Annotated in this window: 426 protein-coding genes, 1 tRNA gene, 7 pseudogenes, 4 riboswitches and 2 other annotated features (2 of these 440 only partly in view); of the genes and pseudogenes, 120 read left to right on the top strand and 314 right to left on the bottom strand. The window is 49.6% G+C overall.

The window, feature by feature from the left end:
• Window positions 1–349, bottom strand: partial view of a helix-turn-helix transcriptional regulator gene (locus NST99_RS14790; protein ID WP_341092694.1) — the 5' portion only. It extends 386 nt beyond the left edge of the window; the window shows 349 of its 735 coding nt (coding positions 1–349); the start codon lies at window positions 347–349; its stop codon lies off the left edge, out of view.
• A 420-nt stretch (window positions 350–769) separates the two neighbouring features.
• On the opposite strand from NST99_RS14790, the gene NST99_RS14785 reads away from it, so the two are divergent.
• Window positions 770–1246: a GNAT family N-acetyltransferase gene (locus NST99_RS14785; protein WP_341092693.1), complete on the top strand. Its 477-nt coding sequence runs from the start codon at window positions 770–772 to the stop codon at window positions 1244–1246.
• A 12-nt stretch (window positions 1247–1258) separates the two neighbouring features.
• Here the strand turns inward: NST99_RS14785 and NST99_RS14780 are convergent, their stop codons facing one another.
• On the bottom strand, window positions 1259–3523 hold the full coding sequence (locus tag NST99_RS14780) for a M56 family metallopeptidase (protein WP_341092690.1): 2265 nt from the start codon (window positions 3521–3523) through the stop codon (window positions 1259–1261).
• Between the two features lie 5 nt (window positions 3524–3528).
• The gene (locus tag NST99_RS14775) at window positions 3529–3906 is read right to left on the bottom strand and encodes a BlaI/MecI/CopY family transcriptional regulator (RefSeq protein ID WP_341092689.1); all 378 of its coding nucleotides are present in this window, start codon (window positions 3904–3906) and stop codon (window positions 3529–3531) included.
• A 223-nt stretch (window positions 3907–4129) separates the two neighbouring features.
• On the opposite strand from NST99_RS14775, the gene NST99_RS14770 reads away from it, so the two are divergent.
• From NST99_RS14770 to NST99_RS14760, 3 genes are all read left to right on the top strand, one after another.
• Window positions 4130–4702, top strand: a complete 573-nt coding sequence (locus NST99_RS14770; protein WP_341092688.1) for a PadR family transcriptional regulator — start codon at window positions 4130–4132, stop codon at window positions 4700–4702.
• Window positions 4692–5672: a BtrH N-terminal domain-containing protein gene (locus NST99_RS14765; RefSeq protein WP_341092686.1), complete on the top strand. Its 981-nt coding sequence runs from the start codon at window positions 4692–4694 to the stop codon at window positions 5670–5672. The genes NST99_RS14770 and NST99_RS14765 overlap by 11 nt, the downstream gene beginning before the upstream one ends.
• A gap of 223 nt (window positions 5673–5895) precedes the next feature.
• Window positions 5896–7959 carry a methyl-accepting chemotaxis protein gene (locus NST99_RS14760; protein WP_341092684.1) on the top strand — a complete coding sequence of 688 codons (2064 nt, stop codon included), beginning with the start codon at window positions 5896–5898 and terminating at the stop codon, window positions 7957–7959.
• A 122-nt stretch (window positions 7960–8081) separates the two neighbouring features.
• Here NST99_RS14760 and NST99_RS14755 read toward each other — a convergent pair whose 3' ends face one another.
• The 3 genes from NST99_RS14755 to NST99_RS14745 form a co-directional block, all read right to left on the bottom strand.
• Window positions 8082–10232, bottom strand: coding sequence for an FtsX-like permease family protein (locus NST99_RS14755; protein WP_341092682.1), 2151 nt, complete (start codon window positions 10230–10232; stop codon window positions 8082–8084).
• Between the two features lie 129 nt (window positions 10233–10361).
• Entirely contained in the window at window positions 10362–11060 is a 699-nt protein-coding gene (locus NST99_RS14750) for an ABC transporter ATP-binding protein (RefSeq protein ID WP_341092680.1), read from the bottom strand.
• On the bottom strand, window positions 11038–11649 hold the full coding sequence (locus NST99_RS14745) for a TetR/AcrR family transcriptional regulator (RefSeq protein WP_341092679.1): 612 nt from the start codon (window positions 11647–11649) through the stop codon (window positions 11038–11040). Before NST99_RS14745 ends, NST99_RS14750 begins: the two co-directional genes overlap by 23 nt.
• A gap of 676 nt (window positions 11650–12325) precedes the next feature.
• On the opposite strand from NST99_RS14745, the gene NST99_RS14740 reads away from it, so the two are divergent.
• Window positions 12326–12838: a MepB family protein gene (locus NST99_RS14740; RefSeq protein ID WP_341092677.1), complete on the top strand. Its 513-nt coding sequence runs from the start codon at window positions 12326–12328 to the stop codon at window positions 12836–12838.
• Window positions 12839–12866: 28 nt separating this feature from the next.
• On the opposite strand, the gene NST99_RS14735 is transcribed toward NST99_RS14740, so the two are convergent.
• Window positions 12867–13133, bottom strand: a complete 267-nt coding sequence (locus NST99_RS14735) for a hypothetical protein (protein ID WP_341092676.1) — start codon at window positions 13131–13133, stop codon at window positions 12867–12869.
• Between the two features lie 229 nt (window positions 13134–13362).
• Window positions 13363–13989, bottom strand: a complete 627-nt coding sequence (locus NST99_RS14730) for a nitroreductase family protein (RefSeq protein ID WP_341092674.1) — start codon at window positions 13987–13989, stop codon at window positions 13363–13365.
• A 123-nt stretch (window positions 13990–14112) separates the two neighbouring features.
• Between NST99_RS14730 and NST99_RS14725 the strand changes: the two genes are divergently transcribed.
• Complete coding sequence (locus NST99_RS14725; protein WP_038591044.1) at window positions 14113–14475, top strand: winged helix-turn-helix transcriptional regulator; 363 nt, start codon at window positions 14113–14115, stop codon at window positions 14473–14475.
• Between the two features lie 95 nt (window positions 14476–14570).
• Here the strand turns inward: NST99_RS14725 and NST99_RS14720 are convergent, their stop codons facing one another.
• Both NST99_RS14720 and NST99_RS14715 read right to left on the bottom strand, forming a co-directional pair.
• The gene (locus tag NST99_RS14720) at window positions 14571–15125 is read right to left on the bottom strand and encodes a CueP family metal-binding protein (RefSeq protein WP_341092669.1); all 555 of its coding nucleotides are present in this window, start codon (window positions 15123–15125) and stop codon (window positions 14571–14573) included.
• A 160-nt stretch (window positions 15126–15285) separates the two neighbouring features.
• Window positions 15286–16242 (bottom strand): EamA family transporter, encoded by a 957-nt coding sequence (locus NST99_RS14715; RefSeq protein WP_341092668.1) that lies wholly within the window; start codon window positions 16240–16242, stop codon window positions 15286–15288.
• Between the two features lie 75 nt (window positions 16243–16317).
• Window positions 16318–16428: riboswitch (purine riboswitch) on the bottom strand.
• A 177-nt stretch (window positions 16429–16605) separates the two neighbouring features.
• Here NST99_RS14715 and NST99_RS14710 point away from each other — a divergent pair.
• Window positions 16606–16983, top strand: a complete 378-nt coding sequence (locus NST99_RS14710; protein ID WP_341092667.1) for a PilZ domain-containing protein — start codon at window positions 16606–16608, stop codon at window positions 16981–16983.
• Window positions 16984–17117: 134 nt separating this feature from the next.
• Here NST99_RS14710 and NST99_RS14705 read toward each other — a convergent pair whose 3' ends face one another.
• Both NST99_RS14705 and NST99_RS14700 read right to left on the bottom strand, forming a co-directional pair.
• Window positions 17118–17717 carry an AraC family transcriptional regulator gene (locus NST99_RS14705; protein ID WP_341092666.1) on the bottom strand — a complete coding sequence of 200 codons (600 nt, stop codon included), beginning with the start codon at window positions 17715–17717 and terminating at the stop codon, window positions 17118–17120.
• Between the two features lie 425 nt (window positions 17718–18142).
• Complete coding sequence (locus NST99_RS14700; protein ID WP_306080841.1) at window positions 18143–19096, bottom strand: NADP-dependent oxidoreductase; 954 nt, start codon at window positions 19094–19096, stop codon at window positions 18143–18145.
• Window positions 19097–19325: 229 nt separating this feature from the next.
• Between NST99_RS14700 and NST99_RS14695 the strand changes: the two genes are divergently transcribed.
• The 3 genes from NST99_RS14695 to gdhA all read left to right on the top strand — a co-directional run bounded on the left by NST99_RS14695 (window position 19326) and on the right by gdhA (window position 23273).
• Complete coding sequence (locus NST99_RS14695) at window positions 19326–20246, top strand: aminoglycoside phosphotransferase family protein (RefSeq protein WP_341092662.1); 921 nt, start codon at window positions 19326–19328, stop codon at window positions 20244–20246.
• A gap of 19 nt (window positions 20247–20265) precedes the next feature.
• Window positions 20266–21318, top strand: a complete 1053-nt coding sequence (locus tag NST99_RS14690) for a suppressor of fused domain protein (RefSeq protein WP_341092661.1) — start codon at window positions 20266–20268, stop codon at window positions 21316–21318.
• A gap of 581 nt (window positions 21319–21899) precedes the next feature.
• The gene (gene gdhA / locus NST99_RS14685; RefSeq protein ID WP_341092659.1) at window positions 21900–23273 is read left to right on the top strand and encodes an NADP-specific glutamate dehydrogenase; all 1374 of its coding nucleotides are present in this window, start codon (window positions 21900–21902) and stop codon (window positions 23271–23273) included.
• A gap of 143 nt (window positions 23274–23416) precedes the next feature.
• Here the strand turns inward: gdhA and NST99_RS14680 are convergent, their stop codons facing one another.
• Window positions 23417–24400: a diaminopimelate dehydrogenase gene (locus tag NST99_RS14680; RefSeq protein WP_341092657.1), complete on the bottom strand. Its 984-nt coding sequence runs from the start codon at window positions 24398–24400 to the stop codon at window positions 23417–23419.
• A gap of 195 nt (window positions 24401–24595) precedes the next feature.
• On the opposite strand from NST99_RS14680, the gene NST99_RS14675 reads away from it, so the two are divergent.
• Window positions 24596–25840 (top strand): MFS transporter, encoded by a 1245-nt coding sequence (locus NST99_RS14675; protein ID WP_341092656.1) that lies wholly within the window; start codon window positions 24596–24598, stop codon window positions 25838–25840.
• A gap of 77 nt (window positions 25841–25917) precedes the next feature.
• Here NST99_RS14675 and NST99_RS14670 read toward each other — a convergent pair whose 3' ends face one another.
• The 6 genes from NST99_RS14670 to NST99_RS14645 all read right to left on the bottom strand — a co-directional run bounded on the left by NST99_RS14670 (window position 25918) and on the right by NST99_RS14645 (window position 32163).
• Window positions 25918–26985: a GNAT family N-acetyltransferase gene (locus NST99_RS14670; RefSeq protein WP_341092655.1), complete on the bottom strand. Its 1068-nt coding sequence runs from the start codon at window positions 26983–26985 to the stop codon at window positions 25918–25920.
• A 125-nt stretch (window positions 26986–27110) separates the two neighbouring features.
• A complete protein-coding gene (locus NST99_RS14665; RefSeq protein ID WP_341092654.1) occupies window positions 27111–28124 on the bottom strand; it encodes an alpha/beta hydrolase family protein in 1014 nt (337 codons plus the stop codon).
• Window positions 28125–28130: 6 nt separating this feature from the next.
• Window positions 28131–28775, bottom strand: coding sequence for a GNAT family N-acetyltransferase (locus tag NST99_RS14660; protein ID WP_341092653.1), 645 nt, complete (start codon window positions 28773–28775; stop codon window positions 28131–28133).
• Window positions 28750–29553 (bottom strand): MerR family transcriptional regulator, encoded by an 804-nt coding sequence (locus NST99_RS14655; RefSeq protein ID WP_341092652.1) that lies wholly within the window; start codon window positions 29551–29553, stop codon window positions 28750–28752. Before NST99_RS14655 ends, NST99_RS14660 begins: the two co-directional genes overlap by 26 nt.
• A gap of 184 nt (window positions 29554–29737) precedes the next feature.
• Window positions 29738–31798: a M56 family metallopeptidase gene (locus tag NST99_RS14650; RefSeq protein ID WP_341092651.1), complete on the bottom strand. Its 2061-nt coding sequence runs from the start codon at window positions 31796–31798 to the stop codon at window positions 29738–29740.
• Window positions 31799–31800: 2 nt separating this feature from the next.
• Entirely contained in the window at window positions 31801–32163 is a 363-nt protein-coding gene (locus tag NST99_RS14645) for a BlaI/MecI/CopY family transcriptional regulator (RefSeq protein ID WP_341092649.1), read from the bottom strand.
• Window positions 32164–32303: 140 nt separating this feature from the next.
• Between NST99_RS14645 and NST99_RS14640 the strand changes: the two genes are divergently transcribed.
• Together NST99_RS14640 and NST99_RS14635 are read left to right on the top strand one after the other, a co-directional pair.
• Window positions 32304–32438, top strand: coding sequence for a hypothetical protein (locus NST99_RS14640; RefSeq protein ID WP_341092648.1), 135 nt, complete (start codon window positions 32304–32306; stop codon window positions 32436–32438).
• 89 nt (window positions 32439–32527) lie between these two features.
• Window positions 32528–33388, top strand: a complete 861-nt coding sequence (locus tag NST99_RS14635) for an alpha/beta fold hydrolase (RefSeq protein WP_341092646.1) — start codon at window positions 32528–32530, stop codon at window positions 33386–33388.
• A gap of 131 nt (window positions 33389–33519) precedes the next feature.
• Here the strand turns inward: NST99_RS14635 and NST99_RS14630 are convergent, their stop codons facing one another.
• Window positions 33520–34371, bottom strand: a complete 852-nt coding sequence (locus tag NST99_RS14630) for an alpha/beta fold hydrolase (RefSeq protein WP_341092644.1) — start codon at window positions 34369–34371, stop codon at window positions 33520–33522.
• A 187-nt stretch (window positions 34372–34558) separates the two neighbouring features.
• On the opposite strand from NST99_RS14630, the gene NST99_RS14625 reads away from it, so the two are divergent.
• From NST99_RS14625 to NST99_RS14615, 3 genes are all read left to right on the top strand, one after another.
• The gene (locus NST99_RS14625) at window positions 34559–34750 is read left to right on the top strand and encodes a hypothetical protein (protein ID WP_341092643.1); all 192 of its coding nucleotides are present in this window, start codon (window positions 34559–34561) and stop codon (window positions 34748–34750) included.
• An 81-nt stretch (window positions 34751–34831) separates the two neighbouring features.
• Window positions 34832–35377, top strand: coding sequence for a PadR family transcriptional regulator (locus NST99_RS14620; protein ID WP_341092642.1), 546 nt, complete (start codon window positions 34832–34834; stop codon window positions 35375–35377).
• Between the two features lie 16 nt (window positions 35378–35393).
• Entirely contained in the window at window positions 35394–36200 is an 807-nt protein-coding gene (locus NST99_RS14615) for an alpha/beta fold hydrolase (protein WP_341092641.1), read from the top strand.
• Between the two features lie 297 nt (window positions 36201–36497).
• On the opposite strand, the gene NST99_RS14610 is transcribed toward NST99_RS14615, so the two are convergent.
• From NST99_RS14610 to NST99_RS14595, 4 genes are all read right to left on the bottom strand, one after another.
• Window positions 36498–37496: a ketoacyl-ACP synthase III gene (locus NST99_RS14610; RefSeq protein ID WP_341092640.1), complete on the bottom strand. Its 999-nt coding sequence runs from the start codon at window positions 37494–37496 to the stop codon at window positions 36498–36500.
• Between the two features lie 44 nt (window positions 37497–37540).
• The gene (locus tag NST99_RS14605) at window positions 37541–37900 is read right to left on the bottom strand and encodes a hypothetical protein (RefSeq protein ID WP_038590982.1); all 360 of its coding nucleotides are present in this window, start codon (window positions 37898–37900) and stop codon (window positions 37541–37543) included.
• 135 nt (window positions 37901–38035) lie between these two features.
• Window positions 38036–39091 carry a hypothetical protein gene (locus NST99_RS14600; RefSeq protein ID WP_341092639.1) on the bottom strand — a complete coding sequence of 352 codons (1056 nt, stop codon included), beginning with the start codon at window positions 39089–39091 and terminating at the stop codon, window positions 38036–38038.
• A 50-nt stretch (window positions 39092–39141) separates the two neighbouring features.
• Window positions 39142–39233: riboswitch (cyclic di-GMP riboswitch) on the bottom strand.
• Between the two features lie 126 nt (window positions 39234–39359).
• Entirely contained in the window at window positions 39360–40130 is a 771-nt protein-coding gene (locus NST99_RS14595) for a nucleotidyltransferase domain-containing protein (RefSeq protein ID WP_341092638.1), read from the bottom strand.
• A gap of 120 nt (window positions 40131–40250) precedes the next feature.
• On the opposite strand from NST99_RS14595, the gene NST99_RS14590 reads away from it, so the two are divergent.
• Window positions 40251–40832 carry an RNA polymerase sigma factor gene (locus NST99_RS14590; protein WP_341092637.1) on the top strand — a complete coding sequence of 194 codons (582 nt, stop codon included), beginning with the start codon at window positions 40251–40253 and terminating at the stop codon, window positions 40830–40832.
• Window positions 40801–42393: a DUF4179 domain-containing protein gene (locus NST99_RS14585; protein ID WP_341092636.1), complete on the top strand. Its 1593-nt coding sequence runs from the start codon at window positions 40801–40803 to the stop codon at window positions 42391–42393. Before NST99_RS14590 ends, NST99_RS14585 begins: the two co-directional genes overlap by 32 nt.
• Here NST99_RS14585 and NST99_RS14580 read toward each other — a convergent pair.
• A pseudogene (locus NST99_RS14580) lies at window positions 42338–42678 on the bottom strand (GNAT family N-acetyltransferase); the annotation flags it as partial. The gene NST99_RS14585 and the pseudogene NST99_RS14580 overlap by 56 nt on opposite strands.
• A 171-nt stretch (window positions 42679–42849) precedes the next feature.
• Window positions 42850–43938 carry an IS200/IS605 family element RNA-guided endonuclease TnpB gene (gene tnpB / locus NST99_RS14575; protein ID WP_341092635.1) on the bottom strand — a complete coding sequence of 363 codons (1089 nt, stop codon included), beginning with the start codon at window positions 43936–43938 and terminating at the stop codon, window positions 42850–42852.
• Window positions 43939–44554: 616 nt separating this feature from the next.
• Here tnpB and trpS point away from each other — a divergent pair.
• Window positions 44555–45544, top strand: a complete 990-nt coding sequence (trpS, locus tag NST99_RS14570; RefSeq protein WP_341092634.1) for a tryptophan--tRNA ligase — start codon at window positions 44555–44557, stop codon at window positions 45542–45544.
• Window positions 45545–45644: 100 nt separating this feature from the next.
• Here the strand turns inward: trpS and NST99_RS14565 are convergent, their stop codons facing one another.
• The 10 genes from NST99_RS14565 to NST99_RS14520 form a co-directional block, all read right to left on the bottom strand.
• The gene (locus NST99_RS14565) at window positions 45645–49034 is read right to left on the bottom strand and encodes a GH36-type glycosyl hydrolase domain-containing protein (protein WP_341092633.1); all 3390 of its coding nucleotides are present in this window, start codon (window positions 49032–49034) and stop codon (window positions 45645–45647) included.
• A 70-nt stretch (window positions 49035–49104) separates the two neighbouring features.
• Entirely contained in the window at window positions 49105–51273 is a 2169-nt protein-coding gene (locus NST99_RS14560; protein ID WP_341092632.1) for a glycoside hydrolase family 3 N-terminal domain-containing protein, read from the bottom strand.
• 231 nt (window positions 51274–51504) lie between these two features.
• Entirely contained in the window at window positions 51505–52497 is a 993-nt protein-coding gene (locus NST99_RS14555; RefSeq protein WP_341092629.1) for a LacI family DNA-binding transcriptional regulator, read from the bottom strand.
• 42 nt (window positions 52498–52539) lie between these two features.
• Window positions 52540–53364: a carbohydrate ABC transporter permease gene (locus NST99_RS14550; RefSeq protein WP_038590959.1), complete on the bottom strand. Its 825-nt coding sequence runs from the start codon at window positions 53362–53364 to the stop codon at window positions 52540–52542.
• A gap of 42 nt (window positions 53365–53406) precedes the next feature.
• Window positions 53407–54306 carry a carbohydrate ABC transporter permease gene (locus NST99_RS14545; protein ID WP_076112720.1) on the bottom strand — a complete coding sequence of 300 codons (900 nt, stop codon included), beginning with the start codon at window positions 54304–54306 and terminating at the stop codon, window positions 53407–53409.
• Between the two features lie 119 nt (window positions 54307–54425).
• Window positions 54426–55670, bottom strand: coding sequence for a sugar ABC transporter substrate-binding protein (locus NST99_RS14540; RefSeq protein WP_341092627.1), 1245 nt, complete (start codon window positions 55668–55670; stop codon window positions 54426–54428).
• Between the two features lie 559 nt (window positions 55671–56229).
• Complete coding sequence (locus NST99_RS14535; RefSeq protein WP_341092625.1) at window positions 56230–58407, bottom strand: serine hydrolase domain-containing protein; 2178 nt, start codon at window positions 58405–58407, stop codon at window positions 56230–56232.
• A gap of 176 nt (window positions 58408–58583) precedes the next feature.
• Window positions 58584–59645, bottom strand: coding sequence for a LacI family DNA-binding transcriptional regulator (locus tag NST99_RS14530; protein WP_341092623.1), 1062 nt, complete (start codon window positions 59643–59645; stop codon window positions 58584–58586).
• Entirely contained in the window at window positions 59614–60753 is a 1140-nt protein-coding gene (locus tag NST99_RS14525) for an amidohydrolase family protein (protein ID WP_341092621.1), read from the bottom strand. The genes NST99_RS14530 and NST99_RS14525 overlap by 32 nt, the downstream gene beginning before the upstream one ends.
• 159 nt (window positions 60754–60912) lie before the next feature.
• Window positions 60913–61248 carry an antibiotic biosynthesis monooxygenase gene (locus tag NST99_RS14520; RefSeq protein WP_341092619.1) on the bottom strand — a complete coding sequence of 112 codons (336 nt, stop codon included), beginning with the start codon at window positions 61246–61248 and terminating at the stop codon, window positions 60913–60915.
• A gap of 373 nt (window positions 61249–61621) precedes the next feature.
• Here NST99_RS14520 and NST99_RS14515 point away from each other — a divergent pair, with 373 nt between their 5' ends.
• Window positions 61622–62164: a GNAT family N-acetyltransferase gene (locus NST99_RS14515; RefSeq protein ID WP_341092618.1), complete on the top strand. Its 543-nt coding sequence runs from the start codon at window positions 61622–61624 to the stop codon at window positions 62162–62164.
• A 377-nt stretch (window positions 62165–62541) separates the two neighbouring features.
• On the opposite strand, the gene NST99_RS14510 is transcribed toward NST99_RS14515, so the two are convergent.
• The 6 genes from NST99_RS14510 to NST99_RS14485 all read right to left on the bottom strand — a co-directional run bounded on the left by NST99_RS14510 (window position 62542) and on the right by NST99_RS14485 (window position 67354).
• Window positions 62542–63690, bottom strand: a complete 1149-nt coding sequence (locus NST99_RS14510) for a DUF4179 domain-containing protein (RefSeq protein WP_341092617.1) — start codon at window positions 63688–63690, stop codon at window positions 62542–62544.
• Window positions 63680–64216 (bottom strand): sigma-70 family RNA polymerase sigma factor, encoded by a 537-nt coding sequence (locus NST99_RS14505; RefSeq protein WP_038590939.1) that lies wholly within the window; start codon window positions 64214–64216, stop codon window positions 63680–63682. The genes NST99_RS14510 and NST99_RS14505 overlap by 11 nt, the downstream gene beginning before the upstream one ends.
• A gap of 168 nt (window positions 64217–64384) precedes the next feature.
• Window positions 64385–65617, bottom strand: coding sequence for an aminopeptidase (locus NST99_RS14500; RefSeq protein WP_341092613.1), 1233 nt, complete (start codon window positions 65615–65617; stop codon window positions 64385–64387).
• A 111-nt stretch (window positions 65618–65728) separates the two neighbouring features.
• A complete protein-coding gene (locus tag NST99_RS14495; RefSeq protein ID WP_341092612.1) occupies window positions 65729–66379 on the bottom strand; it encodes a hypothetical protein in 651 nt (216 codons plus the stop codon).
• Window positions 66372–66863 carry a sigma-70 family RNA polymerase sigma factor gene (locus tag NST99_RS14490; RefSeq protein ID WP_341092610.1) on the bottom strand — a complete coding sequence of 164 codons (492 nt, stop codon included), beginning with the start codon at window positions 66861–66863 and terminating at the stop codon, window positions 66372–66374. Before NST99_RS14490 ends, NST99_RS14495 begins: the two co-directional genes overlap by 8 nt.
• A gap of 143 nt (window positions 66864–67006) precedes the next feature.
• A complete protein-coding gene (locus NST99_RS14485; protein ID WP_341092609.1) occupies window positions 67007–67354 on the bottom strand; it encodes a hypothetical protein in 348 nt (115 codons plus the stop codon).
• 189 nt (window positions 67355–67543) lie between these two features.
• Between NST99_RS14485 and NST99_RS14480 the strand changes: the two genes are divergently transcribed.
• Complete coding sequence (locus NST99_RS14480) at window positions 67544–68680, top strand: VanZ family protein (protein ID WP_341092607.1); 1137 nt, start codon at window positions 67544–67546, stop codon at window positions 68678–68680.
• A gap of 85 nt (window positions 68681–68765) precedes the next feature.
• Here the strand turns inward: NST99_RS14480 and NST99_RS14475 are convergent, their stop codons facing one another.
• Entirely contained in the window at window positions 68766–69530 is a 765-nt protein-coding gene (locus NST99_RS14475; protein WP_340899846.1) for an exodeoxyribonuclease III, read from the bottom strand.
• Between the two features lie 138 nt (window positions 69531–69668).
• Here NST99_RS14475 and NST99_RS14470 point away from each other — a divergent pair, with 138 nt between their 5' ends.
• Complete coding sequence (locus tag NST99_RS14470) at window positions 69669–70838, top strand: MFS transporter (protein ID WP_341092606.1); 1170 nt, start codon at window positions 69669–69671, stop codon at window positions 70836–70838.
• 308 nt (window positions 70839–71146) lie between these two features.
• Here the strand turns inward: NST99_RS14470 and NST99_RS14465 are convergent, their stop codons facing one another.
• Window positions 71147–72250, bottom strand: a complete 1104-nt coding sequence (locus tag NST99_RS14465) for a citrate synthase/methylcitrate synthase (protein ID WP_341092604.1) — start codon at window positions 72248–72250, stop codon at window positions 71147–71149.
• Window positions 72251–72368: 118 nt separating this feature from the next.
• Window positions 72369–73220, bottom strand: coding sequence for a helix-turn-helix transcriptional regulator (locus NST99_RS14460; RefSeq protein ID WP_341092602.1), 852 nt, complete (start codon window positions 73218–73220; stop codon window positions 72369–72371).
• A gap of 136 nt (window positions 73221–73356) precedes the next feature.
• On the opposite strand from NST99_RS14460, the gene fabF reads away from it, so the two are divergent.
• Entirely contained in the window at window positions 73357–74598 is a 1242-nt protein-coding gene (gene fabF / locus NST99_RS14455) for a beta-ketoacyl-ACP synthase II (protein ID WP_341092600.1), read from the top strand.
• A 191-nt stretch (window positions 74599–74789) separates the two neighbouring features.
• On the opposite strand, the gene NST99_RS14450 is transcribed toward fabF, so the two are convergent.
• The 8 genes from NST99_RS14450 to NST99_RS14415 all read right to left on the bottom strand — a co-directional run bounded on the left by NST99_RS14450 (window position 74790) and on the right by NST99_RS14415 (window position 83217).
• Window positions 74790–76223 carry a glycoside hydrolase family 43 protein gene (locus NST99_RS14450; protein WP_341092597.1) on the bottom strand — a complete coding sequence of 478 codons (1434 nt, stop codon included), beginning with the start codon at window positions 76221–76223 and terminating at the stop codon, window positions 74790–74792.
• Window positions 76224–76410: 187 nt separating this feature from the next.
• Complete coding sequence (locus NST99_RS14445) at window positions 76411–77481, bottom strand: ABC transporter ATP-binding protein (protein WP_038590915.1); 1071 nt, start codon at window positions 77479–77481, stop codon at window positions 76411–76413.
• A 138-nt stretch (window positions 77482–77619) separates the two neighbouring features.
• Window positions 77620–78159 (bottom strand): HXXEE domain-containing protein, encoded by a 540-nt coding sequence (locus NST99_RS14440; protein WP_341092595.1) that lies wholly within the window; start codon window positions 78157–78159, stop codon window positions 77620–77622.
• Window positions 78160–78250: 91 nt separating this feature from the next.
• The gene (locus NST99_RS14435; protein ID WP_341092593.1) at window positions 78251–79231 is read right to left on the bottom strand and encodes a phosphotransferase family protein; all 981 of its coding nucleotides are present in this window, start codon (window positions 79229–79231) and stop codon (window positions 78251–78253) included.
• Between the two features lie 5 nt (window positions 79232–79236).
• The gene (locus NST99_RS14430) at window positions 79237–80205 is read right to left on the bottom strand and encodes a sugar phosphate isomerase/epimerase family protein (protein WP_341092591.1); all 969 of its coding nucleotides are present in this window, start codon (window positions 80203–80205) and stop codon (window positions 79237–79239) included.
• Window positions 80206–80244: 39 nt separating this feature from the next.
• A complete protein-coding gene (locus NST99_RS14425; RefSeq protein WP_341092589.1) occupies window positions 80245–81315 on the bottom strand; it encodes a Gfo/Idh/MocA family protein in 1071 nt (356 codons plus the stop codon).
• Window positions 81316–81359: 44 nt separating this feature from the next.
• Window positions 81360–82457 carry a Gfo/Idh/MocA family protein gene (locus tag NST99_RS14420; RefSeq protein WP_341092588.1) on the bottom strand — a complete coding sequence of 366 codons (1098 nt, stop codon included), beginning with the start codon at window positions 82455–82457 and terminating at the stop codon, window positions 81360–81362.
• A complete protein-coding gene (locus NST99_RS14415) occupies window positions 82450–83217 on the bottom strand; it encodes a sugar phosphate isomerase/epimerase family protein (RefSeq protein ID WP_341092586.1) in 768 nt (255 codons plus the stop codon). The genes NST99_RS14420 and NST99_RS14415 overlap by 8 nt, the downstream gene beginning before the upstream one ends.
• Window positions 83218–83526: 309 nt before the next feature.
• Between NST99_RS14415 and NST99_RS14410 the strand changes: the two genes are divergently transcribed.
• Window positions 83527–84345 carry an AraC family transcriptional regulator gene (locus tag NST99_RS14410; protein WP_341092584.1) on the top strand — a complete coding sequence of 273 codons (819 nt, stop codon included), beginning with the start codon at window positions 83527–83529 and terminating at the stop codon, window positions 84343–84345.
• On the opposite strand, the gene NST99_RS14405 is transcribed toward NST99_RS14410, so the two are convergent.
• Window positions 84346–84558: a hypothetical protein gene (locus tag NST99_RS14405; protein WP_341092582.1), complete on the bottom strand. Its 213-nt coding sequence runs from the start codon at window positions 84556–84558 to the stop codon at window positions 84346–84348.
• 217 nt (window positions 84559–84775) lie between these two features.
• Between NST99_RS14405 and NST99_RS14400 the strand changes: the two genes are divergently transcribed.
• Window positions 84776–85456 (top strand): TIGR00266 family protein, encoded by a 681-nt coding sequence (locus tag NST99_RS14400; RefSeq protein WP_341092581.1) that lies wholly within the window; start codon window positions 84776–84778, stop codon window positions 85454–85456.
• Between the two features lie 56 nt (window positions 85457–85512).
• Here the strand turns inward: NST99_RS14400 and NST99_RS14395 are convergent, their stop codons facing one another.
• Window positions 85513–86103, bottom strand: coding sequence for a TetR/AcrR family transcriptional regulator (locus tag NST99_RS14395; RefSeq protein WP_341092580.1), 591 nt, complete (start codon window positions 86101–86103; stop codon window positions 85513–85515).
• Window positions 86104–86201: 98 nt separating this feature from the next.
• Here NST99_RS14395 and NST99_RS14390 point away from each other — a divergent pair, with 98 nt between their 5' ends.
• Window positions 86202–86747 carry a hypothetical protein gene (locus NST99_RS14390; RefSeq protein WP_341092579.1) on the top strand — a complete coding sequence of 182 codons (546 nt, stop codon included), beginning with the start codon at window positions 86202–86204 and terminating at the stop codon, window positions 86745–86747.
• Window positions 86748–86845: 98 nt separating this feature from the next.
• On the opposite strand, the gene NST99_RS14385 is transcribed toward NST99_RS14390, so the two are convergent.
• A complete protein-coding gene (locus NST99_RS14385; protein WP_341092578.1) occupies window positions 86846–87316 on the bottom strand; it encodes a Fur family transcriptional regulator in 471 nt (156 codons plus the stop codon).
• 212 nt (window positions 87317–87528) lie between these two features.
• Between NST99_RS14385 and NST99_RS14380 the strand changes: the two genes are divergently transcribed.
• The 3 genes from NST99_RS14380 (at window position 87529) to NST99_RS14370 (ending at window position 89847) form a co-directional block, all read left to right on the top strand.
• A complete protein-coding gene (locus NST99_RS14380) occupies window positions 87529–88401 on the top strand; it encodes an AraC family transcriptional regulator (protein ID WP_341097653.1) in 873 nt (290 codons plus the stop codon).
• Window positions 88402–88480: 79 nt separating this feature from the next.
• Complete coding sequence (locus NST99_RS14375) at window positions 88481–89056, top strand: hypothetical protein (RefSeq protein WP_341092577.1); 576 nt, start codon at window positions 88481–88483, stop codon at window positions 89054–89056.
• 116 nt (window positions 89057–89172) lie between these two features.
• A complete protein-coding gene (locus NST99_RS14370) occupies window positions 89173–89847 on the top strand; it encodes an S-layer homology domain-containing protein (RefSeq protein ID WP_341092576.1) in 675 nt (224 codons plus the stop codon).
• A 125-nt stretch (window positions 89848–89972) separates the two neighbouring features.
• Here the strand turns inward: NST99_RS14370 and NST99_RS14365 are convergent, their stop codons facing one another.
• From NST99_RS14365 to NST99_RS14355, 3 genes are read right to left on the bottom strand one after another with little or no spacing between them, the layout of a single operon-like run.
• Window positions 89973–90725 (bottom strand): amino acid ABC transporter ATP-binding protein, encoded by a 753-nt coding sequence (locus NST99_RS14365; RefSeq protein ID WP_341092575.1) that lies wholly within the window; start codon window positions 90723–90725, stop codon window positions 89973–89975.
• A 12-nt stretch (window positions 90726–90737) separates the two neighbouring features.
• Window positions 90738–91406, bottom strand: a complete 669-nt coding sequence (locus NST99_RS14360; RefSeq protein ID WP_341092574.1) for an amino acid ABC transporter permease — start codon at window positions 91404–91406, stop codon at window positions 90738–90740.
• Window positions 91407–91460: 54 nt separating this feature from the next.
• Window positions 91461–92294: an amino acid ABC transporter substrate-binding protein gene (locus tag NST99_RS14355; protein ID WP_341092573.1), complete on the bottom strand. Its 834-nt coding sequence runs from the start codon at window positions 92292–92294 to the stop codon at window positions 91461–91463.
• Between the two features lie 148 nt (window positions 92295–92442).
• Window positions 92443–92546: riboswitch (TPP riboswitch) on the top strand.
• Between the two features lie 151 nt (window positions 92547–92697).
• On the opposite strand from NST99_RS14355, the gene NST99_RS14350 reads away from it, so the two are divergent.
• From NST99_RS14350 to thiE, 6 genes are all read left to right on the top strand, one after another.
• On the top strand, window positions 92698–93462 hold the full coding sequence (locus NST99_RS14350) for an ABC transporter ATP-binding protein (RefSeq protein WP_341092572.1): 765 nt from the start codon (window positions 92698–92700) through the stop codon (window positions 93460–93462).
• A complete protein-coding gene (locus tag NST99_RS14345) occupies window positions 93443–94219 on the top strand; it encodes an ABC transporter permease (protein WP_341092571.1) in 777 nt (258 codons plus the stop codon). Before NST99_RS14350 ends, NST99_RS14345 begins: the two co-directional genes overlap by 20 nt.
• Window positions 94216–95277, top strand: a complete 1062-nt coding sequence (locus tag NST99_RS14340; protein WP_341092570.1) for an ABC transporter substrate-binding protein — start codon at window positions 94216–94218, stop codon at window positions 95275–95277. Before NST99_RS14345 ends, NST99_RS14340 begins: the two co-directional genes overlap by 4 nt.
• Window positions 95278–95396: 119 nt before the next feature.
• Entirely contained in the window at window positions 95397–96194 is a 798-nt protein-coding gene (gene thiM / locus NST99_RS14335) for a hydroxyethylthiazole kinase (RefSeq protein WP_341092569.1), read from the top strand.
• A 25-nt stretch (window positions 96195–96219) separates the two neighbouring features.
• Entirely contained in the window at window positions 96220–97041 is an 822-nt protein-coding gene (thiD, locus tag NST99_RS14330; protein WP_341092568.1) for a bifunctional hydroxymethylpyrimidine kinase/phosphomethylpyrimidine kinase, read from the top strand.
• Window positions 97038–97697, top strand: a complete 660-nt coding sequence (gene thiE, locus NST99_RS14325; protein WP_341092567.1) for a thiamine phosphate synthase — start codon at window positions 97038–97040, stop codon at window positions 97695–97697. Before thiD (NST99_RS14330) ends, thiE begins: the two co-directional genes overlap by 4 nt.
• Before the next feature lie 71 nt (window positions 97698–97768).
• On the opposite strand, the gene NST99_RS14320 is transcribed toward thiE, so the two are convergent.
• Complete coding sequence (locus tag NST99_RS14320) at window positions 97769–98314, bottom strand: GNAT family N-acetyltransferase (RefSeq protein WP_341092564.1); 546 nt, start codon at window positions 98312–98314, stop codon at window positions 97769–97771.
• Between the two features lie 127 nt (window positions 98315–98441).
• On the opposite strand from NST99_RS14320, the gene NST99_RS14315 reads away from it, so the two are divergent.
• A complete protein-coding gene (locus tag NST99_RS14315) occupies window positions 98442–98897 on the top strand; it encodes a MarR family winged helix-turn-helix transcriptional regulator (protein ID WP_341092563.1) in 456 nt (151 codons plus the stop codon).
• Window positions 98898–98930: 33 nt separating this feature from the next.
• Entirely contained in the window at window positions 98931–100763 is a 1833-nt protein-coding gene (locus tag NST99_RS14310; protein ID WP_341092562.1) for an ABC transporter ATP-binding protein, read from the top strand.
• Between the two features lie 180 nt (window positions 100764–100943).
• Here NST99_RS14310 and NST99_RS14305 read toward each other — a convergent pair whose 3' ends face one another.
• The 18 genes from NST99_RS14305 to NST99_RS14220 form a co-directional block, all read right to left on the bottom strand.
• Window positions 100944–101639 carry a pseudouridine synthase gene (locus tag NST99_RS14305; protein WP_341092560.1) on the bottom strand — a complete coding sequence of 232 codons (696 nt, stop codon included), beginning with the start codon at window positions 101637–101639 and terminating at the stop codon, window positions 100944–100946.
• Between the two features lie 96 nt (window positions 101640–101735).
• Entirely contained in the window at window positions 101736–101915 is a 180-nt protein-coding gene (locus tag NST99_RS14300) for a DUF3934 domain-containing protein (protein ID WP_341097652.1), read from the bottom strand.
• A gap of 147 nt (window positions 101916–102062) precedes the next feature.
• Window positions 102063–103148 (bottom strand): aspartate-semialdehyde dehydrogenase, encoded by a 1086-nt coding sequence (gene asd, locus NST99_RS14295; RefSeq protein ID WP_341092559.1) that lies wholly within the window; start codon window positions 103146–103148, stop codon window positions 102063–102065.
• 351 nt (window positions 103149–103499) lie between these two features.
• Window positions 103500–104711, bottom strand: coding sequence for a VWA domain-containing protein (locus NST99_RS14290; RefSeq protein WP_341092558.1), 1212 nt, complete (start codon window positions 104709–104711; stop codon window positions 103500–103502).
• The gene (locus tag NST99_RS14285; protein ID WP_445745029.1) at window positions 104712–107054 is read right to left on the bottom strand and encodes a DUF5682 family protein; all 2343 of its coding nucleotides are present in this window, start codon (window positions 107052–107054) and stop codon (window positions 104712–104714) included.
• Window positions 107054–108157 (bottom strand): AAA family ATPase, encoded by a 1104-nt coding sequence (locus tag NST99_RS14280; protein WP_076111361.1) that lies wholly within the window; start codon window positions 108155–108157, stop codon window positions 107054–107056. The genes NST99_RS14285 and NST99_RS14280 overlap by 1 nt, the downstream gene beginning before the upstream one ends.
• A gap of 23 nt (window positions 108158–108180) precedes the next feature.
• On the bottom strand, window positions 108181–110019 hold the full coding sequence (locus tag NST99_RS14275; RefSeq protein ID WP_341092554.1) for a HEAT repeat domain-containing protein: 1839 nt from the start codon (window positions 110017–110019) through the stop codon (window positions 108181–108183).
• A gap of 51 nt (window positions 110020–110070) precedes the next feature.
• Complete coding sequence (locus NST99_RS14270) at window positions 110071–111510, bottom strand: SWIM zinc finger family protein (RefSeq protein WP_341092553.1); 1440 nt, start codon at window positions 111508–111510, stop codon at window positions 110071–110073.
• Window positions 111511–111761: 251 nt separating this feature from the next.
• Window positions 111762–112364, bottom strand: a complete 603-nt coding sequence (locus tag NST99_RS14265) for a response regulator transcription factor (protein WP_341092552.1) — start codon at window positions 112362–112364, stop codon at window positions 111762–111764.
• A complete protein-coding gene (locus NST99_RS14260; RefSeq protein WP_341097651.1) occupies window positions 112364–113500 on the bottom strand; it encodes a sensor histidine kinase in 1137 nt (378 codons plus the stop codon). The genes NST99_RS14265 and NST99_RS14260 overlap by 1 nt, the downstream gene beginning before the upstream one ends.
• Window positions 113501–113662: 162 nt before the next feature.
• Window positions 113663–114727 (bottom strand): fatty acid desaturase, encoded by a 1065-nt coding sequence (locus NST99_RS14255; RefSeq protein WP_341092550.1) that lies wholly within the window; start codon window positions 114725–114727, stop codon window positions 113663–113665.
• Between the two features lie 133 nt (window positions 114728–114860).
• Entirely contained in the window at window positions 114861–116048 is a 1188-nt protein-coding gene (locus tag NST99_RS14250; protein ID WP_341092549.1) for an MFS transporter, read from the bottom strand.
• Between the two features lie 182 nt (window positions 116049–116230).
• Window positions 116231–117826: a response regulator gene (locus NST99_RS14245; RefSeq protein WP_341092548.1), complete on the bottom strand. Its 1596-nt coding sequence runs from the start codon at window positions 117824–117826 to the stop codon at window positions 116231–116233.
• Window positions 117827–117842: 16 nt separating this feature from the next.
• Complete coding sequence (locus NST99_RS14240; RefSeq protein ID WP_341092546.1) at window positions 117843–119189, bottom strand: ABC transporter substrate-binding protein; 1347 nt, start codon at window positions 119187–119189, stop codon at window positions 117843–117845.
• Between the two features lie 38 nt (window positions 119190–119227).
• On the bottom strand, window positions 119228–120952 hold the full coding sequence (locus NST99_RS14235; protein ID WP_341092544.1) for a cache domain-containing sensor histidine kinase: 1725 nt from the start codon (window positions 120950–120952) through the stop codon (window positions 119228–119230).
• Window positions 120953–121037: 85 nt separating this feature from the next.
• Entirely contained in the window at window positions 121038–121901 is an 864-nt protein-coding gene (locus tag NST99_RS14230; RefSeq protein WP_341092543.1) for a carbohydrate ABC transporter permease, read from the bottom strand.
• On the bottom strand, window positions 121898–122851 hold the full coding sequence (locus NST99_RS14225) for a carbohydrate ABC transporter permease (RefSeq protein WP_341092541.1): 954 nt from the start codon (window positions 122849–122851) through the stop codon (window positions 121898–121900). The genes NST99_RS14230 and NST99_RS14225 overlap by 4 nt, the downstream gene beginning before the upstream one ends.
• Before the next feature lie 145 nt (window positions 122852–122996).
• Window positions 122997–124358, bottom strand: a complete 1362-nt coding sequence (locus NST99_RS14220) for an ABC transporter substrate-binding protein (protein WP_341092540.1) — start codon at window positions 124356–124358, stop codon at window positions 122997–122999.
• 241 nt (window positions 124359–124599) lie between these two features.
• Between NST99_RS14220 and NST99_RS14215 the strand changes: the two genes are divergently transcribed.
• Window positions 124600–124812: a hypothetical protein gene (locus tag NST99_RS14215; protein ID WP_076111351.1), complete on the top strand. Its 213-nt coding sequence runs from the start codon at window positions 124600–124602 to the stop codon at window positions 124810–124812.
• 312 nt (window positions 124813–125124) lie between these two features.
• Here NST99_RS14215 and NST99_RS14210 read toward each other — a convergent pair whose 3' ends face one another.
• Both NST99_RS14210 and NST99_RS14205 read right to left on the bottom strand, forming a co-directional pair.
• Complete coding sequence (locus NST99_RS14210; protein ID WP_341092538.1) at window positions 125125–125286, bottom strand: hypothetical protein; 162 nt, start codon at window positions 125284–125286, stop codon at window positions 125125–125127.
• A gap of 177 nt (window positions 125287–125463) precedes the next feature.
• Window positions 125464–126459: an aldo/keto reductase gene (locus NST99_RS14205; RefSeq protein ID WP_341092537.1), complete on the bottom strand. Its 996-nt coding sequence runs from the start codon at window positions 126457–126459 to the stop codon at window positions 125464–125466.
• A 176-nt stretch (window positions 126460–126635) separates the two neighbouring features.
• On the opposite strand from NST99_RS14205, the gene NST99_RS14200 reads away from it, so the two are divergent.
• The gene (locus NST99_RS14200; RefSeq protein WP_341092535.1) at window positions 126636–127307 is read left to right on the top strand and encodes a tetratricopeptide repeat protein; all 672 of its coding nucleotides are present in this window, start codon (window positions 126636–126638) and stop codon (window positions 127305–127307) included.
• A gap of 123 nt (window positions 127308–127430) precedes the next feature.
• Here the strand turns inward: NST99_RS14200 and NST99_RS14195 are convergent, their stop codons facing one another.
• From NST99_RS14195 to rpiA, 7 genes are all read right to left on the bottom strand, one after another.
• Window positions 127431–128576: a DUF4179 domain-containing protein gene (locus NST99_RS14195; RefSeq protein ID WP_341092533.1), complete on the bottom strand. Its 1146-nt coding sequence runs from the start codon at window positions 128574–128576 to the stop codon at window positions 127431–127433.
• Window positions 128573–129106, bottom strand: coding sequence for a sigma-70 family RNA polymerase sigma factor (locus tag NST99_RS14190; protein WP_341092530.1), 534 nt, complete (start codon window positions 129104–129106; stop codon window positions 128573–128575). The genes NST99_RS14195 and NST99_RS14190 overlap by 4 nt, the downstream gene beginning before the upstream one ends.
• Before the next feature lie 196 nt (window positions 129107–129302).
• Window positions 129303–132461, bottom strand: coding sequence for an MMPL family transporter (locus NST99_RS14185; protein WP_341092528.1), 3159 nt, complete (start codon window positions 132459–132461; stop codon window positions 129303–129305).
• Window positions 132458–132910: a MarR family winged helix-turn-helix transcriptional regulator gene (locus NST99_RS14180; RefSeq protein ID WP_341092526.1), complete on the bottom strand. Its 453-nt coding sequence runs from the start codon at window positions 132908–132910 to the stop codon at window positions 132458–132460. The genes NST99_RS14185 and NST99_RS14180 overlap by 4 nt, the downstream gene beginning before the upstream one ends.
• Before the next feature lie 233 nt (window positions 132911–133143).
• Window positions 133144–133584 (bottom strand): GNAT family N-acetyltransferase, encoded by a 441-nt coding sequence (locus tag NST99_RS14175; RefSeq protein ID WP_341092524.1) that lies wholly within the window; start codon window positions 133582–133584, stop codon window positions 133144–133146.
• Between the two features lie 93 nt (window positions 133585–133677).
• Window positions 133678–134181 carry a VanZ family protein gene (locus NST99_RS14170; RefSeq protein ID WP_341092523.1) on the bottom strand — a complete coding sequence of 168 codons (504 nt, stop codon included), beginning with the start codon at window positions 134179–134181 and terminating at the stop codon, window positions 133678–133680.
• On the bottom strand, window positions 134165–134845 hold the full coding sequence (gene rpiA / locus NST99_RS14165) for a ribose-5-phosphate isomerase RpiA (protein ID WP_341097650.1): 681 nt from the start codon (window positions 134843–134845) through the stop codon (window positions 134165–134167). Before rpiA ends, NST99_RS14170 begins: the two co-directional genes overlap by 17 nt.
• An 84-nt stretch (window positions 134846–134929) precedes the next feature.
• Between rpiA and NST99_RS14160 the strand changes: the two genes are divergently transcribed.
• Window positions 134930–135127 carry a hypothetical protein gene (locus NST99_RS14160; protein WP_341092522.1) on the top strand — a complete coding sequence of 66 codons (198 nt, stop codon included), beginning with the start codon at window positions 134930–134932 and terminating at the stop codon, window positions 135125–135127.
• 8 nt (window positions 135128–135135) lie between these two features.
• On the opposite strand, the gene NST99_RS14155 is transcribed toward NST99_RS14160, so the two are convergent.
• The 3 genes from NST99_RS14155 to NST99_RS14145 are packed head-to-tail and all read right to left on the bottom strand — an operon-like array spanning window position 135136 to window position 136666.
• Window positions 135136–135612, bottom strand: a complete 477-nt coding sequence (locus NST99_RS14155) for a GNAT family N-acetyltransferase (RefSeq protein WP_341092521.1) — start codon at window positions 135610–135612, stop codon at window positions 135136–135138.
• A 39-nt stretch (window positions 135613–135651) separates the two neighbouring features.
• The gene (locus tag NST99_RS14150; protein ID WP_341092519.1) at window positions 135652–136206 is read right to left on the bottom strand and encodes a macro domain-containing protein; all 555 of its coding nucleotides are present in this window, start codon (window positions 136204–136206) and stop codon (window positions 135652–135654) included.
• Window positions 136190–136666: a hypothetical protein gene (locus tag NST99_RS14145; protein ID WP_341092517.1), complete on the bottom strand. Its 477-nt coding sequence runs from the start codon at window positions 136664–136666 to the stop codon at window positions 136190–136192. The genes NST99_RS14150 and NST99_RS14145 overlap by 17 nt, the downstream gene beginning before the upstream one ends.
• Before the next feature lie 265 nt (window positions 136667–136931).
• Here NST99_RS14145 and fsa point away from each other — a divergent pair, with 265 nt between their 5' ends.
• From fsa to NST99_RS14130, 3 genes are all read left to right on the top strand, one after another.
• Complete coding sequence (gene fsa, locus NST99_RS14140) at window positions 136932–137579, top strand: fructose-6-phosphate aldolase (RefSeq protein WP_038590710.1); 648 nt, start codon at window positions 136932–136934, stop codon at window positions 137577–137579.
• Window positions 137580–137737: 158 nt separating this feature from the next.
• The gene (locus NST99_RS14135) at window positions 137738–138181 is read left to right on the top strand and encodes a MarR family winged helix-turn-helix transcriptional regulator (RefSeq protein WP_341092514.1); all 444 of its coding nucleotides are present in this window, start codon (window positions 137738–137740) and stop codon (window positions 138179–138181) included.
• Between the two features lie 5 nt (window positions 138182–138186).
• Entirely contained in the window at window positions 138187–139389 is a 1203-nt protein-coding gene (locus NST99_RS14130; protein WP_445744967.1) for an MFS transporter, read from the top strand.
• 261 nt (window positions 139390–139650) lie between these two features.
• Here NST99_RS14130 and helD read toward each other — a convergent pair whose 3' ends face one another.
• Window positions 139651–142002 (bottom strand): RNA polymerase recycling motor HelD, encoded by a 2352-nt coding sequence (gene helD / locus NST99_RS14125; RefSeq protein ID WP_341092512.1) that lies wholly within the window; start codon window positions 142000–142002, stop codon window positions 139651–139653.
• Window positions 142003–142248: 246 nt separating this feature from the next.
• Entirely contained in the window at window positions 142249–143280 is a 1032-nt protein-coding gene (locus NST99_RS14120) for an FUSC family protein (RefSeq protein ID WP_341092510.1), read from the bottom strand.
• A 203-nt stretch (window positions 143281–143483) separates the two neighbouring features.
• Between NST99_RS14120 and NST99_RS14115 the strand changes: the two genes are divergently transcribed.
• Window positions 143484–143954, top strand: a complete 471-nt coding sequence (locus NST99_RS14115) for a hypothetical protein (RefSeq protein ID WP_341092507.1) — start codon at window positions 143484–143486, stop codon at window positions 143952–143954.
• A 49-nt stretch (window positions 143955–144003) separates the two neighbouring features.
• On the opposite strand, the gene NST99_RS14110 is transcribed toward NST99_RS14115, so the two are convergent.
• Window positions 144004–144684, bottom strand: a complete 681-nt coding sequence (locus tag NST99_RS14110) for a phosphatase PAP2 family protein (protein ID WP_341092506.1) — start codon at window positions 144682–144684, stop codon at window positions 144004–144006.
• A 111-nt stretch (window positions 144685–144795) separates the two neighbouring features.
• Between NST99_RS14110 and hfq the strand changes: the two genes are divergently transcribed.
• Window positions 144796–145017, top strand: coding sequence for an RNA chaperone Hfq (hfq, locus tag NST99_RS14105; RefSeq protein ID WP_038590687.1), 222 nt, complete (start codon window positions 144796–144798; stop codon window positions 145015–145017).
• 138 nt (window positions 145018–145155) lie between these two features.
• Here the strand turns inward: hfq and NST99_RS14100 are convergent, their stop codons facing one another.
• Window positions 145156–146265: a lactonase family protein gene (locus NST99_RS14100; RefSeq protein WP_341092504.1), complete on the bottom strand. Its 1110-nt coding sequence runs from the start codon at window positions 146263–146265 to the stop codon at window positions 145156–145158.
• Between the two features lie 223 nt (window positions 146266–146488).
• On the opposite strand from NST99_RS14100, the gene NST99_RS14095 reads away from it, so the two are divergent.
• Window positions 146489–146824, top strand: coding sequence for a hypothetical protein (locus tag NST99_RS14095; RefSeq protein ID WP_038590681.1), 336 nt, complete (start codon window positions 146489–146491; stop codon window positions 146822–146824).
• A 272-nt stretch (window positions 146825–147096) separates the two neighbouring features.
• The gene (locus NST99_RS14090; RefSeq protein ID WP_341092501.1) at window positions 147097–148308 is read left to right on the top strand and encodes a peptidylprolyl isomerase; all 1212 of its coding nucleotides are present in this window, start codon (window positions 147097–147099) and stop codon (window positions 148306–148308) included.
• A 79-nt stretch (window positions 148309–148387) separates the two neighbouring features.
• Here the strand turns inward: NST99_RS14090 and NST99_RS14085 are convergent, their stop codons facing one another.
• Together NST99_RS14085 and NST99_RS14080 are read right to left on the bottom strand one after the other, a co-directional pair.
• The gene (locus NST99_RS14085) at window positions 148388–148582 is read right to left on the bottom strand and encodes a DUF2188 domain-containing protein (protein WP_341092499.1); all 195 of its coding nucleotides are present in this window, start codon (window positions 148580–148582) and stop codon (window positions 148388–148390) included.
• Window positions 148583–148657: 75 nt separating this feature from the next.
• Entirely contained in the window at window positions 148658–149257 is a 600-nt protein-coding gene (locus NST99_RS14080; RefSeq protein ID WP_341092497.1) for a nitroreductase family protein, read from the bottom strand.
• 381 nt (window positions 149258–149638) lie between these two features.
• On the opposite strand from NST99_RS14080, the gene NST99_RS14075 reads away from it, so the two are divergent.
• Window positions 149639–150949, top strand: a complete 1311-nt coding sequence (locus NST99_RS14075) for a metallophosphoesterase (protein WP_341092494.1) — start codon at window positions 149639–149641, stop codon at window positions 150947–150949.
• Between the two features lie 89 nt (window positions 150950–151038).
• Here NST99_RS14075 and NST99_RS14070 read toward each other — a convergent pair whose 3' ends face one another.
• The 17 genes from NST99_RS14070 to NST99_RS13990 all read right to left on the bottom strand — a co-directional run bounded on the left by NST99_RS14070 (window position 151039) and on the right by NST99_RS13990 (window position 170756).
• The gene (locus tag NST99_RS14070; protein ID WP_341092491.1) at window positions 151039–152553 is read right to left on the bottom strand and encodes a copper amine oxidase N-terminal domain-containing protein; all 1515 of its coding nucleotides are present in this window, start codon (window positions 152551–152553) and stop codon (window positions 151039–151041) included.
• A gap of 93 nt (window positions 152554–152646) precedes the next feature.
• Window positions 152647–153315 carry a TraX family protein gene (locus NST99_RS14065; RefSeq protein WP_341092488.1) on the bottom strand — a complete coding sequence of 223 codons (669 nt, stop codon included), beginning with the start codon at window positions 153313–153315 and terminating at the stop codon, window positions 152647–152649.
• A gap of 168 nt (window positions 153316–153483) precedes the next feature.
• Window positions 153484–154647, bottom strand: coding sequence for a multiple monosaccharide ABC transporter permease (gene mmsB, locus NST99_RS14060; RefSeq protein ID WP_341092486.1), 1164 nt, complete (start codon window positions 154645–154647; stop codon window positions 153484–153486).
• Entirely contained in the window at window positions 154634–156184 is a 1551-nt protein-coding gene (mmsA, locus tag NST99_RS14055) for a multiple monosaccharide ABC transporter ATP-binding protein (protein ID WP_341092483.1), read from the bottom strand. Before mmsA ends, mmsB begins: the two co-directional genes overlap by 14 nt.
• Before the next feature lie 39 nt (window positions 156185–156223).
• Window positions 156224–157312, bottom strand: coding sequence for a multiple monosaccharide ABC transporter substrate-binding protein (gene chvE / locus NST99_RS14050; RefSeq protein ID WP_341092481.1), 1089 nt, complete (start codon window positions 157310–157312; stop codon window positions 156224–156226).
• A 255-nt stretch (window positions 157313–157567) separates the two neighbouring features.
• Window positions 157568–158791, bottom strand: coding sequence for a response regulator (locus NST99_RS14045; RefSeq protein ID WP_341092480.1), 1224 nt, complete (start codon window positions 158789–158791; stop codon window positions 157568–157570).
• Window positions 158792–158817: 26 nt separating this feature from the next.
• Window positions 158818–160680 carry a cache domain-containing sensor histidine kinase gene (locus NST99_RS14040; protein WP_341092479.1) on the bottom strand — a complete coding sequence of 621 codons (1863 nt, stop codon included), beginning with the start codon at window positions 160678–160680 and terminating at the stop codon, window positions 158818–158820.
• Between the two features lie 29 nt (window positions 160681–160709).
• Window positions 160710–161723: a substrate-binding domain-containing protein gene (locus NST99_RS14035; RefSeq protein ID WP_341092478.1), complete on the bottom strand. Its 1014-nt coding sequence runs from the start codon at window positions 161721–161723 to the stop codon at window positions 160710–160712.
• An 80-nt stretch (window positions 161724–161803) separates the two neighbouring features.
• On the bottom strand, window positions 161804–163609 hold the full coding sequence (locus NST99_RS14030) for an LTA synthase family protein (protein WP_341092477.1): 1806 nt from the start codon (window positions 163607–163609) through the stop codon (window positions 161804–161806).
• A 127-nt stretch (window positions 163610–163736) separates the two neighbouring features.
• The gene (locus tag NST99_RS14025; RefSeq protein ID WP_341092475.1) at window positions 163737–164729 is read right to left on the bottom strand and encodes an aldose 1-epimerase; all 993 of its coding nucleotides are present in this window, start codon (window positions 164727–164729) and stop codon (window positions 163737–163739) included.
• A gap of 86 nt (window positions 164730–164815) precedes the next feature.
• On the bottom strand, window positions 164816–165538 hold the full coding sequence (locus NST99_RS14020; protein WP_341092473.1) for an MgtC/SapB family protein: 723 nt from the start codon (window positions 165536–165538) through the stop codon (window positions 164816–164818).
• A gap of 262 nt (window positions 165539–165800) precedes the next feature.
• Window positions 165801–166592, bottom strand: a complete 792-nt coding sequence (locus NST99_RS14015) for an SDR family oxidoreductase (RefSeq protein WP_341092472.1) — start codon at window positions 166590–166592, stop codon at window positions 165801–165803.
• Between the two features lie 240 nt (window positions 166593–166832).
• The gene (locus NST99_RS14010; RefSeq protein ID WP_341097836.1) at window positions 166833–167363 is read right to left on the bottom strand and encodes a hypothetical protein; all 531 of its coding nucleotides are present in this window, start codon (window positions 167361–167363) and stop codon (window positions 166833–166835) included.
• The gene (locus NST99_RS14005) at window positions 167364–167669 is read right to left on the bottom strand and encodes a hypothetical protein (RefSeq protein ID WP_341092469.1); all 306 of its coding nucleotides are present in this window, start codon (window positions 167667–167669) and stop codon (window positions 167364–167366) included. It lies immediately after the preceding gene.
• 242 nt (window positions 167670–167911) lie between these two features.
• Window positions 167912–168706: an ABC transporter ATP-binding protein gene (locus NST99_RS14000; protein ID WP_341092468.1), complete on the bottom strand. Its 795-nt coding sequence runs from the start codon at window positions 168704–168706 to the stop codon at window positions 167912–167914.
• Window positions 168693–169619, bottom strand: coding sequence for an ABC transporter permease (locus tag NST99_RS13995; protein WP_341092467.1), 927 nt, complete (start codon window positions 169617–169619; stop codon window positions 168693–168695). The genes NST99_RS14000 and NST99_RS13995 overlap by 14 nt, the downstream gene beginning before the upstream one ends.
• 66 nt (window positions 169620–169685) lie before the next feature.
• Window positions 169686–170756 (bottom strand): ABC transporter substrate-binding protein, encoded by a 1071-nt coding sequence (locus tag NST99_RS13990; RefSeq protein ID WP_341092465.1) that lies wholly within the window; start codon window positions 170754–170756, stop codon window positions 169686–169688.
• Between the two features lie 297 nt (window positions 170757–171053).
• Between NST99_RS13990 and NST99_RS13985 the strand changes: the two genes are divergently transcribed.
• Window positions 171054–171992: a C40 family peptidase gene (locus NST99_RS13985; RefSeq protein WP_341092463.1), complete on the top strand. Its 939-nt coding sequence runs from the start codon at window positions 171054–171056 to the stop codon at window positions 171990–171992.
• A gap of 103 nt (window positions 171993–172095) precedes the next feature.
• Here the strand turns inward: NST99_RS13985 and NST99_RS13980 are convergent, their stop codons facing one another.
• Both NST99_RS13980 and NST99_RS13975 read right to left on the bottom strand, forming a co-directional pair.
• Window positions 172096–174828, bottom strand: a complete 2733-nt coding sequence (locus tag NST99_RS13980; RefSeq protein WP_445744966.1) for a calcium-translocating P-type ATPase, SERCA-type — start codon at window positions 174826–174828, stop codon at window positions 172096–172098.
• Window positions 174829–174967: 139 nt separating this feature from the next.
• Complete coding sequence (locus NST99_RS13975; RefSeq protein ID WP_341092461.1) at window positions 174968–175387, bottom strand: DUF2500 domain-containing protein; 420 nt, start codon at window positions 175385–175387, stop codon at window positions 174968–174970.
• 180 nt (window positions 175388–175567) lie between these two features.
• Here NST99_RS13975 and NST99_RS13970 point away from each other — a divergent pair, with 180 nt between their 5' ends.
• The 4 genes from NST99_RS13970 to NST99_RS13955 all read left to right on the top strand — a co-directional run bounded on the left by NST99_RS13970 (window position 175568) and on the right by NST99_RS13955 (window position 178655).
• Window positions 175568–175933: a hypothetical protein gene (locus tag NST99_RS13970; RefSeq protein WP_341092459.1), complete on the top strand. Its 366-nt coding sequence runs from the start codon at window positions 175568–175570 to the stop codon at window positions 175931–175933.
• 75 nt (window positions 175934–176008) lie between these two features.
• Window positions 176009–176503, top strand: a complete 495-nt coding sequence (locus NST99_RS13965; RefSeq protein WP_341092458.1) for a cation:proton antiporter regulatory subunit — start codon at window positions 176009–176011, stop codon at window positions 176501–176503.
• Window positions 176504–176506: 3 nt separating this feature from the next.
• Window positions 176507–177754, top strand: a complete 1248-nt coding sequence (locus NST99_RS13960) for a cation:proton antiporter (RefSeq protein WP_341092457.1) — start codon at window positions 176507–176509, stop codon at window positions 177752–177754.
• Window positions 177755–177785: 31 nt separating this feature from the next.
• Window positions 177786–178655: a YitT family protein gene (locus tag NST99_RS13955; protein ID WP_341092455.1), complete on the top strand. Its 870-nt coding sequence runs from the start codon at window positions 177786–177788 to the stop codon at window positions 178653–178655.
• Window positions 178656–178783: 128 nt separating this feature from the next.
• Here NST99_RS13955 and NST99_RS13950 read toward each other — a convergent pair whose 3' ends face one another.
• The 4 genes from NST99_RS13950 to NST99_RS13935 all read right to left on the bottom strand — a co-directional run bounded on the left by NST99_RS13950 (window position 178784) and on the right by NST99_RS13935 (window position 183925).
• Entirely contained in the window at window positions 178784–179071 is a 288-nt protein-coding gene (locus NST99_RS13950; RefSeq protein WP_038590600.1) for a stage VI sporulation protein F, read from the bottom strand.
• A gap of 66 nt (window positions 179072–179137) precedes the next feature.
• Window positions 179138–181189: an ATP-dependent DNA helicase RecG gene (gene recG, locus NST99_RS13945; protein WP_341092454.1), complete on the bottom strand. Its 2052-nt coding sequence runs from the start codon at window positions 181187–181189 to the stop codon at window positions 179138–179140.
• A 13-nt stretch (window positions 181190–181202) separates the two neighbouring features.
• On the bottom strand, window positions 181203–182063 hold the full coding sequence (locus NST99_RS13940) for a DegV family protein (RefSeq protein WP_341092452.1): 861 nt from the start codon (window positions 182061–182063) through the stop codon (window positions 181203–181205).
• A gap of 83 nt (window positions 182064–182146) precedes the next feature.
• Complete coding sequence (locus tag NST99_RS13935; protein WP_341092451.1) at window positions 182147–183925, bottom strand: DAK2 domain-containing protein; 1779 nt, start codon at window positions 183923–183925, stop codon at window positions 182147–182149.
• A gap of 191 nt (window positions 183926–184116) precedes the next feature.
• Here NST99_RS13935 and rpmB point away from each other — a divergent pair, with 191 nt between their 5' ends.
• Window positions 184117–184305, top strand: coding sequence for a 50S ribosomal protein L28 (gene rpmB / locus NST99_RS13930; RefSeq protein WP_019911441.1), 189 nt, complete (start codon window positions 184117–184119; stop codon window positions 184303–184305).
• 100 nt (window positions 184306–184405) lie between these two features.
• On the opposite strand, the gene spoVM is transcribed toward rpmB, so the two are convergent.
• The 16 genes from spoVM to NST99_RS13850 form a co-directional block, all read right to left on the bottom strand.
• Window positions 184406–184486 carry a stage V sporulation protein SpoVM gene (gene spoVM / locus NST99_RS13925; RefSeq protein ID WP_020431362.1) on the bottom strand — a complete coding sequence of 27 codons (81 nt, stop codon included), beginning with the start codon at window positions 184484–184486 and terminating at the stop codon, window positions 184406–184408.
• A 185-nt stretch (window positions 184487–184671) separates the two neighbouring features.
• Window positions 184672–185340, bottom strand: coding sequence for a ribulose-phosphate 3-epimerase (gene rpe / locus NST99_RS13920; RefSeq protein ID WP_341092450.1), 669 nt, complete (start codon window positions 185338–185340; stop codon window positions 184672–184674).
• A 3-nt stretch (window positions 185341–185343) separates the two neighbouring features.
• Window positions 185344–186249, bottom strand: a complete 906-nt coding sequence (gene rsgA, locus NST99_RS13915; RefSeq protein ID WP_341092449.1) for a ribosome small subunit-dependent GTPase A — start codon at window positions 186247–186249, stop codon at window positions 185344–185346.
• A gap of 106 nt (window positions 186250–186355) precedes the next feature.
• On the bottom strand, window positions 186356–188596 hold the full coding sequence (gene pknB, locus NST99_RS13910) for a Stk1 family PASTA domain-containing Ser/Thr kinase (protein ID WP_341092446.1): 2241 nt from the start codon (window positions 188594–188596) through the stop codon (window positions 186356–186358).
• Window positions 188593–189369, bottom strand: a complete 777-nt coding sequence (locus NST99_RS13905) for a Stp1/IreP family PP2C-type Ser/Thr phosphatase (protein ID WP_341092445.1) — start codon at window positions 189367–189369, stop codon at window positions 188593–188595. The genes pknB and NST99_RS13905 overlap by 4 nt, the downstream gene beginning before the upstream one ends.
• A 6-nt stretch (window positions 189370–189375) precedes the next feature.
• Window positions 189376–190416 carry a 23S rRNA (adenine(2503)-C(2))-methyltransferase RlmN gene (gene rlmN, locus NST99_RS13900; protein ID WP_038590574.1) on the bottom strand — a complete coding sequence of 347 codons (1041 nt, stop codon included), beginning with the start codon at window positions 190414–190416 and terminating at the stop codon, window positions 189376–189378.
• Between the two features lie 179 nt (window positions 190417–190595).
• Window positions 190596–192080, bottom strand: coding sequence for a 16S rRNA (cytosine(967)-C(5))-methyltransferase RsmB (gene rsmB, locus NST99_RS13895; RefSeq protein ID WP_341092443.1), 1485 nt, complete (start codon window positions 192078–192080; stop codon window positions 190596–190598).
• The gene (gene fmt, locus NST99_RS13890; RefSeq protein ID WP_341092441.1) at window positions 192077–193015 is read right to left on the bottom strand and encodes a methionyl-tRNA formyltransferase; all 939 of its coding nucleotides are present in this window, start codon (window positions 193013–193015) and stop codon (window positions 192077–192079) included. Before fmt ends, rsmB begins: the two co-directional genes overlap by 4 nt.
• Before the next feature lie 5 nt (window positions 193016–193020).
• A complete protein-coding gene (gene def / locus NST99_RS13885; RefSeq protein ID WP_341092439.1) occupies window positions 193021–193506 on the bottom strand; it encodes a peptide deformylase in 486 nt (161 codons plus the stop codon).
• A 111-nt stretch (window positions 193507–193617) separates the two neighbouring features.
• Entirely contained in the window at window positions 193618–196149 is a 2532-nt protein-coding gene (gene priA / locus NST99_RS13880) for a primosomal protein N' (RefSeq protein ID WP_341092438.1), read from the bottom strand.
• Window positions 196149–197384, bottom strand: coding sequence for a bifunctional phosphopantothenoylcysteine decarboxylase/phosphopantothenate--cysteine ligase CoaBC (gene coaBC, locus NST99_RS13875; RefSeq protein WP_341092437.1), 1236 nt, complete (start codon window positions 197382–197384; stop codon window positions 196149–196151). The genes priA and coaBC overlap by 1 nt, the downstream gene beginning before the upstream one ends.
• 341 nt (window positions 197385–197725) lie before the next feature.
• On the bottom strand, window positions 197726–197926 hold the full coding sequence (gene rpoZ, locus NST99_RS13870) for a DNA-directed RNA polymerase subunit omega (RefSeq protein WP_038590559.1): 201 nt from the start codon (window positions 197924–197926) through the stop codon (window positions 197726–197728).
• A gap of 54 nt (window positions 197927–197980) precedes the next feature.
• A complete protein-coding gene (gene gmk, locus NST99_RS13865) occupies window positions 197981–198550 on the bottom strand; it encodes a guanylate kinase (RefSeq protein WP_341092436.1) in 570 nt (189 codons plus the stop codon).
• A gap of 18 nt (window positions 198551–198568) precedes the next feature.
• Window positions 198569–198829: an extracellular matrix/biofilm regulator RemA gene (gene remA, locus NST99_RS13860; protein WP_006209218.1), complete on the bottom strand. Its 261-nt coding sequence runs from the start codon at window positions 198827–198829 to the stop codon at window positions 198569–198571.
• Between the two features lie 51 nt (window positions 198830–198880).
• Window positions 198881–199777, bottom strand: coding sequence for a YicC/YloC family endoribonuclease (locus tag NST99_RS13855; protein ID WP_341097648.1), 897 nt, complete (start codon window positions 199775–199777; stop codon window positions 198881–198883).
• A gap of 38 nt (window positions 199778–199815) precedes the next feature.
• Window positions 199816–201690 carry a bifunctional homocysteine S-methyltransferase/methylenetetrahydrofolate reductase gene (locus NST99_RS13850; RefSeq protein ID WP_341092435.1) on the bottom strand — a complete coding sequence of 625 codons (1875 nt, stop codon included), beginning with the start codon at window positions 201688–201690 and terminating at the stop codon, window positions 199816–199818.
• Window positions 201691–201858: 168 nt separating this feature from the next.
• On the opposite strand from NST99_RS13850, the gene NST99_RS13845 reads away from it, so the two are divergent.
• Entirely contained in the window at window positions 201859–202056 is a 198-nt protein-coding gene (locus NST99_RS13845) for a hypothetical protein (protein ID WP_341092434.1), read from the top strand.
• Window positions 202057–202087: 31 nt separating this feature from the next.
• Here NST99_RS13845 and NST99_RS13840 read toward each other — a convergent pair whose 3' ends face one another.
• From NST99_RS13840 to NST99_RS13830, 3 genes are all read right to left on the bottom strand, one after another.
• Entirely contained in the window at window positions 202088–202855 is a 768-nt protein-coding gene (locus NST99_RS13840) for a Ger(x)C family spore germination protein (protein WP_341092433.1), read from the bottom strand.
• A gap of 231 nt (window positions 202856–203086) precedes the next feature.
• Entirely contained in the window at window positions 203087–203923 is an 837-nt protein-coding gene (gene dapF / locus NST99_RS13835) for a diaminopimelate epimerase (protein ID WP_341092431.1), read from the bottom strand.
• A gap of 83 nt (window positions 203924–204006) precedes the next feature.
• Window positions 204007–206823, bottom strand: coding sequence for a calcium-translocating P-type ATPase, SERCA-type (locus NST99_RS13830; RefSeq protein WP_341092430.1), 2817 nt, complete (start codon window positions 206821–206823; stop codon window positions 204007–204009).
• A gap of 192 nt (window positions 206824–207015) precedes the next feature.
• Between NST99_RS13830 and NST99_RS13825 the strand changes: the two genes are divergently transcribed.
• Entirely contained in the window at window positions 207016–208929 is a 1914-nt protein-coding gene (locus NST99_RS13825) for an Rqc2 family fibronectin-binding protein (protein ID WP_341092429.1), read from the top strand.
• 156 nt (window positions 208930–209085) lie between these two features.
• On the opposite strand, the gene NST99_RS13820 is transcribed toward NST99_RS13825, so the two are convergent.
• From NST99_RS13820 to NST99_RS13775, 10 genes are all read right to left on the bottom strand, one after another.
• Window positions 209086–209973: a PHP domain-containing protein gene (locus NST99_RS13820; protein ID WP_341092428.1), complete on the bottom strand. Its 888-nt coding sequence runs from the start codon at window positions 209971–209973 to the stop codon at window positions 209086–209088.
• A gap of 22 nt (window positions 209974–209995) precedes the next feature.
• On the bottom strand, window positions 209996–210565 hold the full coding sequence (locus NST99_RS13815) for a GNAT family N-acetyltransferase (protein ID WP_341092426.1): 570 nt from the start codon (window positions 210563–210565) through the stop codon (window positions 209996–209998).
• Between the two features lie 86 nt (window positions 210566–210651).
• The gene (locus tag NST99_RS13810; RefSeq protein WP_341092424.1) at window positions 210652–211551 is read right to left on the bottom strand and encodes a selenium metabolism-associated LysR family transcriptional regulator; all 900 of its coding nucleotides are present in this window, start codon (window positions 211549–211551) and stop codon (window positions 210652–210654) included.
• A 117-nt stretch (window positions 211552–211668) separates the two neighbouring features.
• A complete protein-coding gene (locus tag NST99_RS13805; RefSeq protein WP_341097647.1) occupies window positions 211669–212106 on the bottom strand; it encodes a hypothetical protein in 438 nt (145 codons plus the stop codon).
• 373 nt (window positions 212107–212479) lie between these two features.
• Window positions 212480–212743, bottom strand: coding sequence for a YlbG family protein (locus NST99_RS13800; protein WP_020432997.1), 264 nt, complete (start codon window positions 212741–212743; stop codon window positions 212480–212482).
• Between the two features lie 39 nt (window positions 212744–212782).
• Window positions 212783–213223 (bottom strand): YlbF family regulator, encoded by a 441-nt coding sequence (locus NST99_RS13795; RefSeq protein WP_038590509.1) that lies wholly within the window; start codon window positions 213221–213223, stop codon window positions 212783–212785.
• A gap of 46 nt (window positions 213224–213269) precedes the next feature.
• Window positions 213270–215258: a helicase-associated domain-containing protein gene (locus NST99_RS13790; RefSeq protein ID WP_341092423.1), complete on the bottom strand. Its 1989-nt coding sequence runs from the start codon at window positions 215256–215258 to the stop codon at window positions 213270–213272.
• Window positions 215255–216958: a DNA repair helicase XPB gene (locus NST99_RS13785; RefSeq protein ID WP_341092422.1), complete on the bottom strand. Its 1704-nt coding sequence runs from the start codon at window positions 216956–216958 to the stop codon at window positions 215255–215257. The genes NST99_RS13790 and NST99_RS13785 overlap by 4 nt, the downstream gene beginning before the upstream one ends.
• A 121-nt stretch (window positions 216959–217079) precedes the next feature.
• Window positions 217080–217511, bottom strand: a complete 432-nt coding sequence (locus tag NST99_RS13780) for a CBS domain-containing protein (protein ID WP_341092420.1) — start codon at window positions 217509–217511, stop codon at window positions 217080–217082.
• Window positions 217512–217588: 77 nt separating this feature from the next.
• Entirely contained in the window at window positions 217589–218758 is a 1170-nt protein-coding gene (locus NST99_RS13775; protein WP_341092418.1) for a M20 family metallopeptidase, read from the bottom strand.
• Window positions 218759–218997: 239 nt separating this feature from the next.
• Here NST99_RS13775 and NST99_RS13770 point away from each other — a divergent pair, with 239 nt between their 5' ends.
• Window positions 218998–219345, top strand: coding sequence for a YugN family protein (locus tag NST99_RS13770; RefSeq protein ID WP_341092417.1), 348 nt, complete (start codon window positions 218998–219000; stop codon window positions 219343–219345).
• The gene (gene ftsW, locus NST99_RS13765; RefSeq protein ID WP_341092416.1) at window positions 219342–220586 is read left to right on the top strand and encodes a putative lipid II flippase FtsW; all 1245 of its coding nucleotides are present in this window, start codon (window positions 219342–219344) and stop codon (window positions 220584–220586) included. Before NST99_RS13770 ends, ftsW begins: the two co-directional genes overlap by 4 nt.
• Before the next feature lie 130 nt (window positions 220587–220716).
• On the opposite strand, the gene NST99_RS13760 is transcribed toward ftsW, so the two are convergent.
• Window positions 220717–221082, bottom strand: a complete 366-nt coding sequence (locus NST99_RS13760) for an Asp23/Gls24 family envelope stress response protein (RefSeq protein WP_019911482.1) — start codon at window positions 221080–221082, stop codon at window positions 220717–220719.
• Between the two features lie 155 nt (window positions 221083–221237).
• Between NST99_RS13760 and cax the strand changes: the two genes are divergently transcribed.
• Window positions 221238–222308 (top strand): calcium/proton exchanger, encoded by a 1071-nt coding sequence (gene cax / locus NST99_RS13755; protein ID WP_341092414.1) that lies wholly within the window; start codon window positions 221238–221240, stop codon window positions 222306–222308.
• 105 nt (window positions 222309–222413) lie between these two features.
• On the opposite strand, the gene NST99_RS13750 is transcribed toward cax, so the two are convergent.
• The 5 genes from NST99_RS13750 to NST99_RS13730 form a co-directional block, all read right to left on the bottom strand.
• A complete protein-coding gene (locus NST99_RS13750) occupies window positions 222414–222716 on the bottom strand; it encodes a YlaN family protein (protein WP_038590492.1) in 303 nt (100 codons plus the stop codon).
• A 148-nt stretch (window positions 222717–222864) separates the two neighbouring features.
• Complete coding sequence (locus NST99_RS13745) at window positions 222865–223110, bottom strand: HPr family phosphocarrier protein (RefSeq protein ID WP_038590490.1); 246 nt, start codon at window positions 223108–223110, stop codon at window positions 222865–222867.
• A 104-nt stretch (window positions 223111–223214) separates the two neighbouring features.
• Complete coding sequence (locus NST99_RS13740; RefSeq protein ID WP_038590487.1) at window positions 223215–224330, bottom strand: aminopeptidase; 1116 nt, start codon at window positions 224328–224330, stop codon at window positions 223215–223217.
• 98 nt (window positions 224331–224428) lie between these two features.
• Window positions 224429–225316, bottom strand: coding sequence for a hypothetical protein (locus tag NST99_RS13735; protein WP_341092412.1), 888 nt, complete (start codon window positions 225314–225316; stop codon window positions 224429–224431).
• Between the two features lie 139 nt (window positions 225317–225455).
• Window positions 225456–227468 carry a sensor domain-containing diguanylate cyclase gene (locus NST99_RS13730; RefSeq protein WP_341092410.1) on the bottom strand — a complete coding sequence of 671 codons (2013 nt, stop codon included), beginning with the start codon at window positions 227466–227468 and terminating at the stop codon, window positions 225456–225458.
• 391 nt (window positions 227469–227859) lie between these two features.
• Between NST99_RS13730 and rpsD the strand changes: the two genes are divergently transcribed.
• Entirely contained in the window at window positions 227860–228459 is a 600-nt protein-coding gene (gene rpsD, locus NST99_RS13725) for a 30S ribosomal protein S4 (protein WP_038590482.1), read from the top strand.
• A 170-nt stretch (window positions 228460–228629) separates the two neighbouring features.
• Window positions 228630–229163, top strand: a complete 534-nt coding sequence (locus NST99_RS13720; RefSeq protein WP_341092408.1) for a GNAT family N-acetyltransferase — start codon at window positions 228630–228632, stop codon at window positions 229161–229163.
• A 22-nt stretch (window positions 229164–229185) separates the two neighbouring features.
• Here NST99_RS13720 and tyrS read toward each other — a convergent pair whose 3' ends face one another.
• A complete protein-coding gene (gene tyrS, locus NST99_RS13715; protein ID WP_341092407.1) occupies window positions 229186–230439 on the bottom strand; it encodes a tyrosine--tRNA ligase in 1254 nt (417 codons plus the stop codon).
• Window positions 230440–230507: 68 nt separating this feature from the next.
• Window positions 230508–230763 (bottom strand) — a binding site (T-box leader).
• Between the two features lie 137 nt (window positions 230764–230900).
• Here tyrS and NST99_RS13710 point away from each other — a divergent pair.
• Window positions 230901–233810, top strand: coding sequence for a transglycosylase domain-containing protein (locus tag NST99_RS13710; RefSeq protein ID WP_341092406.1), 2910 nt, complete (start codon window positions 230901–230903; stop codon window positions 233808–233810).
• 102 nt (window positions 233811–233912) lie between these two features.
• Here the strand turns inward: NST99_RS13710 and acsA are convergent, their stop codons facing one another.
• Entirely contained in the window at window positions 233913–235637 is a 1725-nt protein-coding gene (gene acsA, locus NST99_RS13705; protein ID WP_341092404.1) for an acetate--CoA ligase, read from the bottom strand.
• 161 nt (window positions 235638–235798) lie between these two features.
• Here acsA and NST99_RS13700 point away from each other — a divergent pair, with 161 nt between their 5' ends.
• Window positions 235799–236431, top strand: coding sequence for a GNAT family N-acetyltransferase (locus NST99_RS13700; protein WP_076112048.1), 633 nt, complete (start codon window positions 235799–235801; stop codon window positions 236429–236431).
• Between the two features lie 18 nt (window positions 236432–236449).
• On the opposite strand, the gene NST99_RS13695 is transcribed toward NST99_RS13700, so the two are convergent.
• The 3 genes from NST99_RS13695 to NST99_RS13685 all read right to left on the bottom strand — a co-directional run bounded on the left by NST99_RS13695 (window position 236450) and on the right by NST99_RS13685 (window position 238990).
• On the bottom strand, window positions 236450–237145 hold the full coding sequence (locus NST99_RS13695) for a 5'-methylthioadenosine/adenosylhomocysteine nucleosidase (protein ID WP_341092403.1): 696 nt from the start codon (window positions 237143–237145) through the stop codon (window positions 236450–236452).
• 93 nt (window positions 237146–237238) lie between these two features.
• Window positions 237239–238249 carry a catabolite control protein A gene (gene ccpA, locus NST99_RS13690; RefSeq protein ID WP_038590464.1) on the bottom strand — a complete coding sequence of 337 codons (1011 nt, stop codon included), beginning with the start codon at window positions 238247–238249 and terminating at the stop codon, window positions 237239–237241.
• Between the two features lie 336 nt (window positions 238250–238585).
• Complete coding sequence (locus NST99_RS13685; protein WP_341092399.1) at window positions 238586–238990, bottom strand: hypothetical protein; 405 nt, start codon at window positions 238988–238990, stop codon at window positions 238586–238588.
• A 261-nt stretch (window positions 238991–239251) separates the two neighbouring features.
• Here NST99_RS13685 and NST99_RS13680 point away from each other — a divergent pair, with 261 nt between their 5' ends.
• Window positions 239252–239776, top strand: a complete 525-nt coding sequence (locus tag NST99_RS13680) for a type 1 glutamine amidotransferase domain-containing protein (RefSeq protein ID WP_341092398.1) — start codon at window positions 239252–239254, stop codon at window positions 239774–239776.
• Window positions 239777–239864: 88 nt separating this feature from the next.
• Here the strand turns inward: NST99_RS13680 and NST99_RS13675 are convergent, their stop codons facing one another.
• The 7 genes from NST99_RS13675 to aroA form a co-directional block, all read right to left on the bottom strand.
• A complete protein-coding gene (locus NST99_RS13675) occupies window positions 239865–240284 on the bottom strand; it encodes a sigma factor (protein ID WP_341092397.1) in 420 nt (139 codons plus the stop codon).
• Window positions 240285–240476: 192 nt separating this feature from the next.
• Entirely contained in the window at window positions 240477–242243 is a 1767-nt protein-coding gene (gene ptsP, locus NST99_RS13670) for a phosphoenolpyruvate--protein phosphotransferase (RefSeq protein ID WP_341092395.1), read from the bottom strand.
• Complete coding sequence (locus tag NST99_RS13665) at window positions 242240–244126, bottom strand: glucose PTS transporter subunit IIA (RefSeq protein ID WP_341092392.1); 1887 nt, start codon at window positions 244124–244126, stop codon at window positions 242240–242242. Before NST99_RS13665 ends, ptsP begins: the two co-directional genes overlap by 4 nt.
• A 182-nt stretch (window positions 244127–244308) precedes the next feature.
• The gene (locus tag NST99_RS13660) at window positions 244309–244614 is read right to left on the bottom strand and encodes a hypothetical protein (RefSeq protein ID WP_341092391.1); all 306 of its coding nucleotides are present in this window, start codon (window positions 244612–244614) and stop codon (window positions 244309–244311) included.
• Window positions 244615–244927: 313 nt separating this feature from the next.
• Window positions 244928–245596, bottom strand: coding sequence for a hypothetical protein (locus NST99_RS13655; RefSeq protein WP_341092390.1), 669 nt, complete (start codon window positions 245594–245596; stop codon window positions 244928–244930).
• A 254-nt stretch (window positions 245597–245850) separates the two neighbouring features.
• Window positions 245851–246285: a CoA-binding protein gene (locus NST99_RS13650; protein ID WP_340898839.1), complete on the bottom strand. Its 435-nt coding sequence runs from the start codon at window positions 246283–246285 to the stop codon at window positions 245851–245853.
• A gap of 94 nt (window positions 246286–246379) precedes the next feature.
• On the bottom strand, window positions 246380–247672 hold the full coding sequence (aroA, locus tag NST99_RS13645) for a 3-phosphoshikimate 1-carboxyvinyltransferase (protein WP_341092387.1): 1293 nt from the start codon (window positions 247670–247672) through the stop codon (window positions 246380–246382).
• A 112-nt stretch (window positions 247673–247784) separates the two neighbouring features.
• On the opposite strand from aroA, the gene NST99_RS13640 reads away from it, so the two are divergent.
• Window positions 247785–248093, top strand: coding sequence for a rhodanese-like domain-containing protein (locus NST99_RS13640; RefSeq protein ID WP_038590436.1), 309 nt, complete (start codon window positions 247785–247787; stop codon window positions 248091–248093).
• 25 nt (window positions 248094–248118) lie between these two features.
• Here NST99_RS13640 and NST99_RS13635 read toward each other — a convergent pair whose 3' ends face one another.
• The 3 genes from NST99_RS13635 to NST99_RS13625 form a co-directional block, all read right to left on the bottom strand.
• The gene (locus NST99_RS13635) at window positions 248119–248661 is read right to left on the bottom strand and encodes a shikimate kinase (RefSeq protein ID WP_341092386.1); all 543 of its coding nucleotides are present in this window, start codon (window positions 248659–248661) and stop codon (window positions 248119–248121) included.
• 154 nt (window positions 248662–248815) lie between these two features.
• Entirely contained in the window at window positions 248816–250228 is a 1413-nt protein-coding gene (gene gndA, locus NST99_RS13630) for an NADP-dependent phosphogluconate dehydrogenase (protein WP_341092385.1), read from the bottom strand.
• Between the two features lie 265 nt (window positions 250229–250493).
• Entirely contained in the window at window positions 250494–251090 is a 597-nt protein-coding gene (locus NST99_RS13625; protein WP_076112069.1) for a hypothetical protein, read from the bottom strand.
• A 309-nt stretch (window positions 251091–251399) separates the two neighbouring features.
• Here NST99_RS13625 and NST99_RS13620 point away from each other — a divergent pair, with 309 nt between their 5' ends.
• Window positions 251400–252023, top strand: coding sequence for a DUF1054 domain-containing protein (locus NST99_RS13620; RefSeq protein WP_341092384.1), 624 nt, complete (start codon window positions 251400–251402; stop codon window positions 252021–252023).
• A gap of 107 nt (window positions 252024–252130) precedes the next feature.
• Here NST99_RS13620 and NST99_RS13615 read toward each other — a convergent pair whose 3' ends face one another.
• Window positions 252131–253420 carry an MFS transporter gene (locus NST99_RS13615; RefSeq protein WP_341092383.1) on the bottom strand — a complete coding sequence of 430 codons (1290 nt, stop codon included), beginning with the start codon at window positions 253418–253420 and terminating at the stop codon, window positions 252131–252133.
• Window positions 253421–253509: 89 nt separating this feature from the next.
• Between NST99_RS13615 and NST99_RS13610 the strand changes: the two genes are divergently transcribed.
• Entirely contained in the window at window positions 253510–254985 is a 1476-nt protein-coding gene (locus NST99_RS13610; RefSeq protein ID WP_341092381.1) for an aminotransferase class I/II-fold pyridoxal phosphate-dependent enzyme, read from the top strand.
• Window positions 254986–255107: 122 nt separating this feature from the next.
• Here the strand turns inward: NST99_RS13610 and NST99_RS13605 are convergent, their stop codons facing one another.
• Window positions 255108–255431: a DUF1292 domain-containing protein gene (locus NST99_RS13605; RefSeq protein ID WP_019911532.1), complete on the bottom strand. Its 324-nt coding sequence runs from the start codon at window positions 255429–255431 to the stop codon at window positions 255108–255110.
• Between the two features lie 91 nt (window positions 255432–255522).
• Window positions 255523–256074, bottom strand: coding sequence for a copper amine oxidase (locus NST99_RS13600; protein WP_341092380.1), 552 nt, complete (start codon window positions 256072–256074; stop codon window positions 255523–255525).
• Between the two features lie 167 nt (window positions 256075–256241).
• On the opposite strand from NST99_RS13600, the gene NST99_RS13595 reads away from it, so the two are divergent.
• Window positions 256242–256979 (top strand): MBL fold metallo-hydrolase, encoded by a 738-nt coding sequence (locus tag NST99_RS13595; protein ID WP_341092378.1) that lies wholly within the window; start codon window positions 256242–256244, stop codon window positions 256977–256979.
• A gap of 168 nt (window positions 256980–257147) precedes the next feature.
• On the opposite strand, the gene NST99_RS13590 is transcribed toward NST99_RS13595, so the two are convergent.
• From NST99_RS13590 to NST99_RS13580, 3 genes are all read right to left on the bottom strand, one after another.
• On the bottom strand, window positions 257148–257384 hold the full coding sequence (locus NST99_RS13590) for a DUF3892 domain-containing protein (RefSeq protein ID WP_341092377.1): 237 nt from the start codon (window positions 257382–257384) through the stop codon (window positions 257148–257150).
• Window positions 257385–257469: 85 nt separating this feature from the next.
• Entirely contained in the window at window positions 257470–257913 is a 444-nt protein-coding gene (locus NST99_RS13585; RefSeq protein ID WP_341092376.1) for a GNAT family N-acetyltransferase, read from the bottom strand.
• An 82-nt stretch (window positions 257914–257995) separates the two neighbouring features.
• A complete protein-coding gene (locus NST99_RS13580) occupies window positions 257996–258211 on the bottom strand; it encodes a hypothetical protein (protein WP_341092374.1) in 216 nt (71 codons plus the stop codon).
• Window positions 258212–258370: 159 nt separating this feature from the next.
• Window positions 258371–258636 (top strand) — a binding site (T-box leader).
• A 211-nt stretch (window positions 258637–258847) separates the two neighbouring features.
• On the opposite strand from NST99_RS13580, the gene metG reads away from it, so the two are divergent.
• Window positions 258848–260512, top strand: a complete 1665-nt coding sequence (gene metG / locus NST99_RS13575) for a methionine--tRNA ligase (RefSeq protein ID WP_341092372.1) — start codon at window positions 258848–258850, stop codon at window positions 260510–260512.
• Window positions 260513–260642: 130 nt separating this feature from the next.
• On the opposite strand, the pseudogene NST99_RS13570 reads toward metG, so the two are convergent.
• The 6 genes and pseudogenes from NST99_RS13570 to NST99_RS13545 form a co-directional block, all read right to left on the bottom strand.
• Window positions 260643–261556 (bottom strand): annotated as a pseudogene (locus NST99_RS13570) (RNA-guided endonuclease TnpB family protein); the annotation flags it as partial.
• A gap of 18 nt (window positions 261557–261574) precedes the next feature.
• Window positions 261575–261892 (bottom strand): annotated as a pseudogene (locus NST99_RS13565) (helix-turn-helix domain-containing protein); the annotation flags it as partial.
• A 401-nt stretch (window positions 261893–262293) separates the two neighbouring features.
• Window positions 262294–263031, bottom strand: a complete 738-nt coding sequence (locus NST99_RS13560) for a creatininase family protein (protein WP_341092370.1) — start codon at window positions 263029–263031, stop codon at window positions 262294–262296.
• A gap of 212 nt (window positions 263032–263243) precedes the next feature.
• A complete protein-coding gene (locus tag NST99_RS13555) occupies window positions 263244–263726 on the bottom strand; it encodes an NUDIX hydrolase (RefSeq protein WP_341092369.1) in 483 nt (160 codons plus the stop codon).
• A gap of 21 nt (window positions 263727–263747) precedes the next feature.
• Window positions 263748–264182 (bottom strand): NUDIX hydrolase, encoded by a 435-nt coding sequence (locus NST99_RS13550; RefSeq protein WP_341092368.1) that lies wholly within the window; start codon window positions 264180–264182, stop codon window positions 263748–263750.
• Between the two features lie 127 nt (window positions 264183–264309).
• Window positions 264310–264846 carry a cupin domain-containing protein gene (locus NST99_RS13545; protein WP_341092367.1) on the bottom strand — a complete coding sequence of 179 codons (537 nt, stop codon included), beginning with the start codon at window positions 264844–264846 and terminating at the stop codon, window positions 264310–264312.
• A gap of 136 nt (window positions 264847–264982) precedes the next feature.
• On the opposite strand from NST99_RS13545, the gene NST99_RS13540 reads away from it, so the two are divergent.
• Window positions 264983–265054 (top strand) — tRNA-Val (locus NST99_RS13540).
• A 334-nt stretch (window positions 265055–265388) separates the two neighbouring features.
• Here NST99_RS13540 and NST99_RS13535 read toward each other — a convergent pair.
• The 5 genes from NST99_RS13535 to NST99_RS13515 all read right to left on the bottom strand — a co-directional run bounded on the left by NST99_RS13535 (window position 265389) and on the right by NST99_RS13515 (window position 269405).
• Window positions 265389–265523, bottom strand: a complete 135-nt coding sequence (locus NST99_RS13535; RefSeq protein WP_341092366.1) for a cyclic lactone autoinducer peptide — start codon at window positions 265521–265523, stop codon at window positions 265389–265391.
• A gap of 2 nt (window positions 265524–265525) precedes the next feature.
• Window positions 265526–266050 (bottom strand): accessory gene regulator ArgB-like protein, encoded by a 525-nt coding sequence (locus tag NST99_RS13530; protein WP_341092365.1) that lies wholly within the window; start codon window positions 266048–266050, stop codon window positions 265526–265528.
• The gene (locus NST99_RS13525) at window positions 266043–266621 is read right to left on the bottom strand and encodes a hypothetical protein (protein ID WP_341092363.1); all 579 of its coding nucleotides are present in this window, start codon (window positions 266619–266621) and stop codon (window positions 266043–266045) included. The genes NST99_RS13530 and NST99_RS13525 overlap by 8 nt, the downstream gene beginning before the upstream one ends.
• 672 nt (window positions 266622–267293) lie before the next feature.
• Window positions 267294–267581: a hypothetical protein gene (locus tag NST99_RS13520; protein ID WP_341092361.1), complete on the bottom strand. Its 288-nt coding sequence runs from the start codon at window positions 267579–267581 to the stop codon at window positions 267294–267296.
• A 222-nt stretch (window positions 267582–267803) separates the two neighbouring features.
• Complete coding sequence (locus NST99_RS13515; protein ID WP_341092360.1) at window positions 267804–269405, bottom strand: helix-turn-helix domain-containing protein; 1602 nt, start codon at window positions 269403–269405, stop codon at window positions 267804–267806.
• 69 nt (window positions 269406–269474) lie between these two features.
• Between NST99_RS13515 and NST99_RS13510 the strand changes: the two genes are divergently transcribed.
• Together NST99_RS13510 and NST99_RS13505 are read left to right on the top strand one after the other, a co-directional pair.
• Window positions 269475–269681 carry a helix-turn-helix transcriptional regulator gene (locus NST99_RS13510; RefSeq protein WP_341092358.1) on the top strand — a complete coding sequence of 69 codons (207 nt, stop codon included), beginning with the start codon at window positions 269475–269477 and terminating at the stop codon, window positions 269679–269681.
• Complete coding sequence (locus tag NST99_RS13505; protein ID WP_341092357.1) at window positions 269678–270067, top strand: hypothetical protein; 390 nt, start codon at window positions 269678–269680, stop codon at window positions 270065–270067. The genes NST99_RS13510 and NST99_RS13505 overlap by 4 nt, the downstream gene beginning before the upstream one ends.
• Window positions 270068–270174: 107 nt before the next feature.
• Here NST99_RS13505 and NST99_RS13500 read toward each other — a convergent pair whose 3' ends face one another.
• Window positions 270175–271194: an ABC transporter substrate-binding protein gene (locus tag NST99_RS13500; RefSeq protein WP_341092355.1), complete on the bottom strand. Its 1020-nt coding sequence runs from the start codon at window positions 271192–271194 to the stop codon at window positions 270175–270177.
• Window positions 271195–271477: 283 nt separating this feature from the next.
• Here NST99_RS13500 and NST99_RS13495 point away from each other — a divergent pair, with 283 nt between their 5' ends.
• Both NST99_RS13495 and NST99_RS13490 read left to right on the top strand, forming a co-directional pair.
• Window positions 271478–272644 (top strand): LacI family DNA-binding transcriptional regulator, encoded by a 1167-nt coding sequence (locus NST99_RS13495; RefSeq protein WP_341092352.1) that lies wholly within the window; start codon window positions 271478–271480, stop codon window positions 272642–272644.
• A gap of 182 nt (window positions 272645–272826) precedes the next feature.
• On the top strand, window positions 272827–275262 hold the full coding sequence (locus NST99_RS13490; RefSeq protein ID WP_341092350.1) for a GH36-type glycosyl hydrolase domain-containing protein: 2436 nt from the start codon (window positions 272827–272829) through the stop codon (window positions 275260–275262).
• 197 nt (window positions 275263–275459) lie between these two features.
• Here the strand turns inward: NST99_RS13490 and NST99_RS13485 are convergent, their stop codons facing one another.
• Window positions 275460–277424, bottom strand: a complete 1965-nt coding sequence (locus NST99_RS13485) for a glycoside hydrolase family 127 protein (RefSeq protein ID WP_341092347.1) — start codon at window positions 277422–277424, stop codon at window positions 275460–275462.
• A gap of 170 nt (window positions 277425–277594) precedes the next feature.
• Between NST99_RS13485 and NST99_RS13480 the strand changes: the two genes are divergently transcribed.
• Entirely contained in the window at window positions 277595–278467 is an 873-nt protein-coding gene (locus tag NST99_RS13480; RefSeq protein WP_341092346.1) for a helix-turn-helix domain-containing protein, read from the top strand.
• Here NST99_RS13480 and NST99_RS13475 read toward each other — a convergent pair.
• Window positions 278459–278686, bottom strand: coding sequence for a hypothetical protein (locus NST99_RS13475; RefSeq protein ID WP_341092344.1), 228 nt, complete (start codon window positions 278684–278686; stop codon window positions 278459–278461). The two genes, NST99_RS13480 and NST99_RS13475, sit on opposite strands and share 9 nt — an antisense overlap.
• A 184-nt stretch (window positions 278687–278870) precedes the next feature.
• On the opposite strand from NST99_RS13475, the gene NST99_RS13470 reads away from it, so the two are divergent.
• From NST99_RS13470 to NST99_RS13450, 7 genes and pseudogenes are all read left to right on the top strand, one after another.
• A complete protein-coding gene (locus NST99_RS13470) occupies window positions 278871–279389 on the top strand; it encodes a DUF3231 family protein (protein ID WP_341097645.1) in 519 nt (172 codons plus the stop codon).
• A 113-nt stretch (window positions 279390–279502) separates the two neighbouring features.
• Window positions 279503–280084, top strand: a complete 582-nt coding sequence (locus NST99_RS13465) for a YitT family protein (RefSeq protein WP_341097644.1) — start codon at window positions 279503–279505, stop codon at window positions 280082–280084.
• A gap of 135 nt (window positions 280085–280219) precedes the next feature.
• Window positions 280220–280819: a class I SAM-dependent methyltransferase gene (locus tag NST99_RS13460; protein ID WP_341097643.1), complete on the top strand. Its 600-nt coding sequence runs from the start codon at window positions 280220–280222 to the stop codon at window positions 280817–280819.
• A 42-nt stretch (window positions 280820–280861) separates the two neighbouring features.
• A pseudogene (locus NST99_RS33720) lies at window positions 280862–281071 on the top strand (alpha/beta fold hydrolase); the annotation flags it as partial.
• Window positions 281072–281111: 40 nt separating this feature from the next.
• Window positions 281112–281351, top strand: a pseudogene (locus NST99_RS33715) (DinB/UmuC family translesion DNA polymerase); the annotation flags it as partial.
• A 114-nt stretch (window positions 281352–281465) separates the two neighbouring features.
• On the top strand, window positions 281466–282233 hold the full coding sequence (locus NST99_RS13455; RefSeq protein ID WP_341092341.1) for a threonine/serine exporter family protein: 768 nt from the start codon (window positions 281466–281468) through the stop codon (window positions 282231–282233).
• A 24-nt stretch (window positions 282234–282257) separates the two neighbouring features.
• Complete coding sequence (locus NST99_RS13450) at window positions 282258–282680, top strand: threonine/serine exporter family protein (RefSeq protein ID WP_339225855.1); 423 nt, start codon at window positions 282258–282260, stop codon at window positions 282678–282680.
• A gap of 155 nt (window positions 282681–282835) precedes the next feature.
• Here the strand turns inward: NST99_RS13450 and NST99_RS13445 are convergent, their stop codons facing one another.
• From NST99_RS13445 to NST99_RS13375, 15 genes are all read right to left on the bottom strand, one after another.
• Window positions 282836–283357 (bottom strand): GNAT family N-acetyltransferase, encoded by a 522-nt coding sequence (locus NST99_RS13445; RefSeq protein ID WP_341092338.1) that lies wholly within the window; start codon window positions 283355–283357, stop codon window positions 282836–282838.
• 2 nt (window positions 283358–283359) lie between these two features.
• Window positions 283360–285381, bottom strand: coding sequence for a Na+/H+ antiporter (locus NST99_RS13440; protein ID WP_341092336.1), 2022 nt, complete (start codon window positions 285379–285381; stop codon window positions 283360–283362).
• Window positions 285382–285656: 275 nt separating this feature from the next.
• Window positions 285657–286517, bottom strand: a complete 861-nt coding sequence (locus NST99_RS13435; RefSeq protein WP_341092335.1) for a beta-1,6-N-acetylglucosaminyltransferase — start codon at window positions 286515–286517, stop codon at window positions 285657–285659.
• Window positions 286518–286599: 82 nt separating this feature from the next.
• Window positions 286600–287475 (bottom strand): VOC family protein, encoded by an 876-nt coding sequence (locus NST99_RS13430; RefSeq protein WP_341092333.1) that lies wholly within the window; start codon window positions 287473–287475, stop codon window positions 286600–286602.
• 199 nt (window positions 287476–287674) lie between these two features.
• Window positions 287675–288412: a metallophosphoesterase family protein gene (locus NST99_RS13425; RefSeq protein WP_341092331.1), complete on the bottom strand. Its 738-nt coding sequence runs from the start codon at window positions 288410–288412 to the stop codon at window positions 287675–287677.
• A 39-nt stretch (window positions 288413–288451) separates the two neighbouring features.
• Window positions 288452–288838: a hypothetical protein gene (locus tag NST99_RS13420; protein WP_341092329.1), complete on the bottom strand. Its 387-nt coding sequence runs from the start codon at window positions 288836–288838 to the stop codon at window positions 288452–288454.
• Complete coding sequence (locus tag NST99_RS13415; protein ID WP_341092327.1) at window positions 288835–289401, bottom strand: GNAT family N-acetyltransferase; 567 nt, start codon at window positions 289399–289401, stop codon at window positions 288835–288837. The genes NST99_RS13420 and NST99_RS13415 overlap by 4 nt, the downstream gene beginning before the upstream one ends.
• 16 nt (window positions 289402–289417) lie before the next feature.
• Complete coding sequence (locus tag NST99_RS13410; protein WP_038590313.1) at window positions 289418–289597, bottom strand: hypothetical protein; 180 nt, start codon at window positions 289595–289597, stop codon at window positions 289418–289420.
• 418 nt (window positions 289598–290015) lie between these two features.
• The gene (locus NST99_RS13405; RefSeq protein ID WP_038590310.1) at window positions 290016–290438 is read right to left on the bottom strand and encodes an Rrf2 family transcriptional regulator; all 423 of its coding nucleotides are present in this window, start codon (window positions 290436–290438) and stop codon (window positions 290016–290018) included.
• A gap of 64 nt (window positions 290439–290502) precedes the next feature.
• On the bottom strand, window positions 290503–291318 hold the full coding sequence (locus NST99_RS13400) for a hypothetical protein (RefSeq protein ID WP_341092325.1): 816 nt from the start codon (window positions 291316–291318) through the stop codon (window positions 290503–290505).
• Between the two features lie 27 nt (window positions 291319–291345).
• Window positions 291346–291930: a DJ-1/PfpI family protein gene (locus tag NST99_RS13395; RefSeq protein WP_341092324.1), complete on the bottom strand. Its 585-nt coding sequence runs from the start codon at window positions 291928–291930 to the stop codon at window positions 291346–291348.
• A gap of 32 nt (window positions 291931–291962) precedes the next feature.
• Window positions 291963–292709, bottom strand: coding sequence for a type I methionyl aminopeptidase (map, locus tag NST99_RS13390; protein ID WP_341092322.1), 747 nt, complete (start codon window positions 292707–292709; stop codon window positions 291963–291965).
• Window positions 292710–293091: 382 nt separating this feature from the next.
• Window positions 293092–293721 carry an SGNH/GDSL hydrolase family protein gene (locus tag NST99_RS13385; RefSeq protein WP_341092319.1) on the bottom strand — a complete coding sequence of 210 codons (630 nt, stop codon included), beginning with the start codon at window positions 293719–293721 and terminating at the stop codon, window positions 293092–293094.
• Window positions 293722–293948: 227 nt separating this feature from the next.
• On the bottom strand, window positions 293949–295127 hold the full coding sequence (locus tag NST99_RS13380) for an NAD(P)/FAD-dependent oxidoreductase (protein ID WP_341092316.1): 1179 nt from the start codon (window positions 295125–295127) through the stop codon (window positions 293949–293951).
• A gap of 40 nt (window positions 295128–295167) precedes the next feature.
• On the bottom strand, window positions 295168–295605 hold the full coding sequence (locus NST99_RS13375; RefSeq protein ID WP_341092314.1) for a DUF1641 domain-containing protein: 438 nt from the start codon (window positions 295603–295605) through the stop codon (window positions 295168–295170).
• A gap of 326 nt (window positions 295606–295931) precedes the next feature.
• Between NST99_RS13375 and NST99_RS13370 the strand changes: the two genes are divergently transcribed.
• The gene (locus NST99_RS13370) at window positions 295932–296549 is read left to right on the top strand and encodes a nitroreductase family protein (RefSeq protein WP_341092313.1); all 618 of its coding nucleotides are present in this window, start codon (window positions 295932–295934) and stop codon (window positions 296547–296549) included.
• Between the two features lie 80 nt (window positions 296550–296629).
• Here the strand turns inward: NST99_RS13370 and NST99_RS13365 are convergent, their stop codons facing one another.
• From NST99_RS13365 to NST99_RS13345, 5 genes are all read right to left on the bottom strand, one after another.
• Window positions 296630–298819, bottom strand: a complete 2190-nt coding sequence (locus NST99_RS13365) for an alpha-galactosidase (RefSeq protein WP_341092311.1) — start codon at window positions 298817–298819, stop codon at window positions 296630–296632.
• 167 nt (window positions 298820–298986) lie between these two features.
• Window positions 298987–299610 (bottom strand): hypothetical protein, encoded by a 624-nt coding sequence (locus NST99_RS13360; protein WP_341092309.1) that lies wholly within the window; start codon window positions 299608–299610, stop codon window positions 298987–298989.
• A gap of 895 nt (window positions 299611–300505) precedes the next feature.
• The gene (locus tag NST99_RS13355; protein ID WP_341092308.1) at window positions 300506–301000 is read right to left on the bottom strand and encodes a hypothetical protein; all 495 of its coding nucleotides are present in this window, start codon (window positions 300998–301000) and stop codon (window positions 300506–300508) included.
• A 45-nt stretch (window positions 301001–301045) separates the two neighbouring features.
• Window positions 301046–301216 (bottom strand): hypothetical protein, encoded by a 171-nt coding sequence (locus tag NST99_RS13350; RefSeq protein WP_341092307.1) that lies wholly within the window; start codon window positions 301214–301216, stop codon window positions 301046–301048.
• Window positions 301217–301287: 71 nt separating this feature from the next.
• On the bottom strand, window positions 301288–302172 hold the full coding sequence (locus NST99_RS13345) for a LysR family transcriptional regulator (protein WP_341092306.1): 885 nt from the start codon (window positions 302170–302172) through the stop codon (window positions 301288–301290).
• A 127-nt stretch (window positions 302173–302299) separates the two neighbouring features.
• On the opposite strand from NST99_RS13345, the gene NST99_RS13340 reads away from it, so the two are divergent.
• Window positions 302300–303040: an SDR family NAD(P)-dependent oxidoreductase gene (locus tag NST99_RS13340; RefSeq protein WP_341092305.1), complete on the top strand. Its 741-nt coding sequence runs from the start codon at window positions 302300–302302 to the stop codon at window positions 303038–303040.
• A 149-nt stretch (window positions 303041–303189) separates the two neighbouring features.
• Here the strand turns inward: NST99_RS13340 and NST99_RS13335 are convergent, their stop codons facing one another.
• The 3 genes from NST99_RS13335 to NST99_RS13325 all read right to left on the bottom strand — a co-directional run bounded on the left by NST99_RS13335 (window position 303190) and on the right by NST99_RS13325 (window position 308010).
• The gene (locus tag NST99_RS13335) at window positions 303190–306546 is read right to left on the bottom strand and encodes a X2-like carbohydrate binding domain-containing protein (RefSeq protein ID WP_445745028.1); all 3357 of its coding nucleotides are present in this window, start codon (window positions 306544–306546) and stop codon (window positions 303190–303192) included.
• A gap of 214 nt (window positions 306547–306760) precedes the next feature.
• Complete coding sequence (locus NST99_RS13330) at window positions 306761–307684, bottom strand: metallophosphoesterase (protein ID WP_341092304.1); 924 nt, start codon at window positions 307682–307684, stop codon at window positions 306761–306763.
• Window positions 307684–308010, bottom strand: a complete 327-nt coding sequence (locus tag NST99_RS13325) for a hypothetical protein (RefSeq protein ID WP_341092302.1) — start codon at window positions 308008–308010, stop codon at window positions 307684–307686. The genes NST99_RS13330 and NST99_RS13325 overlap by 1 nt, the downstream gene beginning before the upstream one ends.
• Window positions 308011–308288: 278 nt before the next feature.
• Between NST99_RS13325 and NST99_RS13320 the strand changes: the two genes are divergently transcribed.
• From NST99_RS13320 to NST99_RS13310, 3 genes are all read left to right on the top strand, one after another.
• Window positions 308289–309002 carry a polyphosphate polymerase domain-containing protein gene (locus NST99_RS13320; protein ID WP_341092300.1) on the top strand — a complete coding sequence of 238 codons (714 nt, stop codon included), beginning with the start codon at window positions 308289–308291 and terminating at the stop codon, window positions 309000–309002.
• 95 nt (window positions 309003–309097) lie between these two features.
• On the top strand, window positions 309098–309757 hold the full coding sequence (locus NST99_RS13315; protein WP_341097640.1) for a DUF4956 domain-containing protein: 660 nt from the start codon (window positions 309098–309100) through the stop codon (window positions 309755–309757).
• A 21-nt stretch (window positions 309758–309778) separates the two neighbouring features.
• Window positions 309779–311632, top strand: a complete 1854-nt coding sequence (locus NST99_RS13310; RefSeq protein ID WP_341092297.1) for a CotH kinase family protein — start codon at window positions 309779–309781, stop codon at window positions 311630–311632.
• Window positions 311633–312355: 723 nt separating this feature from the next.
• Here the strand turns inward: NST99_RS13310 and NST99_RS13305 are convergent.
• The 3 genes from NST99_RS13305 to NST99_RS13295 are packed head-to-tail and all read right to left on the bottom strand — an operon-like array spanning window position 312356 to window position 314494.
• The gene (locus tag NST99_RS13305) at window positions 312356–313006 is read right to left on the bottom strand and encodes a YcnI family copper-binding membrane protein (RefSeq protein ID WP_341092296.1); all 651 of its coding nucleotides are present in this window, start codon (window positions 313004–313006) and stop codon (window positions 312356–312358) included.
• Between the two features lie 28 nt (window positions 313007–313034).
• Window positions 313035–313700, bottom strand: coding sequence for a response regulator transcription factor (locus tag NST99_RS13300; RefSeq protein ID WP_341092295.1), 666 nt, complete (start codon window positions 313698–313700; stop codon window positions 313035–313037).
• A complete protein-coding gene (locus tag NST99_RS13295) occupies window positions 313697–314494 on the bottom strand; it encodes a sensor histidine kinase (protein WP_341092294.1) in 798 nt (265 codons plus the stop codon). The genes NST99_RS13300 and NST99_RS13295 overlap by 4 nt, the downstream gene beginning before the upstream one ends.
• A 271-nt stretch (window positions 314495–314765) precedes the next feature.
• Here NST99_RS13295 and NST99_RS13290 point away from each other — a divergent pair, with 271 nt between their 5' ends.
• The 4 genes from NST99_RS13290 (at window position 314766) to NST99_RS13275 (ending at window position 318138) form a co-directional block, all read left to right on the top strand.
• Entirely contained in the window at window positions 314766–315461 is a 696-nt protein-coding gene (locus NST99_RS13290) for a response regulator transcription factor (RefSeq protein WP_341092292.1), read from the top strand.
• Window positions 315454–316548, top strand: coding sequence for a sensor histidine kinase (locus NST99_RS13285; RefSeq protein WP_341092291.1), 1095 nt, complete (start codon window positions 315454–315456; stop codon window positions 316546–316548). The genes NST99_RS13290 and NST99_RS13285 overlap by 8 nt, the downstream gene beginning before the upstream one ends.
• Before the next feature lie 187 nt (window positions 316549–316735).
• Complete coding sequence (locus NST99_RS13280) at window positions 316736–317602, top strand: M15 family metallopeptidase (RefSeq protein ID WP_341092290.1); 867 nt, start codon at window positions 316736–316738, stop codon at window positions 317600–317602.
• A gap of 38 nt (window positions 317603–317640) precedes the next feature.
• Complete coding sequence (locus NST99_RS13275; protein WP_341092288.1) at window positions 317641–318138, top strand: VanZ family protein; 498 nt, start codon at window positions 317641–317643, stop codon at window positions 318136–318138.
• A 39-nt stretch (window positions 318139–318177) separates the two neighbouring features.
• Here NST99_RS13275 and NST99_RS13270 read toward each other — a convergent pair whose 3' ends face one another.
• The 7 genes from NST99_RS13270 to NST99_RS13240 all read right to left on the bottom strand — a co-directional run bounded on the left by NST99_RS13270 (window position 318178) and on the right by NST99_RS13240 (window position 328615).
• The gene (locus tag NST99_RS13270; protein ID WP_341092287.1) at window positions 318178–319173 is read right to left on the bottom strand and encodes a hypothetical protein; all 996 of its coding nucleotides are present in this window, start codon (window positions 319171–319173) and stop codon (window positions 318178–318180) included.
• A 23-nt stretch (window positions 319174–319196) separates the two neighbouring features.
• Window positions 319197–320117 (bottom strand): cysteine synthase A, encoded by a 921-nt coding sequence (gene cysK, locus NST99_RS13265; RefSeq protein WP_341092286.1) that lies wholly within the window; start codon window positions 320115–320117, stop codon window positions 319197–319199.
• Window positions 320118–320401: 284 nt separating this feature from the next.
• The gene (locus NST99_RS13260; RefSeq protein ID WP_341092284.1) at window positions 320402–324253 is read right to left on the bottom strand and encodes a galactose-binding domain-containing protein; all 3852 of its coding nucleotides are present in this window, start codon (window positions 324251–324253) and stop codon (window positions 320402–320404) included.
• Window positions 324254–325367: 1114 nt separating this feature from the next.
• The gene (locus tag NST99_RS13255; RefSeq protein WP_341092283.1) at window positions 325368–325847 is read right to left on the bottom strand and encodes a DinB family protein; all 480 of its coding nucleotides are present in this window, start codon (window positions 325845–325847) and stop codon (window positions 325368–325370) included.
• Window positions 325848–326012: 165 nt separating this feature from the next.
• Window positions 326013–326750, bottom strand: a complete 738-nt coding sequence (locus NST99_RS13250; RefSeq protein ID WP_341092281.1) for a GNAT family N-acetyltransferase — start codon at window positions 326748–326750, stop codon at window positions 326013–326015.
• A 45-nt stretch (window positions 326751–326795) separates the two neighbouring features.
• Window positions 326796–327494: a Crp/Fnr family transcriptional regulator gene (locus NST99_RS13245; protein WP_341092279.1), complete on the bottom strand. Its 699-nt coding sequence runs from the start codon at window positions 327492–327494 to the stop codon at window positions 326796–326798.
• A gap of 89 nt (window positions 327495–327583) precedes the next feature.
• A complete protein-coding gene (locus tag NST99_RS13240) occupies window positions 327584–328615 on the bottom strand; it encodes a DUF4153 domain-containing protein (protein ID WP_341092278.1) in 1032 nt (343 codons plus the stop codon).
• An 80-nt stretch (window positions 328616–328695) separates the two neighbouring features.
• Between NST99_RS13240 and NST99_RS13235 the strand changes: the two genes are divergently transcribed.
• On the top strand, window positions 328696–330372 hold the full coding sequence (locus NST99_RS13235) for an ABC transporter substrate-binding protein (protein WP_341092276.1): 1677 nt from the start codon (window positions 328696–328698) through the stop codon (window positions 330370–330372).
• Window positions 330373–330452: 80 nt separating this feature from the next.
• On the opposite strand, the gene NST99_RS13230 is transcribed toward NST99_RS13235, so the two are convergent.
• Window positions 330453–330947: a DinB family protein gene (locus tag NST99_RS13230; RefSeq protein WP_341092275.1), complete on the bottom strand. Its 495-nt coding sequence runs from the start codon at window positions 330945–330947 to the stop codon at window positions 330453–330455.
• Between the two features lie 148 nt (window positions 330948–331095).
• On the opposite strand from NST99_RS13230, the gene NST99_RS13225 reads away from it, so the two are divergent.
• On the top strand, window positions 331096–331320 hold the full coding sequence (locus NST99_RS13225) for a DUF2651 family protein (RefSeq protein WP_341092274.1): 225 nt from the start codon (window positions 331096–331098) through the stop codon (window positions 331318–331320).
• A 68-nt stretch (window positions 331321–331388) separates the two neighbouring features.
• Here the strand turns inward: NST99_RS13225 and NST99_RS13220 are convergent, their stop codons facing one another.
• From NST99_RS13220 to NST99_RS13195, 6 genes and pseudogenes are all read right to left on the bottom strand, one after another.
• A complete protein-coding gene (locus NST99_RS13220) occupies window positions 331389–331832 on the bottom strand; it encodes a GNAT family N-acetyltransferase (RefSeq protein WP_341092272.1) in 444 nt (147 codons plus the stop codon).
• A gap of 20 nt (window positions 331833–331852) precedes the next feature.
• Window positions 331853–332401 (bottom strand): histidine phosphatase family protein, encoded by a 549-nt coding sequence (locus NST99_RS13215; RefSeq protein WP_341092270.1) that lies wholly within the window; start codon window positions 332399–332401, stop codon window positions 331853–331855.
• A 3-nt stretch (window positions 332402–332404) separates the two neighbouring features.
• Window positions 332405–332890 carry a hypothetical protein gene (locus NST99_RS13210; protein WP_341092269.1) on the bottom strand — a complete coding sequence of 162 codons (486 nt, stop codon included), beginning with the start codon at window positions 332888–332890 and terminating at the stop codon, window positions 332405–332407.
• A 31-nt stretch (window positions 332891–332921) separates the two neighbouring features.
• Complete coding sequence (locus NST99_RS13205) at window positions 332922–333467, bottom strand: AAA family ATPase (protein ID WP_341092268.1); 546 nt, start codon at window positions 333465–333467, stop codon at window positions 332922–332924.
• 164 nt (window positions 333468–333631) lie between these two features.
• The gene (locus NST99_RS13200; RefSeq protein ID WP_341092267.1) at window positions 333632–335041 is read right to left on the bottom strand and encodes an NAD-dependent malic enzyme; all 1410 of its coding nucleotides are present in this window, start codon (window positions 335039–335041) and stop codon (window positions 333632–333634) included.
• A 113-nt stretch (window positions 335042–335154) separates the two neighbouring features.
• Window positions 335155–335277, bottom strand: a pseudogene (locus tag NST99_RS13195) (hypothetical protein); the annotation flags it as partial.
• 83 nt (window positions 335278–335360) lie between these two features.
• Here NST99_RS13195 and NST99_RS13190 point away from each other — a divergent pair.
• Window positions 335361–336353, top strand: a complete 993-nt coding sequence (locus NST99_RS13190; protein WP_341092264.1) for an acrylyl-CoA reductase family protein — start codon at window positions 335361–335363, stop codon at window positions 336351–336353.
• A gap of 72 nt (window positions 336354–336425) precedes the next feature.
• Here NST99_RS13190 and NST99_RS13185 read toward each other — a convergent pair whose 3' ends face one another.
• The 11 genes from NST99_RS13185 to NST99_RS13135 all read right to left on the bottom strand — a co-directional run bounded on the left by NST99_RS13185 (window position 336426) and on the right by NST99_RS13135 (window position 348429).
• Window positions 336426–338765, bottom strand: a complete 2340-nt coding sequence (locus tag NST99_RS13185) for an ABC transporter permease (RefSeq protein WP_341092262.1) — start codon at window positions 338763–338765, stop codon at window positions 336426–336428.
• Between the two features lies 1 nt (window position 338766).
• A complete protein-coding gene (locus NST99_RS13180) occupies window positions 338767–339528 on the bottom strand; it encodes an ABC transporter ATP-binding protein (protein ID WP_341092260.1) in 762 nt (253 codons plus the stop codon).
• Between the two features lie 98 nt (window positions 339529–339626).
• Window positions 339627–340886: a HAMP domain-containing sensor histidine kinase gene (locus tag NST99_RS13175; protein ID WP_341092257.1), complete on the bottom strand. Its 1260-nt coding sequence runs from the start codon at window positions 340884–340886 to the stop codon at window positions 339627–339629.
• Window positions 340883–341566, bottom strand: a complete 684-nt coding sequence (locus tag NST99_RS13170) for a response regulator transcription factor (protein ID WP_341092256.1) — start codon at window positions 341564–341566, stop codon at window positions 340883–340885. Before NST99_RS13170 ends, NST99_RS13175 begins: the two co-directional genes overlap by 4 nt.
• 149 nt (window positions 341567–341715) lie before the next feature.
• On the bottom strand, window positions 341716–342459 hold the full coding sequence (locus NST99_RS13165; RefSeq protein ID WP_445744965.1) for a cupin domain-containing protein: 744 nt from the start codon (window positions 342457–342459) through the stop codon (window positions 341716–341718).
• A gap of 170 nt (window positions 342460–342629) precedes the next feature.
• Window positions 342630–344222 (bottom strand): sensor domain-containing diguanylate cyclase, encoded by a 1593-nt coding sequence (locus tag NST99_RS13160; RefSeq protein ID WP_341092254.1) that lies wholly within the window; start codon window positions 344220–344222, stop codon window positions 342630–342632.
• Window positions 344223–344408: 186 nt separating this feature from the next.
• Entirely contained in the window at window positions 344409–344963 is a 555-nt protein-coding gene (locus NST99_RS13155; RefSeq protein ID WP_341092252.1) for a YfiT family bacillithiol transferase, read from the bottom strand.
• A gap of 87 nt (window positions 344964–345050) precedes the next feature.
• Window positions 345051–345725 (bottom strand): HAD family hydrolase, encoded by a 675-nt coding sequence (locus tag NST99_RS13150; protein WP_341092250.1) that lies wholly within the window; start codon window positions 345723–345725, stop codon window positions 345051–345053.
• A 102-nt stretch (window positions 345726–345827) separates the two neighbouring features.
• Window positions 345828–346568 carry a GTP pyrophosphokinase gene (locus NST99_RS13145; protein ID WP_038590140.1) on the bottom strand — a complete coding sequence of 247 codons (741 nt, stop codon included), beginning with the start codon at window positions 346566–346568 and terminating at the stop codon, window positions 345828–345830.
• Between the two features lie 203 nt (window positions 346569–346771).
• Window positions 346772–347806, bottom strand: a complete 1035-nt coding sequence (locus tag NST99_RS13140) for an HD-GYP domain-containing protein (RefSeq protein WP_341092248.1) — start codon at window positions 347804–347806, stop codon at window positions 346772–346774.
• A 161-nt stretch (window positions 347807–347967) separates the two neighbouring features.
• Window positions 347968–348429 (bottom strand): hypothetical protein, encoded by a 462-nt coding sequence (locus NST99_RS13135; protein WP_341092247.1) that lies wholly within the window; start codon window positions 348427–348429, stop codon window positions 347968–347970.
• A 199-nt stretch (window positions 348430–348628) separates the two neighbouring features.
• Between NST99_RS13135 and NST99_RS13130 the strand changes: the two genes are divergently transcribed.
• On the top strand, window positions 348629–348934 hold the full coding sequence (locus NST99_RS13130) for a Dabb family protein (RefSeq protein ID WP_341092245.1): 306 nt from the start codon (window positions 348629–348631) through the stop codon (window positions 348932–348934).
• 3 nt (window positions 348935–348937) lie between these two features.
• On the opposite strand, the gene lepB is transcribed toward NST99_RS13130, so the two are convergent.
• From lepB to pgsA, 4 genes are read right to left on the bottom strand one after another with little or no spacing between them, the layout of a single operon-like run.
• A complete protein-coding gene (lepB, locus tag NST99_RS13125; RefSeq protein WP_341092243.1) occupies window positions 348938–349432 on the bottom strand; it encodes a signal peptidase I in 495 nt (164 codons plus the stop codon).
• A gap of 21 nt (window positions 349433–349453) precedes the next feature.
• On the bottom strand, window positions 349454–349855 hold the full coding sequence (locus NST99_RS13120; RefSeq protein WP_341092241.1) for a DUF4265 domain-containing protein: 402 nt from the start codon (window positions 349853–349855) through the stop codon (window positions 349454–349456).
• A 30-nt stretch (window positions 349856–349885) separates the two neighbouring features.
• Window positions 349886–350752: an SDR family oxidoreductase gene (locus NST99_RS13115; RefSeq protein WP_341092240.1), complete on the bottom strand. Its 867-nt coding sequence runs from the start codon at window positions 350750–350752 to the stop codon at window positions 349886–349888.
• Between the two features lie 16 nt (window positions 350753–350768).
• Window positions 350769–351359, bottom strand: a complete 591-nt coding sequence (gene pgsA / locus NST99_RS13110) for a CDP-diacylglycerol--glycerol-3-phosphate 3-phosphatidyltransferase (protein ID WP_341092239.1) — start codon at window positions 351357–351359, stop codon at window positions 350769–350771.
• Window positions 351360–351608: 249 nt separating this feature from the next.
• Here pgsA and NST99_RS13105 point away from each other — a divergent pair, with 249 nt between their 5' ends.
• On the top strand, window positions 351609–352421 hold the full coding sequence (locus NST99_RS13105) for a hypothetical protein (protein WP_341092237.1): 813 nt from the start codon (window positions 351609–351611) through the stop codon (window positions 352419–352421).
• A gap of 61 nt (window positions 352422–352482) precedes the next feature.
• Here NST99_RS13105 and NST99_RS13100 read toward each other — a convergent pair whose 3' ends face one another.
• The 15 genes from NST99_RS13100 to NST99_RS13035 all read right to left on the bottom strand — a co-directional run bounded on the left by NST99_RS13100 (window position 352483) and on the right by NST99_RS13035 (window position 364773).
• The gene (locus NST99_RS13100; protein WP_038590118.1) at window positions 352483–353274 is read right to left on the bottom strand and encodes a lipid II flippase Amj family protein; all 792 of its coding nucleotides are present in this window, start codon (window positions 353272–353274) and stop codon (window positions 352483–352485) included.
• A gap of 149 nt (window positions 353275–353423) precedes the next feature.
• On the bottom strand, window positions 353424–354935 hold the full coding sequence (locus tag NST99_RS13095) for a serine hydrolase domain-containing protein (protein ID WP_341092236.1): 1512 nt from the start codon (window positions 354933–354935) through the stop codon (window positions 353424–353426).
• The gene (locus NST99_RS13090; RefSeq protein ID WP_341092235.1) at window positions 354932–356287 is read right to left on the bottom strand and encodes an FtsX-like permease family protein; all 1356 of its coding nucleotides are present in this window, start codon (window positions 356285–356287) and stop codon (window positions 354932–354934) included. Before NST99_RS13090 ends, NST99_RS13095 begins: the two co-directional genes overlap by 4 nt.
• Window positions 356262–357038 carry an ABC transporter ATP-binding protein gene (locus NST99_RS13085; RefSeq protein ID WP_341092234.1) on the bottom strand — a complete coding sequence of 259 codons (777 nt, stop codon included), beginning with the start codon at window positions 357036–357038 and terminating at the stop codon, window positions 356262–356264. The genes NST99_RS13090 and NST99_RS13085 overlap by 26 nt, the downstream gene beginning before the upstream one ends.
• Window positions 357039–357176: 138 nt before the next feature.
• Window positions 357177–358271: a sensor histidine kinase gene (locus NST99_RS13080; RefSeq protein ID WP_341092232.1), complete on the bottom strand. Its 1095-nt coding sequence runs from the start codon at window positions 358269–358271 to the stop codon at window positions 357177–357179.
• A complete protein-coding gene (locus tag NST99_RS13075) occupies window positions 358268–358993 on the bottom strand; it encodes a response regulator transcription factor (RefSeq protein ID WP_341092231.1) in 726 nt (241 codons plus the stop codon). The genes NST99_RS13080 and NST99_RS13075 overlap by 4 nt, the downstream gene beginning before the upstream one ends.
• 242 nt (window positions 358994–359235) lie before the next feature.
• On the bottom strand, window positions 359236–359598 hold the full coding sequence (locus NST99_RS13070) for a ribosomal maturation YjgA family protein (RefSeq protein WP_341092229.1): 363 nt from the start codon (window positions 359596–359598) through the stop codon (window positions 359236–359238).
• A 60-nt stretch (window positions 359599–359658) separates the two neighbouring features.
• On the bottom strand, window positions 359659–360132 hold the full coding sequence (locus tag NST99_RS13065; RefSeq protein ID WP_341092227.1) for an NUDIX domain-containing protein: 474 nt from the start codon (window positions 360130–360132) through the stop codon (window positions 359659–359661).
• Between the two features lie 305 nt (window positions 360133–360437).
• A complete protein-coding gene (locus NST99_RS13060) occupies window positions 360438–361007 on the bottom strand; it encodes a putative ABC transporter permease (RefSeq protein ID WP_341092225.1) in 570 nt (189 codons plus the stop codon).
• A gap of 145 nt (window positions 361008–361152) precedes the next feature.
• Window positions 361153–361347, bottom strand: coding sequence for a hypothetical protein (locus tag NST99_RS13055; RefSeq protein WP_038590093.1), 195 nt, complete (start codon window positions 361345–361347; stop codon window positions 361153–361155).
• Window positions 361348–361402: 55 nt separating this feature from the next.
• A complete protein-coding gene (locus NST99_RS13050; protein ID WP_341092222.1) occupies window positions 361403–362176 on the bottom strand; it encodes an NAD-dependent epimerase/dehydratase family protein in 774 nt (257 codons plus the stop codon).
• A gap of 133 nt (window positions 362177–362309) precedes the next feature.
• Window positions 362310–362594, bottom strand: coding sequence for a hypothetical protein (locus tag NST99_RS13045; RefSeq protein WP_341092220.1), 285 nt, complete (start codon window positions 362592–362594; stop codon window positions 362310–362312).
• On the bottom strand, window positions 362521–362760 hold the full coding sequence (locus NST99_RS33710) for a cellulase N-terminal Ig-like domain-containing protein (protein ID WP_445744964.1): 240 nt from the start codon (window positions 362758–362760) through the stop codon (window positions 362521–362523). Before NST99_RS33710 ends, NST99_RS13045 begins: the two co-directional genes overlap by 74 nt.
• A 222-nt stretch (window positions 362761–362982) precedes the next feature.
• Window positions 362983–364086, bottom strand: a complete 1104-nt coding sequence (locus tag NST99_RS13040) for a Gfo/Idh/MocA family protein (protein ID WP_341092219.1) — start codon at window positions 364084–364086, stop codon at window positions 362983–362985.
• Between the two features lie 27 nt (window positions 364087–364113).
• Window positions 364114–364773: a ThuA domain-containing protein gene (locus NST99_RS13035; protein WP_341092217.1), complete on the bottom strand. Its 660-nt coding sequence runs from the start codon at window positions 364771–364773 to the stop codon at window positions 364114–364116.
• A gap of 213 nt (window positions 364774–364986) precedes the next feature.
• Between NST99_RS13035 and NST99_RS13030 the strand changes: the two genes are divergently transcribed.
• From NST99_RS13030 to NST99_RS13015, 4 genes are all read left to right on the top strand, one after another.
• The gene (locus tag NST99_RS13030; RefSeq protein ID WP_341092216.1) at window positions 364987–365763 is read left to right on the top strand and encodes a helix-turn-helix transcriptional regulator; all 777 of its coding nucleotides are present in this window, start codon (window positions 364987–364989) and stop codon (window positions 365761–365763) included.
• 147 nt (window positions 365764–365910) lie between these two features.
• Window positions 365911–366942 (top strand): ROK family protein, encoded by a 1032-nt coding sequence (locus NST99_RS13025; RefSeq protein WP_341092214.1) that lies wholly within the window; start codon window positions 365911–365913, stop codon window positions 366940–366942.
• Between the two features lie 89 nt (window positions 366943–367031).
• A complete protein-coding gene (locus NST99_RS13020) occupies window positions 367032–368231 on the top strand; it encodes an MFS transporter (RefSeq protein ID WP_341097638.1) in 1200 nt (399 codons plus the stop codon).
• A 323-nt stretch (window positions 368232–368554) separates the two neighbouring features.
• Window positions 368555–372079: a CBM35 domain-containing protein gene (locus NST99_RS13015; RefSeq protein ID WP_341092212.1), complete on the top strand. Its 3525-nt coding sequence runs from the start codon at window positions 368555–368557 to the stop codon at window positions 372077–372079.
• Window positions 372080–372169: 90 nt separating this feature from the next.
• On the opposite strand, the gene NST99_RS13010 is transcribed toward NST99_RS13015, so the two are convergent.
• Genes NST99_RS13010 through NST99_RS12985 form a run of 6 tightly spaced genes read right to left on the bottom strand, consistent with a single transcriptional unit; the run spans window position 372170 to window position 379386 of the window.
• On the bottom strand, window positions 372170–373294 hold the full coding sequence (locus NST99_RS13010; protein ID WP_341092210.1) for a DUF4432 family protein: 1125 nt from the start codon (window positions 373292–373294) through the stop codon (window positions 372170–372172).
• Window positions 373284–373991, bottom strand: a complete 708-nt coding sequence (pgmB, locus tag NST99_RS13005; RefSeq protein WP_341092209.1) for a beta-phosphoglucomutase — start codon at window positions 373989–373991, stop codon at window positions 373284–373286. The genes NST99_RS13010 and pgmB overlap by 11 nt, the downstream gene beginning before the upstream one ends.
• Window positions 373972–376233 carry a glycoside hydrolase family 65 protein gene (locus NST99_RS13000; protein ID WP_341092207.1) on the bottom strand — a complete coding sequence of 754 codons (2262 nt, stop codon included), beginning with the start codon at window positions 376231–376233 and terminating at the stop codon, window positions 373972–373974. The genes pgmB and NST99_RS13000 overlap by 20 nt, the downstream gene beginning before the upstream one ends.
• Before the next feature lie 52 nt (window positions 376234–376285).
• Window positions 376286–377110 (bottom strand): carbohydrate ABC transporter permease, encoded by an 825-nt coding sequence (locus tag NST99_RS12995; protein ID WP_341097637.1) that lies wholly within the window; start codon window positions 377108–377110, stop codon window positions 376286–376288.
• A gap of 20 nt (window positions 377111–377130) precedes the next feature.
• The gene (locus tag NST99_RS12990; RefSeq protein WP_341092206.1) at window positions 377131–378006 is read right to left on the bottom strand and encodes a carbohydrate ABC transporter permease; all 876 of its coding nucleotides are present in this window, start codon (window positions 378004–378006) and stop codon (window positions 377131–377133) included.
• Window positions 378007–378039: 33 nt separating this feature from the next.
• Window positions 378040–379386, bottom strand: a complete 1347-nt coding sequence (locus NST99_RS12985) for an ABC transporter substrate-binding protein (protein ID WP_341092204.1) — start codon at window positions 379384–379386, stop codon at window positions 378040–378042.
• A 319-nt stretch (window positions 379387–379705) separates the two neighbouring features.
• Here NST99_RS12985 and NST99_RS12980 point away from each other — a divergent pair, with 319 nt between their 5' ends.
• Both NST99_RS12980 and NST99_RS12975 read left to right on the top strand, forming a co-directional pair.
• Entirely contained in the window at window positions 379706–381529 is a 1824-nt protein-coding gene (locus NST99_RS12980; RefSeq protein WP_341092202.1) for a sensor histidine kinase, read from the top strand.
• A 1-nt stretch (window position 381530) separates the two neighbouring features.
• Window positions 381531–383159 (top strand): response regulator, encoded by a 1629-nt coding sequence (locus NST99_RS12975; protein WP_341092200.1) that lies wholly within the window; start codon window positions 381531–381533, stop codon window positions 383157–383159.
• 142 nt (window positions 383160–383301) lie between these two features.
• Here NST99_RS12975 and NST99_RS12970 read toward each other — a convergent pair whose 3' ends face one another.
• Together NST99_RS12970 and NST99_RS12965 are read right to left on the bottom strand one after the other, a co-directional pair.
• Window positions 383302–383475: a hypothetical protein gene (locus tag NST99_RS12970; RefSeq protein ID WP_173139976.1), complete on the bottom strand. Its 174-nt coding sequence runs from the start codon at window positions 383473–383475 to the stop codon at window positions 383302–383304.
• Between the two features lie 100 nt (window positions 383476–383575).
• Entirely contained in the window at window positions 383576–384478 is a 903-nt protein-coding gene (locus NST99_RS12965; RefSeq protein WP_341092199.1) for an ArsR/SmtB family transcription factor, read from the bottom strand.
• A gap of 154 nt (window positions 384479–384632) precedes the next feature.
• On the opposite strand from NST99_RS12965, the gene arfA reads away from it, so the two are divergent.
• On the top strand, window positions 384633–386141 hold the full coding sequence (arfA, locus tag NST99_RS12960; protein WP_341092195.1) for an arabinosylfuranosidase ArfA: 1509 nt from the start codon (window positions 384633–384635) through the stop codon (window positions 386139–386141).
• 10 nt (window positions 386142–386151) lie between these two features.
• On the opposite strand, the gene NST99_RS12955 is transcribed toward arfA, so the two are convergent.
• The 3 genes from NST99_RS12955 to NST99_RS12945 form a co-directional block, all read right to left on the bottom strand.
• Window positions 386152–386841 carry an LrgB family protein gene (locus tag NST99_RS12955; RefSeq protein WP_038590072.1) on the bottom strand — a complete coding sequence of 230 codons (690 nt, stop codon included), beginning with the start codon at window positions 386839–386841 and terminating at the stop codon, window positions 386152–386154.
• Window positions 386838–387248 (bottom strand): CidA/LrgA family protein, encoded by a 411-nt coding sequence (locus tag NST99_RS12950; protein WP_341092194.1) that lies wholly within the window; start codon window positions 387246–387248, stop codon window positions 386838–386840. Before NST99_RS12950 ends, NST99_RS12955 begins: the two co-directional genes overlap by 4 nt.
• 238 nt (window positions 387249–387486) lie before the next feature.
• The gene (locus NST99_RS12945; RefSeq protein ID WP_341092192.1) at window positions 387487–388167 is read right to left on the bottom strand and encodes an NAD(P)H-dependent oxidoreductase; all 681 of its coding nucleotides are present in this window, start codon (window positions 388165–388167) and stop codon (window positions 387487–387489) included.
• A gap of 148 nt (window positions 388168–388315) precedes the next feature.
• Between NST99_RS12945 and NST99_RS12940 the strand changes: the two genes are divergently transcribed.
• Window positions 388316–388690 (top strand): winged helix-turn-helix transcriptional regulator, encoded by a 375-nt coding sequence (locus tag NST99_RS12940; protein WP_038590065.1) that lies wholly within the window; start codon window positions 388316–388318, stop codon window positions 388688–388690.
• Window positions 388691–388743: 53 nt separating this feature from the next.
• On the opposite strand, the gene NST99_RS12935 is transcribed toward NST99_RS12940, so the two are convergent.
• Both NST99_RS12935 and NST99_RS12930 read right to left on the bottom strand, forming a co-directional pair.
• Window positions 388744–389121 (bottom strand): YkvA family protein, encoded by a 378-nt coding sequence (locus NST99_RS12935; protein ID WP_341092189.1) that lies wholly within the window; start codon window positions 389119–389121, stop codon window positions 388744–388746.
• Window positions 389122–389146: 25 nt separating this feature from the next.
• Window positions 389147–390118, bottom strand: a complete 972-nt coding sequence (locus tag NST99_RS12930; RefSeq protein ID WP_341092187.1) for an acetylxylan esterase — start codon at window positions 390116–390118, stop codon at window positions 389147–389149.
• 100 nt (window positions 390119–390218) lie between these two features.
• On the opposite strand from NST99_RS12930, the gene NST99_RS12925 reads away from it, so the two are divergent.
• Window positions 390219–391055: a sugar phosphate isomerase/epimerase family protein gene (locus NST99_RS12925; protein ID WP_341092185.1), complete on the top strand. Its 837-nt coding sequence runs from the start codon at window positions 390219–390221 to the stop codon at window positions 391053–391055.
• A 207-nt stretch (window positions 391056–391262) separates the two neighbouring features.
• The gene (locus NST99_RS12920; RefSeq protein ID WP_341092182.1) at window positions 391263–392363 is read left to right on the top strand and encodes a glycosyltransferase family 4 protein; all 1101 of its coding nucleotides are present in this window, start codon (window positions 391263–391265) and stop codon (window positions 392361–392363) included.
• A gap of 91 nt (window positions 392364–392454) precedes the next feature.
• On the opposite strand, the gene NST99_RS12915 is transcribed toward NST99_RS12920, so the two are convergent.
• The 4 genes from NST99_RS12915 to NST99_RS12900 all read right to left on the bottom strand — a co-directional run bounded on the left by NST99_RS12915 (window position 392455) and on the right by NST99_RS12900 (window position 395116).
• Complete coding sequence (locus NST99_RS12915; protein ID WP_341092181.1) at window positions 392455–393684, bottom strand: exo-alpha-sialidase; 1230 nt, start codon at window positions 393682–393684, stop codon at window positions 392455–392457.
• A gap of 20 nt (window positions 393685–393704) precedes the next feature.
• Window positions 393705–394076 carry a hypothetical protein gene (locus NST99_RS12910; protein WP_341092180.1) on the bottom strand — a complete coding sequence of 124 codons (372 nt, stop codon included), beginning with the start codon at window positions 394074–394076 and terminating at the stop codon, window positions 393705–393707.
• Window positions 394077–394305: 229 nt separating this feature from the next.
• Entirely contained in the window at window positions 394306–394707 is a 402-nt protein-coding gene (locus NST99_RS12905) for a hypothetical protein (protein ID WP_341092178.1), read from the bottom strand.
• A 4-nt stretch (window positions 394708–394711) separates the two neighbouring features.
• Window positions 394712–395116, bottom strand: a complete 405-nt coding sequence (locus tag NST99_RS12900; RefSeq protein ID WP_341092176.1) for a hypothetical protein — start codon at window positions 395114–395116, stop codon at window positions 394712–394714.
• 174 nt (window positions 395117–395290) lie between these two features.
• Here NST99_RS12900 and NST99_RS12895 point away from each other — a divergent pair, with 174 nt between their 5' ends.
• Entirely contained in the window at window positions 395291–396052 is a 762-nt protein-coding gene (locus NST99_RS12895) for an SGNH/GDSL hydrolase family protein (protein WP_341092174.1), read from the top strand.
• A 430-nt stretch (window positions 396053–396482) separates the two neighbouring features.
• On the opposite strand, the gene NST99_RS12890 is transcribed toward NST99_RS12895, so the two are convergent.
• Window positions 396483–397604, bottom strand: a complete 1122-nt coding sequence (locus tag NST99_RS12890; protein ID WP_341092173.1) for a tetratricopeptide repeat-containing glycosyltransferase family 2 protein — start codon at window positions 397602–397604, stop codon at window positions 396483–396485.
• Window positions 397605–397863: 259 nt separating this feature from the next.
• Here NST99_RS12890 and thiD (NST99_RS12885) point away from each other — a divergent pair, with 259 nt between their 5' ends.
• The gene (gene thiD, locus NST99_RS12885) at window positions 397864–398676 is read left to right on the top strand and encodes a bifunctional hydroxymethylpyrimidine kinase/phosphomethylpyrimidine kinase (protein ID WP_038590041.1); all 813 of its coding nucleotides are present in this window, start codon (window positions 397864–397866) and stop codon (window positions 398674–398676) included.
• 221 nt (window positions 398677–398897) lie between these two features.
• On the opposite strand, the gene NST99_RS12880 is transcribed toward thiD (NST99_RS12885), so the two are convergent.
• Window positions 398898–399809: a hypothetical protein gene (locus NST99_RS12880; RefSeq protein ID WP_341092171.1), complete on the bottom strand. Its 912-nt coding sequence runs from the start codon at window positions 399807–399809 to the stop codon at window positions 398898–398900.
• Window positions 399810–400034: 225 nt separating this feature from the next.
• Between NST99_RS12880 and NST99_RS12875 the strand changes: the two genes are divergently transcribed.
• Window positions 400035–400853 (top strand): serine/threonine protein kinase, encoded by an 819-nt coding sequence (locus NST99_RS12875; protein ID WP_341092169.1) that lies wholly within the window; start codon window positions 400035–400037, stop codon window positions 400851–400853.
• A gap of 4 nt (window positions 400854–400857) precedes the next feature.
• Here the strand turns inward: NST99_RS12875 and NST99_RS12870 are convergent, their stop codons facing one another.
• From NST99_RS12870 to NST99_RS12830, 9 genes are all read right to left on the bottom strand, one after another.
• Complete coding sequence (locus NST99_RS12870; RefSeq protein ID WP_341092167.1) at window positions 400858–401106, bottom strand: hypothetical protein; 249 nt, start codon at window positions 401104–401106, stop codon at window positions 400858–400860.
• A gap of 153 nt (window positions 401107–401259) precedes the next feature.
• Window positions 401260–401751 carry a GNAT family N-acetyltransferase gene (locus tag NST99_RS12865; RefSeq protein ID WP_341092166.1) on the bottom strand — a complete coding sequence of 164 codons (492 nt, stop codon included), beginning with the start codon at window positions 401749–401751 and terminating at the stop codon, window positions 401260–401262.
• A 138-nt stretch (window positions 401752–401889) separates the two neighbouring features.
• Entirely contained in the window at window positions 401890–403245 is a 1356-nt protein-coding gene (locus NST99_RS12860; RefSeq protein ID WP_341092165.1) for a glycoside hydrolase family 30 protein, read from the bottom strand.
• A 47-nt stretch (window positions 403246–403292) separates the two neighbouring features.
• Complete coding sequence (locus NST99_RS12855) at window positions 403293–404945, bottom strand: sugar ABC transporter substrate-binding protein (protein WP_341092163.1); 1653 nt, start codon at window positions 404943–404945, stop codon at window positions 403293–403295.
• An 83-nt stretch (window positions 404946–405028) separates the two neighbouring features.
• Window positions 405029–405916 carry a carbohydrate ABC transporter permease gene (locus tag NST99_RS12850; RefSeq protein WP_341092161.1) on the bottom strand — a complete coding sequence of 296 codons (888 nt, stop codon included), beginning with the start codon at window positions 405914–405916 and terminating at the stop codon, window positions 405029–405031.
• A gap of 14 nt (window positions 405917–405930) precedes the next feature.
• On the bottom strand, window positions 405931–406854 hold the full coding sequence (locus NST99_RS12845; RefSeq protein WP_341097636.1) for an ABC transporter permease: 924 nt from the start codon (window positions 406852–406854) through the stop codon (window positions 405931–405933).
• 171 nt (window positions 406855–407025) lie between these two features.
• On the bottom strand, window positions 407026–408036 hold the full coding sequence (locus NST99_RS12840; RefSeq protein ID WP_341092158.1) for a LacI family DNA-binding transcriptional regulator: 1011 nt from the start codon (window positions 408034–408036) through the stop codon (window positions 407026–407028).
• Window positions 408037–408188: 152 nt separating this feature from the next.
• Window positions 408189–408764: an acyl-CoA-like ligand-binding transcription factor gene (locus tag NST99_RS12835; protein WP_341092154.1), complete on the bottom strand. Its 576-nt coding sequence runs from the start codon at window positions 408762–408764 to the stop codon at window positions 408189–408191.
• Between the two features lie 86 nt (window positions 408765–408850).
• Complete coding sequence (locus NST99_RS12830; RefSeq protein WP_341092151.1) at window positions 408851–411223, bottom strand: PEP/pyruvate-binding domain-containing protein; 2373 nt, start codon at window positions 411221–411223, stop codon at window positions 408851–408853.
• A gap of 896 nt (window positions 411224–412119) precedes the next feature.
• Window positions 412120–412257, top strand: a riboswitch (cyclic di-AMP (ydaO/yuaA leader).
• A 131-nt stretch (window positions 412258–412388) separates the two neighbouring features.
• On the opposite strand from NST99_RS12830, the gene NST99_RS12825 reads away from it, so the two are divergent.
• A complete protein-coding gene (locus NST99_RS12825; RefSeq protein ID WP_445744963.1) occupies window positions 412389–413525 on the top strand; it encodes a KamA family radical SAM protein in 1137 nt (378 codons plus the stop codon).
• Between the two features lie 54 nt (window positions 413526–413579).
• Here NST99_RS12825 and NST99_RS12820 read toward each other — a convergent pair whose 3' ends face one another.
• Window positions 413580–414653: a helix-turn-helix transcriptional regulator gene (locus tag NST99_RS12820; protein WP_341092146.1), complete on the bottom strand. Its 1074-nt coding sequence runs from the start codon at window positions 414651–414653 to the stop codon at window positions 413580–413582.
• A 129-nt stretch (window positions 414654–414782) separates the two neighbouring features.
• Here NST99_RS12820 and NST99_RS12815 point away from each other — a divergent pair, with 129 nt between their 5' ends.
• Both NST99_RS12815 and NST99_RS12810 read left to right on the top strand, forming a co-directional pair.
• A complete protein-coding gene (locus NST99_RS12815; protein WP_341092144.1) occupies window positions 414783–415514 on the top strand; it encodes a class I SAM-dependent methyltransferase in 732 nt (243 codons plus the stop codon).
• Window positions 415511–416632 carry a saccharopine dehydrogenase family protein gene (locus NST99_RS12810; protein ID WP_341092143.1) on the top strand — a complete coding sequence of 374 codons (1122 nt, stop codon included), beginning with the start codon at window positions 415511–415513 and terminating at the stop codon, window positions 416630–416632. The genes NST99_RS12815 and NST99_RS12810 overlap by 4 nt, the downstream gene beginning before the upstream one ends.
• A 14-nt stretch (window positions 416633–416646) precedes the next feature.
• Here NST99_RS12810 and NST99_RS12805 read toward each other — a convergent pair whose 3' ends face one another.
• Together NST99_RS12805 and NST99_RS12800 are read right to left on the bottom strand one after the other, a co-directional pair.
• On the bottom strand, window positions 416647–417681 hold the full coding sequence (locus NST99_RS12805; RefSeq protein ID WP_341092140.1) for a HAMP domain-containing sensor histidine kinase: 1035 nt from the start codon (window positions 417679–417681) through the stop codon (window positions 416647–416649).
• A complete protein-coding gene (locus NST99_RS12800; RefSeq protein ID WP_341092137.1) occupies window positions 417678–418352 on the bottom strand; it encodes a response regulator transcription factor in 675 nt (224 codons plus the stop codon). The genes NST99_RS12805 and NST99_RS12800 overlap by 4 nt, the downstream gene beginning before the upstream one ends.
• A 143-nt stretch (window positions 418353–418495) precedes the next feature.
• Between NST99_RS12800 and NST99_RS12795 the strand changes: the two genes are divergently transcribed.
• The 3 genes and pseudogenes from NST99_RS12795 to NST99_RS12785 all read left to right on the top strand — a co-directional run bounded on the left by NST99_RS12795 (window position 418496) and on the right by NST99_RS12785 (window position 422235).
• On the top strand, window positions 418496–420856 hold the full coding sequence (locus tag NST99_RS12795; protein ID WP_341092135.1) for an ABC transporter ATP-binding protein/permease: 2361 nt from the start codon (window positions 418496–418498) through the stop codon (window positions 420854–420856).
• Between the two features lie 30 nt (window positions 420857–420886).
• Window positions 420887–421168, top strand: a pseudogene (locus NST99_RS12790) (GyrI-like domain-containing protein); the annotation flags it as partial.
• Window positions 421169–421293: 125 nt separating this feature from the next.
• Window positions 421294–422235, top strand: a complete 942-nt coding sequence (locus NST99_RS12785) for a VanZ family protein (RefSeq protein ID WP_341092133.1) — start codon at window positions 421294–421296, stop codon at window positions 422233–422235.
• Between the two features lie 95 nt (window positions 422236–422330).
• Here the strand turns inward: NST99_RS12785 and NST99_RS12780 are convergent, their stop codons facing one another.
• The 5 genes from NST99_RS12780 to NST99_RS12760 all read right to left on the bottom strand — a co-directional run bounded on the left by NST99_RS12780 (window position 422331) and on the right by NST99_RS12760 (window position 429539).
• Window positions 422331–424712 carry a transglutaminase domain-containing protein gene (locus tag NST99_RS12780; protein ID WP_341092132.1) on the bottom strand — a complete coding sequence of 794 codons (2382 nt, stop codon included), beginning with the start codon at window positions 424710–424712 and terminating at the stop codon, window positions 422331–422333.
• A gap of 487 nt (window positions 424713–425199) precedes the next feature.
• Window positions 425200–425628: an L-fucose mutarotase gene (gene fucU, locus NST99_RS12775; RefSeq protein WP_341092131.1), complete on the bottom strand. Its 429-nt coding sequence runs from the start codon at window positions 425626–425628 to the stop codon at window positions 425200–425202.
• Window positions 425629–425641: 13 nt separating this feature from the next.
• Window positions 425642–426292, bottom strand: coding sequence for a class II aldolase/adducin family protein (locus NST99_RS12770; protein WP_038589957.1), 651 nt, complete (start codon window positions 426290–426292; stop codon window positions 425642–425644).
• Window positions 426293–426315: 23 nt separating this feature from the next.
• A complete protein-coding gene (locus NST99_RS12765) occupies window positions 426316–427746 on the bottom strand; it encodes a rhamnulokinase (RefSeq protein ID WP_341092128.1) in 1431 nt (476 codons plus the stop codon).
• A 23-nt stretch (window positions 427747–427769) separates the two neighbouring features.
• Window positions 427770–429539 (bottom strand): L-fucose isomerase, encoded by a 1770-nt coding sequence (locus NST99_RS12760; RefSeq protein ID WP_341092127.1) that lies wholly within the window; start codon window positions 429537–429539, stop codon window positions 427770–427772.
• A gap of 226 nt (window positions 429540–429765) precedes the next feature.
• On the opposite strand from NST99_RS12760, the gene NST99_RS12755 reads away from it, so the two are divergent.
• Complete coding sequence (locus tag NST99_RS12755; RefSeq protein ID WP_341092126.1) at window positions 429766–430536, top strand: DeoR/GlpR family DNA-binding transcription regulator; 771 nt, start codon at window positions 429766–429768, stop codon at window positions 430534–430536.
• Window positions 430537–430981: 445 nt separating this feature from the next.
• Here NST99_RS12755 and treR read toward each other — a convergent pair whose 3' ends face one another.
• From treR to NST99_RS12730, 5 genes are all read right to left on the bottom strand, one after another.
• Window positions 430982–431713, bottom strand: a complete 732-nt coding sequence (treR, locus tag NST99_RS12750; RefSeq protein ID WP_076114387.1) for a trehalose operon repressor — start codon at window positions 431711–431713, stop codon at window positions 430982–430984.
• A gap of 32 nt (window positions 431714–431745) precedes the next feature.
• A complete protein-coding gene (gene treP / locus NST99_RS12745) occupies window positions 431746–433737 on the bottom strand; it encodes a PTS system trehalose-specific EIIBC component (RefSeq protein ID WP_341092124.1) in 1992 nt (663 codons plus the stop codon).
• A 39-nt stretch (window positions 433738–433776) separates the two neighbouring features.
• The gene (gene treC / locus NST99_RS12740) at window positions 433777–435477 is read right to left on the bottom strand and encodes an alpha,alpha-phosphotrehalase (protein ID WP_341092123.1); all 1701 of its coding nucleotides are present in this window, start codon (window positions 435475–435477) and stop codon (window positions 433777–433779) included.
• Between the two features lie 349 nt (window positions 435478–435826).
• The gene (locus NST99_RS12735; RefSeq protein ID WP_038589941.1) at window positions 435827–436648 is read right to left on the bottom strand and encodes a methyl-accepting chemotaxis protein; all 822 of its coding nucleotides are present in this window, start codon (window positions 436646–436648) and stop codon (window positions 435827–435829) included.
• Between the two features lie 92 nt (window positions 436649–436740).
• Window positions 436741–437076 (bottom strand): potassium channel family protein, encoded by a 336-nt coding sequence (locus NST99_RS12730; protein ID WP_341092121.1) that lies wholly within the window; start codon window positions 437074–437076, stop codon window positions 436741–436743.
• Between the two features lie 145 nt (window positions 437077–437221).
• Here NST99_RS12730 and NST99_RS12725 point away from each other — a divergent pair, with 145 nt between their 5' ends.
• Complete coding sequence (locus tag NST99_RS12725; protein ID WP_341092120.1) at window positions 437222–438031, top strand: copper amine oxidase N-terminal domain-containing protein; 810 nt, start codon at window positions 437222–437224, stop codon at window positions 438029–438031.
• A gap of 128 nt (window positions 438032–438159) precedes the next feature.
• Here the strand turns inward: NST99_RS12725 and NST99_RS12720 are convergent, their stop codons facing one another.
• Window positions 438160–439125, bottom strand: coding sequence for a 2,3-diaminopropionate biosynthesis protein SbnB (locus tag NST99_RS12720; RefSeq protein WP_341092117.1), 966 nt, complete (start codon window positions 439123–439125; stop codon window positions 438160–438162).
• 20 nt (window positions 439126–439145) lie between these two features.
• Window positions 439146–441350, bottom strand: coding sequence for a 2,3-diaminopropionate biosynthesis protein SbnA (gene sbnA / locus NST99_RS12715; RefSeq protein WP_341092115.1), 2205 nt, complete (start codon window positions 441348–441350; stop codon window positions 439146–439148).
• A gap of 165 nt (window positions 441351–441515) precedes the next feature.
• Between sbnA and NST99_RS12710 the strand changes: the two genes are divergently transcribed.
• The gene (locus tag NST99_RS12710; RefSeq protein ID WP_341092112.1) at window positions 441516–442316 is read left to right on the top strand and encodes a YheC/YheD family protein; all 801 of its coding nucleotides are present in this window, start codon (window positions 441516–441518) and stop codon (window positions 442314–442316) included.
• A 79-nt stretch (window positions 442317–442395) separates the two neighbouring features.
• Here the strand turns inward: NST99_RS12710 and mnhG are convergent, their stop codons facing one another.
• The 6 genes from mnhG to NST99_RS12680 are packed head-to-tail and all read right to left on the bottom strand — an operon-like array spanning window position 442396 to window position 448202.
• Window positions 442396–442764, bottom strand: coding sequence for a monovalent cation/H(+) antiporter subunit G (gene mnhG, locus NST99_RS12705; RefSeq protein ID WP_341092110.1), 369 nt, complete (start codon window positions 442762–442764; stop codon window positions 442396–442398).
• Window positions 442754–443047, bottom strand: a complete 294-nt coding sequence (locus tag NST99_RS12700; RefSeq protein ID WP_340899068.1) for a Na(+)/H(+) antiporter subunit F1 — start codon at window positions 443045–443047, stop codon at window positions 442754–442756. The genes mnhG and NST99_RS12700 overlap by 11 nt, the downstream gene beginning before the upstream one ends.
• The gene (locus NST99_RS12695) at window positions 443047–443523 is read right to left on the bottom strand and encodes a Na+/H+ antiporter subunit E (RefSeq protein WP_341092107.1); all 477 of its coding nucleotides are present in this window, start codon (window positions 443521–443523) and stop codon (window positions 443047–443049) included. The genes NST99_RS12700 and NST99_RS12695 overlap by 1 nt, the downstream gene beginning before the upstream one ends.
• 16 nt (window positions 443524–443539) lie before the next feature.
• A complete protein-coding gene (locus NST99_RS12690; RefSeq protein WP_341092106.1) occupies window positions 443540–445015 on the bottom strand; it encodes a Na+/H+ antiporter subunit D in 1476 nt (491 codons plus the stop codon).
• The gene (locus NST99_RS12685; RefSeq protein ID WP_081966165.1) at window positions 445012–445347 is read right to left on the bottom strand and encodes a Na(+)/H(+) antiporter subunit C; all 336 of its coding nucleotides are present in this window, start codon (window positions 445345–445347) and stop codon (window positions 445012–445014) included. The genes NST99_RS12690 and NST99_RS12685 overlap by 4 nt, the downstream gene beginning before the upstream one ends.
• The gene (locus NST99_RS12680; RefSeq protein ID WP_341092103.1) at window positions 445335–448202 is read right to left on the bottom strand and encodes a Na+/H+ antiporter subunit A; all 2868 of its coding nucleotides are present in this window, start codon (window positions 448200–448202) and stop codon (window positions 445335–445337) included. The genes NST99_RS12685 and NST99_RS12680 overlap by 13 nt, the downstream gene beginning before the upstream one ends.
• A 321-nt stretch (window positions 448203–448523) precedes the next feature.
• Between NST99_RS12680 and NST99_RS12675 the strand changes: the two genes are divergently transcribed.
• On the top strand, window positions 448524–449234 hold the full coding sequence (locus NST99_RS12675; RefSeq protein ID WP_341097635.1) for a response regulator transcription factor: 711 nt from the start codon (window positions 448524–448526) through the stop codon (window positions 449232–449234).
• Window positions 449215–450630: a HAMP domain-containing sensor histidine kinase gene (locus NST99_RS12670; RefSeq protein ID WP_341092102.1), complete on the top strand. Its 1416-nt coding sequence runs from the start codon at window positions 449215–449217 to the stop codon at window positions 450628–450630. The genes NST99_RS12675 and NST99_RS12670 overlap by 20 nt, the downstream gene beginning before the upstream one ends.
• A 75-nt stretch (window positions 450631–450705) precedes the next feature.
• On the opposite strand, the gene NST99_RS12665 is transcribed toward NST99_RS12670, so the two are convergent.
• The 6 genes from NST99_RS12665 to NST99_RS12640 all read right to left on the bottom strand — a co-directional run.
• Window positions 450706–451050: an Asp23/Gls24 family envelope stress response protein gene (locus tag NST99_RS12665; protein WP_341092101.1), complete on the bottom strand. Its 345-nt coding sequence runs from the start codon at window positions 451048–451050 to the stop codon at window positions 450706–450708.
• A gap of 27 nt (window positions 451051–451077) precedes the next feature.
• Window positions 451078–452157: an AI-2E family transporter gene (locus NST99_RS12660; RefSeq protein WP_341092099.1), complete on the bottom strand. Its 1080-nt coding sequence runs from the start codon at window positions 452155–452157 to the stop codon at window positions 451078–451080.
• A 408-nt stretch (window positions 452158–452565) separates the two neighbouring features.
• The gene (locus NST99_RS12655) at window positions 452566–454638 is read right to left on the bottom strand and encodes a serine hydrolase (protein WP_341092096.1); all 2073 of its coding nucleotides are present in this window, start codon (window positions 454636–454638) and stop codon (window positions 452566–452568) included.
• Between the two features lie 301 nt (window positions 454639–454939).
• Entirely contained in the window at window positions 454940–455749 is an 810-nt protein-coding gene (locus NST99_RS12650) for a Cof-type HAD-IIB family hydrolase (RefSeq protein WP_341092094.1), read from the bottom strand.
• Between the two features lie 27 nt (window positions 455750–455776).
• On the bottom strand, window positions 455777–456544 hold the full coding sequence (locus tag NST99_RS12645) for a DeoR/GlpR family DNA-binding transcription regulator (RefSeq protein ID WP_341097634.1): 768 nt from the start codon (window positions 456542–456544) through the stop codon (window positions 455777–455779).
• A 173-nt stretch (window positions 456545–456717) separates the two neighbouring features.
• Window positions 456718–461373 carry the 3' portion of a GH32 C-terminal domain-containing protein gene (locus tag NST99_RS12640; RefSeq protein WP_341092092.1) on the bottom strand. The gene runs 264 nt beyond the window's last position, so the window shows 4656 of its 4920 coding nt (coding positions 265–4920); its start codon lies beyond the right edge, outside the window; it ends in the stop codon at window positions 456718–456720.

The following is a 461373-nucleotide window of genomic DNA, read 5'->3' as shown; positions in this document are numbered from 1 at the left end:
TCTCATGATCTTCAGGCGGTAAATACACAGGACAGCCTTGGGCAATGGCCTCTGATATTGCATTTACACCACAATGATCCTCAGTAAAAAGCATTCCTAAGTGAATAGGCGACCTGCTCACTGTTCTCTCCAAGTTAGGGCTGTAATCCATCGCGAGCAGAACTCCCTCTTCATCCGTAAGAAGAAATAAAAAAGTGCCGGAAAGATGTTCTTTAATATTGAATATACAGTCCTGGAAAACTTCAATTAATAGTTGATTCGGTGCACTTTTCCGGATAAATTGCTGCGTATTCGATAGCAAGCAGCCTTCTTTCCCAAGTCTGCAAGATGTATCGATGATATTAATCATTACTATATTTCTCCTTCCGTTTATGCTCATCCAGATTGTGGATATTCCTTTTATACATATCGGAATAACTGCAGGAGAACTTAAATTTTATGAATAACTCTCTTTAAATTTTAATCTTCCGTTCCTCCTTTCCTTATCTCAAGTTTTTAAGTTCAATCTATATAGAAGTATTTTTCGCGGAGAATGCAAAAAAACCGCCAAGGTTCTGGCGGCGTAAAGCTATACGTTAACGAAATAATAAAAGCGGAACAATTATGTGGGGGGTAGCCAACACTACCAAATAAGACGATATCTAAAAAAGCCATGGATACATATTAGTCTATAAAAAAATACAATATAAGTCTATTACTTTTTTTGTATAAATTGTATGTTATATAAGCGGCCGCGGCGCAAAACGAAAAATGAAGGGAGACACATTACATGATTACGCTCAGAAAAATCACGCTGGAAAACCGGCGTGCCATCTTTAATCTGGAGGTTTCAGAAGACCAACGCCGTTATGTTGCGTCCAATCTGTCAAGTATGGCTTCATGTTATGTTCTGACCACCAATGGGGGTCATCCGTTTCCATTTGCTATTTATGCGGATGAACAGCCTGTCGGTTTTGTAATGCTGACTTATGGAATCACCGGATACGATCTCCCGTCAGTAGCAGACGGTAATTATTGCATCCTGCGGCTAATGATTGACAAGCAATTCCAGAATCGGGGCTATGGCCGGGCAGCTATGACAAAGATTTTGGAATTTATCCGCACCTTTCCAGCCGGGCCTGCAAATTACTGCTGGATCCCTTATGCAGGCGAAAATTCCTTCGCCCAAAAGCTTTATGAAAGTTTCGGCTTCCGTGACAACGGCGAAATCTGTAACAACGAGTTAGTAACCGTATTGCAAATCTGAAATGCGGCTTAACTATTTATACGGATCAGGAATTTCTTCCCACTGGCTGGTAAAGACATCGGCTTTAATCGTGAATTCCCTGCCCTCTTTCCTGACTTCACCGAACAAATAACCATCCCCGGTAAAGCCGGAAATCCAGTCCTTGCTGACCGGCTCGAAGCCTTCGGTATCCAGAATGGGCTGGAGCAGCTTATACAGCTCCTTCTGGTATTTGCTGCCGTCAGAGATCTCCCACAAATCTATCGCTTCCCTGTTTACAAGGCTTCTCAAGGGATTGCCGGAGATAGCGTCATAAACCGTTCCGGTAAACGGATTGATTTTATAGGTGTTACCTTGCCCTTCGCCGTTCGGCGGATCAGTGAAATCCACAGTGTATTGGTCGCCGTCTTTGCCAAAGGTCCAGCCGGTTGCAGGAAGCCTTTGTTCCATCATGGACTTGATCTCTTGTTCGCTGAGCGGCGGAGCAACGAACGAGCCATAGTACATCTGTACGCTGTCAAGGGTCAGGTCCTTGCCGTAAACAACAACAACATCGAGCGGAAACTCAGTCATAGACGCAGCGCCGGACAAGCGGGCCACGATACGGCCGCCTGTCAGCTCATACGAAACTATAGCACCAAATCCGACCTTCTCCCCCCATGCTGCCTCAGTGTAATCATAAACTTTGCTCATATGCTTTCCATCCAGTTCAGCAGAGACATAGGTATGGTTATCGCGGTGTGTAATGGAGGATTTCAGCCTCTGATTCAGCGCTTCGACCGGATCCTCCACCACAAGCTCTTCCAGGGTAACAGGCTGCAGAACATGAATGTCATTCATATAAAGTCCTGTGCCGGTGCCGGTCGTAATACGAATGAAGATTTCTTTAGTACCGTCCCCGTTCAGGTCAGCTTCATCAATGATCGGAGGCCGCGTCTCGTCTTTACCGGCATCCCACAAGAACGTGCGGCTCACTTCACCCCGTACATTAACTGTGACTTCATGCAAAAGCGTATTCTCCCCTGTGGGCTTAGCGGTCACAGTGATCCCGTTTTTTTCTCCCAACAGAGTCCCTTTGACACCGGATGCAGTGGTATCTTTATCCTGTGAAGCTGCCGGGGAAGCAGCAGGAGTACTCTTCTCCGGGACCGGCGCAGAATTCAGCTTGGCCCCGGTCAGGCTACAGCCGCTTAAGAGCATAATTACGGCCAGGCCCAACAGCGTGTTCTTTGCTGTGATTTTCTTATGCCTTGTGATCATGATTATCCTTCTTTCCATTTCCTTTTTATTGCTTGAAATGCCAGCTGCTCCGGCCAGACTGATCGGGCCAGGTAATGTTTCCAACAGTTTGAGAAGAGTCAGCGCGTAGCTTCTGTGGCATTCCGGTTCAAGATGTGTCAAGACCAGTGCATCACACGCGACCTCCTGATCCGCTTTCATTTGGCGTACGGCATACCACAGCAGCGGGTTGAACCAATGCAGGGCCAGCAGCAAGCTTGTCAGCAGATTCAGTGGAATGTCGCGGCGTTTCAAATGCGCCAGTTCATGGAGAAATACATGGCGGAGCCCGCTTGCCTCCAGAGTATGCAGCGTGGATGCCGGCAGCAGCAGCCTGGGCCAAATAACACCGAGCAGCGCCGGGACGGGAATCTGCCTCGTCTCGATCAGCTTCACCGGACGACGCACCTGCAGTTCGCAAAGACAGGTTTCGAACAACATTCGGATGTCCGGAGAAATGACCTCCGGTTCCCGCCGAACCCTCGCCGTGAAGCGCATTTGCGCCCGGACCAACAGGCCCAGTACCACTGCAGCTCCACCAAGCCATACCAGTCCCAGCAAATATAGCGGCGTCCAGCCTGCATCTGCAGCCAGAGCATTCCCTGTCCCCGGCTGAATAACACTAACCGGCGAGGTCGGATTATCCGGTATTAGACCCGGTATCGTCGTTAGCGGTGAAAGTCCGGCACCTGCTGTTCCAGCGTCAGGCGGGGAGCCTGATTCTCCACCGGTCCACCCGGCCTCAAGCTTAATGCCGACCATCGGCTGCATTGACGGAATGGAGGTAGTCTGCGCCAGTTCTTTCTCCAGCGGCAGCAGATTAAAAATGCTGAACGCGCTCTCCGGTGCCCAAGGAATGGCCAACCTCACAATCAGCGGTATCCATAGTAGATACGTCCAGGCCGGTTTTAAACGATCCTTGAACAGAAACCGGGCAGCCAGGATCAGCAGAGCCAGTACGCTCGCCATCGCGGACAGCGACACTACCTTGACGAACAGATTGTATGCAGCTTCCAGCAAGCAGCTCAGTCCTTTCGTTCATCCAAAATTCTCTTCAATTCATCAATATCTTCCCGGGACAACTTCTCATCCTGCAAAAAGTTGACCAACATCGGACGCAGAGTTCCGCCGTAGATCCGTTTCAGAAACGATTGGGTCTCCGATTGAACGCATTCCTCTTCCCGTACAAGCGGGTAATATGAATACACCCTTCCTGTCTGGTTGTACCCGACGGCCCGCTTCTCGGTCAGACGCTTAATCAGTGTCCGTACCGTCTTCGGGTTCCAGTCCCGGCTGCCTTCCAGCACTTCAATAATTTCACCTGCAGTGCGAGGGGCCTCTGCCCACAGCACCTTCATTACTTCCCACTCGGCATCCGAGATTCTTGGAGTTTCCGTAGACATATTCTTTCCGCCCTTCTACCCGTTTCCATGACTACAATTGTAATCCAATTCCAATAATATACAAGTATATCTCATTTATGTCAACCAGAAGCAGCTCTTATCTGCGAGGTTTCATGCATGTTCAGAGTTTTCCGGCGAAACTGGGCCGTTCCCCAAATTAACTCTATTGACGTTATAATCCACTAGTGTTATATTACACTCATGTAATATAAGGAGGAAGAAAATGTATAGTCTCTCCAACGTGGAATTCATCTTATTGCAAATTATTGCGGAATCCAAGCAAGCGTCAGGTTACCAGATTAATAAGCTGATCGAGCAGCGGGGTTACCGGGAATGGGCGAACATAGGCACTACTTCTATTTACAATGGTTTGCAGAAATTGAAAGACAAAGGCCTGATCCGATCCGAACAATCCGGCCACAAGTCTGGTAAAGGTCCTCTCCCGTCCACTTTTGTCATGCTGGAAGACGGTATGCACACTTTGAGAAATGAAATCATCCTTAGCCTAACTACCTCACGGGAACGGGATAACCGTTTCGATCTCGGGCTGGCGGCTCTCCCTTTTATCGGGATAAATGAAGCTGTAGAAGCATTGCAGACACGGCAGATTTTTCTGGAGGAGTCATTGAGGAACATCGCGCAAAAATATGAATCACAAGGCGGCTACCGGTTGCCGTTGCACGTCAGGGCTCTTTTTCTTCACCCGATGAGTCTCATCGAGAATGAAAAAATTTTTGTCGCCAATCTGATCAACGAACTAATAGGGGAATTGGAGGGTCAAAATCATGAGGATTGAAAACTTTGCTCCTTATCAGGGAGAACACTGCGAGACCACAGCTATGGGTAATCTGCTTCAACATGCAGGCGTTCAATTATCGGAGCCGATGTTATTCGGAATTGGACAAGGATTAGGATTTATATATTGGGATTCGAAGGGAATGGACTTTCCTTTTATTGGAGGCAGAGCGAAGCCAGATGAACTGTCTGCATGCCTGGCATCCCGGCTCCAGTTAAACATGAAGGTGAAGGAAACTTCCTCTGTCACAAAAGCATGGCAGAATGTGCAAAGCTGCATAGAGCAAGGTGTTCCCGTAGGCCTTAAATTAGATTCATATTATTTAGATTACTTTACGAATAAAATACACTTTGCCGCTCACTATGCCGTGATCTACGGTATGGATGACGAATACGCCTACATGTCAGACACAGGCCAACAAGGCGGGCTCGTAGCCACACGGTTATCCAGTTTGGCCATGGCAAGGAACGCAAAGGGAACCATGAGTTCCAGGAACCGTTCCTTTACGCTTGAACTGACAGGTGACCTTCCACCGCTTCTGCCTGCAATACGATCCTCTATTCTTAATAATGCGCACGACTATTTGAATCCGCCGATCCGCAATATGGGCAATAAAGGCATCGAAAAAATGAGCAATGAAATTTTGAAATGGCCTGCTCGCAGTAAGGACTTGGAGAAAGATTTATGTTTGACTGCAATGTTAATGGAAAAGGCCGGAACCGGCGGTGCCTTATTTCGCAACCTATACAGAGATTTCCTCAAAGAATGTGTAGACTTGCTCAGTAATTCAAAAATAGAAAAGGCTTATCTGCTGTTTACGGAAATCGCCCTCTTGTGGAACAATGTATCAGCGTCAATTGACAATGCTGGAAGAACCGGAAATCAGCAGGAGCTAAGACGGGGATCCGAGCTTTTAAGCGATATTGCCCAGAGAGAACGCTCTGCCATGGAGCTTTTGTTGACCATATAAATTCATGGTTGAACCACAGTCAGCCCATCTCCTTCCACCTGTCTGGAAACCCATCCAGAATAAGGACAGCATATATCGCACTTAACGTATTTAAGTTCCCAAATCCTTATTTTTTAAAATTAAATTTCGTTCATTTAGATAAAAGCTATATTAAAAGGGTTACAATCTTCCGACATATTCTTATGAGCTTTTAGCTCAGAAAAGATTCGGGGGAGATGGTAATATGTTGCAGCAAATAAAGAAATGGCGATTCGGCTCACCAAGCATAGCAAATACTTTGTCCATTGTACTTTTAGTTATTATTGTTGTCGTCTTCTCGATCTTGGGAACATATATGTTTTCCAGCACTCGAAGCATACTTGTGAAACAACAAGAATCCATGCTGCAGACCAAGACACAGGCACTCGTAAGTCAATTCGATGCTCTATTTAAGGAAAAGGGCTCACAAGTTAAACAAATGGCAACGAATGATATATTTAAACAATACATTGAAACCACTGAATCTCCGGAAATGGCTATAACTTCCCCGCATGCCAATGAAGTAGTGAAGACTCTGGCAGCCATTGTAAAAGCAGAACCCTCTTTTGCAGATGCTTGGATTGCAAGTATTGACGGCAAAGGTTTTTACCTTTTGAATGACGGCAAGGCATCCGATGCAGCCTTTAATATTAAGGAACGGCCATATTACAAACCGGTAGTCGCAGCAGACGGACTGTACTATTCCGATCCTTATATTGACATCACTTCAGGCGATACGCTGATGGGTATCTTTTATCCGATTAAGGATGACAACAATGCATTAATCGGTTTTGCAGCGGTTGATATAGCCTTTAAGGACATCCCTGCCATAATGGAAAGCTACAAGCTTGGCAGCACAGGTTATTCCATTCTCGTCTCCAAAACAGGTGATATCCTGTATCACCCTGACCAGACTAAGGTATCCAAGGAAAAGATTAATGAGTTCCCGGGAGATCTTGGAGGAATCGGAAAGAAAATGATAGCTGGCGAATCCGGGGTACAACTGATTGATGACAACGGAGAAAGCCGGTACATTGGCTATGCTATCAGTAAAGATACCGGATGGTCCGTAGGTTTGACCATTACGGAGCGTGAAGTGCTCTCAGAATTAAAAAAGTTCACCTGGGTTACGCTTGGCGGGTTTACTGCAGCTGCGATCCTGCTCGTTCTATTTTCTTATCTCACGCTCCGTTACCTGCTCAGATCAATCCCCATACTGCTCACTAAAATCAAGCGGGTGGAAAACGGGGATTTGACAGTTCAGTTTGATGCCCATTCCAACAACGAAATCGGACAAATTTCAAACGGAATCTTCAATATGGTCCAGAAAATTCAAGGTATGCTCCAGATGGTCGGCACCTCCGCTGAGGTATTGAACCAGTCTTCCAAGGATCTGCAATCCATTTCTTCCAGAACGGCTATAACCATGAACGATACAGCGACGGCCATTAATGAGATTGCCAATGCGACCAACTATCAGTCGATCGAAACAGATACTATATTGCAAAAAACCGGATCTCTGTCGGGCCAAATTGACGAAATCGCCAGTGATGCCATAGCCATAGAAACGATGGTGCAAGCTTCTGCTGACCAAAGCGAGCTGGGGTTGGGTGTATTGGATCAGTTATCCAAGTGGGCGGAAGAAAATCACAACTCCACCCAGTCGATATCGTCAGCTATTCATGATATTGATCTAAGCCGCCATGAAATTTCAAGCATTGTGGATACAGTACATCAAATTGCCACACAAACCAATCTGCTGGCGCTCAATGCTTCCATTGAAGCCGCCCGTGCGGGAGAACAGGGCCGCGGGTTTGCCGTTGTTGCCGGAGAGGTTCGCAAGCTGGCGGAGCAGACCGCACAGGCCACACAGGAGATTGGCAGAAAGGTACATGAAATCGAGGAAAAAACTGTTGCATCCGTTAAATACACAGCACAGGGTCTTGAAATTGCTGAAGAAAATGCAAAATCCGTGGAGGCTACGAAGCAGGTATTCTTTAGCATTAACAAGGATTTGGAGGCCTTGAAATTACGCATGATTCAGATCAGCAGCAACACTTCCAAGGTCCATAAACATAAAGATGAAATTCTCCAGGCACTGGAAATCATCTCTTCCACTACAGAAGAGAATTCCGCTTCAACGGAAGAGGTTAGTGCAAGCACGCAGGAACAACTGGACAGCATTGAACAGGTCGCTGAACTATCCCAGCAACTCAGTCATTTGTCCAAAAAACTTCAGGATGAGTTGAACCAGTTCCAGGTCGAATAGTGCTCAAGTTATCCCCTGTTAACTCAATAACAGAATCATGCTAAGCAGGCAGCGCGCACCGATATTCCATCGGCGCGCGCTGTTTGTGTTAATTTATCTTTTTGATCCGCAGCACCAAAATTTCAACAGGTATTCGTTTCAATACTGTTGTTGTCTCTATTTCCTCTGCGCAGCTTACCCTTGAATATCGGCATAACCAGCATATATTGCAGCATAATAAGCGCCAGCGGAAGAATCAGCATCCATATATTCAGGTTAAACGGTATATAATCACCAGTCTGAAGAGATAGAATCCGTAAAATCCGTTCTGTAATAAACACCGCAAACGGAAGAGTAATAACATAGAGCAATACCAGCAGCGGTCTGTACACGTCAATCAGCAAACGGCTGATTTCGGCTGATTTGTAACCAAGCAGCCGGAGTATTTTCATATCCCGGGTACTGTCCTGAAAATTAAGCAGGAGAATCAGGTATATCAGTAAAACGCCAATTACAACGCCAATCATTTGATTAATGACAGCACTTGAACGACTTGAAACAGCGCTGCTTTCCAGCGCAGCTCTTTTATCCGCAGCAGTTACCACTTTAACGTTGGCGGAAGAATTCATTTCATCACTTAACTCCCCCGAATGCAGTGAACGCTCCACCTTCATCCAACCAGCGAGGTTATCTTTGGAAGTATATATCGTATCCGTATCCCCGTTTTGACTGATCGACTGAACGACAACCTCCACATTTTGCCGATCCAGTATAAGGTTGAGAGTATCCCCCTTCTTGATGCCATATAACCAGCTGAATGAGCGGCTGACAATGACTCCTTTCAGGTTATCCATCCTGAGGCCGTTATTATTGGCATCGAGCAGCGTGAACAGCGTCCCCCCGCTATCGAGTCCCAGCATTTGCGCTGAGATGATACTGCCTTTCTTTTGCTTTAGTTGCACTTGTTGCTGGAGATAATACATCCGGGAGGATCTGGCATTCGCATCATCATTCTGAAATTCCGGATAGGTAATGTCATAGGTATAATCAATGCCAGCCATTTGGGCATTCAAGGCTGTACCGCTGGATTGATATAAGGAATAACTTAGCAAGAACAACAAGGTAGTCAGCAGAATCGCACAAGCACTAAGGATTAAGGCATTCCATTTTCGCAGTGCAACACGGAACGGCAACCGCCACTTCTCCGGCAATAGATTAACTACCCGGTTGGCAGCCCGCAAGACACCCTTGACCGGCCGCGGCTGCGCTGAAATGTTTAACAAAGCATGGGTTTCTTGCTTCAAAAACGGAACCGCTGCATAACACGTTATAAGAACTGCTCCCCCGACTGGAAATAAGATGCCTTTAACGGCTGACCCGAAATGAATCCCCCGTTCAAAAAACGGGAAGGAATAAGTGCTTTCCAGCATGCCCATGAGCACGTTGGATCCAAGATATCCTAACCCCATCCCCAAGAGGCAACCTATGCCTGCAATTCCGAAGGTAAACCTTATCAGGACAAAAGTTATTTGCCTCCCGGTAAAGCCAAGTGCTTTTAAACAGCCCAAATCTTGCTTGTGCAGCGACATGAATCGTTTAAAAAACATATAAAAGATGAAAAAAGATATTAAACCGAGCACAATCAAAAAAGACTGCGCCAGTCCATTATTTGATTCCAGCGCCTTTTGCAGTTCTGTATCGCTGTCTATCTCAGCGGCCGATGCTAAATAAGAAAAAGCTGGTTCTGCCAGCAGGCTTTCCTTTGATAGGTGATCAACGCCCTCTCGCAAGGCTCCGGCATAATATTGACTCTCCTGCCCCTCTAGTCTGTCATAGACTTCCGGTAAGACAAGAACGAACGTAGCATCGGAATAATTTTGCTGAACCTCACCAAAGGGTATAAACGATAAGTAATCCGGCAAATACATTGAACCAGTAATCGTAAAGCTTACTTCTCCGATTCTCCATGAATCGCCAACTTGCAGGTTATTCTGTTGCAGAAATTGCGGCAAGACCGCAATTTCATCTGCTTGCTCCGGCAGCCTGCCCTTCACGATATAAGGCATATTCAGCCGCTGAGGTTCACTAAGCAGAAAATAAGTCTTGTTCTCCCCCTTCACTTTCTTAATGCTGCGTTCCTCGGTAATCAGTTTATTCTCTAACCCCTTCAATACCCTGTTCTTGTCTGCTGTGCCGGTGAACTGGAATCTGACATCTTCCTGGTTTTGATTTCTCAAGTAGTACTCCATATTCGTTACATTCCGGTCAACTGAAAATTGCACGAAAAAATACATAAAAGAGGTTAACAAAATAATCAACAGCAGCACTGCTCCATAAGCACGGTTTTGCTTCAACAGGCTAACTATTTGCTTTTTTAAATAGTGCAATCCAATTCCGCCCCATTCCCCTTCAGTCTGCACGCGCTATACCCAGCTCATTTGTTCCACAGGAATAGGATTCTTCTGATGTATATCTTTAATCATCGATCCATCCTTAATCGTAATCACACGATCTGCGGTTCTCGCGATTTCGTAATTGTGGGTGATGAAAAGTACAGTTACACCATATTTAACACAAATCTGATGCAGCAAAGAAATAACCTTTCTGCTGTTTGTTTCATCCAGAGCCCCAGTAGCCTCATCGCAAAACAGCATACGCGGCTTCTTGATCAAAGCTCTGGCAATGGCTACCCGCTGTTGCTGGCCTCCCGACAATTCGCCTGGATATTGGTCCAAAACACCAGATATATCCAGCATCTCCGCCAATTCTTGCACAGAATACGCTCCACCCGATGCAGGCGCACCAATCCTGATGTTCTCTTCTGCCGTGAGATGGGAGAGCAGCAAATATTGCTGGAAAATCTGACCGATATCTTGTCTGCGAAAATCAGCAAGCTCATGTTCGCTGAATTGTGTAATGTCTTTGTCTCCGAAGAATACAGTTCCGCTGCTCGGCTTTTGTAATCCGGACATGATGTTGAGCAAGGTGGATTTTCCTGACCCGCTTGGCCCAATGATAACCGTGAAGCTTCCTTCCTCTATTTCCAGTGAAACCTCTTTGAGAATGAGTTCATTGTTCCTGTATTGCTTCGTTACCTCGTTAACTGTAAGGATTGTTTTCATAAGGGGGATGGCCTCCGAACAGATTATTTTGAAACCACTTGAACTGCTCCTCCAGAAATTCATCTGTAAGATCAACGGATAAACCCAGCACCCTCAGGCCCTCTAAAAATATCAGCAACTGATTGGCAACTATATCCGGGGAGGCTAACTCCGTCTCTTTCCGTTCATTGCCGTACTGGATCAGCCTGCTGAGAAAAGCCGCTGATTGTATGTACTGCTGCTGTAAGAACTCCCTGTCTGATTTGCTTTTGTGTGAGAGGAAAAACTCATAGGCTGCAGTCATCATGCTGTTATTAATCTGGCGTAGCTCCGCTCTTTGCCCGGACAAAAACAGCTCCATGATTTCACGATAGGGCTTGCCTGCCCCCATCATAGATTCAAAGATTTCCTCTGTATGTATGGCATTTGCACGCAACAGTTCGCGGAAGATATCATCTGTAGAGCTGTAATAACGGTACAAACCACCTCGGCTAATCTGGCACTCCTCTACAATATCGCTCATCGTCACAGCATGAAATCCTTTGCGAACGAATAACTCTAGTGCTTTACTCAGAATCAATTGTCTCTTTTCCACTGATTTTTTGGCCATCCTCATTCCTCCAATCGCTAAAAGAACTTCCACTCAAAAATGTGACACGACTGTCGCTTTTTGATTTTATGACACCACTGTCGCTTTTGTCAATATACGTTTGTCTGTCCACAACTGGATGAGCGCTACATTGTGTTGAACTTCACAGTTACTCAATCCGTCCATCCTCCTGGCCAAAAACTGTGCTAAAATCACATATAAGCCAATACAGAAATAAATCCAAGAGGTGCGTAAAATGGGACAAGGCTACAAACTGACCTGTGATCACTGTACATATACTGAAGATATATATATTGGAATTGGTTTCTATTATTTCAGCTTGGAGTCCATTGCCTCATTTGTAAAAGACCTTGCGCTCAAACAACAGATTGAACATTTTCAAAAAGATCCTGCCACGACCTTCGACGCTTATAAGGCTTTATATGTCTGCCCATCCTGTAATGCTGTCCGAAATGAATTATTTATGAAAATGTGCTCGGACACATCTCAGTTTGTAACGATCTATACTTGTAAAAGATGCATGGATACCCTGAGGCTTACACCCTTGGAACACTTGGTGCCTGTTCATTTGAGTTGCCCGGAGTGTGAACACGGACAGTTGGAGTCCACATTTTTTATGGACTGGGATTAGTATTTGTGGGGGATTCTTTAAAGCAGTAAAATGAGGAGTTGTAAAATGAATAGATTTTTTGAGGCACTATCCTATGTAAAAGAAATTTTGTATGAACCTAATCAATTAACGATAGCATCCGTCCGGGAAGAACCCCAAAATTCTGATTATGGGGCTGGTGTATTCCAGCTGAATTCTAAATCGGTCAGATTCAGAGTTGCCAAAATAACACCAACCAAAACAGGACAATTTGTCGCAATATGGGAAAAAGATTGTCATCATAAAAACCAAGCCTTTTCATATGAAAAGGCCACAGACTTATTGGTTATTAATACTTTTGATGCACCTAATAATCGCTTTGGACAATTCGTTTTCCCAAAAGATGTTCTTGTGAAACATAATATCCTTACAACAACTAAGGCAAATGGAAAAATGGCCATTAGAGTCTACCCTAGTTGGGATACCCCCACCAGCAAACAAGCTATAGCTACACAAAGCTGGCAATTACCCTATTTTGCTATTGTAAATAACAAAGATTGTTTACAGACACAGAAATTAATAGAATTATACTCCAGCTGATCCCATGTGCAGTTTGTAGGGCTGCAATCTAGCCTTCCAGAATTCTGGTCATATACAGGGCCGGATCGGCCATGAACTCCGCGAATTTAGCCAAAGGAGCATATTCCTGATGCTCTACATCGTAGTAGCCGATCTTTTGTGAGCCCGGATGCCACACGATAAGGATATCCGTGTAATCGTCTACTTCTGCCGACAGGCGCAGCAGCTTTTGCCGGCCGGACTTCATTTCAATTGTGTCCGTCAGGGTGAAGAAGTCGATGTAATCGACTCCATAGTTGTTCGCCGGAAGCTTCACACGCAGATTCTCTCCGCTTTAACCGGTGTATTCAACTTCGCGCCCTGCTCCACCAGCAGCTGGACGACGTCCAAACGGTCTTTGATAAGCGCCAATTCCAGAGGAGTAACCTTAGTGAATTTGCTTAGTTCTAGCTCAATGTTGATGTCCAGGCCGTCTGACAATGCGGTTTGCAGCGCGTTGAGATTTCCGATTATAGAGTATCTGCAAAATATCCATTCGGTCTGAGTTAAGTTAGTTTATTTCTATAAATCACTTTATTTACCTCATGTCTCACCGTCCGATGCCCTGCTTTAATCCCTTTACCGATAGCAATAAGCATTACATCCAGATATCTTTCGGAAATATCCAAAGTTTCCTTTAGCTGCCTGGAATCATAACCTGACATTGTAATTGTGTCCAGTCCGGCTTCATTCGCCAGCAACACCAATGACATAGCTGCAAGACTTACATCTCTGGTTAATTCCATCCGGAGGTCCTCGTCTGATTTACTGGCATAATATCCGATGGCCGCATTTGCCAGGTAGTCTCTTAAAGATTCATCGAAATAACCAGCTTGAAACCCTTCCTCGTGAATCTGAATAATGTTGTCGTCCTGGAACGCTTTATAATCACCAAGCATCACCAATACAGCGGAGGCGTCTACCACTTGCTGCTGATTGTATGCTATAGGTAATAATGATTTTTGAATTTGAGGATCATCAATAATCAGGTACCGGACAGCCTGTACATTATTTCCATTGGGTGATTTGCTTGCACTTTCAATGAATGAAGCCAGCAGTTCCGGGCTGATTTTATAATCCGGATCATAATGCCGGACTGAATTCCGATGTTCTAAAATATTTTTCACACTCATGTTATTCACTCCCACCTTTATTTATCTTGCTTTTCAAATTATAGTAGTAAAGATTACACAGGAAAATAACGCACAAAATTGTGGTTTACCCACTTTTAAGTGCCTATTGGGGAGGAACGGGACTTGGTCCAATATAATTCAGGGATAAATATATTTATGAATATTGTGGGCGGAAAGTGGAAGTGTTTAATTCTTTTCTTTTTGAGCCGGAATCCGGTCAGAACCAAGGAGTTTTATGAGTACATTCCGGGGATCACACAAAAAGTATTAACCGATCAATTGCGTCAGCTGGAAAAAGACGGACTTGTAAAAAGAGAGATCTTTCAGGAGGTTCCACCAAAAGTAGAATATAGTCTAACGGAGTTGGGCCAATCTTTTGTGCCCGTGTTAAATACAATGTGTGACTGGGGCCATGAATATGCAGTGTTGAAGGAGATAGAGCGAGACGGACAATTTTACTGCACGCACCAAAATAATCCTCAATAGCAGGACATAAGGAGGTTTATCGTGGGGGCATTCCAGTTGTGCCGGATTGCCCCCGATCATTAACTAGAGCTAAACAGCTTCCTTCTCAAGGGGGCTTACAAGCTCTCTTTGTCTTTTAATTGCATGGTTGCAATACAGGTGTCGTCGTTCTCAAAAGTAGAGATGGCGGATTCCGCGGTTTTCCCGTCATGCTCCACCGTTATATGGTATGTTTTGTCACGCGGCAGCCACAGATCAATAAATCCATTGTCTTGTGATTTCATTGTAGTTTTGTCCATTACGGAGTTCCCCTCTGAATCCTCAATCCCTACACTGAACTCTTCATCCGTCATTTCGCCCTGACAGCCAGTGAGGCTATGGATTGCGCAAGGGTGTGTTTTATCTATGTAAGGCGCGATGGACAGAAAAAACTCATCCTCAGGCAGATTGTAGGTGATTTCTTTTGAATTGTCACCAGTCACGATAAGCTGCCCGGAAGTGATAGAAGCCGATTGGGCCGTTGTGTTGCCTGTACTGAAATCATGTACCATTTGTTTAATATTAGGTGCTATGTCATGTTCAGGTTTTTGTTTTTCGGTGTTTCCCGCAAATAGGTATGTCCCCAGCGCGATAGCAACTACTCCAGCAGCCGCCAGCGTTTTTTTGTTCATCTTGAATTCATCTCCTTGTCCGTTTATTTTATTGTAACCGAGATCGTACAATTGTGCGCGTGGCACAGATGATATTCGCAAAAGAGTAACAATATCAAAGAAGGCCGGTTGTCCAACTCCTCCTGAGTGGATACCGGCCTTTGACAAAGGAACAATAAGATTATGACGTTATTACGCGTGTATTTTTCCAGCGCAGCTTATACAGTTCAGGAAGCACAACTCCGATCAGCACTATAATGACGCCAGTCCACTGCAGCCAGCTTACATGCTCATGCAGTACAAATGAGGACAGCAGAACTGCAACCGGCAGCTCGGCGGCACCAAGAATCCCTGCCATTCCGCCGCCAATATGGGGAACACCGATTGCAAACAGCACAGGCGGAATAAAGGCGCCGAACAAACCCAGCAGGAAACCATACAGCAGCAATTGTCCCCACAGCAAACCGTTGAAGATGAAGGTTGGCGGGAATAAAATGCATAATAATATAAATCCGCCGGTAATCATCCAGGCGCTCCGGTAGGCCGGGTGTGCGGCAGGAACGGCTTTGCCGCTGAATATAATGAACATCGAATAGCTTACCGCAGACAGCAGGCCTAAAGTGAGCCCCAAGATATTGAAATGGGCGGCACCTTGATCCAAAATCCCCGCGGCCAGCAATGTTCCTCCGAACAGCAGCAGCAAAGTCAGCAGTGTAATTTTATCGGGACGCTGGCGTTTGCTTACAGCTTGAATCAGCACACTGATCCATGTGAACTGGAACAACAGGATGATCGCCAGCGATGCCGGAATATAACGGAGCGACTGATAATACAGCAGACCAGTCAACACCGTCGGAGCTCCGGCGAGCATGAGCAGCAGTCTATGCTTCCAGGTCAGTGCTGTTGACACACGCTGCGTTGCTGCGGCTGGAATGCCGTGGCTCTTTTGTTTGCGGTTTTCTTTGACTTTTGTATAGATAGCCAGCAGCCAAGCGAGTATGCAGCCGGTCAATAACTGTGTACCGACCACTTCCCCGAGCTGATATCCTTTTCCGTAAGCCAGCACAACAATTGTTGATAGGATACCATAGCTCATGGCCCCCACTAAGACGGATATGAGGTATTTCAAATCTTTCATGTTTATTAATCCTCCTGAATCTTCTGAATCGGCCGCTGCACACAAAAAATCCTAACTCCGGGGACAAGGATCATAACATTAGATCCTTGTCATCGTAGTTAGGAAGAATAGGCTTCCTGTAGAAACCCTCGCCCTGTATGTAGCAAATGGCTGCGAGGTTATACGAGAACAGTATGTAGTTTTCTGTGTTTCGACTGTTCATATGTTACACGGCAAGTGAGCAGACGTCAACACTAATTTCTTTAAATTTGTGGTTTTGTCTTAGGAACCCCTATGGAACTGAAGTGTTACTCTTCATCACAGGACGTTTCCTGACGATGATAGATATATGCTGATATTGCCAGGAAAATTATGGAGGTACCGATGAAGATCAACCACAGAAAAGAACCTTTCCGATACACCTTTAAGGAGCCGGTCTCCTTCAACTTGTTTATTGTAAGCATAAATGGAATACCCGCTCCCGCCAAACCCGTACAGGCGCTCATGTATGACATCAGCCGTTCAGGTTGTGGTCTTAAGATGCCGCTTGCGCTTAGAGTAGACAGCAATCAAATCCGGGTCAGCTTAAACCTCGTCCTGCATGAAGAACCATTGCAGTTGGAGGGCACGCTGCGCTGGGGCCGTGAGGAAGCAGATAATCATTATTACGGCGTCCAGCTGGACATCCCCGAACATGAACGCGACCGGCTTCCGCGTGAACTCCGGCTGCTGGCCGGGCAAAGCAAAATCATTGTCAAATAGAAGAGTTGCGGTGTCAGCTTCTTGACAGCCTATGCCGCAACTGATTGACATCCCTGATGGGCGGCTGCCCGAAGAGGCGGGCATATTCCCGGCTGAATTGCGACGGGCTTTCGTATCCCACCTGAAATGCTGCCTCAGCGGCTTCTGTGGTCTCTGACAACAAAAGACTTGGTAGACGCTCCTTGTTCCCCTTGTATGACCCGATACAAAATCTCCCGGATCATCAATGGCGCCAGACCTTCAATATCCTCCGGGTTATCCATCAACCGGATCAGCCGAATGACGGCATCCAGCAGAGAGGAGCTGACGGAACCCACCGCCAGCCCCCGGCTGGAATGATTCCCGGCTTCCCCGCCAGAACGCGGCATCTGCAGCATATCGACAATTTGATCCGGTTGAAAATTTAACTGCAGGCCCAGATACGGCCGAATTGCCGTCGCCTCCAGGATTTGACCTTTGATAGGGAGATGTACGGATGCCAGCAAATACGACCTCGGGTCATAACGGTAGCTCTCCTTGCCCAGCATTACCATTTTGCTTCCCTGGGCAATCATACAACGAGCCGGCTCATAGATCGCGAACTGCGGCTCCTGCTCGCAGGAAGCGCGGAATAAAAGCAGCGAAGGTATTGCGCTCTGGTGCTTTCCATCGGTTCTTGTATGCCGTTCAATCAAGGAAGCCAGTTCCCTCTGCCCTTCTAAGGACAGTTCTTCTTCCGGTTGGGTCTGGCTCATCTTTGCCCCCTCCTCTCTCTTTACTGTAATCCAGCTTGGAGAATTAGGCAAATTTCGCCGGGAGTTACTGAATCCGAACTGGCCAACAGCATTTCGGAGGAGTATGCGAAAGAGCTGATGAAGGAATACCGGAAGCAGGCACTCCCGGCCGAGGCTGTTGCACGGACAATCCTTTTTGCCATCGAACAACCGGCCGATACCGCTATAAATGAACTTGTTGTCCGGCCCTCCTAGTATATCTGCGGCAGATTAGCAGCCTATTGCTGCTCTGCCTTTACACACAACGAAGCAAGAGCCCGCGACAGACTCGGGCTCTTGCTTCGTTATTTAGACTGCCTCCGGTTTGTTCGACGTACTTGCGGAGGTTCACAGCCCGCAGTTGCCATAGCTGAACGCACCGCTAGGCAATACCGCCGCCTCACCCCCTACTGCTCGGCACGGAGGACAATTTTACCAGCTGCATGATGCGTTTCACTTTTTTCATGAGCCTGCCTGATTCCTTCTTCGTTCAGCCAGAAGGTACTGTCAATTACCGCCCGCAGTTTGCCTTGATCGGCAAGCTCTGCAAGCTTCTCCAGCTGACTGCCGCTGGGCTCCATCATGAATTGAACGCCGGTGACTTGGTATTTCTCCTGCAGCTGCTCATCAGGTTTCTCAACAAGAGAGACCAGCCTGCCGCCGGGTTTTAAGATCTCAAAGCTTTTACGCTGGATATCCCCACCCATCGTGTCCAGCACGAGGTCATAGTCTGAGAGGACCTTCGAAAAATCTTCTTCTTTATAATCAATAAAACGATCGGCACCGAGCGATTCCAACAGTTCCTTGTTCCTGGAACTGGCTGTTGAGGCCACTTCTGCTCCGAAATGTTTGGCCAACTGGATGGCAAACGTGCCGACCCCGCCCGAACCGGCGTGAATTAGAACCTTATCGCCTTCTTTAATCTTCCCGTGGTCAACGAGCGCCTGCCACGCTGTCATCGCTGCCAGCGGCACGGCTGCAGCTTCTTCAAAGTTGAATGCTTTGGGCATCTTGCTCACCACATCCGCATCTACCGCGATATACTCGGCATAAGTGCCGAAATCACGCGGACGTGCAAAGACACGTTCATCCGCCTTAAACCGGCTCACATTCTCGCCTACCTCAACGACCACACCGGCGGCATCTCCGCCTAACACTAATGGAAAATCACCAGTGGCAGAGCCCATAGCACCTTGCCGAATTTTAAAATCCACCGGATTTACAGATGTTGCCCTCAGCCGAATCAATACCTGATTGGGTTCAATCACCGGCTTGGGAATTTCTTTGCCCACCAATACTTCAGGTCCGCCAAATTGTTCAATCACAACTGCCTTCATGCTTCGGATCACGCCTCTCTTCAAGAGAATATCTTCCTGAACCAAATCCAGGTTCCTTATTGATTACCCTCCGGACCTGATTCTGCCACAATTTGTTGTATATCGGTATAATGTAGCAAAGTGTAGTTTTGGAGAATTAGGCAATAATCCGCTAACAGTGAAATATTCCTTTGGAAAATAGATACAAAATGTGTATCCTAATGAGTATAGTCTTCTATGCCAACTAAAATCTGAAGGTTCGGAGGAGAATTTATTGTTATTTGAACATAATTTGAACGGGTGGGATTCCTGGAGCAGCGTTTTCCAATCGAAGGAAGCCTTTTTCCCTTTAGCCAAGGCGATCTTCGATAAAGAAGGATTACCTTTGGTAAAATCCTTAGAGACTCTTCCTCCAGGCACCAACGCAGTCTTCAAAGCCAATGAGCTAATCATTAAAATCTACGCCCCTATACAAACTAACTTGGATACGCAACAAGACTACGCTACTGAACTGGCAGTAATGGAATTTGCTATGAATCACAATATTTCCATCCCCAAGATCATCGGGCACGGTGAGTTTATGGACAAGTATTTGTTTCGTTATCTTATTATGGATTATGTACCTGCCGCATTTTCCATTCAGGAACTTTTATTAGCTTCTTCATCCGAGAAGAAAGAATTTGTAAATCATATCAAACAGATCTCTGTTAAACTCCATCAGCCGGCGCAAAACTTGCTGCCCCGTATTGACCTCAGAATTCAAGACAACCGAATGAACCGCATGGATGGGTTGAATCCGAATCTCATCAAAGAGCTGGCAAGATGCGCTGAGAACCTGGATTATGATGAAGTGGTTTTGGTACACGGTGATATCACGAGAGATAATCTGATCATTGGTACTGATCGCTCCGTTACGCTAATCGACTTTGCAGACTGCATCATGGCTCCAGCCTATTACGAGCTGCCTGCAATCATATTTGAATTGTTCTTATGCGATCAAGAGCTGGTGGCGGAATATATCGGGGAAGAAGACCGCGAATTGTTCCTGGATGCACTAATTAAAGGCCTTTCTATTCATCTTTTCTGTGGTTTCATCTTGAAGGATTATTTCGAAAGAAGTGACATCCCAAGAGATCGTGTAGCAAGCATAGACGAATTAAGGCTGTTGTTGCAAAAACAGTTGTTTCCACATTAACAAGGAGGTTTGCAGAAAAATGAGTGGAGTAGAAAACGCTTCGGGTTGGGACGCTATAGACGCGGCTTTACAGAACATCTATGGAGACCAAGAGCCCAAACACTACGGAACTATAATTCCGTATACGCTGGGAGGCCCTGATCCTCTGAATGGCATCAGTGTGTATGAAGTGAAAGAGCCTGTAGCCCATTGGCATTTTGTTACCTACGGCTTCTCAGAGCTTTACGATAAAGAGAGCAGCGATCCTGAATACAGCGGTTATGGATTTGAATTGACCTTCCGGCTGTCCAAATCAGACAACGAAGATGAGCCCCCGGCCTGGGCATTGAATCTCCTTCAGAATATGGGGAGATATGTGTTTGGCAGCGGCAATATCTTCCGGTCTGGTGATTACATGGACGCGAATGGACCTATTTGTCAGGGAGCAGATACGCTTCTGACTGCCCTCTCCTTCATTGCTGATCCCCAGCTACCGGAGATCGAGACTCCTAACGGGCGGGTGGAGTTTCTGCAAATGATCGGCATTACGCAAGAAGAGCTGCTGGCTATGCAGGTCTGGAATACGCTTGGCGTTCTTTCGGCAATCTCTGAGCATATACCGCTCTACACAACTAATCTGCTGAGAGATTCGCTGCTGAGCCTCCCTGCGGTTTCTGAAGCCGTTCGGATTGGAAGTGAGACAGAGGGTTCAAATACCGGAATTCTCTATGTTGATCAGTTGTCCTGGAATCCTTCACCTGCCGGGAGCATGTCCAAGACATTGACCATCGGCGCAAAGCAGGCAGAGGTTGTTGGTAAATTGCTGCGGGGAAGAATCTTAAAAAAGCGTAACTTAACCTTATCCGGCCCGGAGACCCGGATCGTCTTCGAGCCGGGTGAGGCCAGAGAAGTACAGGAACAGGAGGATTCAGTCACAATTAAGCTTGATCCTGCTTCGGCGGCAGCAATTGCCCTGCTGCTTACCCCGGTAGCCGGAACTTTCGCGGTTCCAGCTTGGCCGGAACTCATTGTGAGTATCGTACCTACCCATATCAAAGACAGTGAAGGAAATATCGTCGAAAGTATCGGATAAGCCCGTTAAAGATTTGAAGCGCTAATAGGCTTTAATGCTGTTTTGAGAAAGGCTTCAATTTCAGGAGTAAGCTTGTTGCCCGTGGCATCCAGCATGGGCAGCAGCTGTTCCAGGATGACCACACTTTGTAGTTTCCCGTTCCCTCCAGCAGAACGTCATCGTAGCCTTTTCTATAAATTATAAACCCCATTTTGAATTGCAAGTGATCCATTGATTCATCAAATAACCTCCTGGAAGTTCTTTTCCTCTCAAACATCCTTCAATAGAATTACACTTGACCCTTTGGCTCTACTTCATAGGTGGATTGCCGTGTATAATCACTACACTTTCACCCGCATTTCCCGCTGTAATCGTCTTCTCCCTGCCGGATCACACGTATATTTATACTGCGGCGGGCGCAGAATAAATGCTGTCCAATGCATAAATATAACACCTTTTGTTAGTTTCATAGAAATTATTGATAGGCCATCAAAAAAGAATTGATTGGCAAAAGGATGTCAGGTTTTAGTAAAATTCTTTTAAATTCTTAGTAAATGATGGGTTTATCCATATCCACTATACAGACAAGGAGTGTTCATCAAGTGTCTACCCTTACACCGGAAGCCTCAGCTTCGGCCGAAAGTTATGTACGGCGTATCTATGAAGAGGTCAAACACCGCGATCCTCAGGAACGCGAGTTCCATCAGGCTGTCAAAGAAATTCTGGATAGCCTAGTACCCGTGCTGGCCCGCCACCCCCATTACATGGAGCATGCCATTCTGGAACGGCTGGTTGAGCCGGAACGCAGCATTTCCTTCCGTGTTCCCTGGAGCGATGACTCCGGTCAGATCCGCGTCAACCGCGGCTACCGGATCCAGTTCAACAGTGCTATCGGACCATATAAAGGCGGCATTCGTTTCCATCCATCCGTCTATTCGGGAATTGTCAAATTTCTGGGCTTCGAGCAGATATTCAAAAATGCTCTGACCGGCCTGCCGATCGGGGGAGGCAAAGGCGGTGCCGATTTCGATCCCAAGGGGAAGTCAGACCGGGAAATCATGGCCTTCGCCCAGAGCTTCATGACTGAGCTATACCGCCATATCGGTCCAGACACGGATATCCCTGCAGGTGATATTGGTGTCGGCGCGCGGGAAATCGGCTATATGTTCGGTCAATATAAACGGATACGCGGGGGCCATGAAGCAGGTGTGCTTACCGGCAAAGGTTTGTTATACGGCGGAAGCCTGGCGAGAAAAGAAGCTACAGGCTACGGCCTCGTTTATTTCGTGCAGGAAATGCTGGCCGCGCAAGGACTGGACTTCCATGGGCAATCCGTCGTCGTTTCCGGTTCAGGCAACGTTTCGATTTATGCCATGGAAAAAGCACAGCAGCTTGGTGCACTCGTTGTCGCCTGCAGCGATTCCGCAGGGTACATCTATGATCCGAAAGGCATCAATGTCGATACGGTCAAGCGATTAAAAGAGCAAGAACGGCTGCGGATCAGCGAATATGTCAAAGAGCATCCCCATGCAGTATATACGGAAGGCAGCACAGCCATCTGGACTATCCCTTGCCAGATAGCCTTGCCTTGTGCCACGCAGAACGAGCTGGATGAAGAGGCAGCGCGGACGCTTGTAGCAGGTGGGGTGAAGGCTGTCGGCGAAGGCGCCAACATGCCGTCTACACTGCCGGCCATTGATTACTTTCTGGAGCATGGAATCCTGTTCGCACCGGCCAAGGCAGCCAATGCCGGCGGTGTAGCCGTATCAGGTCTGGAAATGAGCCAGAACGGAATGCGGCTGTCCTGGGCCTTTGAAGAGGTGGATGAACGGCTGCGGCAGATTATGAAGAACATTTACCGCAGCGCCGTCCGGGCAGCAGATGAATACGAAGTGCCCGGCAACTTGGTAGCCGGTGCCAACATCGCCGGCTTCCTGAAGGTAGCCGACACTATGCTGGCCCAAGGGGTCGTCTAAGACTGACAGGCTGCCCGGCTTCTGCTTAAGGAACATTCGTAAAATCATCACACAAAAAGACGTGCCGCAAACCGGCACGTCTTTTTGTTATGATATTTTCAGCTGTCGATAAGTGCATCGCGTCTGATCTGTCTGTGCTGCTGTTACAGCAATTCGCGGCGCAGGACTTCCGCAGCTTTCGGAGAAAGATAGCCCAGTGGAATATCGAATACCGTCTTCGCCCCAACAGCCCCTTCATTGCTCAGCCGGTAAGCGGCTCTGGCATAGGCTATAAGTACGCTGGCCGTAAATTCTGGATTGCTGTCGAGCTTCAGACCGAATTCAGCAATTTGTTTGCTGCCGTTGCCCGTGACTGCGCTGCGGATGACAAATCCGCCGTGCGGCATGCCGGAATGTTCTGCGGCAAGCTCTTCTTCTGTAATAAACGTCACCGTCGTATCATAGTCGGCAAAATAATCAGGCATGTCTGTAATGGTACGCCGTACGGCTTCCTGATCTGCCCCCTCTTGCGCTACGACGAAGCAGTCGCGGCGGTGCTTTTCGCGGGTGGACAGCTGCGGCGTCTCACCGGAGCGAATACGTTCAATTACTGCCTGCACCGGTACAGTATACTGGACTCCAGCCTTGACGCCCGGCACACGGCGGATCGCATCGGAATGCCCCTGGCTGACTCCGGTACCCCAGAAGGTATAATCCTGTCCTTCCGGCAGCACGGCCTGCATTAACAGGCGGTTCATGGAGAAGAGTCCAGGGTCCCAGCCAGTGGAAATCACACCGACTTTTCCGCCCTCTTGTGCAGCGGCGTTTACCTTTTCATAGAAATCCGGAATCTTGGCATGGGTATCAAAGCTATCCACCGTATTAAACAGCTTCACCAGCTGCGGCGTCTGATCCGGCAGATCCGTCGCCGATCCTCCGCATAAAATCATTACATCGATTCGGCCTATGTACTTTTCAGCATCGGAAAGGCGTTCTGTCAGGACACCTGTTTCCTCCGCCAACGGGCCGGGATCGCGGCGTGTAAAGATGGCGACCAGCTCCATATCCGGATTTTGTTGAATCGCCTGCTGTACCCCTCTTCCCAGATTGCCGTATCCTACAATACCTATTCTAATGTTGCTGCTCATGATGATCCTCCCCTGCCGGATAATTCCGGGTAATTTAATAACTTTAATTACAAGTATATATACATCACATGAAATGTAAACATTTTTCAAGAAATAGGCTCGGATAATACGTATACTTCCTTCTTTTATTTTTCCGCAAATTCATATACGATTAAAGCTTAAATCCATTAATTATAACAATCCGGAGGAACCATCATGGCACGACCGTTTTTCGCCCGTCTGCAGGGGAACAGCCGGGGCTGTCTCGCATTTGAGCCTTTTTTCCTGATCCCGTTCAGCATGTTCTCTACCTACGCAACCTTATATATGTACGAGCTTGGCGTTACGGAGATGAATATCGGCTGGATCACAACAATTGGACTTATCGTTCAAGTTTTGTCTTCTTTTATCAGCGGCTATTTAACCGACAGGCTGGGCCGCAAGCGGGCGATTTTATATTTTGACCTGATTAGCTGGAGCTTGGCTACGCTGTTGTGGGCATTTTCGCAGAACCTGTGGTTTTTTGTGGCTGCTGCCTTCATCAACGGTTTTCAGCGTGTGCCGCATGTTGCTTTCTACTGCCTGATTGTTGAAGATACCCGGCCAGCCGACCGTACCTACGTGTTCACACTGCTGCAGATCATCAGTGTCATCGGCGGCCTGTTCGCACCGCTCGGCGGTCTGCTCGTCGCCCAGTACGGAATGGTGCAAGGTGTAAGGATTATGTACGTTCTCGCTTTTGTCCTGATGACGTTCCAGTTTGTCGGCCGTCATCTGACCACCCGCGAAACCGCAGCCGGAATCCAAAAAAGACAGGAGACGCGCGAGCTTGGGCTAAAGCAGAGCCTGATCGAGTACAGCGGCGCTTTCCGCGAGTTATGGGCTGACAGCAATCTGTTGCTGATCTTCGCCGTGTACATTCTGTTCAACTTCCAGGCCACATTGAAGACGACATATCTGTCTCTTTATCTGGCAGACTATTTGCAGCTGGACAACGGCATTCTGTCGCTCTTTCCGGCTGTGTCCTCCATCATTATGCTGCTGACACTCTGGCTGATTATGCCTAAAATTCCGGAGCAGGGGGCGAACCGCTCCATGATGGCGGGGTTCGCATTGTCCGCTTTATCAAGCGTCATGCTTGTGCTTTACCCGTCATCCAGCCTGCTCTGGATCGGCCTTAGTACCATCCTGTCGGCAGTGGGGCTAATGATCAGTTCGCCTTATCTGGAGACCGCTGTCCAGAATGCCATCGACGATGATAAACGCGCCAAGGTCTTTTCCATGCTGTCCGTGCTGATTCTTCTCTTCACCTCGCCTGCGGGCATTATCGGCGGATGGGCTTACAAGCTGGACCCGCGGATTCCGCTGTGGCTGGTTACCGCCGCCTTTGTCCTCTCCTATGCTCTGCTGCATCTATACCGCAAACGAGTCAGCAAGCAGGCTATAGGCCCGGCGTCTTAATCAAGTAAAAGAACAACCCAAAGAAGCCGTGTTCAGCCCGGCTTCTTTGGGTTTACCTATGCAGATGTATGTTACATTTACTTTTTCTGCAGCATTCCCGCGGTAAACTCGGCCCACTGCGGACTGTTGAACGCCAAACATAATCCCTCTTTTTGAAACCAGGAAATATCGTCGGCCAACCGCTGCGGAGTAATTTCCACTCCACTTGCAGTGAGTTCCCGAATGAAGGTCATTGTCTTTTCAACTTCATTAGCTTTGATATAACAATACAGACAATCCATAGCCAGCTTAGGCTCTTCCTTGGACGCCCTCTCCAGATAAGTCCCCCAATCATACCAGCCCTCTTCACTTAAGTCTCTCTGGTTCTCAATTGGCGGGTAGGAGGAAAAGGAGGCGTATTCGTTCTCCTTCTTAAATCCAAGTCCCTCCGCGATGGCCCGGGAGCCGGCATTGGATGAGACGCACAACCATTCAACCCTGCTATACCCTTTGTCAAAACAAAGCTGGACGACACCGGCAACAACCTTCTTGGCCAATCCCAGCTTTCGAAACGGCGCATCTGTATGAATTCCCACTGCGATGACATCTCCTGCAGAGCAGTCGCTTAAGGACCAGCTGACAATTTGATTCTCCTTACGGATGTAGCAGCCGCAGCCACCTTCCTCAAACCGTTCTTCACTTCCCCAGGCTTGGGCCCACTCCAAGATCCGGTCTGCATTGCCGTAATTTTGTTGCTTCAGGTCTTTCAGGTTAACGGGCTCCATGACATAACCTTCAGGAAGCGACAACTCCGGGTGTATGAACTCCCTGCTGCTGAGGCTGTATTTATATCTTGTATACTCTCTAATGAATCTATTAGGGTGAATGGCTGGGATCTTGTCCCGCCATTCGGCCGAATCGGGGGTTACGTTATTCCAAAAATCCAGCTCTCCTGTAATTTCCTTATTAAAATCGGTGTCGCCTGCATTGCCGGCAAGCAAAATAGTCTCACTCGTCTCAATAAGGACGGCATCCGGATGTTCTGCTGAATTCACTTTTACCTCGCCAGGCATTTCTCCGTTCAGCACCGAAAATACGGATAACTCGTTCTGACTTTCCACAAGATGTCTTACCTTACCATATTCCTCTTTGTTCAAAACAATCATAGGTTAATCCTCCAGATCTGCTGTCAACTGCAATGATTACACAATATACATTTTCAGACCTCCATCCATATTTTACAAGGGATTGTTTGGTTATAACCAATAAATCCAGCCCACGGTGAAAGCTATCAGTCTGCTTTCTGCTGCGTGACAAACCCGGAGATCGAGTTTAAATACTCGGTATTGGTCAATTTCCCGGGTGCAAAAAGAGCAGTCATCACGGTCAGCAGCTGTGAATCCGCTAGTGGCTCATTCATCATGGAGTGGTCGGCTTCCGGGATTTTGACTACTGTCAGCAGTCCTGCTGAAATCTCTTTCCGGTAAACTTGCTCTGTTTCTTCCACATCCACGTTGATGTCCTTGCCTCCCAGAACAAGCAGTACCGGTGAATTAAAATAGGTTAATTCTGCCGTAGCATCAGACTTAACGTTTTTGCTGATAAAGGTCCATCTCTCTTCCGTGATGACATGTTCAGGATCGGCTATGCTCAAATACTCCTTGTAAGATGCCCCGGCCTTTAGCAGGTTCAGCACTTGCTGATTGTATTTTTCTTTCCGCATGATTTCCTGAGCACTTATGCCGGCCTGCTTCATTTCCTCCTTAGTATTGAATTGACCCTGAGTGATCCAGTTTACAGCCGGTGAGACAAGAATGCTGAAAGCAATATGGCGGTTCTCTCTCACTACCTTGGGTATGACCCATCCGGCTTGACTGGCCCCCCATAAACCGATGTTGTCAGCATCGATCATAGACAACGTTTGTGCCCATTCTATTGCATATTGAATCTCCTGCGCCCGGTCCTCCATACTCTGATCCAGCCAATTGCCCGGAGCACCCCCGATGCCAGGCTTGTTCAGAGACAAGGAAGCATATCCGTTAGTTGCCAACACCTCCCATAGAGGTCTGTACCCTTCTTCATGGTCGGCATTAATCGGGCCGTCTCCATGGACAAAAACAACAAGCTGAACCTTTCCGGAGTACTCCTCCGGCAGCACCAAAGTTCCCGTTAAGATGCCTTGCGGCGTTTCAATCCGCACGCTCTTTTCAGTCATTTCGTAGTCATTCTGATAGAGGATAAACAGAACAGCGGCAGCCATCAGGCTGCCCATGATCCATAATGTGATTTTCATCGCTTTCTTCAAGTAAGTTCACTCCCTGCATGTTATTTCACTCGTTTCCCAGGTCATTAGATGCCAGGCTGGTTCCCGGAAGATTAGATGCCTGAGCACATTGTAACGGGTCCTCCTGATGTCGAATGACAGCTTGCGATAAAGCTGGATCGCTTGGGAATTGCTGCATGATACATGCAGAGAAAGCACTTTGCACCGGGATTGTACAGCCATGTTCTTTGCATAATTCAACAGTTGTTGTCCGGCCCCCTGATTCCGCTCCTTGGAACTGACAGCAAGATGTTCAATGTAGCATTCAGTTTCATGCGGAGCATAGCCCAGCGCACCCAGTCCTGTCAGCAGCTTCAGAACCTTTACAGGGCCATACTGTCGGATAAACCGGATTATATTCACTTGGCTCTGCGGATTACTCCGGGGTTCTGAAGGCTTCCATTTTAAACAGAGCACACCGGCGATCTTCCCGTCTTTTCGGGCAACAAATTGTTTAACAGATACATCTCTGCTGTCAAAGGTCCAAAGCTTCATTAATAATTCAGTCATCTCTCGATCACTCAAATGAACAAGGGCTTGAAATTTGCTTCGAAAAGAGTCAACCAGCAGCTCGCACACCTGCTCATGATCATCCTCATGAAATGGCTCAATCTGAAACTGGGGTAGATGCATAGTTTTCAGTCTCCCTTTCCGATATGCCCACTTTGGCTTGGATTTGATAATGCAGCTGCTCGTTGCTGAACATGGACAAATAAGACTTTTCGATCACCACAATTTGACCTTGGCGAGTATACCCATGCTCTTGTATATATTGCTCCAGCTGCAAAACCTCTTGTTCGAGCTCTTCCACTCGATGCACAGAAAAATTCTTCAGCAGATAGTCACCTTCTTCAAGCACGTAATCGGCTGGTTCCATGGTCTCATAACATATCTTGATCACTCCGCTATCTGTTAAGTAATGCAGATCCTGTTCATACAAATCCGGCGGAGCTGGACGGTGCTCATACAATGTTCCGGCAGTAAGCACTTGATGCTCATCAAGAGACAGCCAGTGTCTCAAATACCGGGGCCTCAAAGAAACCATCACAACTTCCTGATCACGTCCCTCCATGTCCGCCTGTTCCTTCAATACCTTGTGAATGAATTGTTCCAGCTTAACCAATCTGTTGATTTCTTCCTGAACTTTGGTCAGCGACTGTTCAAAAACCTGCTTGTACTGACTGCCGGAGTATGAAGTGAGACATTGCTCGATCTGACTAACCGGAATATTCAGTTTGCGCAGCAGCAAAACATGGGATAGCTGATAAATCTCATCGATCCCATACATCCGGTATTGATTGTCTTCCGTAAATGCCGGGTATAGCACCCCCTTTTCTTCAAAATAACGCAGCTGATGAACAGAAACGTTCATTAATTGTGATAATTGGCTAATCGTAAGGGTATCTCTCATATGCGGGGCTCCTTTGTCTCTTTTGGATATCTCTACTATAAACCTTAGGTCTGACCTAAGGTCAACCGAAACATGCAAAGATCTCAGCCAACTCTGCGCTATATGCTCAATCAACAGCAACAGACCCTCTCCCTAACTGGAAGACGGTCTGTTTTAGAATCTTATATTGAAGGTTTAGATTAGATTATGGCAGATAGACTTCCGAAATGCCGGTAACAACGTTGTCCTTGTAATTAACTTTGCATAAGGGCGAATAATCAGAGTATTGATTGAGAAATTCAATGAATTCCTGCTTAGTTACGTCTTTATAAGAGCCCCAGTTCTCCTGGTCAAGGAGGCTATACTTCGTTTCACCGGTTACTTTCATGGGGTCTGTAAACGTATATTTGTTAAGAATATAAAATCCGCCCGGCAAATCTTCCTCCGTAATGTTCAAATCCTTAAACCGTGCAGAATCCGCCTCAGTCAGCCACTCAACATTGTCAAAATCAAAGGATTCACTGTCCAAGCTGAAGTTCAGAACATAACCTAAAGTAGTGCTTTCCGGAGAGACGGCAAACTCTGCTGCTGTTGCATTATAAATCACCTCAAGCTTATCCTTGGCAACCGTTGGCCCGATAAAAGTTTTGATATACCGGATGGCCACCTGCTGAGGATCAAGGAGCCAGGACTCTTCCCCCTGATCCGCTTGTGCCTGCAAACGGTCATAATATTCTGCGGGCGGGAGATCACTTTGCGGCGTATGATAGTACTCATTGCCACGGGTATCCTTCCAGCGCTCAACGGCCCAAATTCCTTTATCTCCTGCTTTCGCGGGCTGTGATAATAACAGTTGGCTGGTCTCACCCAGTGTCAGTGGAAATTTGACCAGAATATGCTTCCCGCTATAGGTCTCATGAGGCAATAGCTGTTTGCCTTCGAGGAACATACGAAGTGCAGTCTCTTGGCCGGCAATTGTACTTAAATCATATTCTGCGCTCCGGAATGAGCCCAAATAATTCGGAGTATCCTGTTCATAGGAAAAAACCATTATCGGGTCGCCCATGCTGCCCTCTTCGATAAGCATTCCGTCTTTCAGATCAAATGCCCCACTTACTTTAGCCGGATCATCAGGCTTCAGGCGATACTCCAGGTGCCAGATTTGCAAAGAAGCAGGCATCAGATTATCAAACTCTGCCAGCTTTTCAAACTTCGTGATGCTGCTGTCTACAATTTTGAACTTATTCGCCTCATTGCTGGTAAAACCCGCAATTTCTTCTTGAATGAACTGTTCAGCATAATCCCGTTCAGTTAATGTGGTTTGTCTCGGATTACTCATAAGACCCACACTGACAGCAGCAATGGCAATAATAACAAGGATCACTACCCAGAACGCGGGTTTCCTGTAGTTCAGGATGTTGAGAATGCGTCCTTTCGTATTATTCTCACCGAAGGCAAGTGGTGAACCGCCTATGAACCGTCTGCCCGCCGAAAGTGCTAAAAGTGAAGTGGAATAATCCTTTTTGATGCCGCTGCCTAACTGCCGGATAACACTTTCATCACAAGACAGCTCCATATCCTCACTCATTAGAACAAAAGCTATCCAGACCAGCGGATTAAACCAATGTATGCATAATACAGCAAATGCTAAAGGTTTGATCAGATGGTCAAGTCTTTTGATATGCACCTGTTCATGTTTCAGAATATACCCCCGCTCATGTTCACCAATCTCTGCCGGAAGATAAATCTTGGGCCTGATTGCCCCGAACACAAATGGGGTTGCGAGTCCTTTCATCTCATAGATATTTCCGCTCATCTGCTGTGCAGGCTTCAAGCTCCGAACTAACCGCACCGTTGCCCTAATGCTGTAGAGGAGCAGCACCACAATCCCAAACAGCCATACATATTGGCCCACAAGCAGCCAGATATTCGTATCGGCAGCAGTACTTGTATCCACCACAGATGCAGCGACAGGTTCAGCCAGCAGGTTATTTAATGCTTGCCCGTCTCCGGCTAATCCGCTAGGTATCTGGGGCGGCTGTATGGCGATCCGCTGAAGCGGAATCTCCTGCGCTTTGGCAGGAATCAGACTGAATACACTTTCGAAGGAGAACGGGCATACGAGCCGGAACAACACCACTGACCACAGGGCATACGAGAAAATCTTGGGAACTTTTCTAAGCAGCAGCCGGGCCACAATCACAAATACGATGACATAGCTGCCGGTAAGGCTCATACTCAATAGTTGCGAAAACAGCGATTCCACCGTTATTCCTCCTTATGATCTTGAATGAGTTTAAGAAACTCGTCAATCTCGGTGTCGCTCAGCTTACGGCTCCTCGTAAATGCGGCCAGAAACTTCGGCAACGATCCCTGAAAGGTCTCCTCTACAAACTGCTTGCTCTGCTGGGCAGAGAAATCATCTTTGGAGATGAGCGCTGCCACCACACCCTCATTGTTTTTAAAAATCCCTTTGCTCTCCAGACGTTTCAGCATCGTATAGGTCGTCGATTTTTTCCAGTTCAGTTCAGATTCGCACAGCTTCACGAGGTCGCCCGACGGGACTGGCTCATGGCTCCAGATGAGGTCCGCAAATTTAGTTTCCATCTCCGTCAGTCTGATTTTATCCATTCTGCAGAACTCCTTTGGGTCTACAATCCGTAGACTAATGTAGTCACAGTTTACAACTTGTAGACCGCTTTGTCTACCATAAGTTCCACTTTTTAACACACGCTGCATTTGGGACAGTTATAGCCGCACAGCTTGAAACCATGAATTTCTGGATAGGGCTGCCTGATGCCAAGGATTGGCTGCAGGAGCATATTCAAAGACTGGCCTCCAGAGAGTTTAAGCATTATGTTAACAAAGAACAGTTCCTGTTCACATGCACACCCTACTGGGAGTAATTACACGAATAAAGGAAACATACGTTCCCTTTATTTAGTTCACATGGTATAATTCATCCAAATACATTAGATTCACTTGGAGGTTAAATATGCGGGATTCAATCTTAGAGGAAAAGCTGGAGCATCCAAAAATCTACAGAAAGCTGGCTAAGCTGAACAGTCTGGAAATGTTTTATCTGGATACACGTACGGAAGGTCCGGTCATTCTTTGTCTCCACGGCAGATGGGGCAGAGCAGAAACGTGGGTTGATTTCATGCGGCATTACGGCAAACAGTACAGAATTATCGCCCCCGATCAAAGAGGTCACGGACTAAGCAGCAAACCTGTATCCAAGTATACAGGTGAAGAAATGGCCGGGGACATTATTGAACTATTGGATCATCTGAAGATCGATTCGATCATTCTGGTAGGCCATTCTATGGGCGGGAGGGTAGCCGGATATCTGACAGCCATGTACCCAAATTACATACAAGCCTTAGCGATATTGGATAAATCCCCAGCCGGGCCTGCCACGCCAAGCCAGCTGCCATTGGATCAGCTACCATGTGTTGAGCCTGTAACCAAGGATTGGCCGCTGCCCTTCTCCAGCCTAAACGAAGCGATGGATTATATCCGGCAGGCCATGGAATCGGAGCTTAGCTATCAATATTTCATGAACAGTCTGATCGAAACCGTTGATGGATACCAGATGATGTTCAGTCCCCAGGCGATGGCTGCCAACATTCATTACAATGCAGATTGGTATCACCTGCTGCCGGAGATCAAGTGTCCCGTTTTACTGATTAGAGCTAAGAACAGTGAGGGCGTACCGGACGAGGATTATAACAAAATGCAGTCCCTGCTCACCAATTGTCATGCCTATGAAATGTCCCATCCCGACCATAATGTACATCTCAGCAACAAGGAAGAGTTTTATGCCTATATGGATGGATTTTTAGGTCAGCTTTAAGCAACCTGAATCGTAAAGAGGATCAGGAAAATTCGCCGTCGGCGATCTTCTCTGATCCTCTTATTCAGTAGTTGTGAATGACTATATAAGTTGAACTTCAGTTCAACTCATATAGCGTATCTAAACAAACATTACCCCTGTGTCATCCACTCTATCAATGTTTGATTAAAAAGCTCCGGTTGTTCAAACATCGGATTATGTCCGCTGTGCTCGAAGATTATCTTCTTCACATGTGGGTATGTCTCGTCGTCGATAGCATCCCATAAGGAAACAGGTCCAACCAGATAATCATATCTTCCCAGCCCGATAAAAACCGGCATTCTGACATCCTTCAGCATCTGCAGCAGATTCATCCCGGCGAATACCTCGCCCCACAAATAATCCATAACCGGCATATTCGTTTGTACCTGTTCCCACATATAGGCTGCATCAAAGGAATAGTCGTAGAAGCTCTGTGCACCCATTCGAATACACATGTGAACGAAGCGGCGTTCCGGGTCTAGTCGGATGTCGCCTTCTAGCAGAGCCAAATCCTGTTCGAACCCCGTCTTTCTCTCCAGACTTGCAGTCTCATTGAAAAATGCAGCGCTCTGAATTTGCCTTTCCCGGCTGTTGCTTGGCGCTGAATTCAGCAGAATTACTTTGTGAACCTGCTCCGGATATTTCCTGGCATACGCCAGCGCCATAAAAGCATGCCCTGAATGCCCCATTATGACCACATCACTCAGGCCAAGCTGCTGCCTTGCAAGCTCGAGGTCATCCAGCACCCGGTCCAGCTGGTACTGCTCCGGCTTCAAGGCTGCAAACGGACTGGCAAAACCTATATGATCAAGGAATATAAACTGAAATTGTGCAAATAAATCTGCCGAGAAGAGTTGCGGATAATAGACGCTGCTGCCTATAACCAATATCTTTGGCCCGGTTCCTTGTACAAAATAATTCAGTTTTACACCGTCATTGCTCATCACTTGTCCTCTGTTCATCTCAAAATCATCCTCATTTCATTTGTTTTTTTTCGCATCCCTCCTTTCCTTTCCTGAACCCATGATATTTTCCATTGAGCGTTCCAGCACTCTGCTCCCCCCTATACCAAATCGTAGGCGCACATTTATGCGCACTTGTATTATTATACCATCTCCAGTTAAAACAGTTGCCACCAAGAGAAACCCGGTGTTATGTATTCTGGAAATGCAGCTGCACACCGGTAACTACAAGGTTATGCCGGATCAGACGGTCAAGCTGTACGATTATTTAAATGAAAAGGAACGGGTGGCACGCACTCTCTTTGACAATGGAATCGTGGTCAGTAGCCTGAGTATCGAGGGAGATACCCTCCGCTGCTCTGTTTTTTTGTGCCGATGAGATAGCTTGTAAGGGTTGAAATTATAAGATCAACGCTGTATGATATATCTAATAGATACATTATAGTCAGGAGTGAGGGTTATGGCCAAATCGGGAAATACAATGTTCGCAGTTCTGGGTGTTTTAACGAAAGGAGTCTATTCCGGATATGACATCAAGAAGCATTTCAGCGGCTCACTTCATCATTTCTGGAGTGAAAGCTACGGGCAGATTTATCCTGCTTTGAAGCAGCTTGTTGCCCAAGGATATGCGGTGGAAGCCAGCACACCCAATCAAACACGCGGGCAGAAAAAGTATCAGATTACGCCTGAAGGCATGGAGCATTTCCGGGAATGGCTGTCCGCCCCCATTGGCGCCCTAAACTACCGGGATGAATTGCTGCTGAAGGTTTTTTTTGCAACCCCTCAGGATAGAGAAGTCATTAGAGATTTGTTCGAGCATGAGCTGGGTGAGCTCACAAATGCCATGGAGGTTTACCGCGAACAACAAAGTGCATTAATTACACAGAAGCAATCACCGGAGGATTTACCGATGTGGATGTTAACCTTGAACTATGGGATCCTGTCAACCGAAGCTAGACTGCAGTGGTGCAAAGAATCAATTGAATGGTTAAATCAACAGCGTTAACGAGGGAGTGAAAAAAGTGAATCAGAGTGAACTGCATAACATCCATGGTGTAAACTTTAACATCGAAGTACAAGGAACAGGTGAACCGCTTGTGCTGCTGCATGGCGGCTACTCCAACCTCAAGGTGTGGGATCTCCATGTGGAAAGACTGGCTCAAGCTTATCAGGTGATCCGGTATGATCAAAGAGGATATGGACAAAGCGAAGCTATCACCACTCCCTTCTCCTATTATCAGGATCTGAAATCCGTTCTGGATCATCTTGGGATTACCCGTGCCAGTGTTGTCGCCTCTTCCTTTGGAGGAAGTGCTGCGATTGACTTCGCTCTGGCCTATCCGGATCGTGTCAGCAAGCTAATCCTTGTTGCCCCTTCAGTTAACGGCGCCAAGTATCCCTTGCGGCTGTCCTGGGAGGGCATGAAGGATTTCCTGAGAGTCCGCCGGGTTGGAATCGGCAAGGCTGCAGAGCATTTTATGAAGAACAGCTTCTGGCACTACCTCGTTCCACAAGATCAGACGCTTCGCACCCAATTACAAGAGCTTTATGTCAGTAATGAAGTCTTTTATCAAGGTAAGCCTAATTTGCATCGTCCTTTAATGCCTCCGGCCTACAGTCGCTTAAATGAAATCAGTCATCCAACACTTGTTATGGAAGCCGGGCTGGATTTACCCTTCAATAAGCAGATCTGCAGTTACGTACATAAGAATATTCCAGCTTCAGAACTCGTCCAGCTGCGTCAATGCGGCCATTATCCGCATCTTGAGCAGCCTGCTGAATTTATAGAGTTGATTCTTGAATTCTTAAATAAAGACCATATAAGTTGAACTTTAGACTTACCGAGCCGGCATAGAACGCAACTGCGGTGAATGTTTGGACTTCCGGCCGCTGTTGTCTTCAGATTTCTTGATTTTAACCGCTATTGGCGGTAGAAATCCGAAGACAAAGGCGGACACTACCGTTCCTCCAGTTCCAAAATCCCCCTCCGCTGCTTTTGCCTCTAGGTAGTTCTTTAGTTCAACTTATATAGATGGCTCGCCCCGGCGAAAACACACAAAAAAGCCTGCGGCAAAGCGCAGGCTTTCGTTGTTTTTCTATCGCGTTCCATTACTGTAATAGTGATGTTAGAGTCTCCACAAGGTAGCACAACTCGTAATACCCGCGCCTACCGACCACATAAAGAACAAGTCGCCGGGGACCAGCGTACCGTCCTTAATCGCATGGTGAAGGGTGATAAATGGACTGCTTGTGCCTGTGTAGCCATAAATATCCCCAATGTAAGGGAATTTAACGAGCTCCTCGTCCAGCTTGCCCGCGATATCTTTAATGACGCTCAAGTTTAACTGACTAAGGATATAGTGCTTCACATCACTTTTAGTATAGCCATGTTCCTGAAGCAGCTGCTCAATATTGGATACCGCTGTCGGGAAAGCCACATTGACATTGTACTCCGGATGAAGATAGATTTTTTTCTCTTCAAGCGACAGATGTTCTCCGTACATTTGTGTCATGCCTCCGGCAGGGAACTGCATATCCTCCGCCTTCTGCGTATTGGTGTAGTACGCCGAATCTATCAGGCCGGAGTCCGTATCCTCCACTCTCTCCAGCAGAACCGCACAGGCTGCATCTCCGCACAGGCCCTTGGACGCCAGGTCACCTTCTTTGTAGAAACGGGCAATCTGCTCCGACCCTACAATGAGTGCGTATCTAACTCTGGGAGTGGATATCATGGATCGGGCTGCTTGGTCAGCAGCGACAACCATACCTACACAGTTGGCATTGCTGTCATAGATAATGCAGGAATCTTTACCCTCCAGCGCCTGATGCACAAATGCAGCATCTGTCGGAGCGCTGAAATCATGTGTTCCTGAGGAGAATACGATCATATCCAAATCGCTTCCGCTGAGCCCGCAGCTCTTCAATAGCCTTTTGGATGCTTCAATAGCCATATAAAGCGTGCTCTCTTCATAGTCCGCCGCGTAATAACGATTCTTACGGCCAAAGAACTCCCAAATGCCGATAAGCTTGTCCGCTGAAGATCCGGCCTGCAGAGCCAATTCCTCATTGCTGATCTTATAGGCAGGATGGTACACTTCGGTGCTTATTATTTTGACATTAGCCATGGTCGACCACCCTCTGCTTAGATTTAGGATATACGATTTAGGATTTAGGATTTAACGATTGCCCATGCCTCTTCCACCGTGTCCACAAAATGTCCTTTAAATCCGGCGCTTGGAGCTACTCTCTGTAATTGAGATTTGGCTACCACTTTCTTCGGATTCACCAGAACCGCATGTTTAAATCCGTTATACAGCACATAGCAGCGTTCCAGAACCGGCAATATCTCCGGCTTGAAGGGCGCCATATCATTGCAGTCAATAATCAGAGACATCTCGTGAATCGGCAAGGTCGGCATGGACGCCTCGAATATTTCCACTTCTTTTACCGTTTCAGCCAATTCGGCAAATCCATGCAAGCTGATGAAGATGGTGTTGAATTCCGGGTACATTTTAGTTTCTGCGATCATTTTTTAACGCACTCCTCTAGTTGTTTTTTTAATTTGTGATTGCGGGATTCATTGGAAATAGGTTGATACCCAAGATTTACCGCTTTACTGCTATCATCAAATTGCACTTTTTTTTGATAGTTTCTAAAAATTTATTTATGGTGTTCTGACTATTGTACGAAGCACAATATAGTCATTCGCGTCGCGTGAGATCAAAGTGTCTTTATTAAAATACACAAAATTGTCCGCACTGCGGTTTCGTTCCCCAAGCAAAAAGAGTTCCCCGTTTCGGAGGTTCACTCCGCGGGCTACCAGTTTATTGTTCATCATTTCCGAGAACACCGCATAATTGTCACCCACGATTAATAGATCATTCCGGTCGCCAATTACCCATTCACGTTTAAGCAATACTTTTACCGGGGCTCCGGCTTTACTGCGGTCCATCGTCATATAAATGAAGTAATTTTTGGTCTTGCCGGCAGTATCCACTTCTTTGGAGTCAATCATCCAGACAATATCTTTACCATTCGAAGCTACGAGGTTGAAGGATTCATTTTCTTTCAGCTTATAAATCTCAGTTGTTTTTGAACTTGGCAGATCATACAGATACAACGTGCCGGTGTCCCATTTGCTATAGATGAACTTGTCATCTACAAACTGGTAGACCTGATCAAAACCGAGATCATTAATGGTCTGGGTTTCCAGCGTCGTTTTGTTAGTGAAGTAAAAATATGAGCTACTGCTGTGTGCATAATATTTATCACCCACACCGAGTAATTCCGGATTATTCACTTCCAGCGGAAGCTCGCTTGTTTTTTTGGTTTTCAAATTGTACTGTACCAGCTTCTTCGGGTAGATATTAATTTGCTTAGTCACTTCAATTGTGGACTCATAATAATAAACACTGTCTCCCAGGAGCTGCAAGTTCGTTTTGAACGTGTTAGTTGAAGTGACCTTCTCCGTCGTCTTCTTCTTCCAGTTATGTAAGTACAGCTGATAAGCCCCTTTGCTATCCTTCTCCAGTGAAGCGATCGTGTCACCTGTGAACTTGTAGTTGTAGTCAAGCGGCATGTTATATGCAGTTTTGACATCCGTAAAAGTGTACTTCGCAGCTGCGTGGACCGGAGTGGCAATCAGGGGGCCTGCAGCCAAGACCGCAGCCAGAATAAACGTTAAGCCTGGCCTCAATTTGTGGCGAATCTTCAAAAACATGTTTTTTTATTCTCCTTTTGTTGTATTTAGACAACAAAAAACCAAACTACATGAGCGTCCCCGCTGTCATGCCGCTTTCGTGAGCGGTTTAGACCGGTGGCTTTGCGTCTTCCGCCTTTCGGCGGAGTTGCCTTTGTTCATCAGCTGGCGCTTCCGAATCACAAACATATTTTGGTATTTATTATCTATCTAAATTTATAATTCGACAATAGCAGTCATTATCCTCCTTTTTTCTCACATTCAAATATTGTTCGCTGTATCTGTTTGGCTACGATAGTGCATAGATCCGTTTGACCATAAAATCGAAAAAACGTTGATTCCAGTTCTCTGACAGCCGTTCTGTCAAGTCTGCAATTAACGCTGCAGCGAGGTCCACCAGCTTCTTCACACCTGAAGGTAATGCGTCCGGTCCAAGACCATTTAACGCTCCTGTTAACTCATCCAGTTGCTGTGGACTGAGTTTGTGATGCAGTCTCTTAATACCTAGCTGCGCTGTAGAAGGATCTACTACATGCCGCAGAACCGCCATTAGATCTGCCGCCAGATGACTGCCGAGCCGATGTGCCCAGAGCAAATCGCCGCGAAGATACGCGGTTTCAAATTCCAGAAGGCTGAAAGTGAAACCGGAAAGGATCCTCGTAATCTCCGCATCCGACATGGGGAAGCTCTCTGCTGCCTTGTAGTTGGCAAGATATCCCTCGGGATCATACAGGACAAGGATTTGCTCAGTTTGTTTCAGACTCTCCTCAGTCACTGTATAAAGATCGAAATGCAGACCGTCTTCAAATACGCCAACAATTTGCGGGCCTACGAAGTTAGCTTCCGACCACAATATCAGCGGTTTATAGCTCTCCATATGGGATATTCTGCGCGCTAAAAAATCTGTCAAGCCCTCGCTGTGGACCAAACAGTACAAATCAACATCCGAGTAAGCATCCTGCTCTCCTCTGGCATGTGCGCCTTTCAGAAATACCGCCCTGACTGCCGGATCACCCTTTACGGCCAGGCCTACCTGACGGATTGCTTCGTCTTGTTTCATTCTCTCTTCCCCCTGCAATGTGTAGTATGATCTGAACATAATCTTTCTTTTTTATTAAAAGTGAGAAATATTGTGGCGCTGGTGCGTCTTATATACAAATAAATCAATTGGAGGCACTGGATGAAGGCACAGGAAAACGACGAACAAATCATTGCCGAAGTGCTGCAGGGCAACCGGGAGGCCTTTGCGGTACTTGTAGACAAATACAAGTCAAGCTTGTATGGTCTGCTGCTCGGTATGGGCGCCAGTCACCAGGATGCACAGGATTTGGCCCAGGAAACATTTATTAAGGCATACCAGAAACTCCGCGGGCATCATAGCCAATCAAGCTTTGCGGCTTGGCTGTACGCCATTGCGATCAACCACTTCAGGTCACTGAAAAGGCGGAAATCCCCAGGCCTAACAAGCAGTAACTTACTGGAGGAGAAGGATCGCGGGCCAACCCCTGAAGAGCAGTATATGCGTAAGGAAGACGAGCTTGAAATGCACCGGAAATTGTCCAAGCTTCCAGAACGATACCGGATTGTACTGCTGCTTCGCTATACCAATGAATTATCCTATGAGGAAATCTCAGCGATAACGGGAATGCCTATGCATCAGGTCAAAAATTGTCTCCACCGCGCCCGTCAAAAGCTGAAGAAACAATGGTCGAAATCCAGGGAGGGTTCCAATGAAAAAATGGGCTTACACCAATCACAATGACTTGTCCGGCACTGATAACGATCTATTGACGGATTCACAATTGTATACAAGCTCTAATCTAGCTGATGATTTCACAGAGCGCGTTATGGAACAAGTTCGCAATACAGAGATACTGCCTGCCTCCGGGCAACAATTATCCGAGATATCCGGAATGCAAACGGGCCGCACCCTAAAAAGAGGTTTAAAGTGGGGCAGCACTGTTGCTGCAGTGATAGGAATTGCTTCATTACTGTTCTTTATAGGCAAATCAGGTACAGTGTCAGAGACGCTGTCCAACCCTCCACAGAAGCCGTTCCTCCTTGCCAACCAGTGGGCAGAGCTTGGTCTTCTGGACGCCAAAATACTCGGAGTGGTGCAGCAGCCTGGCATAGAGAAAACCGATAAAGGCTATACCTTTGTCCTGCAGGACGTAGTGGCTGATCCTACCCGTTTGGTGCTTAACATTAGCATTACGGATAAAACCGGACATGCTGCCAACGACGCAATGTCCAAATTTAATACCAGCCAATTGGAAATCCATGATGAACAAGGACACAACATCGGAGAACTGAAAGAGATCATGCCCTTGGCCAGTGACATTTATGGAAACTCTGGTCAAGCCTCTCTGCTGTTGACTTACGTATTCCCTGATGAAGGCCCAGGAAGCACCGTAGTTATTCAAGGCAATATTCATGAACTGGCTTCAAACAGTGAAACAGAAAAGGTAGTCGCCGGAGACTGGAGTTTTAGCTATGAAGCAGATATGACCGCAGCACAGGCATTATCGGTAACCACAGATTTGAAGGACCATGTCTATAAAACTCCGGATGGGATGAAGCTGGAGATGGATCAAGTAATGCATACACCTGCAGGTGTCACACTGAAATTCAACACCTCGCTTACTGGAGAGGCAGCCAGCCTTATTTCTGCCAATCTTAATAACGCTCTTGGGCTCATGTTCCATTTTGAGGATGAGAAAGGTGAAGAAGTTTCAAGAATCAACCGTTACAAGTCCGGATATATTACCGACACTTCCTTCGGCTACACTGTCAGATCAACAGAACAAGCCGGCAAGCTGCACTGGACCTACTATTTCAAGAGCCTTCCATATGACAGCCGGCAAGTACGGTTCATCCTGGATGGTTACAATAGTCCCGTCAAGTCTAACGATTCAGTGACGTTCCATCCTCATGAGCTTAATGAGAAACCTGCAGTATTTAGTGCTCAAGGTGATGTGCTGAAGGTGAACAAGATGGAGATCAAAGAAATTAAGGATGAACCGGGAATATCCGGCTGGATGTCGGTCAGCGGCGAATTCACCAACAGATTTGCCAATGACAAGTGGGTCGCCCTCGATGGTAAAGGAAAGGAATACAAAGTTATCTTTAGAGGTGGTTTCACTATGGATGAGACAGTCACATTCGGTGAGACGGGCAATCATGTGAATGAAGCCTATCTTATTGCCAAAGGCATGACTGAGCTGCCCGAGGAGCTGACGCTCCGCCGGGTCATAACGGATAAAAGGTTTACCGATGTGAACTGGAGCTTTGCTCTGCCAAAAATCGAAGTGAAAAAACCTTGAGTTTGCTGATGTAGTCATCTTTCAGGATGCTGTACACTTCAAGATCGACGATTCCTTTGCCTGACCATACATTGGCTTGTCTCAAAGTCCCTTCTTTCATGAAGCCGTTGTTCAGCAGTACCTTTTTGGAAGCCCTATTGGGAGGCATTACTTCAGCTTGAATTCCACCCCACCCCAATGGGCTTGCTCCAAAAAATAGCCGACCGATACCATATTTACTTTCTGATTAAAATCAAATGCCTCGATAATACCAAGCAATTTGTCATTATCATTACAGCCGAATATTTATGTAATTGCATCCCTCTTCATTTATTGTCTTTGAACACTCCCGCCACCTGTAGAGGTGGGGGATTCTTGGGTCATTGCTTCCTTGAAGCAAAATGCATCGATTTTCTCAAATGTGAAAAATCGTACACCAAGCGATCCCTGTGGTTCCCACAGTTCTTTGCAAGACGGTTAAACCGCCATCATTATAATATTCTGTGCGGCATTTTCATCACGATCATGCGTTGTATCACAACCTGGGCAGACCCATTGCCGCACTGAAAGGTTCTTCACTTCGGGGTTGATGAAGCCACATACAGAACAGGTTTGGCTGGTCGGGGCAAAGGTATCCGAAATCTTAACCGTGCGTCCGTACCATTTCGCCTTGTAGGAGATTTGACGTTCGAGCTCACTCCAGGACGCATCGGCGATAGACTTTGCCAGTTTGTGATTTTTGAGCATATTCGCCACGCGAAGGTTTTCTATACTGATCGTTTGGTTTTCGCGAATCAGTTTGATTGTGAGCTGATGCAGAAAATCATAGCGGCAATTGGCGATCTTCTCATGAATGGAAGCGACCTTTTGCTTGGCTTTGTGCCAATTAGAGCCGCCTTTGCTACGGCGAGCCATACGGCGTTGCCAATAGGCTAACTTCTTTTCGAAATGGCGATACCACTTGGGATTTTGAACCCGAAATCCATCGGAGCAGACGGCAAACTCTTTAAGGCCAAGGTCAACACCAATCTCTTTGCTGGCTTGAGGCAGGGGCTTAACGTCAACTTCACAGACGATGGATACGAAATATTTCCCAGACGCATTCCGGCGAACGGTTGCAGACAGGATGCGTCCCTCTAAAGCTCTGGAATTGGCAAAGGGCATCCATCCCAGCTTGGGAAGCTTGAGTAGACGTTCTTCCACAGCAATGTTGCCGTTGGTATATTTCGTTGTGTAGCTTTGGACAGGGTGTTTACGGTTTTTGAAACGTGGAGCTTGATTCTGTTTTTTGAAGAACCGATCAAAACTATCTGCCACGTTTCGAACCGATGATTGCAAAGCAATGCTATCCACGGTTTTCAACCATTCGAACTGTTGTTTGAGTGCAGGAAGTTGTGTGGCACAACGATTGTAGGATAAGCCTTTGCCTTTCGTCTTATAGGAATCATTCCATAGGCCTAAAAAATGATTGAACACAAAACGGCAACACCCGAACATCTGATGAATGAGTTGCTGTTGTTCATTTGTAGGAAAGATGCGATACTTATAGGCTTTATGAATGAGCATGCCAACACAACCTCCTTTCGACAAAGTATATAGGGATATTATAGCACATACGTTCGTTTTCTTTGCAAAAAACACCGATTCATCCCCAACCTATAGAAGGTTGGGTGTTCTCGGCTTTCTTTGATAAATAACTTATCACAATTGATACTTTTTCCTGCCCCAATCTAATAAAGCATTGACCAATCTCCATGGATCAGGTAATAATATACATATATAACAACAACACAGAAGAAGAGTAAGTAGACATATGTGAGAGGACTTGCAGAGAGCCGGTGGTGTAGCTGCGAACCGGTGTCCGGCATATGATCGAATGGACTTTGGAGTTGCTTTCCCGAACCGTCGGCTACGATGTTGTAGGGAAATGCCGGGCATCCCGCCGTTATCAAGGGAGCGGTCTCGAGATCATGTATTTAGCGATCTCCGCACCGTATAGCGAAGACTGTAACGCTTGCAATTCATGCAGCGGGACGGTCATTTAAGGTGGTACAACGACAACTTCGTCCTTATGGGACGGAGTTTTTTTGTATTGATAAGGGGGTGATGGCCATGGAGGATGGCTGGTGGTGGCGATTTATAATTTCTACACAACAACATTATACCAGGAGGTTTTTTAACGATGAAAGAACGTGTACTCACAGGAGATCGGGTTACCGGCAAACTTCACCTTGGCCATTACGCCGGCAGCCTGCAGAACCGGGTTATTTTGCAGGATCAATATGAATCCTATGTATTTCTGGCGGATGTTCAGGCACTGACGACCCATTTCGATAGACCCGAATTGATCCGCAGCCATATCCGCGAGATTATGCTCGATTATTTGTCTGTAGGCATTGACCCCGGTAAGACAACCCTTTATGTACAGTCCATGATTCCGGAAATCGCCGAGCTGACGATCTTCTTCTCTATGTTTGTTACGGTGAATAACCTGCGGCACAATCCAACGGTAAAAGCAGAATCGAAAAACAGCAGTCTGGATGAAATGTATTATGGGTTCCTCGGTTATCCGGTAAGCCAAGCGGCCGATATTGCCTTTTGCAAAGCCACCATCATTCCCGTTGGTGAGGATCAGCTGCCGCATCTGGAGCTGGCCCGTAAAGTTGTGCGCCGGTTTAACGAGCTGTATAAGCCTATATTTGTGGAACCTCAGGCGTTGATTAGTGAAACACCCCGGCTGATTGGCACAGACGGCAACGCGAAAATGAGCAAAAGCCTCGGCAACGCCATAACGCTCAATGCTTCAACGGAAGACCTTGCCCACAAAATAAAAAGAGCAGTGACAGATCCTGCCCGCGTTCATAAAAATGATCCCGGGCATCCGGATCTCTGTCCAATTTATGCTTATCACCAGGCCTTTCTTCCGCAAGACGCCGCTGAAATCCGCGAAGGCTGCGAACGCGGGACCATCGGATGTTCGGCCTGCAAAGAACGGATCACCTCCGCGCTGGAAATGCTTATGGCACCGATGCGGGAACGCCGGGCTTATTATGCGGCCAGACCGAAGCTTGTCGATGACATTCTAATGGCCGGCACCCGCCATACCCGGTCTCTGGCCCAGGAAACGATGAACGAAGTCCGCGAGGCCATGAGCCTTGATTATTTTAAATGAACTCGAGATGCTTTCAACAAAGGTTCTGGAATTGATGACTTAACAGATGAATAATTGTGAATAGCAAAGAGGCCGCTTAATCAGCGGCCCCTTCTTGTTGTTACATATAAATATCGACTACAGTACCTTCTGCTGTGCGCAGATTTTCAAAGTCTGCCTGTTTGATCCGCAATCCTCCAAGACGATAAGGGTTGGCAAGCCGTTCGGCCTGAACCTCCTTGCCGCCCACGGTTACAGAGCGGAGACTGCCTTCTGCACAGTGGTAGATGAACGATACCGGCGAACCGCCATATTCGAAGGCAAAGCGGGTTCCATCCAGTTCATCCGGCAGTACAGGATCAATGATGAGGTCACCGCCGTCCTCACGGATACCGAGCACGTTTGTGATCAGCTGATTCATGTAGATTCCGGGACCGCTGGAATAAATTCTCCAGCCGCCTTTAACGGCTACGGAACCCTTCCGCAGCTCATTGAACCGCTCCTGCGCTTCGTAACGGTTAGCAAATTTCCCGTCCGAGCTGCTGAAGTAGGCATTGCTCTGACGCAGTTCAGCATTCGGCACGGCATCGCGGATCCCAATCGGATTAATGACCGCCAGTCCGTTCCATACCTGATCCCGCTTGCCGATCTTCGCCATAGCTTCTACGAACCGGATATGCGCATGCACATATTGAAGTCCGATTTCGCGTCCGAAATTAGCCGCCTGCTCCGCCCGTTTAAAATGTGTGCTGACTCCGCCGGCATATTGCGCCGGATGATTCATCAGCCGCACACCATCCGGGCAGAGGAATTGCTCCAGGATCAGCTTATAATGCGACTCCATTTGCTCTGGTGTGAGCAGCTCACCGATCATGCTGCGGGTCATCGGCAACAGCCGGTATTGAATACCGGTCTCCTGATCTTCTGGATGAAGCAATGGCTTGGCATCCTGCGGATCTTCGAAATACAGGAAGCCTGGAATCACTTCCGTTCCGAGCATGTAACGGTTGAAATCACTTTTGATCCCTTCCGCCATCTGCTTCAGCTCATTTGACCAAGCTTCATCATTGCTCTGCAGCACTCCGGATAAACCGAGCACTGTCTGATAGGTAAGTGCAACTGTCCAGCTGCTGACCATATACTGCTTCAGCTGTGCGTTCGCCGGCTGGAGCGTATCATCCCAATCCCCGTCGCCGTAAGAAGACAGGAACGTATCATGCAGGAAGTGAGATTTAATGTAATCCAGCTCTTTGTTGGCATGTTCCCGCAGCGAAGCTGTCGTTTCTGTAAAGTCAAAGCTGTGCTTGCGTGTATATGGAATCTGTTCATCCAGCACAGCAAAATCAAGGGTTGCCCGCAAATAATCCCCCAGCACTTTAAGCGGCCAGACAATAATATCGCCGTGGCTTTCTTCCTGCTGAATGGATGTGTATTTGTCGAACATGAACCACTGTGGCCAGCTGCCATCATCTTCATACTGATGGGCAAACACGGTCAGCAGAATCTCGCGCACCTGCTCATATTTGTGTGTGGCGAGGAAATATTCCACCGGTCCCTGGCACACATCACGTGTCCCCCATGCTGCGCCGCCATACTGCTCCAGACCATGAGGCACTGAGTAATGGACCAGCATATTGTGAGTGTACCACCAGGCCAGCGCATTCACTTTGAATAGTCCGCCTTCGACTCCGCTTTCCTGTGTCAGCTTGAACCCATTCATGACACCGGAGAAAAACTCACGGTAACGGGTGATTTCTTCTGTGACGGGTTTATTGGAGAGCGGACGTTCCTTGCCGTCCAGCAAGCCCTGTAGTGTCAGCGTCCACTCTGCGCTCTCCTCCAGTTCAAGCACCGCAAGCGAAGCACTGCCCTGAACCGGTCCGTCCGCCAGCAGACTTTCATCTCCCAGACGGTAAGAAGCACCCTCCAGGAACATCTTGTAAGTGAGCTCAGGATATACCTCAGCACTCGTTCCGGACTTCTCGCCGCGGAAGCTGATCACTCCGTTCGGATCCTGAGCCATTTGGTAAGGCACCTCATACTCGGCCACATTCATCGTAATCTGGTTGCTGACGAGGAAACGGTAGGCTTGGCCGCTTACAGATCGTACATGCAGCTTTACTTCCGGTGAATCAACTGTTGTATAGTTGGTAATCACAAGCGTATCGGAAAGAGTTTTATAGTACCAGCGCACGTAGTTAAAGCCGATTTCAAATAACGACGGCATCGTAAGCATACGGTATTGTCCATCCATTTCCACATAAATACGCTGTCCTGAAGTCTTGTACACATTCAGCGCATTACGGGGGTTGGACATCATTTTATTGAAATTCGTATTACCGACTACCACCTGGGAGTTGAAAATCCCATACATATACGAGGTTGTGGTCATGACCTCAGCACCCAGATGAGCATTGTCCCCGCTCATCAGAATATGCCCGTGCGGACGTTCGACCAGCAATTCCTTACGCTTGAGCACAATATGCTCATAGGTGCCGGTAAAGAAGGCTAGCAGCTGGCCGCCATCACGTTCTTCCTCAAATCTCTGCGGGAACAATGAGTTCAGCTCTTCCTCCAGCATGTCTACAGTTTGCAGCGGCGTTCCAAAACGTGAAGATAAGGAGGCCTGATTCAGCCAATGACCTGTTTCCTGAACGTCTCCCAGGGCTTCAGCCTCATCCCACGCTTGACGCAGTGCCGAATTAAATTCCAGCTCTGTAATGGCTGCGGGATGATCTTCACGGAACAGTCCGTAAAAAGTAAAACGTGCGGCTCCATCCAGTTGAACTTTCTCGGATTTCAGCGCCGTATAGGCAAATTCATATTGATAAATCTCATTGGCCAGCTGTTCCTGGTACAATGCTTCCGGTTTGTCGGTTTCCTTGTAGGATAATCCGAAGAACTGGAAGCCATCGGTGGAATACCCGGCAGCTCCGGTGAGAGTACCTTGCTGCAGGTACGGGAACTTGCCGCCTTGCGGCTGATTTTGCCGGGAGCAGACCACATATCCATACTTCTCATCCTCAAATACCGCATGATCAATATATTGCGATAAATAGGCTTCATTACTGGTGACAGCTGCAGGGGAAGCAATTCCCACGTCTTGACTATAAATGACGTCCAGCAGCACATTGCTGCCTTCAACTTTCACATCCCAGAACCACACCCCACGGCTGGACAAAGTAAATAGCACTTGATAACGGATATCCGTCAATAGCCCTGGCACATCCGGACCCGCAGTAATTTCACCTTGCCACACCAGGCGTTTGCCGTCCTGACGGAAACGGCTGCTCGATTTCACACCTAGCAGCGGAAAGACCTGAATGCCATCCTGCAGGTGCAAACGCGCATAAAGATTTCCGGGCGCACCGTCTACGCTATTAGACAGCAGCTGATTGATCATCATCGTCCCGCCGACAGCCTGGTACAGGTCGCCGCTTTCCAGGAAAGTAAAAGTCAACCCATCCTCGTGAAGCGACAGCTTGGAGCCAGTTCCTGTTATAGTTGTCATTTCTACTCACTTCCTTATCTGCTGCGGCAGATTGCCGCTATTCGTCAGTATTTGTGTTTTACATTTCGCATTATTTAAGCAAACGGAAAGATGCTGCCTGAACATCCTTGCTGCTAGCGCCGATGAACAGGCGGAATTGGCCGCGGTCACTGCTTACGGACAGGTCACTGTGATGATAGCGGAGCATACTTTCGTCAATCTGGAAGACGACCTCGCTGCTTTCTCCCGGAGCCAGCTCGACCTGCTTGAAGCCTTTCAGCTCTTTAACCGGGCGGACTACCTCTGCCGATACATCACGGATATAAAGTTGAACCGTTTCTGTTCCAGCCATCTTCCCGGTATTTGTGACAGTCACCTTCGCCTCAATCGGCTGATCACCCTTCATTGTCTCCGCTGAAAGTGTAAGTCGCTCATAGGTGAAATCCGTATAACTTAGACCGAAGCCAAATGGCAGCAACGGTTCGTTAGGAATATCAAGGTACTGGGAAATATAACGGTTGCCTGTCTCTTCTTCCGGTTTGGGACGGCCGGTACTGAAGGAGTTATAATAAACAGGAATCTGGCCAACGGAATAAGGAACGGACATACTAAGCTTTCCGGATGGATTAACCTTTCCGTATAACAGATCCGCCAGCGCAGCACCGCCTTCACTTCCCGGGAACCATGCTTCAAGTACAGCATCAGCAAGATCATACACACCATGCAGATCAAGCGGGCGGCCGTTAAACAGGACAACAGCTAAAGGTTTGCCCAGCCCTCTCATCAGCTCAATCAGTTCCAGCTGCGCCTGCGGCAATTTGATATTGCTGCGGCTGCCGCCTTCACCGCTCATCTCTGAAGATTCACCGACCGCAAGCACGATTACATCAGCATCTGCAGCTGCTTTCAAGGCCTCATTACGCTGAAACTCGCTGATCGTGTCGATGCCGCTTCCCTCAGCAATAATCACATTGCCCGGATTTTTGCTGAGTATACGCATGGATGCACCAAGCTTGACTGCCGTCTCTTTAGAACCGGTCCAAGACCACCAGCCCAGAATATCTCCGCTATTCGCAAACGGACCGATCAATGCAACCCGTTGCTCAGGCGCCAGCGGCAGCACACCTTCGTTCTTAAGCAGTACACTGGATTTCTCGGCAAGCTTGCGGGAAACCAGGCGATGCTCGCCGGAGAACACAAGCTCGCGTTCAAGAACCGGATCCGCACCACGCATTGGATTCTCGAACAAGCCCAGCTTTTCCTTAAGCTTCAGTATCCGCAGCACAGCTTCATCAATCAGCTCTTCATCCACAAGGCCTTCTGCCACCAGTTCGGGCAGATGATTCACATAGCTTGTGGTCATCATATCGATGTCGACGCCACTCCAGATTGCCTTAAAGGCGGCTTCTTTTTCGTCTTCGGCAGCGCCATGGGCAATGATTTCTTTAATAGCCGCCCAGTCTGAAATGACGATCCCCTCAAAACCCCATTCTTCACGCAAGAGGCTGCGCAGCAGCTTGCTGTTTCCGGTAGCCGGAATCCCGTCCACAATATTAAAGGAAGTCATCACCATCTCGACTCCTGCGTCTACCGCTGCTTTATAGGCCGGCAAGTAGTATTCGCGCAGCTGGCGTTCCGACAAGTCGACTGAATTGTAATCACGTCCGCCTTCAGACAGTCCATAAGCTGCAAAATGCTTCACGCAGGCTGCAACACGGAATACATCATTTCTCAGGTCATCCCCTTGGAAGCCCTGTACAAATGCCTTGGCAAATACTGAGTTCAAATAGGGATCTTCACCCGTTGATTCCATCACACGGCCCCAGCGGGCATCTCGGACCAAATCCACCATCGGCGCAAAAGTTACATGTAGTCCTGATACTGCGGCTTCACGCGCGGCGATTTCTGCACTCTGTTTAGCGAGTTCCGGGTTCCAGGAGCAGCCGATCGCCAGGGGAATCGGAAATATCGTCTTGAATCCATGTACAATGTCCGCCATAAACAGCAATGGAATGCCAAGTCTGTTATTCTTCAGATGTTCTTTCTGCACAGCCATCATTTTCTCCGCACCGGCTATTCCAAGTACGGAACCAGCCGCAAGTTTGGTCTCGCTGCCGATACCGAGCTCCTCCATAGGTCCGGTGATTTCTGAATGATCGCCCGGTTCGTCATAAAAGGGGGCTGCGAGCTGCAGCAGCTGGGCTATCTTTTCTTCAAGTGTCATGTGCTTAACATATTTGTGATAGAGATGTTCAGTCATGGTTGTGTTCCCTCCACCGAAACGAAACGTTTCTATTCTATTATCTCTTTATTTATATGGTCTCTTACAGTATGAGTTGTATATATTTCATAAACGTTTCTATTAATTTCGACAGCAATACAGAGCAGTAGGAGTACCAGAATCTACTCTTGCCCGATAAATAACCGGAAGCTTGCCGCCGCGCTAGGCCAAAAACAAAGCGTTCGGCGGGATTATCGCATCCAGCTCCGGTTAACTGTTGATTTTAACCGAGTTCCGTTCAATCAGTTCGATCTTGAGCTTGTAGAAATCGTTGACCTCATCTCCGTTCAACCTTTGGAACAGCAGATGTCCGGCCAGCGAACCGGATTCGTACATCGGTTGACGGATGGTGGTCAGCCTTGGCTGAAGGTATTCAGCTAACTGGATATCGTCAAATCCAATGACCGAAAGATCATCCGGCACGGAAACTCCGGCTTCCTCCAGCGCCTTCATTCCCCCGACTGCCATTTCGTCATTGGCATAAAACACCGCCGAAGGCAGCTCACCCTGCACCAGCATCATCTTCGTTGCTTTATAACCGCCCTCACGGACAAAGTTGCCGCTTAGCTTCCACTTCGTTTTTTCATTCAGACCCGCCTCATGCATGGCACGCAAATACCCCTGATAACGCAGTGCATTGTCATAAGAGTTAGCAGGTCCGCTAATATAAGCAATAGAATGATGCCCTTTTTCAATCAGATGACGGGTCGCACTATACCCACCCTGTTCGCTGTCTACCACCACATTGATAAGGCCTTCACCGGAAATCAGTCGATCCATCACGACGATTGGAAAACGCGCACCCGCAGCAGCATGAAGAAGATCTACTGTAATATTATGAGCCAGCACAATAGCGCCATCTACTCTTTTTTCGAGTAAATAACGTACAGCCGTCGAATCTTTTCCACCCATCGAGCTGCAGGCAATCAGGTCATAGGAGTTGGATAGCGTGACATCCTGAATGCTGCGGATGAGCTCCGAATAATAAGGACCGGATAAATCCGTTAATATGAGTGCAATCGTATTGGTCCGGCTCCGCTTCAAATCCATGGCAAAGCCGTTTTTTTGATAATTCAGCTGTCTTGCTGCTGCCAGAACTTTTTCTCTCGTTTTTGCGCTAACCTTGCTGTCCCCGCTCATCGCATACGAAGCTGTGGACAGGGCTACGCCCGCCAGCTTGGCCACATCCTTGATTGTTGCCATCCATTTCAACCCTTCCTGAACCCTGCATTATTTCTCTATATACTATTTTATCCCAGAGATCGTATATCCTTCTATGATATGCTTCTGGAAGAAGATAAATATGATAATAATTGGAATGACCATAAAGGCCGCACCAGCCATTTGCAGTCCAAACGCTGTACCATATTGGCCTTTGAGCAAGGACAAACCTACTGAAAGTGTATACAGTTTCTCGTCATTGGCAATAATCAGCGGCCACAGGAAGCTGTTCCAGGCCCCGATAAACGTCAAAATCCCTTGCACCGCAAATACCGGCTTCACGATCGGCACCATCAGCTGGAAAAAGATCCGCAGCTCGCCCGCTCCATCCAGCCTTGCCGCTTCCAGCAGATCCATCGGAATGGTAGTCATAAACTGACGGAACAAGAATATCGCAAATGCCCCTACTAAGCCGGGCAGAACGATACCCGCCATCGTATTTACGAGATGCATTTGATTAATAATCAGATACGTCGGGATCATGGTTACTTGTGATGGAATCATCATCGTACCCAGGATAATAAAGAAGAACTTATTTTTGCCCGGAAAATCAAATTTCGCAAAAGCATATCCGGCCATCGCATTCAGAAACAGTCCGGCAAAAGAACATAACACGATAATCAGTGTATTTTTCAAGTAAATTAAGAAATCCATCTTCACGAACAAATCCCGGTAGTTGTTAAACGTTGGGTGCGCCGGGAAAAGCGACGGTGGAATCACCGTAAATTCATTCTCTGGTTTAAAGGATGAACCGATCATCCAAATAAACGGCACCATCATCAGAAGTCCTCCGACAACGAGCAGGGTAATCATAATTCCTTTTTCCATCTTCTTCATCTTCAGTGCCATGCTAGTTCCCTCCTTCTTAAGCCTGCAGCATCACGCTGAAGCTTAGTATTCCACTTCTTTCTTTTTGACCGCGAATTGGATAAGTGTCGCAATAATAATGATGATGAACAGTATGAATGAACCCGAAGCCGCATAACCGAATTTGCTCAGCTGGAACCCGTTATTGTAAATAAAGAGCGCCATTGACATCGTTGCATTCAGCGGTCCACCTTTTGTCATCACGAGCGGCTCTTCGAAGAACTGAATCCAGCCGATCAGGGTCGTAATGGTTACAAAGAAAGTAGCGAATCCAAGCAAAGGAACGGTGATGTAGCGCAGCTTCTTCCAGCCGGTTGCACCGTCGATTTCCGCAGCTTCATAATACGAACGTGGAATTCCCTGAAGGGCCGCCAGGAAGATGATCATATTGAGACCAATTGATTTCCAGAATGCCAGCAGGATAAGTGAAAATTTCGCCAGCACAGGATCTTGAAGCCATTGCTGCGCAGGCAGGTCAAACCAGGAAAGAACATAGTTAAACAAACCGTACGAACCATTGTATAAATAACCCCATACTACGGCTACGGCCACAATGTTGGTAATGGAAGGCATATAATAAATCACCCGGAAGCTTTTAAACAGCCAGCCTGTTCCGTAATTCAGCAGCAATGCAACCCCCATGGAAGCAATAACCACGCAGGGAACCCCGACAACAACATAAATAAGTGTGTTATACATCGACTTTAAGAAAATAGGATCTTTGAAAATATTAAAATAGTTATCAAAACCAATAGCACTTATATTCGAATAATCCGCAAGCCCCACCAAATCCATATCCGTAAAACTGATGACCAGTGCGATAATTATCGGGATAATCGAAAAAAGGGTCAGCAGGATTACCGCGGGCGCGATAAACAAATATGGATACTTATGCTTGTTCCACTGCTTGACAAATGAACTCACAACATCACACCCCTTCGCATTCTTTCACTTTCTTCCGTGTGGAAGGATATACAGGCATAATGCCGGAACCTCCGTAAAAAGGAGATCCCGGCAGTCCGCCTGACACAATACTTCAATAATTATTTGTTGCCCAGCAATTCATTCGCTTTGGCGTTCAGCTTGTCCAGCTCGGTTTGTGTATCCGCTCCGCCCATGGTAATCTGCTCGAAAGCAGCCATTGCAGCCTGTGCAATTTCTTCATATTCTCTGACCGTTGGAGCCGGGCGGGAATTTTCAAGCTGTTTACCGAACGCTGCAATCATTGGATCCTGAAGCGCTTCGTTCTTCCAAGCTGCTTTGAGTGCCGGCATGGAGTTAGAGGTTTCGAAATACTTCAGCTGTGCATCCTGTTCGGCCATGAAAGCAATGAATTTTGCAGCTTCATCCGGATTCTTGCTGTAGTTGAAGATGGATAGATCAGCACCGCCAATGGAAGAGGTGTTGGTTACTTTAGCAGGCAATGTCGTTACAGCCCATTTGCCGTCAATTTCAGGGTTTTTCTCTTTTACGGTCTGGATCATCCAAGGACCGCTGATGAACATAGCCATCGTTCCGTCTTTGAATGCTGCTACAGTATCAAGGTCAGTGCCTTTAGGCGACAATCCTTCATCATAGAAGCTTTTCAGAAAATTAACAGTCTCCACATAGGCCGGTTGATTGAACTGCGGCTTACGGTTGCTATCAATAATTTCGCTGCCGTTCTGCCAAGCAAAAATTACAGGGTAGATAGAGTCTTTACCTTCAATCGGCAAGGCATAATGTCCGGCTCCGCCTTTTGCCACCAGCTTCTTGCTTGCATCCTTCAGCTCGTCCCAAGTTTTTGGACCTTCAGGGTAACCAACATCACCAAGCATATCGGTGCGGTAGAACAGCGCCCGTGTCTCAACATAGAATGGGATACCAACCGTCTGGTCTTGATATTTGGTCGTTTCAACGGCTCCGTCAAAGAAGTTCTCCGGTTTCATGCTTGGATACTTTTCGATGTATGGAGTCATATCTTTCAAAGCTCCGGCAGCAGCAAATTCAGGAATCCATGTGGTACCCATCTGAACAACGTCCGGGCCGTTTTTGGAAGCAACTGCGGTCAGCAGCTTATCATGTGCGGTATCCCATGGGATCGCTTGCACATCCACTTTGATACCAGGATTTTTTTCTTCATACATTTTAGCAATAGGTTCTACGGTATCAGATGTACCCATGAACCATACTTTAAGCGTCTTGTTGTCTCCCGAAGCAGCATTGTTGGAATTATTACCGCAACCCGCCGCAACTAATGAGAAACTCATCAACATTGCCATCATCGTAACTCCAGTTTTTTTCTTCATTTCTCTTTCACCCCTGTTTTAGTATGAGCAAAACTTAAAAAACTATGATAAAAGCCCTTACATCGAAACGTTTCGATTATTATCGAAAAAAAATTCGAATATTATCATTCTTTTTCTTATTCCCCGAGGTAGTCACAGGTAATATTAACCAAAAAATGTAGAATGAAACGAATATTTAGACATTTTTCGAGTTGAATGAGCATTTTCGTGAACATATTGCTAATTCATCCGATGGTTGATTCGAATCGTTTCGATAGCCCTATTATAAATCCATGTGTTAGCGATTTCAAGTGGCTTATTAAAAAAAACAGCTTTTCACAGCCAACTCAAGGACGCAGTGTTAATATATGGATTAATCTCAGTTTCGAAAAAGTAAATTATGGAATCTGCTGTATAAATGTTTACAAAAAAGGACGCCCTGTACAAAACTCAGCGCGTCCTAACTGTATTGCTGTTCGGTGAAAATAAAGTATTGACTAGCGCAAGCGCAGCACCACAGATGATGAAAATACGCCGAATTTCAGTCTTCCTTGCAACAGCCAAGATGCTTATTGCGAAGTTACTGAGCGGAAATCTCGAACTTCGTGCCGGCATCACCGGCGAAAACAATGGATCCTTCCAAGGGCAGTACGACCGGATCCTTGCCTCCGATGACACTGAAATAGATACATATTCCCTTGGCATCATAAACGGCGAAGGAAGCGTTCGGGGACATGCTCACCTTAATAGTCTTACCCCCGTCTTTGTCGCTTATCGTATACCACTTGGCGTAGCCGTCGGGCTGAATCGTAACGGTTGACTTCTTAGCGACGTACATAGGCTTCACGGCGTCCTCGTTCACTAAGATGATTCCACCCATACTCAGGTACTCAACGCCGTCATGTGTAAAGAACATAAGATCTGAGAGATCCCGCCCGTTCAATCCCGGAATTTGCAATTCGGAGACAGCTGAATTCGGGCCGGTTATTCGCTTATCCAACACATACCCCGGCAATTGTTTCGACACATTCAAGTTGGTGATTACCTTTTTCAAATAAGAAATCGACGTATACTTCTCAGTCAGCAGATAATACTTCTTCCCGTCGCGCTGCATCCATGCTTCCTTGGTCTCAGCCGGAATATCTTGGGGCTGGAGCTTCTCGGCATTATATACAGACATAGCAATCTGCCCAAGACCCGGCACTAAAGTGTATTGACGAAGCCATAAGTAGATACGGCCGTTCTCCTCCGTCACGAAGCTGATCAGCGAATTTCCATCCGAACTATGGAACATGCCGTCTGCCGAATATTCGAAGGTTTGGACCGGATTATCAGGTGACAGCTCCGAAGTGATGGACATTACGCCGTCTTCGGATATTTTGATGTTCATCGTTGTACCGGTTGCGCCATAGATTCCCGAATACTGCAGCATGGACTCCGGCATATCAGATTTTACCGGCGCGCCGTATGACTTTTCAGGCTTGAATTCAGTAATTGTCCCTTTCTCTTTCAGCACCTGAAGCAGGATTTCATTCGCCAGAAGCTGATCATACGTGCCGTTCCCGCCGGAAGTGACAACAGCTGCCGCCATGTACTGTTCGGGAAGCACAACGAGCGACGCGTGATAGAAAGACGTGTCCCCGCCTTTGGTCAGCGCCTTCATCCCGTATTCGCTGAAGGGATACAGATTGACGCTGTCCCAGCCGAGACCGTATTCGAATGAGTTGTCCGCATCGTCAGGCCACAATGGCATCTTGTACTCGTCTTGCGCCATGGCCGCAGCCGATTTACCGGACAAGACTTCTTCCGCTTCCCCCGTGAAAACTTGCGAGAATCGAGCCAAATCTTCCGCCGTGGAATAAATGCCCCCAGCTCCGATCACGTTGATCGTCTCGCCCGGAAGTTGTTCTGCATATGTAGGATAATAGAGTCCCGCCATCTTCGCTTCGTCCGGAGAATCGAGCGGTGTCACGGTACTCGTCATACCCAGAGGTTCCGTAATATACCGGTGGATATAAGCGGTAAAGTCCATGCCGCTAACCCGCTCAACCAGAATCTCGGCCAGCGTAAATCCGTCATTGCAATAAACCGAATAAGCGCCCGGGGCCGCCTTTAAGGTCTGACCGGCCAGTTGCTTAAGCAGTGTGTCGTGGGCATAGGTGTCGTTATCTTCGAATAAACCGGCGTTCGTAAACGAGGATCCCTTCAGCCCGGAAGAATGATTGAGCAGCATGCGCGGAGTAATCTGTTTGTAGCGTTCATCCTTCATCGTAAACTCTGGGATATACTGGACGATCGGCGTATCCAGATCGATTTTCCCTTGATCGACGAACTGCATAACGGCAACCGTGGTAAACATTTTACTCGTCGAACCGATCCCATACATCGTGTCTTTCGTGAGCGGCCTCTGTCCTTTCTCATCATTCTTGCCGGATTGGCCGGATACAACGATGTTGCCATGATCAATAATGGCGTATTGCACGCTGTTAGTATCGTAAGTTTTCGTGAGGAGATCTGCCTTTTCCTTTGCATCTTTCCGGGTTACTTCGTAGGTGAGCCCAGCTTCGTTAGATGGCGAGTCCATTTCCGCCATCGGCACGGTTATCGGAGCAGCACTTGACTCGACCACCTCAGATGTATCTAGTGCCCCTGCTGTGTTCTGCATCTCAGCTACTGGTGTGTTGTCGCTGCAGGCGGTTAACAGCAAAAGCAGACACAAAAATAGCACAGCTACAGTTATCCATCGACTTTTCATCATTCAAACTCTCCGTTCCGTTTTTTTGGAATAGATGTCAAAATTAGTTTTTACGAAAAGTTTCTGTTAGCTTATGAAACGCCTGCCAGTCTAATACTTTATTTTCTCAGTCTGCAACTTTATTTTCTCTGAACAATTAGCAGACTTGAGATGACCTCACTGCCCTTCTATTCAATTCATTAATCCGTTGAAATTCGGTTAGCATTAACCGATTCCCGGCGGATCAATTCCGGGACTAACTTCAATGTTCTGCCGGCTCCGCCGTTCATCACTTCAAGCAGCATTTCAGCAGCGAGTGTCCCCATGCGTTCGTACTGATGCCGCACTGTAGACAGCGGCGGGTTATTATATGCGGTAAAAAATGCTCCATCATAGCCCATTACTGAGATATCCTGAGGCACGGAGATGCCTTTGCGGGCAAGCTCCATAACCGCACCCATTGCCATTAAGTCATTTGCGCAGCAAACCGCCGTCAGCTCAGGTGCCCTTGCCAGCAGTTTCAGGACTGCCACCGCTCCGCTCTCCCCGCCAAAATCTCCATATTCCAGCTGGGCGGAATCATGGAGAGTCCCTGTTTCGGATAAAAATATCTCGCTGAAGCCCTTATAGCGTTCCTCGCATATGCTTACATCCGGGGGGCCAGTAATATAGCCGATTCTCCGATGTCCTAGCCCAATCAAATAGGCGGCTGCCATTTTCCCGCCTTCCCGGTCGTCAGAGGCAACCAGCGAGCAACGTGGCCCTACAGCTGAGCCAAGATTTACAGAGGGAATCTGCAGCTTTACCGCTTCCTTAATAAGCGGGTGATTCTTGGCAAAGGGTGGCATGAATACACAGCCTTCCAGATTTCTCATCCGCACCCATTCGGTTAAGCTGTTGGGCTTATACTCCGTAAAGGGCACTGAGAAAATTAGAATCTCCTTCTGGTAGAGCCGTAAAGCCTTTCTTAAGGTGGTAAAAATATCGTCGAACTCACGAATTGACTCCTTTTCCATCTCCGGCATGAATACACCAACCAGGTTGCTTTTACGGGTGACCAGTTGCTTGGCACCCAAATTGGGGACGTATCCAAGGGACTGGGCCGCTTCTTGCACGCGGGCTATGGTTCTCGGATGTACACCGTAACTGCCGTTCAACGCTCTGGATACGGTACTGACCGATAAGCCCAGCTTTTTCGCAATATGCTGTATTGTCACTTCCAAGCTGATCTCATCCTTTTGCGGCTTCCGCCAAAATTTCACCCGCCTCCACCTTCAAGAGCGTTTCCACATGATAGTCCTTTCCGGTATCCTGCTCAAGCTTGCGCAGAGCTTGACGCTGAGTTTTGGTTGCGGGTTGATCCTGTATGAGCGCGGCCAGATTGTCATGAGCGATTTTCCGCGCAAGGACAGGATCCTCCATCAGCTCAAGCATTTGGTACATCGCTGCTATTGCCTGTTCTTCACCCGCTATTCCATACCCGGAGTCTGTGCTTAGCATAAAGCGGTCGGGGAACTTTTTCATGACAGGAATGAATTGTTCCGGCGCACCCCCAGCTGGATTATAAATAGAGAACCCGGCAAAAAAGTCAGCATATAAATTGGGGTGTGCGGAAAGCAGCCGCTCAATCTCTTCCGGTGTATTGTAGGCATTCATATGCGCAAAAATCATCATCGTATCCGGATGCTCTTCCAGTGCCTGCTCCAGCTTCTCAACCGGCATACCGCTAGGCGGATCAATGTGCAGCAGCACCGGCACCTTGTATTCAGCGGCCAAATCATAGATTTGCGGGAGATAGCCATCGAGAGGATGATTGGCCTTCCAGGCCACCCGGGATACAACCGGTGACATCGTGGAGGCAGCAACGATTTCGCCAATGCCCATATATCCCTGCTCCAGATTATTTCTTACTACCGTCAGGCTCTCTGCGCGATGCAGGTCAAATCCGCAGAAATACGGAATAATAGTCTCCGGGTGCTCCTGATAAGCCTTCCATGCAAACATATCGGAAATAACGGCACTTGGTTCAGACACATCACCAAACAGTACTACTTGCTGCACCCCATGATCTTTCCAAGTCTTTAGCATAAGAATATACTTCATTAGACTGGCATCATGATTATGGGCGTCGATAAGACCCAGGTCCTTATACTTGGCAACTAAATCTGTCAGCGGATTGTCTGCCTGATCGGGAGCAATGCTGGCTTCTGCAGCGGCAGGTTCCGCTGTATTGGGCATAGAGGACTGTATTGTCTGTTCTAACACAGGGTCTGCTATATCTTTGGCTTGCTCATTCCGCAGATACAAACCAGCCAGTGCTGCGAGTACAATAATAGTGCCGAGCAGCCACACCACATTTCTGCGCATCATGATCAGATACCTCCTTATTTTCGGAAACGTTCCCGATATTAACGATAATTATAATTCTTTATCTATATTATGTAAATGTCGTTTTCGGGAACGTTTCCGACATAGTTGTCAAACCAGCCGTCGGCGGTTCTTTTGCAAACCACCGTGGCCGTCTGTATCCTACACTTGTTTTCCGTAGGCCTTGCCTTCTTTTATCTTTTGTACTTCATACATATTTACCGTTGTGCTGATGATAAAAGCCTGCTTCTCTTGGCCCCTGCTGTTGCGGTGACCCTGGATATGAGCATCACTTTTCTCCCAATTCTTCCACGCTTCCTCTGATTCCCAGCGGATCAGGAGCAGGACCTCCTCGTTATCCTTGCTCTTCTTGTTCAGCGTAACGCTGATATCAATGAGCCCTTCCATTTCCTCCAGCGCCCCCGGTGCACTGAACTTTTCAATCACTTTATCGCTATTCCCCTTCTCAATGACGATGGATCTGGTCTGAATAAACATCAATTATTCCTCCTATGATGCCATAAGCGCCTCTAGCTCTGCTGCTTTTGCTTGGCATATTCTCTTGTTACAACTCTCTGTTTATTTTAATTGATAATCGTTATCATTTCCAGTCGGATAGAAAAACAGTCTTTCTTCTACGGATTAGGTGCATACTTCTTTTTTAACTGAACTCTCTCTTGTACGAGGTTTTAGGCAAATATATACTCGTTATAAATTACATCCATCCTTTACTGGAGAAAGCTGGCCTGTTATGAATGTTCAGATCAAACTTGCGGACACAGGCAAGTATGAAGAGAAGCTTGAAACGACTGTAGATGGACCTAAGATGGTGTTTCGATTTAATAATGGAGACAGACAGGAGCAATAGAGAATGGAAATTATAGGCGAGCGAATACAGCTAAGGGATTTTACCGGCAGCGACCGTACTTTTTTCGGGGAATTGGAGGGTCATGAGCTGACCACCCGTTTCGAGAACCACAAACCGGATGCCGCACAAATTCAAAAGGATTTTGAAGCAGCTTTATCACATGCACAGTGCAAACCCCGTGAACATTTCAATTTGATCATTTGCAGAACTGCAGATAACATCCCCTTAGGTGGCATCAGCCTTAAGCTGAACTGGTCAGAAATCAGGGAATGGGAAATCGGCTGGGCGCTGCATCCGGATTATTGGCGGCAGGGTTATGCTGCGGAAGCGGTCAGGCTGATGACCTGCTATGCCTTTGAGTCGCTTCAGGCCCATCGAATCGTAGCGTATGCCAACGCCGATAACATCCGCTCTGAGAACCTGATGATCCGGGTGGGCATGATCAAGGATGGCGTACTCCGGGAGACAAGATATTGCAATCAAACCTGGTGTGATGAGCTAATCTATTCGATGCTTGAAAGAGACTGGGTCCAGCTTAATGTATAAGGCTAGCAGCACTCCCTACAAGTATTCAATGATACCTCTCATCTACAGGGATAAAAGAGACTGGGTCAGCACGACCATGCTGACCCAGTTTATTACTATATAGATTGAACTTAAAAACTTGAGAAAAGGGAAAGAGCAACGGAGGGGAATTTTGGAACTGGAGGAACGGTAGTGTCCGCCTGAAAGCTTTCCGAAGGAAAGCTAGCATCATTGAAAGCATAAGCAGTCTTCGGATTTCTACCGCTATAGCGGTTAAAATCAAGAAATTTGAAGACAACAGCGGCCGGAAGTCCAAATATTCACTGTAGTTGCGACTGGTCCTGAAATCTAAAACCACAAGTTCAATCTATATAGTTTCAGTGTGTACAAGGCAAAGGTTATTGATTAACTACAGGAATCTTAAGCTTGATCTCCGATAGTCCCTCTTCCTCTGATCCAGTCTTAATTAACAGTTCCATAGACCTTGGGTTATCCAAAAGATTGCTGCTGAGCAGATAACTAAAACCCTCATCCGTCCCGCCCCCAGAGTACGAGAGAAGCTGATCCACATCCTTTTTCGTCTCAGAGGCAATTTCCGTTCCTCTGATCGCCACAAACAATTTGTCTCTTATCTGCCATTGATCACGCTCGTCCTCCTTCATCGCCATATTCACCCTGGTCATTAACGGAGAGAATTCAACCTGGGTCAGCGTTATCTCATGCCCTTCAAGTGTAAAAGTCTTGTCGGGATATATGGTTTGGGTTGGATGCTCCTTAAACTTGGAAGCTAAAGTAAAACTGATTTTAAGACTGGGAGAATATTGTACATCTTCATAAGCAATTTCCGAATTGGGGTCCTCCATCATGCCAGGATCTACCAAAGCAATTTTAAAATCCGCTTCCAGCTGTTCAGGGAATGGCTTGTTACGGTCGAGGTCGAACGTGCTCCGCCCGATGAATTTACTGTAACTCTTCACACCCGGTCCCCTAAAATGGCTGGCCACCCGCATCGTATCTTTCAAATAACTGTTCGTTGCCTTGTCTTCAAGTTTTGCACTATTTATACTGTGAATCTCTTTAGCGTTATCTGTGGTAGCCGTGTATAGCATAATAAGCTTATTCTCGTCCGCAGTAACGGCGTTCAAGGTCACCGTAAACCCTTCGCTGCTCACCGATTTGTTGATCTTTTGAATATATCCGTTTCTAAGTGCGGAATAGACGGTTTCGTCGTCGACATCAAATGAAGAAAGATCTTTGAAATCCTCCAGCCCTGTCCAGTCGATTCTTTGCAACGGCCGGGCCGTTTGCGGCTCTGACTGGATATAGGGAAGAACAAACAGCAGAATGGCGACCGCAGCAGCTGCGGCAAATCCCATGAATGTGCTTCTGGAGAATAAAGCCATCTTGCTTTTTCGCTTACCCCTCTCAAGCCCCTTTTGAACCGCAAATCTTATCGCGCTGCTCTGCTGCTCCAATTCCACTTCTACCTGCTGGTGCATCTGAACCGCGTTTGACAGCAATTCCTCTTCTTCCTTGTTACTGATCATTCCAGTCACCCCGATTCCTGATAATCGTCCTAAGCTGCTTAAGCCCTTTATGCTGCCAGGTTTTGATTGTCCCTTCCGGCTTATTCAACAATTCCGCAATCTCGGTCAACGTCATGTCATTGTAGTATTTAAGCAGCAGCACATGACGGTACTTAGGTTTCACTTGTTCAAGTGCCCAGAGCATTTCCATCCTGCTGGTATTATGCATTGTAACGGGCTCCTGCATTTGTTCGTCCGCTGTCGGAACACTGCGCTTGCGTCTTCTCTGCTCATCTATGCAGACATATATCAGAATCCGGATGATCCAAGATTTAAATGCCTTGGGATCTTTCAGCGTTTTCCGCTTGATCCAGGCCCGGCAGGTCATTTCCTGTACCGCTTCCAGCGCATCGTTCCGGTTGCCCAAATAACTGTAAGCTATACGATACAGCTGCTCGCTATGCTCTATCACAGTGTCATAGAACACAGATTCTTCCCGCGACACTGTACTGCTAACCCTCTTCATCTCTACCCCGGACATCGTCATCTTTCCTCCTCCTTCCCCCTTACCTTACATAGTTAAGACGGGGAGAGCGCGCAAACAGTTTTCTTAAATTGTAATTTATCCTTTGCTTCAGTCCGCAAAGTGAATATTGACAAAAAAAAGCCGTAACCCAGCCTTTCAGCGGGACTACGACTTTAAGATAATTGTATATTACAGCACCCAGTTTCCTTTGCGGAACACGGGTTCAATGGTACCATCCGCCAGTTCACCGTCGATATCAAGCTCAGCTGAGCCGACCATGAAATCAACATGCGTTAAACTTACATTGGCGCCTTTCGCCAGCAATTCTTTACTGCTAAGTCCAACGCCGCCTTCAATATTAACAGGGTAGGCACTGCCCAGTGCAAAATGGCAGGAAGCATTCTCATCGATGCCTGTATTATAGAATACCCGGCTCATACGGGAAATTGGTGAGTCGTGCTGCACCAGGGCCACTTCGCCCAGATAGGAAGCACCTTCATCCGTTTCCAGAAGTGAAGTCAGATGCTCACGCCCGGACTCGGCATCGTATGCGGTAACCTTGCCGTTTGTAAAAGTAACGGTGATGCCATCCACTAGACGCCCGTTCAAATTCAAAGGAAGGGTACTGGCCACTGTGCCGTTGACGCCTGTGCGACGCGGCATCGTATAGATTTCTTCCGTAGGCATGTTCGCTACGAAGTATACTCCGCTGCCATTCTCCCCGCCGCCGCCGCGCCACAAATGGCCTTCAGGCAGCTCCACATGCAGGTCCGTGCCGGGGGCGCGGTAATGCAGGCTTTTGTAGCGCTTGGCATTCATCCGGTCCTGGCTTTGCTTCAGCTGGGCAATATGCTCCCGCCAGGCAGCAACAGGGTCCTCACTGCCTACGCGGTTCATCTGGAATACCGCTTTCCACATCGCTTCCACTCGTTTTTCTGCTGGAAGATCGGCAAATACCTTATCCGCCCATGCACGCGTCGGCGCTTTGATGAGGGACCAGCTGATTTTATTGTTCCGGGTATAGTTCTGATATTTCTTCCGCGCCACTGCAGCAGCCTTGACGGCTGTTGATACTTTCGAGGAATCAATGCCGCGGAACAGCTCCGGATCGGGTACTTTAATATGTAAGATTGCTCCACCCTCTTCGGCAAAACCCTCCAGCATATCCGCATGCCATTGCGGGTAATAACCAAAAGAGTCTTCGGGAGCCTTTTCGTAACGGATGCGCGTAACCGCCTCATCATCCCAGTCAACCATGACGTATTTAGCACCGGCCTCATAGGCTTTGCCTACGATCAGGCGCGTAAGCTCGGCTGTCTCCAGGGGAGAATGGATCATCAGCACTTGTCCAGGCTGTACATTTACTCCGACCTTCACAACGAGGTCCGCATATTTCTCCAGCATCACTTCAAAATCCTTCATGACTTCTTTTCCTCCATATCCAAGATTGCTGTAGTTCTACAAATCCAAACGAACTGCTCTTGTTATTTTAACGCAAATTGATCCACGTTGCGATTCTTTATGATTTGACCTCTACTGTTGTTCATTCTCCACCAGTTTACCAGAGTAAGTACCGGATTCGTCAGACTGTATCCTAATAAGCGCCCTGCCAATTTCAGTATGATTACTGTAGGCAGTAAGGGTCAGTTCACACTCCCTATTCTTGCTGGGTAATGGCGACCAATAAATCGTATCTCCGGATGCAATGGCCGTCTTTGTTCCGAGCTCATGCACCATATAATCCGGCGGAGTCCAGCGAAGAAAACTGCCCTCTGTTGTCTGCAGCCTGATTTCATCCGCGCCGTCAGCCGTAATCTGTATCGGAAATCCCGGCGACCTGCTGTTGGTCACACGATAGTCCCCGATGGGGAACTTAATTTCCGGCTGTACCTGTTGCGGCTCACCGTTTGCGGCATACACCGTTACCGCGAAGATGTCTGACAGGAAGGGGCGTTGACCCGGCTGGCGCTGGCCGTTACTCTGGATCAGAAACAAACTAAGCAGTGAAAGAAGAACCAGCGCTGCGGTGATGATGGATACGGCAGGTTGTAGTCTATAACGGCGGGTTAGCACAGGCTTACCTGTATCCGATTCAGCTTTTTCCTGAACGGCTTTCTTCACTATCCTCTCTGCAAGCTCTGTTGAAGCCGTAATTTTCCTCATCCCAGTCACATATTTATTCATCCTCCATCCCTCCCATTACGGCTTTCAGCCGCTCTCTTGCACGCTTCAGCTGTGTGCGGACTGTACCTTCTTTATACTGCAGCATTGCGGCGATCTCTGCCGTGCTGTAATTTTCGAAATAATAGAGATGAATGACTATCCGGTATTTGACGGGAAGCTTCAGCACTGCTGATACCAACTCCCGCTCCTCCGCTTCAGGTATGGGCAATTCCGGTCTTTCCAGAGCAGAGATGTACCTTTTCCATGGGCTTCGCAGCATGTCCTTACACCGGTTAATAGTGACTCTTATCATCCATGCCCGTTCATGATCCTGATCTGCAAACTCAGGATGATGCTGGAACAGTCTGATAAAAACATCCTGGCAAATATCCTGCGCATCAGCCATATTCCTGACATAAGCTAAGGCAAGCCGCAGTACCATGTCTGAATGTTTCCGGACCATTTCAGTTATGTATTTCTCAGTGCAGGGCAATTGTTTCTCCAATCCGTCTCCCCCCTTCACTGATAACACGCCGGAACCAGCGAATATGTTTCACTTCTTCACAAAAAAACGGCCCCATGCAGGAGCCGCTGTCTGTTTCTCATAGATAGGGCAAAGGGTTCTTTTAACCCGTGCAACATCAGTGCCTATTGTTTATCCACCTGCAACAAGGTCACGGTCTTCACAGCGTAAGTATGCTGAATCTTTTCTTCTGCGATGATATTCAGTTTGGTCAGACTGGCCACCTTTGCCGGATCAGTCTTTGAGAGCAGACGCCAAACCTCCGGGTCGGACAACGTGTTGTACAGCTTTTCATCATCATATTCCTTGCGGTTCTGCGTGACAAGCTTAACCTTGTAGCTGCCAATCACTGCCTCCGTCTCCCCGAGTTCACTGCAGTAAGACAAAATATCCTGCCGCAGCTCGGCCAATTCCTTCTCAAGCTCCTTTTGTTTTGTTTTGAGTTTATAATACTGCTGAACCTTCTTCTCCATGATTGCTCACGCTCCTCTCCAAACATATGTATGCCGGATGAGGCCAATAAATAAGTTGAGCCCTATTCCATAAACTTCTATAATGAAATAGATTCTGCTGCAGTGATTCCGCCAGTAAGCAACGTCTAACAGCAAGGGTATCTTCCTGTGCGGGTAAGCTCAGTAAACTAACAAAATGGCAGGTGAACCATGTTTCAATCGTATCTATTTCCGATCTCATACGCCTTTATGACCTTTCCTGTAGCGGCGCTGTTCTTCACGCTGCCTTTTCTCATTGTTCAATACCGGAAGCATGGATATATCAACAAGATCAGGGCAGTTGTTCTTTATTTGCTGCTGCTCTATCTGCTGAACGCCTTATATCTCATCATGCTGCCGATGCCGGCGTCCCGGCACAACCTGCCCCCTTCGGGCAATACAATTCAGCATATCCCACTGCAATTTATTCAGGAGATTCTGAAAGAAGGCAATTTTTCCGTTCAGCAACCCTCAAGTTATCTGGCATTACTGCGCGAGCCTGCATTTCTTCAGACCATGTTCAACATCGTCTTGACGATTCCCTTCGGCTTGTTCCTGGGCTACTACTTCCGCACCAGGTGGGTGGTGTGCATTCTGCTGTCCTTTTCGCTCTCATTGCTGTTCGAGGTCACACAGATCACCGGCATCTACGGTATCTTTGATTATCCTTACCGTATCTTTGATGTCGACGACCTGATCACCAATACGCTTGGCGGGATGATCGGATTCAGAATTGCCTTGTGGATTTCAGGATTGCTCCCAAAGATCGAACAGCTCGACAACCACGAGGATCTGGCGGCCAAAAGAGTCACCTTCACCCGACGCAGCATCGCATTTATGCTGGATGCCTTCGTATGGCTGACCGGGCTCACCCTGCTGAATGCTTTGTCTGTATCAGGAGCATTCTGGATATCAACCAGTGTCTTCTGTCTGCTGGTGCCCTGTCTGGCCGGAGGAAGAACACTTGGCAAATGGATTGTGCGCATCCGCATAAGCACTCAAGGGGAACGGCTCCGGCTATGGATGCTGATCACCAGATACTTGCTGCTGTATGGGCTCCTGATTGGAATGAACCGCCTAATTCTTGTTTCTTCTCAGCTCGACGGTCTGACTCCTGCCCTAGCAACAGTTGTTCGTATTGCTGTATTTCTAGGGGATATGGCCTTCATTGTTCATCTATTTATCGGAATCTTTAAGAAAAAACGAGTGTTGTTCTATGAGAACATAAGCCAGACCTGCAATGTAATTACATGGCCGGAGAAGCCGCAGGAATCCGCTAAGGATGTTACAGATTCAGTTGTCAATTAAGAGAGTTGTTCATGAATAGCTAAAGAGGCCATGTTCCCCTTACCGGGGACGCACGGCCTCTTTGCCTTTTGAAAGTATAATATAATTAGGAATCCAGTTCCTTAATCGTCAGCACCACCGGACAATGGTCGCTGCCGAGGACATTACACTCGATACCGGCCTCCACCAGCTGCGGAGCCATCCGTGATGAAGCCAGGAAATAATCAATCCGCCAGCCGACATTGCGCTCTCTGATCTTCGGCATATAGGACCACCAGCTATACGCCCCTTCTGTGTCAGGGTAAAAATATCTAAAGGTATCCACAAAACCCGAGTCAAGCAACGTCGTCATTTTACCGCGCTCTTCATCGGTAAATCCTGAATTCCCCCGGTTGGATTTCGCATTTTTCAAATCAATATCCTGATGGGCGACGTTGAGGTCACCGCAGACTACAACCGGTTTATGCTGATCCAGCGCCAGCAGATAATTGCGGAACCGGTCCTCCCATTCCATTCTATATTCCAGACGGGTCAAATCCCGTTTGGCATTCGGAGTATATACATTTACGAGATAGAAACCGGCAAATTCCAAAGTAATAATCCGGCCTTCCGGCTCTGTATCCTCCTCTATTCCATATCGTACGGAGAGCGGTTTGATTCTGGTAAAGACCGCCGTTCCCGAATACCCCTTCTTAAGGGCATAATTCCAATATTGCATATATTCCTCACCCTGCTCCAGGACAATTTGCCCCTCCTGCAGCTTTGTTTCCTGCACACAGAAGATGTCTGCGCCGCTTTCCTTAAAGAAATCGTTAAAGCCTTTGTTCACACAAGCTCTCAGACCATTTACATTCCAGGACACCAGCTTTATCATCGTCATTCTCCTTACATTTCACTAGAATTATCCCCAGTGTAACATATTATAAGCTGTTTAGAGTTGCTAGGCATGATACAATAACTGGGCTTGCTTCTTCCAATCTACTAAAATACGCGGGGGTTCATATAAGTGATGAATATACCAAAACTGCTACGCAGCTTTAACTTTTTATATTTTGCCCTGCTCGCCATGTTCATTCCCTTTCTTCCGGTCTACCTGGATAATCAGGGTCTGAGTCCGGCACAAATCGGATTCGTTGTCGGCACCGGCGGTTTCATAACGATAGTCGCCCAGCCGCTATGGGGAATGATCAGTGACCGGACCAAAACAATCCGCAAAGTACTGCTGTTCCTGCTGCTGTGCTCCGCCATTGTCGGCTACCTGCTGTATATCTCAAGCAGTTACAGCCAACTGATTCTGTTCGCTATGCTGCTCTACTTTTTCCTAATGCCGATTGATCCGTTGACAGAAAGCCTCAATTTCCGTATCGCCGAGTCTTCCGGGATCAGCTACGGCTCGATCCGCACCTATGGAGCGCTCGGTTATGGTATCATGGCGCTGCTGACCGGATATGTAATGTATTATTTTGGCGCACAAGGTCTAGGACTGCTGTTTGCCGGCAGCAGTCTGCTAGGCTTCCTGGTCAGCTGGAACATGCCGGATGCCCCGGTTACCGGGAAACCGGTCACCCTGGACAGTCTCAAGCATTTCCTCTCCAACAAAGAAACGCTGTTATTTCTGCTGCTGGTCTTTGTCAGCTCTGTACCGGCAAGAATGAACGATACTTTTCTGGGGGTATATATTATTGATCTGGGCGGAGGATCGGCGTTGGTGGGACAGTCATTTTTCCTTGCGGCAATAAGCGAAATCCTTGTCTTTGCCTTGAGCTTCTGGTGGCTGCGCAAAGGCAAAGAGCTGATTATCATCGCTTTTGCGGGAGCCTTCTATTTCCTTCGTTTCTTTATTTCTGCCTGGGTTACCGATCCGCAGCTGCTCACTTACCTGCAGGTTCTGCAGTTGCTCACATTTCCCGTCTTCTACTCGGCGGCTATCCAGTACTTGTACAGCATTGTACCGGAGGAATGGCGGGCTACGGGCCAGACAGTGCTGGCACTTCTGTTCTTTGGGGTGTCGGGCATTCTGGCCTCATATGCGGGAGGTGCCATTTATGACAGGTTCGGGGGAAAAACGTTCTTTTTATGCGTATCAGCAATGTCCTTTACCGGCATGATCTTTGGCCTCATTCTTTACCGGATTTATGGTAGAAATAGCCGTAAGGGAGAACATGCAGCAACTCTATAAGACCGGATGCCGCGTCAGCGCTAAGGAGTATCAATATAATCTGGAGAGCACAATGATTGGAATAATGATCCGTTCGCGGAACGTTCTAAATTGTGCTAATCTCTTAAGTCATTCGCTGCTGCATTAATAGAAACGGAGAATATAATGTTCTATCATTGGAAAGCAGAGCTGCCTCTGATTTCTAATGTAATGCCAGAGTATCCCGCCCATGCTCTCTCATTTCACTCCCCCTGCTAACATCCCTGGACGTTCAACGGCCAGGGATGTTTTGCGCGCTATAAGATAAACAGATTACATACTGCTTGTTCTTAGAACTCCCCTTCAGGCATAGGTCCCGTATATATGGATTGCGGACGAAAAATACGGTTGTTGGCGGCTTGCTCCAGAATATGCGAGGTCCAACCCACAATTCTGCCGGACGTAAACGTAGGGGTGAAGATCTCCGGGTCCAGTTCCAGTGCCTGCAGGATCGCGGCAGCATAGAACTCAACGTTAGTGAACAACCGGCGTCCCGGTTTGAATTCCTCAAGCAGGCGGATCGCCGTATGCTCGACATGAATCGCCACATCAAAGGAAGGATCCTTGCCGATCATTTCCTCGGTAGCAATCTTGAGCGCTTCGGCGCGGGGATCTTTGGTCTTGTAAATGCGATGACCGAAGCCCATAATCTTGCCACCTTTATCCAGAACCTCACGGATCCATGGCTCAGCCCGCTCCTTCGTTCCAATATCCGCCAGCATCGAGATGACTTCGGAGGGTGCTCCGCCATGCAGCGGACCTTTCATCGCCCCAATGGCACCACATACGGCTGCACACATATCAGATTCAGTGGAGAGAACCACGCGTCCGGCAAAAGTCGAGGCATTCATTCCATGCTCCATGCAAAGAATCAAATACGCACTTAGTGCCTGCACATGGGCTTCCTCCGGAATTTGTCCATTCAGCATATACAAATAATTAGCGGCATGCCCAAGCTCTGGAAGCGGCTCCACAATAGGCAGTCCTTTTAACCTGCGGTATCTGTAAGCAATAATCGTTGGCAATAGCGCAGTTAACCGCACGGCTTGCCGGAGCGTCGGCGGCCATGTTGCATTCCCCTGCTCCCCTAAAGCAGCTACTGTGCTTTGCAGAACCAGCATCATCGGAACCGAAGCCGGGAGCAGATCAACAATTCTGCACAGATACTCCGGCATCGCTCTGGCCGCTGCCATTTCCAGCTTCAACATCTCCAGTTCCTCCGAACTTGGCAGCTGGCCATTCCACAGCAAATAAGCTACTTCTTCGTAACTTCGGCTTATTGCAAGTTCTTTCGCCCAATATCCGCGGTAAACCAAATAACCCTTTTCTCCGTCTACCAAACCAATTTCTGTTTCTCCAGCCACTACGCCTTCCAACCCGCTTACTGTTGCCATTGCACTTAACCCCTTTTCCGATCCAATAGGAATTGAACACTATATTAGGAGTATATGCTGTAAACCCCATATTGCATATTTATAGTTTTTTATGAATACATAAAAATAATTTATCAGGTTAATGGATCGCAGGCTGCCCGATAAGCTGCTTCAGCTTGGATTCTGTATTTGAAGCTCCTGCGGGGGTATAGATGCTGCAGCGCAGATCCGTGCTTCCGTGAACCTGAAGTGAGGTTAGATGAAACAGCATCTTACCGGCTTTGGCATGGCGGAATTCGAGCACCACATCGGGAGCTGAGCTAACTTGGCTCTCCTCCCAAAGTGCTTGAAACGCAGGATGTTTGCCCTTCATCTCCGCAATAAAATCATCATACCAGTGATCCTCAACATACTGCCCGTAGTACGCCCGGAAAATAGCCAGATAACCCCTGACGAATTGTTCCCAGTTCACGGCAAGCCGCTGAAATTCCTTGCGTTCGAACAAGAGGCGGATCATGTTCCGTTCTTCTTGCGGCAACGACGCAAAATCCAGAAAAACATGCGCCGCCGCTTCATTCCAGCCGACGATGCCGCAGCGCCGGTCCGAAATAAGGGTCGGGCAGGTGGTAAGCTCCTGCAGAATTTTCTGTAGTGGCGGGCTGATGACGGAAACCTCCACCTGCTCAAATGGCATACTTCCGGGACCATTCTCAAGGGCCAACGCGAATAAATAGCTTCGCTCATCCTTGGTCAGCTGCAGTGCGGAGGCAATGCAATCCAGCACAGAGGCCGATACTTTGATATCACGTCCCTGTTCCAGCCAGGTATACCATGTGCTGCTGACTCCGGCAAGCTGCGCTACCTCCTCTCTGCGGAGCCCGGGTGTTCGTCTGCGCGTCCCTTCCGGCAAGCCTGCGTCAGCGGGAGAGATCGCCGCCCGGCGTGATTTTAAGAAATCTGATAATGCCTGAAGCCTCGTCTGATTGGACAATATCTGTTCCTGCCTTTCTGAAACCGTCCTATAAATAGTAGTAATTATACTAGTATAAACTACAACTTGTAATAGGATAAGTAAAGTGGAAAAATACTAGTATAACCCCTATATACAAGGATGGAGGAAGACAATTATGGAACGCGTTGTAATTACCGGGATGGGCTTGATCTCACCGCTCGGCAACACTGTAGAGCAATTCTGGAGCCGCCTGACTGCAGGCGAATCGGGAGTTTCCGAAATAACTTCATTTGATCCCTCACATTTCAAATCCAAAATTGCCGCTGAGGTGCGGGACTTCGATCCTGAGGGCAGATTCGGCCGCAAGGAAACCCGCCGGATGGACCGGTTCACCCAATTCGCACTGGCTGCCGCCGAAGATGCGTGGGCGCATTCCGGTCTTCAGCGTGATCAGATTGACAGAGAACGGCTTGCTGTATATGTAGGTTCCGGGGTAGGCGGCATTCATACCTTGATGGAGCAAGGGGATATACTGCGGACACGGGGACCGGAACGAGTCAGTCCCACCTTGATACCCATGCTGATCTCTAACATGGCGGCTGCGACGATCAGCATTAAGCTGGGAGCGTTGGGTCCTACTCTCTCCCCGGTCACCGCCTGTTCAATCGGCAATACGGCGATCGGAGAAGCGTTCCGGTTAATCCGTTACGGCGGGGCTGATTGTGTAATTGCCGGAGGCTCCGAGGCGGCGGTCAGCGAGATTTCGTTAGCCAGCTTCGGAAACGCCACTTCCTTATCTACCTGCAACGATGAGCCCGCGAGAGCCAGCCGCCCGTTTGACGGCAAGCGTGACGGGTTCGTTATCGGCGAAGGCGGCGCGATTATCATTCTGGAATCACTCTCCCACGCCTTGCGCAGAAATGCCGTGATTCATGGAGAAGTCATCGGTTATGGCGCCAGCTCTGATGCTTATCACATGGTAGCCACCCATCCGGAAGGCATCGGTGCTTATCAGGCGATGAAGCTTGCACTCCGCGAAGCGGGAATCAAGCCGGAGGAAGTGGATGTTATCAGCGCCCATGCAACCAGCACCATTATCGGGGACCGCTCGGAAACATTGGCGATTAAGAAGCTGTTCGGGGAAGCGGCTTACCGCATTCCGGTTACCGCCAACAAGTCGATGACCGGCCACACGCTTGGAGCTGCCGGCGGGCTGGAAGCCATCGCTCTGATTCAAAGCCTGAGTAGCGGCATCATTCCGCCTACCATCAATCAGGAAACCCCTGATGAAGTATGCGACCTGGATTATGTGCCTAATATTGCCCGCAAAGGCGAGCTCAAGATTGGAATCTCCAATTCTTTTGGTTTTGGCGGCCATAATGCCGTTATTGCCCTAAGCAAGTACGACAATGGATAACGTAATCCGACCTGCAAGTGGAAACGGCTTCGCCGCCCTCCGCCCTCATAAGGACGGTGTCCGTTTCAGAGAGAGATTGAAGGATAATATATTGCATGAAGCAAATAAATGCTTATATTTTCAAAAAAAGGCTCCAGCTCACCGTTCTTTACAGTGGGCTGGAGCTTTTGGTCAAATCCATAGTAATAGATCTATTTGCTCTCTGCTGCTGGCGAGACATGACTTCCCCAGATAGCAATCCCCCCGGCAGAAAGTGCGCTGAACGTCATGACTTGGCTCTCAACGGCTTCATTCCATTCTTGCAGGAAGACACCACTGTACACAGTCCCGTCTATTGTCAGCTCAGCATTGTGTTCTCCGCTTATCGTCCATGTTCCCGTTACCGCTCCCGATATCTTACCGTCGCCGCCCAGCTGAATCAGTTCCGACTGAATTGTAGTTGCAGTAATGTCTTTGCCATGATTCACATATTTGTAATCTCCGGCGACTTCCGCTGCAGTATAAGTCCCGATCTTCTCACCGCTGTAACGATGAGGAGCGACAACCGGCCAGCCGTCCTTGTTCATGAACATCTGATGTACGCGGACTTCGTGTTCTTCTCCCCGGTTAGGGAAACGCGTATGGAAGATCAGATAATATTCTTTCTTCTTCGCATCATAATAAGCCGAATTATGTCCCGGTGACAAGTAGCCCACCTCGCTTACAGCATTCTCAGTTGAACTATTGATGAACTTAAAGTTGCCCATCAGCTTCACCCCGTAAGGTGAATAAGCCGGATCATCGAACAGCTTGCCGGCCGTGCCCTTGGCGTCAATCATCGCTTTGCCTTCGGAATCTTCAAAGGGACCATCAGGATTCTTGGAACGCGCTACGCGGATATTATAGCCGCCTTTGGTGTCCAGTCCCCCGTAGGAGAGAAACAGATAATAGTAATCGGTTTCAGGACTGTACAGCATATAAGGGCCTTCAATCCGGGCGTGATTTGCTCCCAGCAGCTTTTTGCCATAGCCTTGATCCGGTAACGGGAAGCCGGTAGCTGCATCCAGCTCCATAATGAAGATCCCGCCGGAATAGGAGCCGTACACCATCCACAGCTTACCCTCTTTATCAAAAAACACATCAGGGTCAACCACATTCGGTTTGACAGCAGCATCATAAATTTCACCGTCATTGCCTACACCAGCCATGCCGGATTTCAGGATAATCCCCTGATCCTTATACGGTCCTTCAATCTTGTCGGCTACCGCAATACCCATTGCAGACAACGGAGAATCCCCACGGCAGGCGTTATAGTACATATAGAACTTCCCGTCTGCCAGCTGAATCACATCCGGTGCCCACAGTGTGTCCGACTGGGCCCAACTCAGGGTCTGGCTCAATTCCTCGGTGACGTTGGGAATCAGCACGTTGCCGTCTGCTACGCCGGAGGAAATTTGTTTCCATGATATCAGGTCCTTGGATTTGGCCGAAGCCAAATGGGAACCGAATACATAATATGTATTGTTCACCTTAATAACAGAAGGATCATGTACTGAAACATTATCGAACTTCGGCGTACCGCCATCACCGCTGCAGCCTGCCAATAATGTTAACGAAATCAATGTGGTCAATGTGTATTTTTTCATTATCTTACCTCCTATGTATACCCTTACATTTTGCTGCGAAAATAACAATTAGTCAATACTTTTATTTATACATATTAGTTTCGTTTTAAATATATATGAAATATATATTTCTGCTCCCACGAAAAAAAGCGCCAAGCCTTACGAAGGCCTGACGCTAAGCTCAATAGTATACCATTACTTGATCTAACTAATTCACGCTGAAGCTTTCCACCAGAACCGGCTCTGGATAAGCATTTTTCAGTACGCGTTGTCTCTTCTTCACAACTTCAGGCGGCTCTACAGCCGGAGCCATCGGATGCATCAGCCAGGATTTCACCAAATGGGAGTCCGAAACCTTATACATTGGCGGCTCTTTCTCCATATCGATTTGCATCGCATAGGTGCTGCGCAAGGCAAAGGCGTCGCCCTTAGGCGGTTTGATCAGATCGGGAGGGGTTCCTGGAATGGCTGTAAGCTTGGTGCCTTTGCTTTCCAGACTCGGCATGGAAGCGAGCAATCCCCAGGTATATGGATGTCTTGGGTCATAGAAAATTTCTTCCGCTGTGCCCATCTCGACAATTTGTCCGGCATACATAACAGCTACACGGTCGGCCATTCGGGCCACGACACCGAGATCATGGGTGATAAAGATGATTGCTGTATCAATTTTCTTCTGGATATCCTTCATCAGGTCAAGAATTTGCGCCTGAATCGTTACGTCGAGCGCTGTTGTCGGCTCATCGGCAATCAGCAGCTTAGGGTTGGCTGCAAGTGCCATAGCAATAACGACACGCTGGCGCATCCCGCCGCTGAACTCATGCGGGTACTGCTGGAAACGACGCTCAGGTGAAGGAATTCCCACCAAATTGAGCAATTCGACACCCCGTTTGTATGCAGCGTCTTTGGACATTTTCTCATGTTTGAACAGAACCTCGGTAATTTGCTTACCGACCTTCATCATCGGATTCAGCGAGGTCATCGGATCTTGAAAGATCATACCGATTTCCTTACCGCGAATCTTCTGCATTTGCTTCTCACTCTTCTTAATCAGGTCTTGACCATCGAACAAAATCTGTCCACGTTTATAAATGCCCTGCGGCTCAGGAACAAGCTTCATGACCGCTTGGGAAGTTACGCTTTTACCGGAACCGGATTCGCCTACAATCGCCAGTGTTTCCCCTTTATTTACATGGAAGTTGACGCCACGGATTGCTTGCACTTCTCCGCCGCGTGTTTTGAAAGATATTGCTAGGTCCTTTACCTCTAAAAGGCGCTCCATCCTGTCACCCTCTCTGCTCTTTTCAAGATATGATAATGATTCTCAGTATATAGAAAGGCAATAAGTATTATTTTATCTATCTTTATAGTCTTACGTCAAGTGCTTTCTGAAAATGTGTCTTTAGAGATTCAAGCGGTTTCACCCTTGATTGCGGCGCATTCTGCTCTTCATCAGGCCCCAGACAGCCGGTGGAGCCAGGCATAGCAACAGCAATAGCGACCAGCCTATATCCGCAAAGCTAACGGTCTCTGTCTCCAGCAGCCTGTAAAAAGCATAAAGTGAATAAGGCAATGCTACTAACAACGCGGTTACTACGCCGGGAGTATACAGTTTCAAAAAGACACTTTGCCCCAGATGTGTAAAAACATGCAGCAGAAAAACGGCAAGAACCGCCAGATATAACAAGTAAAAAGAAAAGAATACTGCAAGTACGGTCACTGTTACTATCAGAATATACACGAACAGCACATCCATAGCAAAAGCCCGCGTCGTCATGATCATGGTACTCCTATACATTGTGCTCATGTACTTAGGAAGAGTCTCTTCCACGCGGCTGCCGTATTTGCCTGCCCAAGACTCAACAGTAAGAATTTCTTCAAAATCATGAAACATGAAGCATACAGGCAGCAACCACAACAAGCTTATCGTATCGATATGAAGATTCAGCCAACTCAGCATTTGTAAACCATCCTCCCACAAAACATGTGTTTCCGGTTAATCAGAGCAGCAAGAAGACCGGTCTCCCTTCAGAGGACCGGCCTTCCGCGTTCTATTTTATGGCCTCACCGCTGCCGGTGAATGTTCTCCAGCTCTCCGCCAGGTTATCCAAGGTCCAGCTTACATGATTCTCATCCTTATACTGCCGTGAATAACACTCAATCACAAGGATGAGGTCGAGATACAGGTCATAGAGTTTCTTGCGCCGCAGCTCGTTCGGGCTGTCGAAGGTGAGACCATAGCCTTTGTGGAAGGCTGCTGAGTCCTCGAAGTGCCGGAAATAATACTCCTGCAGCACATCGCCCCACAGCGCTCTCTCCCAATCAATAATGGAGACAATAACTCCATCCTTCACAAACAGATTGCCATTCCACAAATCCCAATGCACAAGCCGGGGTTCCGTCACCTCATCAAGGGCAGGATAATATTGCTCCAGCACCCGTTTAATTTCATCGTGGGACGCCGGTAATTTGGCTTCCAGTCTGGCGGCATCAGCAAGCAGGTTATTCATCAGCGAAGTGAAGCTCTCCCGCCATGAGGCTACCGTTCCTTCCGGCATCTGTCCAAACAGGCCAAACCGCGGTCCCTTAATCTCGTTAATCAACCGCTGGTACCGTCCCAGCTCCTGCTCGATGGAGGCTCTTTGCTCGACGGACAAAGTATCTTTCACTTCACTGTAGGGCTGCCCTTCAATCTTCTCCATGAAAAAATAGGGAGATGGGATCAGTTGGAGGCTTTCGTCATAACTGTATACGGCTGGCACAGGAATATCACCGGCTGCCTTGACCAGCTGCAGGGCTTCTACTTCTGCCCGCATAATATCCTTCTCATAGCTTAACGTTTCGGTCTCATCTGCAGGAGCAATCTTCAGAATCACAGTCTGGCCATTGCTTAATTCAAGATCGTAAGCCGTATTAAAAAAACCTCCGGTCAGCTCCGAGCAAGAGACAATCCCCGCTTCTTTGCCGAAAGCCGTCTCAACCAGCAGTGCCAGCTGCCCGTCATCCAATTTGACTTTAGTGAAGCTATCCATAGAACTTATACCCACCACATATCAGCAAGCGGCTCTTCAATCAGCACTTGACGAAGATTGTCTACCGCTTTGGAGAACCCTTCTTCAATGGACATCAGTCCATCTTCATGTTCGATACTGACTACATAATCATAACCTACCAATCGAAGGGCACTGATGATATCTGCCCAGACCTTCACGTCATGTCCATAACCGACTGAACGGAATTGCCAGGCACGGTCAAGCATATTGGTATACGACTGCATATCGGTCAATCCGTACATATTCACATTAACCGGATCAATCACTGTATCCTTAGCGTGGAAGTGATGAATCGCGCCCTGGCGGCCGAGAATATGTATGGCCTGCACCGGATCAATGCCTTGCCACCACATATGGCTGGGATCAAGGTTGGCCCCGATAGCTTCACCTGCAGCTTCTCGCAGGCGCAGCAATGTCGCTGGCGTATGCACGGAAAACCCTCCGTGCAGCTCTAAGCCAATCTTGACGTCATGCTGTGTTGCGAATAAGCCCATTTCCTTCCAGTAAGGAATAACCTTATTCTCCCACTGCCAAGCCAGAATTTCCTGGTAATCGTTCGGCCATGGAGCAACCGGCCAGTTGGGGTATTTGGCATCCTCATGGTCACCCGGGCAGCCCGAGAAGGTGTTTACAACCTGAACCCCGAGTTTTTGCGCCAGTTTAACAGAGTTCACGAAATCTTCGTGGTCCTTGCGGGCCAGCTCTTTCTGCGGATGCAGCGGATTGCCGTGGCAGCTTAGCGCACTGATCATCAGGCCGCGTGACTCCACCGCATGCTTAAATTCCTTCAGCGCCGTTTCATTCTCAAGCAGCAGCTTCGGATCACAATGGCTGTTGCCCGGGTTGCCGCCGGTACCGATCTCCACTGCCTTAAGTCCTTTGGAAACTACATAATCCAGCGCATCCTCAAGCTTACGACCGCCGAAAAGCACCATAAATACACCAAGTTTCATTGCCCTGCCGCCTCTCACATTGTAATATTCCGCCGCTCTTTAAGCTTCGTAAGTATCAAAATCCTTAATGACTTGATTGCTCTCAGCAGCCTCAAAAATCGCTTCAATCAGATTCTGCACACGCAGCACTTCCGCATTCTTGACGATCGGCTCAGCCGTACCTTCAATTACAGCGACAAAATTGTTGTAGAAACCATCCGCAAGCTCTGCTGCCGGCGGCAGTGCTTCGGTAATGGTCGAGCCTTCCGAAGGCGGTGCCATCGTCTTGGTCAAGCCGACACCGGCACGGATCGGTGTGGGCTCCCGGTGTTCACTTTCACTATTGCGGGTAACAATTCTTCCGGTCAGCGACCAGTCTTCGATTACTGCTGAACCTTCAATCCCTTTCACATACCATCTTGGCAATGTGATGAAGTTGGTCGTGCCGACCTCAACGATCGCCTTGATGCCATTTGCGAATTGCAGCACCGCTTCAAATCCGTCATCGACATCATTGCCGAGAATATAGCTCAGAGTGCTGGTTACGCTGATCACTTTACTGTCGATCATAAACAGCAACTGGTCCAGCAGATGTACGCCCCAATCGAGCAACATACCTCCACCCTGCTCCTTCACATGGCGCCAGTCGCCGGGAATGCCATTGGCACCATGTACGCGGGACTCAATCTGGAACAGTGCTCCAATCGTTTCCGTCTCGTACATTTGCTTGATCACGCGAAAATCCTCATCCCAGCGTCTGTTCTGATGAACCATCAGGACGCGTCCGGCTCCATCGGCCGCTGCAGTCATCTCCTTAAACTCAGCAGAGGACATGGCTACCGGTTTCTCACAGACGACATGCTTGCCGGCTTGGAGCGCACGGATGGCTATTTCTTTATGGACATCGTTCGGGGTTGCAATCAGCACCACCTCGACAACCGGGTCAGCAAGCACTTCCTCATAGCTGGCATAAGCTTTATAACCTGCTTCTACTGACGCTTCGCGCCGCACTTCCAGTAAATCGAACGTACCTGCGACTTCCAGGCGCTCATTCTCACCGATTAATTGTGCATGATAACTTCCCATTCCACCATAGCCGACGATGACCACCGAATGTTTGTTTGAACTCATGGATTCCACTCCTGCTTTTCTTATAGTATCCGTGTTAAATTCTCTTAGTTGTCAGAACTTCCGTCAAAATAGACTGCACGGCCAGTGCGTGCGGATTCATAAACAGCTTCCAGAATCTGCGTCACAACAAACGCTTGTTCAGGCTTGACGACCGGGTCCTTGTCTTCAATAACCGCCTCAAGCCACAAGCGGGCTTCGCGGTCAGCCTCGGTCTCTGCAGACCCGCTGTAGAAAGCAACGCCGCCGGAAGACAGGTCCACCTTCGTTTCATACAGGCGTCCGGCACGCTCTCCGTTAATGCGCAGGCCGTCTTTCATATCCGCACCGCCTTCGGTGCCTGCTAGCAGCGTCTTCGCTTCACCGAATTCAGCCACATTCAGTGCCCAGCTTGATTCCAGCACGATGGTTGCCCCGTTCTCCATTGTAATAAAACCGAAAGCGGAGTCTTCAACCTTAAATTGTTCAGGATCCCATGGACCGAACGCATTTGCGGCATTTTTACGCTGCCCCAGCTTGTGGAAGGTAGAACCGACCACTACACGAGGTTTATAATTGTCCATCAGCCAGAGTGTCAAATCCAGAGCATGCGTTCCGATATCGATCAGCGGACCTCCGCCCTGCTTCTCTTCATCCAGAAATACCCCCCAGGTCGGAACGGCTCGGCGTCGCAGCGCAATGGCACGGCCATAATAAATATCGCCCAGCTCCCCGCTTTCGCACATTCCCTTCAGATATTCACTATCTGCACGGAACCGGTTCTGATACGCGATTGACAGCTTCTTGCCAGTGCGGCGGGCAGCATCCAGCATGTCCTGAGCCTGCGCCGTTGTCTTGGCCATCGGCTTTTCGCACATCACATGGTTACCGGCTTCAAGCGCCGCAACCGTAATTTCGGAGTGACTGTCATTGGGTGTACATACATGCACAATATCAAATCCGCCCGCTGCTAGCAACTCACGGAAATCCGTATAGACTACTGCACCTTCGGCGCCATAGATTTTGGCAGCCTCCTGGGCACGTTCTTCCACGATATCGCAAAATGCTACCATTTCAGCATTCTGTTGACGGGATAGGCTTGGCATATGTTTGCCGTTTGCGATACCACCGCAACCGATAATAGCAATTTTAAGTTTATCAGACATGAACTTTTCCCCCTTGATTGGCATAGCCTTTAACCCATTTCATACTGTCCGCAACACTTTCCAGCGCCGGACGGCTGCAATAATCCTGTTCCACTACCGCCCACTCCACTCCAGCCGCATCAGCAGCCTCCAGAATCGCGGTAAGATTCACTTCACCTTCACCTAGTACAACAGTCTCTGCCGAGCCATCTTCGAGCTTCTTCATATCCTTTAAGTGGATAAGCGGCAAACGGTCGGCATATTTGTGGATATACTCAACAGGGTCATAACCGCCGTAGTACACCCAGCAGGTGTCCATTTCTACCTGAAGCAGCTCAGCAGAAACCTCTTCGAAGATACCGTCAAATGCGGTGCGCTCTCCAAAATGCTCCGTGAATTCAAAATCATGATTATGATAAGCGAAAACTGCTCCCCTTGCTCTGCATTTCTCTCCTATTATGCGGAAATTAGCAACAACCTCTTCCCAGTTACGCTGTTCCTCAGTCAAATAAGGCACAATCAGGTTCCGGTTGCCGATCTCAAGATTATAGCTGATTTCCTGCTCTGTATCGTTTAGCATGACATCATATGGACGATGTGCACCGAGAGCAACCAATCCCGTTTCCTGAAGCAGTCCCTTTACTTCCTCTGCTGTCCGGCCGAAAAAATCGTAAAATTCCACTCCCGCATATCCCAGCTCAGCCACCTTGCGCAGCGTTCCTTCGAAATCCTGCTCCAGCTCTGCTCTCAGCGTATACAACTGTAATCCAATCTTCAGCATCAATTCCTCACTCCTAGTCGTTGTAGAGTTAACTTGCGTTATTCAAAACGGCGTACCTGCTTCGGCCACACTATGGAAATCACCTGAACAAAAGGGCTGTTATTCAAAAATGTCCTTTATATCTATTTCCTGCGCCTTCTGAACCCCACGCCTGCTTATGTAGCTTCCAGAGCCGCCATACAGCCTCCTTCGCATCTTTTATATGTTTTTGCTTAGCTACATGGTAATATGAAAGCGTCTATAATAAAATGAATAATATGATTAAAACATGAACAATCTGCTTATCATTTCAACAACCCAGGAGGACTCATGACATCTGCTGCTGCCTGCCACGTATTTTCTGCGGGATTCTCTTTTCACCGCAAGCCTTTCCATTCGTCGCTCAATGAAGGCCTCCAGAATTATCTCCTGCGATTGCAGACTGAGGGGCGCAGCCGGACGCGGATTGACGGTGTCATCTCCACAGTGGAGACCGGCGACCTTATGCTCTTCGCCCCGGATGATCCTTACTATTTAAGCATCGACAAAGAGAACTACCCTGTAGGCAAACCGCGGATTGAAAGCGGGGATTACCATATTTTTTGCGGCGGCCCCTGGATCGAGGAATGGTGGACACGCAAACAGCGTCCTGCCCTTCTCCGCCTGCCGCGCAGCGATTATTTTCTTGGCTTATTCCGCCAGCTTGTGCTGGAGCAGCGCAGGCTCTCCGACTCCTCACCAGAGATTTCAGCGTGTTATCTGCAGATTTTATGTATGGAGATTGATAGACTGATGACCGAACAGCCTGTGATCTCACCTAAAGGTTATCTCGCCTACCGGATGAAGCAATATGTGGAGGAGCATGCCGCTATTTCTTTCCGGCTCGAGGATGTGGCCAGCCACGTCGACATTTCTGTCTCCCGCGCGGTACATCTCTTTAAAGAAGCTTTTGGCACCAGCATAGTGAAATATGTAAATGACGTCCGGCTGGAAATGGCGCGGGAACGGATCACCTTCAGTCCGATGCCGCTGGAGCATGTCTCCGAAACCTGCGGTTTTGCCAACTATACTTACTTTCACCGCGTGTTCCGCAGCCGGTTTGGCATGTCGCCAAAACAGTACCGCATACACAGCAGGGCGCAGACTTAGTTATGAGGCCCCGTATAAATGCAAAGGAGCACCATCCCGAAAGATCCGCTCCTTGTGTTTGATCTTATTCAATTGTTGTTGTTTGCTGGGAGTAAGACGTACATGCTGGGAGATTGCGCTGTAGTCATCATTTGATCTCCGGTTTCTTGCGGCGCACCATGTTCCGGCGCGTTCTGCCTTGAGCAGAGCTTTTTGTGTTTTCGTGCGTGCCATTGCAGCAACACTCCTTTTGTATCGTTATGACCGGCAAGCCATCTGCCGATACTTTAATTTTAACATATTCGCGACCTGATTTCCCGGTATAGTTAATTATAAAAATCTGGTACCCGCTTAAATCTAGAAGCTTGCAGACCAGAAAATGGTATAATATAGTATCCTTGTTTTACAGGAATTCCGTTATAAAAGCTAGGCAGAATCGGAGGAGAAATCAATGAAATACGATGTATTATATGATGGCGCTTTTGCCATGCTCAAGGTGCATTTGAACCCGGGTGAAAGTGTCAAGGCGGAAATGGGCGCGATGGTCGCCATGTCGCCGAATGTTGAGATCAGAGGTACGGTAGACGGCGGTTTAATGCGTGGACTTGGCCGGATGCTGAGCGGTGAGAAGTTTTTCTTCCAAGAGCTTACTGCCACACGGGGTCAAAGCGAAGTGCTGCTCTCCCCAGGAGCCATCGGCGATATCCAGGCGATAGAGCTTGACGGGTCGTACAAGCTCTATGTTCAGAAGGACGGCTTCCTTGCGGGAACCCATGGCATCCAAGTCAACACCAAAATGCAGAACCTGACCCGCGGCCTGTTCTCCGGCGAAGGATTCTTCATCATAGAAATCAGCGGCAGCGGAACGGTGTTCCTCTCCTCCTTCGGGGCGATTCATGCGATTAACCTCGCACCCGGCGAGGAAGTAATTATTGACAACGGACACCTGGTGGCTTGGCCGGATTATATGGAATACAAAGTGGAAAAAGCCGCCTCCGGCTGGTTGAACAGCTTGACCAGCGGTGAAGCTCTGGTCTGCAGATTCCGCGGTGAAGGCGTAGTGCTGGTGCAGACCCGCAATCCGGGAAGCTTCGGAACATGGATCAAATCGTTCGTGCCAAACCGTCCTTAAGCCTGAGAAATAATAACACAAACAAGCTGCCATAATTCCAAGGCAGCTTGTTTGTGTTATTGAAGCAGACCCCGCAAATGGTAGGTTACAAGCGTGCTGAGGTCTTTCCGGGTTACTTGCTCCGGCTGACTGATATGATGCAGCACCAGCCCGTCTACCAAGGCATGCAGTGCCATGGCTTCGGCCCTCAGGTCCAATCCCTCCTTAAGCAATCCCCGGGCCGCGAGATATTCAATGGCTTGGCTAAAGCCATCATACATAGCGTTATGTACCTCCTGTTTCAGCACCTGCAGCTCAGGGTCTGTAACAGCCTTTACGAAAAATGCCAGCCAGACCTCGGCCTCCACACTCCGTTCTTCATCCAGCGGCATCAGCTCATGGATAAACCGCTCGATGTCCTGCATTGGATGATCCGTAAATTCCATAGCTTCCATACGTGCGTTGACCCGATCTGACACCATCTTCATGGAGAAGGCAAGCAATTCTGATTGGGTGGCAAAATAATGGCGCAGCGATCCCAATGACATGTCGGCCTCGCTCGCTACACTTCTGACGGAGACTGCCTCCATCCCTTCCCGGCGGATAATTCGCCAGGCGGCCTCGGCTAACTGTTGGCGCCGTTCCTCATGATTCACTATTTTTGGCATAAGGCAATTATATCACAGTTGAATTTATAAGGTCATCCATGCTAAACTTACAGCAATTGATTTAATACACTTGTACTATTTAGGAGGAAAATACGAAGATGGCGTTATTTATTATTGGCTGTGAGATCGCCTTTTGGGTGTTTGTCCTGGCGGGGCTGACCTTCCGTTATATCCTCCGCAAGAAGCAGCTAGGAGCCATATTGCTGTTCTGCACTCCGCTGATTGATCTGGTGCTTATCGCCGTTGCGGTAATTGACCTGAGAAATGGCGCGGAAGCCACATTCATGCATAGTCTATCCGCCATTTATATCGGCGTATCTATTGCATGGGGCCACCGGATGATCAAATGGGCGGATGAACGGTTTGCTTACCGTTTTGCCGGAGGTCCAAAACCTGCTCCCAAGCCAAAACACGGCACAGCACATGCACACAATGAAAGAATCGGCTGGCTGCTTCATCTGCTCGCTTTTGCCATTGGTGCACTTGTGATGTACGGTATGATTGTTGTGACTGGTGATTCTTCCCGAACAGAGAATCTGTTCGAAACATTAAAAGTCTGGGCAATTATTGTAGGGATTGATGCGCTTATAAGTTTTAGCTACACTTTCTGGCCCAAACAAGCTAAAGGCAATGTCGAGAAATAACTAAATTAAGTATTTATTCCCAAAATATGATACACCTAAAGACGCAGGCTGCCAGAGCTCTGCGTCTTTTTTAAGCCCAATATAAATCTTCAGAAACCTTAGGATACCGCCTGTTTTTGCTTGTCCACCTTGCAGCCGTTCTGCTTGCATGTCTTGTAAGTGCCTTTGAAATCGAGCCTGTGATCGGTGACTTTAAATCCGTACTCCACTTCCAGCCGTCTTTCCAGCTCCAGCAGCCAGTCCTCCTTGATTTCTTCCAGCCTTCCGCACACATTGCAGATCAGATGATGATGCATGTGGGCATGATCATCCCGCAGATCATAACGGGCCACGCCATCGCCAAAGTTCATCTTTTCTACAATATGCAGCTCACATAGCAGCTCCAAGGTCCGGTATACCGTTGCCAGCCCCAAATGAGGATAACTGGTTTTCACACGCATGTAGACCTCTTCCACACTTAAATGCTCTTCCTCATTATCAAGCAGCACCTTCACGATAGCCTCACGCTGGGGCGTCAATTTATAGTTTTGCGCAGCAAACTGTTGGCTGATATTCGCAATTGGGTTCATGGCTTCTCCCGCCTTTCCGCAAGAATTTCCTTATATCTTGAACTTATAATTAGTAATCGTTACGATATAAGCATAACAAAATTGACCATAAATGAAAAGTCTATGACATGATTATAACATCACCCGCTGAATTTCCGCACAATGTATCAAAAAACATTTCAACATATCCCGCATAATTAAAGCTGTAATCAACGCGCAAAGGAATGACGCCGATGGACTATTACTTCAGAATCCAGCAGTCGCTCGACTACATTGAAGAACATTTGCAGGAGGAACTGCGGATTGCAGAGATTGCCGCCCGGGCTTATTTCTCGGCATTTCATTTCCAGCGGATGTTCCTGGCAATCTCCGGCTTCACTGTCAACGAGTACATCCGCAAACGAAGATTGTCCGAGGCGGCTAACCGCCTGCGTGGAAGCAACGAAAGCGTACTGCAAATCGCCCTGTGTTTTCAGTACCAGTCCCAGGAAGCGTTTACCCGTGCTTTTCAAAGCTTTACCGGCCTGACGCCTGGTAAATACCGCAAAACTGCAGACGTTATCCAAGGACAGCCTGTCATCAATTTTCTGGAACTCCAAAAAACAACCAAAGGAGATGTACACGAAATGGACAAACCAACACTGATCCACTGGGAAGGAACGAAGATTATCGGCGTAGAGTACAAAACGAATCTAAATGAAGACGCGCATTACAAGGATATTCCCGGATTCTATGAGGACTTTGGAAGAAACGGGCGGTTCATGGCTATTCCGGAAAAACAGTCACCGGGGATGTCCTATGGCATCGCCTGCCACTATCAGGATAACGGAGACTTCTCATTTATCATCGGTGAAGCGGTAGCGGATACAGCGGAAGTTCCAGCAGAAGCTTATGTCCAGTTCGATATCCCGGCAGGAAACTATGCCATGTTCAAGGCCCATGGCCCAGCCGGGTTGAGCCAGTCAACCCGAGACTATATCTACGGAACCTGGCTGCCGAACACCAATTATGAACGGCGGGAGGGGCCCGACTTTGAAATTACGGATGTGTTGAACTCAACGTATCCCGATTATATGCGAATAACTATTTATATTCCTGTAGACTAAACATCTGCCCAATCCGAAATAGGCCCGGCTTCCATATCTTATATAATGGGATTATTTTATGGATATGAGGAGGGACCGGATGGCAAATATAATCGCACCTACAGCAAGACCCCTTGTGACTGGCTCCATTCTGCGCAAAGTTGCTGCGGCCATGCTGCCGTTCTACCGGAAGATAGCCGGAAGCGGCAGCTTTGCCGCGAAATGGTCCAGCGCCATCGTTAACGCAGACCTTAGTCTTATGGGCAAACTGCTCGCAAAGATTCCTACTCTCGCTTCTGTAGAAAATTACGGCACAAACGGCATCGGCTACTTTATCTCCTTCCCCTTTCCGCTGCCGGTATCCTTCTATACAAACGGGACGACTATCCCGCCGGGAACCGTACAATTTACTTTTAATGCAAGGATGCACCGCAGGATTGCCTCAGCTGTTCTCCCGTTTTACCGGAAGCTGGCCAGAAGCCGCAGCTACGCCGAAAGCTTTGCCGCTGCAATCCGGCGCAACGACAGGACCGCCGTTAACAAGCTGGTTCGCAGATTCGTTAAGGCAAGTTCACTGAAATCCGTCACGATAGAGGAGTATGGTGCCGCTCTATTGTTCAAGAGCAGCCTCAGCAAGTATCCTTACCGAAACCTGATGTTTCAGGAAGTGATGTAGAAAACGCAGACATAGCCATTTATAATTAATTTGTTCTGCAACTTTCTCCTCAACAATAACGTCAAAGGAGTTGATAATGGCCAAGCGGCCTACCCTACTATAGAGGTGGAATCTACATGAAACTGAAAAAAAGCGCTTTTGCAGTGATAACAACCGTATCACTTCTCTCCTTCTCACTGGGAGGACAGATGTTTGCTGCTGGCGGCAGCTTTAAAGATATTGACAATGTAGCCGGAAAGTCCAAGATCAACTCCCTGAAGGAACAAGGTCTCATTAAAGGCATCTCCGATACCCAGTTTCTGCCCGGTGCCAAAGTGACCACAGCACAAGGCGTGCAGTTTATCACTGGTGGGCTGCAACTCAGTCTGGCTGCCATTGATTTCAACAAGGCCCCTCTGGCCAGCGCTATATTCTCCAAGGTAAAAGACAAAGCCTGGTATGCGGAAGCTTTCGTCAACGCCCATTACAACCAGGTTGATATTCCTGCAGATATCGATCCTTCCAAGCTAATTACTAAGGAGATGTTCACCAACCTGCTCGTTCAGGGCGTGGAGAAGGTTGGCAATCTGCCACTGATCAACATTGTTCCTGCAGATATTGCTGACGAAGCTGCACTGGAGCCTTCCTACCAAGGCAGCATACAGCGTTCACTGAAATACAAGATCAACACGCTTGATGCAAATGGCAAGTTTAATCCGAAAAGTGAGCTTACCCGGGCCGAAGCGGCTATTATGCTGTACAATGCGCTGGAGTATCTGAATTCAGTCAATAATGCATCCACGCAGAACTAAATACTATTAACCGCGTCTCAGGCGCTCCCCCGCGCATCATGAGATGAACTAAATACAAGCAAAGGCAGTCCGTGTCCCCCCTGGACTGCCTTTGCTTGTTCCACGCAGCTTGGATACACTGCGACTCATAAAACCTCACCGCTCAGCCGGTTCAGAAACTGCAGAGCTCGCGGATTCTCCGTCTGCTCCAGTACCTGCTGCGGAGTTCCCTGTTCCAGGATCACACCGTTGTCCATCAGGATGATCCGGTCGGCCACATCGGCGGCAAACTTCATCTCATGGGTGACGATTACCATTGTCATGCCTTCAGCCGCAAGCTGTTTGATAACCTTCAGCACCTCGCCCACCAGCTCAGGGTCCAGCGCTGAAGTCGGCTCATCGAACAGCAGCACTTCGGGATCGACCGCCATCGCCCGGGCAATGGCCACACGCTGCTGCTGGCCGCCGGACAGCTGATGGGGATAAGCATCCGCTTTATCACTGAGGCCTACCTTGGCTAGCAGTTCTATTCCCCGCTTCCTGGCTTCCTCCTTGCTGCGTTTCTGTACAGTAACCTGCGCCTCCATTACATTGCCAAGCGCAGTCATATGCGGAAACAGGTTGTAGGACTGAAAAACCATCCCTGTTTTTTGACGGATGGCCATCAGTGTCTTATGAGGAATTTTCCTGTTTTGCGTAAATTCCAGGCTTAATTCCCCCAGCGACAGGCTACCCTGATCCGGTATTTCCAGCAGATTAAAACAGCGAAGGAGCGTTGTTTTGCCGGAGCCGGAGGGCCCGATAATCACCAGAACCTTGCCATGCTCCATGCTGAGCTCGATACCTTTTAACACCTGTAGCGAACCGAAGAATTTGTGCAGGCCGCGAATTTCAATCAAGTGATTTCCTCCTTATCTCGCCGAATAACGGTCAAACCGCTGTTCCAGGGCATTTTGCAGCGCGGACAGCACGGAGCAGAACAGCAGGTAGAATAATGCAGCCTCACTATAGAGCAGCAGCGGTTCGTAGGTGGTCGCCGTGATCTGCTGCGCTGTTTTGAACATCTCTACATACGTAATGCTTGCTGCCAGGGAGGTATCCTTTACGAGACTGATAAAAGAGTTCGACAAGGGCGGAACCGATACACGCGCCGCTTGAGGCAGAATAATCCGCCGCAGTGCCTGCCCCCGGCTCATTCCGACGGAAAAGGCAGCTTCCCATTGGCCTTTATGTATGGACAGGATGGCTGCCCGGACAATTTCCGAAGAATAGGCTCCAACACTGAGTGTAAAACCGATTACAGCGGCTATAAAAGGATCCAGCACAATCCCTGCCGCCGGAAGTCCATAAAAGATAATAAAGAGCTGCACCAGCAGCGGTGTCCCGCGGATTACCCAAACGTAGAACCGGGCGATCAGCTTCGGGATTCTCCATGAGGAGAGACGGAACAGCGCGGTAAAAACAGCTAGCAGCAATCCAAGAGCGAAGGAAACAAGCGCCAGCGGAAGGGTATAAGCCACCCCCGCTTTAAACAGGGGCAGCAGTGAATCCATGAAAATTCCAATTTTCCGGTCATCCATCGTTCAGACATCCTTTTTGGACACTCGGCTGCATCTTCGCACCAGTTCCATTTGTTATTTGGACACATCCGCCCCAAAGTAATTCTCCGATATTTTCAGATAGGTTCCATCGCTCTTCATTTCAGCCAGCGCATCGCTGACAGCATTAACCAGCTCTTCGTTTCCTTTGAGGAAAACTGCCGCACTCTGCGATCCCTCGGCCGTTTCATCCACCTGCTTGATCTTCGCATCGGGTTTTTGCTTCTTTAAGTCGAGATAGGACAAACCGTCATTTACAGTCGCATCAATCCGGCCCGAGGTCAGCAGGTCTATGGCCTGGTTGAAGCCATCCACAGCGACGATCTCCGCACCGTTCTCCCGGGCGATATCGGACAGGTTACTGGTCAGCGATTGACCTGCCTTCTTGCCTTTAAGGTCCGCGAAGGCTGTAATATCCTTGTTATCCTCGCGCACGATCAGCACACCCTTGGAGACGATATACGGCTCAGAGAAATCATATTTCACCTTGCGTTCATCCGTGATCGAAACCTCGTTGAATATCGTATCAAAACGTTTGGCATCCATGCCGGCAAACAGGCCATCCCATTGGGTCTCTACAAATTCGGGTTCCACCCCCAGCCGTTTCGTAATCTCCTTGGCAATCTCCACATCAAAACCGGTAAGCTTGCCCTCTGCATCATGAAAAGTAAACGGAGCATATGTCCCTTCCGTACCAATACGCAGCTTGCCACTCGCTTTAACAGCTTCCAGTGAGTTCTGCCCGGCCGGAGCCGCCGCTCCTTCTGTGGGCGCGGCAGTAGCCGCAGGCGCTGTATTGTTATTATTGCCGCATGCCCCTGCCGCAAGCAGGGTTAGCAGCAGCAGGATAGTCAGACTAAGCTTCTTCATCACATGATCCCCTTTCAAAATCCCTATATTTTCACTGCATGGACACTTGCTTATCTTGCCCAAAAGTACTGCCGCTTCATCAATTTTTTTACATCTTCAGTCCGGATATGGTATATTAATTAGCAATTGCAAATTCAATATTGACCTGTTATTTCACTAGGGGAGTCGGCCGACTGAGACGGAGCTTTAAGCTCCGGACCCTTGGAACCTGATCTGGATCATACCAGCGGAGGGAAGTGGAGCAGAATTGTTCAGCGGAGCCGCACTAAGCTAACTGACTGTGACGTTCAGACCCATTTATTTCCTCCGGAAATGAATGGGTCTTTCTTGTGTTTGCTGTTGCCGCCGATCAGACAAGTATCGTCAAACAAACTACGCCCGTAGGAGGTTTCCACATTCCAATATGCTCACTATAACCAACCTGGCTTATTCGTTTGCAGCGACTAGGAATCCGGTATTCTCCGGTCTTTCAATGACCGTCCGCCAAGGCGAATTCATTTCCGTTGTTGGAGCCAGCGGCTGCGGGAAAAGCACACTGTTCAAAATCATTGCCGGCCTGCTAGAGCCATCCGGGGGTGAAATAACCGTACATGGACGCTGCTCTCCTTCGACACGCCCGCGGCTTGGACAGATCGCTTATATGCCGCAGCAGGATCTGCTGCTGCCTTGGAGGACCGTGCTGGACAATTGCCTGCTTCCCTGGGAGCTGAAGCAGGACTCCAGCCGGCATGAGGCACTCGCCCGGATCCGCGGAATGCTGGACCGCTTTGGCCTTTCCGGCAAGGAAAATGCTTATCCGCAGGAGCTGTCCGGCGGGATGCGCCAGCGGGTCGCCCTGCTGCGCACACTAGCTGCAGGCAACGAACTGCTGCTGCTTGACGAGCCGTTTGGAGCGCTGGACGCGATCACCAAACGGGAGATGCACCGCTGGCTGCTGGAGCTGTGGGGCGGGCTCGATAAGTCCGTTCTGTTCATCACTCATGATCTTGAAGAAGCACTGCTGCTCAGCGACCGGATTTATTTGATGACCGGCGGCTCTGGCGGCGGACTGCAGGAGCTGATCGTCACTTTGCCAAGACCCAGACATTACAAAATGAATTATGAACCGCAGTTTGTTGCCCTGCGGGAGGATTTGGAGCGTAGATTGCATGAGAGCTCTATGGTATAAGAAACAGCTGCGGACTTATGGCCCCTTTCTACTGCTTGTGGGGCTGCTTATTGCGGCATGGGAGATCACAGCACAGCTGAACATGATCCCTTCATTTATTCTCCCGGCGCCAAGTGCAATCTGGACAGCGCTGATTGAAAAGCGGGGGCTGCTGTTCGGAGAGCATTTACCCGCCACGTTGCAGGAGACACTGACCGGGTTTGCCCTCTCGGTTGTTTGCGGAACACTGCTGGGTACCGGCATGCATATGTTCGCTCCGCTCGCCAAAGCACTTTATCCCATGCTGATTATCAGCCAGACCATTCCGCTGATCGCGCTCTCACCTATTTTTATTATGTGGTTCGGCTATACCCTGTGGGGCAAGGTTGCTGTCGTCTTTCTGACTGCCTTTTTCCCGGTTGTGGTAGCCGTCTATGACGGCCTGCGGCAAAGCGGCAGCCTGTACAGAGACCTGCTCCTGACGCTTGGGGCAAACCGCTGGCAGATTCTGCGCAAGACACAAATTCCGCTGGCGCTGCCCTCCTTTTTCTCCGGACTTAAGCTGTCCATCGTCTACTGTGTGATCGGAGCGACGATCGGGGAATGGCTGGGCGGCAGCCGGGGGCTTGGTTATTTCAGCCGCCGGATGGCCGGCAATCTGCAAAGTGCAGAAATGTTCGCCGCCGTTTTGCTGCTGTCCGCTTTGGGTGTAGCCTTGTTTCTCAGTATCGCTGTGCTCGAAAAACTCATTTTGCAGAAAAGAGGATTTTACCGATGACCCATCCTAAGCTGTATCGCAATCATTCCACACATAAGAAAATACACCGCCTTATTCCATACTTCTTCTTGTTATTGTGCCTGCTTACCCTCTTAAGCGGCTGCACCAGCGCAAAAGACCCGGATACCTCCGCCGCTTCTTCAGAGAATTCCAGCGACAAACCACACAAGCTGACTATAATGCTCGACTGGTATCCGAACGCTGTTCATTCCTTCCTGTATGCTGCTCAGCAGAATGGCTATTTTGCCGAAGAAGGGCTTGAGGTGGACATTCAAATGCCGGCGGACAGCAATGATGCTTTGAAGCTTGTCGCCGCAGGCAAAGTCGATCTGGCTCTCAGCTACCAACCACAGGTACTAATGGCGCGGGGTGAAGGAATACCTGTAAAATCTGTCGCAGCGCTCGTAAGGCATCCGCTCAATCATCTTCTGGTCCCCGCAGAGAGCGGGATAACCGGCCCGAAAGAGCTCACAGGCAAAAATGCCGGATACTCCTCCATTCCCTTGTATGAAGCGATGCTCCGGACAATGGTCAAATACGACGGAGGCGATCCAGCTTCACTGAACCTGATTGATGTTGGATTCGATCTTATTCCTGCCCTTTCTACCGGACGCGCAGACGGCATTATCGGCGGATTTATAAATCATGAGGCATTGATATTGGAAAAAGAAGGACACCCCGTCACTTCATTCGATCCGACGGACTACGGAGTACCGGACTATTATGAGCTTGTACTTGTTGCCAGTGAACAGAGCTTGTTGGATTCTGAGGAGGACTACCGGAGGTTCATGAATGCGGCACGCAAAGGACAGCAATTCGTACAGGAACAGCCTCAGCAGGCACTTGAAATATTGTTTGCACACGAAGACGCTACCGCCCCGCTCGACCAAGCAATCGAGAGAAAAAGTCTGGAAATCCTTCTGCCGCTGATGGATGCAGGAAAACTGCCTTTTGGACAGCAGGAGGAGAAATCCTGGGAGAACGTGCACACGTGGCTGTCCGAGAACGGACTGTTGACCGGAGAAATGGACAGCAAGGAAGCTTTTATTAATCTGTAGGAGCTATATTCTAAGGGCCGAAGTTTAGAGATTCATGTATGGGGACTTTTGTAGGGGACATATATCGTGGACCATTCGTTACGGGAACTAATCCAGAGGTACTTTGAGGAGGACTACTAATGAGTTATTTAGCTAAATTACGTGAAGTCAATCCGCTGGTGCACAACATCACCAACATTGTGGTGGCCAACTTTACCGCCAACGGGCTGCTGGCCCTGGGGGCTTCACCCTTCATGGCTGATGCCCATGAGGAGGTGGCGGACATCGCCGCGATGTCGGGAGCTGTCGTGCTTAACATCGGCACGCTGAACGAGCATGCCATCACCTCGATGGTGCTGGCCGGGCAAGCGGCTGGGCGCCATAAGGTACCGCTGGTGCTGGACCCGGTTGGAGCCGGTGCTACCGCCTACCGCACCGAGGTCACGCATAAGCTGGTCCAGCAGCTGCACATTACCGCCCTGCGCGGCAATGTTGCTGAGGTAGCCCATGTTGCCGGGGAAAGCTGGGCCATCAAGGGCGTTGATGCCGGTGCGGGCGATGGCGATGTCATCGCTTTGGCGAATAAAGCAGCTCGAAAGCTGGAATGTGTGGTCATCATTACCGGGAAAGATGACATAATTACCGACGGCATCAGCACCTACGTCGTCAGCAACGGTGATCCCATCCTGACCAAAGTCACCGGTACGGGCTGCTTGCTCAGCGCCGTAGTCGGAGCTTTTCTGGCGGTCAGCGGCGGGTCATGGCTGGAAGCGGCTGCCGAGGCGCTCTCCTTCTATGGTGTCGCGGCCGAGCTCGCAGCCGAACGGACAGCTCTTAAAGGCCCCGGCGCCTTCCAAATTGAATTCCTCAACCAGCTGTCCCTGGTCACACCGGACACCTACAAGGAGAGATCACGGGTACAGCTGCTCACACTATAATTCTTGCGGCAAAGGAGTGGACTACATGACAAAAGTATTCAAAGCGCTGACAATCGCCGGCTCCGACAGCGGCGGCGGCGCAGGCATCCAGGCCGATCTGAAAACATTCCAGGAGCTTGGCGTGTACGGCATGTCGGCACTTACCGCTGTGACTGCACAGAACACTCTCGGAGTACAGGGCGTATACCCGCTCGGAGCAGAAGCTGTCACTGCACAGCTTGACTCGGTCGGAAGTGATCTGCAGCCGGATGCGGTCAAGACCGGCATGCTTTTTAGCGGTGAAATCATCCGCGCCGTTGCCGGGAAGGTACACCAGTATGGCTGGGATAAGCTGGTGGTTGACCCGGTTATGATCGCCAAAGGCGGCTCACCGCTGCTGCAGCAGGAAGCCGTGCAGGCGCTGATTACCGAATTGCTGCCGCTCTCACTGGTGGCAACACCTAATATACCGGAAGCGGAAAGTTTGACCGGGATGAAGATTTCCGGCTTGGCGGACCGTGAACAGGCAGCGGTGCTCATCCATTCCATGGGCGCCCGCGTTGTTGTTCTAAAGGGCGGCCATGATGACGGAACGACAGGAGTTCTCGATCTGTTGTATGACGGAAACGAGTTTATCTATCTGGAAAGCCCGCGCATCTCCACGCGGCATACCCATGGAACGGGCTGTACCTTCTCGGCGGCAGCGGCGGCCGGATTGGCACAGGGCAACACCGTTAAGGAAGCAATCCATACCGCGAAAGCTTTTATCCAGGCGGCCATCGAAGACAGTCTTGGCATTGGTGCAGGGCATGGGCCGACAAATCATTTTGCTTATGGCAACAGAAGAATGCGGGGAAATGTGAGATGAAGAGAATCGACAGCGAAGACATGCGGAAGGTCCTAAAGTTGTACTTTATAATGGGCAGTGTCAACTGCCGGATTTCACCAGCTGACACATTGACACAGGCCATTGAAGGCGGAATTACGCTGTTTCAGTTCCGGGAAAAAGGCCACGGGGCGCTGAACGGAACAGCAGCATTCAACCTGGCCAAACAACTTCAGCAGATATGCCGCGAGCATCGTGTCCCCTTCATCGTGAACGATGATATTGAGCTGGCAATCGCGCTTGATGCCGACGGTGTCCATGTCGGACAAGAGGATGAGCCGGCCCGCTCCATCCGTCAGCGGCTCGGCGATCACAAGATTATCGGCGTCTCCGCCCATACACAGCCTGAAGCCCGGCAGGCCATCGCCGATGGTGCAGACTACCTCGGAGTTGGCCCGGTCTATCCGACCTCCTCCAAAGACGATGCCGAGGCCGTGCAAGGCACCCGGGTCATTGAAGAGCTGCGGCGCTGCGGCCTTACCATCCCGCTGGTCGGCATTGGCGGAATTACGCCGGGTAATGCCCAGCCGGTTATCGGAGCCGGAGCCGATGGAGTATCCGTCATCTCAGCCATTGCCCGGGCGGATGACATTAGCGCAGCTGCAAAAAATTTGTTGCAGATTATCCGGTATACATGACTTCAGAGCTGCCCATTATAAAAAAACGCAGAGACCGTAACAGACGGTCCTGCGTTTTTTATTGGGGATACTTATAGCTTAAACCTTCCCATAACTATCGTGTTATAGTAGTTGCCGTCAGAAAGAATCCGGTCCTTCGTGATGACCCCTTCGATTTCAAATCCGAACCTTTTATACAGCTGCACAGCTTTTTCGTTTGTTTCCAATACATACAATACGATCTTAGTGATTCCGTTCGCGTCTGCCCAAGCCAGCGACTGTTCCAAAAGATGTTTACCGATGCCAAACCCCCAATACTCCCGCGCTGTACAGATTCCGAATTCCACTTTATGCGAGAATCTTGTAAGATGATTCCCCTCACATCTCGAAAATGCCACAATTTTGCCCTCAGCTTCCGCCACTAAAAATAAGTTTCTGTCATCTTCCGTATCCCGGGCGATCAATTGTTCAAAGCCGGAAGTGTCGATAACTCCCTCACCCTGAACTCTGTCCATGTTTTCGGTTTCTCCATCAATCTGCAGCCTTAATTGCGATAAATTCGCTGCATCTGCTGGGTCGGCGGATCTGATGATGTAGCTTAAGCCTTTTACTTCAAAACCTTTTTGGTCAATATTCATGCTTTACTCCTTTATACAATGGTAGGTAAATTATAGCATTTACATCCCGCTGTTTCAGGTGTATTATTAGTTTACTTTGTAAACTGTTCACAAACGTAACTATATTCAGTGAAGGGGGTCCGCACAAATGATCGATCCGCAGCAGACGAGTGAGGTTTATCATTCCTTTTTCGCGGTGTCCCGGCAGCTCAAGAAGCTTGCACACCAAAGTGCAGCAAAGCTGGGGCTGACGGTGCATCAGATCGGCATCCTGAACTCCATTCAAGACAACCCGGGCCAAACACAGAAGGAAGTTACTGAACGGCTGGTTTTTGCCAAGAGCCGGGTAAGCACTCACATTGATGCTCTGGCAGAGAAAAATTTGGTCACCCGGGTCATTTCGGAACAGGACCGCAGAGAAACCAAACTACATATTACTCCTGCCGGAGAAGAGCTGTGCAAGCGGTACAACGAGGAGGCTTTTTCCTATAAAGTACTGGGATCGGCACTGGAGCAGTTTTCCGGGGAAGAGATTGAAACCCTCCTGCGGATGAACAGACAACTGCTCGGCAAGCTGGCGCAGGCACAGGAGCAAGAGACTTAATAACAAAATTCCATACAAAGCTGGTGATGTGTAATGTCAAGAGGTTTTGGTGCAGCAGGATTTGTTGGCGGGCCTGGGCATGGCAAGCTAAAATTTGATGATGATGAGCTGCATCCGAAGATTTCCAAGCAGCTTCTGCTGCGGATTTCCAAGTATTTTCTTCCCTACTGGAAGCAAACGCTGCTGGTTATGATCGTTTTATGTGTTTCTGCAGTTCTGGGGCTATTGCCGCCCATCCTGATCCAGCATATTATCGACCAGGCGCTGCCGGACAAAAATCTGCATCTGCTGTTGTTGCTGGTTCTGGCTTCATTAGGCGCAACCGTTGTCTCGGGACTGCTGGGAGTGCTGCAAAATTATTTGAATTCTTTTATATCACAAAATATCGTCCATGATATGAAAAACCAGATGTATAGTCATCTCCAGCGGATGCCGCTGCAATTCTATTCCAGTGTCAAACAGGGGGAAGTCATCACCCGGATGACTAGCGATATCTCGGGAATTCAAGGTGTGTTCAGCAACACGATTGTTAATTTTGCCAGTAATTTATTTATCCTTGCCACCACTGCGGTGACGCTCTTTATTATGAATTGGAAGCTGGCGCTGCTTGGAATATTTGTTATTCCTCTATTCATATTGCCTACCCGTAAAATGGGCAATTTGAGCTGGAAGCTGGCTAAAAAAACACAGGAGAAATTCTCCGAACAGAATGAAGTCATTGAGGAAACGTTAAGTATCAGCGGCTATTTGTTAATGAAGCTGTTCACCAAAGAAGAAGCGGAATATTCAAATTTTAAAACGATTAATGCAGAAGCTACACACCTGCAAATCCGCCAATCAATGGCCGGGCGCTGGTTCATGATGGTCCTCTCCACTTTTACCAGCATTGGACCGCTGCTGATCTACTTGTATGGCGGATATCTGTTCATCCAAGGTGAGCTAACAGTCGGAACGATCATCACTTTTGTCGCCTTACTCGGCAGACTGTACGGGCCGGTCTTGCAAATGACGAATTTGTATGTCGATATTAAACGCTCCGCGGCGCTTTTTGAGCGGATCTTTGATTATTTTGACATGGACCCACAGATTGTCGATTCTCCGCTTGCCCTGCACATCAACGCTTCCGGGAAGGACATCGAATTCCGTGACGTAAACTTCGCTTATCAGCAGGATAAACCGGCGCTCCGCCATATTTCCTTCACGGCTGCTGCCGGAACCCTAACCGCCCTCGTCGGGCCCAGCGGGGCCGGCAAAACAACGATCACGAACCTCATCCCGCGCCTCTACGAGCTTGATTCCGGTGCGATCACCATCGGCGGCAAGGATATCCGCGATTTCACACTGGACTCGCTTCGCTCCCAGATTGGCCTGGTGACGCAGGATACCTATCTGTTCAACGGAACGATCAAGGAAAATTTGCTGTACGCAAATCCAGAGGCCAGCGAAGCAGAGATCATGGATGCCTGCAGATCCGCTTATATTCATGATTTTATTATGGAATTGCCTGAGGGTTATGATACGGTTGTGGGTAACCGGGGCATCAAACTGTCCGGCGGTGAAAAGCAGCGAATCTCCATTGCCCGGGTGCTGCTCAAGAATCCGCCGATTATCATCATGGATGAGGCCACCTCCTCGCTCGATACGGTGTCGGAATACTATATCCAGCAGGCCATGCATGTGCTGCTCCTGAACAAGACCAGCCTCGTTATCGCTCATCGGCTGTCCACGATTATGGCTGCTGATACGATTCTGGTGGTTAAGGCCGGTGCGATCGTCGAAGAAGGCACACATGACTCGCTGCTGAAGAATGACGGGGTCTACAGGGATTTGTATAACAAGCAATTTGAACCGAAGATACTGTCGTGAGGATCCATGATACAAGTGGATACGGCTTCGCGTCCTCAAACGGACGGTAACTGTTTCAGCGAGAAATAGAAGGTTAATTTATAGCGTGAAGCGTATAAATGCTTATAAATATAAGAATCCGCACAGCCCGCTGAGAGTAGCGTTCTGATGCGGATTATTTTGGCTGCATTCAGCTGTTGCTTATCTATTCAACCGGGAAAAAAGCTCCTCCCGCTCTTCCTCGCCCAAATGTCTCCAATGTCCCCGTTCCAGTCCGATCAGACTAATATTCATAATTCGTATCCGCTCCAGTCTAAGCACTCTGTAGCCCAGCTCTTTGCACATGCGGCGAATTTGCAGGTTCAGCCCTTGGGTCAAAATGATTCCGAACTCATATTCACTAACCGCATAGGTCACGCAAGGTTTGGTCACCGTACCCAGAATCGCGACACCGGAGGACATGTCCTGCAGGAAGGTTTCACTCACCGGCTTATCCACAGTTACCCTGTATTCCTTCTCATGTCCATTCTCCGAACGCATCATCGTATTCACGATTTCTCCGTCATTGGTCATCAGGATCAGACCTTCAGAATATTTGTCCAGTCGGCCAACAGCAAAGATCCGTGAGGGATAGCCGACAAAATCTATAATATTGCCCTCCACCTGCCGCGCAGCGGTACAAGTGATCCCAACAGGCTTATTGAGTGCCAGATATACGGGTTTCTCCTTGCTGGGGGTTACGGTCTGTCCGTCAATCGCTACAACATCCCCCGGCTCTACGGTGGCACCCGGTTCACAAACCTCTCCGTTGACAGAAATCCGCCCGGCGGTGATCATCCGGTTCGTCTCTCTGCGCGAATAAAGCCCCGTTTCGCTGATATACTTATTAATTCTCATACTGCTCCCGCTTCCGTCCCGGAAATGAAAAACATCTGATTTCAGCGTACAAAATCAGATGCTTCAGTTCACATAATCTATGAGCACTACGCTCTGTTATTTGCTGCGACCGGATGGAGTTCCCCCGCTGCTCTTGGCAGATGCATTTCCTTTGCTTCCTTGGCTGCCGGGAGCTACGCCTTTCGGTTTCACCGGCTTTGCCGTTTTGTTCCAGCGCGTCCAGCCCTTACTGCCTGTTCCTCTGCCTGTGCCGCCGCCTTTGCTTTTTGCCACAATATCACTCCGTCAGTATTCAGTTTTCGCCTTGCATTTCTCTATCTTACCATTACTATAGGCAATATGTCAGGAAAATACACAAACAACCCGCCGGTACGAGTCCGGCGGGTTGTTATTCAGCGGAAGAAATTCGGTAATTCAGGCGGTTTATTTCGGCTGAATATAACCTTCAGCCTTCAGCAGCTCGGCAATCAGCACGGCTCCTCCGGCAGCGCCTCTCACAGTGTTGTGAGACAGGCCGACGAATTTATAGTCGTACAGCGAATCCTCGCGGAGTCTGCCGGCAGAAATACCCATGCCGTTCTCGATATCTCTGTCGAGCTGAGTCTGAGGACGGTTTTCCTCTTCGAAATAGGTGATGAATTGTTTGGGTGCGCTTGGCAGTTCCAGTTCCTGCGGACGTCCTTTGTAGCTATTCCAGCGTTCAAGAATTTCTTCCTTGGACGGCTTCTGCTCAAAGGAAGCAAATACTGCAGCCATATGGCCGTCAGCAACAGGCACACGGATACATTGTGAAGTGATCACTGGCTGCTCGCTCTTGACAATCCCTCCGTCAGTAACGGTTCCCCAGATCCGCAGCGGCTCCTGCTCGCTCTTCTCTTCTTCGCCGCCGATGAACGGAATCACGTTATCCACCATATCCGGCCAATCGGCAAACGTTTTGCCAGCGCCGGAAATTGCCTGATAAGTTGTTACGACAACCTTCGAAGGCTTGAACTCGTTCAGTGCATGCAGCATCCCCACGTAGCTCTGGATCGAACAGTTCGGTTTCACAGCGATGAACCCAGTTTCCGTACCCAGACGTTTGCGCTGCTGTGCAATGACCTCAAGATGCTCCGGGTTGATTTCCGGTACCACCATTGGAACATCCGGAGTCCAGCGGTGGGCGGAGTTGTTGGAGATTACCGGCGTGCCGGTACGCGCATAAGCTTCTTCCAGCGCCTTGATCTCTTCCTTCTTCATATCCACGGCGCAGAAGATCAAATCCACATCCGCAGCCACTTCCTCTACCTTGGAAGCATCCTGTACCATGATGCTCTTCACTGCTTCAGGCATAGGTGTAGACAGCTTCCATCTGCCTTTGACCGATTGTTCATACGTTTTGCCTGCTGAATTCGCACTGGCCGCAATAGCTGTCACCTGAAACCAGGGGTGATTCTCAAGGAGTGCAATAAACCGTTGACCCACCATACCAGTACCGCCGACGATACCCGCTCTTAACTTACTTGACATAAGAAATTCATTTCCTTTCAAGCAGCTCCTATTGATAGGCGCTTTTTAATAACCGATTATAAATGATATACGCAGCTTACACAATATGTGAATGAAAAGTAAGTATTTCCTTTAATAAATATAGCCCAATTCATCCAGGAATTTCACGATCTCCTGAAGAGTCCGCTGGTACGGAATTCCTCATGGCATCTACGAATTCCTCCACGGTTGCATAAGGAATATTCTCGTCCTGTGTTCCATGAAAGAAAAGACTTGGAGGCAAGAGTCGGGAAATTGAACAGTTTCGTCACCTTCCGGTACACCGATATTGACTCAGTTTCAACTAACAGTTGCCCCCAAACTGCTCTAGGATTATGAAGCTCCCAGACGTTTGGCCAGCTCGCCCAAATCCTGCCCCTTCAGTGCGCCTTCTACCAGTGCCGGCAGCAGCGCAGGTGTGCAGGCAAAACACGGGGTTCCATCCCGTGACAGCTGCGCCGCCAGACGTTCATCATAGGAAGGTTTCCCTTCGTCCGACAGAGCCAGCAGGGTCATCGTCCGGACTCCCGCCTCGCGCAGCTCGCGCATCCGCCGCACCAGCCCGGCCTGATTGCCGTTCTCATACAGATCCGAGACGATGATAAAGAGTGTCTTCTTAGGCTCTTCAATGAACTGCTCACAGTACTTCACCGATTTATGGATATCCGTGCCGCCGCCCAGCTGAATGCCGAATAGCATGTCTACGGGATCATTGGCGCATTGTTCAGTAAGATCGACAACCTCTGTATCAAAAGCTACTACACGGGTGTTAAGCGCCGGGATGCTGGCGAAGATCGAGCCAATGACCGAAGCCCAGATAATGGAGTCGGCCATGGAACCGCTCTGGTCAATGTCAACAATTACCGTCCACTCTTTGCTGCGGCGCGCCCGGTCAAAATAATAAAACCGCTCGGGGATAATGATCCGTCGTTCTGTGTCATAATGTTTCAGGTTCCGCTGTATGGTCAGCTTCCAGTCCAGCCCGCTGAGCGATGGCAGAGGAGAGTGCTGCCGCTTATTCAAAGCCCCTGTCACTGCCCGGCGGATATCCGTCTCCAGCAGCTTGACCAGTTCGTCGACCAGCGCCTGAACCAGCATTCTTGCTGTGTCTTTGGTCTTCTCCGGGATCTTGCCCTTTAGCGATAAAAGGGTACCAATCAGCTTGATATCCGGCTTCACGGCAGCCAGCAGCTCCGGCTCGAACAGCAGCTGCTTCCAGCCCTTACGCTCCATCGCATCGCTCTGAATAATCGAAACTACATCTTCCGGGAAAAAATTGCGCACATCCCCGAGCCATTTCGAGAGGTGGACTGCGCTCCGCCCCGTTCCGGCACCTTTGCCCTTGGCGGTGCCGGCATTCCCGGAGCTGCTCCCGGCACCGGTCTCATCATAGATGGCGGCAAGCGCTGCATCCATAATCAATTCCTCTTCTGTCAGCGCAAGCCGGCCGCCTTCGCCATAGCCTGACAACGCTTCTTCCGCTTCCTGACCCAGAATCAGCCGCCAGCGGGATACCGTATTCTCCTGCCTGTTCTCCGCCGTCATCTAAAAGTCACCGAAGTCAAAATCATTCAGCTCATCCAGCATTTTGGCCTCTTCCTCCTTCAGCTCCCCGGTGAGAATCTCTGCGGCCTGCTCCACATTCACACCCCACAGCTCGCCCAGCAGCTCGGAAATCATCGTCTTCTCCCGTGGAGAGAAGGTGCTGAATGCCCGGCGCAGAAAGACGAGTGCACGCTTGAATTCATCATCCGCAAGAGCATTGATATAGTTGTTCAGCTGTTCCCACAGGCTCATGCGCGACAGCAGTCCGTACCGGTTGCGCATGGAGAGCCCTTCAAACCAGCCGGCTCCAAGATCGGCGGGTATCCCCGGAGATAATCTGCGCGATACTTCCGCTGCAACTTCCTCCGCAGAAATTGCAGCCCGCTCCATCAGAATGGCGCAGGCGAAGCCGGACAGCCGCGGATTGCGGTCATCCCGCTCCGCTAATTGCTGCAGCTCCTGCAGCCATAAACCTTCATCCAACGTTTCGCCATGCTCAAGTGAAATCCCGTTCAGCTCATTGATGGCAGTCAGCATGCTGCCGGCCGCTTCGTCGTTGCAGCCGCTGGCATCCAGCAGGAACAGGCAGCCGCGCCGGAACAACTCCTCCATCAGCGGTACCAGCGGCGCGGTATCCACCTTGCGGATGTCACCAAAGCTGATAATCGTCGACAGCTCGCTGGCGGCCGCTGCGATGCCCACCACATCCCGGCTGAGGGCAGCCAGATTCTGCAGTACTCTGCTGGCCTCCTCCATCTGGGCAGTCATGCCGCACTGACAGGCAATACGGATGAGTACCGAAGCTTCGGCGATAGAGCGGCATTCCTGCAGCCGTTCACGCAGCACATAGGCTCCAGCCACTTCCACCGTCTCTCCCAGCAGGGTGGATTCTACAACCTGTATCTCCACCTCGGGCGACCACTGGATCACCCAATGCTCAGCCCATGTAGCTCCCTCCTGACCGCTTGGCCGGTTCTTGGCAAATGAAATGCCGAGCAGAGTGAGACGGTGGAACAGCACAGAACGGTGCAGGTCCAGATAGGCTGCCTCAACGCTTGACACCCTGCGGTTCTCCCTGAGATCGAGCGACAGTTCACTGGCTACCGTTGATTTGTATTTCTCCAGTTTATAACGTTTGAGCAGCCTGTTCAGATCATCCTGAATCGGAGTCTGACTGACCCCTTCGGCAAGGCTGCCAATGGCGGTGCCAACGTCTACTCTGGCCAAAGCTTCGGCTACAACCGACAGCTCACCGTGGCCGAGAAGCGTCTGTGCGGCATCGCGCAGATCCCGCAGCGTGGGTGCACTGCCGTCGTGCAGCGACGCCAGCGACTCCGCCAGCCGGACCGCTTCAATAACCTCTGCGGTTGAGCGGTGTGTGCCGGAGCTGCGCACACGGCGTGCCACCGAAGACAGGTACAGATGCGGCAGCTCCTCCGGCCGCCCGGCTGCCATGGCTTCCCACATCATTTGGAAATAATGGGGAGCCCCGTTCCCCGCGCCATAGCCGGACATCGTGGACAGCTTGTAATACGAATAAGGCATCAGCGTCAGCTTCGTACTGCGTGAAGGCAGCGCAGCCAGTTCTTCATCACTCATGCTCTCCGAAAGATCGGCTAGAGCCGAAGCATGGTAGGCACCACAGATGACAACGATCTTCTGCGGCTCATGCCCGGCGGCAATCATCTTCTTGATCTGCCGCCTCATATAAGACTCACGCAGCGCATTGTAGGCATATTCGGACGGCTGCTCCTGCAGCTCCTTCTCTTCCGCCAGTTCACGCATTTGTGCGGAGAAGGATAGGACCGCTGCACGGTATGCCCCGGCATTCGCATTATGCTCGTAATTCCGCTCCCAGTACATGTCATAATCATACTCGCCTGCCAGCCGGGCAATCCGGCTGTAGAGCGATTCTTCGTCCTGCATTTCTGCTGCAGAAGGTTCTTCGGCTTCAACAGCAGCGGGCTTAGCTTCCTGCCCGTTGCCCCGTTGCTGTCTCTTCATATCCTGCAAGCCTAGCGTTACCGAAGAAGGCAAGTCAATAAATAACGCCTCCGCTCCATTCTCCTTAGCCCACTTCATGCCCTGATATTCCGGGGAATAGACGGCAAAAGGCCAGAGAACGGTACGCACCGGCAGCTCATCGGTAAAGGCCAAAATCGCCACCGGGGGTTTCGTAACTTTATGTGTCAGATGGCGGATTTCATCGGAAGCATCGCTAGGCCCTTCGATCAGCACCGCTGTCGGCTGAAGCTGATCCAGGTATTCCAGCAGATGCTTTGCGCCGCCCGGTGACAGATGCCGCACCCCGAAAATATGCACTCCAGCTTCAGCAGCCTTAATCACTCGTTCATCTCCTTACAAGCCTGGTACAGGCCGCGCCACTCTGCTCCTTTTTTCTTCATCACATTGTCCAGGTATTCCTTCCAGACCAGCTTATCCTTGTCATCATCTTTGACAATTGCTCCCTGAAGTCCGGCGGCCAGATCATCGTCAGTCAGCTCTCCGCTACCGAAGCTTGCTGCCAGCGCCATACTGTTGGTCAGCAGAGAAATGGCTTCTGCCGTAGAGATAACCCCAGCCGGTGACTTCACCTTCTCCTTCTTGTCTAACGTCATGCCGCTGCGCAGCTCCCGGAAGATGGTAACCACCTTCAGCAGTGCCTCATCCGCCGGAACGGAAGCTTGCAGCTCATACGAAGAAGCAATTTCCGCAACCCGCTTCTTCACGATGGCCAGCTCCGTCTCAAGATCGGAAGGTGCCGGCAGCACAATAATATTGAACCGCCGTTTGAGTGCGGCGGACATTTCGTTGACTCCGCGGTCCCGCGTGTTGGCTGTGGCAATAATGGAGAAGCCCTTGCGGGCCCCCGCCTCCTTGCCCAGTTCCGGTACAGAGATCGTCTTCTCCGACAGAATGGAGATCAGTGCATCCTGCACCTCGGAAGCACAGCGGGAGATTTCCTCGAAGCGGGCGATTCCGCCGTCCTCCATGGCGCGCATGATCGGACTCTTGACCAGCGCTTCCGGAGTAGGACCGTTCGCCAGAAGCATCGCGTAATTCCAGGAATAACGCACATGCTCTTCACTGGTTCCGGCGGTCCCTTGTACAACAAGCCCAGAGTTGCCGTAGATCGCCGCCGCCAGATTCTCAGACAGCCAGGATTTGGCTGTTCCCGGCTCACCGATCAGAAGCAGCGCCCGGTCAGTGACCAGGGTGGCAACCGCCATTTCAATCAACCTTGAGTTGCCGATATATTTCGGTGTAATGATCGTTTTCCCGGCCTTGCCGCCAGTTATGAAGGTCAGCACCGCCCGGGGAGACATCTGCCAGCCGGCAGGAATCTTCCCTTTGTCCTCCTTGCGCAGCGCTTCCAGCTCCTCACGATATAATACCTCCGCAGGCAGCCGCATGTAATCCTGAAGCTGCTCTTGTCCCGTTGACATATACTCATCTCCCTCTAATGACTTTACTCTTGGCTCCGTAAATGGTTAAGCAAATACTCAAGCTGCTGTACGCATTCGTACCTGTATACCGGAACAATAGCTTCAATACGGCTGATATAGCTGACCGGGAAACGGAGCATCATTTGGAATACGTAATAATCAAAGATATAAGGATTATATAGCCGATCGTTCTCCAGCATAGACATCAGGAGCTCCTGGCGTTCCTCCTCTTGCAAATCCGCACGCTCCAGACCCATAAAGATATTCGTCATAAATTCTTGCATCCTGCGTTTCTTCTGCCCCTGGAGCTTCTCCAGGAGGTAGCTGCGGGCACGCTCATGCCCCGGCCGGGCAAAGGCGCATACCAGCTCCAGTGCGTCACGGTCAATGAACCAGTCCAGCCAGCGCGGGTCCCACTCTGCGGCAATTCTCTCCGCAGGCATCATCTCTCTTGAGTATTGGAGCCTGTCTCTGGAAGAACTCCAAGGTGTTTCGTAAGCCACCCGTTCCACATTCATAATCTGCCGCTCCAGCGTTTCCAGAATCTGCTGGTCACGCTGCACCGCCTCCTTCGAGACGATTGATTTCAACTTGTTCATCATCGTGCCGCCGAACTGGTTGTACAATTCCTCCGGGTTCAACTGCTGCTGAGCCGCACGGAAAACATTCGGCAGATAGCGCATGTTTTGTTTCGCCAGCCCCTTCAGCAGCTCCAGCGATTCCGCAGAATCCGACTTTTCTGTGTACCAGGCCGCCTGATCGATAAGCGGCAGCCAGCCAAACGAGACAAAACGGGTGTATTCTCCGATCACATAGCTGTATGCTTCATCGAGCTGCGGATTCCGCTCGCTATGGAGAGCGGTTAGATAGGGTTCTATCCCATTCCAGTATGTTTCCGACTTCTTCTTGTCCTCGTTATCCCGGGGAGCTTCACGCAGCTCCTCTATAAATCGAACCGACAGCTGGTATACAACCCCCGCAGAAGGCCACTTGGAGAGCGCCTCCGCCACCAGCGCCCGGTCCTTCTTCAGCGAAAATGCTTCCAGCAGACGTTCCCCGCCCTGCAGGGAACCGCCTGCGGCCAAAGCGGCAAACGCAGCTTCCCGGATGGTCTTCTTCTTGTCCGCCGTCCATTCCAGCAGTGCCGGGATATAGGCTTCATGCCCGGCAAGACATCCGATCGCCGCCACCCGGACATCGTCGCTGCCGCTCTCTGCGGCTGCGTAGATCTGCTCAAGCACGCCGGCTCCCCCTACTTTGCCAATCACCTGCAGCTTGCGGACCTCGCCTCTGCCGCCGGCCGGATTAAAGTGCTCCATCAAATAATCGGCGATAGCCGGGCCGTAAGACGGAAGTATCTCTGCCGCCGCAAACTCGGCAAGCTCCGCATACGGATCTTTCAAAGCGGCAATAGCCAGCGGAAGCAGGCGGATATCCTGAAATACGCCTTCCTTAAAAGCTTCGATTACGATCTCATATCTGCCGCTTCCCGTCGTGGTCAATGCCTGTCTCACAGCGGCCAGCCTGCGGTAAGGCAGCCGGGTCTCAGCCGGGAAATAAAACACCCGCAAGGGACCCGGAGTTCCGTCGGGTGCCGTAACCCCCTGGGTGTAGAGTACCGATTCCAGCAGCAGCGTCAGCTCCTGCAGCTTTGCAGCGGATACCGGTTCCGCTGTACTGCCGGGTTCTATCAGAGCCGTTATACCCTCACCCAGTCTCTTGAAGACTGGAGCACGCTCACCGAGTTGCTGAAACTGCGGAAGCAGACGCTTCAGCCGGAAATCTCCGGCTGCCAGATCACTTCCGGCGATATAAAGTCTTCTCACCTCTTGGTGAAGCTCTTGCAATAATGCTGTACTCATGGGCTGTCCCCCTATAGATATATAAATCATGTTTATGATCTCAATGATTGGTCAGTACAATAGCCGGGTTACCGCCTCATCCTTGATTATCGTCAGCGGTTGGGCAGTCAGCCGTCCTGAATCCAAATGATGCTCGAACATCACAAGTATGGCACAGTCCGTCAGTAAGGAAGCTGGCAGAAACGGCAGTAAATCCACCGTCCCCTGAAGCAACGACGGGATATCCTCCAGCACCAGTCTGCTGCCGGATTCATCCGTGATGACATACTGGCCGCTTTCGGTTACCCCAAGACTTGCTGCATGCAGAAGCATCACAGGCGATTTATCACTCAGCGGATTCTTGAGCTGATTCTTTACTTGCTTGAGCACCTCCGCGTAAGAGCGGTGAGCCTTGCTGTAGACCTGCTGCACATCAGCCTCAGTAACAGGTCTCGCTGTTATTTCTTCATATCGGACCCGGGCATTCATCTCCCCGGGGTATTTGTAGAGCAAGGGGATCCGGCCAACTTCAAAGAAGCTGTCTTCTTCCCGCATCAGTTTAGCTGCCTTATAAGGACGATAATATACCGTCCGGTGAATCTCTCCGCTGTTCGTTTCCAGCCAGTAGCCTAGATCGACATATTCCTGACGGGCAAGATCATCGTAGCTGTAGAAAGCTAATTGCAGAAGCTCGACCTCTTCCTTCACCAGCCCGTATTCCTTCAGTTCAGACAACTGCCAGGCATGTCCAAGCCATTCATCAATAGTAGATTCATGATCCAGGGCAAGCTCGGGATCCTCACTCCTCGCGGTCAGATAAGCCCGGCCTTTCTTAATAAAAGCATGAAGCCGTGTCAACTGCTCCATCGCATATGTATAACTCTCTTCACGGTCACGGCCTTCATCCAGCAGCAGCGCGAACCGGCGCAGCTCAATCTGTGCTCCTGACAAATAATAATTGCCAAGCTGCTTCACATGTTCTTTAATCGTCTTCAGCGTTTTGCTGTCAATGGTCGACAATCCGCTGCGGATAAGCGACAGGACCAGCTTCTCCAGCAGATCAAGCCCTTCAAGCTGAGCGTTGATCTTTTTCTTCAGCGCAGATTTATTAACTTTCTTAGGCTTAGCTTCCCCGCCCTCGGCAGCTTGCTTCACCTTGTTCTCTTCACGTTTCTCGGCTTTCTCGCGTTTGGCAGAGATGTCCTCGGGTACATCAGCTATTGTAAAAGGCTGACCCTCGGCATAGGCATACAGCAGGCCCAGCGCATGTTTGCAGGGGAACTGCCGGCTGGGGCAGGTGCAGCGGAACACCGGCTTATCCGGCACAATGAAGTCCGCAGAGCACTCATAAGGCGTTTTGCCACTTCCCGAGCACTGCCCGAACAGCAATTCCCCGTTCTCCGAACGGTTCAACTGCACGAAGCTTTTCTTCTTCACCAGCCCCTGGCCATTCTTCATGGCAGCGGCGTTGGGTGCAAGCGAATCTACATACGATGATGTCAGTTCAGGCAAATCAGTTTCCTCCCCAAATGAGATAACATAATAAATCGAAAGATATCAAGCAAACAATTGGATATATCCTCTATTAACCAACTAACACGGATAAGATCACATGTTTGCATTTATCTTAACAAAAATGGTTTGCTGTTCCAATGGCAATCCCTCATCCGTGGCAAAAATAGTAAAATCGTCCCACCTCTGCAGATGAAATCCCGGAAAATGAGCAAAAAAATAGGGTGACTCCGATAGTCCCCCAGTGATCCTCATTTGAACCAGCCTTTTTCCTTGAACCTAGTAATCGCTTCAATCCGGTTGCCCACATCGAGCTTGTCGAGAATAACCGAAATATAATTGCGGACCGTACCGGTCGTAATGTACAGCTGGCTGGCGATTTCCTTCGTATTTTTGCCATCGGCAATCAGCCCCAGGACTTCCTTCTCCCGTTGGGTCAGAGGATTGGCTTCGCTGCTGTAAGCTTCGTCCATAAGCTCCGGCGCATACATCCGTTTGCCAGCCATAACGCTGCGGATCGAGAGAGCCAGCTCTTCACTGGGGCTGTCTTTCAGCAAATAGGCATTTACGCCAGATTTAACGGCGCGCTCGAAATATCCGGCCCGGGCAAAGGTGGTCAGAATCATGATTTTGCAGCCGGATTGCTTCAACGCCTCTGCCGCCTCAAGTCCGGTCATTGCCGGCATTTCGATATCCATGATGCAGATATCCGGTTTGAGCTGCTGGACCAGCTTTACAGCCTCTTCACCATTAGCTGCCCGGCCCACCACTTTCATATCCTCTTCCAGGTCCAGCAATGAAGCCAGGGCGCCAAGCAGCATGCGCTGATCTTCAGCAATTACAATTTTGATCATCAGTGATTCGCCTCCCGTTCCGTCTGCTGGATGACTGTGGGCACTTTAATGACAATTGTTGTCCCTCCGTCCTTCACAATGTCCAACAAACCGTTTACAAATTCAAGCCTCTCTTGAATTCCCTGCATTCCATGGCCCTTATAAAATAAAGAAGTCCCTTCAATTCCCTTGCCGTTATCCTGTATCTTAACAACCAAATCTAGGCGCGAGGGTTCAATGAGAATTTTGCAAACCGTGGCACCGCTGTGCTTTACCACATTCGTTACAGCTTCCTTAATACACATGCTCAGCACATTTTCCGTAATTAGCGAAGTATTCTTCAGCTTGGGACTGCCTTCCAGCTCGAACTCGATTTCCGCAGCCTGCAGGAGCTGCCGGATCCGCACCAGCTCGTCTTCTAGCCGGATGCCCCTCATCTGTGTAATCATCTCACGGACTTCTTTGAGCGCTGTTCGCGCTGTCTGGCGGACATCGTTAATTTCGACGATAGCCTGCGCCGGATTTTTATTGATCAGCTTGCCGGCCAGATCACTTTTGAGTCCGATGAGCGACAGCTTTTGTCCCAGTGTATCATGCAGATCACGGGAGATCCGCTGGCGTTCCTCCATGATGACGAGTTCAGAGATCCGTTTATGGGCATCCTCCAGCTGGACCTCCAGCTTATCCTGATTGTTGCGGTTATACGTTGTAGCAGGCAGCAGGACCACTGCAATCATACTGACAAGCACAAAGGGGAGCTGGGAGAGGAATACCGGATTGCGTGTAATCAGTTCATAGTTGATGGCGATAATCGTGGTCAGCAGATGAATTGAATACAGCGTAAAGAATCCGACCCGCTTCTGGATATTCCCGATAAAAAAAGCCAGAAACAACGCAAAATACATATACCCGAACAGCAAGGTCATCGTTATAGAAACAATAATCTGTACACTTGTCCAGAAGTAGACCACCCAGCCCGTTGATTTGAAGGCCAGGACATAACAGGCAAAAAATACAATGATCATGAGAATTCCGTATACCCACCGGTCCACGGAGGACGAGCGAAAGATAAAATAGAAGGGAAGAATGTAAAAAATGACCCATACATAAGGGCTCAGACCTGTACTTTTATGGAATATATGGTGCCACTTCTGCATGTTAGCCATCCTTTTTGCCAGCAATATTGTACCTCCATTTTAGCATAAACTTTGCAGTAACCGGCAACCCACAACAAAAAAGAGAAAGCTCAGCACCGGTCAGCGTTCAGCGGTTCTGGCTTCCTCTCCTGTTACAGTGTCATTTTAAAGATATGGATGGCGCTATTCGCCTTGAAGTCCGGGTTTGCGTACCTTTAACGCTTCCACTGCCGGCTTCGGCTCCCGCAGTCTTGCTTTGATCTCCTTAAAGCCTACAAATCTTCTATTCTCTTCGTCCCACAGACGGAAATGAAGAGCCTTCAAACTGCTGCCAATTGTGATCGTTGTCGCTTTTTGCAGCGGCGGAGTGGCATTATGGGCCAGCTCCAGATTATAATTCGGCACCTTCGGACTTAAATGATGGACATGGTGAAACCCGATATTTCCGGTGATCCACTGTAAAAGTCTCGGCAGTTTGTAGTAAGAGCTGCCTTCTACGGCGGCACTTACATAACTCCATTCGTCCTCATGCTCAAAATACGAATCCTCGAACTGGTGCTGTACATAAAATAACCAGATGCCGAGGAAGCCGGAGACAAATACGATCGGCAGCTGTACCAGCAGAAATGCCTGCCAGCCGATGGCCAAAATCAAACCACTATAAAGCGCTGCGATCAAAATGTTAGTCAGGTAAGTATTCAGCCGTTCCTTGCGTCTTGCCCCTTTGGCATTAAAACGGTATTGGATCAGGAAAACGACGATAGGTCCAGCTACAAACATCACCAGCGGGTTGCGGTAAATCCGGTAATATAAACGTTTCAAAGGCTTGGCAGCCTCATATTCTTCAACTGTCATAATCCAGATATCGCCGATGCCTCTTTTCTCAAGATTGCTGCTTCCGGCGTGATGGATGGAATGACTGTGTTTCCACTGGCGATAAGGCACCAGGGTTAATACTCCCGTGATCGTGCCTATGATATCGTTGGCTTTACGGCTTTTGAAGAACGAACCGTGGCAGCAGTCATGAAAAATAATAAAGGTCCGGATCACAAACCCCGCTGCCGGAATCGCAAACAGGAGGGTAAGCCAGTAGGAGACAGACAGGCTGAAATATGCAGCCGCCCATAACAGGACAAGCGGTCCAAGTGTATTAATAAGCTGCCTTACGCTTGTTTTGCGGTCTGTTTTCTCGTAGGGAGCCACACTTTTTTTCAAACTGGAAAGCTGGGACGTCTGTTTCGTAGTCATCGTGTTTGTTTCCTCCTCGGATGTGTCCGGTTCCGGTCACATTCATCTAACTTCATTATAGAGAAGGAAGTGTCATCCCCGTAAGTCATAAATATCAAGGAGGGAGTATGACAAATGTCATACCCTCCTCAAATTAAGCTAACTTTCTAATCCGTAGCAGCGGGAGCAAAATCAGCGTACCCATCAAGAACAGCACACCGCTCCCAGTGAAAACAGCGAACAGCGAGAATACTCCCTTCAGATATCCGGCCATGGACATGCCGATGACCATAAATCCCATAAACATCGGTCCCATAATTCCGCCTACCCGGCCCATATAGGCAGTCTCCGTATTTTGCAGAATCAGTGTGTTGATGCCGATATGAACACAAGGATAAAAGAAGCCAGTCAACGCTTGAAGCAATATTGCGAGCAACACATTATGCGCCGATCCCATACCGATGGTCCCTGCGGCACTCATGAGCAGCCCTGCTGCCAGCAGTATTTGCGGCTTTACTTTTTTGCCGATTCCTATAACAAGCGTCCCGCCCAGCATCATTGCGGCTCCGTTAACCACCATCATCCATTGCAGGAAGCTGCTGTCCTTACCCAGATTCTCAATCATCACAAATACACCCAGAGGCTGAACAAGCCCTGCTCCCAGCCCGGCAAATGCAAACGAGATTCCCAAATTTCTCAAAACCGCGCTGGAGCGCACATAATGCAGGCCTGCTTTTATTTCCGTGGCAATCCCCTTACGCTCACTGGCTGTCTCATCCGGCATATCCTTAGGCAGCAGCCCCAGAACCAGCGCCGAACCGATAAACATGACTCCCATGATCGCAAGTGAAGTTTCAATACCATAGTGTTCATATATAAAAGCACCGATCATTGGGCCAATCACCATAAAAAAAGCGGTCAGCGACTGGAAGACGGCCATCACACCCTGTAGCTGTTCTTCGGGAACATGCTGCTTAAACAGCTTCATTGCGGAAGGCTGAGAGAATTGTGACAGCACCGCCGAGACAAAGGTAGCCAGCAGCAAGGCTCTCCATGATCCCATTAAGACTACAAGAAGCACTGCAAACACCGATAATGCGGATAACCCGTCGCTCAGAATCATCGTTTTCTTCGGACGCCACCGGTCCGCAAACGTACCACCGATCAATGCAAATAAAAAAATAGGTGCAAATTCAGCTACAGAAATCAGCGATACGTAAAACGGATCATTGCCCGTTATCTCCGTCACATACAAGAGTATCGCGAAATTGCGCACCCACACTCCAAGCTGAAGCAGCACTCTGGATGCAATAATTGTTCGTACAACCTTATTACCTAACACTAGGTTCCCCTCCATAAAAATAAACATAAAATTATAAACGCCGAGAGCTCTCGTTTATAAATATATAGACGTTTTGTATTTTTGTCTATATTTAATTAGATATTTATCTAATCTATCTATTAAAGGCGCAAAAAAAGCGCACAGAGAGATCTGTGCACTTTCCGGAAACTACCTCCAAGCTACTATGCCTGCTTCGTATAATCCTCGCGGTACTCTGTCGGCGTCTTGCCGGTCGCTTTCTTAAACACCTGCGTAAAATAACGGGGGTCCTGATAACCGACGAGCGGAGCTACCCGGTAGACCTTCACATTGCTGTTCTGCAAAATATATTTGGCCTTTTCCATCCGGCAGCTGGTAACGAATTCAAGAAAGGTGTAACCGGATATTTGCTTAAATAAAGTGCAGAAATGGCTAATGCTTAAACCGGCTACCTCCGACAGCTCTTCAATACTGAGATCTTTATGATAATTGTCTTCAATATAACGTTTGGCTTTCTCAACAACGCTGCGTCCGTCTTCACGGGCCATCACTTTGTTGCTCTCCAGCATCCACTCACGGAATTCCTGCTTCAGCACGTTAATCATTGCCGTCAGGGTTCCCAGGCCGTGCAGCTTGCCAAGCAGCCTCTCCAGCGACCAGTCCGGCTGCATGTTCAGGTTCTCAAATTGCCTGTACAGCACAACAACCATCTCGATGATCATCCGTTCGGCCAGCTCCTTGGAAAGCGCCTGTGCTTCAATAAAGATGGCCATTTCATCGAACAGAACCAGCATCCGCTCCATGTTCAGCGTGCGGATGCTTTCGATCAGCGAAACCTCAAGCTCCTTCGGATACTTTACGTCCCTGCCGCCTATATCCGGTGTCTCCTCTTCAATAAACACGCCTGCCTGACCGGAATAGAAGCGCTGGAACAGCGCCTTGGCTGCAAGCGGATATACGGTGCTCAATTGATCGATCCCCTGCGTGCTGCGGCTAATCCCTACCGAGCAGGCCAGCTTGGAGTACCTTTTAATATCAGCAACCAACTTCTCGCCAAGCTCTCTTTTGCCTTCCCCGAGCCTTCCCGGAAAGAGCAGCACCCATTCTCCATTGTAGAACGGGAACACAGAAAGCGCGCCATTGTCCATTGACCACTCTTCAAGGATATTGCGGATTGCGAACAGCCAGAGATGTTTCTCCTCCGCGCTCCATCTTGCAGCAAGGGCCGCATAGTCGTCAAGCCTGACGACAGCCATGAAATATTCGCCCTCCAGCTCGCTGTTCTCCAGCCATTTTAAATGCTGCAAAGGCCGTGAATTGCCGAGCGTGAACTCTGCAAACATCCGCTCCCTTGCGAGCGTCGACAGCATTTGTACAGAGAGCATCAACTGCTCGTTCTCCTTCTGTTTATCCAGTTTCATCTTCGCCCGGGTCAGCATCTCAGTTAATTCATCATGATCAATCGGCTTCAGCAAATAATCAAATGCCCCGAGCCGCAGCGCATCACGCGCATATTCGAACTCCCCATAGCCGCTGATAAAAATAAAGATCAGCTTGGAGCTGCGGGGCAGCACCTCTTTCATCAGGGCAATACCATCGATAACAGGCATTCGTATATCACTGATGATGATCTGCGGGGCTTTCTCTTCAATCATCCGCAACGCCACTTCACCATTCCTGGCCTCTCCCGCAATCTCAAGTCCCAGCTCATCCCAGGGAATCGCCACCTTCAAGCTTCGCAGAATAATCGGCTCATCATCCACTAGCAGCACTTTGTATTTCTCTTGCCGTGCAGTCATTTCCGGCACCCCCAGCTTATTGAACTGTAGAACTTTGTATCAGATTCCAGTATTGTTCCGAAGCGGATTGCAGCTGAGCGAGCGCCTCGTCAGCCTGCATCCCTCCGCCGATCATCTCCTCGATGACACTGAGGAAGGTCTTCTTCACTTCTGGAGACAGCAGGTTGTCGTACGGAACAAAGCTCTGGTGATTACCCTCCATCATAGCCATTACCTGAGCGAATACCGGTCCTGTCTTATCCGGATCAATGGTGATCCGCATCGAAGGTATTCTTAATCCCTCATACACAATCTGTGTCTGAATCTCTTTTGTATAGAATGCTTTCATCAGCTCCAGCGCCGCTTCCCGCTTACTTCCGCTCAGGCTGGAGGAGAGTCCGATTCCTATCGTATAACCTCCCGCGATGGACGGTTCTGTCCCTTGGTTCAGAGCGGGAAAAGGAATCACTCCTACCTGATTCTGAAAATCTGCCGGAGCCGTGTCTCCCGAGAACAGATTAATATCCCAGTTACCGTTCAAATACATCGCAGCCTTGCCGCTTGTAAATAAACGGACCGCATTCTCCGTCGACAAATCATTGGATTTGGCGCTGAATGCCTCCTCCTCAATCCACTGCTCCAGATGCTGAAAAGCCTGGGAATACAAATTATTCTGAAAGGTACTCCCGTCCTCCCCGGTAACCAGCTTCTGAATCAGCTCCGGTCCGGCATACCGGTCCATTAAATAATGGGCGAATATCCCGGCAGGCCAGCGGTCTTCATTGCCGAGAGCAAATGGGATGTACCCTGCTTTCTTCAACGTCTTAATCGCAACATCCAGTTCAGCAACCGTCCCGGGAATTTTGATGCCCAGCTTGCTGAACAGCGTTTTGTTGAAATAAAGCGGCTCGGCATTTCCCTCAATCGGCAATCCGTAGATATGCTGGTTGAAGGTCCATAGATGCAGATCACTGAATTGGCCCTTCAGCCCGTTCTCCTGCACAAAATCAGTCAGATCCATCAACCGGTTGGAGCGGACATACGGCTCAATCTCCGCACCGCCGAACAACACGAACATATCCGGCGGTGTACCCGTGACCATCTCGTTTTTCAGCTTCTGCTCACGGTGAATCGTCTGGTCGAGTCCCTCGAAATTCACTTTGACGTTGGGATGTTCCTTCTGATATTCCTGAACGACCTCTTCATATATTGCAAGCAGCGGCTTGTCATGCTCCTTGATCCAGAAATGGCGGAAGGTCAGCGTAATCTTCTCTGGTGAGTTATCTTCAATCGGCTCTCTGTTGCCAAAATTTATAAATAATACCGCTCCGGCCATAAGCAGGATATAGAGCAGTATCCAGCCCCATTTCATCACCCATTTCACAGCTCCTCGCCCCTCTTTCATCCCGTTTTCGCTTATTTTCATGGCTGGATTTTGGGAATACGGATACAGATTGTCGAACCGAATCCTGGGGACGAACAAACGAGGATACCATAAGGATTGCCGAAACGGATGTTTAGGCGCTCATGCACATTCTTCAGGCCTACGCCGCTGTCGCTGTACTTCTTCGGATTGCTGTGCTCTGTATTCCATAGGCTCATCAGTGTGGCCAGATCGAAGCCCGGACCATTATCCTTGACGATGATAATAATATCCTTACCTGTCTCTTGTGCACCGATGGTGATCACCCCATGCTCTTCCATCTGCTCAATGGCATGATATAGCGCGTTTTCCACTATCGGCTGAACAATCAGCTTCTGTGTCATCACATTTCTGAGGATATCGGGCAAGTCAATGGCGTAAGAGAATTTGTCTTCAAAACGGAATTTCTGAATATCCAGATAGTGGCGGACATGCTCAAACTCCATTTGCAGCGGAATCAGCTCCTGGTTCTGGCTGATGCTGATCCGCAGCAGCCTGCCGAGAGAAATGACCATTTTGCTGATGTCCCTGTTCCCCGCCAGCACCGCCATAGAGTTGATGGATTCCAGTGAATTATAAATAAAATGCGGGTTAATCTGCGCCATCAATGCCTGCATTTCCGCTTCCTTTTTGCGGCCCTGCTCGGTTTGAACCTGCTCGATGAGTTCGCTGATCTGCGAGCTCATCCGGTTAAAGCCGTCAATCAAGAGATCGCTTTCATCATCTGAGCGCAAAGGTGTCGTAATCGGAGTAAAGATTCCTTGCTTGACCCGCTTCATACCGTTGACCGCGCTGTTAATGCTGCGCACAAGCCTTCGGATGAAATAGCGGTCAAACAAAAAGGCGGACAGCAGCGATACCGTGGATAGAATGATGGCAAGATTGCGAATAGAGTCCGATTCCGAGGAAATCAGATTCATGGGAGTGATGGCCACCAAATTCCAGTCCAAATTATGAGAAGGAAGGAAAGTAATCAGTGATTTCTCTCCTTGATAATTGTCAATGTAATAATCCTGAGACTGGGCGTAACCTTCCTGCAGAAATGGAAAATGGGTTTGTTGCCCGATATGCTCACCGGATTTGTTAAAGACGATATTCCCCTGCTTGTTGACCAGCAGAATATCCCCTTTCTTCAGTGTTGCAGCTTCCCAGAAAATTTGGTCAAGCAAATCCGGCTTAACGTAAACGACCAGATAACCGATATCCTCCAGGGAATATGAATCCTTGATAATTCTGGACTGCACCAGTACCGGATTGCCGGTAGCTTCCGAACCATTCTCTCCGGGTCCCGACCATACCGGCCGGCCCTCCGCTTCCTCCATCGCGCGGTACCAGTTCTGATGGCGCATCTCATTGAAGGGCATCGGGGCGTTGTACTGATAGATCAGGCGATCCTTGCCGTAAAGACTGAAAGAAGTGATCATCGGATGATTGATCAGCAGGTTGTTAATGTCCTGCTTAATGTCGTAGGTCAGTACAAAATTCGGCTGTTTGAGCGTTTCCTGAATTTTAGGCGAAATAATAGCCGAATTTGTAATGTATGAGATTTCGCTGAGTGCAAACTTAAGCTTGCGGTCTGTCTCCAAAAGTGAAATCCAGTAAAAATTGCTTGATTTCTTCTCCATGGCACTGGAAAAATTCGCATACGTAACAATCCCCATCACGATCACGGGAATGAACACGAGAAGAATAATAGCGAACAAGATTTTGCGGCGGAGCTTCATATGCCTTTCCCTTCCTCCTGCTGTCTCTGCCCATTATTATTCTTCACGGTACTCCCTATTTCCTTGTTTAACATTAAAAACCAGTTTAGCTTTTGATTGCGCCTGAGGTCAGACCGGCAATTACCCAACGGCTGAAGAACAGGAAGACGATGAGCAGCGGAAGTGTGGCCGTAAAAGTTGCTGACATAATCATCCCATAGTCAAGACCATCACGTGCGCTGAACAACTGCTGCAGCGCGATCTGAATGGTAAAATGCTCTTTATTCTTCAGGACGACGAGCGGCCAGAAGAAGTCATTCCATACCGTCATAAAGTTAAGTATGCCAAGTGTAGCCATTGCCGGAGTAATGACAGGAACAGCAATTTTCCAGAAGATCCGGAAATGTCCGCCTCCATCAATCCGTCCGGCTTCGATTAGTTCGGTAGGCACCGCAGAGGAGATATACTGGCGCATCCAGAAGATCCCGAAGGCATTGACCATCGCAGGCACAATAAGCGCCTTGAAGCTGTCGATCCAGTGCAGTTTGGACATAATAACATAAGTCGGAATTACACCCAGCTGCTGTGGAACAATTAGCGTGGCGATGACGAACACAAATAGCATGTTCTTGAGCGGAAACTCATATTTGGCAAATGCATAGCCGGCCAGGGTACAAAAGAACACAACCGAAATCGTGACCATGGTCGAGACGAACAGCGAGTTGCCGAGTGCCAGGAAGATATCCGACCGTTCCAGCACTCTGCTAAAGTTGTCGAAGAACTGGTCACCAATGGTTAACAAAGGTGGCTTATGGAACACGGCCCCCTTGTCATTGGTTCCTACAACAAACATCCAATAGAACGGAAAGACAGAGATTAATGCTCCGAGAATGAGCAGGAAATAAAACCCCAACTTGCCGAAGAAACCGAGGTCATCCGGTTTTTTTCTGAAAATTCGCAATGTGCTCACGCTTTTCTCCTCCTAGACTCTCCGCCTGTGCCTCTGGTAATTAGCATATTAAGGATGGAGAATAGAATAGTGACGAGGAACAGCATAACCGCCGTAGCCGCCGCCGTACCGAAGAATCCGTTGCGGAATGCTTCGCTGTATAAATAAGTAACCATTGTAATCCCTTCCTGGCGGGTTGATCCGGTACCGGATTGGCCCAAGAATACATATGGCTCTGTGAAGAGCTGCAGCGCACCAATCGTGGATTGGAGGGATACGAAAATAATAAACGGCTTGAGGAGCGGCAGCGTGATGGAAAACAGCTGCTGTCTTCTGTTCGCACCGTCAATCCGCGCGGACTCGTACAGATCCATCGGTATGCTCTGCAGGCCAGACAGGAAGATGATCGCGTTGTAGCCCGTCCAGCGCCACATAACCATGGTGGAGATGGCAATCTTTACGCCCCACCAGCCGGAGTTGAAGGCCATGCTGTCCAGTCCAAGCCCGTTCAGCATCCAGTTGATCATCCCGTTGTTGCCGAACAAGGTGCTGAATACAAGCGTAACAGCCACAATCGACGTAATGTTCGGCATGAAATACAGAATACGGAAGGTTTTCTTAAACCGCGTCATTCCTGAATGCAGCAGCACTGCGAGCAGCAGCGCCAGAAACACCTGCGGCAGCGTGCCCATCAGGCCCATAATCAGCGTATTGCTGAAGGAAATCCAAAAGGTCGGGTCGCTTGTGACCAGATCGTAATTCTTCATCCCGACGAATTTCATCGGATTGAGTGCGTCCCACTTAAAGAAAGATAAATAAAACGTAAAGAAAATCGGGTACAGTCCAAATATCGAGAACAGAATAAAGAACGGAGAAATAAATGTATAAGCAGTGATGCGGCTCCGTCTTTGTTCAGTTAAAAAAGGGCGTCTGCTCTCGGCATGTGGACTCGTTATTACGGGTTCAGCCATGTCACACCTCCAGGGAATATAGCAAAAACTCCGATAGGAGTCTTGATCGTTGATTACATCTTCCTATTTCACTAAAACCGGACTCACAGAGGGTGCGGCTCTCCATGAATCCGGCATTACAGGCATCATTTCCTAATTGACACGCTTAACTGCGTTCCTCCAGGGTTTTCGCTTGTTTAACTGCTTCATCCCACTCTTTGGCAGGATCGGCTTTCTTCTCAATTACGTTTTTCAGCGCGTTCTTGAAGAAGGTATCGGTTTGGTCATGCAGCGGTCCGTAGTATACCGGTTTAACACGGTTAGCCGCCTTACCAAATTCAACTGCGATTTGTTGGCCGCCGAAGAAGTCATCTTTGAAATCTACGAATGCCGGATCTTCATACAGTGCAGGAATGGAAGGCATCAGGCCCTTAGCTTTGAACGATTCGAGCTGATTGTCCTTGTTAACGAGCCATTGAATGAAATCATAAGCTTCCTTCGGATGTTTGCCTTCCTTAGGAAGGGTGATGAACGAACCTCCCCAGTTTCCGGCACCTTCCGGCAGCTGAGCAATTTTCCATTTACCGGCAGAATCAGGAGCGTTGGTCTTAATATAGCCGGCCATCCATGCAGGACCCATAACTACGGCGAACGATCCGTCGGTCATGCCTTGACCCCACTCAGGTGACCACAGCAGCATATTGCTGATCCAGCCTTCCTGAATGCCTTTAACGGTGAAGTCGTAAGCTTTTTTCACTTGCGGATTGGTATCTCCGATAAATTTGCCGTCAGCTTTGCTGAAGTAGATTTCATCAGGAGATTGGTCGCGGAGTGCGTTATACGTCAGATCTGTTAAGTCAGAGAAGTATTTACCAGTTTTGTCCTTGTAGGCTTTCGCCACAGTAGCTAGCTTATCCCATGAGTCAATAGCAGCACTGAACCCCTCCGGATCGCTTGGCAGTCCCGCTGCTTCAGCTAAATCCGTGCGGTAGTAAACAACGGTAGGACCGATATCTGTTGGAAGTCCGAGCTGGAAGCTGCCGTCAACAGAGGAGGCTTGCTTCCATTTCCAGTCGAGATAATTGGCTTGAATATCTTTTGCTCCCAGATCATTCAGGTTGTAGAATTTATCCTGAGCACCCAGGAAACGTTCCATGAAACCGATTTCAAGTTGGAAAATATCAGGCGCTCCCGAATTCGCCGACAACGCAGTTGTCAGATTGTTGTGATGTGCAGTCTGGTCACCGGTGTTCTGAATTTTGATTGTAACGTTCGGATGTTCCTTGGTATATTCTTTCGCCAGCTCTTCATAGTTAACACTGCCAAGTGTCCAGAATGATAGCTCAACCTTCTCAGCCGGTTCCGTTTTATCTCCTTCGGTTGCCGGTGCATTTGTACTTTTAACGGTGTTACCTGCATTATTTTTCGCAGTGTTGTTTTCAGCGTTGTTGTTACCTCCGCATGCTGCCAGTGAACCAACGAGCATGATTGAAGCAAGCGTCAACGCCAGATTCTTTGCTTTTTTCATTCCTCTGTACCCCTCTCAAAGGTTTCTCTTACAAGTCTTAGTGTACAGTAGGAGAAATCTTTTTTTGAGGAGGCAAACTTCCGATTTGAGGTGGAAATATTTACGATATGGTAAATTCCGGTTCTAATACACCCACTTTAACAGCCGCCTTCCGATTGGAACCATTGGATTTCTATCTTCTGCACAGGTATACTGGTTTTATTTCAAGCAATTATTCCCCCATCAAAGGAGAGTACCTTTTATGCCCATCAACCGCCCTTTACTGACAGACAGTGATTTACAGGAAGCCGTTGACCGCAAGCTGCCTGTGCGCGTCTTTCAGGACGATCATCTGGTGAATTCCGGAGCGACGGTTGTCCGCTTTACAGATTCGGATGTTGTCATCCAGTCGCGGGTCAGCGATTTAACCTACTATTCCCGGCGGAGCTGCCAATTTTTTGAGGTCAGACCCTAGCTCAAATATTTTGAGAATGGAGAGGATAGTCCTTCAGCAACACCAGCAATGGAGTTTCTCACGGAATTATCGACTTTTATGTCCCACAACTTGCTGAATATCATTCCTACCTGCAAAAAAGCTTTTAATGAAACGCGCAAATATGAGTCCGAAAGGATGCATACGAAGCTGTACTCAAACAGCGAAGGAGATTTCACGGAGATTGCGCAGACCCCAATATCCGTAAAATTCAAAGAAGCCGGACAAAGACCCTCTCAGGAGGATTTTTGTCCGGCTTCTCTCATTGTCATCACTCTGTTATAAACTTCCTAATTATCTCTTCATCTCGTTCGTTGATGTCTTCAGCTTTTCGTTCAGGATATCCTGAAAGCTGCGTGTTTTGTCATCAGAGTTGGATGATTTGGCTTCGACCACGGGTTGAGGTCTAAAATACTGATGATTGAAAGCCATAAGATTATGTACCGTCATACTCATAAAGTTCAACCTCCTTCCGTAATCTATACCTCAGTTTGCGTGGTTGCGCATTTTCTTATCTCTTATTTAACCCGTCATTTCCAACTCTAAACAGTTTTTTTGCACTTTCAGGAAAAAAAATAACCTCCGCGCCGATAATCCGGCCGGAGGTTATAATCCTTTTTCATATCGAATGTCTTATTTCAAGGCTGCCCATGAGGCTTCATTCAGCTGCTCCAGCTCATCCCTATCAAGCTTGAACCTCATGGCCCCGATGTTCTCTTCCGCATGCCGGACTTTGGAAGCGCCTGGAATGGCGACCACTGTGTCCCCGTGAATATGCATGAGCCAGTTCAGGGCAATCTGGCCCGGTGTCACTCCGTATTTCTTGGCCAAAACTGATAATAGATCAATCAGCGGCTTGCTGCGGGCCAGGCTCTTCTCATCCAGACCGGATTGCATCCGCCGCATCCTCGAAACTGCACGGATCTGTGAAGGATCCCTATGGAAACGTCCGGTCAGAATCCCCTGCTGCAGCGGAGAGTATGCAATGATTGAAATGCCCAGCTCCTTCGCCGCTTCCATTGTTCCATTCTCGTCAATCTTCCGGTGCAGCAAATTATATTTCACTTGGTTCGAGACCAGAGTCAGACCATACTGCTGCAATATCCTGTGCGCTTCAACCATCTGTTGGGCCGAATAGTTGCTGACTCCTGCATAACGGATTTTACCATCCTTGACCAGACCGGCCATCGCTTTCATTTCACTGGCTATTGAGGACAGGGAAAACGGTTGGTGAATCTGGTACAGATCGATGCTTCGCCCGCCCAGACAGGTGAGCCGTTCATCAATCGTAGAGGTAATAGATTTCGCTGTGCGGAGCATCGGCCACCATTTGGTGGCGATCAGCGGCTGGGCATGGAGACTGCTCTCCTGCTGCAATTGATCCAGCGCATGGGCAAGCGCTTCTTCTGATTTGCCGCCGCCGTAGATCTCTGCGGTATCGACCCAGTTCATGCCGCCTTCCAGACTGACACGCACGATATCCAGAATATCTTCATCCTTAAGATTACTCCAGTACCTTCCTACGATTCCGCTTCCCCGGCTGAACTGCCAGCAGCCCAGCCCGAGCGGTGAAACGGATAACGATGATTGGCCTAAGGGGCGTAAAGTTACTGCTGTTGTCTCTGTCACCAAGTTTCATCCTTCTTTCAGAACCAGGATAATAAAAATCTCTCCAGAATCAAAACCACTTCAAAATAGAGCTCAGATCCGCTAGCAAATATGGTATAATTACCCTGCTCTGCAACGCCATACTACAAACTAACCGTGTTGCAGAATGGAAACACAATCATTAATGGAGGGAATTCATGTTAAAATTCTTCGGTTTTTTCATGCTGTTAAATCTGGTCGGCAATCCTTTTCTTGCCCTAATCATCCTGCTGGTCATTCTGTATTTCCTCGACCGCCGATATGTCGGAATCTTTCCAAGCATCACGAAGCCGTTCCGCCGGAGCCGGCAAATTTCCAAGCTGAGGACAACCATCTCGCTGAATCCGAATGATGTCTCCGCCAAATTCGATCTGGCCCGGCTGATGACTGAACGCAAGCGTTTCAGCGAATCCAAAGAGCTGCTTGTGCAGATCGCTGACCGGTACGAGCAATCTGCGGAATATTGGGTGGAGCTTGGTTATGTGAATCTCAAGCTGGGACAGCTTCCCGAGGGGGAAGCGCAAATGCTTCAAGGACTGGAAATCAACCGCAGAGCGCAATATGGGCAGCCTTATCTCCGTCTCGCCGAGACTTTCCGCAATATCGACCATGACAAAGCTCTTTATTATGTAGGACAATTCCAGGAAATTCAGTCCTCTTCCAGTGAAGCCTACTATTTGGCCGGCTCTATGTACAAGGCACTGGGCAGAAATGAAGACGCCAAACGCGCTTTTGCCGAATCCACGGCCATTTACCGCTCATTGCCAAAGTACAAGAAGCGGCAGGAACGGGGCTGGGCGCTGCGCAGTTATTTCGCAAAGCTGCGCTGACTCAGCGGTACATAAATAACCGGGATGGCTCCATTATACGCCTATTCCTTCCTGCAATCATTAACACAAAACGCAAAAACCTCCGGCTTCTGCACTACTTGTGCATGCCGGAGGTTTTTTATGCTATTTTACAGGAACGGTTATTTCAAACTCAGGAATGTAAAGCTTCCGTCCATCCTTCCAGACGTAGGGCTTGATTACAATACTCTCCGGTATGGTTTCAAACGGCTCATACACATTGCTGGAATCTAAAGTATCGCCTTCACCGGAGCCACCGCTGATACTTAGCACGCGAACCTCCCTCCCTTGTTCATCCATTACATCAAAGAAGATAGACAAAAACCCGTTATTCTTATATTTTTCCGGTATCGCTTCTTGAAAGGCCCTTACATCCTCTCCCTGTTCCCCTTCAAACTCTGCCATCAGCAGGGTCGTGGTTTCGCTAACTTCCAGCCGCTTGACCCGCAGATGAATATGATCATGGATTTTTGTTTCTTTCGGAGTCAGAATATAGCCTTCCAACGTATTCTTGCTCACCGGAAATTCAAACTCGAAAGGCTGCCGGATTCCCGGAACGGTAAATGACATTTTGAAATCAAACTCATCCGGAATCCGCTGATTCTCTGAATTATTAAAGACTGTAACAATAACGGAGTCAGGCGCATCCGGGCCTCCTGAAGCGATTCCCCCTCCGGTGATGACCTCAGCTCCATTGACATAAGAATCGATCCTATTCAACAAGCCGGTCTCAGGATCGGGAATAGTCCACAAATCAGACAAGGGTCCTTCCTCTCCAGTCTTACCCGCTTGCTTTCTGGTAAGCACCAGGGACAACCGGCTCCCATCATACATCTGTTCCGACACGCTGAACGTCAAGCCGCCATGCGTAACGCTCTGCTGAATGTCCGCCGTTACACCAGTCTCATTTGCTTTCTTAAGCCCGGCGTCGCCTGCCACCTTGAACACACTTTCCAGGAACGGCAGTTGCTTCAAGGTATCAGCCATTGCCGGCGACACGAACCCCAGGCTGATGATCAACACCAGCCCTGCAGCCACAGAGGCAGCACTGATCATCACCCGGGTAAGCCAAGAACGTTTTCTCCGGCTCCTAGAGGTTTTTGCTGTTTCTGGAACCTTAGGATCTGTTCCTTCCATTCCGCCAATTACCCGGTAGGTATCGTTCATACGGGCTTGTACGAGCTCCGGCAGCTCTGTAAGAGGCTCTTCCCTTAATCCTGCCAGCCTGCTTTCAAATTGTTGCTGATTCATCCGTTCATCTTCCTTTCCGCGGGCTCCGCCAGAGATTCATATAAGGTTTTCCTTGCCCTGTGCAATCTGGTTTTAACTGCGCTCTCCGATAGCTCCAGCAGCCCGGCGATTTCCTGCAGCGTCAACCCCTGATAATAATGAAGAATGACAATGGTCCGTGAAATCTCCTCCAGACGGTTGACGGCATTACGGAGATCCATATCCCCCCCAAACGAAGACGATATCAGCAGGTGCTCTGGAGGTTCAGGCATGACGATTACCCGATCCCGTCTGCGCAAAATCATATTACATTCATTGATCAGAATACGAAACAGCCAAGTGTTAAAGAAAGCAGGCTCTTTTAATCCGGATAATGCTTTATATGCCTTCATGACCGTCTCCTGCATAATATCCGCACAGTCTTCGTCATTCCTGACAATGGATTTGGCCATACTGTACATTTGCCGTTCCAGTCCCTTAACCAGCTGAATAAAAGCTTCACTGTCCCCGGCTTGCGCACGTCTAATCTGATCCTCTTGTCCGTTGTTCAATCCATCCCCCCCTTTCGTTCGGATAGCTGCAGCACCTCTTGTTTTGCTTCCATACAGCTGATTAGATGGAGCATAGGGCTGAAAGGTTACCTCTATGTATGAAATATTTTTTCTCCCTGCTTCTTCAAAAACAGCAAAGAGCAAGCTCCGCTGCCCCGGAAGCCTGCTCTTTACCATTATCAAATCATGTACAAGCTTATAAATCTAATGTTTTCGGCTGATCCTCCGCTGATGCCGAAGAAAACGGCCACCAGTTCGCCCGGCCAAACATCCGTACCATAACAGGAACGAAAAACGGCAGGAAAACCAGTGCATAAAGAGCAAGACCGGCCAGAACTACAGTAGCAATCTGCATCATCGACAATACGCCGGAAGGATACATCGAGGCAAAGGTTCCGCCCAGGATCACTACAGCCGACAGAATGACTGTCCCCATATTGCGCATGGCATGCAGGATCGCTTCATGCACATCCCAGGTCTTGTTCTCATTAAAGCGGGCCATCAGGAAGATGCTGTAGTCCACCCCAAGCGCAATCAGCATGACGAAGCTGAAGAACGGAGTAGTCCAGGTAATTCCGGAATAATTCAGCAGATTTACAAAGATGGCTTCCGTAATTCCCAGCGCCGTAAAGTAAGTGATAACGAGTGAAATTATCAGATAAATCGGCATGATAATCGATCGAAGCAGCAATACCAGAATGATAAAAATACCGCCCAACATCAGGATAACAGTCCGCGAATAATCCTCATTGGAAATCTTCTGCAGATCGCTATAGGTGCTGGTCACTCCGCTGATCGCGGTCTCCGCATTCTCCAGCTTCGTGCCCTTCACAGCCCGGTCCACGGCAGCCTGAATGTCTCCCATGCTGTCGATCGCTTCGGAACTATAGGGGTTCTCGGCGAAAACAACGTCCAGCGTCATCACCTTGCCGTCACCTGCCAGGTACGTATCAAAAATCTGCTGGATGCCCCCGGCTTCCAGCGCCTCAGACGGTACGAAGAATCCGCTCAGTTCATCGTCTTTGGCCTCCTGAATTTGCCCCAGATACGCTTGAGCGGAATCCAGCCCGCCGGTGATTTGCTTGAGGCCATCCGTACTGTCGTTCAAACCGTCCGTAAGCTGGCCGATTTGTCCGGTAAGCTGGCTGAACCCGTCAGCAAGCTGCTGCTGGCCGCCTTGCAGCTGGTCGAGCCCATTTGTGATCGAAGGAATACGATCGACAATTTGGCCTTGCCCCGCCGCCGCTTGATTCAGGCCCGTCTGCAACTGGCCGATTCCGGCGACAAGCTTGCCCAGACCTTGTGCCAGCGCCGTTTGGCCGGCAACGGCCTTGGCATATCCGGTGTTGGCCTTGTTCAGACCGGCAGCTACAGCTTTAAGCTGCCCTGTAATCTGTCCTAGTCCTGCGGCAAGCTGGGCTGTACCCGTGCCGGTTTGCGTTACCGTTCCTTTAATCGTCTGGTAATCAACATCCTGCAGAAGATCAGGATGGCTGGCTTCCAGGCCCGTGAAGGAAGCATCCAGCCCGGCAAGTGCAGCAGCCACGCCCTGGAGCTGGGTTTGCAGCCCGGCAACGCCTCCGTCCAATGCAGTCAGCCCCGTGCCGATTTGCTTGTAGCCTGCCAATAGTGCAGCATTGGCGTCCGCAAGCTGCTCTGCGCTGGCCGCTGCCTGCGCCAGACCGGCTTTGATCTCACCGGCTCCCGCCGATCCGCTTTTAATGCCGCTCTCTATACGGGACAGTCCATCGCCCAGCGCGGCGATACCTTGTTTCAGCTCAACTGTGCCCTCCGTCAGCTTCGCGCTGCCCGATACGGCCTCGTTCAGCTTCGGCTCGTTGTCACTTAACTGCTTGCTTGCTTCCGCAAGCCCCGTTTGAATCTTCGTAAGCCCTTCATTGCTCTGATCCAGACCCTCTGACAGTGTAGCCACTTGGGTCGGGATCAGGAAGTCATTGATCTGTTCCCCCGTAGGACGCGACATGCTGCGCACAGCTTTGACGCCGTCGACCTTTTCCAGCTCACGGCTGATTTTTTCAGCCAGACCCATATATTCAGCAGTATCCATACGGTCATCATTTTTGATGATTATTTTGCCGGGCATCGATTCTCCCGGCCCAAAGCTCTCAGAGATAATGTTGAAGCCTTTAACCGATGCGTAGTTGGAACCGATTTCGTCCATGCTGTTAAAGGACAGTTTGCCGCCATAAGTGACGAGGAACGGCACCACTACCGCAGCTACAATCAGCAGAGCAGCCCACGGTCTTTTTAAGGAGAAGGAACCAGCGGCCCCCCAGATGCGGCTTTCGCTATGCTCCAGCTTCCCGCGGGATGGCCAAAACATCTTTTTGCCCAATACCGCCATAAAGAATGGAACGACAGTCACAAGCGCCAGCATCATCACGGCAATCCCTACAGCCACTGCAACCGCAGAACGGTACAGCATGAATTTGGACAACCCAATGGCGAGGAACCCTACAAATACCGCAAGACCGGAATAAAATACCGTTCCCCCCGCTTTACGGTAGGTCGTGATAATCGCGCTTTTCGTATCCTCAGAGGTTGCCAGCTCTTCCTTAAACCGGCTGATCAGCAGGATGCAGTAATCCGTCCCAATCCCGAACAGTACGGCCACCATAAAGATCTGCGTAAATGTGGATAACGGAAAGTCAAACCTGTCCACCAGAAAGGCTACAACCGATTGGGATACAATATAACTCAGTCCGACCGTAAGCAGCGGCACAAACGGCGCAATGAACGAACGGAATACAACGAACAGGATCAAGAGAATAAATACAACGGTAATATACTCCGACTTCTTCAGCCCTGCCTCTGAGCTGACAATGGTATCCTCCGTGATCAGTCCTTCGCTGGTCAGATAATGATCGGCAGTTACATCACTTAACAGGGCTGCTACTTTAGCCGGGAGCTCCTTGACCACTTCTTCTCCGCCTTTTACCGACAGTGCGACCATAATGGTCTTCCCGTCCTTCGCAATCAGCGTATCCTTTAATTCGGTTTGAGAAAAGGGGTCGGTAATGGAATCCAGCTTCAGCGATTCCTTGCTCACCGTAAGCTGCTCAACGCCCTGCTTAATGCTCTCCGTATCTTCTGCGCTCAGTCCATCCGGCTTATTAAAAACAAGGGCAACCTGGTGCAGCGTTTCACCACCGTTGGCGTCGGCCACCTCTCTCATAATCTCAGCCGCTCTCGAAGAAGTGTAGCCATCCGGAACAGCAATCTGCCCCTTCTCGCGCACCAGATCCGACATCGCCGGCGCTGTCAAAAATAACACGACCGCCACAGCCAGCCAGACTGAAATTACAGCCCATCTAGCTTTAAGTATGGTCTTCAATTGTTTCTCCCTCCTGTTTCATGCATTAAAAATGCAAGCTTCTCGAACATAGTAATAAATTTCTCAATGTCCTTTTCCTCAAAATCAAACAGATAGGGAGAGATCACTTCTTGAACCTGCTTCTCGGCGGTCTGATGCACACTCTTCCCATGCTCCGTGAGTGTCAGATACACCTGGCGGCGGTCATTCTCGTCCCGGGTCCGCTGAATCAGTCCAGCTTCGTCCAGCCGGTTAATAATTGCCGTTATCGAACTCTTGCCTACCGCAACTGCCTCGGCCAGAAATGTGGAAGTACAAAGCTCCTGACTGTTTATCAGCCGGAGAATAATAAATTGGTCATTGGTCAGTCCTTCCGGAATCCGCTCCTTGACACGGGCGCTAATCTGCCTAGTCACCACCATGTATGCATTCAAATAGCGGTTGATCCAGTGTTCTGCCTCTTCTTTCAAAATTCAAACCTCCCAACACTATTAATAGTTCACGTATGAAACTATTTCACAGTAAAACTATAGGGTCTGACGCCCAAAAAGTCAATATGTTCCTTTCCGTATTCCAGCAGCGGCTAATTTGCATTTTGCATAACAAAAACAGCCATTCCGCACGTTGACATGCGTAATGGCTGTGGCTGTTTATCGGGAGGAGCCGAGAATTCTCTCTGCCTTCCCCTTAGCGGGTATTCCCGTTATTCTTCGTCCTCAGTCTCCTCGACCTCATATACACAGCGGAACATTTCGATTCCTGCGGCATTTTCACCCAGGCTGTACACCATGAACCCAAGGCTGCGGTAGAAGTCAGCAGCAATTTCGTCCTCAGTTTCTGCCAGCAGATAACGGGGCTGACGCGCAGTTAGCAGTTCAAGAATCATTCCGCGCGCATACCCTTTCCCCCTGTTCTCTGGCAGTACAGCGATATGGCGGATGTCCAGTGACCCGTCTTCCGTTTCTTCAAAGCCTACCAGCCCCAGCAGCAGGCCTTCCTCTTCCCAGCCGCACAGCTGCAGTGCAGCCTGTGCGCTATATTCGGCTGAAGTGCGCTGCAGTGCATCCGGTTCATCAATAACAGCATAAGCCAGCAGCTCGTTCACCTCGGGAGAACCCACGAGATGCTTCAGATCTATCAGCATAGTTAACCTCCTAAAAGTTTTGTGAGCATCGCTTCCTGATAAAACTTCGTACAAAACTCACTTCGAAAGCATACACTTAAGTTTTGTGAAACTTTAGTTTAATGATTTACCCCATGCCAAATGAAGAAAAATATAACCTATCCACACACCCAGCAAGTTAAGCAGCAGATCGTCAATATCAAAGCTGCCGACACGCAGCAGCATTTGCATAGATTCCAGCAGCAATATCCATAAAGCCATATGTAAGGTTAACCCAAACATGGAGTTAAGCCGCTTCTTCAGCAGCGGCAGCAGGAGGCCAAAGGGAATGAACACGGCGACGTTTCCCAGCAGATTCACCAGCCGGCCGGAGAAAGGCACCCCATTGTCCAAATCAAAATAGAGTTTTATGGTCCGCAGCGGCTCCAGATTATATTGCAGCGGTCCGTCCGGATGAACAACACGGCCAAAACCGATAAACATCCAGTACACAACGGCTGCACTGTACAGAATTAGCAGCATCCACGCCCATATCCGGCGCGGCTTCGGCTGAAGTTTTCCCCGTACGGAGCGGTTTCCGGGCTTCTGCGTCTTACGCGGACTAGAGATTGCTTTCACCTTCCACTATTTCGATACTGCCGTCGTTCTTGCCGATAATGGCCAGATCGGCAATTCCAATGAACAAGCCGTGTTCAACAACGCCCGGAATGCCCTGCAGAGACTTCGCAAGTTCAGGAGCAGAAGCAATCGCTTCAAACCCGCAGTCCGCAATGTAATTGCCGTTGTCTGTCTTGTACAATTCATCACCGCTCCGCCGCAGCTCCGGCTTGCAGCCCAGCTTAGCCAGTTCAGCGACTGTCCATTCCCAAGCAAAGGGAACAATCTCAACAGGCAACGGAAACTTGCCCAGCGTTTCTACTGCTTTGCTCTCATCTGCTACCACAATCATGCGTGTGCTGCCCATAGCCACGATCTTTTCGCGCAGCAATGCACCGCCGCCGCCTTTGATCAGTTGAAGCTGGCCATCGAGTTCATCCGCTCCGTCAATCGTCAAATCCAGGTGGTCAACATCACCAAATGCAACCAGTGGAATGCCCAGCTCGCGGGCCTGCTCCTCCGAAGCACGTGAGGTAGCTACTGCGGTAATCTTAAGTCCTTGCTGCACTCGTTCCCCCAGCTTGCGGATGGCCCAATATGCGGTGGAACCTGTGCCGAGGCCAACCTTCATTCCGTCTTCCACATACTCCACGGCTTTTTCCGCAGCCAGCTGTTTTACATTGATACTCATTTTAATACCTCCATATTATCCGTTATAATAATGAAATAGATTTACAATACAAAATTATTATCACCAGGAGGATTCCGGATGAGAACCGAAAATCAGATCCAGTCCAAAATCAATGAATTAACACTCCAACGCAGGTCTCTGGAGACACGTTTGACACCACTGGCCGAGGACAGCCCGCAACGCGAAGCTCTAAATGCCCAGCTTACCAGGCTGGAGGATATGCTGCTCATGCTGGAATGGGTGCTGAATACCCCTGCAGGTAAATACCACGCTTGAACATCAGATTAGAAGAGTTCCTTACCGTAACATAAACTATCCGGATCGCCAATATAAGGTCCAAACAAATCAATCGGCCGATAGCCATGCTTCACGTAGAGTGCAATGGCTTCCGGCTGTTTAATGCCAGTCTCCAGCCGGATTTCCCGGCAGCCGGCACTAATGGCCTTCGCCTCAAGCTCCAGCAGCAGCTTGTTGGCTATTCCTTGCTTGCGGCTGCCCGGGTCCACATAGAAACGCTTGAGCTCCATCACCGCACTGTCCGGGTCAAGCGGGCGCAGCGCTCCGCAGCCGACGGGCTTCTCTCCTTGATAAGCTACCACGAAAGTCATCTCTTTTACCTTCGGATCGGTGAAATCCACAACGTAGATGGTCTCATGCGGATAGCGGGATTTCAGCTCCTCATCCAGACGGTCAATTAATGAAAGCAAATCCGCGCTCCCGGGATCAACTACAACAAAATTAACATCAGCTATGGACGTCATTACCGTCTCTCCTCCACTTCAACCAGAGTGCAAGTCCAGCTATATATAATTTTTAAGCGTTTCCTCATATAATTCAGCGTTACCCTTCTCAAAACAAATAAAAGAGATCTCTTTCAGCGGCAGCAACCGGGAATCCTGGGCCGCCACATACTCAATGACCGTATGAAGCGCAATTTCACAGGCCAACGCTTTAGGGAAATTATAAACCCCGGTGCTGATGTTTGGAAAGGCTATGCTCCGCACACCCTTTAAGCAGGCCAAGTCCAGGCTGCTGGCATAACATTTGGCCAAAGTATCGGCTTCCCCGGCGCCACCGCCTTTCCAAATCGGCCCTACTGTATGTACAATGCCCAGCAAAGGAAGTCTGCCTGCACTCGTTAATGCAGCCTCACCAGGCAGACAGCCTCCCTGCTTCTGGCGGATTACCGCACATTCCTCAGCTACTCGTGGTCCGGCAGCCCGGTGGATCGCTCCATCAACACCACCGCCTCCATAGAGGCCGGAATTGGATGCATTCACAATCATATCGCCCTGCCAGGACGTAATGTCACCTTCACGGACAGATATCGCTACATCATTAATGGTGATTTGCATGTTCGGCCTCCTCTCTCGCCGTAACCTCCAAGTTTCGAATCAGCTCTTTCTCTCCCCTGCGGTCCGCCTTCTCCGGAAAGGAAACAAACACGACCCTTGCTCCTTCAATAGAAGCTTTGCGGATGTTGCTTCTCATCCAATTCTCCGCGTCGGTCAGAACCATCTCTCCCGTACCGGCCGGTACACGGCATAAAGCGGAAGTCGTTCCCTTTTCTCCCTTAGCGAGCTGTTCTCCTGGTCCGAAAAGCACAGTAAACTGAAATAATGGAACCGCCTCCGGCCGTTCTTCATGTTCTGCGAACGCTTGATTAACTACGGAGTACAACAGTGAGCCGGTAGGAGCGGCAGATTCACTCGCCTCCCGCTCAGAGATCATCCGGCTGCTCTGGTAGGCAAGCAGTCCTGCAGCAAACAACAGAAACAACACGACGCCCCCAACTACAGTAATCATTTCTGTCACCCGCCATTCTTCAGAAAATCAACAATACCGTTTCTATATTATCACGGAGAGAACATCCCGGGAATGGTCGAAATGGGCTGAGTTTCTTTTTTCACAGGAAATCTTCATGGTTAAGAACGCCGCTCCTTAGTGAAAGCGATGTATAATTCTATAAAGTTATTTTGAAATATTCATATTAACAGTTGAAACTTTCTGTGGCATGATCCATAATGAAGTTGTGCATACTGTTTGTCAATCCATAAGAAATCAAGGGAGGAAATTTACAATGAAGTTTTTCTTGGATACCGGAAATATTGAAGAAATTAAACGTATTACCCGCCTCGGTTTAGTGGATGGCGTGACGACGAATCCGTCACTGATCGCCAAAGAAGGCAGATTGTTCAAAGATGTAATCAAAGAAATCGTTGCTATTGTGCCTGGTCCTGTCAGCGCGGAAGTCATTGGCCTTACAGCAGAAGAAATGCTTAAGGAAGCCTATGAAATTGCTGAGTGGGCACCCAATGTCGTAATCAAACTGCCTATGACTGAAGATGGCCTGGAAGCCTGCTACGAATTGACCAAAAAAGGCATCAAGACTAACGTTACCCTAGTATTCTCCGCGGCTCAAGGCCTCATGGCTGCCAAAGCCGGCGCTACCTATATCAGCCCGTTTGTCGGTCGTCTGGACGATATCGGCGTTGACGGCATGAAGTTGATCAAGGATCTGAAGACTATCCTGACCAACTACGGCCTGACTTCAGAAATTATTGCAGCCAGTATCCGCAACATCGCACATGTGGAGCAAGCGGCAATCGCCGGTGCGCACATTGCAACCATCCCGGGCTCTTTGCTGCCTTCCCTTTGGAAACACCCGCTTACAGATAACGGTATCGAACGCTTCCTGAAGGATTGGGAGAAAGTTCCGCAAGTATAATAGAACTGCTGCTGTTAACATAAAGCACCTCGTGGAAATCTTATTGGATCATAATGGGTCCGATACATTTCTATGGGGTGTTTTTTTGCGTCAGGTTGACTAATTTACTTGTCTTAACTATATTTGTTATAACAAGTAATTCAGAAAGGATGATTCTTTTGCCTATTTCCTCTCCGCAGCAATTCCTCGGATTCCTGCTTGGCTCCACCCACCGGAGGATATCCAATGCGTTTGCCCGGGCCTTGAAGTCATACGATATTACCCCTGAACAATGGTCAGTCCTGTTAATGATTGTTGACCGAGAAGGCATTAACCAGAAGGAAGTTGCCGCTGCGGCAGCCAAAGATCAACCCACAACTGCGAGGATCGTGGAGCTGCTTCAGAAGAAAGGTTTTATTACAAAATCCACAAGTCCCAGCGACCGGCGGGCCTTTCTGCTGTATCCCACCCTTGAGGGGCAGACGCTGATCGAAAGCACAATCCCTCTGGAGCAGCAGACGATCCAAGCAGCGGTTGCCGGACTTTCACCGGAAAAGCTTGAAGAGCTTCGCGTTATGCTGGAGCTGATCTATCACAACACTGGAAATTCACACCAAGAATAGGAGCAATGGTATTGAACATAACATCTGATCGTCTCTGGACAAAATCGTTTATTCTGCTGACAATTTGCAACCTGCTGCTGTTTACAGGACTGCAAATGACACTTTCCACTCTCCCGGCCTATGCCGAAGAATCCTTGAACGCCTCTTCCGTGCAGGTTAGCCTGGTCACCAGCTTATTTGCGCTTAGCGCCATCGCTTCACGGCTGTTCTCGGCCAAGGCCATGGAGAAAGGCGGCCGTAACCTGCTGATCTTCCTCGGGCTGGCCGTATCCCTTGTAGCCGTCACCGGTTATTACTGGGCCGGAAGCATAACCGTACTGCTGCTTATGCGCATGCTCTTCGGGATCGGCTTCGGGATGGCCAGTACCGCCTTTCCGACAATGGCTTCGGACGTGATCCCGATTCGCCGGATGGGTGAAGGCATGGGTTATTTCGGCTTGTCGACAAGCCTGGCGATGTCTGCCGGTCCATTGATCGGTCTAAGCCTGCTGCAGGGTCCCGGGTTCGGCTCCTTGCTGCTTGCTACCGCAGCCGCTCTGGCGCTAATCTTCCCGCTTGGCTACCGCCTGACAGCAGTGCTTCCGGGTCAGCACAAGGAACCCGCTGCGGTTCCGGCAGCGGATTTCAAAGGCGGGGCATTTCGCAGGCTGTTTATCCCATGCCTGCTGAACTTACTGCTGTCCGTGTCATACGGCGGACTGCTGGGCTTTCTCGCTCTTTACGGCAAAGAAGCCCATTTGGAACATATCGCCTATTTCTTTCTGTTTAATGCTGTTGCCATTGTTATCATTCGTCCATTGTCAGGCAAAATTTATGACCGTTTCGGTCCAGCTGCCCTGCTGATTCCCGGCAGCCTGTTCATCATCGGCGGATTGCTGCTGCTCTCCTTCGCCTCATCGACAGCCGCCCTGTTCCCGGCTGCTTTATGCTACGGGATCGGGTTCGGATCTATGCAGCCTGCACTGCAAACCTGGATGATTCAGTCCGTTGACACACGCCAGCGGGGAATGGCCAACGGCATGTTCTTCAACTCACTGGATCTTGGTGTAGCAATCGGTACTATGCTCCTTGGATCTGTTGCGTTGTATAACACCTATGCGGTCATGTACCGCTATTCTGCAATGGCTCCTGCACTTTTGCTTCTGATCTATATTGCGTATCTCACCATCAGAAGGAAAAGCAACCGGAGCACCGTTGCCTCTGCTTGATTTCTAGCGAGCCGTCAACGAAAAATAAGACAAGCAGAAACGAGATCACACGCCCGCCAAGAATGATCCAGTAAGCGGTCAGCCCCTCTGTGAACCAGGCAGCAGCAACACAAACCGCTCCTCCGGCCGCAGCAATGAGCAGACTCGGCAGATTAACCTTTTTCCGCCCATAACGGTCGGACAGGTAACTTTATTGTGGTTTATTAGCAGCCCCGATATGCAACCCAGCAAGTGAAAACGGCCAATATGATGTTATTCAGCTTACAGTGAACCTGCGGTTACAGACTCGCGCACGGCGGCCGGAAGGAAATGATTGGGTGCTCCCAGGCTATAGATATGCAGCAAATGCATCGCCCGGGTACAAGCGGTGTAAAACAGCTTCCGTTCGCTCTCCCTGCCATATCTCTCCGCTGAGCCGTCATAAATAATGACTGCATCAAATTCCACACCCTTGGCTAAGTATGCGGGCAGTACCAGTGTCCCTTTTTGAAAATTAGGCGTCTCCTTTGTCACAAGTCTTACCGGCAGCCTGTTTTGCAGCTCGGCATGTACACGTGCGCTTTCCTCCGCCGTTTTGCAGATAACTGCCACATAGTGATAGCCCTCCGCATGCAGATTAAGAATATCCTGCTCAACCGAGGCAAGCAGCTGCGGCTCACTTTCGACAACAGTAAGCTGTGGTGCTTCCCCACTGCGGTTGAAAGGAACGATCCGCTCGCCCCCTGGAATCATCGCCCGTGTAAACTCAACAATTTCATAAGTCGAACGATAGCTGCGGGTTAGAGAAATCACCTCGGTATTCTCCTCGCCGTAAATGCTTACCAGTCCCGCCAGGTCGCCAAGCACCTCGCCCTGGGCATAAATCGCCTGATTCAGGTCCCCAAGCACCGTCATCTTGGCCCGCGGAAACAGGCGGCGCATAAATTCCAGCTGGAATGGAGAATAATCCTGCACTTCATCCACTATTACATGACGAATTAGCGTATTGGTCCGGAAGCCCTGGCTCAGCTCCTTTAAATATAGAAACGGCGTTGCATCCTCATACGCCAGCCCGTTGGCCCCTACAGATTCCAGCGTCTGTCTGCAAATCTCATCCCAAACCTCCGGCAAAGTATTGCTGTTGTTGAGGGTTTCCATTAGCTCCCGGTCAGTAAACAACCGGCTGTACAGCCCTTTAACATCGACAAACCGCCCCCGCTTGGTCCATCCGCGCAGCGGCTTCAGCCGCTGGCTGACGATATACCGGGCGAGCAGGCTTTTTTCGGTATCGAAATCATCAAAGCTTTCGTTATGGCCGCCACCCTTGCGCCGCATCATTTGGTAAGCACGTTGATATTCACTGGAATCCAGCAGCTCAATCTGGTCTTCGACCCATTGGGCACTCCGCTCCTCCATGCTGAACGCAGCAATCTTCTTGAGCAGCCAGCCTGTCATCAGATCAATCCGGTTCGCCAGCTTGATATTGGAATCATAGCTGTAGAACTGCTGCTCCATCTCATCTTTTCCAACGATCGCCCGGCCCTGGAACATCAGCGGCTTGAATTGCATGCTTTCATGCTCCAGCAGATTCACATAACGGCGGATGGCATCCAGAAAAGCCACTGATGATTTATATCCGATCCCTTCTCTGCGCACTGAGGCTTCCGGTCCGTCAGGTGTATTCAGCAAACTTTCCGTTTGGCTGAATACATCCTCCAGTTGAAATTCGTGGCCCAGCCGGTGCTCCAGATACATCTGGAACGTTGTCTGCTGCATATTTTCTTCACCAAGCTCCGGAAGAACAGTGGAGACATAACTGTTGAACAGCGGATTGGGCGAGAACAGCAGCATTTGATCGGCTTGCAGCACCTCGCGGTATTTATAGAGCAGATAGGCGACCCGCTGCAGAGCTGCTGAGGTTTTACCGCTTCCGGCAGCTCCCTGGACAACCAGCATCCGGCTTTTGTCGTTGCGGATTACCGCATTCTGTTCCTTCTGAATCGTCGCTACAATGCTCTTCATCCGGTCGTCCGCGCTGTGGCTTAGTACCTGTTGAAGCAATTCATCTCCGATGGTTACTCCGGTATCAAACATCACTTCGATAACTCCGTCATCAATTACGAACTGCCGTTTCAGTTCCATCGTACCGCTCACGAGTCCTCCAGGTGTATCATAGACTGCCGGACCGGGTGCACCGTCATAATACAGACTTGAGATTGGGGCCCGCCAATCATAAATCAGGAAGGTGCCGTTATCCTCCATCAGGGAACCAATTCCGAGATAGATCTTCTCTACCTCTCCATTCGGAGTCTCAGTGAAATCAATCCGTCCAAAATAGGGAGACACAACAAGCTTTTTATATTTTTTAAGCGCTTTGCTTGACTGCAGATGATGGCGCTCGCGTTCATTTAATATTTGCGCCTGCTGCCGCAGACTGGTTGAAGTCTCGCCCAGATCATCCGGGCTGCTGAAGTTAACCGTGACCTCTTCCCAGAAATCTTTGCGCATATCCACAACATCGCTGCGGTGCAGACCCAGCTCTTCAGACAACTGCCGGATATGGCCCTTAAGCAGCTTCGTTATACCCGTTACCCGCTCCTGCTCCTCTTTCCACTCGCTATCATGTTTCTCCACTGCATTTCATCCCCTTTGGAAGGTTGACATTTATTTTTACCCATGGTAAAATTATTTTGTATAATTATGCATATTTTACAATATTCATTCAATATCCTATTATTTTAGCAATTCCACCCAACTTTATCAAGTCTTTGAGTCCATTATTATAATTCTTTATGATGTCATAGCCTATTATGTATATGATCCGGTCCTAGGGACCGGATTTTTTGTTTATATAGAGTAAGTATGTCAGATTGAAGCCTGCTAATCTTTTTCATCGGCAGATGCACGGTTGATCTGATCCGCCACTTTATCGAGGCGCTCCAGTTGGTACCCGTAATCATAGATAGCTGCTGCAACAACAGATAACCGCAACTGCCCTAATTTCTCAGCGTCATAGCCCTCAATTGCCTGCTGCAGAAATCTGTCATTGTCCTCACCAAGCGGCTCCGAGTCACTTGAACCCGGCTTCAGCTTGTCCTCGAATTTGAGCAGGATATACTCATGGTATTTAATCAGCTGCTCCAGATGCCTGTCGAACAGCTCATCGGTCCGCTCCGTCCGTTCTGCCTGGAAATAGTGCCGGTCTACAGCCTCCAGCACCTCATACCCCTTCTGCAGGGAGGACAACAGATTTTTGTACATCACCATTTGCCGGGTTTGGCTGTATTTGGCTCTCCGCAGCTGCTTCTGCTCTTCTTCAAACAGTCCATACTTATCTGCCAGCGCTTTAATCGAACCCTCCAGCGCATGTTTCTCGTCGCGGAAGACACTCTCTTTCATCTCATGCGATACTGCAGTCCGCAGCAGCAGCGACAGGCTGGTGAACACGCTCTCGATCTGCTGGATGTACTGCTTACGCGGTTTTGGCGGAAAGACCGTAATATTAATTAAAAATGCCGATACAATTCCTGTGAGCGTAAGCAGAAAGCGGGTCAATGCAAACTGCCACTGCCCCGAAGCTTCCATGACGGAGATTACTGTAACGAGTGTCAGTCCGATCGTATCGGCACGGTTCATCTTCATGCTGATCATAATTACGAGGATACATACCAGCCCAACTGCGATGGGCTCATTGGACAACACCATCCCCCCCAGCAGCGCGATGACTGCCCCCATTGTGCTGGTCTGTATCTGGTCCAGGAAGTAGCGCCATGATCGGTAGATGGAGGGCTGCATGGCAAAGATTGCTGCAATCGCCGCACCTACTGGAGAAGTAAATTGTAACAGTGCAGATAGATAAAGTGCGAGTGTGACAGCCATTCCTGTCTTGAGTATGCGGGCGCCGAAGGCCAAAATCATCCCTCCTTACTATTTTATTAACATCTTGTATGTATATCCTGCAGAACTTCAGTCAATTTCTAATAGGGTACAACCACTATTACCCATGGAGAAGGCCGGCGAATTTTTAGTATGGCTTAAGCTGGCTTTCAGAATTCTTTCAGCTTCCGGGGAATACTGTGTACTGCAGTACCTATAACGATCACAAGAGGTGAATCATGAGCAACAACATTAAAAGAATAACAGCCTTTGCCGCAGCCGTGATGCTCAGTCTGGCTCCAGCTGCTGCATTTGCAGACAACGCTGCCGGAAGCACACCTTCACCTGCACCGGACAGCATTCATGCGGGAAAAGAACATTCCTCCCATCCACATCATGTGCGGGGCTTTAAAGCCGGAGGTTATTTTATTCTGAATGAATCGGCCAAGCTGCTTGAGATCGACCGTACAGAATTGATCCGCAGTTTGAAAAGCGGTAAAACCCTCTACATGCTGGCTAAGGAGAAAAAGGGCTGGACCGAGGAACAATATATTCAAAAACTGAGCGAGGCCGCCAGCCTGAAGCTGGATGAGTCCATCAAAGACGGGCAATTGACATCCGACGAAGTCCAGAAGCTAAAAGCCGGACTGCCTGCTTTGCTGAAGCTGAGCATTGCCAATGCGTCAAGTGCACATCAAGCCAAACCCTAATCGTCCAAAAAAGGAAAACCACCAAACATCAAGCGGATACAACGCAGGTCTACCTGCGGGTATCCGCTTGATTATTTGTTACGGCAGATTTGCGCTGTCGTGAATTCCGGTAGGCTTCAAATATACCGATGGACAGCATCAGCCACGCACCGCTTGCAGTATACCCTCCGATCACATCACTCGGATAATGCACACCCAGATAAATCCGGCTCCACCCGATGCCGCCTGTCATCAGAACCGTAAAACAAATCAGTAAAAACCGTTCACGGTGCCGCCGCAAATGCCGCCAGAGCAAATAGGCGATCACACCATATAAGGAAAAGGCACCCATGGAATGCCCGCTGGGAAAGCTGTATCCCGCCTGCTCAATCAACCGGTGAATATTGGGGCGTTCCCGGTGAAACCACAGTTTCATCATTGTATTCAGCAGCTGCGAACCTAATGCAACCCAGAGGAACAAAATCAGCTCCAACCGGTGCTTCAGCAGAAAGAATAGCAACGCCATCGTCAACAGTGAGATGCCGATCGCCAGACTGGAGGAACCCACCAGTGACAATCCTTTAGCCAGCGAAGTAAGTGCAGGAGATTCTGCAGATTGGACAATATGAATAATATAGGTATCAAAGGAAGCCGTCTTGTTCAGGAATACAAGCGTCGCAATCACACTGAATCCTAACAAAAACCATAAAAACCGGCGAAAACCTCTGGACCAGTACTGATAATAAAGCATAACTACCTCCTTGTCTAATTCAGCGCCATCCACCACATTTCCAGGAAGAGTCTTTCCCGTGTTATAATTGGCCTGGAAGTCAATTCATAAAAAAGATGGAGTGCTGCCAAAGTGGAAAGTCTAAAATTACAGGAACGTTTGTTGAACCAATGTATTTCAACAAAGGTCCCCGTGACGATTTTTACAACCAACGGAGTTAAAATGCAGGGAATTGTGACCTCATACGACGCTTACACGATCACCTTGCACGGACAGGGTGACGGCAGGCAAAATGTGCTCTTTAAATCGGCAGTTTCCACGGTTGTGCCGCTTAAGCCCGTCTCACTTAAATAACAAGCCATTTTACATCCCCACTAACCACCATTACGTTACAGCCTTAATTCAAAAGGAACACCGGAGCAATTCCCCGGTGTTCCTTTTGTCGGATTTAACCCGAATGAAGTCCACGTAACCGCTCTGTCTTGTGATAACTTACGAGATGAAGAATACAGCAGGCTTAACACATACCGGCTTTGACACCTCTGCTGTATTGCCTGTGAAGCTAAGGCGCCCGCTGGCAGGATCGAGGGAAAATACCACCAGATTGTTCCCGTCACGATTGGCAACAATCAGAAATGCTCCGTCAGGGGTCACAGTAAAGTGGCGCGGATGGCCGCCGCGTGTAGACACATGCTCTACCCACGTAAGCGCAGCCGATTCGGCATCCACAGCATAGACCACAATACTGTCATGCCCGCGGTTGGAGCCGTAAAGGTAACGGCCGTCCGGTGACAAAGATATTTCAGCGCAAGTGTTCTCCCCCTTATAATCCGCTGGCAGAGTCGGCACAGTTACGACCGTATGCAAGGTTCCCGCAGTGCTGTCATATGTAAACGAAGTAATCGTGGAATCCACTTCATTGATAACATAAGCAGATTTGCCGTCCGGGTGGAAGCTAAAATGCCTTGGACCTGCTCCCTTGTGCAGCGGGGTTTCGTCATGAATCTCGAGCGTCTGCTGCTCCCGGTTGATCCGGTAGGAACGAATCAGATCGAGCCCGAGATCAGCCACAAACAGGAAACGCCCGTCTGGACTGAATACGGACGAATGCGGATGCGGCCGGTCCTGGCGTTCCGGATGCGTTCCATGTCCGGTATGCTGAGCTGTATCCGTAAGCGCCAGCGGCAGCCCTTGCTTATCGAGCGCTACAAGACCGATACTTCCGCCATGGTAACTGCATACAACGATATATTCGTTCTCCAGATCTCTGGAGATATGACAGGTGGTGGTTTGGGTTTTGCCTGCGGCAGGCATCGTTGGAATCCGCTTCAGTTCGGTCAGCTTGCCTGTCTGTGAATCAATGGCGAAGGAGACAACCTCGCCTTCCTTGCCGCCTACCCGATTCCCCTGTTCACCAATGGCATACAGCCGTTGTCCCGAAGCATCAACATTAACAAAGGTGGGATTCGTGATACCTTGCACCGTATTCAGCAGTTCCAGTGTACCCCCTGCCTCCCCGTTGAACTCAAACACCTGAACTCCGCTCTCTTCCGCACTTGCGTAGGAGCCAGTAAACAGTAACAGTTTAGTATTCTCATTCATCTCGGTATTCCTCCTCCATGGTTCCATAACTATAGTATCATCTAAACTGCCATTAGTTTTAACGGCAGTCATCTTTATAATTTACAATTTTTCAGCGTCTATGACAAATGCAACGTAAAAAATGACAAAAAACATTTCAAAAATAAGCCTTCTCAAATCAGATTGAATATGATATAATGAAAGCGCTAACATCAACGTACATTTTTATAAAGGGGGAACACGAATGAGCAGCCTGCTGGAAGCCAGAAACGTATATGAGGACTTCGAGGTGGAGACGGACATTCTGTTCTTTAAAGTCGGAGATCACGACTTGGTCATTTTTCACGGCAGAAACTACAACATTAAAAAGAGAATGACTGCCGAGCAACTGAATCGTTTATTATCCAATGCCAGCTATTATCATGTGTACGGAGGCTGCTACGTTAATCTGAACAAGATCAGCGCGATTGAGGACGACTGTATCTACTTCGGTGAAATGGGCCTGTACGCCAAAAATGTCCGTGTTCCCAGACGGAAGCAGGAAAGTATTCGACATCTGCTCAGAGGCCTCAGCTCCTAAGCGGATACACTCAGAGATATACGAATACATTCTTATCTCTTCTACATAAACCGGAAGCGCGTGGTGCAACCATGCAACTCCGGTTTTTCCTTTATTTTCTCGCTGAAACGGATTACCATCCTTTTGAGGACGGTATCCGTTTCCACTTGTATTAATGGAATCTTAAAAAGTAAATATACTTTTTTATACTTTCTTAAGGTTTGGAATCCTGATTTCTGGTAAAGTTGTAGAAAGACAGGCAACACCTATATTGAAGGGAGTCATTAATTATAATGGACAAAAGAGATTTGGGCGAAAACGAACACCAGAACAACAATGGAACAACGGAGGAAAGCAACGCTTCCGTAAACAACAATGAAGGGTTAGTCCAAGAGGCAGCATCTACTTCAGCAACCGGTGATGTCAACGGTTCCGAAACACCAGTGTTTAAAACTGCTGAACCCGCTGAGACACCTGTTGTTAGAGAAACTGAAAGAAATGTTCCAGTAATGAACAAAGTGGGCGCTGGAGCTCCTCCACCGTCATCTTCCCCTAAGGCTGGAAAGGGCTGGATGATCGCTTCTATTGTACTTGCAGTTGCGCTTATCATTGTACTTATTAAACCGCCTTTCCAAAAAGAAGACAACAAGACGGCTGTTGCAACCGTTAATGGAACTGACATTACGAAAGCACAGCTTTACGATAAACTGATTGAAGCCGGCGGTGAAGCTACACTGAAGAACCTGATCACAACTACCCTTGTGGATCAGGAAGCTAAGAAAGCCAACGTCACCGTTACCGATGAGGACCTCAATGCGGAGATTGAAGATCTTAAGACTCAGCTCGGCGGTGAAGAGGCCCTGAACGCTGCTTTGTCACAGAGCAATATGACCCTCGATGATCTGAAGAAGCAAATGCCGATGCAAGTGAAAATCCGCAAGCTGATTGAACCAAAAGTAACCGTTACGGAAAAAGATATTTCCGCTTATTATGATGAGAACAAAGCTTCCTTTAATCAGCAAGAAGAAGTCCGGGCTTCCCATATTCTTGTAGCCACCAAAGCGGAAGCTGACTCTATCGTCAAGCAGCTTAAAGAAGGAGCAGATTTTGCCAAGCTGGCCAAAGAGAAGTCTACGGATACTGCTTCCAAAGAGAACGGCGGCGATCTTAACTTCTTCAAACGCGGTGATATGGTTGCTGAATTCTCCGATGTGGCCTTTAAGCTTAAAGTCGGTGAAACCAGCGGTGCAGTAAAGAGTGATTTCGGCTACCACATTATCAAGGTAACCGACCGCAAGGAAGCAAAGGAATATACGCTGGAAGAAAAGAAAGCAGAAATCGAAAAGACCCTTAAAGCAAAAAAGGTATCCGAAATGTCAAACACTTGGCTGTCGGAGCTGAATAGCAAAGCAAAGATCACCAACTCGCTCACTGATGCCAAAGAATCTGCACCTCCAGAAACAAGCGCAGAACCTTCAGCAACTGAAGCACCCCCTGCCAAATAAGGCAGTTCGCAATATTTAACAGGACAAGCTTTTTCCACAGAAGAGGACCAGGCGGTTAACCGCCTGGTCCTCTTCCTGTCTAATGATTTTTTTTACGGATCTGCTTATCGTGATTTTCGCCCCACTCTTTAGCTTGGGCTGTAGCAATCGAGATGGCTCGCCTTTCCTCATAACCTTCTTCCAACAGGGCATTGGCTATCTCAATCGCCTTGTTGCGTACAGGCGCCATAAAATTCTTAAGGGAATCCGGGTAATCATCCTTATTCCACGGCATAATGAAAACCTCCTTGATTAGGCTATAGTAACTATTAGCCCGGACAAGGAGGTTCTAAACATCTCTATTGGATGCTTATTTAAGCACTTTTACACGGTCTTCAATCGGTTGGAATTCTTTCTCGCCCGGAGCAGTAGCGATTTTGCCAAACGGCATTTGGGCGATCAGCTTCCATTCTGCAGGAATGTCAAAGGTTGTTTTCACTTCATCGTCAATTAGCGGATTGTAGTGCTGCAGTGACGCGCCTAGGCCTGCTTCTGCGAATGCTGTCCATACCACAAACTGCAGAATCCCGGAAGACTGGTTAGACCAAACCGGGAAATTATCGGCGTACAGGGCAAAATTCTCCTGCAGGCTCTTTACCACTGTTTGATCTTCGAAGAACAATACAGAACCATAGCCGGCTTTGAAGGAAGCCAATTTTTGAGCGGTGCCTTCAAACTGTTCTGCCGGAACAATCTTACGCAGTGTTTCAGTAGTAATATCCCATAGTTTATCATGTTTGTCGCCCAGAAGAACCACTGCTCTGGAGCTTTGGGAATTAAATGAAGTTGGGCTATGTAATACCGCCGCTTCAACGATCTCTTTGATTTGTGTATCGGAGATCGGGGTTTCTTTGCTCAGTGCATATATGGAACGTCTTTCTTTTACTGCTTCCAGAAAATTTTTAGACATAAAATAACTACCTCCGTTTGTTTAGTAACTAACTTTTCTAAATCATAACACTTTTATTCCACGAATACAATACTATTTCACAACTTTATCCTGCTTCTTCTCTTTTCACCAACACTTATTGTCGCAGGAATCCCTTTATTTATACCCTCTCCACTATTTTTCTATAATCAACTGTACAAGTTTCGAAACATCGCCTTACTTTCCGATATACAATTCCGCTAGAAATAAGCTACAATAATTCAGCAAAAGTGCAGAAGGAAGGTTTCAACCATGAAATTATTGTCTCTGAAGTACCCCTTTCACCTAAAAAACACTACGACTTGGGCCTTATCTATATTGCTGGCAGCGTCTTTAGGCCTCAGCGGATGCAAAGACACAAAATTGCCACCATCTTCAACCTCCGCTCCGGCTTCTTCAGAACAAAGTACGGAACCGGTATCCTTTTGGGTGGCTACCGATACCCACTACCTGGATAAAGCGCTGGAAGATGGCGGAACAGCTTTTCAGTCCTATGTGAGCGGCGGCGACGGCAAAATGCTGCCTTACAGCGATGAGCTTGCGGAAGCTCTGATCTATGATGTGCAGCAGAAGAAACCGAAATTTCTTGTTCTCAGCGGCGATCTGACCAATAATGGCGAAGCAAGCAGCCATAAGGAGCTTGCAGAGAAGCTCAAACGTATTGAGAACATGGGTACCTCTGTGTATGTTATTCCCGGTAATCATGATCTGTTCAACCCTTGGGCGAGATCCTTTGAAGGGGAAAAGCAGCTTGTTGCAGAGCATATCACTGATAAAGACTTTACCGGAATGTACGGAGACTTCGGATATAACGAAGCCTTATCCCGGGACAAGAACAGCCTGAGTTATTTCGTAAAGGCTGCGCCGGAACTATATCTGCTGATGATTGACAGCAGTCAATACAACAACAACGAGAAATACGGCTTTCCGCAAACTGACGGGCGTATTCTTCCAGGTACGTTCTCCTGGATGGATGACTGTGTAAAGCTGGCGGCTGAGCAGCATGCTTCGATCATTACGGTGATGCACCATAACCTGCTGAGCCACACCTCGATGTCCGTTTCAGGCTTCAAGCTGAACAACAGCCAGGAAGCAATGAAGATGCTGCGCCGCAGCGGGCTGAATCTGGTACTGTCCGGGCATATTCATATGCAGGATATCCGCCGTGATCCACCCGTAAGTGAAGAGAATAAGGCAGCTTCTCAAGCATTGCCGGTATATGATATCGCTACAAGTGCTATGGCAGTGAATCCCCATCAATATGGAGCTATGACCTTTGATCCAAGCTCCCGCGCTGTAACCTATCATACGGCTGCTGTTGATGTGGAGGGTTGGGCCGCTGCATCTGGAATTAACGATCCCCATCTGCTAAACTTTAAGACATATGCAGAAGAAACTTTTGCCGGATCATCCTACACTAAGGCGATGAATAAGCTCAAAGAAACATCCTTTACCGAAGCAGAAAAGCAGTCGATGGCTGAGGTAATGGCCAAATTAAATGTGAATTACTTTGCAGGAACAGCAGCCAGTTCGATTGATGAGATTAAAGCCATGCCGGGCTACAAACTGTGGGAAGGCATGGAAGGCGGCTTCATGTCCGGCTATATCCGCAGCATGGCCGAGAATCAGGAACAGAGCCATACATCACTTAAGATTGTCCTCACCAAACAATAGGAACCTTGTGCATTTTCACTATAATTCAAAAAGGCCGGAACTCCTATGTACAGGAGCTCCGGCCTTCTCTTCTATTGCTTCACAATTGCTTAAGGACGGTGGATGTCAATATAACCGTACTCATCTACTTTAACAGTAGCATGCAAAGCTTCCGCCAACAGACGGAGTGGCACATAAGCATCACCGTATTCGTCAACGAATACTGGTTCTGAAATCTTCACTGCCTTACCGTTGATCAAGACCTGTGCAGAGCCTACCTTGAACACGACAACGTCACCATACACATCATCGGTAACATTAATCGCCTTGTTCACAGGATCCCATTTCACCACTGCATCCAGATCCTCTGCCAGGTAGCGCAGCGGAACATACGTTGTGCCGTTTTCTACAATCGGATAATAGTAATCATCATCCGGGGCAATCACAATATCTTTGGCTGTAATGCCAAAATCATCCTTCAGCAGTTTGTATACTGCAGAATTCTGATCAAAGCTTCTCAGCGTCTGACCCGGTGTAAGCTGGGTTTCGGAGAGGTCGAGTGCTCCCTCTTTACTGATGGCATCGGCTGTCACAGCTCCATTTACATTCCAGGTCTGGGTTTCTGCTTTAACCGAAATGCTCTGAAGCGGCAGGTCTTCACTAGCCGGAAGTGCTACCTTCAGATCTAGGTTTTGCTTGCGGATATGGAATCCGCTGTCCACGAACAGATCCACTTGCAGTTTTGTATCCTTGCCGAGAATGGTGTTCAGCTCAGGAGTTGACTTATACAGGTTCTTCACCTGATTGTCGTACACCAGGAGAAGAGCATCCACCGCCAGCTTGGCGGCATCATGTGCTACTGTTACGACACCTTCTTTGTCATTCAACGGGATATCACCCAGTCCGAAATCGCTCAAGCCTTCTTCCATTCCGGATGCCTTAAGAATCGGGTACAGATAATCATAGAGGCCGCTGATCAGCGCAGTAAATCCTTCCGTATCTTTAGAAACAGATTTCAGGAAGCTTTTCACTAATGCGGGCAGCTCGTCACCTGTAATTTCCGTATGTAGCTTCGTAAGGTTCAATTGCTGACCATATACGGCTTCGTTTACGGAGGATACGTTAATTGCACCAGGGTTCGGAAGATTCTTCACCACAAACGTTGTAAGGAGCTTGGAAATCTCCTGTGCTTTTGTCGGATCAAATCCTTCCACACCTAGTTCTTCTTCATAACTTTCAAGCGGGAAGTAGAACGGCTGCTTTGCCCCTTCCGCTGTAAACACTATGGCTTCTTTATCCATAAACAGTGTGAATGGCACTGTCAATTTCTTATAGCCAACTGATCCGGCAGCAGATACATTGCCGTTGTCCTGCAGTTTTACATGAGCAATATTAACGGAAAAAGAATTGATAAGATCTACCATCTCCTGATCCTCGGCGCTGATTCCAGCGGCAGGTACAGCATTCAAGGAAAAGGTTGTGCTGGATTCAGAAGACTTAACATCCAGATCCCCTAGTAACGCCTTATTGACGTCAAGTCCGCCGACCGTCTGACAGCCCGCCAGAATCAGCAGCAGTGCGAGAATCGGGAGTAACCACTTGGTTCTTGCTTTCATTTTCTTCATAGCATGTCTCCTCTTACGTTTATTTTTGTGATCTATCCATCAACTCAAAATGAGGAAGGATTTGCATAGGGTACGCCATCATTTGGTAACCAGCTATAAAGTTAACAAACCTCGCCAATCTATAGTTACCCAATTCTGGAAAAACAGAATCTTTACCAAGGCGAGCACCGCTAAATGTGCCGGGTAAAAGGACCACCATACCCAGCGCGGAATGCGTTTTTTCTCCAGAAACCCCCATACTCCCGGGGTCAGCGCAATGATCAGCGTAGGCACAATGCTGACCATCTGGACCTGCCAGCCGCTGTAGAACAGGTAAAACCCGTTCAAAACAAAATGGGCCAGAACTAGCCAATAGGAACGCGCGTAGCGGAAAATCAGCACCAGCAACAGACCGTAGGCATTATAATCGAGCGGAAGAACATCCATTAGAAAAACCGCTGCAATTACCACAGGAATGCCAAACCAAAGGCTAGGTAACTTATCCAGGATTACAAGCACAATAGCAGACAGAAGCAGAGTAAATACTACATTCCAGCCCCCGGGATCCAGCGCCAGATTATATGGCACCTGTGCAATCAACGCAATCCAGAGAAGCCGCCGCAGATATCTGGCCCTTGATGATGTATGTATATGCCCTTGCACCAGTCCGTAGCAGTAAATTGGAAAAGCAATTCTCCCTACATACCGCCAGGCAAGCTCTCCCGGAAAAAAAATATAGCCGATATGGTCGATCAGCATAGTCAGCATAGCGATGATTTGCATGTCTATCCTCCTGGTTCATAATCTACATTATATATAGCTACTCATCAAGAAGTCTTTTCTATTGTAAGGTACGGATACAGATATGAACAGCCTCTTCTTTCCAACTATGCCAAAAAGAGCCCTCCCCGCAACGGTTGCGGGAAGGGCTCAATGACAATACATCCTTAACTACGCCGTTTTCGACTTGTTGTAAATATCGAACCCAACGGCCAGAAGAAGCACAAGCCCTTTAATACCCTGCTGCCAATCGACGCCCAGGCCAACCAGGGACATACCATTGTTCATGACGCCCATTACCAGTCCCCCGATGATCGCACCCACCACTGTGCCGATTCCGCCGGAAGCAGAAGCTCCCCCAATGAAACAGGCCGCGATGGCGTCCAGCTCAAAGTTGGTTCCGGCTTTGGGAGTGGCAGAGTTCAGGCGGGCGGCAAATACCAGACCGGACAAGGCTGCAAGTACGCCCATATTGACGAATACCCAGAAGGTGACGCGTTTAGTTTTGACACCGGAGAGGCTGGCCGCTTTTTCGTTGCCGCCCAGCGCATAAATATGCCGGCCCATCGTCATATGATTCATCACAAAGGAGTAGATCGCAATCAGCACAAGCAGGATGACGAGGATATTTGGAATCCCGTTATATTGAGCAATCACGAAGGTGAAAAGGTTGATTACAATCACCAATGCTCCGGCTTTGGCGATGGACAACCAGACCGCAGACTGCTCAAAACCGTATTTCACAGAGATTTTACGGGTTCTGAATTCCTGGTACACCACCAGAACGGAAAGAATGATGCCTACAATAAGGGTCAGCACATTCAGCGAACCGCCGCTCACGATATCGGGGACGAACCCGGAACTGATTTTTTGGAATGTCTTGGGGAACGGGGCAATGGACTGCCCATTCAGTACAATCATCGTCAAGCCGCGAAACAATAACATTCCTGCCAGAGTGACGATAAACGCAGGGATTTTGATATAGGCAACCCAGAAGCCCTGCCAGGCACCAACCAGCGCACCCATCAGCAGTGAAAGAATGACAGCAAGTACCGGATTCAGCTGCATGTCGACCATCATTATCGCTGAAAGCGCCCCGATAAATGCTGCCACTGATCCGACGGACAGGTCGATATGTCCCGTAATGATGACAAGCACCATCCCGATGGCCAGAACCAGAATATAGCTGTTTTGCAGAATCAGATTCGTAACGTTTAGCGGTTTGAGCAAAATGCCGTCGGTGAGGATTTGAAAGAAAATTGAAATAAAGATCAGTGCAATGATCATGCCGTATTGGCGGATATTCTTTTTGAAAATCCCACTAATGACTGCCATGCGGTGTTGCCCCCTTGCTTCGTGTCATGTACTTCATTAACAGCTCCTGCGACGCATCCTGCCGCTCCACTTCGCCGCTGATCCGGCCTTCGCACATCGTATAAATCCTGTCGCACATGCCGATAATTTCCGGCAGCTCGGAAGAAATAACCAGCACTCCCTTACCTTCCGCAGCAAGCCCGTTGATGATTGAGTAAATCTCATATTTCGCACCTACGTCAATGCCTCGTGTAGGTTCATCCAGGATAAGGATATCCGGCTGCGCGTAGATCCATTTGCTGAGCACCACTTTTTGCTGATTCCCGCCGCTGAGATTGACCGTTTTTTGCAAAATGCTTGGCGTCTTGATGTTCAGCTTCCTGCGGTATTCCTCTGCAACGAGCACTTCCTCATTCTCATTAATGACACCCCGGCGGGAAAGCTTCCGCAAATTGCTGAGCGAGATGTTGCGCTTGATATCGTCGATTAGAATAAGCCCGTACTGCTTGCGGTCTTCGGTTACATAAGCCAATCCGCTTTCTATCGCTTTATTGATGTCGTTCAAATGCACTTCCTGTCCATGGATGTAGATCTGGCCACTGATCTTTTTGCCATAGGACTTTCCGAAGACACTCATCGCCAGCTCCGTACGCCCGGCTCCCATAAGTCCGGCAATGCCGACAACTTCCCCGCGGCGGATATGAAGATTGATCCCATGGAGCATTTTGCGGTCAGCCTGTGTAGGGTGATACACTTCCCAGTTACGGAGCTCAAAGATCGTTTCGCCCAAATCCGGTGTCCGCTCGGGATAGCGGTTCGTAAGATCACGTCCGACCATACCTTTGATAATGACATCCTCGGTTACTCCATCCAACTTCATATCCAGTGTCCGGATCGTTTGGCCATCCCGCAAAATCGTTACAGAATCCGCTACCTTCTCGATTTCGTTCAACTTGTGTGAGATGATAATTGAGGAAATCCCCCGTTTTTTCAGTTCCAGGATCAAGTTGAGCAGGTTCTCGCTATCATCCTCATTCAGTGCCGCCGTCGGCTCATCAAGAATGAGCAGCTTCACCTCCTTGGAGAGCGCTTTCGCGATCTCCACGAGCTGCTGCTTGCCGACGCCTATTGTTGATACTCCGGTAAAGGGTGATTCTTTTAAGCCGACAGTCTCCAACAGTTCTTTGGTTTTTACCGTCGTTTCGTTCCAGTTAATCACCCCATGCTTTGCCTGCTCATTGCCGAGAAAGATATTTTCCGAAATAGACAGATACGGAATCAACGCCAGCTCTTGATGAATAATGACTATACCCAGATTTTCACTGTCCTTGATATCCTTGAACTGGCAGACTTGGCCTTCGAATAAAATATCCCCTTCATATGTCCCATGCGGATAGACACCGCTCAGCACTTTCATCAGCGTTGATTTCCCGGCTCCATTCTCCCCGCAAAGCGCATGGATCTCGCCAGCCTTGACCTGCAGATTCACATTCGAGAGCGCTTTGACGCCGGGGAACGTCTTCGTAATGCTGTTCATCTCCAAGATATAGTCACTCATTGCTTTCACCCAGCTTTCAATAGTCACTGTTGCAGCCGATTATTTCCCCAGCTCTTCTTTGGTATAATAGCCGCCATCCACCAGCACTTTATCCACATTGCCTGCATCCACAGAGACTGGCTCCAACAGGTAGGAAGGAACTATTTTTACGCCGTTGTCATAGGTAGTCGTGTCGTTGACCTCTGCCTCTGTGCCTTTCAGTACGCTTTCCGTCATATCTACCGCTTTTTTGGCCAGCTCACGGGTATCTTTAAATACAGTCTGGGTCTGCTCTCCGGCTAAAATCGACTTCACGGAGGCCAGCTCCGCGTCCTGACCGGTGACAACCGGGAGCTTCTTGTCACCTGAGCCATACCCCACACCTTTTAGGGAAGACAGGATTCCAATGCTGATGCCATCATATGGGGAAAGAACGGCATCAAGATTCTCGCTCGCATAATTGGCACTTAGCAGATTATCCATCCGCGCTTGAGCGGCAGCACCGTCCCAGCGTAAGGTAGCGACCTGATCCATCGTGGTCTGTTTGCTGCGGACCACCAGCTTGCCGGAGTCGATGTAAGGCTTCAGAATGGACATTGCGCCATCAAAAAAGAAATAGGCGTTGTTGTCATCCGGTGAACCGCCGAACAATTCAATGTTGAACGGCCCTTTGCCGTCCTTCAGGCCAAGCTTTTCTTCGATATAGGAGCCTTGCAGCACACCGACCTTGAAGTTGTCGAAGGTGGCATAATAATCGACATATTCACTTTTTTTGATCAGGCGGTCGTAGGCGATCACTTTAACGTCTGCATCATGCGCTTTCTGCAGCACATCAGTCAGGGCCTCACCGTCGATAGAAGCGATGACAATTGCTTTTACACCTTTGGTAATCATATTCTCGATCTGCGACACCTGGTTCTCCACGACATCCTCGGCATATTGAAGATCCGTACCATAGCCAAGCTTCTCGAACTCCTTCACCATGTTGTTGCCGTCATTCACCCAGCGCTCCGACGACTTCGTCGGCATAGCAATCCCTACCTTGCCTTTGGAATCATCCGAGCTGCCGCCTGCATTTTTTGTGTTGCCGCAAGCGGACATGATCAATACAACTACCAGTGTCAACATGATCAATGAGAATTTTTTCATTGCTGTATTCCCCCCTGGACTATTCTGTTGCCTTCGCGGGCGTCTCCCGTTTGACAAGTCGAGTATAACAAGGGGGATACGGCCCCGTATTTACACTCAAACTACTGTTTTTATAAAATCAAAACCTTTTTTGTCAGCGTTTACATAAAAACAAAAAACCACATGAGGCCGGAGCCTGCATGTGGGAACGTCTTCCTGAACAACTATGGACTTAAAGTACCCGGACGGGCATTCTAACTTTCTGCTCCCTGCCACTTACTCGTTATCACGGCCGGCTTCTCCGGGAAGCACACCCTTGCGAAACTGCAGGGGGGACACTCCTGTCTGCTTTTTGAACGAGGTGCTGAAATAATGCTGGGTCTCGTATCCTGAACGCTCTGCCACCTCATGGATGCTCATTTCCGTCGAATGCAGCAACTGTGCCGCTTTGCGCACTCGAATCTGTGTCAGATACGTTCCAAAGGATTCGCCGAGCTCCTGCTTGAACAGGCGGCTGAGATAGACCGGAGAGGCTTGAAGAGAACCCGCCATCGCCTCCAGGGTCAAGCCGTATTCACTGTAATGCTCAAGAATATATTGTTTGGCCCGGCGAACCAGCGGCGATAAAGGCTGCTCCTTGGCAAGCTCCGCTCTGCATTTACGGTATGAGGAGGCCAGCTCCTCAATCTCTCCTTCAACGGGCTGAATTCCCACTTCGACAGCGATTTTGAGATGACAGCGCACAGCTGCTTCAACTCCGGCCATTATACGCTCTCCCGCTTCATGCCAGAGAAGAATCACGATTAAACCTGCCGCATCGCGAAAAATAACTTTCGGGTACTTTTCCAGTAATTCAGCGGAAATATTCTCGATGGCGAAAAGAAACAGCTGGCGTTCCTTCTCCCCCATTCCCGAGGGGTGGGCTTCCCATCTCCAGCGGATGATGCCGATCAGTTCTGGGCGCTCCAGCGGTAACTGCAGAAAATGCAGCTGCTCAAGGATTTCTTCCCGGGTCAGATTTCCGTCCAGCCATTCCTGGCAGAAGCGTTCACGCAGCAATGGAAAGTTTTTGCTAATCTGTCTGGAGGCCTGCTGCAAATGCTGGTTCCGCTCTCTCACCGCATTCAGTTCATCCCGGACCCCCCGCAGCACCTGCATCAGCTGCTTTGGTTCGGCAGGCTTGAGTATATAATCATTCACCTGCAGCCTTATCGACTCCTGGGCAAAGACAAACTCGTCATGTCCGGTAATCACGATGATTTTGCAGCCGGGGAGCTGCTCCCTCAGCCGCTTCATCAGTTCAATTCCATGCATAATCGGCATATTCAAATCAACGAGTGCGATATGGACGGTATGGTGAAGCGCAAGCTCAAGCGCCTCCTCACCGTCCTCCGCCTCCGCTACTACCTGAAGGCCAAGCCCTTCCCAGTCCACACATTGCTTAATTCCTTCACGGATGATGTCTTCATCATCGGCAATCATGACCTTCCAGTATTCCATATGCGCTTGCTCCCTCCATTCCATAATCAATCGCGGGGATACACTTCACGAACGACGGGATGCCGGATTGTTGCAGCGGTTCCCTCACCTTGTCTGCTGTCGATGCGGAGTCCGTATGGCTGCCCGTAGGTCAGCCTAATCCGTGCCTGGACATTGAGAATGCCGTAGCCGCTCCCTGTGCTGCCGGGAAGCGGCTGCTCCGCTTCAGCCGCATCACTACTGCTGCTCCCGACGGCCTCAAGCCGGTCGTTCAGGATGGAGAGCTGCGCTTCCGGAATGCCTGCTCCGTCATCTGTAACTGTCAAGTACAAATCCCCCTCACGTTCTACCACTGAAATGGTGAGTTGACCCGGACCGCGCCGCTCCTTGATTCCGTGATAAATCGCGTTCTCTACCATCGGCTGAAGCAGCAGCTTAAGCACATAGAGCTCCCGGAGCCGCGGCTCCACCTCAATGCTATACGTCAGCTTGCTGCTGTAGCGGACCTGCTGGATCTTCAGATAACTGATGATATGCTCCAGCTCATCGGAGAGCGGGACAATGTCGCTGCCTTTACTGAGTCCCAGGCGGAACAGCTTGGATAAAGACTGGACCACCTCGGCAATATCCTCCGCCCCCTTGCTGCGGGCCATCCAGTGGATCGTATCCAGCGTATTATATAAAAAATGCGGTTTGATATGCGCCTGCAGACTGCGCAGCTCCGCCTCCCGCTTCTGCCTGGCCTGCAGCTCCGTCAAGGAGAGCAGCCTGCTGATTTGGGCCAGCATACTGTTGAAGCTGCGGCCAAGCAGTCCGATTTCATCCGAGCGGTTGCCCCAGTAGCGGATCGTCAAATCGCCGGATTGCGCCTTGCTCATGAAGGAAGCGAGCTGGCCGATCGGGCGGGAAATCGAATACGCCAGATAAAAGGATGCCGTCATCCCAAGCATACAGACCACAAACACAAACGTTACGACATTAAACGTAATCTCCCGCACGCCATAAGCCGATTCCTCCATAGGAAAGACGCCCATCGTCGTCCAGCCTGTAAAGGCCGAGGTCCTGTAGATCAACTGCAGATGGCGGCCGTCGACAGTTTCCGAGGTGATGCCGGAGGTTTCTCTGAACAGGCCAGCCGGAATCTTGTGCATAAAAGGATGCTGCGGAGCATAGATCATTTCCCCGCTGTCATCCACTACGGTCAAATAACCGGTTTTGCCCAGCGTCACATCGCGCGCCGTCTCGGCGATGACCCGCAGCTTCAAATCGACCAGAACCACGCCCTGCACCATCTGCGTCTCAGGGTCAACAATAGCTCTAACGGCGGATACCACTTCACTTTCTTTATAATCAACATGGGACATGACTGCGCGCCCATAAGGATGTCCGACAATTTTGAATATCCCTTTATTATCAACAGCCTGCTTGTACCATGCTTCATTAGTCACACGGGTTTCGGGGCGGGCATACATTTCATTACTGATGAAATCGCCTTCACGGTTGACCAGCATAATTCCGGCAATTTCAGAGCTAAGCGTAGTAAAGCCCTGCAGAAACTTGCGGATATTATACTCTGCCGATTCTCCGCTTGTGCCTGCTTCCTTCAACCGCGTTTCCGCCTTCTCGGTGCCATCCAGAAAAGCCTGCACCCCCGGATCAAAAGAAATCAGGTAGGTAATCTTCTGCAGATTCTCCACATCATTTTCCAGCGCCGTATTGACCTTGCCGATCAGCTGCATCGTATTCTCGTTGCTCTGCTCTTCGATAATCTGGTCCACCGTCCAGCCAATCAGCAATCCTAGCCCGATCGAAGGCAAAATACTGATCAACAAAAAATGGATGATCAGCTTATACCGGATCGGCAGATTGTTAAACTTCAGCTTCTCCACCGTCAAGCCGCTCTTCCGCATAAGATAATCCCCCCTGCATCAGCCTGCTTCTATTTGGCATAATAGTTGTCCACATTGGCCCGGCTCACCACATCAATGCCGGTGTCTACCGTATCAGGCACAGGAATAGGCTTGTTATTGGCGTAGGCGGCAGGGTCTTCATCCAGATCACGGTGTAAATGAAACAGCTCCGTAAGTGACCAGTAGCCCATATTCCAGGTACCTTGCGCCATCGTGGCGGCGATTCTGCCTTCTTTAACAAGATCAAGTGTGCCTTTATCCGTATCGAAGCTGATGATCTTGAGCGATGATCCGGCTCCCTGCTTCGTTTCCACCGCCTCGGCTACTCCTATTCCGCCATTAGACTCCGTAGCAAAAATACCTGTAAGCTCCGGGTATTCCGCTACCAGCTGTTCCGCCGCTTCCCTGGAAGCCACCTGATCGCCGCGTCCATCCTTGATTGCTACCAGCTTCATCTCAGGGAATTCGCTGCGGATGGTGACGCTGAAGCCGTCCGTACGCTCCTGATGATTATGCTGCTCCGGGGTCGTAATAATCGCCACCTCCCCTTTGCCGCCGGTGAGCTGGGCCATCTTCCGCGCTGCTTCAACTCCGGCATTGTAGTTGTTAGTGCCAAGGAAGGAGTAGGCCTTGCTATCCGGTGCCCCCGAGTCAAACAGCACGACAGGGATGCCGCTGTCCACGGCCTTGTTGATCGTAGCTGTGAGCAGCTCGGAATTGACTGCCGAAATGGCAATTCCCGCCGGTTTTTTGGCTATCATTTGCTCCAATACTGTCATTTGCTCATTGGCATCATGCTGGGTCGAGCCGTGGTATTCGACGGAGACGTTCAGCTCCTCCGCAGCATCTTCGAAGCCCTTCAGCACGCTTTTCCAATAATCAATTCCACTTTGAAAGGTAACCATCACATATTTATCTTCTATATTGCCGCGAAGTCCGGCTGTCTCCCATGGATCTGCAGCGTCGGCCTGCAGCTTGTAATTCAGCACATAAACGAGAAAAAGACCGATTAGCAGCACATAGACCATCCACAGTTTTTTCAAAATGTAACCCCTTTCACAAAAGAACAAGGTAGCACAGCTATTGCCATGATACCTCGTTTAATAGGAGAAGGGAATACCTCTCAGAATAGCAAATCCTGTGAATAATTCCCGCCCTCCAGCAGATCATACTCCACCATACGGTAGTCATCCAGCAGCTGTTGCTGTTCGGGAGTAAAAGCTGTCAGTGCACCGTTGGAACCGATCAGCACCTGCTTGCTCAGACCGGGCATCTCATCCTGCACTTTCCCCAGAAGTTTGTAGTACGGGGGCATAGGCTGCCCCGAGAGTCTAAAGACTGTAGGACCCAGAAAGGCCGGGCTGAGGGTGTTCAGCGGCTTTTTGCCAATATCAAAATTCGCCAGCATCACCAGCTTTGTCTCGTGCTTGAGCCTTGGCTCGCTGTCCCAGCCGGCATCCGTATATATTCCGGCCGACAATGCCGGCAAATGATCACCCCAGAAGACGGCAATCGTAGGACGATCAAGAGTTAGCAGCTCCTGCTGCAAATACGCCAGCGCCTCATCGGTCAGCTTGGTATTCTGTGTGTAGGTTTCAAGCTCGTCTTTATAGGACGGTGAAGTGCCTTCAACGGATATCGTATTCGGTCCATTGTGCCCCTTCGTAAACGGAAAATGATTCTGCATGGTCACCAGATGCAAAAACGCCGGGTCAGAGGACGCCTTCAGCTCCCGCAAAGCCTCCTGCACAGCCGCCTTATCGGAAATGTATCCCTCCGGTGTGATGCGTCCGGCATTGTCCAGATCCTTCTCGCTTGTAAAAGCATCAAAGCCGAGAATCGGGTACACGCGGTTGCGGTTGTAGAACGTCTCGTCATACGGATGCAGCGCCAGCGCGCGGTAGCCACGCTCCTTCAGAATGCTTACAATTGAAGGCAGTGAGGACATTTTCACTATTTTTTGCTGATACGGAATGGAACCGTCCTTAAGAAAATACATGGACATCCCTGTCAACGCTTCAAATTCTATATTTGCCGTATTGCCGCCAAACTCAGGCGAGAGCAGGAAACCGGAGGGTGTGGCAGATTCCTCTTGATGGATAAACTTTAGCGGATCTTCACTAAAGGAGAGCCCCGGCAGACGGGTAGGATCAAAGAAGGCTTCGTCCATCATGAACAGGATGTTCGGCTGCTGCGTTGCCTGTACGTTCGGAGCCGGATCCGGCAGCTTGCCGTATTTGGCGGCGATCTCCTCAATCGCTCTGCGGCTGTAGCCCTCAGGCTCTTCGATCAGGCTCTGGCGCAAATTGCCGGCAAAGGCAAATAAAAGACCGTTCTGTTTGTAATTCACCTTCTGGTTCCAAAAAATGTTCTGATACTTCATCGAAGCAGCCAAAGAAGACTGATGGGCTACCATCGAAACAAATCCGCTTATCATCGCCACAGAAAGTACGGTAATGAGCATTCTCAGCGGCAAGGCTACCTTAATCTTCGGCAGTTTGAAGATCAGCCAGACCACAGCGGCAATAAGCAGAACAGCAGCTGCCAGCGCAAGCGGTGGAATCATGCCTTTGGTAATATGGCTCATCTCCCCGGCATTTTTGAGCAGCAGCAAATCCCAGGGAAATAGCGGTTCTCCGGTGGTGGACAATTTCTTGTAATCGACAATACCCAGCATGATGCATAACACAGCGGCCATTGCAGATCCGGCGTAAACGCTCGGCAGTATCATAGAAAACACCAGCAGGAGAAAGAAAAAGAACAGGCCTCCGGCTAAATACAGCCAGTAATATTCTCCAATCCAGTTAAAAACACTCATCGCATCCATATTTAATGAAGCGGCCTGCATGAAGAAATTCAGAGCAAAGCCGCATAGCAGCAGAGCGAGCAGCAGGAAACCCAATCGTTTGGAAGGTAAAAAATAGCGCATATAAAATTCACTCCTAACTATACTAAACGTGTAGTATACGCTATTTAGCTTAAAGCTGCATTAAAAGATCGCACAAAAAAGCCCCACAAAAGTGAGGCTTGGCTTTACAGCTATGAATCTCTACTTCCTATTTCACGTACAGACGGCTGGTTTCTTCCCAGAATTCGCCCGGCTTCAGGCCGAACAATCCGATCTCATCGGCAGGAAGATCCACCTTCGGCGCATTCACCAGGTTAATCTGCGGCTCCGGACAGAAGAATCCTTCTGTAGCGCCATTGTTCCAGATCATCCATTGCTTGTAGGAGGTTCCGACATCATACACGAGCGTAACACCGGACTTGCTGTCCGTCAGTTCCATCCGGTTGCGGCCGTTTTGCGGTACAGCGGTGTAATGGTTGTCCATCGGCGCAAAGAACGGATTGACTCCTTCATCACGCAACGCGATTTCCTCTGCCGTCAACTCCTGGAAAGCGCCGGTGGGCAGCATGCGCTCACTGAGCTCCCAGCGCTCGCCGATGGTCGCCTTCACGCGGTAATCCTGGGGCGAGCTGTCCGGTGCAAACGGCGCATTGATCGCTGTGTGGAAGGCCAGCAGGCAAGGCATCAGCTCGCCGCCGTCATTGTGGACCAGCAGTTGCTGGGACAGCCCGGTTGCTTCTCCCAGCGTGTAGCGCAGCTTGACCGTATATTTGAACGGCAGGTATTGATAGGACGGGTGATTCTCGTCCACCTTAATCGCCACCGTAACGAAGCTTTCGCTTTTACCGCTGCCGAATTCTTCAACTTCCCACGGAGCTGTATGTAAAAATCCGTGCAGATGGTTGCCTGTTGCAGCCTCATTCACCGGAAACTTGTAGGTTTGTCCATTCCACGGAAATTCCCCATCTTCATAACGGTTCGGAGGAAACAGTACAGGTATGCCGTGAATTCCAGGGCTGGCCTTAAAGGCCTCCATCTCTGCCGCGCCCGGCTCATGCAGGAAACGGTAACCGTTTTCGGTATCACGGAAGCAAATCAGATTGCCGCCGATGCCCGGCAGGATAGCTGCCTCGTAACGTCCCGCTTTCAGCCAGACTGCAGCTTCTCCTTCATATTGTCCTTCGAATGCAGTAATCGACATGATAACTTTATTCTCCCTTCCATATGTTCGAAATGACTATCTCCTAAATAGATTACCACATCTGCCCAGAAGGGAACATGTCATTTTTACAACTGTTCCACTTCTACGCTCATTACATGTTCAATTTTCTTCACATCATAATATATTTCCGTCGCATAATCCTGATCAGGTGCAGACAGCACCATGTCAATCAGTTGCCTGCCGTCATCCAGATCCTTGATCTTTATCCGCCGGATCGTCCGTCCCGGTCTTCTCGTCTTTCGTTGATCGGTCATTTGACGTCCTTCGATCTTCTGGATCACCTCGGTCAGCACATAATTGGGCTGCATTATGATCTTGACGGAAATCTCATGCTTGTTCAGCACCTGTGGTCCAACGGCTTTGATCAGCAGCGGTACAGCATTGACGGCGAACATCAGCAGCACAACTGCATACCCCGCTTCCACATAAAAGCCTGCTCCAACCGCGATGCCAATCCCCGAGGCCGTCCAGATCAGCGCCGCCGAAGTTAATCCGGAAATCGCGTCTCCGCCTCTGCGCAGGATTACACCCGCGCCCAAAAATCCGATCCCGCTGACAATCTGCGCCGCCAGGCGCATCGGGTCCATGTTGGGGTGATCCGTTCCCCCGAACTTGTCATAAGCATGGATCGAGACAAGCGTCACTAAACAGCTTGCGATACTGATGACCATACTGGTCCGAATCCCCAGCGGCTTTTGTTTTAATTGCCTGTCGATACCGATGAACAGCCCGAACAGCATGGCCACAAGCAGTTTTACTATCGATTCCGTGTGCAGATCAATCTCCATAGCTCCTCCTAAAAGTATATTTATGAATAAACAGATAGAATCAGTATACCTGAAAAAAACATGAAAGCTTAGCTTTATTTATAGCAAGATAACCCGATAAAATATTTAAATCTTAATGAACAAGAAGAAACGGCATCCCCGGCCTTTTGCGTCAACGATGCAGCCCTCTCGGGCTGAGCCTATGACAAGGAACGGATTCCGTTTCTTCTGAGGAAGAGCTATTCAATTCATTATATGCTTGGCTGCCCGTGGTTAGAAGAGATCAGCCATGCAGCAGCGACTCGGCTCCATCACAATAAATCTCTGTTCCTGTAATATGGTCCGAATCGGCGGATGCCAGGAACAAGGCAAGTTTAGCCACCTGATCGGGCCGTCCGGGACCTTCCTCCAGCGGCTGCCCGCCGTCCGGAAAGTTCACCTCGATCTGCACTTTTTTGAGATCGTCGGAAGGATACGTATTGTCATCAATATTCGTCTTGATCGCCCCCGGACAGATGGCATTCACACGGATTTTGTATTGGGCCAGCTCCAGTGCAGCCATCTTCATAAAAGCCACCTGACCGGCCTTCGTAGTGCTGTAGGCAGAGAAACCGATATTAGAGAACACGCGGTTGCCGTTAATCGAACTGTTGATCAGTATGCTGCCTCCGTTCTCTTTCAAATGCGGAATTGCATATTTGACAGTGGCAAAGGTTCCACGGAGGTTGATATGAATCGTCTGATCCCAGGACTCAATATCCATCGTTTCAATCGGAGTCATTGCTCCGTTAATCCCGGCATTGGCGAACACAACATCAAGCCGCCCCCACTTCGCGGCCGCTTGCTTCACCGCCGCTTCCACCTGCTGCGGTTCGGCAATGTCACATTCAATGACGACGGCTTCCCCGCCTTCCTGTTTCACCTGATGTACAACCTTCTCGGCATTTTCAACCGTCCGGTCGAGCAGTACCACCTTTGCTCCGTTTCTGGCGAACTCCAGCACCGATGCTCTTCCGATCCCGGAACCGCCTCCAGTAACAATAGCTACCTTGTCTTTCAGCTTCTGTTCTGTCATATTAGCCAATCCTCCCAATCTAGATCATCTGTATACGCTTACCGGTTAAGTTCTTTCCTTAACCTTTACCTCACATACAGGGAAGTGAATCGGCAACTCTAATTTCATTAGTCTTTGGTCAGTCTCCCTGGCGCAAATGAATAATCAAATCACTCAGGCCGGCCTCGCGGATCAAAGTGATAACTTCCCATACTTAAGCACACCTTTCCTGCTCTGATCCAGAGCAGATCATACTTTGACTCAACCCTTCAGCCCGCTGGTACTGATGCCATCCACTATCTGCTTCTGGAAGATAAAGAATATCAGCATAACCGGCGTGAGACTATAAGAGGACTCCGTCTTGGCAATGAAATACGTACCTTGAACATAACTGCCTGTCCGGTAAGGTTCAGGCCGTGACACTTCCACTGCCAGCTCGTGCGGTGTAAGCAGCGGCTCTGCGGGATAGATTGAGCGGTTGCTGGCCGTGTCAACTACAATCAGCTGCCCTTCGCCCGAAGCCATATTCGTGCTGTCGGTAACGATTCGTTCTACCCGGATGCGGATAACCAGCGTCCCCAGATGATCCAGTGTAAAAGTTGAGCCTGTATAAGACTTGATCTGGCGTACGGCAAGCAGTGAGTTTTTGCTGCCCTGGGTGTACCAGACGTTACTTCCTCCACCCTCTACAGCCAGCGGCTTCAACTGATCCTGCAGGGACTGCGATACTCCTTCCCGGTTGCCGGCTGTCATCACACCGTCATTTGCATCCATCAGCATCATGGAATACACTTACTTCTCCGCACCCGCAAAACCCACCAGCCGGTTAATAATCTTGTTATGCAGCACCAGCCGCTCATAGGGTGTGGGTTGATCCAGCAGCTTGCGCAGACAATCCTGGATCTGTTCATCCGAGCCGACCGCAAAGGATAGCTGCTCCAGCTCCTTAAGCTCACTCTCTATGCTGACTGCCGACATACCAAGGACTTCGGATGACTTTTCATAAATTTGCCGGTCGTAGATCCGGTACACGTACTGAAGAAATATGAGAGAAAACAGAAACGACAGCAACAGTAAGAAGGAAATGATCAGAATCATTTTGTTAAAGATCCCTGAATTCCTGTAAGCACTTTTATTATTTCGCAAGTACATTTCTTTTTCAATCCGCCTTCCCTTATCATTTATAAGGCCAGTTCACTTCATGGGTCATTATTATCATAAACGAATGACACGGTTATGGAAATATAACCCAAAAAGACCTGAATAGCAGTTCCATGGGAAACTGCATATCCAAGTCTTTGGGGTGTTGATGGTAAATGCGTATTTAAGTAGAGCGCATATTATCCCAGCATCATCCGGTCATCCGCCAACTTATGTCCGCTGATGGTTTCGAATTCACCAAGCAGCCGTTCTACGGTCAGATCTTTTTTCCGCTCTGCATCAATGTCCAGGATAATAGTCCCTTTATCCATCATGATCAGCCGGTTGCCCAGCCGGATGGCCTGCTCCATGTTATGGGTAACCATCAGCGTAGTGAGCTTCATCTCACGGACAATCGATTCCGTCAGTTTCGTAATCAGCTCCGCGCGGGCCGGGTCAAGGGCTGCAGTATGCTCGTCCAGTAGCAGAATCTGCGGCTGGGTAAAGGTCGCCATCAGCAGGCTGAGCGCCTGTCTCTCTCCGCCGGACAGCAGGCCCACTTGGGCTCGCAGCCGGTTCTCCAGCCCGATGCCAAGGCGGCTCAGCTGTTCACGGAACAGCGCCCGTCTGCCGCTGCTGACTCCGAAGGTCAGACCGCGGTTTTGGCCCCGCTTGAAAGCCATCGCCAGGTTCTCCTCAATCGTCATATGCGGGGCCGTACCGGCCATCGGATCCTGAAAGACCCGTCCGATCCAGCGGGCGCGCTGATACTCAGGCAGATGGCTGATCGAGCTGCCTTCGATCCGTGCTTCCCCCAGATCCGGCTTCATTACTCCGGAGATCACGTTCATCAAAGTGGATTTACCTGCCCCGTTGCTTCCGATAACCGTAACGAAATCGCCGGCTAGAAGGTGAAGGTCGATGCCCAGCAACGCTATCTTCTCATCCGGGCTGCCGGGATTAAACAGCTTGGATACATTATCAAGCTTTAGCATCGGCTGTTCCCCCTTTCTTGCTTCTTAGCGCCAACGCCGCTAGTTCAGCGCTTCTTCTGCGGGCTGTTCTCTTCTGCTTCATATACCGCTGAAGCGACGGGAACAACAGGGCAATAATGACGATAACTGCCGTAATCAGCTTCAAGTCGGAGGCCTTCAGCCACGGAACCCGCAGGGCGAGCGCTACAACAATCCGGTAAACGATCGAGCCCAGCACAACGGCCAGCGTAGCCCGGAACACATTCCTGGCGCCAAAAATCGCCTCTCCAATAATTACCGAAGCCAGTCCGATAACAATCATCCCAATACCCATAGTTGAATCAGCAAAAGAGGAAGACTGGGCGATTAGTGCTCCCGAGAGCGCCACTAAGCCATTCGACAGGCTGATGCCGAGAATAGTCGTTGTATCAGTGTTTACACCGAAGCTGCGGATCATTCTTGAATTATCGCCTGTTGCCCGCAGGGCCAGGCCGAGGTCTGTGCGCAGAAACAGATCCATCAGCAGTTTAACAGCAACCACAATAAACGGCATGACCAGCAAAGGATTTATTGAACTAAGCAGGGTGCCTTCGCCCATGATCGAAACGTTGGGCTTATCTAATATCCGTAAATTAATGGAATAAAGAGCTATCATCATCAGGATCCCGGACAGCAATCCGTTAATTTTGCCTTTGGTATGCAGCAGGCCCGTGCACATGCCAGCTGCCATACCGCCAGCCATTGCACAGAATGTAGCCAGCCAAGGGGAATAGCCCTGAGTAATCATCACTGCGGCGATTGCCCCGCCAGTTGTAAAACTTCCGTCTACAGTTAAATCCGGAAAGTCAAGAATCCGAAAGGTTATATATACCCCCAAAGCCATAAAAGCGTACAGCAAGCCCGATTCCAAGGCTCCCATTATTGAATCATACATAGGTGACTTCCTCCCTCAAGCGGCAAGGGGCGTTCTTCTCGAATCGCCCCGTCATAATGTCTGAACTTATTGAATGATGTTGCTGGTCTGATCGGCAACTTCAGCTTTCATGGCATCTGTCACTTCAATGCCCTGCGCTGCTGCAGCCTTCAGGTTAAGAATAAGGTCCAGCTTCTCCTGCATGGTTACTTTCATGTCGCCTGGGCTTTTGCCGTTCTTCAGTACTTCCACAGCCATTTCACCGACCTGATAGCCGTGATCATAATATTTGAAACCGACTGTAGCAAATGCGCCCTTCTCTACCGTATCACGGTCAGCGGAGAAGAAAGGAAGTTTCTTCTCATTTGCGGTTTGGATAATTGTATCTACAGCACTTACCACCGAATTATCCAGTGTAATGTAGAATGCGTCTACACGTCCGACAAGTGATTCAGCCGCCTGCTTCACTTCAGAAGTATTCGTGACTGCAGCCTTCACCAGCTCAATGCCGTGTTTGTCGAGCTCTTCCTTGGCAATTCCCGCCATAACTACAGCATTCGGCTCGCCCTCATTAATGACAAGCCCCAGTTTCTTCACCTTCGGGAACTGTGCCGCAATGAATTGCATCAGCCGTGTGATTGCCTCCGGATTAGTATCGGAAGCACCGGAGACATTGCCGCCCGGGTGTTCCAGATCGGTTACAAGCCTGGCATCCAGCGGATCTGTAACAGCGGCGAACAATACCGGTGTATCCTTATCTACCTTCTGCACAATTGATTGAGCCGAAGGAGTGGCAATCGCGAGCACGAGATCGTTTTTGTCGCCGGCAATCTTCTGTGCGATGGACAGGTTGTTGGCTTGATCGGCCTGTGCGTTCTGGAGATCCACCTTCAGATTCTCACCTTCAATAAGTCCGGCATCCTTAAGTGCGGCCATGAAGCCTTCTCGCGTCGCATCCAGTGACGGATGTTCTACGTATTGGGAGATGGCAATGCTGTAGGATTCTTTGCTGCCTGCATCTGCAGGAGCAGCCGTGGCATTTGCCGGTTTGTTAGCAGCTTTTTCCGTATTCACCGCAGCATTGTTGTTCGATCCGCAACCCGAAGCTACAAGCATCAGACACAAGCTTAATCCTACCCAAATGTTCTTTTTTTTCATCATATAACCCCTTTTCTTTTACGGTATCAGCGCGTGCATCAAAGTGAGCGACTCAGCACTATCGCTTTCATCTTTAAAAGCGTTAAAGCGAAAGCTTACACTAACCTCACATAAAATACAGCCAATCTATTAAACATTATATTATATGGCGGTCCTTTATCCGTCAATGACTTATCGGCTCTCCAATTTATTCTTGCAGGATCAGGAAGCTAAGCCAAGATGTTCACACCTTCTGATCTTATAAAAAAAATCTCCTTGCACAAACTGAACTTACAGTCTGAACATGGAGAGTGTCCGATGACATTTGCTTATCCAACTATAACATTCAAGAAAACTGCTGTGATCCTTGCCATTGTTATGTCCACCAGCGCATGCGGGTATTACAAAAACGAGGAAAAGCCAAAAATCAATTCGGTAACGCCAGCCGGCACTTTTGCGGGCAGCTATTATGAGAAATCCCATGTCACCGACAAGCAGGGAAAGTTCTGGATTCCGCTGAAACCCGCCGCTGCCTCAATCGGCTACCGGATGAAGGATGACACCGCCAGCGGAGGTTATGCCAAGCTCGGCTATACGGATGTGATGTACATGCTGCGCCCCAACTCCACTCAGGTCTTTTCACTGGGCGAAAAAATCACTCTGCCTGACGCGCCGGTGCGCCGTGACGGTCAAATCTATATCACACCGACAGCTTTGTCCAAGCTGCTCCAAACTGAGGTCGGCTGGAACCCCACCAGCGGTGAGATCAATATCGCTTTACCGTCAGACAAGGAAGTCCTTAACAATACTGAAAAAAACGGTAACTCCAATATGGCCAAACCGCTGCGAATCCAGAGCGCTTCGAACGTTGATACCGGTCAACTAGTTGCCTTTGCCAGAAGATTTCTGGGTGTACCTTACGATTTTGGCGCAGGTCCTTATGAGGATACCGGACGTTTCGACTGCTCCTCCTTCACAAAGCATGTATTTAAAAGGTTTGGCGTGGAGCTGCCCCGACTGGCTAAAGACCAGGACAACATCGGCAGACGGGTAAGCCGAAGTGAGCTGCAGACCGGAGATCTGATTTTTTTCACCGTGCCAGGACGTTTTGACAGTGACGCCATACCGGGGCATGTAGGTATTTATATCGGCGACGGAAAGTTCATCCATACCTGGGGTGATCCCGGTGTACAGATCAGCGAACTGGACAGCGGATATTGGAGTAACGTAATACTGCATATGCAGCGCGTGCTGTAACCAAATAGCACCGCAGGCTGCTGAAGTAAAGAAGAGCCTGGTCTCCTGCTAAAGAAGACCAAGCTCTTTTACATTTTAAATCAACTGATGTGATCCGGTTTCACTAGTCCCAACCTTTGCCTTTGCCGCTCAGGCGGACAAACAGCTTCACCAGTTCAACTAAAACAACGATGGACACGGCTGCCCCGCAGACAATCCACCACTGCAAACCGTTCAGATGCTGTACACCAAACCAATCGTTCAGACCCGGAATAATGATGACCAGCACGAGCAGCAGTCCGGAAATCACCGACGCGCCCAGCATATATTTGTTGCTGAACAAACCGATCTGGAACAGAGATTTCGTATTGGATCTGACGTTGAAGGCATGTGTAATTTGAAGCAGACCGAGGGTGGCAAAAGCCATCGTAACTGCCACACCCTCATCATAATGGGTATGCGCCCAGTTATAGACGAGCAGTGTCAGTGCCGCTTCGATGATCCCCTGGTAGACAATCCCTGCCCCCACACCACCGGAAAAAATACTACTGCTGGACTTACGGGGTTTCTTCGTCATTACGTCTTCCCCGGCTTTTTCCAGTCCCAGTGCCAGCGCAGGCAGCGTATCCGTCACCAGGTTGATCCAGAGGATGTGAATAGGCTCAAGAATCCGCCAGCCGATCATTGTGGCGATGAACAGGGTCAGCACTTCCCCAAGGTTGGCGGAGAGCAGGAACTGGATAGCTTTGCGGATATTGCTGTAGACCTTCCGCCCTTCTTCCACCGCAACTACAATCGTCGTGAAGTTATCGTCGGCCAGCACCATGTCGGATACGCCTTTCGCGACATCCGTTCCCGTAATCCCCATGCCCACACCGATATCCGCTGACTTCAAAGCCGGTGCATCGTTCACCCCGTCTCCAGTCATAGCCACAATCTTGCCCTTTTTTCTCCACGCTTTGACGATCCTTACCTTGTGCTCTGGAGAGACACGGGCATATACGGAATAATCCTCGACCCTATTTGCAAAATCCGCCTCGCTGATCTTATCCAGTTCGCGTCCGGTCAGTACACTCTTGTCGTCATCGATGATACCCAGCCGCTTGGCGATAGCCGCAGCAGTGTCCCTGTGGTCTCCGGTAATCATGACAGGACGGATACCCGCCTTGCGGCAGACTGCTACAGCGTCGCGCACTTCATCGCGCGGAGGATCAATCATCCCGACGAGGCCGATGAATACCAGATCCTTCTCTGTTGTATCCGGTGAAGGTCTGTCTGGAAGCTCTGCATAATCACGATAGGCAAAAGCCAGCACCCGCAGCGCTTCATCGGCAAGCGCCTTATTGCTTGCAGTGATCTTGCGGGAATGCTCCTCTGTGAGCGGAATGAGCTCCCCGGCCTCATAAATATGGCTGCACTTGGAAAGCAGCACATCGGGAGCACCTTTCGTAAGGCCGCGGAACTTTCCTGCCTCCACCTGATGAATCGTTGTCATCAGCTTGCGGTCCGAGTCAAAGGGCAGCTCGCTTTTCCGGGGATACTGCTTCTCCAGCTCCCGCTTGTCAGTGCCGATGCTCAGCGCATAGTCCACAAGGGCTGTCTCCGTGGGATCCCCGATAATCGCTTTGCCGCTTTTGGTCCCGCCGGCTTTATCCCCTTTTGTGTTCTCTGAACCTTGCTTCCCGGCAGTGCTGCCTTCGTCAATGCTGGAGTCATTGCACAGTGTCATCGCCTGCAGCAGCAGCTCACCGCCCGGAGTTTCCTTAAGCTGTTCGGTCGCCTCAATAGTTGCTCCATTGGCGTACAGCTTCTCGACAGTCATTTTGTTGAGTGTCAATGTTCCTGTTTTGTCGGAGCAGATAATTTCAGTACTACCGAGCGTCTCCACTGCAGGCAGCTTGCGGATAATCGCTTTACGTCCGGCCATGCGCTGAACGCCCAGCGCCAGAATGATCGTTACGATCGCCGGCAGTCCTTCAGGAATCGCCGCAACCGCCAGCGAGATCGAGGTGAGCAGCATATCCAGCATTTCTCTGCCCTGGAGCAATCCTACGGCAAAAATGACTACACACACGCCCAAAATAATATAGGTGAAGTATTTCCCCAGTTCATCCAGCTTCTTCTGCAGCGGAGTGACATCCGTTTCTTCCTCTGCGATAAAGCCGGCAATTCTTCCGACCTCAGTCTTCATCCCCGTGGCTGTAACGACGCCTATAGCTCTTCCGTAAGTGACGCTGCTGCTCATATATGCCATATTTGTCCGGTCGCCGATTACGAGATCTGTCCCCTCCAGTTTGTCAGCATGCTTATCCGAAGGCAGCGACTCGCCGGTTAACGCGGCTTCCTCCGTCTGAAGTGATGCTGTTTCCAGTAGCCTGACATCGGCAGGTACGACATTGCCTGCTTCCAGCAGAACAATATCACCGGGCACAAGCTCCTCACTCTTGATCTCCGTCACCTGACCGCTGCGGCGGACCCGGGCATGCGGCGAAGACATGCTTTTCAGCGCTTCCAGGGCCTGTTCTGCCTTATTTTCCTGGATGACTCCAAGCACCGCATTCAATATAACAACCAGCAGGATAATGATTGTATCCGTCCATTCCCCGAGAATACCCGACAACACCGCAGCCGCCAGCAGAATAAAGATCATTACATTTTTGAACTGCTCAATAAATTTGGCCAGCAGCGACTTTGGCTTTGCCTCCTGCAGCATATTTTTCCCGTACCGCTCCAGCAGCTGCGCCGCCTGTTCTGAAGTTAATCCCTCTTCTCTTGTCTCCAGCCGTTTCAGGACTTCCTCTTTCTCCAGCAGATGAAACGGCTGTTGATCTTGCTGATTGGCAGAGTTCGAATTCAAGCTGTCAGCTCCTCTCATGTTAAAAAGTGGTGTATAGCAAATCACTTATATGGAGTTTTACCCAAAATTAACCGCAGAATTCTGAAAATTTAAGAACATTTTTCAAAGCTTGCTCAGAAACATCTGCAAACAAGGACGATTAGCCTTCAGTATTTTGAAAACAGGGATGCTCAAAGCCCTTAAACCTGGTTCCCTGATATACAAGCTCCCCCCGGTCTCCTTCAACAATCAATCCAAATGCCTTATTCGGTACCTGCAGTTCGACGCGGCGTCCATCTTGAAACTCAAATGTTACATAGTAGCTCGTATGGGCCCCTGAATCGCCTGATCCGCCCCAAACCTGTGTCCGTTTGGTCACGGCCGCAGCGTACACGGAGACCAAGGGACTGGCATTATTATTACTCCAGATGCTAATGGATTTGATGATAAAAAAGATAAAAAAACCAATCACCAGCAAAAAAATCAGCTTAAAAAAGAAAGGCATTCCATAGATAAAACTCCAAAAAAAACTGCCCTGCGGAAATTGCCCAAAACCGCTAATAAAGCTCTGTCCGTTCAAATCCATCTCTCCTCTTTCAAAAAAAATATAAAAAGTAAGATTTACTTTAAAATACGCTTTATTTCTCCATCAGTTTCAGTTTTTCAGCCTTGAAAAATGAAAAAAGATCTGATTTGAATTTGGCCCGGCTAAGAACGTATGTTATGCTTTATATACAAGATACAGTAAGGAGGTGATCTCATGAGGGCATATCTAGCGTATTCCCCCTACTCAAAACTGCTTCGGTCCGCATTTATTCCGATTCTTCTGTTTACCCTGATAGCCGGAGCCATCGGTGCTTTCAGCACTGTGGAGGATGAAGGGGAGACCTACAAATTTGAACGCTACGAGCATAAAATGGCGACACCGGTTCGTGCACATTCAACACCAATTAAAATTGTACCCGCTGTCCGCTTACCGCATCATGGGATCACTCCGGTAGTTCTGCCGGAATCTCCCGTACCTGTACTTGTTGTTTCGTTATCCCCAATTATTTACATTACGCTGAAGCGGCTGCTGCTGCAACCGCTTAGATATACTTCAAATTTGGTGCATCGCCCCATTTAACGACAGAAAAAGAAATGCATATTGGCTCACACAGAAGAACAATCTTATGACATATCAATTGGAGGCTGGACTTTCATGAACTATAGAGAATCAGATCTGCCGGGAATCGGCAAAAAATTCCTGCTGCAAACGCGCAGCGGCGACAAGCTAGTGGTCATTGTGCATGACGACGGCAGACGCGAGCTGTACCATTTTGATTATGATGATCCGGATCAGAGTGTATCCATGGTTGCACTGGACGATGATGAAGCAAGGCATATCTCTGCCATTATCGGCGGAGTCACCTATAAGCCCAAGGCCCTGGAGTCCATTGAGGTGGCACTGGATGATTTGATCATCGAATGGTACCGCCTCGAGTCAGGCTTCAAATGTATCGGGCATACGATCGGCGAACTGGATGTTCGTGCACGTGCAGGCGTCACTATTATTGCGATCATTGAAAAAAACCACCAGAAACATCTGAGTCCTGGACCGGAAGTTTTGCTGAAGGCGAACTGTACCGTTGTTGCTGCCGGGGAGAGACATCAGCATAAGCAGTTCAAACACATTCTACGAAATGGATGTGGTTAATAGATGAGCCATTATATTATTTTTGAAGTAGGCCTGGCCATTGTCCTGATTGCGCTTGCCGGAATCATCTCCACCAAACTCCGCTTTTCTGTAATTCCTTTCTATATTCTTATCGGGATGGCCGTTGGGCCCCACGCCTTCAAAATTTGGCATCTCGATTTCCGCTTTATCGAAAGTGCTTCCCTGATCGAATTTATGGGCCGCATCGGCGTACTCTTCCTGCTGTTCTATCTGGGGCTGGAGTTCTCCGTGGGCCGGCTTGTCAAAGCAGGACGTTCGATCGTAACCGGCGGTACGATATATATCCTGATCAATTTCACACTGGGGCTGGTCTTCGGCTGGGCACTCGGTTTCCCTCTGGAGGAGATTCTGATTATTGCCGGAATCACCACAATCTCTTCCAGTGCGATTGTAGCCAAGGTATTGGTTGATTTGAAGCGAACCGCAAATCCCGAGACTGAAATGATTCTCGGCATCATCATGTTCGAGGATGTTTTTCTCGCAGTCTACATCTCCATTCTCTCGGGTCTTGTCCTCAGCGGCTCTTCGTCGCTTGGCGGCGTACTGCTGTCCGCGCTGCTCGCGCTTGGATATATGCTGGCCCTCCTCATTATCGGACGCAAGCTAGTTCCCTGGCTCAACCGCGTCCTGAACATCCGTTCCAGTGAATTATTCGCGCTTGTCATCTTCGGTGCCCTCTTTCTCATTGCCGGCTTCTCTGAAACGATCCATGTCGCCGAAGCGATCGGAGCATTGCTTGTCGGACTGGTGCTCGCCGAAACCGAGCATGTGAAACGGATTGAGAAACTGGTCATCCCGTTCCGTGACTTCTTTGGAGCCATCTTCTTTTTCAGCTTCGGTTTGACCATTGACCCGCTCTCCCTCGGAGGAGAGGCGTTCTGGTATTCATTAGCTGCGGTAATCATAACACTGTTCGGAAATTTCTTGGCAGGAATGCTGGCGGGACGCAGTGCAGGTCTCAGTCCGCGGGCTTCGTCCAACATTGGCCTAACTATCGTCTCCCGTGGGGAGTTCTCCATTATTATGGCCAATCTTGGCAAAGCGGGCGGACTGATGGCGATCCTTCAGCCATTCGCTGCCATGTACGTATTGATGCTGGCCATCCTTGGTCCGCTGCTGACAAAGGAGTCCAAGACGATTTATAAGCTCCTGGATAAGGTATTTAAATTCGAAAAGCGGCATCTCGCACGCAAAGCAAAACAAGCCGCCCCTGTACTCGACAAAGAGTAAATAGAGTTCCCTGTTGAAGGGAGGGACGTGTATGAAGAAACGTTTACGCGGGGAATACCCCCCGCCACAGCACAAGGGAATCCGCATTCTCTCCGTCATTGGCGGAGGACTGCTGGCCGCTGTCGGGCTGGAGCTGTTTCTGATTCCGTATAAGCTGGTCCCTGGCGGAATTGCCGGACTGTCTGCTCTGCTCGCCCATCTTACCGAAATGCGGCTTGGCCTGTTTCTGTTTCTGTTCAATCTGCCGTTTATTCTCTTGTCACGCAGACAGATTGACATTCGGTTTGCCCTTTATACGATGCTCGGGTTGATCTGCTTGACCATAGGCTCATTGGCCTTGCATCACTTTCCAGCCGTTGTCAGTGAGCCGCTTGCTGCAGCAATAGCTGGTGGTCTCTGCCTTGGCTTTGGAATCGGTATTTCAATCCGCTTCGGCGGCATCAGCAACAAGACCAGTGAACAGGGTTATGTCTTGCTAAGCGGCAGCTTGCCGAAATCGGCGGAAACCGTCATTATGCTGCTCAACTGTGTCATTCTGCTATTCGGAGGTGTGCTGTTTGGCTGGGACCAGGCGATGTACAGCATTATCGCCTACCTGCTGGCCTTTGAAGGCATCCGGATCCCGCTTCGGGACCTATCGCGCTCCCGGGCTGTCTGGATTACCAGCAGCCACTGTGATGAAATCTCCAAAGCGCTCCACCAATCGCTCGAGCGGGAGACCAAACTTGTCCAGGCTTCCGGGCCGGAGGGACAGAAAGGCACGCTCTTCTGTCTTGCCAGCAAGATGGAGGAAGCCACTTTGACTTCAATTGTGAAGGAATGCGACGAGGACAGCCTCATTGTTGTGCACGCAGCGCAGGGCCGGGGCATCGCCGATTTTTTCCGCAAAAAAATCAGCTGAAAGATGACTCTGCCGGAATTTCCTGAACTGTGAATGGCTATAACCTATGAAAAAGGCGTTCCCGCTGCTGCAGCGCGGGAACGCCTTTTCCTATCTGCCGGATCCGGGTCTAGCAAATGCCCGTTTCTTCAACGGAACATCCCCCATAACCGGATCAGGTGAAACGTATTGCTCGGATCAATCTTCTGTGCGATCACAAATTTAACGATTTGCTCTTCCTGGGCTGAAGACAGCTTCTCACCCATCACTGCCGCAGCATTGCGTACCAGCCTGCGCACAACTCCTGTGTCCTGCAGCTCTTGCTTGGAAATACCGTTAATCATATTTTTGATGCGTTCCTTGACTGCCGGATTCTTCATCTTCAGCTTGATGCGTTCCACCAGCTGCGGGCTGATTCCGTATTGCTGATAACCCAAGCGCAGCACCTCCCGTCATATCCAATCATTCACAGTATATGTGGGCCGGTTGCCGCATGTGCCTGTTTAATCGATAATATCCCCCTGGAATATTTGTTCGTTCTGCAGATAGCTCCGCAGCGGTGCATAATCTGGGGATGTCCAGAAGGAAGAATCCTTCAGCAGCTCCGCAGCATCGTCACGCGCCTGCTCCAGTGTCTCAAAATCCGCAGTCATATCCGCCAGCCGGAATTCCGGCAGACCGCTTTGCTTCGTACCAAAGAAATCCCCCGGACCTCTTAGCTCCAGGTCACGGCGGGAGACCTCGAATCCGTCGTCCGTATCGGTCATGGCGGTCATCCGCTCCCGGCCGATCTCCGACTTGGGATCAGCCACAAGCACACAGTAGGACGCATGCTGGCCTCTACCGACCCGCCCGCGCAGCTGATGCAGCTGTGACAAACCGAAGCGGTCCGCATCCATGATGATCATCAGCGTGGCATTGGGAACATCGACGCCAACCTCCACGACCGTAGTGGAGACAAGCAGCTGAAGCTCATTGCTGTAGAAGGCGCGCATCACTTCATCTTTCTCACCCGGAGTCATCCGTCCATGCAGCAGCCCAACTTTATAGTGCGGAAAGGCCTGGGACATCTGGACATGCAGGTCTATCGCGTTCTGCACATCCAGCTTCTCCGACTCTTCGATCAGGGGGCAGATGAGATAGGCCTGACGGCCTTGAACAATCTCACGGCTGACCAGGTTCAGCACACGCTCCATCAGATCATGCTTCACCCAATAAGTCGTGATTGGAACCCGTCCTTTAGGCCGCTCTGACAAAGTCGAGACGTCCATATCCCCAAAAACCGTAATCGCTAGTGTCCGCGGGATCGGGGTCGCCGTCATCGTCAGCACATCCGGGTTATACCCTTTACGCCGGAGGACACTGCGCTGGTTCACTCCGAAGCGGTGCTGTTCGTCGGTAACCACAAGCCCCAGCCCGCGGAAGAATACATCATCCTGTATCAAAGCATGGGTGCCGACCACGACGTCCAGCACGCCCATTTGAAGTGAGGCCAGCAGATCCTTGCGTTTGCGCCCTGAGACACTGCCCGTCAACAGGCCTACCGTGATGCCAAACGGCTCAAACATTTTGGTCAGCGAGCGCATATGCTGCTCGGCCAGAATCTCCGTCGGCACCATCAGCGCGCCCTGAAACCCCGACCTCACGGTGGCAAAGAGCGCAATCGCCGCAAGCACCGTTTTGCCTGAGCCAACATCCCCCTGCAGCAGCCGGTTCATGCAGTACCCGGACCTCATGTCCTGCAGAATCTCCAGCTCCACATGCTTCTGCGCATCCGTCAATTCAAACGGCAGACTGCGCACAAAGGAGCGGACGGTTGAGTTATCAACTGTATGCACTACACCGTCCATTCTGCCGTGGTTCAGCACCCGGAAGGCCTGCACCTTAAGCTGGAACAGAAACAGCTCTTCATACACCATTCTGCGCCGTCCCTGCTGGCCTTCGCGGGTATCCTCCGGCTGGTGGATCGTAGCAATCGCCCGTTTGCGGGGCATAAAATCATATTTTCGCATAATGACCTGCGGCAATATTTCCGGAATCATCTCTCCGAACTGCTGCATGCCCTGGTTAATAACCTTGCGGATCCAGGACTGGGTGATCTTGCCGCCCACAGAGTATACCGGCTGCAGGGTGCCTGTCTTGCCCTCCCCGCGGTCCGGGAACTCATAATCTGTCACCGTAATCTGGCTGCGCTTCTGGTCCCATTTGCCGGTTAGCACGATCTCCCGGCCGACAGTCAACTGCTCGCGCACATAATGCTGATTGAACCAAGTAGCGGTGAACATCCATGGTTCAGCCACCATCTTGCAGCTTAAGCGCGACTTGCCGCCAAACCGCTGAAGTACAGGGATGCCAATCACCTTGGCCACCAGGGTAGCCTTGTCACCATGCTTCACTTCACTCAGCGGGCGGGGGCGGAAATCCTCATAACGGAATGGATAATACTCCAGCAGATCCTTTACTGTAAAAACGCCAAAGGCGTGGAGCTCGGATTGCTTTTGAGCGCTCACGCCAGTTATTTGCTTCACTTCAATTTTTTCCAAAGACAGGTTCATGTTCATCCCCTATTTACGCGGGCCAAATGAATACGGCTAAGGTACCGTTGCCGACATGGCTGCCTACGACAGGGCCGATGTTGGTCAGCACTTTCTCATTCAGGGTGAAGTGCACGGCTAATTCCTGCAGGAATTCTTCGCCGTAAGCCGGTTCAGCCGTATGACCCACAGCCAGATTGATTTTGTCCACACCCGGCAGATCGTTTTTGAACAGCTCGATCATGCGGGCTATTGCCTTCTTCCGGCCTCTGACCTTCTCTACCGCATAAATGATGCCTTCCGCATCAATGGAGAGAATCGGCTTGATATTCAGCAGCGTGCCCAATATGGCGGATGCTTTGCCGATTCTGCCGCCCTTTTGCAGATATTCCAGTGTATCTACCAGGAAATAAAGTTTGCGCGATTGACGCAGCTTCTCCACGGCTGACAGAATTTCCTCCGGGCTTATACCTTCTTTAGCCATTCTGGCCGCTTCCACTACCATAAAGCCGAAACCGTAGGATGCGGACAGGGAATCTACCACAGTGATGGCGTCCCCTTCCTCATCCAGCATCGATTTGGCCAGAACTGCAGACTGATAAGTTCCGCTAAGTCCGGATGATATATGAAACGATAGAATCGTACTGCCTTGATGACGCTCCAGAATACTGCGATACACATTCATATATTCCACCGGAGACGGCTGAGATGTGGTCGGCAGCTTCGCGGAGTGGGGAAGACGCTCATAGAACTGCTCCGGTGTCATATCCACATTGTCCCTGTACGCTTCCTCGCCGAACATTAATGTCAGCGGCACAACCTCAATGCCGTATGCTTCCGCCAGAGCCGGCGGAATATCTGAGGTGCTGTCTGTGACAATTACGGTACGATTCATGGGTTTCCTCCCCAAACTATGATTAAGCAGTCCGCACGAGGCGGAGTGTGCTTTGATGCTGACAGAAGGAATTCAGTCTCCGCCTATGGCTCTACCGAGAAAAGATAATAATACAGCGGCTGCCCGCCCTCATGAACCTCAACTTCAACCTGAGGATAAGTCTCTTCCAGCCAGCTGCTAAGTGACGCGGTCACTTCCGCTTCTGCTTCAGCACCGGTCAGAACCGTAACGATCTCGTCGCCGTTCTCCAGCATGCTTGTGAGCAGTTGCTTGCTTGCAGCGAGCAATTCATCGGAAGCAGCAACGATCTTCGAATTGGAAATACCGATATACTGTCCGGATTTGATCTCCAGCTCTTCAATCACGGTATCACGTACGGCGTTCGTAACCTGGCCGGATTTCACATGTGCGATGGCTTCCAGCATGTTGCTTGTATTGGCATCCACTGCATCATCTTCCTGGAAGGCAAATGCAGCGGCAATTCCCTGCGGGATGCTCTTGCTCGGAATCACCGTGATATCCCGTTCGTCCTCAAGTAGCTCTTTAGCCTGTTGTGCAGCAAGCACGATGTTGGAGTTGTTAGGCAGAATATATACATGCTTCGCCGAGATGGATGAGATCGCATTTACGAAATCCTCCGTACTGGGATTCATGGTCTGTCCGCCTGCTAGAACCGCATCGACCCCGAGGCTTTTGAAAATATCGGTAATCCCGCCGCCGGAGGATACGGCGATGAAGCCGTACGGTGCCATATCGTCCGCCGGAGGAACCGCCGGGGCAGGCACTACACTCTTCTCGTTAGGGATATCTGCAAACAGATCCGGCATTGGAGCGATATCCATACCGGTTGTCAGCAGATCGCGATGCTGCTCACGCATATTCAGAATATGGATCTGGGTGATCTCGCCGTAGAGCAATGCCAGACTCATCACTTCACCAGGTGTCTTGGAATGCACATGAACTTTGATCGTGTCGTCATCGGAAATGACGATGATTGAATCCCCATTAACTGACAACGCTTTCCGAAAATCTTCCTCATCAAAATCCGCTTTCACGGCTGCGCCAAGCTGGCGGTTGATGAAAAATTCCATATCATATAAAAATTCGATATCTTCCGTGGACAGCTGGGATTGCGCAGAAGACTGCACGGAGGACAATATATTCTCAGGTTTGGTGAGTACAGGTGCCGTTACAACGGCAGGTACCGGAGCTTGTCCTTGTACAGACGCCGGAGATGCGGAGACTCCGCTTGTCAGATACTGATGAAATCCTTCATAAATGTAGACCAGACCTTGGCCTCCAGAGTCAACAACGCCAACCTGCTTCAGAACAGGAAGAAGTTCCGGAGTATTGGCTAATGCCTCTTTGGCTTTGGCCAGAACCTCCGTCATAAGCTCCGTAATGTCTGTCGTGCGGCGGGCGTAATACACCGCATGTCTGGCAGCTTCTTTGGCAACGGTGAGTATAGTGCCTTCTACAGGCTTGACCACCGCTTTGTAGGCCGTATCCACTCCGGTCTGCAGTGCTGCCGCGAACTGTTGCGTGTTCAATTCATCATATTGGGCTGCAGAACGTCCAAGACCTCTGAACAGCTGTGACAAAATAACGCCGGAGTTTCCCCGTGCACCCATCAGGAGACCTTTGGAGAGTACTCCTGCACATTGTCCGACAGAGGCGGTATTATTCTTTTTCAATTCGTTCGCGCCTGCAGTCATCGTCAAATTCATATTAGTTCCCGTATCTCCATCCGGAACCGGAAATACATTTAAGGAATTGACGTGCTCTGCATGCTGCTGCAGCTTTTCCGCTCCGGCGAGTACCATTGCGGTAAAATCTGCTCCGTTTATAGAACGCTTACTCAATGAGAATTCCCCTTCCTAACTTCATGCCTAATCAATTCTATGATTAACTGGACATAATACACTAATTTATATTGTACTATAAGAGCCAAAAGAAATAAATGTTTTTGAATCGGTTGACGTAGCAAATTTTGCTGTGATATTATATTTAAGTATTGTTTTATGCAGGTGTTAGTAACAAGGAGGTGTAATCTATGTCCCGCAAATGTACTGTAACAGGCAAGAAACCGGGCAGCGGCAACCACGTGTCTCACGCAAACAACCGCAACCGTCGTTCTTGGGGAGTTAACGTTCAGAAGGTCCGTATCCTAGTGAACGGCAAACCGAAACGCGTGTACGTCAGCACCCGTGCTTTGAAAGCCGGCAAAGTTGAACGCGTTTAGTCTTGGATTATCCTAGACCTAGCGATATCTCATATGAAGCAAAAAGCACCCTTTACATACGTAAGGTGCTTTTTTTCATGTTTTCAGTTCTGATCCTTCCTCAGCTTTTCTGAAAAGTATTCAAAATCGCTTTAACAAAACCTCCCAAAAATCTTGGCAGCTTAAACGTGTAAAATTTCATCATTAACCCTCCCATCAATTCATGCCGTACGCTAGGAGACTTTCCTGTCTTTTCTGTTTGCGCAAACGAGCTGCAGAGCTCCCTTATGGAACAAAAAAAGGCTACATGAGATTTCTGCTCATGTAACCATATTTATGCACCCACAACTTGGCCTATACCTCAAGACTAATTAGGCGGCCGCCCGATTAACGGATTGCTGCCTCTGCTGCTTCACGGATTGCTTTGATGGCGGCAGCGCGATCACTGCGTCCAAACACGGCATTGCCTGCGACAAGTGCGTCTGCGCCCGCTTCAGCCACCAGGGGTGCCGTTGCTTCAGCTATTCCGCCGTCGACCTCTATGCGCAGCCCTTTGTGATTGGCTTCGTTCGCCCACTCCCGGATCTGCCGGATCTTACACAGTGTATGGGGAATGAAGGCTTGGCCGCCAAAGCCCGGATTCACGGTCATCACAAGCACCATATCCACATCCTCAAGCACCTCACGTACGGCTGAAGCCGGAGTCCCCGGATTGATCGCTACGCCGGCCATCAGGCCCAGCTCCTTGATCTGATGGATAACCCGGTGGAGATGCACACAAGCCTCTGCGTGAACCGTTATAACCGCTGCACCGGCTGCAGCAAAATCGGCAATGTAACGTTCCGGCTTCTCAATCATCAGGTGCACATCAAGCGGTAAAGAAGTGTGGGACTTCACTGCTTTGACAATGGGCGGACCCAGCGTAATATTCGGTACAAAATGACCGTCCATCACATCCACGTGTATCCAGTCTGCACCACTGGCTTCCGCTTCCGCTACTTCAGTACCAAGTGCGGCGAAATCCGCCGATAACAAAGATGGGGCAATTATAATCATCAGTTAGTACCTCCGCTTCTTGTCTTTCATTTCATTGTAGAACAGCTTGTAATGCTCATAGCGGCTGTCTGCAATTTCTCCATCCTGCCATGCCTCGATGACACGGCAGGATGGCTCATGCAGATGACTGCAGCCGCGGAACTTGCAATTCTCCGCATAAGGAGCAAACTCCCGGAAGCAGACCGACAGCTCCTCCACGCCGAGTTCTAAAAAGTCCAACTGGCTGAACCCGGGTGTATCGGCCACAAAGCCGCCATTACCGATATCCATCAGCTCCACATGGCGGGTAGTATGGCGTCCCCGGCCGAGCCGCAGACTGATCTCACCCGTCTCCAGTTCAAGACCGGGCACCAGCCGGTTCAGCAGCGTTGACTTGCCTACACCGGATTGTCCGGAAAAGACACTGATGACTCCGGCAAGCCGGTTGCGCAGCTCATCGCTGCCGGAGCCGGTTAAAGAGCTAGTAACCATCACTTCGTAGCCGATACGCTCATAAAGCTCTTTAACCATTTGCGTTGCTTTACCATCGTCATCCGCTAAATCCTGTTTGGTCAGCACAATCAGGGTGTTCAGACCGGAATGTTCGATGTGGACCAGAAACTTGTCCAGGAGATTCAAATTCATATCCGGCTCCCGCACCGAGAACAGCAGCACAGCCAGCTTCACGTTGGCAACCTGCGGGCGGATGAGTTCCGATTCACGTGGAAGCAACTCGTCAACCATCCCTTCCCCGTTTTCGGTCAGAACATAGATTATACGGTCACCGACGAGCGGAGCAACCCCTTTTTTCTTAAGAATCCCCCGCCCCCGGCATTGAACTGCCTCTTCCTCTGTCGCTATTACTCCGTCCCGGAGCGGCTTAACGTAATAATATCCGCTTAACGCTTTGATAATTATTCCTTCAGGCATACATAGTGAGCCTTCCTCTCCTGATTTTGCGCAAATGACCCAAGCTTGAAGCTCCCCGGGTCATTTCGCTGCCGCAGCTTCCCTGGTCAAATTCACCAGTTCAGCTTCAGCTTTTCTCTTTGGATATGTTTTTTTCCTTATTTTCACCATTTCTTTTGCTGTCATTCGCAAGTACATTTGCATTCTTGGAGTTGTCCAGCAAATATCCGGTCTGATTCTGACCTACTTCACCCGTATTTCCGCCTTCCTCCGTAGGTGGAGACAGAATCTCCGGTTCAATGGTCTCTTCCGGCGGACTTTCGGTTGGCGCCTGAGTAGGTTCAGGTGTAGGTACAGGTGTCGCTGTCGCCGGAGGCTCAGGCACCTGCACAGTTCCGTTTTTGGCATCCGAGTAACGGATCTCAAAAGCCTCAATATAATCTCCGTTCTGGTAGATTGAGACTGCTCCGTCTTTATTCGGGGCAAGGATCAGAGGTACGGATAAGACCTGACTCTTCGCGATCGTGCGGGTTCCCCATTCCTGCTGGGCTCCATCTTTGGTGGCATCAGAGAAAACAATACGGATTTGAGTCTTCTTACCGTCACTTGACGGAGCTACAGGCACTTTAAAGACATAATCAATAGCCTCCGGCGGAAACCCTGTGCTTATGGAAATGGAGACCTTGTCGCCTGGTGCAGCAGTATCCCCTTCTTCATAAGGCCATTGCTTCATCACCTGTCCCTTTTCAACGGAATAACTGGTATCTTCCTTGACCTCATCAAGAACAAGGCCCAGCTCCTCCAGCTTCGCTTTTGCCTGCTTCTGGGTTGAACCGGTAAGATCAGGCATAGTAACCGTGTCTTTGCCTTGACTGACATAAAGCTTAATAGAGCTCGTCTCGGGATCATAATCACTCCCCGCAGCCGGTTCAGAACGAATGACCTGTCCTTCAGGAATGTTATCATTGTGCTCTTCTGCCGGGATGATCCGTTCCTCTTCCACACCCTCTGCAATTAGCGCTTTAACGGCTTCGTCGTAGGTTTGTGTGGACAATTCCAGCATTTTAGATGGAGTCTTTTCTGTACTGACCGACAGGATGATATGCGTTCCTTCTTTGACGATTGTTTCAGCTTTTTTACCCTGTTCCCATACGATATTCTCAGCGAAATCCGGGTTGTACTGCATAACCGGTTCCGCAATGAGTCCTACCTCATCCAGCATGGAAGTGGCTTTCTCAAGCGTTTGGTTAACCACATCCGGCACTGTCACTTCGTCAACGACCAGCTTGGCATTTACATACCACACAACACTGCCCATAGCGAGCAAGATTACAAGTGTAAGACTAATCCATAAAGCTGGGCGGCCCCATCTCCGCTTACCTGGGCTGGAAGGAATGATCTCATCCTCTTCCCGCTGCATTTGCATCCGGTCTTCACCGCCGCTGCGGTTGCCAAGCCCCCGCTGGAGCGGCTTGATCGCCGGAATAATCCGTGTTCTGTCCTCGTCATCCCCGTCATCGTGGAACAGGGATTTGGCTTCACTGCGCCGCTCAGGCAGCAGGCATGTCTCTAAATCCTGCAGCATCTGCTTGGCCGATTGATAACGTTCCTCCGGATTTTTACGCATGGATCTCAGGATTACATTCTCCACACTCTGCGGAATCAGCGGATTGAGCAGACGCGGCTCCTCAAATTCCTCCTGCAGATGCTTTAGCGCAACACTGATCGGACTTTCGCCCAGAAACGGCAGCACGCCCGTCAGCATCTGATAGAGCACAATACCCAAAGAATAGAGGTCAGATTTCTCTCCAGTGGTCACACCCTTGGCATGCTCCGGGGAGAAATAGTGCACTGAACCTACAACTGAACCCGTCTGGGTGATTGTAGTGGAAGTAACAGCACGGGCAATCCCAAAGTCCGTTACTTTAACCCGTCCATTGCGGCCGATCAGAATGTTATGAGGTTTAATATCGCGGTGAATGATCTGGTTCTGGTGGGCATGGTCGAGCGCATCGCAAATCTGTGAAGCGATACGCACCGATTCATCTACCTGTAGCGGAGCCCGTTCCTTAATGATCTCATTCAGGTTCTTGCCTTCTATATATTCCATTACAATATAATGAACTTCGTCTTCTTGCCCCACATCATATATACTGACCACATTCGGATGTGATAAAGATGCGGCTGATTGCGCCTCCCGCCTAAACCGGCGGATAAATTCCTCATCATGCACAAATTGATTGCGCAGCACTTTAATGGCGACGTTCCGGTTGAGCAATATGTCATGCGCTCTATAGACAAGCGCCATACCGCCTCCACCGATCCGTTCGATGACTTGGTAACGGCCGCCCAATTCGTGACCGATCATCTATTCCACTCCTTTGTTTCGGGCACAGCGGCCTCTCCTTGATGTTCTAGCATAGCGAGGCTGATATTATCGCCGCCCCCAGCAAGCAATGCCAGCTGAAGCAACCGATCCGCTCTTTCCTCTAACGGTATTTCTTGTATTCCAGCAACCTTACCCATATGCTCCAGGCTGACAAAATTACTCAGGCCGTCACTGCATAGCAGCAGAAGTTCCCCCATTGCCAGATTGACAGGAGCCAGATCAGCATGGACCTCGGGATCCGTCCCCACCGCTCTTGTCAGCACGTTGCGGCGCGGATGGTTGTCGAGCTCCTCCAGGCTGATCTGGCCGTTCTTGAACAGCTCATTGACCAGCGTGTGATCCTCGGTTAATTGCGTAGCTGCACCGTCCTTAACCAGATAAGCCCTGCTGTCCCCTATATGGCCAATATATCCCGCTGACCCCTTCAGTAGAACAGAAACGACTGTAGTCCCCATATTATGGTACTTCTCGTCGCGCGAAGCCTCGCTGTGGACAATACCATTGGCTTCTGTAATTGCGGCAGCCAGCGCCTCCCGCAGCTCTTCCTCTGAAAGATCAGGCTGTAACCCTTCAAGGGCATTCCTCATCGTCTCCAAGGCGAGCCGGCTTGCGGTGTCGCCAGCCAAATGTCCGCCCATTCCATCGGCGATAATACCGAGAGTATAACCGTGGCGCGTCGCACCGATCCAGACCGAATCCTCATTGACGGTACGTACCCGGCCAATGTCGCTGGCATGAACTGTTCTGATCAAATATCCTCACCCCAACTCCATATGTTTGGCGCGCAGCTGTCCGCATGCGGCCGCAATATCATGGCCCTGCTCACGGCGGATGGTAACATTCACACCCTGATCGGCCAAAATACGCTGAAATTCAAAGATATCATTACGTGAAGTTCTTACATACTTGCGCTCCGGCACATGGTTAACCGGAATCAGGTTGACGTGGCACAGCATTGTTTTGAGGACCCCCGCCAATTCCTTCGCATGCTCTGGCTGGTCGTTTACTCCGCCGATCAGTGCGTACTCGAAGCTGATACGACGCCCAGTCTTGGCCTGGTAGTAACGCAGAGATTCAATCACGTCGTCAAACGGATAGCGGCGGTTCACCGGCATCAGCTTGGAGCGCAGGGCATCATTTGGCGCATGAATGGAAATGGCCAAATTGATTTGTGTATCTTCCTCAGCGAATTTGTAAATGTTCGGTACAATTCCGCTGGTAGAAACGGTAATATGGCGCTGGCCAATATTCAGGCCTTTTTCATGGATCATAAGACGCAGGAATCTCATCGTTGCGTCATAGTTCTCAAAGGGCTCGCCTGTACCCATAATTACAATGCTGCTGACACGCTCGCCGCGCGCATCAAGAATTTGCTGTGAACGGACGACCTGGGCAACAATCTCGCCTGCGGTCAAATCGCGTTTCAGCCCACCAAGTGTGGAAGCACAGAAGGTACAGCCGATCCGGCAGCCTACCTGTGTCGTTACACACACGCTATTGCCATAGTTATGTTTCATAATAACTGTCTCGATCGCATGATCGTCATGCAGACCGAACAGGAATTTCACGGTACCGTCCTTGGACTCCAGCTTCGTAATCTCGGTAAGGGCATTGATGCTGAATTGATCATTCAGCTTCATGCGCAGCGCCTTGGACAAATTGCTCATGGATTCAAACTCGCTTACCCGCTTTACATACAGCCAGTCGAAGATTTGCCCGCCGCGAAAAGCGGGCTCACCGTTATCTTTCGCCCACTGCTGCAACTCTTCCAAAGAAAAATCATATATTAAAGGTTTCATTATATTCAGCACCTGTTCTTTCATGAAGTATCAAAATGTATTGATTATACGCTTAGGTTATGCGTATTATTTCTCATTCTTCCTATTTTAACACAAATTTCAGAGACGGTAAAAGAAAGCCCGCCACGCACAATACCCTGCGGGCGGGACAACTGTAAATCCCTTGCCGATTTACTATTTTACAAGAGTCGTTCCAGCCGGGCAATATAGAACCCATCGCTTCCAAAATGCTGCGGCAGGAGCTGTATGCCCTCTCCTGCGGCAACTGCAGTTTCTTCAAGACGCTCCCATACAGTGGAGCTGAAAGTCACAGGTGCAAATCCAGGATTATTCTTTAGAAAATCAGCGACAATGCCGCTGTTCTCCGCCTGCTCTGTCGTGCACGTACTGTAGACCAGCACGCCCCCGGGTTTCAGCAGTCTGGCAACCGATTGCAGCAGCTCGCCCTGCAGGGCGGCAACACTGGCGACATCCTCCGGCTGCTTGCGCCACTTCAGATCCGGCTTGCGGCGGATTACGCCAAGGCCGGAGCATGGGGCATCCAGCAGGATGCGGTCAAAGGATTCCGGCTCAAGCGTATCCACAAGCTCAAGTGCATCGCGGCTGCCTGTTGTTATGGACTCCAGGCCCAGCCGCAGCGCCTGATCTGCAATCAGCTTTGCTTTATGTTCATGCAGATCATTGGCATAGATGCAGCCTTCGTCTTTCATCAGCTCAGCCATATGCGCGCTTTTGCCGCCCGGGGCAGCGCAGCAATCAAGCACGTTCATTCCCGGCTTAGGATCAACAGCTTCAGCCACCAGCATAGAGCTCTCATCCTGGATCGAGATGTATCCATCACTGTACCAGGAGGTTAATGCCAGATTACCTCCACCTTTTACAACAATCCCGTACGGGCTTACTCTTGACACAGAGGCTTCCATTCCCTCTTGCTGCATCTGTGCCAGCAGATTGTCCCTGCTGATCATCGTTGTGTTCACCCGCACGCTGACCGAAGGTGGTTCATTATTGGCCGCACACATGGCTTCAGCCGTTTCTATACCATACTCAGCTGCCCAGCGCTGCACCATCCAGAGCGGATGCGAATGGAGAATGGAAATCCGTTCCTCCCCGCTGAGTCCTTCTTTCAGTACAGGCAGGTTACCGGCCCGCAGCACGCTGCGGAGAACCCCGTTGACCATTCCCGAAATCCCTTGGTGTCCACGCTTCTTGGCTATATTCACAGCCTCATTTACGGCTGCATGTGATGGAATCCGGTCGAGATACATGATTTGATACAGACCAAGGCGCAGCAGATTGCGCACCCAAGGCTGCAGCTTGGCGATTCCCTTAGTCACGAAATCTCCCAGTACATAATCCAGCGTTAACATCCTAGAGATGCTGCCGTATACCAGCTCGGTGACAAGTCCCGTATCTTCCCGGCTAAGCCCCGATTTCTGCAGACTGCTGTTGAGCAGCAGGTTACTGTAAGCTCCCTGCTGTTCGACCCGGACGAGAACATCGAGAGCTACCTCACGGGCAGAGTCTGCCGACGATTTGCCGCCAGCAGCGCCCTTGCGGTTTGGTTTGGCATTTGACCCTTTTGCACCAGGCCCCGTATTCTCCACTTTCAACGAGGGGGCCTGTCCACTTCGTCCTGCGCCATTGTGGCCGCCCGCGCTCAACCGAGCACCGTCCCGGGCTTCATGGCCGCGCCACGGCTGAAGTCGCCAGCGCTCATCGCTTTTTTGCCAGCAGGCTGCACTGAGATCAACAGCACAACTCCGTCGCCGGTCTTCACCTCGACGCCCCGCTCGTTAACAGCTAATACCGTGCCTGGCGCAGACGTTCCACCTGTGCTGTTCCCGTCAGGCTTTGCTGCCGCCCACACCTTGAATGTTTCACCGTTCCAGAGTGTAAACGCGCCGGAGAACGGGACCAGTCCCCGAATGCGGTTATAAATTTCGCGCGATCCGGCATTCCAGTCAATCCGCTCGTCTTCCCTGCTGAGATTCGGCGCATAGGTGGCTTCACTGTCGTCTTGGCGCGTAGCCTGAAGGCGACCGGTAGCCAAACGCGGCATTTCCGCCTTCAGCAGATCCCGTCCGGCAAGACTCAGCTTCTCAAACAATACCCCTGAAGTATCTTCATCTCCGATGGGAACCTCAACCCGCGATATCATATCCCCGGTATCCAGCCCTTCCGCCATGTACATCAGCGTGACTCCGGTGACCTGCTCACCGTTGATAATACAGCGCTGAATCGGCGCTCCACCACGGTATTTCGGCAGCAGCGAGCCATGAACATTGACACAGCCGTTCACGGGCAGCTCCAGCACCGATTTGGGCAGAATTTGACCGTATGCCGCAGTAACAATCAAATCCGGCTTATAGGCGGCAAGCTCTGATACGGCTTCCGGCCGGCGCAGCCGTTCAGGCTGCAGAACGGGCAGCCCCAGAGACAACGCCGCCTCCTTCACCGGAGTTGGAACAAGTGTCTTCTTGCGGCCTTGCGGCCGGTCAGGCTGGGTGACAACGGCCACAACTTCGTAGCCTTCCTCCACCAGCATCTGCAGGGAGGGCACCGCAAAAGCCGGCGTTCCCATGAACACTATTTTCATTTCATTCACTCCTCGGTTTCACTGCGTTCAGCTGTATATTCATATACCTTCTCGGCAATATCCGTGAACACTACTCCGTTGAGATGATCGATTTCATGCTGAAAAGCACGGGCCAGCAGACCGCTTCCCGTAATCGTCACTTCCTTGCCTTCACGGTCAAGGCCACGCACCGTAACAGTCTCCGCGCGGCGCACATCGCCATTTAGCCCGGGAATACTCAAACATCCCTCAGGTCCAAACTGTTCACCTACCATACTGAGTATTTCCGGGTTGATCAATTTGATCAAACCATGCTCCTCATCGGCATCCACTACGATCAGCCGTTTCAGGATACCCACCTGCGGTGCCGCCAGGCCAACGCCTTCAGCGTCATACATCGTGTCCGCCATATCGTCCAGCAGCTTCTGGACATTGGGTGTTACTTTCGTTACTGTTTTCGCTGTCTTGTGCAGCACTTCATCCGGTTCTTTCACGATCAGCCTGATTGCCATTACCAAAACACCTTCCTTGTTCTGAACATTTCTATAGTTAGAAAAACGAATTAATAAACCCAATCATGCCTAGAGGCAATATTTCCTTACCCATTGTAACATGTCTTCCGGTTACATCAACATCTGCGGATCAACGTCGATGCTGACCTGCAGTCCTGTGTCACGGACCGAATCCTCCAGCTCTTCAGCCACCTGCTTGGCCAGCCCAATCGCATCTATGGCTCCCCGCCATTTAATGATGCACTGGAATCTGTATCTGCCCTTCAGGCGGGGCAACGGTGAAGCCACCGGTCCCAACAGATCGAGCGCGTCCGTGGACAGCTTATCCAAGCTGCCGTACCAACGGAGCTGTCTCGCTTTGCCCTGAAGGTTCAGCGCATAATTCTCGGCCAGACGCAGCAGCAGCGGCAGCTGTTCATGTGACAGGGTCACGAGAATCAGCCGGCAATAGGGAGGATAATGCAATTCTTTGCGGTGCTTCAACTCTTCACGGACAAAGGAGCTGTAATCATGGCCGCTGGCATGGATAATCGAATAATGCTCGGGGGTATAGGACTGGACCACGACTTCACCGGGTAGCTGATGCCGCCCCGCCCGCCCAGCCACCTGGGTAAGCAGTTGAAACGTCTTCTCCGCCGCGCGGAAATCAGGCAAGTTGAGTGCAGAATCCGCCGTAATAACTCCGACGAGTGTAACATCGGGGAAATCCAAACCCTTCGCCACCATCTGCGTTCCGAGCAGCACATCCGCCTTTTTGTCCCTAAACTGGTTCAGCAGCTTCTCATGCGAGCCCTTTTCCGTCGTTGTATCCACATCCATCCGGATTACGCGGATGCCGGGGAAAAGTTTGCCTAATTCTTCTTCCACCCGCTGTGTGCCTGTCCCGAAGAAGCGGATATGCTCACTTCCGCATTCAGGGCATACCTTCGGCGAAGGTTCTGCATGACCACAGTAATGGCAGCGCAAATTGTCGCTGCGGGCATGGTAGGTCAGCGAGATATCGCATTCCGGGCAGCCGGCGACATAACCGCAGCTCCGGCACATTACAAAGGTGGAAAACCCTCTGCGGTTCAGCAGCAGCACTGTCTGCTCCCCGCGTTCCAGCCTGCTCTCAAGCGCAGCGTGCAGCCTGCGGCTGAACATGGAGCGGTTACCTTCCTTAAGCTCATCGCGCATGTCTACCACATGCACCTTTGGCAGTTCATTGCCAAGCGCACGGCTCGGCATCTCTAGCAGAACTGGAGAGAAGTGAATATCGCTTTGTGCCCGGGAAGCATGATAACTCTCCAAAGAAGGAGTGGCTGAGCCAAGAATTACTGCAGCTCCGCCTTGCTCTGCCCTGCGGACAGCCACATCGCGGGCATGGTACTTCGGATTCTCCTCCTGCTTATAGGAGCCTTCATGCTCCTCGTCCATAATAATCAGTCCAAGATTAGCGAATGGCGCGAATACCGCTGAACGTGCTCCGACGGCAACTGCCGCTTTGCCCTCACGGATTTTGCGCCATTCGTCGTATCTTTCTCCGACAGACAAGCGGCTGTGCATCACCGCCACTCCGCTTCCGAACCGGCCCTTAAACCGCTCAACCATCTGCGGAGTGAGCGCGATCTCGGGAACCAGCACCACCGCCTGCCTGCCCTGGTCTACTACCCGCTGGATGCACTGCAGGTAAATTTCCGTCTTTCCGCTCCCGGTTACCCCGTGCAGCAAAAACACTTCATGCCGCTGCTCATCCACCGTCCGGATAATCCGTTTATATACGGATTCCTGTTCGCCAGTCAGCGGCAGCGGAGTGCTCGGTTTGAAATCGCGTCCCCGGTAGGGATCGCGGTACACTTCAATTTCGCTGATCTCAATGAAGCCCTTGTCTTCCAGCGACTTCACGGTACCGGCTGTAACCTGCAGTACCGACAAAAGATCCTTCATTGGCATGGGTAGCATCGGCTCCATGTCGATCAGGAAGGCCAGCACTTCCTTCTGCCGTGCTGAACGTGCCGGGAAGCTGCCCAGTGATTCGCGGGCTGCGGCAACGCCTATCGCCAAATCTACAGCCTTCAGCTTCTTTTTGCCCATTTTATCCTTAATCGACTGGCTCTCGGACAGCACTCCCCGCCGCAGCATGAACTTCACCGTCTCCGCCGCATCTGGAAACGTCCGGGTCAATTGCTTCATGGAGACCTCCCCGGCACGTCTGACAAAATCGGTGATCTGCTGCTCCTCCTGGTCCGTATCCAGAAACAGCGGAAACAATTCATCCTCAGGGCTCCCTGCTTCCTCTGCCGCTTCTCCGAGGGAGATCAGGCGCTCGGCTTTGCCCTTAAGGGCAGTCGGAAGCATAGCCTGCAAAGCGGAGATCCGTCTGCAGGCATATCTTTGACTCATCCAGTCCCCAAGCTCTACAAGCTCTGGCGACAAAGGCGGGAGCAGATCAAGCACTTCTTGGATGGGTTTAAGGGAAGGGCCCGAGCCGGTCTCTCCCGATTCCAGTGAGACAACAAAACCCTGTACAGTCCGGTGACCAAAAGGAACAGCCACTCTGCTGCCCACTTCAATCCACAGTTTCAGGTCAGCGGGAATCAAATAATCAAATGGCCGGTCAGTGCTGCGCACGGGAACATCGACAATGACCTTGGCTATATCCATTATAAGGCAGCTCCAGCGATACGCTCTGCTGCGAGTCCCAGCAAGCGGCGCGCCACTTCATCTTTGCTTACCAGGGGAATATCCAGCACAAGGCCTTCGGCCCCATAAATAGAGACAATATTGGTATCCGTGCCAAATCCGGCCCCTTCCGCAGCCACATCATTAGCCACAATAAGGTCCAAATTTTTGCGGACCAGCTTGTCCTTCGCGAAGGCTTCGGCGTTTCCTGTCTCGGCAGCAAATCCGATTAGGAACTGCTTGTCCTTCATTTTCCCCAGACTCTCCAGGATGTCGGTTGTCTTAACCAGTTCAAGCGTCATTGTATCGCCGCTCTTTTTGATCTTGGATGGGGCACTCTGCTTAGGACGGTAATCTGCTACAGCAGCGGCCTTGATCAGAATATCGCATGCCTTCCACCGGCCGGCAACCGCCTCATACATCTCCTGGGCTGACTCTACCCGTACCACTTTGATGTCCGGGTCCTGCGGGGGCTTCTCATCCGTACGCGCAGCAATCAAGGTAACCTCAGCACCCATGGCACGCGCAGCACGGGCCAGGGCAAAGCCCATTTTGCCGGAGGAGTCATTGGAGATATAACGGACCGGATCAATCCGCTCCACCGTCCCTCCAGCCGTCACAATAACTTTTTTACCGGCCAGCGGACCGGATGCAGCGCTGTTCTGAAGAGCGAAGAAAGCATCCACACAGCTCACAATCGTCGCCGGCTCCTCAAGCCTGCCTTTGCCTACATAACCGCAGGCCAGCAGCCCTTCACCCGGTTCAATAAACTGCACACCACGCCCGGCAAGAGTATTCATATTGCTGATTACCGCCGGATGCTGGTACATATGGACGTTCATTGCCGGTGCGACCATAACTGGAGCGGTCGCGGCCAGCAGTGTAGTGGACAACATATCATCGGCAAGGCCATGCGCCATTTTGGCGATGATATTGGCCGTAGCCGGTGCGATCAGGACAAGGTCGGCGGCATCGGCGAGGTCAATATGCGATATCGATGACGGGTCGCGTTCCTGGAAGGTATCGCTGTATACCCGCTGCTTCGAGAGTGACTGCAGTGTCAGCTCAGTAATGAACTGTTTAGCCGAGGCTGTCATAATGACATGGACTTCGGCTCCTCTTTGTGTAAGCTTGCTGGTCAAATCCGCTGCCTTGTATGCAGCAATTCCCCCTGTAATGCCAAGAATAATCGTTTTACCCTTGATGTTGTTCAACATGATCTCCCCCCTGTTCCTTTCCTGCGCCAAAGCTCTATAGTTCGGATATAAAATGAAGAAAACTTGAAATTCTAATATTTCGGGCAAGAAGAAACGGCTGCGTCGGCCTATCTCGAGACGGCATCCGTTTCTGCAATGATATAAGGATAATATAGCGTAAATCCTCTAGGCCTTATCTCTTTAAAAAAATAACAACCTTCCGGTTGTCAGGAACAGCCCGGTACGGGCTATGGGTCACTAGGTTCATGCGCTGTCAGCCCCTTAACCTAAGAAGAAACGGTAGCGCCGCCTTATACAAAGGCGGTGTCCGTTTCTACAGTAGGCATGGCAAGCTATCCGGACTATTCTTCGCCGCGTGTTACAATGATGCGGTCTTCATAAATTTCTTCCAGGGCAACGCCAACAAACTTGTGGGATCTCGGCGACTTGATATCAGTCTTGCCGCCTTCACGGAGAGCTCTTGCCCGGCGGGCAGCTGCGACAACCAGCGAATACTTGCTGTCGACTTTGGTCATCATTTCATCAATAGATGGATATAGCACGTAAGACACCTCTTCATCTTTTACTGTTAAATATGATCAATCTTGCTGTGCATATCATCTTACCTTACAATGTTCGGCGATAATAATGCTTTCTATTCGCTTACAGGCCAGATCAATCTCATCATTCACTACGGCATAGTCATAATGCCGGATCAAACCAATCTCATCTTCTGCTACGGACATGCGGTGGTTAATCACATCAGGATGCTCCGTACCGCGACCGCGGATGCGGTCCTTCAATTCGTCCATGGATGGAGGAAGAAGGAACACAAAGATGCCTTCCGGGAATTTGTCTTTGACTTTGAGAGCTCCCTGAACCTCGATCTCCAGAATAATATCTTTTCCGCTCTCGAGTGTTCTTTCCACAAAATCACGCGGAGTACCGTAATAATTGCCTACGTACTCCGCATACTCCAGCAGCTGGTCCGCTTCTATCATTGCCGTGAACTGCTCTCTGCTCTTGAAAAAATAATTGACGCCGTTCTCCTCACCCTCACGCGGACTGCGTGTGGTGGCGGAAACGGAATAGATAAGCTCGGGCATCTTCGGCCGCAGCGCGGTACAGACGGTACCTTTACCAACGCCGGAAGGGCCGGACAATATGATCAGCAATCCTTTTGACATAGTACACTCCATTTGTTGTTATTCGTCGTTATCATCATCTTTGCTGGATAAGCGGTGTGCCACAGTCTCCGGCTGAACGGCCGACAGAATGACATGATCGCTGTCTGTAATAATGACGGCCCGCGTCCGGCGGCCGTAGGTCGCATCGATCAGCATATGCCGGTCTCTGGCCTCCTGGATAATACGTTTAATTGGTGCAGATTCCGGGCTGACAATGGAAATAATGCGGTTGGCCGATACGATATTTCCAAAGCCGATGTTGATTAATTTGATTGCCATGTTCCGGTTGTTCCCCCCATAAGTTACATCTTTGCTTGATTGAACTACCTGTTATTCTAAGTTCGCTGCTTGCTCGCGTATCTTCTCCAGCTCAGCTTTCATATCAAGCGTGAGATTCACTAGAGTCAGATGGTTGCATTTCGACCCGATTGTATTCGTCTCCCTGTTCATCTCCTGAATGAGAAAATCCAGTTTGCGTCCTGCCGGCTCGCTTCCCTTCAGCAAAGCTCTGCATTGTTCAAAATGACTGTACAGCCGGGTAAGCTCCTCATCAATGTTACAGCGGTCGGCAAAGGTAGCAATTTCCATTCCGAATTTATGCTCCTCAAAAGGGAAAGTCCCGTCATTCAGCGCGTTCAGCCGCAACCGCAGCTTATCACGGTATTCAACTACTACTGCAGGAGCAAGTGCGGCCATTTCAGCGTGCAGCTCCTCCAGATGCCCTAGCCGGCGCGTTAGGTCAGCGGCAAGATAACCGCCTTCCCGGACGCGCATTTCCAGCAGGGATTGAAGGCTTTGCTCCAGCCCCAGTTCAAGCATCCCGGAGTACTCTTCAAAGGATGCAAATCCTGTGGCGGCTGCCTCCTCCTTGAGCTCCATTACACCGGGCATAGAAAGTATATCACGTAAAGTCAACTCACCCGTAAATCCGAACTCGTCCTTCAGCGCTTCCGCGGCTTTCAGATAGGACTTGACCGCCGGCCGGTTCAGCATCTGAACGGAGGCTGTCTCTTCAGTGATTTCTCTATTTATGACGACATCTACCCGTCCCCGTTTGATATGATGCAAAACTATTCTTCGCAGCATATCCTCATAACCCGTCCAATCCCGGGGCATCCGCAGCACAACTTCGCAGTAACGGTTATTCACCGATTTGACTTCGAACGTAATCTTGTAACCGCCGAATTGCAGGGATGATTGACCGTATCCGGTCATGCTAAATGACAACGGAATCACATCCATTACACTATTGTAATTGATTATTACTAGCGAAACAAGGGGGACAATTTGCGCCCTTGTTTCTCCCAAATGTACTCCAGCAGCTGGACGCTCATCTCGTAGAACATGAATGGCGTCATCAGATAGATGCCGTTAAAATGCTCTGTCGCCGCATCCAGCAGCTCTTTGGCGATGGCCACGCCTTCAGCCCGGCCAACCTCTCCTTCAAGACCCTGCATACGGCTGCGTACCTCTGCGGAGAGCTGAATACCGGGAACCTCGTTATGCAGGTATTCTGCATTGCGGCCGCTTGCCAGTGGCATGATCCCGAGGAATATCGGAATATCCAGATGCTCAGTCGCTTTGGCGATACGGGCGATCAGCTCAGGATCATACACCGGCTGGGTCATAATATAATCCGCGCCGGAAGCGATCTTCTTCTCCAGCCTCTCCACCGCCTTGTCCAAATGTTTGACATTGGGATTAAATGCGGCTCCGATCACAAATTTCGCCTTCTGCTTCAGCGGCTTGCCGGAGAACGCAATCCCGTCGTTCAATTGCTTAATCATCCGGATGATTTCAAAGGAAGTAAGATCATATATCGAGCTGGACCCCGGCAGATCCCCGAAACGGGCCGGATCTCCGGTCACCGCCAGCACATGGTCGATGCCAAGCGCATCAAAACCCATGAGATGTGACTGGGTCCCGATCAGATTCCGGTCACGGCAGGCTACATGCACCAGTGGCCGGAGTCCTGTACGGGCCTGAACCAGATGCCCGAGAGCCATGTTGCTCATCCGAGTTACGGCGAGTGAATTATCCGCAAGGGTCAGCGCATCTGCACCTGCTCTACGCAGCGCATCTGCACCTCTCATAAACTTGGCGATGTCCAGATCACGGGGAGGGTCAAGCTCTACAATAACGGTGTGGCGCTCCTTGACCAGATCGACAAGTGTCGGTTCGCCGCCGCTGCGGCCTTCATCCTCGCCGAGATGTTCCTGCACCACAATCCGCTCCGGGCTCTTCTTCAGAGTCGGTTCTGGCAGCGGCTGCGGAGCATAATCACGCAGTGCAGCCGAGATTTCAGCGATATGCTGAGGAGTAGTCCCGCAGCAGCCGCCGATGATCCGGCTGCCCAGCCCGGCAAACACAGGAGCCATTTGGCCGAAATAATCCGGTGTGGCGCCATAGCGGTACTGCCCGTCCACATAATCCGCTACTCCGGCATTCGGATATACCGACGCCGGAAGGGTCAGACTGCCCTGAAGCGTCTTCAATGCACGCTTGATACCGTTGGGACCGGTCCGGCAATTGAAGCCGATCACATCCGCTCCGTCCTGTTCCAAAATGCGGAAGGCTTCAGGCAAAGTCAATCCATCCAGCGTTCGCGCCGTTTCATCTACAGCAAGCTGGCAAATGACCGGAAGTCCGCTGAGCTTCCGCACCGTCCGCAGTGCCAAATGCAGCTCTTCCACATCGTAGAAGGTTTCCAGCATGATGCCGTCCGGCTGCTCTTCCAGCAGTGCGGTGATCTGCTCCGTGAAATAACGCTTCAGCTCCGACGAAGAAAGATTTGCCCGTTTGCCGGCACGAATGGAACCTACCGCACCGACTACATATCCTGCATCACCGGCAGCTTGCCGGGCAATTCTCACACCTGCACGGTTGATTTCCCCAACCTTTGATTCCAATCCGTATTTGGACAGCCTGTCATAATTGGCAGAGAACGTATTGCTCTCCAGCAGCACGGCTCCAGCTTCAATATAGCTGCGATGCACGTCTTCAATGACCCCTGGAGAGGTCAGATTCAATTCTTCGTAGGAGATGCCGACAGGAAACCCTTTTTGATATAAAAAGGTTCCCATGGCTCCGTCCCCGACCAAAACATTCGTATTCCACGCAGAGCGCAAATCCGGCTTCACCGCAAGAACCTCCCCTATACTGTCATTAGTTTCATACTAATGTAACATAAATCGGGTTGGATGATAAGCATTCAAGCCCAAAAGCCTAACCGCTCCATCACTGCCTCTGCATGGCAAGAAAAGAAATGATTCATACTAGCCTTATTCTTATTTAAGGAGGAGGCTACCTTGAAAAAAAGAACAAGAAGACTGCTGCTGCGCAAATACGCTGTAATCCTGTTATTATTTACACTTTCCTTGCTTTACTTGTATTTTAGCGACTGGCTGTTCGGTTATGGAATGGGCTACATCAGATATATCAGAACTACCTGCTCTATTCTGCCTCGGAGAAGCTGGCTGCGGCAATCATGCTGCTGTGTCTGCTGATTCCAGACCTAATCTATTGGGTTCGCGGCAGTCAGCCCGGGCGGGGGGCCGAGAAATAGCTCTTCAACGCCGTGATTATAATTAGGATGGCTGGGATAACCACTATAAACAGAGGATATACCATATACAGCAGCCTTCCCCCTTCATCCAGATGTTCGATAAAGCAGCGGGCGTCCAGGATGGAGGTGAACAGGATAATCAGCGCGCAAGGATAGATCATTTTCCTGTAAGGGATACCGAACAGCTCGGATATTTCAATCAAGGCAGCGGTAAAAAATTTAATTTTGTTATGCAAGAGTACGGTACCGAGCACAGTGTAGCCTTCCAGCCAGCCCTTCAGCTTATCATCCTTAAACGCTGCTATGCCGGACACCCTCAGAATAGCTTTCGGAGCAATTGTCTTCAGATTATCGTTGGAATCCGCTACATCTCTGTCGTTATATCCGAACTGTTTGGAGGTTGTCTCGAGCTTCTCTACCAGATCGTTGGCGGGAATTTTGCTGAACACGGTCATAGTTAACAAGAGGTCAATCGCCGGCTGGCCTCTGGAAATAAAGAATAGACTGGTGAGCCGTGTATCACTCTCCCGTTCCAGCACATCCAGCATATCCTTGATTCCTTCACGGGCAAACTCCTCCGAGATGACAAGCACCCGGACATGGGCAAGAGACAGGAAACGCGCGGTTTGCCGCGAAGCGTTGGCAAGCGCCTCGAACATCGTACGGCCGCTGCCGGTATATAAAGCAACCGGTGAAGTACTCCGGTTATTCTCTCCGGAGATTTCCTCCGAGACAATCACCTACTTAAGAATCAGAGGTGCGAGTTCAGAATCATGGCCTGTCGTAACCCTCATGTTGTCAGGCATTTCAGCCCTCGTCTGCTGCGGGAATTTGCTTGCCTCATCTGCCACAAGGGCAACCGCAGGATCGTTCTTATATTTGCAAAAAGGATGACCTGCAAGCGGGCAGCTTGAGGTCATCCTTTTGGAATGCACACCTTATTCAGTTTGGATACCGAAATCCCTGCAGGATTAAACTTCTACCGAGCCGGTATATACAACCTGGGCAGGACCGGTCATATAGACATGGTTGTCATTCTCATTCCACTCGATAAACAGATCGCCACCCTTCAGGCTGATCGTGGCCGAGCGGTCCGTATGGCCATTCAGTACCGAGGAGACCAGCGTTGCGCAGGCTCCGGTACCGCAGGCCAGTGTCGGTCCGGCGCCGCGTTCCCAGACACGCATATCGACATGGCTGCGGTTTAGCACTGTCGCGAATTCTACATTCACTTTTCTCGGGAAAAGCGGGTGCACCTCAAGCTTCGGCCCCCAGGTCGCAAGATCAAACGACACGGCGTCCTCCACATAGATTACACAGTGCGGATTGCCCATGGATACGGCCGTAAATTTGAATTCCGTTCCGTCTGCCTCAATGGGCTGGTCCAGCACAGGCTCGGCATCTATCGCCACCGGAATCTGCAGGCCCGATAATACAGGTTCTCCCATATCGACCGTAACCGTCTCCACCACGCCGTTCTTCACCTGCAGGGATACCTTTTGTTCACCGGCGCCGATGGTTTCAATCACAATCTGCTCCGAGCTGACGAGACCCTGCTCATATACATATTTGGAGACGCAGCGGATTGCATTTCCGCATTGCTCCGCTTCTGAGCCGTCCGAATTCATAATGCGCATCATATAGTCTCCGCGCTCTGACGGAAGAATGTAGACAAGACCGTCGGCTCCGATGCCGAAGAACCGGTTGCACAACGTAACTGCAAGCTCAGAAGCATTGCCCGGCAGTGCCTGCTCACCGAATACGATAATAAAGTCATTGCCAAGTCCGTGCATTTTTGTAAATTCCATTGAAAATCCCACTCCTAAAAGTTTGTTAGCATTCACTTCTTCCGAACAAGCATACCTTAAGGAGTGGGCTTAAGCTATTGACTTTATGCTGAAATTTTTGTACTTTTTATCATCGTCCGGCCTCCGCTGCGGCTGCGGTTCTTCTTGCCGCCCCACACGCTGCCCGCTCCCATCAGGAAGGTAGGGATACCGGCGGTGACCAGCACCAGGCACCATTCGCGGAAGCTAAGCGGTACGGTCTTAAATACCGGCTGCAGCAGCGGCAGATACATAACAGCCAGCATGAGCACAACGGATGACAACACGGCGAGCACCAGATATTTATTCTGGAAAGGATTGCGGTGGAACACTGAACGGGAACTGCGGCAGTCGAATACATGAATAAGCTGAGCCATAACCAGTGTGGCAAAAGCAACCGACTGTGCGCGGATGAGCTGCTGCGGGCTGCCTGGATCAATACGCAGCGTCAACCAGAAGGCGCCCAGGGTGCACAGACCGATCAGCAGGCCCCGGCTGATGATTTTCCAGCCCAAGCGGCGGGCAAAAATATTCTCCTTCGCTCCGCGCGGCTTGTGCTCCATCAGATCCTTCTCCGGCTGATCCACGCCCAGTGCCATCGCAGGCAGTCCGTCGGTGACCAGATTGACCCAGAGAATCTGGATTGGCACCAGCGGCAGCGGCAGCCCCAGCATCATAGCGAAGAACATGGTCAGGATCTCTCCGACATTGGAAGCCAGCAGGTAACGGATAAATTTGCGGATATTCTCGTAAATATTCCGCCCTTCTTCTATAGCTGCCACGATCGTTGAGAAATTATCATCTCCGAGAATAAGCGCTGATGCTTCTTTAGTAACATCGGTGCCGGTGATCCCCATGGAAATCCCGATGTCCGCCGCTTTAATTGCCGGAGCGTCATTCACACCATCTCCGGTCATAGCCACAACATGGCCCCGCCGCTGCAGAGATTTGACGATCCGCAGCTTATGCTCAGGGGAGACGCGGGCGTATACATATACAGAGTCTGACACCTTATCCAGCTCATCATCAGTCATCCGCGTTAGCTGGGAGCCGCTCAGAACGGTCCCACCCCGCTGCAGAATGCCAAGCTGGTGGGCAATGGCTTCGGCGGTAGTTCCGTGGTCACCAGTAATCATCACCGTCTTGATTCCTGCCCGCCGGGTAATGCTGATCGCGTCGCGTACTTCACGGCGCGGAGGATCGATCATTCCGGCCAGTCCGATAAATATCAGCTGGGATTCCGCTTCTTTTTCACTGTCTGCTGCTTCGCCTGATCGCAGCTCACGGTAAGCCATCCCTAGTACACGCAACGCTCCGGAAGCCATCTCCTCGTTCGCTTCCAGCACCTTCTGGCGCAAAGTCGGCGTACAAGGGACAACCCCGCCTTCCCACAGCATATAGGAGCAGTTGCTCAGCAGCACATCCGGCGCTCCCTTGGTGCAGATCATACGTCCGCCGGGATGCCCCACGATCACAGACATCAGCTTGCGCTCAGAATCGAAAGGAAATTCCTTCTCTCTGGCATACGTTACAGCAAGCGACTGGGCAGTAAGCCCCATCTTCGCGGATAAAGCGACTAATGCGCCTTCGGTAGGATCGCCCTTGAGCTCCCATACCGACTGGGTGTCTGCCGCCTTGTCCGTTTCACCCTTATCCTTTCCCTTGCGTTTCCCTCGGCTGTCACTGGACAGAGATTCAACAATTTCGGCATTGCTGCATAAAGCCCCGACCTGAAGCATGCGCCGCAGGCTTTGATCATGTTTGAGATCAACGGCCCGCCCCTTCTCCATCACTTGTCCGCTGGGAGCATAACCTTCGCCCGTCACGTCCAGACTGCGTCCTCCCGTCCACAGCCGCGTTACCGTCATCTTGTTCTGGGTCAGGGTGCCTGTCTTGTCAGAGCAGATTACGGAGGCGCATCCGAGAGTCTCCACCGAAGGGAGCTTGCGGACGATCGCTTTACGTTTAATCATCCGCTGCACACCAAGTGCGAGCGCGATGGTGACAATCGCCGGCAGACCTTCCGGAATGGCTGCAACTGCAAGACTGACGCCTGCCAGGAACATCGCTGTAGCGGGCTGACCGTGCAGAATGCCAGCAACGACTACGACAATGGTCAGACCGAGCGAAACGTAGATCAGAATCTTCCCAAGCTGCTCTAGACGGTGCTGCAGCGGCGTTTCCTGCGATTCAGTATTTTGGATCAGATCGGCAATTTTGCCCATCTCGGTATCCATCCCTGTACGGACTACAACCGCCTTACCTGTACCCCGTGTTACCATCGTCCCCATGAAGCCGATATTTTTCTGGTCCCCCAAGGGAATCTCCTCGGCATGAATCGGTTCCGCGTGCTTAGAGACGGGCAGCGATTCACCGGTCAGTGCAGATTCTTCGGCATAAAGTGCACTGCACTCCAGCCAGCGGATGTCAGCCGGAATCCGGTCGCCGCTTTCCAGCAGCACGATGTCGCCGGGCACCAGCATTTTTGCCGGTATAACTTCCTGCTTCCCGCCCCGCAGCACTTTGGCAGAAGGTGCCGAGAGCTGCTTGAGTGCCCGGAGTGAACGCTCGGCACGGAATTCCTGGACAAAACCCAGAACTCCGTTGAGTAAAATAATGGCGATGATCGTAATTGCATCCAGATATTCACCTAAAAGTCCGGATACTAGCGTCGCCCCCATCAGCACAAGCACCATAAAATCCTTAAACTGATTCAGCAGCAAGGTGATCGGAGAAACTGTCTTCCCCTCCGAAAGCTCGTTATACCCGCTCTCTTTGCGTCTTTCCTCCGCCTCCTCTCCGCTTAGGCCTACTCCAGGATGAATGTTCAGCATCCTCTGCAGTTCCTCCGCACCGAGCCGGTGCCAACTTTTTTGTTCCATGACTATTCTTTCCCCTCCCGGTCGTTTCTTGACTTCCGGCGGCGCACAGCTTTTCCACCTGTTCATGACAAAGTCTATTCATGGTCGTCCCAAAATATCACAGCTTCATAGCTTCTCCTTTTGCGCGAATGTGTTAAAGTATGGCATCATAGAGAAGAGAAATTTATTATTATGCGACAGGAGAACATTATCATGGCATTAGACGGCATCGTTACAAGAGCGATCGTGCATGAGCTTGGGCCTTTCATCGGTGCACGCGTCGGCAAAATATATCAACCAAACGCTCACGACCTTATCTTCATCCTGCGCGGCACAGGCGGCGGAGGCAAGCTGCTGCTGTCGGCCAATCCGACCTACCCGCGACTGCATCTGACGGACCGGAACACGGTTAATCCTGCAGAAGCACCGATGTTCTGCATGCTGATGCGCAAGCACTGCGAAGGCGGCACGATTGAGAGCATCACCCAGGTCGGCATGGAACGCATCATTCATATAAACATCAAGACACGGGATGAGCTGGGAGACGTTTCGGCCAAAAAAATTATTATTGAGCTCATGGGACGGCACAGCAATATCATTCTGACCGATCTCTCCACGGGCACGATTATCGACGGTATTCATCACGTTACCCCATCAATCAGCAGCTACCGGAATGTCATGCCCGGCATCGCCTACCTGGAGCCGCCGGAGCAGCACAAGCTGAATCCGCTGGAGATCGGCAAAGAGGATTTTGTTACTTTGTTCACCTCGGCAGAAGAAGCAGTACTGCTGGCAGGCACCCGGGAGGAAGAAGAGCCCGAGGAAATTATTGAGGGCGAGATTGCGGACCTGCTGCGGTCTCTGGAAGAGCCCAAAGCGGATGGTTCAGGCGGTCCATCGCCAGCAGCCGATCCAATCGGATGGATGGTGCATGCCTTCAGCGGCATGAGTCCGCTGATTGCCGGAGAAATTGTGCGGCAGCGCAGCGCCGGCGGTTCCAAAGCCGCAGAGCCCGGATGCGATCAGCAGGATGTTGGTTCTGACGACAGCAGCGGGAATCCGCTCCTGTTGTGGGAGGCCTTTAATCAGGTGCTGGCTCCGGTGCGGGAATTCCGGTTTTCACCGGTTATAGGAACGAATGCCAAAGGCAAACCCGTTTTCTCTGCAATTCCGCTGGCATTGCCGGATGAAAGCTTGAAGCACTACAGCTCGATCAGCGCTTGCATGGAAGACTATTACGGGGATAAAGCGGAGCGGGATACCGTAAAGCAGCGCGTCAGCGATCTGATACGCTTCCTGGGCAATGAGCGGAGCAAAAATATTAAAAAGCTCGCCAATCTCCAGAAAGACCTGGAAGAAGCGGAAGATGCTGACCGTTACCGGATTTGGGGCGAGTTGCTGTTTGCGTCACTGTATGCCGTGTCCAAGGGCGACAAGGAAGCCCGGCTGGTGAACTATTACGATGAGAACCAGGCGGAGACGACCATTCCGCTTGATCCGCTGCTGACGCCTTCGGACAACGCACAGCGTTACTTCAAGAAATACAACAAATACAAGAACAGCCTTCGGGTCATCGGTGAGCAGCTGATCAAAACCCATGAAGAAATTGCTTACATGGAAACACTTCTGCAGCAGCTGGCCCACGCCTCCCTGAATGATATCGAGGAAATCCGCGATGAGCTTGTCAGTCAGGGTTACATGCGCGACCGCAGCAAAAAGGGCAAAAAGAAGAAGAAAACCACCCGTCCCACCTTACAGGTGTTTACCTCCTCCGAGGGCGTAGACATCTATGTCGGCAAAAACAACCTGCAGAACGAATATGTCACGAACCGGCTGGCTTCTGCCAATGACACTTGGCTGCACACGAAAGATATCCCCGGCTCGCATGTCGTGATCCGCAGCGAAGAATTCGGTGATGCTACCCTGGAGGAAGCGGCTCAGCTTGCCGCCTACTTCAGTCAGGCCAAGCAGTCGAGCAGCGTGCCAGTGGACTGCACCCTGATCCGGCATGTCCGCAAGCCAAGCGGTGCAAAGCCCGGCTTCGTCATTTACGATCACCAGAAGACACTGTTTGTCACACCGGATGAGGCGCGGATCAAAAGTCTGCCGAATGCTTTGAGAAGCTAGCTCCGGGCCCTTCTTCATTATTTCAAATATTTGGACATACCAAAGAACCTCCAAGCCTGACGAAGCATCGTCTCGGGCTTGGAGGTTCTTTAACTTTGTGGTCTTTCAAATCGTGATCCCTGTGGTTAATCGGATTAAGCAGGCGTACTTAACTCTCTATCCCTTCAGCCGCTCCAGCACATCGGCAGAGACCGTAACGCTCCCCAGATCACCGTGGAAGATTACACCCTGCCGCGCACCGTGAAAATCCGAGCCGCCGGTAACAACCAGGCCAAATTGTTCGGCCATCGCCAGATAACGCTCCTCATCGGCGGGAGTATGGTCGGAATGATAGGCCTCAATGCCCCGCAGAGAGCTTCGGGTCAGAATGCCGCGCACCAGCTCATCATCGCCGTAGATGCCGGGGTGAGCCAGTACTGGAGTGCCTCCGGCTTCAATAATCCACTCACAGGCCAGCTCAGGTGTAATCCGCGGGGGAGAGACATATGCCGCCGCACCAGTTGCCAAATATTTATCAAAGGCTTCGCGCATATCCGCTGCCGCGCCCAGCCGTACGAGTTCATCAGCGATATGGGGCCGCCCGATACTTTCATCAGGCTTCAATTCGCGGCCGATCCCTGCAATAACATTGTCCAGCGTAATATTGATGCCGAGTCCGCGCAGCTTGCCGATAATAGAGTCATTGCGCTTGGCACGGGTGTCCCTTTGTTCTGCAAGCCGCGAGAGAAACAGCTCCTGCTGTGTATCGATATAATATCCAAGCACATGAATCTCCTTACCTTCTGCACGGGTGCTGATTTCTACGCCGGGTACAACAGTAATCCCGTACTTCAGGCCCGCTTCCAGCGCTTCGGCAACGCCGCTTACCGTATCATGGTCGGTAATCGCTACTGCGGCCAGCCCTTTATGACGGGCAATCCGCACATTTTCCGCCGGTGGCTGCATCCCGTCCGAAGCCTGTGTATGGGTATGTAAATCACATCGGCCCTGTAATCCTGGTTTAGCACCATCTATAGGGTTGCTCGCTTCCACATCGTTCTCCATCATGCCACTCCTTGTCCCAAGTTTATAATGTACCTGCAGACTCCCATTCTTCACGAAGAATTCCCATCTTAATGGCATCATAATATTCGCCCCGCACAATCCGCGCTTTGCGGACACGGGCTTCCTCCACCATCCCGCATTTGGCCGCCAGCCCCATCATCCGGGCGTTGCCGGACCAGGTGCCTATGCCGAGACGGACTGTATCCAGCGAATTGAACAGATATTCCATCCACATACTGAAGGCTTCGGTACCGTATCCTCCAGACCAATAACGGGAGTCATAAATAGCAATTCCGATTTCAAACCAATTCGTGACTTCCGAAACCCAATATCTGCCCACGCTACCCTTAATCTCACCATCAATCTCGATAATCAAACGGTTCCGCGGTTTATCCGTACCCACAAGTGCCAACATCCCGTTATATTTTTCTGCAAATTGTGCATAGCTTACTTGTTCCAGCGGTTCGTAGGGACCATCGCATTGCAGAAACTCGCGATCTTCTGCTTCATAATAGAAATTATAGATTTTACGGATGTCCTCTTCCTTCAGGTCCCGCAAGACAACCTTCTCTCCGCGCAGCAAAATGGCCATCATCAGACTCCCCTATCCCACTATTTTCCGCATACCTCTCCTCATAAACTTCATACCATGGGATTCCGCAGTACCATCCTAATCGCCTACCGGTCGTTCGCGTGCTGGCGCAAAAAGGTCAGAAACGTAACCGCAGAGATCGGCAGCAGTGTTGATTTTAGATGAATCGCATAGAATTGTCTCTTAAAAGAAGTATCTGACAGATTCACAATCTTCAGCAGCCCCAGTGTCACCTCATGCTTAACCGAGGAGGCTGAGATTATAGTCAGACCCAGACCGGCCTCCACCGCTGATTTTACCGCGCCTGTGCTGCCCAGCTCCATCACGACTCGCATTGCGGCCGGATCCAGCCCCTTGGCTATCAGCTGTTCTTCCATCACCCGCCGTGTTCCAGAGCCCTGTTCGCGCAGCACAAACGGATACTCCAGCGCTTCCTCTAGTGTAACTTCCTCCCTGTCTGCAAGCGGATGCTCACTGGGGACAATCAGGTTAAGCTCATCGCCCATGACCGGTTCAATCTCCATATCGGGATGGGACACCGGCGCCTCAATCAGCCCGAAATTTAGCTGGTGTTTGTTAATTTCCTCCATGATCTGCGACGTATTCATCACTTTCATCATGATCGAAATATTCGGATACGCTTTGCCAAAAGGGCCCAGCAGACGCGGCAGTACATATTCTCCAATCGTCAGGCTTGCCCCGAGCTGCAGTCGCCCCTCCAGCATATGGGTAAAGGCCGACATTGCCTGATCCGTCTCCCGCATCAGTTGAATGCTGCGCAGCGCGAAGGGCATAAGCGTCCGGCCGGCCTCGGAGAGCACAATTTTTTTACTCGAACGGTCGAACAGCTTGGCTCCGAAATAGTCTTCCAATGCCTGTACCTGCATCGTTACCGCCGGCTGCGTCATATGCAGTGTCTGGGCTGCAGCAGAGAAGCTCCCCCGTTCAGATACCGTATAAAAAATATGAAGCTGATGAAAATTCATGCACTCAAAGCCCCTTCATAGATCATAAATTATTCTAAGTGGAAAGCATGTAAATTCATATATTTTAAAAAAGGCATGCAGCCACCCGCCGCATACCTTCTTTGTAATTGCTGTGCATTATTTGCGTTTGCGGCGCTTCTTCATCAGCTTCATGCGGCGTGAGTTGCGCATACGCGAATAATAAGCTTGCAGGTCACGCAGTTGGGGAGTCGCGGAGATCCGCCCCAGATAAGATACGATTACCATTACATACAGCGGATGCCCGGAGAGGCTCGTTACATCTTCCAGCTCCCTAAACTCGGCAATGACTAACGTATCCTCGTCAATCAAATACGCGTTATGCTCCTTTTGCTGGTAAGGTTTGATCCGGTTTTGCTTCAGACATTGCCACATCCATGCACTGAGTTGTCCGCTGTCACTGCTGTCCGGGTTAATCCGGTCCAGATAGCGGCTCTTGGCATGATTGGTAATCACAATATCAGTGACCCTGTAGTCATTCAGCATGATGTGGAAGGGTTCAAACGCCCCCCACCATTCCATCCCCTTGCCATGCATTATCATCACACTCCACCGAAAGGGTCTTGGCATGCTCTTATTGTTGTCAATCTTACCGCATTGACGCGGGTTGTTCAAGCACTCCCCTAATCAGCGAATGCGAAACACCAGTGTTAGTTGCCGGACCCGTTTGCGATTCTGTCTGCGTCATCCACAAGACTGCTGCCTTTGATCATTTTGCATTTTTTCTTGATCCGCTCCGCCTCACCCGAAATGGCTTCGATGGAATCTTAGTTCAACTGATATAGCCCACCAATAAAAAAACCTCTGCCTGCAACAGCAGGCAAAGGAATACGAGGAAAGCCAAAACAGGTGCATAAAAAAACAGGCGCCAGCGGCACCTGTCATCCTTCTAGAGTTTCAGCTTCAGGAATTACAATCCGTAATAACGGGACTTGTCCGGTCCATTACTAGTGTATTCCGTCTTCAACTCATTGCGGTAAGATCTTTCAATCTTGCGCACGTAGGAAAGTCTGCGGACATTCTTCATAACTTCCTCGGCACGTTCCGCATTCACATACATGACCGCATAATGCATCTTCCGCGATACATAATGCAGTGTTCCATATTTCTCCAGATTACGCGCCGCCTTTACGTCGCTAACCCATACGATATATCCTGTCCGTTCCGCAAACATTAGCTCATCCGCCTTTCTTTCTCTCCCTCTCAGAGGCGCTTATCCGCAGGAGCATTTGCCTCCGCTGCCGCATCCGCCACCCTTAGGATTCGGGTCATTGCTTGGAACCTTGATGCTCTCCGATACTGAGAACGCAATCGCTTCCGACATGGAATGAAGAATATCATCCAGCGTCTTCTCGGCCAGCTTGAAGCGGGCAACTTCCTCGAACTGTTCAAGTTCCTGCTCCACCCGAGATACCTCATCCTTAGCCGAATGATAGTTCGGGTGAAAATGTCCGAACCGCTGTGTCTCTTCGAACAGCTCCTTCTTGTTCTGCAGCTGTTTGACCATGGCCTGGATTTCCGGGTTACAATCTACCCGGCCTTTCCAGTATAAGTAATCCGACACTTCGGCCGATTGGTTAATCATGTCGCCTAATTCATAGGCGTATGTCAGCACTTCGGCCATATCGACCGTATTCAACTCCGCTACGCTCATGAACTTCAACTCTTTTCTACGTTAATGTTCTACCGTAAACAGTAGACTACCTTATCATAACATAACCACTTGCTCCAGCAGAAGAAGAATTTCTCAGCTCTGGAGGAATCAGCAGCTTCATTTCCTCCCAATCTCCCGGGTCCAGTTCCATTTCCGCATCACGAATCTGTGAATTGGAATCCAGCAGGCATCCGGAGACTCTCCAGGGATGTCCGCTGATCCGCCCGGGAATAAAGTCGCAAACTTCATCTCTTATGGAAAGCCGGACTTTAATCCCCCACTTCAGCGCCTGCTCCATCACCTTTTGGGCCGTGGAGCCATGATACTTCCGCCATTCCTTGATCCACATTTGCGGAACGTTTTCTTCACCTGTCCAATTGCTTTCATCCACTTCAGCTGAGGACAGCGGTAAGGGCTGATAAATAGCTTCTCCGCCAAGGATTCCCCGCTTGGGGTCCGGAGCCGGAAGAACGAAGTCCGCCACTGGCAGGCCGGGATCGCCTAGATCAAATAGTTTTTGCTTCACGCTGCCTTCCCTGCCGCCGATGATCCGCGGCGGGGCTATTCCGGCTGCCGCAAGCTCCTTGCGCACCTGCTCCACCTGATCTCCCTGCACGATAAAATGAAGCGGGCCTACACGGGTGAGGCTGCCGCCAAGCCGGGGATGGGCGGCAATATCCGCTCCATCTGCCTCACTGCTGCAGGACAACAGAATCACCTCGGAGAATGCCGTTCGGCCAATCCCCTTTGACCACTGTCTTAAAGATAGGTCCACCTGTTCCGGCAATCCCCCTTGTGCATGGGCAGCCAGCCAGGAAATCGCCGTCTCTGGCGGCAGTCCCTGTTCAGCAGCATGCTCCAGCCTTTCCCGGGTCAGCCTGAAGCTCCACAGATCATCACTATGCAGCAGCTCCGCGCAACCGCCAAGCGTCCAGCGGATAGTGTATGGCACTTCCGGCGGCACCAGTACCTCGAAATCCGGCTGAACAATAAACGACTGAAGGGAGGAATCTTGTAATATCTGCTTCTCCACAGGCGCTGGAGCATTCAGGTCTTCCACTGTCCCGCAGCCGGGAGCTGGTCTATCCGCAGTGAACCGATTCATGCAGCCGTCTCCTGCCTCCCCGCCTGGATCGGGCGAAGGCTTGGAGTCCGTCCAGCGGAAGCACCAGTCCCCGTAATCACTATACCCCAGCTCGCACCAGCCAAACCCGGCCAGAAAGCTAAACCATGCCAGACAGGAGGCTTCGACTCCTGTTTCAGGATAATCTGCCGCAAGATTTAACTTATGCAACCTGTCCAGAATATCCGGCAGGGAGAACCATTGGCCAGGCGCGAACTCTCCAGCGGAAATACAGTATCGAAAATGCTGCCTGACTGGCTCCTGCAAGCCGTAGCGGTTCAAGATCAGGTTATACAAAATATCGTTCATCTGCAGCTCATTGAGCGCAAACCATTGATCCAGCCTTTCCATCTCCAGCATATAAGCCTCACTCTGCCGGCTGATCAGTCCAAGCATGAGCATAAGATCAACCATAACCATGGCTGTCAGAGGCTGGGGCTCAGCATAAGCATCTCCGGGAATCAGACCCCGTAAATGCTCTTCGCGCAAAGAGAGAAGTGCTGCCAGACGGCTAATATTCTTCTTGTGGATCACACCTTTGGCAGTCAGAGGCAATCCTTCACGCGCTGTGAACAGCAACGCACGAAACAGCTCACCCGGCAATCCGCTGCCTGCGGCAAGCTTGAGCATTACCTTGTCGCCTGCCACTGGCAACGGCCTCATGGAGAAGAAATGCTGGTGGATAGCTGCGAGCTGCCGCACGGGAATTTGATACAGCTTCTCCCCCCATATTTTCTGCCGCAGCTCCAGCACTCCAGCCTGACGAAGCTCCTTCAGTGCAAGCTGCTGCTCGGCGCGGCACAGGGTGGCAGGACGTAAGCTGTCTGCCTTCTCTACCGCAAAGGGCTGGGCCGCATGGACCGCGCATATCATTTTCAGCACTTCCTGCGCTTCGGGCGATAACCCGATCATAAAACCGCCTCCTCTTGCGTGTCCACGCCTCTGACGGCGTAATCGTAGCCTTGCTCGGTCAGAAACAGCCGCCGCCGCAGAGCAAAATCCTGTTCTCTGCTGTCCTCCGAGACAAGTGTATAGAAATACGCTTTATTCTCACCCGGCTTCGGGCGCAGAATCCGGCCCAACCGCTGGGCTTCCTCCTGCCGTGAACCAAAGGCTCCCGAAACCTCGATCGCCACCGAGGCATCTGGAAGATTCACGGCAAAATTGGCCACCTTGGAGACCACCAGCACCCGCAGCTGGCCTTCATTGAAGGCAGCATACAATCGGCTTCTTTCCCGCTGGGGCGTTTTCCCCGTGATCAAGGGCGCCTGCAGGCTTTCGGCCAGCAACTCCAGCTGATCCAGGTATTGGCCGATGACCAGTACAGCAGCACCGGTATGGGACTTAATGATCTTAGCGGCAGCCGCTGCCTTGGCCGGATTTCCGGCAGCAAGCCGAAACTGTTCTTTTCCGCCAGCATAGATATACCTGCTCCTTAAGCCGGAGTCCATGGGTATCAACATCTCTACGCAGTCCACAGCGGCGATCCAGCCCTCTTTCTCCAGCGACTTCCAGGGCAGATCATAACATTTCGGCCCGATGAGGGAGAATACATCCCCTTCCCGTCCGTCTTCTCTGACAAGCGTGGCGGTAAGCCCCAGACGGCGGGTCGCCTGTATATCCGCCGTAGCCCGGAATACAGGTGCCGGAAGTAAATGGACCTCGTCATAAATGATTAGTCCCCAGTTCCGTTCATTAAACAGATTCATATGCAGAAACGGTCCGTCTTTGGCCCGGCGATGCGTCAGTATTTGGTAAGTTGCCACAGTGATTGGACGTACTTCTCTTTTCTCACCGGTATACTCCCCTACGGCATTTTCATCCAGATCCGTCCACCGCAGAAGTTCATCACGCCATTGTCCTACGGAGGTAGAGCTTGAAGTCAGAATCAGCGTCTCGCATTGCAGATCTTCCAACACAGCAAGACCTACAACCGTCTTGCCCGCCCCGCATGGCAGAACGACAACACCGCTGCCTCCGCTACCCCCAATCCCCCGAAACGTACGGACAGCTTCCTGCTGATAATCGCGAAGTCCGAATGAGACTCCCGGTTCCAGCTCCAGCGCCTCCACTCCCCGCCAGGACAGACTCAAAGTCTGCCCTTCACGATAACCGGCATAATCAAGCACAGGATAGCCCAGCCTGGTCAGTTCCTGTTTCAGCATCCCGCGCTGTTCAACGGGGCAGACGCTTTCCTTGAGGAGGTGCCTCCGCAGACCCAACGCCTGTAAGGAACTGTGCCCTTCCAATTCATCCAACAGTCCGGGTTGATTGGCACGTAAAATAATATAGCGGGGATCCCCCATATGAGCATACAGCCCCAAGCTGCCGTACCGGGACATCAGCTCACCAATCTCCTGCTCCAGTCCGGCAGGAAGCCCCCAGCGGGAGAGGTTTTTCAGGCTCGAAATAATGTTCTCCGCTGTATGACCGGAAGCGGCGGCATTCCAGAGCGACAATGGTGTAATCCGGTAGGTATGGTAGGCGGCAGGGCTTTTGACAAGCTCCGCATAATCCACCAGTGCAATTCTTGCCGCCTCAAACCCGGGATGAGCGCAATCCAGCAGAATTGTCCGATCTTTCCGGGTGATGCAGGACCCTGTTCCATTCATCGAATCCCCTCCTGTGCTTATGTCGTATTCAACCCTGAGCTGGAGTATGTATCCCGCCCGCAGGATAGCGGAAAAAGCCCATCTCCGCACCAGCGGACATGAGCTTCCCTTGTATTACTATTCAGTGCAGCTGCCGCTGCGAGATTTCGCTGAGCGCTTCTCCCGCTTCGTCCGCGAAGATACGCTTTACCGCCAAATCGCCAAGCGATACGATGCCGATCAGCTTCTTCCCCTGGACCACCGGCAGGCGGCGGATTTGTGCTGAAGCCATTAGTTCAGCCGCCTCATCCACAGATGCAGATTCGGAAACAGTGATGACCTCTTTGCTCATCACCGTTTCCACGGAGGTTGACCCTGAATGCTTGTCCGCATAACCTCTAAGCACAAGATCCCGGTCTGTAATTACGCCAATTAATGTTTCTCCATCATTAGAATCAACGACAGGAACAAATCCGGTGTCATAGTCTCTCATCTTAACGGCAACCTCATATAGATTATCGAGCAGTGTAACCGTAGCAGTGCGCGTGGTCATTACCTCTTTGACTGTCTTCATTAAACCTTCCTCCTGTCATATCGCTATGTTATACGGGAGTAGGTTTCCCAAATGTATTCAAATTATACGGCAAAAGATTATTCGTTCAGACAAGAATCAGCCATCGCCACCAGCAGCTTGGCTCCATGCAGCATGGCCTCTTCGTCAAAATCGAATTTGCTGTGGTGATGCGGATAAACCGCCCCTTTATCCGGATTGCCAGCACCCACAAAGATGAAACAGCCGGGAATCTCTTTGACATAATACGAGAAATCCTCCGCCGGCATAAGCTTCTCCATATGGACAACCTCTGCGGAATCACCTAGTGCCTTAGGAGCCACGCGGAAAAAACGGTTGAATTCCGCTTCATGATTGACAAGCGGCGGGTACCCCATGAGGTAGTCAAGCTTGGATTCCGCACCATATGCTGCAGCTATAGAGGCTGTAAGCTCTTCAATTCTCCGCCGGATTAAGTACCGCGTCTCCTCATCAAACGCGCGCACCGTTCCGGTTATCCGGCAGCGTTCCGCGATGATATTCTGGGCAGAACCTCCCTGAATCGTTCCTACGCTGACAACAGCGGGACAGAGCGGATCAACGGAACGGCTGACAATGCTTTGCAGTGCAGTGACAAGCGCTGCACCAGCCACAATGCTGTCGATGGTGCGATGGGGCATGCCGCCGTGTCCGCCTCTGCCGGTAATATCAATAAAAAACTCATCCGCAGAAGCCATTAGCGGTCCGGGCGCACTGCCGATGGTGCCCAGTGGAAGCGGAGTCCATAGATGCAGACCATAGATAGCATCTGCCCCCTCCAGCACGCCTTCGGCAATCATGCCCTGCGCTCCGCCGGGGCAAATCTCTTCCGCCGGCTGGAACAGAAACCGCAGTTCTCCTGTGATCTCTTCACGGCGGTTGCTGTAATACGAAGCAGCGGCGAGCAGCATGGCTGTATGCCCGTCGTGGCCGCAGGCATGCATGACCCCTTTATTCTGTGAGGCATACTCGCTGCCGTTCTCCTCCGTGATATTCAGGGCGTCCATATCCGCGCGCAGAACCACAGTTTTGCCTGGCCGTGTTCCCTTAAGGATTCCTGTCAGTCCATAACCGGCTCCGCTTCTTCTTACCTCAATTCCGAATTCAGCCAATCTGGCCGCTACATAAGCTGACGTCTCCTTCTCCTGGTACGACAATTCCGGATGACGGTGCAGATGGCGGCGCCATTCCACCATTTCCGGCAGCAGCTGTTCAATTGCTAACCTGTCCATATTCACTCCATTCCCTTCTCCCGATAACCCGCTCCGGCCAAGACAGCAAGCGCTTCGCATCTTCATATCCCAGCCGCAAAGAGCTATATTTCTTTTATTGTAGCAGAAACGCAAAAAAGTGGGTATCTCCAGGCCCCGCCTGCCCTTGCGCAACCTTGGGAAACATACTATCATGAGGTAGACGTCTATAATTGCGATCAGAAATAATCATTATACTTCATAAAGGGGATATGTGCGCTATGATATTTGAGAACACGGGCCTCGTAGGATTGAAAAGCGATCTTCTCTATCTGGACGAAAGCGCGGCTAAGGCCGGGTTCATCCGCTGGCAATGGGAATACTATCGCGCCACTTACGACTGTAAGATCGAAGATCAGCAGAACGGCGGAGAATACTTCCTGCGGATCAATACGCGCGCTGTCGAAGGAAAGCTGGAAAAGCCGGAGACCATACTTACCATTGAAGCCGTTTACTTGGGTAAAGCAACCTTTCCCCATGGCCTGGAGTATACTTCCCCTGTGCCGCAGCCTGTACTGGACACTGCCGCCAAGCGGATACATGAACTGAAAGAGCTGTTGGAAGCTTGAGTAGCGTAAAGGGAAAGACAACCAAAAAAGTCAGCCTGCCCAAAAGAGGAACACCCGACTTCCAACTGCTTATTCTCACTTTGCTCCTTGTCGGCTTTGGACTGGTTATGGTTTTCAGCGCCAGCTCCAGTCTCACCCTGGCCAGTCATAAATTCGGCAATGATTCGTTGTATTTTGTAAAAAAACAAGTTGTCTTTGTCGTACTGGGAACCATCGTCATGTTTACGGTCATGAATATCCATTACAGCAAATTCAAAAAGTGGTACGTGCCCATCTTCATCCTTACCTTGATTCTGCTGCTTGTAGTGGCTTTTACGGAGCGTATCAACGGTGCAAAAAGCTGGCTGAGCATCGGGAAGCTGGGCATCCAGCCTACCGAGCTGGCCAAACTCTCAATTATCCTTTATTTATCTGCACTTATTTCCAAAAAAGGCGAGCGGCTGAGGGATTTGCGCACCGGTTATATTCCGGTGATGGTCATTGTGGGAATTGTGGCCGGTCTGATTATGATGCAGCCGGATCTAGGCTCCTGTCTTATTCTGATAGCTACCAGCGGGCTTGTCATTTATGCCGGGGGGGCCAGTATGAAGCATATTCTCGGTTCAATCGCCTTGCTAGTGCTGGGGGTTGGACTTGTAATGGGGGCAAAGACAGCGATTGATTCCTTGTCCCCGCCTACAAGTGAGAACATGGCCGCCAATGATTACAGAAAAGACCGGATTTCAGCCTTCCTGGATCCCTCTCAAGATGCTTCAGACAGCGGCTATAATATCATGCAGTCTTTGATTGCCCTCGGAGAAGGCGGAACTACAGGCTCCGGATTTGGACAAAGCGTGCAGAAACTTCATTACCTGCCATATCCGTATACTGACTTTATATTTGCGATAATCGGGGAGGAGCTTGGGTTTGTTGGAACCTCGATCTTTCTCCTGCTGTATCTGTACTTTATCTGGCGAGGCATTCTGATTGCACTCAGGTGCACCGATCCCTTCGGCACACTCGTCGGCATCGGAGTCATGGGGCTGATTGCCATCCAGGCCTTTGTCAACATCGGCGGGGTGACGAAGACGATTCCGTTGACGGGGGTAACCCTGCCTTTCATCAGCTATGGAGGTTCCTCTCTGCTTGTTTCCATGCTGTGCATGGGAATCATGCTCAGCATTTCGAGAGAAACCAACCGTCCCGCCAAGGAGGAGGTCACGAAATCTGTAACCACCGTCAGAGGTATCCGGGCCCGCTAAGGGTACATAGAAGGATAATTTATAGAGTGAAGCATATAAATTATTATACAAAAAGGCAGTCCGGAGAGAACCTCCCGGACTGCCTTTTTGTCATGCCCCGCGACTCACTTGGAGAGACGGGAATAACCGCTTACGAAATTTCGTCATTCTTAAAGGCTACGCCTTCTACTTTGACATTAACCTCAACAATATGAAGCCCTGTCATGCTCTCCACTGCTTCGCGCACATTCTGCTGAAGCATCCGGCATACCTCGTGGATCGGAGTTTCATAGAGAACAATAATACGCAAATCAACGGCTGCTTCAAGCTGTCCCACTTCAACGGTAACACCCTTTTGCACGTTTTTACCGCTCAGACGCTTAGCCCAGCCTTCTGACAAGCCGCCTGACATGGCCGCAATTCCCGGAGTCTCCAAGGCAGCCAAGCCGGCAATTTTCGAGACGACATCATTTGATATCCGTATGTTTCCCATTTCCAATTGAAGTTGTTCCGCCATGCCATATCCCCCCTACACTCATTATCAATTATTGTAATTCGAAAACAGGCTAAAAAGCAAATGACATTCTATCATGCCCGTTTACACACTGGATCAATTTGGTTATATTGAATTATGAATTCAACCTACATATACAAGACTGGAGTGTGCCACACTTGAAAAAATGGATTTCACCTTCGCTAATGGTCATTACTTTCCTACTTAGCGCAATTGGTCACTATGCAGATTGGGACCACACCCTTCAGTTCGTGGTATCTGCCATCGCCGTTATTTTTGTGGCAGGTTTCCTGGGCCGGGCCACAGAAAGCGTAGCCCATTACGCCGGTCAGCGGCTTGGAGGTTTTCTTAACGCAACCTTCGGCAATGCGGCCGAACTGATCATCGCCTTCTTCCTGGTCAAGGAAGGGCTGTATGACATGGTTAAAGCCTCTCTCACCGGTTCGATCATCGGTAATCTGCTGCTCGTTCTCGGGCTCAGCATCTTTGCCGGCGGCATGAAATTCAAGGTTCAGAATTTCAATGTCACATTGGCCGGGCTGAACGGTTCCTTGATGATCGTGGCCGTCATTGCCTTGTTTGTTCCCGCCATGTTCTTCAACACCCACTCCATCACGGAGAAGGACACCGATGTGCTAAGTCTTGTTGTCGCTGGGCTGCTTATCGCTGCTTATATCGCCTGGCTGGTCTTCTCCATGATAACACACAAGAAATACTTGGAGGATGTCACTGTGGACGGCGACGAAGAGCTGCCGAACGAGCACGCGCCCATCTGGTCGAAGAACAAATCCATTCTCTATCTTGTACTGGCTACAGTGATGGTCGCTTTCGTCAGTGAATGGCTGGTGGGTACACTGGAGACCTTAACCGAACGTTTCGGGTTCAGTGAGCTGTTCGTTGGTGCATTCCTTGTGGCGATTATCGGTAACGCCGCGGAGCACAGTGCCGCGATCATGCTGGCGATGAAGAACAAGATCGGCGCCGCCGTGGAGATCGCCGTCGGCAGCAGCCTGCAGATTGCCTTGTTCGTAGCCCCCGTTCTGATCTTTGCCAGCTACTTTATGGGCGATACGATGGATATTGTGTTCACCATCATCGAGATCGTCGCCATCGCCGTCTCTGTGTTTATTGCTAAATCGATCATACAGGACGGTGCGACCAACTGGTACGAAGGACTTCTGCTGCTCGTTGTTTATATGATTCTAGGTGTCTCTTTCTACCTGGTATAAGGTTGACCCCCGCCGGAAGCTGCTACACTTCATACAAAACAAAAAACGCACATGAGCGGCCCGGCGGTCCTCATGTGCGTTTTTATAAATGGTTAGAGACTTGGCTTACAGCTCGCGCTCTTCCGCCTTCTTATTCAGAGCTTCGTACAACACGGCCAAATTGCGTTCCAGCTCGCTCAGCACAAGCTTGCCCGTTTGCTCAGGCACCAGTCCCGCTCTGACCGCAAAATCGACCTCTTTGGAGAAGCCGTACATCTGGGTATCCAGCACTTCCTCATAGAGAGGGCAGTAACGAGTCGCCAGATTCTCCATCTGCACTTCGATGAGCTTCTGAATTTTATCGGCATCTTCTTGTAGAAGAGTGATCGCTTTAAGATTAAGCTGTTCCTGCAAATCCGATGAAGTCATGCATTTTCCCCCCCATGTCCAAAAGTTACAGCTGCAAATGCTATTTAGTTTAATATTAGTCGAAATCCGAACCCAATACAAGAATTCAGTTTTTAATATATATAAAAACGCCCCACCGCAAGGGCAGGACGTCTTCGGAAATAGTAGATTACTCCGCAACAACTGTAAAATTCAAACCGTGTTTGGCAAAAACTTCACTCATTGCTTTTTTCGCTTCTTCGGCATCTGTGCCATGAACATGAAGCTCGTAGCTTTGGCTGGAGACCAGAGTAGTGAACAACCCAAGAATACTCTTAACATCAATATACTTGTTGTCCGCTTGAAGAACGATAGAAGAGTTGAACTGGCTTGCCGTTTGGGCAATATCCACGATTGCCGCATTGTTACTGGACATAGGAATCCCTCCGCAACTTGATTATGGAACAAAGTCTTTTCTAATCAATTCCATGATACATTGAATCCGCTTACTCGCGCAAGGTGTTTTCTTTTTATTACATCTTATTTCAGGTTTTCCGGGTTCAGACCTTGAAGTTCCGGAATAACGAAGATACCATCCTTGCGGATCAGCACATCATCAAAATAGATTTCTCCGCCGCCGTATTCCGGACGCTGAATCAGCACCAGATCCCAGTGAATGGACGAGCGGTTGCCATTATCAGTCACATCATAAGCCTGGCCCGGGGTGAAATGCAAGCTGCCGGCGATTTTTTCATCGAACAAAATGTCCTTCATCGGATGGAGAATGTAGGGGTTGAAGCCAATGGCAAATTCACCGATATGGCGTGCGCCGTCGTCGGAATCCAGAATTTCGTTCAAGCGAACCGTATCATTGCTGGACGCTTCGACAATTTTGCCGTTCTCGAATTTGAATTTTACATTTTCAAAAGTCACACCGTTATAAAGTGTCGCAGCGTTGTAGCTGATCGTGCCGTTGACGGAATCACGAACTGGAGCGCTGTAAACCTCGCCGTCGGGAATGTTTTTTTGGCCGGAGCATTTCTCTGCACCGATGCCCTTAATGGAGAACGTGAGCTCTGTTCCAGGTCCCGCGATACGCACCTTATCGGTTGCACGCATCAGCTCAGCAAGCGCATCCTGCGCTTTGTCCATTTTGGCATAATCCAGGTTGCACACCTCGAAGTAGAAGTCTTCAAATGCTTCCGTAGTCGTATTCGCCAGTTGGGCCATGCTCGCATTAGGATAGCGCAGAACTACCCATTTGGTGTGCTTCACGCGTTGTTCACTATGTACCGGGTGGGAATATAGGGAATTGTACAGCTTCATATTCTCTTCCGGCACATCAGCCAGATCATTGACATTCTCTCCTGCACGGATACCGATATAACAATCCATTTGCTTCATCCGGTTCAGATCAATCTCTGCCCAGGTCTGCAGACTCTCACGGGTAGCATATTGAAGCATGCTGCGCAGAACAGTCCGGTCCGTCAGCTGCACGAATGCGTTGCCACCGGCTTTGCCGACTTCCTCCACAACAGCTTTAATTAGATCTCTTTCGCTGCCGATCATTTCAACGAGCACGTTCTCGCCCGGCTGCACATTTACGGAATACCCTACAAGGTTTGCCGCAAGCTTTTGAATTCTTGGATCCTTCATTCTTCTCTCTTCCTTCCTCATCACTAAAAATAAGCATACTATTCTATTGTAGCACGCCCGCTTAAGAGCGCAAGATCTCATGGTCAGTCAGCTCTGCTTCACCGGTAACCATAAAAATCAACTTTGGTGATGTAGGTTTCTTCGGCGTCACTTCCTGCAGCAGATGGATAGTTTACCTTCCGGGTCCAGGTCAGCCGCTTGGGCAGATTGCGCTTCACATCCACCTTCAGATAATACACCGATGAAATTTCGGCTTGCTTGAGCCTCTGCCGCAGCTCCTCGTCCTTCTGCTCCCATAATGCCATCATTGCCTCATTGACCTGTTTGGGCTTGCCTGCGGCCTCCTGTGGCTTGCTGTCACCGGACGGACGGATCAGCAGCATCTCTCTCTCCAGTTCGGCAGACAGCTGTTTCCTTGCCTCTCCTGGTGTCAGCTCGATCCGAAGTTCTTTGGTCCCTCTGACGGCTCCTGCCCGCTTCGTTACCTTTTTCTCATTGCCCTCCAGTTCTTCCAGCTGAAGCAGCGGATTGAGCGCAGGAAGCGGATTACCGGCATTCGCTGCTGGAGTACCGGTCAGCATTGTCCATTCCCCATCCTTTTTCTCCAATTGCGTGTAGTATGCCTCGGGAGTTTGTCTCTGTTCAAGCTTTTTCAGACCAGCTTTAGCCGCTGACTTGGTCTTCCCATTCTCATCCGGCAGCAAAGTATACAGACTTACCTTGTTGTGATCTGCAACCTTTCCACCATAATAGAGCGCCGATTGCTCAACCGGCTTCCCTCCCAGCAGTAATGCAGCAGCACCTTCAAAGGATACTCCGTCCGTACCATCCATCCCGGCCAGAACGAGACTAAGCTCCTGGTCAGCAGGCTTATCCGAAATGGCACCACAGCCGCTGCATAGCAGGCAATATAAAGATAGAACTACAAGGATCGTCTCGCGCCGCCATAAAGGTAATTTCATCGTGTTCAAGCCTTTCCCGGTCAAATGTAGTTGCTCCTACAAATTCACCCGGAGGCGGAGCCGAGGCCAAATAGAAGTACCCGGGTGAACAATTAATAATAGGTTCCCCCTGCTGCCCGGGCTTATACTTTGATATATTTTTCAAAAAAAAGAATCCCCGCCGTCAGGCGAGAGGATTCTTTGCCGTATTATCCACTTTCTTGGTATCGATGACAACCTGATTGCGGCCGTTATTCTTCGCTTCGTAAAGTGCCATATCGGCCCTGTAGAACAGCGACTCCACACTCACCCGTTCATCTGTCCAACTCCATTCCGCGATGCCGCAGGATACAGTAACACGAGGCTCGGTCTCACCCATTACACGCTTGCGGATCCGTTCGGCTACATAAAAAGCCTGCTGCACCCCCAGCTGCGGCAAATAGACCGCCAGCTCCTCCCCGCCCCATCTGGCAGCGATATCGCCTTGGCGGATGGAGGACTTCACAATTTCGCTCACCTGCTTCAGAATTTTGTCCCCCTTCTGATGGCCATAGGTATCATTGACCGTCTTAAACTGATCAATATCAACGACAATCAAAGAGCCGCAGAAGTCCGACGTCTGCCTCTCCTTGATCTCCTCATCCAGGTAATGGCGGGCATAAAGACCGGTGAGACTGTCACGGTTGGCCAGGAACCGCACCTCAGCATGCAGCCGGGCGTTTCCTACAGCAAGCCCGATGTGGCCCGCCATCGCCTGCAGCAGCCTAAAGCTGTCATAGGAGAAGAAATACGGTTCCCGGTGGGCAAGCATAATTGCACCGCGTACTTCTCCGCCTACATTAAGGGGGGTGGCAATCAGCGACTGCGAGCAAGTTGCGTCCATGAGCTTCGAAGAGGGTCCCGGCGTATTTAAATAGTCCGACAAAATGATCGGCTCACCTGTAGTGTAGACATTGCCTCCCAGCCCCTGCCCTACTTCTATAAGTTCATTGCGCAGCGGAAGATGATTGCAGGCAATCGCCTCCAGCCCGCCTTTCTCTTCATTCATATGCAGAATGCAGCAATAATCGGCAGCAAACATCTCCAGCAGCTCTTCAAAGGCATACTGAAAAATATCACCGAGCCGCAGGCTTTGGTTCAAACGCTGTGTCATTTCATTGCTCATACGCAATTCACGAATAAGCTGGTTGGAGCGTTCATACAGCTTGGCATTCTCAAACGCTGTCCCGGCCGTATCGGCAACCATCGAGAGGAAACGCAGGTCAACCTCCGAAAAAACCGGTTTATCCATAATCATATGGAAGACACCGTACACGCCCTGCTTCCCTCCGAGCGGGAGGCCGACCTCCACATGCTGACTGTCCTCGCGCCCGGCATGCAGTGCTACCCGGCCGTCCTTGAAGGCACGCGCGCAGACATCATCACTATCCCAAAGCAGCGGAAGCGGCTTTACCTGCGGATGCGTGCTGCGGTGGTCCTGTGACATAAACAGCTCCAGTCTGGCACCCGGATACATCGCGGCAATACTCTCAATGACCTCGGTAAGTACGGCATCAACATCAATGTTGTCGTGCATCCGCTGGACAATCTGGAACAGGAGCGAACGGCGGATACTCTCCCGCTCGGCATGCTGGTACACTCCCGCTAGATCTGATACAAAAACATGCTCAAACCTGCGGTAAAAGCAGGTCTGGAAATGCATGGCCATTGCTTCAGCCGTATTCTTTCCACCCTGCTCATACTCCACGGCAGTCATGGAACAGGCAAGCAGAGCAAAGATTTCCCGTTGACCTCGGGTAAACACCGGCAAGGTCAAAAGGTACACAGCTTGTCCGTTCTTCTGCTCCGGGACGGCATTGGCCTCTCCGGAAAGCAGGCTTAGCCCTGCGGCTTCCGCCCATTGCGCATCCCAGCCCTCCTCCCGGATATTGCCGGCATCTGAGTCTAAAGGTTCAATCCATTTCCCTTCAGAATCCAGCAGACCCCAGTTCCATGATTCCGCGAAGGGAGGAACAGCCAGTCCACGCCAGTCCCCGAAGCTTTCCGCAATCAAATTGGCTGCATACGGGAAATCATAGGATACAATATCCGTTTCCCTGAGCCATGCGGCGGGATCTATCATATCTCCGCTTGATTGCATAGTGTCCTGCAACAGCATACGAGTGTCTTTGCGGCCGTATGCTTCCTGAACTGACATAAGCGGATCCCCTTTGCGTCTCATATTATTAATCTTCCGATAACATCTAATTAGCTATATTTTACTCTCTTTTTTCCTGTATTGCATTATATTTTCCTGATTTCAGGGATTTTTTTTAGGACCAAAGAACTAACGACAAAGATAGACAAAATCTCCTTAAAGATGCACTTGACTTTAACTGTTGTTTTCATATAATATTTATTGTTGAACAAGACTGTAAGAAGTCTTAATTGGGCGTAACGTTGTGTCACCCTCTACGCATTTCGTTACTGCCAGGGCAGCGGCTGAACTTCCCTGGCAGTGTGAAACCATTTGACGCTTTCACGGATACGGATTGCGGCGCAAATAGGCCCTACAATGAAATTTCAAATATAAAGGAGTCTACTATAACATGGCACGTTACACCGGACCTAAATTCAAACTCAGCCGCCGTCTGGGCATTTCCCTTAGCGGTACAGGCAAAGACCTGAAACGCCCTTTCCCACCAGGACAGCATGGCGCTAACCAACGCAGAAAAGTAAGTAACTACGGAATGCAGCTTTTGGAAAAACAAAAACTGCGCCACATGTACGGCTTGGGCGAAAAGCAGTTTAAAACTCTTTTCACTAAAGCACAAAAGATCCAAGGTATCGCGGGCGAAAACTTCATGTTCCTGCTCGAAAGCCGCCTGGACAACCTGGTTTACCGTCTTGGTTTCGCTAACTCCCGTGCAGGCGCACGTCAGTTGGTATCCCACGGACACGTAACTGTTAACGGCAAAAAAGTCGACATCGCTTCTTACCGTGTAAGCGTGGGCGACGTTATCGGCCTTCGCGAAAGAAGCCGCGCTATGACTTCTATCAAAGAAGCTTTGGAAAACCGCTCCCACCTTCCAGCTTACCTGGAATATGCTGACGGATCTTTCGAAGGTAAATACATCCGTTTGCCAGAACGCGCTGAGCTGTCCCAAGACATCGATGAGAAACAAATCGTCGAGTTCTACAACCGTTAAGATTTCGCGAACAGCGAATGCAAAGCAAAGCCTCCGGAGAATTCCGGAGGCTTTTTTGTATGCTTGTTCTTGTGCCAGGCGAGATAATTCTATTTAACAAGTCTTTTCCATTCCTTCTTAATTAGCTTCTGTGGTAAATTCAGGATAACTACTGAATCGGAGGAACCTGAATGCATCTAATAAAAGATAATTTAGTCATTCGTGAAGCAACTGCCGACGATGCGCAAACATTGTGCAACTGGTGGAACGATGGAATGATCATGGCCCATGCCGGATATCCGGAAGGTCTCGGTACTACAGTCCAAGAGACTCTGGATATGCTTCAGACCGCTAACGGCTGCAACCATCGCCTGATTCTGGAAATTGATGATGTGGCCATTGGGGAAATGAACTTCAGAATATTAGCCGGGCACTGTGCAGAGATTGGCATTAAAATCTGCAACTTCAATCACCATAATCAAGGATTCGGGAGTGCGTTTCTTACAATGCTTATCAGCTACCTGTTTAAGCAGATGAAGATTCAAAAAGTCATACTGGACACCAACCTTAAGAACTACAGGGCGCAGCATGTTTATGAGAAGCTCGGCTTTCGCAAAGTTGCGGTTCATCATGACTCCTGGAGAAATCAGTTCGGGGAACTGCAATCCTCAGTTGACTACGAGTTAACTAAAGAGAATTATGAAATGGAAGTTTCGGCAGATTAGACTGAATTATGCCAAATAACCACTAATATAGGGTTAATTTGGAAAATTTCCGCTTACCTACCTGGATAATGTCGCCCTCCTGAGGCTGGATTTCTCCGTTCGGATCCTCCTGCTTCACTCCGTTCAGCTTCACTGAGCCCTGCTGGATCGAACGTTTAGCTTCGCCATTGGAGCCTGCAAAACCAAGCAGCGTTAACAGCGTGACCAGCTTGATTGTGCCGCTCAACAGCTCTTTAGCCGGTATGCAGATTGTCTTAATATCCTCCGGGAGCGCACGCTGCTGGAATACCGTAATGAAGTGCTGCTGCGCGGCCTCCGCGGCTGCTGTTCCATGGTACATTCGTACTAATGTATATGAAAGACGCATTTTGACATCCCGCGGATGGGCCGTCCCGTCGGCCAGACCCGCTTTCAAGGCAGCGAACTCCTGATTGCTGATATCTGTAGCCATTTCGTAGTATTTCAGCATCATCTCGTCCGGCACGGACATCGCCTTGCCATAGATTTCATTAGCCTCTTCATCAATGCCGATGTAATTCCCCAGACTCTTGCTCATCTTCTGCACACCGTCGATTCCTTCCAGCAGCGGCATCAGTATAACAGCTTGCGGTTCCAGGCTATATTCCTTCTGCAGTGTACGGCCCATCAGCACATTGAACTTCTGGTCCGTGCCTCCAATCTCTACGTCCGTCTTAAGAGCAACGGAATCCATCCCTTGCATCAGCGGGTAGAAAAATTCATGAATGCTGATGGCCTGTCCGCCCTGGAAGCGTTTGGAAAAATCGTCGCGTTCCATCATCCGGGCTACGGTTACTTTTGCCGCCAGTTTTACAACATCTGAGAAGGACATCGGGCTGAGCCATTCCGAGTTGCAGAAGATCTTTGTTTTCTCCGGATCAAGAATCTTGTAAATCTGCTTCTTGTAGGTCTCTGCATTACGCTGCACATCTTCTTCGCTAAGCTGCCTCCGCGTCTCGGATTTGCCCGTAGGATCACCGATACGTCCGGTAAAATCTCCGATAACCAGCTGCACCTGATGCCCTAGCTCCTGGAACTGGCGCAGCTTATGAATCACAATGGTGTGTCCCACGTGAATATCCGGCGCCGACGGATCAAGACCCAGTTTGATCTTTAGCGGAATACCCGCAGCGACGGATTTGATCACTTTTCGCTTCATTTCTTCCTCCGGCACTATTTCCACGGCACCGCGCGTGATCACTTCCATCTGACGCTCAACTTCCTGCTGTTGGTTGATTGAAAGCTCTTCCCATGTCATTCCCTTATTCCTCCCAGTTTTTCAGCACTAATCATTCCAATGAACGCAAAAAGAGCCTCTCATTCATCCCAAGGGACGAGTAAGAGGCTCGCGGTACCACCCTAATTAAAGATTTGCCGTGCCGGAGCACAAGCATTCTCTTTCACTTCATTGCCATAACGGGCTTGCACCCGGTCCAGGACTACTGAAAAAGCGAAATGCGCTTGTAGTTCCTCCGGACAGCTCCAGACTGTAATTCAAAGGGGCCTGCTGCCGGTTCGCACCACCCACCGGCTCTCTGAAACACATGGCTTTCCTTCTACTGATGTCTTTCTACGCTTTTCGAATATCCAATTGAGTAAACTTATACCATAGGACCTTTTAAAAAGTCAACACCTCATGAATTCGACTTTCAGGCAGAAGCGCATTCAAATACGCCAAATTGTGCTATAATAGTTCCGTTAAAAGGAGGATTATCGTCGATGGTTGAGGAGAACAAAAAGAAGACCGTAAAACAGCATCCACCCCGAAGATCCTGGCTCCGCAGGTTTGGTTCAGTCGTTAAGTGGATGTTTATACTCGGCATACTCGGCATTCTGTTTGCTGGTGGTGCCTTGGCAGGCTACATAACTTCCATTGTGAAAGATGATCCTGTGCGCACCGAGGAATTGATTCAACAGCAAGTCAGCTTGAACGCCGTGACCGGGTTTGCCTATTTCCGGGATGGGCAACCGATCGGTCAGCTTCGAACCGAAGAAGACCGCAGGCTAATTGAATTCAACGATATTCCACAGCTTGTGATTGATGCAGTCCTCGCTATAGAGGACAATAACTTCTATGACCATAAAGGAGTGGATTTCAGCAGTACCCTTCGTGCCGTCAAGCAGAAGCTGCTCAATGAATCGGTCCAGACCGGGGGCAGTACGCTTACCCAGCAGCTCGCAAGACGTGTATTTCTGAATCTGGACCGTACGGAAGACCGCAAAGTGAAGGAAATCCTGCTCTCCCTGCGGCTTGAACGTTTTTTATCCAAACAGGAAATTATTACGGCATATCTTAATAAGGTTCCCTTTGGGAACGGCTCCAACGGTTATAATGTGTTCGGTATCAAAGCCGCATCAAAGGGAATCTTCGGCGTGGAGGACCTGGAGAAGCTGAATGTTGCGCAAGCTGCCTATTTGGCCGGTCTGCCCCAGCTTCCTTCCAAGTATTCCGCGTTTAACGGAGTGGGTGAATTTAACGAGACGGCGTTTAACAGAGCCATAGATCGCCAACAGCTCGTACTGCGGCGGATGCTGGAAGAGAATAAAATCACTTCCTCCCAGTATGATGAAGCGCGCCTCTTTGACATCAAAGGCTCTCTGGCACCGCATTCTAAGAAGGCCTATGCTACATTTCCTTACTTGATGCTGGAAACCGAACGCAAGGCGGCAGAGATCCTACTGTCGATCAACGAAGACAAGAAAGAAGCGAAAGATACCACGAGTCCGGCAGAAGACACAGTGCTTCTGGAGGAAGCCCGTCAGAAGCTAATGACCGGCGGATACCGTGTATACACTACGATTGACAAAAAAGTATACAGCGCTATGCACAGCGTCTCCGAGAACAGTGATAATTTCACAAAAGACAGCAAGGCCAGAGGCAAGGAACAGACAGCCGGGATGATGATTGAGAACAAGACCGGAGCCATCCTGGGGATGATCGAAGGCCGGGACTTCAACATTGAACAGATGAACTATGCTACGCAGATGGTCCGTCAGCCCGGCTCGACCATGAAGCCGATTGCTGCTTATCTGCCTGCACTTGATGCGGGTCTGATCCAGCCTGCCGGCATACTCGACGATGCTCCAATCATACTGAAGGATGGCTCCAAGGGATTCCACATCCCGAAGAATGCCAATAACCGTTATCAGGGTCTGGTTACCGCCCGCTATGCACTTAACAAGTCTTTGAACATTCCTGCGCTCAAGCTGTTTAATGAGAAGGTTGGCATCAAAGACTCCTGGGCCTTTTCCAAGAAGCTGGGGATTACAACCATCCAGGATGAAGACTACAGTGCAAAAACCGGTGTAATCGGCGGTCTGCGTTATGGTGTATCCGTCGAGGAACTGACCAATGCCTACTCCTCCATCGCGAACAATGGCGCTTTTACCGATGCCTACATGATCGAGAAGATCGTCGATTCGGAAGGGAAAGTCGTTTACCAGCATAAGGTCAATCCGGAGCAGGTCTACTCCAAACAGACGGCATACCTCATGACGGATATGCTGCGCACAGTCATTACCAACGGAACTGCCAGCACTGTCAGAAAGAATTATAAACACTTCAAGGACGTGCCGATTGTCGGAAAAACGGGTTCTACCCAGAATTACGGCGATGTTTGGTTTATGGGCTATTCACCTGATGTCACTCTCGGAATGTGGGTTGGCTATAAGGAGCAGATCAATACGCTCCAGGGAGATGCCCAGAAACGGCAGGCCCAGACGTTATGGACCAAGGTCATGAATGCTGTTATTAACAAGCGGCCTGAGCTGTTCGTAACGAAAGAGTTCAGTAAGCCTGACGGCATCGTCAAAAAGACGGTTTCGGCATATAGCGGCAAGCTGCCTACCTCTTTAACCGACAGATTTACTACAGACATATTCAATGCCAAGTATGTTCCGACGGAAAGTGATGACGGAATATCCAAAGCCAAATACATCACATACAAAGGCGTGAATTATATCCCGCTGGAAGGAACCCCTGAGGATTTCCTGAAGGAGAAGATCGTGGTGAAACGCGAGAAGCCGATTCAGGATCTGGTCAAGGAGCTGCTCGCTGCTTTCCCTGCAATGAAAGAGCACAAGGATTTGTCATATTATATGCCGGCTGATGCCAAAACCGATTTCCCGACCGAGGTTGATCCGCGTGTCGACGACGGTACGGCTCCTGCTGCTCCAGGCGAAGTAAGTGTGTCCTACAACAGCGGCAAAGCTGTAATCAGCTTTACGCCTAGCAGCTCATCAGACGTTGTAGGCTACCGGCTGTACCGTTCCATGAAAGGAGGCCCATTCAAGAAACAGCTTGTACTGTCAGCCGGTGAAGGCAACTCTTTCTCATCGGGCACACCTTCCAGTGTGAATGCCACCTTCTACGTGGCCGCCGTTGATGTAGCCGATCATGAGTCAGCTTCCGGCAGTGTAGCCGGAGGGGCTACCCCGACTCCCGAAGCGACACCTACTCCGACAGAACTGCCGGGGACAGAACCAACACCGGAAGGGGAGACTATACCGGGTGCCACCGAAGATCCCGGTATGATCATCGTTCCGCCAGTGAACGGAACGGAGACACCTCTTGACAGCGGAAGTGGAAGTAACGCTGCCGGAGGAAATGCTACCGGCAACGGTCAATAAACGCTTTAGCGGATTGCCTGAGGCAATCCATACAGAACAGCAAAAACACCGTTTCCGCGGATTCGCGGGAAACGGTGTTTTTTGTTATGCTGCCGGCATGGCTTAGTCCTCAATGGTCGACAAATCCCCTTCAGGCAGATGCAGCTCCCAGGCTTTCAGCACCCGGCGCATAATTTTGCCGGAGCGTGTCTTGGGCAGCTTATCTTTGAATTCGATCTCCCGGGGTGCTGCATGAGCGGATAAACCGGCTTTGACAAAAGCGGCGATCTCTTCCTTAAGCTCCGTGGTCGGGTAATAACCTTCCCGCAAGGAAATAAACGCCTTGATGATCTCTCCCCGCAGCACATCAGGTTTGCCGATGACCCCAGCCTCGGCTACCGCCGGATGCTCTACCAGCTTGCTTTCCACCTCAAATGGACCAATCCGTTCACCAGAGGAATTGATTACATCATCTATCCGGCCCTGGAACCAAAAATAACCATCCTCATCCATATAGGCTGAGTCACCCGAGATATACCATCCCGGAATCCGGAAATACTCGTCGTATTTGGCCTTATTGTTCCAAATGGCACCCATCATGGACGGCCAGGGTGTTCGTATCGCAAGATTGCCCATAGAATACGGCGGCAGCACATTGCCCCGGTCATCCAATATCGCTGCTTCAATGCCCGGCAGCGGACGTCCCATGGAACCCGGCTTAATATCCATCCTCGGGTAATTGCAGATTAACTGCGCGCCTGTCTCTGTCATCCACCACGTATCATGAATGCGCTGATGATAGAATTTGTCACCCCAGCGGACAACTTCCGGATTTAACGGTTCCCCTACGGATAGCACATGGCGCAGGCTGCTTAGGTTGATGCCCTCCAGGCTAGCCTCCCCTGCTCCCATCAGCATGCGGAAAGCGGTAGGTGCACTGTACCATACAGTAACTGCGAACCGCTCAATCGTCTTGTACCAGTCCTGCGGGCTGAAACGCCCGCCCCGCACCACATTGGTTACTCCGTTCAGCCAAGGGGCAAAGATGCCATAAGAAGTACCGGTGACCCAGCCTGGATCGGCCGTACACCAATAGACATCATCAGGCTGCAGGTCCAGTACAATTTTGCCGCTATAATAGTGTTGGATCATTGCTCTTTGTACATGATAGACACCTTTGGGTTTACCTGTGGAACCCGAGGTGTAATGCATAATCAGCCCGTCATCCAAACTGAGCCACTCGGGCTCAAGTTCAGCTGAAGCTGCCACCATCTCTTGTTCAAAGCCCAATAGCCCCTGCTCCACATCGGTTGCACCGCCAACAACAATAATATGGCGCAGTTCCGGCAGCTCACTCTGCTTCACCCGGTGCAGCAGCTCCGGTGTAGTCACCAGTGCCACTGCGCCGCTGTCCTCAAGCCGGTCCTTAACCGCCGTTTCCATAAATGCCTCGAATAGCGGACCAGCCACTGCTCCGATCTTAAGAATACCCAGCAGACTGAAATACAGCTCCGGCTTCCGCGGCATAAAAATAAAGACGCGGTCTCCTTTACCAATGCCGTGCTTGCGCAGAACGTTGCCGAACCGGTTGGAGCGTTCCTGCAAATCGGAAAAGGTATATCTTTCCTCTCTCGAAGAATCGCTGTAAAGTAAGGCGGTTGACGCCCCACGGCCTTCCTGCACATGACGGTCCACGGCTTCATGGGCCATGTTTACCTTACCGGTACTATACCAGGAGAAGTCCTTCTCTACATCCTCCCACCGGAATTCGCTGACTGCCTGGGAATAATCCGCCATATTTGCGTTTTGCACGCGGCCCGGCAAAATTTCGCTGTGGACTTGCCCCATTACTATTGCCTCCCTTACTAGTTTGATTTAAGCTTTAAGGGCGAGATTCATTTCCATGAAAATCCTGTCAATGTATTAAATGTGAAGTTTTTATGTCGGAATTAGTATATCACAGCAAGCGGTTACATTCCATATCTTAGTTAAGCGAAGGGAGCCCATTCATGGAGCACCGCAAAATCCGCGTTTCCCATACCTTTGTATATAACAGCAAGAACATTACAGTCAGTGGACCTTTATCTCCTGGCCTGCTGGAGGGCCTGCATATGCATCCTGATCTGGATGCCTTCCGCAAACCAAGCGAACAGCTGGAAGCGCTCATAGACATCGCAGGCCTGCCTGAGGGGCGGGTGATCGCCGCTGTTGAGGACCAAACTGTTATAGGCTATGTAACCTTTCACTATCCGGATGAAATGGAGCTTTGGTCACAGGGGGGAATGATGGATCTTATTGAGCTGGGGGCTGTAGAGGTAGCTAACGGATATAGAGGGAGCGGGCTTGGCAAGCTGTTAATTTCCACCGCCTTTGAGCGGGAACAGTTGGAGAACTGCATCGTATACACCACGGAATATTACTGGCACTGGGACCTGAAAGGCAGCGGGCTTGATGTATGGGCCTACCGGAAAATGATGGAGAAGCTGATGAAAACCGTAGATATGGTATGGTATGCTACGGATGATCCGGAAATCTGCTCTCATCCGGCCAACTGCCTTATGGTCCGTATCGGACGGGAAGTTCCGATGTCGTCTCAGGAAACCTTCGACAGAGTGCGCTTCAGACAGCGCTTTATGTATTAGGATAACCCGCTCTGCAGATCACATTGCCTTCAGCATATATTCAAGTATGGCATGGGAACGCTCGGAAGCCTCTACTGTGAATTCGTGGTAATTGACATTCGCTGAACCGTCAGCCTTATCTGACATTGAACGGAGGATGACAAAGGGGATTTCATTCATGAAACACACCTGAGCAACAGCAGCCCCTTCCATCTCGGCGCAGGCGCCGTTCAGCTCCAGCCGCAGCTTGGCGACCAACTCCGCACTGGCTATAAATTGATCACCGGACAATACAACTCCGGTCACCGATTGCTGCTTAAGGTCATGACAGGCTTGTTCAGCAAGCTGCACCAGTGTTTGATCTGCCGGAAAGGCGGAAATCTCCTGATAAGGAATAACCCCTCTGGGGTATCCCAATGCAGATACATCCATATCATGCTGAATACACTGCGAAGAGATCACGATATCACCGATGTCCAGTCCAGGATGGACTGCACCTGCTACTCCTGTGAACAATACCCGCGAGACGCCGAAGGTGTCCAGCAGAATTTGCGTCGTGACCGCCGCGTTGACTTTGCCTACCCCTGATTTGCACAACACAGCCGATTTGCCAAACACCGTCCCTGTGTAGTACTTTATGCCTGCCTTAACTGTTGTCACCCTATTGTCCATACTCTCCAGCAGCAGTTTAATTTCTTCATCCATGGCTCCGATTAATCCGAACACTTCACTCATCGCAACTCCTCCTGATTAATAATTATATGTATACAGCATAAAAAGCCCCAAAAGGAGCTTTTTATGATCTTATATGCTACTTGTAAGCTTGTATTATTTGTTTACATGATTGACGGACAAGCGGAGAATCGTTTCATGCGGCAGGATGACACGCGGATTCTCAACGGTTTCCTTCTTCATCAGCTTCGTGAGCAGTCTCATGGCTACCGCACCCAGGTCATACATTGGCTGGGCTACAGTCGTCAATAGAGGGCGAACCATCGAAGCCATGCGGATGTTATCCACACTGATGATCGAGAAATCATCCGGCACCTTAAGGCCCTCATCCTGTATGCTGTGAATGGCACCAATTGCCATTTCATCTGTTGCGGCAAAGATCGCAGTTGGTTTCTTCTTAAGGCCCAGGAAGTACTTCATGGCTTCGACACCGGATTCGTACCGGTAATTACCGATCCGCACGAGATCCTCCTGGTACTCAATACCTGCAGCTTCCAGTGCTTTCTTATAGCCATGGAAACGTGCATAACCGTTTGCAGGATCCTGCAGCGTTCCGCTGATCATTGCAATCTCACGATGACCGTGGCGGATAAGTGTGTTGACAGCGTCAAATGCAGCATTCTCATGATCGATATCAACCGAAGGATAGGTTCCCTTCTCATCACGTGTTGCGCAAAGAACAATCGGAACGGCAGAAGTCTGGAAGGCTTGGATATGTTCTTCCGTCACTGTTCCGCCCATGAAGAGCAGCCCGTCCACTTGTTTCTCAAGCAGGGTGTTGATGACCCGGATTTCCTTCTCTTTACGCTTGTCTGCGTTACACAGGATAATATTGTAATGATACATATTGGCGATATCTTCAATCCCGCGTGCAATTTCAGCAAAAATCGAGTTTGAGATATCGGGGATGACAACCCCAACAGTTGTCGTTTTCTTGCTGGCGAGTCCTCTCGCCACGGCATTTGGACGATAGCCCAAACGCTCAATCGCTTCAAAAACCTTCTTCCGGGTCTGCGGTTTCACATTGGGGTTATTATTCACAACCCGTGATACCGTAGCCATAGATACGCCTGCTTCTCGAGCTACATCGTAAATGGTTACCGTCAAATTACTCTCTCCATTGCGATAAATTTTATCGTTCGACTAATTAAAATTATGATACGACACTTTGTACAATTGTGCAATGATAACGCTTCATTTTCCTTTCAAAATTCTTTCAAAGGCTGAACACATCATCCTGACGCGGGCTGTATTCACTAATGCTTCAAAGTAGCTCTCCACTCGCAAAACTGAAAATGTCAGCAGCCAGGGAAGGGGTGAAAATCAGCAATAGTTCTCATCCGCACAGCCACAATTCAACTAACCTGGTACTATCGTAACAAAAAGCGCGTGAAAAATCCAACATTCGTGAAAAATTTTCATTGATTTTGCAGAAAAACTTTTTCATTTAGCGCTTTTTGTACATTGTAACGTCAATTGTGACAATCTTTGAGCCGTTTCTTCCATCCATTTCAGGTCAGCCAGATCCCCGGCAACTCGATAAACATCAAGCAACAGATCAATACGGCTTTGAATAGCCGAGCGGATGCTCTCTTCCAGCTCAGAGATACCGCCGTGGAAAAAGCCCGTGGAAAAAGTTTCCTTCAGCACATTGGCCCATTCATTTCTGTCAGCAAGAGAAAGATGGAGCTTGGCAGGATGCTCCCCCATCTCACCGATCAGTTCGCCCAGATCCCGTTTGATAAAGGGCAAGGGCTCGTAACGGGCACATAATCCGCAGGTGTAGACCGGAACATGGGTAATTTTTATCTTACCGCTATAAATCAATGTATGCATATGTATAGTCATAACTCCGCCACAGCCGCATGTTTTCTTTACCAGAATGTCTTTTTTCATCTCCCACACCTCAGGAATAATATTGAAACAACACGAGAGTCCGCCTTTTCAATAACTATATTCGACCTCTCTCTCCATAATCCCTTCTGATTTGCATAAAAAGATTTATTTGGTAAATAATCCAGTGTTTTCAATACCTTAAGATGACTTCATATTTCAAATTTGATAGAATGTACAGGACAAGCATCACATTCCTGAAAGGAGCTGCTGAACATGAGACTGGCCGGTAAAAAGGTCATCGCACTTGTTGACGATGAATTCGAAGATTTGGAGCTCTGGTATCCCGTATACCGGGTAAGAGAAGAAGGAGCCGAGGTGCATCTGGCAGGCCTAACGAAGGGCAAGACTTATGTCGGCAAATACGGGGTTCCCGCCACAGCTGAATATTCCTGGGATGAGCTCAGCGCAGCCGATTACGACGGCATTCTGGTACCGGGAGGCTGGGCACCCGATAAGATCCGCCGTTACAGCGCGGTACTGAAGCTGGTACAGGATTTCAATGAAGCCAAGAAGCCGATCGGCCAAATCTGCCATGCAGGCTGGGTGCTGATTTCAGCCAAAGTCCTGGAAGGCGTAACCGTTACTTCTACGCCCGGCATCCGTGATGACATGGAAAATGCCGGAGCCATCTGGAAGGATGAGCCCGTGGTAACTGACGGGCACATTATCTCCGCCCGCCGGCCACCGGATCTGCCGCCTTACGGCAAAGCCTTCTGCGATGCACTAGCCGGAGAATAAGCTGAAAGCAATCTCCTCACGAGGATAAACAAGCCCTGCCTCTCCGACTTGCCGGAGTGCAGGGCTTGTTGCCGCCTAAGGCAGCTATTTACGGATGGAAAGGGATACCGTTTCCTTCAGCGGATTCGGGTAGCCGTTCAAGGTGAACGTCAAGGGCCTGCTCCATGTCCAGCTTGCGGTCACTGGTCATTTCCATCACTCCAGTACTGCCTGTATTCGCAGGCTCTACGGAAACTAACCGTTTTCTCCGCTTCAGTTCATCGTTGCAGCAGTTGATCAGAATTCGTGTCACCCAAGGTGCAAACCGTTCCGGATCTTTGAGACTTTTTCGTTTGCTCCACGCCCGGTACGTAGCTTCCTGCAGCATTTCGAGTGCATCTGACTCACTGCGGAAGTAACTGAAAGCGATCCCGTATAGTATTTTCTTCTGCTCTGATACGAGCCGGATAAAAGCCTGTCCACTCTCATCACCAAACTGTACCCGTTCAGCCTCCATTAGATTTTCCATTCTCCGTTGCTTTGCCTCCCTCACACAGCAGCCTCAAAAAGCGCCTTTTTGTACTTTCATCTATACTGACTCTCTCAAGGGGAAAACGGTTTTACTTTTTTTATAAATGGCGGTTCAAGATCAGTAACGCAAAAAGTCCGGCGCTATCGCCGGACCCTTCACTTCATCGAATATTATTCTGATTGCCTAAGACTAGGATGTCTTCTCTTTCGGATCTCCACCCATACTCAGCGATAAGCCGCTCCGTCCTGCAAATGCGCTTAGCATCTCTTCTGTCTGCAGACTGGTACGGTGCCGGAAGCATGCTTTGGCCATCTCTCTGGCTTCCGACGCCAGTGTGTTCAGCGTACGATGCTTCACCCGCAGCAAGGCCTGCGGCGACATACTCAGCTCGCTGATCCCCAGCTCCAGCCAGAGCGGCAGAGAACGTTCATCGGCAGCCATTTCACCGCAAATACTCACACCGATGCCTACTTGCCGCGCAGCTTCCACTGTCATGCGAATCATGCGCAATACCGCTGGATGATAAGGGTGATACATATGGGCAATCTGTTCATTCATCCGGTCAACGGCCAGCACATACTGCACCAGATCATTTGTCCCAATGCTGAAAAAGTCCACTTCTTCCGCCAGCAGATCCGCGATCATAACGGCAGCCGGAACCTCAATCATGATGCCTACCGGTACATTGCGGTTATACGGAACGCCTTGCTCGTCCAGCTCTGCCTTGACCTCATTCAGCACCGCTTTGGCAGCTTGTACTTCTTCTACGGAGGAAATCATCGGGAACATCATCTTTACATTGCCGTAGTGGCTGGCACGCAGGATCGCAGTCAGCTGTGTTTTGAACATATCTTTGCGGTCGAGACTGATCCGGATGGCACGGTAGCCCAGGAATGGGTTCTGCTCGTCAGGAAGCTGGAAATAATCCAGATGCTTGTCTCCCCCGATATCCAGGGTACGGATCACAACGGTGTTGCTGCCAACCTTTTCGGCAACGAGCTTGTAAACCTCAAACTGCTCTTCTTCCGTCGGGAAGGAATGACGGTCCATGTACAAAAATTCTGTACGGAACAAACCAACGCCCTCCGCTCCGTACTTCAGCGCCATATCCAGCTCTTTGACCGAGCTGATATTACCGGCTAGCCGCAGAGATACACCGTCTTTGGTGATGGCCTCCACAGTAGCAAGCAGCTCCAGCTGCTCTCTTTTGCGCTGCTGCTTATCGCGTCTCGCTGCATAGTCTCTTACCGTAAGCTCGTCCGGATGAAGCTGCAGAATCCCGGTTTCACCATCGAGCACCAGCAGATCTCCGGTCTGGATCGGATTGGTCAGCTTGTTCTCCAAGCCAGCCACCAGCGGAATACCAAGCGCCCGGGCCATTATGGAGGAATGGGAAGTTTTGCCGCCCATCATGGTGACAATTCCCAGCACATAGACCGGATTCAAATGAACCAACTGAGAGGGAGATAACTCCTTCGCCACCAGTATATAGGGCTGTGTATCAGACGGCAGAGTTACCTCGGGTGCACCCAGCAAATGCTTCAGCAGACGGTTGCCGACATCCTTGATATCAACTGCCCGCTCTTTCATATATTCATCGTCCAGCAGATCAAACATCGCTACAAAATGGTCAATGGCTTCCTTAACCGCCACTTCAGCCGCCTTGTATTGGCGTTCGATAATGCCACGGATTTCACTCATGAACACGGGATCATCCAGAATTGCCAGATGGGCGTCAAAAATGCTCGATTCCTCCGGCCCCACGACCTCCCTGAATTCTCTTTTGATAAACTCAATTTCATCTTTCGAGGTGCGGATTCCTTCGTATAAACGCTCAAATTCCTTGGCCAGATCCACCGGATTTACCTGCGTATCCGGCAGGCTCCATTCCCAGTTCGGCAAGACAAAGGCCTTCCCGATGGCAACACCTGCTGCAGCGCCTATGCCTTGTATCATGCTTCAATCCCTCCAACATTGCTTTCATGTAATACCACGGACATTACGGACGATTGCCCCTTTTTCACAGTTTTAAATGGAGCATAGCTCCAGGATTTCACACGGTCAGGGTTGGTAATCACCATCGGTGTAGCAAGCGAAGCCGCATGTTCACGCAAAAAGGTAAGATCGAATCTCACCAGCAACTGGCCCGGCTCCACACTGTCCCCTTCCTGCACAAGCGCCTCAAACGGCCCCTTAAGCTGTGAAGTGTCGATCCCTATATGCATAAGTACCTCCAGCCCTTCGGGCGTTGAAATGCCCACTGCGTGCATTGTAGGGTACACGTGCATCACCTTGCCAAACACGGGTGAGACTAGCTCCCCTTTATCCGGGAAAAAGGCCACCCCGTCCCCAACCAGCTTCGCGGCAAAGATATGGTCCGGCACTTCCTCAATCGGCATCATTCGGCCCTGCATTGGAGAACTGAACAGCACCTGCGGCAGATCACGAAGCATCAGCTTGTCAATCTCCTCGCGGATCAGCTCTGAGTAGGTGCCGAATACCACCTGCACGTTCCCGCCGCCCAGCTTTATAATTCCGGCCGAGCCCAATCCCTTGAGCGCCCCGGTATCAATGAATCGGTCATTATGCACAGTTAATCTTAAACGGGTGATGCAAGCCTGAACTTGTACGATGTTCTCTTTGCCCCCGAGCGCCTCCAGAATGAGCGGAGCCTGATACGGAATATTCCCTGCCCAGTCGCCCAGTTCAGAGCCTTCCTCACGCCCCGGCGTCGGAATCTGGAAACGGCGGATCGCCCAGCGGAACACGTTATAATAGACAATCCCATAACCGATCCCGATCGGGATCAGCAGCCAGGCGCGCTGCGACAGATGCAGGTTGAGGATAAAGTCAATTACCCCCGCCGAATAAGAGAACCCATGATGGATGCCAAGCGAATAGGTCAACACCATCGCAAGACCGGACATGACTACGTGCAGCGCGAATAAATATGGCGAAGCGAACAGGAAAGCGAACTCAATTTGCTCCGACACACCGGTCAAAAAGCAGACCATTGCGGCACGCAAAAAGGTTTTGCGGATCTTCGGCTTCAAATCCTCCCGGGCTTCCTGAATAATAGCTAAGGCAATCGCCGGCAGTGCGAACATCATGATCGGAAAAAGTCCGGCCATAAAGATGCCCGCAGTAGGATCTCCCGCAAAAAACCGCGGCAAATCCCCCTGGACGACCGCGCTGCCGTCAGGAGTAGCAAAGCTGCCCAGCTGAAACCAGAACACATTATTTAGAATATGATGGAGGCCAAAGGCCGTAAGCACCCTGTAAAGCACCCCGTAGACAAACACGCCATATCCGCCGGTCGCCTGTATATCCCGGAAAAGCACATCCAGCCCTTGCTGAAGCAGCGGAGAAACGCCGAGCATCACCCAGGCGAAAAAGGCCGAGAACAGACCCATGAACAGCAGGACAAACCGTGAACCTCCGAAGAATTGTATGGCTTCTGGAAGCTTGATATTTTTAAACCGGTTATGCGCCACGCCGGCGACAATCCCGAGTATGATTCCGATTAATGTAGCAGGCTGAACATCCCCGTTCCCCATATGGGTAACAATCCGGTCATAAGTGAACATTCCAGCCAGTGCAGCCAGCCCAGCCGGTCCGGCCTGATTGGACAACCCCCACGCTACGCCGACAGCAAACAAATAAGGCATGAAATAAAATATTCCCTGCCCCGCATATGTAGTCACTTCGGATACCGAAGAAAGTCCCCATGCAGACCACGGTAAGCTGCCCAGACTAAGCAGGATGGCGGCCGCCGGAAGCACCATGGTAGGAAGCATTATGGCTCTGCCCAACTGCTGCAATGATCCGAGCCAATTCAAGGTGACCCTCTCCTTTCATTCTATATTGAATGGTACGCGCTGCGACTGCTTTTGTCAAAAGAATGCGGCAAGAATTAGGATACCACGGTTCCCGTGATTATGGGAAACTTTATTCGTAATTTAGTGTAGTCTGGATGCTGTTCGCTGCTGTGAAGGAAACAGAGAAGTAGGCCCTACGAGGCTTAATAACAAATCATTAATGAGCATGCGTGGGCATGGGGAGACGATCCAGCCACTCCAGTCACTCCAGCCACTCCAGTCACTCCAGTCACTTCAGTCACTCCAGCCACTCCAGCCACTCCAGTCACTCCAGTCACTCCAGTCACTTCAGTCACTCCAGCCACTCCAGTCACTCCAGTCACTCCAGTCACTCCAGCCACTCCAGCCACTCCAGCCACTCCAGCCACTCCAGCCACTCCAGTCACTCCAGTCACTCCAGTCACTCCAGTCACTCCAGTCACTCCAGTCACTCCAGTCACTCCAGTCATTTAAGTGTATTCTGTACAACTAAAATAGCACTTTTAAACAGTAATATTAGTTTAACTGCACTTTATACATCTACAAATCGCATTTCCTGCTCCAAGGAGCCATTTAGCAACTTTTAGTTGTACCAAGTGCAGCTATACTTCAAAAAAGAAACTTTCAACATCATTTAGTTGCACGAAGTGCATCTATTCCATTTTCATCCTAATATTCAATCAAAACTCACCCTAGTTCCTTAATTCCATCTACACCTCAATCAGACTGCATTCAAGAATGCAGGCAAGATTGCTTTGTTTTGCTTTTCATTTCCCTATCCACTTACCATATTTGATCAGCCTGCATTGCTTTTACTTCGTAGAACCGCACCCTCTGCTTTGAATTTACCGGTTTGAGTAATCCTTTGTCACTGAGTGACTGTAACAGCCTCCGGGCCGTACGATAATTAATCTGGAAATAGTCGCACACATCCTTGGGGCGGAGCGGTTTAGCAATACGCCAGGCCAGGCGCAGCACTTCTTTCTCTTCGGACAAAATATCTGCGGCTAGCGTCTTTTTAGCTAAATAAGGCGCAAGTACCAGCTGCAGGAGCATCCGGCAAACTTCGGGACGCTGCTGAACATCGTCGAAGGAAAAGTGGAGCATCCTCCAGCCCATCCCGGTGAGGAAACTATCGCGGTTCAAGGAATAGCTGAACTTCTCGCGGTCCATATCTTTGACATGACTTTGAAAGCCGTCGCATTCGATCCCGAACCGGCCCCCATTTTGCGGCAGAAAAGCGAAGTCCAGAAACTGCGATTTGCGGTTCCAATCGTAAACTTCATATTCTGGATGCAAATGCTCAAGCGATTCAAACAGCGGCCACCACACATTCTGCAAAAACAGCCGCTCCGCAAAATTGTGACCTCTGACCAGCCTCCCCTTACGCTCCCCACTTCTCTCCGACGTATGCTGCTCGATGAATAAACGATGTGCTGCCTCAAACTCCATCTGATCCCCTCCCGGTAAATAAAAAAAGAACGCCCACCTCCCGCAAACTAATCACGGGTACATGGACGTTCTTCGTCTAATTCCAGTATAGCAACACAATCTGGCTATTTCTAGATGAAATAGGATCAGAGCAGCAAAATTTGCTGTATACCTTCCTTGTCTTCCCCGTTAAGGGGTACTAGGCTTCCGGGCTTCCAGCGTTCCGGGGTTCCAGAATTACGAGAGTACTGGTTCCTCCCCCGCCCCCCTAAATACTACTGCCGGCTGCGCCCGTGCATCGTGATCGCTTCCTCGACCTTGATGCAGCGGTCCATGATCGCCGTCATGCCGTGCTCTGCGGCAATGTCAGCAGCCTCCTTGCTGATAATGCCCTGCTGGAGCCACAGCACATGTGCGCCGATATCAGCTGCCTCCTGCGCCACTTCGGCGCAGTATTCGCTGCGGCGGAACACATTGACAATGTCCACCGGCTCCGGTATTTCAGCCAGCGTATGGTAGCATTTCTCCCCTAGAATCTCTCCGTCTACTGTAGGGTTAACCGGAATAATCCGGTATCCGCGGCTCTGCATCGCATAAGCCACCATATAGGAGGTACGGTCCGATTTGTCAGAAAGACCTACAACAGCAATATTACCTGCGGAAGCAAGAATATCACCGATTTGCTCCCGGGTCGGGTTCTCAAAGCTCATGTTTGTTACCCCTTTCGCTTTAGTGCCGAATCAGCAGGTGAAACCAAAACTTCCTATTATAAGCGGACTTCACCTGGATCAGCATCCTACATTGTTATTGTACCCACTCCACATTTGCTCCAAGCGCACGCAGGTGGTCGAAATATTGTGGATAGGACTTGGCGACATGATGGGCGTCCTTAATCAGCAGCGGCTTACGGGCACGAAGGCCCACTACCGTCAGCGCCATAATTACCCGGTGATCATAATGCGCATTGATCGTTACTCCGCCTTCGACACCCTCAGGCATGCCGTGCACGATGATCTCATCGCGGCGCTCCTCAACCTTGGCTCCGGCGCGGGTCAGCTCCGCCAGATAGTCGGTAATCCGGTCGCATTCCTTATAACGCAAATTCTCCACGTTGTAGAAACGCGAGGTCCCTTCGGCAAATACCGCCGCCGCCACCATCGCCAGCACGGCATCGGTTGCCGCATCGCCGTCGAATTCCACAGCCTTTAGAGTGCCGTTCCCCTGCACATGCACTGTTCCGTCTTCGTGAGTAAGCGGTACTTCCATCATACGCAGCACATCCACAATTGCCCGTTCTCCTTGCTTGCTCTTCTCGGCAAGCCGGTGAATTTTCACATCCGATTGGGTGACAGCCGCTGCCGCAAGCACAGCCGCAGATCCCGGATAATCCCCCTGCACAGTGTAAGACTTGGCCGCATAGGCCTGGCGCCCCGGCACCTTAAAGGACATATAATCGTCAGCAGCATGAACTACGATTCCTGCCTGCTCCAGCACCTCCAGCGTCTGGCCGACAACAACCTTCGACTTCAGATCATCCAGTACGACGATCTCGCTGTCCTCTTCTAGCAGCGGCGTCAGGAAGAGCAGCGCACTAAGATACTGTGAGCTGACTGCACCGGAGACGGTAATCCGGCCGCCAACCGGCTTGCCGCCGCGAATGGTTATCGGAAGTCTCCCATTATTATGCTCCACTTGAACACCAATCTGGCCGAGTGCTGCAATGAGGTCATCATGCGGGCGTTTGCCCAGAGAATCCGGGTACGTGTTCACGAAAGTCACCTCCGGGCTCAGCGCAGCTACAGCCATCAGAAAGCGCAGGACGGCCCCGGCATTCCCTACATTAAGTTCCTTGACGTCACGGGGATGCCGGCCAAAGCCTTGAATGACAATCTTCTCTTCATCCTCCGTAAGCACTGCTCCAAGATCGGCAATACATCTGCGGATCGCATCGCTGTCCTCACTATGTGCAGGATAGTAGATCGTGCTGACGCCCTCGGATAGAGCGGCAACAAGCAGGTAACGTGTAGTGTAATTTTTGGAAGACAAAGCTCCAAATTCTCCTTGCAAAGCTGGCGTCGGCCTAACAATAACGTCCATGATATAAGCGCTCCTTAGTTAATGTAGTTGATATATAGTGCTTCGTTTGACAGGCTATTCTCCACTTGTGTTATCATTAAACCAATCTTCCGATAGAAAAGAGGTCACAACCATGAATGAGATCCCCCAAATTACACCGCAGGAATTGCGGAAGCGTCTGGAGACAGGCGAAGACCTTGTATTGATAGACGTACGTGAAGATGATGAAGTCGCCTTCGGGATGATTCCCGGCGCTCAGCATATCCCAATGGGCGAGATTCCGCAGCGCACGGAAGAGCTCCCGGCAGAGACCGAGATCGTCTTCATTTGCCGCTCAGGTGCCCGCAGCCAGCGTGTCTGCGAATATCTGCAGCAGTTCGGCTTCAAAGGCTCCAACCTCAGCGGCGGAATGATTGAATGGAATGAAAGTGCAGAGGCGTAAGCCGCACACAAGTATACTTAAAAGCTCAACCGCGGTAATGCATTAAAATATGCTGCGACACTTCTGCCGCACTCAGCTCCGAAGTATCGACTGTGCAATGCGCGAAACGGTAAGCCTCCCGGCGCTGCTCCATGATGGTGCGGACCCTTTCCTGCGCGTTGCCAGCGAGCAGCGGCCGGTTCTGATCTCCGCTGACGCGGGATAAGATGACTTCTTCGGTGGCCGTAAGCGCCACAACAAGCCCATTTTCCAACATCATCCCGGCATTCCCTGGAGCCAGTGCTGCACCTCCGCCTGTCGAAATAATTCTGCCCTCTCCTTCAAGCATCCGCTGAAGTACTGCAGTTTCAACCTTACGGAAATACGCTTCACCGCCATCGGCAAAAATATCGGCAATACTCCGGCCTTCACTCTCTATAATGACATGATCCAAATCAACCAGTTCAAAGCCCAGTTCCTCCGCCAGCATGGCACCCACTGTTGACTTACCCGTGGCCATCATTCCTACAAGGATAATATTTTTACGCAAGGTATTGTAACTCTGTTGTTGTTCTAACTCCCCAGTCATGACTACCCTCCAACCGCGACATTTGTCATATCATAACACAGGGTCAAAACTTTGCACAATGCGATTCCCGTCCTGTAGATTCCGAAAAAAAGGCCCGAAAGCCTCCCGGGTGCGGGAAGCCGTTCGGGCCGCTGTTTGCAGCTGAGCCAAATAACTATTCAGCGAGCCAGTTGTGGTGGAAGACGCCTTCTTTGTCCACACGTTGGAACGTATGGGCGCCGAAGTAGTCACGCTGTGCTTGCAGCAGATTCGCAGGCAGGCGTTCCGTACGGTAGCTGTCATAGTAGGCCAATGCGCTTGCGAATCCCGGAACCGGAACCCCTTGAGTTACAGCAGCGGCAACAACCTTGCGCCATGCGGATTGGTATGAACCCATGATGTCTTTAAAGAACGGATCCAAGAGCAGGTTCTTAAGCTCCGGATTGGTTTCATAGGCATCGGTGATATTCTGGAGGAAACGGGAGCGGATAATGCAGCCGCCGCGCCAAATCTTGGCCAGACTGCCGTATTTCAGATCCCAGCCGTATTCGTCGGAAGCTACGCGCAGCTGCGCAAAGCCTTGCGCATAGGATACGATTTTACTCGCGAACAAAGCTTTGCGCACATTTTCGATAAATTCTGCTTTGTCCCCTTGGAAAGGTTCGGTTTCCGGTCCGCTCAGCACTTTGCTGGCTTCTACACGCTCATCCTTCATTGCAGACAGGAAGCGGGAGAATACGGATTCGGTGATCATGGACAGCGGCACGCCAAGATCAAGTGAGCTCTGGCTTGTCCATTTGCCTGTTCCCTTTTGTCCGGCGGCATCGAGGATAACGTCAACCATCGGTTTGCCGGTTTCTTCATCATATTGTGCGAAAATATCCGTTGTGATTTCAATCAGATAGCTGTCAAGCTCGCCGCTGTTCCACTCTTTGAAGATGCTGTGCAGCTCTTTGGCATCCAGACCAAGCACATCCTTCAAAAGCTGGTAAGCTTCGCAGATCAGCTGCATGTCGCCGTACTCGATGCCGTTGTGCACCATTTTTACATAGTGTCCTGCACCGTCCGGTCCGATATATGTACAGCAAGGCTCTCCGTCCACTTTGGCCGAAATTGCCGTAAGGATAGGTTCAACAAGCTTATATGCACTTTCTTGACCGCCTGGCATAATGGAAGGTCCTTTAAGCGCGCCTTCTTCACCGCCGGAAACTCCGGTACCGATGAATCGGAAGCCTTTTTCTTCCAGTTCTTTGCTGCGGCGAACCGTATCAGGGAAATAAGCGTTGCCGCCGTCGATAATAATATCGCCTTGATCAAGATGCGGCAGAAGCTGCTCAATTGTGGCATCGGTAGCTTTGCCCGCCTGAACCATGATCAGAATTTTACGCGGTACTTCGAGTGATTCTACAAACTCTTCAATGGAAAAAGTGCCCACCAGATTTTTGCCTTCCGCTTCGGCAACAAGATCATGTGTCTTCTCCGGGGAACGGTTGAATACCGATACGGTAAAGCCTCTGCTCTCGATGTTTAGAGCCAAATTTTTACCCATTACCGCTAAGCCAATTACGCCGATTTGTTGTTTTGCCATCTGGTCCTCCACCCTTTGCATCCTATATTTTTGTGAAATCCATTTCTCGCAGTATAAGAATACCACCCTTTGTCAGATACAGCAAAGTTCCGCCTGCGAAATAGAGATCAATTTCATTGACAAAGTCCTTAAGTTGAAGGAAATTGCTCACAATGACTATTTTAACGTTTTTACCGCCAGAAGTGAACCCCTGTCCACAAGTTGAAATACAAAGTTAGGGCACCCCTGCTGAGGGATGCCCTTAACCAAATGAAGCCGATCTTTGTTACCATTCAAGCATATTTAGCTCCCGTTGCAAAAAGCTGAGTTCAGCCATACAGGACTCTGCAAGTGCAGCATCTTCACTGCGAAGGGCCTCATTTAACCGGTCCAGCTGTTCATCAACCTCAATCCTCCGCTGGCGGATCCGCTCTTCTCCTTCACCGGAGTAAAAAAGCTTTGTCAGCTCCTGATCCGTGAGCATCGGCCCTTTCTGATACAGTACACGCTGCTGATACCCGGAAATTTCCACCAGACGGATCACTTCACCAAATAAAATATTCTCAATGATAATCTGGCGGTCACGGAAACGTTTGACTACGGCATGACCTCGCATATCGCCAATCAGCTTCTCCATCCATTCGGACAGGCGCGCATCACGGATCATATAATCGCCTACCAGCTTGTAACCATCCTTAATCCGCTGGAAGCGGAGCTTTACCAGCTTGCGGCCGGTGCGCACCGAAATCAAAAAAACACTTTCATTCTCACTCCAGTAAAGGGAATAGCCATCTTTTATCAAGTCCTTAATGAGATCCTGTATATGCTGTCGGTCAAACCGCAGCTCCAGATTGCAATACTCCACTTCGTCATTTTTGTTCACGGCACTCCCCCCTAACAGCTTTGCTTCTGCAAAACCAGCTTTATTAGCTTTTTTCCTAGGTAAAATTGACTGCCGGACCTCCACTTGCGATCTTAACTTTGCGTTCGTCTTACTCTTATTTTATACTTCATTTTATGTAGCGGTAACTTGGTTTATTGACTATTTTTACCCGTTTCCTGCTAATCCCAAACGCTTCCCGCTGTTTTTACTGGATTTAGAGGCTTTGAGATGGAAATATGCGGCAGCTGCAGCAATTTCAGCAATGCTTACATGCATGCGAATCTATCTTTTGAACAAGGAGACGCTATAATGCCATTTCAAGGATTTACACATGATGATTTTGCAGTATTTCAAATTGAGGGCCTGGAGCCGAGAATGGATGCCCTCATTGCCCGGGTGCGGCCTAAACTGAATGAGCTTGGCAACGAACTTGCTCCAGTCCTGTCCGCGCTGTGCGGAGAAGAAATGTTCCCGCATGTAGCCAAGCACGCCCGGCGCACCGTTCATGCCCCGAATGATACATGGGTGGCCTGGGGCCCGAATAAACGCGGGTACAAGGCTCTGCCGCATTTCCAGGTCGGTATGTTCTACAGCCACTTGTTTGTTGTTTTTGCCATTATCTATGAGAGCTCCAACAAGGGGGTCTTCGCGGATGCACTGGCGAAGCAATCTGCAGCTATCCGCGCCGGGCTTCCGGGAAGCTATTTCTGGTCGACCGACCACTTGGATCCTAAGGGAATCCGGGAATCAGACATGGACGACCGGCAGTTCGCCGAGCTTGCCCGCAAGCTGAAGGAAGTCAAGAAAGCCGAGATTACGTGCGGTCTGCGGATCGGCAAAGATGATCCGATTTTGTCGGATGAGGATAAGCTACTTGAGCTTATCCAGCAGACCTTCGAAACGCTGCTACCCTTGTACCGTATGTCCTTCTAGACACATACAAAGTCTATGGCTGCAATAAAGCCGCAGGTTGACGGATGATTCACTCCGTCAGCCTGCGGCTTTATTGGTGTCACCGGCCGATGCCAACCCGCTCCAGATCAGCTTGTTCCTGTCTTTAATTTTGTCCGATGGACAATAAGCAGATGCAGTCCGAACAGCAGCACCATCACAAATGAGCTGGCCAGAAAAGGAGCGCTATGGCTGACTGAATCCCACAGTCTGCCTGACAGTACAGGGCCTGCTACCATGCCGGAGCCTTGGAGTGTCAGGAAAAGGCCCCATACGGTGCCCCGCTCCCCCTTAGGCACCTGCAAGGCAATAAAGGCGTTCCAGGCCGGAAGAATAAGTGCATAACTAACACCAACCAGCGCAACAGCGCAGAAGGCCAGCGGCAGCCAGCGCACCTGGGAGAAGAAGGCCAATGAACCGGCTGCCAGCAGAAATCCAATGTTCAGAAACACCGTAGTCCCAATCCGGTCCACCAGTTTCCCGGCGGGAATGAGCGCCAGCACCGTGATCCCCCCACCGGCAATGAGCAGCAGGCTGAACTGATTCGGCGTGACATGCAGCTCCGAATGGGCAAACAAAGTAACTACCGGTGTCATAAGGCCGATGGCGAAAGCCTGCAGAAATAATGCCGGGAACAGCAGCCGGCTTACCTTCAGCGAGCTTCTGACCGCGTGCATCGTCCGCTTGAGGCTCTGCAGCGGCTGAAACGGTTTGCGCTGTTCTACAGGAACTTCTTCACTGTGGATGTCACGTACAACATGGGGAGCATGTCCACCAATTTTGGACGGGAGCAGCAGGGCAACGGCAGCAACAGCAGCTGCGCATCCCATAAGCACAAGAAATACCGTGCGGTAGCTTTGACCGCCATGATCCATCAGAAAATTCATCGTGATCGGCCCGATCCCGGTTCCGGCCAGCGAAGCCATCTCTACCGCACCCATCGCCGCACCGCTGCTGCCGCTCTTCGTAGAACCGGCCAGCTCCGTAATCCCTGTCATTGTGCAAGGCCACAGCGGGGAGGTTCCAATTCCAAGAATCAGGCAGGCTATGGATAAACTGACCGCATCTTTAGCATAGACAATCATCCCTACCGCTACTACCAGCAGCAGCAGGGCGCCCGTCATTGTCCAGCGGAAGCCGATACGCTCCATCACCCAGCCGAACGGGCTGCGGAAGAGGTTGTCCCCCAGATATTGCAACGCAAAAGCAAAGCCTACCACCGTTACCGACAAGCCGAGGATATTCTCCATATACACAGGCAGGAGGGCGACAAGCAGCGAGCCTTTCACAAATTCCACCAAAAAGATAATAGCCCACATTTCCATAATGAAGGGCGAGGCCAAGCTGATATGCATACGTTGTGCTACTTTGCCAGACATTAGATCACATCCTAGTATTATGTTGATTGATTTGTTATACTGATGCTTGCTTGAAAAAAACTATTCGCGAAAGGTTGTGACAGCATTAAATGGATCAACACCGTACTCCCCTCTTCACTGCTCTCAAAAAGCATGCCGCTGGAAACCCAGTTCAATTTCATATTCCCGGGCATAAGAAGGGGCTAGGAACCGATGCCGAATTCCGTGAGTTTATCGGCGATAACGCTCTATCCATAGATTTGATCAATATCGCACCGCTTGATGATCTTCATCAGCCTACCGGCGTAATACAAGAAGCTCAGAAGCTGGCTGCGAAGGCTTTCGGCGCCGACTATACGTATTTTAGCGTACAGGGCACGAGCAATGCCATCATGACTATGATCCTCTCTGTCTGCTCAGAAGGAGACAAAATAATTGTGCCGCGCAACATTCACAAATCCGTGATGTCGGCAATTATTTTCTCCGGAGCCAAGCCTGTTTTCGTCTCACCTGTTCAGGATGAGAATCTTGGGATAGACCACGGCATTACCACCAGCTCGCTGGAACGAGCATTAAGGCGCCATCCGGACGCCAAAGGAGTTCTAGTAATCAATCCAACGTATTTTGGCGTATGCGCTGACCTGCGTTCGATTGTTGACCTGGCCCACAGCTACGGGGTTCCCGTATTGGTGGACGAGGCACATGGAGTATTGATTCATTTTCATGAGGATCTTCCGGTATCAGCCATGCAGGCCGGTGCCGACATGGCGGCAACCAGCGTTCACAAGCTGGGCGGCTCCATGACGCAGAGCTCGGTGCTTAACGTGAATGCCAAAACCGGGCTGGTCAACCCGCAGCGGGTACAGACGATTCTCAGTATGCTGACAACAACTTCTACCTCATATATTTTGCTTGCGTCACTGGATACTTCCAGACGCAATCTGGCTCTGAATGGCCATGAAATGGCCGAGAGAACGATAGCCTTGTCCAATTATGCCCGGGAGGCCATCAACAACATCGACGGTCTGTATAGCTTTGGCAGAGAGATTCTTGGCACAGAGGCCACCTTTAATATTGATCCAACCAAGCTTAACATTCATGTCCGCCATTTGGGAATAACCGGTTATGAAACAGAAAATTGGTTGCGCCAAAAGTATAACATCGAAGTAGAACTAAGCGACATGTATAATATTCTTTGCCTGATTACGCCTGGTGATACCCAAGATTCCGTAGATAAGCTGCTTTCCGCCCTGCAGGTATTGTCAGCCATCCATTACAGCAAAGGTGAGATCTATGAGCTAAAGGTGCAGGTGCCGGAAATTCCACAGCTTGCCCTTATTCCAAGAGATGCCTTTTATGCGGATACTCAGGTAGTTCCGTTCCGCGAATCCGCAGGTTATATCATTGCGGAATTCATCTATGTTTATCCTCCGGGCATTCCGATTTTGCTCCCTGGTGAAGTAATTACCCAGGATAACATTGATTATATCATCGACCATGTGGAAATCGGGCTGCCGGTCAAAGGTCCGGAGGACCGCAGCATCAACTTTGTCAAGGTAGTCGTGGAAGCCGATCCGATCTCTTGATCGGCCAGCCTTCCGCAAAATATAGGCATTCATACAAAAACCCGATACTATAGGTATCGGGTTTTTGCATGCAAGCCTCAGTGCTGAATTCATGCAACCTCTTGGCTGTGCTACACTGAAATCTATTCTTGCTGGGCAAGCAGCTCGTTGTAAGCTTCTTCAACGGCTTTCCATTCAGCTTCATCTTCAATGTTGTAAAGCACCATTTCTTCATCTTCTTCTTCCATGCGCAGAATGATGCCATCCGCTTCAGGGTTTTCGCGTTCCAGCAACAACGCGTATAATTTCTCGCCCACATCGAACGTTTCTACCAGCACCATTTCTACATCTTCGCCCTGCTCGTTCGTCAAGGTCAGCACAAACTCCTCGTGCTCATGGTCGTGATCATGTCCGCAACCGCATGCTTCACCATGTTCATGGCCATGCTCATGTTTGTGATCGCTCATTGAAATACCTCACTTTGAATTGAATTATCCTACATTTGGTATCGTAACACGTATGATAAGTTCAGGTCAATTTGAGGGCAGTACAAAATACCTAATCTAGTGCAGTGATTACCTTCTCTGACACAAGTACGTAATCTACATTCTTGGAGGCTTTAATATAGAAGCCCACCCGGTACTTCCCGGACTCTTTAAAATCATAGGTGAACTCTGAGGTAGAGAACCAGAAATCTTCTTTTTTCGAACCGCCCAGCTCCTGCGACTGAATGTCCTTCACATTTCCCGATGGATCGGTAATGGCTACTTTTACTGCTGTGATGCTATCTGTCAAGCTGTCCACCTGTGACAACACCTTAAATTTGAGTTTTCCGATATTCACGTTACCAAATACATCATCGCCCTTATACAGAATAATCTGTACATTCGGCTTAAGAATGGTCACTTTGCCTGAACCGTCCCAGTTCACGACGCCTCCAGCCTCCCTGGCCGGGATATAAGCCTTGCCATCAATCAAATAGCCGCCATCAGCCATTTCCTTCCCATTGTTCCATACCCTGATTTTCTGATTTACAGCGTCCGCGAACAATAATGAACTTCCCATCAGGGAAAATACAACTACGCACAGAGCAACTTTTTTCCACCTCATAAGCAGAGACCCTCCAAATAATTCATGCTGTTAATATATACTGCCGAGGGTGACACAAGTTGCGCCGAAGTGCGATGAAAATTTCATTTCTGTCATCAAAATGTTACTATATTGAAAATATAACGTTAACCTGCTTTGGCAACAATTAGAACTGGAGGATTTTCGGTATGACTATACAACTGCAAATGATAGGTACGGGTGATGCTTTTTCCAATACCTACCATAATAACAACGGGCTGCTGCTGGATGGCAACTTCTCGCTTCTCATAGACTGTGGTGCTACAGCCCCGCTCGCCATGCATCAATTAGGGCGATCGTTCCGTGAGGTGAACGCGACGCTAATCACACATATCCATAATGATCATGTCGGCGGGCTGGAAGAGCTGGCAATAGAGTTGATGCAGGATAATAACCGAAAAATGCAGCTGCTGTTGCCAGAGACACTGCTCAAACCGCTGTGGGATCACATCCGCAAGAGCGCTCGCTCAAAGGAAGCCCGTGCAGATTCCCTCGAAGAAATGTTCAATGTAACCACCCTGCGTCCAGGTGAGTCTTACACCCTTTCCCCGGAAATTACACTGCAATTGATTCGCACCCCGCATATTCGCGGCCGGGACAGCTACTCGCTGCTGCTGAATAACGATATCTTTTACAGCGCCGATATGACCTTCCAGCCTGAGCTGCTGATCAAGCTTGTCCGCAAGCACGGCGTCCGGAAGATTTTTCACGACTGTGAGCTCAGCGGATCGGGGCAGGTTCATACTACCCTCCGGGAACTGATGTCTTTGCCTGATGATGTACGCAAGCTGATCTATTTAATGCACTACAGCGACCGGAAGCCTGAATTTGAGGGGATGACCGGAGACATGGAGTTTCTTGTTCAGCATGAGATATATGAGCTTTGAGGTTCAGTTTCCCGTATCTTTATTAACTGCAGTTTATAACCTTGAAGCTGCAAGTAGAAATAGAAGGATAACTTATAGCGTGAAGCATACAAATTCTTATATTTCAAAAAAGCCGGACAGGCAGTGTCAACTGACACTGCCTGTCCGGCTGTTCTTATTTATGCGGTTTTAGAATTGCGGCAGCTGATCCAGATTATTCGTGGGATCGCCATCCGCATCGCCACGGATGTATAACTCGCCATCTCTGCCTTTGAACACATTCACTCCGGCTATGCTTCCCGCTTGAATCTCCTGCAGCGCTTGCTGGTAGTCCAGCACACGTCCTGAAGAGGTCTGGAACTTCATCAGGTCGCCGTCACCGTTTCTTTGGGCCGCTGTAAACCGTTCACGTTCATTGTTCATCACTTAGGATCTACTCCTTCGCGCTCGGATTGGCCAATAGGCTCAACTCTAGCTTGCCCCGCTAACGAAAGAATATGTACTTTGAGGTTTAAAGCGTTTTCTGCATTCTCACATGCAAAATACCTGCATCATAGAATGGCTCTGGAGAGATCACTTCATACCCCAGCTTGTTATAAAAGGCTTCCGCCTGGCATTGTCCATCAAGGATGGATGATTCGAGGCCCAGCTCACGGGCAAGCTCCTCCAGCGCCAACAGCAGGATACGCCCGTATCCCTTGCTGCGGTAGTCTTTGTCGACTGCGATACGCTGCATTTTCGCAGTGCCTGCTTTATAATAAATCAATCTTCCGGTAGCTACCGGGAGACCCTCATCCATCAGCAAGATATGATGCACATTGTCGCCGATTACATCATACTCATCAATTTCCTCTTCTTCCGGTACCTTTTGCTCTTCAACAAATACTTTTTTGCGGATGTCCAGTCCCATCTGGAGCTGTTCATCTGTCGTTACATGTACGATTTCCGCCGCCATACTTCCACAGGTCTCCTCTCTTTATATAAAAACGATAGTTGACCCATTATACAGAATTTTCATTACGCTGTGAAGAGAGCCTTTATTCAACCGAATAGACCTCAGTGGAAATCGAGCGTTCGTATACATCCTCTAATACAGGCGATAAAGGGCTGTCTAAACCTTCAGGTTTTCCATCCAAACCAGTCATGCTCTGGATCTCCACAACACTCGGCGCCTGATAGGACGAAGCACATCCAACTGCCGTCAGAAGCAGCATTAAACAGACCACCGCTTCCCAAATCTTAATTCTGCGCATCCCTTTCCCTCCTATCGTCTTCTGCTCTACACAGCTTTGACGATTCGTGAGTTTATTAAACTGATTAGCGGTCTTTGATGAATCCAGATTCAAAAACCGCATTAATCGCTTGACTTCTACCGCGTTCCTGCCGTAAGATAACCATTAATTAGGATAACCACAAAAGCTAAGAAGAGAAAGAGTACCTTGGCCAATCTTTCACAGAGAGCTCCGGACGCTGAAAAGGAGCAAAGAAAATCCAAGGGAATATGGTCTCTGAGCTGCGCATCGAACCCCTCCAGGAGGGTTGTAGGCTGCGCCGGAACCCGCATCCGTTATCGTGCTAGGGTATACCCGCGAACAGCGGACGTACCTGAAGAGGTGAATGCCGCAAGGCATTGATGAAGTTGGGTGGTAACACGTGAGCACAGGCTCTCGTCCCTTTTGGGGACGGGAGTCTTTTTTGTTGCCCAAAAATGCTCCCGGGGCGAGTGGGAGTAAGGCTCACAAAACTTGAGCATATGCTTCCGAAGCGAGTTTTTTTCGAAGGACAATCTGGAAGTAACGCTCACAAAACTTTAGTATATGCTTCCGAAGCGAGTTTTGTTCGAAGGACAATCTGGAAGTAACGCTCACAAAACTTTAGGAGGAGATAAAATGTCCAATATCTTTATCGGAGGGGCGTGGCCTTACGCCAATGGCTCTCTGCATCTGGGAAGACTGGCAAGCATTCTGCCCGGTGACATTCTGGCCCGTTACCACCGGGCTAAAGGTGATCGGGTGCTGTATGTGTCCGGCAGCGATTGCCATGGTACACCGGTGGCTGTCCAGGCAGCCAAAGAGGGCGTAACGCCGGGTGAATTCGCCGACCGCTATCATGAGGAATTTGCGGAGTGCTTCGACAAGCTTGGTTTCACTTACGATTTATACACGCGGACAGATCAGGAAACCCACCACACGGTCGTTCGTGAGCTATTTCTTAAACTTCTGGACAACGGGCACCTGTACAAAAAGACAACGCTCCAGTGCTACTGCGAGCAGGATCAGCGGTTTCTACCTGACCGGTACGTGGAGGGAACGTGTCCGGTCTGCGGGCAGCAGGCACGCGGCGATCAATGCGATTACTGCTCCACCCTGCTCGACCCGTCCGATCTGCTGGACAGATCCTGTAAAATCTGCGGAACCCCTCCGGTACTGCGGCCTACAGAGCATTACTATCTTTCTCTTTCAAGCTTTCAAAAGGAACTGGCAGACTATGCGGAATCATCTCAGGGCTGGAGGGATAATGCCGTCCGGTTGACTCAGCGTTATCTGCAAGAGGGGCTTCAAGACCGCGCGGCTACCCGTGATCTTGATTGGGGCGTGGATGTGCCGGTAGACGGATTTACCGGTAAAAAAATCTACGTATGGATCGAAGCGGTCAGCGGCTATCTGTCCGCCAGCAAGCAGTGGGCCGCAGAGTCAGGAAACCGTTGGGAGGATTTCTGGCTGGAGAATCGCGACAGCGCCGCTGAGGATGGCAAGGCAACTTCTTATTATGTGCATGGGAAAGACAACGTGCCTTTTCATAGTCTGATTTGGCCGGGCATATTATTGGGAGTGGGCGGATTGCATTTGCCTGACCGTCTGTTTGCCTGCGAGTACATGACGCTGGAGGGGCAGAAATTCTCTACCAGCCGCAACTGGGCGGTCTGGGTACCGGATATTCTAAGCCGCTATCAGCCGGATTCAATCCGGTACTTCCTGATTGCGAACGGCCCCGAGAAGCGTGATACCGACTTCTCCTGGAGGGAGTTCATCCACAGCCATAATGGCGAGCTGCTCGGTGCCTTCGGCAATTTTGTAAACCGCAGCCTGGCCTTCATAAATAAAGCCTTCGGGGGTTGTGTGCCGGAGGGAATACTGGAGCCTAAGTGGAGAGCGAACTTCGACACCTTATACGCCGAAGCCGGCAGGCTGATCGAATCCGGGAGTTTTAAGGAGGCTCTGGAGTTTATCTTTGGTTATATTCGCCAAGCCAATAAATACTTTGATGAACAGAAACCCTGGCTGCAGATCAAGGAAGACCGCAACACCTGCGGAGATACCCTCTACACCTGCGTACAGATCATTGCTAATCTGGCTAATCTGCTGAATCCGTTCATTCCTTTTTCCTGTGATGAGCTCCGCATCTTCTTGTCCCTTGATGAGGCTGGATGGCAGCAGTCCTCTGTTCAGGCAGGACAGAACATCCATGAACTGAAGCTGCTCTTCGAACGCATTGATACTGTACGGATTGAAGAGGAAACAGCCCGGCTGGAGAGCCAGATGCTAAGTAACTAACCCTTTTGAATCTCCACCACTTAGCTGACGCTTGAAGGAGGGATTCTTGCGAACAGAGGAGCAACCTCCTCTTATGGGCAAGCGACCCCTGCGTTCCCGCAGTTCTACGTTTTATTTTTATAGGTAATTGCTATACCGCTAACTGTTTGATATTATGAGCCGTATTTTCATCCCGATCATGGTGTGTTCCGCAAGCTACACATGTCCATTCTCGAATCGAGAGGTTCTTCACTTCGGGATGGATCGTGCCGCAAACGTGGCACTGCTGACTGGTCGGCTCGAAGGTGCCGGCAACCCGGAGGGTTCGTCCATACCAGGATGCTTTATACGTGAGTTGTCGCACCCATTCGCCCCAGGAGGCATCAGCGATGGACTTGGAGAGTTTGGGATTTTGAATCATATTCGCCACACGCAGATGTTCGATGCTGATCGTTTGGCACTCACGGATCAGCTTCGTTGTCATCTTGTGGAGAAAATTGTTCCGTGAATTTGCAATGTGTTCGTGAATACGGGCAATGTGTTTCTTGGCTTTCTTCCAGTTGGAGCCCCCTGGTGTGCGTCTTGCCAAACGCCGCTGCCATAGCACAAGCTTTTTCTCGTATTGACGGTAAAACCTGGGGTTGGCAAAATGCTCCCCGCTTGAGCACACAGCGTATTCCTTAAGCCCCAAGTCAATGCCGATATGTGCATCTGCTTGACAAAATACTTATCGCTGGCGTTTTGCCGTACCGTAGCGGACAGTATACGACCCTCCAGCTTCCGAGAGTTGGCGAAACGCATCCAGCCGAGCTTGGGAAGCTTCAATCGGTTGCCTTCAATGGCGATATTTCCGTTCGTGAATTTCGTGGTGTAGCTTTGTACTGGATGCTTCCGGCTTTTGAAGCGCGGAGCTTGATTTTGCTTTTTGAAAAAGCGGTCAAAGCTATCTGCCACATGCCGAACGGCAGACTTTAAAGCAATACTATCGACTTCTTTGAGCCAGTCATATTGTGTTTTTAGGACGGGGAGCTGTGTCGCACAGGTCTGATAGGACAAGCCTTTGCCCCCTTTTGTAGTATTTTCTTACAGTATAGCACATATGTTCGCTGCCTCTTCATTCCAGGCAAGAACCTCGGAACTTTCATTGCTGATGAAAGACGGATAGGGCAGCTGCCCGATGATTTCCCTCCACTGCGGATTAAACGTTGTACTAATAGAAGAGACAGCTGCACGCTCATGGGGATTCCATAGCTCGAACAGATGTTGCTGCTCATCCGGCGTCAGCTGCAGTGCCCTCCCGATATTCTCGATGATATCCCTGGATGCGGTTACTTCTCTGCCCTGCTCCAGCCAGGTATAATAAGTTGCACTGACACCTGCCAGCATAGCGACCTCTTCCCTTCGAGTCCCTGTGTTCTTCGTTGGCTATTGGATGCTTTAAACCCTGCCTGTTCAGGCTGAAACCGGTTTCGGCGCGATTTCAGATAATCGCCGAGCGTTTTGGCTTTACTATTCGCATTAAGCATATACAACCCCTTCTCACTGAATCATTACGATCCATTTAATTTAACACGTTCCATACTTAAACCTTTGTCCGTGCTTGCTTCCCTCAACGATCCACTAGCAGCAACTATCACGGAGTTAAGGCGTCTATTTTAATGAAATTCCATTAATTGTTATCCATTAAAACGGATGTTCATCATTGAGCAAGCCTGCACGTTATGTGTCCCACAGCGTCAGAATAAAAAAAGCGCCCGAACAGTTATAAATGCAACTGCTGCGGACACAATTTTGTTCAACTTTTACTGAGCTAAAGCAATTCCCTGCAGCATTGCTGCAATGGCTTCAACGGAACCGTTCCACAGCTTCTCGCCAAGATCCCTACTGGCATGGGTTGGGTCACCTATAACGCCTGTTGTGGAATATTTGCCAAAATCCAGATTGGGATCATCCCATTCCGGCTCACTGCTGCCAGGATTAAAAATCTGCGCTTCCCTAATATCCTCAGGATGCTTATAAAGTCCCAGAGAAGTAGTGAAGCTGTCTGCATGACCACCCGGAATGTCGGGATCAGCATGCCTGCACCAGATCTCATGAAACGGATGATGGGGAAAATCTACCTTGGCTTTTCCCTCATATTCCTGATTGAACCTTACTGCCAGATTGCCCAGCAAGTGACCGCCGCAGCCGCGAAAAATAACCAGCTGTCTAAAGCCTTGGTCCACCAGGGAAGTCAGAACAGCGTATATTACATCTTCATACAGCTTCTGCGGAATATCGATAAAGCCGTATCCAAAGCTGCGGTGCTCCGGTGTAGGTCCAAAAGGAATTGTCGGTATCACCAGGGACTTGACTCCATATTTCAGTTTGGCCTGCTGCGCTGCTTCAATGGACAGCTCTGTGGCCAGCCATGTATCAAAATCAACGGTGGAGTGTGGACCCTGCTGCTCCGTACAGCCCGTCGGAATAATTGCCAGATAACCTTCCGCTGCTTTTTCTTTAATTTCCAAAAAGGTGAGCTTTCCGTATTCGACTGTCATTTGAATTTCCCCTTAGGTTGTCTAATAGTAATTAGTCGAAGCGAGGTGTTTGTTTATGCGCAGATTTTCATTGTGGCTGCCCTCCTAACCTTTCTTGCCGCAGGCCTTCTTCTGGATTTCCTGATCCATATCCTTAACATGAAACGAAGACAGCGCTTTAGCAACATTTGACCCTGAACGAGAAAAGAAGGCTAGCTACAGCTATCGAAGCTCTATACCTTCCGTTTCAGCGAGACGGCAAAATCCGGTTTGGTCTCATAGGCAATGTAGGATACTGTCCCTGCAAAATCCAAATAAGCCTGATAACGCGTGCGGATCGCCGGGCTTGTGATCTTGTCCAACACAAGCTCCTTAGCCACCCAGCAGCTTTCCGACGTTTCCTCTGAAACGGCAAGTTCTCCGCCCACCGGTTTACATACATAATCCAGCATTACTTTCGTCGGAACATCGGTGATGCCGTCATGCCATTTGTACATTCCCGTATTCGAATACACTCCGATCAGGTGAGAGACCTCGGTATCTATTCCGCTTTCTTCCTGAATCTCCCGGATGAGTGCATCCATCAGATTCTCTCCGGCCTCCACTTGCCCACCGGGGAATACCCAGCCACCATGAAATGTTTTGACCAAAAGCACTTCTCCCTGCTCATTCTCCACGATCCCGCCGACAGCCACAATATGAGTTGGCATAGCCATGTTATTAACCTCCCATGATCTTTATAGTTGAATATTGCACTGCTCAGCAAATTCATTGATTTTGGACAGCAATGCAGGATAGATCATCGGATAGGTTAACTCTTCCGGCACCTCCGTGAACCCGCATATTTCTTCCATTTCATAGGCCGGCAATTGTCCGAACTTATTAACGGTGGCCAGGTAGAGCTTTCCGAAACTATCCGGCATTGACTCTCCGGTAACCGAATAAATACTTATTGGAAATAACGTATAGTCTTCCGCTCCTGTCTCTTCATACAGTTCTCTTGCCGCTGCTTCATCAGGCGTTTCATTCTCGTCAATATGTCCACCTGCAAATTCCCATGTGGTCTGTCCACGCTGCCGAGCTAATATCCACTGCTCATTATGCCTTACGATAATAACGACGTAGGTTAGATTTTCTTCCTTTATTTCCGTTTCGTGTATAGTAACTTTCATTCACAAACATCTCCTTAGTCGGCAAAACCGATAGAGTTTTGGTGCATTACCGGATGCGACGTTCCTATTATCTCTGGTTTTAACCTATGTATAGAATGCCTTGATATTTCTTCCAACAGGAAAAGAATCACTCACCACTGTCTTCTCCCCGCTTCTCCTCACCCTTGCCCTGAGCGTTCAATTGCGCCCATATCTCCCGGGTCAAATCTTCGCCTTTATAATAGTCCACCCTATCCTCCGTTTCATACAGCTCTTCATACGGCAAAATATTGATTTTCCCGGAGTCAGGGTATTCCGCAACATCCAACCCGTTATTCGTCCGTAAATCGAGATAGCGGCAAGGCGTCTCCGTATGATTGAACAGCTGATGCGCACCTGATGGACCGGTTTCGAAAAATACCGTATCGCCCTCATGGACTTCCTGTAACCCGGCGGGAGTTCTTAACATAGCACCGCCCGCCAAAATCACAAACAGCTCTTCAGCATTTCTATGAAAGTGATACGGATACGAGTACTTGCCCGGGTCCAATGACCGGATATCAAAAATCAAATGCTTAGATTCTACCATCCCCGCCAGCTTCTCGCTGGTGTGCCAAGCAAATTCCGGAACCGGAGACTGCCTTTGTTTAAAAGAGATATTCTGTTCATTGAAAATGGTCGCCATGGAATTACTCCCTACGCATAAGTTATTTTAATCCGAGCATAGAGACTATGGAACAAGTTGTAAGTGAGTAAATTCATAGGCCGTGAAAAAAACATTGCCATCTCCTCACATCCTGTGGTATTATAAATTTCGTTGCAGGACGGTAGCTCAGCGGGAGAGCACTATCTTGACAGGGTAGGGGTCATGGGTTCGAACCCCATCCGTCCTATACTGCATCACTACGTAAAACTCCTTATTTTATAAGGAGTTTTTTCTTTTCTATCCCCACTCACATCCCACTTTTACCGCGTGAAAAATTGATTTGGGGACGGATTGGGAACGGAATTGAAAAAAAGAGTTACCATAAAGGCAACTCAATTGAAATTGATTTGTGTAGTTGTTAAATTATTATTTTTACTGACTTCTTTGTGATGCCTCTAGAGTGCTTAGCCAGTATTTCAATCCGTATGGACGAGTATCCTATATATATATCTCACAAATTCCCGTTAATACCTTTTGGGTCTTGATTCACAGATATGATACTCAAACGGACCACTCCAATATTATTTAAGTAGTTCTTCTGGAACTTCAGGTTGATGCACATACAACGCACTGTTTGTATTTGCAATGAATATCGCTACCATCGATAAGCATGTCGCCAAACCAGACACGATTCGAACATTCGCTTTTTTCAACATCTTTACTTCACCTCCTTTCTGGCAATTAATAGACTTAGAGATTGAGCAAAAAAACTCACGGCTATAGCAGATGAACAAATCATGACATTTGTAGCAACCAAGATCAGGCCGATTATTTTAAGCTTCGGATAGTGACGCTTGGGGATTCTAGTCTGCTTTTCAATTCCAATCGGCGCTAACCACAAGATGATCAAAAAACTGATTGCATTCATAACCTGTACAACTACTAAATTTACGTTAATAAAAGATAGCGCAGTAAACAATGTCGTAGTAAATATGACACACGCTACACCCGACTTAAGGTGAACACCGCCCGACGATTGCCGTAGTAATGCAAAAGAAATTAATATCGTTAAAGCTTCAGAAAAATTACCTGTGAGCAAAGATATAGCAAGTGTAATGACGATGATAAAAACAACATTTAGCACAACCTCTAATGCATACTTTAGAACCGCTTGCGATGCGGGGTGATCAGGAACAACTTTTTTTATATTGTAGGCTATCCTCTCAGATATACGATCAATCATTTTCTTTTTCCTTCCCGGTAGAGTAATAGATGAAGAAAATTGAGATCATTAAAAAGAACAATATATTCAAATAAATTTCGTTGTAATATAAAAGAATTGAGATTCCAATTAAGAAAATTATGATGATCGTCGTTAAAAAAATATCTTCTAACTTAAATCGAAGTTTCTCTATGTCAAAAGTAAAGCCTTTTCCTTTTCTGTAGTAGTGCCAAAAAAAGGAGCAAATAACTACGGAGGTGAGTACTTGTAATATGTATCCATTGCTTTTATTCCCTTCTATTGCTCCTATTGAACCGAATAAGATAAGTACAATAACAGTTTGTATGACTGCAAAAATAGCATATCCTGATATAGTTGCAATAACGGACAGTATGAGGGGCATCCTAACAACTGCAGCAAAGAATAATATGAATATTACTATCAGTATTAAAGGTGCGATATTGCTCATATCAAACTCTTTCCTCACCAAATAGCTCTGCAAATTTATTATTAAAGTAACAAACAAGGCTTGCCAAGCATGATGTTTCCACTTGAATCTAAAGAGCGACATAATCAAATAATAAATAGACATGAGCTCAATAGTCGAAAAGAACATGAATAGAATTGGCTCCCATGACAACACACAACACCGCCTGACATTATTTTCATTCAATGCATTAATTATAAATCCGAAATAGAGTTACCGTATACTACTTATTTACTACGAATTAGGTCTTTCAGGCGGCAATATCTCAAAACAATTCCCGCCATCCGCGAGCGCCACAGCAAGAACGGTCTATCTATAAGTCGCAAGTCTGAAGACGAAGAAACCGCCAGCTCAAAAAGCCCGGCGGGTTATCATATCATTGGGTCAACCACACGAAACCAAGGCGGATAAGCTGAACATCAAATATCCATTCAAGAGTAGCGTTTATCCCTCTAGAGCATCATTTATATATTGAACAAACAATTTGTCCGAGAACAGAACAACCTTATTGTCCTTCGTCAGCATATAGATACTTTTAGCATCCGCACTTACATACACAGTATTGATCAGCTCATACAACTTCTGAATAACATCGCAAAGACTCCTCATATTTTCCGATCCGTTTATTTTGCGCCCCCTCCCCTAATTATTCAATAAGCATACAAAATGTGCCAATATACGTCAAAGAATAAACAGAAACAAACCCGCCAGGCACAAGCCCGGCGGGTTATGATACACATGCTCTACATCCAAATCTATCTTCCGTCGTTTTTAAAACTAGAAATCAGCAGTAGCAATTTGAATTGTACCTGTAGCAGGACCAACAGCTGTGGTCTGGAGAGCGGCTACCAACAGTAAAGCAACTTCCAACGTGAGGCTATTGGTTGGAGGTATTACATAAGTGATGACAGGAGCGTTGACACGTGTAACTACAAGATTGATCGGAGCCGGACCGTTATTATTAACGGTAATTGTAGCATTTGCTCCACCGTTCAAGTTTTCAAAATAAGATTTACCAACATTGGCCGCCAGAGAGTAAAACTGCTGGGGTAAGAGAATCGACATAAGAATCACCTCCTAGAACTAGATATTGTATTCTATTCTTCCAAAGAAGAAATGTAATAGATAAGTGGATCAGTACCAAAACACATTTTACAATTATTACATAGTGGTGAAACTATCTTCTATGGCTTAAATTCAATCGCAATTAGATATAAAAAAAGACCCCGCCGGCATCCGGCAGAGTCAAATCATTCATGAACTTATCCCTCATAGGTAAACCGGCCTTTAGGCCAGTACCCGCAGCACATCCTCGATCTTCCGCTGATGCGAAAGCACACCATAATTCATCCAGGCCATAAAATCCACCTCGTACACGTTGCGGTTGCGCACAGCGGGCAGGCTTCTCCATAGCGGAGTATCCAGCAGCTCCCGGCCTTCACCTTCCTGCCGGTCAAAAGTAATGAACAAATGATCCGCCGTCAGGCCTGACAACTCTTCACTTGTTAGGCTCACACGCTTCTGTCCCCGGGTGAGCTGCCGGACCAACGGATGCCGCTGGAGCCCAAGATCCTCATGCAGTACGCTTGCCGTATATCCCAGTTCCTCACATCCATAGAGCGCGACTCCGCAGGAAGATATCCTAAGTAAGGCTACCGTCTCTCCCCGGACGCTGCGGCTGAGGATCCGCTTCGCCTGCTGGGCCTGCTGCTCATAATGGCCGATGACCTCCTGTACATGCTCCGTTCTGCCGAAGACAGCAGCTGCTGAGCGCAGTGTTGCACGCCAGTCTTCCTGGTGAAACGGGAGTCTGAACAGCGGGGCAATCCGGCGGCACTCACCCAAATGCCAGCGCTGAAAGCCGTCATCCAGTATAATCAGCTCGGGCGTGTAACGGGAAAGCTCTGACCAATCTCCGGTGGAAATATCAAACGTTGGGACCTGATCCAGACCCAGGTACTCTTGCTTGCCCCACTGTGCATGACAATATTGAGCCACCGGAGTAATGCCCAAAGCCAGCAGATAATCCTCCAGAAAAGGCGCGAATACACGGACCCCTTCCTGATGAAGGCTCCTGTATTGACCGGGTGTAACACCTACTGCTCCCTTGAAACGCCGGTTAAAATAATACTCATTGCTATAGCCGACTGTCAGTGCAATATCATGCAGACGGTCCTTGGTCAGAAGCAGCTGCTGCTGCGCCCGTTCGATACGGAGGCCGTTCAAATGCCCCAAGGGAATCTTGCCGGTAATCTCTTTAAAAAGCTGAGTATAACGCGCGCGCCCAATACCTGCAATCTCTGCCAATTGATCGACGGATACCGGTTCACTGTAATGCTCCTGCATATAGTGAATGGAACGTTGTACCGCCTCATGATCATTATTTGTCTGAACTGCCGGGGAATTGGCCCGCATGATCAGCAGCAGCAGCTCCTGAAAACGGGTATGACCCGCGAACCATTCGATGTCATCGGGACTCCTGCGGCTATGATAAATGGAATCCAGCAGCAGTGTACATTGGGAAAAAGGTCTGCAGCTTAAGAGACCCGGCTGGAGCATGGCATTCCCGGGCAATTTCCTCTTTCCGCGGTGTCTGCCATCCCCAGTGCTGATAACCTCAAAAGCAAGCCGGTAAAAGCTAAGCCCCCGCTCTCCGGCCTGAATACTGTTCATAGATCCAGCCTCAATCAGAAAGCCTGCACCTTTGTCCAAAGGATAACGCCTTTCCTCCGCTTCGAGCCAGCCCTGCCCTTCCGATACTATGATCAATGTGTGCTCCTGAAACACAGCCATTTGTCCGTTTCCCGCAGGGGATTGGGCTATTGCTTCTATGTTAGTCAAGCTGTATAACAGCTTTTTTCCAGTGCTTTCACTGAGCAGTTCTGCCATTCTCCCGCCCCCTAATTGAGAATCATTTTCATCTCCTTAGTGTAAAACAAAAATGAAAGCCTATCAACTATGCAAAATCATATCAAAAAGTTTCGACAGCAAAAAGATATATCACAAGGCAGGTTAGCAGATTTATGCAATGTAAGCAGACAGACCATAAATGCCATTGAAAACAACAAATATGACCCAAGTTTGCAATTAGCTTTTGATATTGCCAAACATTTAGCAGTTAGAATTGATAAGTTATTCTTACATGAAGGGAGAGAAGAGGAATGAACACCCGAAAAATAGGTGCAACCGCAGTAGGGGCAGCCACTCTAATTGTGGTGGCCTTTACCATCTATAAGGTCATGGTTGGAAAAGACGTTGGATTTAACGAAATAATAACAATCGCAACGCTGGTAATGATGTTTTTTCCTATGATCACCTGGGGAACCAAGGCAGACAAAGATGGTATATTTGAGGATGACGAGTTAGGAAAAAAGATTACGGAGAGAAGCTCGAAAATAAGTTACTTTCTTCTTCTTTTTTTTATACTTGGAGCTTTAGTTGCTGATGAAATCGTAAATGAAACAATGAACATTTTTTTATTAGGGGTATTAGGATTAGCAATGATTACTTTACCCATTGTTGAGTTTCTAGTGAGTAAGAAGTATCGCTAGCGGGAACGTCAGTTCAATAAAAAAGCGGCAGTCCAGGACATTATTTCTCGTCCATGGCTGCCGCTGTTTCTTTTATGAGGGGTTAGTCTTTCAGTTTGCCTGGCGTTTCATTTCACCATTGCTTTCAGCAGATCATCAAGCTTCATCGAATTGGCTGTAATCGCGCCGGACTGCCAGTGGGAGCGTTCCATTCTGTAAACATTCCCGTTCTTCACCGCAGGCAGGTTCTTCCACAACGGACCACCCAGAATTTTGATTGCTTCCTCATTCTCCGCGGTATCCCATCCTCCGTTGTCAGGGAATACAATGATATGATCCGCTTCAAGATCTGGTATCACTTCTTCGGAAATAATGGACTGAAATTCAGTCATCTCCGCAGCCATAGGGACGGGAGTCAGACCAAATTGGTCATAGACCACACCCGTAAATCGGTTTTTGACACCAAATAACGCAAAGGTTTTCTCGGCAACGTTAAGCCGGATTACAGCTACCTTCTCCTGCCCCAAAGCCTGCTGCAGCTTGGCTTTTCCATCCGCCACCTTCTGGTCATACTCCGCAAGTACAGCTTCGCCCTTTTCCGGAATGCCCAGCACCTCTGCGATAGCTGTGAGCATTTGTCTTGAATCCTGCAGCACTTTCTCCGGCAGACGGTAGGTTGGCGCTACCTTGGAGTATTGTTCGTATTTTGCTGCATCTGCTCCTCCGTCCGCAATGATCAAGTCCGGATTTTTTTCCAACAATGCCTCAATACTCCCGGTAATATCATATTCCGGCACGTCCAGATTCAAATAATCCTGCTTACCCCAGCTGGGATGATACCATTGCACGACCGGGGTAACGCCTAACGCCTTCAGATAATCCTCCACATAGATCCCTGCCACCCGCTTAGGACTAACAGGAATTTCAACCTCTCCGAATTCCCCGACGACAGTCCGTGTGCCATTTCCGGCTGAAGTATCGGTGCTTGCATCGGTGGATGTATTGCTTGCTGCGGTTGGATTCGCCGCATTCTCTGTTTGAACGTTTTTTCCTCCGGCAGCATTATTATTTGTGCCGCAAGCCGCCAAAGCGGACATTGCCAGTACAAGTACAGCTGTCCAAATACATTTTCGACCCCAACTTGCCATTGATCTCTTCACTCCTATACATCATTGTGATTGATTATCATTCTCAATAATCCTAAGGACAATAGTAGCACGTCTTCATCAGCTTTCAATGCACTTTCTCTGCGACAATCTTATACAAACTTCTAAATTGCATAGTATCTCACGTCGATTTGCAAACCTTTAAGTAAAAAACGACCCTGCCAGCAGCTGGCAGAGTCAAGAGTTCATGAACGTATATACTACATACAAGCTGGGGATATCTTCAATTTAACACCTGATTGTTAATAGAGTGTGTGGAGAAATCATGGAATGGATAAATTATGAGCAAGGCAAATTCTTTAACCGGGTGATTGATTTCTGTAGCGATTTATTTTACAATGAACTCATAAACGCGCGTTTATTTAAAGGGGGCACTATGCGCAGCGAAGATATTGCTAAGCTCGCCGGGGTATCCCGTAGTACGGTATCCCGCGTGATCAACAACTATTCCAATGTCCCTGAAGAGACCCGGGCCAAGGTGCTGAAGGTTATTGAACAGCATCAATACGAGCCAAACAGCTTTGCCCGGGCTCTGGCCGGCAAGAAGACCGATACGATCGGCCTTTTCGCCATCAGCATGAACGAGAAGGAGAATGCAACCCGGATCTATCAGAACAATTACTTCGCGCCTTTCGTCGATGCCGTAGTCGACACGTCGAATGCCCGCGGCTGTTATGTGCTGATTCATACCGTATACTCTCCCGACGATTTCCTGAAGGTTAAGCAGGCTTTCCTGCAGAAACGGATTGACGGCGGCATTATCGTCGGCACCCAGAAGGATATTGATATCGTACGGGAAATGGTTGGACTTGAATCGCCGCTAGTGCTGATCGATTACGACATTTCGGAGATTATGTCGGAGCATCTGGACCGCAATCATCTGGCCATTGTAAACTCCAAGGACTATGAGGGCACAGTCGAAGCCATCGAGTATTTGATCGGCCTTGGCCACGAAGAAATCGGCATGATCTGCGGACGAATGAACACGTACTCCGGACGGGAACGCTATATGGCATACGAGGATACGTTGAAGCGGCATGGATTGCAGATCAATGAGAACTTCATCCTGCAGGGTGATTTCTTGAAGGAGAAGGCTTACGAAGAGGTCAAGAAGCTGCTGGAGTCCGGCGGCCCATTGCCGACAGCCTTCTTCTCGTCCAACGATGATATGGCTATTTCAGCGATGGAAGCGTTCTCCGAACACGGAGTCTCCGTGCCTGAGGATATGTCCATTGCCGGATTCGATGATGTGCAGCTTGCCTCGCGTATTCATCCCAAGCTGACCTCTGTACGTCTGCCGATTTATGAAATGTCCAAGGCCGCTGTCGAGAAAGTAATCGAGCTGTGCGATTCCGTTCAGCCGACCTTTAGCACCATCAGCTTCCCGGCCAGGCTGGTCAAAAGAGACTCCTGCCTGCCGCCGAAGAAGTAAGGCTCCCTGCAAGAATGCTGCATCATCCGTCCAGCGTATACCATTTCGCTGGATGTACCAGCATTTCTTTAAGGAGTGGCAATCATTATTATAATGTTTTGCAGGAAAATCCCTTTGCCCCGAGGGAATTTTTTCTGAGCTCTATAAACGCGCGTTCACAATTGAAAGGAGACTTTCCTCTTATGAAATTCGGAACTTTTGACGACACTCGTAAAGAGTACGTAATCAACACCCCTAAAACACCTTATCCATGGATCAACTACCTCGGTAACGAGCAATTTTTCGGCCTTATCTCCAATACTGCCGGTGGTTACACCTTCTATCGCGATGCCCGGATGAGAAGATTGACCCGCTACCGGTATAACAATATTCCGCTGGATACAGGCGGACGTTACTACTATCTGTATGACGACGGCGATTTCTGGACCCCGGGCTGGATGCCGGTCAAACGCGACCTCGATTTCTACGAGTGCCGCCACGGTCTTGGCTATACTTCCATCACCGGCGAACGCAACGGTATTTCTGTGAACCAGCTCGCTTTTGTACCGATGGGCCACAATGCCGAAGTACACCGCCTTGTTGTGAAGAATACCGGATCAGCTAAGAAATCGGTGAAGCTGTTCTCTTTTGCCGAGTTCTGTCTGTGGAATGCCCAGGATGATATGACCAATTTCCAGCGTAATCTGAGCACTGGCGAGGTTGAAGTTAAGGATTCCGTAATCTATCACAAAACAGAATACCGTGAGCGCAGAAACCACTATGCTTTCTATTCTGTAAATAAAGAAATCGCCGGCTTTGATACCGACCGCGAGTCCTTCGTGGGTATGTATAATGGCCTGGATGCTCCACAAGCAGTAGCTGCCGGGGAAGCAACCAACTCCGTAGCCAGCGGCTGGTCGCCAATCGGCTCTCATGCACTTGAAATCACGCTGGAACCAGGCGAAGAGCAAAGCTTCATCTTCGTACTCGGCTATATCGAGAACCCGGAAGATGAGAAATGGGAATCCCTGAATGTCATCAATAAAAAACCGGCGCAGGCTGTCATCGAGCAATTCGCTACAGACGCTCAAGTGGATGCTGCTCTGGCTGTTCTGGCTGCACACTGGGATAACCTGCTGTCCAAATATCAGATCACAAGCGGCGACGACAAGCTGAACCGTATGGTCAACATCTGGAACCCATATCAATGTATGGTTACCTTCAACATGTCCCGCTCCGCTTCCTACTTCGAATCCGGGATTGGCCGCGGTATGGGCTTCCGCGATTCCAACCAGGACTTGCTCGGATTTGTACACCAAATTCCTGAGCGCGCCAAAGAACGTATTCTGGACATCGCCGCTACCCAGTTCGAAGACGGCAGCGCGTATCACCAATACCAGCCGCTGACCAAAAAAGGCAACAACGAAGTCGGCACCGGCTTTAACGATGATCCGCTTTGGCTGATCCTGGGAACGGCTGCCTACATTAAGGAAACCGGCGACACTTCCATTCTGGATGAGCAGGTTCCTTTCGACAGCAACCCGGACAACACTGCTACCCTGTTCGAGCACTTGAAACGCTCCTTCGAGCATGTCACGAATAACCTCGGACCTCACGGCCTGCCGCTGATCGGCCGCGCGGACTGGAATGACTGCCTGAACCTCAACTGCTTCTCTACCGAGCCAGGCGAATCGTTCCAGACGACTGCCAACATCGAAGGCCGCGTAGCGGAATCCGTCTTCATCGCCGGTCTGTTCGTCTTTGTTGGACCGGACTATGCGGAAATTTGCCGCATGCGCGGACTTAACGATGTTGCTGCGGATGCCGTAGCCAAGATCGACAACATGCGTGAAATCACGCTGACCCATGGCTTCGACGGTGACTGGTTCCTGCGCGCTTACGACCACTACGGCGACAAGATCGGCAGCAAAGAAAACGAAGAAGGCCAAATCTTCATCGAGCCGCAAGGGATTTGCGTAATGGCCGGTATCGGCGTGGAAGACGGTCAAGCAGCCAAAGCTTTGACTTCCGTTGAGGAACGTCTGGACACAGATTATGGTATCGTGCTGCAGCAGCCGCCATACTCCAAGTACTACCTGAACCTGGGTGAAATTTCTACGTATCCGCCGGGCTATAAAGAAAACGCCGGTATTTTCTGCCACAACAACCCATGGATCATGATTGCTGAAACGGTACTGGGACACGGCGACAGAGCATTCGATATCTATAAGAAAATTGCTCCGGCTTATCTGGAAGACATCAGCGAAGTTCACCGGATGGAACCTTATGTGTACTCGCAAATGATCGCTGGTAAAGATGCCGCACGCCACGGGGAAGCGAAAAACTCCTGGCTGACGGGTACCGCTGCCTGGAACTATGTAGCCATTACCCAATCCATTCTCGGCATCCAGGCTGATTTCGCAGGTCTGAAAGTAGATCCTTGTATCCCTGCTGAGTGGGACGGATTCGAAATCACCCGCGTCTTCCGTGGAGATACTTATGTAATCACTATTAAGAACCCTAACCATGTCTCTAAAGGTGTTGCCAGCCTCACTCTCGACGGGGCCGTTGTAGAAGGGAACATCATCGCTCCTGTTGGCGACGGTGCAGTGCACCAAGTGGTAGTTGAGCTGGGCTAAATATCTGCCGTGACAACATGTTAACCGCTTGTTTATTAAACGGGTCTCGTCTTTGCAAAAAGACGGGGCCTGTTTTTTTGTGGGAGGCTCACTTTCTGGTAATCCAAGGACAATATTCTAAAAAAAGCAACCCAATGCATCCGGCATACTTGCGGGATGCATTGGGGTTGCTTTCCTTTTTGATAACGTGCTGCCGCTCAAGCCCTGCCCTCTGGTATCCACACCTTCATCTCTCCGCTGCCGCGGTTCCCCCACAGATAATAAGGGACAGCTGTAACCTTAACGGATTCCAGCGGTGCTTTCTCCCTGCTGTACAGACCTCCGCTCCAGCCGGACGGATTGACACGGAAGCCGGTCCCTTCAACGACTACGGCTCCGCCAGGCAGCGAGTCTGTAAAGACCTCTGTGAACTCCCCTGTCTCGTTCAGAGTGATAGAGCTCAGCGGCTCACTGTTATCGTTTGCCTCGAGGCAATAGACGAGCGGTCCCCGTTGAATAGCAGTTTTCTGCGCATCAGCGCGCAGCTCGGGATGGGCATAGACACGGTGCGCTTCCATCGGAATGCTTACCTCTATGGAATCCCCGGCAGACCACACTCTGCGGATCACCCGGTAACCCAGTTCCCGGTCTGCGGTAGGATCCAGTACTTCGCCATTGACGCTGATCTCCATGCTGCTGCACCAGGAAGGGACGCGCAAGGCAATGCCGAATTCCGCAGCTTCTGCCGGATTGATCTTCAGCGAGACCTTTCCTTCCCATGGGTAGTTACTCTCCTGGGTTACATTAACCTCCGTTCCCCCAAGCGTGCCCTTCCATTCACTGCCAATATACAGATTAGTGTGCAGTGTATCCCCGTGAACCGTGTAAATATATTGGTTCAGCGAAGTCAGCAGCCGGGCCACATTGGGCGGACAACAGGCACAGCCGAACCAGCCCTGCCGCTCCGCCTTCACATGATGTTTACCCGGATTGCAGCTGCAGGCCTGCGGCCATACCTCCAGCGGATTGACATAGAAATAATGCTTGCCGTCCTGCGCAATGGACCCCAGCACATTATTGTAGAGCGCCCGCTCCATCACGTCCGCATACCGGGCTTCAGGGGTTAACTCCAGCATCCGCCGGGCAAAAAAGATCAGGCCGATGGAAGCGCAGGTTTCCGCATACACCGTATCGTTGGGCAGATCATAATCGAAGGTGAACGCCTCCCCGAGATGGGTGGAACCGATTCCCCCTGTAATATACATCTGCTTATCCGTCATGTTGTTCCACAGCCTTACACAAGCATCGCGCAAAGCGTCATCATCGTTAAGCATCGCAAGGTCAGCCATTGCTGAATACATATAGACTGCACGTACGGAATGCCCTACCGCTTCGCTCTGCTCACGGACCGGAATATGCGCCTGATTGTAGGCTGGATCGAGATGGTCAGTTTGCCCGCTCCAGTGCGTGATCCGCCCCCGGTTCTCCCACTCCTGCCGCAGGAAATTCGGTTCCTGGCCGCGCTCGTCGATAAAAAAGCTGCTGAGCTTCAGATATTTCTCTTCACCGGAAAGACGGAACAGCTTGACCAGTGCCAGTTCAATCTCCTGATGCCCGTCATAGCCTTTTAGCTTGCCTTCCTCCGGTCCAAAGACCGAATCGATATGATCGACCATCCTGCGCATAATATTTAGCAGCTTGTCTTTGCCTGTAGCCTCATAATACGCAACCGCAGCCTCGATAAAATGTCCGGCGCAGTACAGCTCATGGCAATCCTGAAGATTGGTCCAGCGTTTGCCCGGCTCCTTGATTGTGAAATAGGTATTGAGATATCCATCCGGCTGCTGCGCTTCGCCGATCAGGTCGATAACTTCATCTGCCTGCCGCTCCAGTATGGGATCACGCTTAAGGCTCAGGGAGTAACCTACTGCCTCCAGCCACTTCGCAACATCGCTATCCTGAAACACCCAGCCGTGAAACTCTCCTTTCTTTCTCCCTGCGGCAATCTCGAAATTGGCAATCGCATGACTGGGCTCTGCGTCCGGTACCCGGTCATGCAGCGCCTCGTATTGGTATGGAATGACTACATCCTGCGCCAGCCTGATGTAACGTCCCCAGAATTCATCCTGAATCTTTACCGATTGCTGCTTGTCTGTCTGCTGCGTTTTAATAGTTCTGCTCATTTGCCTCGTCCCCTCCGCTATATTTCATTCTCGCTATTAGCAATTATAGAGGGTAGAATAAATAAAAAATACAATCATAAACAACTCTGTTTTTGTACTATTTCACACTCAAGATTGCGAATAAAACCAGAACTCCAGGCTTCCGACAATTCGCTTTGAAAGGAGTAATCATGACTTTCAGTCCTTCTTATATCCATCTGGCTGCTCCGCCGTTCCCCTACTTTCTGGAATGCGACCGCACCGTATATCAGCCGGGGGATCAGCACCCGAACCGCAACCGTATGGGGAAATTCGATCTGATTATTGTAGAACAGGGCACGCTGTTTATTGGCGAAGATGAGAAAGAATGGGAGGTTGCGGCCGGGCACACTTTGCTGCTGCTGCCAGACCGTTATCACTACGCTGTCAAACCTTGCGAGGAGATCACCACGTTTGTATGGATCCATTTTCACACGGTGGGGGAATGGATTGAAGCCGGGGGCGATCCGGTGTATGCCGGCCGGGAAGCACATTTCCAGCAGTTTCTTACACATCCGTACACGATCCGTGTACCGCAATTTGGTCCGCTCCCGGACCCCTTTGAGCGGAGCGGGCAGGCGGAGCTGCTCCTGCAGCTGAGCCGGGACAGACGGTCAAGCGCGGTATGGCAGCAACAGCGGATCTTTGAGGAGATGCTGCGGATGATGGATCTTGCGCAGCAGGACGCTGCAGGCAGCCATGCTGCCGAGATTGCGGAGCAGACGGAATCCTACATCCGCAACCATTACGCAGAGGCGCTCACCAATGGCTCACTCGCGGATGCCCTCCATTTTCACTATAATTATCTCGCCCGCTGCATGAAGCGAGTCTATGGGCTGACGCCGATGGAATATTTGACGGATTACCGCCTGGAGCAGGCCAAGCTGCTGCTGCTCAAGACAGAGATCCCCATTTCCGGGATTGCGGAGCGCACAGGCTTCGAGAGCGCTGCCTACTTCTCACGGCGTTTTGCCCGCAAAGTCGGCATCTCACCGCTGCGCTTCCGCAAGCGTTATTCACGGTAAGCCGAATCCCTCACTAGCGAGAGCACGAAATTCATACAACTCCCGGCTGTAGGACAGTTCCCCGATACGGACACAATTAGGGGTATATTCTCTAATCTGCCCGCCAAACTCCAGAATTTCATCTTTTATTTCTTTCACGGCGACCGCGACTTTGACTTCGGACAGCGCGGCCGCCAGCAAATCAATATCACTCTCCAGCAATTTATATGTATAATCCATCCAACCTTCACCCGCCTTGCTGCCTTTATGTATTTAATCGTAATATTTACTATTAATATACATTGTTTTGCTATCCTGTACAAGTCTAATTGCTTAACCCAACCCTTCCTTCGAATAAAACAGAGGTTGCCGGACAACCTAACTTCACGTATTACCACCTTATCAGTGAAGGAGTTTTGTAATGATGGGAGTTCTAAACGGCAATCCCAAAGATGAACCGCTGCACTATGGCGAAATATTTAATCTATGGCAATTTTCCGCTACCGCCAAAATGTCATTATCCACCTTACAGGCATTTCATTATCACGCTGGCGATCAGGATCTAAAAAAAATAATTGATGATCTTATGGACCAGTCGCAGCAGGAAATAAAAGATTGCGACAAGCTGCTGAAGACCCATGGCTTCACACCGCCCCCTGCACTGCCCGACCGCCCCTCCGTTAAGCTCGGGGATATTCCTGCCGGAGCCCGTTTCTCCGATCCGGAAATCGCCGCTTCCCTTGCTGGGGCTGTTTCCCTGAGCCTAGTCGTATGCAGCCAGATTATGGGGACTTCCATCCGTGAGGATATCGGGGCCATGTTCATGAAAAATCATGCTCAAATGGCCGCTTTAGGAATGGCTGTGCTGAAATTGAATAAAAAGAAGGGCTGGCTGGTACCTCCGCCGCTGCAGCTCAAAAAGCAGGAGCCTGCTTTGGTCTAGTAATATCCCCGTCCCGCCTAATCCTGCGCAAGCAGGATTTTTTGCTGTATAGCTATTTTTTCCCATACCCAAGCATATTCATTAAGACAGGCCTAAATATGGAGATGTTGAATATGCGCTCAAGTGCAAGGTACGCTATTATTTTGCTGGGAAGTTTGCTGATTGCTGCAGGAACTAATTTTTTTCTGGTCCCCTACAAAATTCTCGATGGGGGAGTCATCGGCATCGCCCTCATTATCAACTATATGTCCGGCGCAAAAATTGGACTGGCCATTGTCCTGTGCAGCCTGCCGATTTTCTTGCTTGCCTGGCTTAAAGAAAGGGACATCTTCTATAACAGCGTGCTGGGTTTGCTTACCTCCTCGTTTTTCATTGAAGTCCTCGGACCGCTCCAGTATCATTTCCTGTACTATATTGAGCTTGGCTCCATCTCCAGCGCCATTCTCGGCGGCTTTCTGATGGGGAGCGGTTTCGGAATTATGCTGCGGTTCAAGGCCAGCACAGGCGGAACGGATCTGCTCGCAAAGTTTATGAAACGCTATATTCCGCTCAATGTCGGCGTTATTATTTTTCTGACGGATTTCCTGATTATCGGCGCGGGTGGCCTGCTGATCTCCAAGGAAACCTTCTTTCATTCGATTCTGACGATCTTTTCCGGCGGAGTGGCCACGGGGTTATGTACGCTCGAAAAGTAAGCCTCTTGACTAGATGGAAATAACTATGCACATTCACGATCGTACGTTCGTATTATAATCAGATTATACTTTCATGAATGTTTTTCAAGCTTATAGGTTAAATTATCTTTCGTGACTTAATCCGAAAGATGGTGAATTCCCATTAATATTCCGTTCTCGCCTAGACTTTATCATTGGTTTGTCCGTCCGAAATGGTTTACTAAAAAATATATTCACAATCATGTACAATCCCATTTTACATTTGATGGCCATACTGTACTAGATTTTGGCTCCGGTACTGGGGCTAATTGTTCTATGTTTCATCCTTTATATTATGTTGGGATTGACCCTGATGCCAAACGAATTGATTATGCAAAGCGATTATATACCCACCATATATTTCAGGTTTTAGAAAGTAAGAGATTCCCATTTGATAATGATTCGTTCGATTACATACTTATTATCGCTGTGTTGCATCATGTTTCTTCGGACGAAATATCAAGTTACATGAAGGAATTTCAAAGAATTCTAAAACCTAACGGAACCATTATCGTTATGGAACCATGTTTATGCAAGAAAAACCCGTTATGTAATAGATTTATGAAATGGTACGACAACGGGGAGTATATTCGTAATGAAGAAGAATATATTCGATTGTTTAGAGATCATAATTATGATTGTAAGGTCTTAAAACGGTTCCGAAAATGTTTTTTATATCATGAGTTATTTTTCTTAGTAAAACCAAAATCACTGTAAAGAGAGGTGGAGTGTGACGATAATACTGTAAACGGATACTCAATGCATGCAGCCGGAACGATCGCGTTTTCCAATGCCTGGGCGCAAACTAAAGATCTATCTTTGTTTCGGGAATTATTCAACGATGCGAACAAAGGGAATGCCAAAATGTTGCATCAACGACTGCCGAAAAGTGAACTGGTTTACATTAAAAAAGTCGATCACCGAATTCCGACGAAAGCCTCCGAACCACTAAACGCACTGATCAAATGAAGCTTAAGCAGGAATGGACTAATCATTATCCCCCACCAATGCCACCAAGCTGGTCTATGCAGCAGCCGTAGAGCTATTCCGGCGGCACTGGGACAACCAGCCCGTGCGCAGGATTAACCTCAGTCTTTCCACACTCTCCGACGAAAGTGAGTACCCGCTGACACTCTTCGAATCAGCCCCCGCTACCGCAAGCTTGAACGGGCTACGACAATCTCAAGAACAAGTATGGAGATACAATTATCGGCCGGGCTGCGTCTTTCAACGATCCAGGACAAATTAAGGATCGGGCCGGTAAAATTGGAAGACACAACAAATAAAATGAATAAGGGTTGATATTTTCAGGTATTGCGGCGACAATCGAATATATAACATTCCCGGGGAGGATCGAAAGAAGTTGGATAGCACAAGCAATAACAGCAATACTTCCACGCATGAAATTATCGATCTCTGCCTGCTGGCCGGTAAAATCATGCTGCAGAGCGGTGCGGAAACTTACCGTGTGGAGGATACCATGACGCGTATGGCTGGGGCTCTCGGTTTTCCCGGGGCGCACAGCTACGTGACGCCAACGGTTATCATGTTCACAACCAGCAGAACCGAACCGGTGAAGCTCTTCCGGATTGCCGAGCGGACGACCGATTTGCAGAAGGTGTCGGAGGTCAACGACATCTCGCGCCGGCTGAGCGAACGCCAGCTCAGCGCGGCAGAAGCCCGCGAGCGCCTCGGCGTCGTGGATGATGCCGCACATGCCTATCCGGCATGGCTGCAGATCGCCGCAGCCGCCCTCACCGGAGCCTGCTTCACAGTAATGTTCAAGGGGAGTCTGTGGGACGCCCTTCCGGCATTGCTGGTGTCGGGGCTTGGCTTCGCCGCTGCTACCTATCTGCACCGGCTCGTACAGATCCGATTCTTTGCAGAATTTACCGCCTCATTCCTGATCGGGCTGTTCGCGTTCTTCTCCGTCAAATTTGGCATTGGCCGGGAAATGGACAAGATTATCATCGGCTCCGTCATGCCGCTGGTCCCGGGCCTGCTCATTACCAATGCGGTGCGTGACCTGATGGCTGGGCATCTGGTTTCCGGCCTCTCCAAAGGTGCCGATGCGTTCCTGACCGCATTTGCGATCGGGACAGGCATCGGACTTGTGCTGTCGCTTTTTTAACCCATGTGAAAGAGGTAGCAATTCATGATTTTGCAACTGATAACCAGCTTTATCGCCGCTGCATCCTTCTGCATTCTGTTCAATGCCCCGCGGCGCGCGCTGCTGCAATGCGGCTTGGCCGGAATGGTAGGCTGGATCCTGTATTTGGAGCTTGATGAAAGATGGGATACGGTAATCGCCACCTTTGCGGCAACCGTAGTCGTCGGCGTCATCAGCCAATTCTTTGCCCGTTCCTTCAAGATGCCGGTCATTATCTTCAGCGTCGGAGGGATTATTCCACTTGTCCCGGGGGGACTTGCGTATGATGCTATGCGCAAATTCGTGGAGAATGACAATAACCAGGCGATTCAGATCGCCGTACAGGCGTTGCTGCTCTCTGGAGCGATCGCCACGGGACTTGTGCTCAGCGAAGTGCTTGGACAAATGTTCCGCCGGAAGAACAAGTAGACACGCGCAGGAAAGCGTCTCCCCTTACCGATCACCTATAGCTATGGCTACAGGCGCGTTTCGGCTAGAGCTGCTTGGTCTATAGCGCATAAAAAGTCCGCCTGCGTCAAGGAATTCATCCTTGCCGCAGGCGGACTTTTGGGTATAGGGGATATTTACTGCAGCTGGCCAATGATCTTCTGGTAGCTGACAATATCCAGCCATCTGCCGAACTTGCTGCCGATCTCTTTGAACAGGGCACTCTGCTCGTATCCATGCTTCACGAACAACCGGCGGCTCGGCTCGTTATCAGCACACACCGTAGCCACCAGTACATGAAACCGGAGCTCCGCGGCCCGCTCTTCAATAAAGCGCAGCGCATGGCCGCCCAATCCCCGGCCGCCGCAGCCCGGCTTCAGGTAGATGCTGATTTCGCCGGAGGTATCATAGGCCTGCTTATTTTTATGTCTGGCAATCAGCACATAACCCAACATTTCGCCGTCCTGCATAATGACATAGGATTTGAACCGCGGATCGCCGCTCAGCACCGACTGGCGCATTTCCGGCAAACTCTGCGGATCGGTGTGAAAAGTAACTGTAGTGTTCAACACGTAATAATTATATATATCCAGCACTTCAGCCAAATGCGCTTCCCCGATTTCTTCAAATAACAGCCCGCTCGCAGTGATTTCGCCCATTGTTAATCCTCCCAGATTGATGTTTCTAATTGATCCACGAACCGGCGCAGCTTGCCGGCGACCTTGAGATTAATCGCTCCGTTCTGGTACATTTGCTGCACCGTGTCGCGCTGCTCCTGAATTGCCTTCAGCTTCAGCTCCAGCTTCTCATCGTCGATTACGCCATCCTTGCTCCAGCCTTCCCCCTGCTCCAGCCGTGACTCCAGCCGCTCATATTTGTCAATAACCCGCTGCGAAGCCTGGCGGTTTTCTTCGCTCATCTCGGCGCTGACCGCTGAGACGGCGGCCTGGCACATCGCGATCTTCGCTTTCCGGGCACTCTCGGCATTCTGAACCGCCCGCCGTCCTTCCTCACCGTTAAAACGGCCGGTGAACAATCCCGAGAATAAGCGTTGAATCTCAGTCAGGGAGAATTTGACCTGTGTATCGAACCGCCGGCACAGAACAGCCTCCGTATGATCCAGCAGTTCTTCCATCTTCACTGCAACCGGAGATTCAATCTGACCTTGCTCCAGCATGCTCCGCAATGCTGCCCGTTCCGCATCGAGGCCGTTCAGCCTCGCTTCAATGCCAAGCCGGCGGAAGCGTTCCGTGGCCACATCATTTTCCGGTTGGGGAGCGCACAGTCTGTCGATCTTATCGGTAAACTCTAGCAATGCGGGCTGCGTTGGGGAACCGGGATTCTCCGTCGCCAAGCTCCGCAGCATGGTCATTCCTGCATCAATCACTACCGATCTGGCTGCAAGCTCCGTGTTCTGCGGCTGGGCGGTTTCGTCAACCGCCTCTTCTTTTCCTGCAAGGATAGGCAGAAAGATACTGGCAATCACCAGCGACATGAGAATAACACCTGCCGCGAGCGCAATGATTAAATCCCGTTCCGGAAACAGGGAACCATCTCCAACAACCAGTGGAATGGAGAAGGCCCCGGCCAAGGTTACAGCTCCGCGGACACCTGAGATCGAGATAATCAGCTGTGTTTTGAGCGGTGACTTCTCTGTCTTCAGCCTGCGGCTCTCTACTAGCGAATAGACATACACCCAGAGGAAGCGGAGTACAATGAGCAGAGCCGTAATTGCCAGCACATAGCCGGCCACCATAAAGTTATTCAGCGTTTCATCCCGGTAGATGACTTCAACAACATCGGGAACGGAGATGCCGAGGATGAGGAAGACCATCCCGTTCAGGATAAACAGCAGCACCGACCAGGTACTCGCTGACACAAGCTGCAGCTTGTATTGCGGAGATACAGCCCGGTCTTTCTCAATGGCATATACGATACCGCCGGCAACAACGGCTAAAATGCCGGATACGCCGACTTCTTCACTAATCAGATAAATAATGAACGGAGTCAGAATCTGCAGCAGTACATGGACGGTAACATCCTCCATGCCTAATCTGCGGATGAGCACGCTGAGCCGGATAAGCAAAAATGACAGCAGCGCCCCCAGCAGCAGCCCTCCCGCCGCGATGAGGATAAAGCTGAACGTTGCTTTGGGCAGTGAGAACACCCCGGTAACCGCAGCAGCAATGGCAAACTTGAAGGCCACCAGACCGGAGGCGTCATTCATCAATGACTCGCCCTCCAGAATCCGGTGAATGCCCTTCGGCAAATGAACCCTTCCGGCCAAGGCGCCTACCGCCACCGCATCAGTCGGCGAGAGAATGGCCGCCAGTGCAAACGACGCCGCCAGTGGAATCGAGGGTATCATCCAATGGATCGCATATCCCGCTACAAAGACGGTGACAAAGACAAGGCCCAGCGCCAGCAGCAGAATGGGTGCTCTAAGGTTCCAAAGTTCATCGCGGGGTGTCCGCTTGCCGTCATTGAACAGAAGTGGAGCAATAAATAATACAAAAAACAGCTCAGGCTCAAAGGTCATATGTATTCCCGTAGGCATCAGTGCAGCAATAACACCAAGTCCAATCTGAATCAGCGGAATTGGCACAAACGGGATAAACCGGTTCACGATGTTGGAGGCCGCGATCAGCCCCAGAATTAACAGTACGGCAAGAAAGGTCTCCAAGCTGCATCAACTCCAAAAATGATTTTCCCATTATTATATCCTAAACGTTTATATAGGGGCATGCAATTCTCAACTTTATGTTTAGTCGAAAAGTTCACCGCCTACAGTGCCGTAGGAATGCCTTTCTCTCCGCGTTGTCACAGGGGGAAGCGTAACTGGATGCAGAACAAGCAGGAGGCAAGGCCGGTAGATCCGGCCTTGCCTCCTGCTGAAATTCCGCCGCTCCCGGTAATCGAATCAGGATTGAAAGGCTTTTGACCCGGTGGTCCTAAGGTTCACCCCTTTTGCAGGAGGTTCTCGACAATACTGCGGTCTACATCCAAGTCAAACTTGCGGCCCCAGAAGCATCCCTGTCCTTGTGTGCGGATTCGTTCGTAATCCACCGCCCTGAGCGTTCTTGGAAACTCCGGCCCCGTCTCCCAGTCTGTATAACGTTTGATTTCATTCACTACATTATCCTTAAACGGACTATTCAAAATAATTGAATGAAAGAATATCTCATCACCGCAGAATGAGTTCTTGAATAAACGGATGTAACCTGGTGAAGTACGGGTGAATTCCAGAATATACTCCATGCACTCACCGGTAATCGACATCCAGTTTGAGCCTTTATACAGTTTATCCGGGAGATGCTTCAGACTCCGCTTAAGCCAAGGCACCGACATCACCAGATTAATGTACCGGTTACGCACCTCGGAGACTGCTTTTACCCGCGATACAAGAAATTTTGGATAATAGACAGAAACCCGATAGTAGCAGCCCCACATCTCCGCTTCATTAGGCAGTTGCAAATACTTCACAAATTCCTTCCCCTCGTTCTTCTGGAAGAACTCCACAATCGTTCCATTGGAGACAAGGGGCAAATCCTGCCCGCTTATAATATGAATATAATTATAGTAACCCTGCTGCTTAATCAGCTCAAAACCTTTAAGAATACATTCAATCTGGCTGTAATGTCCCCACTGCACTTCAACAGGATCTTTTACAAAATGAATATGTTCACGGTGAACAATTTGCTCTTCTATGCCGCTCTTCTTGTCTACATGCAGGAAAAAATCCACATGTTTATCACTTAAACGATCAATCAGCAAATTGATCTGCTCAGGATTTTTATGACAAAGGATTACGTATGCCATCTTGAATTTTTGCAAAATTTACACCCTTTCACTCATTCATTTCCAATTATTATAGGGGAATGAGTGAAGATGGACAAGCAAATTATTCCGATTGCGAGTTCACCATCAGCTTCAAACCGATGTTCCATGGATCTTTGAGCGATACAATGCCATCTGCCTCAGTTACTGTATAACCAGCCTTCCGCATACGCTCAGATACTTCCGCCAGCTCCTGTCTGCTTGACAGCAGCAGTGTAAAATAATCGATGCCGGGTGCATCAGACGGAGCCGCCGGAGCCCCCTGCCCCGCCCAGATATTGAGGCCCATATGGTGATGATAACCTCCCGCCGAGATAAACAGCGCCGAGTCTCCATAATGGGTTGTTGGCTCAAAGCCCAATGCATCCACATAAAATCTCTTCGCTTGGTCAAGATCACCTACATGAAAATGCACATGTCCGATCACGGTGCCAGCAGGCAGGCCGTTCCAGGTTAAGCCTTCAGCAGCGGCCAGCAGACCGTCGACATCTACCGGGTCCGTAGTCATAATATAATCCCCTTCTGCATCACGTTTCCATGTATCACGCGGCCGGTCCCGGTACAGCTCAATCCCGTTATTGTCCGGATCCTGAATGTACAGCGCTTCACTTACCAGATGATCCCCCTGGCCGATATGAATCCCAGAGTCAATCAGATTGCGCAGCGTGAGACCAAGGCTGGGGCGGTCAGGCACCAGAATGGCGAAGTGGTATAAACCCGCTGCCGAATTCCGGCGCAGGATTTGCGCGCCTTCAATCTCCCGCAAGACGAGCAGTACATGCTGCCCGTCTGCTGTCATCTCCACCTGGCGCCCGGCCTGGCGCAAGATCTTCAATCCCACAACATTCTGGTAAAAAGCGAGCGAACGCTCCAAATTACTTACTCTTATCTGCACTAAACCAATTTGCACACCCTCATGCAATGTCGCTGTTGCCGTCATAATATCTCCTCCTGAATAAATGCTGATGTCCGTGTCTAGCCGCTTATTGCAGCTTAGTCTTTACACCTTCCATTTTTGCAATTCACACTTGTAACTGTTTCCGTTATATATTAACTAACTTTAGTATAGTTGCACTCCATAAGTTTGTCAATTACTTTTCTAAAAAAGAAAAGCCAGACCCGTCAGGTCTGGCTTAGCATTAGTGATCGACGCCCTTGCCTCTATACTCAGCAGTTCTAAGCTCCTTAATATAGGGTTCCAAGTCAGGCATATGCGATTCCTGTGCCTGCTGCACAGCGAGTTCGATATCGTAGGGAACTCTGACGAATTGCAGATTTAACTGTGTCATTGCACGATCTTGATACCTTCCCTCCATAATTAAATACGAGGCCTGGGTAAGATCGAGCGGATTCCCTACACTGCCTACGTTCAGTAACGTCCTTCCGTCCAGATGCTGAAGGTACGCATTATGAACATCCCCATATCCGGCTATATCCGCCATGACTGGTTCCTTGCACAATCCGGAGGGCAGGAACAGGGATAAACGCTGTTCGTAATCATCCCAGGGCTGGACCCGCTCATTTAAGCTCCGCGGTGAGGCATGGAATAAACGGATGAACTTTCCGCTCATCCAGAATTCAATCGAGAACGGCAGAGAGTTCAGATAATTCAGGCGGTCCTGGCCGAGCAGCTCCCGATGCCATTGTACAACGGCGATTTCGCTGGGCCGGCCGATGAATTCATCCCAGTTGCCCATCACAACTTCTTCGCAGTGCTTCTTCACCAGATCAACTGCCAGGTCTGAGCTAGGTCCTTTGCCGACAATGTCTCCGAGACAAAAAATCCAGGTGATGTTACGCCCGTGTATATCCGCGAGTACCGCTTCAAGAGCCGGCACATTGCCATGAATATCAGAAATAATTGCAATTTTCTCCACTGAAGTTCCTCCGTTTGGGTCCATTCTTATCTTGCTTAATCATTTTAGTAATTTGTTGCCGCTGTATATTCTTTTCTCTGCGGTGGCTGTCCGAATCCAGTTCAATAAGTCCTCCCTATTGAACAAGAACTCGTCATCAATTTTAATATAAGGAAGCTTTGCTTTTGTAAAAGGTCCATTATTGCTCAGAATTGCATTTTCTGCTTTCATAATATTGAGCACCTGCTCTTCTTCCAGCCCCAGAAAATATGCAGCCTCCTGAAGCGTCATTAATGCCTTGTCCTGTTGCTGCAGCTGAGTGTTCTGGGCTTGCAAAGCATTTCCGCTGCTACCCGCCTTTTCATAGCTGATGACCAGGCAGCCGACAATAAAACAAACACCAAGAATAAGGCTGGCCCCCAGTATAGATAAATGGTTATTCTTCATAAAGTATCCCCTAATTTCGTACTGCCCGCATATTCAATCAGCCAGCAGTCCCTGAATTCTCCCTCATGCCATTCATGCTCTACAAGCAGCTTCCTCCGCACAAAACCAAGTTTCTCATACACTCTCAGTGCCCGGTGGTTCCAGCATTGCGGGTCCATCACAATTTTGTCCGCCTGCTTCGACTCGGTAAGATATTTAACCGTCTCCCCCACAAGCTGCGAGCCAATTCCTTGATTCCAAAATGCAGTTTCGCCGATAAACTGGTCCATGCCGTAAATTCTGCCTTCAAAATCCGTATACCCGTACTCCGCTTTCTCTTCAGCCTCAATAGGATAGAACTGTATGTATCCAACATCCTGCGATTTATAGCAGACAATCCCGCGTGTGATTTCCCCGGCATCCTCTTCATAAAAGTGCTCCAGCACCATCTCCATTGTATGCGGACGGTCACGGCCTTCATAATACTCTAACAGAAGCGGATCGGAAAGCCATTTCGTAAGCAGCTCCGCATCGGGAGGCACCAGTCTTCTAACGCTTAGTTCCTGATTGTGATATAAAATCAATGCAAAACTCCCCCTTTTACAGGCGTTTATCAATAATATGCTTATTCTCCTTAATTTCTTTGCGCAGCAGCCTGATCTCCTGAATCAAAATATCCAGTTTGTGCGAAGTTTTCGAATCATCTATCGCTTTTCTAATAATCAGCATAAATACCAAGAGGCTTAACAAGCCAAGAATCACAGCCAGAAAGGTCATCATTCAAATCCCATCCTCTTTCACAAAATCATTTCAATTCGCATGTCTTGTGTCAGTCTAATTCATTTGGAATATTGTGTAAAGCTCCCTCTACGTTATCTCGCTCTCCATTTCCTTATACAGGAACAAAAAAGTGACCCTGCCAGCTTCCGGCAGGGTCAAGGTCTATTATAAGGGGGTCATGTGATTACTATAACCGGCAAAGCTTAAATCCGGATGAAAATTTAATAAAGGTTTGCTGAATTTTGTAGAATCATCGGATTGCAGCAAACCAAAAAAATTGGAGCCTGCCGAGGCACGGCAGGCTCCTAGCAAAATGCATCCACTGGGGGGTGGAGATCTTAAATATACTCCTGAAACCTTAAAGAAACATAAGTTTTTGCTAAAAGTTTACTTAAATTACTCAAAATCCCCTCCCTGCTCAGTAAACAGGGATCTGATTTATAATCTGGTCCAAGGTAACCTCCTGCAGCACATTCTCCATCGCTTTCTGGGCGAGGGAGAATACAGGCACGATGGCACCGGCGATGTTCTTGCCAACCGGACAATCGGGATTCGGGTGCTCATGCACGGAGAATAAGGAATCTTCCTCTACCGCATTAACCGCCCGATAAATCTCCAGCAGCGTAATCTCAGCTGCAGTGCGGTTCAGCTTGGCTCCGGCCACACCGGGACGGACATCAACCAGTCCCGCTTTGTTCAGCATGCCTGTAATTCTGCGTATGACCACCGGGTTGGTATTGACACTGCCAGCGATCCACTCGGAGGTGCTTTTGCCTTCCTTGTTGCTGTCGATTAACGTAAGAATATGAATAGCCACCGCAAACCGGGTGCTGATGTTCATGGAAATCTCTCCTTTATTGCCCTAAACAAAAGAATGCTTTGGATGCAACAATAATAGTTACATTTTAGCACATTGTCAATGCTGTGAGGAGGTCCGCAACCTGGTCCGGATATTTTTTACTCAGCCGGGCTTTGCCCAGATTGCTCTTCACAATCTTCAGCATCCGGGGATCGCCGCTCTGTGCAAATCTGCGGAGCATAGCAAAACCTGCTTCCGGCTCGCTGGCCGCAAACAGACTGAGACTATATTCTAAACCCTTGGACAACACGCGATAATGCTCCCGGTCACCTTGTCCCGGCTCAGAGGAGAGGATGCCTTCCATAATGCCGCCGGCCAGATCCAGGCTATACCGTACGTTGGTCTGCTCCTTGAGCAGCGGCGGATGGGCTAAAGCGGCAACAAAGGCACGCTGTTCCAGCAGTGTAGCCTCCGCTTTCCATGAATCCAGCAGTCTCTGCAGAAGCGAAAAATCATATTCTCCAATGGTCTGCAGACCGATCGCCGCGGCCTCGCGCAGCCGCCATCTGGAATCATTCATGGCAGTCTTCAGCAGACCTTCTGTAAGGGTGCGCCGTACTGCATCAGCATACCCGTAATGCGCGCAGCTGGCCTGTACAGCACAAAAAGGCAGAAACTCGCGGGGATCATTAGCAGCAGTCTCGTGGTCCGAAATAAGCGCCCATGACGAAAGCAGTGCCCATGAGGTCTCCGTTACAGAAGGCCGGGCAAAAGACATCGCGAAGCTCTCTGCCAGCTCCAGATTGGCCCGTGGTCCGGGCAGGCCGCTCCCGTCCAGCATATAACCGGCAAGCAGGGTCCACTGCTCCTCCGTCTCCATCCATTCCCGAATCGGCACTGGCACCGTCTTAGTTACAGTCATCCTAATTCCCCCGTTTTCCTGCACAGCTTATTGCCGCTGTACAATACCCTGCATCTCATAAGGATAATCAATTTGCTTCTTCACGGAGAGCATCGCCTCTTCACCGGCAAGCAGTGACATGACATGCAGCCCCAAATCAATGGAGGCAGACACCCCTCCACCGGTAATTATACTGCCGTCCTGTACAATCCGCGTCTTCACCACACTGCCGCAATAGGGCGCCAGCAGATCGTACGCAGCGGGATGTGTCGTTGCACTGCGTCCCTCCAGAAATCCGGCGGCTCCCAGCAGGAGTGAGCCTGTGCATACAGAAACCTTATAAGGCACATTGGCGGCTCCCCGCAGCCAAGAGATAAAGGACTCATCGGTCCGGAGCCTTCTCGTCCCCATCCCGCCGGGTACGAAGACTAAGTCATATTGCGACAGATCCGGCAATACTGTGCCGATCTTGACCGTAAGCCCCAGCTCATCGGTCACTTCTTCCGCAACACCGCAAATATCCCATTCCAGCCCTTCACCTGGGGCAAATTGTCCCAGCCGGTAGATAACATCATAGAATCCGGCAAAATCGAGAAAAGTAATTCCATCAAAAAGAATAAAGGCCATCTTCAACTTCGCTCGCTCCTCTTACCCTCGGCAGGGTTCTATGCGCTTGTCAGAATGATCGGTTTGCCCTTTGTAATAATAATGGTGTGCTCATACTGTGCTACCCGGCTATTGTCCTTCACACTCAGTGTCCACCCGTCTGACTGCTGTTCTACAAAGTCAGCCCCGGTAGACAGGAACGGCTCAACCGTAATGACCTGATTTTCTTTTAGCACCGTAGTAACCCGCGGATTATAAAACGGGAGAATTTCGAAAGGCTTCTCATGCAGTGATTTGCCGATGCCGTGGCTGCATAAATTGCGTACGATTTTGTAGCCGCGTTTGCGGGCTTCACTCTCCATCACTCTGCCAATCTCATTCACCTTCATGCCCGCCCGAAGATGATTGATTACGCTCATCATGGTTTCCTCCGTGCTGCGGCACAGATGTACTATCTTCTCGTTATAGGGCGGCAATTGAAAAGAAACGCCGGAGTCACTGTAATAACCGTTAAGCTCGGCAGATACGTCAATATTAATCAGATCACCGGGGTTAATAACGCGTGAGCCGGGAATGCCGTGAGCCACCTCTTCATTAATACTGATGCAGGTGCTGCCCGGAAAATTATAGGTAACCTTCGGAGCCGATTTTGCACCAAATTGCTCCAGGATCTTCGCCCCCACCGCATCAAGCTCGGCAGTCGTGATACCTGGTTTTACATGTTTTTTCATTTCGGCGATAGTGTAACCTACCACCTTGCCGGCTGCCTTCAGACCTTGCAAATCCTCTGCTGTATCGCTCGTCATTCTTTTAACATTCCTCTCGCTCTATAAGATGTACTCGATATTTATTATTTCGGTTTAGATTGTTAACTTCTTCATTAATAATGTATTCCTGATACGTTTCTCCGAACACTAGCTTCATCTTGAGGTTTGTGCTGACGCCCGGTGGCTCTGAGAATTCCTTCCGTTTATTCAGGCATAGCCATGAGCTTGTCAGATGAAGTATCGGTAATATGTATCCTACAATTATAACAGTCTTCAGGTGCAGAGTGAAATGTCCGTGCATTGGTCTGCCTCATCCAATTTTCAGCTCTGCGCATCAAAAAAAGACCGGTCCGCTATAAAATAACGGACCGGTCTCTAAAACACACTCAGAAGGGATAGCTTTACAAAATAATTTGAAGCTCTAGTTAATTGCTCCTACCGCTTTCAGCCAGGCTTCGGCAATGAGGGCATGTCCGGCCGAAGAAGGATGCACGCCATCCCCTGCCCAGAACGCTGGCTCCGCTTTAACGGAAGCCGCAGCGAACAGGCCGTCGAGCGGAACCAGCGGGGCCCCGTACTCACGTGCCAATTCACGTACAACATGGATTTTGGGATCCAAATCCTGACGCCAATTCTTGCGGTCTTCCGGCACTGGCAGTACGAACGGCTCAATCAGCACCAGCTTGGCATCCAGCGCACTCATTGTACGCTCGATCAAATCACGGTAAGCGGCTTCAAACTCGGCAGCAGTAGTTTCCTGGCCGGAGTCAAAGCGGCGCCAGGTATCATTAATCCCGATATAAATGGATACCCATGTCGGCTTCAAGTCCAGACAATCCTTATCCCAGCGCTGCTGCAAATCTGTAATGCGGTTACCGCTGACTCCCCGGTTAATGAACGTCAGATTCTTCTCCGGATAATGCAGCCCAAGACGTGCGGCAGCCATCATTGCATAACCTACGCCCAATGAGGAAGCGTCTTCATAATTGCGCCCGCAATCAGTGATACTGTCACCCTGGAACAAAATGATATCGTTTTCTTTAAATCCCATGTTTAAATCCTCCTATAAAACCACTGAATGGTATAAACATATTCCATTATATCAAATAGAATTTCTCCGGGCACCCTCAATTATGGCAGGATTTCAAAGCGCACTTCGCATCGTGAACTAATTCAGCACAGAAAAAAACCCTTCCAGCACCCGCACCTCAAAAAAAACCAGGTGTTTTCGGGTAACTAAAAGGGGATCCTATAAGCAGAAAAGCCGGCTAATGAATATTAATACGCCAGACTGAACAACCCTTTGATATGTGTCAGATAACGGATGTTGCTTGCTTCTTTCATCATCGTTGCAGGCAAGCCTTTCAATGGCGTTGAGTTGCCGCCGATAATAGCAACCCCGTCTTTACGGCCCAGGCTGGCCAGTGTGCCCGAATTGACCGGACTGAAGGTATCCAGCGATTTATTGTTAAGGTAAGCATACAGATTATAGCCGATCAGCTCACCCATCTGCCAGGCGATTTGTGCAGTCGGCGGATAAGGACGGCCGTCCGGAGCAAATACAACGGCACTGTCACCGGCAACAAATACATCGGCATGCGATGTGGATTGCAGGAATTCATTTACCGTTGCACGTCCACGGTTAACTTCAAGACCGGATTCACCGATCAGCGGATTTCCTTGTACACCGCCGGTCCATACGAACGTGTTGGCCACAATTTTTTGGCCATCCTTCAGATCAATGGTGTTGCCCTCCACATTGGTAACGGCTAGACCGGTCAGGAATTGTACGCCGCGTGCAGCAAGACTTGATGTAGCGCGTTCGATCAGGTGATCGGGCAGTACCGGGAGAATCTTCGGACCTGCTTCCACGAGCAGCAGCTTGATCTCTTTTTGATCCACCCCATAACGTTTGGTGAGCTTGGGCAGCACGTCCGCAATTTCACCTACAAGCTCAACACCCGTCAATCCGCCACCGCCGATTAGAATCGTCGCGTCAGCTTCATTGCCGGTTTTTGCGTACTCACGGATCCGGTCTTCGATATGACCGTGAATTTTATTGGCGTCAGCAGCCGATTTCAATACCATGCTGTATTGTTCAAGTCCCGGAATTCCAAAATAAGCCGTCGTGCTGCCAAGGCCCGCAACAAGGGCGTCGTAAGTTAGATTCGTGCCATCCGAGAGCGCAATTTGTTTGCTTTCAACGGAGAAGGATTTTACTTTGGCAATTTTAAGATCAATGTCTTTACCGGCAAAAAGCTTCGCCAGCGGCATAGCAACAGCTTTCTCTTCCACGCTGCCTGCGGCAAGACGATGCAATTCGGTAATAATCTGGTGGGTTGGATACTGGTTGACAACTGTGATCTTTGCCTCAGCCTTGCTCATATATTTGCGCACTGTCAAGGCACTCAGCAATCCGCCGTAACCTGCTCCTAGAATAACAATATGTTTTGACATATGATGTTTCCTCCGTCCTTACGTATGAGATTAGAATTAATTATTTCTGCTGGCTGCGTTCGCCGCTGACTTGCAGGTAAGCATTCAAAAAACGGAGAAGCTTCTGAACCTGCGGATCCTTAATCATCTTCATCATTCCGAACACGCTGATCGTCTCGCTGCTTTCATTTGCCCGGTCTTTCGCCTCGATCACAGTAGCCGCCATATTCTTGACGGAACCTACTACCGGCTCGGCAATTTCTTTAATAGCGCCCACCGTATCATTCTTGAGTACTTCATCGGATGCAACCGACTGTACAAAGTCCATAGACTTCGTTAATACACCTACAAGCTGTGTAAGCTGCGGCAGCTGTTCTATCAAGGTTGTTAATGATTCCTGAACTTCCGGCTTCAAAAGCTGATCCAGAACATCCTCTTTGGTTAAAGAGGTTTTCGGTGCTTCCTGTTCAGGAGTGGTTTGCGTAATTGTTTCTGACATTGTTGGACTCTCCTCTGCATTAGCTTGTAACGCTTGATAATAGTCAATTCAATAACCCATGCGTCTATTATAACACCCATTATGTAATAAACGTCACAATCTTTTTGCCTCTATAACCTTATTTTGTGATTAAAATCACTTCTTTTCTGTCGTTTTTATTAATTTTCTTCTATTTGAACTTAATTTCACGATTTAGTGTAATTCATCATTGACGATTCCCAATTGCCGTGCTATCTTAAGTAAGTAACCATTTGTAAGTAAGTTTATTTACATAAGTTATTGATATTTATTAACTATCAATTTATAACCATTTGGAGGTATTTATCATGAGTACTTTTACAGATTTGGTGCAATCCCGCAGATCAGCTATGAATTTCGTGGAAGGGATCAAGATCCCGCAAAACGAGCTGGAGGACATGTTCTCTCTCACCCGGCTCGCCCCTTCAAGCTCCAATTTGCAGCATACACATTATAAGGTGATCAGCGATCCGGCACTGAAGGAGGAAATCCGCAGAGGTGCTTATGACCAATATAAAATCCACACAGCTTCCGCCGTTATTATTGTGCTCGGAGATAAGCATGCCTATCAGCAGGCACCGGAAATTTACAGCGGACTGAAATTGCTTGGCGCTATGAGCCAGGAGGAATATGACAACACCATCCAATCCATCAACGATGCCTATGAAGGAAATGATGCTTTCCAGCGTGATGAAGCCATTCGCAACGCCTCCCTGTCCGCCATGCAGTTCATGCTGATTGCCAAGGATAAAGGCTGGGATACCTGCCCGATGATCGGCTTTGATCCCGAAGCCATCAAGGCCACCCTCAATATCCCGGACCATCTTGTGCCGGCTCTGATGATTACCATCGGCAAGGACTACAAACGCAAGATCAGACCGCGCGGCTACCGCAAGCCGGTAAATGAGTTTGTTGAATTCTTCTGAGATGGACCCGTCTGGCATGCAAAAAGGCCTTGCCGCAGTATCGCGGCAAGGCCTTTTGTGAAAATATAAAGGGCTAAATCCTAGACTCTGCGGAAACGCCAGAGCACGCTCTGGAAATCACCGTGCAGATTCGGCAATGGCAGCCCCGCATACATAAGATGATCTCCTCCGTACACGCCTCCGCCTTCCAGCCACTCATAATCCGCTTCAGGATCCAGTCCATTCAGGCGCAGATAATACAGTGAATCATTGGGCTCGGCCAGTGTCCGGGCATACACGACAACAGCCTCAGATTTATCTTCAGCCACAATCAGCCATGCGGTCTCGTTGCCTTCAAACGGGCTGAGCAGTCTGTACTGCTCCCCGAACTGCACCAGCGGCCGCAGCTCCTTGTAGAGCGCTACCTGTGCTTTTACTGTTTCGTTCTCTTCTACTGTAAACTTTGTCAGATCCAGCTCATAGCCGAAATTGCCTGACATTGCGACATGTCCGCGCAGTTCAAGAGAAGTATTACGGTGTACCTGATGGTTCGGCACGGCCGAGACATGGCTGCCCATGGAGCTGAGCGGATAGACGATGCTGGTTCCGTACTGGATTTTGAGCCTGCTGATCGCATCAGTATTATCGCTTGTCCAGGTCTGCGGCATATAATAGAGCATTCCCGGATCGAAGCGCCCTCCCCCGCCGGAGCAGCTCTCAAACAGGACATCCGGAAACTCCGAGGTAATCCGTTCAAGCACTCCATAAAGACCGAGCATATAACGGTGCGCCGTTTCCCGCTGTCTTTCCGGCGGCAGCAGCGCGGAGCCAATTTCGGTCATATTGCGGTTCATATCCCATTTCACATAGGAGATTGGCGCGCTGCTCAGCACATCGGCTATCCTGTCGCCGATCGCCTGGCAGACATCCTCACGGGAGAAATCGAGCACAAGCTGCATCCGTCCTTCTGTTCTGCGGCGGTCCGGCACATGCAGGCACCAATCGGGATGCCGGGTGTACAGTTCGCTGTCCGGAGAAATCATCTCCGGTTCGAACCAGAGGCCAAATTGCAGGCCCAGCCCGTTTACACGCTTGGCCAGATCATCCAATCCCTTGGGCAGCTTATTCGCGTCCACGAACCAGTCCCCCAGTGAGCTGCGGTCATCATTGCGGTGACCGAACCAGCCGTCATCCAGCACAAACAGCTCCAGACCAAGCTCGCTGCCGGCGCGGGCGATGTCTTCAATCTTGTCGGCGGTGAAATTGAAATAAGTCGCTTCCCAGTTATTGACGAGTACTGGCCGTGTACGGTCGCGGTGGGTGCCGCGGCACAGCCGGGTACGGTACAGCTTATGATAGGTCCGTGACATCGAACCGATGCCATCCGCCGAGAAGACCAGTACAGCTTCCGGAGTCTGGAACGCCTGTCCCTGCTCCAGCAGCCAGTTGAAGTCGAAAGGATTAATCCCGATGGATAAACGGGTTGTCTTGTACGGCTCAACCTCAGCCTGTGCGCTAAATCCGCCGCTGTAAACCAGACTGACGCCATATACATCGCCATGGTCCTCATCCGCACCTTTGGACAGCAGGGCGATAAATGGATTCTGCGCATGGCTGCTCGCTCCCCGGCGGCTCTCGATACCCTGCATGCCGGAAGCAAGCGCTCTGCGTTCCACATATCGCTCCCTCGCCCAGGACCCGGACAAATGAAGCATATCGTAATTCGAGTCACGGAAATCCACACTCATGCTGAGTCCACGCAGCAGCCTCAGCGACTGGCTGCCTTCATTGACAAACCGCACAGAACGGGTAATGGCGTTCAATTCATTAAATACGGTATAGCTGAGGATAATCCGCAGTCCGGCCACAGGATCGAGCAACTCGATCTCCAATGTATCGGCTTCCTCTTCATGCTCAGTATATGTAGCTGGCAGCCCCTCAAGAGCAGGCTTTCCCCGGTAAATGCGGTGTTTGTCATACAGCGCCTCGGAAGCCGTAGTTCCGTTCTCAGCCTGGATCTGGTAGGCTGGATGGCGGAAATCACCCACACCATAAAACGGGTACTCCTGTGCTATTGTATCGTAAGAGATAGACATGTCCTCAGGATATGGAGCTGGCGAGAAGGAGCAGCGTTCAGTCCGCTGGAGGATGGAGGACAGACCGGTTGAACGGATTTTCCTTCCCCAATATACATGCGCCGGAACTCCGGTAGGCAGCAACTGAATCACGTAGCTGGTTGCCTTGCTCTGAAGATGAAAGATACGTTCGTCGGATAAATATTGAATGGCCATTGGAACCTCCTGAAAGTTTGTGAGCATCTGCTTCCTTGATTGGATCGTACAAACTCGCTTCGGAAGCATCTGCTTAGTTTTGTAGAGCAACATCTTACTTAATAGGCTTCGTACAACATCACTTTATTATATAGTGAAATCGCTTTAATTTCACCTCTGGTTAGCTTTCATTTCGCATAATAGAGAATGGCCGCAGCCGCCCGCTCCCGCCGCTCGGCATCTTCACTGTGCAGCGCAGCCGTGAGAACAGACAGCGCTTCAGCAATTATCTCATCATCAACTTTTACCGTGTGCTTCGCTTGCTCACTGCCGGTCAGACCCGCATCCTCCAGCCACAGATCCAGCCTTTCAGGCGGCAGTGTTCCTATATACTGCGAGACTGGCAGGGTATCTGCCAGCAGTTCACCCATCATGGGATTCAGCTCTGCACTCAACAAGCTCTTCAGCCAGGTTACCCCTCTCCGGTGACAACGGCCATCTTCCGGATGGTCGCAGGCTTCCTCATAGAAATAATCGCCCAGGTCGCCAAGGTAGGCCCACTCCCCGTCTGAGATCAATACATAATCTCCATCCTGCATTGTATGTACAAAGATGTCCAGGCTGTCCAGCGTCTTTTCCAGTTCCGGCCCGTAGTAGGCATAGGTCTGCTGCAGCCGTCTGGCGATTTCTTCGCGGCTTGCCTGTTCCAAATCACCAATGCCGGGATATCCGGCGCAAACATAATTGTCCTGCACAAACTCCGTCATCCGCTCAATCCCAAGCGGCGCCGTCTTCATCTGAAACAACTTCATATGTGTGCTACTCCTTCCATTCTTCCTAACTCCTATTCAATAAGTGAATTATACATTAAGAGCAGCAGCAATTATCCATGGAATATTAGTTCAAAAACTAAGAATAAGCAAGGATAATAGCGCTTACAAGAGGGTTATAAATATAATGGTTCCAGATTCAAATGATACGGCTTTTTACTGCTTATGGGGATCAGGGTATACTATAGACATCAACTCAAGGAACCATACACTGCTAGAAGGAAAGCTAATGCGGGCAGGTAAAATCTCTCGGTGAGCAATCTTTTGCAGCTGTAATCCCTGAGCTTGAGACTATATCTTTGATCCTGGCATTAAAGCTTTCAATTTATCCCGGAACGAAATGGTATGAGCTTCTTAAAGCTCAAACGTTGAACATCAATCCAATCGTTACCTGAGGATGATTAGAGAAGATTTAACGGTCAGGATAGGCAAATACACTGCCGCCTCGGACGATTTCTACCCGGCTGAGAACAAAGGATAGGATAAGGAGTCTGAGAAGAACATGGGTATAGTGCTTACAACATAAACCTCTATTGTTGATGAACAATCAATGATAGAGGTTTATGTGTGTTATGCGGGAGCACCCTTGCTTCATCTTGATGCCTATCCTCCTTAACAGGAAATGCTGCCGCTAATATAGTCCTTATTCCAAGAAATGAACAACTAACGGGAATCCCGCCCTCTAATTTTATGTTACAAGGGATCATTGGGGTTTATCTCCATGTTAGCGGTAACAATTCCCTATATTATTCCAAAAAGGGGTTTTCAGCTAAAATTAGCGGGTACTTATACCGCAATAGCGCAACAACTGATATGAAATGAAATTTAGCCTCACAGCAATGCGGGCGGTTCCATAGGTTACCTTTTTAGTTGCGTTCTATGCAGACTGCATTCCTCTGGTCCTCGTCATCCGCAGCATGGTGTTAGCGCCTTTTTGGAACTCATAGGAGACTTTAAGCTCTTCTGTATTCCAGCCCTGAGTGTGAATATATTCTATTAAACGGTCCATTTCTTCATATCTGCGGCCGGATAGATCGCTCAGCGGGAAGATGCGGATTTCTTCACTTGTCACACGCATCAGCTCCTGCAGACTCTGGAGATGAAAATCATAGTCCAGACGGTCACTATACATGAATAGAAAATGCGCGGATAATGTAAGCTCAAAACTTAGACCGGCAAAAGGCAGCTGCGGGAGCACCGCCGAAATATAAAGCTCCTCATTCTGTTGTCTGTCCAAAGTACTGGCTGTTAACGCTTCGATTCTTGCCTGCTTCAGCTCTTCGATGGATTTAAACTCATTCCACAGGAAATTCTGCTGCACCTTCGCAAGCTGCAGCATAGCGTGCTGAATATCCTTGATTCCCTTCTCCATCAGAACTTCCGCAGAATGGCAGTAGGCAATATCAGCGGCGACAGCTTAAGCGCCGAGCTGATTCGCCGCAGCCGTGAAAGAGCAAACACCCGCAGGACAATCGAGTATTCTCCGCACGGCCAGCTCCTCACGCTGCAAATTGAACATCCGCAAATATTCCTCAAAGGTCCGCCCAATCATAACAATCCGCTGCAAATCCAGTTTCGCTCCACTCATCTGATCTCATCTCACCTTTCCTCTTCTCGTCTCGTCCCATCCCATCTATCTTGTCTTGTCTTGTTGCAAAGTTAGCGTAAAGACAGCTCCCGCTTCAGAAATTGATACAGTCTCAAGCTGGCCGACCGGAGCGGATAATCAGCCACTCTGCAGGCGATTCCGCAGGCCATGTCTACAGCTCCTCCTGCCAGCTGCCGCACTGCCGTTCCCACAGGTACGGGCGCAAGAGTAGACTCAGGGACAAACGCAAGACCTAAACCAGCCTCTACGTAGAATTTCAGCGCTGTCATGCTGCCAACTTCCATGGTATTCAGCGGCGGTCCGGCAAATTCCTGCAGTACGCTCTCCAATTTTTTGCGGTAGGGGCAATTGACGGCCGTAATCAGCAGCCGATGTCCGCGAAGATGATCTGGAGTCACCTCCGGCAGGTCAGCGAGCGGATGATCCTCCGGCATTAACAGCACGAATTTCTCCGTGAACAGAGGCTCAAAGTGCAGCTCCTTTCCCAGCTCCGGTGCTGAACACAACACCATGTCGAGTTCCCCGCGGAGCAGCCGCTCAGTAAGCGCCGGTGTTCCGGCGATATCTACCGAGATTTCAATCTTGGGGTAAAGGCTCATGAATTGCTGCAAAAGACGAGGCAGCCGATAGCTGGCGGTAGGATCGGTTGCACCCAGACGGACACTCCCCGCCTCGCCAGATTTCATTTCCGCGAGACTGCTCTGCAACCGTTCCATGTCCTTCACAATGAGCAGGCTCTGTTCATGGAATAGCCGCCCAGCTTCCGTTAAGCTAATCCCTTTACCGCGTTCGAGTAACTGTACCCCCAGCTGTGATTCCAGCTTCTGGATTTGCATTGTAATCGTCGACTGGGCATAATTCAGCTCTTCCGCCGCACGGTTAAAGCTTCCTGTGTTTACGATCGTCTGGAAGGTAATCAGCGCCTTGAAATCCATTTCCATTCCCCCATCACGATTCAATATTAATGAATCATCACTTCAATTAGTTCAATTATACAAAACCAAGTATGCTCTATAAAATAGTCTGTATCAACCCAAAAAGATATTCAAGGAGTGGATGCAGATGGAGCTTACAAACAAAGTGGCGCTCGTAACAGGCGGGGGTACCGGCATAGGCAGAGCCACAAGCCTTGAGCTGGCACGGCTCGGGGCGGTGGTCGCTGTTAATTATTCCCGTTCGGAACAGGAAGCGCTGGAAACTGTTCAACAGATCATTGATCTAGGCGGACAGGCCATCGCGGTACAGGCCGATGTTTCCCGGGACGTCGAAGTCCGGGCGATGGTTGGACAAATCGCAGCAACATTCGGCCGTATGGATGTGCTCATCAATAATGCCAGCATTACAAAGCACATCCCTCTGGAGGATCTCGATGCAGCTACGGAAGAAGTCTGGGATCAATTATTGGATGTCAACGTCAAAGGAATGTTCTTTTGCGCCCGGGCAGTGGCTCCTTATATGAAGCAAAACAAGCAGGGAGCCATTGTCAACCTCGGCAGCATTGCCGGAAATACAGGCTCCGGCTCCTCTCTTCCTTATGCGGTGTCTAAAGCCGCCGTACATGGACTTACCAAGTCACTGGCCCGCGCGCTTTCACCGGAGATCCGGGTCAATGCTGTGGCTCCGGGAGCCGTCGCGACGAGATGGTGGACCGGCCGGGAAGCGCAGATGCTGCGCCTGGCTCCCAATCTTCTGCTGCAGCAGATCGCCACAGCGGAAGATATCGCCAGGTTCATCTGCTCGGTTGTTGTGCAGGAGGCCTTAACCGGACAGGTCATTACCGTCGACAGCGGACAGACTTTATAGCAGCAAGCACAGCAAAAACGCCCAACAGCCCCATCCTCCCAATTCACAAAGGAAGTGAGGCTGTTGGTTCAAGAAAATTCATGGCTTCTTGCAGCTCATTGTATAATGGATAATCCTGTTATGCCGATCCGGGTTGCGGCCGGATCAGATCAGGAAGGTTCATTCCCCCATACCAGGCTGCCGGAGAGATAGGCCGGAACGCCAGCCCAATCCGCATAACCCGTACCTGACGCGTTAAAGGAATAATCTCCGGTCTGGGTATAATTGCTCCAATCCGCCTTGGATGCCCGCATCTGGATATCCAGGCCCTCCCCTGCTGCCAGGGAACCCGCTGCGCTTGTGAAACCCAGCTCCACATAATAATCCGCCCCTGTTATGGCTGCCGGGAGTTTCACAAAGGTGCCGGTAACATTCGCACTGCCGGCCTGTGACCAATCGCAGAAGAAGCTTTGCGGCTGCTCGCCGTCAATCGTGTAATAATATCTGATCTTCACATCCGCCAGCGAAACGGCGCTGGTGCCCGTATTCAGCAGTTTGATCCGCGGATTCAAGACATTCGCCGAAGCCGCTGTGCTGCCATTATACATTTGGACCTTAAGACCACCGGTCACAACCACAGATGTATCCTCTACGGCAACTGCCAGCGACTGGGCGGCCCCGGCGCTGAAATTAAAGCTCAGCGTTGTTGTACCCACCGGCTGTATCGCCAGATAACCTTTCTTGATCGTGACTGCTGTGCCGCTTACGGTATAATCCGTTCCGGCAGTCAACGTTGCCGTTCCGTTCTTAATCGTGCTTAACGTGTTCCCGTTCAGCGTCAGCGTTACGGCCACATCCGCCTGATTCGCCGTCTTCTTATCGAAGCTGGCCGTGACCGGCGTAATCGCCGAGTTGCTCGCTGCCGTCGTATCCTCTACGGCAACTGCCAGCGACTGGGCGGCCCCGGCGCTGAAATTAAAGCTCAGCGTTGTTGTGCCCACCGGCTGCGCGGCCAGATACCCTTTTTTGATCGTGACAGCTGTGCCGCTTACGGTATAATCCGTTCCGGCAGTCAACGTTGCCGCTCCGTTCTTGATCGTGCTTAACGTGTTCCCGTTCAGCGTCAGCGTTACGGCCACATCCGCCTGATTCGCCGTCTTCTTATCGAAGCTGGCCGTGACCGGCGTAATGGTGGATCCGGCAGCCGGAGGATTCACCGGATCAGCATACAGTGTGCCCCGGCCGTTTGTTCCGAGATATACCCGGCCGTATATCCGCGGATCACCGGTTATGGCCATGTTGATCTTCGCATACTGGTGGGCGTCATCATTGATCCGGACCCAAGATGCGCCAGCATCATCGGAGCGGAAGACCCCTCTGACGCCATCGATTTGAGCAACCGTATATAGTGCCATATAGCTCTGGCCCGGTGCGGCCTTACCGTAGCCGATCAGATCCGCTTCCTCGACATTAGACAGCTTGGTGAAGCTGGTTCCCGAATTCACAGAATGCCATAAACCGTATTTGTTCTCGACCGTATTGCCTCCGGCCAGCCAGATATCGCCTTCAATGCCCGGCACTGCCTTCAAGCTGATCTGCGCCTGGTTCGGCTGCAGGCCGTCTACATTATTCGTCGGGAAACCCGCTGCCGGCGTAGCGGTAAAGGTAGCTCCGCCGTCCACACTGACATAGAAGATTCCTGCATAGAACGCATAGAACTTGTTTGCGTTTACGCGGTCGGAAGCGATTTTGGCTCCGGCCGGTACCCCGCTGCTTGCCGTCCAGGAGTTGCCCGACGATTTGGTGTAGTAGACACCGATATCGGAGGTACTCCACAAGATGGCATTACCGCTGGCAGATACGGCGACCTGGCCTTGTCCTGCCGTTGTTTTGGTTCCATTCGACGGTTCGGCATTCGGCATATACCAATTAGAGCCGCCGTCATTCGAAATCCCAAGCGATTTCATGCTCGGTGTCTTTTCCTTATCGGCTCCGCCAACGCGCACAACGAACGCCGGACTGAGCTCCGCATAATCAATACTTGTCGTTGTCGCCCAGGAAGGGCTCGTTTGGAACTTGACCGGCGCCTGGGTCACATCTTCATACCGGAAGCCCGAGACGTCACCAAGCGCCGTGATCAGATGCGCACTTCCCGACGGCGGGCTGATCAGTCCGAGCACAGCAGTCTCCTCTACGCCCTTGGCCATGACCGAAATATTGACCTTGCCGCCTGTATCCCAAGCAGTCAGGTTATTCGAGCCGTAGATTGTAGCTCCTGTTCCGTACATCATCCGGTTGGAGTTGAACGGGTCAATCTCCAGGTCTCCCATCATCCAGCCGAGCTTTGGTGAAGGATCAAGTGAAGTGGAGGTCGTTCCATGATCCAGCCAAGGTGCTGCGGTAATGTTCATTGCGAATTTATAGGTCCGTTCCGGATAGTTGCCCCAATCCCAGATCCGGCTCCAAGTCGCTCCGCCGTTCGTACTGCGGAAAACAACCTCATCCGGCCACCAGGCATTCAGACTGGAGACCATCACCGTATTCGGATTCTGGGCATCGACAGCAAGTCCTCCGAAGCCGTACCAATTATCTGTTCCGGTCGTCGGGCTGATGTTCGTCCAGGCACCGCTGGTTTTATTAAATTTCCAGACTTCACCTTTGCTGCCGTCATAGGGCCCTACGCCATTGCTGTACGTAATGTACAGATCCCCGGTTGAGGAAAGCACGCCATGATGAGGCAGAAAACCGGTGGGCTGTCCGGGAAGCGCGGACCAGGTAACGCCGCCGTCGGTGCTGCGGTACACGCTGCTTGCCGTATCCGCTACGCCGACATAAATCGTTCCCGTAGCACTGCCGGGTGTGCCTGTGCTTTTGTCAAAAGTAATCCAGGATAATCCGACGAGGTCATTGCCGTAATCGAGCGTCGGGTTCTGAATATAAGTGCCTACGTTAGGAAAAGAGCTTACTTTGGACCAGGTTACTCCCGAGTCCGTACTTTTCCACAACCCGTTGCCGCTGCGTGCCCCGAAGAACAGGATGTTGTTCTTATTGGGGTCGATAACCAGACGCTCACCGGCCGAACGGCCGGGCATATTGCCGCCAACCTTGAACGGCAGCGCTGTCGTCTGCCACGTATTGCCCCGGTCGCTGGAACGCATAATCTGCCCGTTGCCATCCCAGTGGTTCGTGTACGTGCCGGTAGCCATGTATACTTTGTCCGGATCGACAGGGTCTGTAGCCAGCGCATCCACCCCGTTTTTGTTCCAGTCGACCCAGCCCACGGCATCACTGATGGAAATCCAGCTGCCAGTGGCCTGATTCCAGCGGTAGGCGCCCCCGATGTCGGTACGCGCATAGATCAGATTCGGTTCAGTTTGGTTAAAAATAATGCCCGGCACAAACCCTCCGCCCGCACCGGTAACGACACTTTTCCAGTTGTAAGCTTCACTTGCAGCAGCATGGGCAGCCGCCGGAAAGGCGGTAAACAAAGAGCTAGACATCGCGGCCAGCAGGACAATTAATCCCATTCTTCGGATACGGTTACGAATCACGAACCACGCCTCCTATGATTGCTTTACTTTGTTAACGTTTTCATTATAGAGTGTAAGCAGGATTCATAGTGAGGGAAAATGGTTCAAACTTGGAGAATTCCGTCTTCTGTTATCGTACCATTTTCACACTATTTATTACATTTATAGTAAAAAAACTCCCCTGACGGAATGTCAGAAGAGTCTTACTATCTTAATGCTTTAGCAGAAACTCGTCGAGTTTGTTGCCGTCCACATCATAGGCCTGGTAAGTCAATGTATTTCCGCTGACCGTAATTCCGGCGTACATCTGCTTATTGTTCTGGAAATGAACCTGATGATAGTACTGATCCTCTTTCTTCTCATTAAATTTTGCGCCGGAGGCGTTGGTCACCACGTACACCGTTCCTCCTCCGGTACCAGCAGAATTCCCGCCCTCCGGGACAACTTTTCCGGCAAGCAGCGGATACGATCTGGAATATTCATGATTATGTCCCTGGAGCACCAGATCAACCCCATACTTGTCAAATATCTCTGTCCAATCCTCCAGCTTCTTATACATGTTCCCGCCATATGCCGGACGGTGCAGCGCTACGATTTTCCACGGTTTATCTGTAAGGGCCAAATCCTTCTTCAGCCACTTGGCCTGGCTCTTCAGGTGGCTCTCCGTATTCAGTACCGTCACATGCACAGGTCCATAATCAAAAGAATATGAGGTTCCGGCAATGGATTCCGGGTCGCCGTTATCCGGAAGGTTGAAATGCGAAGTAAAGCTTGCTGCCTGCCCTTCGACCTCATCATGGTTGCCGGTGACAGGCATCAGCGGAATGCCCGGCACAAACCCCTGCACATTGCCGAAAAAGTCATCCCAGGCACCCGAATCCTCCGGCTCTTCCGTCAAATCCCCGTTATGAACGATAAACTTTGCCGCCGGGAAGGTCTGGAACGCCTTGTCCAGTATATTGCCCCATAATTTGAAATCCGCCGCCGTCTCCCCTTGTGAATCGGTTACATTGATAAAGGTTACGCTTTCGCTGTCCGCTTCCGCCGTGGTGAACGTAGCTGCTGTGCTCCATTCGCCTTCTTTGCCGCTGCCTGCCCTGTAGGTATACAGCGTTCCCGGTTCAAGCCCGGTCACTACAGCTTATGTACGCCTCTTTTGCCCTCATCTGTTTTGATCACGCTGTCTATGGCCTGCACCTTGACAACATTCCCTGCTGTAAATGCGGCGCTTTTTCCTTTTACAACCTCAAGCCGTCCCTCCGCACCCGGAGCTCCGGTAAACCAGGTGAACGCACGGCTGGTCTCCGCATCTTCTTTAAAGGTACTGACCAGATCATACGGAGCACTGCTTTCCTCAGGTCGGGCAGTCCACTCCGATTTAAGCCATTCCAGACCAAGGGCCAGCAGGATCAATACAACTACGATGATTACAACAATAATCAACACTTTAAAATCCTTCATGCCTATCCCTCCCTCACCGCTTGCTTTCCAATAAACAACAGTCCGGATTCTAGCTTTCTGTCTATAAAAGATAGCCTTCCTCATAGACAGAAGTCAAATAACCCTCCCTACAACCTCACATAACTACGTCATTTGTTAACGCAGTGTAATAACTTTCAGCTAACGTTCAGGCAGATTTAAGAAAATCATAAGGTCAGTCACTTAATATGGGTTCAGCAGCAAGATTTAGGCGCAGCGGTGACCAAAGCCAAACTTTTGAGAGAGAAATGGGGTGTGAGATGAATAAGAAGCTGCAATTCCGGCATGAATTGAAATTTTTCATTAACTATCATCAATACCTTATATTGCGGCAGCGGCTGCAGAGCTTAATAGATACCGATCAGAACGCCAATGACAGCGGGGAGTACCATATCCGCAGCCTGTATTTTGATGATATTAACAATTCGGCACTTTCGGACAAGCTGGGCGGACTTAGAGAACGCGCCAAATACCGGATCCGCATCTATAACGTACAGGACGATGTCGTACACTTTGAGAAAAAAATCAAAATGGACGACTACATCGCCAAGATCAAGGAACCGCTGACCCGCGAAATGTATGATCAGATTATGGCCGGCAATTACGAGGTGCTGAACGTTCCGCAAAGTCCTTTGTTTATGGAGCTCTATAACCAGATGCGCCACAATTTTCTGCGTCCCAAAGTGATCGTCGATTATGTCCGCGAACCTTACGTCTGCCATAACGGCAATGTGCGGATCACTTTTGACAAGGAGCTGCGTACGGGACTGCATGAGACGGATATTTTTAATAAAAAGCTTCAGCCGGTCCGGGCGCTTGATGAGAACTTCATTATTTTCGAGGTCAAATTTGATGAATACATACCGGAGTACATCAAAATTGCGCTGCAGCTAAACGGCTTAAACCGGCAATCTGCTTCGAAATACGTCATTTGCCGCAAATTTCTAAAAACCAATACTTGGGAGGATTATTAATGGGCATTTCATCCACACTGGGGGCTGCCACGGCCACGCAGACTATAGCTGCAACCGCAGGGCAAGAGAACGATACGGCCACAACTTTTTCCGATATGATTAAAAATTCGGTCGTAGACAACTTCGTTTCCGATATCAGCATCTCCAAAATCCTGATCACGCTCGGAGTCGCTTTTCTGATCGGATTCTTCATCTACCTGCTCTACAAACGTGTGTTCAGCGGCGTATTATACTCCAAAAGCTTCAACGTGTCCCTGATGGGCATGACTATGATCACCGCAACTGTCATTATCGCCATCAACTCCAACCTTGTGCTCTCGCTCGGTATGGTCGGCGCTTTGTCCATCGTCCGTTTCAGAACGCCGATCAAAGATCCAACGGATCTGATTTTCCTGTTCTGGGCAGCCGTTGCAGGGATCGTTACCGGTGCAGGCTTTTTCACGCTGGCGATTATCGGCTCGATCATTATCGGCCTGATTCTCTTCCTGTTCATTAAACATTCTTCAGTCGAAACTCCGTACCTGCTGGTGCTTAACTGTGAAGGCGATGACAGCGAACGCGAGGTGCACAGCCATCTGACCAAAGCTGTAAAACGTTACAACATCAAGCAAAAAACCGTAAGCGCAGGCAACATCGAGCTTACGCTTGAGCTGCGTCTGGACGACAAGGAAGGCGGCTTCGTAAACACCGTCTCCGATATTACAGGGGTCAAAAATGCCTTGCTGATCAGCTATAGCGGCGACTATGTATCTTAATGAGGAAAGGCGGTGCTGAAGATGAAAGCACGCGGTAAGCTGACCCTGCTGATTCTTTGTTGCCTGCTGCTGGTTATCGCTATGGCGGGTTGTCAGATTGCAAATCCTTCTGCGGACAATAACAGTACTACGGATACGCAGGAAAAAGCGGTATCAAGCGAGGAACAAAGTCTGGATTCGGAGGTGTTCCCGAAGGACAAGGTTGTTGATGTTAAAATCACACTGGACCCGGATGATTTCCAGGATATGCTGGACAATGCCAGCGCCGAGGAATACAAGACAGCCTCCGTGGAATACAACGGGATCAAAATGGACAATGTGGCCGTGCGGACCAAAGGCAACTTAAGCCTGCGCAGTGTTGTGCAGATGGCGGACTCCGACCGTTACAGCTTCAAGATTTCTTTTGACGAGTATGTGAACCAGAATTTATTCGGCATTACCAAAATCAACCTCAACAACAATTACAGCGATGCCTCCTATATGCGGGAGTTTCTGACCTATGAGCTGGCGGAGAGCATCGGTCTTCCGACACCGAAATACTCCTTCGTCAACGTCTACGTCAACGATGAACTGAAGGGTTTCTATCTCGCGGTGGAACAGATCGGCGACGCCTATCTGGAGCGCAACTTCGGCAATTCCTATGGTGCGTTATATAAAGGCGTAATGACCGGCCAAGGCAGTGATTTGACCTGGCTCGGCGACGATGCTTCACTCTACACGGGACTTGAGATGAAGTCCGAAAAATCAAACGATGACATTGTGGTCGACATGCTGGATGAACTGAACAACGGCACCGACTATGAGAAGTATATCGATATCGACGATGCTTTGGGGTATATTGCACTGAATGCCGTAACCGGCAATATGGACAGCTATCTTGGAGGAAACAAGCAGAATTATTACCTCTACGAAGATGAGGGAATCTTCTCGATCCTGCCTTGGGACTATAATATGGCTTTTGGCGGGATGGGCGGCTCGGATGTGCTGATTGACGAACCGACCCAAGGCGCTCTTGCCGAACGTCCGCTGGTGGCCAAGCTGCTGGCGAACGAGGAATACAAAACGAAATATCATGAGATGATCCGCGAAATGCTGGATGGTTATCTGCAGAACGATACGTTCAAGGCGCGGATTCAGGAGCTCGACACGATGATCTCTAGCTACGTGAAGGCTGATCTATCCGCCTTCTACACGTTCGAGCAATATGAGAGTGGAATTACCTCCGTAGAGACCTTCATGTCCACCATGGCCAGTTCGGTCTCCAAGCAGCTGGACGGCACCCTTCCTTCCTCCGGTGACGGAACGGGAAGCGGCATGGGCGGTGGTCCAGGCGGCGGCTTTGGCGGCGCAGGCGGGCAGGCCGCCAACGGCGCAGCGGCTCCGGGGCAAGGCGCCAACGGCGCGGCGGCTTCCGGGCAAGGCGCCATCGGCGCGGCGGCGACGGGGCAAGACGCCAACGGCGCAGCAGCGACGGGGCAAGACGCCAACGGCGCGGCGGCGCGGGGGCAAGGCGCCAACGGCGCAGCGGCGACGGGGCAAGGCGCAAACGGCGCAGCGGCAGACGGGCAAGGCGCCAACGGCGCAGCGGCAGGCGGGCAGGCCGCGCAAGGCGGTGCGCCGGGTGCCATGGGCGGACCGGCGATGCCTCAAGGCGGCAACGGTCCTGGCGGTGATATGGCCGGTCTCGGTGGCGGCATGGGCGGCGGCTTTGGTGGTGGTGGCTTTGGCGGCGGCATGGGCGGCGGCGAGTTTGGCGGAGCTGGCGGTTCGCAGCAACAGGGCAGCACAAGCGAGGCCATCACAACCGGCGTGTCCATCGTTGTGCTTCTGCTTGCAGCAGCGTTCATCACCTTCTACAAACGCAAAAGTCTGTAAACTGTGCAAGCTGAACTTAAGAACTAGGTAATGTAATGTAAACCGGCGAATACCATAAATTAAGGTTAGTTGGGTTCACCGGAAAAGATTCTTAAGTTCACTTTGTATTTAACTGTATTTCATACAGCTATTATCCAAGATATTGCATCGAATCGAAGAATAATTGCACTGTGTGCACTTAAAGTGAGGCATTTGGAATAAACGGGTATTATTTGATATTTTTAATTGCACAAAATACAATTATTGCTTAAAAACCTCAAATATTGGCCATTTTTATTGTACAAAATACAGTTATATCGGCAGGACGCGGCTCTGCAACCCTCTCAGACATATGTCCGCGCAGCCTAGCAACAACTAAATACTGTGGAAGGCAACTTCCAGGCAAGTGGAGCCTCAGACGGGTGATCGTCTGAGGCTCTCTTGTTTTTTTGAATATGTTAGCTGCCGTATGGAGTATACTTCGGATCTTATCCTGAATATTCAGCTGCAAAGGCACATTGTGATGCGAAAGGTACATTGGAAGGCATATACTATCTGTTATTTCTGACGGATGATGACTCATGCCAAATTATAGGACTCCCTCCTACATGGCCATACACACCAAAAAGCTCCGCGCCTTTGACAGAGAGTGTCAATGCGCGGAGCCTTTTTGCAACAGCATATTCCTTTGGAAATGTGACAGAAGCTATGTTCCACCTGCATTCCGCAAATGTAAGTCTTTCCTTATTCCTTCCGCCCTCTTAACAAACTGATGGCAGCCAGTAAGAAGGACAGCAATGATATCCCCAGAGCAATATAGAGCAGCGGTGAGGTACCTGAGGATTTATCGATGTCCTCCACAATGGCTTTGTGCTCATCCATGCTCATGGAGTCACCCGTGTCCGCCGATCCGTGGGAGTGACTGTCTCCGTTGCCGGAAGACTGCACAATCGAAGTTACGGAATGCGGCGTTTCCGAGCCTTCTTCACCGGACCACTGCACCAAACTGCCGTCAGCATAATGCTGGTAAGCATTCCAGGCAATATCGCCTGCGGCCTCCGGGTTCTTGGCCGTGAAGTAGAAACGCTGAAATTGTCCGGCTTGAATGCCTTCACCGGTTGCGGTCCAGCTGACTTTATTGCCTTCGATGGTTACCTTCCATCCGGGGGTTGCCTCATATTGCTTGAACTCCGCCCCCTCCGGGATGCGCAGGTCCACCTGAATGGTAGCGATATCCTTCTCCGAAGGCACTTTCAGTGTATAGGTCTCCCATGCACCGGTACTGGATTCTGCCGGAGCAACGGTCACATGTGCGCTGGCTACAGCCGCAAACAGCATCAGTGCGACCACGGAAGGTGCGGCTAAAGTCATCAGTTTACGCAGCATTTTATTCATGTGTGTATATTTCCCCTCTTCTCAGTTTCTATGGTTTCTTCGGAAAATCCCGCTCCCGCGAGGCCAGTCCCTGCTCCAGGGCATACCGCGTCAGCTGCGTACGGTTCTGGAGCTGCAGCTTTTGCAGGATGTTTTTCAGATGATTTTTGACCGTATGCTCCGAAATCCCAAGTTCAGCCGCAATCTCCCTGTTGGTTGAACCGGAGGAGACACAGCCCAGTATTTCCTTCTCCCGCGCCGTTAATGCTTCCCCCTCTTCCTTGACCGATGTAACGGCAAACTCCTTCAGAATCTGAAAAGCCAGCTCCCGGCTCAGCGGAACCTCCTCACTGACAATTGCCAGCAAATATTCGATCCAGGTCGAAGGAGCCAGGTTCTTCAGCAGATATCCCTGCGCCCCCTGCTTCAGTGCCTCGAACAGATAGGAGATTTCATCAGAAACGGTCACGATGACGATTTTGACATAAGGGTATTCCAGCTTGATCCGCCGTGTCGTCTCCAGTCCGTCCATCCCCGGCATCTCAATGTCAATCAGGATCAGATCCGGCATCCATTGTGCGGTCCAGACCATAGCCTCGGCCCCGCTCGCCACTGCTCCAATGACCTCAAAACGCTCATCCATCGCCAGAATCTCGCACATCGCCTCACGCGCATGAGCATGATCGTCCACAACCAGTACCCGGCAGCGGTTCATTCGGCGTCTCCCCCTTTCGTTATTTCAACAAGGGTCCCGGCGGCATCCGATCCCAGCGATAATCTCCAGCCCATCCGTTCTGCCCGTTCTCTCATAATCTGCAGGCCATAACTGCCGCTCACTGCAAAAGGGTCCTCATGCTGGATACCTGCACCGTCATCCGTGACAGCTACTCTCCAACGCTCCCGGCCGCCTTGCCCGGATATGGCTACTTTGCCCGCCCGTGTATGCTTGCGCACATTAATGATAGCTTCACGGATGCAGGACAGCAGCTCCGCCTTTTCAGCGGAAGTGAGTGCTTTGTCGTCCAGACTCCAGTCCAGCGACACTTCTATCATCACCTCACTTGCCATCTGCGCCAGCTGCTCCTTAACGGACTGCTCCAGAGTGAAGTTCTGCGCAACGCTGACTGGAACCTTCAGGTTCGCAATGGCCTGGCGTACATAAGAATTGACCTCATGCACTGTTTTTTTGATCTGCTCAATGCTTTCTCCGCTCACCTCACCATTCCTGCGGTTCTGCTCCAGACGCTCAATCCGCACGGACAACAGAAACAGCGACTGCGCCATCCCGTCATGCAGCTCTTTGGCCAGACCCTCACGGGCTTCCATGGCCGTTTTGACCGCCCGTTCCTGCTCCAGCTCCCGCTGGTTCCGTTCCAATAACGAGAACAGCGGCAGCAGCAGCACGATGCTGAACAGGAATACAAGCACAGGCGTCAGATAATTCCCCATGTCCATAGAGATATAAGGCATCAGAAACTGGTGGCGCACAATCTCCCAAATGCCGACCATCACTGTCGGAAGCAGCAGAATAAGCAGCTTGATTCTCGTATACGTTGCTGTCCCCTCCCAAATCTTAATGTATAGAATAGCATTCCCAAGGTAGCGCCGGCATGACTCTTTCGGGCTATACCCTCTTTGAAATGTTACAAATATAAGTATTTAAAATATTAACATTACGAAAAATCGCCGCTCGCGAAAGCCTAACCGATAAGGTAAACTAGGAGCAAAGCGTTAATCGAAGTCCACATTACATGTTAACTTATACAGGAGCGAAACTGAAATGAAACGAATTACGATTCTAATCGCCGATGACGATGCCGAGATCGCCGGACTGGTTGCCTTACACCTGGAAAAAGAGGGCTACTATCTGATCAAAGTATCTGACGGACGGGCTGCCGTACAGGCGGTCCAGACCCACTCCATTGATTTGGCAATTCTGGATATTATGATGCCCGGCCTGGACGGGCATGAAGTCACCCGGCAGATCCGCGAGCAGCACCAGATGCCGATCATCTTCCTGAGTGCCAAAACCTCGGACCTGGACAAAATCACCGGCCTCGTAATCGGAGCCGATGACTATATGACCAAGCCGTTTAATCCTATGGAGCTGGTCGCCAGGGTGAACGCTCAGCTGCGCCGTTCCATGCAGCTGAGCCAGCCGGTCTCCGGCAGCAAGGCTGTGCTCGAAGCGGGCGGATTGATCGTTGATCCTGACTGCCGCACCGTGACGTTATACGGGAACAACATCGAGCTGACGCCCAAAGAATTTGATATCCTGTATCTTATGGCCAGCTACCCCAAGAAGGTCTTCAGTGCCGAGCAGCTTTTCCAGCAGGTGTGGGGTGAAGCCTATTTTGAGAGCGGGAACACAGTGATGGTGCATATCCGTACCCTGCGCAAAAAGCTTGGCGAAGATCAAAACAAAAATAAATGGATCAAAACCATTTGGGGAGTAGGTTATACATTCAATGGCTAAAATGATCCGCAGCTTCCGCTTTAAAATGATCTTGATGCTGATAATGAGCATGTTTTGTTCGGGTGTCCTTACCTTTGCGCTGTATAAAGTGCTTCAGCTTTATTACCAATCAGAGGTTAAGCTGGAGGACAAGCTGGCCCGGTTCCGTTATATGATCGGCAGCGTCGGCGATCTCAATTTCTTTCTGATCTTATTTATTCCGCTGGCCATCCTCTTTTTCTTCCTCTTTACCAAACCCTATGCCACCTATTTCCGGGAGATTTCCAAGCATATTCATTTGCTGGCAAACGGTGATTTCAAAAGCAGGCTCAATCTCTCATCGAATGACGAGTTCGACGATATTGCCGCAGACCTGAATCTGGCGAGCGAAATGCTGCAGAAAGCGGTGGAACGGGGAGATTTTGCAGAAAACAGCAAGGACAAGCTGGTCTTGAATTTGGCCCATGATCTGCGTACTCCGCTGACCTCTGTGCTGGGTTATCTGGATCTCGTGTTGAAGGAAGGTCAGCTCTCTGCAGATCAGATCAAACATTATACGACCATCGCCTATACCAAATCCCAGCGGCTTGAAAAGCTCATTGATGAGCTGTTTGAAATCACCAGAATGAACTACGGTATGCTTACCATCAACAAAGAGCTGCTTGATCTGAGCGAACTGCTGAGCCAATTAAACGAGGAATTATATCCTGCCTTTGAGAGCAATGGACTGACAGCCCGCCTGAACATCCCTCCCCGGATTGAAATAAAGGGCGACGGTGAACTGCTGGCACGCGTATTCGAAAATCTGCTGACCAACGCGGTCCGGTACGGCAAAGAAGGACAATATGTGGATGTCAGCTGCAGCCCGCAGGCGGAGGATATCGTCATTCAGGTGATCAATTATGGCGGCAGCATCCCTGCAGAACAATTGCCCCATCTATTCGATATGTTCTATACCGGAGACCGGGCCCGCAGTCACCAAGAAGGCGGAACAGGACTTGGCCTGTTCATCGCCAAAAATATCGTAGAACAGCATGGCGGCAGAATCTCAGTGCAAAGTGACATCATCCGCACTCTTTTTGAGGTTCGGCTGCCACGGGAGCTGTAAGCTTTTCGTTACACGGATTTCAACATGCTTATTATCAAATGAGAAATGCTTTGCGGGAAATAGAAGGATAATCTATAGTTTGAAGCATATAAATTAGTATATTTTTAAGAAAAACTTTATCTTTACCCCACTTCTTTTTAAACGCTCTCTCTTATCCTTAAAGAATGAACACAAGGAGGAGACAGAAATGAAGAAAAAGAAGTGGGTTTTTTGGCTTGTCATCCTGATGCTGCTGGGCTATGAAGCTGTCCACAAGGAAGCGGAAATCACAGGAAATGATCTTACGGACAGGAGGTCCAAAGTGATCACAGCGGGTCCCGGCCGAACCGACATTACAGTTATTTCTATAAAACAGATCTACCAGGGAAACCTGTTACTCGTCAACAAGAAATATCCAGTACATAAATCAGGGGTTACAAAGGACATAGTTAACCTGCATGAGCATCCTGAGCTGGTGCAAGGATACGGGCTGCTGGACAACACAATTATGTTGTCGCAAAGCGTGGTGCAGCGTTTCTCGGAGATGATTGAAGCTGCTGCTGCCGACGACGTTGCGAATTTTCTGATCAGCAGCGGGTACCGGGATACAGAAGAACAAAAGCAGCTTTATGAGGAAAAAGGCGCCGAATACGCGCTGCCGCCAGGCCACAGCGAGCATAATCTTGGCTTGTCGCTGGATATCGGATCTACACAGACGGCGATGAACAACGCACCTGAAGGCAAATGGCTGCAGAAGAACGCCTGGAAATACGGATTTATTTTACGCTACCCGGGTGACAAGACAGCCATTACTGGCATTCAGTATGAACCCTGGCATTTCCGCTATGTCGGTTTGCCGCACAGTAGAATTATGCAGGACAACCATTTCACACTGGAAGAGTATCTAGAATTCCTTAAAGAGCAGCAAAGCTATTCGGCAACGGTGGATGGAAAGCAATACGAGGTATCGTATCATCCCGTTACCGGCAATACACCGATCCCGGTACCGGCTGACCGCCGTTTTGAGCTGTCGGGCAACAATATGGACGGGGTTATTTTGACCGTGTTCCCCTGACGGGCATGGGAGTAATCAAAGGAAAGTGAGGAGAAGAAATGAAGCGTACACAAGCTACGAGAGAGATTGCAGTGCAGATATTATTCGCCTTGTATGTCTATGCGTTGTTCAAAATCATTTTATTTAAGTTCAGCTCCATAAATTTCATCTTTCTCTGGGATCAATTACAGCGCAGTCCGCAGAATCTCGACCGTGCGATGCAATGGGGAAATTTCATCCCGCTGGCCACCATCTCGAACACATTCGATAACCTGACAAGTCACACACTGCTCAATGTAGGCGGAAATATCGCTTTATTCCTGCCGTATGGCATGTTCCTTATGCTCCAGTCGGGCGGTCAGAGAATTTCGTTATTGTATGTGTTAATTCGCTCCCTGGGTTTAAGTTTGCTGTTGGAGTGTGCACAGGCTATTCTCTCTATCGGTACCTTTGATGTCGACGACCTCATTTTGAATACCCTTGGAGGAGTGATCGGCTATAGTATGCTTCTACTGTTCGCGCACAAGAAAAAGGTCCAGCCCGCCAAAGAGTCATGACGGCTGGACTTGTATAAAACAGATGCACATTTACAGCAGCTACAAGGGCGAGGTATAACGGCTGTATTGTATATCCAGCTCTTTGAAGGCATCCCCTTTCCGGGACAGGAAAAAGGAGTTAATCCCCTCTGCGCCCCACCAATTCAGACCGAGCAGCAGTCCATCTGTAGTCTCGGCAGCAAATAACAGCGAGAACATCTCCGGCATGACCTCACCGCCGTCATCTACACGCCATACTGAATATTCATCCTCCTGAACAACGGCGGGATAATCCACGAACTTCAGCTTCCCGCCATCCTCTACAACAAGACTGAACAGCATGTTCTTGTTCTGTCTCACGAATTGCACCAGGTACAGGGCACGGTCCGGCGGCAAATCCGCCAGCTTCCAGGCTAACTTGATTTCCCGCTGTTTAGCCGCAGAAATGCTCTTTCGCAGAGGATCATCAGCGGTGAGCTGTCCGCGATCTGCTGCTGCCGGCTGAATCTCAAGCAGCGACTTGAGCTTAAACTCAGCGGAATCGGCCAAATAGTAGGTTTCATCCGGGGCTGCGCCGCCTTCATCTACCGAGTAGACATACCCCCGCAGATTGGCAAAATTATTCGCTGACTCCCGGCCGTTACTGTTCTCGCTCCCAGCCTGCCATTTCTCGAACGTTAACGTGAGAATTTGGCCGTTATTGCCGACAGCCGTGTTCAGGGATTTCATCTGTTCCATCTCACTGTCTTCTTCCCGGGTCATCAGGATCTGCTTCCCTTCTGCATCGGCAAACCCGAAAGTGGGATGCAGCCTGGCAGTCTCCATGTACTCCTTCGATGCTGAAGCCGAGCCCTGAGGGTTCGTAGTTGTTCCACCATCGGTTCCCTTGACCGGCGGTGAACTGGCTTCATCCGTAACCGCCGGAGACGGCGTTGCACTTGCTACTACGGCAGACGGCGAGGAAGTGGATGTTGTCCCTTCCTCTGTAGCCGCATTTTGCGCAGAACACCCTGTTAGCAGCACGCAAGTAATCACTATACCCCGGAAAAGCTTCATTCTACATTTCCCCCAGTGAAGTATTAGAATATCCCCATGCTCAGGTAACGCTCACCGGTATCCGGAGCGATACAGAGGACACGCTTGCCGCTCCCCAGATGCCGCGCTTCCTGCAATGCCGTCCACACCGCCGCTCCGCCGGAAGGGCCAATCAATATCCCCTCCGTGCTGGCCAGCGCTCTCACTGTTTCCAGTGCATCCTCGTCGGACACTTGGACGATTTCATCATATACATCCGTGTTCAGGATAGCGGGGACAAATCCCGGGCTGGTTCCGACCAGCTTATGCGGGCCGGGCATGCCGCCCGAAAGCACCGGTGAGCCTTGCGGCTCCACCACAACGATCTTGATGCCGGGCAGCTCCCGGCGCAGCACCTCGCCGGTTCCGGTAATCGTGCCTCCGGTTCCGGAAGTGGCGACGAACACATCGAGCCTGCCGTCCATCTGGGCCACAATTTCCGGTGCCGTTGTCGTGCGGTGGATGTCCGGATTGGCTTTATTCTCAAACTGCTGGGGAATGAAGCTGTCCGCGATTTCTGCGCCAAGCTCCAGCGCCTTGGCAATTGCGCCCGGCATCCGCTCCGCCGCCGGAGTCAGTACCACTTCAGCACCATATGCCTTCAGGATATTAATCCGTTCCTTCGTCATATTATCCGGCATGATGAGAATCGCCTTATACCCCTTTGCCGCTGCGTTCATCGCCAGCCCGATGCCGGTATTTCCGCTCGTCGGCTCGATAATGGTTCCGCCGGGTTTCAGCAAGCCGCCAAGCTCAGCTTGCCGGATCAGATTATATGCGGCCCGGTCTTTCACGCTGCCGCTGGGGTTGAACATTTCCAGCTTCACATACACTTCCGCATCATCCGGTCCGGTCAGGCGGTTCAACCGCAGGGCCGGCGTATCGCCGATCAGTTCCGTAATATTATTGACTACAAGGGGTGTCATGGCAAACCCTCCTAACAGTTTTGTGAGCGCTGCATCCGTGACTATCTCTTCAAATAAAACTGGCATCGGAAGCATGGGCTTTACTTCTTATACTTTGTAACACCCATTGTAGGCTATGGCCCGGCTCTTGTCGATTGCCGGGAATCGTGGCTGCTCATGCCGCTTCTTTATTCTGCGGCAAAAGGCCGCCCCCCTGTGTCGGCGGGAGGCGGCCCTGCTAGCGAAACGGCACCGCTAATGAAAGCAGCAGCACTCCGTTTCTATGGGTCTGTTCAGCTGGCTGTCTAAGGATTAACGTTGATCGTAAAGGTGGACGTATTATTTTTAATAGGAGTGACTGTATTGGTAATCTTCAAGTTGTTGAAGACTACCGAACCCATTGCCGGGCCTTGACCGGCTTCCGCCGATTCATTGGCCCAAATGCCCACTCCCGACTTGGCGTCAAATGCGTCCCCGCTCTTCTGCGCACCGGAAACCGTAATATTGGAGAAGATTGTATCCGCGACAGGGAACTGCGGTGAAGAGCCCACATAGTTGGTCTGAAACATAATGCCGTGGTAAGTCGGATCGATAATGTCCACATCATTGACCCGGATGCCCTGGAACACCTTCGATGCCGAGAATACCCAGATGGCCGGGAAGGTCTGGCTGCCCCAGAAGTGTCCGCCTGCACGGACAATCGAAATATTCTGGAGGTTCGTCGTCGGTGAAGCGCCAAATCCGTTCATCGGATACCCGAAGTCGAGTGAGCTGATGGTAATCCCGGAATAGCATAACGTGTCGGCAATATAAATGTTGCGGAAGGTATTGGCATAACCGCCATAGACCGCGACACCGGCTGCACGCCAGGTCAGGATCGAGGTCAGATTCTCATAGACATTGTCCTTCATGTCCGAACCGCCGGAATCAATCGCCGAGAACAGTGCAAAGCTGTCATCTCCGGTGGCCCGCGCTTCATTGTTGGATACGAGATTATTGGTGCTGCCGTTTGTCATATTAATGCCGTCGGCAAAGGTATTGCGGATACGCGAGTTTTTGATCACCATGTAGTCGGTATTCGCACCCCAGAACATGCATACTTGATGCTCGGTCCAGATGTTATCAATCGTAATGTTCGACACATTGGAGAAATCGAACACTTTACCGGGTCCGTCGATCCGCGAAGTATAATTGCCGAAATAAGCGAAGCCAGAGAAGGTCGATGCATTGGCGGAATCGGTGGCTCTGAATCCGACATCCGTATTGGACTGGCTGACTGGAGCATAAAACCGGGTGTACCACGGTCCTGCACCGACGATCTTCACGGCTTTGCCGTAGACCTGAAACTTGCTTGAGGTTTCGTAAGCTCCGGCAGGCAGATATACCCCCTCAAGGTTGCCGGTGTTATCCATACGGACTTTATCCAGCGCATTCTGCACATCCTGATGGCTGAATCCGGCAGGAACCGCATATTTAGCCGGGTCCGGATTGGCTATTGGAGACACCTGCTCCAGACTGATAAAGTCGATGGCATACTTCGAGGTGTTTGCCGCATCCTTTTGCAGCCTGATCGTGCTTCCTTCCGGAATGGTGCTGTCGAACATAATGTTCGCTTCATCATAGATATGGCGCGGGGAACCGGAGCCCGGGGAGTTGCCGGGATTAGTTTCCGGGCCGTACAACCAGGCATACTTGGAGGTCAGGCTGATCGCCTTGTTGAACACTCCATTGACGTAAATGTTCAGTGTGGCATTGGTTCCGTCACCGCTGGCCGAATCCGGAATGGAGAACCGGGTAACCAGCGTATTGGTACTGGCCTTTGTGGTAAATTCCACATAGCTGCCGGTCGTGTTCAGTGTTACCGCCCTCCGGCCCGAAGCTTCACCGGCCAGATCGCCGATGGTGCGGTTCGGGGCAAGCTTAACAGCTCCGCCGCCGACAACACCATCCTCGGCCTCATACATGTCGTAAGGCATGTTCGCCCCGCGGCCGACAAACAGCGGCTGGGTCTGAATATTGTTGGCCTGTTTCACCGGAAGCTCATTGGTATCCACGGCAATTTCACTCTTCACCGTGTACTTCCCGTTCGCAGCAGTCCATGTGCCCAAAGTGACCGGAGCCGTTGTGGCACCGCTGGCGATTACTCCGTTGTAGGAGCCGGTTAAGGTTTTGACCACGGCATTGGTGGTGGCATCGGTCACTGTCAGCGTTATGTTATGTGCACCGCCGGCGGAAGCTGCTGTCCCTTGGTTTTTGATGGCAACCGAGAAGGTTACGGTATTGCCTCCGGCCGGATTTCCCGGGGTCCAGCTTACCGGGGAACCGAGCAGATCGGAGCTTGATGCAGGTGCAACAGTAGGAGAAGACGGATGGATGTAGCTGTTATTGCCTTCGTTCAGTTCAATAACAGTGTTGCTCTCATCCACCTTGGCGCTCAGTGCAAAGGTGGCCGCATCTTGGGCACCTATGTTAAGCGAGACATTGGCTGAGGCTCCTGCGGCAAGTTCCCCTACCGGAGCCGTCCCTACCTTGGTCGTGCCCAGATAAAAGCTGACATTTGTCGCTGTGGATGCTGCGGTTCCGGCATTTTTGACGGCTGCGGTTAAAGTGATGGCATCCGTTTCCACCGGAGCAGAAGGGCTCCAGGACATTGCCGTCACCGTCAGATCGGGATTCGCTGCCGGTGTGCCGGTAATTTGAAATTCTGCAACCTGGCCGGCATTTGAACCGGAGTTGGTAGTGATCTTCAGTTGAAGTTCACTGGCTGTTGCCGTAACCGGAATGGTCACTGAATTACCGCTGGCCGGATTAAAGGTATACAGGGTAGCCGGAACGAGACTTGTAAAGGTGGAGGTTGCCTGATTGTGTCCCAATACCTCAATCGTTTGGGTACGGGTTGCCCAGGCCGCCGCCGGATTCAGCTTCACGACAACAGAAGTAATGCTGGCATTGGCCCCAAGATTGACCGTCAGCGTATTCGGATAGCTGGCAGCCCCGCCCTCCCAGTAAGTGGTGACATCGCCGTCATTCGCATGGCCAGGAACAAACGTAAATATGGATGAGGAAGCATTAATGGTTTTGCCGATGGCCAGATTCGATCCTGGACCTGTGCTTGGGGTAGCTGTAGGTGAAACCGTTGGTGTGGCTGTAGGCGTTGGTGAGGGTGTTGCTGTTGGGATTGCTGTCGGTGTGGTTGTTGGTGTTGGTACGGTTGTTGGTGTCGCCGTAGGTGTGGCCGCCGGAGTAAGAACCAGATGATCCAAATTTACATTGCCGGTATCTCCGGAATCGTATTTATAGGAAATTGTGTTGTTGCCGGCAGCCAAAGCTAATATTTCATCTTGTGTGGACCAAGTGTCCCAGTTCGCCAGATTGGGAAACGAGGTCTGCTTAACCTTTGTTCCGTTCACGTAGACACTTAATGTTCTGGTGCTGCCTGAAGCGTTGGCATACCTGAGCGAAACATTGTAGCTGCCTGCAGTGGCAGCAGTAACCGTAAAGGCTGTGGTTGCACCTTGTACGAGATTTCCGTCCACAAATGCCGAGCCAGTATAGCCGGCATGGTCGGTGTTCGTCTTGGCCCCACCGGATAATGCGGCGGCTTCCGCTTCATAAGTGCCGGTTGGCGTTGTGGTCGTCCCATAGACCTCGATCTCTGATACCTGTGCTGCCTGCCAACCCGTATTTGCTGTAAAGTTTAATATGATGTATCTGGCGTTTGCTGCGGTAAAATTAATGGTTGCCGTGTTGGAGCCGCTTGACGGATTAAACGTATAGCTCGCAAATGCCGCAAGGTTGCTGTACGCAGAATCATCCATGCTGCCTTGAACAGCTAACGTCTGCGTTCTTGCTTCCCAGGCAGCCGGCAGCTTCAGCACCACCTGGTTCACATTGCTGCTTGTGCCCAAATCTATCTTTAGCCATTGCGGAAAAGCATTGCTTGCACTTTCCCAATACGTCCCTTGATTGCCGTCAATGGCATTCGCCGCCACATAAACGTCGCCGACCGAGCTTGCGGTAATTGTTTTGCCCTGCGCCAGATTGGCCGCCGCAGAGCTTACAGCCGGAAACAGCGCTAATTGGCCTACAAACAACACAACAATCAAACCATAGATAAGGAATGTTTTCCTGGCAGATGCCTTGTTTCCTGTTAACATACATAACCACCTTCCATAATGTTATGGATCATGTTAAAGAAAGCGCATTCATAAACAACTTGTTTCCCCATTCACCTCCTTGATTCAAAGGCTGCCCTCCTGCCCGCACTAATCCAATTTCAATTAGCCAGCTGCAGCGTCTCCCAATGCTGTACATCCACAACAAAAAGTTCGATCTACTCCTTGCGTAAACATGCAGAACTACTAGCCGCAATCGCAAGATACACTGATCGAACTCGGAGACTGACTATTAACTAACTAATTATGGTAATAATATAAGATATAACTAGATTTTAACCAATGGCCGTTTCTATGCGTAGTATGTGTAATATTACGTTCACATTAATTGTTATTCTTTTCTACCCGGCCAAAATAAATCTTTCTCGGAAGATTCAGATGATCAGAATCTATAACAAGTTCATCTAATTCTGGAACCGAATTTTTGGTAAGCATCAGCCCGTCAATTGTGGAATTAATAATCTCCAGCGCCGAACAGTCTAACAAGGCCAATGCAGCTGGTGACAGCCCGCAGACTTTGCCAAAACGGGTGGAGTAAAGATCCAAGCTTATGCCCAAAACACACCTACTCTAAATTACCCTGATACTGGAATAAACTCTCCATTCATATATAGCAGCCTTTAAAAAAGTGACCCCGCCGTCATCCGGCAGGGTCAAGGTCTATTGTAAGGGGGTCATGTGATGAATATACCGCCTGAAGCTTAAAACCAACTGAAATGAAGGTAAAGATTTGCTGAAGAGGCGGCGATGAAAACGAGAATGCCACTGCGAAGCCAAGTAGTATTTTGCGCGAATTTTTGTAAACATAGGTGTTTCCTCCATATCCGTATGTATTCTTTGCTGATACAACCACACTAAATCTGTTATGTAACCAGCAGCTCGGAACCGCCTCTTCCTATGTATCTTTAAACATTTCCTCTGCCCTTATCCTATCTCCCCAGCCTTAAGCTGACCTGAGTTTGAACTGAATGTTCGCTTAAAGTGCGGAGGTGAATTGGATGTCGGGATTCAGCCGCATAACAAAGAAACGGATGCCGTCCTTTGTAGAATGGTATCCGTTTCAAAGAGGAATATAAGGTTAAATTGTTCTAAATGATCAATCCCATATCTTAGGGCGGTCAACTCCCATGGTTCTCATATAATCTAACAGCTGACCAGTGTGAACAGCTTCGTGGTAAGCAATGCGTAATAACATATCTCCAAGCGTTCTAATATAACCGCCTTCATCATAAAGGTCTATTTCTATAGTTTCTAAGTCGTTGATATTAATTGCCTGTATGTACTTCAGGAATTCTTCACGATATGGCTGTGCAAATTCAAGTTCATCGTCTACGGATATGAATTTCTTTGCTTCAAAGGGATTAAACAGATTAGAGAGTGCTTTACCACCTCGCCCTATAAGAACTTGATGAAAAAGAAATTCACCTTGTAATAAATGTCTAATGATTTCACCACAAGTAAGGGCGTGTTCATCAGGTTTCCAATTTAACATTTCATCGGGTATAGCATTCCATACTTTTATACTTCTACGCCTAACTTCTTCAAAATTTAAGATGATTAAATCAGTTGCATTCAAGAAAGTTCCCCCTTTGCTTCTATGATCAGGTAAATTATACCAATCTAATTTTTGTAAAACAACAAATTTTAGAAAACATTCTTCAAAAAAGACCGCCTCTCCATCCTAAACATGGAAATGACGGCCCTTAACTGTATACATTAAACAAAAAAGCTGTCTCCCGCCTCACCCTTTCACACTTCTCAGCTTCTGTGCAAAGGAACGCGGCGTAAGCCTGTGATAGGAAATCAGTTCTCCGTTATAGATCACATTAAAAACGCCATATGGAGTCGGCGACAGCTCCATCATCTTTTCGCGGCTGTCCATATGAATGACTTCGGCCTTTATATTCAGCGCAGCTGCCGCTTCCAGCACATTTGCCGTTGCCACCTCAATATAAGGACATTGATCGCTCCGCAGAATCGTCAGTCCATCATCATACCGCGCAAGCCGGGCATCCCAATCCCGGGGGAAATAGGGTGCAGGAGCATTGTCGAGCTGATATGTATAAAGCTCAAAACCATACGGTGCGGCATCCACGGCCACAAATCCGTTCCTGCTGAAAATTTCCGGCCCGGGCGCCCAGGAAGTATCTGCATTCGTAATAACAGCTACACCATGCTTGCCCTGGACCCGGGCATCCTGAATACATCTATCGATCAGCGCCGAGCCCAGCCCTTGGCCTGTTAATCCGGCCCAGAGGCACTGAATCACGAGATAACCCTCGGCATGAAGCACTCTCCAGGCCTGTTCCCCAGGCATATACTTGATGAAACCAACGGACTTCGCGCCTTCCTTCACCAGCACATACTGCAACCCTTCTTTCAGCTGCCCGGCTTGCCCATTCCGCCTGATTCCGGTAGCCCGCAGTTTTAGGCATACTCCGCAGACAATAGCAGCCCGTTGTGGATAGGCCTTGTTCATCTAACTGAATCCATTCCAATGCCATTCCGCTCTCTCCAATCCCGTTTATTCATATAAATTCCCGTTCGCAAGCCGGGCCAGCTTAGCTTCATCCATTACACTCAAACGGCCCTGTTTGCGTTCAATGATGCCATCCTCAATGAACCGCCGCACAATCCGGTTCAGATGGCGGTAGCTCGTTCCGAGCAAATCCGCCGTCTCCGTAAGACTTGCCGTGCGGAGCTCCTCCACACGATGCCCGCCGACGCTGTCCGCGAACATAGACATCAGATAGCTGGCAAACCGGTTCTCCACCGGGTAGAGCAGATTCAGCGCGGAGGTCTGGCCGAGCGTGTACAGCTTATGACTTAGCTCTCCGACCAGAAAACGCAGCAACGCCGTGTTCTCTTCCATCTCTTTCAGCAGCAGCTTTCTTCCGGCCACCAGCAGCAGGCTGTCGCCAACAGACTCCACCTCATTTTTAACCGGATACTGCCGCAGCAGCTCCACGTCCCCAATCACGGACATCGGTCTGGCAAACCGCACCAGCATCGATTTTCCGTTGGGGAGCAGCGTGTGAATTTTGAGCTTCCCTTGGACCAGGATGAACATGCTCTCCAGCCGGTCTCCGACCGAGCAGACCGCCTCCCCGTCGCCGTACCGCCGCAGCTCCATTCTTTCAATGACCTCAGTGCTGAACATCTCTTCCAGCCCGTTCTTCCCGGCCAGTGTACGGACAGCCTCAAGATCCAATATTGTGTTCATTCCGTGCTTCCTCCTTGACCTCATGCTGGCTTCAATGTACCACAATATATAGTAGAGTATAACCCGTCCCCGATTTCAAAATAAAGCGTCTATTCCGCGAAATATTGCTCCAGGGCCTGCTGCGCCCGGTATTTGGATATATTGAAGGACGGCCATTCTTGTTCAGCAATTGTGTTGCTCTGCCACTTGTCACGCAGGTTCTGATCCAGCAGCCCATCCTCTTTCTTACTGAATTCAATCAGCTTCGGGACCGCACCCCAGGACAGTCCGCTCAAATAGGCAGCATCCAGCTTGCCGCTGGCTTCATACCGTTCCATATTTCTGCCGGCAATGATCCCGTCCATCCCAATATAATTCATCAGCACGTACGCAAGCAGACCAAGCACAATATAACATTTGGCCAGCGGGAAGTTCACCCGGCTAATCCGCACCGCCGCAATGACCAGCAGCAAACCGAGAAAGATCATAAAGGCGTGCACGAGAAAGCGGATATAGGTGTAGCCGTAGGCTTCCTCATACAGTGCCAGACGGGAGTAGGCAGAATACAACATAACCATGGAGCACAGGACCAAGGTATAGAGCAGGACGTTAATGATCTTTTTCAGCGTTTTCTTCACTTCCCCTACAGACAGCAGCGACAAGAGCAAAATCGCAAAGTTGATGGCTGTAACCAGAATCAGCTCGAAAAATCCGCTCCGGGCATAGTCAGCATACGTGCTGCCTTCCGGCAAAACCCCATCCCATGCACCAAACAAATATGAAAACTGCACGCTTACAAACAACACATACACGGTATTGATCGACACAAGGATCGTAGTGACAATTACCGGATCAATGGAAAAGGTGAAGGGTTCACGGACCGGCTCGCCGTCCAGCGGCGGCACGCTCCAGTCATAGTGTTTAGGATCGGCAAACCCTTGGGCAAAACCGAATAGTCCCATTCCGAGCAGGATGATCCATAAGATACGGCCTAAGCCGTCACTGAATGAAATCCGCTCCAGCAGCGCCGGTACGTCCGCCAGTATCTTATGAAATACACCGTCGGCTGAAGAGAGCAGTGAGATTACAATCAGCAGCAGCGGGCAGGAGATGAGCAGTCCAATCAGCACTTTGACCAGCATCAATTTTAGCTGATAAAATAAGAAGAAAAAGAGAAAGAAATGAGTTTATATTTCCTATTTTAAGAAAGGAACAGCCGACAATGAAACTGCACAGCCAATTTCTGAAGCTGCACTCCCATCATGGGGGAGCGGCGGAAATCATGGTCACCCTTGATGAACTAGCTTTAACTCTGGGCTGCACCCACCGCAATGCATTGCATGTTATCAATAAAATGTCGGAGCAGGGCTGGATTGTCTGGACGCCCAGCCGGGGGCGGGGCCGCCGGTCCTCCCTGAAATTTCTCACGGATTCCGAGTCTATCGCCCTGCAATCCATGAAGCAGGCGATCAGCAGCAGAGATATCCGCAGCGCCATGGAGGGCATCCGCGGACACGCCCGTTCCTCCTCGCTGCAGGATTCCCTGCAGGGCTGGCTGATGTCCTACTTCGGCCATCACTCCGAGATCCGCAGCGACAAACGGATTGACAGCTTACGGCTGCCGGTCAACCAGCAGCTCCATACCTTTGATCCGCTGTACATGAATTTATTGGCGGAGTCCTTCGTGTCCAGCCATGTGTTCGACGGGCTGGTAGGACGCGGCGGCGAACGGGACGACATCCTTCCCGGGCTCGCCCATGCCTGGGATGTAGATGACAGCCGCACCAGCTGGACATTCCATCTGCGCAAGGATGTCTTCTTCCATCATGGGAAGGTACTGGCTGCTGAAGATGTTGTCTATTCCTTCAAACGGATGATGACTTCGTCGCACCGGATGCTGTACAACTCTATTTTTAAAGAGATTCAGGAAGTGAACGCCCTGAACGTTACCACGGTGCGATTTCTGCTCAAGAAACCCAATGAGCTCTTCCTGCCTTTCCTGTGCACAAGCCGGGCAGCTGTCGTTCCAAGAGATCTGGAAAACCAGGATGAGAGCAGCTTTGGGCGCAGACCGGCAGGCACCGGACCGTTCAAGGTAGCGGAGATGCATGAGGATTCCTGCGTACTGGAGGTATTCCCGTATTATTTTCAGGGCCGCGCTCATCTGGACCGGGTAGAAATTCTCTATGTACCGTGGGGGATAAGTAATTCTTCTCCGGAGACAAGCTCCGGCTTCCACATTGTTACGAATCCTTCTGTCTCTGACCCTTCGGCCTGGAGCCGGATTCATTCCGAGTCCTCCGTACGGAAATTTATGACCTTCAATACGAAAAAAAAGGGACCGCTAAGCGACCCCCTTCTTCGGGCAGACATTGTATCCTGTTTAAACGCGGATGTGGAGACGCATGGACCACAGCAGCACGAGCCTCATCCGGCAGCGCTGCAAATTGCCACGATCCCGCAATATTCCGGTGATGCCGAATTCATTGCCGCAAGGCTGAAGCGCCAGGGTTATGCCTGCACGGTACTGACCGTCTCCCCGGAGGAATTCAAAGGCCCGGTCCGCCTGCAAGCCGACCTGATTGTTTTCTCCCTGCTCCGTGATCAGGATGAACAGCTCCGGCTGTTCGACCTGTATCTGACGCTCGCGCAGCATATCGAGCCGCGTACCCGGGCCGATATCGAAGGCCGGCTGAGCCTCATTTCCCGCGAGCCTCATTTCCAGGCCAGAGCCGAAGGCTTCAAGATTATCGAAGACAGCCTGATCCGCGATCATCAGCTGCATATCCTGTACGAAAAGCCCACCGAAACGGCTTACCTTCCCTCCGTGCGCGGTGTAACCTTCAACAGCCAGGGCTGGGTCGACCTGCGCCATCTATGGTTCCCGCCGGAGCTGTAGAGCCTCTAAGGACAGTTAGCCTGCTCATTCCAGTGGCCGAAGGGACGACGAGCGGACCAGACCTCCACAGGAGTTAAAGTTCAATTCTGTCGGCCCGGCAGGCTGTCCGCTAGCCCTTTGCCGATCACATTGGCGGAAGGCGGCTGCTTCCCGAGCTCTCTGGCCCAGACGGAGAGCTGCCCGATATGGTGAATTTCATGAGCGATAACATGGCGCATAATTTCGCCCCAGGCATCAGTAACCACCGATCCGTCACTGCGCTCGTCTACAAAAACATTACGCTCCAGACCTTCATGCCAGGCCAGCACAAAGTCTTCCACCCCGGGACGAAGCTTTGCATCCAGCTCCCGTACCTTTTGCAGGCTGCTGTATAGGGCAAAATCCTCCTGAAAATCCGGCTTGCCCCCCATCACCATGATCCAGCTCCACTCTACATCGGCAATATGAAACAGCGTCTTCAATATTCCGCCAACGCCGCCTATACGTGGCTTCAGCAGTTCCTCTTCCGGTATTTCCTCACACCACTTGTACCACTGCTCGCGAACCATCCAGTTATAACGGAAAAACGTCTCCATCCAACCCCTCCATTAGTGTTAATTTCATCACACTTGCAGACAGTTTAACATATAGCAGAACCGGCATGGCATGGAAAAAATAATTACACTTGTCATACAGCTTCTTCCAGGAAAAAGTATATAATTATAGAATATTTTATAAAGAGGAGTGAATCCGTTGCTTTTGGTTTTTGTAATCTGTCCTATAATCGTTATAGTCACTTCAATTGTTGGTTTTATGTTGATTAGAAGATGGTTCGTAATGCCGTTATTAACTTTTATTGTTTTCACAGTACTAACTTTTACCGTCTTCAATGAGTCCTTTTTCATTTGGGCGATAGTTTATGCAATATTATCAGTCATCGTAGGGTTAATGATGAAGCCAAAAAGGTGAAATCAGCAAACGTGAGTATCCATCAAAGATAAATTCAAAAAATGCCCACACGGCCCTCCTCCCTCATGTTAATGTGAGCTTAGATGCTTGCGGTACCCTTCTACCTTCTCATCCCGGTAGCCCATTGACTCATAGAAGACATGCGCTTCCTTACGCTGCTCACCGGAGACGAGGATAATGTAATAGCAGTTTCTCCCGTGGGCGGCTTGCTCAATGGCAGTCATAAGCTTTTTGCCCAGACCCTGGCGTCTCGCGCGGGAGGATACGACTACATTCTCGATCACCATAAACGGCCGGCAGTCTCCGACGAGATCCTGGCATTCGATCCCCATCAAGGAGCCGAGCAGCTCCCCGTCCACGTACGCCCCGAGCAAGATGTACCGGCTGTCTGCCTTTATCCTGTTAAAAGCTTCTGCCAGCTTCACTTGATCTGTTCGATGGCCTATCAATTCACTGTACAGCTCATTTAATGCCTCAAGAGCATCCGCTTCAATTTCCTTAATGGTGACCATTTTATGCATCCCGCTTTCATTTATTTTTCTATCTTCTCATATGTATAAAGCTGCCCATTTAGCGGATGTCCCATCCGCTTTCCTTGATAGGATCTGCGCCGCAGTTCCCGCTCCAGCTGCTTCATAAAAGCGCCGTGTGTGACGATCAGCACACCAGAACGCTGCGGTACTGACTCCAGGAGATCGACAGCCGCTTTCACGCGCTGACTGGTTGTCCGCCTGCTCTCTGGCTGGGAGCGGTGACCGAATATCCAAGACAGACGTCCTAGAGCCAACCACAAGGGTACCGGCAGCCTGGGACCCGATTCACTAACCGCAGCCACTCTAATTTCTCTCAGCTGCTCCGTGAATGTAATGCTGCCTGAGTAGATGCTGCGGGCAGTATCCACCGCTCTGGGCAGATCGCTGCACAGGCAATGATCCCACCGTTCTGAAGGCAGCTTCCACTTCCCGGTCCGGATATCCGCTGCATCATACAATCTCACCCATTCATTGAACTGACGGCCGTTCACCCAGCCCTGCAGCGGCGGAGGCTCTACTTTGAAATGTCTGACCAATCCGAATTTCACCGTCTACCACCCGCCTGAATCAACGGTATCGACTTCAATTCCTTTTCCAGCTGTCAGATGAAGGTTCGCATTGCCCTTGCCTTTGTTTCCGACAATTTTAATCCGGCTGTTTCCTTTGATAAGCGGCAGTTCCATCGAACCTTCAGCGCTGCCTTCGGCAATGACTACGGTTTCCTCTTCAGGAGTTATGAGTATGACTTTAAACTTACCTTTGGTGATATCCTGCTCAAACTCGATGTCAAGCTTGCCTTCCTCCGTTGCCTCAATGCTCCACAAAGTATCCGATCCATAGAAGCCGGTAAACGTAAGCTCGGCATCCTGTGCAGTCACTTCACCTTTTCGATCCTTATATGTAAGGCTGTCTCCGCTCTGCACGATCTCCTTGTTGTTTCCATACACATCCTTCTGTTTCTGGTTGACACCGCAGCCGGCAAACACCACAGCAGCCAGAACCACACTAAGACAACAAGCAATCCTCCGGTTGTACATCTTATACACTCCCCATGATTACATTCAACTTTTAACTTTTATATGGACTGGACAAATAGCTCAGCACAGCCTCCACACGTTCATCTACCGACATTTCTCCTGTTAACCGCAGTACCGGACAGCCCAGCTCAGACATCCATTCCTCATGCAGTGTTCTGCTCCTGACCTCCACACCTGCCGTATCATATAAAGCAGCCCATTCCAAAAAAACCTGCACATCTGTAAATTTGCTCCCACCCGGCAGGCTTTCCTTCCCGTACCGCTCGTATTCTCTTGCCTTTAAGCGCTCCAGCCGGAGCTCCGGTGGAATCCACAGAAAGATTACCAGGTCAAAATAAGCGCGAAGTTCATCTCCCCAGCCACAAACAGCTCCGGAAAGTATCCATGGTCCGGCATGTTCCAAGTCCCGCTGGATTGCAGCCAGCCTCTGCGTTTTGTCACTCTGCTTCGTGAATTTGTGCTCCCAGAAATAGTCATCGCTATCCAGATGCACATGCGGCAGCTTCTCTGCCAGCGCCTGACCGAGCGTGGTTGTGCCGGATCCGGAAGCCCCCATAATATGTATCCTGCTGAACATGGCTCCTCCTGAACATGTAATGATTATTTATAATTGTATAATTTTTCACATAAAAGATACAGCGGCACATTTCACTCCCCGGCGGCAAATATTGAAGCGGACGCAAAGCAAATAACCCGCGAGACCGCTGTGGCCGCAGGTTTTTCGCTTGCTCATTGGTGACCTCAGTCCGAAATATCCGGAGGAATACGGCGCGCCGTACCGGTAGCGATAGCTGCCTTGATCACAGCCAGCCGTACCTGCTCTACCACTTTCTCATTAAAAATACTCGGAATGATATACTGTTCATTCCGCTCATCCTCCTGTACAACCGAAGCAATGGCCTGTGCTGCAGCCAGCTTCATCTCCAGATTCACCTCTCTTGCCCTGCAATCCAGCGCTCCACGGAAAATGCCCGGAAAACAGAGCACATTGTTGATCTGGTTCGGATAATCGCTTCTTCCGGTCGCCAGCACGCAGGCATACGGTTCGGCCAGTTCAGGCTCGATCTCCGGATTGGGATTGGCCATGGCAAAGACGATGTTGTCCTTGGCCATGCTCTGCAGGTGGCTGACGTTCAGAATGCCTCCGCTGGATACGCCGATAAACACATCCGCCCCCTGGAGCGCCTCCGTCAATCCGCCGGATAAACCCTCAGGATTGGTATTATCCGCCAGCCAGCGCCATTCGGCATTCCCGTAAGCTTGCTCTCTGCTGAGAATCCCCTCCCGGTCAACGGCATAAATGCTGCGGGCTCCCGCTGCCAGCAGCAGGCGGCAGATGGAGACGCCGGCTGCTCCAATGCCGACCACGACAATTCTGCAGGAAGCGATAGGCTTGTCCACCACTTTCAAGGCATTTAACAGTCCTGCCAAAGCCACAACTGCCGTGCCATGCTGATCGTCATGAAACACAGGGATATCCAGCTCGGCAGAGAGGCGCCGTTCAATTTCGAAGCAGCGGGGTGAGCTGATATCCTCCAGGTTGATACCGCCGAAACCGGCAGAAACCGCTTTCACAATCGCGATGATTTCCTCCGGATCCTTGGTGTCCAGGCATAAAGGAAACGCATCGATATCTGCCAATTGCTTAAAAAGCATCGCCTTGCCCTCCATGACCGGCATGGCCGCCTGCGGTCCGATATCACCTAGGCCGAGTACCGCAGTTCCGTCGGTGACGACGGCAACCGTATTTCTTTTCATCGTCAGCGAATAGGCTTTACCCGGATCCTCGGCAATCGCCATGCAGACGCGGGCAACACCAGGTGTATACACCAGTGACAGATCCTCCCGGTTCTTGATCGGCATTTTGGGCGTGATCTCAATCTTCCCGCCAAGGTGGGCCAGAAACGTCCGGTCGGATACATTGATAACCTTAATCCCCGGCATGTTCGACAGTATCGTAATAATCTCCTTATTGCCCGCATCCTGGACGTTTACGGTAATATCTCTTGTCGTCACATCCTTGCCTGCACGGATGACGTCAATGGCCACAATATCCCCGCCTGCTGAAGCAAGTGCTGAAGCAACATCACCAAAAGATGCAACCGATTTGCGGATTTCCAGACGGATTATCATCGTTGTTGCAATGGACATAGAGTAAGCCTCCTTCTCTAAGCGTTCTATACCAATATACTACAGTTCACAGAATGTACAAAAGAAACTTTTCCGTGGAACTATTGGTCCCACGTTCACAATGTAAGCGCCAGTCATAGGTTCATCCCGGTACAGGAATCCGGCTCGCCCCGGCCAGCCCCCTTATACTCGAAATAGTAATGCACGACCCCTTTGCTGACTCCGGTATGATCTGCGATGTTCTGCAAGGTCACGTAATCATAGCCGTTGACCGGTCAGAATTAATATTATATAACTGACTTACCAATCACAGATCGCAGAAGAACAGGAGCGAAAACTTATGCCTGAAACATTTCAAGCTTTGGTTGTGGACAAAACAGACACGTTTTCAGTAGTTGTACAACCGGTGACACTTGGGGAATTGCCTGCCGGTGAGGTGCTGATCAAGGTATCCTACTCCAGCGTCAACTATAAGGACGGCTTAGCCAGCATTCCGAATGGAAACATTCTCCGCAATTATCCCTTCATCCCGGGCATTGATCTGTCCGGAATCGTTGTATCTTCAGCAGATAGCCGATTCCAGGAAGGACAACCCGTCATTGCCACCAGCTATGGCATCGGCGTATCCCATTTCGGCGGCTTCAGCGAGTATGCCCGGATTCCTGCCGAATGGGTCCTTCCGCTGCCGCAAGGTCTTTCCCTGCGCGAAGCGATGATCTACGGCACCGCCGGATTAACGGCTGCCTTATCGATTCAAGCGCTGGAGGATAACGGAGCAGCGCCGGACAAAGGCAAGCTGCTGGTAACCGGTGCAACCGGCGGTGTCGGCGGAACAGCCGTGGCGATGCTGGCCCACAAAGGATACGCGGTCACAGCCAGCACCGGCAGAACGGATGAAGCCGGTTATCTGCAGACCCTGGGTGCAGCCGAGGTTATCTCCCGCGGGGACGTCGGCGATGGTACAGGCAAGCCGCTTGACAAGCAGCTGTGGCAGGCTGCCGTTGATTCCGTAGGCGGCGGCCCGCTTGCGGCAGTGCTCAGCAAGATCGCCTACGGCGGCGCCGTTGCCGCAAGCGGATTGACTGCAGGAACGGCAGTCCCGACGACCGTGATGCCTTTTATCCTGCGCGGTGTAAGCCTGCTTGGCATTGATTCCGTCTCTTGCCCTATGGAGAAGCGGCTGAAGATTTGGCAGCGTATGGCAAGTGATTTAAAGCCTGCGGTACTGGAGGAACTGGTCGACCGGGAGATCGCCTTGAGTGAGCTGCCCGCTGCATTGGAAGACATCCTCAAATCGAATACCAGAGGCCGGGTACTTGTCCGCCTCTCCTAGTCCTAATACAACAACAGCCACCCGGGAAATCATACCCGGGCGGCTTTTTTCGTTTAAGCATAAAGAAACTGTCTACTCTGTGATCAATTCATAAGCAGTAATCCGTTTGATCCGGCGGGAGACCAGCATGGATATGAGATAAGCGAACAAGATAAGGCCTATGCTGAGTCCTATGATCATCGGGGTCTGTATAATAAAGTTCACCTGTGCGATTCCTGCACTGGAGAGCAGCAGTTCGAGCATGGAATTGGTATAAAGACCGCCTAGGCAGGCACCGATAAGAACGCCCACCGTTACTACAGGGAGAAAGCTCATAGCTATCTGCGATCTCAATTGGAATGTCGTATAACCTAAGGCACGCATTATGCCCAGTTCCCGCTTCCGTTTCAGGATACCTGTCTGAATTACCAGGTAGAGAATTAAGCTAACAGTAAGTACAGTAATTGCCAGAATCACAACCATAAGGGTGAAAATGGCCGATATATACACTTTCATCTGGTCTGCAATGGACTTTTCGGCATTGGTTACAGACTGAATCATATCCTGATATTGTGATTTCACTGCTTCAATAAACTCCGGAGGGGTAATGCCATCCAGATACACATTAATAATCATCGCCTGCTGGCCCGGCATCAGCCGCTGCACACCTTCAAGCGCCAGGGATGCATCTGTGCTTAAGGATTGGCTCAGGCCGGTGATCAGAAACGGTTCGGACACTTTGCCCAAATCAACATTTATCGTATCACCGATACTTTTCCCCAGCAGCCTGGACAAAGTGCTGGTAATCACAATTTCGTTATCATATTTCGGCTGGCGGCCTTTCACTACTGTGTTATTCTCCATCTGCTCATAATCATCGGAGAAATCAGACGACACCTGACGACCGTTGATCGTTACCGTGAGGTAATCCTGAAAGATCGCTTTTTCGACGCCGTTCATCTCTTTAATCTCCTTCAGCAGCCGTTCACTGTCCTGCCCCTGCTGAACTTCAATGCCCACACTGGGTGTTTCGGCACCGGTCATTTGAAGGAAGGCCGTTTTATCCTGGGCAATATTATAGTAGAACACAGCCGAAAAGACGGAAGCAAATGTAATCGCCGTTATAATACAGCCAATCATCAGGTTCTGCCGGCTATTGGCAAGCATTGTTTTGCAGGCCAGCAGAAATTGCAGGCCTCCCTTGGCCTTATGCAGTGGAAGGTGATTGCGCTTGAAATTATGTGCCAGAATCCCGCCCCGCAGCGCCGCGACCGGCTGCAGTCTGCGTACACGCCAGGCTGAACCCATCGCCACGGCCCACACAAGCACCATAAGGATAGCAATACTGAGCAAACAGTTGCCTAATGGGGTTCCGCCAGGCCAGCGTAGACCCGTCATCATAGCGATGATACCTCCGAACGCTTGAACCGCAGCGTAGGAAAGCGCTACACCCGCAACGCTCCCGGCAAAACCGGTCAGCGTAAATTGCAGAGCAAAAGAGGATGAAATCTGCCGGCTCGTATATCCCAGTGCCTTGAGCACACCGATGTTCACTATTCCCTCTTCGATACTATCCGCAATGCGAAACTTGATGACAATCAGTGACACCACCACAATAATGGCTGCAAAAACAATCAGAATCATCGCGACAATATTGATCATAAGCGTAGAACTTTCGGCCTGTCCGATATCACCGCTCCAGTAATTGATATCGTTCGAGTCGTTAAGCTCCGGAAACTCGGCGCTGTAATCTCTTAAGAATGATGCAGACTGGCTGCTGTCCTTGAACACCGCTGACTGGAGGATCCCCTCTGCATCAGTTCCCAGCTTGTGTTGAAGCTCACTGTAGGTGGTGTCCGGCAAATAAAACTTCATCAGTGCCAGATTTGGCTTACCCATGAGAGTAGACTCGAAAAATCCGGTAATCCTGTAGCTGTAAGTCACATTCTGATAGGTAAGACTGAAGGAATCACCCAGCTGGTAGCCTCCGCTGGCTTTCAAAGAATAGGGGGCGTAGATACCAGCCTCATCATTTGCCGGCAAAGACTCAACCAGTTTGAGTGGCGCGATAGTGCGGTTGTTATCTGCATTCAGAAGTGCGACACGCAGACTGAAATCATTATCGATGCTTTTGTCGTAGCGGAACGCAGCCTTGGGGATGAGAATGATCCGTTCCGTTTCCTGTTCCTTTACCCCTTCATAGGATTTAATATAGTCCTCAGTAGAGGGCTTGAAATGAGAGGCTGACATCGTAATCGCTGCATGCGCATCATGCAGCTCATCGGCCTTCTTCTCATAGAACCTTCCCATTGAGGAGACAATTGTGATGCCGATATTAAGAAGTAATGAAGCCGTCAAAATCAGGATAAACAGGGAAAAGGCTGCTCCTTTTCTTTTTTTGATATTGGCCCAGGAGAGGTTGAGAACGTTCATCTTACCACCCCATTTCAGCAAGAAAGGCATCCAGCTTGTCATGCCTTGCCTGTTGCTGCCCTTCGTCATAAGCATCCAGCCGAAGATCACCGCAAATCATCCCGTCGCGCAGGTACAGGACCCGGTTCCCGCGCAAAGCCGTTTTGAAATCATGGGTCACCATAACAATGCTTTGTCCGCTCCGGTTGATCCGGGTCATGATATCGAGCACATTGGTGCTTGATGCTGAATTCAACGCTCCCGTAGGCTCGTCCGCGAATACGATCTTGGGATCATTGATCAGCGCACGCACAATTCCGGCCCGCTGGGCTTCACCGCCGGACAGCTGCGAAGGAAACTTGCCCCATGCGGCCTCCTCCAGCCCTACCTGGCTAAGTAATTGCTTCGCTTTAGCAGTCAGCTCCCGCTTATTCCGGCTCACCAGCAGAGCGCTCGCAAGCATATTATCGAGCACACTCATGTTGTCGAGCAGATAGATTTGCTGGAAGACAAATCCGCAATGGTTTCTGCGAAAAATGGCAAGCTGGTCATTGCTCAGCTTGGCGATGTTGGCTTTCGCGAAATGAACTTCACCAAGCGACGGTCTGTCCATACCGGACAGGGCATACAGCAGTGTCGATTTGCCCGAACCCGAACTGCCCATGATAATCGTGAAATCCCCTTCCATCAGGCTGATATCCAAATTTTTCAGCACATGCTGCTGTACTCCGCCGGAAGAGAAGCTTTTACATAATTTTTCGGTTCTGAGAATTGTATTCTGCATGAATGGATCATCCTTTGTTCAGTAGTAGCTTGCAGATCTATCATACACAATCAATTCTTAATCCTTCTTTGCCGGAACCTTAACCATTCCTTAATTGTTTACACCAGCTTTAATCGCAGGCTGACCGTAAAGCCGCCTTCACGATTGCTGCATTCAATCTCCCCTTGCATGCCCTTCATCAGGTATTTGGAAATATAAAGACCGAGTCCCGCTCCCGCCTGACCGGTAATATTTTGTCCCCGGTAGAATTTGTTGAACAGCAGAGGCAGCTCATCCGGGTCTACACCTTTGCCGTAATCCATAATATCAATTTGTAAATAACCGGAGGTTAGGTAAGTAACAACAGTTACCGCAGTATTTGCATATTTATAGGAGTTGCTAAGGATGTTGTCAAAAACCTGCTGGAGTCGCAGCGCATCCGCATAAATCATACACTCCGGGATCGGGTCGTGAAATATCCGGTTATCCAGGTCGGCATTTTGCAGGATATCATCCAGGATACTGCTGTATTCCTCAGTTCCCTTAACCTTTAATTCCTGCAGCTCCTCCAGTGTCGCATGAAACATATCCGTTACCATAAGATCTATCTGCTCGGCTTTGGCGTTAATCATGTTCAGCTGCCGTATGTCCTTCGCGTCCATTGCGCGAAGCAGCATCAGTTCGCTGACCGCCTTAATCGAAGCAACCGGGGTTTTTATATCATGACTGAGGCTGGCCACCAGCTCCTTTTTACTGCGGTTGGCTTCATATTCGCTTTTCCTGGCCGCAGCAAGCTGTTCGCGCATAATGTCAAAGCTTTCGGTAAAAACGCCGAACGGATTGTTTTTGTTCATGTTGAGCGGAACTTCCAGATTACCCCGGGCCACGTTCCGTGCAAAACCCTGCAGTTTCTTGAAGGGTGAGATAAAGGCCCGCTGCAAATATAAAGCATATAGCCCGCCCAATACCAGCATCATGAAAAAGCTGACCGTGATGACCGTCGCCAGCTGGTGCTTGTTCTGCTGGAGCTTTACGCTGTAATCCTCACGGATAATGAGCTTGCCTGCCGTCACTCCCTGCACCGTTACGTCAAAGATAGCATCCCTGTTGCGGATGGCATCATTCAGCCCCGTAAACATTCCGTCCGCCGTTTGGTAGCGCAATATGCCCTCTTGATCCAATATAGCGAATTGCTGCGTGACACCGCTGTAATCTCCTTGCTCAATCCGCTCCCAGTTCTTCTCAACGGTCTTTAGCACATCGTTGGCCATAACCATATCCAGCCTCGTGTCAATACCTTTCAGGATGATGGACAGCGAAAAAACAACTCCTGCAATAAAAACGGCAAGCATGGTCAGGAGCACTCCCCTGGACCTCATCGCGGACTATCCTCCAGCACGTAACCCTTTCCCCATACGGTCTTGATATACTGCGGCCTGTTGGGATCGTATTCGATCTTTTCACGCAGGTGGCGGATATGCACATTCAGCGTTCCATCACCGGTAAACGAATCTTCCCATACTTTGGCGAACAGCTCTTCCTTCGGCACCACCCGGTTCTTATGCTGTGCCAAATAACAGAGCAGCTTGTACTCCATGGTTTTGAAACGGATCTCCTCTCCGTTTACGAGAACACGGGAGAACTGGGTATCAATCTGCACCTGGCCAAACATCAGCTGTTCCGCTTGATCCTTGTTACCGTAACGCTTCAGCACCGCCTTTACTTTCGCCAGCAGCACACTGAGTGTATAGGGCTTATGGATGTAATCGTCTCCGCCTATATTAAGCGCAATCAGAATATCATCGTCGCTGGAACGGGCACTTATGAACAGAATCGGGATCTGCAGTGTCCCTCTTAGTTTTTTGCACAGATCAAAACCCGAGCTTTCACCCAGGTTAATATCCAGGAGAATAAGTGACGGTTCATGCTCCTGCACAAACCGCTCACATTCTGCCGCACTGGTTACATAAGCGGTCCGAACCTCAAACATATTTAGATACTCACAGGTAGTTTCCGCCAGCACGGCCTCGTCGTCGACAATTAAGACATCATATCTCATTTTGCATAATCTCCATCTATCGTTAAAATTTACAAGCGTATTATTCCCTCTCTACGATACCATGAAAATAGAGTCAAAATAAATAAACCCGTCAATTCGACGGGTTCAGGATAGCGCTGAGGCTTTAGTTGGATGGACGTGAGATAAGTTTACAGATTCTCCGGAGGGTTCACCACATTCTGATAAACCGGATAGGCCTGGGCATAAGGCTGCTGGTGATACTGCTGAACATAAGGCTGGCCATAATAGCCGGGATTGGAGTATGGCTGGTACCCGAAGGAGTGCGCTTGCGGAACATGCATAGGCATGTGAGGAGCCATATTAGGGGCTGCGATATTTTCACCTGCCATCTTTGATGGTTCACAGCAGTCCGCGGGCGGTCCGATAAAGGTACCCGGTTGAAGCGGAGCCAGTGCATCCTTCACTTTAGCTTCGTTAAGACAGTAAGTATGGGCAAGTACATTCGCCGGTGTGAGACTCAGAATGTCCGAACCCAGAATTACTTCCGGGACAGGTGCATTAAAGATAGCCAGCAGATGGGTGCAATCCATCGTTGCGACCTCATAATGCCACCACCCCTGCGGCACATTCGCTACTTGACCGGGGCAGATCGGGAAATGCAGCAGCTCATTCGTAAAGGGATTGATTATGGAAACCACTGCCGCACCTGAGATGCAATAGACCAGCTCCGCAGCATTTTGATGATAATGCGGTTCGACGACATTGGATTTGCTGAGGAAAATATCGAGCAGAGAAGTATTCTCCAGGGTGTTCAATTCCTTTATCGACAAGGTATTGATATAGTTATTGGCGTCCTTCTTAAACGTTGTATTGCTGTTTACATCAAAAGTAAACTGTGTATTGGGAGACTTGTAATCCATGTATGACGTCACTTTGCAATCCTTCCCTTCTGCTGGCCGTTATTTATTCGTTCTCCAGTAGGATATGTTTCCGCCCAGGCCCAGGTGACGACTTTCTTTCTCCAAGCTTAGGCCCCTGGCGGATAAAGACTTGCGTATCTTATATAACAAAAAGCATCCTCCACTCTGGAAGATGCCAGTACCTATTCACCGGCGATAATGGTCCGGTTTCTGCCTCTATTCTTGGCTGCGTAAAGTGCCCGGTCCGCCTGTCCCAGCAACTCTTCCAGCGAGACACCGTGCGTGGGATAATGGGCAATTCCCTGAGATGAGGTTACCCGCATAGCCAGAGGAACCTCGCTTTTTTCTAATGTCTTGCGGATTCTTTCGGCGACGATATAAGCATCCTCAGCCTTTGTCCTTGGAAGCAGCACAATAAATTCCTCTCCGCCGAAACGGCAGCATATATCTCCTGGACGGACATTGGCCATGAGAATTCGGGCTACCTGGCGCAGCACCTCATCTCCAGTCAAATGGCCGTACGTATCATTCACAAATTTGAACTTATCCACATCCAGAACGATCAAAGAAAAAGCCATTCGCGCGGCGATCCACTGATTCATACTGATTTCCAGTGATCTTCGGTTCACTAGTCCTGTCAGCAGATCGGTCATCGCCTCCTGGGCCAGTTGATCATTCTGCTTTTGGATATCTTTCCAGGCCATAACGACTGCTTGGGTCAGCAGATCTGCTTCCCGGTTCCAATGAGATTTCAGTTCAGGCACCCCGATATTGTCTTTGCCCATCTTGTTCACCAGGTCAGCAAGAAACACGAAGGGTTTGGCCAACTGGTGGGCCAGCAGAAAAACAAATATCAGCAAAATTACAAAAGGAATAATCGTATAAGCAAGAATTTTGCGCATATGGGCCATTAGTTGTTCCTGAATGAAATCTACAGGTGATACAACGACAATTCCCCAGCCATTCGCCGGAACGGCGGAAAAGCCGGCTAGCATGGACTGCCCCTTTACATTTGGCGCCTCCATTTGTCCGCTTTCACCGTTCATCAGCTTCTGTACCACCTTATTAGCGCTAACATCTTCATTCATCCGCCCTTTATCGGGATGGAACAGCACATGCCCTTCAGAGCTGACGATGTAGTAATATGAACCGGAATCATCTATGTTATTATTCCCAAAAATCATATTGAGGATATTGAAGTCCTGCAGATAGACGGTGCCTCCGAGCACTCCAAGATATCCCTTGTCTTCGCTGTACAGCGGCTCACTCATAAAGAAAAGCATTCTTCCCGTTGAGATGGTGGTGTACGGTGCGGATAAATATGAGTTTTTTAACCGCAGCGCCTCCTTGACCGGAGGAGAGACTATCGGTTGCCCGACGATCCCCAGCGATGCAGGTGAATTGTTAAGAACCACGCCGTCAGCGCTTATCACAATTATCGAATTAAAATAGTTGCTGCTGTTGCGCATTAGCTCTAAATAGCGGTCAATAGCCCCCGGCTGTGCTGTCTCAAGCTTGGAAATCTGATCTGCGCTATACAACAGACTGCTGCGCATGGAACGAAAAAGTGAATCTACTGTCTTGCTCATTCTCTCGGCATTGGACAGATTCAGATTAAGTGTAGTTTCCATCAGTGATTTTTTCTTGGATTCATATGAACCGATGAGCAAAATCGTTGTTGTGAGCAGAAACACGAGTGTTACCAGGGCAATAAGCAGCCAAGTCAGACTAAGCTTCTTTTTGGACCGGGCATCTGCTCCCCGTGGTAAAGACATTCCTAAACCTCCTTGTATTCGCGAGCCTATTTGTACTAATTATAAACGAATGCGAAACAGAGTCTACCTGCATTTTTTTTCCATTTTCCGCACCTGCCGGCACTTCAGCCGCTGCTGGCCGGACAAAATTTAAGAGCAGGCGGCGGGACGTATTCCCCGGCCACTTGCTCTTTTTAATTGAGCCGATTACCAGCCACTTCGAAGTACCAATGAGCTGATTTGAGCGGTATGATGACGGTTATGCCATACATATCTTTGGACTGCCGCATCGAGCGTCATTGTCCCGAGTCCCAGACTTACAAAGGTTCGATTATAGTCCGCTTCGTGCATTGCATCCAGCAAAAGCGCAAATCTCCCGTTGAGGTGCTTCAGCAGCTGAAGAGAAGATTCAATGGGCTCCTCCAGATAATCGCTTTGTTCCGCCCATAAGTCCTGCCGGTACGAAGGTATCTCGGGGGCATCCTCAGTCAATCCCCGCTTAAAACGCAGATAGGCATACATATTCGTATCTGCCAGATGATGCACCACTTGCCGTACGCTCCACCCGCCTGGCCGGTAGGGTGTGTTCAGCTGCTCCAGTGTCAGCGGCTCTACTGCTTTGCTTAAGACCTCCGCCAGCTGGCGGATATCTTGAGCCGACTGCTTCCGTGCTTCGCTTGTCCGGCATTCTGCCGCTTCGAACCTTCCGATAGGGTAGCGCAAACGATCCATTTCCTGATCTGTTGATGTATAGTCCCCCATAATAATGTCCCTACCCTTCCTATAACTTTAATGATAAAAAGGAGAAACCAAAACGGCCCCTCCTTTACGTGCATAAGTCGCACAGCTTTACAGCAAATCGTAAAACTCGTCTAAATTCTCCACCGTATAATCCGGCTTCACCTCATGGTTCCAGACCTCTTGATTCCGGTTAAGCCAGCAGGCCTTAAGGCCCGCTCTTGCCGCTCCCAGCACATCCGAAACAGAATCACCAATATGGATAATCTGTCCGGGTTCTACTCCATAATGCGCAATAACCTCGTCAAACATCCGGTTATGGCTGTCATTCTTATACGACAGGTACTCTTCTGAAGTAAACAGCCTGATTGGATAACTCTTGTAAAAATCGGGAAGCATCTCCACATCTGTATCGCTGACAATACACACTTGATATTCTCCAGTGATCCGCTGCAAAAAATGCTCCGTCTCCTCATACAACTCGGACAAACGGTGTTCAGCAAATAATACATCTACTGCCTGCAGGTAATCATATTCCATCGCCTCCTGCTGAAACACTTTCTGGAAGCTGTCGCTGTATATCTCTTTGCTCGTCCAGTAGACCCCGGAATCGCGGATTGTTGTGGCGGCCTTGTAATAGTAGCTTAACAGCAGCCCGCCAAGCTCTGCCGCCCGTTCCTCGCTAAAGCGCTCCTGCAGGATCGGCTTCCACACATTTCCCGTCCGCCCCTGAATATTTACCAGCGTTTGAAACATATCCAGGCTAACTACTTTATATGGTTTCATGAACTTCCTCCTACACATTAAAGCGTGCAGTCACGAACACTGCCGGTGAATTCCAGTAAATATATGTACATGCTATAAGTATCAGCACTGCTTAGACTATGACTAATTCCCTAACAGCTTGATGAAATCGGCGGGCAGATGTAATTGCTGGTTGTTAAGGATGATCCGGCGCAGCTCTTCAAAGGAATCGTCCTCCTGGGCGTCCTTAATCTCCTGAATCTCGCGGTGCAGGCGTTCCATTTGCAGGTCAAGATCAGCTGCTTTATCGGCAGCTTGTTTGAGTTCGCGGGTCAGATGTTCAGGTACCGACTGGCTGTATTTATAGAAAATTTTGTGTTCAAGGCTAGCCCAGAAGTCCATCGCAATTGTACGAATCTGCACTTCAACACATACCAGCTCTGTGCAGTCCGACAGAAATACCGGAACCTCCACTAACAGATGCAGGCTCTGGTACCCGTTTGGTTTCGGATTCTTAATATAGTCCTTAACCTCAAGCACCTTCAGATCATCCTGCTTCTGCAGCATTTCACTGACACTGTATATATCCGAGATAAAAGAGCAGGTGATTCGCAGGCCGGCGATATCCTTGATGCTGGATTTCACAGCAGCCAGCGAAAGCTCACTGTTCTTGCGCAGCATTTTACTCATAATGCTCTCCGGGGATTTGATCCGTGATTTGGTATGCTCTATCGGGCTGTAGTCATGAAGGATCTGAAACTCCTGTTTCAAAATTTCAATCTTGGTCTCCATTTCCTCCAGAGCGAATCTATAAATCATCATAAAGCGGGTCAATTCGTGTTTGATCTGTTTTAAATTCTCCATCTGGTTGTTGTCGACATTCATAATTAGTTCTCCTCTTCTAACTTCTACAAGTCCCGCATGTCCATTCGGCTGCCGTTCCCTATAGTAATCTTTCATTCATCATAGCCAATCTACCGGCTGAATTCAAATCCAGCGACGCACAAAAAGGCTATCTGACGGGATCTGCTACAGACCCCTATCAGATAACCTTTGCTATGAGCTGGCTTGGTGATACCCAATACCTTCTAGATAAATACCTCTTCAACCGACAGGCTGCGCTCCCGTGACAAATCTCTGAACGTTTCGTTCACTTTTACCAGCGGCTTAAACATATCCAGCGGATTATTCATTACGATAGTGCCTATTTCCCCGTTGCTAAGCCGGACATTCTTGCCTACGAACCCTGGCAGCATATGTCCTGTAAGAGCCTGTACTACATTACCGTTCAGCTTGCCGAAGCCCATCTCATGCACTTGGCGCAGCACGGTAACCAATCCCTGTTTGGGCTGGTTCAGTCGCGAAGTTGTAAGTCCCATGTAAATGTTTGCTACAGTGACGATTTCGGTATACGGGTGAATTTCACCTTTACGGATCATGTTCGGATAACCTGAACCATCCTCAAACTCATGATGCTGCAGTGCTACCAGCGCCGTACCTTCATCCTTCATAGAACTGCGGATGATATCGTAGCCGTGGGAAGTATGGCGTCTCAGCTCGTCCTCCTCGATAGCGTTCAACAGTCCAACTTTATTCAGTATGGACAATGGCACCTGGCTCTTGCCGATATCATGCAGATAGCCGGCACGGCTGATCATGTACCGTTCCTCTTTGGAATAGCCAAGCCAGGAAGCAATATAATAAGACAGCATCCCGACCAGCAAAGAGTGTTGATAAGTGTCAATATCGTCCCGGTCAAGGAGGAGCAGCAGAGAAACCACATCTTTTTGCGCATCCAGTGTTTCCAGCAGCGGCCGCAGTGTGCCGTCCACCATGGACGGGCTAAAGCTTCCCTGAGCCAGCGCCTCCATAAAAATAGATTCGTAATTTTGTATCGCGAGATCAAAATCCTCATTCAAACCGTGGTTTAAATCCGCATCTTTCCCATCACGGGACAGCAAGCGCGCCTCAATATCCACATAATCTATTTTGTGCCGCATCAGGATGGTAATTTCCTCCCGTTCTACGACAGTTCCCTTAGGGAGAACATGCAGGCCCAGACTATTGAAAGTGTCCGTGATAAGGCAATCGCCATTTTTGAGATCTGTGACATGTACTTTCAAAAGTATCAGCACCCCTTCTTATGTACAGGAATCAATAAATTCCCAGAGCTTTACTTGATCATAGTCAAAAGTGCTCAAAGTAACAATATGGTGAAAGTCGCATTCACGCCGCCGGCATAGTTCAAATGTACCCCCTACTTTAGCCACCCACCTGTATGATTTTACATCCATTTTAAAAATCTTTTGTATTTTAGCTGGATCCCGTTTACTTCAGCCCAACTGGTCAACTCCTTCATCGCCTGCTCCCGGTCATCCATAAATCTGAAGCATAGATTGAAAGGTACGATACGTTTGCCTCTTGGCATAATACCGATTAAAGGACCATCAATCATAATCCACTTAATCTCTCCCGGCAACAGCCTTCTATTTCGGAGAAAGATGGACTCTCTCCCCCATTTGATTTCAGTTGCCTTCCGCAACGCTTGAAACATAAAAAACAGCAGCAGCAAACCGCAGACGCAGAGCCAAGTTACTACGAAATAGCTAAGTGCGGGGTGCGAGTGAGCCGTGTTAGCTGAATTTATATGAATCATATATATTTCTATGACGATCACGAAAACCATACTCAGCATTGATCTTAAAGCTAAGGGAAATTTGATGCTTGTTGCAAAAGTATCCGGCATAATGTACTCCTTTCACGAAACGGGTATTGTATACTTTAACTGCTCTCCACAAAACTAAGCGTTTGCTTCCGAAGCAGTTTTGTGTGAAGTTAAACTATGGAGCGATTGCTCACAAAACTAAGCGTTTGCTACCAAAATAGTTTTGTGATGAAGTTAACCCATGAAGCGGTTACTCACAAAACTTTGAGGAGGATGTAGCATGTTCGAGCATCTCGTTATTTTTAGATTCAATGAGCATTATGAACCACAAAAAGAAGCGCTGCTGATGCAGACACTTCTGGGTTTAAAGGACCAAATACCGGGGATCGCGGACCTTACGGCAGGTGTAAATGTCACGGAAGAGACTGAGAATATGCATGGATACACACTAGGGCTTCGCGTGACCTTTACAGATCAGGAAGCCCTCCGCCAATACGGGCCGCATCCGGCACACCGCCATTTTGTTGAACTGCTTGAGGGGATTATTGAAAATGTCGTAGTTGTTGATTATCCCATCGCTAAGTAACGGTTAGAAAAGATCACTGATATCGACGAGCATCTTGCCGATCAGCTTATCCTTGGCCACAAAAGGCGTCGGCCACAAATGGGCATCATAGCTGACATTCCGGTTGTCACCGAGGAAAAAGTAGTGGTCTGCAGGGACGGTGACCGGTCCGAAAGTATAGTTCATCGTTTCCTTAAGATACGGCTCGTCGATCTTCTCACCGTTTCTGAACAAAGCTCCATCTTTAATCTCAACGGTGTCTCCCGGCAATCCCATCAGCCGTTTGACGTATTTTTTCTGCACGCCCTCTACCGGCGGAATAAACACAACAATATCACCATGTTTGAGCGTGGTCAGCCAGAGCATTTTCTCTACGACAAGACGGTCGTTAACCTCGATCGTTGGATCCATTGAATCGGTAGGCACGCGCATCGCCTCAGCTACATAAGTACGAATAAATAAGGACAGGACAACCCCGATTAGGATACTGGGCACCCATTGCTTCAGAAACTTTTTCATTTGCCACCTCAGTTGATTAGTTTAGAGTTCAAATCGTTCAATAATCCGGGCCATTTCGCCCTCGACATCAATCCCAGAGTTATGGGGCATATGGATGACAAGCAAACCGCCGAAGATCTGCTCCGTTCTCCCCTCGTCGTCCTCGATGCGCTGCTTCATATCCCGGATTTCCTTCGAGCTTGCCGCTTCCTTGCTGAGCAGCCAGGCATATCTTCTGAACCCGGATTTTTCCACCGTCTCCACGTAATATGAAATACCCTGCTTCTCTTTCACTCTGATGATGTCGCCTAGCACGATACCCGGGTTAAAGATCGGTGTCTCTTCAATGCGGTATTTATCCCGTGCTACCGGGGTCACATCAAGGATTTCAATCTCACGGCCAAGCTCGTCGAAGCATATGTGCAGCCCCACGGTATCCGGCATGGTCACACCCCAATTCTTATGATGTATAGCTTATTTCAGTTTTGCGAGCGACCGGGCGATGATGCGCTCCAGCGTTTTCCAGGGCAACAGCATTTTACCGAGAATCAGGGTTCTTGTCCCTTTCCCAACCGGATAGCGGAGCTTCGGTGCGGACATTGCGGCAATACGCCCGATCAGCTCAGCCACCTGCCGGGGATCGGGAGCCGTCTCTGCGGTTCTCCGGGAATAGCGCAGCACCTCTTCCAGCTTCTCCTTGTACGGTGAATCGGCCAGGCTCTGAATTCCTGTAATCCCTTTGCCCCAGATAGGCGTGCGGAAAGATCCGGGCTCCACCAGCACAACTCTGATGCCAAATGACAACAGTTCCTGGCGCAAGCTTTCGCTGAAGCCCTCAACCGCGAACTTTGAAGCAGCATATGGTGCATAACCGGGAAATCCGAACAGTCCGCTCACGCTGCTGACATTAATAATAGTGCCCGTCTGCTGCTTGCGCATCAGGGGAATGATGTTCTTGGTGACCTCCACAAGCCCAAAAAAGTTGGTATCCATCTGCCGGCGCCACTCCTCCATACTTACTTCCTCCATAAAGCCGCCAACAGCAAAACCTGCATTGTTAACCAAAACATCGACCCTGCCGAACTTCTCAATAATCTCCGAGACAGCCGATTCAATGGATGCCGTATCTGTCACATCCATTGTTACCAGATGAATCTGCCCTAGAACTCCGGCTTGCTCAGCCTGTTGCACCAGCTCGTCTTTGCGGCTTAAATCCCGCATAGAAGCGATAACCTGATATCCTTTCTCCGCAAGGGTAAGCGCGCTGAGCATCCCAAACCCGCTGGAGGTTCCAGTGATAAGCGCTATTTGGTCATAGGGCTGTTTGTTAGCGTGGATCACATATACCTCCTGCTGTTCAATGTTGATCAAGCTTCAGAATACGGTAATTGTTCTTTATGTATAGATAACCCGAATAGACAGTCAGGACAAGCGCACAGTATATTAGCATCTGATCAATGCGGATAGCCGTGATGAGGCTGAGTGGCCAATTGTTTAACAGGACTGCGGAGATCGCCGCCACTTGAAATACCATTTTCAGTTTTCCGGACTTATCGGCCTGCAGGGCGATTTTTTGCGCAGATGCCGTCATTCTGATCCCTGTTATAATAAACTCTCTGCCGATCATAATAATGGCAACCCAGGCAGCGATATCGTGCCGGCCCGCCATTAAGATCAATGCTGCCGAGATCAGCAGCTTGTCGGCCAACGGATCCAGCAGCTTGCCAAGGTTCGTAATCTGATTATATTTTCTTGCAATATAACCGTCCAGTTTATCTGTAACCGAGGCAAGAATAAATACGGCTGCAGCATAATAAACTCCATACTCATCAATATGCTGCAGAAGAGCTAATTTGCTGACTAACCCATCCGGATATATAGGAAACAGCATTACAAAAACCGGAATCATTAATATGCGCGTCACGGTTATCTTATTCGCCAGATTCATCTACGCCCTCCTTGTATATTCTTTCACTCATCATATCATAGAATAGGTTATATCTGGAAATGTAGTCAAATCAATAAAACGAACTGTCGTTCCATTTGACTCTTGACTATCCATTAATTTCAAGCTATAGTGAGTAACAAATATACACGTTGAAGCGGGCGAAGCACCTCGCAGGACAGGCATTAATGCCTTTCTTGGGGGTGCTTTTTTTGTACGCTTTAACGCGAATTCAGACAGGAGATGAAGAAGATGATTTATCCGGCAGGCAAGGAAAGCTCCAGGAACAGAAGGGCAGTGCCCGTTTATTTCAGAAGATTGGCCGGTTTGCTAATTGTATTAGTGCTCCTTACGGGCAATAGTCCGCTGGCCGCAGCAGCAGGAGACTGGGACTCCGCGCTGGAAGAATTTCATGATTTATATGAAGATTACACCGGACTGCAGGTTACGCTTAAGGCTGAAATTCCGAGGAATCAGACGCTCCGCAAACAAAATACCAGCGAGCTTTCCGCGATTAATTCGCAGCTTCAGTCCATTAACCAGACGCTCCTCAACAGACTGAAATCCGAGGCCGAAGCGATGCAGAAGAAGCATGCACCGTTACTGGAACAGTACACGACACTCGGCAAGCAGGCTTCAGCCGCCCGTAAAGCCAATAATCAGAAGTCTGCCGCTTCCTTGAATCTGAAGCGCAATAAACTGAAGACATCTGCAACTGCTGCCCGTGCGGAGATCAAAGTGAAGACTACAGCCCTTGCTGAAGCGCGGAAGTCTACCGCTGCCAAAATCAAACCGGCAAAGGATGCCCTTGCCCCGGTTTCTGCACTGCGGAAGCAAATTACTGCGGAGAACAAAAAAGTAAGCGAGCTGCAAGCTATACGCTCTGAAGCTGACAAACGTTATAAAGCTGCTGTCAAAGCAGGAGACGCTGTTGCAGCCGCTGCGGGGATGAAGCTGTCTTATGCCAAGATGAGCGAAATACGCGTCATGGTTCAGCAGATGTACAGCTGGGAGCAGAAGATATCGGCTGCGCTCCGGACAGCGGAATCCAAGATTCCGAAGTAAAGCTGCTGTCCAAAGAAACAGCTACACTGCAACGCCTGCTTCGGCGCAGTGTGGCTGTGCATTATATCAGCTGTACCAGCCAGCTGATGAAATAAGAAGCAGGCTCGAGCACAAGCTGGCCCAGCAAGGTTCCGAGGAAACGTGCGCCCATCAGCAGTACATAGATTTTTCCCAACTGGTCGCGATATTCCAAATGCTCCGTAGCCTTGTGCGTGATAATGCCAAGCTGCGGATCAATGAAGATGGTCAGCAGGATTGTAGCCAGCCCGTTGATAAGTCCTGAAGCTTGAGAGGCGGTTGTGCTGAACTCTGGCGATAAATGCGCCGCGTATAATGAGGAGAGCACCCCTACGGTATAGAACGCAGTAACAAAGATATTCATGATAATAAAACGTTTGGGAATGCCTAGATATCTGAAGCTGGGCAGTTTTATTTTCGGTTTTTTGATATATTTCCGCGTGTTCTTAAGCTGGCCGATGGTGACGCTGGTCAGCAGCTTCGGAATAGAGCCTTCCACCTCCAGCTTGGAAATCACTCTTCCAAACAGGCCCACGAAGGTAGGGAATATGGCAATCGCTATCAAAGTGCCAAGCGATGAAGCCAGCATGATGATCCGCAAATAATTGATCAAGGGAAAATCCGGGTGTGTTTTGGCAAAGTCAACAAATTTGGCGGTAAGCGGTGCTTGGATCATATTAGCCGTTCTGGATACTAGTACAATAATTCCGGTCAACGATAATGCTATGGCGATCTTGTTCAGCTTCACTCCGGCAAAGCGAACGGAATACGACAGGGTTTCTGCCGTATGAATGATCATTGTCAGCAGGCATACCACGATTAGACTGTTTGTCATTTGTCGAAATCATCTCCATTTATATAATTTATCTAGTTCATTCTGCATCCTCCTGAGGTGTTTGAAATTACGCAAGAAAACGAGAGCCCGGGTGGATCGAATCGTCCATCCCAAAGTTCTCGTACCTCTTGAACAAGCTTACTTTGACTTTATGATATTTTCATTTTCTTTGAAAAAATGAGCATTAATCCAAAGATATAATAGATGATGCATACGACTATAGTACTACAAAAAGTCACCCAAATCGTAGTAGGAGCCCATACTTTTATAAATGGCCAAGGCAATCCTCCAAGTAAAATTTTCGGAAACATGATAATTAATGTTAAACCTGCCGCAATGATCAGTGTATGTAGTACTAGCAGCAAGGTCCTTTTTACATTTAACTTTATCCAAATCCGTTGTTTTTGAGCGAGTTTCACCATGATTCTTATTATTAAGACTATGAATAAAACACCCAAACAGCCGACGACTAAACATACAATTGTTAAGATTCGGTCTAAATTTTGGTAGCTGTCAGAGGGATTGCTGGTTACGTCCTTTCCTTCCCACAAATCCATAACGCCTTGACCTATTGCAGTTGTAAAACTCGTTTTCATATTGGTCAGGATGGCTACCCCTACCTGTTCATCGGGCTGCATAATGAAGTACGATGTATATGTCGGATTCTCTCCGGCATGAGATATATATTGTTTATCTTTTTTGGTCTGGATTCCCCATCCGCTGGCATAGTAAGTATCCACATCAAAAGGCTCTACAGTTCGGTCAGGAACATGTGATTCTTTTATTAGCTGTTTATCCATAACATTGCCCGGATCAGTGCCTAGCTGCAGATTCATCCATTTCGCTATATCGTTCGCATTACTGATAATATATCCAGCTGGTATATTCCCTCGATATATTGGTGGTGAGTAGGCTTGTGCTTTCATAAATCCTATTTTATATCCGGTAGCCAGCTCTTTGGACTGGGATTGATGCAGCCCAACGAACGAATCCTTCATTCCGACCGGTTCTAAAATATGCTGCTTCATATAAATATCATAAGGCATCTTTGTTACACTCTCGATCACGAGTCCCAATACATCATAATTGATTGTTGCATATTCGAAGGAGCTTCCCGGTTTCCGATTTAGCTGCTGATCCAGTAATGTTTTAACGGTTAGTTCTAACGTTTCATTTGTATTACCTTCAGGAATGCGGGCTATTGTATTCGCTGCTATTCCGCTAGTATGATGAAGGAGCTGATTTAGAGTGATTGTTTGCGGCTCACCATTATAAGTTAATTCCAACCACGGTATATACTTCTTTACATCATCGTTTAGTTTTAACACCCCCTCTTTTTCCAATTTCAAAATGGCCAGACCAGTGAAAGCTTTCGTTGTTGAACCTATTTCAAATAAAGTATCACCGGTTACTGGTTTTTTTGTCTTTACATCCGCGTAACCGAAACCTTTCTGATATATCGTTTTCCCCTTCTCTACAATGACTAGTGAGATTCCCGGAGTTTTACTCTTACTTCTTTGTTCTTCTACAAAGTGTTCGATCTTCTGTATTTTTTTATTTGATTCGCCTGAGTCGGCGTTAGCTGTAGTCTGTGAATAACCGCTAGTCGACAGAAGAAGAATAGCGATCATTATAACAACTATTTTTAATGACGATTTCATAACTGATGCTCCTTGGTCAAATTTATGATTTTCATATAGCTACTACAGGCAACTAGGAAATAAATCGTCTGCATGGCCATATAAATGCCGATGATGACGAACGAATAAACCCAATTGGATACCATAAGCAGGTTGTCTAGTGCTTTGAGAGCGACTAGCGCATGAACGATGCCGACGAGACAGGGCACAAAGAATAGAATACCAGTCTGCGTAACAACAATTCTCCGAAGCTCGCCTGAAGACATCCCTATTCGGGTCAGCGCCTTATATTGCGCCTGATTTTCCTGCAGTTCCGTAAACAGTTTAAAGTAAATCAAGCTGCCGGAGGCTATGAAAAACAGCAAACTGATGAACACCCCAATAAACATCGTTAGCGATATCACTCCTTGGGCATCATCATACTGCGTCTTGATATCGTCCAGTTGCACCGCAAGTCCAAGCATATAAATCGTACCGGAGGCCGTTAAAATAACCGCACTTAAAATCGATACAATAAACAGCATTCGTGCATTCTCCTTCAGCTTTTGGTCAAGCTGAGCGAATACGATCAGATTCGTTCGGTTGTAGTATATGGCTGTACAACTTTGGATAAATCGAAGCAGCAATCCACTAAACTGCGTAAATAACAGGTAAGTTCCAGGCAAAATGGTAAGCAAAATATACAGCGCCAGCATGTTGAAGTTCTTTGCATTTAACATTAGAGCCATAGTATATGCGGCTGCTATGCATACGACCGAAAGCACAGCAAGCCATGGCGAATAAACGAGTTTCTCTTTCGAGCCGCCCGCTGCATTAAGCAAAACAACAATTTCCGTACGTCCCGCCCGTATCGCCGTTCCCAAGGAAATGAGTGTGAACAGCATGAAGAAACTACTTGCCGTCATGCATACCGAACGTAGCGGTATGGCAACCGGGATCGGATCTTTCAACCCTAACAACACAGCGAGTGCCATAAAGAATGGCTTGCTGAAAAAAATGCCCAAGCCGATACCAGCCCCAATGGCCATAATCGTTATAACTGTACTTTCTAAAATAATAAGTATAAGAAGCTGCCGATGCGTCATTCCAAACAAAGAAAGAAGACCGAATTCCTTCCTCCTCGACTTCAAAAACGCCGAACTGGAATAAAGTACAAACAGAAACGAGAAAACAACGATAATGTATTGGCAGAACAACATCCCCTGTTTTACTTTCACAGACCCTAAGATATGGCCACTCGCGAGGTCGGGATGAGCAAGAAACGCTGCATACATGTAAAAGATCATTACAGAGAACACACAACTCATAAAAAATGCGCTGTACGACCGCCAGTTGCCGCGAATGTTGCTAAGCGCGAGCGAACGGAACGTCATTAAAATTCCCTCCGAGCACGCTCAGAGCGTCCAATATTTGTTGGAAAAACGTTTGTCGATTGGAGCCCCGCCGAATTTCCGTGAAGATTCTTCCGTCCTTAATAAATACAATACGCTGGCAATAGCTTGCTGAGAACGGGTCGTGGGTCACCATTAACACCGTTGCCTTCCATTGTTCGTTCAACTCCTTCAACGAATCCATTACATCCTTCGCCGACTTCGAATCCAGATTGCCGGTCAGCTCATCTGCAAGCATTAACGAAGGTTCATTAATGAAGGCACGTGCAATAGCCGCTCGCTGCTTCTGACCACCAGACACCTCATACGTACGTTTGTTCAACAGTTTAGCAATTTCTAACCGCTCGGCTAGCATATACAATCTATGTTCGATTAACTTAGGGGCCACCCCTTCTAATACAAGCGGCAAGATAATGTTTTCTTTGATGGACAGCGAGTCCAGCAAATTGAAATCCTGAAAGATGAACCCAAGCTCGCGCCTTCTGAAAAACGCCAAATTTTTATTGCTGAGCTTGCTCGGATCAATACCGTTAATTTCTATGTATCCGGCCGTCGGACGATCAATTACTGCGAGCAGATTAAGCAACGTTGTCTTGCCGCTTCCGGATGGCCCCATAACACCGACAAATTCGCCGCTTTCTACACGTAAATCAATGTCATGTAAAGCTGTACAAACAACATTGCCTTTGGAGCTGTAAATTTTACTCAGTCCCTGCGCTTCAAGTAAAGTCATTATTCAATTTTCCTCCCCCCGTTTCAGTCTGCATAGTCTGTTGTCTTAACAAAATTTAGTATAGCGGGCCATGCTCGCTGAACCCATCGATTTATATTACAAAATCACGCTTCACACATAACAAAGTTGTCACATAGCCTACATGCTTTTTCCTGTTTTGCCGCCTAGAATATGTATGCTCTCAGGTTGAAAAGTGATTGTAAAAGTCGTACCCATGCCTAGTTCCGACGTTACCGATAGTACGTGACCTAGTCTGCCGCACACCTGCTTCGCCAAATACAATCCCATTCCCGTCGATTCTCCTGCAGATTGCCCATTCTCACCGGTAAAGAAAGGATCAAATATTCGTGGTATATCGTGCGTTGCTATGCCGCTCCCCTCATCTGTTATGCTAATTTTACAACCTGTTTCTGTATTCTGCTCTAAGTGAAAAACAAGGCTTTTCATGCCTTGTTTGTGTTTGCTGTATTTAATTGCATTGCTGACTATTTGATTTATTACGACTGTTATCCACTTCTCATCCGTTTCCGGCCATGCCTCACCATCAATTTGCGGTATTACGGCATGACGGATACAAAGCCGCTTGTGTGCAATCAGAACTTCACGAATTACATTGTGCAGCGGGACTTTTTTGAGATGAATATCCATTTCGAACTTATCGAGACGCGCAGTATACAGTAGCATCTCCAGACCTCTCGTCATTCGATCAGCCTCTTCATGCAGACTGAGAATAAGCTCTTTCTGCTCCTCTTCAGAAGAAGGCATCTGCTTCAGGCTTTCTTGCAAGAGTATATCTATAACCGATAAAGGAGTCTTCATATGATGCACCCACTGCAGAACAAAATAGTTGTGGAGCTCTTGCTGGCGGCGATATGCTCCAAGTTTATTCAAATAAGCGCTGTTTTGCCGGTCTAACAAGCGTATGACCAGCTGCTGCTCTGCCGTAACGGCTGACTGCACGATCGCTGCCGCCTGTAATTCATCAGATCCTTCAACCGCATTTCTGAGCTGTTTGTGATATTCACGATTTCGAATATAGTCAATAACCAATCCAAGTACCCCAATAAAAGCAGCTGCAGCCACAAAATAAAAAATCGTGCTCTCATCCATCATTCCAGGATAACGCGCATTTTCCAGCAGCATTAAGCAGGCACCAACCCCAATAATTGCAAACGTAGATAATACAAAAATTAGCCGATCACGAAAAAATAAAGCAACCGATCGCAATCTCATGAGCCAAGCTCCCCCTGCTCCTCGCCCAGGGCCAGTTTATAACCCATACCACGAACCGTCGTGATCGCATTAGGCAGACCAAGTTCCTCCAGCTTCTTCCGCAACCTTGTCACGTTGACCGTTAACGTGTTGTCATCGACAAACTGTGCATTGTCCCATAACTTCCCCAGAAGTTGATCCCGCGAGACGGTTCTTCCATATTGCTGCATGAAGCATTCAGCTAACAACTGCTCATTCTTTGTAATCTGGGTTTTCTGATCTTGCCATATAAGTTCATTACGGCTTAGATTCAGTCGTAAACCATGTGCATTAAATTCACTGTCGGGCAGCAAGACAGTCCCGTTAGAAGCCGAATAATCCCCGTAAACTCTCCTTAGAATACTTTTTACCTTCGCGATTAAAAGGTCTAAATGAATTGGCTTCGTAATGTAATCATCACCGCCGTTCTCTATGGCCATCACCTGATCCATCTCACTCGCCCGCGCAGATATGAAGATGATCGGCAGGTTGGAGCGTGTACGGATTTGTCTGCACCAATAATAGCCATCAAAGTACGGCAGATTAATATCAAGCATGACCAAATGTGGATCATACGCCTCAAATTCAGTAATTATTTCGCGAAATTGCGTTACACAAGATGCTTCAAATCCGTATTTCTCCATATTCCTTTTTAGAAGGGCACTAATTTTACTATCATCCTCCACAATGAAAATCCGGTACATACGATTCCTCCTTCAAGCTTTCCCTGTAAGCCAACTATTAGTATAGCAAAATGTTGAAACACACAAGAATAAAGAGTATTTGCCCCCTTCAGAAACACATGCGCTAACAATCGCTCAGGGTTGAGTGGCTCTGTTTCTTGTGATATCATCCGTCCAGTTGGCAGGAAGATCAAGATTTCAGCTTGGAGAAGCTTCTACTGAATATTGGTATAAGGATGGCTCTGATTGAACAGTTCTCGACCCTATCCTTTCCTTTTAGTACGAATTCTTGCGCAGCCAAAGCGGTCCGCCACATAAGAAAACAAAATCCCTGCTGAATATCTGATCAAATCAACCCAGAGGAAACCTTTGCCGAGAATTAATCCTCCCAATAAAGTGGCACGCAGCTCACTAATCCATATTTCTTGGTAGAGCTGGCTAAATTCGATGCCAAAGCTGAAGCCGAAACTCAGCACTACTGAAATCCACCGTTGTTGCCGGGTAAGCAATACGCGAAAGGCAAAGTAAATCATCGCCGCCCACAGCGCATCTCCAAAATGTCTTGAGATAAACAGCGGCAGCTGGTCTGCAAATGCTCTGGAACCGAATCCGAGCACCATCATCATTAGCATAGCGAAGCTGTAAGCAAGTTTTGCTCTCATGTTGTCCCTTTCCGGATTCCCGTTCTATTCAAATATCGCATGCCCGTTACCGGAATCCTGCATAAAAATCTCCCGGGGATAAGGGATGGCAATTTCGGGCAGCTCCTGTTCCTTGAAAAATTTAAATTCTTCCGCCTCTCCGTCCATGCTTCTCGGCGTGCCTTTGACAATCGAGCATTCAAACACTGTTACCGAGTACTCGACCATGTCCCCATTACTGTACTGGTATGCATACTTCTCCCCGCCGAATACCCCAATGATCCGCCCGGGTGTCACCATCAGCCCCGTCTCTTCAAAAACCTCTCTGCGCAGCGCCCTGGATGGAGTTTCACCGGGTTCAATGGCTCCGGCAGGCAAGCCCCACAACTGCTCTTTTCCTTTACGAATAAAGAGAATCTCCTCGTCGTCATTTCTGATTACTGCCGCTACAGATGGTACCATCAGCAGCCCCGAGCCTGTCTTCTCACGCAAAGCACGGTAGTATTCCGAGATTGGCATGTTCATTTCCCCCTTTATGTAACCTTGCCAGACTAAGTCTACAGCTCATCCTTGCGGAAGGAAATAATGTTGATCTTCTCTTCCTTGGTAGACATCATGGATAATTGGCAGCATAATAGTTCTACTGTATTTCATGATCCCTTTCATAATTCCTCCTGTCAGGATGTAATTTGATCATCCTCTGTCTCTATATTTGACACCCCTGCCAGAGATTCCTTGTCTGAAAACACAAGAAAGAAACGGATTGACCTACCCGATAGGGAAGATAGCCGTTCCTGAGAGAAACATGATTCAGTTGTTCATTTCTAACCTTCCCCTAACTCCAGCCCCTTCAACCCCCGCCGCCGGACCCGGCAAGTCCAAAGTAAATCAGCAAGAAACAACAGGGCAGCCATCGGCAGCACCATTCCCCATAACGGTTCAATGACCGTGTACAATCCTTCCATCACTGGCTGGAGGAGGTATATGCATGCTGTAGCCAGCCCCCACCAGTATAAGGAGAATTTCAGGCAGACATGCCCGTGCAGCTGGTACGGCAGCTCCTTATAATCCCACCATTGCCTGTGAAAAGCAGCTTTCAGCAGCCACCCGCTTGCATACTCCACTGCTGAAGGAATGATCAGCGCAAGCACAAGTAATAGCGGAACCGGCAGCTGTAAATCCTTGGCGGCCAGCAGGAGCAGCGGAGCACAGCCGTACATCGGCTTAAAAGGCCCCTTCAGAAACCCCTCTTTACGAAAGGTTCCCAGACTATAGAGATTATACGATCCTTCCAGCACCCAGCCCATAAAGGAATAGACCATAAAGTAAAAGAAATATTCTCCCGCAACTGCAACAGCTGCATAGCTGTCCAGCGGTAGCACCGGTGTAATCACGATCTGTTCCGCCCCCTGCCTGTGAGGATTACCACACATATATTCGGGAGCTAGTATGCCATTCTGGAACTGTTGTTATGCAAAAAAACATAACCCTCGCGGGTTATGTCCAGAAACCAAAATATGACCCCGGCGCTCCGCCGGTTTATTCTTTAAGATTCTTAACATGCTGTTCCTTGAGCATTGGTGTCAGCGACTCGCCATCTGTCTGTCTTCTTAGTGTCTCCAGCTTCATATCGCTGCGTACACCAAAGTCCGAACCGTACTTTTTCTCAAGGTTGCCTGCCTGCGCTTCCCCGCGTTTCTGCCGATACCGGCCGTTCTCGTTCCGACTACGCATTTCATTTCCTCCCCGCAATTGAAATTGCTTGAGACCCTAGAAATCTGCGATGCTCTTACTTTACCCCTCCCTGATATTCCGTTTCATCCTGACGTACATTTTTGCCTTCTGCCTTGGCCTGTTCTAGCAGCTCAGCCGCATCATCCTGAGGCTTGTATCCGAGCAGTTCCTCCAGATACCCGATGGTATAATAGTTGTCAGTATTCGCAGAGGTCCCATACAGATTCAAATATTTCAGTTCCTCATCCGCCTCAATGCAGCATTCTACTAATTGCAGCAAATCGCGTTCAGAGATCCAGATATGTCCTGCCCGTTCCGAATGGGGGCGGTCGTCTCCGGGAAAGTTGCCGATCCTGATATTCAGCGAAGAGATTTTGCCTTGGTCTGAGTATAGGCGGCCGAGCAGCTCGATATAACATTTGCTTAACCCGTAAAAGCTGTCCGGCCGGTAAGGGTCACTTGGACCTGTTTTCTCATCGGTCTTGTAATATCCGGTCGCATGATTAGAGCTGGCGAATACAATGCGCCGCACACCGTTCTGTACAGCCGCCTCAAATAATTTGTAAGCACTCCCTACATTGCCTTGAAGCACCTTACCGAGGAAATCGTCATTATCCTTAATCCAGGCAAAATGGAGTACCGTATCAACACCCTTGGTAAGCTCTTCCAGCCGGTCTTCATCCGCGATATCCAACTGAACGATCCCTTGCTCTTCGTCCGCTTGAATATCCGCTCCTACAACATCATATCTGCCGCTTTCTTTCAGCCCCTTGAAGAGTGTATTGCCAATTCTTCCAGCCGCTCCTGTTAGCAAGAGTTTGCGTTTCATTAGTTTCAAGCCCCTTTCCAGCCTACTATCCTATGCATTATTAACCGCTGGAGAGGAAAAGATTACAATTGACTCAAATTTGCGGGCTCCGCGGCTGGGCCAGAACAGCATACGTGGTGTTTCCGGTTAGTTCCTAATACATCAATGCTTCAATCGTATTATTACCCATGGCTTCATACGTACCCCACTTGGGTTCATCGCTGGTATTCCAGAATTGCCCGTTGGCATAATTCTTTTTTAAGTTCAGATGATTATTCATACGGCTTGCGGCCGTATTCTTATAAGCCGGGTCAAGGGATGCAACCTCATGGTTTGCCCAGGCTGCCGCCCAGGCCATATCATCTTTATAATCCGTAAGCACAGTTTGCACCACCCGCGTCGCCCCAGCTCCCTTTACTGGCTGTGGAAATGGTAGCATTTAATACCGAGGTATTATTTGAATTGAAAACATCATTTCTGACTCCGCTCAAGTTTGTGCTTGATAATACGATGGCTATTTTACTCGCAGCCGGACTGTATCCAACCTGGTTAACCCTTATAAATATGCCGCTTGCATTTACTTGAACCGAATCAGATGAATTCATTTATTTGTACACGCCCTTTCAATCTCATATTTTCACGTGTGCCTTGGATCGTTGTACCCTCATTATGACTGGTCTTGAGCCCGCTTGCATAAATTCCTATACAATACAAAAAAGCAATCCCGTTCCCGGAAGTACCGGAAACGGGCATTGCTTTTTGAGAAAATAAGAATTATTATGCTTCACAATAAATTATCCTTATCTTTTTCTCGTTTTGTATATTTGTTACTCCAGATACCCTTTAACCAAACCCAGCGGCAGCAGCTTCGGCTGCTCGCAGCTGGTGGACAGCTCCGCATAGCGCTTGGTATCGGAGCTTGTATGGAACGCATGCATCATTTCAAGCACATGATTGGCCAGCTCGCCGTTTGCACGCGGGGTATCTCCTGTCCCGATGCAGCGGGCCATATCCGCCACGCCAATACCTCTGCTGTTCCCGGCATAATTGTAGATCAGCGGAATCTCCTGAAACTCTGTGCTGTGAGCCGGACGCAGCAGGATCGGACCGCCGAAGGTGTTAGGGTCCGGTACGATCAATGTACCTTGCGATCCGTAGATTTCGATCCGCGGCAATGTGCTGTGCCAGACATCGAAGCTGGTAATCATCGTTGCCACGGCACCGCTGACGAACTCAATGGTTCCGGCAACATGTGTAGGTACTTCTACATCAACCATTTTGCCGAACTTCTTCTCACTGGTGATCGTCCGTGTGGGAAAAGAGGTTTTGGTGATGCCGCATACCGTTTTGGCCGGGCCAAGCAAAGATACCAGAGCCGTAAGATAATACGGTCCCATATCAAACATTGGGCCGCCTCCGGCCTGATAGTAGAATTCAGGGTCCGGATGCCAGCTCTCATGACCATGGCAGAGCATGAAGGCCGTTGCTGCTACCGGCTCTCCGATATAGCCGTCCGCAATCAGCTTGGCGCAGGTTTGCAGACCGCCTCCGAGGAAGGTGTCAGGCGCACAGCCGATGAACAAATTCTTTTCCTGTGCCAGACGGACAAGCTCTGTTCCATTCTCAAGCGTTAACGACAGCGGCTTCTCGACATACACATGCTTACCGGCTAATAAAGCTTGCTTGCACACATCGAAATGAAAATTAGGCGTGGTCAGATTAACGACAATCTCAATCTCATCCGAAGCAAGCAATTCCTCTGTCGTCCATACATGAGGAACTCCGTATTTCTCCGCTGCCTGCTGTGCCCGCCCCAGATCCAGATCAGAACAGGCATAGACCTCCGTGTTCACAAAAGTTCCGGTCAAATTCTCAAAATAAATGCCGCTGATATTCCCGCAGCCGACGATGCCCACCTTCACTTTACGCACAATGATTCTCCCCTTATTATCACGGTTTTAGTTGGCAGCCCACAAAAAGCCTTTACGCATCAGTTCCTTGGCTTCCGGAATATCAAAAACATCCGCATGATGTCCAAGTGAATTATAGAATACCTTGCCCTTGCCCCATTTCTTCGTGTATACCACTGGCATGGTGATGACACCGTTCGCCGAATGCTCCCCTTCGCTCAGCACAAAAGTAGTTGTAGCCAGTACGTCTACCGCTGGATCTACATGCAGATAATACTGTTCTGACTTCACCATGAAATCCGGGATGCCTTCCACAATCGGACTGGAGCCGGATCTCACAATATTCACTTCATAATCCACTCCATCGTTGAAGGGATGTGCCACCCACTGCGATCCGGTCAAAAATTGCCATTCTGTATTATTACGGAAGGAATCGCACATCCCGCCATGACAACCGGCAATGCCTACCCCGGAAGCCACAGCTGCAAGAACAGACGACACCTGTTCATTCGCGATTTCACCCATTGTCCACACCGGCACAATTAGACTTAATTCCTTAAGCGCCTCGGCGTTATTGAAGCTGTCCAGCGTATCCGATACCTCAACCTCAAACCCTTCGGCCTCCAGAATGCCGGCAAAAATCGCTGCAACCTCATTCGGTTCATGACCATCCCATCCGCCTTTTACAATCAATGCTTTCTTCGCCATATCAAGCTCTCCTTTTTGTCCTGGAATCAATTACCGTGTCTACCTGAAGAAATTGTAATCCAAAAGGGTACCGGCTGCTCGCCATTTTGCTTGAATGACTGGTCATTTTTTGCTAAGTTTATGTGTAAATAGCGGAAGATTGGAACAGGAGAAATTATGAGAGCTTTTCACGAGAACCGAACGTATGGATCAGCTTTTCCCTTCACTGCATTTGTGAGTGCAAATATAGATTTTCTGGCCCACTGGCATAATGATCTGGAGATTATCTATGTACTGGAGGGTTCGATCCGGATGGGGATCAACTCGGAAACACGGGTACTTCTGGCAGGAGATCTGGCCGTTTGCAGCAGCGGAGATATTCACTACTATGACAGCAAGGACAACGAATCGAAGCTTATCTTTGTTATATTTAACCCTTCCCTGATCGGGTTTCCTGCAGGCTGGCCCCTGAATATGCGGCTCACTTCCCCTTTTAGGGAGAACCGTCCAGCCACACCGGAAGATGAGGTCATTAACAGCCGCCTGTCCACGATCATGCAGGAACTGCTGCAGGAACATGTTCAGAAGCTTCCGCATCATGAACAGCTTATGATCGGTTTGCTGCACGAGCTGTGCGCATTGATTCTACGGAATATGCCTCTGGACATAGTCAATCCTCATAAGGATAAGCGGCGCATTACGAATATGAAGATCATGCAGGAGGTCCTCGAATACCTCGACGTCAATTACATGCATCCCATCACACTTGCCGACGCAGCACGTCACGCCAACATGAGCCTGTTCTATTTCTCACGTTTCTTCAAAAGCATCTCGGGCATGAGTTACATCGCGTACCTCAATAGTATCCGGGTCAATCAGGCAGAACGGCTGCTGCTGAGCACGGACAAAAGCATTCTGGATATCGCGCTGGTATGCGGTTTCTCCAATATCCGTACCTTCAACCGTGTATTTAAACAGGTCAAGCTGCGGACACCGAGCGAACTGCGTTAGCGCTGCGTTGCATCGCTATCTTCATGTTTTCAAGTTCAATCCAAATAATAATGTCTTGCTTCTTCGCAGAATAGTAACTACAATACACTTGTTAAAACTCTTTTAAAAAATAGCATGATAATCAATATTCCAAAGGAGGGTTCCTAGATGTCACAACCATCCCACAATACACAGCTGGTGAAGAAAATAAATGTTGAATTGGTTAAAAGCATGCTGCGCACGTCCGGCACAGGCACGAAAGCATCCATTGCAGAGCAGACCAGATTGAGCGTGGCCACATGCGGCACGATCTTGAATGAACTGGTCCGTACCGGTGAAATCCTGGAACTTGGATGGGAGGAATCAAGTGGCGGCAGACCGGCGAGAAAGTATCAGTTCAACGCGGATTATTCCTTCATGATCTGTATGATCGTGCGTTCCGAGGGCGATGTGCAATCCGTTAGTTATGCGCTGGCGAATCTGAACGGTGAAGTCATAGAGCAAACAGATAAGGTGCTCAACCAGATTAACGTGGCTACCCTCACGGACTGGCTCGATCAGATCATCGAAGCTCACCCTAATGTGCAGGCGATTGGCATCGGCATCCCCGGGGTGGTCCAGCTGGACCGGATTGGAATCTGTGATGTGCCGGAGCTGGCCGGCCAACCGCTCGGCATACTGCTCAAGGAACGCTACGAAGAGGTCGAGATCATCATCGAGAATGATATGAATCTGACCGTTTACGGACTGTACCAGAAGCTGTTTCCGGACGAGGAGAACCCCTTTGCTGTAATGACTTTTCCGAAGAACCATTATCCGGGGGCCGGCTTCATGGTGAACGGGCGTCTGCTTAACGGAAGCAGCTTCTTTAGCGGCGAGGTGTCCTATCTTCCTTACGGCATCTCCAGAGAGGAGCAACTTACACTGGTTCAAGGCGCCGGAGACCTCAGCCCGCTGGCTGTCCACGCCCTGGTATCCATTATCACCATTATTAATCCTGCTACGATTGTGCTCACCGGAGATAATATGTCGCCAGTGATGCTGGACGCACTGCGCAGCGGCTGTCTGAAGATTATTCCGCCGGAACATATGCCTGTGCTGATCATCCAGAACAATACCCGGCAGGAATACATGACAGGACTCATTACAGCAACTATGGAAAGCCTGACCTACCGGTTCCAATTGGTTGAACGGAAATAAAGAACGCATAAATCTGACAATTCAGGAGGCCGTCAACTGTGAAGGCTCAAGCAAGCAATTCTGCAAGCAAACGGAACTACATCTATATCATGCAACTGGTGACTATCTTTCTAGGTTTCATCGTATTTGGAATCTCTGAGAATATTAAGGGTCCTGCGATTCCGCGGATCCAACTCGATTTCAACCTCGATGAGCAGCAGCTCGGCACACTGCTCTCTCTGAATGCGCTGGGGTATCTGATCGCTTGTTCGTTCACTGCTATTCTCGTTCGTAAATGGGGGATCAAGGCGGTCAGCATTATTGCCTTCGCTTCTATGGTTATCTCGGGTGTGCTGATCTTCCTGTCACATACATATCCGTTATTTGCCTCCTCCTACTTCCTGATGTACATCGGGAACGGGATGCTGGAAATTGGTCTAGCAATTCTGGGAGCACGTATTTTTGTGAAAAACACGGGGATGATGATGAATTTATCCCACTTCTTCTATGGACTAAGCTCCACCGTAGCCCCGCTGCTTGCTACAGGGGTAATGTCGCTGAGTGTGTTTGGACATCTGCTGGACTGGCGGGGAATGTATCTGGTCATGTTAGCGCTCTGCTTACTGCCGATTCTGTCTGCGCTGCGCAGCACCTTTCCCGGTGATGATATGCCGCATGAAGACCGCACCCCCTTCAAGACCCTGATGCGTGATCCGGCGCTCTGGATGATGGTCATGATTCTATCGTTCGGCGTCGTTTCCGAGCTTGCGGTGGGCGGCTGGCTGGTTAACTTTCTGGAAAAAGCTTATGCCTGGGATACCGTCAAGGCCTCCGGCCTGCTCTCATCCTTCTTCCTCCTCTTCTCCCTGGGAAGATTGCTGATCGGCCCGCTGACGGACAAAATCGGCTTTGTGCTCTCCCTGATTATCTTCTCACTGTTCTCGGCACTTTGTACCTTTGTAGCCCTGGCCGGCGGGGAAAGCCTCGCCTTCCTGTTCGCCTTGTCCGGAGCAGGAATCGCCATCATCTATCCTACTGTTATGGCCTTTATTGCGCGCCGCTACCCCAATGGAAGCGACACCGCCATTACCTTCGTTGTCACCCTGATGGGACTCGGAAGTGTCATAGGCAATTATCTGATCGGCTGGGTTATTGAAATCGTCAAAGCCATGTATGGCAGTACAACAGAGCTTGGTCTGCTGCGCGGCCTGCAGGCAGGCTATGGCTTCATCGGATTATGCGCTGCAATCTGCTCGGTGTCAGGAATTGTGCTGTATCTGTATCTGAAGCGGAGACAGGAATTGATCTGAGGCATTCCACACATAACAAGGATAGCTTGTGCCCGTATTGGGCCAGCTGTCCTTATTTTGCGTCCGCGTAACAGATACGGCAGTCAAAATAACATAAGAAAGCTAAAAAAAATGCAAAAAGACCGGATTCCGGTTCAAGACTCTTCTCCGGCAAATATAATCCCTCAAAATATCGCAAAACATGATGCAGAAAAACGGTTCCGCTTTTATTTTATAATGGACGTGTAGCGCTACAAAAGTAAGCGGTTTCATCGGGCAACCCTTAACCTTAAGGAGGCGCGTCCAGCCGGAAGCATTAAAATTGAGCAGAGAAGGAGATTACGATGAAGAAAAAAAGTTTATTGATCTTACCCTTTGTGATAATACTTTCATTAATGCTGGCAGGCATCTCTAGTGCAGATGTAACCTCTAACTATGTTAACCCGCTTATGGGAGGTGCTGATCCTACAATTGCCAGGGCTGCGGACGGTTATTACTATTCAGCTTTTTCTGGCGATAATAATATCACATTAAAAAGACATGAAACCATTCTCGGCGTATCCACTGCAAAAAGCAAAATCGTTTGGAAGAAACCGAGTAATTTTGGGTTTGTGTGGGGTCCATATATATATAGACTGGAAGGAAAATGGTATCTTTATTTCTCTTCAGGTCCAGAGAAAAGCTTTGGATATGGACATCCAAGTTCCTACGTCCTGGAGAACTCCTCTCCCGATCCTTTTGAAGGAACCTGGGAGCTCAAGGGAGAATCCGCTAATGCAGACAGCGATGGTCAGATTACCACCAAGAAGGGACTTCTGAATACGCAAGGCTATGGTTTGGCATGCGGCGTTGTATCCATTAAAGGGGAAAGCTACTTCACCTATACAAAATACTACTATTTCCCTGACCCTAATGATCCTGCAAAAACCAAATTTGACGAGAGTCCAACGATTGTCAAAATGAAGAACCCGTGGACATTGGAAGGCGAAGAAGGTACAGTGGCAATGCCGCAATATGACTGGGAAAAGCATCACGACAGTATAAATGAGGGCGCTGCAGTAGTTGAACGAAACGGCAAGATCTATTTCGCCTATTCCGCAAGCAGCTTTATGAATGATAACTATTCTGTCGGCGTATCCGTAGCTGATGCAACATCTGATGTTATGAAAGCCGAATCCTGGAAGAAACATCCTGAACCTGTCATGAAACGATCGGATGAAAACAGTTCTTATGGACCGGGATCGCCTTTGTTCCTTAAGTCCGAGGACGGTACAGAGGATTGGATCATGTACCATGGCATACCGACCCATGGACAAGGCGGCGGAAACAGAGGAATAAGAGCTCAACGTATAAATTGGAATGATAATGATTTCATAAATCCCGGAATTCCTTCAAATCCCGGCACCGTTCTGGGCAGACCCTCAGGAGAGGAAAAAAGCGAAATTTATGAAGCTGAGGATGCAAGGTTGTCAGGAGTTTCAAAAGTAGTTGGAAAAAGTGCTTTTGCTTCGAGCAGCGTATATGAAAAATTCAATAACAGCAGTGACAATGACTATGTGGAGTTTACCGTAAACACGAACGCTACAGGAACCTACTCCCTGGATTTCAGATACAATAATAATACGGCGAATGCTGTTACCATGAAATTAGGCGTCAACCAAGAGGCTGCCCGGGATCTTTCCTTTGCCTCTAATGCAGGATTTGCGGCAAACTTCGATATTAAATCAGTATATAACATTAAGCTTAACGCCGGAAGCAACACGATCCGTCTTTCCGGCAAGAGTCCTTTGGCTCTGGATGCCATGATTATAAAAAGAAACACCCTGTATGAGGCAGAAAATGCCGTGCTGTCCGGAAATGCAAAGGTAGATTCAGATCATCCGGGGTACAGCGGAACCGGTTTTGCCGGAGGATTGTGGATTTCCAACTCTGCAGTCACCTTCAAGGTAAATGCCGCTGCTGCAGGCAGCTATTCGGTTAAACTGGGCTACAGCTTAGGGTTTAATGATGACAGAACTCTGAGTATGTATGTAAACGGGCAAAAAATTAAGCAGGTAGATTTCTTTAGTTTAAAAAGCTGGAACAACTGGGCCGGCCGTTATGACAATGTTTTCCTGAAAGAAGGGGAAAATACGATCATGTATAAATATGACGCTGGCGACACCGGCAATGTCAATCTTGACTATATAACAGTAACCGAAGCAGCTACCTGGCATTATGGAGCCGAAGATGCAAAAATTACAGGCCCGAATGACGCTGCAGTCGTTTACGCAAAAGACGGCAATATGGGGACCGGTTATGTAACCGGGCTATCCAGAGCGAACTCATCCGTGGAGTTTTCTGTAAATGTTGAAAATGCGGCGTCTTATGATGTGAAGCTGAGATATGCAAAAGAAGCTGCAGGTACAACCTTAGGCCTGTATTTGAATGGCACTAAGATTAAACACATCACCCTCCCGGTCACCGGCGGACTTACTGTCTGGAAGGAGCAGCTTGAGACTTTAAGCCTGAAAGAGGGGAAAAACACGATCACGTATAAAAATGAAGCGGACAATTCAGGCATAATAAATATTGACAGTATTCATCTTAACAAACGTACTCCCTGGAGGTATCAGGCAGAAGAAGCAGCCAGATCAGGCAGCCTGAAGATTGCCAAAGATCATTTATGGTATGAAGGCAACGGATTTGCAGGCGGATTTGAGCAAACAGGTGATGCGGTCAAGTTTGAAGTAAATGTCCCCAATACGGCTGCCTATTCGTCAACATTGCGATATTCCGGCGCTCAGAGTTCCAATATAACAATGACGATGTATGTTAACGGACAGAGAATTAAACAAGTGTCCTTACCTCCTACAGCGAACTGGGATACGTGGACTAACAGAACAGAGTCAGTGAACTTAAGCGCCGGAAAAAATACAATTGAATTTATCCGTGAAGAAGGAGATACCGGAAGATTCAATATCGACAGTCTCACCATTGATAAAAGCAGCGGCGGATTTATGAGTTCGACTGCCAAGAAAATTATTCCTGAAAAAATGGTTAAAATCCAGCCAAAGCACAGCGGAAAAGCGTTGGATGTGGACAGAGTTTCCAGTAATCCGCTAGCGGTGATTAACCAGTGGGCCAATGGCGACGGAAATAATCAGCTGTGGAGATTTTTGGATCTCGGTACAGGATATTACCAAATACAGTCAGTTCAAAGCGGTCATGTTCTCGACATTCTTCCCGGTTCAGCCATACAGCAGCTCTGTCAGAATACAAAAGCTTCCGGATCCATACCGGATACTCAGCAGTGGAAGCTGGAAAACAGCGGTGACTACTATAAAATAGTTAACAAAAGTAATAATAAAGTAATCACTGTAGAAGGAGCATCCAAAAGTGACGGTGCAGCAGTAAGGTTAGCTGATGACCAGGCCAAGGATAATCAACGCATGAAAATTGAAATTCGCAACCTCAGCAATAGTGAGATCAGCGCATTGACCGGACTACAGGCATCTGACACCGCCGTAAGCGAAGCTGATCCGGAACTGAGTCCCGAAGGTGCAACTTATGATCTGCGTGCACCCGGTGATGTAAGCACCGGTATCACATGGAATATTGCAAGCTCTGTGACCGGAGTGGTATACAATGAAAATCCGGTTACCCCGGATGGCTACTTCATCACCGGAGATGTTTTGACCCTCCGCAGCGATTATCTGACTGCACTTGGACTTGAAAGCGGCAACCAGACGGAATTTATAATTTCCTTTGATAAAGGGAATCCGTTCAAGTTCACCGTCAACATTGTTGACAGCTCCGCACCGGTCACACAGCATCCCAGTCCACTAACTGCAAAAGCAACCTTTGAGGATAACCCTGCTGAAAACTAAAAGTTAAATAACCAGTCACCGGAACTCCGCCGGTGACTGGTTTATTTCGTTTCATTTGAACCTAGATGGAGTCTGTGCTCCTGACATGATTCACTTTGCCGCACTTCGGATCAAGCCCGTAAGGGTTGTAATCTCCTGCGGATCACGAGTCGCCCCCAAGATGATCCAGCCGGTACACTGGCCGCGGGGCCCGATATAGACAATTTCACCGTCTATCGTTTTTTGCTTCAAGGAATTGGGTCTGGTTTTACAAGGCTCTAGAGCATACATGCTGTCCCCGATCGCCCGTTTGGCAACTAGTGAACGGGGATAACATTGCAGAGAACGAATCACATAAGCCGCGGCATCTTGTCCTGTGTTCACCAGCATTTCGGCCGTCAACTCCAGGCCCCCGCCTGCGGCACCACAATAATCGCGGACCTGCGGCAGAACGGCCAGCCCTTCCACGGGTTCAGGAACATATTGATAACAGCGGATCGGGTCCAGCCTGGTTCTCGAATCGTAAATGGCAAAAGGATCCTTCTCAGGCGGAGCAGAATCGCGGAGCAGCATTTTGGAGGACGAGACCGGCAGAACATAACTTCCGCCTCCCGATATAAAAGCCCCTGCCAGCTGGATATGATATCCGTCATCAACCGGTTGGGCGGTATCCGTTAAATTCCGCACCGTATCCTCCCGGAACAGCGCAGCTGCCCTGTAATTTGTTACGATCCGGATTGTTTTTTCATACACAGGCGATGCTCCATATCCTCTCACGGGAACGTTGCCCTCCAGACAGATTTGCCGCTCATCCCAGATCAGCCGTACCGATTCCGGCAACGCCGGGGAATAAGACCCGGTCCCATGGACGGTTCTTACCTGATCCGGGGTGCCGAAGATTTCAGGCCCTATAGCAGCCACGGCCGCATAGAAGCCTGAATCCCAGCCCGAATGCTCATTGTCGGACAGATCCACGTGCTCCGGATGCAGCAGATGCCGCTCATCACGCTCCCAGCTGATCTTCTCAGAATCCAGCCTGATTTCCCCAATGTCCATCCCCCGTTCCAGAATCACTGTAAAGACAAGTCTGCCATTGGATATAGTCAGCAGATTAAGCTGTGAGCCAAAGCAATCTGTAACAAGCGTAAGGGTGACAAATCCGCCTTCCGGCAGCGCCTGCGGAATACCCGGCTGCATCCGTGTCAGCGTCAATACGGTTATCCGCTCATTGTCCATTCGGGCCGTCTCCCCATCCGGTGGAACCGGTTATCCCCATATGGCTCATCAGAAACACGGGTTCAAGCTGTTCAAAGCTGGTGATGGTAAGATGAGCGCGGGTAAGCAGCCGCCCGTCTCCGATGCCGACAACGCGCATGCCCGCCCGGATTGCACCTTCTACACCGGCTGCCGCATCTTCAAAGACAAAACAGGCGGCCGGGGCTACACTGATCAGCCGGGCGGCCTGCAGGAATACCTCCGGATCCGGCTTCGCCCTGACAATGCTGTTCCCGTCCACCACCACGTCAAACAGTGGCCTGATGTTCACTTGGTCCAAAATAAAAGGAGCGTTTTTGCTTGCCGATGCAATCCCTGTTTTGATTCCGCATGAGCGCAAATGGCCAAGAAAGTCGCGGACACCGGGCAATACATCAGCGGGCGTAAGCGTTGCCAGGAACTCCTTGTACCACTCATTTTTCCGGGAAGCCAGCGCCTCCTTCCGCTCCGGCGTTACCTCCGTTATCCCGCCGGCCAGAAGCAGAAGTTCAAGCGACTCCATGCGGCTGACGCCCTTCAGCTGCTCATTCTCTCTTTCGCTGAAAGCGAACCCTAACTCCCCGGCAAGACGCTTCCAGGCATTGTAGTGAAATTTTGCGGTATCGACAATGACCCCGTCTAAATCAAAGATGGCTGCCTCAAATGGTTTTGCTCGCAATAGCTTCCTCCCTCCCGTCCAGCTTATGCACTTCATAAGCACCTGGATTAACCGTTACCCGGTAGCGCTCCCCTCGCCAAACGATCTGGAAGCTCAGCTCCTCCCAGCCCTCAGGCAGCCGGGGTTGCAGGTGAAGGGTCTCGCTCCACATCGCACTCGTCAAACCGGCAAAGCCGTAAACGATGAGCTGCCACAGGCCCCCGCAATTGGCGATGTGAATCCCCTCAGCAGCACCCTTTTTCTCCAAGGAGAGATCGATAGCCATCACCTGCTGCAGAAAATCTCCCGCTTCCTCCTTTTGATTCAGCCAGGATGCCACAATGCCGTGAACCGCCGCTGACAAGGAGGAATCATGGGTCGTGATCGGCTCATAATACGCATAGGACGCTTTCATCTGCTCCCGGGAGAATTCCTGTGGAAACAGCAGCATTAATTCCAGAACATCCGCCTGCTTTAACGCCTTGGAGCGATAATTGCGCTCCTGGGAAATAAAATGGCCAAAGGGCCTGGACCTGTCGGTCCAGAGACTTGCAAAATCCACATCTGCATAGGAGCCGAAATCGTCGGATTGCGGAACAATCTCCGTCAGGCTGTCATAAGGCAGCCTCAGCTTCTCCGCCGTGTGCCGGAAAAGCTCCCGTTCAACGGGACGAATATCCAGCAGCTCTGCCGCTGCCGCATAGCTGTCCGGCTTACTGCCTTGCAGGCTGTCCAGACAAGCAACGGTCTGCTCCAGGCTGAATTTGACCATGCGGTTGGTGAAGGCATTGTTGCGGGTAAAGGGCAGATATTCGTCCGGCCCCATAACAGCGAGCAGCTCGCAAGCCCCCTCCCGGTTCCAATCCACCCGGTCACACCAATAACGGGCCGTCTCAACCAGAATATCAATGCCATAGCGCTCCAGAAATTCATTATCTCCTGTAGCTCTCACGTAGTGGAATAACGCATAGACTATATCCGCTGTTATATGTATTTCGTGATCAGCGTACTGCCAGTTGGCACATTGCTCTTCCCCGCTTAGCGAGGACTCCCAGGCATACCGCGCTCCCCGGTATCCATATTTCCGTGCATTGCATCTGGCTCCTTCGAGCGTATTGTAGCGGAACAGAAGCAGATTGCGGGCAGCCTGCGGGTTGGTGTGCAGGTAGAAGGGCAGCAGGTTGATCTCTGTATCCCAGAAATACCTGCCGAAATAGGCCTCGCCGGCATAACCTTTGGCACAGATCGCCACCCGTGCATCCTGTTCCGCATTGGAGCGGATCAGATGATACAGAGAAGCGCGGACGCTTACTTGTGCCAGATCATCACCCTTAATGCGGATATCAGCTGCCTGCCACTTGCTCTTCCAGCTGTCAGCATGCCGGTTATACAGCTGGTCACAGCCTAAAACGCGTGCGCGGCTGAGCTGCGTTAGCGCCCTGCTGCGGGCTGTTCCCTCCTTCATATCCCGGTCCGTCGTTACCGCAGTCAGCTTGCTTACAGTCAGCCGGTCACCGGTCTGCAAGCTGCATTCCCCGCGGAGCGCAGCCATCACCCGGGTATGTTCTGCCTGCCAGTTCACCGCTTCAGAGGTTTCCAGCGCGGACAGCATGAAGATTTGATTGCCCTCCTCCGTCAGGGTTTCGAGTGACAGGCTGCCCTCTGATTCCGCCGAGGGAACTATCCGGGCAAAATGATTCATTCCATTGGTGCGCACATCAGCCCGGAGGGTGGCTTTCACCTCCAGCCTGCCTTCGCCTGACAGCACCTCAAGCTGTACCCGCTGGACGCAAAGATGGGGATCCGCCATGCTGATGTACCGGTTAAAGGTACAATGAAGCTGCATGCCCTCTGCCGTTTCCCATATAAATGAACGATGAAGGCTTCCATCCCGCAGATCCAGCCAACGTCTGTAACCGCTGATCCGGCAGCGGTCCATATTCAGACACTCGCCTGCCGACCGAAATTCAAGCCCCAGATAATAAGGGAGATTGACAATCTCCTCCTTCAGCAGCGGATGCCGGCCGACAATGCCCGGAATGAAGGTTCCCTGCTTGGACTTGGGATGCCGCGGCTTCTCAAGCGTGACGTTATCGGGAAAGCGCAGATATTCCTCATCCTGGGGCGCATCGCTGCATCCCTCCTCAAAACTTCCACGGACATGCATGTAGCCGTTCCCCTGGGTAAAGAGCCCCTCATAATGCTTATGCAGTCCGGCCTGATACCCGTTTTCTTTCAGGCACCACAGGTTTTCCTCATTCATCTGCAACCCCTCAGTTTCTCCTGTATTTTTCCTTCAGTCACCATCCGGTTCATCATCCCTTGACCGCTCCCGCTGCAAGTCCGGATACAACCTGCTCCTGCAGCAGCATATAAACCAGGATACTCGGAATAATGACGACCATCGTGGCCGCAAACATGACGCCGTAATCACTGGCAAACTGGCTTTTGAAATAATAGAGCGCAAGCGGCAGTGTCCGGCTTTGATTGCCCGTCGTCAGAATTATAGCGAATTGAAATTCATTCCAGCAGAGCAGAAACTGCATCACACCCGCCGTGCCGAAGCCCGGCTTCGATATGGGCAGAATAATTCTGAAGAATGTCTGGATGAAGCTGGCACCATCCAGGTAAGCCGATTCCTCCATTTCCTTGGGAATTGTCAGGAAATAGCTTGATAGAATATAGAGCGAGACCGGCAATCCAAAGCCGGTATACACGATAATAAGTCCAATCAGCTTGTCGTACAGCCCAAGCGCGTTAACCGTCAAGTATAGCGGCTGCAGCATCGCTGCGCCGGGAATCAGCAGAGAAAGGGAGAACGCTCCCATCAGCAGCTTCTTGCCGCGGAATTGAAAGCGCGCCAGGACATAGGCTGCCATTCCGAGCAGAAGCAGGTTCAATACTGTTCCGAAGATCCCCACGATTACACTGTTGACGTAGAACCGGGAAATCGGCGCAATTTTGAAGGCCATGGCGTAATTTGAAAAGCGGAAGCTGCTTGGCCAGCCGAGCGAATTGCTCAAAATCTCGGCATTGGTCTTAAACGAAGCCATCAGCACCCACAGGAACGGACCCAGCGACAACAGGACAATCAGGAGCACAAACCCGTATTTAAGTACAGCCAAACCTTGTTTCAACATTCTCACCCCATCCGCTCCATTCAGTTTTGGGAGCTGCCTATTCTGAACAGATTTCGGCACAGCAGGACAAAGATCAAGCCAAAGCCGATTAGGAAGACGCCCACTGAATTGGAATAACCGAAGTTGTTGTCCATGAGTGCGGTCTTGTAAATATAAATGGGCAAATTCATTGTTTCATTGCCGGGTCCGCCGCCAGTCGTCATCAATATAATATCCATCTTCTGCAGCATGCTTGTTCCGGCCAGAATCACGCAGGTGCCGATAATATTACGCAGCATCGGAATGATGATGTACAGATTGATCTTCAGGTTGCTGGCCCCGTCGATACGCGCCGATTCAAAGAGACTTTCCGGAATGGCTGCGATCTCGGCCAGGATCAGAATGGTGACGACCGCCGCATAGGGCAACCAGGTCATAGTGACAGAGAAGAAGGCTGTTGCATAATCCATGAACCAGTTCTGAGCATAATCCGCATTCCCAAACAAACGGGCAATACTGTTCACCGCACCGAACTCAGGATTGAGCATACACAGAAACAGCATACCCACAGCTGCGCCCGAGATAATGTTGGGAAACATGTAAACCGTGCGTGCAAACTTCCAGTAGAATTCTTTCATACTGAGAATAATTGCGAAAATTGTGCCGGTGGCCACGTGGATTGTGGACTGGAGCACAACCCAAACACCTGTATTCAGAGCACTCTTGCGAAAATCAGAATCGTCAGTAAACAGCTGAATATAGTTAGCGAGACCGGTAAACACCGGTTTTCGTCCGGCCGACCATTCCGTAAAAGACGTACCGAACAGAATGACAAGCGAGACGGCATAGACAATAATAAACAATGCTACAGTCGGCAACAGGAAAAGCGCGATATACCCCCTATTTTTCCTAACCATCCATATAGTCCTCCCCAATCCTCAGCTTACTGTTTATTTATTTTTGGCTGCAATATCCGTCAGTTCCTTGGCAATCTCTTCTGCCGTTGACCGGCTGGAGACCAGCTTGGGATAAAGGTTCTTCCAGGCATCCGTTACGTTCGGATAGACGATGGAGTCAAGTGTTCGATAATGAAGCTGTGTCTTTTGCGCTACCGTTATAGATTCAACAATAATCGGATATTTCTGTTTAAGAGCATCCGAAGGCTGAATCTCATTCGATACCGGCATCACATTTCCATATTCAAGCGCGATGGCCTGTCCCTCAAGCCCCGTCTTGAAACGGATGAATTTCTCAGCGGCTTCGCGGGTTTCCGGCGTTTTGGCTCCGATCATATAGCCAACCTCATAGGTGGAAATCAGGCTGTTATTCGGATACGCTGCAACACCCACTTTTTTATCGAAATCTTTACTGCTTTTAGTCGGATCGCTGAAATCTCCAATCATCCAGGGACCATTGGCAATCATAGCCGCCTTGCTCTGGCAGAAGGCGTTGGCTGCATTGGCATATCCGGCGCCAAGCGCATCCTTCGTCGCATACTTCTCCAATATCTCCTTCATCATGGTAAGTGCCTGAATCATTTCGGGCGTATTGAAGTCGGCAGGGTGTAGTGTGTTCATGAACGATTTGCCGTTATCCCCGTTAGTGCCGATCATTGCAGCAAGAATCAGATTCGTCGTCCAGGCATTCTCCCCGGTCATCAGTGCCAGTGGAACAAAGCCAGCAGCCTTCAGCTTCTCGTTGTTGCTCATGAATTCATCCCATGTTTCCGCCGGCTTGATCCCTGCCTGCTCGAACATTTCTTTATTGTAGAAATAACCGATATTCTGCTTCTGATCGCTGATCGACCAGATCTTTCCGTCCCGGGTATTGGAAGCAAGCGCATCTTCTCCGATGGCTGCCTTCCATTCCGGGTCCTTGTCTAAATAATCATTGAAAGGGGTTGCAAGATTACCTTTGATTAAAACGTCATTAATTCCGTCTTTGCCCATGACGACATCCGGAACATCTCCGGAGGCTGCCAGAATTTTAATTTTGTCAACATATGCGGCATCACTTGGTATTTCTTCAACCACAACCTCCACTTCATTACCATACTTGGCATTAAACTGCTTGATCTGTTCTTCCTCCATCTTGGCTGACGCATGCGTGCCGACCCGGAATGTAAGATAAGAAATTTTCACCGGCGCCTTGGCAGCAGGTGCGGCATTTCCCGAGTCTGCTGTTACGGCCGCTCCGCTGTTCTCTGCTGAATTCTCTGATCCGCATGCTGTAATGGACAGAGTCAGCATCAGAGTGCCTGCTAAGGTAAAGCCCGCTTTGTACAAAGATTTTCTCACAATAAATCCCCCTCTAACTAATTGATGGCTTAATGCAGGGCATAACCCTGCGGCCAATTACGGTTGTTTACAGCTCTCATTGTAAAACAAAGAAAAATGCGAATGAATTCGTTTTTCCGTATGATCTTTTATAATATCTTGAGCAAATAAGGCAAGGCAGCGGGATGAATGAAAGGGTTTTCAGATTTCTTTAACTCTTTATCGTTTTCTTTACTATCTGGCCGGAAAAGGCTGTATTTCAGTCTGCTCGGCTATCCGCCACAATGAAATGATTATATAATGGCTGTACTATAGAATCATCAACCAAGGAGCAACCTGCATGCCCAAAGATCAGATCCTGCAGCGGTTCAGCCTTCGCCACATTTCCGGATGTTTCACCAGCATTCCGGTAAGGAATAAAATTGTAATCATCATCTTTCTGCTGATTCTTCTGCCGATGACATTCGCCGGCTGCTATTTCTATTGGAACATTTCCCAGATTCTAACGAGAAATGCCAATGATAATCTGTCCCTTCTGATCCGCCAGACCAACGATAATATTGAGAAGTCCTTCCAAATTATTGATAATACCTCCCTGCATTTCCTCTCCAATAAAATGTTAAGAAACTGGTTAATCGACGATGTGTCTCTGAGCGATGACTTCTACAAGAAATTCGTCAATAAAAGTGAAATGGAAGAGGATTTGAAGTACAGCCTTATGTTCAACAATGCTTGGAATATCAGCCTGCTATCAACGGCCTATGTGTTTTTTGATACCGACAACTATGTATCCGTTCTAAAGTCACCGCCAAATATTGAGCAAATTAATATGAACAATCTCGCTGTCTATCAATCGGTTAATGGCAGAATGGTTCGCGGCAAGGAAATTCTTACGCCAAGCCTCGGTGACCCCACCCTCTATTTCATACGGGTGATGTCCAATATCAACCTTCCCGAGCAGCGCCTTGTGCTGATCTTCGGCACGAATGAAGCAGATTTGGCAGAAGAATATTCCGGGCTGCTCGCCTTCCCGGGCGCTATGGCCTACATTATTGATAACCGGGGAGTCATCTATTCCAGTGCCCATAAGCAGGAGCTGGGTTCCATCGTTTCTCCTGACGTGTTGGAGCTGAAGGATAATACAGAAGTAAGTGAAGTGAAGCTAAACCAGGAGATCTACCTGGCAGCTTCCCGTAGCATCGGCACCACAGGGCTTACCTTTATTGCAGGCATTCCCAAGAAGCAGGTACTCGCCAAATTGTCCGGGAGCATGCGCAATTATATTTGGATTATCGCGCTGATTGCTTTCGTATCGCTTGCAGCAGGCGTTCTGCTGTCTCTTCGCTTTACCCGGGTCGTCCGTGATCTGCTGCGGAGTATCCGAAAGGTAAAGAAAGGGGATTACAACACAAAGATGCCGGCCTACAAAGATGTGGAGCTCAATCAGTTGAGTACCACCTTCAACAACATGACGGACGAAATCAATTATCTCATCAAGGAAGTGTATGAGAAGCATTTGCTGGTCAAGGAGTCAGAGATCAAATTCCTGCAGGCTCAGATGAATCCTCATTTTCTGTTCAATACGTTAATTACCATCGGCTACAAAGCGAAATTATCCAAAGATGAGACCGTTTACAAAATGGTAACCTCCCTTACAGAACTGCTTCAGGCAAGTATTAATTCGAACAGTCTGGCCAAAATCCCGATTCGTCAGGAACTGGACTTCATCAGATTTTATCTTTATCTGCAAAAAGAAAGGTTTGAGGACAAACTGGAGTATTCGGTCCAGATCGAGGATGATGCCATATTGGATCTGCTGCTTCCCAAGCTGAGTGTTGAACCCCTGGTGGAAAATGCCGTGGTTCACGGTGTAGAAAAAAAGCTGGGCAAGGGAATCATCCACATCCGCATTTACCGCCGGAACGATTCAGTCTATTTTGAGATCACGGATAATGGCAGCGGATTTGAGCATGTGCCCCGGAATTGGAGTAATTTCGAAAGCCTCACCATGCGCAAACAAGGCCACAACAATATTGGCCTGATTAACACGCATAAACGGGTTATGCTGATCTACGGCGAGCCTTATGGAATTAATGTCGAGAGCGAACTTGGGGCAGGAGCCAAAGTCACCCTGCACATACCGGCAGATCAGGGGGAACTATAACATGTATAAGGTCATGATTGTTGATGATGAGCCTGTTATCAAAAAAGGGCTGAAGTGCTTTATTGATTGGGATGTTCTTCAATGCGAGGTCATTTGTGAGGCATCCAACGGGATGGAAGCCGCAGAGCTGCTGGGCTATTATGATATCGATATTATTGTAACGGATATCCGTATGCCAGGGATGGATGGTCTTGCTTTATCGGATTATGTGCACCAACACTTTCCGCAGATTAAGGTTATTATTCTTACTGCCTTCGCAGACTTCTCCTATGCCCAAACGGCCATTCAATATGAGGTAGTCGATTTTGTAGTCAAGACCAATCCCACTGAGCAGATTCCTAGGGCCATTGAAAAGGCCACGCGGCTGCTGGAAAAGGACCGGGAGCAGAAGCAGAAGGTTAGGCAGCTGGAGAGCAAGCTCAACGACAATCTGTCCGAAATCAGTGAAAAATTTCTGAAGGAGGCCGTCGACGGCTTGATCAGCGACGAAGCCGGTTTAATCAGCCGCTCAAGCGAGCTGGGCCTGCAATTAGAGAACTATTTCGCGGTCTATATGGAGGTTAAGGAGATGGCGGGGGCAGGCCCCTATGCCTATGCCGGTGCCCCGGCGAATGACCATTACCGGTTCCTGGCCTCCATCCGCCAATTCCTTGCACTGGCCTTCGGGGAACAACCTTCTTATATTATGGCCATGGAAAAAAACACCCTGCTGGCTATTGTCTCCATGAGCGGCGGCAATGCAGCAGTCTCCACACAAGCCCTGCTCACGATTAGCAATGAAATCCTTGCCATGGCGGAGAACTTCAGGCAATGCCATGTCAATATCGGCATCAGCTTGATACACCGGGATGTGCTGACGCTGTCAAGGGCTTACCTTGAGGCCAAAGAGGCGCTGCAAGGCAGCTTTTATAACGATAATTATGTGGCTGTTTATATGCCTCATTCGAACCAGATAGTTACTCCCGGAGCTCCTCCCCATCACGCTGCTGAGCAAATTGTCGGATATCTGCAGCAAGGACAAAGCGATCAGGCAATCCAGCGGCTGGATCAGCTGCTGGAGAGTTACAGAAGCATTAAAGAGCCTATCGGGAATGTAAAGGTAGCCTGTCTGCTTATCGGTTCCTACTGTTTCCGTCTGCTGAGCACCAGTCAGCCCTTCGCGCCGGAGATGGATGAAAGTCAATCCGCAGTGTATAAGCAAATCCAGGAGAGCAAGAGCATTCAGCTGTTGGCAGATATCCTCAAGCGCCTGATCCGAAGCTGCTCAAAGGCAATGGCGCTGAATGACAGACAGCCCAATTACATCGTTATCGAATGCCAGAAATATATAAGGGAGCATTACAACCAGAACCTGAATCTGCAGATTATTGCCGACCATATCCACATTAACAGCAGCTACCTCAGCCGCCTGTACAAAAAAGTTACCGGTGAGTCCATCATCGACGTGATCAACAAGTACCGGATTGAAATGGCCAAGAAACTACTCAGGAATCCGGCGAGTAAAGTATTTGAAGTTGCGGAAGCAGTCGGTATTGAGACCCCTGCTTATTTCACCCATGTGTTCTCCAAATACACAGGAATGAGTCCCAAGGAATACAAGCTGAATTATTCACAGACCGAATTGGGATAAAAGGTGTAGCTTGTAGCGTCCATGAAACTCAAGCGCTGTCCCTGCAGAAATTCCATGGAACAGCTCCAGGAAATTGTTTATTTCCTAAGCTAAAATACAGACTATCCCCGAAAGGATAGTCTGCTTTGGCAGCTCACTTGGATTAATTTTTGGGGAGCGGGTCTGGATGCGCCGATTCTGCAGGTTTAGCCACCCAGTCATCAGCCTCCGGTTCGATATCGACGCCATTCTCCATCTTTTTGCGCTCGGCGAGAGAATCACCGTCTTTGTTTTCTTTATTGCGGAGATCCGCTTCGTTTTGCGTGTGATCTGACATGTGAATTCCTCCTAGACTTTTTTGGGCCACATAGTTATAGTTACCCGTTGACCTGGTTTGCAAACATTTTGCAGGATAATCCTGAATTATTGCACATCGGCTATTCGTAATATACCCGGAAGACAATGTCCTGCTCATAATTCCCGAATCCGCGGCCAAACAGGGTTAAACCGCCCCGCCTTCGGGTGGTGTCCTCCGCAGTAAGCCGGAAGATCCAGTGATCCTGCTCCCAACCCGCATCTTCAATAGTGACCGCAGAGATCTGCTGTCCGTCCACATATGTACCGCCTTTATTAATCCTTAGGACCTTGAGCAGCCCATATTGGTTGACATCCGAGTTCCACCAAGCCGGAGTAAGGCGTCCTCTCATTACCCCGAAGTCACCGGGACTGGTCCATTTCCCCAGCTCCATACCATTCAAGGTAAAGCTGATGTCCGAAGGCCATTTCTCGTTCACATGCGGTGCCTCTGAGCCGATTTCCATAGAGATCTCGATTTCCTGAACCGTCTGGTCCATAAAAAGATAGTTAGGAACCTTGTACTCGGCGTAACCTTTGGCAAACCATAAAATCCCCGCATCTACCCGTTCCGGATCTAGAAAATAACGCGGATCATCATAATACCCGATCAGCTTTTCCGTTGTGGCAATACCGCAGGTCGGCGAAGCTTGCAGATCGGTATAATGTCCGACAGGCACCGACACCTCGACCACTTTTCTGGCGATCCCCTTTGAACCCGACAGCTTAATCTGCAGGAAATTGGCTGACAGTGAACAGAACTTGTAGGTCCCTCCGTCGATTCGCTTCATTTGCGAGCTTACAATTCCTGCCTTTTGGAGCTTGGCGACATGGGAGCTCACAATTGCACTGCTGAGATAAAGTCTGGCTGCCAGCTCTTTAATATGCATTTCCTGCGTGCCAAGCAGTTCAATAATCCGCAGTCTGACCTCACTGGCCAGCGCTTCATAGACCTTAAGGGATTCTGAATCCGTTGTTAAATACATATCCCATCCTCCATTATCCGTAATTGAATTAACATTTTTATTAATCCTTAATATTTATATTGCTTAGTATAGCTTGATATACGTATTATGTAATCAGTCATTACTTCAACGGATTAATATAATCATTAATCCTAAACAAAGGAGCAGGAAATTCATGACGATACAATCCTCGATGATTGTCGATAAGGATTTTAAGCTGGCTGAGGTGGACCCGCGGGTCTACGGTTCTTTCATTGAACATCTGGGACGGGCTGTCTATGGCGGTATTTACGAACCAGGACATCCAACAGCAGATGAGAACGGCTTCCGCGGAGATGCCCTGCAGGCCATCCGCACGCTCAATGTCCCGATTATCCGTTATCCCGGCGGAAACTTCGTCTCAGGCTACAACTGGGAAGATGGAGTTGGTCCCAAGGCTGAGCGTAAGCGCTCTCTTGAACTCGCCTGGTGGACGACCGAAACCAATCAAATGGGTACTAATGAATTTGCAGAGTGGGCTAAGCTGGCAGGTTCCGAAGTTATGATGGCCGTCAATCTCGGTACCCGCGGGATCGATGCGGCCAGAAATCTGGTCGAGTATTGCAACCATCCCTCCGGCTCTTACTGGAGTGATCTGCGGATCTCCCACGGTTATGCAGCCCCGCATGCCTTTAAAACCTGGTGTCTCGGCAATGAAATGGATGGTCCATGGCAGATCGGGGCCAAGACGGCAGTTGAATACGGGCGCCTTGCCAATGAAACAGCCAAAGCCATGCGCTGGGTGGATCCTTCGCTTGAGCTTGTCGCCTGCGGCAGCTCAGGCAGCGGGATGAACACCTTCGCCGAGTGGGAAGCTACTGTGCTGGATCTCACCTACGATAATGTGGATTTCTTGTCTTTGCATACCTATTACAATAACAATGAAGATGATACCCCCAATTTCCTGGCCCGCTCCCTGGATATGGACCAGTTTATCGACAGTGTAGCCGCTGTATGCGATTATATCAAGGCCAAGAAAAAGAGCAGGAAAAAGATTTATCTCTCCATGGATGAATGGAATGTGTGGAAGTCCCAGGGTTCAAGCCGCGCCGAGCAGCATTGGCAGGTCGCCCCGCCGGAATTCGAGGATGTGTACACGCTGGAGGATGCGCTTGTTGTGGGCTGCTGTCTAATCTCTCTGCTGAAGCACGCGGACCGGGTGAAGATGGCCTGCATTGCCCAGCTTATTAATGTCATTGCACCCATTATGACCGAAAACGGCGGTCCGCTCTGGCTGCAGACCACGTACTATCCTTATATGCATGCTTCCGTCTATGGCCGCGGGACCGTTTTGCACCCGCTCATTTCCAGTCCGAAATATGATTCCAAGGATTTCACCGATGTTCCCTATCTGGAAGCAATCAGTGTGTACAACGAAGAGCTGAACGAGGTAACTGTGTTTGCCGTTAACCGCCATCTGGCAGAAGGCTTGGAGCTAGCTGTGGACCTGCGCAGCTTCGGGGCTGTTACCGTGCTCCAGCATACCGTACTGGAACATGAGGATATTCATGCAACGAACACCCGAAGCAACCCCGGGACGGTCCTGCCGCATGACCGCGGCACTGCCACAGCAGACGGCGGACGCGTAAGCGCCCTGCTTCCCAAGGCTTCCTGGAATGTGATCCGGCTGCAGGTGAACGGCTAGTCCAGAGGTATTAATGATACATGATCCAGGCCACGAGCGGTCCGATAATGGAGCCGACGATAGCGCACACCGTCATCGCTACGGAACTCATGGAGACGGACTGTTCGCCATATTCCAAGGCTTTTGCCGTACCAAGTGCATGTGAAGCCGTGCCCAGACCGATCCCGATGCCGGACTCGCCCCGGATGCGGAACAGCTTGATGATGTAAGGACCGCCGATGGCTCCGGTGAATCCGGCAATCATCACAAATACGGAAGTCAACGAGGAATCTCCGCCCAGATTGCTGGAGATTTGAATCGCTACAGCAGTCGTAATCGATTTCGGCAGGACTGAAAGAACATATAATTTGGAAAACCCCATTCCTGCCGCCATCAGCAGGCCGCTGAACATCCCGACCAGAAGTCCGGTTACCGTACCCCCAAGCACTGCGGGAAGGTTCTGCCACAACACATGACGCTGTTTGTACAACGGGTAAGCGAGAGAAACAACTGCAGGTCCAAGCAGCTTGTTGATCCACTCGCCGCCGATCATATAAGTGTCGTAGGAAATATGAAAGCCCATCAGCAGCACAACCACTGTAAAGGTTGCCGTCAGGGCCGGTAGAAGTACGGGGAAACGATAACGTTTGTAAAGCATGGACATCAGGAGATAAATTCCCACATTAAGCAGGATAAAGCCAACTGCGAGCAAAAATCTCATGCTTCCTTCCCCTTCTCTCTAAGGCTTCCGGCGCGGTAGCTGTTTCTGCGTCTGGCGCTGCGGCCGGTGAACCACTGGCTGGAATGGGCCGTTACGACCATGGTCAGCACACTGCTCACCACGAGAATGGCAATCAGCAGGAGTCCTCTGCCGCTGAAAATATCGAGGTGGTTCATAATCCCGGCAGTCGCCGGAATGAAGAACATCGGAAGATAGGCCAGAATAAAGGAGGAGCCATTCTCAATCAGCTTGAGCGGCACGATTTTGCAGAGCAGCAATATAAACAGAAGCAGAAGCCCGACAATACTGCCCGGAACCGGGAGATGCAACAGCTTTTGCAGATAGTCTCCGGCCAGATAGAACGCGTACAATATTCCGACCTCGGCAATAATGCGGATGATTTTCATGATGCAGGAATCCCTTCAGTCTTAAAATGAATATCCTATGTAAAAATACTGACTATATTAGAGTAGCAGAACTTTCAGTAAATTTTCAATTATTTTTCGAAGCTTCTATGTATTTTCATGAGTGTAGATCAAAATAAATCCTTATATCCTAAAAAGAAACCTCTCCAGAGCGGGATCGTGTTCTCACACTGCCGCTCACATGGAGAGGTTTTTTCTATTTACATTACACCTCTTTACATTACACCCACTGAATCACTTGCCCGGCAGTTTGCCGAGTTTTCCCGCGCGGCTCATTGATCCGGTAACCAAAGGCCACCATACAGGATATCCCAAAATGCTCAGGGTCCATAATACCTTCAGCAGCCAGTACCTCTTCAAGCTTCGCCTTGTCGAAGCCTTCTATCGGGCAGGAATCGATGCCGATCATCGCTGCGGCGGTCATCATATTGCCGAGAGCCAAATACGTCTGGCGGGCCCCCCACTCGAACATGGCCCGTTCATTGTCTTTCAGCCCAAAGTCGACTTTCAAGAAAGTATCGTAAGTCTGCTGCTTACCTTCAGCAGCTTCGGGCGGCAGGTTCTGCACCTGCGCCATCATACGCCGGATATGATCCGATCCGGCGGCCATATCGCCGGGTTGTCTGGACAAGATCAGCACAAAATGGCTGGCGGTTGGCAATTGTCCTTGGGCCCCCCAGGCAAAGGGGCGCAGCTTCTCGCGGATTTCCGGGTTCTGCACCACAACAAACCGCCAGGGCTCAAACCCGAAGGAGCTTGGAGACAACCGTCCTGTCTCTAGAATAAACTGAAAATCATCTTCGCTGATTTTCCGGCTGCTGTCAAACACTTTCGTCGCATGTCTGAATTCAAAGGCGGATAGGATTTCATGCTTGGCTGCTGCTATCGCACTGGCTTCCATTTTACATACTCCCTTTCTATAACTGGACAAGTTAAGTTTGACTGATTATGGCTTACAAGCATAATATTAAAGTATATATAATGGAATTTATAGTACGCACATTTTTGTTATGTAGTATACAAATTGATACTATAGGAGTGATCCCCGGATGCGAGATCGAAAAGGCGGATTTGGCCAATGCCCGGACGGCAACGAAACAGCGTGCCCCGTAGAATTTACGCTCGACGTTATTGGCGGCAAATGGAAGGGTGTGCTTCTATACCATTTAATGGACGACAAGAAACGGTTCAATGAATTCCGCCGTATCTGTCCCGGCATTACCCAGCGGATGCTGACCTTGCAGCTCCGCGAGCTGGAGGAAGACGGAGTGGTGCACCGCGAGGTCTACCATCAAGTGCCGCCAAAGGTCGAGTATTCCCTGACTGAATTCGGCCGGACACTGATCCCGATCATTATGCTGATGAGGGATTGGGGCGAGGAATACAAAATAAAACAGCTTTCCAAAGAAAGCTGCCCTAGTTGATTCAGAATTAGGGGTGCAGGCTTGATGCTGCACCTTTTTTTGTATGAACTGCTTTATTTATCCCCGTTGAAGAAAACCTCTGACTTCTCCCGGTGTACATCCGTTACCTGTCCGGCGATTGCCCGAATGCCTGCCGCAATAATAGCTGCGTCATCTGTCAGTCCCAGACCGAGCAAGGCATCAGGAATAGCATCAATCGGAGAGATGAAATAGGCTAATGCTCCGAAGGCAATACCTTTTGCCCACAATGGAGTTTTGGCGTCAATGGCGCAATAGTACATCGCAATCGCATCTTTGGTAAAAGGAATTTTGCCGGCGAATTTTCTGGTTTTGCTCCAGAAGCTCTTCTGCACCAGCCTCTCATTCTCTTTGCTGTATTTGAAATGGTCCGCTACGAGTTCTGCGGGAAGCTTGTTTCCGTCCTTTTCCATTAGCGATCCCTCCTGTAATTGTAGACTAATCCTGGGCTGCCCCCAAATGCCGCTGAAAAAATATCGCCTTCTGACGGTTATGGAACTCGCCGACCTCATGTCCGGAGAACGGGTAATCCCAAATTTCTTTGGGCGCCGTAAGGCGGTTATACGCAGCATAGATCGTTTCCGGCATACATACCGTGTCCTTCCAGCCGACAGACATCATTACAGGTGCAGTAAAGCGGTGCGCCAGATTCACAATATCGAAATAGGCAAGATTATGCAGAATGCGTTCCAGATGCTCCGGGTATCGCCTGATATAATCGGCGATCTCTGTCAAAGAGCTGGTTGAATTCAGCACCCCGAAATCCAACCGGCAAAGATTCGGAATGTCGGCAGCGACCGCAGCGACACGCGGGTTCAGCGCGCCTGCCAGCAGGGAAAGCCCGCCTCCCTGGCTGCCGCCGGTAACAGCGATGCGTGAGGGATCTATGCCGGGCAGCTGCGCGGCGGTATCCACGGCCCGGACGGCATCCATCGCCGCAGCCATGTAGTAGGAGTGCTCCTTCTCCAGGATCCCCTGGGTGATCCAGCCTTTGGCAACACCGCTGCTCTGGGGCAGCAGGTTTCCCGTCTCACCCAGCTGGCCCCGCACATCTACAGCCAGAACAGCATAGCCGAGAAGCACCCATGAGGCATAACGTTCCGGGTATCCCCGGTCCCCGGTATAACCCGGAAATGTAACGATACAGGGCAGCGCCTGCCGGGCTTCTGCATTCCAGGACGGCTGAATATGCCAGGCATGCACCGTGGTTTCATCAAATCCCTTGAAGCTGACTTTGTTAACCTCCATGCCCGGATAGGGAGTTTCTTCGGGAACAGTGGTAATGTGCAGCGGCTTCTGTTCATATTCCGCAAGGATTCCATCCCAGTAATTGTCGGCTGACTGTGCATCAAGTGTCGGTTCAGGACGGCAGTTTTCCAGTTCCTGCTTACGCAGTTCAATAGTATTCATAGCATAATCTCCTAGTCGTAGTCTTTGTTATTGCAAGTTCTTGTAAGCGTTATTAATATTAATAGTAATAATAATATAAATCCAGAGAATTCAAAAGGAGATGTTCATCATTCGATACGGAACTTTGGCGCATTCAGCAGGTTGTCTGCCGCTCCAGACCTTAACCTCCACACTGCAGGCCCACAATATTAGCTTCGTGCAGCTCGCTCTGTCCAAGGCAATACAGGATATCGACACTTCCCCCGGCAAACTGAGTCCCGGCTTGGCCAATTATATCGGCGAGCAATTCGACAAGGCAGGAATCCGTATCGGTGTTCTCGGCTGCTACATCAACCCCGTTCATCCGGACCCGGTGGTCCGCAGGGCAGAAATCGACCGTTTCAAGGAACACTTGCAGTTTGCCAGACAGTTCGGCGCACCGATGGTAGCTACAGAAACCGGGGACCTGCATACGTTTAAAGAGATAGAGCCTTACCGTTACGAGGAGATCGGTTGGGAAACGCTGCGGACTACGGTGGAAGAATTGGCCGAGGAAGCGGAGAAATGGGGCGTATTTCTGGGGATCGAAGGCGTCAGTACCCACACCTTATCCACCCCGCAAAAAATGCGCCGCCTATTGGATGAGGTGCCTTCCAGCTCCATAGGCGTCGTGTTCGACCCCTGCAATTGGATCGGTTACGAGGTGTCCCGGCAGGATGAAATTGTGGACAGCGCCTTCAGTCTGCTGGGTGACCGGATGATCCTGGCCCACTTGAAGGATATCTACCGCGAAGGGAACCATGTCCGTCACGGAAAAGCGGGCCAGGGGCTGTTCCACACTGCTGAATTCCTGCAAAAGCTTCAGACCTTCAAGCCTATGATTGATGTCTCCCTGGAGGAAATCACTCTACCTGAAATTCGGGAAACAGTTGCCCTGCTGACCGCTCTCGGGAATTGATTAATTGTAAAGCTTCCAGTTCAAAAGATGCGCGTCTTCCTCCTGCAGCCGCGAGCTTCCGGACAACGGACCAGCTCTCGGCTCTTCACTCATCCTCATTTTGATTAATGACCGGATACCCGGTACTTTTCCTGCCCTTCTGAATAAAATAGTATACAACAAGCATCGCTGCTGATGCTGGATTCTCCAGAAGGGAGGCGATCATCGATGAGGTTCACATTCCCCATTCTCACCTTATGCCATGGCGGGGCACAACGGATGCTGGTGGAGCTTACCAACGGTCTGACAGCTTTGGGCCACCAGGTTGTGATTCTCATGCCGCTGGAGGGGGACATCTCCTATGAGATCCACTCCACCCTGCTCCGCACCGACCACACGGTGCTGCGTGAAACTGACTTTCCCGCCAGCGATGTCATTGTTTCCAATTTCTATACCACTGTGCCTGTGGCCGAAGCCGCCAGCAAGAATGGAAAGGGAATTCATGTACGCCTGTCCTTATGTTACGAGCCGCTTTTTTTGCCGGAAAATCATGTATCCTTTCCCAGTTATCATACCACCGGCAAGCTGATCGTTCTATCACAGTGGCAGAAGGAATTGATTGAATTAAATCATGGGATTTCAGGAAGTATTGTGCCTGTCGGCATCAGCTCCTCCTTTAATAATATGCGTATCCGCCACAAACTGCAGGAGCCGCTGAACATTACCGCTATTCTGCGCAAGGTTGAGAACGGCTTCTCCTGGCATCGCGAACAGGATTATCTGGTACAGCAGCTGGATATCGTCAAACAGAATCTTCCCGGTGTAAACATCAACTTCATCAGTCCGCCGGATGAATTCTATACCTCGGATTCCCTGCAGCAGATGAAGGCCAGCGGCAAATACCGCTTCTTCACACCTCAGAATGATGAAGAGCTCTGCTATCACTACAATGGTGCGGATATTTTTGTCAGCTCCAGCATTTTCGATACCGGGTCCCTTCCGGGACTGGAAGCTATGCGCTGCGGAGCGGCGCTCGTCTCCGTGTACTCCGGCGGCAATCTGGAATATGCACGCCATGAAGAGAATTGTCTGCTCTCCTTCCGGCACGAGAACCGGCTCGCCGAGGATGTTATCCGCCTGAGCCAGGATCATCTGCTCAGAGCCCGGTTAGCCATGCAGGGAGAAAATGATTCTGTCGGCTGGACCTGGGAGAACAGCGTCAGAATCATGGAACAGAGTATCAAAAATTTCCTCCAAGGCACACCTGTTGACAATCAGCCCAAGTCCGCACTGGTGCGTAGGATGAACAGCTTTAGGGCAGGCAGGTAATAACGATTTCCTCAAAAGCAAAACAGCAGCGCAGCTGCCCGATTGTGGCGTTGAGCTGCTGTTTATGCTGTTGCGGCTTACATACATATGTTCAATTCCCGAAAATAACATCCTGTTTTCCAAGCCGCGTGTCGTTCCATACAGCTCCCAGTGTATCCGGGAAGATCGTTGCCGCTGTAATGTAATCACCGATTAGCGGAACGGGTGTAGGTGAATTCCCGTTCGGATTTGTGGACACATCCGTTACTCGCCGGTTCACAAAGGACAAGCCGCTGTTGATGGATTCCGCCACAAAGACATCCAGCAGGAAACCATCCAGACGGTTCGTATAATAAATTACCCGCACTGTTCCGTTGGAAGGTGACACCGTAATCGATGGTGAAAAATTCTGCGAGCCTGGCGGTGCGCCCGTAATGTTGACCGGCTGGGACCAGAGTAAGCCATCTTGCGACCGCGAGAAAAAGATGTCTGCATACCCCAGCCGGAAATCATTCCAGACCGCATACACAAACCCGCCAAAGGGTCCGGCTGAGATATCCGTCCCGAGGCTGAGATTCGTCTGCACTCGGAAAGCATAATTCGGTACGGGCAGCGGACTTGGCACAGGCACTGTATTGGCAATAAATGTAGCTCCACGGGTAACCGGAGGATTAAAGGTGACTCCGCCATCCAGTGAAACCCGGATATAGGCATATTTAGGTCCCGCCCCAAGCTGAATATAACCGACGTATACCTCACCGGCGAGTCCGACTGCCAGAGCAGCACGCTCAAGCCTCCCTCTCGGATCTGATATACGCTGCGGAGGTTCCCAGCTAACTCCCTGATCCAAGGAACGTTGAAAGAAGATCGCAGAGTTCAATGCTAGATCATAAAGCGGCGTGTAGCCTACATAGGCATTTCCCAGGTACGGACTGGAGGGTGAGCGGTCCACGGCAAGAAATGGCTCATCATTGTGGATATAGAGACCAAAACCCCGCCGGACAATAACAGGGGGGTTAAAGGTCGCGCCGTTGTCGAAAGAGGTATAGGTCGCAATGGTACCGTCATGGAACTCATTAAAAAAATGAACGGCAACAATAAAGGTATTCGGAAACGTATAGTCTATGGTGGGTGCTTCAGCACTCATATACCCCGGAGCCTGCGGCAGAATAGTAGCTGACCATGTCTGCCCCCCGTCAATAGACCTGTAGAATCCGGTCAAAGCTGTACCTGTGCTGTCATCCACCGCCACCGCGCACAGAATATTCGGACTCAACGTATTGACTGCGATGGAAGGTTCAATATGATTGCCCGGAAGCCCGGCGGTAACATTGACATTCACCAATTCGTATCACCCCATTTTTAAGTAGAGATAATTGTTAAGCGGTCAATGTATGTAAGCTCCGGCTGCAGAATGTTTTCCAGGACATTCCCTGCAGCGTCCAAAGCAAACACATTCACGATAGTATTAACAGCACTATAGAAATTGATCTGGGCTTCATAATAATCAGCGAGATTCACAGAAAAGGTCTGAACGACTAACTGCTGGGGATTGACCTGAAATAAGGCCTCGCCCACCGGGACGCGGGTAAAATTGCTGCCCCGGAAATGAAAAATTTGGTAATTGATGTTAATTGAGGATACAATCGAATCATTCAGGCACGAAATCTGTATTCGGTCGATATGGTTGAGTCCGGCCGGCGGGTTGTAAACCGCCCCCGTTGTAAAGGGCATATTTTCTGAACTCCTTTCCGTCTGCTGCAAGCAGAGAGTTTCCCGCAGGACAACGCACAGCCCCTCCTTCGTAATCAGGAATAATACAATTCCATTCATGTGTATGTGGATATTATTTGTCCAATGAGAGAAAACTTTGCCCAACCGGTGAGTAAACGGAAATTAATAATAACGGTCTGGAGTATAAAAAAACTGCCAGGAGCATGATTACTCCGGCAGCCTCCAAAAGTTAAAGTATAGAAAGCCCCGAGAATAAAAGCGGCCCGATAATAACCGGCGGGTTCACCGTACCGATTGAAGAAGCGGTTAAAGCATATCCATAATATCCGGCAGAGATTCCGCTATCTGCAAAAGAGAAATGAACGGCTTCAAAGTCGTTTACTGCCAGCCCGCTGGATCGAATGGTGAAAACCTGCACCGCATTGCGCGAGATTGTAAAAATAATGTCGGAGCTGTTTGGTCCACTGCTTTGAAGGCCGATGGTGGCTTGAAGCAAAACTGAGCCGTTAGCGCCTACAGATAAACCGAATTGTCCCAGAACAGTGCTGTTAGGCAAGCTGTTTACGGGCAATGATGCGGACTGGCTGAAGCTCGCCGGGATGCTTTTTCCGAAATCAATGAGTTGTGTCATGGCGTCACACCAACGATAGTCCTGAGAAATCTACAGGACCTACCAGATTTGCAGAATTAAGCGCAGCATTGTTAACAATCGAGACAGTCAGTGTATAGGCAAAATATCCGGCAGGCACATTGGCATCCACAAAGGAGAAACTGATCGGGTCAAACTGTCCGGCGTTCAGTGCACTTGCCCGAATTGTGAAAATAGCGGCTGCCCCGCGCAAAATCGTGAACAGCAGGTCCGGACTTCCGAGTGTATTTTCAACGCCAACCGAAGCATTAAGCAGGACACTGCCTCCCTGCGCTGTCGCGAGTCCAAACTGGGTCAGTGTATTGCTTGAAGGAGCACCAAGGATCGGCACGGAAATCGACTGGCTGAAGCTGGATATTGAGCTTTTACTGAAATCAACAACCTGGGTCATTACAAAACGCCTCCTTGTCACAAATTTAACTCTATATAGGATATGGCATTATTAAAGAAGTGACTGGACCTCTTCAGCCCCTAAATCCATGACATATATACATAGGCAATCCTTGGACGAATGGATTACACTAAGATTAAATACAATATAGCTATCGGAGGTGAGGCTAGTCATATGAACGTATCGGACAAACAAACTGCCGTGCCTGAGTTTAAATATATGGTGAGCGGCGATTCCATCTCCAAAGGGGTGGTCTATGATGAAGCGAGAAGCAAATATGTCATTCTGGAAGAAAATTACGTGTCGCTGCTTCAGGGCAATCTGAAGGGCGCGCTGCGCAATACGGCCAGATTCGGCAACACACTGCTCAAGGGCTTCGGCAATCTGAAACGGGATGTGCTGAAGGAGAAACCGGATGTGGTACTGATCGAATACGGGGGAAATGACTGCGACTTTCATTGGGAGGAAATTATGAATAACCCTGAGGCAGAGCATAACCCCAAGACCGATTTTACGGCATTCGAAAAAATGCTGCTGGATATGATTGATTTCCTGAAGAGCCAGGGGATTATGCCTATTCTGATGAGTCTCCCTCCGCTGGATGCGGACAGCTATTTCAAATGGGTCAGCGGAAACAACCCGGCGTCGGAAGTGAATATTCTGAAATGGCTCGGCAGCATCACTAAAATCTACTGGTGGCAGGAAAGATACAATTCCACGATAATCAAGGTCGCCGAGAGCACCCGAACCAAAATTATTGATGTCCGGGGCGCTTTTCTCCAGCAGCCGGATTTCACCAAGTTCATCTGCCGGGACGGAATTCATCCCAATAAAGAAGGACACCGCATCATCTTTGATAAGGTGCTGGATTTCATCCGAAGCAGTGAACCCCAGCTGCTGGTGGACAGCACCGGACAGGCTGCACACAGTCATTAAAGTCTAAAAGGCCTGCTGCATAGGATAGATGCAGCGGGCCTTTTGCCGCCTCTTCAGGGATTATGGGCTGGAAACTACCGCAGGCAGCTGGCGGAACAGATGGTTCTGTCTCCTGCATTCAGAAAATGCTGTTCCAGTAAACTGGCTTATTAGGTTTGCTGTGTCTACCGGACTCAGGAGCCGCAATCTTACCAGGAACGTGCTGTATTCCTTGCCGGCGGACTGCATAGCCGTTATTCTCGCCAAAAGGCGGCTATTTATCGCCAAATGTAGAGCATAACGTCCATGAGGTCCGATTCCCCGCTGAATGATGCTTTTTATCCGAAATAGCTGCATTGGAGTCCGGATGCAGCCGCAAAGTGCAAGCAGGTCTGCTCAAAAGCCCCTTATTCAAAGGGCATAGCGGCCAAGGAGCTGGGCGGGCAACACGTTATTCCGCTTCCTTCTCGGCAGCTTCCCGTGAATGCAGCTCTACATAATTGTCTCCGAGCACATTTTTGAAATAATTGCGGTTGTAGAGCATACTGGGATGGACGGGATGATAAAGCAAAGCGGCTTCATTGAATAGATTAGCTTTCTCGCGCTGGCCCAGCCGGTCATAACATAAAGCAAGCTGAAGATTCGGTACCCAGGTGGCAAACGCCTCGTTCTTCACACCCATAGAATCATTATTCCGCGGGAGTTTAATCGCAAGCTCATACCAGTAGACAGCCGGGAGCAGCTGGCCTTTCTCTACATGCCAGGCACCTAGCCGGCAGCAAAACTCCGCCCGGGGGGTATCATACTGCAGCGTGCGGCATAACGACTGGAAGGCTCCCTCCCTGTCTCCCAGCCGCTCCCGGCATTCAGCCAGCCTGAGACAGGCCTGGTAATTATCTTCAACCCAGCCCAAACCTCCGTCGAGGAACAGCTCATAATAGCGGCAGGCTTCCTCATAAATTCCATGGTCGCGCAGCTCGTTGGCATAATAATACTGGTCGCGCGGCGAGAATACCTCACCCTCCGCGACACGTTTCTGATAAATCCGCAAATTGCGGTCCGTGTATACTTTGTCTTTTTCATGAGTGATGCAGACATCACTGCTGTAAGCGGGCCCGTAGACCTCCAGATACTCGTGCACCGGACCTATCCACTTGAAATTGCAGCTTCTGCGGACCAGCCGGTTGCGGCGCAAAGAGGTGACGACTCTCCCCTCTTCGTCAAAAGCCAGATTGTACTGCATGTTCACACTGTCCACACCGTCTGGCAAGCTGTGCTTCAGCTCCCTGAACCGTGCATGATCCACGTCCTTCAGGTAGTCATCGGCATCCAGCCAGAAGATATATTGCTTGGTAGCTTTGCTGAAAGCAAAATTGCGGGCGGCTGAGAAATCATCAATCCAGGTAAAATCATAAATAACCGCCCCATAGGACAATGCGATCTCTTTGGTGTTGTCCGTTGACCCGGTATCCACAATGATGATTTCATCAGCAATCGCCCCTACCGAAGACAGGCAGCGGGGCAGGCTATTCTCCTCGTTGCGGACAATCATGCATAAGCTGATTTCTATCATGGTACCCTCCTCAAAGTTTTGTGAGCACACGCTTTTCTCCTATATTGATATGCACCGCAGCAGGAATGGAACCCTTGCTCCTACCTATGACATTTCCGCATTCACCACTGACCCTAAGGCGAAAGCCCGGAGTGAAACAAGCGCAGTGTGCTTTTTTGAGGACGCTGGCGGTGTTTTTTGTTATAATATCGAAAGAGTTTAAAATGATTCCCTCTGAATCAGGCTTTAGAATTTCATATACAAGAAGGAGACGTTACCTTTGTCAAAGATCATAAAAACCCTAACCATTGCCGGCAGTGACTCCAGTGGAGGCGCAGGCATTCAAGCTGATTTAAAAACCTTTGAGGAGTATGGCACCTACGGCTTCAGCGCTTTAACGACCATTGTCACCATGGACCCGGATAATGGCTGGCACCATAATGTCTACCCGATTGACTCTTCCATCGTGGCGGAGCAACTGAAAACTATCTTTGCCGGCGGACCTGTGGACGCGATGAAGACAGGGATGTTGGGCAGTGTGGATATTGTGCTTGTTGCGGAAAAAGCGATCAAGGAAAACCTCCAGACCAATGTGGTCATTGACCCGGTTATGGTCTGCAAAGGTGAAGACGAGGTGCTGAACCCGGAGAGCGCAAATGCCATCCGCGATCTGCTGCTGCCGCTGGCTACCGTAGCCACTCCTAACCTGTTTGAAGCAGGGGTGCTCTCCGGACTGGGCAAGCTCACAACGATTGAAGAAATGAAAGAGGCTGCACGCCTGATCCATTTACTGGGAACCCAAAATGTTGTTGTCAAAGGCGGGAAAGCGCTAGGTGGAGACCTTGCGATTGACGTCTTCTTCGACGGCTCCGAATATACTGTACTTGAGACCGCCAAGATTGAACCTGCATACAATCACGGAGCAGGCTGCACGTTTGCAGCTGCCATTACCGGCGGCCTGGCGAACGGCCTGTCCGTGCATGACGCAGTAGTCAAAGCGAAGGATTTCGTCTCCGCAGCCATCCGCAGCGGTTACGCCTTCAATCAATATGTCGGCCCTGTATTTCATGGCGGTTACCGCCTGGAACAGTAGGACAAGCCGGGCTGTAGGACTGCACAGGCAGGGCTGTAATTCCCTGACTGAATATGCGTCCCTCAACCTGCTACCTGCTTGGTATACGCATAACAAAACCGTGCCCTGTATAAGGTGGCACGGTTTTTGTTTGCCTATTGTAACAAACCGTTATCGCGCTGCACAAAGCAGCACAATAACGGTTTGTTCTATACAATCGAAGCTTCAGAGAACCTCAAGGCTTATTTTTGAGCGGCTGACTTCCCGGCGATCTTCTCGATGAACGAAATGAGCTTGTCCTTGTTTTCATCTTCACCAAGGACCCCAATGATGATGTTTTTGGAATTGTGGTTGAGTGGAAGCGCGGAAACAAACGGTGAGTCTGTAATGTCTACTCCGTACAGCTCCTCCTGTCCGCTTTCTTCATTCTTCCCCCATTTCAGCCGTGAATCGTCTTTGGCAATTGCCCCGTCTGCTACGACGGCCTCCAGATTCCCGAAGCCATCCTGCCCTCCGATCCATTCCAGGGTTGCTTCATCCAGAATGAGAACATCCGGCTGATTCGCCGCCAGTTCTACAACGGCCTTCTGCATGTAGTTCATATCAAACGTATCCGAACCGGGTCCTGTTTGCGGGAGATAAACGATACTGGCCTCCACCCGCTTCCAATCAGGGTATTGGGCGATAACTGCCTTTTCCAGATCATCCGTCTTGCCATCCGGGTCCTGAACCCCGAAATTGCCCAGGAACATGATTTCCGCATCAACCGGGGGCAGAGAGGCGAGATATTTCTTATGCTGCCAATTGTTATAGAGCGCGTTCCCGCCTACAGCCAGTACAATAACGATAATAATGGATACAATTACATGTGTCTTGTACAGGCGCATAAACCGTTCCCATTTACTCGCAAAACCGGAAAGCTTGCCGTATTTCGCCAGTCTCTGCTGTTCGGCTTCCTGAATCTCCTGCTCGTCCAGACTATCCAATATAAACTTGAAGGCCTGAAAATCTTCCTCCGGCGCCGACCTTTCATCATCGGAAGCTTTGGAACGCCGCCGTTTAAGCAGCAGATCAAACCGTTTATTTATCTCTTCTCTGGATACGTTTTCAGACAATCCCACTCGTTCATATGCCTTCTTCAGCTTCTCATTCACATTAAATTTCTCCTTTGGTATGTATGATGCCCGCCTTGCTTCGCCGCTGCCGTCTCTGTTCTTAGCTGCGTTTACTCTTTCATTATATATTTTACTGACACCGGACACAATTTCTCTCTGAATGTTCTGATAACTGACCGTTCAGCAGCGGGAATGGCAGATGCCCCAAGGCCAATGATATAATTTATAAATCATGAGAAATGAAGAAGACGAGGTAACATCAACGTGTATAAATATCTGAAAAGCTTCCTGCAGGCATGGGCGGACTATCCACTGGAGAAAGGCAGTTTTATCGGTAAGCGGTACAGAATAATAGCACAAATTGGCATTGGCAGCTACGGAATTACTTACCAGTGTATGGACGAACAGGAGCAGCAGATTGTAGCTGTGAAGCAGGCCAAGCCGAGCAAGAAAGGAATCGGCCAAAAGATGCTGGCCTGGGAACGGGAGGTCATTTCACAGCTGGAGCATCCCTTCATCCCGGCCTGCCGCGATTATTTCAGCGAGAACCGCTCCTATTGGCTGGTGACAGATTATGTGGAAGGCCAAACCTTAGAGGATCTGATCTTTGCAGATAGCCGGACTTTTGGAGAACAGGACACGGTGAAGTGGACACTGGAGCTTATGAAACGTGTGCAATATGTTCACTCAAAGGGTTTTGTTCATCTGGATATCCGCATTCCAAATGTGATTATGCGGGGTGAAGACCTCTATTTGATCGACTTTGGATTAGCTGCGCTGATCGGCGGTAATAACACAGCAGCCCGGCAGCAAACACAAACAGGCTCCAACAGCATAACGCCGTCGAAGCCTGCAACCATACAAGGTGATCTATTTGATATCGGACATCTAATGCTGTTCATGCTCTACTCCCGTTTCAGCCCCACATCCGGTGCAGCTGAAGGCAACTGGATGGAGGAGCTTGAGCTCTCACCACAGCTGGAGCTTATTCTCATCAGGCTGCTCGGTGAAGGTGTACCTTATCAGAGCACCTCCGAGTTTGTCTCCGAACTATCGGCAAACCTCCCCGGGCTGAAGTCTTAACCGCTCAGCTCGAATGGCTGCCGTATCTATTCTTATAATATTTATGCCCTTTATGACCGCTGCCATGACGGTAGTCCGAGGAAGAGCCTCCCCGGGATCTTGGTCTGTCACTGCTGGAATGACGGTAAACCTGTGTTTTCTTATCGGAGCTGGAATGACGGGCATACCCTTGCCTTCCCCGTTTGCTGCTAGAGTGTTTATGCTGGGAATGCTCAACGGAATGAATTACCTTTTTCAGCAATTTCTTAAACATACCATCGCCTCCTCTGTAAATTGGCCAAGACCTTATGTTCGTCTCAGGGTACTACATGTATATGCAACAAAAAAGCTGGGGTTTAGAATATACTAAAATTAGAACATATTTTTTGCCCTAGTGCAAATTTGCAGGGATTTGACCGGTTCGGTATCAGCTTGGACACTCCATCAACATAAACACCATTTCGTGTTTTCCATTGTTATTTACGAACTCCCCTGCCGGCTTAAAGCCAACACTGTTATATAAAGCAATGGCCCGCTTATTAAACGCGGCCACGCTTAATCTGAATCGCTCAGGGCCGTACTTCCGCCGGGCAAATTCCATACCGGATTCCAGAAAATCGCGCCCTTTGCCTTCTCCGGTGAGTTCCGGCTTTAAGCCAAGACCGATATCGAGCACCTTGTCACCTATGTACAAACCCTCACGGATTCCACCGGGAACCTGCGCGTTGCGCCCGTAACAGAAAAACCCGGCCAGTTCATTCTCAGGGCTGATCACAGCATAATAGGAGCCGTCCAGCAGTTCTTGAATGTCTTCAGGATCGTCAGACAGATTGTACATCGCATACGGCGCTTCATAGCTCCATTTCACGATTTCCCGCGCATCCAGCTCTTCCATGAGCCGGATTTTATAATGCAGCATCTCATCTCTCCTTTACAATAAACAGTCACTTATCCTCTACCTGAGTTTACACGGTTTACGGTACAGAAATAAACCGGCGAGAATATTCTCTCGCCGGTTCGCTCCCTAAGGAGCCGATAGGACCCAGCTTCTGCTCGCTTATTCAACGCTGTCGCTGATCAGGATGGACAAGGCATTCTTGGCCTCCAGACGGAAGGTTAACAACTCTCTTCCCTGCAGCTTCACAGCAACATTCTCCGCCTTCCCGCTGTCATTGAACAGCACGGCAGCAATGGACTGGTCCGTATTCTTGAAGGCAACGGAACGAATCACCTCGTTGCCCGAAGCGGATGCAATGCGCACCGCTTGCGGGCGGATAATTTTGCTGAAATGAGCCAGCGCGTAATAATCCAGCGTATACACCAGCTCCCGGGTCTGCTGGTTGACCTGCACGATTCCGCGGCAGGTGCTTGTGCCAAAGCCTGGGACCGTAGGGCCGTTATGTTCATCCAGTGCCATATTCCACAGGATAAACGATTTGCTGTGATGTTTTAGAATTTCAATCCCGGTCCGCATGACATTCGAGAAGGCCTGCTCAAACGGCGGAATCCATTCTCCCCCTGAGCCTTCGGTAAAATGAACCTCTTTGCCGGCAAAGGCTTCAAAAACCTCCGATTGGGCCGACGGTTGCCCGCCGTACCAGTGCCAGGCCACACCGTCTACCTCTTCGTTCGCCTGCTCTAATACTGTCAGAGGATAGTCGGGGCGGTCCCAGTTGTGATCATAGCTAAGAATTTTTGTCTCCAGCTGATGTGCTATAAATGCGGGTTTTAAATGATTTTTAATAAAATCAATTTGCACCTCGGGTTGCATCAGCATACTTGGGTAATGTGTCGGTTCGTATAAGGGTTCATTTTGCGGGGTGACCGCATAAATTGGCAGCCCTTTGTCAGCATAGGCCTGAATGTAACGCACGAAATAGTTCGCATAGGTGCCGTAATGTTCTTTTTTCAATTGTCCGGCTTTCATCGATCTATTCGTTTTCATCCAGCCGGGAGCACTCCAAGGTGAAGCAAACAGCTTGATTGCCGGATTCAGCTTCAAGGCCTGCTGCAGTAAAGGGATGATATCCTCTTCATCATGAGCCACTGAAAAACGGGCCAGCTCCGGATCGGTTTCCTGTTCAGGCAGATCATTATAGCTGTATAAGGTTCGGGCATAATCGGATGCCCCCATCGGATTTCTTAATACAGACAGGCCAATTCCGTCCTGCGGATCGAACAGCTTGGTCATGACCTCTGCTTGCTGCTCCGCATCCAGCACCTGATGGATCAGATAAGCAGCCGAATCCGTAAAGGAAGCACCGAAGCCATCCATCTGCTGGTAGGTTAGGTTGTCATCAAGGGCAACTACACTAATCTCCACTCCCGAAAGAGCAGGCAGCAGCTGCTCCGGAGACTGTTTCTGGAATAGCTCGCCTTCACCCTTGGACTGGTAAATCAATAGCTCACGCATGTGTTTCCCTCCAGTTTCTATATTTCGGACTCAGGCTTGTTCACAGATTATTTTATGCCCAATTTTTCTTTGTTCAGCTTCATCTTTTCACTGCGGATTTCCACGATCTTATCCCAGCTGTTGGCATCCAGGAAGGATTTGTAGCCTGCAAGGATACTGTCGAACTCGGCTTCGCTCTTTGACCGTATCATGCTTACCAGCGCTGTGTTCCAGTTCGTATTAATTGCTGTCAATGCCCGTGCTTCCGGGGTACCTTGGTCAGGGTTAATGTTCTCAAGAATGAAATGCGGTTTCAGCTTGCCTTTGCCCCATTCCTGCATTTGTTTAATAGATTCAGGGAATGCGTCGTCGCTGATAGATTTATGACGGTCATGCCCGAAGAACATAAATTCACCCATCCGGTAGTCTTTCTTGAATTTATCCGCATTGTTGAGCTGCAGGTCTTTAATGGCAGGCAGCAATTCCACCTTGCCCTGATCGTTTTTCTTATAGGTTTCGCCTTCAATACCGTAGTTCATCAGCATCTGGCCTTCTTCGCTGAGCAGGTAGGTGAACAGCTGAATGGCTTTGGCCGGATCCTTGCTGTCTTTTGTAATGTAGCTGATCATCCAGCCGGTAATCCCGGACTGATTCAGGGTTGGCTGATTTCCAACAGTGCTTTGCGGACCGTCAATGGCAATATACTCCTTGCCCGGGTTGCCGCTCATGAAGATTTGCAGATTGCCGCCTTGCTGAGGTGTGCCGTCAAGGAAAATGGTAGCGTATTTGCCGGACTTCACTTTTTCCTCAAAAGCGGTTCCGTCATCGGCAAAGCTGTCATCGCTGATATTCCCGTCCCGGTAGACGGCATTAAGCGTTCTCAGCCAGGCCAGATAATCTTCATCCAAATTGCGGTTGTAGAATCCGCCATTGCTGTCTTCCAGCGGCACCCCGATAAAGTCCTGCAGCACATCGCCCAGGGATCCGCTGCCTTCACCGATAGAGTTGAAGCCGAAAGGAATCATGTCCGGGAACTGTGTTTTGATTTTGTCCAGTACACTCTTGAATTCTTCCGGGGTGCCCATGCTTGGCTTTCCAAGTGCTTCGTATACATCCTTGCGCACAATAAATGCGGTTTTGGCCGGGATGTTACCGCTGTCATAATCGGCCTGCGTATTGGAATAGTTCGGGTAGCCATAAGTTTTGCCATCCTTCAACTGAAACCAGTTCAACGTGTCCTGGGCTGCAACCTTATTGAAATACGGATCATATTTTTCGGCCAGATCATTTAACGGAACCGCCCAATTTGCGGCTTTTTGCACGATTTGGGAGTTCGAGTCAAAGATAGTCAACAGATCCGGCATTTTGCCGCCGGCAAAAAATGTGTTTAATTTGGTATCGTCACCGGTAATGAATTTAATATTAATATTCAGATCCTCTTTGATCTTCTTGGTCACTACATCCTTGCCGAAATCGGTGTTCCACCAGTCTGCATTCACATACCAGGTAAGCTCAGTGGTTTCTTCCTTTTTGTCCAGCGTCCATGCCGGTTTTTCCGGGTCCGGTGTGTAACGGTCTTCTATGGATACCATGTTATTTTTAGATCCGCTTTTGGAATTGCCGCCTGATCCGCAGCCGCTGACTACCAGCATGACAGCCATCAGTGAAATACACAGCTTGAGCCCTTTTGTAGCGAATGCTCTGTTCATCTTTTTGTCCATTGTGTAACCTCCCATTTTTTGTAAACGCTTACTTGAGACTTCACAACTGTCTGCTTTTTTCTCTACTGCTCTGCAAGTGACCTCTACTCTTTTACCGCCCCCATCATCATGCCAGAGATAAAGTACCTTTGTAGCAATGGATACATTACAACAATCGGCAAGGTGGTAATGACAATTGTCGCAAGTTGAACCCCTTTGGTGGTCGTTTCGATCACAGCTGATCCTCCGATATTCTGCATGGATTGCGTTTGAGACTGCACAATAATTTCATACAGCTTCATTTGCAGCGGATATAAGTTTTGATCGGTAATATAAAGTTTGGTTGTCATGAAGTCGTTCCATTGTCCGACACCGTTGAATAAGGCAATCGTAGCCATAGCTGGCATGGACAGCGGGATGAATATTTTGAGAAAAACACGCCAATCGCCAGCGCCGTCGATCTTGGCTGATTCTTCAAGCGAATCCGGCACATTTCTGAAGAAATTCATCAGTATGACAACATCGTAATAGCTGAAGAGTGCGGGAATAATGTAGACCCAGAAGCTGTCGAGCATCCCCAGGGATTTGATCAGCAGGTAGGTTGGAATCATCCCGCCCGAGAAAAACATGGTGATGACGCCCATAGCCACGTACAGCTTGCGGCCGCGTAAATACTTTTTGCTGAGCGCATAACCGACCATCGCACAGAAAAATACATGGGTAATGACGCCGATCAGCGTTTTGGACACCGAGATAAAAAACGATTGCCAGATGCTGCTGTCCCGGAAGACGGCGCGGTAATTTTCCATTGAGAACTCTTTGGACCAGAATATAAACCCGCCTTCCGCCAGCGCCCGGCCTGAACTGAGTGAAGAAATAATGACATTCCACAAAGGGACTAGAATAACAACGGTAACAAGCACTAGCAGCGTTATATTAATGGCATCGAAGATTCGGCTGTCGAGATCTTCCTTAACCGCCTTTCGATTCATGGGAAGGCCTCCTTCTATAGGACTGATTGATTGTCATTCAATTTGCTGGTAATCTGGTTGGCGGTCAGCAGCAGAATCACCGATACAATGGATACGCCCAGCCCGACGGCGGTAGCATAGGAGAAATCCCCCTGTGTCATCCCCATACGGTACACGTAGGAGTTGATGACTTCCGCTTTAACCCGGTTTTGCGAATTCATGAGTACGAGCGTTTGATCCAGGTTTGATCCCAATAAACCGCTTACAGTTAAGATCAGATTTAGACTGATAATAGGCTTCATGTTAGGCAAGGTAATATTCCAGATTTGTCTCATCCGGCCTGCGCCATCAATTTTGGCTGCTTCATAATAGGTAGGATCGATCTTGGACATGATGGCCAAATACAGAATCGTTCCCCAGCCTGCCTCTTTCCAGATATCCGACAAGGTGGCAATCCACCAGTACTTCCCGGCATCCAGCAGAATGTTCTGCGGCTTCGAGATAATCCCCAGATTAAGCAGCAGCTCGTTGAACAGTCCGGTAGTCGAGAACCAGGTAATCAGCATGCCGCCGAGCACGATCCAGGACAAAAAATGCGGCAGATAGGAGATGGTCTGTACAAATTTCTTGAAACGTCCCATGTTCAATTCATAAATCATAATGGATAGAATGATGGGAATAACAAAACCGATGGCCAGCTTCAGAAAGCTGATTCCCAAGGTGTTGATGACCGCGTCCCAGAAGTATTTGTCGGATAGAATGATTTTGAAATTATCCAATCCTACCCAAGGAGCAGTATCCAGCGTATCAATGACCGTGTAATTCTTAAAGGCAATAGACAAGCCGTAAATCGGAATGTAGCAAAAAATAATCATAAAAATGATGCCCGGGAGAACCATGGACTGAATCTCCCATTGTCTCTTATAATCAACCACGAATTCTTTGATCTTTTGCCCCATTGATCTCTTCCCGGCTGACGGTATGGTGGCTAATTTATTCACATTCCGCACTCCCCTCGTATGAAAGTCCAAGCTATAAAAACGTTTTTATTTTTGACAGTAAAAACCCCCTAGCGCATAATTATAAAAAGAGTCCGGAATTGTTGCTCCCTTGTTGCACTCTATCTCTGCTTAATTCCGGCCGATCTTCACTTGACTAGAACCCCGCACGACCAGCTCCCCGGCTAATTTCTGTGCCTGTCCCTGCTCTTTCTGCTGAATCATACGGACCAGGTGGTCTATGGCCATAATTCCTTGTCTGGCGATCTGATTGCGCACCGTGGTAAGCGGTGGTGAATAATACGGAGCGATATCAATATCATCGAAACCTATTACGCTGATGTCCGAGGGGACTTCGTAGCCATAGGTCTTCAATGCCTGAATACATCCCATCGCACTCACGTCATTTCCGGCTAAAAAGGCATCGGGTATATCGTCAGGATTGAGGTGGAGATAGGATTTCACGGCAATATAAGTACTTTCTTCCTCAAAATAACCTTGCAGAATATACTCATCCTTAATCGGCAGTCGTGCCTCACGCAGGGCTGCCAGATATCCTTCCTTACGCTGAACACTGTCCAGCATCGTATCCACCCCGGATATGTAAGCAATTTTTTTGTGCCCGAGATTGATCAAGTATTTGGCAGCCTCATAGCCAGCGATATAGGAATCGAATATCACACTGCCCATCGTTTCGTTCTCGATCACCCGGTCCAGGAATACCGTCTTGATCTTGTCTTTCAGCATCACGTTAATGTCATCGTCATCAATTTTGAGTTCTTCGTAAATAATGACCCCATCCACGCGCCGGCCCAGGATATTGCTCATAATTACTTGTTTATCTTTGGTAACAAACACATTCAGTCCGTATCCTAAACGGTCGCACTCACGGGCCATGGTTTCAACCAGCTTATAAAAATATGGACCCGTAACACTTGTAGTGAAGAACCCGAGCATTTTGGTCGTACCGGACTTTAACAGCTTGCCGTTCAGGTTGGGAATATAATTCAACCGCTGAGCAACCTTGAGCACATGAGATTTAGTCTCCGGACTCAGCACATCCACATCATTCAACGCGTTGGACACAGTAGAAATTGAGACGCCAGCCTCTCTGGCAACGTCCTTGATTGTTATCTTTGCCATGAAATTCGTCCTTTGTTATAAAAACGTTTTTATAAATTAAAATTATCATAAAACCGTTTTCATTTCAATAGCTAATTTGAAAACATTAACAGCCCTCCGGCAAACCGAAGGGCTTGGTGAAACCCTACTTCTCCACAAATAGAAGCAATTGCTTACAACGGCAGTCCATCCTCCAGCTTGCTCAGCGCTTCATCCAACACTGCCGCGAAATCCTCTTCCGGGTGTTCTGCATAATGAAGCATGACCGAGATGTTCACACCGATGACCGCTCCCGCAAAAGTGCGAACTGCGAGATCATTCGGCTGACGGCCAACACGCCCCGCTACCATCTCCGCAATCAGCTGCATCATCTGCGTCATGCTGTTCATCATTGCTGACCACAGCTCAGGAATCGCAATCACAAGCTGATTCCGTTCGCGCATCGTAGCCAGCTCATCTTCCGACATATCTACTACCTCGGACATCATGGCATTTTTCAGCGCCTGGAGCGGACTAAGTTCGGACGGCTGTGCCTCAAAGGCAGACACGAGCAGAGGATCATAATTATCACGGGTCAGCACATCCTCCTTGCTTGAGAAGTAGCGAAAAAAAGTGCTGTAGGAAATTTCAGCAGCTTCGGCAATCTGTTCCACAGTGGTTGACTTATAGCCTTGCTCACGGAACAGCCGCAGGGCATGCCGTTGAACCTCTGCCATGGACTTCGCCTTTTTACGTTCACGCAATCCCATGTTTCGTTTCCCGCCTGTAGGCATAGTACACACATCCTGTCCTGTTAAAATTAACTTGTAATGAACTTTCCCCTTATTTCCATATGTCAGTTCACAATAAGTTCTACTACTCCCTGTCCTCCGTCCACAATTACACGGTCGCCTGTCTTCAGTCTTGCTGTCGCACAACCGCAGCCGACAACAGCCGGGATACCCAATTCTCGGGCTACGATAGCCGCATGCGACAACGGCGCACCGATGTCGGTTATAATGGCCGCAGCTCTCGGAAACAGCGGTGTCCAGCCTACATTAATCGTCGAAGCCACCAGAATTTCACCGGCTTGAAACTGCTCTCCCTCTTCCGGTTTGGCCAGTACACGCACCCGCCCTTCAATCCTTCCAGCGGCTCCGGCAGAACCCTTCAGCCTTTCGCCATGAGGGTGTTCAGATAAGGGAACCGGTCGGGAAGCATCGTAGTAATCCAGCCGCCGTTGCGGATCCTTGGCCCACTTGAACGGTTCAAAACGTCCCCGGAGCATCGAAGGCAGCGGCGGCAATGACTGATACCTTGCATACGTTTGCTTGCGTGCAGAAAAATATTGTACAGCAGTCAGATTACCTGTGGCAAGCCAATCCAGAATCTCATCCAGATATAGAAAAAAAACATCCTCTCCTATTCCCGCAAGCTCACCTGCTTTAAGCGCAAATGCGCGGTTCACCCGCATCGTTCGGGTCCATTCGGAACGGACGGCTTCCCGCAGGCGCGGGCCCTCTGACACTGCCTCTATCCGCCGGGCAATCCGCTTGGCCTTTGCCGGGAACTGCTGCTCGAACGCCTTCAAGGCTTCTCTGCTCCGGACCCGCTGTCTCTGCAGAATGTCCTCCACGTCCATAGGGGCCTTGCAGAACTCAGCGATCTGCTTGTCCAGCCACGCGTCATCTTCTCCCGGGTCAGGATACGATAATTCCATTTCATTCGGTCCCCGGTGGCCATACTTCACAAGGTATTCCTTCCGGCTCATTTCTCCCTTTATTACTCTGGAGATTCCGATCAGCGGCCCCAGGCTTTCCAGCTCTACGGAGCCCCCGGCGTTGGACAGCAGCCTATTGGCCTCTTCTTCTCCGGCCGCCTCGCTAAGCTGCTTATGCAGCTTCTCAAACTTCTGCATTTGGGCAGAGGGCGCTTCCAGCGCCGACCACAGCGCCGTGACATTCTGCGGCCACAGCTCCTGCCTCCAGAGTGACAGCAGTTCCTCCCGGGTTGTTGCCGCTTGGAGTCTGGTTGTCAGCCGTCTGCACCACTCCGGTGAATCTTCCAGGAACTGCGGAAGGGTTCTAACGGTCTGGCGAGTTTGTTTCATACTATGCATCATCTTGGGAAGCACAGTCTTGAGCAGCTCCCGTTTGGTAAATGGATATACCGGCAGAGCCATGCCTTCAGGAAGCTCTCCAAACACCCGGCTCATTTTCTTCCATATCGGCTTGGTATTCAGTCCAAATGCCGAGAACATCGATACCGAAAGACTAACATTAGTGTACACCCTTCCGCAAATATTGCCGGACATCACATAATGCCCCAGAATAATATTGTACTCTTCATCCAGGGAGCGCAGGATAGACCAGGTCAGAGGAGTTAAGACACCGGAGATGGATTCGCCCACATTGGTATTGGTCCAGAGAAAATCACCAGCCAGCGAGTCGTTGATCTCGAATGTATTGCGGTTTCCCGGGTTCAAGGTCGTAACCGGTCTCGTCTGCAGGAGGTAGACCCGCCCCTTTGCGACCGCCCACTCGATATCTTGGGGAGCTCCAAGCTCCTTCTCCAGCCGGCATGCATACCGGTATAACTTGGCTGCATACCGCTTGAACTCACCCGGGCCTTCATATCTGCCCCGGTTCCTTGCCAGCGTGAAGGAATATGCGTCGCTCTCGCCTGAAACTAACTGTTCTCCCAGCCCATAGACATAATTCCCCGGCAGAACCGTGCGGCTGCCTGTTATGGGGTCAGCGGTGAACAGGACTCCGGAGATTTCCGAGTGAATCATCAGCTGCACGACAATGGCAACCTTATGGGAGGAGTCCATGTCCTGCATGGAGCTGTAGACTTGAACCCGTTCGCTATCCTTTGAGTGATACACCGTGTACATCGCTTCACGAATCTGTTCATCTGTTTCCACGTTCAACACCGTTTCGAATTCCCCGGCAAAAGATGCCTCCGCCGAATCTTCACTTAAAGCCGAAGATCTGACAGCAAATCGTGCATTCTTATGTATCATGCGGATTTTCTGCAACCTGGCTGCACTTTCAGTCCAAGCCTCTTCCTTTAATTTATCGCTTTCAAAGGCCGAAGGAAAGACAACAAATCCCTCCGGCACAGGATATCCCGCCTGAAGCATTCTGGAGAGCATCGCTCCCTTACCTCCTGCTTCGACATATTGCTCCGGGCTTAGCTCGGCGAATCCTCGGATCATCTGTCCCATATCCAATTGCTCCTTTTGATATATTTGAAACTTTATTTAATTTGATATTTAGTTTCATTTAATACTTTATTCCACTATTGTATTAAACGTCAAGCTTTACTTCATCTATCTAGGGCGTGTCTTCAAACCGCTTCCCCGTCAAAACCTGCTGCTGTATGCCCTAAGGAATCATGGGTACAGTGCCATTTTCTGATCACACGCGGAGAAAGGCGTTTCGCCACCAGGTAGTTTTTTCGGTGGAGGCTTACGTCTCGGTGTTTCAAAGACTTCACTCTTCTTTCGAAGGCTTGTGTGTGCGACTGGAAAGTGTATTCTTGGCTCTGAGTACAAACGGACCGAGTTGCACTTATTTGGGGCTTTTATCCTGTTACAGGAGGAACGGACTCCAGCGCAGTTATTTCTCCCTGATGGACGTTTTTAAAGAGAATGCAGAGCAGTAAGGTCGCCTGGGTCCGCAAAAGAGAATAAACAGGGATTTTACTCTCCAGAGCTCTTCCAATTTGAAGACATGCTCTAGTTGATTAATTCCGTCAACAAAAAGGGTGTTCTCAGCAGTTATGAAATGGCTGCTAAGAACACCCTCGTTTGGTGAACAGGATAAACATGAGCACTTGGTGCGAATACTCCGCGACCGGACCGTTGGTCCAATCACTGTGTTCCACACTTTTTTTGAACTTGTTTTGCAAAATATATCAATGGTTCCGATAGGTAATATCTAGCCCATCGAGATATTAACATTCCAGAAGGAGGTTGTCTTATTTCAAGTCATGAACAAGATCAGCCTTCGGAGCTGCAGGAACAACTCACCCTACTCAATTTTTTGCTGATTTGGCTTGGTCCTGTATCCCTTGCCGCGGGCAAGTTTAGCTTTGACTTTTCAAAACTTCCTGGGTTATACTTTACCTACGCTTAATTTCCAGCCTTTGGCAGGAAAGCGGGGGAACCAGTCTTTTGGGGCGAATCATTCACAGAATGTAGGGTACCATCTTACCCGAGTCCGTCAGCTAACCTCGTCAGTAGTGGATGGGTCTGCTTTTTTAGGTATATTCATAACCAGAGACCCTTGCTAAGGGTCTCTTTTTTGTATTCTCATGACCCTGCTGGCAGCAGTTTGGCTATCGACCTCAAGGCTCCCTTTTTTCTCACACTATGAGACCAAGGAGAGATGCAAGTGCAAAAGGTAAGGTACATAACGGATATCAACAAGGTTGCCATGCTGTCTGAAACGGAGAAAGAAAAGCTGAAGGAGATCACCGGCAAATTTGCCTTTCGGGTCAATGACTATTATCTGTCGCTGATCGACTGGGACGACCCGGGTGATCCGATCCGCAGGCTCGTCATTCCAAGTGAAGGTGAACTTGAGGAGTATGGCTGCTGGGATGCATCCGATGAGGGAATGAATTATGTAGTGCCGGGATGTCAGCACAAATACAGAACAACGGCCCTCCTGATTGTCTCCGAGGTGTGTGGAGCTTACTGCCGCTACTGCTTCCGCAAGCGCCTGTTCCGCAATGATGTGAAGGAAGCACAAACCGATGTGGCTCCTGGGCTGGAATACATCAGGAATCATCCAGAGATCAATAATGTGCTGCTTACCGGCGGAGACAGCCTGATTCTCTCTACCTCTAAGCTGCGCTTCATCATCGAAAGCCTGAGATCCATTGACCATGTGAAGATTATCCGGCTGGGCTCCAAAATTCCCGTATTTAATCCCATGCGCATTTATCAGGACGAAGAACTGCTGGAACTAATCCGTACCTATTCATCGGAGGACAAACGCATTTACGTCATGGCGCATATTAATCATCCCCGGGAAATTACGCCCGAAGCCAAACATGCATTCAGAGCACTCCATAATGCCGGGGCAATCGTGGTTAATCAGACGCCGGTGCTGAAAGGCATCAACGATGATGCGGCGGTACTCGGAGAACTGCTCGACCGGCTGTCCTGGGCCGGAGTCACTCCCTATTATTTCTTCGTGAACCGGCCCATTGCCGGCAACCGCGAGTTCGTTCTGCCGCTGGAGCGTGTCTACAACATTGTTGAGGAAGCCAAGGCCAGAACCTCAGGTCTGGGTAAAAGAGTCCGTCTATCCATGAGCCACTCCTCCGGTAAAATCGAGATACTGGCGATTGAAGACGGCAAGGCCTATCTGAAATACCATCAGTCCAGAGCGCAGGAGTACGGCAAATTCATGATCCTGGAATGTCCACCGGATGCGGAATGGTTCGATGATCTTCCCGGCAGCGAGAAGCACTGGACCCACCCTGCTTCCACTTCCCAGATCCCGCAGCTCCTATAAAAGCCAGCACAGTCCCCTTGTATCAGCATCGGGACTGTTTAGCGTGTTTACCGGCTATTCCATCCCCTGTGAGAACAGCTTGCTGATGAGCGCTCTCCGGCTGGAAACGCCGGTCTTAGAGAAGATGGATTTCAGGTGATCCTGTACGGTGTACGCAGAAATATGCAGCGACTCTGCCAGCTCCTTAGTGGATAATCCGCGGGAGAGCATCTCGGCCAGCTGCTTCTCCCTCGCGGTCAACTGGCAGGCATCGGCCAGCAGCCGGAAGATCTCCGAGGACTTGGCATAGACAAAAGCAACAGCCAGCTCCGTCTTCTTGCCGCTGCCTTCAAGCCTGCTGGCCGTAACTGTCAAGTATGCCCCATCCTCGACGCGCAGGCATAATTTCGCCTTCGAAGGCAACCCTCCTGGTTCCGTATTCTCACCAAGTGCCTGCAGGCATACTGCGTTGACCGGCCGGGGGAGAACACCGTGATCCAGCCGTTCCAGCTGCTGCAGACGGTTCAGCCAATATTGAGCCGCACTGTTCGCGCTGACCGGAAGCAGCTGGTCCGTCAGAATCATGATTCCACTGTCCTCCGGTGCGGTATCCATCCGTCCCAGAGGGGGCTCGGAGGCATAGCTGCGGAGTGCGCCGGCAATCAGCGGAACAACAGATGATATCACTGCACACTCGTGCTCTTGAAATGGAGGTTCGTGCTGCGACCGGAACAAGGTTAAGAACCCCCAGCAGCCACCGCCTTCAACCAGCGCAGCCCGGAGCTCGTCGCCCAGGCCCGCAGGCTGGAGGACGTTGCGGTAACGTTCACTCCGCCCGGGCTGCCCTTCCGTTACACCACTTAAACAGGCGACCGGCACTGCCGCAGCGGCCAACTGCTCATATTTCATATAATCCTCATGCAGATATTCGTATTCAAACAGCTGCGGGTGCAGATCCTCAAGACCCCGCTCTGTGATCGCCCCGGTGGACAGCAGCGTATGCGGGTCCACGGTAGTGCAGCAGGCAGCGGTAAACGGAATGTACTGCCGCAGCTTGGAGATTACCGCCTCCCTATATTGCGGAGATGTCATTCTCATCTCCTGCCGGTTGATTTCCAGCGTCCTCAAGCCTTTTAGAACCTCGCTCATCCTGATGTCCTCTCCAAATCCCACATATGTGGGATAGCCTATTCCGTGTTTAATCCTGATAATTAGTAATAATTCTTATTATATATCAGGAGAACTCACATTCAAGCTATAGAGACAGGAGCAGATATCATGCAAGAGAAACATTTACATCATGCCAGAGACTGGGAGCATCCCGATGTTCAGCATTACGAGACAACAATCGCTGCAAAAATACCGGGGTATCCTCTGCTCTATGACATCATGGAGCAATTGCTGAGTGCACACCTCGGCGGTGAAACTCCGGCAGACCTGCTGATTGTCGGGGCCGGAGGCGGTCAAGAATTGATAACCCTCGGCGCTCAGCATGAGCACTGGCGGCTGACTGGCATTGATCTGTCAACGGCAATGCTTGAGCTTGCCCGGCAGCGGATGCAGCGCACGGAGCTGGCCGCTGAAATCACTCTCCAGCAAAGCACGGTTGATGAACTGGACAAGAACAAGCTGTTTGACGCCGCCACTTGCATGCTGGTGCTTCACTTTTTCAAGGAAACCGGACAGAAGCAGCGGATGCTGGAAGAAATCCATAGCCGGCTTCAGGAGGGGGCGATACTGGTTGTGGCAACCTTAAGCGGGGACGTCCGTTCTATCCCCGGGTCCTTGCCGCTGAAGGCATGGAAAAACCACATGCTGGCTGGCGGGATTTCCGGGCAGGAATGCGAATGGTTCGAGCATTCCATCGGTGAAACCTCCTTCCCCATTCCGGAATATGAACTTCTAGCGTTGCTCGCAAGCAGCGGGTTCTCCGGTGTCACCCGCTTTTTCAGCTCCTATCTGATTGATGGCTGGTTTGCTGTGAAGCACGGAAAAGAGGTTGCGGAATGAAAACAGATATAGTGGTTGTCGGCGGGTATGGCCATGTCGGCGCAGAAATTTGCCGGCTTCTGGGAGAACAGCATCCTGGAGTGGTATATGCGGCGGGCCGAAGCCTGGAACGTGCGGAACAATTCTGCAGGACGAGTGGCGGCAAAGTGAAGCCGCTGCGGCTTAGTGTGGGAGAAGCGATAGATGAAGAACTGCTGAAGCGGACCAAGCTGGTGGTCATGTGCCTGGATCAGCAGGATACCTCGTTTGCGGAGGCTTGTCTGCGCAGCGGAACCCATTATGTCGATGTGTCGGCAAATGGGGAATACTTCCGGCTGCTTCAGAGCCTGGGAGACACAGCAGCCGGGCTCAAGGGTACAGCTGTTCTAAGCGTGGGGCTTGCTCCCGGCTTAACCAATCTGCTATCCCTCAAAGCGGTGAATGAACTGGATAGATGTGAGCGCATCGACATCTCCATCATGCTGGGTCTGGGCGACAGTCACGGCCAAGCTGCCCTGGAATGGACGGTTGATAGTCTCGGCTCTGCCTTTGAGCGTGTGGAGCAAGGACGCAAGGTTGCCGCAAGGAGCTTCACGGAACGCAAGCAGGTGAATTTCGGTGGTACGCCGGGAACGCTCAAGACATACCTTTTCCCTTTTTCCGATCAGCAGATTCTGCCCTATACCTTGAAGGTCCCTTCTGTCGCTACACGTTTATGCTTTGATTCCCGGGCGGCCACCTCCGGCATCGCTCTTATGCGAAAAATTGGCTTAACCGCCCTCTTCCGCAACAAAGTCATCCGCAAGCTCACAGTCCAGGCTTTCGGCAAACTTCGGCTGGGTTCAGAACAATATGCGGTCAAAGTCGATGCTTATGGTGTTCGGGGCGGTAAAGCTGTTGTCATGGAAGCCGGTATCGAAGGAATACGGGAATCCGTAATCACTGCCAGAGTGGCCGCCGGGGTTGCCCTGAGTGTATATGAGGAAACCCATCCGGCGGGAATACATCATATTGAACAGCTGTTCAAGCTCCAGGCAAACGGTACGCAGCTCTCCTTAAGTTCAGCAGCCGGAGCCTCCGGCAGGGCCGAATACCCCCTTGACGGGCTTACGTTCTGGTCCGGTGTCCGCTCGCAGTAAGAGGTTCCCGATCTTTATTCTCTTGGCAATTCAATACGGAATGTCGAGCCCTGGCCCGGCTTGCTGCTCACAATAATCCGTCCCCCGCAAAGGTCGACAATCCGTTTGGCCAAAGGCAGTCCGAGCCCGTTCCCGTAAGAAGCCCGTGCTTTATCGCCCTGATAGAACTTTTCAAAGATATGCCGCTGCACCTCCGGGGTCATGCCGATTCCGGTATCGGTAATTTCAACACTCACGTTCTGGGGGGATTCGGTCAAGGTGACGGACAGGTTCCCGTATTCTCTTGAGAATTTTACCGCATTCCCCAGAATGTTAATCCATACCTGCATCAGCAGCTCTTCGCTGCCGTAGAAGCCAGTCTCCGCCAACTGAATCTCCAGATCCAGCTGTTTGCCGCTCCACTGCGGCTCCAGGAGAAGAAGCGCCTGGCGGATCTGCTCATCCAGACTGAACTCTGTTTTTTCAATGATGATTTCCTGGTTCTCCAGCTTCGACAGCTTCAGAATATTGTTGGTCAGCATGGATAATTGCCTGGTGCTGCTAATGATCTTGCCCGCGTATTCCTCTCTTTCCTCGGCCGGAAGATCCGAATTCTGCAACAGTGCAGCATAGCCCTCAATGGCTGTGATAGGCGTCTTGAACTCATGGGATACATTCGTGACAAAATCGGTTCTTAGTGTTTCAATCCCTTGGAGCTCTTGAACCATCTTATTGAAATCCTTGGCCATCTCCCGGAATTCTTCAATCTTAATATTCTCATACAACTGAACATTAAAGTTGCCTTTGGCGACTTCCTTGGTTGCTTCTCTCAGTCTGTTGATGGGAAGCAATATTTTTTGCCCGATGACGGCAGTGATAAGCGTTCCAGTAAGGATTCCCGTAAGCAGTACCGCTGCCAGAAATCCGAAGGCGTGGAATTGGCCCGGCTCGATGATTGTGAACCTCTTTATAACGAATATAATAGTCATCATAAAGACCGCAGAAGACAGCATGATCATAAATACCAGCATCACAAAGGCGAACCATAAATTGCTGAACCTCTTTTTCATATATGCTTCACCGCCTTATACCCGAGTCCCCGGACCGTTACAATCTCAAACTCCATATATTCCCTGAAACGTTCCCTCAGCCGGTTGATATGCACATCCACTGTCCGGGCATCTGTCTCCGTATCCATTCCCCAGATTTCATCCATCAGCTGCTGCCTGGTAAATATCTTGTTTGGATAAGCAATCAGCTTATATAGCAGGAAAAATTCTTTCTGCGGGAGAACCGTACTCTCCCCATCCCTGTAGACCGTTACAGAATCATAATCAAGGGTCACCTCGCCCACAGTCAGCTTGCGTTCATTGACAATCTGCGCCCGGCGCAGCAAAGCCCCCACCCGCAGTACCATCTCATTGATATCAATAGGCTTCACCATATAATCATCTGTGCCGACCAGGAACCCTTTCTGCTTGTCCTGAAAGCTGTCTTTGGCAGTAATGATCAGCACAGGCAGATTATTATTGGATTGCCTCAAATGCTCAATCAGCTCGTAACCGTCCACTTGCGGCATCATAATATCAGAAATAATCAAATCAATATATTCTGCTTCCAAAATATCCAGCGCACTCTGGCCATCCTCTGCTGCAAGCACCCTGTAGCCATGTTTCCCAAGCACCGTACAGATCAGCTGGCGCAACGTCTCATTATCTTCCACAACAAGTATAGTAATCATGAAATCACCTGCATTCTTTAGCCTTTGATTGAAGTATAGTCTTTCCCTGTAGCTGGAAGCCAGTTGATGTTCAGTTCATATTCGTATGATATGCTGTCAGCAATTCATCAAGCTAGCTTTATTTGAAAGGAAGGTTTACAGATATGCTTCAGCTAAAAAACATCAGCAAGAGCTACACGACAGGTGATTTCACACAGGTAGCGCTCGATAAGGTCAACCTCAATTTACGGGAAAATGAATTTGTGGCCATCCTGGGTCCCAGCGGCTCGGGTAAAACCACCTGCCTGAACATCATCGGCGGGCTGGATCAATATGACAGCGGAGACCTGATCATTAACGGTAAATCCACACAGAACTTTCAGGACAGCGATTGGGATGCTTACCGTAATAATAGCGTCGGCTTCATCTTTCAAAGCTATAATCTGATTGCGCATCTGAGTATTATGGACAATGTCGAGCTGGGAATGACCCTCAGCGGTGTCCCCGCAGCCGAGAAACGGCAGAAGGCAAAAGAGGTGCTGGAGAAGGTTGGCCTTAAGGATCATCTGCACAAGAAGCCGAACCAGCTGTCCGGCGGTCAAATGCAGCGTGTAGCCATCGCCCGGGCGCTCGCCAATGACCCCGACATTATTCTTGCCGACGAACCTACAGGAGCGTTGGATACCCAGACAAGTGAACAGATTATGGAGCTGATCAAGGAAATCGCCAAGGATAAGCTGGTCGTTATGGTTACGCATAACCCGGAACTGGCCCGGAAATACACAGACCGGACTGTGGAATTCCGAGACGGTAAAATCATTTCCGACACCGATCCGCTTCCCGACCAGAAAGTAAGCTCTGACTACAAGCTGAAAAAGACAGCAATGGGTTTCTCCACAGCGCTCAAATTGTCCTTCAAAAACATCATGACCAAAAAATGGAGAACGACCTTAACCGCTTTCGCCTCCAGCATCGGTATCATCGGGATTGCCTTAATCCTGGCTCTCTCCAACGGCTTCAATAAACAAATCAACAACTATGAAGCGGGTGCGCTCTCCAATTTCCCGGTGTCGATCAGCCAGTCTGCGATGAGCTTTGACCGCTCGGAAACTGCGGCAGATGATACAGCAACCAGCAAGGAGGAGTATAGCGACTCGCAGGAAATCTATCCATACGATCCGAGCGCCAATACCATTATGCACACCAATGTTCTGACCGAAAAATATCTGGACTTTGTGAAGCAGATTGATCCATCCCTGATCGACGGCCTCTCTTATGCCCGTAAAGTGAATATGAACATTCTAAAATCTGATGATAAAACGGCTACTGCCATCAATACAAGCTACTTCTCCTCATTCCCAAGCAAGGCTGGCGGTGCTCCCGGAAGTTATCTGGAGAACTATTATGACCTGCTCGCCGGTTCGTTTCCGTCCAAGGATACCGACCTTGTACTGATCGTGGATGAGTACAACCAGCTGAATGTTGCTTCGGTGGAAGCGCTCGGCCTGGATTATACTGCGAACAGCATCAAATTTGACGATATTGTCGGTCAAGAGTTTAAGCTGATCCCGAATGATCTGTACTATGTAAAATCCGGTGACCATTTCGTGGTCAATGGAACGGCTGCCAACTTAAGTGATATGTATAACAGCACGGATGCCATTCCACTTCGTATTGCAGGAATTATCCGGGCGCAGAAGGATTCTCCGATGTCCACTATGGCTGCCGGAATCGCCTATTCTGACGATCTGGCGCTCCGCTTCATTACCTCCGCACAGGCTTCCAAGGTGGTAAAGTCCCAGGAGCAGGAAGATGCCGTTAATCTTCTGACCGGCGAAGTGTTTCCCAAAACCTCTGCTCAGACAGACATGATGCCTGGTGCAGCCATGATGCCTGGTGGCGCAGGCAGCAATACGGCTCCTGTGAAAGAAGATGTTCTGGCTGCTCTGGGTGCTACAAGCATCCCGGCTTCGATCTCCATCTATCCGAAGGACTTTGATTCCAAGGAAGCCATCGTGGAGTATCTGGACAAATGGAATGAAGACCTGCCCGAGAGTGATATGATCGTATACACGGATATGGCGGCCATCGTTACCGGCCTGACCGGCGGGATTATGAATGCCATCACACTTGTACTGATTGCCTTTGCTTCGATCTCGCTCGTCGTTTCCATGATTATGATCGCAATTATCACCTATATTTCTGTACTGGAGCGGACTAAGGAGATCGGGGTGCTACGCGCATTAGGCGCACGCAAAAAAGATATCACGCGTGTCTTCAACGCAGAAACCTTTATCATCGGTGCCTTTTCCGGGGTTCTGGCGATAGGAATTACCTATCTGCTGACCATCCCGGCGAACATTATTATTAAGTCGCTCACGGATCTTTCCAATGTCGCCCAATTAAATCCGCTGCATGCCTTGCTGCTGATCCTGATTAACGTGGTGCTCACCATGCTCGGCGGATTCATTCCGGCCAAGCTTGCCGCCAAGAAGAATCCGGTAACGGCGCTGCGCAGCGAATAATCACAAACTACTAAGGGGTGCTCCGACTTCAGCCAGGTCTCCGCAGACATGCTTACGGCTGAGGTGACGGCGGCGCAGTACGCGGTATTCACGACACCGCCGGTGGACGCTACCGATGAGGAGAGACCGGAGACTTTTGCCCAAGTGGTAAAGAGCACCTGGAGATATATCTTCGAGGACTGGTTCCCGGAAAGCGGCTATGTGCACGACGAAGGTAAGCTGAACTTTGAATTCTATGACGAGCGCTGTCTTGCGCGGGTGGATACGGTGATGGAGATCTATATTCCGGTGCAGAAGCGGACGGGGGTGTAGTGTCAGAAGAGGATGAAGGGTTAGACTGGAGGGTATCATGAAACCACTTAGCATTGATTGTAATATGTGGTACAATGGGGCCGAAAGTTCAGTTTAACAATATGCATCCGGCAAAGGAGTTAACCATGACCAGACAACGCAAGATTATCTTAACCATAACCATATTTTACATATTTTTTATTCTTTTTTTTATGTTCTTCGCCTTCGGTAGAGGAGAATCTAACGATCACTCGCTTGGCTACACCTTTATTTTTTTGCCCGACAGCTTTTTTAAGATGCCGTCTCTATCTGAGCTCCTGGATTTCAGCGTCATGGATTTAGTAGATTTTGGGAACACCGCTGCCTTTATCCCTTTCGGTATATTGATTCCATGGTTGTACCGGGTCACCTTTGCCCGGTTCATTACCTTATTCTTTATAGCGATTCTTGTGCTGGAAACCATCCAGGCCCTTTCGTTCCTCGGCAGCTTCGATATTAACGATGCTATTCAGAATACGGTCGGCGCAGCCCTCGGTTTTGGGGCGTACAAGCTTGGTTTCCGTTCCCGGAGCCTCTGGCGCAATCTGGCGACAACGGCTATATCGGGGTTGGTTCTTTTATTAGCCGTATGGGGATTAAGCGGGGCGATAGATAAAGCGACAACCAAAGTAGAAGGCCCGTTTGTGGCGATCAATGAATGGACGGACAGTTCGGGGAATTCATCCGCTGGATACAAGCCAGAGGACGGCTTTCAAATAAGCGGTCAAACTGTAAAGCCCTTGTATAATATGTATGGCGCTGAAGGCGTAGATTCTAGAACGTTCACGTATACGTCTGAGGGGGAGACGATATTCTCGTTCTATAACGGAATCCCTGAACCAACCGATTATTCGGGAAGCATCCGTGTTACCCTCGATGGAAAAGAGATAATGACCGGCTCTGGAGAAGATCAGCGGAGTGATCCTGATCTATTCCCGTCGATATTCAAGATTCCTCTCGAGCCGGGGAACGAGCTGAAGATCACCATTGAGGGGAACCAAAAAGTATGGGATGTCGGGTATAAGCGGATGCAATATTTTTGGAACTAAGTTCATAGCCAGACTGCAATTTGTTTCTTCTGGAAAGTCAAAAGGTAAGCTCCGCTGCAGGAGCTTACCTTTTGGCATTTCTATAGGGGCCAGGCTTACAGCTGAACCGCCACGTAGCTTCCGAATTCAACCATACCCGCTTTGTCCAGCTTGGTTGCATCATATTGCTTGATGACCTCGGCGGTCTTCTGCATCAGCTCTGAACTGTCTGTATCGGCCAGAACGCGCAGGACCACCAGGGTCTCCCCATTCTTCAACTGTTCGGCCAATTTGGTCTTGTACGCTTCCAGGGAATCCACCTCAAGCCCTTGCGTCACATAATAATCATAGGCATTGCTGGTGGCCTGGAACAGGGACAACTCCTGGTCCAGCCAGTAAGCCTTGTCCATCACATACTCTACATCTGTGGCAGTGGCATCGCTGGAATTGTAGAGCAGATAGGGAAGTCCGCTATTGGTAGCATTATTGGTCGGATCGACATTGACCCATTCCGCGCCGATTTTCACTTTGTTCCAGGCGTGATTCACGCCGCTCATGGTTCCTGTGACCACCATCGAAGGGACCTGGGACAGGTCAGCGAGCAACTGGAAGGTGTGTGCATAGCTCATACATACGCCAACTTTTTTGACCAGAATGCCGTAGGTACTGAAGGAATCATTGAATTTGGCATCCACACTCTTGAACTGCTGCTCCTTGGCATTCTCCAGCGCGGCATCATCATAGGCGGTATTGTCATTCAGATAATCGTAGATCGCCATCTGCTTCTCATCGGCGCTCATACCGTCCTTGAGTGTGGCGGCGATCACTTTATCTGCCTCTGAGAGGATCTCACGCTGTTTGGACGCAATGACCTCGGCTGAATCATCGTACTCCACATGCAGCGTCAGGTTCTGATAATCGTAGCCGTAGCTGCGGAATCCAAGAATGAGCGGGTTCTGATAGACTACTTTTTCCACTACATCGACCAGGGTTCGCGCATTCTGCGCCTCCGGGAAGGCCAGAAGCGAAATTTCGGTCTTTCCGCTGATCAGTGACAAGGCGAGATACTCTTCCAGCGCAGAATCGGCATGAATCAGGTCCGCCCGGATCGTTGAGGCAGGCACGGCCTGCTTATTCCCCTCATCTACCTTGCTGCGGGTATTTTCCTTCTGCCGGTCAATGGCATTATCGCCGGATTCGCCCGCATTGTCGTTGTCAATGATGGTCGGAACATCAGGGGCAGGCACATACTCCGTATTATTCTCCGGCTCCACATACCCTTGATTGGCCCCTTTGCTCTGGGCGGCTGCAAGACCTGCAATATCGGTATCCGTCAACTGCGTAACCTGTACGTACCCCTTGAGCGCTGTACCTTGAATGGAGTATGGCACATCGGTTGGGCCGGACTGCTGAATCGTGATTGAATCCGTGTCATATATCACAGTCCCCGAGGCTTTGGAGCCGTCAATGAACTGGACAGGTACAGTCTTGGGCAATTCGGCAGCGTTCTTGAACAATTTCAGGTTGATATTATCCTCGGAAGCTACGGTGCGCGGCAGCAGCTTGGACAGCGACACGGTGTCCACCGAGCGGCTGAACCTGGACTCTTTGCCTCCCTGAACAGCGGTGACATAATATTCACCTTGCACATTGTTGTTCTGAAGGCTGGTGATGGTCTCATCCACAATGCCGAGCGCACCGCGCCCGTCCTTCATGAAGTCGTTATAAGAAGTGCCGGGCACCGTCGCAATCTTCAGCGGACGCTGATTCGCATATCCTTGCTCCGCCCCGTTCAGCGCCTCATTGGTATTCTCCATCGTGATATGCGAAGCGCTGTAAATATTGTAGCTCTCTGCGCCCGGCACCTCATTCCATACGAGAGTCAGTCTGCCGTCAGGGCTGATGTCGGCATCCAGAGTTGGTGTGGGCAGATCCGATTTCACCGTAAACGGAATGATAATCGGCTGCTTCAGTGGAGTAGGCGATTTGGCATCCAGGTCATAGTTGAGCCGGATGTAGTACACGGGGGCGTTCCCCCAGGAGCTGCCTCCGGCTTCGCGCAAGGAATCGGAAGGGAGTACGCCGAAGCCGAGCGGCTTGATGGAGTATACGCTTTTGCCACCTACAAGCTGTGAGTCTTCAAGGGTCCCTACCTTGCTCTCCGGCAGTGCCTTGATATCGGTATGTACGGACAGCGTCTTGCCAATTGCCTCTGAGCCAAGATCCGTATTGAATCTGAAGATAAATTCCATATCCTGCTCAACATTATACATAGGCATGATGCCCGGATTGTTGTCAGTATCGTATTTCTGCTTCAGATTATACACCGTCTGCGAAGCGTCCGGCGGAGGGTTCCCTGAAGGTTTCTTCGTTTCTGCAGCCGGACTGGCCGTCGGTGCGGGTGAAGGCGCTGGACCGGCTTCCTTGCCGCCCCCCATGCAGCCTGTTAGAATCATACACATGATGAGCATAATCATTGCCAATTGTTTCACTTTCACTAACGTCCTCTCCTGTCTGGGTTGTCTTAATGAGGGTTATGGTGCGTAATCCAAAATTACCCATTACAAAGCACAGGAGATATATAACCCATTTGGGAACGATTAAAACAAATTTGGGATATTTTATATTTAAGTTATATAAGCAGAGGGCTAACGAGGGGGCGCTGAGTATTCGCGGCAATTCATGTTAAGCATAGAAGGTTTTAACTCACATCTCTATTATTGACTTGAGTCTTGTAAAAAACATGCTGACGAACAAACGAAATTAAAGTCAAACGGTTAGAACTTTTATCGAATAGGCAGACAGAAGAAGGACATCCAGCCTTGTTGGAGAAATTGTCGTTTACCAGACCACAATTTCCAGATAAAGGAGATGTCCCATTCATATGGTAACCCTCTACAGCTCTGTCTTTTTCAAAACATTCAAGTCGATTTCGCAACACTCAAGTATATTACAAATAATTAAAAATTGCCTGCAATTCTACTCTTACCCTTCAATAACGCCTTTTTTGAGAATGAGATTGCCATACAGCGCTTCTTCCCCGGTTACTACAATCGCATAAGCGGATTTGGACCGTTCATAGAAGTTGAAGCGTTCCTCGTAACCAATTACCGTTTGCGGATCAACATCCCTAATAATCTCTTTATAAGTGTCCCAGATCACAGGAACGGTAGGATCACCTTGCACCACATCCATTAGAACGGCCTGATGCCCGGCATAATGATCCAGCGGATACAGCTCCAGAATAGCGGCCAGCAGCTGGGGGATTCCAATACCATCGCATCTTGTCACCCGGGGATGCAGCGCATGTCCCGGAAAATTCGCATCCGCCAGCACCAGCTCATCCCCATGGCCCATTTCCATCATAATCCGCACGAGCTCAGGGGACAGCAGCTTGGGAATCTTTTTGAGCATCCTATAATCTCCTTTACATTCCGTAAAATGATCTAAGTGCTACCAGCTGCTCGATCCGGTCTGCCGGCAGCTCACGCTCCCCTTGGATCATGCGGGTCAGAAAGGTGAGCTTCGCTGTATACTCCAATCTCTCCATATTCATGTAAGCCGCCATTACATCCTTTCCCCAGGACAAAGCCCCGTGGCTTTCCAGCAGCACAGCGGATTTCTTGCCGAGGAAGGGCATAATCGAATCAGGAACCTCCTCAGTGGAAGGCGTACCGTACGGGGCCAGAGGGATCTCGCCCATGGCAATGACCGATTCCGGCATCATCATCTTATCCAGTGCTTCTCCCTTGATGGCAAAGGCAGTGGCAAATGGCGGATGTGCGTGAACGACACCATGGATGCCGGGAAGCTCCCGGTAGATCCGCAGATGCATTTTCACCTCTGTCGAAGGGCGGTAGCCCTCCTGAGCCTCCAGAATTTCACCCTGAAGATTAACTTTCACCAGAATATCCGGCTCCAGATATCCTTTGCTTACACCGGTAGGGGTGGCCAATACTTCGTGTTCATTCAACCTTGCTGAAATATTGCCGTCATTGGCGGCAATATAATCTTTATTGAACAGGTTTCTCCCGATGTCACAAATCTGCAGTCGTAATTTCCGTTCCATTTCATCCATTGTCATTTCTCCTCTTTGTATAGTCATTCTTGAACAGGCCGGTACACGGCAAGACTTCCGGAAGCGGCGGCCACTTCCCCCGCCCGGCTGTAATCCAGCAAGCCAAGCGCCGTGAGCTGCACGATAACGTTCCCGATTGCACTTGCTTCGACCGGACCGGCGGTCACTTCTTTCCCGGCCGCATCCGCCGTCAGCTGGCACAGCAGCCGGTTCTGGATACCGCCGCCAACCATATGCACGGTATGGATCGTTTTGCCGGTGAGCTCCTCCAGCTCCGCGATCGCCTTGCGGTACGCCTCGGCGAGGCTCACTAGAATGAGCCGTACGACTGCACCTTTGCTATCCGGCACCGGCTGTCCGGTGCTGCGGCAATATTCCGCAATACGTCCGGGGATATCTCCCGGGGTGCTGAACAGCGGATCACCCGGATTGATCAGACCTTGCACAGCCTGCTCGCTTTCGGCCAGCTCGACCATTTCCCCGAAGCTAAGGGTCACACCGGCTTCCGCCCAGGCTCTTTGGGTTTCCTGCAGCAGCCAAAGACCCGTAATATTCTTCAGCAGCCGGTTGCCTCCGCCATAGCAGCTCTCATTGGTGAAGCCGTAACGGTAACAGCGCTCTGTAAGCACGGGCTGCTCCGTTTCAATTCCCACCAGCGACCAGGTGCCGCAGCTGATAAATGCGGCATGCTCCTTGTCACGATAAGGAATCGAAGCAACCGCTGAAGCCGTATCATGTGAAGCGCCGGCAATGATCTGCAGGGCACTGCCTCCGAATTCCTTGCGGAGGCCGGGAAGCAGGGAGCCGATAACTGTCCCGGCATCCACCCTCTCGGCAATCAGCGCCGGAGAAATTCCCAGTCTGCTGAACACCTCGGATGAGAGTTCTGCCGTGCCGGCCTTCATGAGGCCGCTGGTGCTGAGGATCGTCCTCTCGGCGGCGGCTGTTCCTGATAATAAATAATGAAATAAATCCGGCATCATTAAGATACGGCTAGCATTTGCCTGCAGTTCAGGATTCCGCTGAACATCAGCAAACAGCTGATACACTGTGTTGATGGGGTCCGGCTGGTTGCCGGTCAGGCGGAATTGTTCCCCCGGCGGCAGCAGCTCTTCCAGCTTGAGGCGGTATTCCCGCATCCGCTGATCTCTGTAATGATGAGGCGGATACAGCAGCATTCCGTCCTGATCCAGCACGCCGTAATCCACACCCCAGGTGTCCACACTGAGACTAAGCAGCTCCCCGTATTTGCTGCAGGCCAGCCTGATCCCCTGCTTGATTTCCTGAAACAGCTCCAGCACGTTCCAGTGCAAATCCCCGCCGATGTGCAGCGGCGTATTGGCAAACCGGTGAAGCTCCTCGGTGACAATGCGGCTGCCGTCATAAGTTCCCAGGATCACTCTGCCGGAGCTGGCTCCAAGATCCACGGCCAGCACTCTTTTGAACTCACTCATCGAAACCACCTGCCTAAGTTCTGTCAATGATACAGCGGACCGAAATTACGGCATGCCCGGTAATCGGCATCCTCCAGGCTGTCTGTTCCAAACAGCGACCACACACGCGGTCTAAAGATCTGTGATTCGTCGACGTTATGCATACTGACTGGAATACGCAGTATTGAAGCAAGTGTGATCAGATCGGCTCCAATATGGCCGTAGCTGATGGCTCCATGATTGGCTCCCCAATTGTTCATCACATCATAGACCGATTTGAACGAGCCGGTTCCGGTAAGGATTGGAGCAAACCAGGTGGTCGGCCAGGTCGGATCGGTGCGTTCATCCAACTGGCGGTGAACCTCTCCGGGAAGCTCAGCGGTATAACCTTCCACCAGCTGCAGAACGGGTCCCAAGCCTTTGACGAGGTTAAGCCGCGCCATCGTGACAGGCATGCCGCCTTTGGTCAAGTAGTCGGTAGAGAAACCGCCGCCGCGGAAATATTCCTGCGAGGCAGGTCGGAAGAAGGTCTCCTTAAGCGAGGCAGCCACTTCTTCTTCCGTAATGTCCCAGAAGGGCTTGATCGCCGGCTTGCCTTCGAGGGATTGCTGACCGGTTCCGTCGAGCGCGGCCGAACCGGAGTTGATCAAGTGAAGCAGGCCATTCGCAGCAGCGCCTTCCAGCTCGTAGCCGGTCACACGCTTCACGGCTGCCGGACTCCAGTACGTGCGGACATCAGCGAATATTTGCGCCGTATTCGTCAGCAGATAATTAAACAGCATCGTCACGCCGTTCAGACTGTCATTTTCGGTAGCCAGAATATAAGGTGCCCGTTTGCCGTTCCAGTCAAAAGAGGAATTCAGGATCGTCTCCATAAAGTCGCCATTCGGGAAATGGTCGGTCCACTGGCGTTGCCCTTGAAAGCCTGCAGCAATGGCATTATGTCCCTGCGCTTCTTCTTCAAAGCCAAGCTCCGCAAGCACAGGATTACCGATCATGAGGTCACGTCCGATTAGGGCCATCTTGACACAGGTCTCCCACTGCTTCTCCTTCTCTTCTTCGCTGACCTGCAGATGGGCTGGGTTGTTGTCAGGCCCTATCTGACAGTTCTCCTTGGTCCATTTCAAGGCCCGCGCAAATTCCTGCGGATCGTAGATTTCCTCTTCGAAGCGGCGCACGAACTCGGACATGTCGATATATTCATTGCGCATGCCCAAATACTCCTGGAAGAATTGGTCATTCACGATGGAACCGGCGATCCCCATGGAAACGGAACCCATGGATAAATAGGAGCGGCTCTTCATAATGGCTGCGGCCAACGCCGATTTGGCAAACCGGAGCAGCTTGGCCTGAACATCGGCCGGAATATCTTCACTTCCGGAGTCCTGCACATCCTCCCCATAGATCCCGAAGGCCGGAATTCCCTTCTGGGCGTATGCCGACAGAACTGCGGCAAGATAAACAGCACCGGGTCTTTCCGTGCCATTGAACCCCCATACCGCATGGGGAATTGCCGCATCCATATCCATCGTTTCTGAGCCGTAGCACCAGCAAGGAGTTACTGTAATGGATACCCCCACATTTGCTCCGGAGAACTTCGAACGTGCAGCCGAAGCTTCACTGACTCCGCCAATAGTAGAATCCGCAATGACGCATTCCACGGGCGATCCATCAGGATAACGCAAATTCTCCTGCAAAAAATCAGCTACCCGTTGTGCCATTCCCATAGTCTGAAGCTCTAACGATTCGCGCACACCGCGCCTTCTGCCGTCGATCGTTGGACGAATGCCGATTGCCGGATACTTTACTGCCATACTGAACAACCTCCTCAAAGGTAATGGGTTTATAAACTAAATATATCGCTTTCATCTGCTTCATCATAAAATCTGAGAAATGGAATGTCAACAAAAAACCACACATATATGTGACTTTTTGTGGATTTTATTTTGTTGATCGCTAATAAATGTGGAATATCCTTTTATTTCTGAAGTGAATTGTAGTACACTAGCCTTATAGATGTTTTAATGCAGGAGGAACTACATGAGAGCTTTTGAACGCCGGGAATATATTATCAACAAGCTGCACCGCTATAAGAAAGTCCATGTTGCTGATCTGGCACAGGATTTCGGAGTCTCCGAAGAAACGATAAGAAGAGATCTCGACAAGCTGGATAAAGAAGGAATTGCCAAGAAAAGCTATGGCGGAGCGGTTCTGAATGTTCACACCAATGAAGATCCCGCCTACTCCCTCCGGCATTCAGTCCATCTTGACGAGAAGCAGATGATCGCCGACAACGTGCTGGGACTGATCAATGATGGCGACAGCCTGATGACAGACACCAGTTCGACCGCTTTTGAAGCCTTAAGGAAAATAACCGATGTTAAACAAAATCTGACGGTGATCACCAATTCACTGGTAGTCCTGTCCGAGTTCCAGCATTCCGGCCACAAGCTGATCTCTACCGGTGGTGTTCTGGGTGCCGAGACGAACTCCTTTGTCGGACCGACTGCCTCCTATACCCTACAAAAGTACAATGTGGACGTCGCCTTGTTCAGCTGCAAAGCTCTGTCTATGACAGGCGGGCTGAGTGATTCCAATGAAGCAGAAAGCGAGCTAAAGGTTCTGATGCAGCAACAGGCGAGCAAGGTGATCCTGCTTGTGGACCATTCCAAATTCGACCGTATTGCCTTCATCAAATTGTTCAGCTTTGACAAAGTGGATTACCTTGTGACTGACCGCAAGCCTTCGGAGGAATGGATTGATTTTTTCAAGGAGCATCAGATTTCACTGGTCTATGGCCCCACAGAGTAGCCTGCAATCTCTACCTGGAAAGGGGGTGAACCCGCGAATGGTCTAAATAAATATAACGGGTGCAGCCGGCCCGCAGTGGCTCCCCTTTGTCCTCCTGGCTGTAGGCTTATGCTAGATTGGGCTGTTATGGGCTGTGTTCAAGAAAATGGACTGAACTTTTGTATGCGCTTTCTATTAACAATTTACCTCCCGGATTCTACCCGCTTAAAGCTTCTACTCAACTTTCGTTCTATCAATCATAATCCAGATTCCCTTCTTCATACAAAAAATCGGGTGCAATCCCTCTTTGACGGAGGAATCTCACCCGATTTTTTCCAAGTGGGAACGGCTTCGCCGTCCTCAAAAAGAAGGTACCCGTTTCAGCGAGAAATAGAAGGATAACTTATAGCGTGAGCATATAAATTATTATATTTTAAAAAACAAACTTCCATTCTAGCTGTCTATACTACAAATCACTTTCGCTCTGAGCCCGCCGGGCAAAGTCTACGAACTGAAACTTATCCAGCCGGTGCCGCGATTCGGTATACTGGAACAGCTTAGTGTCCACCAGATGCACATAGTTGCGGACTACGACAATATGCTGATAATCGTGCAAATCAAGCAAAAGCTTATCCTCCGGTGTGGCTTCTTCCACAGAGATCTCCTTTTTGGCGTAGCTGATAGTGAGATGAAGTTCTCCTTCCAAATACGCATAGATCGAATTCCCGGCGGTTTCAGCAGTGAGAGACGGTACATAGGAGGTTAGAAAATAATCCTTATCCAGGATGATCTTCTCCCCATCAATCTCCCGGGCACGAACTACCTTCCAAAGCGGGCCCGGCTCCTTCATCTGAAGACGCCGTTCCTCCTCGGATGTACTGGGCACACAGCCGTTCTCATATACAATGGTACGTACGGAACGGCCCAGGTTTTTGGACACTTCCTTGAAGCTGACCAATCCGGAAACGGGGAAGTTCATCCGCTGGGTATCGAGTACAAAGGAACCTTTGCCCTTAATCTTATGGATATAGCCGTTCTGAGAGAGCATAAGCAAAGCCTTGCGCACCGTCTCCCTTGAAGTTCCGTAAGCTTCAGCAAGCTCGCTTTCCGAGGGCAGCTTCTTGCCGGCAGGGAGCTGACCGGACTGAATCCGGGCCGAATAATCATTATAAATATGAAGATATATATTCTTATTCATCCTTAATCACCATGCCCATAGTACCACGATTGTTAACCTTTAAGATAGATCTTTAGAACAGGAACCGCCTGCCCATGAACAGGATTTGAACTAGGGATCAGCTCCTCTACCCGTTCGATGATATCCTGCCCGTCAGGCACGATAACCGGTGAAGTCAGCGGGTATCCTGCTGCGGTAATAGCATCCCGGTCGAATTCAAGCAGCAGCTGACCCGCCTTGACTTGATCTCCAGTGGCGGCATGAGCCGTAAATCCGCTGCCTTTCATCGAAACGGTATTGATGCCGATATGAATCAGAATCTGCACTCCCGTAGCATGCTCCAGAATCATCGCGTGCTTGCTCTTGATGACATGGGCGACAGTAGCGTCAAATGGAGCATACACTTTTCCTTCGGACGGATTTACTGCCACTCCTTTACCCATTTGCCGCTCGGCGAAGGCCGGGTCCGGCACTTCTTCCAGCGGTACAATCTGTCCTCTCACCGGCGAGACGATTTCCAGAACATTCGCTGCTGATTCTTTGCTTCCAGCCTTCTCTTGAATCATCGGAGGAAGGGAAGCCGGAGTTGTCGCCTGGACGTTATCCGCCTTTGCGTTATTATCCGGTTCTTCGCCTCCCCGGCCGCGGATCTTGCCGAACAATACGGTAGCTCCGAAAGGAATGATTAATACGATGGCCATGCCGACAAAGAAGATTCCCCATTGATTCGGGAAGATGGACAGGAAGCCGGGAATCCCGCCGACCCCGATGGAGGATGCCAGTACATTGTTGAGTGCCAGCAGTATGCCCGCCAGACCCGAACCGATCATCCCGAAGATAAACGGATACTTATAACGGATGTTAACCCCGAAGATCGCCGGTTCTGTAACCCCCAGGAAGGCAGAAATGGAAGAGGTCACGGCCAGACCTTTCGTCTTCTCCTGCTTGGCCACGAACAGCATGCCGAGTGCGGCTGCACCCTGTGCAATGTTGGACAACGCCAGCATCGGCCAGAGGAAGGTTCCTCCTTCGGAACCGATCAGCTGAATATCCACAGCAAGGAACGTATGGTGCATGCCGGTAATAACCAGCAGTGCGTACAGCCCCCCATAAATGAGTCCTCCCAGCGCCGGGAAGGAGCCAAAGATGTTGACCAGTCCCGTTGTAATAGCATTGGCAATCATGAATGTAACCGGACCGATAACCGTAAACGCCAGAAATCCTGTAACCAGCAGCGCTACCGGTGCCACGACCAGCAGCTTGATGGAATCATGCACCCGCTTGTTAAGCCAGCGCTCCAGCCGGGCGAGCAGATAAGCGGAGACCAGCACCGGGAGCACCTGTCCCTGATAGCCGATCTTGTTAACTTCCCAGCCGAATAAATTCCAGACTGGAACCGTACCTTCCAGCTTGGCATCCGCATATCCGTATGCACTGAGCAGATCAGGATGAACCAGGATAAGACCGAGCACAATCCCCAGCAGCGGACTGCCGCCGAACCGGGTTACTGCCGACCATCCAATAAGTGCGGGCAGGAAGGTAAAGGCCGTACTGGCAATCGTATTGATAATCGAAGCGATGTCCTTCCATTGCGGATACACATCCACCAAGGAGCGTTCGTCGAAAAAGATGCCGGGACCCGTCAGAATGTTGTTGATCCCAAGCAGCAGACCTGCCATCACAATGGCCGGGAGGATCGGAATAAAGATATCCGCAAGTGTCTTGATCGCCTGCTGCAGCGGATTCTGGTGTTTGCTGGCTGCCGTCTTTACCTCGTCTTTCGAAGAACGGGCACCGCCGGTAATGTCGATCATTTCTTCATATACTTTGTCCACCAGTCCCGGACCGATAATCACTTGAAATTGGCCTTGGGAAGAAAAGTGCCCTTTCACCAGATCATTCCGTTCCAGCGCAGAGATATCAACCTTTCCCTCGTCTTTCAAGGCAAATCTCAGCCTTGTGACACAGTGCGTGGCTGCTTCAATATTGTCTTTTCCGCCTATGGCCTGTACGATCTGCTCCACGTTTTGCCGGTTAATCGCCATGTTCTCACTCCTTAATTTAGTTAGGTTATATTCGTGCTGTTAACGGATAATCCACATGTAGGATGCATAAGGTGATAGCTCAACCGTCTGGCCCCATGCTGGGGTCTGCGGGGTATTTCCGATCAGCAGTTCTGCTTCCTTGCCCTTGACCGTCTCCCAGAACACTTCGGCAGCAGTAAATACTGCATGTTCACCGCTGAAATTGGATACGACGACCAGTACTTCGGTTTCATTAATCCGGGCATAGGCGTAAATCTGAGGATGAGCCTCATCAAGCCGGACATAACGTCCGTTGGTAAGCACCTCTTCCTGCTTGCGCAGACGGATCAGCTTACGGTAATGAGCCAGGATGGAAGTCGGATCTCCAAGCTGTGCGCTAACGTTGATCTCCTTGTAACTCTCATCCACCCTCAGCCATGGGGTCCCGGTGGTAAATCCGGCATTCGCTGTCTCATCCCACTGCATCGGTGTCCGCGAATTATCGCGGGAGCGTTCCCGGATGATGGCAAGTGCTTCATCCGCTGACAGGCCTCTTTCCTGCAGGATCTTGAACATATTGGTGGATTCGATGTCGTTGAACTCACCAATGTCCAGCCATTTCGGATTTGCCATACCGATCTCTTCACCCTGGTACACATAGGGTGTACCCTGCAGCCCGTGGAGCGTCGTCGCCAGCATCTTGGCACTCTCCACCCGGTAGATTCCGTCGTCCGCAAACCGGGACAAGGCCCGCGGCTGATCATGGTTGTTCCAGAAGAGCGCGTTCCAGCCCCCTCCCCGCTGCATACCGGACTGCCATTTCGTGAACAGCTGCTTCAATTCCTCGAAATCGTAAGGCTTCAGTTCCCACTTCTGCCCGTTCCGGTAGTCCACTTTCAAATGGTGGAAGTTAAAGGTCATGGAGAATTCCTTCTCCTCCTGATTAGAATAGCGGATACAGTGCGCAAGTGTAGTTGAAGACATCTCTCCTACAGTTACAAGATTGTATGGACCAAAGACCTTGGCATACAGCTCCTTGATGTATTCATGCACCCGAGGTCCGTCCGTATAGTAACGCCGTCCGTCGCCGGGTGAAATACTACCGTCATCCTCCGGAAACCCCTGATCCTTAGAGATCAGGTTGATAACATCCATACGGAATCCGCTGACTCCCTTCTCCGCCCAAAAAATCATCAGGTCGGCCACTTCCTGCCGAACTTGCTCGTTCTCCCAGTTCAGATCGGCCTGTGTCTTATCAAACAGTGTCAAAAAATACTGGCCCGTTGTCTCCTCCCACTGCCATGCAGGTCCGCCAAACTTAGACTGCCAGTTGTTGGGAGGGCCGCCGTCCGGTGCCGCATCTTTCCAGATATAATAATTGCGGTAAGCATTGTCCTTCGATTTGCGGGCTTCCTGAAACCAGGGATGCTCTGTTGAGGAATGGTTGACCACAATATCTGTCATCAGATGCATGCCGCGCTTCTTAAGCTCATGCATCAGCTCATCGAAGTCCTCCATCGTTCCGAAAGCCGGGTCAATCCGCCGGTAATCTGCGACATCGTAACCGTTATCATTTTGCGGGGAGACATAAACAGGCTGCAGCCAAACGATATCAATGCCCAGGTCCTGCAAATAATCCAGCTTCCGGGTCAAACCTTTTATATCACCTGTCCCGCTCCCGGTCGTATCCTTGAAGCTTTTCGGATAGACCTGATACACCGTTGATTTCCGCCACCATTGTTGTTCAGGTATATTTGCCATCTATTTGTCCCTCCTAGTTGTATGTAGCCTTTTCAGCCATTATGTGTTTAGCTCACTTCACTTCTCTTCAACCTGTATATACAAGATGGATTGTACACCTGTATATACAGGTTGTCAAACCTGAAAATGCCTCTATTTCACCATGATGCAACACAGGCGTGCATGCCACCATGAAATACAGCTATGTCACTTACTTAAACTAGATAGGCCATTTATTAACAAGTAATTGTCAATAATACCTTCTGCCTGAACAGGAGAGACCGCATTTGGACTTCTTCATAACAAAAAGCCCCGCAAATAAGTGTCCTAATTTGCGGGGCTTTCACAGTTGCATTCAATTTTTCCGAGCTTATTGAAGAATCGATGAAATGAACTTTTCCATCTCACTGCTGGTCTCATTCAGGCGCTCAATAAGCTCGCTGAACTGGGTGACCAATTCGGCCTGTGCAGAGGAAGAATCCGCAATGGCTTCAATTTCTTGTTCCATCTGCAGAATGGAATGCTGCACAGTGCTGAGTGAATCTTCGATCGTCTTCGTCGCTTCCTTTGTGTTGACGGAAAGCTTGCGCACTTCTGTAGCTACTACACCGAAACCTGCACCTTGCTCCCCTACGCGGGCCGCTTCAATCGCTGCGTTCAGGCCAAGCAGGTTTGTCTGTTCCGAGATTTCACGGATAAAGCCGGCCACCTTGTTCACCTGCTTTGACTCCTCAACCGTCTTACGCGAATTCTCCAGAATTTGGGCCGTCGTAGCTGACAGCTCCTCGGACTGTGCAGCAACGTTCTGGACCATATCCATCAATTGGCCGCTGATCTGGTTGATACTATCCGTCAGCTGTTCCATTTTGTCTTCGTTCTCAAGCGTATAAGCAATCGCAAATGCTCCGATAATCTCCCCTTCATCCCCGTAAATCGGCACTGCCGAGGAGATTACAGTCGCACCGTACAACTCGGCAGACAGACGATTCGTCGTAGCACGACCTGCAAGGGCGTTTCCGAGTGACGGGTCATCCTCCGGAACAGGACTTCCCTTGGTCAGGCCAAAATCGAGTACCTTGCTGGGTGCGTAGTAATGAAAAATCTCCTTATCCGTAATCCCAATCATAATGTCCTGTGCGTGGATTTGCTTAATCATTGGTGCGGCCAATACAAGTGCGGTCAAATTATCCATGATGCATCTCCTAAATGTGAATGTTTTTAATTATTATCGTCACATACAGTTCATAAATTAAGAAGAATTTATTCTGTTCTGTTTCCTGCGGATCAATCGCTTTCCTTGTCCGTTTGTTTGATCAAGAAGTAAGCGATATAGCCGATCATCCCCAGGAATAACCCGGTGCCAACGATGATGTAGACAATAGTAAAAGTTTTCCCTAAAGTGGTTTGCGGAACAAAGGTAGGATGTCCGATTGTACTAAGCGTGGCTACGCAAAAATAGATCGCGTCAATCACAGAAAGTCCTTCCTCTTTGACATAAAAAATGGTTCCGGAGGTCAGCGTGATGACCACCAATACGAGCAATGCCTGAAAATTCTTAAGCTTGAGCGCCCGCCATAAGCCGGTCATCAGACGCTTAAGCGTAAGCAAAAATGATAACATGGGCAGCACCTTTCGACTATTTCAAATTGTGAATTTTATAATTCAGTATAATCGGCTAGCTGAAGAAAGTATAGTTCTGCTGCACCCCAATTAGCAGAACCACGTCTAAATAATGTAAAATAAAACAATATTGAGGTGATAGATCGTGAAGCGTTTCTTTACGGTATTATTTTGTGCTTTGCTCTTAGTTTCATTTAATGAGGTTGGACATGTGTCAGCAGCTCCCCTACCTGTAAAATCTAAGGTAAATCTAAAAGTGGGAAAGTTTTTTGTTTTATACACCAAACCTGCCCCGCCGTTCGTTGATGAAAATAATCGGTTATTGGTACCTTTGCGGACTTTTGAAGATTTATTTGGTGGGGAAATTTCTTACTCCGCCTCGACGAAAGTGACTCGCCTTGACTGGCTAGATCATGAGTTTGTATTTTTGATAGATTCAAAAAATGCTCAGATGGATGGAAAAACTGTTGTGATGGATACAAAACCTGTACTAAAAAACGGAGCTATGTTTCTGCCAATACGAATTTTTTTAGATCAAGCAGAATTAAAGAGCCACTGGGATAACAAAGCAAATATTCTGGCTTTGGACGATGATCGAATACTTGTAGGGGACCCCTTTAAAAATTTTGACGGGAACGATCTGTACAGCAACAATGCAGATGGAGCATTTAGAATCAATGACTTTGCAATAACTAATAAAAGCAATAACACATTTCAGCTCACCATAAATGCAACAAACATAACCAGTGAAAGTATTCCTAAGGGTAAGGCTGACATTCATCCACTTGTTTCTTTTGGGGCTAATTATGGAGGCTTTGCTAGTGACTCTTATAATCGTCCAGTTTATCCGGCCATTCGGGAAGTTAATGTAAATGGTAATGTATCTATATCACAAAACTTTCCTCAAAAAGAAGTTAACTATATTATTACGGTGGCAAGATTATTTACAGAATAGAATAGAATAAAAACAGCGCGTGCCAGTATCCATTGGCTCGCGCTGTTTGTGTTAGATCTACCACATCATGTATCGAGCGGTGATAAGCTGTATTACATGATCCTTGCGCAGAGGAAATTGCCCCCACCTTACTCAAGCTCGGTCCCAATCCCTTTCTCCCTGGCCTTCTTTACATAATATACCGCTGTTGCAATATCGAAGACAGCCATCCCCATCGGGCAGAAGAAGACCGGCTCATCTTCGGCGAATTCAGTCAGGCTGCTTCGGCAGACGACGTCGCTAATCTTACGGGTGCCGGTGCGGGTCAGCCCCTGTTCCAGATGGAGCCGCTCGATGTCTGTATTCTCACGGCACACTTCATCCCAATCGTCGACAATGACAGCTTTCACCGAAGCTACCGCCTCCGGCTTATAATCACGCAGAGAAACATTCAGCAGAAGACAACCTTTTGCAGGGGGAAGATCGATATACCGGTGATCGGATACGGTACATGTGATGAAGATATTAGACTTCAGATAGACGTCCGCCCACGTCTCTGCCACTTCAATCCTGTCCCTGTAACAGGGCGGAATTCCTGACAGATCGGCTCCCCTTAGATCGAAGATGCGGATACGTTCTATTCGATCACCGTACAGAGCCATTGCCATTTGAAAATGATGCTGCCCAATCGGCCCCCAGCCGATAATGCCGAGCTGAATCTCTTCCAGCGGCCGCGCCTGCATAAAGTGACGGATCATCAGCCCGCTGATGGAAGCAGTCCTGACGATGCTGGGCAGCGGCGAGTTCAGAACGGCTGAAGGCTGGCCTGTATGGGGATCATTCAATATGATGACGCTATGCGCGCGGGGAAGACCGGCTCCGATATTATCCGGGAAGCTGGAAATCCACTTGATCCCGGCCGCATTCACGTCTCCTCCTACATACGCGGGCATTGCAATAATCCGGTTTTGAGGATGGTTATACCTTAGATAAGGCTTAACTGGCTGTGCGTAATCACCGGAATCAAGAATGCGCACCGCAGATTCTGCGGACTCCACAAGGTCAGGCCACTCAAGGCCTATCGCCTGGATATCCTGGTCGTTTAAGTACAGCATACCACTCCCTCCTTTTGCATTTAGTTAGGGACATCTCCGTCTTCAGACGAGAGCTCCCGGCCGAACTGGTTCTGAATCCATGAGTCCGAATATACGGTATCGAGGTAACGTTCTCCCTTGTCATGCAGAATGACTGCGCAGAGGGAGCCCGGAGTTATTTCTTGCTCCATACGCTTGACGGCGGCAATAATCCCTCCGGAGGATGCACCGGCCAGGATCGATTCATTCTGCGAGAGCGCCCGGCAGCCTTTTACGATCTCCCAGTCCGAAACATACACGATATGGTCGATTAGGTCTTTTCTGCAGAAAGGCGGCACAATGCCGGCACCCAGTCCGGGAAAACGCCGGCTGCCCTTATTTCCGCCAAAAATAACGCTGCCCTCCGCGTCGACAGCCACGATCCTGGTCTTTAGCCCATGATCCCTTGCGTATTCCGCCAGCCCCCTGATCGTGCCGCATGTACTGACACTGCAAAATAAATAATCCACCCGGCCAAGCTCGGTCACGATCTCTTTCATGGTCGTATGGTAGTGGGCCAGATAATTATTTGCGTTTCCATACTGATTCGGCCAAAAGCTGCCGGGTATCTCTGCCAATAGCTGCTGTACGCGTGTGAGCCTGGCAGGGAGAAACTCGCCTGTTTCCGGGTCTGGTTCGGCGACATAGTCGATTTTTGCATCCAATGCCTTCAGGATCTGAATATTCGTTTCGGTTGTCCGGGGGTCGATAACGCTGATAAACCGCAGCCCCAAATATTTGCAAATCATTGCCAGGCTAATCGCCATATTCCCCGAACTCGATTCAATAATGACAGTTCCAGGCCTTATTCTACCTTCCTTCCAAGCCTCCTGGATCATCCGCAGGGCAGGACGGTCCTTCGCACTTCCGCCCGGATTCAGCAGCTCCATTTTGGCGTAGACCTCAAACCCGCTGTTCTGGAACAGGTTGCTCAGCTTGATTAAGGGCGTATTTCCGATGGTCGACAGTATGCCGCCACTCAAGTTCATCTCTGCCCTGTCTTTATCTTTCTGGTAATATAGCTTTTTGTTCTTTACCTGCCCGCTCTCCAGCGTCTCGCCATTGGCCACTATAAAGACCTCAATATCGTCAAGCAGATGATTTCGAATCATCATGCCGATTTCCGGAATGCACTCTCTGATTTCCTCCCTGATTGCCGGAGCCGTGGAGTTAACTGCAGATTTACTTTTAATATAAATGGTCAGCGCATTGTTCCTTACCTTCACCCGGATGATTGCATCTTCTATATGACGGTATACAACCTGTTCGATATCGTACAGGCTAATTTTTTCTCCATGTTTCAGTTCCCGGCCCACCCGTTTGACGATTGAGGCAAAGCTCTGCTTTTCCACACCGCCTATCATCACAGGTCTGAAATCCCTTACCACATCATAGGTAACAAAACGAATGGCTGGCATCATCTTGCGGACGGTTGAAGTAAGAACAAGAATACTTTCATTTTTACCCAGCGGCCTTAAATCCCCGCCTAACGCCTCCGTCCCGAGCCCTTCCGCAAAAATCCCTTCGGCAAGGATGTACCTACCTAGCTCATGAGAGTAATAAGCAATTGTGCCCATTTCAATGGAGCCATAAGTATCGACGATGTCCCGTGGATCAAGACCGAACAGGCGCGCCATATTCCGCTGCCAGCCCAGTGTGGCGATTTCCCCGACCAGAATGATCTTGCGGATGCCGAAGTCGCGCGGATTTCCGGCGGCATATACGATATGGTCAAGGATGGAAGGCATCGTATACAGCAGCTCAGGCTTAAAGGCTTGCAGCCGTTCAATGTGCTGTTCGATGGGAAGATCAAAGGGTATTGAACTCTTTTCGAGTCCCAGCCGCTCAAATATGGACAGGGCCGTGTTCGCTGCATGTCCGGTACCCATGTCCGCCAAAGCTCTTGTGCAGCCGCTTCCCGCAAGCAGCTCACCGAACAGCTTTGTTTTGATATCAATGTAGTTTTTATCGTCTTCCTCTGAGTAGAATATCGCTTTTCGGCGGCCCGTGCTTGTGCCCGACGTCCGGTATACGGCCAGAGAAGGGTCACTATCTTGGGTATAATAATGGGTATCCAGAATCTCCGACGTCATAAGCGGAAGGTTCTGTAGGCTATAACTCGTCTTCTCCCCGCCGATCATCCGCTTGTACCAAGGAAAAACCCCGGTGACTTCCAGAACCTTATCCTGCAAATTGCTGAGCAGCATCTTCGCCGCCTCCTATTGGCCGCATGCTGCAGCCTCATTAGATAAACACCTGCAATAATCTTATGTAGAATTCTCCGGGTGTGTTCTATTGCTGTGCAGATGCCCAGTCAAAAACTGAACATTTCCGTAATATAGCCTATGGAACTATAGAGACGGAGGGACAAGATGAAGAAGCAAATAAGGCATATATCCAATAAGCTGACGAAGACAAAGGTGATGGCGCGAAGCCGAGAATTAAGGACATACATCCCGGTAACGAGAAAAATGGATCAAAGCACGCTTCATGAGATGCTGCAAAAATATAATATGGTCTACATTAAGCCATGCTGCGGTTCCTTGGGGATAGGTGTGATGCGGATGGAAAAGACCGCCCGGAAGGAGCGGATTCAATACAGCTATCAGGCGGGTACGAATGTACGCAGCTTCCCGGATTACGACACGGCTTATCGCGCAATCTTAAAGGAGACCCAGGGGAAGTCCTATTTAGTGCAGAAAGGGATCCGGCTTTTGGTTCATGAGGGCCGCCCCTTCGATATCCGGGTGATGGTGCAGCGAAATCTTAAGGGTGGGTGGGAAGCTACAGGGGTTGCAGGACGCGTAGCACATCCCCGGAAGGTTGTTACTAACGGGAGCCAGGGGGGGACGATTTATCCGGTTGAAGTATTGTTGAATGCCTACACCAGCCTGGAGAAGCGTAAAGTATTGATCTCGGCCCTCAAGGAAATGGGTGTGAAGTCCGCCAAGCAGCTAAGCACAACCTTTCCCGCCCTCCAGGAAATCGGCGTGGACATTGCCTTGGACCGGCGTCTCAAGCCCTGGATTCTGGAAGTGAATACTTCCCCCGATCCCTGTCCGTTTACCAAGCTGAAGGACAAAAGCATGATTAAACGGATCGTCAAATACGCTAACGCCTACGGCCGCACATATAATCTGAAGTGTATGAAATCTAAACAGGGTGTGGTGTAACCTGCGGGGTTGTCTGCGGAACAAAACAGCCGGATTCGGCGAATTGTGGAGCTGCTCTTCCACAGCTCGCCTGCTCCTGTCAGCGGTCTTGTTCTACAGACTGCACCTGATCCTCTTCCATGGAGGGCTTCAGGTCATCCTGAATGCTGCCTTCCCATAGCGGGACTCCTGACCGGTAGGCTGATCTGCCGTTTAAATGGCCTGCTACCGGAGAGGTAATAAATACAAAGACGATAGCAAGCAGCAGCTTATAGCTGACCGTTCCATCGTGAAACAGGAAGTAGACAAACGCTCCGCTCAGCACACAGAGCACCCCAAGTGTTGCGCTTTTGGTAGCGGCATGTGAACGCAGGTACACATCGGGCAGCCGGACCAAACCGAATGCGCTCAGACCGCAGAATACGGCGCCTAGCAGCACCAGAATCGAACTGAACAACTCACCGGTCATGCCTGTCACCTCCCTCTTCAAATACAATGCCCCGTTCAATATATCTGGCCAGCGCCGTCGTTCCTATAAAAGTAAGAATGCCGATCACCAGAATAATCTCAAGAAAATCCTGTGTATCCAGCAGCATAGAGACTACCGCAATCATAGCCAGCACATGGATGCCTATCGTATCCAGCGCGGCAACCCGGTCAGAACGGGTCGGTCCTTTAAGCAGACGGTACAGACAGGCCAGCATAGCCACCGATAATATAATCAGCGCTGCGGTTAACAAAGTCAGACTCATCAGCGGGTCACCTCCATAATGGCTTGCTCAAAAGTGCCTCTGATCTGCTCGGTAAGCAGCTGTGCATCTTCAATATCAATGGCATGGATGTACAGGATCTTTCCATCTCCCGAAACATCAAGTGTCAGTGTTCCCGGTGTCAGGCAAATCAAACAGGATAATAAAGTGATTTCCCACGCGGACGTTAAGGTGGTCTCATAAGCAAAAATACCGGGACGTATAGCCAGCTTTGGACGAACGATATGACCAATCACCACAAAGCTCGACACCACCAGCTCGCGGATAAATATCAGCAGCAGCTTCAGCATTGCCCATACTCGTTTGAGATAGAAGGGCTGTGTCCATGACTTCCGCAGGATCAGCAGAATGAATATTCCAAGCACATACCCCACGATAAAGCTTGAGCCCGAACTGTTGTTATTCAGCAGCATCCACATGAAAGCAATCATCAGGTTGAATAGTATTTGCAAAGCCATCTCCTCTACTCCTTCATTACAGCTTCATTACAGCTTCAATATAAAGCCCGGGTGAGACTAAGATATCTCCGGCCTGCGATACATAGGTGTATACCCACTCCGCCCCAATACCCATTGCAATAACAAGAACAAGCAGTCCGGCAGCAACGGCCGAAGCGCTTTTTAAGTTGACCTTTGGCAATTCTGTCTCCGGTTCATTTCCCCAAAATGCCAGTCTGAACACCTTCATCAAGGAATACAGTACAAGAAAGCTTGACGCCAGACCAATCAGAGACAAGGTCAACATGCCGTTATCCAACCCTCCGCGAATGATCAGAACCTTGCCGGCAAAACCGCTGAGCGGAGGAATTCCCACAAGCGCAAGCGCCAGTATAAAAAACATCCAGCCGAGCAAGGGGTACTTTCTGATCATCCCCCCCATGTTCTTCAAGTGTTCCGTTCCTGCGGCAGAGATGATCATTCCTCCGAGAATAAACATCAGTGCTTTCGCCAGCATATCATGGAGCAAATAGAATACCGCCCCGTTCAGAGAATCAGGTGTCCCAACTGCCAGGCCAAAAGCAACAAAACCAACGCTGATAATGACATTGTAATTAAGAATACGGGGAATGTCCTGATAGGCCACAGCTCCCAATCCGCCCAGAATCATTGTAGCCGCCGCCATCCAGGCTATCCAAGGCTGGGTAAAGCCCGGATCGTTTACAAACAGGAGGGTAAATGTGCGAATAATTGCATACAAGCCTACTTTAGTCAACAAAGCGCCAAACAAAGCCCTGACCGCCGCCGGAGGTGCACTATACGACCCAGGCAGCCAATAAAACAGAAAGAGTCCGGCCTTTAAAGAAAATACAATCAGAAACAAAATGGCTATTACATTAAGTACACCGCCTTGCCCCGCTTCAGCAATACGCTGGGACAAATGGGCCATGTTGAGCGTGCCCACTGCTGCATAGAGATAAGCTACCGCCGCCACGAACAGTGTGGAGGATACGATGTTTATCAACAAATATTTTGACGTCTCCCGGAGCTGGAGCTTCGTCCCGCCAATAGAAATAAGCGCGTAGGAAGAAATGAGCATCACCTCGAAGAAGACGAACAGATTAAAGATGTCCCCTGTAAGGAAGGAACCGTATACCCCTACTAGCAAGAAATGAAAGAAGGTATAGTAGTAAAAGCGCTCCCGCTCCTCACCTATACTGCGGAAGGAGTAGAGCAATATGGCAAAGCTGGCCAACGAAGCCGTCAGCAGCAGCAATGAAGCCAACATATCGCCAACGAACACAATGCCGTAAGGCGGGGACCATCCCCCCATCTGCAGGGTTTGTATACCCTGATCGTGAACGCGTGAGACCAGAACAGCAGCAATGACGATATTCAGTAATCCGCTGGCGGAGCTGATCCAGCGCTGGAGCCGGATTCTTTCTTTCAGGAAGATCAGGATCACCGCTGTACATAGGGGGATCAGAATCGGCAGCACCAACAGATTGCTCATTCCTTCTCCTCCTTGATACTGTCGATTTCATCCGTACCCAGTGTCTGGTAGGAACGGTAGGCCAGAACAAAATAGAACGCAGTAACTCCAAAGCTGATCACAATGGAGGTTAAGATCAGCGCCTGCGGCAGGGGATCGACATAAGTCTCCGCATTGTCTCCCAGCACAGGTGCAGCGCCTTTTTTGAGTCCGGCCATTGTGAGGAGCAGCAGATGGACGCCATGTGTCAGCAGGGAAGTTCCCAGCACAATGCGCAGCAGACTTTTGGACAGAATCAGATAGACACCAATTGTAAATAAAATCCCTACAGCCACCGCCATTATGAGTTCCATTGTTTATCCCCCCCGATTGATAATATGATGTTCATGGTTACACCCACTACGGCCAAATACACGCCCAGGTCAAACAGAACCGCAGTCGCAAGCTCTGTATCCCCGAGTATAGGCAATTGAAAATGACCAAAGGCATGACTCAGAAACGGTGCATTAAATATGAAAGAACCTGATGCCGTAACAATCGCGATCAGCAATCCGGCTCCCGTAATCAGGCGGTAGTTCACCGGAAGAACCTTACGGACCGTATCCATGCCAAAAGCGACAGCCATCAGAACAAGCGCGGCGGAAGTCATCAGCGCTCCAATAAAACCTCCCCCCGGATGGTTGTGGCCCGCAAAGAACAAATACAAGGAGAACGTAAGTATAATGAGGACAATTCCCTTGGACATGGTCTGCAGGATCACATCATTACTCCGCAGCCGTAAGGCTGAGTTTCCAGAATGGACTTTTCCGGCTTCAGTCTGACCGGGTTCCATTCTTAAATGAATCAAGCCATAGATGGCCATTGAGGCGATACCGAGCACCATAATTTCAAACAAGGTATCAAAGCCGCGGAAATCCACCAGAATGACGTTGACTACATTTTTACCGCCGGCTAAATGGTAGCTTTCCTTCAGGAAATACTCGGAAATCGGTTCAAAGGGACTGCTCCCCATCGCCGCCAAAGCAATTAAAGTTGTGGTGATACCCACACCAAGGGCGATAATCAAGTTCGGCAGCTTAAACCGCAGGCGCTCCTTCTCCTTCTTCAGCTTCGGAAGATATCTGAAGCAGAGAAGGAAGAGAATGACCGACACCGTCTCTATCATCATTTGCGTAAGCGCGAGATCAGGCGCCCGGAAGATGACGAACAATAGTGTTACCATATAGCCGACACAGCCAGTGAATAAAATCGCACTGACCCGTGATTTGGCAAACGGCACCGCGAATGCCGCAAGCAGCATAACAGCTATTACAGCTGTCTCATAAATGGACAGTGGCGCATAGTGCTCCATGCCGAAACTGATACCCGGTTGTCCAATTAGAGCGGCAAGCAACGCGATAATAAAGAAGCTGAAAATATACAGCAAATAATGACGGTTGGAGCCGGTCATATAGGCATTAGTTAGGCGTTTTGAGCCCCGCTCCAACAATTGAAGGCTCCCATCATAGAGATGGTTGAGCGTTTTCCGTCCGCTTGGCTTACGGTCCAAGACCCGCAACCGGCTGTAGCTTCGGTATAACAGCACACCGGCAGCGATAACACCTATTGTCATAAATATCTCCGGTGTCCAGCCATGCCAGAAATGAATCGAGACCTCGAACGTATCTTTAGGCGCCAATACCCCGTTATGGATCGACGCCATGGCCGGCTCAATCAGGGAATTAGAAACAAGCTCAGGAAAGAAAGCAAAGACTACAGCAAGGGAGACCAGCATCACTGGTGACAGCAGAAGGCCGAGCGGCGCTTCATGCGGCATTTTATCCAATTTAGCCTTCTGAAGTTTACCCCCAAAGGTCTTAAAGACGAGAATCATACTGTACACAAAGGTAAACACACTGGCAAGCCAGGCGGCTACCGGAAAAACCCCCATCCAGGAGCCAGTATTCAGTATGTCGAACTCACGGATATTCAGCATAGCGGTAAAGAACATTTCTTTACTGAGGAACCCGCTGAACGGCGGCAAGCCTGCCATGGAGAATGCGCCGATCAATGCGACCGAGAAAGTAATGGGCATGAGCGACATCAGCCCGCCCAGCTTGCGGAGATCCCGGGTACCCGTTTCATGGTCAATAATTCCGACAACCATAAACAAGCTGCCTTTAAAAACAGCATGATTCAGGAGATGAAAGAGGGCCGCTGTAGTAGCCATAGTATAGAAAACAGCTTCTTCCTTCCCGGCAAAAAAGGAAGCCGCCGAACCAAGTCCCAGCAGAGACATAATCAGACCAAGCTGGCTGATGGTAGAGTACGCAAGTAAGCCTTTGAGATCGCTTTGCTTAATCGCTTTAAATGCCCCATAGATCAGTGTGACCATTCCTGTGAGCGAAACCAGCCAGAACCACCCGGATTGACCTGCAAAAATAGGGGTGAGCCGTGCAACCAAATAGATTCCCGCCTTAACCATCGTAGCCGAATGAAGATAGGCGCTGACCGGTGTCGGTGCTTCCATCGCATCAGGCAGCCAGATATGAAATGGAAATTGGGCGGATTTCGTGAACGCTCCCAGCAGGATTAGCAGCATCGCCGGGATAAACATGGACTGGCCCGGCAAAGATCCGGCTACAGCTACAATTTCCCGGATACTATAAGTTCCAGTCATGACGTATAACAGATTAAATCCGGCAAACATAGCCAGACCGCCAAACACCGTAATGAGCATTGACTTCATCGCACCGTAACGCGATCTTTCCCGGCGGTGCCAGAAAGCAATCAGCAGGAATGAAGAAATACTCGTGAGCTCCCAGAATCCGTATAGAACCATCAGATTATCTGACAGCACAACACCCAGCATCGCCCCCATAAACATCAGCAGGTACACGTAGAATTGGCGAATCCCTTCGCTGTGCTTACTCAGATAATAAATGGAATAGAGTACCACCAGAGCGCCCATTCCGGTAATCAGCAAAACAAACAACAGGCTGAGTCCATCAAGGTAAAGTGTAATATCGACTCCAAGTGAAGGCATCCAGGAGAAGCTTGTCATTAGATTTGATCCTGCTTGAATACTTGGGATTCTTGTCAGGAAGTAGAGAAATAGCGCTGCAGGCAAGGGCAGAACAATCCAGCCCACATGAAAACGCGGCAAATATTTAGTAAGCGGAATAAATGCAGCAAGCAAAAATGGAAGTAAAATTACAAGATGCAGCACGGTCCAGCACTCCTCCTCTTTTATTCATTCTCTAGTTTTCTGCTATTGCGGTTGTATCCATTCATTCTTTACAATTCTCAGGTATTGATAATTAACTTATTTTCCCAGTAAAAAACACGAAAAGAGCCCGCTTTTGGCAGGCTCCTCCGTTTGATTCCGTATACAATTACTGATAATTATACAGTCAGCGCAAGAAACTGTAAAGCCCCGTTCGAACGAATGAAAAAAGATAAAAACAATAATCCATAAATATTTATCCAATCTTTAGGTTTGGTTTAGAATGAGTAAAGGTTAGAGAGTTATATTGAGTAGGGGTGATTTATTATATTTACGATACTGATCGCTGATGACGAACTCGAAATCGTCGAATTGCTGCAGCTTTACCTTGAAAAGGACTACCATATTTTGAAGGCTACCAACGGTATGGACGCTTTACAGATCATTGGAGAGCATACCATTGATTTAGCTATCCTAGATATTATGATGCCGGGGATGGATGGATTACAGCTGCTTAAGAGTATTCGCCGGGCGTATCATTTCCCCGTCCTGTTCTTATCGGCCAAAAGCCAGCATCATGACAAAATTCTCGGTCTGGAGCTAGGAGCGGATGATTATATCTCTAAGCCCTTTAATCCGCTGGAGGTTGTTGCCCGTGTCAATGCTTTGCTGAGGAGAGTCCATCATTTTGATGTCTCCCCTGTGGACAAGGAGCCGGCGGTTGAGAAAATTGTACTTGGAGCACTGACACTAGATCTGAGCGAGTGTGTTCTGTATGTCTCAGGGGAACCGGTTGTGTTGACCTCCACTGAATATAAAATTCTTAAGCTGATGATGGAGGAACCGGGGCGGGTGTTCACACGTAAGCGAATTTATGAAGCCGTCTGGGAAGATTTCTACATGTATGAGGATAACAGTATCATGGTACATATCAGCAACATCCGCGAGAAGATTGAGCTGGACTCCAAGAAACCTGAGTACCTGAAAACCATCCGGGGATTGGGGTACAAAATTAATGCGCCTGTGGAAAACTAGAAACCAACGGCCGCTGCAAACGTCGCTTGCCTTTGATTTTTTACGGTTTCTTGTCATTGTTCTTGTCATTTCGCTTGGCGCTTATTTGTTTATACAGCTCGATGTGACGCAAAAACTAAAGGATTATCAACTTGCAGATCCGGATTTAAAGGTCACGGCAAGCCAATATTTGAATAATCCCAAATCCGGACCGGAAACCGGGAAATTGCTGCGCAGCCGGGGCTGGCTTGAAATCTTGGACGGAAGCAAGCTCATCAAAGAAGTGATCGGAAATAAACAGGATCAGATGATTAGCTACTCAGAGGAACAATTGTATAAGCTGCTTGAGAATGATCGAAGTCAGGATTATTACTATTCATTGTCCCGCTACCCGGGCCCTGGTTCGACAGACTGGCTGCTGCTGAAAATCCCACGGGACCGCATTGACATCTCCATTAACAGCTACCCGTTTATGTCCTATTTTAACCAATCGGTTACCTTCTATATTTTGATTGGAGCGATGGTGCTTCTGGTGCTGGTTGTTGTTTACAGCTATTCTGTAGCCCGGCGGATTCTGAAACCGCTCAAAACCATTAATGAAGGATTAAAGGAAATGATTCAAGGCAATTACAGCACCAGGATCTCTGTCCATGCCGAGCAGGAATTCGAGCAAATGGCTGAAACGTTCAACTACATGGCAGATATGATTGAGAAAACTACCAAGGCTACGCGGCTGGCGGAAGAAAGCAAGCAGCGAATGATGATGGACCTCTCTCATGATCTGAAGACCCCGGTCACCAGCATTCAGGGTTATGCGCAAGCCCTGTATGAGGGCCGCGTCGAGGATGTGGAAAGACAGCGAAAATATCTGTCATATATTCACAATAAGTCCTCCCAAGTCACTAAATTAATTCAAAATATGATGGAACTGCTCAAAACAGATTCGCCGGATTTTCTGTTGAAAATGGGGCATCACGAGCTTGGCGACTTCCTGCGGGAAATTATCGCCGATTCGTATGGAGAAATCGAACAAAAGCGGTTTACGCTTCAGTTCCAAGTACCCGATCAGGATGTTTATGCGCTCTTTGATCCTGAACTGCTGTCACGAGTGGTCTATAATCTGATCACCAATGCTCTGACTTATAATCCGCCCGGAACGACTCTTCGGATTGAGCTCATTCCCCAAGCCACCCGAATGGTCATTGAAATTGCCGATAACGGTGTGGGGATTCCGCAAGAACTCAGATCCACCCTTTTCGATCCCTTTGTGCGGGGAGATGAAGCCAGAACGGCATCTGGAGGAACCGGCTTAGGCTTGGCTATAGCCCTGAAAAATACGGAAAGAATGGGCGGAACGTTGGAACTGGCCAACCCCGGGAAGGAATCAACCGTTTTTAAGATCACTTTACAAAAATAGTCTAGCCCAAAAGAAATAGCGGCAGTGCAGGACGATAGAAGAATGTCCTCGACTGCCGCTGTTTTATTGAAAAAATCAATTTGGCTCCGGTATAATACCGACCACGGTCACATTCACTTGCGACACTTTTAATCCAGTCAGTATTTCAAGGCTGCTCTTAATTTTTTGCTGCAAAAGCTGCGCGAGCTGGTGAAGGGGAGTGCCTAACACAAAAATCGGAAAGATGTGAACCGCCAGCTCTCCCCCGTTTATCTGGAGGTCAATAGCTTTATAGAAGTCATCTCTATTTTTGCGTTTGGTTTTGCCTTCCATAAGCGCCTTCACTTCTTCCGCTTCCTGAATCGCCTTGCCGGCAATCTTCAATATGGCCCGGTTTGAGATTGTAATGTTGCCTTTGTTTCCGTTAATTAAGTTATTCATCCCATCGCCTCCTTCGATTTATTCGAACTATAGTCCCTCCCACTTTTCTTTAAAGAACAAATGATACGTATGCTTAGATAAAATTTTGATGACCATATACACTGGAATAATGATCAGCATGCCAATGAATCCAAAGAAATTCCCCACTCCCAGCACAAGAACTGTTGTGGTGATGGGATGAATATCAAGGCTTTTGCCAAAGACCAACGGTGAAATGATGTTATCCTGAACCTGCTGTGCCACCAGAATAATAACCAAAGCCCACAATCCCACAGCAGGAGACTCAACCAGACCTACAATCACGATAGGAACAGATGAGATGATGGCCCCAAAATAAGGAATAAAGTTCATAATGACGGCAATCAGTGTCAATACAAGAGCATAAGGTAATCCGATCAAAAGGAATCCGAGATACATCAGGACACCCAGCGCCAGATTAACGATAACTCTGCTAACGATATAACTGCTGAGCGCGGCATCGATTTCTTTTGTAATTGTACTGGTTTTCCCGCGAAAACGTTTCGGAACAGCTCTTACGATGATTTTCCCGAATTTGTCGCCCTCCTTAAGCATATAGAACAACAATATTGGAAAGGTAAACAGGATGATCGCTAAGTTGGAGACCGCCGAAAATAGCCCTGTGACATAACTGGTTAATAAAATGAACCCCTTGTTTAAATATTCATTTAATTGGGAGAGCAGGCTGAAATCTTCGGGGAAAATTTTCGAGAAAACCCCTGTCTTCTCCAACTCCACAATTTTATCGTTTAATAAATTGAAAAGATGGGGCGCATTTTGCACCAGATTTATTAATTGCGATTTCAAGGGAGGCCAGACACCCCCAAAGAATGCCATTACAATGATAAACAAGAAAAGGTAAATCAAAAGGATCGCCGGTGTTCGCTTCAATTTCCACTTTTCCAGCAGAGGAAGTAAAGGCCGCAAGATATAGTAGAAAAAAACGGCTAACAGCATCGGGATGAGGATCACACCCGTCAGCGCCTTAAAGGGTTTAAAAATAAAATCCACTAAAGAACCCACATAAATGATTGCAAGGACCAGCAGTATTGCTTTACCTATGGTAAGAAATTTATTCACATTTTTCATCTGCCATCTCCTGCTCTATCCAGCTTATTTGTATTAATATAGCGTTCCAATCTTTATACACTCTAAACTGAACCTAAAGATTAGATAAATATTATGATTGCGGAAAGGAATGTTGCCTCCTTTTAAAGAGAAATCAGATCGCTTGTTTCCAATGACCACGCTTAGTCACAATTTTATATTTTTACTATTTGTACAAAATTCGTTCGGACACTTCATTGTGAATTCAAAACATTTACTCGTATTGACAAAAAAACACCTTGCTTGTTGGGTATCATGGAAGTGCGACCAACCATGCCAACAAGAAAGGTGCGTGACTCTAATACCAGCACAAAGGAGTTGAGTATTGAACTGAGTAACTCAATGATTGAGTAACTCAATAATTAGGTAACGCTCTGATTAGCTCTCTAATTAACCTTCCACTCCGTATAACAATACCGGAATTTTTTTACAAAAAGTATCAAACATGACGGCTGCTTCCTGACGAAGCATGGGGCGGGTTGGCTCATAATCAACAGCGCCATTAGCATCCACCTTCACCTCAGGCCCATAGAGCTGCATAGCGGCTGCAAATTGCACTGCTTCTGAAGCCCAAGGTGCCGGCAACGTTCCCGTCAGCTTGGCTTGTGGCGCCTGAGCAGATACATTGGATTGAATGAATCTCCAAAGAATAGAAGCCGCTTCTTGTCTGGTAATGGCACGGTCTGGCTCAAAGCGGCCATCCTGTGTCCCTTTTAACCCTGCATACAGAACTGCTGATTGAATCTCTTGTGCCAAATCATGCCCTACTACATCCTTAAATATTACTGGGTCTTTAGATAGCTGGAGCCCGACAACTTTCATCAACAGCTGCACAAATTCTCCACGTGTCATGGCTTCTTCCGGTCTAAAGGAATTCGCGGCATTTTTATTCAGAAATTGCTGTTGATTTAATTGGTCAATCGAAGCCGCATAGGGACTATCGGCAGATACATCAGAGAATGGAGACTGCACAGGCATTTTTTTCAGGAAGCTATCCGGATAGTTGTAATACATGTATTCAATTTCACCATGCTCATCTGCCTTAAAGCCTGCCTTTACACCTTGTTCATCCTCAAATAACAATGCCTCTAGTTGTTGAAGCTTATGAGTTCCCTTTGCATCCTTAATAATAAGTGTTCCATCCTCACCCGCTTTCACTTCTGCATTAAGCAGAGGGATTCTCAAATCTTGAAATCTCCCTTCAAACTTGGCCAAGCTTTCCTTGGATGATTTAATTGGTGTAACAGCCTTATGTTGTTCAGGATAGAATTGATCCATAAATGAGCCAAATATCTCATCGCGGGGGTCCAGCGCTTCACCGTTGACAATGATCATGGCACCTACCTTTTGCTCCGGCACCATCCACAGCCAGGAGTGATAACCAGGAAGGTCACCACCTTTTCCAATGACCTTCTGACCATTGAAAAGATGATGATGCATAACTTCAAAACCATAAGACATCACGGGTAGTCTGTCATTAATACCGTATTGATAGGCTTCCATTGTATTTGTCGTTTTTTCCTTCAAAATGCGGCCATCACCAAGCTTGCCTCCATCTAACATAGCGAGCATGTATTTGGCCATATCACTACCGGTAGAGAACATGCTGCCACTGGGATCTACGTCAGGATAATTAGGATATACAGCGATTTCTTTACCTGCATCATCATAGGTTTTTGCAAGATTTTGTTGGACTTGTGGCGATAATAAAAAGTCACTATGTGTCATGCCAAGCGGCTTAAATATGTTTTCTTTTACGTAAGTATTGAAGTCAGTTTTAGCTACATTTTCTACGATATATCCCTGGTGTACAAAAGCCACATTATCATACCGGTAGGCCTCGCCAGGTTTTATTTTTACCATAGGTACGTTATTTTTCACATAATCCTGGAGAGAAACACCTGGAGTATTTCCAGAAAAGTCAGTATAATCATAACCTGTTGTGTGGGTCATCAGGTTCTTCGTCGTAAGGGGAACGCCTGTCTGATTGGGGATTGCAACTCCATTCATATACGCAGAGATATCACGATCCAAGTCTATCTTGCCTTGTTCGGTAAGCTGCATCACCGCTGTAGTCGTAAATAGCTTGGAGATAGATGCCATTCTAAATCGGGTAGTGTCAGGATGGATTGGTGTTTTGGAAGCCACATCTGAGTAACCATATCCTTTGTTAAGCAGTACTTTGCCATCCTTTACAACTACAAACAATGCCCCAGTAAGCTTCTTCTTCACGTCAGCGCGGGCAAAAAAAGCATCCGCAAATTCCTCTACGGATTTAGCTGTGATCGGAGGAATTGCAGAGGTTGCTGTCCCTTTCCCAGCTAAGCTTTGGGTTTGGGCCTGATTGTTATTTGGTGTGACCGCTGCATAAGCAGGTAAGCCAGATGATGACAGGACTAGGCCTGCGATCAAGACACTAGCTAGGATGACCAGTCTGGGCTTTTTACAATTTGATGGTTTCATATATATACTCCTCTTCTTGGGTTTTTCTTCCATCATAAATTGTATAATACCCTCATTTCCAGCCACAACCATCGTTAGCCCAGTTATACCCAAACCAAAAGTTAGTCACCAGTACTGAACGATGGTCCAGGCTATAACCCGACCTTGGTCCATTTCCACCTATAAAAAGGCCCTAACCTCTCGAAAACGAGTAGATTAGGGCCTTCGTTGTTTTTTCAAATAAAGGTTATAGACTCTGCCATACACTCCACCGTCTTAGTTCCTATTTAGAATATTCAGCGCTCAGAAATAGCAGTGAAATTTATAAGTCAACAGACAAAACAAATTTCTCCAGTCCCATTTTCAAACCGTCTTCATCATTGCTTAACGTAATCTTGTCGGCAATTTTTTTAACTTCGTCCGGCGCATTTCCCATTGCAATTCCAAGTCCTGCGTACAAAATCATGTCCATGTCATTATAGTTGTCTCCAATGGCCATTGATTCACGATAGGTAATATCAAATATCCCTTCGAGCTCCTGAATGGCGTACGATTTGGACACCATCTCATCCATAATTTCCAGATATGTTCCCTTGGATTTATAAATACTGATACCCGTAACTTCTTTTTTGATTTGTAGTGCAAGCCTCTCAATGTCTTCGGGATCTCCCATGCATAGAATTTTGTGAGTATCATGATCTTCTTCAATATATGAGGAGAGCACCCTCTGTATGGGGGATCCATTAATAATATCCGCTTCTTGAATTACCCAAGGATTTTGAGTGCTGTCAACGATCCACTGGTCATGACCATACAAGTTAAAACTGATGGAAGGATAATGATCCACTACAATATCATATATCCCTTTGATGCTCTGTTTCGATAAACAGATGTTATGAAGGATTTCTCTGTTGCCGTCCAATATTAAAGCACCACTGTAACAAATGACGGGAGCGTGAAGTTTGAGCTCTTGCTGAAGAGAAAAAATGCTGCTTGGCATTCTCGCTGAAACGAGAACAAAAGGGATATTTCTTTCCATTACTTTTTGGATCGTATTTTTGGTTTCAGCTGTAATTTGATGTCTGGAATTTAACAACGTCCCGTCAATATCGCTAAAGATTGCTTTTATCATCGCTTATGGCTCCCTTACGACTATTTTTTACTGTTCTTCCTCAAGCACCTTGATAATTTCTACCCCGCTTTCCTGCAACATCAATAATGAATGTTCCGGTGTCCCCTGATTTGTAATTAAAATATCAATTTCGGAAAAATCGAGTCCTTTAAATGGGCTTGTTAAATTGAATTTTTTCGAATCTGCCAATAAAAAAACTTCCCTGGCACGTCTTGATACGAGCTTTTTAATGAAAGCATCATCACGGTTGGCAAAATACACTCCGTCTTCCATAATGGCGGCAGCGCCTAAAAAAGCTTTGTCAAAAAAAACATCATTCAACTGCATAGCCGTGTCGTGGTCATAAAAAAAACGATTTTCATGATTGAATTTGCCCCCGAGCAAATTTATATTAATCTCACTTTTTGCTGACAAGGCTTCTGCATTATCCAGCGAGTGTGTATAAACCGTAACGTTCTTGTCCAGTTGCCCACAGAGCAGTTGAATGGTCGTCGAGACATCCATGAAACAAACATCTCCGTTAGCAAGGTGTGCGGAAGCTGCTTTTGCAATGAGCATCTTTTGCTTTGTTGCTGAGGTTACACGTTCCTTGTAGGCTTTTATTTCTTCTTTTAATAAAGGTAAGGCGATTCCTCCATGCGTCCTGATGACACCCCCTTCATGAACCAGCTTAATAATATCCCGTCTTGCCGTATCCCTCGAGATATTCAATAAATCACAAATTTCCGAGTTTGATAATTGGTTACGGCTTTGGAGATACTCTAAAATTTTAAAAAGTCGTTCTTCTTGGTTAATATAAAGCCCTCCTCTCCTTAATATTCATTATAAGCGATTAAGCGATTTTTATTAAGCATTTTTAAGTATTTTTTATGAAATAAGCGAATTACTTATACAAGGCATTTTTACATAATAAGTCCCCGGTCCTCATGCGCATTGCACTAGGAGTCCGGGGACCTGATTCATATTGCCTAATTGTTGATAAATTCAATTTTTTGAAGCAAACGTTTAATTATCGCTACCGCTTCAGCGCGGGTAGCTGTTGCATGCGGCTCAAAGTGTCCCGTGTCCATGCCCTGCGTTATGCCCAGAGCTGTCACTTCGGCTACTGCATTTTGCGCCCAGACTGAAATAGATGACCGGTCGGCATATCTGTCCAGCTTTTGCCCGGATTTGCTGCTGACTGAGAAATGCCCGGTATATTGCAGTGCTTGATGGACAAGTATAGCTATTTCCTGTCGGCTAATGCCCGATTCCGGACGAAAGGCCCCGTCTTCATAACCTTTGACCAGCCCGGCTGAATAGGCTGCACTGAGGTATCCGCCGTACCATGAATCCTTGACTGTATCCTTAAAGACTGGAGTCTCCCGTTCTTCAAGCCCAAGTGCACGAACAAGCATGGTGGAAAATTCGGCCCGGGTAACAGGCCTGGATGGCTCAAATATTCCCTTTACCGAACCGGCAACAATTCCTTTTGCCGCAAGCAGTTCGATGTCCGCTTTGCCCCAGTACCCGGCTGGCAAATCAGCGAAGACCGGGCTGCTGTTGGCAACGGTATACACACCATTGGAATTATGCTTTATTTCAACGGATGCTCCATCATCTCCAGCCCGGAAAATGCTCGGCACAAAGACAAGTTTCCCTCCGGCTTCATCGTAGCGGACTGCAGTGGAACGATCGGGGTCCATCGCTAAAGAAAGCGGAAGTGTCCGGCTCACATAGGTATCACCGAAATCAAGAGCGGTTGTCGTACTGCCTGTTACTGCTTCAACCTTGAAGTCGACAGGAGTCGTTCCCACGGTTGCTCCCGCTTTTGCAGCCGCTTCTTGGATAGCAGCATTTTGCTTCATTGTTGCCTTGGCTAACGTTATTCGCAGCCCTGGCATGCTATCGGAAGGTGTGGCATCCCTATTCACCATGCTGGCCGGAAGGGTATATGTCCCCAGTTCCGTAATCACCTTAAGATCCAGAGTTCGATGCTCTTTCCAAAGCTTAGCGGCCATGCCGGTCAGTTCAACACTTACCACATCAGCCCCGTTAGCCCGTACATGCAAAGTTATTGCAATACCTTCTTTCTCTGGCATTGCTTTAAGTAAAGTGAGATCATCCACGGCCACTATGGCTTCTTTCCTGCCATCAGCCTTTTGCGTAACACCCGGAGCATACTCCAATCTGCCTGGAATAATTGAAACCGGAATGGTTGCGGTGGACGGCTGCTTAACCGCCTTGCTGTTGCTGTCCTTGTTCTTCTCAATATTGTCACCGGAAGAGCTGGAATCGTAACCTGTTTTTCGAATATTTTTAAAGTATGCTGTTGTATCCCCTACATTTAAGCCAAAATATCCTCGTGTATAGCTTTGATCTCTGGTATCAATCACCAATTGGCCGTCCAAATAAGCCTTTATGGAATCCCCGACAGCTGCAACTTTGAGGTTATAATCCTGATTCGTCCGCAGCTTCAGCTTTCCGTCATTGGTATAGATGACAAGTTCACTTCTGATCCCGTCAACAAATTTTATGAGCTTGACCGCATTATTCCGTACATCCACATTAATTGCATACGCATTTTTCGCCGTAGGGTCTGAACGGAAGACCAAGGCACCAGCGCCGATGGGATTTCCTATGTTATCTTTTTCAGGATCATCGGGGTGAGAATCTGTATCAGGCACTTTAATGTCCGCCTCATAAAAAAAGTTCCCTCCAACCTCACTGGACAGAATAAACGCATCCCCTACGCTCTGCCCCTGTTTTCCATGGATAGTATCCGCCCAATTGCCGCTAATCGTCGTCCAACCTGTCAGTAGTGAAGCAAGAGAAAGGGGTTCTTTCCAGATACTCTTTAACGAAAATATTTGTAAAGACTTTAATTTCACATTCCCGTTCTTGCTGTAGATTTGCAGACCATTGCTCGAAGGGCCCGGGAATATTTGGTCGGTTATCACTGTTTCCCCATTATTCCCGAACACCTCCAGTGCCGAGCGGTCAACAAAAACATGCATTTTCACCGTACCGTTTGAAGCCTTCAGCGGGCCTTCATGTTTGTCTGCGATGTCAGGTCCAAACTTATAACTCCCGGAATTCGCACGGTCAACGAACAGCTTTTCTTTGTAGACATCATACCCGACTGTTGTATATTCATCATTTCCTTTACGAACCTTGAAACCAAACTCGGTTGCTTGGGTCTTGGACAGATCAAACTCGGCGATCATTTCAAATGTGTCGTCAGAAAAGTTGGACAGGAGGTCGCTTTCTCCATTTATCTTTTCATTTGTATATGAGGCCTCTTTAGTTTTTTCACGAATGCCGGCCAGGGAAACAGGTGTTTGTTTTAACCGTAATCCCTCCTCTGTCTGGGTCAGCTCCACCGTTCGCGGCAGTGACAAAGAGCCTCTCCATGTTGAAGTGGGAGTACTTTCAGCATAAGACCAGTTACTCATCCAGCCAGCCCAGTATTTCTCGCCATTCGCCCCTTCAATTCCATTCCACTCCACGGCGGCATAATAATCGGCTCCGTAATCGGACCATAATATTTTATCGGAAGAATTCTCATTGGTGAAGGTTTTCCCATCAAAGCTTCCTACAAAATATTGCATTCCTGATCCGCCTGCCGGTGCTCCCGGATTGATACTTATCTGCAGAACCCATTTCTTGTGTTCAGGGTTGCCATCTACAGGCAATTCAATTAATGTAGGGCATTCCCATACACCGCCTATACTTCCGTTTGTAGAAGGTATCCACGAACCTGAGATGGCAGACCAATCCGTAATGAGGCCGCTTTGTGCTGACTTGTCTTTCTCCGGCTCTTGTGCTACTTTGTCAGCGTTTTCCGGTATAGACCCTTCATTATAAACATTGACATCATCCAGGTTGATATGCCCCCAACTGCCCGTCGCGTTGTCCACAGCTTTGATATATAACACTTCACCAATATAACTGGAAGCATCCCATACGTATTTGTGATACGTTTCCTCTTCAGATCCCGTATTTGCTTGACGAAGCAATTCCTGATCGTCGGATGCTCTGACTAACGATACATAACGGTTGTTGACGTCTTTGCCTCCTCCCATCATCAGGTTGATCTCCCCAGAGCCGCCCAATTTGAAATAGGATGAACGCAGTTCTCCGGTAGCATCATCCCCCTTGTGCCGATCAGAAAACCCCCATAGATGATATTTGCCTTGCTGGTTGAAAACTCCACCCCACCAATCTGTTTGATCCGTTACATGGTTATTGGTAAATGCATCCCCCCGCACATTGGTCCACCCGGTCAAATCCCCTGTTTCAAAATCATGGTTAAGGATTCCATTCTCTTCTGTTAGGATGTTTTTGCCAAATTGAACATCCTGGAAGATCCCCGAGGCATTCCCAAGATGTAAACCGAAAAGGCCGGAGGAAAAGGTGGAATCATTTACATCTTGAGTAAGTTTTCCATTCACATATACCTTTATATTCTCTCCATAAGTCCTCACTTCTAAAGGATAACTGGAATACGTATCGAGAGATACAGTGGCCTCAGCCAGAACTGATTGCTTCCCGTCCTCAAGCTTCATCAATTTTATCTTATCGTTGTGAACGTCGAGATTCGCCACATATCCATTTCTTGCTCCTGCATCTGCCCGGAAAACAAGCGAGCCTGCTTCATCTCCTCCATCCGATAATTTAATGTTCGCCTGATATCGAAAGTCCTCCCCGGTTTGCCCGCTCATTACATATGAATTCTGTGCGGAAGTCCCCCTCATTCCTTCTAAGGTGTCTTCCCAGGAACCACTAACAGCGGTCCATTTTGACAAATTGGTCACAAAGTCTGATGTATTACTGAATTTCACATTTCGAAAAGAGGCTGTTGAATTCCATGCGGTTAGCCCATAGTAGCCGTATGCAAATTCATCATCTGTTTGGTCGATAGCCGATTGGTCGTTTACAAAAACCTGAATTTGATTTCGATTTGTTGTAATTCGTAAATGATAGGTAGATGAAGTATCCAGGCGCCAAGAAGTGGCCGCAATTTCCAGACTTTCTCCATTCCTATTTTTGGTTAAAGTCACGCGATCATTTTTGGCATCCAGATTTACCACATAACCGTTGGCCGCCTGCTTATCAGAACGAAAAACCAGCCCTCCTGATCCTTCCCGGCCATTTTTTGCATTGAGGGTAATGTCGCCCTCATAGTTGAAAGACCCACCTCCTTGCGGAGAAATCGCGTAAGAAGTTGAATCCAGACTATTGGCCTGAATTCCACCATCCGGGCCAAATTCACTGGCATAAGTCCAATTTTTTAAATTGGGTGAAGTATAGAACATCGCCTTGTTGTTAGCAACTAACGACATCACCCATTGATTGGATCCTTCATGCCAAAACACTTTGGGATCACGCCAATCAGCGGCGGGAGGATCAGACATTACAGGATTGCCTTCATACATATCCCATGTTCTTCCTTTGTCCAAGCTGTAAGCGATGCTTTGAACTTGACCCTTATCACCTGCATGAGTAAAGAGAGCTACCATTGCTTCCTTTCCAAATCCGGCCGTATTTCCCCAGTCGACTACAATGCTTCCGGAAAAAATTTGTCCGTGGATATCGGGAGAGAGTGCAACGGGGAGATGTTCCCAATGAACAAGGTCACTACT

Source organism: Paenibacillus sp. FSL L8-0470 (assembly GCF_038008625.1).
GTDB lineage: Bacteria > Bacillota > Bacilli > Paenibacillales > Paenibacillaceae > Paenibacillus_AQ.
Note: the sequence above shows the minus strand (reverse complement) of the source record. Positions and strands in the feature narration are given on the sequence as shown.

Bases quoted from the DNA above. Each gene is read 5' to 3' on its own strand.
- NST99_RS12935 (WP_341092189.1), bottom strand. From the start codon at position 389,121: ATGGAAAAGGACGGAAACAAGCTTCCCGCAGAACTCGTAGCGGACCAT.
- NST99_RS13535 (WP_341092366.1), bottom strand. From the start codon at position 265,523: ATGTTGAAAAAAGCGAATGTTCGAATCGTGTCTGGTTTGGCGACATGC.
- NST99_RS14370 (WP_341092576.1), top strand. From the start codon at position 89,173: ATGAAACTGAAAAAAAGCGCTTTTGCAGTGATAACAACCGTATCACTT.
- NST99_RS13830 (WP_341092430.1), bottom strand. From the start codon at position 206,823: ATGGAACAAAAAAGTTGGCACCGGCTCGGTGCGGAGGAACTGCAGAGG.
- NST99_RS13300 (WP_341092295.1), bottom strand. From the start codon at position 313,700: ATGAACCGCTGCCGGGTACTGGTTGTGGACGATCATGCTCATGCGCGT.
- pgsA (WP_341092239.1), bottom strand. From the start codon at position 351,359: ATGAATCTGGCGAATAAGATAACCGTGACGCGCATATTAATGATTCCG.
- NST99_RS14305 (WP_341092560.1), bottom strand. From the start codon at position 101,639: ATGAGAATTAATAAGTATATCAGCGAAACGGGGCTTTATTCGCGCAGA.
- NST99_RS14540 (WP_341092627.1), bottom strand. From the start codon at position 55,670: ATGAAGAAAAAAACTGGAGTTACGATGATGGCAATGTTGATGAGTTTC.
- NST99_RS13970 (WP_341092459.1), top strand. From the start codon at position 175,568: ATGAGGGCATATCTAGCGTATTCCCCCTACTCAAAACTGCTTCGGTCC.
- coaBC (WP_341092437.1), bottom strand. From the start codon at position 197,384: ATGTTGAACAACATCAAGGGTAAAACGATTATTCTTGGCATTACAGGG.
- NST99_RS14025 (WP_341092475.1), bottom strand. From the start codon at position 164,729: ATGTCGATTACTGCATTCGAAGGACAATATGAAGGAGAAGCTGCAGTC.
- fmt (WP_341092441.1), bottom strand. From the start codon at position 193,015: ATGAAAATAGTGTTCATGGGAACGCCGGCTTTTGCGGTGCCCTCCCTG.
- NST99_RS13190 (WP_341092264.1), top strand. From the start codon at position 335,361: ATGCCTGAAACATTTCAAGCTTTGGTTGTGGACAAAACAGACACGTTT.
- NST99_RS13520 (WP_341092361.1), bottom strand. From the start codon at position 267,581: ATGTCGATTCTCTTACCCCAGCAGTTTTACTCTCTGGCGGCCAATGTT.
- remA (WP_006209218.1), bottom strand. From the start codon at position 198,829: ATGGCAATCAAATTAATCAACATCGGCTTTGGAAATATCGTATCGGCC.
- NST99_RS13655 (WP_341092390.1), bottom strand. From the start codon at position 245,596: ATGGAGTTTGAGGCAGCACATCGTTTATTCATCGAGCAGCATACGTCG.
- NST99_RS13610 (WP_341092381.1), top strand. From the start codon at position 253,510: ATGGATCAACACCGTACTCCCCTCTTCACTGCTCTCAAAAAGCATGCC.
- NST99_RS12805 (WP_341092140.1), bottom strand. From the start codon at position 417,681: ATGAAAAAGAGGTTCAGCAATTTATGGTTCGCCTTTGTGATGCTGGTA.
- NST99_RS12830 (WP_341092151.1), bottom strand. From the start codon at position 411,223: ATGGGACAGATGATCCGAGGATTCGCCGAGCTAAGCCCGGAGCAATAT.
- NST99_RS14630 (WP_341092644.1), bottom strand. From the start codon at position 34,371: ATGAACAGAGGACAAGTGATGAGCAATGACGGTGTAAAACTGAATTAT.
- NST99_RS14360 (WP_341092574.1), bottom strand. From the start codon at position 91,406: ATGGATGACCGGAAAATTGGAATTTTCATGGATTCACTGCTGCCCCTG.
- NST99_RS12860 (WP_341092165.1), bottom strand. From the start codon at position 403,245: ATGCGTGAGCTATTGATTTACCAGTCCAAGGGTGAAGGCGAGCTATTC.
- NST99_RS14150 (WP_341092519.1), bottom strand. From the start codon at position 136,206: ATGCAAATCACCATTAATGATGTAGCGATATCTGTCCGTGAAGGTGAC.
- NST99_RS14210 (WP_341092538.1), bottom strand. From the start codon at position 125,286: ATGAGTATGACGGTACATAATCTTATGGCTTTCAATCATCAGTATTTT.
- NST99_RS13220 (WP_341092272.1), bottom strand. From the start codon at position 331,832: ATGGTCACCATTAAGGAAATTGAAGCGGATGCTCTTGAGGCATTAAAT.
- NST99_RS13600 (WP_341092380.1), bottom strand. From the start codon at position 256,074: ATGAGGTGGAAAAAAGTTGCTCTGTGCGTAGTTGTATTTTCCCTGATG.
- NST99_RS14740 (WP_341092677.1), top strand. From the start codon at position 12,326: ATGAATAGATTTTTTGAGGCACTATCCTATGTAAAAGAAATTTTGTAT.
- NST99_RS13350 (WP_341092307.1), bottom strand. From the start codon at position 301,216: ATGAGTGGAGCGAAACTGGATTTGCAGCGGATTGTTATGATTGGGCGG.
- NST99_RS12670 (WP_341092102.1), top strand. From the start codon at position 449,215: ATGCGCCTGTGGAAAACTAGAAACCAACGGCCGCTGCAAACGTCGCTT.
- NST99_RS13010 (WP_341092210.1), bottom strand. From the start codon at position 373,294: ATGGACAATGAGCGGATAACCGTATTGACGCTGACACGGATGCAGCCG.
- NST99_RS13340 (WP_341092305.1), top strand. From the start codon at position 302,300: ATGGAGCTTACAAACAAAGTGGCGCTCGTAACAGGCGGGGGTACCGGC.
- NST99_RS12930 (WP_341092187.1), bottom strand. From the start codon at position 390,118: ATGAATACTATTGAACTGCGTAAGCAGGAACTGGAAAACTGCCGTCCT.
- ptsP (WP_341092395.1), bottom strand. From the start codon at position 242,243: ATGATACAAGGCATAGGCGCTGCAGCAGGTGTTGCCATCGGGAAGGCC.
- NST99_RS13700 (WP_076112048.1), top strand. From the start codon at position 235,799: ATGGAGCACCGCAAAATCCGCGTTTCCCATACCTTTGTATATAACAGC.
- NST99_RS14005 (WP_341092469.1), bottom strand. From the start codon at position 167,669: ATGATTCTGATCATTTCCTTCTTACTGTTGCTGTCGTTTCTGTTTTCT.
- NST99_RS14080 (WP_341092497.1), bottom strand. From the start codon at position 149,257: ATGTCTAAAAATTTTCTGGAAGCAGTAAAAGAAAGACGTTCCATATAT.
- NST99_RS14420 (WP_341092588.1), bottom strand. From the start codon at position 82,457: ATGTCTGATAAACTTAAAATTGCTATTATCGGTTGCGGTGGTATCGCA.
- NST99_RS14705 (WP_341092666.1), bottom strand. From the start codon at position 17,717: ATGAGCCAGACCCAACCGGAAGAAGAACTGTCCTTAGAAGGGCAGAGG.
- NST99_RS13270 (WP_341092287.1), bottom strand. From the start codon at position 319,173: ATGAAGCTTTTCCGGGGTATAGTGATTACTTGCGTGCTGCTAACAGGG.
- NST99_RS13635 (WP_341092386.1), bottom strand. From the start codon at position 248,661: ATGACTGGGGAGTTAGAACAACAACAGAGTTACAATACCTTGCGTAAA.
- NST99_RS14785 (WP_341092693.1), top strand. From the start codon at position 770: ATGATTACGCTCAGAAAAATCACGCTGGAAAACCGGCGTGCCATCTTT.
- NST99_RS13790 (WP_341092423.1), bottom strand. From the start codon at position 215,258: ATGATCGGGTTATCGCCCGAAGCGCAGGAAGTGCTGAAAATGATATGC.
- NST99_RS13130 (WP_341092245.1), top strand. From the start codon at position 348,629: ATGTTCGAGCATCTCGTTATTTTTAGATTCAATGAGCATTATGAACCA.
- NST99_RS13080 (WP_341092232.1), bottom strand. From the start codon at position 358,271: ATGAGATTGCGATCGGTTGCTTTATTTTTTCGTGATCGGCTAATTTTT.
- NST99_RS14115 (WP_341092507.1), top strand. From the start codon at position 143,484: ATGAGCAACAACATTAAAAGAATAACAGCCTTTGCCGCAGCCGTGATG.
- rlmN (WP_038590574.1), bottom strand. From the start codon at position 190,416: ATGAAACCTTTAATATATGATTTTTCTTTGGAAGAGTTGCAGCAGTGG.
- NST99_RS13990 (WP_341092465.1), bottom strand. From the start codon at position 170,756: ATGAAAAAAAAGAACATTTGGGTAGGATTAAGCTTGTGTCTGATGCTT.
- NST99_RS14440 (WP_341092595.1), bottom strand. From the start codon at position 78,159: ATGCTGAGTTGGCTGAATCTTCATATCGATACGATAAGCTTGTTGTGG.
- NST99_RS12925 (WP_341092185.1), top strand. From the start codon at position 390,219: ATGTTCATCATTCGATACGGAACTTTGGCGCATTCAGCAGGTTGTCTG.
- NST99_RS14435 (WP_341092593.1), bottom strand. From the start codon at position 79,231: ATGGATAGCTTCACTAAAGTCAAATTGGATGACGGGCAGCTGGCACTG.
- NST99_RS12735 (WP_038589941.1), bottom strand. From the start codon at position 436,648: ATGGATAATTTGACCGCACTTGTATTGGCCGCACCAATGATTAAGCAA.
- NST99_RS13795 (WP_038590509.1), bottom strand. From the start codon at position 213,223: ATGAGCGTAGCGGAGTTGAATACGGTCGATATGGCCGAAGTGCTGACA.
- NST99_RS12825 (WP_445744963.1), top strand. From the start codon at position 412,389: ATGCAAGTGCAAAAGGTAAGGTACATAACGGATATCAACAAGGTTGCC.
- treC (WP_341092123.1), bottom strand. From the start codon at position 435,477: ATGGCAAATATACCTGAACAACAATGGTGGCGGAAATCAACGGTGTAT.
- NST99_RS13320 (WP_341092300.1), top strand. From the start codon at position 308,289: ATGAATAAGAAGCTGCAATTCCGGCATGAATTGAAATTTTTCATTAAC.
- NST99_RS14030 (WP_341092477.1), bottom strand. From the start codon at position 163,609: ATGCGCTATTTTTTACCTTCCAAACGATTGGGTTTCCTGCTGCTCGCT.
- NST99_RS14310 (WP_341092562.1), top strand. From the start codon at position 98,931: ATGTCAAGAGGTTTTGGTGCAGCAGGATTTGTTGGCGGGCCTGGGCAT.
- NST99_RS13400 (WP_341092325.1), bottom strand. From the start codon at position 291,318: ATGACTGTAACTAAGACGGTGCCAGTGCCGATTCGGGAATGGATGGAG.
- NST99_RS12920 (WP_341092182.1), top strand. From the start codon at position 391,263: ATGAGGTTCACATTCCCCATTCTCACCTTATGCCATGGCGGGGCACAA.
- NST99_RS14675 (WP_341092656.1), top strand. From the start codon at position 24,596: ATGGCACGACCGTTTTTCGCCCGTCTGCAGGGGAACAGCCGGGGCTGT.
- NST99_RS14565 (WP_341092633.1), bottom strand. From the start codon at position 49,034: ATGACAACTATAACAGGAACTGGCTCCAAGCTGTCGCTTCACGAGGAT.
- NST99_RS12900 (WP_341092176.1), bottom strand. From the start codon at position 395,116: ATGACCCAGGTTGTTGATTTCAGTAAAAGCTCAATATCCAGCTTCAGC.
- recG (WP_341092454.1), bottom strand. From the start codon at position 181,189: ATGAACCTGTCTTTGGAAAAAATTGAAGTGAAGCAAATAACTGGCGTG.
- NST99_RS13465 (WP_341097644.1), top strand. From the start codon at position 279,503: ATGCGCTCAAGTGCAAGGTACGCTATTATTTTGCTGGGAAGTTTGCTG.
- NST99_RS33710 (WP_445744964.1), bottom strand. From the start codon at position 362,760: ATGAATTCATCTGATTCGGTTCAAGTAAATGCAAGCGGCATATTTATA.
- NST99_RS13965 (WP_341092458.1), top strand. From the start codon at position 176,009: ATGAACTATAGAGAATCAGATCTGCCGGGAATCGGCAAAAAATTCCTG.
- NST99_RS12975 (WP_341092200.1), top strand. From the start codon at position 381,531: ATGTATAAGGTCATGATTGTTGATGATGAGCCTGTTATCAAAAAAGGG.
- NST99_RS13135 (WP_341092247.1), bottom strand. From the start codon at position 348,429: ATGCCGGATACTTTTGCAACAAGCATCAAATTTCCCTTAGCTTTAAGA.
- NST99_RS13470 (WP_341097645.1), top strand. From the start codon at position 278,871: ATGGGAGTTCTAAACGGCAATCCCAAAGATGAACCGCTGCACTATGGC.
- NST99_RS14470 (WP_341092606.1), top strand. From the start codon at position 69,669: ATGAATATACCAAAACTGCTACGCAGCTTTAACTTTTTATATTTTGCC.
- NST99_RS13250 (WP_341092281.1), bottom strand. From the start codon at position 326,750: ATGAACAAGGCCTATCCACAACGGGCTGCTATTGTCTGCGGAGTATGC.
- NST99_RS13375 (WP_341092314.1), bottom strand. From the start codon at position 295,605: ATGTCAGAAACAATTACGCAAACCACTCCTGAACAGGAAGCACCGAAA.
- NST99_RS14265 (WP_341092552.1), bottom strand. From the start codon at position 112,364: ATGATCAAAATTGTAATTGCTGAAGATCAGCGCATGCTGCTTGGCGCC.
- NST99_RS14555 (WP_341092629.1), bottom strand. From the start codon at position 52,497: ATGGCAACAATCAAGGATGTGGCCAAGCTGGCGGGCGTAGCCCTGTCC.
- NST99_RS13760 (WP_019911482.1), bottom strand. From the start codon at position 221,082: ATGGCGGAACAACTTCAATTGGAAATGGGAAACATACGGATATCAAAT.
- NST99_RS14770 (WP_341092688.1), top strand. From the start codon at position 4,130: ATGTATAGTCTCTCCAACGTGGAATTCATCTTATTGCAAATTATTGCG.
- NST99_RS14730 (WP_341092674.1), bottom strand. From the start codon at position 13,989: ATGAGTGTGAAAAATATTTTAGAACATCGGAATTCAGTCCGGCATTAT.
- NST99_RS14065 (WP_341092488.1), bottom strand. From the start codon at position 153,315: ATGCAAATCATCGCTATGCTGACTATGCTGATCGACCATATCGGCTAT.
- NST99_RS13595 (WP_341092378.1), top strand. From the start codon at position 256,242: ATGACTATACAACTGCAAATGATAGGTACGGGTGATGCTTTTTCCAAT.
- fucU (WP_341092131.1), bottom strand. From the start codon at position 425,628: ATGCTCAAAAAGATTCCCAAGCTGCTGTCCCCTGAGCTCGTGCGGATT.
- NST99_RS14350 (WP_341092572.1), top strand. From the start codon at position 92,698: ATGCTCACTATAACCAACCTGGCTTATTCGTTTGCAGCGACTAGGAAT.
- NST99_RS14110 (WP_341092506.1), bottom strand. From the start codon at position 144,684: ATGCTTTATTATCAGTACTGGTCCAGAGGTTTTCGCCGGTTTTTATGG.
- NST99_RS14425 (WP_341092589.1), bottom strand. From the start codon at position 81,315: ATGAGTTCAAACAAACATTCGGTGGTCATCGTCGGCTATGGTGGAATG.
- NST99_RS12815 (WP_341092144.1), top strand. From the start codon at position 414,783: ATGCAAGAGAAACATTTACATCATGCCAGAGACTGGGAGCATCCCGAT.
- fsa (WP_038590710.1), top strand. From the start codon at position 136,932: ATGAAGTTTTTCTTGGATACCGGAAATATTGAAGAAATTAAACGTATT.
- NST99_RS14220 (WP_341092540.1), bottom strand. From the start codon at position 124,358: ATGAAAAAAGCAAAGAATCTGGCGTTGACGCTTGCTTCAATCATGCTC.
- NST99_RS13380 (WP_341092316.1), bottom strand. From the start codon at position 295,127: ATGTCAAAACATATTGTTATTCTAGGAGCAGGTTACGGCGGATTGCTG.
- NST99_RS13120 (WP_341092241.1), bottom strand. From the start codon at position 349,855: ATGCCGGATACCGTGGGGCTGCACATATGCTTCGACGAGCTTGGCCGT.
- NST99_RS13355 (WP_341092308.1), bottom strand. From the start codon at position 301,000: ATGGAGAAGGGAATCAAGGATATTCAGCACGCTATGCTGCAGCTTGCG.
- NST99_RS13100 (WP_038590118.1), bottom strand. From the start codon at position 353,274: ATGACAAACAGTCTAATCGTGGTATGCCTGCTGACAATGATCATTCAT.
- NST99_RS12800 (WP_341092137.1), bottom strand. From the start codon at position 418,352: ATGATTACTATACTTGTTGTGGAAGATAATGAGACGTTGCGCCAGCTG.
- NST99_RS13290 (WP_341092292.1), top strand. From the start codon at position 314,766: ATGAAACGAATTACGATTCTAATCGCCGATGACGATGCCGAGATCGCC.
- arfA (WP_341092195.1), top strand. From the start codon at position 384,633: ATGACGATACAATCCTCGATGATTGTCGATAAGGATTTTAAGCTGGCT.
- NST99_RS13810 (WP_341092424.1), bottom strand. From the start codon at position 211,551: ATGAATTTTCATCAGCTTCATATTTTTTATACGGTATCTGAACGGGGG.
- NST99_RS14485 (WP_341092609.1), bottom strand. From the start codon at position 67,354: ATGGAGAAGAAGGTTCAGCAGTATTATAAACTCAAAACAAAACAAAAG.
- NST99_RS13800 (WP_020432997.1), bottom strand. From the start codon at position 212,743: ATGTTTGCGGAACGGACAGGATATATCGTATGGGTTAGCGACGTAAAG.
- NST99_RS14655 (WP_341092652.1), bottom strand. From the start codon at position 29,553: ATGAGAGATACCCTTACGATTAGCCAATTATCACAATTAATGAACGTT.
- NST99_RS14620 (WP_341092642.1), top strand. From the start codon at position 34,832: ATGGCCAAATCGGGAAATACAATGTTCGCAGTTCTGGGTGTTTTAACG.
- NST99_RS14160 (WP_341092522.1), top strand. From the start codon at position 134,930: ATGAGAACCGAAAATCAGATCCAGTCCAAAATCAATGAATTAACACTC.
- NST99_RS12770 (WP_038589957.1), bottom strand. From the start codon at position 426,292: ATGGATGAAATGGAACGGAAATTACGACTGCAGATTTGTGACATCGGG.
- tyrS (WP_341092407.1), bottom strand. From the start codon at position 230,439: ATGACATGGGAAGAGCTTTCAATCAACCAACAGCAGGAAGTTGAGCGT.
- NST99_RS14500 (WP_341092613.1), bottom strand. From the start codon at position 65,617: ATGAAGGATTTTGAAGTGATGCTGGAGAAATATGCGGACCTCGTTGTG.
- NST99_RS14090 (WP_341092501.1), top strand. From the start codon at position 147,097: ATGGACAAAAGAGATTTGGGCGAAAACGAACACCAGAACAACAATGGA.
- NST99_RS14590 (WP_341092637.1), top strand. From the start codon at position 40,251: ATGAAGGCACAGGAAAACGACGAACAAATCATTGCCGAAGTGCTGCAG.
- NST99_RS13525 (WP_341092363.1), bottom strand. From the start codon at position 266,621: ATGTCTATTTATTATTTGATTATGTCGCTCTTTAGATTCAAGTGGAAA.
- NST99_RS13025 (WP_341092214.1), top strand. From the start codon at position 365,911: ATGTCACAACCATCCCACAATACACAGCTGGTGAAGAAAATAAATGTT.
- NST99_RS12810 (WP_341092143.1), top strand. From the start codon at position 415,511: ATGAAAACAGATATAGTGGTTGTCGGCGGGTATGGCCATGTCGGCGCA.
- NST99_RS13710 (WP_341092406.1), top strand. From the start codon at position 230,901: ATGGTTGAGGAGAACAAAAAGAAGACCGTAAAACAGCATCCACCCCGA.
- metG (WP_341092372.1), top strand. From the start codon at position 258,848: ATGTCCAATATCTTTATCGGAGGGGCGTGGCCTTACGCCAATGGCTCT.
- NST99_RS14595 (WP_341092638.1), bottom strand. From the start codon at position 40,130: ATGAAACAAGACGAAGCAATCCGTCAGGTAGGCCTGGCCGTAAAGGGT.
- NST99_RS13500 (WP_341092355.1), bottom strand. From the start codon at position 271,194: ATGGCAAGTTGGGGTCGAAAATGTATTTGGACAGCTGTACTTGTACTG.
- NST99_RS13480 (WP_341092346.1), top strand. From the start codon at position 277,595: ATGACTTTCAGTCCTTCTTATATCCATCTGGCTGCTCCGCCGTTCCCC.
- NST99_RS14130 (WP_445744967.1), top strand. From the start codon at position 138,187: ATGGTATTGAACATAACATCTGATCGTCTCTGGACAAAATCGTTTATT.
- NST99_RS12655 (WP_341092096.1), bottom strand. From the start codon at position 454,638: ATGAAACCATCAAATTGTAAAAAGCCCAGACTGGTCATCCTAGCTAGT.
- NST99_RS13015 (WP_341092212.1), top strand. From the start codon at position 368,555: ATGAAGAAAAAAAGTTTATTGATCTTACCCTTTGTGATAATACTTTCA.
- NST99_RS14175 (WP_341092524.1), bottom strand. From the start codon at position 133,584: ATGCTGATAGATCTGAAGCATCTCGTGGGTTCTCCCGAGGTGAACGAG.
- NST99_RS14550 (WP_038590959.1), bottom strand. From the start codon at position 53,364: ATGGCACTGAAGATGAAGAAGATGGAAAAAGGAATTATGATTACCCTG.
- NST99_RS14345 (WP_341092571.1), top strand. From the start codon at position 93,443: ATGAGAGCTCTATGGTATAAGAAACAGCTGCGGACTTATGGCCCCTTT.
- NST99_RS12890 (WP_341092173.1), bottom strand. From the start codon at position 397,604: ATGATAGAAATCAGCTTATGCATGATTGTCCGCAACGAGGAGAATAGC.
- NST99_RS12940 (WP_038590065.1), top strand. From the start codon at position 388,316: ATGCGAGATCGAAAAGGCGGATTTGGCCAATGCCCGGACGGCAACGAA.
- NST99_RS14605 (WP_038590982.1), bottom strand. From the start codon at position 37,900: ATGATCGCAGAAACTAAAATGTACCCGGAATTCAACACCATCTTCATC.
- NST99_RS14315 (WP_341092563.1), top strand. From the start codon at position 98,442: ATGATCGATCCGCAGCAGACGAGTGAGGTTTATCATTCCTTTTTCGCG.
- NST99_RS13955 (WP_341092455.1), top strand. From the start codon at position 177,786: ATGAAGAAACGTTTACGCGGGGAATACCCCCCGCCACAGCACAAGGGA.
- NST99_RS13505 (WP_341092357.1), top strand. From the start codon at position 269,678: ATGAACACCCGAAAAATAGGTGCAACCGCAGTAGGGGCAGCCACTCTA.
- NST99_RS13000 (WP_341092207.1), bottom strand. From the start codon at position 376,233: ATGAATGAGGAAAACCTGTGGTGCCTGAAAGAAAACGGGTATCAGGCC.
- NST99_RS13235 (WP_341092276.1), top strand. From the start codon at position 328,696: ATGAAACTGCACAGCCAATTTCTGAAGCTGCACTCCCATCATGGGGGA.
- NST99_RS13580 (WP_341092374.1), bottom strand. From the start codon at position 258,211: ATGCGCAGAATTAAGATTTGGGAAGCGGTGGTCTGTTTAATGCTGCTT.
- NST99_RS14775 (WP_341092689.1), bottom strand. From the start codon at position 3,906: ATGTCTACGGAAACTCCAAGAATCTCGGATGCCGAGTGGGAAGTAATG.
- NST99_RS14585 (WP_341092636.1), top strand. From the start codon at position 40,801: ATGAAAAAATGGGCTTACACCAATCACAATGACTTGTCCGGCACTGAT.
- thiE (WP_341092567.1), top strand. From the start codon at position 97,038: ATGAAGAGAATCGACAGCGAAGACATGCGGAAGGTCCTAAAGTTGTAC.
- NST99_RS14020 (WP_341092473.1), bottom strand. From the start codon at position 165,538: ATGGAGATTGATCTGCACACGGAATCGATAGTAAAACTGCTTGTGGCC.
- NST99_RS14340 (WP_341092570.1), top strand. From the start codon at position 94,216: ATGACCCATCCTAAGCTGTATCGCAATCATTCCACACATAAGAAAATA.
- NST99_RS14275 (WP_341092554.1), bottom strand. From the start codon at position 110,019: ATGAGTACAGCATTATTGCAAGAGCTTCACCAAGAGGTGAGAAGACTT.
- NST99_RS13615 (WP_341092383.1), bottom strand. From the start codon at position 253,420: ATGTCTGGCAAAGTAGCACAACGTATGCATATCAGCTTGGCCTCGCCC.
- NST99_RS12820 (WP_341092146.1), bottom strand. From the start codon at position 414,653: ATGAGCGAGGTTCTAAAAGGCTTGAGGACGCTGGAAATCAACCGGCAG.
- acsA (WP_341092404.1), bottom strand. From the start codon at position 235,637: ATGGGGCAAGTCCACAGCGAAATTTTGCCGGGCCGCGTGCAAAACGCA.
- NST99_RS12795 (WP_341092135.1), top strand. From the start codon at position 418,496: ATGCTTCAGCTAAAAAACATCAGCAAGAGCTACACGACAGGTGATTTC.
- NST99_RS13435 (WP_341092335.1), bottom strand. From the start codon at position 286,517: ATGGCATACGTAATCCTTTGTCATAAAAATCCTGAGCAGATCAATTTG.
- NST99_RS14610 (WP_341092640.1), bottom strand. From the start codon at position 37,496: ATGGCTAATGTCAAAATAATAAGCACCGAAGTGTACCATCCTGCCTAT.
- NST99_RS13275 (WP_341092288.1), top strand. From the start codon at position 317,641: ATGAAGCGTACACAAGCTACGAGAGAGATTGCAGTGCAGATATTATTC.
- NST99_RS13050 (WP_341092222.1), bottom strand. From the start codon at position 362,176: ATGAAACGCAAACTCTTGCTAACAGGAGCGGCTGGAAGAATTGGCAAT.
- NST99_RS13035 (WP_341092217.1), bottom strand. From the start codon at position 364,773: ATGGCGAAGAAAGCATTGATTGTAAAAGGCGGATGGGATGGTCATGAA.
- NST99_RS13730 (WP_341092410.1), bottom strand. From the start codon at position 227,468: ATGTCAGTTCAGGAAGCATACGGCCGCAAAGACACTCGTATGCTGTTG.
- NST99_RS13660 (WP_341092391.1), bottom strand. From the start codon at position 244,614: ATGACTGGAGTGACTGGAGTGACTGGAGTGACTGGAGTGACTGGAGTG.
- NST99_RS14225 (WP_341092541.1), bottom strand. From the start codon at position 122,851: ATGGCTGAACCCGTAATAACGAGTCCACATGCCGAGAGCAGACGCCCT.
- NST99_RS14415 (WP_341092586.1), bottom strand. From the start codon at position 83,217: ATGCTGAAGATTGGATTACAGTTGTATACGCTGAGAGCAGAGCTGGAG.
- NST99_RS13940 (WP_341092452.1), bottom strand. From the start codon at position 182,063: ATGAATCGTACCGTAATTGTCACAGACAGCACCTCAGATATTCCGCCG.
- NST99_RS14085 (WP_341092499.1), bottom strand. From the start codon at position 148,582: ATGCCGTGGAATAAGGATGATTACCCGGATTCCCTTAAGAATTTTATG.
- NST99_RS14195 (WP_341092533.1), bottom strand. From the start codon at position 128,576: ATGAATCAGCAACAATTTGAAAGCAGGCTGGCAGGATTAAGGGAAGAG.
- NST99_RS12855 (WP_341092163.1), bottom strand. From the start codon at position 404,945: ATGGACAAAAAGATGAACAGAGCATTCGCTACAAAAGGGCTCAAGCTG.
- NST99_RS13550 (WP_341092368.1), bottom strand. From the start codon at position 264,182: ATGAAAGTTACTATACACGAAACGGAAATAAAGGAAGAAAATCTAACC.
- NST99_RS13490 (WP_341092350.1), top strand. From the start codon at position 272,827: ATGAAATTCGGAACTTTTGACGACACTCGTAAAGAGTACGTAATCAAC.
- NST99_RS14215 (WP_076111351.1), top strand. From the start codon at position 124,600: ATGCCCATCAACCGCCCTTTACTGACAGACAGTGATTTACAGGAAGCC.
- NST99_RS13185 (WP_341092262.1), bottom strand. From the start codon at position 338,765: ATGAACGTTCTCAACCTCTCCTGGGCCAATATCAAAAAAAGAAAAGGA.
- NST99_RS13370 (WP_341092313.1), top strand. From the start codon at position 295,932: ATGAGTACTTTTACAGATTTGGTGCAATCCCGCAGATCAGCTATGAAT.
- NST99_RS14510 (WP_341092617.1), bottom strand. From the start codon at position 63,690: ATGATCAGTAACAAGGAAGAAGAGGAATTGCTGTCAAACGCGGTTCAG.
- NST99_RS12865 (WP_341092166.1), bottom strand. From the start codon at position 401,751: ATGCTGCATTATAAAATCCGGCTCATGGAAGAGCTGGATGCGCGGGAA.
- NST99_RS13530 (WP_341092365.1), bottom strand. From the start codon at position 266,050: ATGATTGATCGTATATCTGAGAGGATAGCCTACAATATAAAAAAAGTT.
- NST99_RS12665 (WP_341092101.1), bottom strand. From the start codon at position 451,050: ATGAATAACTTAATTAACGGAAACAAAGGCAACATTACAATCTCAAAC.
- NST99_RS12710 (WP_341092112.1), top strand. From the start codon at position 441,516: ATGAAGAAGCAAATAAGGCATATATCCAATAAGCTGACGAAGACAAAG.
- NST99_RS12845 (WP_341097636.1), bottom strand. From the start codon at position 406,854: ATGGGGCAAAAGATCAAAGAATTCGTGGTTGATTATAAGAGACAATGG.
- NST99_RS14450 (WP_341092597.1), bottom strand. From the start codon at position 76,223: ATGAAAAAATACACATTGACCACATTGATTTCGTTAACATTATTGGCA.
- NST99_RS13820 (WP_341092428.1), bottom strand. From the start codon at position 209,973: ATGGAGAACGATGTGGAAGCGAGCAACCCTATAGATGGTGCTAAACCA.
- NST99_RS13985 (WP_341092463.1), top strand. From the start codon at position 171,054: ATGACATTTGCTTATCCAACTATAACATTCAAGAAAACTGCTGTGATC.
- NST99_RS12785 (WP_341092133.1), top strand. From the start codon at position 421,294: ATGACCAGACAACGCAAGATTATCTTAACCATAACCATATTTTACATA.
- NST99_RS13420 (WP_341092329.1), bottom strand. From the start codon at position 288,838: ATGAAGAATAACCATTTATCTATACTGGGGGCCAGCCTTATTCTTGGT.
- NST99_RS12765 (WP_341092128.1), bottom strand. From the start codon at position 427,746: ATGAGTGAGTTCAAAAGAGTGCTGGCCGTGGATCTTGGAGCCAGCTCC.
- NST99_RS13055 (WP_038590093.1), bottom strand. From the start codon at position 361,347: ATGCGTAGTCGGAACGAGAACGGCCGGTATCGGCAGAAACGCGGGGAA.
- NST99_RS13510 (WP_341092358.1), top strand. From the start codon at position 269,475: ATGCAAAATCATATCAAAAAGTTTCGACAGCAAAAAGATATATCACAA.
- NST99_RS14760 (WP_341092684.1), top strand. From the start codon at position 5,896: ATGTTGCAGCAAATAAAGAAATGGCGATTCGGCTCACCAAGCATAGCA.
- NST99_RS13090 (WP_341092235.1), bottom strand. From the start codon at position 356,287: ATGACGTTCCGTTCGCTCGCGCTTAGCAACATTCGCGGCAACTGGCGG.
- NST99_RS12650 (WP_341092094.1), bottom strand. From the start codon at position 455,749: ATGATAAAAGCAATCTTTAGCGATATTGACGGGACGTTGTTAAATTCC.
- NST99_RS13780 (WP_341092420.1), bottom strand. From the start codon at position 217,511: ATGAAGACAGTCAAAGAGGTAATGACCACGCGCACTGCTACGGTTACA.
- NST99_RS14515 (WP_341092618.1), top strand. From the start codon at position 61,622: ATGGAAATTATAGGCGAGCGAATACAGCTAAGGGATTTTACCGGCAGC.
- NST99_RS13750 (WP_038590492.1), bottom strand. From the start codon at position 222,716: ATGACTTCATCGGATTTGCAGGAACAGCTTAATCTTAAAGCGATCACT.
- NST99_RS12910 (WP_341092180.1), bottom strand. From the start codon at position 394,076: ATGCCCTTTACAACGGGGGCGGTTTACAACCCGCCGGCCGGACTCAAC.
- NST99_RS13495 (WP_341092352.1), top strand. From the start codon at position 271,478: ATGGAATGGATAAATTATGAGCAAGGCAAATTCTTTAACCGGGTGATT.
- NST99_RS14390 (WP_341092579.1), top strand. From the start codon at position 86,202: ATGGCGTTATTTATTATTGGCTGTGAGATCGCCTTTTGGGTGTTTGTC.
- NST99_RS14405 (WP_341092582.1), bottom strand. From the start codon at position 84,558: ATGGCACGCACGAAAACACAAAAAGCTCTGCTCAAGGCAGAACGCGCC.
- NST99_RS13095 (WP_341092236.1), bottom strand. From the start codon at position 354,935: ATGAAATCGTCATTAAAAATAGTTGTTATAATGATCGCTATTCTTCTT.
- spoVM (WP_020431362.1), bottom strand. From the start codon at position 184,486: ATGAAATTTTACACGTTTAAGCTGCCAAGATTTTTGGGAGGTTTTGTT.
- NST99_RS13070 (WP_341092229.1), bottom strand. From the start codon at position 359,598: ATGATGATGGTGCTCGGATTCGGTTCCAGAGCATTTGCAGACCAGCTG.
- NST99_RS13310 (WP_341092297.1), top strand. From the start codon at position 309,779: ATGAAAGCACGCGGTAAGCTGACCCTGCTGATTCTTTGTTGCCTGCTG.
- NST99_RS12990 (WP_341092206.1), bottom strand. From the start codon at position 378,006: ATGGTTAGGAAAAATAGGGGGTATATCGCGCTTTTCCTGTTGCCGACT.
- NST99_RS13045 (WP_341092220.1), bottom strand. From the start codon at position 362,594: ATGCTACCATTTCCACAGCCAGTAAAGGGAGCTGGGGCGACGCGGGTG.
- NST99_RS13675 (WP_341092397.1), bottom strand. From the start codon at position 240,284: ATGGAAAATCTAATGGAGGCTGAACGGGTACAGTTTGGTGATGAGAGT.
- mnhG (WP_341092110.1), bottom strand. From the start codon at position 442,764: ATGACCGGTGAGTTGTTCAGTTCGATTCTGGTGCTGCTAGGCGCCGTA.
- NST99_RS13295 (WP_341092294.1), bottom strand. From the start codon at position 314,494: ATGGTCGGCATTTGGGAGATTGTGCGCCACCAGTTTCTGATGCCTTAT.
- lepB (WP_341092243.1), bottom strand. From the start codon at position 349,432: ATGAAAAAGTTTCTGAAGCAATGGGTGCCCAGTATCCTAATCGGGGTT.
- NST99_RS12660 (WP_341092099.1), bottom strand. From the start codon at position 452,157: ATGAAAAATGTGAATAAATTTCTTACCATAGGTAAAGCAATACTGCTG.
- NST99_RS13720 (WP_341092408.1), top strand. From the start codon at position 228,630: ATGCATCTAATAAAAGATAATTTAGTCATTCGTGAAGCAACTGCCGAC.
- NST99_RS12835 (WP_341092154.1), bottom strand. From the start codon at position 408,764: ATGGGATTGCGTGAACGTAAAAAGGCGAAGTCCATGGCAGAGGTTCAA.
- NST99_RS13560 (WP_341092370.1), bottom strand. From the start codon at position 263,031: ATGACAGTCGAATACGGAAAGCTCACCTTTTTGGAAATTAAAGAAAAA.
- NST99_RS14245 (WP_341092548.1), bottom strand. From the start codon at position 117,826: ATGACTGCACGGCAAGAGAAATACAAAGTGCTGCTAGTGGATGATGAG.
- sbnA (WP_341092115.1), bottom strand. From the start codon at position 441,350: ATGCTGCTCAGCAATTTGCAGGATAAGGTTCTGGAAGTCACCGGGGTT.
- NST99_RS14720 (WP_341092669.1), bottom strand. From the start codon at position 15,125: ATGAACAAAAAAACGCTGGCGGCTGCTGGAGTAGTTGCTATCGCGCTG.
- NST99_RS13365 (WP_341092311.1), bottom strand. From the start codon at position 298,819: ATGGCCATTCAATATTTATCCGACGAACGTATCTTTCATCTTCAGAGC.
- NST99_RS13770 (WP_341092417.1), top strand. From the start codon at position 218,998: ATGATATTTGAGAACACGGGCCTCGTAGGATTGAAAAGCGATCTTCTC.
- NST99_RS14505 (WP_038590939.1), bottom strand. From the start codon at position 64,216: ATGACGATGTCCGGGGTAGAGATGAAGAGGGTTAGCAGTACAGTGTCG.
- NST99_RS14380 (WP_341097653.1), top strand. From the start codon at position 87,529: ATGGACTATTACTTCAGAATCCAGCAGTCGCTCGACTACATTGAAGAA.
- NST99_RS13775 (WP_341092418.1), bottom strand. From the start codon at position 218,758: ATGGACAGGTTAGCAATTGAACAGCTGCTGCCGGAAATGGTGGAATGG.
- NST99_RS13360 (WP_341092309.1), bottom strand. From the start codon at position 299,610: ATGAAGTTGTTTCAGATGAAGACGGCGCCGCTTGGGATTGAGCGGATG.
- NST99_RS13815 (WP_341092426.1), bottom strand. From the start codon at position 210,565: ATGGCCATTTTGCTGCGCGGAGAGAAGGTTGTCTTGCGGGACCTGAAG.
- NST99_RS13245 (WP_341092279.1), bottom strand. From the start codon at position 327,494: ATGAACACAATATTGGATCTTGAGGCTGTCCGTACACTGGCCGGGAAG.
- NST99_RS12760 (WP_341092127.1), bottom strand. From the start codon at position 429,539: ATGGCAGTAAAGTATCCGGCAATCGGCATTCGTCCAACGATCGACGGC.
- NST99_RS13485 (WP_341092347.1), bottom strand. From the start codon at position 277,424: ATGAGCAGAACTATTAAAACGCAGCAGACAGACAAGCAGCAATCGGTA.
- map (WP_341092322.1), bottom strand. From the start codon at position 292,709: ATGACGAGCGATACAGCAGAGGATTTGCAAGGTCTGAAGGCAGCCGGC.
- NST99_RS14690 (WP_341092661.1), top strand. From the start codon at position 20,266: ATGAGTGGAGTAGAAAACGCTTCGGGTTGGGACGCTATAGACGCGGCT.
- NST99_RS14465 (WP_341092604.1), bottom strand. From the start codon at position 72,250: ATGGCAACAGTAAGCGGGTTGGAAGGCGTAGTGGCTGGAGAAACAGAA.
- NST99_RS14355 (WP_341092573.1), bottom strand. From the start codon at position 92,294: ATGAAGAAGCTTAGTCTGACTATCCTGCTGCTGCTAACCCTGCTTGCG.
- NST99_RS13260 (WP_341092284.1), bottom strand. From the start codon at position 324,253: ATGTTAACAGGAAACAAGGCATCTGCCAGGAAAACATTCCTTATCTAT.
- NST99_RS14710 (WP_341092667.1), top strand. From the start codon at position 16,606: ATGAAGATCAACCACAGAAAAGAACCTTTCCGATACACCTTTAAGGAG.
- NST99_RS13605 (WP_019911532.1), bottom strand. From the start codon at position 255,431: ATGAGCGATCACAAACATGAGCATGGCCATGAACATGGTGAAGCATGC.
- NST99_RS13325 (WP_341092302.1), bottom strand. From the start codon at position 308,010: ATGAAGGATTTTAAAGTGTTGATTATTGTTGTAATCATCGTAGTTGTA.
- def (WP_341092439.1), bottom strand. From the start codon at position 193,506: ATGGCAATCAGGCTGATCGTGAAAGAACCGGATGAAGTGCTGCACAAG.
- NST99_RS12730 (WP_341092121.1), bottom strand. From the start codon at position 437,076: ATGTTATCATTTTTGCTTACGCTTAAGCGTCTGATGACCGGCTTATGG.
- NST99_RS13475 (WP_341092344.1), bottom strand. From the start codon at position 278,686: ATGGATTATACATATAAATTGCTGGAGAGTGATATTGATTTGCTGGCG.
- rpmB (WP_019911441.1), top strand. From the start codon at position 184,117: ATGTCCCGCAAATGTACTGTAACAGGCAAGAAACCGGGCAGCGGCAAC.
- NST99_RS12905 (WP_341092178.1), bottom strand. From the start codon at position 394,707: ATGACACAACTCATTGATTTCGGAAAAAGCATCCCGGCGAGCTTCAGC.
- NST99_RS14000 (WP_341092468.1), bottom strand. From the start codon at position 168,706: ATGCTAAAGCTTGATAATGTATCCAAGCTGTTTAATCCCGGCAGCCCG.
- NST99_RS12840 (WP_341092158.1), bottom strand. From the start codon at position 408,036: ATGGCAAAGATAACAATCAAGGACGTTGCCAGAGAGGCTGGCGTCTCA.
- NST99_RS14745 (WP_341092679.1), bottom strand. From the start codon at position 11,649: ATGGCCAAAAAATCAGTGGAAAAGAGACAATTGATTCTGAGTAAAGCA.
- NST99_RS14045 (WP_341092480.1), bottom strand. From the start codon at position 158,791: ATGGAATACTGGAAGGTCATGATTGCCGATGATGAAGACATCATCCGT.
- NST99_RS12720 (WP_341092117.1), bottom strand. From the start codon at position 439,125: ATGCTGTACTTAAACGACCAGGATATCCAGGCGATAGGCCTTGAGTGG.
- NST99_RS14385 (WP_341092578.1), bottom strand. From the start codon at position 87,316: ATGAACCCAATTGCGAATATCAGCCAACAGTTTGCTGCGCAAAACTAT.
- NST99_RS14410 (WP_341092584.1), top strand. From the start codon at position 83,527: ATGACATCTGCTGCTGCCTGCCACGTATTTTCTGCGGGATTCTCTTTT.
- gmk (WP_341092436.1), bottom strand. From the start codon at position 198,550: ATGTCAAAAGGATTGCTGATCATATTGTCCGGCCCTTCCGGCGTTGGT.
- mmsB (WP_341092486.1), bottom strand. From the start codon at position 154,647: ATGGCAGTCATTAGTGGGATTTTCAAAAAGAATATCCGCCAATACGGC.
- gndA (WP_341092385.1), bottom strand. From the start codon at position 250,228: ATGGCAAAACAACAAATCGGCGTAATTGGCTTAGCGGTAATGGGTAAA.
- NST99_RS14635 (WP_341092646.1), top strand. From the start codon at position 32,528: ATGCGGGATTCAATCTTAGAGGAAAAGCTGGAGCATCCAAAAATCTAC.
- NST99_RS12995 (WP_341097637.1), bottom strand. From the start codon at position 377,110: ATGTTGAAACAAGGTTTGGCTGTACTTAAATACGGGTTTGTGCTCCTG.
- NST99_RS14535 (WP_341092625.1), bottom strand. From the start codon at position 58,407: ATGATGAAAAGTCGATGGATAACTGTAGCTGTGCTATTTTTGTGTCTG.
- NST99_RS13385 (WP_341092319.1), bottom strand. From the start codon at position 293,721: ATGGGATTTAAAGAAAACGATATCATTTTGTTCCAGGGTGACAGTATC.
- NST99_RS13685 (WP_341092399.1), bottom strand. From the start codon at position 238,990: ATGACTATACATATGCATACATTGATTTATAGCGGTAAGATAAAAATT.
- NST99_RS13680 (WP_341092398.1), top strand. From the start codon at position 239,252: ATGAGACTGGCCGGTAAAAAGGTCATCGCACTTGTTGACGATGAATTC.
- thiM (WP_341092569.1), top strand. From the start codon at position 95,397: ATGAGTTATTTAGCTAAATTACGTGAAGTCAATCCGCTGGTGCACAAC.
- NST99_RS13825 (WP_341092429.1), top strand. From the start codon at position 207,016: ATGGCATTAGACGGCATCGTTACAAGAGCGATCGTGCATGAGCTTGGG.
- pknB (WP_341092446.1), bottom strand. From the start codon at position 188,596: ATGATCGGTCACGAATTGGGCGGCCGTTACCAAGTCATCGAACGGATC.
- NST99_RS13785 (WP_341092422.1), bottom strand. From the start codon at position 216,958: ATGAATGGAACAGGGTCCTGCATCACCCGGAAAGATCGGACAATTCTG.
- NST99_RS13205 (WP_341092268.1), bottom strand. From the start codon at position 333,467: ATGTTCAGCAGGATACATATTATGGGGGCTTCCGGATCCGGCACAACC.
- thiD (WP_341092568.1), top strand. From the start codon at position 96,220: ATGACAAAAGTATTCAAAGCGCTGACAATCGCCGGCTCCGACAGCGGC.
- NST99_RS13145 (WP_038590140.1), bottom strand. From the start codon at position 346,568: ATGAATGTCGACAACAACCAGATGGAGAATTTAAAACAGATCAAACAC.
- NST99_RS12695 (WP_341092107.1), bottom strand. From the start codon at position 443,523: ATGGCTTTGCAAATACTATTCAACCTGATGATTGCTTTCATGTGGATG.
- NST99_RS14600 (WP_341092639.1), bottom strand. From the start codon at position 39,091: ATGTTTTTGAAGATTCGCCACAAATTGAGGCCAGGCTTAACGTTTATT.
- NST99_RS12700 (WP_340899068.1), bottom strand. From the start codon at position 443,047: ATGAGTCTGACTTTGTTAACCGCAGCGCTGATTATATTATCGGTGGCT.
- NST99_RS14070 (WP_341092491.1), bottom strand. From the start codon at position 152,553: ATGAAGAAAATGAAAGCAAGAACCAAGTGGTTACTCCCGATTCTCGCA.
- NST99_RS13345 (WP_341092306.1), bottom strand. From the start codon at position 302,172: ATGGATTTCAAGGCGCTGATTACCTTCCAGACGATCGTAAACACAGGA.
- NST99_RS13545 (WP_341092367.1), bottom strand. From the start codon at position 264,846: ATGGCGACCATTTTCAATGAACAGAATATCTCTTTTAAACAAAGGCAG.
- NST99_RS13995 (WP_341092467.1), bottom strand. From the start codon at position 169,619: ATGTATGATTCAATAATGGGAGCCTTGGAATCGGGCTTGCTGTACGCT.
- NST99_RS13805 (WP_341097647.1), bottom strand. From the start codon at position 212,106: ATGCATGGCAAGGGGATGGAATGGTGGGGGGCGTTTGAACCCTTCCAC.
- NST99_RS14715 (WP_341092668.1), bottom strand. From the start codon at position 16,242: ATGAAAGATTTGAAATACCTCATATCCGTCTTAGTGGGGGCCATGAGC.
- NST99_RS14765 (WP_341092686.1), top strand. From the start codon at position 4,692: ATGAGGATTGAAAACTTTGCTCCTTATCAGGGAGAACACTGCGAGACC.
- NST99_RS12685 (WP_081966165.1), bottom strand. From the start codon at position 445,347: ATGGAACTCATAATGGCGGTGGCTGTAGGGATTTTATTTACAATTGGT.
- NST99_RS14320 (WP_341092564.1), bottom strand. From the start codon at position 98,314: ATGAATATTGACCAAAAAGGTTTTGAAGTAAAAGGCTTAAGCTACATC.
- NST99_RS13745 (WP_038590490.1), bottom strand. From the start codon at position 223,110: ATGTCCAGTAACAATGCGGCAATCGTGGATATTGCCCAAACGGCAAGC.
- NST99_RS13285 (WP_341092291.1), top strand. From the start codon at position 315,454: ATGGCTAAAATGATCCGCAGCTTCCGCTTTAAAATGATCTTGATGCTG.
- aroA (WP_341092387.1), bottom strand. From the start codon at position 247,672: ATGGACGTTATTGTTAGGCCGACGCCAGCTTTGCAAGGAGAATTTGGA.
- tnpB (WP_341092635.1), bottom strand. From the start codon at position 43,938: ATGCTCATTCATAAAGCCTATAAGTATCGCATCTTTCCTACAAATGAA.
- rsgA (WP_341092449.1), bottom strand. From the start codon at position 186,249: ATGCCTGAAGGAATAATTATCAAAGCGTTAAGCGGATATTATTACGTT.
- trpS (WP_341092634.1), top strand. From the start codon at position 44,555: ATGAAAGAACGTGTACTCACAGGAGATCGGGTTACCGGCAAACTTCAC.
- NST99_RS13085 (WP_341092234.1), bottom strand. From the start codon at position 357,038: ATGACTTTACTTGAAGCGCAGGGACTGAGTAAAATTTACAGCTCCAAA.
- NST99_RS13280 (WP_341092290.1), top strand. From the start codon at position 316,736: ATGAAGAAAAAGAAGTGGGTTTTTTGGCTTGTCATCCTGATGCTGCTG.
- treP (WP_341092124.1), bottom strand. From the start codon at position 433,737: ATGGCGATTAACCGGCAAAACGTGGAGCAGATCGTACAGGCCATAGGC.
- NST99_RS13305 (WP_341092296.1), bottom strand. From the start codon at position 313,006: ATGAATAAAATGCTGCGTAAACTGATGACTTTAGCCGCACCTTCCGTG.
- NST99_RS14430 (WP_341092591.1), bottom strand. From the start codon at position 80,205: ATGAAACTTGGTGTATTTATGGTGCTTTTCGGCGGTCGTAAGCTTGAG.
- NST99_RS13175 (WP_341092257.1), bottom strand. From the start codon at position 340,886: ATGAGGTCCAGGGGAGTGCTCCTGACCATGCTTGCCGTTTTTATTGCA.
- NST99_RS14255 (WP_341092550.1), bottom strand. From the start codon at position 114,727: ATGACTACGAAACAGACGTCCCAGCTTTCCAGTTTGAAAAAAAGTGTG.
- chvE (WP_341092481.1), bottom strand. From the start codon at position 157,312: ATGAAAAAATTCTCATTGATCATGTTGACACTGGTAGTTGTATTGATC.
- NST99_RS13430 (WP_341092333.1), bottom strand. From the start codon at position 287,475: ATGACGGCAACAGCGACATTGCATGAGGGTGTGCAAATTGGTTTAGTG.
- NST99_RS14755 (WP_341092682.1), bottom strand. From the start codon at position 10,232: ATGTATTTTTTCGTGCAATTTTCAGTTGACCGGAATGTAACGAATATG.
- fabF (WP_341092600.1), top strand. From the start codon at position 73,357: ATGGAACGCGTTGTAATTACCGGGATGGGCTTGATCTCACCGCTCGGC.
- NST99_RS12945 (WP_341092192.1), bottom strand. From the start codon at position 388,167: ATGGAAGCCAGTGCGATAGCAGCAGCCAAGCATGAAATCCTATCCGCC.
- NST99_RS14560 (WP_341092632.1), bottom strand. From the start codon at position 51,273: ATGACTGAACATCTCTATCACAAATATGTTAAGCACATGACACTTGAA.
- NST99_RS13230 (WP_341092275.1), bottom strand. From the start codon at position 330,947: ATGGAGACGTTTTTCCGTTATAACTGGATGGTTCGCGAGCAGTGGTAC.
- NST99_RS13170 (WP_341092256.1), bottom strand. From the start codon at position 341,566: ATGAGATATGATGTCTTAATTGTCGACGACGAGGCCGTGCTGGCGGAA.
- NST99_RS14480 (WP_341092607.1), top strand. From the start codon at position 67,544: ATGTTTCAATCGTATCTATTTCCGATCTCATACGCCTTTATGACCTTT.
- rpsD (WP_038590482.1), top strand. From the start codon at position 227,860: ATGGCACGTTACACCGGACCTAAATTCAAACTCAGCCGCCGTCTGGGC.
- NST99_RS13335 (WP_445745028.1), bottom strand. From the start codon at position 306,546: ATGGGATTAATTGTCCTGCTGGCCGCGATGTCTAGCTCTTTGTTTACC.
- NST99_RS12965 (WP_341092199.1), bottom strand. From the start codon at position 384,478: ATGTATTTAACAACGGATTCAGAATCCCTTAAGGTCTATGAAGCGCTG.
- NST99_RS14100 (WP_341092504.1), bottom strand. From the start codon at position 146,265: ATGAATGAGAATACTAAACTGTTACTGTTTACTGGCTCCTACGCAAGT.
- rpe (WP_341092450.1), bottom strand. From the start codon at position 185,340: ATGATTATAATTGCCCCATCTTTGTTATCGGCGGATTTCGCCGCACTT.
- priA (WP_341092438.1), bottom strand. From the start codon at position 196,149: ATGGATATAGCCAAGGTCATTGTCGATGTTCCCGTGCGCAGCACTGAC.
- NST99_RS13650 (WP_340898839.1), bottom strand. From the start codon at position 246,285: ATGAGCTTTGAGAACCCGACCCGGGAGCAAATCGGTGATATTCTTGCT.
- asd (WP_341092559.1), bottom strand. From the start codon at position 103,148: ATGTCAAGTAAGTTAAGAGCGGGTATCGTCGGCGGTACTGGTATGGTG.
- NST99_RS14015 (WP_341092472.1), bottom strand. From the start codon at position 166,592: ATGACAGAACAGAAGCTGAAAGACAAGGTAGCTATTGTTACTGGAGGC.
- NST99_RS14525 (WP_341092621.1), bottom strand. From the start codon at position 60,753: ATGATGCGCAGAAATGTGGTGTGGCTGCTCGGCACTATTATTGTACTC.
- NST99_RS14200 (WP_341092535.1), top strand. From the start codon at position 126,636: ATGTTAAAATTCTTCGGTTTTTTCATGCTGTTAAATCTGGTCGGCAAT.
- NST99_RS13515 (WP_341092360.1), bottom strand. From the start codon at position 269,405: ATGGCAGAACTGCTCAGTGAAAGCACTGGAAAAAAGCTGTTATACAGC.
- NST99_RS14290 (WP_341092558.1), bottom strand. From the start codon at position 104,711: ATGACGGCGGAGAACAGGCAGGAGAATACGGTATCCCGCTGGCGGCTG.
- NST99_RS13240 (WP_341092278.1), bottom strand. From the start codon at position 328,615: ATGCTGGTCAAAGTGCTGATTGGACTGCTCATCTCCTGCCCGCTGCTG.
- NST99_RS13180 (WP_341092260.1), bottom strand. From the start codon at position 339,528: ATGCAGAATACAATTCTCAGAACCGAAAAATTATGTAAAAGCTTCTCT.
- NST99_RS13695 (WP_341092403.1), bottom strand. From the start codon at position 237,145: ATGAGTGAAGTGTTCGGATTAATCGGAGCCATGGATGAAGAAATTAAA.
- NST99_RS12755 (WP_341092126.1), top strand. From the start codon at position 429,766: ATGAGAGCTTTTGAACGCCGGGAATATATTATCAACAAGCTGCACCGC.
- NST99_RS14040 (WP_341092479.1), bottom strand. From the start codon at position 160,680: ATGCGGAAGAGCGGCTTGACGGTGGAGAAGCTGAAGTTTAACAATCTG.
- NST99_RS14445 (WP_038590915.1), bottom strand. From the start codon at position 77,481: ATGGAGCGCCTTTTAGAGGTAAAGGACCTAGCAATATCTTTCAAAACA.
- cysK (WP_341092286.1), bottom strand. From the start codon at position 320,117: ATGACACCCCTTGTAGTCAATAATATTACGGAACTGATCGGCGATACG.
- NST99_RS13445 (WP_341092338.1), bottom strand. From the start codon at position 283,357: ATGGGCGAAATCACTGCGAGCGGGCTGTTATTTGAAGAAATCGGGGAA.
- NST99_RS13555 (WP_341092369.1), bottom strand. From the start codon at position 263,726: ATGGCTATGCCAACTCATATTGTGGCTGTCGGCGGGATCGTGGAGAAT.
- NST99_RS13155 (WP_341092252.1), bottom strand. From the start codon at position 344,963: ATGGGGGACTATACATCAACAGATCAGGAAATGGATCGTTTGCGCTAC.
- NST99_RS14280 (WP_076111361.1), bottom strand. From the start codon at position 108,157: ATGTCAACGGGACAAGAGCAGCTTCAGGATTACATGCGGCTGCCTGCG.
- dapF (WP_341092431.1), bottom strand. From the start codon at position 203,923: ATGGAATTTACAAAAATGCACGGACTTGGCAATGACTTTATTATCGTA.
- NST99_RS13620 (WP_341092384.1), top strand. From the start codon at position 251,400: ATGCCATTTCAAGGATTTACACATGATGATTTTGCAGTATTTCAAATT.
- NST99_RS14750 (WP_341092680.1), bottom strand. From the start codon at position 11,060: ATGAAAACAATCCTTACAGTTAACGAGGTAACGAAGCAATACAGGAAC.
- mmsA (WP_341092483.1), bottom strand. From the start codon at position 156,184: ATGAGTGACTATATCTTGGAGATGAACAGCATTACGAAGACGTTCCCC.
- NST99_RS12870 (WP_341092167.1), bottom strand. From the start codon at position 401,106: ATGTTTAAGAAATTGCTGAAAAAGGTAATTCATTCCGTTGAGCATTCC.
- NST99_RS14155 (WP_341092521.1), bottom strand. From the start codon at position 135,612: ATGACGTCCATAGCTGATGTTAATTTTGTTGTAGTTGATCCCGGGAGC.
- NST99_RS14235 (WP_341092544.1), bottom strand. From the start codon at position 120,952: ATGAAGCTCCGCCGCAAAATCTTGTTCGCTATTATTCTTCTCGTGTTC.
- NST99_RS14680 (WP_341092657.1), bottom strand. From the start codon at position 24,400: ATGAGCAGCAACATTAGAATAGGTATTGTAGGATACGGCAATCTGGGA.
- NST99_RS12955 (WP_038590072.1), bottom strand. From the start codon at position 386,841: ATGAGATTTTTGCTCGCAGTTGGCTTTATCCTGCTTAATGTGGGAATT.
- NST99_RS13450 (WP_339225855.1), top strand. From the start codon at position 282,258: ATGATTTTGCAACTGATAACCAGCTTTATCGCCGCTGCATCCTTCTGC.
- NST99_RS12850 (WP_341092161.1), bottom strand. From the start codon at position 405,916: ATGAATCGAAAGGCGGTTAAGGAAGATCTCGACAGCCGAATCTTCGAT.
- NST99_RS14395 (WP_341092580.1), bottom strand. From the start codon at position 86,103: ATGCCAAAAATAGTGAATCATGAGGAACGGCGCCAACAGTTAGCCGAG.
- NST99_RS14400 (WP_341092581.1), top strand. From the start codon at position 84,776: ATGAAATACGATGTATTATATGATGGCGCTTTTGCCATGCTCAAGGTG.
- NST99_RS13105 (WP_341092237.1), top strand. From the start codon at position 351,609: ATGATTTATCCGGCAGGCAAGGAAAGCTCCAGGAACAGAAGGGCAGTG.
- NST99_RS12950 (WP_341092194.1), bottom strand. From the start codon at position 387,248: ATGAAAATCATCCGCATTATTGCCGAGGTCGGAATATTGTACGCGTTC.
- NST99_RS14640 (WP_341092648.1), top strand. From the start codon at position 32,304: ATGAATTTCTGGATAGGGCTGCCTGATGCCAAGGATTGGCTGCAGGAG.
- NST99_RS14520 (WP_341092619.1), bottom strand. From the start codon at position 61,248: ATGTTTATTCAGACCAGATCCATCGTCATTGAGAAGGGGAATAGCGAT.
- NST99_RS12980 (WP_341092202.1), top strand. From the start codon at position 379,706: ATGCCCAAAGATCAGATCCTGCAGCGGTTCAGCCTTCGCCACATTTCC.
- NST99_RS12895 (WP_341092174.1), top strand. From the start codon at position 395,291: ATGAACGTATCGGACAAACAAACTGCCGTGCCTGAGTTTAAATATATG.
- NST99_RS14495 (WP_341092612.1), bottom strand. From the start codon at position 66,379: ATGAATAAATATGTGACTGGGATGAGGAAAATTACGGCTTCAACAGAG.
- NST99_RS13210 (WP_341092269.1), bottom strand. From the start codon at position 332,890: ATGTACAACCGGAGGATTGCTTGTTGTCTTAGTGTGGTTCTGGCTGCT.
- NST99_RS14260 (WP_341097651.1), bottom strand. From the start codon at position 113,500: ATGCAGAAGTGGCACCATATATTCCATAAAAGTACAGGTCTGAGCCCT.
- NST99_RS14660 (WP_341092653.1), bottom strand. From the start codon at position 28,775: ATGCATCTACCCCAGTTTCAGATTGAGCCATTTCATGAGGATGATCAT.
- NST99_RS13410 (WP_038590313.1), bottom strand. From the start codon at position 289,597: ATGATGACCTTTCTGGCTGTGATTCTTGGCTTGTTAAGCCTCTTGGTA.
- NST99_RS13640 (WP_038590436.1), top strand. From the start codon at position 247,785: ATGAATGAGATCCCCCAAATTACACCGCAGGAATTGCGGAAGCGTCTG.
- NST99_RS14095 (WP_038590681.1), top strand. From the start codon at position 146,489: ATGAGCAGCCTGCTGGAAGCCAGAAACGTATATGAGGACTTCGAGGTG.
- NST99_RS14375 (WP_341092577.1), top strand. From the start codon at position 88,481: ATGGCAAATATAATCGCACCTACAGCAAGACCCCTTGTGACTGGCTCC.
- NST99_RS13315 (WP_341097640.1), top strand. From the start codon at position 309,098: ATGATTAAAAATTCGGTCGTAGACAACTTCGTTTCCGATATCAGCATC.
- NST99_RS13405 (WP_038590310.1), bottom strand. From the start codon at position 290,438: ATGAACATCAGCACCCGGTTTGCGGTGGCTATTCATATTCTTACGTTA.
- NST99_RS13075 (WP_341092231.1), bottom strand. From the start codon at position 358,993: ATGTACCGGATTTTCATTGTGGAGGATGATAGTAAAATTAGTGCCCTT.
- NST99_RS12970 (WP_173139976.1), bottom strand. From the start codon at position 383,475: ATGTCAGATCACACGCAAAACGAAGCGGATCTCCGCAATAAAGAAAAC.
- NST99_RS14645 (WP_341092649.1), bottom strand. From the start codon at position 32,163: ATGGATAAAATCAGACTGACGGAGATGGAAACTAAATTTGCGGACCTC.
- NST99_RS13585 (WP_341092376.1), bottom strand. From the start codon at position 257,913: ATGGCGGCGGAAATCGTACATGTAACGACAGATGAACAGCTCCAGATG.
- NST99_RS13960 (WP_341092457.1), top strand. From the start codon at position 176,507: ATGAGCCATTATATTATTTTTGAAGTAGGCCTGGCCATTGTCCTGATT.
- NST99_RS13065 (WP_341092227.1), bottom strand. From the start codon at position 360,132: ATGCCAATCTCGGAATACTACCGTGCTTTGCGTGAGAAGACAGGCTCG.
- NST99_RS14670 (WP_341092655.1), bottom strand. From the start codon at position 26,985: ATGATTGTTTTGAACAAAGAGGAATATGGTAAGGTAAGACATCTTGTG.
- treR (WP_076114387.1), bottom strand. From the start codon at position 431,713: ATGAATAAGAATATATATCTTCATATTTATAATGATTATTCGGCCCGG.
- NST99_RS13740 (WP_038590487.1), bottom strand. From the start codon at position 224,330: ATGAAGGATCCAAGAATTCAAAAGCTTGCGGCAAACCTTGTAGGGTAT.
- NST99_RS13150 (WP_341092250.1), bottom strand. From the start codon at position 345,725: ATGAAACCATATAAAGTAGTTAGCCTGGATATGTTTCAAACGCTGGTA.
- NST99_RS13020 (WP_341097638.1), top strand. From the start codon at position 367,032: ATGCAACTGGTGACTATCTTTCTAGGTTTCATCGTATTTGGAATCTCT.
- NST99_RS13200 (WP_341092267.1), bottom strand. From the start codon at position 335,041: ATGTCCATTGCAACAACGATGATAATCCGTCTGGAAATCCGCAAATCG.
- NST99_RS12690 (WP_341092106.1), bottom strand. From the start codon at position 445,015: ATGAGCAATCTGTTGGTGCTGCCGATTCTGATCCCCCTATGTACAGCG.
- NST99_RS13160 (WP_341092254.1), bottom strand. From the start codon at position 344,222: ATGTCTTTACCACGGGGAGCAGATGCCCGGTCCAAAAAGAAGCTTAGT.